Source organism: Nannocystis exedens (assembly GCF_002343915.1).
GTDB lineage: Bacteria > Myxococcota_A > Polyangia > Nannocystales > Nannocystaceae > Nannocystis > Nannocystis exedens.
In genome coordinates this window covers 288,358-749,730 of sequence record NZ_NETK01000002.1, presented here as the reverse complement: position 1 = coordinate 749,730, position 461,373 = coordinate 288,358, and the positions used below count along the sequence as shown (strand labels likewise).

The 461,373-nt window shown below is 72.3% G+C and carries 347 protein-coding genes, 7 tRNA genes, 1 other RNA gene and 3 pseudogenes (2 of these 358 cut by a window edge); 145 read left to right on the top strand and 213 right to left on the bottom strand.

Annotation, left to right across the window (positions count from 1 at the left end; translation table 11 throughout):
• The 3 genes from NAEX_RS46880 to era form a co-directional block, all read right to left on the bottom strand.
• On the bottom strand, positions 1–1,421 hold the 5' portion of the coding sequence (locus tag NAEX_RS46880; protein ID WP_096334430.1) for a vWA domain-containing protein. The gene continues 238 nt to the left of window position 1, outside the view; the window shows 1,421 of its 1,659 coding nt (coding positions 1–1,421); its start codon is at positions 1,419–1,421; the stop codon falls past the left edge of the window.
• Positions 1,422–1,618: 197 nt separating this feature from the next.
• A complete protein-coding gene (der, locus tag NAEX_RS46875; RefSeq protein ID WP_096334429.1) occupies positions 1,619–3,091 on the bottom strand; it encodes a ribosome biogenesis GTPase Der in 1,473 nt (490 codons plus the stop codon).
• A complete protein-coding gene (era, locus tag NAEX_RS46870; RefSeq protein ID WP_170136627.1) occupies positions 3,088–4,029 on the bottom strand; it encodes a GTPase Era in 942 nt (313 codons plus the stop codon). The genes der and era overlap by 4 nt, the downstream gene beginning before the upstream one ends.
• A gap of 214 nt (positions 4,030–4,243) precedes the next feature.
• Here era and NAEX_RS51870 point away from each other — a divergent pair, with 214 nt between their 5' ends.
• Both NAEX_RS51870 and NAEX_RS46865 read left to right on the top strand, forming a co-directional pair.
• Positions 4,244–4,591, top strand: coding sequence for a PilZ domain-containing protein (locus NAEX_RS51870; RefSeq protein WP_170136626.1), 348 nt, complete (start codon positions 4,244–4,246; stop codon positions 4,589–4,591).
• 60 nt (positions 4,592–4,651) lie between these two features.
• The gene (locus tag NAEX_RS46865; protein WP_096334427.1) at positions 4,652–6,556 is read left to right on the top strand and encodes a hypothetical protein; all 1,905 of its coding nucleotides are present in this window, start codon (positions 4,652–4,654) and stop codon (positions 6,554–6,556) included.
• A gap of 112 nt (positions 6,557–6,668) precedes the next feature.
• On the opposite strand, the gene NAEX_RS46860 is transcribed toward NAEX_RS46865, so the two are convergent.
• From NAEX_RS46860 to NAEX_RS46845, 4 genes are all read right to left on the bottom strand, one after another.
• Positions 6,669–7,526, bottom strand: a complete 858-nt coding sequence (locus NAEX_RS46860) for a PAS domain-containing protein (protein ID WP_170136625.1) — start codon at positions 7,524–7,526, stop codon at positions 6,669–6,671.
• Between the two features lie 97 nt (positions 7,527–7,623).
• Entirely contained in the window at positions 7,624–11,061 is a 3,438-nt protein-coding gene (locus tag NAEX_RS46855) for an efflux RND transporter permease subunit (RefSeq protein ID WP_170136624.1), read from the bottom strand.
• Between the two features lie 76 nt (positions 11,062–11,137).
• Positions 11,138–14,320 carry an efflux RND transporter permease subunit gene (locus tag NAEX_RS46850; protein ID WP_143140145.1) on the bottom strand — a complete coding sequence of 1,061 codons (3,183 nt, stop codon included), beginning with the start codon at positions 14,318–14,320 and terminating at the stop codon, positions 11,138–11,140.
• A gap of 23 nt (positions 14,321–14,343) precedes the next feature.
• A complete protein-coding gene (locus NAEX_RS46845; protein ID WP_096334423.1) occupies positions 14,344–15,675 on the bottom strand; it encodes an efflux RND transporter periplasmic adaptor subunit in 1,332 nt (443 codons plus the stop codon).
• 271 nt (positions 15,676–15,946) lie between these two features.
• Between NAEX_RS46845 and NAEX_RS46840 the strand changes: the two genes are divergently transcribed.
• Positions 15,947–16,525, top strand: coding sequence for a TM7S3/TM198-like domain-containing protein (locus tag NAEX_RS46840; protein ID WP_096334422.1), 579 nt, complete (start codon positions 15,947–15,949; stop codon positions 16,523–16,525).
• Between the two features lie 75 nt (positions 16,526–16,600).
• A complete protein-coding gene (locus NAEX_RS46835) occupies positions 16,601–16,999 on the top strand; it encodes a glycine cleavage system protein H (RefSeq protein ID WP_096334421.1) in 399 nt (132 codons plus the stop codon).
• Between the two features lie 64 nt (positions 17,000–17,063).
• Here NAEX_RS46835 and NAEX_RS46830 read toward each other — a convergent pair whose 3' ends face one another.
• Positions 17,064–18,623, bottom strand: a complete 1,560-nt coding sequence (locus tag NAEX_RS46830) for a right-handed parallel beta-helix repeat-containing protein (RefSeq protein WP_096334420.1) — start codon at positions 18,621–18,623, stop codon at positions 17,064–17,066.
• Between the two features lie 856 nt (positions 18,624–19,479).
• Between NAEX_RS46830 and NAEX_RS46825 the strand changes: the two genes are divergently transcribed.
• Positions 19,480–20,466 (top strand): DUF2157 domain-containing protein, encoded by a 987-nt coding sequence (locus NAEX_RS46825; RefSeq protein WP_170136623.1) that lies wholly within the window; start codon positions 19,480–19,482, stop codon positions 20,464–20,466.
• The gene (locus NAEX_RS46820) at positions 20,463–22,088 is read left to right on the top strand and encodes a GDYXXLXY domain-containing protein (RefSeq protein WP_143140146.1); all 1,626 of its coding nucleotides are present in this window, start codon (positions 20,463–20,465) and stop codon (positions 22,086–22,088) included. Before NAEX_RS46825 ends, NAEX_RS46820 begins: the two co-directional genes overlap by 4 nt.
• A 363-nt stretch (positions 22,089–22,451) precedes the next feature.
• Here the strand turns inward: NAEX_RS46820 and NAEX_RS46815 are convergent, their stop codons facing one another.
• From NAEX_RS46815 to NAEX_RS46780, 8 genes are all read right to left on the bottom strand, one after another.
• Positions 22,452–23,024, bottom strand: coding sequence for a YqgE/AlgH family protein (locus NAEX_RS46815; RefSeq protein WP_170136622.1), 573 nt, complete (start codon positions 23,022–23,024; stop codon positions 22,452–22,454).
• A gap of 111 nt (positions 23,025–23,135) precedes the next feature.
• Positions 23,136–23,220: transfer RNA gene (locus NAEX_RS46810), tRNA-Leu, on the bottom strand.
• A 360-nt stretch (positions 23,221–23,580) separates the two neighbouring features.
• Positions 23,581–24,372 carry a DUF4097 family beta strand repeat-containing protein gene (locus NAEX_RS46805; protein ID WP_096334416.1) on the bottom strand — a complete coding sequence of 264 codons (792 nt, stop codon included), beginning with the start codon at positions 24,370–24,372 and terminating at the stop codon, positions 23,581–23,583.
• Positions 24,373–24,431: 59 nt separating this feature from the next.
• A complete protein-coding gene (locus NAEX_RS46800; RefSeq protein ID WP_143140147.1) occupies positions 24,432–25,829 on the bottom strand; it encodes a hypothetical protein in 1,398 nt (465 codons plus the stop codon).
• A gap of 445 nt (positions 25,830–26,274) precedes the next feature.
• Positions 26,275–27,171: an isoaspartyl peptidase/L-asparaginase gene (locus NAEX_RS46795; RefSeq protein WP_096334414.1), complete on the bottom strand. Its 897-nt coding sequence runs from the start codon at positions 27,169–27,171 to the stop codon at positions 26,275–26,277.
• A 121-nt stretch (positions 27,172–27,292) separates the two neighbouring features.
• On the bottom strand, positions 27,293–28,642 hold the full coding sequence (gene ybeY / locus NAEX_RS46790; protein WP_100792689.1) for an rRNA maturation RNase YbeY: 1,350 nt from the start codon (positions 28,640–28,642) through the stop codon (positions 27,293–27,295).
• A gap of 86 nt (positions 28,643–28,728) precedes the next feature.
• Positions 28,729–30,609, bottom strand: coding sequence for an HD family phosphohydrolase (locus NAEX_RS46785; RefSeq protein ID WP_096334412.1), 1,881 nt, complete (start codon positions 30,607–30,609; stop codon positions 28,729–28,731).
• 68 nt (positions 30,610–30,677) lie between these two features.
• Complete coding sequence (locus NAEX_RS46780) at positions 30,678–31,940, bottom strand: adenylate/guanylate cyclase domain-containing protein (RefSeq protein WP_245914030.1); 1,263 nt, start codon at positions 31,938–31,940, stop codon at positions 30,678–30,680.
• A 76-nt stretch (positions 31,941–32,016) separates the two neighbouring features.
• Here NAEX_RS46780 and NAEX_RS46775 point away from each other — a divergent pair, with 76 nt between their 5' ends.
• On the top strand, positions 32,017–33,246 hold the full coding sequence (locus NAEX_RS46775) for a KamA family radical SAM protein (protein ID WP_245914029.1): 1,230 nt from the start codon (positions 32,017–32,019) through the stop codon (positions 33,244–33,246).
• 16 nt (positions 33,247–33,262) lie between these two features.
• On the opposite strand, the gene NAEX_RS46770 is transcribed toward NAEX_RS46775, so the two are convergent.
• From NAEX_RS46770 to NAEX_RS46750, 5 genes are all read right to left on the bottom strand, one after another.
• Positions 33,263–33,868: a hypothetical protein gene (locus NAEX_RS46770; RefSeq protein WP_096334410.1), complete on the bottom strand. Its 606-nt coding sequence runs from the start codon at positions 33,866–33,868 to the stop codon at positions 33,263–33,265.
• Positions 33,865–34,167 (bottom strand): hypothetical protein, encoded by a 303-nt coding sequence (locus NAEX_RS46765; RefSeq protein ID WP_096334409.1) that lies wholly within the window; start codon positions 34,165–34,167, stop codon positions 33,865–33,867. The genes NAEX_RS46770 and NAEX_RS46765 overlap by 4 nt, the downstream gene beginning before the upstream one ends.
• A gap of 119 nt (positions 34,168–34,286) precedes the next feature.
• Positions 34,287–36,026, bottom strand: coding sequence for a TldD/PmbA family protein (locus tag NAEX_RS46760; protein ID WP_170136621.1), 1,740 nt, complete (start codon positions 36,024–36,026; stop codon positions 34,287–34,289).
• A 212-nt stretch (positions 36,027–36,238) separates the two neighbouring features.
• Complete coding sequence (locus NAEX_RS46755) at positions 36,239–37,567, bottom strand: SGNH/GDSL hydrolase family protein (protein ID WP_096334407.1); 1,329 nt, start codon at positions 37,565–37,567, stop codon at positions 36,239–36,241.
• A 167-nt stretch (positions 37,568–37,734) separates the two neighbouring features.
• On the bottom strand, positions 37,735–39,321 hold the full coding sequence (locus tag NAEX_RS46750; RefSeq protein ID WP_245914028.1) for a PhoH family protein: 1,587 nt from the start codon (positions 39,319–39,321) through the stop codon (positions 37,735–37,737).
• Between the two features lie 42 nt (positions 39,322–39,363).
• Here NAEX_RS46750 and mazG point away from each other — a divergent pair, with 42 nt between their 5' ends.
• The 4 genes from mazG (at position 39,364) to NAEX_RS46730 (ending at position 46,978) form a co-directional block, all read left to right on the top strand.
• Positions 39,364–40,287 (top strand): nucleoside triphosphate pyrophosphohydrolase, encoded by a 924-nt coding sequence (mazG, locus tag NAEX_RS46745; protein ID WP_245914027.1) that lies wholly within the window; start codon positions 39,364–39,366, stop codon positions 40,285–40,287.
• Positions 40,288–41,298: 1,011 nt separating this feature from the next.
• Positions 41,299–41,901: a hypothetical protein gene (locus NAEX_RS46740; protein WP_143140148.1), complete on the top strand. Its 603-nt coding sequence runs from the start codon at positions 41,299–41,301 to the stop codon at positions 41,899–41,901.
• Positions 41,902–43,560: 1,659 nt separating this feature from the next.
• Positions 43,561–45,483, top strand: coding sequence for a hypothetical protein (locus NAEX_RS46735; RefSeq protein WP_096334405.1), 1,923 nt, complete (start codon positions 43,561–43,563; stop codon positions 45,481–45,483).
• Positions 45,484–45,592: 109 nt separating this feature from the next.
• The gene (locus tag NAEX_RS46730; RefSeq protein WP_096334404.1) at positions 45,593–46,978 is read left to right on the top strand and encodes an adenylate/guanylate cyclase domain-containing protein; all 1,386 of its coding nucleotides are present in this window, start codon (positions 45,593–45,595) and stop codon (positions 46,976–46,978) included.
• 79 nt (positions 46,979–47,057) lie between these two features.
• On the opposite strand, the gene gltX is transcribed toward NAEX_RS46730, so the two are convergent.
• Positions 47,058–48,548, bottom strand: coding sequence for a glutamate--tRNA ligase (gltX, locus tag NAEX_RS46725; protein WP_096334403.1), 1,491 nt, complete (start codon positions 48,546–48,548; stop codon positions 47,058–47,060).
• 56 nt (positions 48,549–48,604) lie between these two features.
• Between gltX and NAEX_RS46720 the strand changes: the two genes are divergently transcribed.
• The 3 genes from NAEX_RS46720 (at position 48,605) to NAEX_RS46710 (ending at position 52,500) form a co-directional block, all read left to right on the top strand.
• Entirely contained in the window at positions 48,605–49,438 is an 834-nt protein-coding gene (locus NAEX_RS46720) for a methyl-accepting chemotaxis protein (protein ID WP_096334402.1), read from the top strand.
• A 235-nt stretch (positions 49,439–49,673) separates the two neighbouring features.
• A complete protein-coding gene (locus NAEX_RS52635; protein WP_177325851.1) occupies positions 49,674–51,023 on the top strand; it encodes a hypothetical protein in 1,350 nt (449 codons plus the stop codon).
• A gap of 721 nt (positions 51,024–51,744) precedes the next feature.
• On the top strand, positions 51,745–52,500 hold the full coding sequence (locus NAEX_RS46710; RefSeq protein WP_096334401.1) for a CPBP family intramembrane glutamic endopeptidase: 756 nt from the start codon (positions 51,745–51,747) through the stop codon (positions 52,498–52,500).
• Between the two features lie 9 nt (positions 52,501–52,509).
• Here the strand turns inward: NAEX_RS46710 and NAEX_RS46705 are convergent, their stop codons facing one another.
• The 7 genes from NAEX_RS46705 to NAEX_RS46675 form a co-directional block, all read right to left on the bottom strand.
• Positions 52,510–54,237 carry a serine/threonine protein kinase gene (locus NAEX_RS46705; protein ID WP_096334400.1) on the bottom strand — a complete coding sequence of 576 codons (1,728 nt, stop codon included), beginning with the start codon at positions 54,235–54,237 and terminating at the stop codon, positions 52,510–52,512.
• Between the two features lie 50 nt (positions 54,238–54,287).
• The gene (locus NAEX_RS46700) at positions 54,288–56,114 is read right to left on the bottom strand and encodes an ABC transporter substrate-binding protein (protein WP_096334399.1); all 1,827 of its coding nucleotides are present in this window, start codon (positions 56,112–56,114) and stop codon (positions 54,288–54,290) included.
• 38 nt (positions 56,115–56,152) lie between these two features.
• Positions 56,153–56,890, bottom strand: a complete 738-nt coding sequence (locus NAEX_RS52630) for a tetratricopeptide repeat protein (RefSeq protein ID WP_096334398.1) — start codon at positions 56,888–56,890, stop codon at positions 56,153–56,155.
• A gap of 113 nt (positions 56,891–57,003) precedes the next feature.
• Entirely contained in the window at positions 57,004–58,785 is a 1,782-nt protein-coding gene (locus NAEX_RS46690) for a serine/threonine-protein kinase (protein WP_096334397.1), read from the bottom strand.
• Between the two features lie 170 nt (positions 58,786–58,955).
• Entirely contained in the window at positions 58,956–60,107 is a 1,152-nt protein-coding gene (locus NAEX_RS46685) for a hypothetical protein (protein ID WP_096334396.1), read from the bottom strand.
• Positions 60,108–60,188: 81 nt separating this feature from the next.
• Positions 60,189–61,487 carry a choice-of-anchor L domain-containing protein gene (locus tag NAEX_RS51865; protein WP_096334395.1) on the bottom strand — a complete coding sequence of 433 codons (1,299 nt, stop codon included), beginning with the start codon at positions 61,485–61,487 and terminating at the stop codon, positions 60,189–60,191.
• 166 nt (positions 61,488–61,653) lie between these two features.
• Positions 61,654–63,075, bottom strand: coding sequence for a choice-of-anchor L domain-containing protein (locus NAEX_RS46675; protein WP_096334394.1), 1,422 nt, complete (start codon positions 63,073–63,075; stop codon positions 61,654–61,656).
• Between the two features lie 349 nt (positions 63,076–63,424).
• On the opposite strand from NAEX_RS46675, the gene NAEX_RS51860 reads away from it, so the two are divergent.
• Positions 63,425–63,583, top strand: a complete 159-nt coding sequence (locus NAEX_RS51860; RefSeq protein ID WP_170136620.1) for a hypothetical protein — start codon at positions 63,425–63,427, stop codon at positions 63,581–63,583.
• A gap of 50 nt (positions 63,584–63,633) precedes the next feature.
• Here the strand turns inward: NAEX_RS51860 and NAEX_RS46670 are convergent, their stop codons facing one another.
• Positions 63,634–64,008, bottom strand: coding sequence for a hypothetical protein (locus NAEX_RS46670; RefSeq protein ID WP_096334393.1), 375 nt, complete (start codon positions 64,006–64,008; stop codon positions 63,634–63,636).
• 263 nt (positions 64,009–64,271) lie between these two features.
• On the opposite strand from NAEX_RS46670, the gene NAEX_RS51855 reads away from it, so the two are divergent.
• The 4 genes from NAEX_RS51855 to NAEX_RS46650 all read left to right on the top strand — a co-directional run bounded on the left by NAEX_RS51855 (position 64,272) and on the right by NAEX_RS46650 (position 67,668).
• Complete coding sequence (locus tag NAEX_RS51855) at positions 64,272–64,808, top strand: hypothetical protein (RefSeq protein ID WP_096334392.1); 537 nt, start codon at positions 64,272–64,274, stop codon at positions 64,806–64,808.
• Entirely contained in the window at positions 64,805–65,653 is an 849-nt protein-coding gene (locus NAEX_RS51850; RefSeq protein ID WP_096334391.1) for an HTTM domain-containing protein, read from the top strand. Before NAEX_RS51855 ends, NAEX_RS51850 begins: the two co-directional genes overlap by 4 nt.
• A 64-nt stretch (positions 65,654–65,717) precedes the next feature.
• A complete protein-coding gene (locus NAEX_RS46655) occupies positions 65,718–67,403 on the top strand; it encodes a hypothetical protein (protein ID WP_143140150.1) in 1,686 nt (561 codons plus the stop codon).
• Positions 67,404–67,449: 46 nt separating this feature from the next.
• On the top strand, positions 67,450–67,668 hold the full coding sequence (locus NAEX_RS46650) for a hypothetical protein (protein ID WP_096334389.1): 219 nt from the start codon (positions 67,450–67,452) through the stop codon (positions 67,666–67,668).
• A gap of 9 nt (positions 67,669–67,677) precedes the next feature.
• On the opposite strand, the gene NAEX_RS46645 is transcribed toward NAEX_RS46650, so the two are convergent.
• A complete protein-coding gene (locus tag NAEX_RS46645; RefSeq protein ID WP_096334388.1) occupies positions 67,678–69,009 on the bottom strand; it encodes an AgmX/PglI C-terminal domain-containing protein in 1,332 nt (443 codons plus the stop codon).
• A 50-nt stretch (positions 69,010–69,059) separates the two neighbouring features.
• Positions 69,060–69,959, bottom strand: coding sequence for a hypothetical protein (locus NAEX_RS46640; protein WP_096334387.1), 900 nt, complete (start codon positions 69,957–69,959; stop codon positions 69,060–69,062).
• Positions 69,960–70,070: 111 nt separating this feature from the next.
• Here NAEX_RS46640 and NAEX_RS46635 point away from each other — a divergent pair, with 111 nt between their 5' ends.
• Positions 70,071–72,515, top strand: a complete 2,445-nt coding sequence (locus NAEX_RS46635; RefSeq protein ID WP_143140151.1) for a VIT domain-containing protein — start codon at positions 70,071–70,073, stop codon at positions 72,513–72,515.
• A gap of 16 nt (positions 72,516–72,531) precedes the next feature.
• Positions 72,532–73,641 carry a succinylglutamate desuccinylase/aspartoacylase family protein gene (locus tag NAEX_RS46630; protein WP_096334385.1) on the top strand — a complete coding sequence of 370 codons (1,110 nt, stop codon included), beginning with the start codon at positions 72,532–72,534 and terminating at the stop codon, positions 73,639–73,641.
• Positions 73,642–73,714: 73 nt separating this feature from the next.
• Here the strand turns inward: NAEX_RS46630 and NAEX_RS46625 are convergent, their stop codons facing one another.
• The 5 genes from NAEX_RS46625 to NAEX_RS46605 all read right to left on the bottom strand — a co-directional run bounded on the left by NAEX_RS46625 (position 73,715) and on the right by NAEX_RS46605 (position 80,983).
• On the bottom strand, positions 73,715–75,862 hold the full coding sequence (locus tag NAEX_RS46625; protein ID WP_096334384.1) for an APC family permease: 2,148 nt from the start codon (positions 75,860–75,862) through the stop codon (positions 73,715–73,717).
• A 189-nt stretch (positions 75,863–76,051) separates the two neighbouring features.
• Positions 76,052–77,401, bottom strand: a complete 1,350-nt coding sequence (locus NAEX_RS46620) for a DUF4340 domain-containing protein (protein ID WP_096334383.1) — start codon at positions 77,399–77,401, stop codon at positions 76,052–76,054.
• Complete coding sequence (locus NAEX_RS46615; RefSeq protein WP_096334382.1) at positions 77,398–79,353, bottom strand: Gldg family protein; 1,956 nt, start codon at positions 79,351–79,353, stop codon at positions 77,398–77,400. The genes NAEX_RS46620 and NAEX_RS46615 overlap by 4 nt, the downstream gene beginning before the upstream one ends.
• Complete coding sequence (locus tag NAEX_RS46610; RefSeq protein ID WP_096334381.1) at positions 79,353–80,219, bottom strand: ABC transporter permease; 867 nt, start codon at positions 80,217–80,219, stop codon at positions 79,353–79,355. Before NAEX_RS46610 ends, NAEX_RS46615 begins: the two co-directional genes overlap by 1 nt.
• Before the next feature lie 2 nt (positions 80,220–80,221).
• Positions 80,222–80,983, bottom strand: a complete 762-nt coding sequence (locus NAEX_RS46605; protein ID WP_096334380.1) for an ABC transporter ATP-binding protein — start codon at positions 80,981–80,983, stop codon at positions 80,222–80,224.
• A 560-nt stretch (positions 80,984–81,543) separates the two neighbouring features.
• On the opposite strand from NAEX_RS46605, the gene NAEX_RS51845 reads away from it, so the two are divergent.
• Positions 81,544–82,440, top strand: coding sequence for an LIC_10091 family protein (locus NAEX_RS51845; RefSeq protein ID WP_170136549.1), 897 nt, complete (start codon positions 81,544–81,546; stop codon positions 82,438–82,440).
• A gap of 258 nt (positions 82,441–82,698) precedes the next feature.
• Positions 82,699–84,000 (top strand): Glu/Leu/Phe/Val dehydrogenase dimerization domain-containing protein, encoded by a 1,302-nt coding sequence (locus NAEX_RS54210; protein ID WP_096334379.1) that lies wholly within the window; start codon positions 82,699–82,701, stop codon positions 83,998–84,000.
• Between the two features lie 120 nt (positions 84,001–84,120).
• On the opposite strand, the gene NAEX_RS46590 is transcribed toward NAEX_RS54210, so the two are convergent.
• Entirely contained in the window at positions 84,121–84,609 is a 489-nt protein-coding gene (locus NAEX_RS46590; protein ID WP_096334378.1) for an HXXEE domain-containing protein, read from the bottom strand.
• A gap of 221 nt (positions 84,610–84,830) precedes the next feature.
• The gene (locus NAEX_RS46585; protein WP_096334377.1) at positions 84,831–85,829 is read right to left on the bottom strand and encodes an AraC family transcriptional regulator; all 999 of its coding nucleotides are present in this window, start codon (positions 85,827–85,829) and stop codon (positions 84,831–84,833) included.
• 402 nt (positions 85,830–86,231) lie between these two features.
• Between NAEX_RS46585 and NAEX_RS46580 the strand changes: the two genes are divergently transcribed.
• The 3 genes from NAEX_RS46580 to NAEX_RS46570 all read left to right on the top strand — a co-directional run bounded on the left by NAEX_RS46580 (position 86,232) and on the right by NAEX_RS46570 (position 89,291).
• Positions 86,232–88,346: a M13 family metallopeptidase gene (locus NAEX_RS46580; protein ID WP_096334376.1), complete on the top strand. Its 2,115-nt coding sequence runs from the start codon at positions 86,232–86,234 to the stop codon at positions 88,344–88,346.
• A 229-nt stretch (positions 88,347–88,575) separates the two neighbouring features.
• Positions 88,576–88,956 carry a DNA glycosylase AlkZ-like family protein gene (locus tag NAEX_RS46575; RefSeq protein WP_096334375.1) on the top strand — a complete coding sequence of 127 codons (381 nt, stop codon included), beginning with the start codon at positions 88,576–88,578 and terminating at the stop codon, positions 88,954–88,956.
• Positions 88,956–89,291 (top strand): hypothetical protein, encoded by a 336-nt coding sequence (locus tag NAEX_RS46570; protein ID WP_096334374.1) that lies wholly within the window; start codon positions 88,956–88,958, stop codon positions 89,289–89,291. Before NAEX_RS46575 ends, NAEX_RS46570 begins: the two co-directional genes overlap by 1 nt.
• Before the next feature lie 39 nt (positions 89,292–89,330).
• On the opposite strand, the gene NAEX_RS53600 is transcribed toward NAEX_RS46570, so the two are convergent.
• The gene (locus tag NAEX_RS53600; RefSeq protein WP_177325853.1) at positions 89,331–89,786 is read right to left on the bottom strand and encodes a QcrA and Rieske domain-containing protein; all 456 of its coding nucleotides are present in this window, start codon (positions 89,784–89,786) and stop codon (positions 89,331–89,333) included.
• Positions 89,787–90,201: 415 nt separating this feature from the next.
• Here NAEX_RS53600 and NAEX_RS46560 point away from each other — a divergent pair, with 415 nt between their 5' ends.
• Entirely contained in the window at positions 90,202–90,558 is a 357-nt protein-coding gene (locus tag NAEX_RS46560) for a hypothetical protein (protein WP_096334372.1), read from the top strand.
• A gap of 297 nt (positions 90,559–90,855) precedes the next feature.
• Positions 90,856–91,839: a M28 family peptidase gene (locus NAEX_RS46555; protein ID WP_170136619.1), complete on the top strand. Its 984-nt coding sequence runs from the start codon at positions 90,856–90,858 to the stop codon at positions 91,837–91,839.
• Between the two features lie 80 nt (positions 91,840–91,919).
• Here NAEX_RS46555 and NAEX_RS46550 read toward each other — a convergent pair whose 3' ends face one another.
• The 6 genes from NAEX_RS46550 to NAEX_RS49280 all read right to left on the bottom strand — a co-directional run bounded on the left by NAEX_RS46550 (position 91,920) and on the right by NAEX_RS49280 (position 96,555).
• On the bottom strand, positions 91,920–92,921 hold the full coding sequence (locus tag NAEX_RS46550; protein WP_096334370.1) for a hypothetical protein: 1,002 nt from the start codon (positions 92,919–92,921) through the stop codon (positions 91,920–91,922).
• Positions 92,922–93,097: 176 nt separating this feature from the next.
• Positions 93,098–93,170 (bottom strand) — tRNA-Lys (locus tag NAEX_RS46545).
• Positions 93,171–93,214: 44 nt separating this feature from the next.
• Positions 93,215–93,287 (bottom strand) — tRNA-Glu (locus NAEX_RS46540).
• A 100-nt stretch (positions 93,288–93,387) separates the two neighbouring features.
• Positions 93,388–94,188, bottom strand: a complete 801-nt coding sequence (locus NAEX_RS46535) for a hypothetical protein (protein ID WP_100792695.1) — start codon at positions 94,186–94,188, stop codon at positions 93,388–93,390.
• A 644-nt stretch (positions 94,189–94,832) separates the two neighbouring features.
• A complete protein-coding gene (locus tag NAEX_RS46530; protein ID WP_143140154.1) occupies positions 94,833–95,591 on the bottom strand; it encodes a hypothetical protein in 759 nt (252 codons plus the stop codon).
• A 322-nt stretch (positions 95,592–95,913) separates the two neighbouring features.
• Positions 95,914–96,555: a TrmH family RNA methyltransferase gene (locus NAEX_RS49280; protein WP_100792696.1), complete on the bottom strand. Its 642-nt coding sequence runs from the start codon at positions 96,553–96,555 to the stop codon at positions 95,914–95,916.
• Between the two features lie 51 nt (positions 96,556–96,606).
• Between NAEX_RS49280 and NAEX_RS49275 the strand changes: the two genes are divergently transcribed.
• The 5 genes from NAEX_RS49275 (at position 96,607) to NAEX_RS46505 (ending at position 102,872) form a co-directional block, all read left to right on the top strand.
• The gene (locus NAEX_RS49275) at positions 96,607–96,978 is read left to right on the top strand and encodes a hypothetical protein (protein WP_100792697.1); all 372 of its coding nucleotides are present in this window, start codon (positions 96,607–96,609) and stop codon (positions 96,976–96,978) included.
• Positions 96,979–97,035: 57 nt separating this feature from the next.
• Positions 97,036–99,171, top strand: coding sequence for an NAD(P)-binding protein (locus NAEX_RS46520; RefSeq protein ID WP_096334366.1), 2,136 nt, complete (start codon positions 97,036–97,038; stop codon positions 99,169–99,171).
• Between the two features lie 320 nt (positions 99,172–99,491).
• Positions 99,492–100,169, top strand: a complete 678-nt coding sequence (locus NAEX_RS46515) for a hypothetical protein (protein WP_143140155.1) — start codon at positions 99,492–99,494, stop codon at positions 100,167–100,169.
• A gap of 93 nt (positions 100,170–100,262) precedes the next feature.
• Positions 100,263–101,669 carry a pyridoxal-phosphate dependent enzyme gene (locus NAEX_RS46510; protein WP_177325854.1) on the top strand — a complete coding sequence of 469 codons (1,407 nt, stop codon included), beginning with the start codon at positions 100,263–100,265 and terminating at the stop codon, positions 101,667–101,669.
• Positions 101,670–101,687: 18 nt separating this feature from the next.
• On the top strand, positions 101,688–102,872 hold the full coding sequence (locus tag NAEX_RS46505; protein WP_096334364.1) for a cystathionine gamma-synthase: 1,185 nt from the start codon (positions 101,688–101,690) through the stop codon (positions 102,870–102,872).
• A gap of 151 nt (positions 102,873–103,023) precedes the next feature.
• Here NAEX_RS46505 and NAEX_RS46500 read toward each other — a convergent pair whose 3' ends face one another.
• The 3 genes from NAEX_RS46500 to NAEX_RS46490 form a co-directional block, all read right to left on the bottom strand.
• Positions 103,024–103,536 (bottom strand): DUF2505 domain-containing protein, encoded by a 513-nt coding sequence (locus tag NAEX_RS46500; protein WP_170136618.1) that lies wholly within the window; start codon positions 103,534–103,536, stop codon positions 103,024–103,026.
• Positions 103,537–104,038: 502 nt separating this feature from the next.
• Positions 104,039–104,458, bottom strand: a complete 420-nt coding sequence (locus NAEX_RS46495; protein ID WP_096334362.1) for an AgmX/PglI C-terminal domain-containing protein — start codon at positions 104,456–104,458, stop codon at positions 104,039–104,041.
• Between the two features lie 37 nt (positions 104,459–104,495).
• Positions 104,496–105,197 (bottom strand): OmpA family protein, encoded by a 702-nt coding sequence (locus NAEX_RS46490; protein ID WP_170136617.1) that lies wholly within the window; start codon positions 105,195–105,197, stop codon positions 104,496–104,498.
• Between the two features lie 338 nt (positions 105,198–105,535).
• Here NAEX_RS46490 and NAEX_RS46485 point away from each other — a divergent pair, with 338 nt between their 5' ends.
• Positions 105,536–106,342, top strand: a complete 807-nt coding sequence (locus NAEX_RS46485) for a hypothetical protein (RefSeq protein ID WP_096334360.1) — start codon at positions 105,536–105,538, stop codon at positions 106,340–106,342.
• Between the two features lie 43 nt (positions 106,343–106,385).
• On the opposite strand, the gene NAEX_RS46480 is transcribed toward NAEX_RS46485, so the two are convergent.
• From NAEX_RS46480 to NAEX_RS46440, 9 genes are all read right to left on the bottom strand, one after another.
• Complete coding sequence (locus NAEX_RS46480; protein ID WP_096334359.1) at positions 106,386–106,991, bottom strand: hypothetical protein; 606 nt, start codon at positions 106,989–106,991, stop codon at positions 106,386–106,388.
• A 7-nt stretch (positions 106,992–106,998) separates the two neighbouring features.
• Positions 106,999–107,553 carry an NINE protein gene (locus tag NAEX_RS52625; protein WP_096334358.1) on the bottom strand — a complete coding sequence of 185 codons (555 nt, stop codon included), beginning with the start codon at positions 107,551–107,553 and terminating at the stop codon, positions 106,999–107,001.
• Entirely contained in the window at positions 107,550–108,176 is a 627-nt protein-coding gene (locus tag NAEX_RS46470; protein ID WP_096334357.1) for a hypothetical protein, read from the bottom strand. The genes NAEX_RS52625 and NAEX_RS46470 overlap by 4 nt, the downstream gene beginning before the upstream one ends.
• 24 nt (positions 108,177–108,200) lie before the next feature.
• Positions 108,201–110,624, bottom strand: a complete 2,424-nt coding sequence (locus NAEX_RS46465) for a penicillin-binding protein 1A (protein WP_096334356.1) — start codon at positions 110,622–110,624, stop codon at positions 108,201–108,203.
• Positions 110,625–110,862: 238 nt separating this feature from the next.
• Positions 110,863–112,305, bottom strand: coding sequence for a hypothetical protein (locus tag NAEX_RS46460; RefSeq protein WP_143140156.1), 1,443 nt, complete (start codon positions 112,303–112,305; stop codon positions 110,863–110,865).
• A 35-nt stretch (positions 112,306–112,340) separates the two neighbouring features.
• Positions 112,341–114,737 (bottom strand): biosynthetic peptidoglycan transglycosylase, encoded by a 2,397-nt coding sequence (locus tag NAEX_RS46455; RefSeq protein ID WP_096334354.1) that lies wholly within the window; start codon positions 114,735–114,737, stop codon positions 112,341–112,343.
• Positions 114,738–114,875: 138 nt separating this feature from the next.
• Positions 114,876–115,385: a hypothetical protein gene (locus tag NAEX_RS46450; protein WP_143140157.1), complete on the bottom strand. Its 510-nt coding sequence runs from the start codon at positions 115,383–115,385 to the stop codon at positions 114,876–114,878.
• Positions 115,382–116,026, bottom strand: a complete 645-nt coding sequence (locus NAEX_RS46445; RefSeq protein ID WP_096334352.1) for an anti-sigma factor family protein — start codon at positions 116,024–116,026, stop codon at positions 115,382–115,384. The genes NAEX_RS46450 and NAEX_RS46445 overlap by 4 nt, the downstream gene beginning before the upstream one ends.
• The gene (locus tag NAEX_RS46440) at positions 116,023–116,688 is read right to left on the bottom strand and encodes an RNA polymerase sigma factor (RefSeq protein WP_170136616.1); all 666 of its coding nucleotides are present in this window, start codon (positions 116,686–116,688) and stop codon (positions 116,023–116,025) included. Before NAEX_RS46440 ends, NAEX_RS46445 begins: the two co-directional genes overlap by 4 nt.
• Before the next feature lie 149 nt (positions 116,689–116,837).
• Between NAEX_RS46440 and NAEX_RS46430 the strand changes: the two genes are divergently transcribed.
• Positions 116,838–119,903, top strand: coding sequence for a DUF4175 family protein (locus NAEX_RS46430; protein WP_143140158.1), 3,066 nt, complete (start codon positions 116,838–116,840; stop codon positions 119,901–119,903).
• Positions 119,900–121,195 (top strand): annotated as a pseudogene (locus tag NAEX_RS54860) (peptidase MA family metallohydrolase); the annotation flags it as partial. The gene NAEX_RS46430 and the pseudogene NAEX_RS54860, both read left to right, overlap by 4 nt.
• Positions 121,196–121,988: 793 nt before the next feature.
• Here the strand turns inward: NAEX_RS54860 and NAEX_RS46425 are convergent.
• Complete coding sequence (locus tag NAEX_RS46425; RefSeq protein WP_096334478.1) at positions 121,989–123,359, bottom strand: aldehyde dehydrogenase family protein; 1,371 nt, start codon at positions 123,357–123,359, stop codon at positions 121,989–121,991.
• Positions 123,360–123,404: 45 nt separating this feature from the next.
• On the opposite strand from NAEX_RS46425, the gene cls reads away from it, so the two are divergent.
• Complete coding sequence (cls, locus tag NAEX_RS46420; protein ID WP_170136615.1) at positions 123,405–124,874, top strand: cardiolipin synthase; 1,470 nt, start codon at positions 123,405–123,407, stop codon at positions 124,872–124,874.
• 118 nt (positions 124,875–124,992) lie between these two features.
• Here cls and NAEX_RS46415 read toward each other — a convergent pair whose 3' ends face one another.
• Together NAEX_RS46415 and NAEX_RS46410 are read right to left on the bottom strand one after the other, a co-directional pair.
• Positions 124,993–125,595 (bottom strand): hypothetical protein, encoded by a 603-nt coding sequence (locus tag NAEX_RS46415; RefSeq protein ID WP_096334348.1) that lies wholly within the window; start codon positions 125,593–125,595, stop codon positions 124,993–124,995.
• Between the two features lie 43 nt (positions 125,596–125,638).
• Positions 125,639–129,577, bottom strand: coding sequence for an adenylate/guanylate cyclase domain-containing protein (locus tag NAEX_RS46410; RefSeq protein WP_170136614.1), 3,939 nt, complete (start codon positions 129,575–129,577; stop codon positions 125,639–125,641).
• A 188-nt stretch (positions 129,578–129,765) separates the two neighbouring features.
• Here NAEX_RS46410 and NAEX_RS46405 point away from each other — a divergent pair, with 188 nt between their 5' ends.
• Positions 129,766–130,827, top strand: coding sequence for a hypothetical protein (locus NAEX_RS46405; protein ID WP_096334346.1), 1,062 nt, complete (start codon positions 129,766–129,768; stop codon positions 130,825–130,827).
• 101 nt (positions 130,828–130,928) lie between these two features.
• Here the strand turns inward: NAEX_RS46405 and NAEX_RS46400 are convergent, their stop codons facing one another.
• The 8 genes from NAEX_RS46400 to NAEX_RS46365 form a co-directional block, all read right to left on the bottom strand.
• Entirely contained in the window at positions 130,929–131,393 is a 465-nt protein-coding gene (locus NAEX_RS46400) for a hypothetical protein (RefSeq protein ID WP_096334345.1), read from the bottom strand.
• A 19-nt stretch (positions 131,394–131,412) separates the two neighbouring features.
• Positions 131,413–132,300 carry a hypothetical protein gene (locus NAEX_RS46395; protein WP_211302635.1) on the bottom strand — a complete coding sequence of 296 codons (888 nt, stop codon included), beginning with the start codon at positions 132,298–132,300 and terminating at the stop codon, positions 131,413–131,415.
• 62 nt (positions 132,301–132,362) lie between these two features.
• Positions 132,363–134,066, bottom strand: coding sequence for a single-stranded-DNA-specific exonuclease RecJ (recJ, locus tag NAEX_RS46390; protein WP_170136613.1), 1,704 nt, complete (start codon positions 134,064–134,066; stop codon positions 132,363–132,365).
• 105 nt (positions 134,067–134,171) lie between these two features.
• Positions 134,172–135,575: a protein translocase subunit SecF gene (gene secF, locus NAEX_RS46385; protein WP_096334342.1), complete on the bottom strand. Its 1,404-nt coding sequence runs from the start codon at positions 135,573–135,575 to the stop codon at positions 134,172–134,174.
• Positions 135,576–135,586: 11 nt separating this feature from the next.
• Positions 135,587–137,728 carry a protein translocase subunit SecD gene (gene secD, locus NAEX_RS46380; protein WP_096334341.1) on the bottom strand — a complete coding sequence of 714 codons (2,142 nt, stop codon included), beginning with the start codon at positions 137,726–137,728 and terminating at the stop codon, positions 135,587–135,589.
• A 30-nt stretch (positions 137,729–137,758) separates the two neighbouring features.
• On the bottom strand, positions 137,759–138,127 hold the full coding sequence (gene yajC, locus NAEX_RS46375; RefSeq protein WP_143140159.1) for a preprotein translocase subunit YajC: 369 nt from the start codon (positions 138,125–138,127) through the stop codon (positions 137,759–137,761).
• A gap of 99 nt (positions 138,128–138,226) precedes the next feature.
• Positions 138,227–139,486, bottom strand: coding sequence for a tRNA guanosine(34) transglycosylase Tgt (gene tgt, locus NAEX_RS46370; RefSeq protein WP_096334339.1), 1,260 nt, complete (start codon positions 139,484–139,486; stop codon positions 138,227–138,229).
• Between the two features lie 50 nt (positions 139,487–139,536).
• Positions 139,537–140,466, bottom strand: a complete 930-nt coding sequence (locus tag NAEX_RS46365; RefSeq protein WP_096334338.1) for a C-type lectin domain-containing protein — start codon at positions 140,464–140,466, stop codon at positions 139,537–139,539.
• Positions 140,467–140,531: 65 nt separating this feature from the next.
• Here NAEX_RS46365 and NAEX_RS46360 point away from each other — a divergent pair, with 65 nt between their 5' ends.
• Positions 140,532–141,533, top strand: a complete 1,002-nt coding sequence (locus tag NAEX_RS46360) for an NAD-dependent epimerase/dehydratase family protein (protein ID WP_096334337.1) — start codon at positions 140,532–140,534, stop codon at positions 141,531–141,533.
• Positions 141,534–141,609: 76 nt separating this feature from the next.
• On the opposite strand, the gene glgP is transcribed toward NAEX_RS46360, so the two are convergent.
• Both glgP and NAEX_RS46350 read right to left on the bottom strand, forming a co-directional pair.
• The gene (glgP, locus tag NAEX_RS46355) at positions 141,610–143,289 is read right to left on the bottom strand and encodes an alpha-glucan family phosphorylase (RefSeq protein ID WP_096334336.1); all 1,680 of its coding nucleotides are present in this window, start codon (positions 143,287–143,289) and stop codon (positions 141,610–141,612) included.
• Positions 143,290–143,323: 34 nt separating this feature from the next.
• Positions 143,324–145,942 carry a glycoside hydrolase family 15 protein gene (locus NAEX_RS46350; RefSeq protein ID WP_096334335.1) on the bottom strand — a complete coding sequence of 873 codons (2,619 nt, stop codon included), beginning with the start codon at positions 145,940–145,942 and terminating at the stop codon, positions 143,324–143,326.
• Here NAEX_RS46350 and NAEX_RS46345 point away from each other — a divergent pair.
• Positions 145,941–148,397, top strand: coding sequence for an alpha-amylase family glycosyl hydrolase (locus NAEX_RS46345; RefSeq protein WP_245914026.1), 2,457 nt, complete (start codon positions 145,941–145,943; stop codon positions 148,395–148,397). The genes NAEX_RS46350 and NAEX_RS46345 overlap by 2 nt on opposite strands.
• A 231-nt stretch (positions 148,398–148,628) precedes the next feature.
• Here NAEX_RS46345 and NAEX_RS46340 read toward each other — a convergent pair whose 3' ends face one another.
• Both NAEX_RS46340 and NAEX_RS46335 read right to left on the bottom strand, forming a co-directional pair.
• On the bottom strand, positions 148,629–149,795 hold the full coding sequence (locus NAEX_RS46340; protein WP_096334334.1) for a hypothetical protein: 1,167 nt from the start codon (positions 149,793–149,795) through the stop codon (positions 148,629–148,631).
• A 13-nt stretch (positions 149,796–149,808) separates the two neighbouring features.
• Positions 149,809–151,113, bottom strand: coding sequence for a hypothetical protein (locus NAEX_RS46335; RefSeq protein WP_143825776.1), 1,305 nt, complete (start codon positions 151,111–151,113; stop codon positions 149,809–149,811).
• 22 nt (positions 151,114–151,135) lie between these two features.
• Between NAEX_RS46335 and NAEX_RS46330 the strand changes: the two genes are divergently transcribed.
• The 7 genes from NAEX_RS46330 (at position 151,136) to NAEX_RS49270 (ending at position 161,708) form a co-directional block, all read left to right on the top strand.
• Positions 151,136–152,224: a hypothetical protein gene (locus tag NAEX_RS46330; RefSeq protein WP_096334332.1), complete on the top strand. Its 1,089-nt coding sequence runs from the start codon at positions 151,136–151,138 to the stop codon at positions 152,222–152,224.
• 5 nt (positions 152,225–152,229) lie between these two features.
• A complete protein-coding gene (locus NAEX_RS46325; protein ID WP_143140160.1) occupies positions 152,230–152,976 on the top strand; it encodes a hypothetical protein in 747 nt (248 codons plus the stop codon).
• Between the two features lie 190 nt (positions 152,977–153,166).
• Positions 153,167–153,544: a hypothetical protein gene (locus NAEX_RS46320; RefSeq protein ID WP_096334330.1), complete on the top strand. Its 378-nt coding sequence runs from the start codon at positions 153,167–153,169 to the stop codon at positions 153,542–153,544.
• A 24-nt stretch (positions 153,545–153,568) separates the two neighbouring features.
• Positions 153,569–154,153 (top strand): hypothetical protein, encoded by a 585-nt coding sequence (locus tag NAEX_RS46315; RefSeq protein WP_096334329.1) that lies wholly within the window; start codon positions 153,569–153,571, stop codon positions 154,151–154,153.
• A 115-nt stretch (positions 154,154–154,268) separates the two neighbouring features.
• A complete protein-coding gene (locus tag NAEX_RS46310) occupies positions 154,269–158,159 on the top strand; it encodes a hypothetical protein (protein WP_096334328.1) in 3,891 nt (1,296 codons plus the stop codon).
• 481 nt (positions 158,160–158,640) lie between these two features.
• Positions 158,641–160,353, top strand: coding sequence for a lipoxygenase family protein (locus NAEX_RS46305; protein WP_096334327.1), 1,713 nt, complete (start codon positions 158,641–158,643; stop codon positions 160,351–160,353).
• Positions 160,354–160,364: 11 nt separating this feature from the next.
• On the top strand, positions 160,365–161,708 hold the full coding sequence (locus NAEX_RS49270) for a D-arabinono-1,4-lactone oxidase (RefSeq protein WP_170136612.1): 1,344 nt from the start codon (positions 160,365–160,367) through the stop codon (positions 161,706–161,708).
• Between the two features lie 139 nt (positions 161,709–161,847).
• On the opposite strand, the gene NAEX_RS46290 is transcribed toward NAEX_RS49270, so the two are convergent.
• Complete coding sequence (locus NAEX_RS46290) at positions 161,848–162,498, bottom strand: HAD family hydrolase (protein ID WP_096334325.1); 651 nt, start codon at positions 162,496–162,498, stop codon at positions 161,848–161,850.
• Positions 162,495–162,902, bottom strand: a complete 408-nt coding sequence (locus tag NAEX_RS46285) for an AraC family ligand binding domain-containing protein (protein ID WP_170136611.1) — start codon at positions 162,900–162,902, stop codon at positions 162,495–162,497. The genes NAEX_RS46290 and NAEX_RS46285 overlap by 4 nt, the downstream gene beginning before the upstream one ends.
• Before the next feature lie 91 nt (positions 162,903–162,993).
• On the opposite strand from NAEX_RS46285, the pseudogene NAEX_RS54855 reads away from it, so the two are divergent.
• Positions 162,994–163,614, top strand: a pseudogene (locus tag NAEX_RS54855) (protein kinase domain-containing protein); the annotation flags it as partial.
• Positions 163,615–163,789: 175 nt separating this feature from the next.
• Here the strand turns inward: NAEX_RS54855 and NAEX_RS53590 are convergent.
• Positions 163,790–164,671 carry a hypothetical protein gene (locus NAEX_RS53590; RefSeq protein ID WP_245914025.1) on the bottom strand — a complete coding sequence of 294 codons (882 nt, stop codon included), beginning with the start codon at positions 164,669–164,671 and terminating at the stop codon, positions 163,790–163,792.
• Positions 164,672–165,275: 604 nt separating this feature from the next.
• Here NAEX_RS53590 and NAEX_RS46275 point away from each other — a divergent pair.
• The 10 genes from NAEX_RS46275 (at position 165,276) to NAEX_RS46230 (ending at position 177,216) form a co-directional block, all read left to right on the top strand.
• Entirely contained in the window at positions 165,276–165,833 is a 558-nt protein-coding gene (locus tag NAEX_RS46275; protein WP_096334323.1) for a hypothetical protein, read from the top strand.
• A gap of 332 nt (positions 165,834–166,165) precedes the next feature.
• Positions 166,166–167,230, top strand: coding sequence for a type 2 isopentenyl-diphosphate Delta-isomerase (gene fni / locus NAEX_RS46270; RefSeq protein WP_245914024.1), 1,065 nt, complete (start codon positions 166,166–166,168; stop codon positions 167,228–167,230).
• The gene (mvk, locus tag NAEX_RS46265) at positions 167,227–168,159 is read left to right on the top strand and encodes a mevalonate kinase (RefSeq protein WP_096334321.1); all 933 of its coding nucleotides are present in this window, start codon (positions 167,227–167,229) and stop codon (positions 168,157–168,159) included. Before fni ends, mvk begins: the two co-directional genes overlap by 4 nt.
• Entirely contained in the window at positions 168,156–169,151 is a 996-nt protein-coding gene (mvaD, locus tag NAEX_RS46260; RefSeq protein ID WP_096334320.1) for a diphosphomevalonate decarboxylase, read from the top strand. Before mvk ends, mvaD begins: the two co-directional genes overlap by 4 nt.
• Entirely contained in the window at positions 169,148–171,403 is a 2,256-nt protein-coding gene (locus NAEX_RS54200; protein WP_096334319.1) for a hydroxymethylglutaryl-CoA reductase, degradative, read from the top strand. The genes mvaD and NAEX_RS54200 overlap by 4 nt, the downstream gene beginning before the upstream one ends.
• 126 nt (positions 171,404–171,529) lie before the next feature.
• The gene (gene hpnC / locus NAEX_RS46250; protein WP_096334318.1) at positions 171,530–172,504 is read left to right on the top strand and encodes a squalene synthase HpnC; all 975 of its coding nucleotides are present in this window, start codon (positions 171,530–171,532) and stop codon (positions 172,502–172,504) included.
• A gap of 20 nt (positions 172,505–172,524) precedes the next feature.
• Positions 172,525–173,430 carry a squalene/phytoene synthase family protein gene (locus NAEX_RS46245; protein ID WP_170136610.1) on the top strand — a complete coding sequence of 302 codons (906 nt, stop codon included), beginning with the start codon at positions 172,525–172,527 and terminating at the stop codon, positions 173,428–173,430.
• A 75-nt stretch (positions 173,431–173,505) separates the two neighbouring features.
• Positions 173,506–174,858: a hydroxysqualene dehydroxylase HpnE gene (gene hpnE / locus NAEX_RS46240; protein WP_096334316.1), complete on the top strand. Its 1,353-nt coding sequence runs from the start codon at positions 173,506–173,508 to the stop codon at positions 174,856–174,858.
• A 315-nt stretch (positions 174,859–175,173) separates the two neighbouring features.
• Positions 175,174–176,436, top strand: coding sequence for a type III PLP-dependent enzyme domain-containing protein (locus tag NAEX_RS46235; protein ID WP_245914023.1), 1,263 nt, complete (start codon positions 175,174–175,176; stop codon positions 176,434–176,436).
• A gap of 408 nt (positions 176,437–176,844) precedes the next feature.
• Positions 176,845–177,216, top strand: coding sequence for a hypothetical protein (locus tag NAEX_RS46230; RefSeq protein WP_096334315.1), 372 nt, complete (start codon positions 176,845–176,847; stop codon positions 177,214–177,216).
• A gap of 404 nt (positions 177,217–177,620) precedes the next feature.
• On the opposite strand, the gene NAEX_RS46220 is transcribed toward NAEX_RS46230, so the two are convergent.
• From NAEX_RS46220 to cobA, 3 genes are all read right to left on the bottom strand, one after another.
• A complete protein-coding gene (locus NAEX_RS46220) occupies positions 177,621–178,184 on the bottom strand; it encodes a ferritin-like domain-containing protein (RefSeq protein ID WP_096334313.1) in 564 nt (187 codons plus the stop codon).
• 644 nt (positions 178,185–178,828) lie between these two features.
• Positions 178,829–180,079: a cytochrome P450 gene (locus NAEX_RS46215; protein ID WP_096334312.1), complete on the bottom strand. Its 1,251-nt coding sequence runs from the start codon at positions 180,077–180,079 to the stop codon at positions 178,829–178,831.
• A gap of 104 nt (positions 180,080–180,183) precedes the next feature.
• Entirely contained in the window at positions 180,184–181,743 is a 1,560-nt protein-coding gene (gene cobA / locus NAEX_RS46210) for a uroporphyrinogen-III C-methyltransferase (protein WP_143140162.1), read from the bottom strand.
• Positions 181,744–182,084: 341 nt separating this feature from the next.
• Here cobA and mnmG point away from each other — a divergent pair, with 341 nt between their 5' ends.
• The 6 genes from mnmG (at position 182,085) to NAEX_RS46180 (ending at position 190,644) form a co-directional block, all read left to right on the top strand.
• Complete coding sequence (mnmG, locus tag NAEX_RS46205) at positions 182,085–183,842, top strand: tRNA uridine-5-carboxymethylaminomethyl(34) synthesis enzyme MnmG (RefSeq protein ID WP_096334474.1); 1,758 nt, start codon at positions 182,085–182,087, stop codon at positions 183,840–183,842.
• A 491-nt stretch (positions 183,843–184,333) separates the two neighbouring features.
• Positions 184,334–185,008 (top strand): hypothetical protein, encoded by a 675-nt coding sequence (locus tag NAEX_RS49265; protein ID WP_143140163.1) that lies wholly within the window; start codon positions 184,334–184,336, stop codon positions 185,006–185,008.
• A gap of 800 nt (positions 185,009–185,808) precedes the next feature.
• Entirely contained in the window at positions 185,809–188,889 is a 3,081-nt protein-coding gene (locus NAEX_RS46195) for a PD40 domain-containing protein (protein WP_096334310.1), read from the top strand.
• A gap of 240 nt (positions 188,890–189,129) precedes the next feature.
• Positions 189,130–189,252, top strand: a complete 123-nt coding sequence (locus tag NAEX_RS54195; RefSeq protein WP_256253988.1) for a hypothetical protein — start codon at positions 189,130–189,132, stop codon at positions 189,250–189,252.
• A gap of 655 nt (positions 189,253–189,907) precedes the next feature.
• Positions 189,908–190,336, top strand: coding sequence for a hypothetical protein (locus NAEX_RS46185; RefSeq protein WP_096334308.1), 429 nt, complete (start codon positions 189,908–189,910; stop codon positions 190,334–190,336).
• A 235-nt stretch (positions 190,337–190,571) separates the two neighbouring features.
• Positions 190,572–190,644 (top strand) — tRNA-Thr (locus tag NAEX_RS46180).
• Positions 190,645–190,774: 130 nt separating this feature from the next.
• Here the strand turns inward: NAEX_RS46180 and NAEX_RS52620 are convergent.
• Complete coding sequence (locus NAEX_RS52620) at positions 190,775–191,215, bottom strand: Kazal-type serine protease inhibitor family protein (protein ID WP_177325855.1); 441 nt, start codon at positions 191,213–191,215, stop codon at positions 190,775–190,777.
• Between the two features lie 133 nt (positions 191,216–191,348).
• Between NAEX_RS52620 and NAEX_RS46170 the strand changes: the two genes are divergently transcribed.
• Positions 191,349–191,807 (top strand): hypothetical protein, encoded by a 459-nt coding sequence (locus NAEX_RS46170; RefSeq protein ID WP_096334306.1) that lies wholly within the window; start codon positions 191,349–191,351, stop codon positions 191,805–191,807.
• On the opposite strand, the gene NAEX_RS46165 is transcribed toward NAEX_RS46170, so the two are convergent.
• The 3 genes from NAEX_RS46165 to NAEX_RS49255 are packed head-to-tail and all read right to left on the bottom strand — an operon-like array spanning position 191,804 to position 194,641.
• On the bottom strand, positions 191,804–192,421 hold the full coding sequence (locus NAEX_RS46165; protein ID WP_170136609.1) for an SCE4755 family polysaccharide monooxygenase-like protein: 618 nt from the start codon (positions 192,419–192,421) through the stop codon (positions 191,804–191,806). The genes NAEX_RS46170 and NAEX_RS46165 overlap by 4 nt on opposite strands.
• On the bottom strand, positions 192,414–193,274 hold the full coding sequence (locus tag NAEX_RS46160) for an SCE4755 family polysaccharide monooxygenase-like protein (protein WP_170136608.1): 861 nt from the start codon (positions 193,272–193,274) through the stop codon (positions 192,414–192,416). Before NAEX_RS46160 ends, NAEX_RS46165 begins: the two co-directional genes overlap by 8 nt.
• A gap of 53 nt (positions 193,275–193,327) precedes the next feature.
• Complete coding sequence (locus NAEX_RS49255; RefSeq protein ID WP_143140164.1) at positions 193,328–194,641, bottom strand: HEAT repeat domain-containing protein; 1,314 nt, start codon at positions 194,639–194,641, stop codon at positions 193,328–193,330.
• A gap of 402 nt (positions 194,642–195,043) precedes the next feature.
• On the opposite strand from NAEX_RS49255, the gene NAEX_RS49250 reads away from it, so the two are divergent.
• Positions 195,044–196,618, top strand: coding sequence for a VanW family protein (locus NAEX_RS49250; RefSeq protein ID WP_143140165.1), 1,575 nt, complete (start codon positions 195,044–195,046; stop codon positions 196,616–196,618).
• Between the two features lie 351 nt (positions 196,619–196,969).
• On the opposite strand, the gene NAEX_RS46150 is transcribed toward NAEX_RS49250, so the two are convergent.
• Positions 196,970–199,108 carry an FG-GAP repeat domain-containing protein gene (locus NAEX_RS46150; protein ID WP_143140166.1) on the bottom strand — a complete coding sequence of 713 codons (2,139 nt, stop codon included), beginning with the start codon at positions 199,106–199,108 and terminating at the stop codon, positions 196,970–196,972.
• Between the two features lie 620 nt (positions 199,109–199,728).
• Between NAEX_RS46150 and NAEX_RS46140 the strand changes: the two genes are divergently transcribed.
• The gene (locus NAEX_RS46140; RefSeq protein ID WP_096334300.1) at positions 199,729–200,544 is read left to right on the top strand and encodes an SPOR domain-containing protein; all 816 of its coding nucleotides are present in this window, start codon (positions 199,729–199,731) and stop codon (positions 200,542–200,544) included.
• 487 nt (positions 200,545–201,031) lie between these two features.
• On the opposite strand, the gene NAEX_RS51825 is transcribed toward NAEX_RS46140, so the two are convergent.
• From NAEX_RS51825 to NAEX_RS46105, 8 genes are all read right to left on the bottom strand, one after another.
• Complete coding sequence (locus tag NAEX_RS51825; RefSeq protein ID WP_143140167.1) at positions 201,032–202,864, bottom strand: hypothetical protein; 1,833 nt, start codon at positions 202,862–202,864, stop codon at positions 201,032–201,034.
• Positions 202,865–202,868: 4 nt separating this feature from the next.
• On the bottom strand, positions 202,869–204,272 hold the full coding sequence (locus NAEX_RS46130) for a glycosyltransferase family 2 protein (RefSeq protein ID WP_170136607.1): 1,404 nt from the start codon (positions 204,270–204,272) through the stop codon (positions 202,869–202,871).
• 310 nt (positions 204,273–204,582) lie between these two features.
• A complete protein-coding gene (locus NAEX_RS51820; protein ID WP_170136606.1) occupies positions 204,583–204,720 on the bottom strand; it encodes a hypothetical protein in 138 nt (45 codons plus the stop codon).
• Positions 204,721–205,179: 459 nt separating this feature from the next.
• Entirely contained in the window at positions 205,180–206,421 is a 1,242-nt protein-coding gene (mqnE, locus tag NAEX_RS46125; protein ID WP_096334297.1) for an aminofutalosine synthase MqnE, read from the bottom strand.
• Positions 206,418–206,807, bottom strand: coding sequence for a hypothetical protein (locus NAEX_RS46120; RefSeq protein ID WP_096334296.1), 390 nt, complete (start codon positions 206,805–206,807; stop codon positions 206,418–206,420). The genes mqnE and NAEX_RS46120 overlap by 4 nt, the downstream gene beginning before the upstream one ends.
• A gap of 609 nt (positions 206,808–207,416) precedes the next feature.
• Positions 207,417–208,247: a UbiX family flavin prenyltransferase gene (locus NAEX_RS46115; RefSeq protein WP_096334295.1), complete on the bottom strand. Its 831-nt coding sequence runs from the start codon at positions 208,245–208,247 to the stop codon at positions 207,417–207,419.
• A 127-nt stretch (positions 208,248–208,374) separates the two neighbouring features.
• Positions 208,375–209,142 (bottom strand): ubiquinone/menaquinone biosynthesis methyltransferase, encoded by a 768-nt coding sequence (locus NAEX_RS46110; RefSeq protein ID WP_096334294.1) that lies wholly within the window; start codon positions 209,140–209,142, stop codon positions 208,375–208,377.
• A gap of 118 nt (positions 209,143–209,260) precedes the next feature.
• A complete protein-coding gene (locus tag NAEX_RS46105) occupies positions 209,261–210,280 on the bottom strand; it encodes a polyprenyl synthetase family protein (RefSeq protein WP_096334293.1) in 1,020 nt (339 codons plus the stop codon).
• Between the two features lie 495 nt (positions 210,281–210,775).
• Here NAEX_RS46105 and NAEX_RS46100 point away from each other — a divergent pair, with 495 nt between their 5' ends.
• Entirely contained in the window at positions 210,776–212,296 is a 1,521-nt protein-coding gene (locus NAEX_RS46100; protein ID WP_096334292.1) for a S1C family serine protease, read from the top strand.
• A gap of 191 nt (positions 212,297–212,487) precedes the next feature.
• Here NAEX_RS46100 and NAEX_RS46095 read toward each other — a convergent pair whose 3' ends face one another.
• The gene (locus tag NAEX_RS46095) at positions 212,488–214,233 is read right to left on the bottom strand and encodes a DUF6178 family protein (protein WP_096334291.1); all 1,746 of its coding nucleotides are present in this window, start codon (positions 214,231–214,233) and stop codon (positions 212,488–212,490) included.
• A 29-nt stretch (positions 214,234–214,262) separates the two neighbouring features.
• On the opposite strand from NAEX_RS46095, the gene tilS reads away from it, so the two are divergent.
• Both tilS and ftsH read left to right on the top strand, forming a co-directional pair.
• Positions 214,263–215,291 (top strand): tRNA lysidine(34) synthetase TilS, encoded by a 1,029-nt coding sequence (gene tilS, locus NAEX_RS46090; RefSeq protein ID WP_170136604.1) that lies wholly within the window; start codon positions 214,263–214,265, stop codon positions 215,289–215,291.
• Positions 215,292–215,421: 130 nt separating this feature from the next.
• Entirely contained in the window at positions 215,422–217,341 is a 1,920-nt protein-coding gene (gene ftsH / locus NAEX_RS46085; protein WP_096334289.1) for an ATP-dependent zinc metalloprotease FtsH, read from the top strand.
• Between the two features lie 101 nt (positions 217,342–217,442).
• Here ftsH and NAEX_RS46080 read toward each other — a convergent pair whose 3' ends face one another.
• The 4 genes from NAEX_RS46080 to NAEX_RS46065 form a co-directional block, all read right to left on the bottom strand.
• Positions 217,443–217,862 (bottom strand): hypothetical protein, encoded by a 420-nt coding sequence (locus NAEX_RS46080; protein WP_096334288.1) that lies wholly within the window; start codon positions 217,860–217,862, stop codon positions 217,443–217,445.
• Positions 217,863–218,129: 267 nt separating this feature from the next.
• Entirely contained in the window at positions 218,130–219,809 is a 1,680-nt protein-coding gene (locus NAEX_RS46075; RefSeq protein ID WP_096334287.1) for a cytochrome c3 family protein, read from the bottom strand.
• 547 nt (positions 219,810–220,356) lie between these two features.
• Positions 220,357–221,589 (bottom strand): FHA domain-containing serine/threonine-protein kinase, encoded by a 1,233-nt coding sequence (locus NAEX_RS46070; protein WP_096334286.1) that lies wholly within the window; start codon positions 221,587–221,589, stop codon positions 220,357–220,359.
• 79 nt (positions 221,590–221,668) lie between these two features.
• Positions 221,669–223,360 carry a tetratricopeptide repeat protein gene (locus NAEX_RS46065; protein WP_096334285.1) on the bottom strand — a complete coding sequence of 564 codons (1,692 nt, stop codon included), beginning with the start codon at positions 223,358–223,360 and terminating at the stop codon, positions 221,669–221,671.
• A gap of 162 nt (positions 223,361–223,522) precedes the next feature.
• On the opposite strand from NAEX_RS46065, the gene NAEX_RS46060 reads away from it, so the two are divergent.
• A complete protein-coding gene (locus NAEX_RS46060; RefSeq protein ID WP_096334284.1) occupies positions 223,523–224,503 on the top strand; it encodes a beta-ketoacyl-ACP synthase III in 981 nt (326 codons plus the stop codon).
• A gap of 732 nt (positions 224,504–225,235) precedes the next feature.
• Here NAEX_RS46060 and NAEX_RS46055 read toward each other — a convergent pair.
• The 22 genes and pseudogenes from NAEX_RS46055 to cmk all read right to left on the bottom strand — a co-directional run bounded on the left by NAEX_RS46055 (position 225,236) and on the right by cmk (position 250,030).
• The gene (locus NAEX_RS46055; RefSeq protein WP_096334283.1) at positions 225,236–225,604 is read right to left on the bottom strand and encodes a type B 50S ribosomal protein L31; all 369 of its coding nucleotides are present in this window, start codon (positions 225,602–225,604) and stop codon (positions 225,236–225,238) included.
• Between the two features lie 25 nt (positions 225,605–225,629).
• Positions 225,630–225,935: a 30S ribosomal protein S14 gene (gene rpsN / locus NAEX_RS46050; protein ID WP_096334282.1), complete on the bottom strand. Its 306-nt coding sequence runs from the start codon at positions 225,933–225,935 to the stop codon at positions 225,630–225,632.
• 65 nt (positions 225,936–226,000) lie between these two features.
• On the bottom strand, positions 226,001–226,942 hold the full coding sequence (locus NAEX_RS49245; protein WP_245914022.1) for a pseudouridine synthase: 942 nt from the start codon (positions 226,940–226,942) through the stop codon (positions 226,001–226,003).
• 1,011 nt (positions 226,943–227,953) lie between these two features.
• Entirely contained in the window at positions 227,954–230,455 is a 2,502-nt protein-coding gene (scpB, locus tag NAEX_RS46040) for an SMC-Scp complex subunit ScpB (RefSeq protein ID WP_096334280.1), read from the bottom strand.
• A gap of 25 nt (positions 230,456–230,480) precedes the next feature.
• Positions 230,481–234,074, bottom strand: a complete 3,594-nt coding sequence (locus NAEX_RS46035) for a segregation/condensation protein A (protein ID WP_143140168.1) — start codon at positions 234,072–234,074, stop codon at positions 230,481–230,483.
• Between the two features lie 29 nt (positions 234,075–234,103).
• A complete protein-coding gene (locus tag NAEX_RS46030) occupies positions 234,104–234,838 on the bottom strand; it encodes a site-2 protease family protein (protein WP_143140169.1) in 735 nt (244 codons plus the stop codon).
• 451 nt (positions 234,839–235,289) lie between these two features.
• Positions 235,290–236,288: a site-specific tyrosine recombinase XerD gene (gene xerD / locus NAEX_RS46025; RefSeq protein WP_245914021.1), complete on the bottom strand. Its 999-nt coding sequence runs from the start codon at positions 236,286–236,288 to the stop codon at positions 235,290–235,292.
• The gene (locus tag NAEX_RS46020) at positions 236,285–236,686 is read right to left on the bottom strand and encodes a response regulator (RefSeq protein WP_096334277.1); all 402 of its coding nucleotides are present in this window, start codon (positions 236,684–236,686) and stop codon (positions 236,285–236,287) included. The genes xerD and NAEX_RS46020 overlap by 4 nt, the downstream gene beginning before the upstream one ends.
• Complete coding sequence (locus NAEX_RS46015; protein ID WP_096334276.1) at positions 236,683–237,513, bottom strand: GAF domain-containing protein; 831 nt, start codon at positions 237,511–237,513, stop codon at positions 236,683–236,685. Before NAEX_RS46015 ends, NAEX_RS46020 begins: the two co-directional genes overlap by 4 nt.
• Before the next feature lie 132 nt (positions 237,514–237,645).
• Positions 237,646–238,767: a chemotaxis-specific protein-glutamate methyltransferase CheB gene (gene cheB, locus NAEX_RS46010; RefSeq protein ID WP_096334275.1), complete on the bottom strand. Its 1,122-nt coding sequence runs from the start codon at positions 238,765–238,767 to the stop codon at positions 237,646–237,648.
• A 10-nt stretch (positions 238,768–238,777) separates the two neighbouring features.
• The gene (locus tag NAEX_RS54275) at positions 238,778–239,260 is read right to left on the bottom strand and encodes a CheR family methyltransferase (RefSeq protein ID WP_177325857.1); all 483 of its coding nucleotides are present in this window, start codon (positions 239,258–239,260) and stop codon (positions 238,778–238,780) included.
• Positions 239,188–239,532: pseudogene (locus tag NAEX_RS54270) on the bottom strand (CheR family methyltransferase); the annotation flags it as partial. The gene NAEX_RS54275 and the pseudogene NAEX_RS54270, both read right to left, overlap by 73 nt.
• A gap of 101 nt (positions 239,533–239,633) precedes the next feature.
• The gene (locus NAEX_RS46000; protein ID WP_096334273.1) at positions 239,634–241,670 is read right to left on the bottom strand and encodes a HEAT repeat domain-containing protein; all 2,037 of its coding nucleotides are present in this window, start codon (positions 241,668–241,670) and stop codon (positions 239,634–239,636) included.
• Positions 241,667–242,389 (bottom strand): response regulator transcription factor, encoded by a 723-nt coding sequence (locus NAEX_RS45995; protein ID WP_096334272.1) that lies wholly within the window; start codon positions 242,387–242,389, stop codon positions 241,667–241,669. Before NAEX_RS45995 ends, NAEX_RS46000 begins: the two co-directional genes overlap by 4 nt.
• A 6-nt stretch (positions 242,390–242,395) precedes the next feature.
• Positions 242,396–243,013, bottom strand: a complete 618-nt coding sequence (locus NAEX_RS45990; protein ID WP_096334271.1) for a chemotaxis protein CheW — start codon at positions 243,011–243,013, stop codon at positions 242,396–242,398.
• Positions 243,010–243,576: a chemotaxis protein CheW gene (locus NAEX_RS45985; protein ID WP_096334270.1), complete on the bottom strand. Its 567-nt coding sequence runs from the start codon at positions 243,574–243,576 to the stop codon at positions 243,010–243,012. The genes NAEX_RS45990 and NAEX_RS45985 overlap by 4 nt, the downstream gene beginning before the upstream one ends.
• Positions 243,566–245,761, bottom strand: a complete 2,196-nt coding sequence (locus NAEX_RS45980) for a chemotaxis protein CheA (protein WP_096334269.1) — start codon at positions 245,759–245,761, stop codon at positions 243,566–243,568. Before NAEX_RS45980 ends, NAEX_RS45985 begins: the two co-directional genes overlap by 11 nt.
• Entirely contained in the window at positions 245,758–246,135 is a 378-nt protein-coding gene (locus NAEX_RS45975) for a response regulator (RefSeq protein ID WP_096334268.1), read from the bottom strand. The genes NAEX_RS45980 and NAEX_RS45975 overlap by 4 nt, the downstream gene beginning before the upstream one ends.
• A 145-nt stretch (positions 246,136–246,280) precedes the next feature.
• Positions 246,281–246,772: a transcription antitermination protein NusB gene (locus tag NAEX_RS45970; RefSeq protein WP_096334267.1), complete on the bottom strand. Its 492-nt coding sequence runs from the start codon at positions 246,770–246,772 to the stop codon at positions 246,281–246,283.
• Positions 246,765–247,292, bottom strand: coding sequence for a 6,7-dimethyl-8-ribityllumazine synthase (gene ribH / locus NAEX_RS45965; protein WP_096334266.1), 528 nt, complete (start codon positions 247,290–247,292; stop codon positions 246,765–246,767). Before ribH ends, NAEX_RS45970 begins: the two co-directional genes overlap by 8 nt.
• A 199-nt stretch (positions 247,293–247,491) precedes the next feature.
• On the bottom strand, positions 247,492–249,204 hold the full coding sequence (locus NAEX_RS45960) for a 30S ribosomal protein S1 (RefSeq protein ID WP_096334265.1): 1,713 nt from the start codon (positions 249,202–249,204) through the stop codon (positions 247,492–247,494).
• 115 nt (positions 249,205–249,319) lie between these two features.
• On the bottom strand, positions 249,320–250,030 hold the full coding sequence (gene cmk / locus NAEX_RS45955; RefSeq protein ID WP_096334264.1) for a (d)CMP kinase: 711 nt from the start codon (positions 250,028–250,030) through the stop codon (positions 249,320–249,322).
• Between the two features lie 110 nt (positions 250,031–250,140).
• Here cmk and NAEX_RS45950 point away from each other — a divergent pair, with 110 nt between their 5' ends.
• Both NAEX_RS45950 and NAEX_RS45945 read left to right on the top strand, forming a co-directional pair.
• Positions 250,141–250,365, top strand: coding sequence for a DUF4266 domain-containing protein (locus tag NAEX_RS45950; protein ID WP_096334263.1), 225 nt, complete (start codon positions 250,141–250,143; stop codon positions 250,363–250,365).
• Positions 250,350–251,498, top strand: coding sequence for a DUF3570 domain-containing protein (locus tag NAEX_RS45945; RefSeq protein WP_096334262.1), 1,149 nt, complete (start codon positions 250,350–250,352; stop codon positions 251,496–251,498). Before NAEX_RS45950 ends, NAEX_RS45945 begins: the two co-directional genes overlap by 16 nt.
• A gap of 76 nt (positions 251,499–251,574) precedes the next feature.
• Here the strand turns inward: NAEX_RS45945 and NAEX_RS45940 are convergent, their stop codons facing one another.
• Positions 251,575–252,240 (bottom strand): peroxiredoxin, encoded by a 666-nt coding sequence (locus NAEX_RS45940; RefSeq protein WP_096334261.1) that lies wholly within the window; start codon positions 252,238–252,240, stop codon positions 251,575–251,577.
• Between the two features lie 386 nt (positions 252,241–252,626).
• Between NAEX_RS45940 and NAEX_RS54190 the strand changes: the two genes are divergently transcribed.
• Positions 252,627–253,118: a hypothetical protein gene (locus NAEX_RS54190; RefSeq protein WP_096334260.1), complete on the top strand. Its 492-nt coding sequence runs from the start codon at positions 252,627–252,629 to the stop codon at positions 253,116–253,118.
• A gap of 77 nt (positions 253,119–253,195) precedes the next feature.
• Here NAEX_RS54190 and NAEX_RS45930 read toward each other — a convergent pair whose 3' ends face one another.
• Positions 253,196–254,107: a cation diffusion facilitator family transporter gene (locus NAEX_RS45930; protein ID WP_096334259.1), complete on the bottom strand. Its 912-nt coding sequence runs from the start codon at positions 254,105–254,107 to the stop codon at positions 253,196–253,198.
• Between the two features lie 187 nt (positions 254,108–254,294).
• Between NAEX_RS45930 and NAEX_RS45925 the strand changes: the two genes are divergently transcribed.
• The 3 genes from NAEX_RS45925 (at position 254,295) to NAEX_RS45915 (ending at position 260,241) form a co-directional block, all read left to right on the top strand.
• Entirely contained in the window at positions 254,295–255,047 is a 753-nt protein-coding gene (locus tag NAEX_RS45925; RefSeq protein ID WP_096334258.1) for a recombinase A, read from the top strand.
• A 233-nt stretch (positions 255,048–255,280) separates the two neighbouring features.
• The gene (locus NAEX_RS45920; protein ID WP_096334257.1) at positions 255,281–256,972 is read left to right on the top strand and encodes a Y-family DNA polymerase; all 1,692 of its coding nucleotides are present in this window, start codon (positions 255,281–255,283) and stop codon (positions 256,970–256,972) included.
• An 11-nt stretch (positions 256,973–256,983) separates the two neighbouring features.
• On the top strand, positions 256,984–260,241 hold the full coding sequence (locus tag NAEX_RS45915; protein WP_096334256.1) for an error-prone DNA polymerase: 3,258 nt from the start codon (positions 256,984–256,986) through the stop codon (positions 260,239–260,241).
• Between the two features lie 214 nt (positions 260,242–260,455).
• On the opposite strand, the gene NAEX_RS45910 is transcribed toward NAEX_RS45915, so the two are convergent.
• The 3 genes from NAEX_RS45910 to NAEX_RS45900 form a co-directional block, all read right to left on the bottom strand.
• Positions 260,456–260,842: a hypothetical protein gene (locus NAEX_RS45910; RefSeq protein ID WP_100792711.1), complete on the bottom strand. Its 387-nt coding sequence runs from the start codon at positions 260,840–260,842 to the stop codon at positions 260,456–260,458.
• 15 nt (positions 260,843–260,857) lie between these two features.
• Complete coding sequence (locus NAEX_RS45905) at positions 260,858–261,577, bottom strand: OmpA family protein (RefSeq protein WP_096334254.1); 720 nt, start codon at positions 261,575–261,577, stop codon at positions 260,858–260,860.
• Positions 261,578–261,806: 229 nt separating this feature from the next.
• The gene (locus NAEX_RS45900; RefSeq protein ID WP_143140170.1) at positions 261,807–262,730 is read right to left on the bottom strand and encodes a hypothetical protein; all 924 of its coding nucleotides are present in this window, start codon (positions 262,728–262,730) and stop codon (positions 261,807–261,809) included.
• Positions 262,731–262,896: 166 nt separating this feature from the next.
• Here NAEX_RS45900 and hxsA4 point away from each other — a divergent pair, with 166 nt between their 5' ends.
• Genes hxsA4 through NAEX_RS45885 form a run of 3 tightly spaced genes read left to right on the top strand, consistent with a single transcriptional unit; the run spans position 262,897 to position 265,079 of the window.
• Positions 262,897–263,160, top strand: coding sequence for a His-Xaa-Ser repeat protein HxsA4 (gene hxsA4, locus NAEX_RS52615; RefSeq protein ID WP_100792712.1), 264 nt, complete (start codon positions 262,897–262,899; stop codon positions 263,158–263,160).
• A complete protein-coding gene (gene hxsC4 / locus NAEX_RS45890; RefSeq protein WP_096334251.1) occupies positions 263,129–264,181 on the top strand; it encodes a radical SAM protein HxsC4 in 1,053 nt (350 codons plus the stop codon). The genes hxsA4 and hxsC4 overlap by 32 nt, the downstream gene beginning before the upstream one ends.
• A 16-nt stretch (positions 264,182–264,197) precedes the next feature.
• Positions 264,198–265,079, top strand: coding sequence for a hypothetical protein (locus tag NAEX_RS45885; protein WP_096334250.1), 882 nt, complete (start codon positions 264,198–264,200; stop codon positions 265,077–265,079).
• Positions 265,080–265,193: 114 nt separating this feature from the next.
• On the opposite strand, the gene NAEX_RS45880 is transcribed toward NAEX_RS45885, so the two are convergent.
• Positions 265,194–266,060 carry a penicillin-binding transpeptidase domain-containing protein gene (locus NAEX_RS45880; protein ID WP_170136599.1) on the bottom strand — a complete coding sequence of 289 codons (867 nt, stop codon included), beginning with the start codon at positions 266,058–266,060 and terminating at the stop codon, positions 265,194–265,196.
• Positions 266,061–266,294: 234 nt separating this feature from the next.
• On the opposite strand from NAEX_RS45880, the gene NAEX_RS45875 reads away from it, so the two are divergent.
• The gene (locus tag NAEX_RS45875) at positions 266,295–266,585 is read left to right on the top strand and encodes a polyhydroxyalkanoic acid system family protein (protein ID WP_096334248.1); all 291 of its coding nucleotides are present in this window, start codon (positions 266,295–266,297) and stop codon (positions 266,583–266,585) included.
• Between the two features lie 129 nt (positions 266,586–266,714).
• Here NAEX_RS45875 and thrC read toward each other — a convergent pair whose 3' ends face one another.
• From thrC to NAEX_RS45860, 3 genes are all read right to left on the bottom strand, one after another.
• A complete protein-coding gene (gene thrC, locus NAEX_RS45870; RefSeq protein WP_245914020.1) occupies positions 266,715–268,073 on the bottom strand; it encodes a threonine synthase in 1,359 nt (452 codons plus the stop codon).
• A 652-nt stretch (positions 268,074–268,725) separates the two neighbouring features.
• A complete protein-coding gene (locus NAEX_RS45865) occupies positions 268,726–269,049 on the bottom strand; it encodes a YbjQ family protein (RefSeq protein WP_096334472.1) in 324 nt (107 codons plus the stop codon).
• A gap of 56 nt (positions 269,050–269,105) precedes the next feature.
• Positions 269,106–269,501, bottom strand: a complete 396-nt coding sequence (locus tag NAEX_RS45860) for a hypothetical protein (RefSeq protein ID WP_096334246.1) — start codon at positions 269,499–269,501, stop codon at positions 269,106–269,108.
• A 114-nt stretch (positions 269,502–269,615) separates the two neighbouring features.
• On the opposite strand from NAEX_RS45860, the gene NAEX_RS49240 reads away from it, so the two are divergent.
• The 3 genes from NAEX_RS49240 to dbpB all read left to right on the top strand — a co-directional run bounded on the left by NAEX_RS49240 (position 269,616) and on the right by dbpB (position 273,164).
• Positions 269,616–270,635 carry a hypothetical protein gene (locus NAEX_RS49240; protein WP_143140171.1) on the top strand — a complete coding sequence of 340 codons (1,020 nt, stop codon included), beginning with the start codon at positions 269,616–269,618 and terminating at the stop codon, positions 270,633–270,635.
• Positions 270,632–271,942, top strand: coding sequence for a tRNA-guanine transglycosylase DpdA (gene dpdA / locus NAEX_RS45850; RefSeq protein WP_211302633.1), 1,311 nt, complete (start codon positions 270,632–270,634; stop codon positions 271,940–271,942). Before NAEX_RS49240 ends, dpdA begins: the two co-directional genes overlap by 4 nt.
• Positions 271,943–272,039: 97 nt before the next feature.
• Entirely contained in the window at positions 272,040–273,164 is a 1,125-nt protein-coding gene (gene dbpB / locus NAEX_RS45845) for a DGQHR domain-containing protein DpdB (RefSeq protein ID WP_096334244.1), read from the top strand.
• A gap of 8 nt (positions 273,165–273,172) precedes the next feature.
• Here dbpB and NAEX_RS54850 read toward each other — a convergent pair whose 3' ends face one another.
• Entirely contained in the window at positions 273,173–273,574 is a 402-nt protein-coding gene (locus NAEX_RS54850; RefSeq protein ID WP_420814190.1) for an HNH endonuclease, read from the bottom strand.
• A gap of 33 nt (positions 273,575–273,607) precedes the next feature.
• Between NAEX_RS54850 and NAEX_RS53570 the strand changes: the two genes are divergently transcribed.
• On the top strand, positions 273,608–273,931 hold the full coding sequence (locus tag NAEX_RS53570) for a hypothetical protein (protein ID WP_245914018.1): 324 nt from the start codon (positions 273,608–273,610) through the stop codon (positions 273,929–273,931).
• A 141-nt stretch (positions 273,932–274,072) separates the two neighbouring features.
• Here the strand turns inward: NAEX_RS53570 and NAEX_RS49230 are convergent, their stop codons facing one another.
• The 5 genes from NAEX_RS49230 to NAEX_RS45825 all read right to left on the bottom strand — a co-directional run bounded on the left by NAEX_RS49230 (position 274,073) and on the right by NAEX_RS45825 (position 279,154).
• The gene (locus tag NAEX_RS49230) at positions 274,073–275,614 is read right to left on the bottom strand and encodes a ParB N-terminal domain-containing protein (protein WP_143825774.1); all 1,542 of its coding nucleotides are present in this window, start codon (positions 275,612–275,614) and stop codon (positions 274,073–274,075) included.
• A 29-nt stretch (positions 275,615–275,643) separates the two neighbouring features.
• Positions 275,644–277,065, bottom strand: coding sequence for a GTPase HflX (gene hflX / locus NAEX_RS45840; RefSeq protein ID WP_096334471.1), 1,422 nt, complete (start codon positions 277,063–277,065; stop codon positions 275,644–275,646).
• Positions 277,066–277,130: 65 nt separating this feature from the next.
• The gene (locus NAEX_RS45835; protein ID WP_096334243.1) at positions 277,131–277,391 is read right to left on the bottom strand and encodes a hypothetical protein; all 261 of its coding nucleotides are present in this window, start codon (positions 277,389–277,391) and stop codon (positions 277,131–277,133) included.
• A 145-nt stretch (positions 277,392–277,536) separates the two neighbouring features.
• The gene (locus tag NAEX_RS45830; protein WP_143140173.1) at positions 277,537–278,538 is read right to left on the bottom strand and encodes a penicillin-insensitive murein endopeptidase; all 1,002 of its coding nucleotides are present in this window, start codon (positions 278,536–278,538) and stop codon (positions 277,537–277,539) included.
• A 139-nt stretch (positions 278,539–278,677) separates the two neighbouring features.
• Positions 278,678–279,154 carry a YbhB/YbcL family Raf kinase inhibitor-like protein gene (locus NAEX_RS45825; RefSeq protein ID WP_096334470.1) on the bottom strand — a complete coding sequence of 159 codons (477 nt, stop codon included), beginning with the start codon at positions 279,152–279,154 and terminating at the stop codon, positions 278,678–278,680.
• A gap of 245 nt (positions 279,155–279,399) precedes the next feature.
• Between NAEX_RS45825 and NAEX_RS49225 the strand changes: the two genes are divergently transcribed.
• Complete coding sequence (locus NAEX_RS49225) at positions 279,400–281,415, top strand: hypothetical protein (protein WP_143140174.1); 2,016 nt, start codon at positions 279,400–279,402, stop codon at positions 281,413–281,415.
• Between the two features lie 21 nt (positions 281,416–281,436).
• On the opposite strand, the gene NAEX_RS45815 is transcribed toward NAEX_RS49225, so the two are convergent.
• Entirely contained in the window at positions 281,437–282,669 is a 1,233-nt protein-coding gene (locus tag NAEX_RS45815; RefSeq protein WP_100792715.1) for a hypothetical protein, read from the bottom strand.
• 151 nt (positions 282,670–282,820) lie between these two features.
• Positions 282,821–288,751, bottom strand: coding sequence for a tetratricopeptide repeat protein (locus NAEX_RS45810; protein WP_143140175.1), 5,931 nt, complete (start codon positions 288,749–288,751; stop codon positions 282,821–282,823).
• Positions 288,752–289,257: 506 nt separating this feature from the next.
• Here NAEX_RS45810 and NAEX_RS45805 point away from each other — a divergent pair.
• From NAEX_RS45805 to NAEX_RS45770, 8 genes are all read left to right on the top strand, one after another.
• Positions 289,258–291,135 (top strand): serine/threonine-protein kinase, encoded by a 1,878-nt coding sequence (locus NAEX_RS45805; protein ID WP_096334239.1) that lies wholly within the window; start codon positions 289,258–289,260, stop codon positions 291,133–291,135.
• Between the two features lie 125 nt (positions 291,136–291,260).
• A complete protein-coding gene (locus NAEX_RS45800; RefSeq protein WP_096334238.1) occupies positions 291,261–291,617 on the top strand; it encodes a hypothetical protein in 357 nt (118 codons plus the stop codon).
• Positions 291,618–291,876: 259 nt separating this feature from the next.
• On the top strand, positions 291,877–292,599 hold the full coding sequence (locus NAEX_RS45795; RefSeq protein WP_143140176.1) for a histidine phosphatase family protein: 723 nt from the start codon (positions 291,877–291,879) through the stop codon (positions 292,597–292,599).
• A 53-nt stretch (positions 292,600–292,652) separates the two neighbouring features.
• The gene (locus NAEX_RS45790) at positions 292,653–293,858 is read left to right on the top strand and encodes an acyl-CoA dehydrogenase family protein (RefSeq protein WP_096334236.1); all 1,206 of its coding nucleotides are present in this window, start codon (positions 292,653–292,655) and stop codon (positions 293,856–293,858) included.
• Between the two features lie 346 nt (positions 293,859–294,204).
• A complete protein-coding gene (locus NAEX_RS45785) occupies positions 294,205–295,272 on the top strand; it encodes a phosphotransferase family protein (RefSeq protein WP_096334235.1) in 1,068 nt (355 codons plus the stop codon).
• A 31-nt stretch (positions 295,273–295,303) separates the two neighbouring features.
• Complete coding sequence (locus NAEX_RS51810) at positions 295,304–295,972, top strand: hypothetical protein (protein ID WP_170136598.1); 669 nt, start codon at positions 295,304–295,306, stop codon at positions 295,970–295,972.
• A 68-nt stretch (positions 295,973–296,040) separates the two neighbouring features.
• Positions 296,041–296,223: non-coding RNA, 6S RNA (ssrS, locus tag NAEX_RS45775), on the top strand.
• A gap of 179 nt (positions 296,224–296,402) precedes the next feature.
• Positions 296,403–296,921, top strand: coding sequence for a peptidylprolyl isomerase (locus tag NAEX_RS45770; protein ID WP_096334233.1), 519 nt, complete (start codon positions 296,403–296,405; stop codon positions 296,919–296,921).
• A 323-nt stretch (positions 296,922–297,244) separates the two neighbouring features.
• Here NAEX_RS45770 and NAEX_RS45765 read toward each other — a convergent pair whose 3' ends face one another.
• The gene (locus tag NAEX_RS45765) at positions 297,245–298,054 is read right to left on the bottom strand and encodes a lysophospholipid acyltransferase family protein (RefSeq protein WP_245914017.1); all 810 of its coding nucleotides are present in this window, start codon (positions 298,052–298,054) and stop codon (positions 297,245–297,247) included.
• 31 nt (positions 298,055–298,085) lie between these two features.
• A complete protein-coding gene (locus NAEX_RS51805; protein WP_170136597.1) occupies positions 298,086–298,580 on the bottom strand; it encodes a TlpA family protein disulfide reductase in 495 nt (164 codons plus the stop codon).
• A 94-nt stretch (positions 298,581–298,674) separates the two neighbouring features.
• Between NAEX_RS51805 and NAEX_RS45755 the strand changes: the two genes are divergently transcribed.
• Positions 298,675–299,433: a lysophospholipid acyltransferase family protein gene (locus NAEX_RS45755; protein WP_170136596.1), complete on the top strand. Its 759-nt coding sequence runs from the start codon at positions 298,675–298,677 to the stop codon at positions 299,431–299,433.
• A 172-nt stretch (positions 299,434–299,605) separates the two neighbouring features.
• Here NAEX_RS45755 and NAEX_RS49215 read toward each other — a convergent pair whose 3' ends face one another.
• Positions 299,606–300,931: an aminopeptidase P N-terminal domain-containing protein gene (locus NAEX_RS49215; RefSeq protein ID WP_170136595.1), complete on the bottom strand. Its 1,326-nt coding sequence runs from the start codon at positions 300,929–300,931 to the stop codon at positions 299,606–299,608.
• 221 nt (positions 300,932–301,152) lie between these two features.
• On the opposite strand from NAEX_RS49215, the gene NAEX_RS45740 reads away from it, so the two are divergent.
• Complete coding sequence (locus NAEX_RS45740) at positions 301,153–305,868, top strand: NAD-glutamate dehydrogenase domain-containing protein (protein WP_170136594.1); 4,716 nt, start codon at positions 301,153–301,155, stop codon at positions 305,866–305,868.
• Between the two features lie 406 nt (positions 305,869–306,274).
• Positions 306,275–307,258 (top strand): ribulose phosphate epimerase, encoded by a 984-nt coding sequence (locus tag NAEX_RS45735; RefSeq protein ID WP_096334229.1) that lies wholly within the window; start codon positions 306,275–306,277, stop codon positions 307,256–307,258.
• A gap of 251 nt (positions 307,259–307,509) precedes the next feature.
• Here NAEX_RS45735 and NAEX_RS45730 read toward each other — a convergent pair whose 3' ends face one another.
• From NAEX_RS45730 to NAEX_RS45710, 5 genes are all read right to left on the bottom strand, one after another.
• Entirely contained in the window at positions 307,510–308,604 is a 1,095-nt protein-coding gene (locus tag NAEX_RS45730; protein WP_096334228.1) for a tetratricopeptide repeat protein, read from the bottom strand.
• 81 nt (positions 308,605–308,685) lie between these two features.
• Positions 308,686–311,295, bottom strand: a complete 2,610-nt coding sequence (locus NAEX_RS45725; RefSeq protein ID WP_096334227.1) for a penicillin acylase family protein — start codon at positions 311,293–311,295, stop codon at positions 308,686–308,688.
• A 130-nt stretch (positions 311,296–311,425) separates the two neighbouring features.
• Positions 311,426–313,180 carry a thiamine pyrophosphate-binding protein gene (locus NAEX_RS45720; protein WP_096334226.1) on the bottom strand — a complete coding sequence of 585 codons (1,755 nt, stop codon included), beginning with the start codon at positions 313,178–313,180 and terminating at the stop codon, positions 311,426–311,428.
• A gap of 49 nt (positions 313,181–313,229) precedes the next feature.
• Positions 313,230–313,631, bottom strand: coding sequence for a PaaI family thioesterase (locus NAEX_RS45715; RefSeq protein ID WP_096334225.1), 402 nt, complete (start codon positions 313,629–313,631; stop codon positions 313,230–313,232).
• Positions 313,632–313,653: 22 nt separating this feature from the next.
• Complete coding sequence (locus tag NAEX_RS45710) at positions 313,654–314,493, bottom strand: vWA domain-containing protein (RefSeq protein ID WP_096334224.1); 840 nt, start codon at positions 314,491–314,493, stop codon at positions 313,654–313,656.
• Positions 314,494–314,582: 89 nt separating this feature from the next.
• Between NAEX_RS45710 and NAEX_RS45705 the strand changes: the two genes are divergently transcribed.
• Complete coding sequence (locus tag NAEX_RS45705; protein WP_096334223.1) at positions 314,583–315,443, top strand: fasciclin domain-containing protein; 861 nt, start codon at positions 314,583–314,585, stop codon at positions 315,441–315,443.
• A 127-nt stretch (positions 315,444–315,570) separates the two neighbouring features.
• Here NAEX_RS45705 and NAEX_RS45700 read toward each other — a convergent pair whose 3' ends face one another.
• Positions 315,571–316,995: an OmpP1/FadL family transporter gene (locus NAEX_RS45700; RefSeq protein ID WP_096334222.1), complete on the bottom strand. Its 1,425-nt coding sequence runs from the start codon at positions 316,993–316,995 to the stop codon at positions 315,571–315,573.
• Complete coding sequence (locus NAEX_RS45695; RefSeq protein WP_096334221.1) at positions 316,979–317,557, bottom strand: hypothetical protein; 579 nt, start codon at positions 317,555–317,557, stop codon at positions 316,979–316,981. Before NAEX_RS45695 ends, NAEX_RS45700 begins: the two co-directional genes overlap by 17 nt.
• 195 nt (positions 317,558–317,752) lie before the next feature.
• Between NAEX_RS45695 and NAEX_RS45690 the strand changes: the two genes are divergently transcribed.
• The 3 genes from NAEX_RS45690 to NAEX_RS45680 all read left to right on the top strand — a co-directional run bounded on the left by NAEX_RS45690 (position 317,753) and on the right by NAEX_RS45680 (position 321,070).
• Positions 317,753–318,415: a response regulator transcription factor gene (locus NAEX_RS45690; protein ID WP_096334220.1), complete on the top strand. Its 663-nt coding sequence runs from the start codon at positions 317,753–317,755 to the stop codon at positions 318,413–318,415.
• On the top strand, positions 318,412–319,818 hold the full coding sequence (locus NAEX_RS45685; RefSeq protein ID WP_096334219.1) for a HAMP domain-containing sensor histidine kinase: 1,407 nt from the start codon (positions 318,412–318,414) through the stop codon (positions 319,816–319,818). Before NAEX_RS45690 ends, NAEX_RS45685 begins: the two co-directional genes overlap by 4 nt.
• 139 nt (positions 319,819–319,957) lie before the next feature.
• Entirely contained in the window at positions 319,958–321,070 is a 1,113-nt protein-coding gene (locus tag NAEX_RS45680) for a hypothetical protein (RefSeq protein WP_096334218.1), read from the top strand.
• A gap of 204 nt (positions 321,071–321,274) precedes the next feature.
• Here NAEX_RS45680 and NAEX_RS45675 read toward each other — a convergent pair.
• Positions 321,275–321,354: transfer RNA gene (locus tag NAEX_RS45675), tRNA-Leu, on the bottom strand.
• 234 nt (positions 321,355–321,588) lie between these two features.
• Here NAEX_RS45675 and uvrA point away from each other — a divergent pair.
• Positions 321,589–324,438, top strand: coding sequence for an excinuclease ABC subunit UvrA (gene uvrA, locus NAEX_RS45670; protein ID WP_096334467.1), 2,850 nt, complete (start codon positions 321,589–321,591; stop codon positions 324,436–324,438).
• A 161-nt stretch (positions 324,439–324,599) separates the two neighbouring features.
• Here the strand turns inward: uvrA and NAEX_RS45665 are convergent, their stop codons facing one another.
• The 4 genes from NAEX_RS45665 to NAEX_RS45650 all read right to left on the bottom strand — a co-directional run bounded on the left by NAEX_RS45665 (position 324,600) and on the right by NAEX_RS45650 (position 328,141).
• Positions 324,600–325,529, bottom strand: coding sequence for a radical SAM protein (locus NAEX_RS45665; protein ID WP_096334217.1), 930 nt, complete (start codon positions 325,527–325,529; stop codon positions 324,600–324,602).
• A 2-nt stretch (positions 325,530–325,531) separates the two neighbouring features.
• The gene (locus NAEX_RS45660) at positions 325,532–326,722 is read right to left on the bottom strand and encodes an aKG-HExxH-type peptide beta-hydroxylase (protein ID WP_096334216.1); all 1,191 of its coding nucleotides are present in this window, start codon (positions 326,720–326,722) and stop codon (positions 325,532–325,534) included.
• Positions 326,683–327,558, bottom strand: a complete 876-nt coding sequence (locus tag NAEX_RS45655; protein WP_143140177.1) for a hypothetical protein — start codon at positions 327,556–327,558, stop codon at positions 326,683–326,685. The genes NAEX_RS45660 and NAEX_RS45655 overlap by 40 nt, the downstream gene beginning before the upstream one ends.
• 97 nt (positions 327,559–327,655) lie before the next feature.
• Positions 327,656–328,141 carry a hypothetical protein gene (locus tag NAEX_RS45650; protein ID WP_096334214.1) on the bottom strand — a complete coding sequence of 162 codons (486 nt, stop codon included), beginning with the start codon at positions 328,139–328,141 and terminating at the stop codon, positions 327,656–327,658.
• A 244-nt stretch (positions 328,142–328,385) separates the two neighbouring features.
• Between NAEX_RS45650 and NAEX_RS45645 the strand changes: the two genes are divergently transcribed.
• From NAEX_RS45645 to NAEX_RS45630, 4 genes are all read left to right on the top strand, one after another.
• Positions 328,386–330,257 carry a radical SAM protein gene (locus tag NAEX_RS45645; RefSeq protein ID WP_170136593.1) on the top strand — a complete coding sequence of 624 codons (1,872 nt, stop codon included), beginning with the start codon at positions 328,386–328,388 and terminating at the stop codon, positions 330,255–330,257.
• A 72-nt stretch (positions 330,258–330,329) separates the two neighbouring features.
• Positions 330,330–330,956 (top strand): glutathione S-transferase family protein, encoded by a 627-nt coding sequence (locus NAEX_RS45640; protein ID WP_096334212.1) that lies wholly within the window; start codon positions 330,330–330,332, stop codon positions 330,954–330,956.
• Between the two features lie 74 nt (positions 330,957–331,030).
• Positions 331,031–331,909 (top strand): multinuclear nonheme iron-dependent oxidase, encoded by an 879-nt coding sequence (locus tag NAEX_RS45635; RefSeq protein ID WP_096334211.1) that lies wholly within the window; start codon positions 331,031–331,033, stop codon positions 331,907–331,909.
• Entirely contained in the window at positions 331,906–332,670 is a 765-nt protein-coding gene (locus NAEX_RS45630; RefSeq protein ID WP_143140178.1) for a hypothetical protein, read from the top strand. Before NAEX_RS45635 ends, NAEX_RS45630 begins: the two co-directional genes overlap by 4 nt.
• A gap of 137 nt (positions 332,671–332,807) precedes the next feature.
• Here the strand turns inward: NAEX_RS45630 and NAEX_RS45625 are convergent, their stop codons facing one another.
• Genes NAEX_RS45625 through NAEX_RS45605 form a run of 5 tightly spaced genes read right to left on the bottom strand, consistent with a single transcriptional unit; the run spans position 332,808 to position 339,267 of the window.
• Positions 332,808–334,019: an SPFH domain-containing protein gene (locus NAEX_RS45625; protein WP_170136592.1), complete on the bottom strand. Its 1,212-nt coding sequence runs from the start codon at positions 334,017–334,019 to the stop codon at positions 332,808–332,810.
• The gene (locus tag NAEX_RS45620; protein ID WP_170136591.1) at positions 334,016–335,158 is read right to left on the bottom strand and encodes an SPFH domain-containing protein; all 1,143 of its coding nucleotides are present in this window, start codon (positions 335,156–335,158) and stop codon (positions 334,016–334,018) included. Before NAEX_RS45620 ends, NAEX_RS45625 begins: the two co-directional genes overlap by 4 nt.
• Before the next feature lie 43 nt (positions 335,159–335,201).
• A complete protein-coding gene (locus NAEX_RS45615; protein ID WP_096334207.1) occupies positions 335,202–336,482 on the bottom strand; it encodes an MCP four helix bundle domain-containing protein in 1,281 nt (426 codons plus the stop codon).
• A 17-nt stretch (positions 336,483–336,499) separates the two neighbouring features.
• Positions 336,500–337,156, bottom strand: a complete 657-nt coding sequence (locus NAEX_RS45610; RefSeq protein ID WP_096334206.1) for a potassium channel family protein — start codon at positions 337,154–337,156, stop codon at positions 336,500–336,502.
• Positions 337,157–337,197: 41 nt separating this feature from the next.
• Entirely contained in the window at positions 337,198–339,267 is a 2,070-nt protein-coding gene (locus NAEX_RS45605) for a TrkH family potassium uptake protein (RefSeq protein WP_211302632.1), read from the bottom strand.
• Positions 339,268–339,371: 104 nt separating this feature from the next.
• Between NAEX_RS45605 and NAEX_RS45600 the strand changes: the two genes are divergently transcribed.
• The 3 genes from NAEX_RS45600 to NAEX_RS45590 all read left to right on the top strand — a co-directional run bounded on the left by NAEX_RS45600 (position 339,372) and on the right by NAEX_RS45590 (position 342,617).
• The gene (locus NAEX_RS45600) at positions 339,372–340,382 is read left to right on the top strand and encodes a metallophosphoesterase (protein ID WP_245914016.1); all 1,011 of its coding nucleotides are present in this window, start codon (positions 339,372–339,374) and stop codon (positions 340,380–340,382) included.
• A gap of 432 nt (positions 340,383–340,814) precedes the next feature.
• A complete protein-coding gene (locus tag NAEX_RS45595; protein ID WP_096334204.1) occupies positions 340,815–341,375 on the top strand; it encodes an N-acetylmuramoyl-L-alanine amidase in 561 nt (186 codons plus the stop codon).
• A gap of 285 nt (positions 341,376–341,660) precedes the next feature.
• Positions 341,661–342,617, top strand: a complete 957-nt coding sequence (locus NAEX_RS45590; protein ID WP_143140179.1) for a hypothetical protein — start codon at positions 341,661–341,663, stop codon at positions 342,615–342,617.
• Positions 342,618–342,670: 53 nt separating this feature from the next.
• Here the strand turns inward: NAEX_RS45590 and NAEX_RS45585 are convergent.
• The 13 genes from NAEX_RS45585 to lon all read right to left on the bottom strand — a co-directional run bounded on the left by NAEX_RS45585 (position 342,671) and on the right by lon (position 361,790).
• Positions 342,671–342,742: transfer RNA gene (locus NAEX_RS45585), tRNA-Cys, on the bottom strand.
• Between the two features lie 157 nt (positions 342,743–342,899).
• The gene (locus tag NAEX_RS45580; RefSeq protein ID WP_096334202.1) at positions 342,900–343,697 is read right to left on the bottom strand and encodes a coiled-coil domain-containing protein; all 798 of its coding nucleotides are present in this window, start codon (positions 343,695–343,697) and stop codon (positions 342,900–342,902) included.
• Between the two features lie 328 nt (positions 343,698–344,025).
• Positions 344,026–345,714 carry a GYF domain-containing protein gene (locus NAEX_RS51800; RefSeq protein WP_170136589.1) on the bottom strand — a complete coding sequence of 563 codons (1,689 nt, stop codon included), beginning with the start codon at positions 345,712–345,714 and terminating at the stop codon, positions 344,026–344,028.
• 409 nt (positions 345,715–346,123) lie between these two features.
• On the bottom strand, positions 346,124–347,407 hold the full coding sequence (locus NAEX_RS45570) for an adenylosuccinate synthase (protein WP_096334201.1): 1,284 nt from the start codon (positions 347,405–347,407) through the stop codon (positions 346,124–346,126).
• Entirely contained in the window at positions 347,404–348,654 is a 1,251-nt protein-coding gene (locus NAEX_RS45565; protein WP_170136588.1) for an ATP phosphoribosyltransferase regulatory subunit, read from the bottom strand. Before NAEX_RS45565 ends, NAEX_RS45570 begins: the two co-directional genes overlap by 4 nt.
• Complete coding sequence (locus tag NAEX_RS45560; RefSeq protein WP_096334199.1) at positions 348,651–349,946, bottom strand: DUF1015 domain-containing protein; 1,296 nt, start codon at positions 349,944–349,946, stop codon at positions 348,651–348,653. Before NAEX_RS45560 ends, NAEX_RS45565 begins: the two co-directional genes overlap by 4 nt.
• A 76-nt stretch (positions 349,947–350,022) precedes the next feature.
• Complete coding sequence (purD, locus tag NAEX_RS45555; protein WP_096334198.1) at positions 350,023–351,294, bottom strand: phosphoribosylamine--glycine ligase; 1,272 nt, start codon at positions 351,292–351,294, stop codon at positions 350,023–350,025.
• Positions 351,295–351,349: 55 nt separating this feature from the next.
• Positions 351,350–352,957, bottom strand: a complete 1,608-nt coding sequence (purH, locus tag NAEX_RS45550) for a bifunctional phosphoribosylaminoimidazolecarboxamide formyltransferase/IMP cyclohydrolase (RefSeq protein ID WP_096334197.1) — start codon at positions 352,955–352,957, stop codon at positions 351,350–351,352.
• A gap of 36 nt (positions 352,958–352,993) precedes the next feature.
• Positions 352,994–353,560, bottom strand: a complete 567-nt coding sequence (locus tag NAEX_RS45545; RefSeq protein WP_245914014.1) for a sigma factor-like helix-turn-helix DNA-binding protein — start codon at positions 353,558–353,560, stop codon at positions 352,994–352,996.
• A 104-nt stretch (positions 353,561–353,664) separates the two neighbouring features.
• Positions 353,665–354,210: a MerR family transcriptional regulator gene (locus NAEX_RS45540; protein ID WP_096334196.1), complete on the bottom strand. Its 546-nt coding sequence runs from the start codon at positions 354,208–354,210 to the stop codon at positions 353,665–353,667.
• Between the two features lie 1,769 nt (positions 354,211–355,979).
• Positions 355,980–356,849: a penicillin-insensitive murein endopeptidase gene (locus tag NAEX_RS45535; protein ID WP_096334195.1), complete on the bottom strand. Its 870-nt coding sequence runs from the start codon at positions 356,847–356,849 to the stop codon at positions 355,980–355,982.
• A gap of 273 nt (positions 356,850–357,122) precedes the next feature.
• Positions 357,123–359,060 carry a molecular chaperone DnaK gene (dnaK, locus tag NAEX_RS45530; RefSeq protein ID WP_096334194.1) on the bottom strand — a complete coding sequence of 646 codons (1,938 nt, stop codon included), beginning with the start codon at positions 359,058–359,060 and terminating at the stop codon, positions 357,123–357,125.
• 279 nt (positions 359,061–359,339) lie between these two features.
• The gene (lon, locus tag NAEX_RS45525; RefSeq protein ID WP_096334193.1) at positions 359,340–361,790 is read right to left on the bottom strand and encodes an endopeptidase La; all 2,451 of its coding nucleotides are present in this window, start codon (positions 361,788–361,790) and stop codon (positions 359,340–359,342) included.
• Between the two features lie 198 nt (positions 361,791–361,988).
• On the opposite strand from lon, the gene NAEX_RS45520 reads away from it, so the two are divergent.
• Both NAEX_RS45520 and NAEX_RS45515 read left to right on the top strand, forming a co-directional pair.
• The gene (locus NAEX_RS45520) at positions 361,989–363,818 is read left to right on the top strand and encodes a sigma 54-interacting transcriptional regulator (RefSeq protein ID WP_096334192.1); all 1,830 of its coding nucleotides are present in this window, start codon (positions 361,989–361,991) and stop codon (positions 363,816–363,818) included.
• Positions 363,819–363,973: 155 nt separating this feature from the next.
• Entirely contained in the window at positions 363,974–365,338 is a 1,365-nt protein-coding gene (locus NAEX_RS45515) for a lamin tail domain-containing protein (protein WP_096334191.1), read from the top strand.
• Between the two features lie 128 nt (positions 365,339–365,466).
• Here the strand turns inward: NAEX_RS45515 and NAEX_RS51795 are convergent, their stop codons facing one another.
• Entirely contained in the window at positions 365,467–365,640 is a 174-nt protein-coding gene (locus tag NAEX_RS51795; protein WP_170136587.1) for a hypothetical protein, read from the bottom strand.
• Between the two features lie 113 nt (positions 365,641–365,753).
• On the opposite strand from NAEX_RS51795, the gene NAEX_RS45510 reads away from it, so the two are divergent.
• Positions 365,754–366,578, top strand: coding sequence for a ParA family protein (locus NAEX_RS45510; RefSeq protein WP_245914013.1), 825 nt, complete (start codon positions 365,754–365,756; stop codon positions 366,576–366,578).
• Positions 366,575–367,510: a ParB/RepB/Spo0J family partition protein gene (locus NAEX_RS45505; RefSeq protein ID WP_096334190.1), complete on the top strand. Its 936-nt coding sequence runs from the start codon at positions 366,575–366,577 to the stop codon at positions 367,508–367,510. Before NAEX_RS45510 ends, NAEX_RS45505 begins: the two co-directional genes overlap by 4 nt.
• A gap of 429 nt (positions 367,511–367,939) precedes the next feature.
• On the opposite strand, the gene folD is transcribed toward NAEX_RS45505, so the two are convergent.
• Positions 367,940–368,797 carry a bifunctional methylenetetrahydrofolate dehydrogenase/methenyltetrahydrofolate cyclohydrolase FolD gene (folD, locus tag NAEX_RS45500; RefSeq protein WP_096334189.1) on the bottom strand — a complete coding sequence of 286 codons (858 nt, stop codon included), beginning with the start codon at positions 368,795–368,797 and terminating at the stop codon, positions 367,940–367,942.
• Positions 368,794–369,144, bottom strand: a complete 351-nt coding sequence (locus NAEX_RS45495) for an FmdB family zinc ribbon protein (protein ID WP_245914012.1) — start codon at positions 369,142–369,144, stop codon at positions 368,794–368,796. Before NAEX_RS45495 ends, folD begins: the two co-directional genes overlap by 4 nt.
• A gap of 161 nt (positions 369,145–369,305) precedes the next feature.
• Here NAEX_RS45495 and NAEX_RS45490 point away from each other — a divergent pair, with 161 nt between their 5' ends.
• The 3 genes from NAEX_RS45490 to NAEX_RS45480 are packed head-to-tail and all read left to right on the top strand — an operon-like array spanning position 369,306 to position 375,037.
• Positions 369,306–372,848, top strand: coding sequence for a tetratricopeptide repeat protein (locus NAEX_RS45490; RefSeq protein ID WP_096334187.1), 3,543 nt, complete (start codon positions 369,306–369,308; stop codon positions 372,846–372,848).
• A gap of 35 nt (positions 372,849–372,883) precedes the next feature.
• A complete protein-coding gene (locus NAEX_RS45485) occupies positions 372,884–373,939 on the top strand; it encodes an FHA domain-containing protein (protein WP_096334186.1) in 1,056 nt (351 codons plus the stop codon).
• 51 nt (positions 373,940–373,990) lie between these two features.
• Positions 373,991–375,037 carry an FHA domain-containing protein gene (locus NAEX_RS45480; RefSeq protein WP_096334185.1) on the top strand — a complete coding sequence of 349 codons (1,047 nt, stop codon included), beginning with the start codon at positions 373,991–373,993 and terminating at the stop codon, positions 375,035–375,037.
• An 83-nt stretch (positions 375,038–375,120) separates the two neighbouring features.
• Here the strand turns inward: NAEX_RS45480 and NAEX_RS45475 are convergent, their stop codons facing one another.
• The 8 genes from NAEX_RS45475 to NAEX_RS45440 all read right to left on the bottom strand — a co-directional run bounded on the left by NAEX_RS45475 (position 375,121) and on the right by NAEX_RS45440 (position 385,687).
• Positions 375,121–375,507, bottom strand: a complete 387-nt coding sequence (locus NAEX_RS45475; RefSeq protein WP_096334184.1) for an IPT/TIG domain-containing protein — start codon at positions 375,505–375,507, stop codon at positions 375,121–375,123.
• A gap of 52 nt (positions 375,508–375,559) precedes the next feature.
• The gene (locus tag NAEX_RS45470) at positions 375,560–376,930 is read right to left on the bottom strand and encodes a sigma-70 family RNA polymerase sigma factor (protein ID WP_245914011.1); all 1,371 of its coding nucleotides are present in this window, start codon (positions 376,928–376,930) and stop codon (positions 375,560–375,562) included.
• A 530-nt stretch (positions 376,931–377,460) separates the two neighbouring features.
• Positions 377,461–379,167, bottom strand: coding sequence for a class I SAM-dependent methyltransferase (locus NAEX_RS45465; RefSeq protein WP_096334183.1), 1,707 nt, complete (start codon positions 379,165–379,167; stop codon positions 377,461–377,463).
• On the bottom strand, positions 379,164–380,045 hold the full coding sequence (asd, locus tag NAEX_RS45460) for an archaetidylserine decarboxylase (RefSeq protein WP_096334182.1): 882 nt from the start codon (positions 380,043–380,045) through the stop codon (positions 379,164–379,166). The genes NAEX_RS45465 and asd overlap by 4 nt, the downstream gene beginning before the upstream one ends.
• Before the next feature lie 759 nt (positions 380,046–380,804).
• On the bottom strand, positions 380,805–381,776 hold the full coding sequence (locus NAEX_RS45455) for a dihydroorotate dehydrogenase (RefSeq protein ID WP_096334181.1): 972 nt from the start codon (positions 381,774–381,776) through the stop codon (positions 380,805–380,807).
• Positions 381,773–382,579 (bottom strand): dihydroorotate dehydrogenase electron transfer subunit, encoded by an 807-nt coding sequence (locus NAEX_RS45450; protein ID WP_096334180.1) that lies wholly within the window; start codon positions 382,577–382,579, stop codon positions 381,773–381,775. The genes NAEX_RS45455 and NAEX_RS45450 overlap by 4 nt, the downstream gene beginning before the upstream one ends.
• 666 nt (positions 382,580–383,245) lie before the next feature.
• Positions 383,246–385,087: a molecular chaperone DnaK gene (gene dnaK / locus NAEX_RS45445; protein ID WP_096334179.1), complete on the bottom strand. Its 1,842-nt coding sequence runs from the start codon at positions 385,085–385,087 to the stop codon at positions 383,246–383,248.
• A gap of 72 nt (positions 385,088–385,159) precedes the next feature.
• On the bottom strand, positions 385,160–385,687 hold the full coding sequence (locus NAEX_RS45440; protein ID WP_096334178.1) for a J domain-containing protein: 528 nt from the start codon (positions 385,685–385,687) through the stop codon (positions 385,160–385,162).
• A gap of 189 nt (positions 385,688–385,876) precedes the next feature.
• Between NAEX_RS45440 and NAEX_RS45435 the strand changes: the two genes are divergently transcribed.
• Positions 385,877–386,989: a M23 family metallopeptidase gene (locus tag NAEX_RS45435; RefSeq protein ID WP_096334177.1), complete on the top strand. Its 1,113-nt coding sequence runs from the start codon at positions 385,877–385,879 to the stop codon at positions 386,987–386,989.
• A gap of 82 nt (positions 386,990–387,071) precedes the next feature.
• Here NAEX_RS45435 and NAEX_RS45430 read toward each other — a convergent pair whose 3' ends face one another.
• From NAEX_RS45430 to NAEX_RS45410, 5 genes are all read right to left on the bottom strand, one after another.
• The gene (locus tag NAEX_RS45430) at positions 387,072–388,064 is read right to left on the bottom strand and encodes a tyrosine recombinase XerC (protein WP_096334176.1); all 993 of its coding nucleotides are present in this window, start codon (positions 388,062–388,064) and stop codon (positions 387,072–387,074) included.
• Positions 388,065–388,122: 58 nt separating this feature from the next.
• Positions 388,123–389,799, bottom strand: a complete 1,677-nt coding sequence (locus NAEX_RS51790; RefSeq protein WP_170136586.1) for a leucine-rich repeat domain-containing protein — start codon at positions 389,797–389,799, stop codon at positions 388,123–388,125.
• A 148-nt stretch (positions 389,800–389,947) separates the two neighbouring features.
• Positions 389,948–390,931 (bottom strand): endonuclease/exonuclease/phosphatase family protein, encoded by a 984-nt coding sequence (locus NAEX_RS45420; RefSeq protein ID WP_096334175.1) that lies wholly within the window; start codon positions 390,929–390,931, stop codon positions 389,948–389,950.
• A gap of 75 nt (positions 390,932–391,006) precedes the next feature.
• Positions 391,007–393,760 (bottom strand): DNA mismatch repair protein MutS, encoded by a 2,754-nt coding sequence (gene mutS / locus NAEX_RS45415; RefSeq protein ID WP_096334174.1) that lies wholly within the window; start codon positions 393,758–393,760, stop codon positions 391,007–391,009.
• 167 nt (positions 393,761–393,927) lie between these two features.
• Entirely contained in the window at positions 393,928–395,247 is a 1,320-nt protein-coding gene (locus NAEX_RS45410; RefSeq protein ID WP_096334173.1) for a lysophospholipid acyltransferase family protein, read from the bottom strand.
• 50 nt (positions 395,248–395,297) lie between these two features.
• Between NAEX_RS45410 and NAEX_RS45405 the strand changes: the two genes are divergently transcribed.
• A complete protein-coding gene (locus NAEX_RS45405) occupies positions 395,298–396,572 on the top strand; it encodes an aminotransferase class V-fold PLP-dependent enzyme (RefSeq protein ID WP_096334172.1) in 1,275 nt (424 codons plus the stop codon).
• A gap of 33 nt (positions 396,573–396,605) precedes the next feature.
• Here NAEX_RS45405 and NAEX_RS45400 read toward each other — a convergent pair whose 3' ends face one another.
• Positions 396,606–397,466, bottom strand: coding sequence for a hypothetical protein (locus tag NAEX_RS45400; protein ID WP_096334171.1), 861 nt, complete (start codon positions 397,464–397,466; stop codon positions 396,606–396,608).
• A gap of 84 nt (positions 397,467–397,550) precedes the next feature.
• Positions 397,551–403,775, bottom strand: a complete 6,225-nt coding sequence (locus NAEX_RS45395; RefSeq protein ID WP_143140182.1) for an Ig-like domain-containing alpha-2-macroglobulin family protein — start codon at positions 403,773–403,775, stop codon at positions 397,551–397,553.
• Between the two features lie 264 nt (positions 403,776–404,039).
• Between NAEX_RS45395 and NAEX_RS45390 the strand changes: the two genes are divergently transcribed.
• Together NAEX_RS45390 and NAEX_RS45385 are read left to right on the top strand one after the other, a co-directional pair.
• Positions 404,040–404,810 (top strand): hypothetical protein, encoded by a 771-nt coding sequence (locus tag NAEX_RS45390; RefSeq protein WP_096334169.1) that lies wholly within the window; start codon positions 404,040–404,042, stop codon positions 404,808–404,810.
• 19 nt (positions 404,811–404,829) lie between these two features.
• A complete protein-coding gene (locus tag NAEX_RS45385; protein WP_096334168.1) occupies positions 404,830–405,924 on the top strand; it encodes a Ca2+-dependent phosphoinositide-specific phospholipase C in 1,095 nt (364 codons plus the stop codon).
• Positions 405,925–405,928: 4 nt separating this feature from the next.
• Here NAEX_RS45385 and NAEX_RS49210 read toward each other — a convergent pair whose 3' ends face one another.
• The 3 genes from NAEX_RS49210 to icmF all read right to left on the bottom strand — a co-directional run bounded on the left by NAEX_RS49210 (position 405,929) and on the right by icmF (position 410,956).
• Positions 405,929–406,849: a hypothetical protein gene (locus NAEX_RS49210; protein ID WP_100792724.1), complete on the bottom strand. Its 921-nt coding sequence runs from the start codon at positions 406,847–406,849 to the stop codon at positions 405,929–405,931.
• Positions 406,850–406,982: 133 nt separating this feature from the next.
• On the bottom strand, positions 406,983–407,537 hold the full coding sequence (locus NAEX_RS45375; protein WP_096334167.1) for a hypothetical protein: 555 nt from the start codon (positions 407,535–407,537) through the stop codon (positions 406,983–406,985).
• A 92-nt stretch (positions 407,538–407,629) separates the two neighbouring features.
• Complete coding sequence (gene icmF, locus NAEX_RS45370; RefSeq protein WP_096334166.1) at positions 407,630–410,956, bottom strand: fused isobutyryl-CoA mutase/GTPase IcmF; 3,327 nt, start codon at positions 410,954–410,956, stop codon at positions 407,630–407,632.
• 102 nt (positions 410,957–411,058) lie between these two features.
• On the opposite strand from icmF, the gene NAEX_RS45365 reads away from it, so the two are divergent.
• The 3 genes from NAEX_RS45365 to NAEX_RS45355 all read left to right on the top strand — a co-directional run bounded on the left by NAEX_RS45365 (position 411,059) and on the right by NAEX_RS45355 (position 415,011).
• The gene (locus NAEX_RS45365; RefSeq protein WP_096334165.1) at positions 411,059–412,057 is read left to right on the top strand and encodes a hypothetical protein; all 999 of its coding nucleotides are present in this window, start codon (positions 411,059–411,061) and stop codon (positions 412,055–412,057) included.
• 122 nt (positions 412,058–412,179) lie between these two features.
• Positions 412,180–413,646 (top strand): serine/threonine-protein kinase, encoded by a 1,467-nt coding sequence (locus tag NAEX_RS45360; RefSeq protein ID WP_096334164.1) that lies wholly within the window; start codon positions 412,180–412,182, stop codon positions 413,644–413,646.
• A 90-nt stretch (positions 413,647–413,736) separates the two neighbouring features.
• Entirely contained in the window at positions 413,737–415,011 is a 1,275-nt protein-coding gene (locus NAEX_RS45355) for a 30S ribosomal protein S1 (RefSeq protein ID WP_096334163.1), read from the top strand.
• Positions 415,012–416,043: 1,032 nt separating this feature from the next.
• On the opposite strand, the gene NAEX_RS52610 is transcribed toward NAEX_RS45355, so the two are convergent.
• Positions 416,044–416,847 carry a hypothetical protein gene (locus NAEX_RS52610; protein WP_096334162.1) on the bottom strand — a complete coding sequence of 268 codons (804 nt, stop codon included), beginning with the start codon at positions 416,845–416,847 and terminating at the stop codon, positions 416,044–416,046.
• Positions 416,848–418,823: 1,976 nt separating this feature from the next.
• Positions 418,824–420,017: an RNA polymerase sigma factor gene (locus NAEX_RS45345; RefSeq protein ID WP_096334161.1), complete on the bottom strand. Its 1,194-nt coding sequence runs from the start codon at positions 420,015–420,017 to the stop codon at positions 418,824–418,826.
• 50 nt (positions 420,018–420,067) lie between these two features.
• On the opposite strand from NAEX_RS45345, the gene NAEX_RS45340 reads away from it, so the two are divergent.
• Positions 420,068–421,213 carry a patatin-like phospholipase family protein gene (locus tag NAEX_RS45340; RefSeq protein WP_096334160.1) on the top strand — a complete coding sequence of 382 codons (1,146 nt, stop codon included), beginning with the start codon at positions 420,068–420,070 and terminating at the stop codon, positions 421,211–421,213.
• Between the two features lie 63 nt (positions 421,214–421,276).
• Here NAEX_RS45340 and NAEX_RS45335 read toward each other — a convergent pair whose 3' ends face one another.
• Complete coding sequence (locus tag NAEX_RS45335; RefSeq protein WP_143140183.1) at positions 421,277–421,978, bottom strand: hypothetical protein; 702 nt, start codon at positions 421,976–421,978, stop codon at positions 421,277–421,279.
• Positions 421,979–422,055: 77 nt separating this feature from the next.
• Between NAEX_RS45335 and NAEX_RS45330 the strand changes: the two genes are divergently transcribed.
• A complete protein-coding gene (locus NAEX_RS45330; RefSeq protein WP_143140184.1) occupies positions 422,056–422,778 on the top strand; it encodes a hypothetical protein in 723 nt (240 codons plus the stop codon).
• On the top strand, positions 422,775–423,080 hold the full coding sequence (locus NAEX_RS45325) for a ribosomal protein L7/L12 (protein ID WP_096334157.1): 306 nt from the start codon (positions 422,775–422,777) through the stop codon (positions 423,078–423,080). Before NAEX_RS45330 ends, NAEX_RS45325 begins: the two co-directional genes overlap by 4 nt.
• Before the next feature lie 813 nt (positions 423,081–423,893).
• On the opposite strand, the gene NAEX_RS45320 is transcribed toward NAEX_RS45325, so the two are convergent.
• Both NAEX_RS45320 and NAEX_RS45315 read right to left on the bottom strand, forming a co-directional pair.
• Positions 423,894–423,965: transfer RNA gene (locus NAEX_RS45320), tRNA-Val, on the bottom strand.
• Between the two features lie 137 nt (positions 423,966–424,102).
• Positions 424,103–424,504 carry a helix-turn-helix domain-containing protein gene (locus tag NAEX_RS45315; protein ID WP_170136585.1) on the bottom strand — a complete coding sequence of 134 codons (402 nt, stop codon included), beginning with the start codon at positions 424,502–424,504 and terminating at the stop codon, positions 424,103–424,105.
• Positions 424,505–425,009: 505 nt separating this feature from the next.
• Between NAEX_RS45315 and NAEX_RS45310 the strand changes: the two genes are divergently transcribed.
• Positions 425,010–426,035 (top strand): hypothetical protein, encoded by a 1,026-nt coding sequence (locus NAEX_RS45310; RefSeq protein WP_143140185.1) that lies wholly within the window; start codon positions 425,010–425,012, stop codon positions 426,033–426,035.
• Positions 426,036–426,364: 329 nt separating this feature from the next.
• On the opposite strand, the gene NAEX_RS45305 is transcribed toward NAEX_RS45310, so the two are convergent.
• The 4 genes from NAEX_RS45305 to NAEX_RS45290 form a co-directional block, all read right to left on the bottom strand.
• On the bottom strand, positions 426,365–427,030 hold the full coding sequence (locus tag NAEX_RS45305; RefSeq protein WP_096334154.1) for an esterase/lipase family protein: 666 nt from the start codon (positions 427,028–427,030) through the stop codon (positions 426,365–426,367).
• Positions 427,012–427,887: a prolipoprotein diacylglyceryl transferase gene (locus NAEX_RS45300; protein WP_096334153.1), complete on the bottom strand. Its 876-nt coding sequence runs from the start codon at positions 427,885–427,887 to the stop codon at positions 427,012–427,014. The genes NAEX_RS45305 and NAEX_RS45300 overlap by 19 nt, the downstream gene beginning before the upstream one ends.
• A gap of 9 nt (positions 427,888–427,896) precedes the next feature.
• Complete coding sequence (locus NAEX_RS45295; RefSeq protein ID WP_096334152.1) at positions 427,897–428,271, bottom strand: TraR/DksA family transcriptional regulator; 375 nt, start codon at positions 428,269–428,271, stop codon at positions 427,897–427,899.
• Positions 428,272–428,387: 116 nt separating this feature from the next.
• Positions 428,388–429,302 (bottom strand): TetR/AcrR family transcriptional regulator, encoded by a 915-nt coding sequence (locus tag NAEX_RS45290; RefSeq protein WP_096334151.1) that lies wholly within the window; start codon positions 429,300–429,302, stop codon positions 428,388–428,390.
• Between the two features lie 56 nt (positions 429,303–429,358).
• On the opposite strand from NAEX_RS45290, the gene NAEX_RS45285 reads away from it, so the two are divergent.
• Positions 429,359–429,568, top strand: a complete 210-nt coding sequence (locus tag NAEX_RS45285) for a TIGR04563 family protein (protein WP_096334150.1) — start codon at positions 429,359–429,361, stop codon at positions 429,566–429,568.
• Positions 429,543–430,490 carry an alpha/beta fold hydrolase gene (locus NAEX_RS45280; protein ID WP_170136584.1) on the top strand — a complete coding sequence of 316 codons (948 nt, stop codon included), beginning with the start codon at positions 429,543–429,545 and terminating at the stop codon, positions 430,488–430,490. The genes NAEX_RS45285 and NAEX_RS45280 overlap by 26 nt, the downstream gene beginning before the upstream one ends.
• 140 nt (positions 430,491–430,630) lie before the next feature.
• Here the strand turns inward: NAEX_RS45280 and NAEX_RS45275 are convergent, their stop codons facing one another.
• The 5 genes from NAEX_RS45275 to NAEX_RS51780 all read right to left on the bottom strand — a co-directional run bounded on the left by NAEX_RS45275 (position 430,631) and on the right by NAEX_RS51780 (position 435,062).
• Positions 430,631–431,983, bottom strand: a complete 1,353-nt coding sequence (locus NAEX_RS45275) for an MlaD family protein (protein WP_096334148.1) — start codon at positions 431,981–431,983, stop codon at positions 430,631–430,633.
• On the bottom strand, positions 431,983–432,741 hold the full coding sequence (locus NAEX_RS45270) for an ABC transporter ATP-binding protein (protein WP_096334147.1): 759 nt from the start codon (positions 432,739–432,741) through the stop codon (positions 431,983–431,985). The genes NAEX_RS45275 and NAEX_RS45270 overlap by 1 nt, the downstream gene beginning before the upstream one ends.
• A 6-nt stretch (positions 432,742–432,747) precedes the next feature.
• A complete protein-coding gene (locus tag NAEX_RS45265; protein WP_170136583.1) occupies positions 432,748–433,533 on the bottom strand; it encodes an MlaE family ABC transporter permease in 786 nt (261 codons plus the stop codon).
• Positions 433,530–434,075, bottom strand: coding sequence for a hypothetical protein (locus NAEX_RS51785; RefSeq protein WP_170136582.1), 546 nt, complete (start codon positions 434,073–434,075; stop codon positions 433,530–433,532). Before NAEX_RS51785 ends, NAEX_RS45265 begins: the two co-directional genes overlap by 4 nt.
• A 75-nt stretch (positions 434,076–434,150) precedes the next feature.
• Positions 434,151–435,062, bottom strand: a complete 912-nt coding sequence (locus NAEX_RS51780) for a ComEC/Rec2 family competence protein (protein WP_096334145.1) — start codon at positions 435,060–435,062, stop codon at positions 434,151–434,153.
• Positions 435,063–435,154: 92 nt separating this feature from the next.
• On the opposite strand from NAEX_RS51780, the gene NAEX_RS51775 reads away from it, so the two are divergent.
• The 8 genes from NAEX_RS51775 to dapF all read left to right on the top strand — a co-directional run bounded on the left by NAEX_RS51775 (position 435,155) and on the right by dapF (position 441,079).
• Positions 435,155–435,919 (top strand): hypothetical protein, encoded by a 765-nt coding sequence (locus NAEX_RS51775; protein ID WP_170136581.1) that lies wholly within the window; start codon positions 435,155–435,157, stop codon positions 435,917–435,919.
• A complete protein-coding gene (locus NAEX_RS51770) occupies positions 435,916–436,503 on the top strand; it encodes a hypothetical protein (RefSeq protein WP_170136580.1) in 588 nt (195 codons plus the stop codon). The genes NAEX_RS51775 and NAEX_RS51770 overlap by 4 nt, the downstream gene beginning before the upstream one ends.
• 14 nt (positions 436,504–436,517) lie before the next feature.
• A complete protein-coding gene (locus tag NAEX_RS51765; protein ID WP_170136579.1) occupies positions 436,518–436,880 on the top strand; it encodes a PilZ domain-containing protein in 363 nt (120 codons plus the stop codon).
• 247 nt (positions 436,881–437,127) lie between these two features.
• Positions 437,128–437,346: a hypothetical protein gene (locus tag NAEX_RS52605; RefSeq protein ID WP_143140187.1), complete on the top strand. Its 219-nt coding sequence runs from the start codon at positions 437,128–437,130 to the stop codon at positions 437,344–437,346.
• Between the two features lie 120 nt (positions 437,347–437,466).
• The gene (locus NAEX_RS45250) at positions 437,467–438,699 is read left to right on the top strand and encodes a phosphoglycerate kinase (protein ID WP_096334144.1); all 1,233 of its coding nucleotides are present in this window, start codon (positions 437,467–437,469) and stop codon (positions 438,697–438,699) included.
• Positions 438,671–439,486 carry a triose-phosphate isomerase gene (gene tpiA, locus NAEX_RS45245; protein ID WP_096334143.1) on the top strand — a complete coding sequence of 272 codons (816 nt, stop codon included), beginning with the start codon at positions 438,671–438,673 and terminating at the stop codon, positions 439,484–439,486. Before NAEX_RS45250 ends, tpiA begins: the two co-directional genes overlap by 29 nt.
• Positions 439,487–439,498: 12 nt before the next feature.
• Positions 439,499–440,233, top strand: coding sequence for a preprotein translocase subunit SecG (gene secG / locus NAEX_RS53565; RefSeq protein ID WP_143140188.1), 735 nt, complete (start codon positions 439,499–439,501; stop codon positions 440,231–440,233).
• Positions 440,234–440,236: 3 nt separating this feature from the next.
• Positions 440,237–441,079 (top strand): diaminopimelate epimerase, encoded by an 843-nt coding sequence (gene dapF / locus NAEX_RS45235; protein WP_096334142.1) that lies wholly within the window; start codon positions 440,237–440,239, stop codon positions 441,077–441,079.
• Positions 441,080–441,088: 9 nt separating this feature from the next.
• On the opposite strand, the gene NAEX_RS45230 is transcribed toward dapF, so the two are convergent.
• From NAEX_RS45230 to guaB, 4 genes are all read right to left on the bottom strand, one after another.
• Positions 441,089–442,690: a hypothetical protein gene (locus NAEX_RS45230; protein WP_096334141.1), complete on the bottom strand. Its 1,602-nt coding sequence runs from the start codon at positions 442,688–442,690 to the stop codon at positions 441,089–441,091.
• Positions 442,691–442,984: 294 nt separating this feature from the next.
• Entirely contained in the window at positions 442,985–444,019 is a 1,035-nt protein-coding gene (gene ruvB, locus NAEX_RS45225) for a Holliday junction branch migration DNA helicase RuvB (protein ID WP_096334140.1), read from the bottom strand.
• 144 nt (positions 444,020–444,163) lie between these two features.
• A complete protein-coding gene (gene guaA / locus NAEX_RS45220; RefSeq protein ID WP_096334139.1) occupies positions 444,164–445,708 on the bottom strand; it encodes a glutamine-hydrolyzing GMP synthase in 1,545 nt (514 codons plus the stop codon).
• An 8-nt stretch (positions 445,709–445,716) separates the two neighbouring features.
• Positions 445,717–447,183: an IMP dehydrogenase gene (guaB, locus tag NAEX_RS45215; RefSeq protein WP_096334138.1), complete on the bottom strand. Its 1,467-nt coding sequence runs from the start codon at positions 447,181–447,183 to the stop codon at positions 445,717–445,719.
• A gap of 297 nt (positions 447,184–447,480) precedes the next feature.
• Here guaB and NAEX_RS45210 point away from each other — a divergent pair, with 297 nt between their 5' ends.
• Together NAEX_RS45210 and NAEX_RS45205 are read left to right on the top strand one after the other, a co-directional pair.
• Complete coding sequence (locus tag NAEX_RS45210) at positions 447,481–447,684, top strand: hypothetical protein (protein WP_096334137.1); 204 nt, start codon at positions 447,481–447,483, stop codon at positions 447,682–447,684.
• Positions 447,681–448,520: a hypothetical protein gene (locus NAEX_RS45205; RefSeq protein ID WP_096334136.1), complete on the top strand. Its 840-nt coding sequence runs from the start codon at positions 447,681–447,683 to the stop codon at positions 448,518–448,520. Before NAEX_RS45210 ends, NAEX_RS45205 begins: the two co-directional genes overlap by 4 nt.
• 129 nt (positions 448,521–448,649) lie before the next feature.
• Here the strand turns inward: NAEX_RS45205 and NAEX_RS45200 are convergent, their stop codons facing one another.
• Complete coding sequence (locus tag NAEX_RS45200; protein ID WP_096334135.1) at positions 448,650–450,845, bottom strand: S9 family peptidase; 2,196 nt, start codon at positions 450,843–450,845, stop codon at positions 448,650–448,652.
• A gap of 248 nt (positions 450,846–451,093) precedes the next feature.
• Positions 451,094–451,534, bottom strand: a complete 441-nt coding sequence (locus NAEX_RS45195) for a J domain-containing protein (RefSeq protein WP_096334134.1) — start codon at positions 451,532–451,534, stop codon at positions 451,094–451,096.
• A 91-nt stretch (positions 451,535–451,625) separates the two neighbouring features.
• Here NAEX_RS45195 and NAEX_RS51760 point away from each other — a divergent pair, with 91 nt between their 5' ends.
• From NAEX_RS51760 to NAEX_RS51750, 3 genes are read left to right on the top strand one after another with little or no spacing between them, the layout of a single operon-like run.
• A complete protein-coding gene (locus NAEX_RS51760; protein WP_170136578.1) occupies positions 451,626–451,826 on the top strand; it encodes a hypothetical protein in 201 nt (66 codons plus the stop codon).
• A gap of 5 nt (positions 451,827–451,831) precedes the next feature.
• Positions 451,832–452,161 (top strand): YkgJ family cysteine cluster protein, encoded by a 330-nt coding sequence (locus tag NAEX_RS51755; protein WP_170136577.1) that lies wholly within the window; start codon positions 451,832–451,834, stop codon positions 452,159–452,161.
• A gap of 33 nt (positions 452,162–452,194) precedes the next feature.
• On the top strand, positions 452,195–452,845 hold the full coding sequence (locus tag NAEX_RS51750; protein WP_096334133.1) for a hypothetical protein: 651 nt from the start codon (positions 452,195–452,197) through the stop codon (positions 452,843–452,845).
• Between the two features lie 262 nt (positions 452,846–453,107).
• On the opposite strand, the gene NAEX_RS45180 is transcribed toward NAEX_RS51750, so the two are convergent.
• Complete coding sequence (locus tag NAEX_RS45180) at positions 453,108–454,970, bottom strand: protein kinase domain-containing protein (RefSeq protein ID WP_143825773.1); 1,863 nt, start codon at positions 454,968–454,970, stop codon at positions 453,108–453,110.
• Positions 454,971–455,230: 260 nt separating this feature from the next.
• Between NAEX_RS45180 and NAEX_RS45175 the strand changes: the two genes are divergently transcribed.
• The gene (locus NAEX_RS45175) at positions 455,231–456,349 is read left to right on the top strand and encodes a DUF4215 domain-containing protein (protein WP_245914009.1); all 1,119 of its coding nucleotides are present in this window, start codon (positions 455,231–455,233) and stop codon (positions 456,347–456,349) included.
• A 434-nt stretch (positions 456,350–456,783) separates the two neighbouring features.
• Here NAEX_RS45175 and NAEX_RS45170 read toward each other — a convergent pair whose 3' ends face one another.
• Both NAEX_RS45170 and NAEX_RS45165 read right to left on the bottom strand, forming a co-directional pair.
• Positions 456,784–457,458, bottom strand: coding sequence for a hypothetical protein (locus NAEX_RS45170; protein WP_143140189.1), 675 nt, complete (start codon positions 457,456–457,458; stop codon positions 456,784–456,786).
• The gene (locus tag NAEX_RS45165; RefSeq protein WP_096334130.1) at positions 457,442–459,340 is read right to left on the bottom strand and encodes a serine/threonine-protein kinase; all 1,899 of its coding nucleotides are present in this window, start codon (positions 459,338–459,340) and stop codon (positions 457,442–457,444) included. Before NAEX_RS45165 ends, NAEX_RS45170 begins: the two co-directional genes overlap by 17 nt.
• 47 nt (positions 459,341–459,387) lie before the next feature.
• On the opposite strand from NAEX_RS45165, the gene NAEX_RS45160 reads away from it, so the two are divergent.
• Both NAEX_RS45160 and NAEX_RS45155 read left to right on the top strand, forming a co-directional pair.
• The gene (locus NAEX_RS45160) at positions 459,388–460,149 is read left to right on the top strand and encodes a hypothetical protein (RefSeq protein ID WP_096334129.1); all 762 of its coding nucleotides are present in this window, start codon (positions 459,388–459,390) and stop codon (positions 460,147–460,149) included.
• 56 nt (positions 460,150–460,205) lie between these two features.
• Positions 460,206–461,373 carry the 5' portion of a YhjD/YihY/BrkB family envelope integrity protein gene (locus NAEX_RS45155; RefSeq protein WP_096334128.1) on the top strand. Its footprint extends 182 nt past the window's final position, so only the first 1,168 of its 1,350 coding nucleotides appear in the window; the start codon lies at positions 460,206–460,208; its stop codon lies beyond the right edge, outside the window.

The window sequence follows — 461,373 nt, the reverse complement described above, 5'->3', positions numbered from 1 at the left end:
CACGGGACGATCTCCTTGCGGGTCATGGCGGCGGTGTTGTCCTCGAAGATCTGGCAGTTCGGCTGCAGGATCGAATCCGACGGATCGATGTCCTTGACGCACTTGGTCATGCACGCCGGCTTGATCTGGTCGCGGATCTTGTTGGCGATCGCCTGGAGGGCGCCCGAGTAGTCGTCCTGGCAGATCGAGAACAGGTTGCGGTCGCCGCCGACCTGGAACGCCTCGGCGAACTCGCGCTCGCGCACCGGCGGCACGGCCGTCTGCGGGGGGTCGCCCGGCAGGGTGCAGCCCTTGCCGATGCCGAACAGGTCGTTCTCAACCGGATCGGCCTCCTCCTCGTAGATGATGTCGGCGTCCATCGTCTCGTAGCCCGGGGGCACGCCGGCGATGAGCGCGACCAGGACCTCCTGGTTGAGGTCGTAGGTCTTCTTCTGATCCTCGAGGTTCTGCACGAAGTTGATGTACTTCGACAGCGGCTGCAGCACGGCCTGGTCGTCGGGCACGTCGACGTTGCCGTCGATGTCGTAGTTGGCCGAACGGCAGCTGTCGTACTGCGGGCCCGCGCCCTCGCACTTCACGCCGGCGTTGAAGCACACGGCGCTGGTGGCGTTCGGATCGTCCGGGTTCTCCCAGAAGACCTTGTTGTCCTTGAAGATCTCGTCGAACTGGGGGACGTACGAGCAGTCGAGCTCGTCCGTGATGAACACGATCGAGAGGATCGCGGTGTCGCGGATGAAGCCGTAGTTGGTCGCCGAGGTCTCCTGACCGGCCAGCGCCAGCGCCTTGTACATCGACTCGAGGTGCTGCTCGAAGCCGCAGCCCGACACGCCCTGCGGGCCGAAGCACTGGAAGGCCTGGACCGTGCTGACGCCCTCGGGGAGGTTCGTGACGCCCTCGATGCGCTCGATCCAGTTGCGCGGCGCCTTCTCGCCGTTCGAGTACGCCGTCTCGGTCGGCGTGATCGGCAGGTCGTCGTCGGTGAGGCTGCAGACGTCCGTGCAGGCCGCGCTGGAGTCTTCCATGTTGAAGGTGAAGTCGCCGAGCGCCACGCGGTCGACACAGCTCGAGAGCACCAGCTTGCCGCCCTCGGGCTTGGTCTGGGCCGCCGGACAGCGCGGGTTGCCGCTGTCGGTGGTCGTGATGCCGATGCGGTAGTTCGCGTTCACGTCCTCCGCCTCGAGCACGTTGATGAACGAGGCGAAGTTCTTGGCGAGCAGCGCCTGCTCGTCGGCCATCGACCCGGAGTTGTCGATGACGAAGAGGATGTCGACGTCCTTGTTGATCGCGATGGCGACGTTCTCTTGCGCCTCGGAGCTCTTGTCGTAGAGCACCTTCTTGATCGGGTGCTCGAGGCAGGCGGTGAGCGCCAGGGCAGCGCCGGCGGTGAGCGAGAGACGACTCAGGGAAGTAACGCGCGACATGAGGGTTCTCCAGGAGGCCGGAGGCGGTGGACGGTGTGCCCTACCATCGCAAAGGTGGCCCCGGCTTGTAAAGTCCGCGAACACTCCAGGTGACCGGGGCGCGAGGAGCCTCCCCGCGCGCGAGCGCCCGGCGCTCCCTCACATCGGCTCCGGCCGTCTCCCATTTGAGACGGCGAGCTCGAAGCGCCAGTCGTGACTCACTCGGCGGTCTTGTTCGCGCCCCGGCCCCGCTCGCTGTTGGTGCGTCCGCGGGCGCGAACCACGAGCCGCACCGGGATGCCCCGCAGGTTCCAGCGGGTCCGGAAGCGACGCAGCAGGTAGCGCTCGTAGGAGGCCGGGAGGCAGCGCCCGTGGTTGGCCGAAATGACGATGAGCGGGGGATCGCTCTCGGCCTGGGTGGCGAACAGCAGTTTTACCGGTTTTGGCCCGAACATCGGCGGCGAATGCTCGGCGACGGCCGCAGCCAGCTCGGCGTTGAGATCCGCCGTCGGGATGTGCTTGCCGAGCGCGCGCGCGGTGTGCAGGCACGCCTCCATCAGCTCGCCGAGGCCGCGCGCGTGCCCCTGCCCGGCGTCGCGGCCGGCGCCGGTGATCGAGGTCTTGACGATGTAGGGCCGCTCGAGGAACTGCAGCTCCTCCTCGGCCTGGACCTGCACCGCGTGCGCGGCCTTCTTGTCGCGCGCGACGAGATCCCACTTGTTGAGGCAGACGACCACGCCCTTGCCGCGCTCGTGGGCCATGCGGGCCAGGCGCTGATCCTGGTCGGTGACGCCGATGCTGGCGTCGATGATCAGCGCGACCACCTGGGTCCGCTCCATCGTCCGGATCGCCTTGATCGCGGCCAGCTTCTCCATGGCCCGCTCGATCTGCTTGCGCCGCCGCAGCCCCGCGGTGTCGATGAGGACGATCGGCTGCTTGTTGAACTCGAACGGCAGGTCGATCGGGTCGCGGGTGGTGCCGGCCTCGGCGTTGACGATCACCCGCGGCTCGCGGAGCAGCGCGTTGATCAGGCTCGACTTGCCGGCGTTCGGGCGGCCCATGAAGGCCACGCGCGTGCCGACCAGCGCGCTGGCGATCGTGCCCTCCGGGGCCGGCTGCTGGACCCGCGCGAGCACGGCGTCGTGCAGCTCGGCGGCGTTGCGGCCGTGCGCGGCCGACACGGCGAGGATCGGGAACCCCAGCTCGTGCGCGGCCTGGGCCGCGATCTCGCGCTCGGGGTTGTCGCACTTGTTGACGACGACCAGCACCGGCCGGCCCGAGCGGCGCAAAATGTCGGCGATCTCGCGGTCGTCGGCGACGATGCCGTCGAAGGCGTCGACGACGAACAGGATCAGGTCGCTCTCCTCGATCGCGATCTCGGCCTGGACGCGGATCTGGCTGCCGAGCGACTCGTCGTCGAAGTCGAGGCCGCCGGTGTCGACGATGATGTAGCTCTTGCCGTCGTGGTTGACGACGCCGTACAGGCGGTCGCGCGTGACGCCCGGGCGATCCTCGACGATCGCCTTGCGCGCGCCCACCAGGCGGTTGAAGAGCGTCGACTTGCCGACGTTCGGCCGGCCGACGATCGCGACCACGCTGGTGCGACGACCCGCGTCGGCGCTCGGCGCCGGCTCGTCGCCGGTGAATTCTTCTCCTGGCCCTTCGACCAGCTCGTCGTCGTGCTCGCTCATGACAGGCCTCCCACGGGCGCGTGCAGGCCGAGGCGCTCCATCAGCGCCGGGTCGCGGGTCCAGTTCGGGGTCACCTTGACCTCGAGGTAGAGTTCACATGGCCTTCCGGTCAGCTCGGCGATCGCCCGCCGGGCCGACATCGAGATGGCCTTGATCGTCTCCGCGCCGCGGCCGATCACCATCGGCTTCTGGCTCTCGCGCTCGACGTGGACGCTGGCGTGGACGATGTCCCGCGGCGGCTTGCGCTGCTCCTTGAACGACTCGACCGTCACCGCGCAGCAGTACGGCAGCTCGTCGCGCAGGTGCTCGAACAGGGCCGCGCGCACGCGCTCGCCGGCGTGCCAGCGGACCGCGCGGTCGCTCAACTGATCCTCGGGGAACAGCGGCGCGGCGACCGGCAGGGCGGCGACGACGTGCTCGCGCAGCGCCTCGAGGCCCGCGCCGGTGGTGGCGCTGATCGGGATGAGCGCGGTGAACGGGTGCAGCGCCGACCACTTGCGGAGGATCGGCAGGAGCAGCGCCTTGTCCGCGATGCGGTCGCACTTGGTCAGCACCAGGGCGATCGGACGCCCGGCGGCGGCGATCGAGGTGAGCGCGGCGGTGGCGGCCGGACCGGGCTCCCACGCCTCGGCCGCGGCGATGTCGGCCAGCAGCGGCGCCTCGGCGAGCATGAGCACCAGGTCGACCGACTGCGCCCCGCGCAGCGCCTCGTCGACCATGAACTTGTTGAGCGCCGACTTGGCGCGGTGGATGCCGGGCGTGTCGACCAGCACGGCCTGGAAGCCGGACCCCGACCACACGCCGAGCAGGCGCTCGCGGGTCGTCTGCGGGAACCGGGTGGCGACGGCGAGGTCGCTGCCGACGAGCGCGTTGAGGAGCGTCGACTTGCCGACGTTGGGCCGCCCGCACAGCGCGACGGTACCTGCCCGAAAGGACATCTCGTCAGCGGACTCTGGCGTGCTTTCGCTTTCCATGGCCAAAAGTCCGGGCTTTATGGGGGATGGCGGGGGCCGACGCAAGCGCGCGGCGCGGCCGGCGGACAGACCTCGCGCACGCGCGCAGAAAACACACTGTCGCACCGTAGTTATCAGCGCACCCTGGCACACATGTAGGATATTTGTGTTCATGCTCCGACCCGGCGATCCTCCGACCATGCGTGTCGCCCAGGAACGCCGTGGCTCGTCGCGGATCGACAAGGTCTTCCCCGTGCTGGTCTTCTCGGAGGAGGTCGGGGAGCAGTGGTGCGTCGCCCGCAACATCTCCGAGACCGGCATGTTCATCGAGATGCCCGAGCCGCTGCCGCTGCGGACCAAGGTGATCATCCGCTTCCAGATGCCGGGCGACGAGGCGGCGATCTGCGCGATCGCGCGCATCCAGAACCACTACTACCTCCAGTACGCCGGCAGCGACGGCCTGCGCGCCCTGACCGGCGCCGGGCTGCGCTTCCTCCGCTTCGTCCCCGAGATCGGCGCGCCTGTCCCCGAGGACCGGCTGCACTGAGCCGTGGGCAGGCAGCGTGACAAATTTGGGGATCTCCCCTGCCCTTGGTACCCAGCCCGTATGCCACGGCGCGCCCTGCTCCTTTCGACCCTGGTCGCCGCCTGCGCCGGTGAGCCGCAGGTCGAGGTCCTGACCCGCTCGTCGGCCGACACGCTGCAGGCCCAGGCCTGGGCCGACCGCTTCGAGCTGTGGTTCGCCCAGGCCGCGGCCCTCGCCGACGGCGAGCTCGACGCCGCGGTCGCGGAGCTGCCCCTCGACGAGCCCGAGCTCGCCCGCGCGCCGAAGCGCAAGCCGAAGGCGGGGCCGCCGCGCGAGCCCGAAGGGGCAGGTCCCGAAGAACAGGAACTCTCCGACAGGGTCGATGCGCCAGGTATCGAGGGCCAGCCGGTCGCGCCGCCGACCACCGCCGACGAGCTCGCGCGGGTGATCGCGGCGCTGCGCGACGGGCCGCACCGCGACCTCGGGCCGCTGGCGCGCGCGCTGGCGGCCGCGCCCCCGTCGCTGTGGCCGGAGCTGCGGGCCCAGCTGCTGGCGCCGCGGACCGCCCGCAAGGCCGACTACAAGGCGATGCTGTCGGTGATCGGCGGCGACGTGCCGAACCGCTACGGGCACTTCGAGCTGGCGTGGAAGAAGGCCCACGGCCACCACGGGGTCAAGCTGTCGGAGGACTGGTTCACCGACCTGCTGGCCCTGCCGTCGCGCCAGGTGTCGAAGGTGCTGCGGCCGATCTACCGCGACTGCGTGATCCAGGCGGCCCTGCTGCGCGCGGCGGCGACGATCGGCGCCGAGCCGGCGCACACCGACGACGTCGTCGAGGCGCTGCTGGCGGCCGCGTACCTGCACGAGAGCACGTTCCGCGACGAGGTCGGACGGGCGATCCGCCGCCTCGGCGACCCGGCCCTGCCCGGCCTGCTGCGGCGATCGATCCGCCCGCCCCTGCCCGCCGACGAGGGCGAGGCGCAGGTGGTCAAGGACTCGGTCGCCTACCGCACCGCGGAGTACGCCGGCTACCAGATCGATCGCATGGACCGGGCCCACCCGCGCAAAGCGCTGCAGGCGGTCAGCGACGATCCGGCGCGGCTCGCCGAGCTGATCGCGGCGTACGGGGTGGTCCGTCCCGGCGACGCGGCCGGGCCGCTGCTCGACTTCGTCGACGCCGCGATCCCGCCGGTCCGCGAGGCCGCGCGCGAGGCGTTCCTCGCCTACGTGACCGGGCCGGCGCCGCGGGCCGAACGCAAGCTGCTGCGCTTCGTCGGCGGCGGCACCGGCGAGTCGGCGGCCCAGCTGACCTACCGCGATCTGGCCCGGATCGCGATCATGAGCCGGATCGCGTCCCATCACCCCGACCTCGCCGAACCCGACTGCCGCTCGGCGCCGAAGGACAGCGTGATCGCCGAGGCGTGCGAGGGCCAGCCGGAGCGGCTGGCGCGGGCCTACTTCCAGCGCCTCGACGACGGCCGCCGCCAGCGCGAGCGGGCCGAGATCGCGGCGGCGCTGCGCGAGCCCGATCGCGCGGCCGCGATCGCGATCCTCGACCGCCTGCTGGCCGACGACCCCGGGCTCAGCGCCCGCGCGGAGCTGGTGCCGACCTACGAGCAGGCCGCCGCCGAGGCCGCCGCCGCCGGCGATCTGGCGCTCGGGGCCCGCCTGTGGCGCAAGAGCGCGGCGCTGCTCGAGGACGTCGAGCCCGGCCGCGCCGACGCGCTGCGGGTGCGCGCCCTCCTGGCCGAGGCCGACCTCGCGGGCACCGAGGAGGGCCGGCGCATGCTGCTGGCCACCGCCGCCGAGCTGGCGCCCGAAGACCCCGAGCTGCAGGCGCGGCTGACGGCGAGCGTGGAGCGGCCGGAGACGGCGGCGACGGAGATCCGCACGCGCCTGGCCTACGGGACAGGTCTGGCCGTCGGCGGGCTGTCGCTGCTGCTCGGCCTCGGCGGGCTGTTCAACCGCTCGCGCGCGCGCGCCTGAAGCCGGCGCTTGGGCGCCTGCCACCGGGGACATGCCCTTGAGGACATGCGCTTGGGCGCGTGCTTTCAGGGACATGCCCTGAGGAGCATGCCCTCGAGGACATGCGGCACCCTCACCCGCGCGCCGGGCCGCGGCCGAGCACGCCGGCGACGGCCTCGCGCATGGTGGCGAAGATCTCGACGCCCCGCCAGTCGGCGTCGAGGCCGACCATCGCCTGGGCGACCTCGGGGCGGATGCCCGTGACGAGCACGCGGGTGCCGAGCAGACGGGCGGCGCGGACCGACTGCAGCAGGCCGGCGGCGACCTGGGCGTCGATCGAGCGCACGCCGGTGACGTCGAGGATGGCCGCGCGCGCGCGGTGCTCGGCCACGCCGTCGAGCAGCGCCTGCATGATCGCCCGCCCGCGCTCGCGGTCGATGGTGCCGATCAGCGGCAGCGCGATCACGTTGTCGGCGATCGGGACGATCGGGGTCGACAGCTCGTCGAGCACCGAGCGCTGGACCGCGATGATCTGCTGCTGGAGGGCGTTGCGCTCCTCCTCGGCCCGGCGCCGCTCGCTGATGTCGGTGGCGATCCCGCCGAGGCCGTAGAGCCGGCCGCGCGCGTCGTAGATCGGGAACTTGACCGAGAGGTAGACGTGCACGCCGTCGGGTTGCGGGATGAGCTCCTCGACCTCCTGCGGCGCGCCGCTCTCGCACACGGCGAGGTCGTTGCGGCGGTTCTGCTCGCCGGCCTCGGGGCCGAAGATGTCGTGGTCGGTCTTGCCGAGCAGGCCACCGGGCTCCGCGCCGGCCAGACGCTCGTAGGTCCGGTTGCACACCCGGAGCCGCCCCTCGGTGTCCTTCACGAAGATCACCGCGGGGCAGTGCCTTATGACGGCCGTGAGCAGCTCGTTGCGCTCGCGCAGCGCGGCGTTCTCGGCGAGGAGCGTGGCCAGATCCTGCGAGGAGTCGGGGCTGGAGGCGGACATGGGCCTCACCCAATATCCCTGCATGAGCTCCCTGGCGGGTGGTCTTTCTGCGCGCCGACGGACGTTGGCGCACACGTGGGGCCAGGCTCGAGTTCGCTCATCGCGCGACGCGCCGCCACACCGATCGGCCCGCGCGGGCCAGGTCGTCGATCAAACTGTAGGTCGCTGGCAGGAAGACCAGCGTCATCACCGTACTCGACGCCAGTCCGCCTACGAGGATCAGCGCGATGGCGTGATAGTAGACGCCTGCGAGCGTGGGGTGGTGGATCAGCATCGGCACCAGACCGAGCACCGTCGTCCCCGCGGTCATCAAAATGGGGCGCAGGCGATCGGCTCCGGCCGCCGCGAGCGCGGCGTCGCGGGTCATGCCGGCGGCGCGCAGCTGGATGGCGCGGTCGATCAGCATGATGCCGTTGTTCACGGCGATGCCGATGAGGATAAAGAGGCCGATCATCGCCGTCGTGTCGACGGTGGTGCCGGTCCACCACATGAGCCACGGCGCGCCGACGCAGCCGAGCAGGCAGGTGGCGAGGATCGCGAACGGCTGCAGGAAGCTCTCGAACAGCGAGGCCATCACCGCGTAGACCAGCAGCAGGCACAGGCCGAGGTCGATGAGCACCTCGATGTTGGACCGCTGCGCGCGACCCCAGCGCGACCACTCGCCGCTGCTGTAGCCGGCCGGGAACACGAAGCTCTCCATCGCCTTCTTGACCAGCTCGCGGTTCTTCTCCGGCTCGGGGGTGAAGAAGCGGGCCTTGACCTTGACCTGGGTCTCGCGGTCGAGACGCTGGATGAAGAACGGGCTGCGCGTGGGCTCGAGCGCCGCGATGCCACCGACCGTGACCTCGCCGCCGTCGGCCAACGGGATCGGCAGGTCGCGCAGCTCCTCGAGCGTCGGCCCGTCCCCTGCCCCGCCGGCGCGGTTGCCGGCCGACAGGCGCAGCTCGATCTGGCCCTCGGGGCTGCGCACCTGGCCGAGCGGCGTGCCCTGGAACGCGGTCTGGATCAGGCGCGCGACGTCGTCGGCGCGCAGGCCGTAGCGCCGCAGCAGGGCGCCGTCGAGCTTGACGTGGAGCTCGCGCGAGCCCTCGTCGTAGGGGCCGATCACGGTGTCGACGCCGCCCGACTCGGGGTTGTCGGCGCTGCCGCGCGGCAGGGTCGCGCGCAGGTGGGCGGCTGCCTTTTCGGCCAGGTCCATGAGGACACCCATGTCCTCGCCCTTGATCGCCAGCTCGACCTCGTGGCGGTCGGGGTTGCCGCGCATCTGCCCGCGGTTGTTCTCGCCGACCAGGTAGCGCACGCCGGGCTGCTCGGGCAGCGCCTGCTTGACGGTCTTGGTGAACGCCTCGGCGTCGGCCTCGGAGGCGGCGCGGGCGATCGGGTGGACGTCGCAGCGGCCCCAGAAGTCGGAGTAGGCGCACGAGACGTGGGTGACCGCGAGCGCGTCCTTCTTGGCCAGGATCGCCTCCTCGACCACGCGCACCCGCTCGCCGATCTCCTTGTAGCCCGGGCTGCCGACGAACTGCATGCTGACCTCGACCCAGTCGGGCTTCGGGTCGATGTCGGACAGGTTGTAGGTCAGCCGCTGCGACGGGATCACGGCGCTCGCGGCGAGGCCCAAACCGAGCACCAGCGCGGTGCGGCGGAACCGCAGCGTCAGCGCGATCAGGCGCCCGTAGCCGGCGATCAGCGGGCCGAGGAGGCGGCCGCTCCGACCTGTCCCTTCGGCCACCCCGCCGCGCTTGAGCACCGCCGGCATGACCAGCGGCACCAGCGTCTGGCTGACGAACAGGCTGCACAGCAGCACGGTGGCGAAGGTGAGGCCGAGCGGGGCCAGCAGCGCGCTCATCGGGTTGGCCGGGTCGCCGAACACCAGCGGCAGGAACACGATCACGCTCGACACGGTCGACGCCACCGTCGCCAGGCCGACCTCGCGCCCGCCGGCCCGCACCGCCGCGCGCGCCGGCAGCCCGCGCTGGGCCTGCAGCTCGATCGCCTCGGTGATGACGACCGCGTTGTCGACCAGCATGCCGACGCCGAGCACGAGGCCGAGCAGGACGATGCAATTGAGCTCCTCGCCGCGGATCAGCAGCACCCCGCAGGTGGCGAGGATCGTCAGCGGGATGCACAGCGCCGCCACCAGGGTGACGCCCCAGCGGCGCAGGAACAGCCACAGCATGGCCACGCCGAGCAAGCCGCCGTAGATGCCGGTGTCGCGCAGGTCGGCCAGGGTCTTGAGGATGATCTTGCCCTGGTCGTGGTAGACGACCGCCGAGATCCCGCCGAGCCGCGGGCTGGCCTGCAGCTCCTCGACGACCCCGTTGACGGCGCGGGCGACGTCGACCGGGCTCGCCCCGGCGTCGGCGTAGACCGAGAGGTCGACGCCGAGGCGGCCGTCGAGGCTGCGGAAGTTGCGGTTCTCTCGCGGGTGGACCTCGACCCGCGCGACCTCGCCGACCCGCGCCGGTACGGTCGTGCTCGTCTGCCCGACCGCCGACGCGGTGGCCGGGGCGACGCCGGCGCCGACCGGCGTGCTGGTGTAGACGCCCGGGCCGACGCTGGCGGTGTTGCTGCGCGCGCCGATGCCCTGCGGGCCCTGGGCCGCCAGCGGCGCGGTGGCCGAGACCGCCGGCGCGGTGGTGGCGGATGTCCCGGAGGACATGCTCGAAGAGGCAGCCGTGCTCGCGGTCGAAGCAGCCGCGGTCGAGCTCGTGCGCGGCGCGGTCGTGGCCGCGCTCGCGGCACCCGGCGCGCCGCGGCTGCGGGCCACCGGCAGGGCCGCGAACGCCTGCGGGTCGGCGTCGACCGGCGGGGCGCGCACGCCGGGCTGGGTCGCGTCCTCGCGCAGGACGCCGAGGCTGCGCCCCTGCCGGGCCTCGCGCACGGCGGTGCTGACGGCCTGGGCCGACACGCCGGCGCGGCGCAGGGCCTCGAGGTCGAGGGCGACCTCGAGCTCGCGCGGCTCGACGCCCTCGAGCTCGACGCGCGACACGCCGGGGATCCGCTCGATCGGCCGCACCACGTGGCGCTCGATCAGGTCGTAGGAGCGCGTCAGGTCGCTGTCGCTGGCGAGGCGCAGCTTGACCACCGCGTCGTCGGAGCGGCCCCACGAATCGAGGGTGACCCGCGTGATCGCGTCCGGCAGGGTCCCGCGGATCCGGTCGAAGCGCTCGCGGATCTCGGCCTTGCGGGCGGCGATGTCGGTGCCGGCGACGAACTCGAGGTTGACGCGCACGCCCCAGCCGCCGCTGCCGACCTGGATCCGCTGCAGCCCGCGCAGGCCGGCCATCGCCTCCTCGACCGGGCGGATGATCTCGCGCTCGACCAGCTCGGGGCTGGTGCGCTGGAGGTTGATGCGCAGCGACACGCGGGCGGTGCCGCCGGCCGGCAGGAAGGCCAGCGGCAGGCGGGCGGTGGCGATCGCGCCGAGGACCAGGATCGCCAGCAGCAGCATCCCGATCATCACCGGGCGGTCGAGCGCCAGGTCGCTGAGGCTGGCGCGGCCGGCGATCTGCGGGCCTGCCTTCGCGGACATGTCCCCTGTACCAGGGCCGATTGGACCTGCGCTCGCGGACATGTCCTCGGTGCCAGGCTGCCGGTCCGCGCCCACGTCAGTCCTCCCCCGCCATGTCGGCCCAGGCGTCCTGGCGCTTGCCCGGCAGCAGGCTGTACAGGCACGGGATCACGACCAGGGTCAGCAGGGTCGCCGCGGTCAGGCCGCCGATGACGGTGACCGCGAGCGGCTGGCGCAGCGCCGCGCCGTCGCCGACGCCGGCCGCCATCGGCAACAGGCCGAGCACGGTCGTCGCCGTGGTCATGACGATCGGCCGCAGCCGCAGTCGGCCGGCCTCGAGCAGCGCCGGGCCGACCTCCATGCCCTGGCCGCGGCGGTAGTTGACGGTGTTGACCAGGACGATCGCGTTGTTCACGACGATGCCGCCGAGGATGATCGCCCCCATCCCGACCATCGCCGAGATCGGGGTGCCGGTCAGCACGCAGGCCCACGCGACCCCGACCACGGCGAGCGGGACGGTGCCCATGATCAGCAGCGGGTGGTGCAGGCTCTCGAAGCTCGAGGCCATCACCACATAGATGAGGAATACGGCGATAAGTGCCGCAAACATCATGCTTTTCATCGACCCGCCCAGCGACTCGGCCTGGCCGCCGAGCTCGGCCTGGACGCGGCCGTCGCCGGGGTCGTGCTCGGCGAGGACGTCCTCGACGCGGGCGGCCACGGTGGCGAGGTCCTCGCCGGTGAGGCGGGCGCGGATCCGCAGGCCCCGGCGCCCGTCGAGGTGGCGGATCTCGGCAGGGCCTGTCCCTTCGACCAGGTCGGCGACGGCGGCCACGGTGACCGGGACGTCGCCGATCACGGCCACGGCGATCTTGCCGACGTCGGCCGCGCGGGTGCGGTCGACCTGCGGCAGCTGGACGCGGACGTCGAGCTGGCGGTCGGCCGCGTGCATCTTGGTCGCGATCTCGCCCTGGACCGCGCGCTGCACGGCGAGCGCCGCCGCGTCGACGCCGAGGCCGAGGCGGCTGAGGCGCTCGCGGTCGAAGTCGACGCGGACCTCGGGGCGGCCGGCGAGGTCGTCGGGGGCGACGTCGGCGAGGCCCGGGATCGCGCGCAGCTCGGGCAGCAGCGCGACCGCGTGGGCGATCGCGCGCTCGGGCTCCTCGCTGAAGATCCGGACCTCGATCGGGGCATCGAACGAGAACAGCGCCGGGCGGCCGAGCCGCAGCGTGGCCTCGGGGTCGGCCGCGGCGCCGGCCATGGCCAGCATCAGCGCCTCCTCGAGCGCGGCCTCCTCCGGCGCCGGCAGGCCCGGGTGCAGGCGGACGTTGACCTGGGCCAGGTGGGTGCCGGCGACGGTGCCGGTGGCGCTGTCGCCGGCGGTCATGCTGCCGACGCGGGCGAACACCTGGGCGACCGCCTCGTCGTGCTCGACCGCGGCGGCGACCCGGCGGGCGACGTCGGCCGTGCGCTCCAGCGAGCTGCCCTGCGGCAGCGAGATCTGGACGAAGAACTCGCCCTGCTGGATCTCCGGCAGCAGCGTGCGGCCGAGGCCCTGCAGCTGCTGGAACGCCAGCACGCACAGCGCCACCGCCAGCGCCACGACCGTGAAGCGCCAGCGCAGCGCGGCCTTGAGCGCCAGCGGGTAGGCGCGCTCGAGCGCGGCGTAGGCGGCGGTCAGCGGCGCCGTGAGGACCCGGAGGACATGTCCGATCGCCCATGTCGCAAGGCGCAGGCCGCGGAACACCAGCGCGAACGGGGCCAGCAGCCAGGCCAGCAGCGAGCGCGGCGCCGGCTCGTCGGCGTCGTCCCCTGCCCCGCCGCCGCCCAGGCTCTGCAGCACCGGCACCAGGGTCAGGCTGACGAACATCGACGAGACGATGCTGAGCGACACCGTGTACGCCAGGTCGCGGATCAGGCGGCCGGCGACGCCCTCGACGAAGGCCATCGGCAGGAACACCGCCACCGTCGTCAGCGTCGACGCGATCACCGAGGCCGCGACCTCGGTGGCGCCGCGGACCGCGGTGGTCGCCGCGGCGCCGCGCCGGTCGCGCTCGCGCACGCGGGCGATCGACTCGAGCACGACGATGCTGTTGTCGACCAGCATGCCGACGCCGAGCGCCAGGCCGCCGAGGCTCATCAGGTTGAGGCTGACGCCGAGCAGCTGCAGCGGCACGAAGGTGACGAGCAGCGAGATCGGGATGGCGGCGGCGATGACCAGGGTGGCCCGCAGGTCGCGCAGGAAGAACAGCAGGACCAGCACCGCCAGGGCGCCGCCGAGCAGGGTGTTGCTCTGGACCTCGGCGATCGCCGACTCGATGAAGGCGGCCTGGTCGCTGAGCACGAGCACGCTCTGACCCGTCCCGAGGTGCAGGTCGGGCAGCGCCGTCTGGACCGCCCGCGACACCGCCACCGTGTTGGCGTCGCCCTCGCGGTAGACCGCCAGCTCGACCGCCTCGCGCCCTGCCACCAGCGCCAGCTCCTCGCGCTCGACCGGCACGCGGGCGACGTCGGCGACGTCGCGCAGGCGCAGCTCGGCGCCGTCGCGGCTGCGGACCACGACCTCCTCGAGCTCGGCCGGGGCGCGGGCCTCGTGGACGGTGCGCAGCAGGTAGCGGCTCTTCTGCTCGGTCAGGGCGCCGCCGGGGCGGTTGACGTTGTCGCGGCGGATCGCCTGCGCGACCTCGTCGGCGGTCACGCGCAGGGCCGCGAGCCGCTGCGGATCCATCTCGACGCGGATCTCCTCCTTGTCGCCGCCGTGGATCTGCACCGCCGCGACGCCGGGGATCTTCTCGAGCGCGCGCTTGACCCGGCGGTCGGCCAGCTCCCACAGCTCGGCCGGGCGCATGTTGTCCTTCGAGACCAGCGCCAGGCGCAGGATCGGCTCCTGCGCCGGGTCGTAGCGCAGCACCACCGGCCGCTGCACCCCGGTCGGCAGGACCACGCGGTCGAGCTTCTCGCGCACGTCGTCGAGCCCGCGGTCCATGTCGGTGCCCCAGCCGAAGTCGAGCACGACCTCGCTGATGCCCTCGCGCGAGACCGACTCGACCTGCACCACCCCGGGCACCGCGCTGACCAGCTCCTCGACCGGCCGCGTCAGCAGCTCCTCGACCTCCTGCGGGGCCGCGTCCGGCATCTCGGTGCGGACGGTGACGCTCGGGTAGCTGAGGTCCGGCAGCAGCGCCAGCGGCAGCCGCGTCAGCGCCACCAGGCCGAACACGACCAGCGCGACCAGCACCATCGTGGTCGTGACCGGCCGCCCGACCGCGCCGGCGACCATGCCGCGCGGCCGCGCCTCGCCCGTCACCGGCCCCCTGGCGCCGCTGCGGCCGCCTGCCCCTTCGGACCTGTCTGTTGCGCCCTGGCCTCCGGGACCTGACCTTTCGAACCTGCTGCTTCGGACCTGGCTTCCGGGACCTGGCCCTTGGGACCTGCTCCCGCGGACACGTCGGGCGAACCCGCGCCGGCGCCGGCCTGGGCCGCATCGCCGGCTTGCGCCGCGGCCGGCTGGCTCGCCGCGCCCTCGGCTCCGGCCTGCGCCCCCTGGCCCCCGGCCTTGCCCTTGCCCTTGCCCTCGCCCTCGGCGACCGCGCGCACCGGCATGCCCTCGGCGATGCCGGTGCCGGCGTCCATGACGATCTGCGCGCCCTCGGCCACGCCGCCGAGGATCTCCGCCCGCTCCTCGCCGACCAGCCCGAGCTCGACCGGGCGCCGGCGGGCCCGCCCGTCCTCGACCACGTACACGTGCGGCTTGCCCTCGACCTCGACGATCGCGCGGCGCGGCACGCTCGGGGCCGACTCGCGCACGGCCACCCGCAGGGTCGCGCGCGCGAACGCCCCGGGCACGGCGCCGGCGGGGAAGTTGCGGGCGCGGACGACGAACTTCACGGTGCCGGTCAGCGGGTCGACGACCGGCGCGCGGCGCTCGACCCGGGCCTCGAAGGTGCTGCCGTCCTGCAGCTCGACGACGGCCGGCGCCCCGGCCTGGACGGTGCTCGCCTCGCGCTCGGGCACGTGCAGCTCGAGGTCGAGGGCGCTGAGGTCGGCGATCGTGAACAGCGACTTGGAGGTGGTGGCGAGGTTGCCGACGTCGATGTGGCGGCGGGTGATGGTGCCGGCGAACGGGGCCGATACGGTCGTCTGCGAGGCCTGGTGGCGCGACACCTGGGCGCTGGCCAGCGCCGACTCGGCGGCGTAGCGCTGCTTGTCGAGCTCCTCGCGCGACAACAGGCCGCTCAGCTGCTCGAGCCGCTGCAGTTCCTTGGCCGCGTTCTGGGCGCTGAGCCGGTCGCGCGCGGCCTGGAGTTGATAGGCGCGGCCGTCGAGGCGGGCCAGCAGCTGGCCCTCGGCGACGCTGTCGCCCTCCTCGGCCCGGAGCTCGAGCACCACGCCGGGCTGCAGCGCGACCAGATCGGCGGCTCGCAACGCCCGCAGGGTGCCGGCGCCGCGGTAGTGGCGCTCGATCGTCGCCGGCGTCAGCGTGGTCACGGCCACCGCGAGCGCCTCGGCCTCGCCGCCGCGCCGACCCTTGCCGCCGCCGGGGCCGCCCGGGCCCCCGGGACCGCCGGCCCCCGCCTCGCCGCCGCAGGCGAGCGGGCTCGTGGCCAGGAGTGCGATCAGGAGGACGGAGCGCATGGCGCTTTCGTCCCAGCCATACCACGTCCGCGCGCGACGAGGGTAAACCCCTCATGTGTCCGTCCTCGCAGCGAACGGTGAAACATCCTGACCGGTGCCCGTGCGAGCCCGGCGTGGCGGTCGTCGGGGGGACGACCGGATCGCGACGGACCGTGGCGTCCACGCGGATGGGCTCGCCGACCTCCGGGAGGACCGCAGGCGAAGATCGTGCGACCCCGCCGCGGCCGGCCGTTATTTTGCCCTGTGCGGCCGCGGTCGCTAGGGTCCGCGCGTGCCGCTCGGTCTGCCCCCCGTCGTCGCGCTCCTCGTGGGGCTCGTGCACTGCATCGCCGGTTACAAGTTGTTCCCGCTGGTGCTCGGCATCTACGGCCTGGTGTTCGGCGTCGGCGCCGGAGCCGCGATGGCCGAGATCTGGTTTCCGGGACAGGTCCTCACGGCCAGCCTGATGCAGGTCGGCGCCGGCCTGCTCGGCCTGGGGGCGGTGCTGGCCTACTTCCGGATCGGCGTGTTCGTGATCGGCGCGGTCGCGGCGTTGCTGCTGACCTGGGCCGTCGCGCCGGTGGTCGGCGGGGTCTCGTGGCAGGTCCAGCTGCTCCTGGCGTGCGTGGCCGGCAGCGCCAGCGTGGTCGTGTCGCGGGTGGTCCTGATCGTCGCCACCGCGATCACCGGCGCGGCCCTGGTGGTGCGCAGCGCCGAGGTGATGGCCGAGAGCCCCGTCCGCTGGCTGACCGACCTCACCGCGCTGCCCTGGACGGGGGCCCTGCCCGACGCGGTCCCCGAGGTCGTCGCGTGGGCCGCGCTGGCCCTGCTCGGGATCGCCGTGCAGCTCGCCACGACCGCGCGTCACTGACCGCTCCAGGCGGGGTTCGTCCGGCCGCCGCCGGCCGTTGCTGGCGCAAGCGTCGCGTGGGATAACGCGGTCCCGATGCCCCCCGTCCACGCTCGTCGCTACGCGCGCAACCACGTCTGGGCCGAACTCGACGGCGACAGCGTGCTCGTCGGGATCAGCGCTCGCGCGCTCGACCAGCTCGGCGAGATCACCGACTTCGTCCTCCGCGTCCAGCCCGGCGACGAGCTCGCGCTCGGCCAGTGCTTCGCGGTGCTCGAGAGCGCCAAGGCGGAGATCGAGCTGTTCACGCCGCTGTCCGGCGCGGTGGTCCGCGTCCACGAGGGCCTCGACCTCGCGCCCTCGACCATCAACGACGATTGCTACGGCGAGGGCTGGATGATCGCCGTGCGTCCGCCCGACCTCAGCGAGTTCACCACCCTGCTCGACGCCGAGGCCTACAGCGAGCTGCTGAAGACCGCGGCGTCGTGCGTGTGACCGGTCCGGAGGGGCAGGTCGCTCGACCTGGCCTTCGGGGCAGGTCGATGCCGGCGCCCGGGCGTCACGGGACCAGCTCGTAGGCGCCGCGGCTCGGCGGGTCCTTCCAGCAGCGGTAGTCGCGGTCGGCCGCGACTTCGGGCAGCGGCGTGCCCGAGCCCACCGCGGGGCTGGCGGGGGTGAGGCGGAAGTCGGCGGCGAGATCGACGAGCAGCGGGTCCTCGCCGGCGATCGCCCCGGTCTCGACGACCGGCAGGTCGCCGGCGGGGCTCGACTGGTCGGGCGCGTCGGCGGCGTACCAGAGGTTGGTCGTGAAGGTGAACGTCTCCGGGGCCGTATTGCCGCCGATGTTGACGTAGGTCGAGATCGCCGCGCGGTCGAACACCACCAGGTTGTTGATGAACCGCCCGTTGCTCGCCGGCGCGAACGTGAACTGCGGGTCGGACACCGTCTCTTGCAGGATCCGCAGCAGCCACTGCTGCGGGCGGATGATCGTGTTGTTGGCCGCCAGGCAGTCGACGCAGCCGACGAACGCCAGCGGCGTCTCCCCGCCCTCGATCACGTTCGAGACCACGCGGATGTTGCGCGCCTCGGCGTTGTCGCCGTTCATCGTCAGCGGCGGGCGGAAGAACTCGAAGCCGGTCGACCCGCCCATGTTCACGGCCCGCTGCCCGCAGTCGATCATGGTGTTGCCGCGGATCTCGATGTCCTCGCTGCCGCCCTTGGCCTGGATCGCGTTGCCGCCGTTTTCGCCGAAGAAGTTGGCGACGATGAGCCCGCGGTGGCAGCCGACGTGATCGACGGCGCTGCCGCCGTCGCTGCAGCGCTCGAACTGACTGTCGAGGATCCAGAAGTCGTTGATCCCCGAGAGCTTGAGGCAGTCCTGGTTGCCGCCCTCGCCGATGTCGTGGATGTGGAGGCGCTCGAACGCGACGAAGCGAGTCGCCTCCGGATCGTCGACGGCGCCGCCGTCGTCGACGTTGATGCCGTTGGCGGTCGCGCCCGTGATCTCGAGGTCATGGATGACCAGGTGGCGGACGCGGGACAGGTGCAGGGCCTCGCCGCCGCCCGCGATGGTCGCGGGCGAGCCGAACTCGCCGCCGAGCCAGATCGGGGCGTCGGCGGTGCCCGCGAGGTCGCTGAGGAAGATGTCGGGGCCGAAGGTCTCGCCGAGCAGACGGATGCCGGTGCCGGGGGTCGCCTTCGCCGCCGCCGCCTCGACGGTCTGGCACGGGGTGGCACGGGCGCCGCAGTCGGGCCCGTCGGCGCCGCTCGCCGCCACGTAGATCAGCGTGGTCGGCTCCTTGGACGTGGCGAAGTGGCTCGGATCGCCGCAGGCCGGCATGGGATCCGGACCGGTGTCGGGCGCGTCGGTGGTCACGGCGTCGGTCGTGACGGGGTCGGTGCTCGTCGCCGTCGTGGTGGTCGAGGTGGTCGAGGTCGTCGTCGTCGTCGGGGCCTCGGTCGGATCGGCGGCGGTCGAGGTCGTGCCGTCGCTCGCGGTCGCGGTGGTCGTGCCGGCCGTGCTCGTCGTGGTGTCGGTGTCGAGGGTGTCGCCCTGCTCGCCGCCGCAGCCGGCGAGCGCCAGCGCGGTCAGCAAGGTCGCCGTCTTCGCAGATCGCATGTGGACACGATACCCGAGCCCGCCGGCCGAGACATGCGTGGCGACGCGCCGCCCTGCGCTCGCCCGCGTGGGCGCCAGACCACCATCGTCGCGGGCGGAGCACCGCGGCCGGGGTCTCGGGCGGCGGTGACCTGACCGTGGAGACCTGCGGCGGCGCGGGGTCGCGCGTCGGCGCCCGCCGTGCGGACGCAGCCCCGCGCCCGCGGCTGCGCGCTGCCGGCCGGCAGTGGCCTGTCCCTTGCGACATATCGCCGGCCGCGGGTGGTGGCCCGCGCACGCCGCTTCGCGGGCGTGGCCGGTCTCTTGCGACGCGTCGCCAGCCGGGCGCAGCGGCGGGGGCTGGGTCACCCCGCCGCTGGTTGAGAGGCCTGTCCCTTGGGACACGTCGCCGGCCGCGGGGGTTCGGGCCCCCCACTCCGCTGCGCGCCTCAGGTCGAGAATGACATGCCCCTCGGGACACGTCGCCAGCGCGGTGGTCCGCACCCCTGCGCACTCCCCTGCGCCGCTGGTCGGGAATGACATGTCTCTTGCGACATGTCGCTGTGATGACCCTCGCCCGGGGCACAGGCCCGCGCGCCGCCGCGCTGCGCCCGGCACGAGCGGTCTCTGCCTGCGAACCCGGCGGCGCGTTCGGTGCCGCGACGACCGACCCAACCCGCCGCGCTCGCCGAAAGGATGTCTCTTGCGCCAGGTCATGGCGACGAGCGCTCGCGCGACTCCACAGCCGCCGACTTATTCCCCGCTCTCGCGGCCGATCGCGGTCCTGTGTGACGACGTCGTCGGCCGTGCCCGCCGGCCCACGATCCCACCGCGGCGGCCGTCGCGGCCCCCGGATCGGCGTGCTAGTGTCGCCAGCGTGTCCGACCCGCTCGCCGGCCCGCCGATCGCCGTCCGCCTGCATGCGCTCGCGTCGGCCGGCGTGCTCGACCCCGCGGCCTTCGAGCGCGCGCGCGAGCTCGTCGGCGGCACGCCCACGGTCGACGCCTGGTACCGCTTCGCGCGCTTCCACCTGATCATCCTCGGCACCGTGCTCGCGGTCGCCGGGGCGATCTTCTTCGTCGCCGCCAACTGGGACGTGTTCACCCCGCACGCCAGGATCGGCCTGGCCGCCGCAGCGATGGCCGCCGCCACCCTCGCGGGCGGCTGGATCGGCCTCGACAAGCTCAGCGGGCGCGCCGCGGGGCTGGCCGGGGGGCTGCTGTTCGGGCCGCTCCTGGCCCTGGTCGGCCAGGTCTACCAGACCGGCGCCGACGCGTTCGAGCTGTTCCTCGCCTGGGCAGTGGTGCTGGCCGGCTACGCGCTGGCGACCCGGTTCGTCGGCGCGTGGATCACGGCGCTGTTGCTGGCGGTGATCACGATCTACCTGTGGATCGGTCAGGCCCTCGGCAGCCACCCGTTCGACACACCAGGTCTTTGGGGCAGCCTGGCCGGCGCCGCCGCCCTGTCCGCGCTGGCACTGCACCGCCGCGTGCATCGCGGCCCGAGCGACGCGATCGGCCTGGTCGCGCTGACGCTCGGCTGGTGCATCACCTTCGCCCACGGGGCCGTGGCGATCTCGATCGATGGCTGGCCTTTCGGACAGGTCATCGCCCTGCTGCTGGCGCTGGCGCTGCCGGCGGTGCTGCTGCAGCTTGGGCGTCGGCTCGACGACTTCGGCCTCGAGCGGCTCGCGGTGGCCCACCTGTTCGGCCTGCTCACGGTCGCCGAGGGCAAGCTGGTGTTCGACGTGCTCGACGCCGAGATCGGCGGGCTGCTGATCATGGGCCTGCTCCTCAGCGTGCAGGGTTACGTCGGCGGCGAGTGGTTCCGGGCCCGCCGGCCGCGCGAGGAGGACGTGTCGTGAGCACCCGAAGGTTGCTCGAGCAGCTCGCCCGCGAGGGCCTGGTCGACCGCGACGCGCTCGACGAGGCCACCCCGCTCGGCCAGCGGACCCGCGACGCGCTCGCCGGGCTCACCGGCGAGGGCCTGCGGCTGCAGCAGGCCGGCGCCTCGGTGTCGGTGTGGCTCGGGGCGCTGCTGCTGGCGATCTTCCTCGTGCAGATGGAGATCACGGCGGTCGTGCCGGTCGGGCTCGCGTTCGGCGCGGCGGGCCTCGGCCTGGCGGCCGTGCTCGCGCGCGGCCCGGCCACCCTGCTCGAGCTGCAGCTGCGCTGGATCGCCACCATCGGCGGGCAGGTCCTGATCCTCGCCAGCCTCGGCGAGGTCATCGGCGACGACGAGAGCCTGTGCGTGGCGGCGCTCGTCGTCCAGGCGATCACGGTGTGGCTGGTCCGCGACCTCGCCATCGGCGTGGTCTCGGTCCTGGTCGGGGCCGGGGCGCTGCTGGTGCTGGCGGCCGAGCTGCACGTCGGCCCGTTCGGACATGGTCTTTTAGCCCTGTTCCTCGGGACATGTATTTGCGGCTTGTGGGTGCTGCAGGCGCCGCTGGCGGCCCGGCTCGGCCGGCTGTGGCAGCCGCTGGCCTACGCGCTGCCGCTGGCCGTGTGGGCGCCGATCACGATCGGGGCCGGCAGCCGCCGGGAGGGCGGCGACCCGGGCGGGCTGCCGATGTTCCTCGGGACCTGGGCGGCCGACGCCGTGCTGCTGTCGGCCGGCTGGGCGGCGCTGTCGACCTGGCTGATCGTACAGGCGGGGCGCGAGCGGCCGGAGCTGCGCGGCGGGGCCCAGCGAGCGGCCTACGCCGGGATCGGGCTGACCGCCCTGCTCGGGCTCGACACCCCGGGTCTCAGCGCCGGGCTGACGCTGCTGATCCTCGGCCAGCTGCGCGCCAGCCTGAACCTGCGCCTGCTCGGCCTGACCGCCGTCGGCAGCTTCCTGTTCTTCTGGTACTACGAGCACGGCTCGACGCTGCTCAGCAAGTCGATCGTGGCGGTCAGCCACGGCGCGCTGTTCCTGCTGCTGGCCGGGCTGCTGCGCCGCAAAGCCGCTCGCCCGCGCAAGGCCCAGGCGCGCCCGCTGGCGGCGCGGATCGCCGACCTGCGCTGGCTGTCGCTGGCGCTCGCGCTGGGCCTGGCGATCCCCGGCTACGTCGTGGTCCAGAAGGAGCGAGTGCTGTCGTCCGGCGAGACGGTGCTGCTGCGGCTCGCGCCGGTCGACCCGCGCTCGCTGATGCAGGGCGACTACATGGAGCTGCGCTACGCGTTGGTGTCCGAGCTGCCCGACGTCGAGCGCTTGGCCCCGCGCGGGGCGCTGATCGTCACCCGCGACGTCGACGACGTGGCCCGGTTCGTCCGCGTCGACGACGGCCGCCCGCTCGCGCCCGGCGAGCTGCGCCTGCGCTATGCCAAGCGCGGCCGCGAGGTGAGCCTCGGCGCCGAGACGTTCCTGTTCCCCGAGGGCGAGGGCCGCACGCTCGAGGCGGCCCGGTACGGCGAGCTCGCCGTCGCCGAGGCCGGCGACAGCGTGCTCATCGGCCTGCGCGACGAGGCCCGCCGCCCGCTCGGCACCCGCCTGCACGACCGCTGAGCAGCGGGGCGGTCCCACCGGCTCTGCGCGTCAGCCTGGCGCCCCGCCTCCTTGCTCGCTCGCGGATGCGCTCGCCCGACTCGAGGCCTTCCTGACCGCTCTGCGTGCGCCGGACTCGATCGTGCGCGGCGTGGCGGGGCGCTCGCCGACCTCGACGAACAGCCTGGGCTCGCTCCCTCGTGGGCGGCCGGCCGGGCGTCCGACGTGAAGGACATGTTCGAACGAGCATGTCCGAAGCAACATGACCTCGACGACATGCGTGTTTCGACATGCCCTCTACTTGAGAAGAGCCGCGGCCCCCGCGGCTCGAGACGTCCTCGCGCAGCGAGCGCTGCCACACAGCACCCCGGGCGGGGCACGCCCTCACGCCTGCGGCGCGCGGCCCGAGCCGACGCTCGCGCCGATCAGCCGCGCCGGGTCGATGCCGACGGTCGCCAGCGCGTCGTGCCACATCATCTCGGGCGCGGTGTGGAACAGCCACGGCACCGGGACCCCGGGGGCGTCGCTGGCGGGCTCGCGCAGGGGCACCGCCAGCCAGCTGCCCTGGGCCATCTCCGACTCGAGCTGGCCCGGACCCCAGCCGGCGTAGCCGAGGAACACCAGGTAGTTGCGGCCGGCCCCGCCGAAGCGGTTGTCGCTGACGCGGCGCACGCCCTCGAGCGAGGCGGTGAGGAACGCTCCGGGCGCGACGTCCTCGGCGAGCGGGTCCCACTGCGACTGGTCGTGGAGGAGGAACGCGCGCACCGGCTCGACCGGCCCGCCGAGGCGCAACCCCTGATCGGCGGGCCCCTCCCAGCGCAGGGTCACCGCGTCGGCGAACTCGGCGATCGTGGTGGGCAGGCGGTGGTTGATGACCAGCCCGAACGCGCCGCGCTCCGAGTGATCGATGATGAGGACCACCGAGCGCACGAAGTTGGGATCGACGAGCTGCGGCACCGCGCACAGCAAATGGCGCGAGAGACCGGCAACCCCAGCGGGAGACCGTTCAGCCGGCGATCGCACGACGTCGATGGGCACGGGATCGTTTTGGCACGAAGCCCGCGAGAGTGCCAGAGGTCGGACTCGAACCGACACGAGGGGCTACCTCAACGGATTTTGAGTCCGCCGCGTCTACCGATTTCGCCACTCTGGCGCGAGGAGCGGCGAAGCGTTTAGCACGGGCGCCGGCCTGCTCGCAAGCCTGCGGCGCACCCGGCCCGGAGACGGATCACCCTGCGCCGCCGTCGCCCCCCGCCCGCGGCCGTCCGTGCGGGTCCCGGGACCGCCGGCACGTCTGTACGCTCGTCACGCGCCGCGGAGCCGCTCGCAGCGAGGCGACCTGCGGCGGCCCCCGCTCCCCTCAGCGGGCTCGACCCGGGAGCCCGGCGCTTCGACGTCGACTCCGGAGCAGCGCGTCCCGACCGCGGGACCGAGAGATCATCGCCGAAGTCGCAGCGCTCGTCGGGCCGCGCCGCCGTTCGCGCGGCGCTCCGCGGTGACGCTCCGCAGCGCCTCACGGCATCTCGGGCTCGCCGAGGCGGACCTCGACCTGGCCCGGGCCGGCGTCGATCCAGATCTTCACGTGCCCGCCGCCGACCGCGCGGCGGAACGAGCCGCTGGTGATCGTCGACACCGTGCCGGTCTGGACGCGGATCTGGTCGCCCTTGAGGTCGAGGTCGAGGTCGGCGTCGGAGCGCAGCCACACCCGCACGTCGCCGCCGGCGCGGACCACCACGTCGTTGCCGCCCGCGCCCGCCTGCCACACCTCGACGGTGCCGTGGCGGGTGCGCAGGTCCATGTTGCCGGCCGACTCGACGCGCACGCGACCGTCGCCGGTGCGCACCGCGACCCCGCCGTCGCCGCCGTCGATGTCGACGTCGCCGATGTCGACGTCGACGCCGATGTTGCCGGCGACGCCGACGACGTCGACGTCGCCGAGCCCGGTCTGCAGCTCGAGGTCGAGCGTGGGCGGCAGCCGGATCTCCTCGACCTCGAGGTCGACCTGGTCGTCGACCGCCAGCGGCACCACCGCGCCCAGGCGGGCGAACCCGCCGGTCACGTCGAAGACGAGCCGCGGCGTGCGCGCGTTGGCCTTGGCCACCTTCTCGCTGCCGCCGGCCGCCCGCCACGCGCCGCGCAGCTCGAGGCCGGCGGCCATCGGGTCGCCGACCACCGTCAGCGGCGTGTCCGGCAGGGCGACCCGCACCGCCTGGACCTCGGTGAGCGGCCAGGTCGCCTCGACCTCGGCCTCGCTGCGGTAGCCGAACACGCAGCCGACCAGGCCGGCCGCGAGCGCGAGCGACATGGCCGTTCGAACATGTTTCCAAGGCCACTGTCCCGGGCGCCAGGTCTGAAAGGCCAGCATCAGAAGTACACCCCCAGGCCGGTGCCGAGCTCGAGCGTGACCGCGTGCTTGGGGATCGCCCCGTCACCGCGGTAGTAGCGGGCGGCGCCGAGCGGGGCGCTGACGCGCGGGACGATGTCGATCGACCAGCGGTCGAGGATGAACAGCCGCAGGTCGAGCTGCCCGTACGGGATGGCGGCGACGACCGCGGTGCGCGGCGGCTCCTCGCCCTCGGGCACGGCCGGCGGCGCCCCGCTGGCGAACGCGCCCTGGACGATCGCGCCGGCGGCCAGCGACAGCCACACGCGCCCGCGCTCGAGCACGCGGTACTGCAGCCGCGGCCCGCCCTGCAGCGCCGCGCGGCCCGGGCCGAACTTGAGGCCGAGGTCGGTCAGGCCGACGCTGAAGCGCGGGGCGACCTGGCCGAGCACGCCGACGTTCCAGTCGGCGTAGAGTTGGGCCGCCGGATCGCCGGCGCGCATGCCGACGGTCGCCATGCGTCGCAGCTCGAGCGACAGCTTGTGGCGGGTGTGCGGCTTCGGCGTGCGCTTGCCGATCGCGCCGGCGTAGGCGTCCATCACCTGCGCCATGTAGAGGAGGTGCAGGCCGCCGGTCAAAAGCCCGAGGCCGGCCGCGCCGACGACGTCGGCGGCGAAGGTGCGGCCGTGGGCGCCCGGGGTGGCCGCGTCGGACGGGTCGCGGGTGAGCGCGAGCCCGAGCGCACCTGCCCCGAGAGACATGGCCCCGAGCAGGAAGCCGGCTCCGCGCGCGTACTCGCGGTTGACCATCTGGCCGAGGCCGGGCACCAGCGCCGACAGGATCGGCGCGACCGGGCGGCGCCAGTTGCCGTCCCGCGCGGCCGCGGTCCGACCGATCCGCACCACCGGCCCCGGCGACGGCCCCTCGTCGCGCACCACTGCCAGCCCCGCCGGCCCGACCTGCACGTGCGTGCGCTCGAGCACCGGCACCACCAGGCCGTGCGGCGCGCCCGGGCTGCGGACCACGTACTCGCCCGGCGCCCCGCGCAGCAGGATCGTCTGGCCCGGGCCGACGGCGTACGACCCGAGCAGCTTGCCACGCGGCGACGTCACGATCACCTGCCCGCCCTGCCCCGCGCCCGACAGCTCGAGCGTGGCCTCGCCCGGCTCGGGCGGCGGCGCCACCACCGGCGCCGGCCCGCTCGGGCCCATCGGCTCGAGCCTGGGCGCGGGCGCCTCGCTCGCCGGTGCGGCGGGGCTGTCCGTTCGGACCTGCTCCAGGGCACCTGTCCCCGGCGACATGTCCGCGGGAACCTGTCCCTTCGCACCCTCGGAGAGCGGCGCCGGCTGCCCCGGCAGCGGCCCCCACGGGACCCCGGGCGCGCTCGGACCGGCGGCCGGCGGCGCGGCCAGAGCGACGATCAGCGCGCAGCGGAGCACTCGCCGGTTATAGGCGCGCCCCTGCCCCGGCGTCCAGTGCCCAGATCGGCGCCCGCCGGCTGCAGCCCGCGGCTCCGCGGCGACCCGCCGGCGCCGGTCCATGAATCCGGCCGGGACGCCGACCTGCGCAGCGGCCGACCGCCGGCCCGCGCCGACGCCCGACGATCCCTCGGCTCGGGCGAACCGCGCTCGGCCGCACGCTCGGCCGGTCGCCGAAGCCGGACGGGCGGGCCGACGATTGCGAGCTCGCGCGGGCGCACTCGACGAGCGCGGCGAGGGTCGACAGCCGTGACGGGCGCGTCGCTCCGTGGGTTCGGATGGACGACCCGACGCTGACGGGCGCGTCGCCCCGCGGCTCGGACCGACAGACCGGCGGTGGGTGGCGACTGGCGCGTCGGCCCGCGGCTCGGGCCCGACCGCAGTGACGGGCGCGTCGTCCCGCGGCTCAGACCGACAGGCCGGCCGTGGCGGGCGCGTCGCCTCGCGCGAGCGCCCAGCTCATGTGATCGCTGGCGTGGACGATCGCGGCGGTGCCGTCGGGTCGGAGCAGGATCAGGCCGACCGCGGCTCCGTCCCAACGCGACGACACCTCGCGCACGAGGCCCGCGGCCAGCGGCGTCACCGCGTCGGCCGCAACCCCGTGGACCCGCTGCAGCGCCGCATAGGCGAGCACGTGGGTCAAGATCGCCTCGCCCAGCCCGGTCGTCGCGCAGGCGCCGAGCTCCGGGTGGGCGTAGAGGCCCGAGCCGACCATCGGCGTGTCGCCGACGCGACCGGGCAACTTGTAGAGCACGCCGCCGGTCGAGCCGGCCGCGCTCAGCTCGCCGCGCGCGTCGAGGGCCACGGCGCCGACCGTGTCGGCGCGGTTGTCGAGCCGCCGGCCGGCGCGCACCGCCGCGAAGTGGGCCTCGGCCTTGGCGGTCCACACCTCCTCGCGGCCGAAGTGGCCGACCCCGCGCTCGCGGGCGAAGCGGGCCGCGTTGTCGCCCACCAGCAGGCAGTGGCGGGTCTCGTTCATCACCAGCGCCGCCAGCAGGATGGTGTCGCGGACCTCGCGGACCCCGGCGACCGCGCCCGACCGCAGGTCGCGCGAGCGCATGATCGCCGCGTCGGCCTCGAACACCCCGTCGGCGTTCATGCACGCGCCGCGGCCGGCGTTGAAGCCCGGGTCGTCCTCGAGCACCCGCACGGCCGCGATCACGGCCGCCTCGGCGCTGCCGCCCGCCAGCAGCACGGCCTGGCCGGCCGCCGCGGCCGCGCGCGTGCCGGTCACCGCCGACCCACGCAGGTCCTCCGCCACCGTGCCCGCCCCGCCGTGAACCACGATCACCGGTGTCGTCACCGCGTCCTCCTCCCGCGCCGCTCCCGGCGCGCGTCGATGCCGTGGGGCCGCGGCACGGGCCGTCGTCTCCCGCGCCGCTCCCGGCGCACATCGACGCCGCGGGGCCGCGGCACGTTCGGCGTCACCGCGTCCTCCTCACGCGCCGCTCCCGGCGCGCGTCGATGCCGTAGGGCCGCGGCACGTCCGGCGTGTCGGCCGCCTGCAGCGCGCGCCGCTCGGCCCGGTGCATCGCCCGCGCCTCGCCGCGCCGCCCATGGTCGTGGCCCAGCAGGTGGCACAGGCCGTGGACCGCGAGCACGGTCGCCTCGTCGAGCGCGGCCGCGGCCTCGGCAGAATTTTCGACCATGTCTGGAAGGACAGGCTCTTTCGGACCGGTCTCGATGACCAGGCCCCAGAGGACCTGTCGCTTGACACCTGTCCGTTCGGTCACCCCGGAGATCCCGAGCCGGGCCCGCGCCTGGCGCCGGACCGCGTCGACGCTGATCACGACGTCGCCGGCCGCCGTCCCCTCGCCCTCGCCCGGCCCGAGCGGCCCGGCCGGGAACGACAGCACGTCGGTCGGCCCGACCTTGCCCATGTGCTCGGCGTTGAGCCGGGCGATCGCGGGGTCGTCGACCAGGTGGCAGGTCACCGCCGCGCCGGACCCGATCCCGAGCCGCCGCGCGGCGCGAGCGACCCGCCGCGCCAGCGCCTGCACGAACCACCGCGGGACCTTGCGCCGCGGGGCGACGGTGAAGCCGATCCGGCCGCGACCTGGCGCGAAGGCCATGTCCTCGGCGTCCGGGAACGAGCCGGGCGGGAAGGCCCGATCGTCGTCGTCTGCGTCGTCGGCCGCGAGCGCGTCGCGCTCGTCGTCGTTCCCAGCGTCCGGGCCGGGCTCCTCGCCCGGGGCCTCGTCGTCGGCGGCGTCGCCCCCGGTCGCGTCGTCGGCGTCGGGCTCGACTCCGGCCTCGTCGGTCTCCTCGTCCGAGTCAGCGTCGTCGTCGGAGACGTCGTCCGAGTACGCGTCGTCGCCCTCGTCCGAGTCACCGTCATCGTCGGAGACATCGCTCGAAGACGCGTCCTGGTTCCCCTCGTCTCCGTCGTCGAAGATGTCGTCCGCGTCGTCGTCGTGGTCCGCGTCAGCGTCGTCGAGCAAGGAATCCCCCTCGTCGCCGTCGTCTCCTTCGTCCGCGTAGATGTCGTCGTCTCCGTCCTCGTCCGAGGCCTCGTCGCTCTCCGCGTACGAATCAGCGTCCTCGTCCGCCTCGTCCTCAGCGTCCTCGTCCGGGCCCTCGTCGCTCTCCGCGTACGGATCAGCGTCCTCGTCCGCCCCGTCCTCGGCGTCCGCGTACGGATCAGCGTCCTCGTCCGCCCCGTCCTCGGCGTCCTCGTCCGCGTGAGCGTCCTCGACCGCCTCGCCGTTCGCCTCGTCACCACGCTCGTCCGCGTCGGTCTCCGCGTCCGCGAGCGCGCCGCCTCGCGCGCCCACCTCGTCCTTTAAATCGCTGCCCGCGGACTCGACCCGCCCGCTCGCCCGCGCCGCACCGCCGCCCCCCGCCCTCGTCCGCCGCGCCATCACTTGCGACCTCCCGACAGGTCGAGGCGGTCGTAGACCCGCGCGCCGACGAACACCTCGAGCACGACCGGGTCGAGCTTGCCGGCGCAGGCTTCGGCGTGGAGGATGTCGAGCGCCATCTGCACGGGCACCGCTTTTTTGTACGGGCGGTCGGCGGCGGTCAAGGCGTCGAAGATGTCGGCCACCGTCATCATGCGGGCCTGGATCGGGATCGCCGCGGCCGCGGCGCCGCGGGGATAGCCGCTGCCGTCGAGGTATTCGTGGTGCATCCCGGCGATCTCGGGCACCCGCCTGAGCCGCTGGCCCCACGGGATCTGGCGCAGGAACTCGAACGTGTGGCGCACGTGGTTCTGCACCTCGGAGCGCTCGGAGTCGGTGAGGCTGCCGCGAGCGACCCGGAGCGCCGTCAAGTGGGCGTCGTCGAGGATCCGCAGCACCTTGTCCGGCGTGTGGCTGCGAGCCGCCGCGACCTCGTGGATCTCCGCCTCCACCGCCTCGGGCAGCAGCGCCGGCTCGTTGGCGCGGCGCACCACCTCGCGCCAGCGCTCGATCTGCAGCAGCTCCGCCGTGAACGCCCGCCGCGCCGCCTCGACGTCGATCGTCCCGTCGCGCACGGCGATCAGCTCGCGCTCGGCCAGGCGCAGGCGCGCCGCGGTGCGCAGGTGGTCGAGGCGCTCCTCGACCAGCGTCAGCTCCCAGTCGAACAGCTTCTTCGCCTTGACCAGCACGTGCTCGCGCACGCCGACCTTGCCGAAGTCGTGCAGCAGCCCCGCGACCTCGATCTCGCGCAGGTCGTCGGCCGAGAACTTCACCGCCGCCAGCGGCCCGTCCGAGCGGTCGACCGCCTTCGCCAGCGCCACCGTCAGGTCGGCCACCCGCTGGCTGTGGCCGCTCGTGGTCGGGTCGCGCTGCTCGATCGCCGTCACGCTCGCGCGCACGAAGCCCTCGAACAGCGCCTGCACCTCGGCGTAGAGGTTGGCGTTCTCGAGCGCGACCGCGCCCTGGGTCGCCAGCGCCAGGCAGACCCGCTCGTCGGCGGCCGAGAACGGCCGAGTGCGGCGGCCGAAGTCGGCCGGCCAGGCCAGCGGGTGGCGGCCGTCCTTGGCGTTGATCAGCTGGACCGCGCCGATCACCTGGCCCTCGGGCGCGCGCATCGGCACCGTCAGCAGCGAGCGCGTCTGGTAGCCGAAGCGCTCGTCGAACGAGCGGTCGTGGACGAACGTGCGGCCGAGCGCGGTGCGACCTGTCTCGGAGTACATGTCCTCGAGGTTGATGATCTGGCCGCTCAGCACGCAGGCGCCGACCACCGACGCGTCGGACACCGGCAGGGTGTGGTCGCGCAAATCGGCGGCGACCGAGTCGTTGTGGGCGACGCGGAAGCGCACCGTCGCCCCGTCGTCCTCGACCACGTAGATCGAGCCGGCGTCGGCGCCGGTGATGGCCCGCGCGTGGCGGACGATCAGCTCGAGGACGCGCCGGGGGTCGCGCTCGCGGTTGAGCGCCAGGCCGACCTCGACCAGCTGATCGGCGACGCGGCTCTGCAGGATGGCCTCGACCGCCAGCAGCGCCTCGTCGATGGCCCGCCGCAGCCGCCCCGTGGAGGTCGGCAGCGCCAGCGCGTGCGCCCGGTGGACCGGCATCCGCCCCAGCGCCGCCGCCAGCGAGCGTTCGGGGCCGACCACCAGCACGACGTCGAACTCCGGCGGCACGAACCCGAGCGCCTCGACGATCGCCAGTCGGGCCCGGCCGCGCCCGATCACCGCGGCGCGCAGCGTGCCACCGAGTTCGGTGACGTACTGCACCCGACCGAACGCCGGATCTCTGGCCAGCTGCCGGAGATAGGCGAGCACGTCGGGGTATCGCAGCAGCCCCTCGTCCATCCGGCTCAGCGTACACCGGCGCGGCGCAGCGCCATGCACACCTTCACGTGCCCCACCGACGTGAGGACTCAAGACCCCACGACTGCCGGCTTATTCGCCCGGCCCTGCAACCAGAACACCTGCAGCTCGCCCTTCCCCTTGACCGCGATGCTGCCCCGCGGAACGCACGTGAACTGGCCCTGGAGGGCCGTGGCGACCGCTTCGGACACCTGGATCTCGCCGACCTGGCCGAGCGATTCCATGCGGCTGGCGGTGTTCACGGTGTCGCCCCAGAGGTCGTAAATGAACTTGCGGCGGCCGATCACGCCCGCGACCGCCGGCCCGCAGTGGAGCCCGATCCGCAGCCCGAGCGCGAGCTCGCGCGCGGCCACGAAGCGCGCGAACTCGTCCCGCATCGCCAGCGCCATCTCGGCCATCGCCGCCGCGTGGTCGGCCCGCGGCGTCGGGATCCCCGCCACCACCATGTAGGCGTCGCCGATCGTCTTGATCTTCTCGAGCCCGCGCTCCTCGGCCAGCGCGTCGAAGCGGGAGAAGATGTCGTTGAGCAGCTCGACCACCACGTCCGGCGGGCGCTCGGCGGCGAAGCGCGTGAACTCGGCGATGTCGGCGAACAGCACCGTCGCCGCCTCGAAGCGCTCCGCGATCGGCTGCAGCTTCTGCTTGAGCTGCTCCGCCACCCGCTCGGGCAGGATGTTGTGCAGCAGCTCGTCGGCCCGCTCCTTCTCGCGCTCGAGCTGGGTCAGCAGCACCGCCGCCCGCTCCTGATTGCGCCGCGCCCGCGCCCGCGCCCGCTCGAGGCTGTCGACCGCCATGTAGAGGAACAGCGCCGACGCCAGCAGGTGGATCAGGTGGACGAAGAACGGCCGCACCAGCGTGTCCACCGACTGGCGCGGCGGCAGCACGCCGGCGCTCTCGGCCAGCACGAACACCAGCGCCACCGCCGCCGACAGCGCCAGGTACACCCACAGCGCCCGGGCGCGCAGCAGCAGCGCCGCCAGCATCAGGATCGTCAGGTACGCCGCGAGCGACGGGCTCTTGAGCCCGCCGTCGAACCACACCGCGATCGTCACGATGCTCCACAGCGTCGCCACCAGGCCGACGCTGACGGCGCGCACGTGGCCGCGCCGGACCACCACGCGCAGACCGAGGAACAGCGCGATGACCACCAGGTTGAAGCTCATCAGCGGGTCGATCGCCTGGCTCGCCGCCTGGAAGACGGTCGCCGCGCCGATCGCCACCGCGGTCGCGACGAAGATCCGGTCGAGCATCACGCCGATCCGGCGCTGCTCGTCGACCTCTCCGTCCCACACCGTCTGCTCGGCGACAGGCACGTCCGCGCCCAGGGTAGCGAAAGCTCGCCCCCCCGTGTTGACGCACCCGGACGCCGCGGCTAGCCTCCGCGCGATCGTGGCCGACCGGGACGACGACGCGGAGGCGCCGCAGCGCAGCGATGGTCGGCGCCCGGACGCCGGACGCGACGATCGGACCTCGCCCGCCGCTCGCTCGTCGGGGCCCGAACCCCGCGCGTCGAGTCACGCGCTCGCGACCTCGGCGGCGCCCGCGACGCGCAAGCGGCTGGAGCTGCGGCGGGCCGCCGACCTGGCCGACCTGCCGCTCGCCCCGGCCGACCGGGCCCGCGACGCCGAGGCGGCCGCTACCTTCCACGTCAAGGCGCCGCGGCGCTACCTCGAGCTCATCGACTGGGCCGACGATCGCGACCCGATCCGCCGCCAGGTCATCCCGAGCGCCGAGGAGCTGGTCCACGACCCGCGCGAGCGCGAGGACCCGATCGGCGACGCCGCCCACAGCCCGGTCGCGCGGCTGACCCACCGCTACCCCGACCGCGTCCTGCTCTACCCGACCTATCAGTGCGCCGTGTACTGCCGGCACTGCTTCCGCAAGGAGTCGCTGGCCGACGACGACGCGGCTGCCTACTCGATCGAGACCCTCGAGCCGGCCCTGGCCTACATCGCCGCGCACCCCGAGATCCGCGAGGTCATCCTCACCGGCGGCGACCCGCTGATCCTCGCCAACGAGCGCCTCGAGGAGCTCCGGCGGCGGATCGAGGCCATCGGCCACGTCCGCCTGCTGCGCCTGCACACCCGGATCCCGGTGGTCCTGCCCGAGCGCGTGGGCCCCGGCCTGGTGGCCGCGCTCAAGGGCCGCCTGATGGTCTGCGTGGTCACCCACTTCAACCACGCCCGCGAGATCACCGACGCCACCGTCGCCGCCGCCCGCACCCTGCGCGAGGCCGGCTTCATGCTGCTCAACCAGACCGTCCTGCTGAAGGGCGTCAACGACGACGCCGAGGCCCTGCGGACGCTGTTCCGCGAGCTGGTCTACGCGCTCGGGATCCGCCCCTACTACCTCCACCACTGCGACTCGACCCGCGGCCTGTCGCACTTCCGGACGACCATCGACCGCGGCCTCGAGCTGATGACCGCCCTCCGCGGCCACATCTCCGGCCTGTGCCTGCCCCACTACGTGCTCGACCTGCCCGGCGGCGACGGCAAGATCCCGCTCGGCCCGAGCTACGTGGCGGCGCGATCCGGCTTCGAGTGGAAGTTCAAGACTTACGACGCACGTGTGCGGGATTACTCGGAAATTGTCGCCGAGAATCCGCCACGCGTTGGCTGAGACCCCAGCTCCCGGCTCAGTGCGCGCCGCTGTCCCAGCGCCAGCCGGGGCGCACGAAGCCGAGCCAGCCGGCGTCGTGGACCTTCAGCCGGACGCGGGCCCGTGGGCGGCGCTCGGGATCCTCGGGCCAGTCCTCGTAGCCCTCGTCGAACTCGCGCTCGTCGACCGCGTGCGACGCGACCAGCGGCGCCACCGCGGTGGCGAACACCACCGGGTCGCCGGGGATGAACACGTAGGCCTGATTGGCGTAGCCGAGCAGCCCGCCGACCGGCTCGCCGCGGAACAGCAGCGGCTCGCCGGCCCGAATCGCCGCTTCCAGCGCCGCGTGCTCCTCGGCGGTGCAGGCGACCTGGCGGCCGAAGCTCAGCTCGCGCAGGTGCCGGCAGCGCGAGGCCCAGGCCGGGTCCTGCGCCAGCGCCTGCGCCTCCGCCCGCTCGAGCGAGCAACCGTCGACGAGGGCCGCGAACCCGCGATCGAGCAGCGACCACAGGTCGAGCAGGACCGCGACCGCGAAGCCGGCGGTGTCCGGCGGCGGCCCGGCGTCAGGATGCACCGTGGTGACGCGCAGGACGACCTCGCCGCCCGCCGCCGACTCGACCATCACGCTGTACAGCTCGCTCATGCCCCGCTCCGTTCGCGCCGCACCGCCCCGAGGTCCTCGAGCCAGGCGATCGCCGCAAAGTGCCCCACCGTCAGCCCGATGGTGGCCGCCAGCAGCCACCACGGCAGCGCCACGCGCAGCGCGTCCGCCCGCACGAACGCCACCGCGGTGACGATCGCCAGCAACAGGAAGTTGCCGAGGACGTGGCCGAGCACCGGATCGCCGCCGCTGTTCCGCCACCGCGCGCCCTCATAGGCGCTCCGGAGCGAGGTCCGGAGGTTCCAGAGGTAGAACAGCCCGGCGAACCCGAGGGGCCACATCCCTTCGAGGCTGGCAGAGGCGGCCGCCGCCGGCAACAGGCCGCGCCGGACGACCCCCGCCCGGACGGACCGGCCCGCGAGTCGGGCTCGAGCGAGATCCGGGCCGTGCCCGGGCCCCCTCAGTTGAGGGGCTTCTTCCGCTTGCCGCGCTCGCGCAGCCCGCCCTTGCGCCCGCGCGAGCCGTCGTCGGCGAACGGCGGCGGCAGCAGCGGGTCGTGGTAGCCGGTGGTGCTGCTCTGCTGCAGCTCGAGCTCCGACAGCAGGATCGGCGGCGCGATCCCGCTGACCGGGATCGAGCCGCTCTCGGCGTAGCAGTAGCCCTGGTCGGTCTCGCGGTCGCGGCCGAAGGCCGTGATCTTCTGCAGCGCGGCCAGCGGGGTGCCGATCAGCTCGACGTCGCGGATCCGGCGGACCTTGCCGGTCTGGGCGTCGACCAGATAGACCTCGGCGAGGCTGCCCTTGAAGGCCTGGAAGTCGTAGTCCGAGGTCGACGTCTCGCCGGCGAGGACGCGCTGGATGATGACCCCGTGGCGCCGCCCCTGGGCCCGCGCCAGCTCGATGAGGCGGGTCCGCAGCGCGTCCCACGACTCGCCCGAGCCCGGGGCCCCCTCGACGACGAAGGTGCCCATGCGCGCCATCGGCCGCTCGACCCCGTCGTGGCGGCCGTGGCCGTTCGAGTGGTCGCTGCCGGGGATCGGGCAGCGGCTCTGCAGGAAGCCCTTCAGCACCCCGTCGTCGACCAGCAGCGTGCGCCGGGCCGGCACGCCCTCGTCGTCGACGCGGTAGTGGCCCCACAGCGGCTCGCGGCCGCAGTGCGTCAGCGTCGGGTCGTCGAACACGTGGATCCCGCGGGGCAGGATCCGCTCGCCGCGCATGCGGGCGAACGTCTTGCTCTCGCCGCGGGCGATCAGCCGCTCGCCCTCGAGGCGGTGGCCGAGCGCCTCGTGAAACAGCGTGCTCGCGGCCTGGCCCGACAGCAGCGCCGGACCGATGAACGCCCCCGGGCTGTCGGCCGCCCGCAGCGCCGCCAGCTCCTCGAGCACGTCGGCCAGCAGGCGCTCGAGGTGCGCGCGTTCGGGCACCTCGTCGACCGCCCGCAGGTACAGCTGGCGCGAGCCCTCGACGTACACCCCGTCCTCGGTCAGCACCCAGCCCTCGATGCCGAGCTGGATGTACACGTCCTCGGTGATGACCGCCGTCCCCTCGCTGTTGACCAGCCAGCGGTGGACCCGCTCGGCCGACAGGCTGATGCTCGGGTCGTAGACCTCCGGGTGGTCGAGGAACCGCCGCGACAGCTCGACCAGCGTCTTCTCCCACTGGGCCCGCGGGAACGGGTCGTGGTGCAGCTCTTCCTTGTGGACGACCGGCCGCTCACGCGTAAAGGAGCTGATCTCGTCGCGCAGGTACTCGCTGACGGTCGCCTTGCGGTGCTCGTAGTAGTCCTCCAGGGCCTCGTCGAACTTGATCTGCGTCAGCTTCCACAGCCCGATCTGCAGCGCCTGGAGGTTGAGGTCGTCGGGCGCGTCGACCCAGTCGCTGCTCTCCCGGTCCTCCGAGCGGTCGCCGAGGCCGCCGTCGATGACGTTGTCGAACTTGTGGCTGCCGACCCGGACGTCGGCCCAGAGCTGGCCGACCGTCGACTCGCGCGAGCGCAGCAGCGCCCCGTGGGCCGCCCGCAGGCGCAGCGCGTGGACCCGGCGCAGCGAGTACTGCATGAAGTACGGCCGGGGCGAGCCGGGCACCACCAGCCCCCCCATCGACCGCTTGAGCTCCCGCTGCAGCACCTCGAGCACGGCCTCGGGGTCCGGTAGGGGTTGATTCGGGTTGTAGGGCGGCGAAAGACGCGATACGGCGGTCATTGGGGTGTCCGGGGGGCTTGGCCTTGCACGCATAGCCGTGCCCGGATCCCAAGGCAAGCAACCCCGCCTGGCCCCCCGCAAACCCTCCCGGCGGCCCGCGGCGACCGATGCGCGCCGGTACGCGTGACCGGACGCGTCCGGAGAGCCGGGCGCGAAAATGCGCAGCGGGCGGTTTCGCGCGTCGCCCGCCGCGCACGTTCGCGGCGAACGCGCTACTCGTCGATCACGGCCGTGAACAGATCGGCGATCACCGAGTGGCCTTGCGCGGTGGGGTGGATGCAGGTGAGGTCGAACCAGTTCTGCTGGTTCGGGCCGCGGTAGCACGGCGCGCTCGGGTCGCCGGCCTTGAAGCCGTGGCCGCAGAAGTTCTCGAGCATGAAGATCATGTCGGTGCCGGTCTCGACGGCCACGCTCATGAACTGCTCGTTGAAGCCGATCATCACGTCGATGAGCTCGGCCGGGTTCTCCCACGGCTTGTCGAACCCGCCGAGGCCCGCCGCCGGGCAGGCCATGAGGTCGGCGGTGCCGTCGGTGAACTCGTAGACGTTGGCGAACACCAGGAACACGCCGTTCGGGAACTTCTGGGGGTCGTCGACGAACCAGTGGGCGGTCTGGCGCAGCAGGTCGGCCGCCTCGGCGGCGTTGGCCTTGACCTCGTCGAGCGGGGTGCCGTTGGCCCCGTCCTTGGCGATCGCGGCGATGTCGTTGCCGCCCATGGTGGTGATGACGAGCGTCCGCTTGTCGAACATGTCGGGCGGGAAGCAGTCGTCGACCTGGTTGCCGGGCGGCAGGAAGTCGTCGGTGCGGGCGCCCCACTTCGAACACGACACGAAGTCGCCCGACTCCTTGACCAGCGCGACCCCGTCGATCGGGTTGGCCTGCTTCCACAGCGCGTTGGGCGGCGTCAGCCCGAAGCGGTCGACCAGCACGTCCGCCAGCTTGGAGCGGTAGTAGTCGTCGCCGAGCGCCGGCGGGGTGCCGACGGTGACCGAGTCGCCGAGGAACACCACCCGCTCGATGTCGGTGATGTCCTGGTGGTTGGTGCCCTTGCAGTGCGAGCCGATGACCGGATCGAACTGATCGTAATCGAGCTTGAGCGCCATGTCGGGGTTGGCGAAGCCCTCGAGCAGACAGTCGGTGTTGGACGGCTCCCCGGTGGTGCCGGTGGTCTCGTCGCCGGTGGTGTCCGAGGTCGTCGAGGTCGAGGTCGTCGAGGTGGTCGTGCCGTCGGTCACCGGGCTCGTGGTCTCGGTGGTGTCCGTGGTGCCGGTGGTGCTCGTGGTGCTGGTGGTCTCCTCGTCCCCGGTGGTCGGCCCGGTGGTCGGCCCGGTGGTCGCGCTGTCGCTGTCGCTGCCGCCCGTCTCGGTGACGGGGCCGTCGGTCGTCGTCGGCGGACCGCCGCTGCTGTCGGTCGAGTCGCTGCTCGCCTCGCTGCTGGTGTCCCCGCTGGTCGGCGCGGTCGCGCTGGCGTCTTCGGTCTCGCCGCACGCCGGCGAACCGATGGCGAGAAGAAGGGCGAGGAGGCCCGCAGGCCGCGGCAATGTGACAGCGAGACGACAGTCGTAGTTCACCACGTCACACTACTCGAACGGCCGCGAGCCGATCCACACAAAACCGCGACGCGGTCGTGACACCCTCCGGGGTCTGGAGCCCGAGGACACCTGTCACACCCCCCGCATGCACGAAGAGGAAGGGCCAGCGATGGCCCTCACGAAGCGGACGTCATGCGGACGCCGCAACGAGGCATGCCGCTTCGCTCACGAGGCCCGACGTCGGCTCGCGGCCGCCCCTCCCCGCGCCGAGGGAGGCGAGCCGATTCCTGATTCGCACGGGGCTTCGCCAGGACTTCGGCGACCGGCATCGGCGAGGCCGCGGCGGCGCCGAGCATCCATCCCGCCCTGCACGCAGGCGTGCGACCGGGTCGTCCGCAGGTTCGACGCGCCGCGAGCGTTCGAAACTCGCTCGGAGGGAGCCGCTCCCCGCCGAGCTCGGGATCGCGGTCGTCGCTGCCGAGCTCCTCGTCACGCGCCGCGCCCGAACCCAGCGCCGCAAGCCCTCGGCCTCCGCAACCGTGGCGGATCGCTGCGCGGAGTGAATCGCCTCTCGTCCGAAGATGGTGTCGGGGACGCGGTCGTCGCTCCCGTCTTTCTCGCGAGCGCTGCTCGAACCGCCGGGTGGCGGCGCGAGCGGCATTCGCAGGCACGGCTGCCGCGCGCACCCGCGGCTCAGGAGCGGCCTTCGCCCGCGTCGTCGTCGGCGGGGGCCTCGGCGGCGTCGCGCGGGGCCTCGGCGTCGCGGGCCCTTCGGCCGGGCGCCCGGGCTTGCCGCTCGTGGCGCGGCGGCGCTGATCCTCGCGGTCGTAGGCGAGGATGATGCGCTGCACGAGCTGGTGGCGCATCACGTCGGTGTGCGTGAAGCTGCAGAACGCGATGCCCTCGACCCCGCGGAGCACCCGCAGCGCGTGACCGAGGCCGCTGCGCTTGCCGTACGGCAGGTCGTTCTGCGTCGGGTCGCCGGTGACGACCGCGCGCGTACCGGCGCCGATGCGCGTCAGGAACATCTTCATCTGCTCGGGCGTGGTGTTCTGCGCCTCGTCGAGGATCAGGAACGTCTCGCTGAGCGTCCGCCCGCGCATGTACGCCAGCGGCGCGATCTCGATGATGCCCTGCTCCATCATCCGCATCACCTTCTGCACGTCGAGCATGTCGTGCAGCGCGTCGTAGAGCGGGCGCATGTACGGGCTGACCTTCTCCTCCATCGTGCCCGGCAGGAAGCCGAGGCTCTCGCCGGCCTCGATCGCCGGGCGGGCGAGGATGATCCGGCGCACGCGCTTGTCGAGCAGCATGCGCACGCCCGTCGCCACCGCGAGGTAGGTCTTGCCGGTGCCGGCCGGGCCGACGCCGAAGGTCAGGTCGAAGCGGCGCAGGCAGTCGACGTAGTGCTTCTGCGCCAGGCTGCGCGGGGCGATCGGCCGCCCGCTGCCGCTGCGCGGGATGATCGTGTCGTCGAACAGCGAGCGCAGGTCGACGCGCGGCTCGTTGCGCATCACCTCGAGCGCACGCGGCAGATCACCCGGGTGGATCGGGGTGCCGGCGCGGGCCATCGCCACCATCTGGCGGAGCAGGCGCTCGACCAGCGCGGCCGCGCCGTCGTCGCCCTCGATCGTGACGTCGCCGCCGCGGACGTGGAGCGTCACCCCCGCCGCCCGCTGAAGTTCTTCCATCGCCTGCCCACCGACCGAGCCGAGGACGAGCTGGAGGGGGACTTGATCTTCGAAGCTGAGTCGGATCGTCACTGGGGGGTTCAGGCGTGGGCCGCCCGTGGTAATGGGCTGCCCGTGAAGCTACCACGCGACCCTTCGGAGGCAAAGCCGGACTCGCCGGCGGGCGCGGCCGAGCCCGCCGGGCCCGATCACCGCGCCCTCGGCCTGCGCGACGGCCTCGACGGCCTGCGCGACCTCATGGACCGCCTGCTCGCCGACCCGGGCGGCTGCCCGTGGGACCGGGCCCAGACCCTGGACACCCTGCGGCCCTACCTCATCGAGGAGGCCTACGAGGTCCTCGACGCGCTGGCCGACCCCCAGGCGCACCGCCGCGAGCTCGGCGATCTCCTGTTCCAGATCGTCTTCCAGTCGGCCCTGCGCGAGCGCGAGGGCGCGTTCGACCTCGACGACGTGGTGACCGCGATCCGCGACAAGATGATCCGCCGACACCCGCACGTGTTCGCGCCGGCCGCGGAGGACGCGCCACGCGACGCCGACGACGTCGCCCGCCAGTGGGCCCAGCTCAAGCGCGCCGAGAACATGTCCGAAGGGGCAGCTCGTGGCCCGGCTCGCCCGCTCGCCGGCGTGCCCCGCTCGCTGCCGGCGCTGCAGCGGGCGTGGCGGCTGCAAGACAAGGCCGCCGCCGTCGGCTTCGACTGGCCGACGATCCAGGGCCCGGTCGACAAGATCCGCGAGGAGTGGGAGGAGCTCGAGCGAGCGCGGGCCGAAGGCGACCCGAAAGCGATCGAGGAGGAGTTCGGCGACTTGCTGTTCGTGCTGGTGCGCTACGGCCAGAAGCTCGGCGTCGCCGCCGAGGACGCGCTGCGGGCCACCTGCGCCAAGTTCGAGGCCCGCTTCGCCTACGTGATGGAGCGCTGCCACGCCGCCGGCATCGAGCCCGAGGCCGCGGGGCTCGAACGACTCGACGGCTGGTGGAACGAGGCCAAGGCGCGGGCGCGCGCCGGCGGACCCGAGTCGGATGTCCCCAAGGACGGCTAGCATCGCAGGCCGCTCGAGCGACGCCGTGCTCGCCGCGAGCGGTCGCCATCGGCTGCCGGCGGCTGGTAGAACGAGGCCAGGTCGGGGGCGCGCGCCGGCGAGTTCGGATGTCCCAAAGGACAGCCAGATCCGCGAGCGATCGAGCCCCGTGGGCCGGCTCGCTCGCCGCGGTCACCCGTAGCTCCCGCCGGGCGACGGGTGGAAGGCGCGGCGCGGCCGATGCGAGCGGATGTCCCCAAGGACAGCCAGCTCCGGGCGCTCGAGCCCCGCGGACGCTCAGCCCCCCGCGCGCGATCGCCGGTCACTCCCGCCGGGCGAGCGGGAAGACGAGGCCGAGGCGCGGCACGGCCGATGCGAGCCGGATGTCCCCAAGGACAGCAAGCTCCGGGCGTTCGAGCCCCGCGGAGGCTCAACCCACCACGCGCGATCACCGGTCGCTCCCGCCGGGCGAGCGGGAAGACGAGGCCGAGGCACGGCACGGCCGATGCGAGCCGGATGTCCCCAAGGACAGCAAGCTCCGAGCGCTCGAGCCCGCGGACGCTCAGCCCACCGCGAGCGATCACCGGTCGCTCCCGCCATGCGACCGGGCAGACGAGGCCGAGGCGCGGCCGGGGGCCGATCCGAGTCGGATGTCCGAAAGGACAGCAAGCCTCCCGCCGCTCGGGGCCCGGCAGACCGCCCCGCTCGCCAGCGGTCACCGGTCGCTCCCACCGGGCGACCGGGAGACGAGGCCAAGGCGCGGCCGGGGCCGATCCGAGTCGGATGTCCGGAAGGACAGCGAGCCTCGCGAGCGCTCGGGGCCCGACAGACCGCCCGGCTCGCCGCCAGCGGTCGCCGCCGGCTGCCCCCGTGAGGCTGGTGGAACGAGCCCAGGCGCGGGCGCGCGCCGCGAAGCCGGCGGGCCGGATGTCCCGAAGGACAGCTGAGGGCGGGCGGCCGCGATCACAGCCGAGCCCGCCGCGCGCTCGCCAGCGCTGGCCCGCTTCCCGCCGTCCGCTATGCTGCCTGGTGATGGCTCCTCCCCAGATGAGCGCGTATCGCCGCTGCGAACCCGACGAAGAGTCGCTGGTTCCGGCCGCGCAGCGCCCGCTGGGGGAGGCCTGCGACGCCCTCCACCTCGCCCTGCTGACCCTGGAGAGTCAGGACGCCGAGGACAACCCGGAGCGCACCGCGGCCCAGGCCCGCAGCTTCCTCGCCGAGGCCGTCAACGCGCTCAACCGCGCCCGCGTGTTCGTGCCCGGCGTCTTCAGCCACACGCCCTCGGTCATCGCCGCCAGCGAAGCCGAGCCGGTGGTCGAGCTGGCCCGCCTGCATCAGATCGCCACCCGCCTGCTCTGGTACAACCACCGCTTGCTGCCCGCGCGCACCCAGTCGCCGCTGCAGCCCGAAGACGAGGCCCAGCTGGCGACGCTGGTCCGCGCCCTCGGCCGCACCGCCCGCGCCGCCCGGGCGCTGCGCCACGCCTGGATCGCCGCCGCCGCGCTCCTGGCCGTCTTGCTGCCGCTGGGGCCCTTCGCCGTCGGCCTCGGCCTCGCCAGCTGCCTCGCCCTCGTCTGGCTGCTGCAGGCCGTCTCGGCCCTCCGCGGCACCGCGGCCCTGCCCGAGCGCGTCTGAACCCCCGCGGCCTCGCGGCCCTGCCCGAGCGCGTCTGAACCCCCGCGGCCTCGCGGTGCCGGTCGCGCCCGTGCTTCACCCGATCGTCGTACGAGCGACGTGCGCGGCGCCCTGCCCGGCCCCGCATGCCTCCACCATCCGGCTGTGTAGGTGCAGGTCGCGCCTGGACCGAGAAGGCGAGCGGACGAAGCTGCTGCGCGGCGCAGCATCTCGCGGCCTGCTGAGATGGCGACGGCGGCCGTTGTAGGTGCCTGTCGTGCCCGGCTCCGCAGGTCGATCGAGCGACGAGCCCGCGCGGCACCTTTGCCCGCCGCTCGTGAAGACCCCGCAGCACCGGCCCGTGAGAGCCTCTCGCGCCCGCCATGGAGGATCGAGCGACCGCCGCGACCGCCATGCGATCGCCGTGTGCAGCGCCGATCGATGGCCGGTGCTCCAGCCGAGGTGCTGGCCCTTGGCCTGCAGCGGCTCGGCGCCCCGAGCCACCAGGTCGTCGCAAGTCGGAGTCGGACCCCCGCAATCCCTCGCCCACCCGAACCTGTCGCGCCGCCCGACAGCCGCGGCCACTGAGTTCGCGGCGCGAGCCTCCACGCCCGCAATCCGGCGCGCCGCCGACAGCGTCGTCGCAGGTCGGAGCCGGACCCGCAGCGCCCTCTGCCCGGCCAGCCCGTCGAACTCCCGGCACCGCCACGTCGCGGCAACCGCAGCGCTCATCCACGGGGCGAACCTCGAGGCGGCAGTCGAACGCGCCGTCCGGCCCCTGCAGATCTCGCTTGCCCCTCCCGATGCCCATGCTGCGCGTCCGCCGCGGCGTTTCGCGTCCCTCGCCGGACCGATCCCAAGCCTGTCTCAAAAGACAGCCTGCAGATCGATCGGCGAACCTCGCGGCCGCGGCGCACCTCGGACCTGCAGCGGACGTCTGCGCTGCCCTGTGTCCATGATTTCGCCGCCCGCGCCCGCAGCGGCGCTCCCTCGCCGGCGGCGAGATGATGTCCTCGGAGGCATGCCCTCGAGGCCATGTGACCTTGCCCGCGAGACTCCGATCGGCCCCCGCGCCGACACGCTCCCCGCTGGGCGACATGTCCATCAAGACATGTCCGCTGCCAGACCATGGCGGTCCTCTGCGCGCCGGCAGGAACCAACCCTCCTCTCAGGGCGCCGGCCTGGCGACGGCGACATGTCCTATCGGCCACGCCCCGCGACTCCGCTCGGCCTGCCCTGCTCTGCTGGCGCCGGGAGTCGACGGCGACCCGCCGAGAAGACCGCGCCGCGAGTGCGAAGCCCTCAAGCCCAGCGGCGAGGCGAACGAGTCGTGGCCGTGGCACGCGTTCGTCACGCGTGCGTCCCGTCGGAAGCCCTCGCCCTGCCTCGCTCCGACCCCCTCGGCCCGAAGAGCGGCGCGCGCATGTCGGCGCGGCGCGCACGGCCGATCTCTCGCCCCCCGCGCGCCACCTCACATGTCCCAGAGGACAGACCTGCGCGGAGCAGAAGCGCGCGGCTCGGGGCTCGCGGCGGTCCACCGAGCGCGACGCGTCGGCGGGCCGAGGGCCGGCCGGCGGGCACGGGTAGGCGCATATCGGCGTGGCGTCGACGTGCGCGTGACGCAGGGCAAGCGGGCCGACCTCCCGCGGCTGGCGGCCCAGGCAGTAGCGTCGGTCTCTGATGTCGACCCGGCCCGCTCCTGCCCTCGTCCTCGCCCTCCTCCTCGCCTGCGGCGACAGCACCTCCGCGACCACCGACGGCGGCAGCGCGACCGGCACCGGCAGCACGACGACCAGCACTTCCGGACATGTCCCGACGACCAGCGACTCCGCCGTGCCGACCAGCGGCGCCTCGGACTCGCTGAGCGCCACCGGTCCGACCACCGGCGACCCCACGACGACCCTCACCGGCGGCGAGACCACCACGACCACCACCAGCCCGGTCACCGCGACCGACGCGACCACCGACGCCACCGGTCCTGCCAGCGCCACCGAGACGGCCGGCGACGGCACCGCGACCTCGGACACGACGACCGCGACCGGCGACACCGGCGACACCAGCACGACCACCGGCATGGGCGGCTGCCGGGACGACACGGATTGCCCGGCCGAGGCGTCCGAGTGCCACGCGCCTGCCTGCCAGGCGGGCGTCTGCGACGAGGTCGCCCTGCTGCCCGGGGCTCCGTGCGCGACGGGCGTGTGCGACGGCGAGGGCACCTGCGTCGCGTGTCTCCTGCCCGACGACTGTCCCATGGGACAGCTCTGCGTCGCCCAGCAGTGCGTCCCGCCGACCTGCGACGACGGGGCCGAGAACGGCATGGAGACCGACGTCGACTGCGGCGGCCCCGCCTGCGCCCCGTGCAACCCGGGCGGCGCATGCGACGAAGACGGCGACTGTGCCAGCGGCGTCTGCACCGGCCAGGTCTGTCAGGCCGCCGCGTGCGACGACGGCGTCGAGAACGGCGGCGAGTCCGACGTCGACTGCGGCGGTGACTGCCCGCCGTGCGGGCCCGGTGACGGCTGCGACGACGACCTCGACTGCCAGAGCCAGGTCTGCACCCTCCAGGTCTGCCAGGCCCCGAGCTGCAGCGACGCCAAGCTCAACGGCCAGGAGACCGACGTCGACTGCGGCGGCCCGACCTGTCCCGAGTGCCAGGCCGGCGAGACCTGCGAGGTCGGCTCCGACTGCGACAGCGGCGTCTGCACCGGTCAGACCTGCCAGCCCCCGACGTGCAACGACGACCTCCACAACGGCGAGGAGACCGACGTCGACTGCGGCGGCCCGACCTGTCCCGAGTGCCAGACCGGCGAAGGCTGCCTGATCGACGCCGACTGCGCGACGAACGTCTGCGAGAACGGCGTGTGCGTCGACCCCCTCCCCGCCTGCGCCTCGGCCGCGCCCGATCCGGCGACCGGCCAGCGCTGCCCGCTGTTCATGCCCTGCGCCGCCAACAGCGAGTGCGGCGTGTTCCAGGGCTGCCAGCAGTGGTTCTGCAACCCGAGCAAGACCTGCGAGCTCAACGCGCTCAGCAACTGCGGCACCACCAAGGGCGGGGGCTGCAACGCCGGCGTCGTGTTCGTGCAGACCGACGACCCGCCGGTCGACAAGCGGTTCCTCCCGCCCGACGGCGTCGACTTCCGCGAGGTCGCGACCCTCGCCTTCACCGTCTACAACAACACCGCCAGCGCGCTGCGGCTCGACAAGGTGCCGCTGATGCTCGAGACCATGGGGGGCGGCAGCGCCTTCGACGTCTCGTCGGCCAAGATCTACCAGGACAGCGGCGGCGCCGAGTACAGCATCGGCGACCAGTACATCCACCTCACCGCGAGCCCGTTCTCGTTCCCGGCCAACGGCGTGCTCGGCCCGGCCGCCGGCAGCGCCTTCTCGCAGGTCAACGCCGGCCAGTCGAAGCGATTCATCATCACCCTCGCCTTCGCCAAGGAGAAGACCTTCATCGCCGGGCGGTCCTACCGGGTCAAGCTGGTGAACCCCTCCGGCGTCGTGTTCAAGGTCGGCTTCAACGGCCCCGACTACGCCGGCAGCAACTGCGGCGTCCCACCCGAGGGCTTCATCGGCGCCTGGGTTACCGCGCAGAACCCCTGACGCCCACACCCGGGCGGAAACACACATGTCCCCGAGGACATCTCGTCGCCGCGCCTCAGCAGCGGCCTGAGCCTCGCCAGCCCCGTCCCGGCGCGGTACTCTGGGTCGCGTGCCGGAGCGCGTCTACGACCCCGCGTTGACGAAGGCGCACCTCAGCAACCGCTTCGCGCTCACGCTGATCCATTACTTCTGCGAGCGCTTCGGCGTCGACGTCGCCGACCGGATCGTCGAGACCGCCGGCCTCAGCCTCGAGTACCTGCAGGACACCGAGCGGTGGAGCTCGGTCGAGTTCGACCGCCGCTTCTGCGACTCCGCGGCGCTGCACCTGTGCGGCCTCCAGACGTCGCCGGGCTACGACCACCCGCTGTGGCAGCACTGGCGCGACGCCTCCGCGTCGATGATGCAGCGCCAGGACATGGGCCCGATGTGGCTGCTCCTGTGGGCGCTGCAGGGCCCCGGCGAGTTCTTCGGCGACATCGAGCGCATGTACACCCGCGGCAACCGGATCACCCGCATGCAGCTCGTCGATCGCCGGCACGGCGCCGCCCGCGTGCGCGCGGTGATGGAACACGAGATCGCCGACCGCCCCGGCGCCTGCTGGAGCCGCCGCGGCTTCTTCGAGGCCATCCCGACGATCTGGAGCCTCCCGCCGGCGCGGGTCGAGCACCGCGAGTGCATCCACCTCGACCCGGCCGTGCGCCACTGCTGCTACGACATCTACTACGAAGAGCGGATCATCGACGACCCTGTCGCCGAGCTGCAGCGCCTGCGGTCCTACGTGCGCGCCACCCTGCCCGACCTGCTGCGCCGCCTCGACGCCTCCGCGCTCGAGCGCCGCGACGCCGAGCTGACCCAGCGCAAGCTCGCCCACTACTTGCCGGCCCACGTCATCGAGGCGATCCGGATCAACCCCGAGGAGGAGGTCCGGGTCGGCGGGCGCCTCACCGAGGGCGCGGTGCTGTTCGCCGACGTCAAGGACTTCACGCGCCGCTGCAGCGAGCTCGGGGCCGACGAGGTGGTCCGCCAGCTCAACCGCTACTTCGAGCACATGGACGCCGTGATCCTCGCCCACGGCGGCATCATCGACAAGCGGCTCGGCGACGGCATCATGGTCGTGTTCATCGACCCGCGCGGCCTGCGGCCGGTCGGCGAGCTCGCGGTCGCGGCCGTGCGCTGCGGCCTGGCGATGCTGGCCGAGCTCCCGGCCTGCAACGCCGCCATCGCCGAGGACGGCGGCCGCCCGCTCGAGCTGCGGATCGGCGTCGCCGCCGGCCCGCTGGTCCACGGCAACATGGGCTCGCCCGCCCGCCTCGAGCACACGGTCGTCGGCGCCACCGTCAACCTCGCCGCCCGCCTCGAGGCCGCCGCGACCCCGGGCCGCCTGCTGACCCAGCCGGCGTTCTTGCAGAACATGTCCCTGGGGTCATCCTGCAGCCACCGCGTGATCTACGCCAAGGGCTTCGGCGAGGTGCCGGCCGTCGAGCTGACGCCGTGACTGGGGCATGCCCCTTCGGGCATGCTCCTTCGTGCATGATCCCGCGGACATGTCCTTTCGGACATGTCCACCGGGCCACTCAGCTCGGCTGCGCGCGCAGCAGCGCGACGACGTCGCGGATCCGCAGGCGGCAGCGGTCCTTGCCGCACAGCGCCATCGTCTCGAACAGCGACGGCGAGGCGGTGCGGCCGGTGACCGCCACGCGCAGCAGCATGAACAGGTCCTTGTTCTTCCAGCCGTTGGCCTGGCAGAACCCGCGGGCGAACGCCTCGATGGCCGGGGCCGTGAACTCGCGGGCCGCTGGGTCGCGCTCGATGTCCTGGGCGAACGCCTCGAGCGTGGTCGCGACCTCGGCGGGCGTGCGGTCCTTGACCTTGAGCTTGTCGAGCACCGGCCCGTAGTCGAGGCTGCCGCCGAAGAAGAACGCCAGGTACGGGATGAAGTCGTCGAGCCGGTTGACCCGCTCCTGGGCCTGGGCGAGGAGCGGCACCATGCGCTCGCGCGACAGCTCGCGCGCGATCAGGCGGTCGTACAGCTTGTCCGGCGACATGCCGCGGATGTCGGCGCCGTTGAACGCCTCGAGCTTGGTCTGGTCGAACACCGGCCCGCCGGCGCTGACGCGCGACCACTCGAAGTGGGCGATCATCTCGCCGACGGTGAAGCGCTCGCGGTCGTCGCCCATGCTGTAGCCGAGGTTGGCCATGAAGTTCAGCAGGGTCTCGGGCAGGTAGCCGAGGTCGCGGTAGTGGAACACCGAGACCGGGTTCTTGCGCTTCGACAGCTTCGACTTGTCGGCGTTGCGCAACAGGCCGAGGTGGAAGAACTCGGGCGCCTCCCAGCCGAAGGCCTTGTAGAGCAGCACGTGCTTCGGCGTCGACGTGATCCACTCCTCGCCGCGGATCACGTGGGTGATGCCCATGTGATGGTCGTCGACCACGTTGGCGAGGTGATAGGTCGGGAAGCCGTCCGACTTGAACAGCACCTGGTCGTCGATCAGCCGGTTCTCGAACCGCAGCTCGCCGCGCAGGTGGTCGACGAACACGGTCTCGCCGTCGTCGGGCACGCGCAAGCGGATCACGTGCGCCTCGCCGGCCGCCATCCGCGCCGCCGCCTCCGCGGGCGAAAGCGAGCGACAGTGGCCGTCGTAGCCGAGCGTCGACTGCTTGGCCGCGATCTGGTCGCGGCGCAGCGCGTCGAGCCGCTCCTTGGTGCAGAAGCACGGGTACGCCTCGCCCTTCTCGACCAGCTTCTGAATCTCCTGGCGGTACAGCGGCAGGCGCTCCGACTGGCGGTACGGGCCGTGCGGGCCGCCGACGTCGGGGCCCTCGTCCCAATGGAGGCCGAGCCAGCGCAGCGCCTCGAAGATGGCGGCCTCGCTGCCGGCGGTGTAGCGCTCCTGATCGGTGTCCTCGATCCGGAGGATGAAAGTCCCGCCGTGCTTGCGGGCGAACACGTAGTTGAACAGGGCGATGTAGGCCGTGCCGACGTGCGGGTCGCCGGTCGGGCTCGGGGCGATCCGCACGCGCGGAGGCAGGCGCCCAGGCGGCCGCGCGCCGTCTTGTCCGGTCATGACGGGCTCCTACCACGGGGCCGCCGGGCCCAGTACACTGCGGGCACGTGAGCGAAATGACGACGGAGACCCAGATCTTCAACGCGGTGTGGTCGGTGATCCGGCGCCGCATCCTCGACCGGGGGGTCTCGGCCACCGAGCTGTGCGACAACGTGATTCGGCGGCTCGGTCGCCTCCACCGCGTCGAGGGCCGCCTGCGCGCGGGCGACACCGTCCTCGACCAGGACAACACGCTCCTGCCGCTGCTCGCCCGGGCGACGAGCCTCGGCATCACGCTCTACCACGGCAACCGCCGGATCGCCTCGACGTCGGCCCTCGGCGTCGGCAAACCCGGCGAAATCGGCGGCTACGCCGACGCCGAGTTGGTCGACGTGGTGCTGCGCAAGCGCGAGATCTTCAAGGGCTCGCTGAAGCGCAACGGCCTCGTCTACCTCGTCACCGCCCGCCCGCTCTACCCCACCACCTCGCCCGACGAGACGGCGCCGATCGGCATGATCGAGGCCTTCCAGTCGGAGCAGTCCTTCTACGAGTCGCTGGTCGCGGCGGCCCGGATCGGCGTCGAGCAGCGCACGGCGGCCCAGGAGGAGGCGGCCGACGGCATGGAGGGCGTGATCCATTTCCTCGACGACGTCGCCCGCCGCCTGCAGCTCCTGGCGCTCAACGGCAACATCATCGCCGCGCAGGCGGGCGAGTACGGCCGCGCGTTCCGCGTCGTCTGCCGCGAGCTCGGCACGCTCGCCGATCGGGCCAAGAGCACCGTCACCGACGTTCGCAAGCTGATGCAGACGATGGGCCTCGAGCCCGGCGAGGGCCACGGCGAAGAGTTCGGGCGAGCGCGGGGGAGCGGCGCTGCGGGCACCAGCGAGGGCGATCCGCCGCTTTCCGTGTGACCCGGACGACCTGTCCCATGGGCACGGGCCCAAGAGACTCCCGGTCCAAACCCGAAAATTCACGGCACTCGCGGCTCGTCCAGCGAATCTCCCGAGCGGGCGGCCTTGCGACCATCGCCCGTGCCGGGCCCGTTCGGGCGAGCCATCCCCGGCAAAATCCTCCAATTTGGGCTTGTACTTCCAAATCCGGGCATGCTACGTCACTGGCCCAGCGGCCCAGGTCCGGAGATAAGCCATGGACCAGATCTTCGAGAGCCATTTCGGTGGCAACCAGAGCTCGAACGGCGGCGAAACTGAGGCCTACTGCCCCAAGTGTCGCGCCGATACCACGCACGTCATCCTCGAGAGCTACGGCGACGAGATCCGCCGCGTTCAGTGCGGCGTCTGCGGTGATATTCACTCCTTCAAGCCTCCGCGGGGCCGGGACGACGAGAGCCCGGAGCCGCTGAGCGTGTCCCGGCGCAAGAGTATGAAGAAATTGTCCTGGCTCGACGGGGTCCACACGTACGACGTGAATAACGCCGTTCGCTACAGCCCCAAGGCGCTTCTCCAGCTCCACCAGATCGTCGTCCACCCCACGTTCGGCGTCGGCTACGTCAGCGAGCTGATGGGCGATAACAAGGCCGAGGTGATGTTCCGCAGCGATCTGACGCGGCTTCTGGTCCATGGCCGCGGCGAGTCCGCCGACGAGCGCCGGGGCGAGCGCGTCTCCGGCGAGGAAGTCCGCCAGTTGCTCGGCCTCGAGATGGGCCCCTCGCCCGAGGAGATCGCCGCCGAGCGCGAGCGCCGCCAGGCCGAAGAAGACGCCGAAAAGCGAGCCGCAGCCGAGCAACGCAAGGTCCTGGAGGCCCAGCGCCGCGAAGAAGAACGCCTCCGCCGCGAGTCCGAGCGCGACCGCAAGCGCAAGGAGAAGGAAGACGAGAAGCGCCGCAAGGAAGAGGAACGCGAGCGCGTGAAGCTCGAAAAGGAGCAGGCCCGCAACGCCGCCAAGCAGGCCAAGGAAGACGAGAAGCGCCGCAAGGAAGAGGAGCGCATCCGGGCCGCCGAGCAGAAGCGCCTCGACGCCGAGCAGAAGAAGCAGGAAGCCATCACGGCCAAGGAGACCGCCAAGCGCGAGGCCGAGGAGCGCAAGAAGGCCCAGGAGGCCGAGAAGGCCAAGAAACTCGCCGAGAAGGAGGCCGGCCGCAAGGCGAAGGAGGCCGAGAAGGCGAAGAAGGCCAAGGAGGCCGAAAAGGCCAAAGAGAAGGCCAAGAAGGCCAAGGAAGCCGAAAAGGCCAAGAAGGCCAAAGAGGCCGAAAAGGTCAAGAAGCAGAAGGCCGTACCCAAGAAGCCCGCTGCGAAGAAGCCGGCGGCGAAGAAGCCCCTCGCCAAGAAGCCGGCGGCGAAGAAGCCCCTGGCCAAGAAGCCCGCCGCCAAGAAGCCCCTCGTCAAGAAGGCTGCCACCAAGAAGCCCGCAGCGAAGAAGCCGGTGGCCAAGAAGCCCGCGGCGAAGAAGCCCGCCGCCAAGAAACCGGTGGCCAAGAAGCCCGCCGCCAAGAAGCCCGCGGCCAAGAAGCCCGTCAAAAAGCCCGGCAAGCGCAAGTAGCCGGGCTGCGATTTCCGAGCCCCGGTCCACCGCCGGGGCTCGATTCGTTGGTCGTCGAGCTCCAGGGCTCGATTCGTTGGTCGTCGAGCTCCAGGGCTCGATTGTCGGTCCCCGAGGTTCGTTTCCGGGCTCGAGCCCTGCCGCTGAAGCTGGGCCGCGCGGCCCTCGATTCGTCACAGCGTCGCGCGGCTCCGATTCGTCGCGGCGGCGAGCGTCCTCCGGACTCGTCGCGCGGGGCTCGATTCGTCGCTGCGCCCGATCCGTGCCCCAGCCTCGTCCGGGCTCGTCCCATGGGCTCGATTCGTCGGCCGATCCCTGCCCCGCCTCGTTCGCGTCGTGCGGGCTCGATTCGTCGCGGTCGATCCCCTTGCTGCGCCAGGCCCGACCGTGAGGCGGGGTCGATGGATGACTGCATCGATTTCCCCCGTTCGCAGGGCCCAAACCCAGGGGGCACGAATGCTCGATTCGTCACGGCGCAGGCAGTCGTGCCCGCTTGCATGCGCTGATTTCCGCGACCTGAACGGCAGCGGCGCGCCGGCTCGGCGCTCGATTTCGCTCGGCAGGCGTGGGATCGCGCCTCCGCCGCGAAAGCGCCCGCAGTCTCTGGCCGCCTCAGCGCCTCCCGGCGCGCCTGGCGGCGCCCTCCGGCCTCTCCCTCCGACGGGGTCGTTTTGGCCGATTGCTTGGCGGCTGACGCCGGCTCGCGCAGGCTTGGCGGCGCATGGCCCGTGCACAGCCGCCTCGGCCGCCGCCGCCTCGCGCGCGGAGCGCCTTCTGGGAGCATTTCTCGGCGCGGATCGATCCGTTCACCAGCGCGGTTTTGGTGTTCCCGCTGCTGCTCGTCTATCAGCTCGGGATCCTCGGCTCCGGCGGCCTCGGCCTCAACGGCGTCGACTTCGTCACCAAGTCGCTGATCGAGCTGTGCGCCCGCGATCTCGGCAATTACATGGCCGCGCTCGGGGCCGGCCTGCTCGGCTACGCCGCGATCCTCGTCATCTTGCGCAGCTACGGCCGCTTCAGCCCCCAGCGATTCGTGCCGATGCTGGTCGAGTCGGGCTTTTACGCCTCGACCATGGGCACGCTGATCCTGCTCGTGATCCACCGCTTCACCGAGCTCGTGCCCGGGCTGGCGGTCGCGGCTCGCACCAGCGTCGCCGACATCGCCGTCATCTCGGCCGGCGCGGGCCTGCACGAGGAGCTCATCTTCCGCGTCCTCGGCATGGGCGGCATCGGCTTCCTGCTGTCGGGCCTCACCGGCCGGCGGCGCGCGTGGCTCGGCGCGCTGGTGCTGTCGTCGCTGATCTTCAGCCTCGCGCACCACGTCGGCCCCGCCGGCGAGCCCTTCACCTACGCCGCCTTCGTCTACCGCACCCTCGCCGGCGTGTTCTTCGCCCTCGTCTACCAATTGCGCGGCTTCGCCGTCGCCGCCTGGACGCACGCGCTCTACGACGTCTACGTGCTCAGCCTGCACGGCTGACGCGCGCTGTCACTTCTTGCTGGTCGGCAGGAAGATCGAGTCCTCGTTCTTCTTGGCCGGCAGCTTGAACGCGTCGTCGCGCTTCGGCTCGCTCGCCTTGGTCACCGGCTTGCCGTCGCCCGACTTGGGACGCGGCCTGGCCTTCGCCCGCGGCTCCTCCGGCGCCTCTGCCTCGGTCGTCCTGGCGGCTGCGAGGACGCGGGCCAGGCCGGCGCGGGCCTCGGCGTTGCCGGCGTCGAGCGCCAGCACGTCGCGGTACGCCTTGTCGGCCGCGCCCTTGTCGCCGGCCTGCTCGAGCTGGCGCGCCACCTGGAGGCCGATGAGCACCGCGATCTTGCGCTCCTGCGCCGACGCCCGGCTCTCGCCGTTCGGCACCGCGTGGAGCTGATAGCGGACCGCCTCGAGCGCCTCGCGGGCCTTGCCGAAGTCGCCGTCGAGGATGAGCGCGTCGACCTGATCGAGGCGCGCCGCCACCCTCGCCGCGTCGGCGCCCTCCTCCTCGCTCGCGTTGGCGGCGCTCCCGCCCCCGCCGAACATCAACGCCGCCGCGACCACCGCCGCCAGCGCCCCGGCCCCCATCACGATCCACCGCGTCGAGCTCGTGCGCGGCTCGGTCGGCATCGCGGCGGTGATCGACGGGCCCTCGGCCTCGCCGTCGAGCTGGGCCAGGTCGGCCGCGCTGACGCTGCGGCTGACGACCGCCGACTGGCGCCGCTTGCGGGGCATCGGCTTCATCGACCCCGACGGCAGCTCGCGCCCGACCAGGCTGGTCGAGGGGGCCAGGTCGGGCACCATCGCCAGCGTCGACGCGGTCGCGCTCGGGTCGGCGCCCTCGGCCAGCGGCAGGCGGAACAGGTGCGACGGCACACAGGCGACCAGCGCCTCGGTCAGCGCGTTGGCGTCGAGCGGCCGCGCCTCCGGATCCTTGGCGATGCAGCGATCGATCAGCTGCGACAGCGCGGGCGGCACCTCGGTGCCCGGCGGCAGCTTGACCGCCAGCGGCGCCGGCTGCTCGTGGACCTGCTTGTAAAGCAGCGCCTGGTTGTTGTCGGCCACGAACGGCGGCGCGCCCGCCAGCATGCGATAGAACAGCAGCCCGCACGCGTACACGTCGACGCGCTCGTCGAGCGGCTCGCCGCGGACCTGCTCGGGGGCCATGTAGTTGGCCGTGCCGAGCACCTGCTCCGTGGTGATGTCGCGTTGCTCGCCCTCGACCAGCTTGGCCATGCCGAAGTCGAGCAGCTTGACGAAGTTGGCCCGCCCCTTGCGGGTGATGAGCATGATGTTGGCGGGCTTGATGTCGCGGTGCATCAGGCCGCGGCCGTGGGCGTAGCCGAGGGCCTTCAGGATCTGCGCCGCGATCGGCACGAACTCCGCCAGCGACAGGTAGCCCTTGCGGTTCAGGAAGGTCAGCAACGACTCGCCGTGCAGGTACTCCATGACGAGGTACGGCGCGCCGTTCTCGTGCCCGTGCCCCAGGACTTCGACGATGTTCGGATGCTGGATCGCGCTGAGGCGTTCGACCTCGCGATCGAAGCGGGCGCTCGCCTCGGACTCGCCGGTCAGATGTCCAGCGAGGAACTTGATCACGACCTCGCGTTGGTTCTCGCGGTCGTGGGCCAGATAGACCACGCCGACGCCGCCGCGAGCGATCAGGCGATCGATCTCATACTTGCCGCCGATCCGCGCGCCTGGGGCCGGATCGAGCGTCGTGCGCGAGCGAATAGGTTCGACCACGGAAGCCTCAGCTTCCGACTATACCCCGACATCGGGAGCGACGGTGCTCGCTACGGGAGATCCACCCACATGCCCTCGGTGCTCGGCGCCGGACCGAGCACGTACATGCGTTTGGGGTCCAGAACCCCTACGTCGGGCATGCCCATGTCCGCGTCGATCCCCCAACCGAGCAGGTTCACGCGCACTTCACCGGCCGTCAGGTCGAAGTCGAGCGCACCGCTGACGCCCTTGAGGTCGACGGTCCCGCCGGTGACGAGGATGTTGCGGGCCTTCTTGATGAAGGTCAGCGACAGGCCCATCACCTCGCCGAAGCTGACCGCGGTGCCTTCCTTGTCGACCAGCTTGGCGATCGCGGCGGCGACGTTCTTGCCGGTGATCGGCTCGCCCTCGGGCACGCCGGCCATCGCCAGCATCAGCACCATCGCCCCGTCGTAGCTGAGCGAGGCGGCCGTGATCGGGGCCTGGTCGTTGAAGCGGATCTTGTAGCGGATGTTGAAGTTGTTGAAGTTGGCCTCATCGAAGATGATCGGCGCCACGCCCTCGGTGATCTGCATGAGCACCGGCTTGAGCGTGTCCTTGGCCTTGGCGATGAGGTCGGGCAAGGCCGCCACCACGCCGTGCGAGACGACGAAGCGCGGCAGCGGCGGGTCGGGGTTCTCGGCCGACCACGCGTTCATGAAGCCGAGGATGATGTCGTTCGCCTCGGTCGTGCCGATGATGCCGATCGTGTCCGGGTGCTCGCCTGGGGCGCCCCAGGCGCTGGCGATCACGGTGCCGTACATCTGCAGCAGCTCGGCCTGGGACAGGCCGACCGGGTTCGGGTACTGGTGCGTCGTGATCTCGAGCCCCGGGTTGTCGCTCGACAGCCGGGCGAACGCGTCCATGTGGAGCGAGTTGCCGTAGGCGTCGTCCTTGTAGAGCAGCGCGACCTTCTGCGGCGCCGGCGTGAGCTGGGGGATCCGGTCGGCGAACGCGTTGGCCTGGTAGACGTCGCTCGGGATCGTGCGCCACACCAGGCCGTCGTCCTCGAGGTCGGTGATCTCCTTGGCCGAGGCCGTCGGCGAGATCAGCAGCGTCCCGCTGGTCTTGGCCTGCTCGGCCAGGTGCAGCACCAGCTCGCTGAAGATCGGCCCGACCACCACCGGCGCGCCGATCGTCTCGCTGAGGTGGGTGAGCGACGCCATCGCCTTGGCGGCCGAGCCCTCGTCGTCGCAGCCGATCCACGCGATCTTGACCCCGCCGGGCAGGTCGGCGTTGGCGTTGAAGTCCTCGACCGCGAGCTGGACCGCGTTCTGCAGCGGCAGCACCAGCGCGTCGAACGGCGGCGAGGTCGCCATGATCGAGCCGACGAACACGACCTTGTCGGCCGGCTCGTCGCTCGGCCAGTGGAACGTCTGGCACTCGGCCGTCAGCGCCGACACGCACACGCCGGCCTTGCCGCACACGTGGTCGTCGCCGAGGGCCGCGACGCACTCGCTGTGGGCCGTACACGCGACCTGCTCGCCGGTCGTCGTCGTCGTCTCGGTGTCGGGCCCGGTCGACGTGCTCGTCTCGGTCGTGCTCGTGGTCGTGCTCGTCACCGCGTCGGTCTCGGTGCCGAGCGTGGTGGTGTCCGGCGGCTCGGTGGTCGACGTGGTCGGCTGCGACGTGCTGGTCGGGCCGGTGCCCGGATCGCCGGTGGTGGTGGTGTCGTCGCTGCCCGGCACGCACTTGTTGCCCGGGCCGCACACGTAGCCGTTGCCGGCGCCGGCGCAGTCCGCGTCGACCTTGCAGTCGGCGAACTCGGTGATCGCCGTACATGCCCCCAAGGCCAGGCCGAACGCGAGCCCGGCGAGCCCCAGCGGCGACGTGCGAAGCGAAACAGGCGCGGTGAACACGGGCGACCTCCTGCGTAAGCGAAGCGAGAGCGGTTCGATCAAAAACGGGCGACAAGGCCGGTGCCGGTCGGCAGGACGCGGCGCTCGGCCACGGCCGAGGACTTGCCCTTGCTGACGCCGACGGCCACGAGGACGACGCCGGTGAGCGCGAGCACGGCGCCGCCGATGATGAGCACGTCGGTGGCGAGGGCCAGCCGCTCGCCGTCCCGCTTGAGGTCCTGACGCGCGGCGAAGTCGTGGGTGGCGTCGAGCTGGCTCTGCTTGGACAGCGCGAGGCCGCCGAGCACGCCGCCGACGAGGAGCGCCCCGCCGCCGACCCCGAGCAGGCCGGCGCCGGCGAGCTTCATCGTCCGCCACTTCGGATCGGGCGCGGCGGGCTTCACGGGCGCGGGCTCCGGCTTGGGCCCCTCGGCCACCGGCGCCGGCGCCGGCGCGGCCGGGGCCGGCTTCGCCTCCGCCGGATCGGTCTCCTGCAGGATGCCCTTCAGCACCCGCAGCCGCTGCAGCGCCAGGTCGCGCGCCTCGATCTCGACCCCCGGCTCCTTGACGAAGCGCTGGTAGTAGTCGACCGCGGCCCGGATGTCGCCCTTCTCCTCGTAGACGCGGCCGATGTTGAACAGGTAGTTCGGGACCTTGTCGATCGCGTACGCCTCCTCGAACAGGCGCACCGCCGCGTCGTAGTCCCGGGCCTTGAAGCGCTCGATCGCCTGCGCGCTCAGGTCGGCCGCCGTCGGCTGGGCCGCGGCCTGCTCGTTCGTACCTGTCGTCCAGGACATGGCCGCGAGGACCTGTCCCTGCGTTCCAGGGACGACCCCGGCGGCCAGCGACGCCGCCAGCGCCGCGGCGACCCCACGTTGCGCACCCCCACGGACCCGCGCGCGACCTCGCATCACTTGTTGCCTCCGACAGGTAGGAAGATACCGCCGTCGTCCTTCTTCGCGACCGGCAAGAACGGGTCCTTGGCCTGCTCCGGCGCGGGCTGTTTCGCCCCCGCGGGCTCGGGCGCGGACGCGGGCGCGGGCGTCGGCGCGGGGTCGGTGCGGCCGCTGCCCGCCTTGGTGGCGGCGGGCCGGGATTTGCCGCTCGCGGGCCTCGCCTGCCCGCTCGGCTCCGGCTCGGGCGCCGGCGCGGGCGGCTCGCTCGCCGCGGTGAGGCGGGCGATCGAGGCCTTCGCCTCGGCGTGGCCGGCCTCGATGGCGAGGATGTCGCGATAGGCGCTGAGGGCCGCCTGCACGTTGCCCTCCTTCTCGAGCCGCTGGGCGAGCCCGAGCGTGCTGGCGACGGCGATCCGGGTCAGGCTCGCCTGTGCGCGGCGCTTCAGCGCCGGGTACGGCTCGAGGTCGCGGGCCATGCCGTCGAGGTGGCGCCGGGCCTTGTCGAACTCGCCACCGAGGATCTCGCGCTCGACCTGATCGAGCTGGGCCGCCATGCGCTTCTCTTCGGTCACGCCGGTGCCGACCACCGGGGCCGGCGGGCCCCCGCCGCCCCACAGCGCCGCCGTGGCGACGCCGCCGAGCAGCACCGCCAGGACCGCACCGCCGACGAGGATCCAGCTGCGCGAGCCCTTGTCGGGCTCGGGCGCGACCATCGTGGTGGCGAAGCCGCCGCTCGCCTGCGACGGCGGGATCGTCGGCATCACCAGCGGCCGCGTGCGCCCGCTGCCGCGGGTCCGGTACGGCGCGGTGCGCAGCAGGTCGGAGGTCGGCGTGGCGACGATGCTGCCGGTCGAGTGCGACGTCGCGGCCACGCCCTCCGCCACCGGCAGGTGGAACATCGACGCCGGGCACGAATCGATCATCGCCTCGACCATCTCGTTGGCGTCGGCCGGGCGCTCGTCGACCTGCTTGGCGAGGCAGCGATGGACCATGGCGATGAGGTCCTCGGGCACGCCGTGGTTCGGCGGCAGGACGTCGCCGAGCGGCGGCGGGGCCTGGTGGACGTGCTTGTACAGGAGCGCCGCGTTGCCCTCGCCCTCGAACGGCAGGCGCCCCGACAGCATGAAGTAGAACAGGACCCCGAGCGCGTAGACGTCGACCCGCACGTCGAGCGTCTCGCCGCGGATCTGCTCGGGCGCGATGTAATTCGCGGTGCCGACGATCTGCTCGGCCGTCACCTCGCGCTCGCCCTCGACCAGCTTGGCCATGCCGAAGTCGAGGATCTTGACGTAGTTGGCGCGGCCCTTGCGGACCATCAACATGATGTTGCTCGGCTTGAGGTCGCGGTGCATCAGCCCGCGCGAGTGGGCGTAGCCGATGCCCTTCAGGATCTGGGCGGCGATCGGCACGAACTCCTCGACCGTCAGCCGACCCTTGCGCGCGAGGTAGTCGCTCAAGAGCTCGCCCGCGAGGTACTCCATCACCAGGTAGGCGACGCCGTTCTCGTGGCCGCAGTCGTGCAGCGCGACGATGTTGGCGTGCTGCAGCTCGCCGAGCCGCTGGCCCTCGCGCTCGAAGCGAGCGATCGCCTCGGCGTTGTCGATCCAGTTGGGCGCCAGCACCTTGACGACGACGTCCCGCTCGCCGCCCTCGAGCGAGACCTGCCGCGCCAGGTAGACGAGACCGATGCCGCCGCGCGCGAGCAATCGGGTGATGTGGTACTTGCCGGCGATGGTCGCCCCGATGAGAGGATCGACCGGTTCACGGGTGGCGCGAGGCTGTCGCCGGGTCGTCATAAAGCGCCTGTCACGAAGGGCTCGGCGCACGCGCGGCGCCGCAGCTATCGAGCCTCACTATATCCGCGCGGCCCCTCGCTGTCGCGTCACAGTTCCGATCGGGGGACGTCTCCAGATTCGCGCCGCGCGGGCCGCGCCGCATGACGCCTCGGCAAGGCCGGCCGGCCGAACTAATCACAACTGGCGCCATTGCTGAGACAGTCCTGGAAGTTGCAGCGACAGCGGACCTGACCGCCGCGCGGCAGGTCGGTGGTCCAGCCGTCCTTGAGACAGTCCTGAAAATTGCAACGCGTGGTCGCGGTCCCGAGGCCGGGGATGTCGGTGCTCCAGCCGTCCTTGGGGCAATTGTTGAAGCTGCAGCGGGTGCTGGCGCTCTGGCCGTCGGGCAGCTCGGTGCGCCAGCCGTCCTTGAAGCAGTCGCCGAAGCTGCAGGTCGTGCGGGCGCTCTTGCCACCCGGGAAGTCGGCGACCCAGCCCTCCTTGAGGCAATTGCCGAAGTTGCAGCGGACCCGCACGTCGCCGTCCGGCGTGCTCACGGTCCAGCCGTCCTTGGCACAATCGCCGAAGTTGCAGCGCCCGGCCGCGAACACCGAGGCCGCGACGTAGCTCTCGCCGCGCGCGGCCATGGCCGCCTCTTCCTTGGCCCGCGCGGCCTCCTCCTGCGCGCGCCGGGCCTCCTCCTCGCGCGCGCGCCTCAGCTCCGCCTCCTCGTGCTTGCGATGGGCGACCAGATCTTTCTGCACGCCGGGCCACTTCAGGCGGGCGGCGTCGCCGCCGGCGCGCTTGAGACAGTCGCCGGTGAAGCCGATCACCGCCTCGGCCGGGACCTTCGCCCGCAGCTTGGGGCACGCGGCCACGAACGCGGCGTCGGCCTCGGGCCCGCTCAGGGAGTCGAGCGCGCGCAGCAGCTCGAAGCTCGGGGCCTGCTGCATCGCCGCGTCGAGGTAGCCGGCCGCCTCGCGCGACAGCACGGCCATGTCGACCTTGCCGCTCGCGGCCGCCTGCGAGCCCTCGAGCGCGCGGACCTTGTCGGTGAACGCGATCGCGGCGGCCTGGCGGTCACCTGTCCCTGCGGACACCTCGCCGCGGGCGGCGTCGAGCTCGGCCAGCAGCGCCTGCTCGCGCCGCTCGGCCTCGGCCGCCGCCTCCTGCTGCCGCTGCACCTCGTGCTGCCGCTGAGCCCCGGCCGCCCGCTCGCGCGCCGCCGCCGGCTCCGGCGTCTCGGCCTGCGGCTGCGGCTTGGCGCCGAACAGCGCCCCCAGCTGGGCGCAGGCGACGAGGGTGGAGCAGGACAGGAGGAAGCCGACCGCGATGCGACGCATGCGGCCCGCACGGTACAGTCAGACCCGCAGGTCGTAAAGCGCCATTCGCGCGCGCGGGCGAGCCGGGCCGCGAACCGAGGGCTACTGCGGGGCGATGTCGCAGCCTTCGAGCTCGCTAAGCACGCAGCCCTCGCAGTCCCAGGCCCAGTTATCGAGGATCGCGGTGGTGTCGTAGAACGAGTCGCCCATGTCGAACACGGCGAAGGTCAGCGAGAAGGTCTCGCCCGGCTGCACGCTGCCGGTGGCCCGGTACCAGCCGGTCGCGCCGCCGTCGGCGATGTAGCCGGTCCCGGCCAGGTGCTCGTCCTGCCCGTCGCAGGCCGGGTCGAACGCGTCACACTCGCCGACGAAGTCGACCGGCCACAGCGCGGTCACGGTGAGCGGCCGCCCGTCGATGAACACGACGTTGCCGGTGAAGCTCTCGGAGGCCTGCCAGACGACGAAGATGTCGTTGTAGTCGGTGTCGACCCACTCCGGGAACTCGGCCGAGAAGAACGCGAAATCGAAGCGATAGCCGTTGGCGTCGGCGATCTGGCCGTTGGCGCTCGCCGGCGCGGTGAGCTCGAAGCCGAACCACATCTTGTCGTCGGCGTCGCCGCCGCCGCTCTGCCACTGGTCGAAGATCGTGTTCGAGCAGTCGTTCGTCCCGTCGCAATCGACGTGGCCCTGCGGCGCGGCGCTGCCCTTCGCCGGCTGCATCGGCGGCGGCATGGCGTCGCTGTCCCAGGGGTCGCCGAACCCGACGTCGTTGTAGACGTCGCCGTCGTCGACGATCACCGCGCCGTTCGGGTCGGGCGGCGGCAGCAGGCCCGAGCTGATCAGCAGCACCTTGTCGCCCTCGCGCGCGCCCCAGAACGGCGCGGCGGTGTCCGGATCGACGAAGCTGCCGTACGACCGCGCGACCTGCCAGGCCCGCTTGCCGAGCAGCTCCGGCGCGGCGTGCATCGCATAATTTGCCACCGGAACCGCGTTGCTGGCCGTCCACGCGCCGCCGAGCGCCGCGCAATCGAGCCCGATCGCGTGCAGCGGCTCGTCGGAGTCGGCGTCGCACGGCAAGTGGTTCTGCGCCAGCGGGCAATCGGTGTCATCGCCCTCGACCTCCCCGGTCGTCTCGCCGTCCGTGGTGGGGGCGACGGTCGCCTCGCCGCCGGTCACCGGCTGGGAGCCTTCCGTCTCGCCGCCCGAGCTCGACTGCGAGTCACCGCCGGTCGGACCGGGGACGTGGCCCGAATCACCCTGCGTGCCGGTCCACTCGGTGTCGGCGACGGTGTCGCCGGTCTCCGCGTCCCCGCCCGTCTCCACCTTGTCCCAGCCGTTGCACCCGGCCCCGAGCAGCGCCCACGCGCCGAGCCGTATCCATCGCCCGCCGAATCCAAGCATCGTCCGATCCTCTGTAAGTCAGGAGTAATGCGACCATCCGGTCCCACCATGTTTTTAGCACCGCGGCGCGAGGGCAAAAAGCGCGCGGCTCGCGACTGACCCCGGGACATGCCCGGGGCCAGCGCGTCGAGTCTCGAGTCGGGGCCGCGCGCGGCGGCCCGGCGGCTCACTGCGGCGCGATCCCGCAGTCGTCGACCTCGTTGGGCACGCAACCCTCGCAGTCCCACGACCAGTTGTCGAGGATCGCGGTGGTGTCGTAGGTCGAGTCACCCATGTCGAAGATCGCGAAGGTCAGCGAGAAGGTCTCGCCGGGCTTCACGCCGCCGGTCGCCTTGTACCAGCCGGTCGCGCCGCCGTCGGCGATGTAGCCGGTGCCCTGCAGGTGCTGATCGCCGCCCTGGCAGTTGGGGTCGAGGAACTCGCACTCGCCCTGGAAGTCGATCGGCCACAGCGCCGTGACCGTGAGCGGCTGCCCGTTGATGAACGTGACGTTGCCGGTGTAGTCCTCCGACGACTGCCAGACGACGAAGATGTCGTTGTAGTCGGTGTTGACCCACTCCGGGAACTCGGCCGAGAAGTAGGCGAAGTCGAAGGTGTAACCGTTGGCGTCGGCGATCTGGCCGTTGGCGATCGCCGGGGAGGTCACCTCGAAGCCGAACCACATCTTGTCCTCGGCGTCGCCGCCGCCGAGCGCCCACTGGGCGGCGATGGTGTTCGAACAATCGTTCGTGCCGTCGCAGTTGGTGAAGCCCATCGGGTCGGGGCTGCCGTTGACCGCGGTCATCGGCGGGGGCATCGTGTCGGTGTCCCACTGGCCGCCGATCGCGACGTCGTTGTACACGTCGCCGTCGGGGACGATCACCGCGCCCTGCGGGTTCGGCGGCGGCAGCAGGCCCGAGCTGATCAGCAGCACCTTGTCGCCCTCGCGCGAGCCCCAGAACGGCGCGTTGGTGTTGGGGTCGATGAAGGTGCCGTACGACTTGGCGACCTGCCACGACTGCTTGCCCAGCATCGGCGGCGCGGCCTGGAAGGTGGCGTTGGCCACGCTGACCGCGTTCTGATTGTTCGTCCACTGCCCGCCCAGCGAGGTACAGTTGAGGCCGATCGCGTGCAGCGCCTCGTTGGAGTCGGCGTCGCACGGCAGGTGCATCTGCGCCAGCGGACACTCCTCGTCGCTGGTGTCGTTGGTGTCGTTGGTGTCGTTGGTGGTGCTGGTGCCGGTATCGGTGGTGGTCGTCGTGGTGTCGACGCCCTCGGTGGTGGTCGAGGTGCCCTCGGTGGTCGTGCCGGGATCGGTCGACGTGCCCGGATCGGTCGTGCTGGTGTTGCCTTCGGTCGACGCGTCGGTGGTGGTGCCCGGCCCCGGCCCGGTGGTGGTCTCGCCCTCGGAGTCGGAGTTGGACCCGGCGGTCGTCGAGGTCGGCTGGTCGTTGGTTTCGCCGTCGGAATTCGAGCCCTGGCTGGTCGTCCCCGGCCCGCCGTCGGTGTCGGTCGCGGTCGAGCTCTGGCCGGCGGTAGCGGTGATGCCGCCATCCACGCTGTCACCGCACGCCGCGCCGAGCAGGGCCAGGACGCTCAGTCCCGTCACACGCCAATCACTGTTCATCGTCATCGTCGGATCCTTCGCGAGAGAAAAGTCGGGACCTTGTAGGTCGAGCTCGCTTCTATCAGAGACCCGCGCGCCACTGCTAGCGCGTTTCCACACGTGGCACGCGCCGCAAGATCGGTCGACGTCTGGACATGTGTCTCGGGCGAGATGTCCGAAAGGACATCTCGCCGTTCACCCGCGAATGGCGGTACGCCGGACCTCCCGCTCCAGGTGCGAGCCATGGAAGGCTCGCCCGTCGGCGTCCGTGAACTCCTCGCGCTCCACGTCGAACGATGTCGACCCACCTCGGATCGCGGTCGAACGCGACGACAGCCCGCTCTATAAATGGATGACTCCGGTTCAATACCACAGCCTCGGCGTCGATCGTCGCCGCGTCGGCGCGCGGCCCGGCCGCCACCAGCCTCAGGTGTTCGAGGCTGAAGTTCGACGGCAATCGTTCGTGTCGCTCCCGCAAGGTTCGAAGTTCGGCACGAATTGCCTCCAGTAGCCGCACTGTCGAGGGCGGCCGCCGCGAGCTCGGCGAAAGTGTCCGCGAGTTCAGGTTGGGCCCCGGGGGCTGCCGGCCGCGGCGGCTCGGCTCGCCGGGGCCGCCGCCTGGCGCAGGCGATCGCGCAGCGGCTCGAGCAGCGGCGGCAAGCGGGCGTCGTCGATCCGGCTCGAGATCCGCCGCACCGCCCGCGAGACGTGGAGCCGCAACACCGCGTCCGGATCTTCGTCGACCAGCTCGCGGCGGGCCACGCGGGGGAACGTGCGATCGGGGCGGAACCCCACCCGCCAGTGCTCGCCCGCGCAAGGCTGCAGCGCGAACACCGACACGAAGCCGACGCCGGAGCGGCCGATCTTCGTGCGGTCGTCGTCCTTCGTCGACGAGAACAGCCGCGTCAACTTCGTGTCGATGATCCGGCGGTCCATGGGGTCGCCAAGTCGTCGACGTCGATCACCAGCCGGCCGTCCTCGAGCCCGCAGCGGATGTCGATCTCGTTCGAATCGGCGTCGATCGCGTCCTGACCGGCTCGCGGAAGCACACCAGCGGATCGGCGAACGGATGTACCAGGCCGGCCCGCGCCTCGTCGCCTGCCTTCCCCGGCCACCATGCTGCGGCGATGTTGCCGCACGGGGCTCGACAAGGTGCGGACCGGCGTGGCAAGACGGGGCCTCTCCAGGCTCCGGCGCGCATGAACGCTCTTCGCCCCCGCCTCCGCGATCGGCTGTGTGTCGCCGCCTTCATCGTCCTGTGGATCGCGCCGACCGCCTATCACGGGCTGTGGCGGGCCCCGCTCCCGGGCGAGCCGGCGCTGCTGCACGACTGGCACGACGTCGCCTGTCTGTTCCCCACCCGGCCCAAGGTGTGGAACATCTACTTCGTCGAGGTCCAGCGGGCCGGGCGCCGCGAGTGGGAGCAGCTCGACGAGACCCTCGACTTCGGCATGGAGCCGTTCGGGCACCGCACCCGGCTGCACCGCTTCCTCGTCGCCTGGGGCGTGCAGCGCGACGCCGGGCGGCGCGAGGTCGCCGACTACCTCGTCGCCAGCGATCGCGGGCGGCACCCGGAGCTGCCGCCGATCGTCGCCCTGCGGTTCGTCTGGACCGGCTTCGTCCCCAGGCCCGACGACATGGCCCAGGGCGCCTGGCGGCGGCCGCCGCTCGCCCAGATCCCGCGGCACGAGCGGCGCGTCCTGTCCGTCCACGAGTACCCGGAGCGCGCGCCATGAACCTCCTCGCCCGCGCGCGCGCCGGCTGGGAGCGCTTCTGGTACGAGCCGGTCGACCCTGTCCGCCTCGACGCGTTCCGCCAGGCCTTCACCTACACCCTCGTCTTCTACACCTTCGCCTGGGCCATGCACGCCGGCGAGTGGCTCACCGCCGCCGGCTACCACCCCTCGCCCGCCGTCGACGCCTACTACGCCCCGCACGTCCCGCTGCTCACCCGCGCCGCGCTGTGGCCGTTCTTCGCCGTCTACTTCGGCGCCATGCTGGGCGTCATCTTCGGCTGGGCCCGGCGCGCCGCCGTCTGGGTCGTGCTCGCCGGCCTCCTCTACGTCTCGCTGGCCGACCCGATCAGCGCCTTCACGATCAACCGCCTCTACGTGTTCGGCTTCCTCGTCCTGGCCTTCGCGCCAGGTCCTTCGGGACAGGGCCCCGACGCCAGGATCCCCGCCTGGCCGATCCGCGTGCTGCAGCTCTCGCTGCTGATCCACTACGTCGCCTCCGGCCTGTGCAAGTCGCTGCGGGGCGACTGGTTGGCCTACGACGACGTGCTGTGGGTGCAGGTGCAGGGCGTCTACTGCACCGACGCGGCCGCGTGGCTGCTGCGCGTCCTCCCCGCCGGCGTGTGGACGCTCCTGCAGCACGCCGCCCTCGGCTTCGAGCTGTTCGCCCCGCTCGTGCTGGTCCCACGCCGCCTGCGACCGCTCGGGTTCCTGCTGGGCGTCGGCCTCCACGTTGTGGTCGCCGTCACCATGTACCAGCTCATCTACTTCAGCCTGCAGATGATCAGCCTCTACGTCGTGTTCGTCGACCCGACGCGGCTGCGTCGGTGGCTCGCGCGCCTGTCCTGAAGGACACCTCGCGGCCTCGCGCCTGGCACCGGCCTGCGACCGGTCAAATACTGCCATGTCGGCCATGACCGACGTCCCGACCGCCCGCGACCTCCACGCCCCCGCGGACATGGTGCGCTGGTACGCGCCGGTTCAGCTGCTCCGGACGGCCGCGCGCGTGGCTGTGTCGACCGTCCTCGGCGATCAGCTCGATCGCCGGATCTTGCGGCCCACGCCGGCGCACGAGCTCACCGACTTCTCGCACCGCGACCAGCTCGTGCTCGACTTCGTGTCCGATTCGGGCGACGGCTGGAACCCGACCTACGCGGTCGCCTACTGGGCCACCCGGCCGATCCTCCGCGTCCAGGGCCCGCACGGCCGCGCCTACGAGCTGCCGCGCGCCAGCGTCCTCGTGTTCGGCGGCGACCAAGTCTACCCGACCCCGAGCCGCGCCGCCTACGAGCAGCGGCTCGTGCTCCCCTACGAGTGCGCCTTCGAGCGCAGCCAGCCGCCGCACCCGGTGCTGTTCGCCGTGCCCGGCAACCACGACTGGTACGACAGCCTCGCCACCTTCACCAAGCTGTTCCTCGACAAGCAGTGGTTCTGCGGCTGGCAGATCCACCAGCGCGCCAGCTACTTCGCCGCCCGCCTGCCGCACGACTGGTGGCTCGTCGGCGTCGACGTCCAGCTCGGCTCCGACATCGACGCCCACCAGGTCGAATACTTCCGCGCCCTCGCCGAGCGCATGGGCCCGGGCGCCAAGATCATCCTCTGCACCGCCGAGCCGCACTGGGTCCGCGCCCACGAGCAGCGCGACCGCCGGGCCCGGGCCCGCCGCGTCCGCGACGGCAACCTCGCCTTCCTGGAGCGCCTGTTCGGCCAGCGGATCCGCGTGTTCCTGTCCGGCGACCTCCATCACTACCGCCGCCACGCCACCGCCGACGGCCGGGTCCAGAAGATCACCGCTGGAGGCGGCGGCGCCTTCCTTCACCCCACGCACGTCCTCCACGACGACCCGCTGACCGGCGGTTACGGCCTGCGCTGCGCCTTCCCCGACCCCGTCACCTCGCGCCGCCTCGCCTGGCACAACCTCGCCTTCCCGCTGCGCAACCCGACCTTCGGCGCCGTCACCGGCCTCCTCTACCTCCTGATCGGCTGGAACATGCGCGCCGCGCTCGGCGGCCCGCCGGCGGTCGAATTCGTGCCTGCCCTTTCGGACATGTTGTGCGCCACCCTGCGCTCGCCGTGGGCCGCGCTGTGGCTGCTCGTCACCGCCGGCGCGCTGGTGTGGTTCGCCGACGCCCGCCGCCCGCACCTGCGCCTGCTCGCCGGGCTCAGCCATACCGCCGCCCACGCGCTCGCCGTCCTCGCCCTCGCCTGGCTCGGAGGACAGCTCGGCCGCGCCCTCGCCCTCGAGTGGAACAGCCCCGGCGAGCTCGGCCTCGGCCTCGGCCTCTTGCTCGGCCTCGGCTGGGTGGTCAGCGCCGCGATCTTCGGCGTCTACCTGCTCGTCGCCGTCAACCTGTTCCGCCGCCACGGCAACGAGGCCTTCTCGTCGCTGCGGATCCAGGACTTCAAGCACTTCCTCCGCCTGCACATCCGCCGCGACGGCGCCCTCGTCATCTATCCGATCGCCCTGCGGCGCGTGCCGCGGCGCTGGCGAACCATGATCGGCGCCGATCCGGGCGAGCCGAAGCTCGTCCCCGACGATCCGCACCCCGACACGCGCCCCGGCCTGATCGAGGCCCCCATCGTCCTCGGACCCGGTTGACGCCGCCGCGCGGCGGCTCGCATACTGCCGTCACCGAGGCCCATCCATGGAAGAGCTCATCCAGCAGATCGTGTCCAAGACCGGCATCTCCGAGGCCAACGCCCGCAGCGCGATCGAGACGGTCGCCAACTTCCTCAAGGCCAAGCTCCCCGGCCCGCTCGCCGGGCAGGTCGACGCGGCTCTCGGCTCGGCCGGCGGCGCGCTCGGCAACGTCGATCTCGGCAACATCGGCTCGAGCCTCGGCGGCCTGTTCGGCAAGAAGTGAGTCCGCGGCTCAGCCGACCGAGAACGGATAGCGCACCGCGACGTCGCCCGCCGCCGCCACGATCGTCGGGAACGTCCACGACTTCACCGTCGCGGTGATGCAGCGCTGCACCCCGGCGTGGTCGACCGTGCTGCTCTCGATCGACGCCGCGCGGACCTTGCCGCCGCTACCGATCGTGAACGCCACCTCGACCTTGCCGGTCGCCGGGCCGTCGCGGAAGCACTGGCGCACCTCCGGCGTGTGGCGGCGGATGACCCCGCGGATCAGATCCTGCCCCACCGCCGCCGTCCACTCCACGCGCTGACGCGGCGTCTCGCGCACCTCCGGCACCGCTGCCTTCGTGAACGCCGCCTCCTTGCGGCCGGTGCCCGGCAACCCGCGCTTGCGCTTGGCCGCCAGGCCCGCGAGCAGATCGCCGAGGTCGAGGTCGACCACCGCCTCGGCCACGCCCCCGCCGCCGCGGATCGTGTCGCCGAGCCCGAGCCCCGCGATCGCCCGCGGCACCGTCCGGGTCGCCGCCGCCCACGCCGAGTCGCTCGCGGGCGACGGCGCGTAGTGGCGGATCGACGCGTCGAGCGACGCCGTGTACTCCCGCAAGATCCGGTCGAACTCCGCCAGCCCGAGAAAACCTGCCTCTCGGGACCTGTCCTCGGGGTCCTGTCCTCTCGACCCTGTCACCGTCGGCGCGTCCGGCGTCGCGCGCGACGGCGACTCGACCGGCGTCGGCCGCGGCGCGCGAGCGATCGGCGCGCCCGGCCCCTCGCTCGCCCGCTCGGACGGCGCGCCCGGCTCGGACGGCTTCGGCGGCAACTCGGCCGTGTAGCGGATCAGCCGCTCCTGCAGCTCCGGATCGTCCCAGCGCGGCGGCTCCGCCGTCGGCCCGTAGATCCGGATCAGCAGCGCCAGCGTCAGGAACAGCGCCAGCGAGGCCGCCTGCGCCAGCCACAGCGGCCACTCGAACACCGGCCGCCACTTCACCGCCGGCTCGGGCGGCCCCGCCCGCAGCTCGAACGTCAGCGGCCCGACCTGAACGATCGCACATGTCCCGTTCGCCAGCTCGACGGTCTCGCCGGCGACCAGCGGTCGCGCCTCCGTCGCGCTCGCGCGCAGCTCGCCGGTCGCCGCCGCCGGCACGTGGAGCCGCGGCGAATCGCCGCCGAGCGCCACCAGCGTCCAGCAGCCCTCGGCGTCGGCGCCCGTCACCGCCACCGTCGTCTGCGCCCGCGGGCCCTCGCCGACGCGATACGCGCGGGCCCGACCATCCACCACTGTCACATCGACGATCGTCGCGCCCTGTCGGGCGACCACCTCGACCACCAGCGGACGGGCGCGTTCGGTCACGGGGGCTTGGACGTCGCCCCGCTCGCGAAGTTCCCGGTCGCTGGCGCGCCTCACGGCGGCACCAGCGCCACGCGCGAGGCTGTCGCGTTGAAGGCCAGCCAGACCCCCTCGATCGGCCCGTCCGGGCCGGCGAGTTCATCCACGCTGGGCAGCAGGTCGGGGTGGCTCTCGGCGCAGCCCTCGGGCCCCTGCACCATCGCCCACAGGTTGTAGGTCGCCCCCGACACCTCGATGTCGACGGTCTCGGCCGACGCGCGGGTGAGGAACCCGGACACCACCCCGTGCACGATCGCCTGCGGGTCCTCGGCGTCGTCGAAGTTGAACGTGACCTGCGTCTGCAACATGTTGAGCGGCGCATCCGCGGCGCCGAGCGGCAGCGCCAGCTCGACCGCGCTGGTGCGGAAGCACGTCGGCTCGGGCGCGTGGAGCGACGACACATTGTCGGCCGCGAACACGGCCGGATCGAGCGCCAGGCACGGCGCCTCGGTGACCACCTCGACCGGCAGCTGCAGGCTGACGCCCTCGGCCGGCACGCACGTCTGCTGCGCCAGGTCGCACGACTCCGTCTCGCCGAGCACCGCCGCCAGCGCCGCCGGATCGAAGTCCGCGAAGTGCAGCACCAGGTTCAGCTCCCCGTCGGCGATCTGCTGCGTCAGCCCGAACATGTTGACGAGCCCCGTCACGTCGAAGCAGATGTCGGAGAACAGGTGCGGATCGACCAGGCGCAGCGAGTCGATGCGGAAGGTCCGCGGCTCGGGTGACGCGCCGGTCGTCGACGTCGACGTCGTCGGCTCGTCCGTGGTGGTGCTCGTCGACGTCGTCGACGTCGTCGAGCAAGCCGCCTCCGTCGCGCAGCCGAGCTGCGGCGGCCTGTCGTGGAAGCAGCCAGCCATCACCAGCGCTGCGCCGAGCGCGAACGAGCCGTGAACGATCGGAGCGAGCCTCGTCACCGATCTTCAGTATACGCCGACCGCCGCGCGCGAGCCCGTCCTCACCGCAGCCGCGGAACTTTCGCGGCGAGGGCCTGTCTCCTGGCCCGCTGCTGTTCGTGGAGGTTCGTCGTGGTCCGTCCGCTCGCGCTCTCGTCCTTGTGGTCGCTGCTCGCTCTCGCCTGTACCCCCGTCGCCGACGGCGAAGAACCCGAGCTGGATGCCCCCGACGACGGCGCCGAGTCGACCGGCCCGGTGCTCCGAACCGGCCCCGAATCGTCCACCTGCAGCGGCCCGCGGCCCGCCGAGCTCGTCCCCGTCGATCCTGCGGCCGACCCCGTTCAGGCCCAGCTCAAGATCGCCGCCGGTGGCGATCGCTGGCTCGGCCTCCCGCTCCAGGCCATCCGTTACGACACCGTCGTCGTCGGCACGCTCGCCGAGACCACCGTCACCCAGACCTTCGTCAACCCGGGGAGCGAGCGCCTCGAGGCCATCTACAGCTTCCCGCTGCCCGACGACGCCGCCGTCGACGACTACTGGATCCGCGTCGGCCCGCGCTCGATCCGCGGCCTGCTCAAGCGCCGCGAGGACGCCCAGCGCAGCTACGACGAGGCCCGCCAGGCCGGTCGCACCGCCGCGCTCCTCACCCAGGAGCGGCCCAACATCTTCACCCAGGCCGTCACCAACATCGGCCCCGGCGAGACGATCGAGGTCGAGATCCACCTCGTGCAGCCGCTGCGTCAGCGGTCGGGCCGCTACTCGCTCGCGCTGCCCACCGTCGTCGGTCCGCGCTACGCCCCGCCGGGCGGCGTCGCCGACGCCGATCGGCTCACCCCGCCCGTGCTCGCCGCCGGCGTCGACTCCTGCGTCCCCGTCGAGATCGCCGTCGACATCGACACCACCCTGCCGGTCGCCGACGTCACCTCGAAGATGCACGCCGTCACCGTCACCCCGCAGGCGCAGGGCGTCGCCGTCGCGCTCGCGCGCGGGCCGGTGCGAGCCGACCGCGACTTCGAGCTGAGCTGGCGGCTCGCCGGCGCCCAGCCGCGCGCCGAGCTCATGGCCCAAAAGACAGGCGATGACGGCGGCTACTTCGCGCTCACGCTCCAGCCGCCGCAGGGCTTCGACGCCGGCCGCTCGCGCCCCCGCGAGCTCGTGTTCGTCGTCGACGTGTCCGGCTCGATGGCCGGCATCCCGCTCGACACCGCCAAGGCGGCGATCGAGCGCGCCCTCGCCGGCATGCGCAGCGACGACACCTTCAACCTCATCACCTTCTCCGGCAGCGCCCTGTCCTTCGAGCCAGCCAGCGTCGCCAACACCGCCGACAACCGCCAGCGCGCGCTCGACTTCCTGGCCCGGGCGCGCAACACCGGCGGCGGCACCGAGATGCTCACCGGCGTCGCCGCCGCGCTCGACGCCCCCAAGGATCCCGAGCGCCTGCGCATGGTCCTCTTCATGACCGACGGCTACATCGGCAACGAGGGCCGGATCTTCGACGCGCTCGCGGCCAAGCGGGGCGACGCCCGGGTGTTCGCGCTCGGCGTCGGCAGCAGCGTCAACCGTTTCCTGGTCGAGGGCCTGGGCCGCGTCGGTCGCGGCGCCGCCACCGTCGTCGGCCCCGGCGAGCAGCCGACCGCCGTCGTCGACGAGTTCTACGAGAGCATCGATCGACCTGTCCTCACGGACATCTCGATCGATTGGGGCGGCCTCGACGTCGAGGACATCGCCCCCGTCCGCCTGCCCGACCTGTTCGCCGGCCAGCCGCTCGTGCTCCACGGCCGCTACCGCGGCGCCCTCGCCGGCGAGGTCAAGGTCCGCGGCAGGCTCGGCGGCGCCGACGTCGAGCTCCCGGTCGAGCTCACCAGCGCCCGCGTCCGCGAGCACGACGGACTCGCCAGCATGTGGGCGCGCAAGCGGATCGACGACCTCAGCCACTACCCGTTCCACCCGCACCCCGGCGAGCTCACCGGGGAAGCCCGCGACGCCGTCGTCGAGCTCGCCCTGCGTCACCGGATCTTGACCGCCTACACCGCCTTCGTCGCCGTCGACGAGCGCCGGGAGAGGCAGCCTGACGGCAGCCTGCGGACCGTGCAGATCCCCGTCGAATCACCTTTCGGCGTCGACATGAACGGCGCCGGCGAGGGCAGCATCGGCCTCGGCTCCACCGGTCTCATCGGCAAGGGCGGCGGTGGCAGCGGCAGCGGCTACGGTCGCGGCGCCGGCGCGGGCTTCGGCGGGCGCGGCACGCGGGTGCCGACCGTGCGCCAGGCCAAGGCCGACGTCACCGGCTCGCTCGACCGCGAGCTGATCCGCCGGGTCGTCCGCGCCCACGTCGGAGAGGTGCGCGCCTGCTACGACCACGGCCTCAAGCGTGATCCCAACCTCCGCGGGCGCGTCACGCTCGACCTGCGCATCGAGACGAGCGGCGAAGTCACCAGCGCCGCTGTGGTGGAGGACACCCTCGCCGAGAAAGGCGTCGGAGCCTGCATCGCCGCCGCCGCGCGCCGCTGGCGGTTCCCCGGAGACGCGCCCGGCGTCGTCACTGTGCGCTACCCCTTCGTCCTCGAGCCCGGCTGAGGCACACTTAAGCGGCATGACGGCCTCTTTCGCGCTTGGCGACGTCGTCGCCGCACCTGGCGAGCTCGTCCACGGCTGGTTCGAGCTCGCCACCCTGCCGACCGGCCACCGCGAGCGCCTGCCGATCGTCCTCGTCCGCGGGCGCGAGCCCGGACCGACGGTGTGGATCACCGCCAACATCCACGGCGACGAGGTCACCGGTCTCTCCGTCGTCCACGGCCTGCTCGAGCACGGCCTCGCCGACCGGCTGCGCGGCACCCTCGTCGCCATCCCCAGCCTCAACCCGGCCGGCCTGCACGCCCGCCAGCGCGTCTCCTACCTCGATCGGCGCGACCCCAACCGCCTGTTCCCCGACTTCCCGCCCGAGCCTGGCCAGGGCAGCGATCACCCGGCCGTGCTCGAGGCCGGCTACGCGCGCCTGTTCGCCGAGATGCGGCGCGCCGACTTCCTCGTCGACCTCCACTGCTACGGCCTGCGGGCCTGCTGCTTCATCATCCGCGATCGCGTCCTCTATCGCCGGCCCGAGGACTTGCCGGCCGCGCGCGAGCTCGCCGATCGCCTCGACGCCCTGTGCGCCTGGACCGGTCTGCCGGTCGTCAACGAGATCCCGAGCGACCGCTACCTGCAGGCGCGGCTGCACCGGTCCGTCAGCGGCACCGCCCTGCTGCAGGCGCGGATCCCCGCGATCACCGTCGAGCTCGGCCTGACCGGCGCCGTCGACCCGGCCGCGCGCCAGGCCGGCATCACCGCCTGCCTCAACGTCCTGCGCGGCGCCGGCATGTTGCCCGGCGACATCGAGCCGGTGGTCGGCATCCCGATCCCGCGGGTCGAGTTTCCGGTCATGCGCGACCTCGTGCCGCGCGCGCGCGCCACCGGCATCGTCCACTACCACGTCGAGCCCGGCGACGTCGTCTGCGTCGGCGACCGCCTCGCCACCCTCAGCGACATCCACGGGCGCTCGCTGCCGGCCGGGGGCGACGTGCGGGCCGACGTCGACGGCTGGATCCTCGCCCTTCCGCACGGCGTCCTCTGCTACGAGGGCGAGGCCGTGGTCCACATGGCCGTCCCCGACACCGGCCCGCCGGTCGAGCTCGACCCGAACTACGACCCCTCGATCGCCCGCTGACCCGTCTGCCCGTGAGGGCATGTCCCTGTGGCCATGCCCGTCCGGACATGCGCGCTCGGACATGCCCCCAAGGTCAGTCGTCGAACAGCGGCACCGGCACCAGCGTCGTGTCCTTGAGGCGGGTCTGCAGCTCCTCGATGTCGGCCGGCTTCACCCCGTAGGTGCCGATCATGATCATGTGGCCCTTGAAGCTGTGGGCCTCGTGGAAGCGGACCAGCGCGTCGAACGCGGCGTGGAGCAGGCTCTTGTGCTGCGGCGTCTGCTTGTGCGGCACCAGGGCCAGGTAGAGGTCGAGGTCCTTGGGCGCGATCTCGGTCAGCTCGGTGAAGATCCGGACCGTCGTGCCCTCGATGCCCTCGGGGCGGATCGAGTCCTGCGTGATGCGGTAGACGAACTCGCTGCGGACGCCCTTCGTCATGTGGAACACGACGACCTGGCGGTACGGGATCCCGGTCGTGCGGCTCTGCTGGTGGGCCAGGTCGATCGCCTTCGACACCAGGCGGCCGACGCGGACCCCGCCGACGGCGACCACCACCGTGCGCTGCTGCGGGTCGATCACCGTCGACTCGACCGTCTCGAGCACGCGGCGGACGTAGCGGTAGCCGGCGCGGATCAGCGGCCGGTGGTTGTAGACCAGCACCACCGTGCCGACGAGGACCAGCACCACCCACACCAGCGTGCGCAGCTCCTCGAGGTGCGAGCTGCTGGCCGCCCACAGGCTGAGCAGCGCGTACGACAGCGCGGACACCCCGAGGAACGCCGCCACCGGCACCCGCGTGCCGAGCACCGAGATGTTCCACGGCGCGGTGTAGACCCGCCGCTCCTCGCCCTTGAACTTGCGCAGCAGGATGAACGCCGCCATCCCCGAGAACATCACCAGCCCGAACATCGCCTTGTGCCAGCGGTCGAGCGACAGCGGGTTCCAGTCGGACTGCGAGCCGAGCAGCACCGCCGCCGCCAGCAGCAGCCAGTGCAGCCGCGCCAGCGCGCCGCGCGCGTTCGGGGTGATGAGCGCGCGCGGCAGCAGGTTGTCGCGCGTCATCGCCAGCCACAGCCCGCGCGACCCGGCGAGCCCGGCGTTGACCGCCCCGATCAGCATCAGCGCCGCGCTCGCCACCAGCGCCGCCTGCCACGCCCCGCCGACGCCCGACACCCCCGTCAGCGTCGAGCCGACGTGGTAGCCGAGCGCGCCGACGAGGTCGCCGCTGCGCGACAGCAGCACCTCGGGCGGCAGCAGCAGGAACACCTGCAGCGCCAGCGAGCCGCCGACCACCAGCAGCGTCAGCAGCATCGCCCAGTAGATCTTCGGCACGTCGCGCTGCGGGTTCTCGAGCTCCTCCGGGATGTTCATCACCGTCTCGACCCCGGTCGCGCTGAGCACCCCGTTGCCGACGCCGGCCAGCAGGATCGGCGCCGAGAGCATCGCCAGCCCCGGGATGATGCCGATGTCGAACGTCGCGTCGAGCGGCACCGCCGGGGCCGCCCGGCCGTAGCCCGACCACACCGACGACCAGTCGACGCCTTGCAGCGCCAGGCACACGTAGCCGCCGACGATGGTCGCGCCGATGATGAGCAGGTTGACGAGGAAGATCGCCTTCGACACCCGCACGCTCGGCTTGAGCCCGAGGTTGTTGAGCCGCAAGAGCAGCCCGATCGGCGCGAAGGTGGCGACGATCGGGTCCGGCACCACCGCCGAGAACAGCAGCGCCACGAAGGCGATGAGGCCCTGGCGCAGCGCCACGTAGCGCCACTCTCGCGGGGTCACCCAGATCCCGAAGCCGATCGCCGGCAGGGCCGACAGGGCGACCACGCCGATCGTACCTGTCCCGAGGACCACCTGGCTGAGCGCCGTGATGTGGGCCCCGTAGGCCAGCAGGCACGCCAGCGTCGACACGGCGTAGGAGATCGAGATGATCACGCCGACGAACGCCGACACCGCCACCGCCAGCTTGCCGAGGTGGCCGAGCGCGTAGCGGGTCATCATGTACGTGCCGCCGTTCGACAGCGTCAGCAGCACCGCCTCGATGTACAGCGGCGCGAGCAGCAGCAGCAGCACGTACAGGCCGACCTGCACGACCGGCGTCGCGTAGCCGACCCCCGCCGCCAGCAGGAAGCCCGACACGAAGTAGGGCGTGCTCAGCGGCTGCGGCCCGACCAGATAAAAGCCCTCACGCCAGGACAGGCGTGGTCTGGAGGGCTCCTCGTCCGTTTCGCTCCCCATGCGGCGCCATGCGACTTATGCCCGCGCCGGCCGGCGATGACAACCGATCCAGGCCACGGGACCGGCGCCCGCCCGGCGCGGCGGGCGAAAATGCGCACAGCCCGGAGCGAGCGCCGCCGGGCTGTGCGAGGGCCGATAGCGGGGGTCCCGCCCGGCCGCGAACTCGAGTTCCGCCGACTCGCGGCGCGACTACTTCGCTTTCTCCGCTTTCGGCGCTTCGACCTTCGGCGCGGCCGGCTTCGGCTCCTTCTTCGCGGGGGCCGCCGGCGTCGCGCCGCTGCCCGCGGGCGCGTCCTTGAAGAACTCCGCCTTCGCCTTGCGGATCTGTTTGAAGCTCGCGTCGGAGATCACATAGAACCACTTGCTGAAGCGCGCCGACAGCTGCTTGGCCCGCTTGGCGCCCGGCGCGTCCTCTGGGTTGCCGCCGGCGGTCGCCTTGGTGTCGAGCGTCGGGTCGTAGAACACGTCGACGAACATGTAGCGGTTGGCGTCCTTCTTGGCCGCCGCCTCGTCCTCGGGCTTGGGCGCCGCCTCCCCGCCCTCCTGGCCGGCCGTGAGCGCGAGCCCCGAGTCGTAGGTGACCTCGCCGAAGTAGAGGTTGTAGACCACGCCGTCGTCGCAGATGGCCTTGACCTCGCCCTCGTTGCCGTAGAGGCGCGAGCCGTCGCGGGTGACGAAGAAGCCCTTCGACTGCAGCGCCTGCAGCGTCAGCATCTCCGGCCGCGGGCGCACGCCGACGATCTGCAGGCGGTCGAGCCCGCTGATCGCCTGCTTGACCTTGAACGGGTCGAGCTCCTTGCCCGCGATCGGCGTCGAGCCCTCGGCGAGCAGCCACGAGCCCTCCGGGTCGGCCGCGTCCTTCTTGACCAGGAACGGGTCGCTGCCGGTGACCTTGCCCTGGCTCTCGTCGACCTTGTACGTGTCGCTCATGAACGACACGACCTGGTCCTGCTCGAGCTGCAGCAGGTCCTTCTCGATCCAGTCGGTGAAGTTGGTCGAGATGTCGACCTCGATCTTCACCGCGTAGACGCGCTTCTGGTCGGGCAGGCGGACGTAGCGGTAGCCCTCCTTGTCCTCGACCTTCTTGCCGAGGATCACGTCGGCGAGCACCGTGCCGGACGCGTCCTTGATCGTGATCCGCTGCCCGCGCTCCTTCGCGTTGGGGTCGGTCGGGTCGTCGAGGCCGTAGCTCGACTGGTCCTCGGGGCGGTCGCCGCGGTAGATGTCCTTCTTCACGTCGATGAAGGACGCCGCGGCCTTGCCCATGCGCTCGGTGCCGTCGGCCGGGTAGTCGTTGTGGCTCGGGATGGTCCAGCGGCCGTCCTTGAGCTCGACCTTGAACGACGTGTTGCGGGCGGCCGTCTCGTCCCAGCCGATCACCTCGAGGCTCGCGGCCTGCGACGGGTCGGTGAAGTTCGGGAACAGCAGCTGGCCGGTGTCTTCGTAGGTGACCTGAGGGACAGGTCCAGGGCGCATCGCCACGGCGCCGCCGAGGCTGGCGAGCGCGACGACGACGGTCAGGATGGTCGTGCGGTTCATGCGGCACCTCGCTTCCGGGAGCTCGGGATCGACTCGGCCTCGCGGCCGCGCTTGCGCAGCCACACGCCGAAGCCCAGCACGATCGGCAGCAGCAGCGGCGTCGTGCTGGCCAGCAGGCGGACCTTCGCGCGCACCGACTCGACCGCCTTGTCGCGCTCGTTCTCGGTGGCCTTGAGCGCGCGCGCCTTGTCGCGCTCGATCGTCTCGCGCTTGGCCGCCAGGCGCCGGTTCTCGGCCTCCTCGCGGCTCTTCAGCAGGACGGCCTTGGTCGTCTCGTCGAGCGACGCGTCGTCCTGAATCTTCTTGACCGCGGCGTCGAGCGCCTCCTGGGCGGCCTTGAGCTCGGCCTCGGCCTTGGCGTTGGCGGCCTCGATCTCGGCGTTGCGCTTGTCGTCGGCCTCCTTCGTCAGCGCGTCCATCGTCGTCATGCGGCGGTACTGCGCCTTGCGCCCGCGCAGCTCGACCAGGCCGGCGTCGCCGGTCAGCGTGTCGATCGCGTTGAGCAGGAAGGTGACGTTGTCGAACCGCAGGTCGTCGATGCCGTCGCCGTCGAGGTCGCCGCCGCGCTCGTTGAGGACGAAGAACTGGTCGCCGAAGATGTCGAGGTCGGCGACCACGATCACGTTCTTGCCCTTGCTCGCGGCCTCGCCCGACGTCTCGCCGGCGGTGATGTGCGCGGCGATGACCTCGCTCGCGCCCGTCATCGTCCGCTGGCGCGGCAGGATCGGGCCCTGGAGCCCGAACAGCATGTGCCGCTCGGTCATCTCCTCGAACTTGTTGTAGCCGCCCCTGGTGCCGGTCTGAAGCAGCGGCACGAACTGCGACTCGAACCCGGCCGCCGGCTTGATCGAGCCGCCGAACAGGACCACGACCTCGTTGATGCCGGACACGACCGGATCCTGGCCGTTGAACGGCTTGGTGCCGTCGGGCCGCTCGGTCACGAACACCACCTGCGGCGGGCTGCCGGCGAAGCGCGGGTGCGGGTTGTCGGTGTCGAACACGATCTTGTCCGACTCCCAGTTGACGCCGATCTTCTGCAGGAACCCGAGGTAGTCGCCCTTCGGCTCGCCCTGCTCCTGCATGCCGAACATCATCCCCTGGTTCTGGCCCGGGGGCGGCAGCATCGGCTCGCTCGGCGACAGGCGCATGTCGAACAGCGGCATCGGGTCGACGGTCAGCAGCGCCGGGCGGCCCTCGTCGATGTACTTCTTGAGGTGCTCGAGCTGCGCCGTGGTCATGCTGCTCATCTGCGGCACCAGCAGCACGTCGACGTCCTTCGGGATCTCGGCGCCGGGGTTGAGGCTGCGGACCTCGTACTGCTTCTTGAGCTCGCCGATGACGCGCCAGGCCGGCTGCTGCTTGCGCGCCTGCAGGTCGAAGTTGCCCATGATGGTCGCGTCGGTGCGCAGCACCCCGACGACCTTCTTCTTCTCCTGCGTGACCGTGCGCAGCGCCCGGACCAGCTCGTACTCGGGCGACATGCCGCGGTCGATGAAGGGGATCGTCTGCTCGTGCGGCCCGCTGGTGACGGCCACGCCGAGGAACACCTGCATCTCCTGCACGCGGTCGCCGTCGCGGTTGGCGACCACCTGCGGGCGGATGCCGTACTTCTCCTCGGCCTCGACCGCCTCGTCGGAGAACGACGACGGCTCGACGATGCGCACCGTGAGGCCCTCCTTGCCGCGGGCCTCCATCTCGCGCAGCACCGACAGCAGGCGGGCGCGCACGGTCACGTAGTCGCGCGGCACCTCGCGCGACACGAACGCGTGGATCGCCACCGGCCGCTCGGGCGTGACGGCGTCGATGAGGTCGCGGGTGGCCGAGGTGACCTGGTTGAGCTTCTCGGCGGTGACGTCGGCGCGCACGTTGGCGCGCTGGGCCATGTAAGTCAGCGAGACCGCCGTGACGGCGATCGACGCGAAGCGGATGAAGCGATGGACGCGCGGGTGCATCACCAGTGCCTCCGGGACAGCAGAAGACCGCAGAGATAGAGCGCGACGGCGGTGCCGCCGGCGAAGAACACGACGTCGCCGAGGCGGATGACGCCCTCGCCGAAGCTGGCGAAGTGCGACGGCGCGTCGAAGGCGGCGAACAGGCCGGTGAAGCCGGGCACGACGTCGCCGAGCCACAGCACCACGCCGACGAACGCGCCGACCAGCGCCGCGTAGCCGGCGTGGATGCCGGAGCCGAACGCGACCAGCCAGCCGAGCGAAGCCAGCCCCGCGAGCAGCGCGACGCCGATGACGCCGCCGCCGATCGCGACCGACTGGGCCAGCGCGAACGCGGCGCAGCCGAGCACGCCGAGCACGAACGCGACCGTGACGTTGGTCGTCAGCAGCGAGCCGATCATGCCGACCGCCACGAACAGGGTGCCCATCAGCCAGTAGCCGAGGAACGTCGAGAACATCAGGCCGACGTCGGGCTCGCCGAGGTAGGCCAGCACCGCGACGTTGGCCAGGCTGAACGCCAGACCGATCGACAGCACGCCGACGGCGCCGAGGAACTTGCCGAGCACGACCTCGGTGTCGCGCACCGGCAGCGTCAGCAGCAGTTCGTCCGTGCCCGCGCGGCGCTCGTCGGCCCACAGCGTCATCGTGATCGCCGGCACGAACAGCATCAGGATCAGCGGCATCTGCCGGTTGAGCGTCGCCAGGTCCGCGAGGTTGCGGTCGAAGAACTCGCGCGGCCAGAACGCCGCCCCGGCGCACAGGGCGATGAACAGCGTGAGGAACACGTAACCGGTCGGGTTGCCGAGGAAGCTGCGCAGCTCCTTGCCGGCGATGCCGAAGATCACGTCCTTCGAAGACGTCGTCGCCATGACTACGCGGCCTCCTTGCGCCGCTTGTCCATCAGCGCGTAGAAGCGCTGCTCGACCGAGCTGCCGGCGCGCAGCTCGTCGAGCGTGCCGGAGAACACCAGCCGGCCCTCGCCGACGACGATGACCTCGCTGGCCACCGCCTCGACCTCCTGCAGGATGTGCGTCGACAGCAGGATCGTCTTGGTCCGCCCGAGCTCGCGGATGAGCTCGCGGACGTCGCGGATCTGCAGCGGATCGAGGCCGCTGGTCGGCTCGTCGAGGATCAGCACCTCGGGGTCGTGCAGCAGCGCCTGGGCCATGCCGACGCGCTGGCGGAAGCCCTTCGACAGCTTGCCGACCGGCTTGTCGAACACCTCGCCGATGGCACACTGGCGGGTCACGCGCTCGATCGCCGACTTGAGGCCGTTGCCGAGCCCGCGGACCTTGCCGACGAACTCGAGCGTCTCGCGCGGCGTCATGTCGGCGTAGAGCGGCCCGTTCTCGGGCAGGTAACCGAGGCGCTGGGCCATTTCGATGCGCTGGTCCGGGTGCGTCGGGTCGAAGCCGAGGACCCTGGCGCTGCCGGACGTCGGCGCGAGGTAGCCGGTCAAGATCTTCATCGTCGTCGACTTGCCGGCGCCGTTGGGGCCGAGGAACGCGGCGACGGTGCCCTTGCGCACCTCGAAGGTGACGCTGTGCAGGGCCGCGAAGTCGCCGTAGATCTTCGACAGGTTCTCGGCGCGGATGGTCACGCTGCGACTGGAATTCGATTCGTGCGTGGTCATGCGTGCTGCTCTCGCGGGGGCGGCCGCGCGCGGCCGCTCGGGTCGCACGCGACGGCCGGTCTGCAGAGGAGCGGGGCTCCGCGGTGCTCCGCGGTGGCTCCACGTGTGGATCCGGGACAATCCGCGGACCCGCGGCACGTGCGGCGGCGCGGGACCTACCCGCGCGACCGCATGTGTATTCCTTCCGACCCGAACTGACAAGCACCAATTTCCCAATCATGCCGGGCTTGTGGCATAGGCTCTCGCTGATGCCGGTCTCGCCGCGCCCCCGCAATTTGCCTCGCCTCCCCCGCGGATTTCAGCGCTGGTCGTCGCCCGTGTGCGCTCTCGGCCTCGCGCTCGCATTCGCGTGCGGCGGCCGCCCCCCGACCGAAGCTGCGCCGTCGGCCAGCGCTCATCAATCGCTGTCGGCGGGGACCAGCCCGGCACCGGAGCCGACGCCTGCCCCGCCTGCGCCCGCCCCTGCGCCGGCGCCCGCCGCCCCCGCGGCGGATCCCCCGCCCAGCTCCCCCGCCGGCGCCGGCGGCACCGCCCCGCTGACCGCCGAACAGCGGGCGACGATGTTGGCTGGCCCCGAGGACAGCCTCATCGAGACGCCGATCCACTACATGAAGAGCAACGAGGTCCGGCACGACGTGTTCTTCCCGTACGTCGCCGGCAAGGGCGGCGTGTACGTCGGCGTCGGCTCCGATCAGAACTACACGCTCGCGGCCGCGGCCGGCAGCGAGCTGATGTTCCTCCTCGACATCGATCGGAGCGTCGTCGACCTCCACCGCTGCTACGAGGCCCTGATCGAGGCCTCGCCCGATCCCAAGACCCTGTTCGATCGCTGGACCGCGGGCGCCGTCGACGAGAGCGTCAAGATCCTCGAGGCCGCCTACGCCGGCCTGCCCGAGGCCGATCGCAAGCGCATCGTCCGGCTCTACAAGGCGGCGCGAGAGACCGTCTACATCCACCTCGACCGCGTCTACCGGCGCCACCAGGGCGACCGGCCGACAACGTGGATGTCGAACCCCGAGATGTACCAGTACATCCGCGACATGTTCCTCGCCGATCGCGTGCGCATGATGGGCGGCGACCTCACCGGGCCCAACTCGCTGCAATCGGTCGGCGCCGCCGCCCGGGCGCTGAACCTGCCGGTGCGCGTCGTCTACTTCAGCAACGCCGAGGAGTACTTCGACTACAACAAGCAGTTCGTCGCCAACGTCGAGGCCCTCGTCGGCGACGAGGAGTCGCTGGTCCTGCGCACCATCTACAGCAAGAAGTGGGTCCACGCCGATCAACTGTGGGCCTACCAGGTCCAGCCGCTGTCCGACTATCGGACCCGCCTCGGCGATCGCAAGAACCGCTCGCGCAACCCCATGCTGCGCTACGCCGAGCTCGACGGCACCCTCAACAAGGACACCGGCGTCAAGGGCCTCAGCCTGATCAACCTCGCCCCGCGCGGCGCCGGCTGAGGGGGCGCGCAAACCCTCGCGCATCGCCCTCGCCGCGCCCGCTGTGGGCCCGTTCCCTGCAGCCTCGTCCTCGCCGTCGCGGCCCCGCGCGCACTGTCGCCGCGACGAACGCGATCGCCGAGGACGACCGAGCGCGGCATCCACCACGTCGCTGTGCCCGTCTTCACCTGACGCGTGCGCGCGCCCGGCGACGGTGCGAGCCCTCACGGCCCCGGCGTCCTCGCCGGCCTCGGGGCGGCGGCTAAAGTCGGCGCAGTCATGACGCGCCTCGTCGACCTCAGCCCAGAAGCATTCGCAGCGCACCTCACCTCGCTCGGCCGCCGCCGCGCCTACTTCGTCCACGACAACGGCGTCGTCCGCAGCTCGCACCCCGAGCTGGCGGAGATCGCGACTCACCTCCTCGGCGACACCCGCGACTATCACCGCCACGAAGGAGTCTTCCTCGAGGTCGGCGCGACCACGGGCGCGCTGTTCGGCGCCTTCGTCCACAACACCACGCGCGGCCAGGGTCAGGGCGGCCTGCGTTACTGGCCGTACGGCGACCTCGCCAGCTTCCTCAGCGACGGCCTGCGCCTGTCGCACGGCATGACCCGCAAGAGCGCCCTCGCCGGCCTGTGGTGGGGCGGCGGCAAGGGCCTCATCGCCCGCCACATCGACCATCCCTATCACGACGTCGGCTTCCGCGAGCGCCTCTACACCGAATACGCCGGCTTCGTCGCCAGCCTGCGCGGCTGCTACATCACCGCCGAGGACGCCGGCACCGGCCCCGCGGACATGGCCGTCGTCCATCGCGGCACCCGCTTCGTCACCTGCATCCCGCCGGCCCTCGGCGGCGCCGGCAACCCCTCGCCCGCGACCGCCAAGGGGGTCGTGTGCGCGATGGAGGGCGCCCTGGCGCACCTCGGCCTCGGCGCCCTCGCCGGCAAGAAGATCGTCATGCAGGGCACCGGCAACGTCGGCGCGGCGATGATCGGCGAGCTCGTGCAGCGCGGCGTCGGCTCGATCCTCGCCAGCGAGCTCTCGCCCGCGCGGCGCGAGCAGCTCGAGCGGGAGTTCGCCGGCGCCCCGCTCACCGTCGTCCCGGCCGAGCCGGGCGACAACCGGATCCTCGCCGAGCCGTGCGACATCCTCGCGCCCAACGCTCTCGGCGGCGTCCTCAACCCCGACACGATCCCCGGCATCCAGGCCCGCATCGTCTGCGGCGCCGCCAACAACCAGCTCCTCGACGACGTGCGCGACGGCGAGGCCCTGCGCGCGCGCGGCATCGTCTACGTGCCCGACTTCCTGTGCAACCGCATGGGCATCGTCTACTGCGCCAACGAGCAGTACGGCAAGGTCCCGCACGACGCCGCGATCGAGCGCCACTACGGCCGCGACTGGGACAACGCCGTCTTCGTCGTCACCCGCCGCGCGCTCGAGCTGGCCGAGCGCGAGAACATCACCTCCGCGGCCGCCGCCAACCGCCTCGCCGACGCCCTCGCCACCGAGCCGCACCCGATCTGGGGCCACCGCGCGCGGGCGATCATCGCCGGCCTCGTCGCCGACGGCTGGGCCGACTGAGCCTGTCCCTTCGGTCAGGCGAAAGACCTGTCTCTTTCGCCATGTCCTCCCGACCAGGCCTGAGCGCGCGGCGGCCTCGCGCCCGGGCCTGTCTCTTCGGCCAGGTGCCGGCCCGGGGCCTCACCGCTGCGCCGGTCCGGCCGCCAGCAGCGGCGACAGCTTCAGCAGCAGCACCGGCCACAGCTGCAGGACGCCGGCGATCAGCGCGGCCGCCGCGTAGGTCTGCCACGCGCGCACCCCGGCCCGCCACGCGTCGCGGAGGGTCAGCGCCGCGATCGGCAGGAAGAACACCATCGCGCTGATGCACCCGGGGTTGGGGCGCCCGCCGGTCAGCGACGGCAGCAGGTGGAACAGCAGCGCGTTGATCACCATCAACGCGGGGAACGCCAGGGCGCACGCCGGCATCCGCCAGCCGAGCGCCGCCGCCGTCACGCCGATGACGATCACCACCGCGTTGGTGACATAGAAGGTCGACCAGCCGGGGAACATCATCCCGACCGACTGCGCCCAGTCGAGCCAACCGAAGGCCAGCTCTTCCATGATGTGCAGGCCGTACACCGGCACGCAGAGCCAGAGCAGGCCCGAGAAACCGTCGCGTTCGCTCGTCATGCCGCCAACATGCCCGGCCGGCCGACGGCACGCCCGACCGGCGGCGCCAACCGTCGAACCGGACGCGCCAACTCGTGCCGCGACCGCAGCATTCGAGCAGCTCCCGCCGATCCCCCGCCCCGCTTCGTCGGTCCCCCGGGAGCCCGATATGCCCCTCCTTCCGCCCGGCGAACCTGTCGGCTCCGCGCGCAGGAACGGCCGGAGCGCCCCGGTCGCGGCCGCTAGCCGCGGTACTCCGACGGACTCGCGCCCGTCCAGCGGCGGAACGCCCGGCTGAACGCGCTCAGATCCGAGAACCCGAGCATGAACGCGATGTCGGTCACCGTCGCGTCGCGCCGCCCGAGCCGGGCCAGGGCCGTCTCGCGCCGGACCGCGTCGACCACCTCGCGGAAGCTCGTGCCCGCCTGTCGCAGCCGCCGCTGCATCGTCCGCTCCGACGTCCCCAGCGCCCGGGCCACCGACTCCGCCAGCGCCTCGCCCTCGCCCAGCAGCGCCTGCACCTGGCCTCGCAGCGCGGCGACGAACGCCGCCTCGCCCCCGCGGCCGCGCAGCTCGTGCTCGAGCTGGGGCAGCAGCGTGCCGGCCAGCCCCGCGTCGGCGCCCTGCATTGGCAGCTCGAGCACCGCGCGCGGGAACACCAGCGCGTCCTCCACGGCGCCGAACCGCAGCGGCGCCGCGAACGATCGCTCGAGCGGTCCCGCGTCACGCGGCGCCGGGTCGCGCAGCCGCACCTCCGTCAGCAGTTCGCGCCGGCCGGTCGCGCGGCGCAGCTTCGTCGTCCACACCGCCAACAAGAACTGCGCCAGGTGAGGCGAGCGCGGCAGCTCGCCGCGGAGCCGATGGCCGAGCGTCGCCCGCTCCCCGCGCAGCTCGAACCACGCGTCGTTGGCCTCGTGGTACAGCGCCTGATAGCGCAGGAACTGTCGCCCCATCGTCCCCACGTCCGCGCAGTGGGCCAGCGCGAGGTCGACGAGGTCGAACGGCGCCGCTCCGACCAGCTCCGCCGCGAACACGCCGAACGCCGGATCTCCGCTCGCCCTCGCCATCGCTTCCCACACCGCGAACGCCGTCGAGTGCGGCACCCGGGCCGTCGCGTCGCCGAAAGTCGTCCGCGAGATCCGGACGTCCTGCGCGAGCTCGGCGAGCGGCCGCCCCGTGCGTGCCGCGGCCGCGAGCAGCGGGACCCGCACCGACTGGATGCACACCCCCGGCTCGGCCATCCTCCCGAGGATATCGCAGGAGCTGCGCGCGTTCCTCCTCCACCACCCGTCGCAGGGGACCGCTCGCCGAGGACCTGGCGTCCGGAGCGGTCCTCACCGCCTCGCGTGACGTCATGCGCCGTGAGCCGGTCGCGCCCGCGCTGCCAGTTCGCGGCCGGCCCCCTCGCCCCCGGTAACCTGTCCCTTCCGCCAGGTGGCGCGCCGCGTCGGCCGACGCCCCGACCCGTCCCGTCGAACCTGTCCCTTCCGCCAGGCTCATCGCCGCCGCCGATCGCCCGGCCTCGAGCGCCGCGCCCGGGTGTCGCCAGCCCTCACCCGGGCCGCGGGCGTCCGCGCCGCGGTGAGTTGTCTAACTTCGTGAAACCCGCGGCGCGTCAGCGCGCTGTGGCATCGTCCCGCCCGATGTCACGCCTCTCGCTCTCGCCCTGCGTCCTGGCCCTGTTCGCCCTCGCCTGCGACCGTCCGGCGGCCACGGAGACCCCGGCGCCCAAGCCCGAGCCCGTCGCCGCGCCGGCGCCCTCGCCGGTGCAGCGGGCCAACCTCGTCGCGCGCGAGCCGATCGGCGCCGGCGTGCTCGCGGCGCTCGACACCAACGTCGACCCCTGCACCGACTTCTATCAGTACGCCTGCGGCGGCTGGCTGCGGAAGACCCCGCCCCCCGCCGACAAGCCCCGCTACGGCCGCGGCTTCGGCGAAGTCACCGACCGCAACAACCAGGTCCTGCGCGCGATCCTCGAGCGGTCCGCCGCCGGCAAGTCGAAGGACCCGGTCGAGAGCAAGCTCGGCGCCTTCTACGCCGCGTGCATGGACGAGCCCGCGATCGACAAGGCCGGCATCGCTCCGCTCAAGCCCCTGCTCGCGCGGGTGAAGGGCGTCAAGGACGCCAACACCATGATGACCGTCGTCGGCGGCCTCGACGCCGACCAGTTCGGCGGCCACGGCCCGCTGTTCGACCTGTTCGTCGAGCCCGATCCCAAGCGCCCCGACGTCTACGTCGTCTTCGTCGACCAGGGCGGCACCGGCCTGCCCGACCGCGACTTCTACCTCAAGACCGACGAGCGCACCAAGGCGCTGCTGGCCGCCTACCAGGCCCACGTCGCGCGCATGCTCGGCTTCCTCGGCGACGCCCCCGAGGTCGCGACCGACCTCGCCGCCAAGATCGTCGCCTTCGAGACCGCGCTGGCCGAGCTGCAGACCCCGCGCGATCAGATGCGCGACCCCGACAAGACTTACAACCTGCTCGGCGTCGAGGGCCTCGCCAAGCTCGACCCCGAGCTCAACTGGGCCGGCTTCTTCAAGGCGTTCGGCTACACCAAGCTCGGCGCCGACGTCAACGTCACCGTCCCGAGCTACTTCGAGAAGCTCGGCGGGCTGCTGCGCGGCACCGACCCGAACACCCTGCAGGCCTACCTGCGCTGGCACATCCTCCGCGCCAGCGCGCCCGCCCTGAGCAAGGACATCGTCGACGCCGACTTCCAGTTCACCGCGGCGCTGACCGGCGCCAAGGAGCTGTCGCCGCGGTGGGAGCGGTGCGTCGGCTGGGCCAACCTGGGCCTCGGCGAGCTCGTCGGGCAGGCCTTCGTCAAGGAGCGGTTCGCCGGCGCCAGCAAGGACATCGCCCTCGAGATGATCGCCGCCATCGAGGAGGCGTTCGCCGCCGGCCTGCCCGCGCTCGCGTGGATGGACGACGCCACGCGCCAGCGCGCGCTCGAGAAGGCCAAGGCGCTCCACAACAAGATCGGCTACCCCGACAAGTGGCGCGACTACGGCAAGCTCAAGCTGCAGCGCACCGGCCACGCCGCCAACGGCCAGGCGATCCGCAAGTTCCTGCTGCAGCGGGACTTCGACCGCGTCGGCAAGCCGGTCGACAAGGGCGAGTGGCACATGCCGCCGGCGCTGGTCAACGCCTACTACAACCCGAGCGCCAACGAGATGGTGTTCCCGGCCGGCATCCTCCAGCCGCCGTACTTCAGCGCCGACTTCCCGATGGCGATGAACTTCGGCGGCATCGGCATGGTCATGGGCCACGAGCTCAGCCACGGCTTCGACGACCAGGGCCGCAAGTTCGACAAGGACGGCGTCCTGCGCGAGTGGTGGGACCCGGGCGTCGCCGCCAAGTTCGAGACCCGCGCCAAGTGCATCGAGACCACCTACGGCGGCATCGAGGTGCTGCCCGCGGTCAAGCTCAACGGCAAGCTCACCCTCGGCGAGAACATCGCCGACTTCGGCGGGATCAAGGCCGCCTACGCCGGCTACAAGCTGCACGCCAGCAAGAAGCCCGAAGAGCCGCTGATCCAGGGCCTCACCTCCGAGCAGTTGTTCTTCATCGGCTTCGCCCAGGGCTGGTGCACCCACGAGACCCCCGAGAGCCAGCGCCTGCGCGCCACCATCGACCCGCACAGCCCCCCCAAGCAGCGCGTCAACGTCCCGCTGGCCCACTTCTCCGGCTTCTGGGAGGCCTTCCAGTGCCAGCCCGGCGCCGCCATGCGCGCCAAGGACGCCTGCGAGGTCTGGTGAGCCGCCCGCGGCGCTGCGAGCCCTCCGCGCAGCGCCGCCCCCGGTCGCCCCGTGCGACGGCGACGTCGAGCCGGCGCTCGAGGACATGTTCCTTCGCACAGGTCTCGAAGGACAGGGCTTGAAAGACCGCGCCGTCTCCGCGCTCTTCGACTGAAGTCGTCCGTCGCGCCGCCAGTCGAGCGACCCGTCTCGGTGTGCCGAGTGCCGGCGTGACGCGCGATCCACCCCCTTGCCGCTCGTGCTCGGCCGGCTGCAGACGGCCGGCCAGATCCGCCGCCAGCCCATGGGCGGCCGCCTCGATCAGCAGCGCTACGCCTACGTCCGCTCGACCGACTCGCCGCTGACCGGCTTCGCCCTCGCCGAGGACGAGGCGTACGTCGAGCTCGCGCGCCGGTTCTTCCGCTGGAGCGGCCCCGCCAGCCTCGCCCACTTCCAGGCTTTCTCGGGCCTCGGCGTCAAGGCCAGCAGGTCGGCCGTCGCCCCGCTGGCCCTGCGACCTGTCGCGGAGGACAGCCGCTGCTGGCCCTGCCCGAGCACCTCGACGCCCTGCGCGCCTTCGTCCCGCCCGAAACCCCCGTCTACCGCCTCGTCGCCAGCCTCGACGGTCTGATGTTGCTGCGGCGCCAGCTCGAACTCCTGCTCAAACCCGCCGACGTCCTGCGCGTCGAGACCATCGGCGGTCTGCAGGACCTGCCGAGCCACGCGATCGTCGGCCGCGGCCGGATCGTCGGCCTGCGGGAGTACGACCCCGAGCGCGAGGACATCGCCTGGACCAGCTTCGTCCGCCCCGACGCCGCCCTCCGCGCCGAGGTCGAGCGCACCGCGGCGAGGATCCGCGCACCTCGGCGACGCCCGCTCCTCGTCGGGGAGCGCCTCACGGCGGGCTCGCCCGCTCCGACCCTTCGCGCGTCGGCCCGCGGCGAGAGCGAGGAGCGCCCGCCGTGACCCCCGCCGGGCGCGACCGAGCACCTGACTTCCGCAGCCCTATGCCACGCGGAAGCGCAGCGTCGACCCGTCGGACGTCACCGCGAACCTCTCCAGCGGCGCCTTGGCCGGCCCCTTCAGCACCGCCCCCTGAGCGTCGAAGCGCGAGCCGTGGCACGGGCAGTCGAGGCTGCGCTCGGCCGCGTTCCAGCCGGGGGTGCAGCCCATGTGCGTGCATTTGAGCAGCAGCGCCTCGTAGCCTTCGCCGTCGCGGACCACCAGCACCGGCTTTTTGATCCCCGCCACCGCCAGCGTCATCACCCCGCCCGGCTGCGCCAGCTCGGGCGCGTCCGCGAGCGCGATCGCCACCTCGCCGCCTTCGGCCGGCACCTCGTGCGCGGGCGGCAGCTTGCCGACGCAGCCGACCACCACCAGGCTCACCACCCCCGCCCCCGCCCCAAGCAGCTCGCGCCGGGTGTACGCCGTCGAATTCGCCTTCGGTCGATCGTCTGCCATCATGGCCGAGACATACACCGCGCGCGCGGCGTCGGCCACTCGCTCGCAGGTCGCACGCCATCGACCTCGCCCTCGCTCGACCCCGCCGCCGTGAAGGCTGGAGCTCCTGCCCGCGCTCGCGGCAGCATGTCCCCATGCCCGCGAGCCCGCGCGCTCCGACGAGCCGCCCCGGTCGCGCGGATCCTGCTCCGCGCCGCCGACCTGCTCCACCGCGCCACCACGCGCGTGCAGCAGGCCGCCGCCGAGCTCGACGACATCCTCGCCGGCCAGCCGATCACCCTCGTGCCCGCGCTCGACCCGCGACGTCCTCGCCGCCGCGCTCGGCCGCCGCGATCAACGGCTGCGGATCTGGGCCGCGCAGCTCGCCCTCGACCCCGCGATCACGCCGCCTTCCGCGCTCCGGGAGCTCGCGCCGATGCTCGCCGCCGACCGCAACCCCGCCGTCCGCGTCGCCGGCGTCCGTGGCTTCGCCGCCCGCGGCGACCGCGAAGCCCTCGTCCGGGCCACCTTCGACCCGCACGGCCTGGTGCGCCATCACGCGCGGATCCTCCTCGCCGACACGTTCGGCGCGATCGACTACCGCGGCCGTGCCCTTGCGGCCCTCGCCGAAACAGGCGCCACCCGCCCCGCCCTGGTCGGCGCCCTCGCCACCCTGTCGGAGTTCGGCCGTCGCCCCGACCGCCCCGCCGTCGCCGCCCTGGTCGCCGACCCGCGCCCCTCGGTCGCCCGCGAGGCCCGACGCACGCTCAAGCTGCTCGAACGCCTGCCATGAACCCCGCGTGAAGCCGAGGGTCGTTCAGCGACAGGTTCATAAAGACATGTCCTGAAGAACATGCCTTTCAGGACATTACTCGATGGGCATGTCCCGAAGCGCATACATCCCGGCCCTGCCGACCGCTCCCGTCCGCGCTCGGTGCCGGCGAGCTCCTGCTCGGGGCGCGCGAGCTCGCGTCACGGCCTGGGTCATCGCGCGAGCTCGGGTCGTCGCTCCGCTCCCGCGCGCTCCGGCGCCGACGCCGGCGTTTCCCCCTTGCGCGCGCCCCGTCCGCAGGGCATGCCAGGGCTGCGCATGCACCTCCGCAGCCTCCTCGCGTTCGCCGGTCTCGTCCTGGCCTGCGGCCGACCGCCGGGGTTGCCGTCGTCGGGCCTCGCCGGCAGCGCCGACACCGGCGAGCGCTTCTCGGGCGCCGCCGCGCTCGCGCGGGTCGACCTCCTCCTCGACCGCTACCCGCGAGCGCTCGGCGACGCGCGGCGGGCCGGCGCGATCGAGGCGCTCGCGGTCGATCTACAGGCCGCCGGCGCCGCCGTGGTCGACCGCCTCGAGCACCGCGGCGCCGACCCGCTCACCGGCGTCGGCTTCGACATGACCACGCTCCTCGGCCACGTCCGCCCCGAGGCGCCGCGCCGGTTCATCCTCGCCACGCACTTCGACACCCGCCCGTGGGCCGAGTCCGACCCCGACCCTTCGCGCCGCGACCAGCCGATCATCGGCGCCAACGACGGCACCAGCGGCCTCGCCGTCGTGCTCGAGCTCGTGCCGCTGCTCGTCCGCCAGCTCCCGCCGGACATCGGCCTCACCGTCATCCTGTTCGACGGCGAGGAGCTCGGCCGCCCGGAGCTCGGCCCGTACCTCGCCGGCTCGCGCGCGCTCGCCACGGAGGTCCTCCAGGGCCGCTTCCCCCTGGTGGCCCGCGCCGAGTTCGGCGTCGTCCTCGACATGGTCGGGGACCGTGACCTGCGGATCCAGCCCGACCGCGCCAGCCTGGCCCAGCACCCGGCGCTGATCGAACGGATCTGGTCGATCGGACAGGCGCACGGCTTCACCGCCTTCGACCCCGCCCCGCTGGCCGTGCCGCTGCTCGACGATCACGTCCCGCTCGACGAGGCCGGCGTGCCCTCGATCCTGCTCATCGACTACGACTACCCCGCCTGGCACACCCACGCCGACACGCGCGACAAGCTCGACGCGCGCAGCCTCGGCGCCGTCGGCGAGACCCTCCGCCTCGCCTTCCTCGACCTCGCCGCCCGCCCGCTCCCCAGCCCTCGCAGCTGACGCAGCTCTCGTCACCCCAGCTCGAGCTCGCGCGACGCAACCCATCAGCTCGCGGCCGAGAGCGGGCCCGCGAGCCCGCTTCAGCGGCTCCCGCGGTTGACGCAGCTCGCGTGCGCGCCGGTGCAGTCGGCCGTGCAGAGCCCGAGGTTCTCGCCGCAGTCGAGCTTGCACGTCTCGCGGTCCGTCTCGATTTTCTGCTTGCTGCACCCGCGCTCGCACTGCGCCTGCACCTTCACGCACGCGCCCTCGCAGGTCGTCCGCGCCGCCTGACACGAGCCACCCGCGGCCGCCCCGGGCGTGCTGGTGGCCGGCGGCCGCGTCGGCGGCGTAGCGGTCGGCGTGGCCGTCACCGTCGCCGGGGCTGGCCGCGGCGCCGTCATCACCGTCGGCGCCGGCGCGGCCGTGATCCACCCCGTCGGCACCGCGTCGAGCGCCACGTCGACCACGCTCGCCGAGTTCTCGCAGGTCAGGCGGCAGGTCGCCAGGTCGGTCGCCTTCAACCTGACCGGTCCCTTACGACATGTCTCGAGGCACATGGCCAAAAAGCTAGACGGCCCGACTCCCAGGCTCGGCGGCGCCACCGAACCGGTCGCCACCGCGATGGGACCGCCCGTCGCGGCGCTCGCGGGTCCGTTCGTCGCGCCGCTCGCCGTCGCGCTCGCCCCGCTCGGCCGCCCCGTCCCTGCCGTCTCCTCCAGTTGGTCGCACTCGAGCTGGCAGGTCGCCCGGTCGTCGGTTGACAGCGTCCGATCGGCCGCGCACTCCGCCTTGCACGCCGCCCGGCCTGTCGACGTCGGCGTCGGCGGCGTCGGCGTCGGCCTCGGCGACGGCGTCGGCTTCGGCCCTGCCCCCGTCTTCGCCTTTCCCGCGATCTGCGAGCGGATCAGCTCCGGATCGGTCGCCGCGTCCTGCTCGCAGTCCAGGCGACAGGTCGCCCGGTTGGTGTCCGACAGCCGCGCGCGGTTGCACCGGTCCAGGCAGGCCGACAGCGCGTCGGCGGGAGCCGCCGCGGCCAGCGACGCCCCCACGCCCATGGCCACGGTGAAGCTGACGGCGAGAGTCGGGCCGCGTGCGATCCACATGGCGAAACCTCCTGAGGCGGGCTCAGCGCCACCATAACAGAAGATCTCGGAGCGGCCAGTTTCCGGGCCCTGCCGCCCCGCAGGCCGGCTTCCATGCGCGAGCGGCCGTCCGCTCCGAGGCGCCTCGCGGGGCCTCGGCCCGGAGGCCCTCCGGCCCGAGAGGGCCGTGAAGCGAATGAGCCCGGTCGGGATCGAACCGACGACCCACGGATTAAAAGTCCGTTGCTCTACCAACTGAGCTACGGGCCCTGAGCCCCTGAGGCGAGCTCAAGGGCCCAGCCGCGCGTGAGAGACGACCCTGACGGGATTCGAACCCGTGTTGGTGGCGTGAAAGGCCACTGTCCTAGGCCTCTGGACGACAGGGTCACGAGCGCCACGCGCGGCTGGGACCTGCGGCTTTTACTCGACTGTGATGCGGCCCGCAAGCGCCTCGGTTCGAGGACCGCGTGCGTTAGCCCCGCCGCCGTTATTTGGCCTTCACGTCCTTGGCGGGCTTGGCCGGCTTGGCGCCCGCCGGCTCGGCCGTGAGCCCGCCGCCCGCGCTCCCACCCGCGGGCGGCGCAGCGCTGACCTGCGCGTCGACCGGCGACGCGATCGATCGCGGCTTCACCAGCAGCGACTTGCCGCTCGCCACCAGCACCGGCTTCAGCGCGTCCCAGTGGGCCGGGTCGGTCTCGTACAGCGCGAAGTAGCCGTACTTGTCGTTCGCGTCGCGCAGCACGAACCACCCGCGCACCGCCGGCGCCCCGGTGGCCGCGTCGGCCGGCGCCGAGTAAGCGCCGGTGTACGTCTTTCCGCGGGTCCCCTCGTCCTCCCACGTCGCCGTGCCCTTGGCGATCCCGCGCAGCTCGAGCACCTGATCACGCACCGCCGTGACCGGCGCGTTCGGGTACTCGAAGAAGCCGACCGCCGCGTACGCCACCGGCTGCCCGCAGCTCGTCGCCTGGTCGGGCGCGACCGCCTGGGCGTAGAACGGGTTCTGCTCGGCCAGCTCGACCCCCTTCGGCATCCGCACCAGGATCCGCGTGCCGAACAGCGCCGTGGGGGTATCCGCGAGCGCCGGCTGACACGGCGGCGGACCGGCCGGCGCCGCCCCGCCCCCGCCGGCCTCCCCCCCGGCCTCGTCGACCCGCCGCGCCGGCTTGCCCTGAGGACCTGTCCCAGAGGACATGGCCCCCGAGCCAGTGCTGGCGCTGGCGCTCACGGCACAGCCGGCGAGCGGGGCCCACGCGAGCGCGAGAGCGAGAGACAGGGCGACGCGCGACATCGAGATCTCCTTGGCGTGACGGGCCCGGGGCCCGGCGTGGCGCGATCACACCGCGTGCCGCCGGCGAAGTCAATCCGCGGACGAACGCGACGACCTCGCCGAGAACCACGTCCGCGGAAAGCCGAGCTCGCCAGACCCGGCGATCCCGGCCCCTTCCTCTGCCCGCCTCCGCCGATCGCGTCGCCGAGATCGACGCTCGTCCTGCGCCCGCGGACCTCGCCTCATCCATCGCAACGCCGCGGTCGACCCTGCGCCCGCCGAACCTCGCCCCATCACGCGCAGGACCGAGATCGACGCCCGCCCTGCACCCGCGGAACCTCGCCCCATCACGCGCAGGACCGAGATCGACGCCCGCCCTGCGCCCGCCGAACCTCGCCCCATCACGCGCAAGATCGCGGTCACCGCCCGTCCGGCAGCGAGCTCGAGATGATCGACAGCGCGACCGGCAGCCGGCGCATCGACCACCTCGACCCGGGCCCGTACAGCCTGATCGCCGTCGCCGACACCGGCCCTGCGACAGCTCGCCGTCGTCCGCGCCGTCGCTCGTCCGAGGCCGCACGCGGACTCGCCCGCGCCCGCGAAAACACAAGCGGCCCCGCGCCGAAGCGCGGAGCCGCCGTGACGCGCCTTGCGACGCGATCAGCTCACTTGCCCTTCTTCTTGCCCGTCGGCGCGGGCGTCGGGGCCGGCGCAGGAGCGATGTTCGGCCCGATGCGGAGGCGGTTGCCCGACTCCTGGAAGGTCTTGGCCAGCGCGTTCCAGGCGTTCGGGTGCGTCTCGAGCGCGTACCAGAACGTGTAGCCGGCCTTCTCCTTGAGCACGAACCAGCCCTTGATCGGCGGGTTGCCCTTCGAGTCCTCGGGGATCGAGTACGAGCCGGAGTAGTCGCGGCCCTTCTCGGTCTCGTCGGACCAGGTCACCTCGCTCGGCGGCACGCCGCGCGCGGCCTGAATCGTCTCGTCGCGGATCTGCTTGACGTTCTTGCTCGCGTCGGTCTGGAAGTAGCCGAGCGCGCCGAAGCTGATCACGCCGTCGCACGTGGAGACGGTCTCCTTGGTGGCGATGCGGGCGAAGAACGGGTTCTCCTCGACCAGGTCCATGCCCTTCGGCAGGCGCAGGATGACGTTGTCGGCGAACACGGCCTTCGGCGTGTCGCCCACCTCGGCGTCGCACACCTTCTGCGACGGATCGGGCTCGCCGGCCGCGGCGCCCGCATCACCGCCGCCCGCCTCACCGCCGGACTCACCACCCGCTTCACCACCGCCGGACTCACCACCTCCGGCGGATGCACCGCCGGCGCCGGTCTCGCCCGGTGGAGTCGTGCCGTCGGGGGTCTTCTTGCCACAGCCAGCCACCGCCAGACCGAGCACCAGGACAGGAACAGCCAGAGTTCGAAGCAGCATCACGTTTCGGGTTCTCCTCTGAGAGGCCGGCACGGTAACACAACTCCAGCCCCGGCGCCTCGTCCGCGATATGTCACGCACGGGTCGCAACTTCGATGTGGCGGATCCGCACACGCAGCGAAAAGCCCGCCGGCCATGAAATTCCGCGTATCTGGCGGCACGGCCTTCCAGCCCACGTGCGCGGCGATCCAAGCGTATGGCCGATCGCACCTGTTCGATCGCACAGCCTGCGGCGGCAGCACCGCGTCGCGGCCACGCCGGTTCGCCGCACCGCTTGCGCGCGGCAGGTTGCGCTGGCGCACAGTCTAGCGCCGCGCGGGCATCAGTCGGACCCTGTCCCAAAGCGCAGGCTGTAGAGCGCCACGCCGAACGCCACGCTCACGTTGAGCGACCCCTTGATCCCGAGCATCGGCAGCGCCAGCACGCGCTCGCAGCGGGCAAGGATCCGCGGGTCGACGCCCGACACCTCGTGCCCGACCACCAGCACGATCGGCGAGCCGGCGCGCTCGCGCAGCGCCGAGAACCACGGCGTCGCCCGCGGTCCGCCCTCGAGCGCCCACAGGCGATAGCCGGCGTCGCACAGCCAGGCGGCCGCCGCCGCGCCGTCGCGGTGCAGCGTCCACGGCACCGTCTTCTCCGCGCCGAGGGCCGTCTTCGCCATCGCCGGGTGATCGGGCGTCGGCGTGAACCCGGCCAGGTGCATGTGCAGGACCCCGGCCCCGTCGGCGGTGCGGAACATCGAGCCGACGTTCTTCAGGCTGCGGACGTTGTCGAGCAGCGCGGCCACCTGCGGCCCGCTCGCCTGCGCCGGCGTGCGCGCCTCGTGGGTCTCGTAGGGTTCGGGGTCGACGGCCGTCGGTCCGCCGCAGTGCGGACACGACTCGCCGAGCGGGCTGCCCTCGGCCACCGGGAAGCGGAGGCGGCAGCTCGCGCGCTCGCATTGACGGGCGATGAAGCGGGTCACCGGGCGCGAGGGTAGCAGCGTCGGCCGGCGACCTGCTAAAGTGTCGTCAGCGTGGCCTACCGCGACGATCGTGAGGCGATGATCTTGCAGCTCGCCGCGCTCGAGCAGGAGAACGAGCGGCTGCGGCGCGAGCTCGCCGAGGCCGACGCGCGCGCCCGCGGGGTCGCCGACGACACCCGCGAGCGCCGCCGCTCCGGCGCGCACAAGACCTGCGTCATGTGCGGCGGCGTCACGCTGCTTCCGGTCGCCATCTTCGCCGGCCACGACACGCGCGCTCCGTTGCCGCTGCACATGAGCACCCTGCGGTTCACCTCGCCGAGCGGCGGCTTCACCCACTCCGCGCCGGTCCACTCGCTCGCCTGCTCCACCTGCGGCTTCATCCACAACTTCATCGACATGACCCATCGGACGGGGGGGGGCTGAACATCCGAGGAGGACCGGTCCGGGCGCAACCGAGCTACCATCGCCGACCTCTGCCACATGTCTGCCGGTCCTCCGACTCGACCCCGCAAGCTCGCCGTGTTCGGCGGCGGGCTCGGCTCGCTCAGCGCCGTGTTCGCGCTCACGGAGCTGCCCGGCTGGCGCGAGCGCTTCGACATCACCGTCTACCAGATCGGCTGGCGCCTCGGCGGCAAGGCCCGCAGCGGCCGCAACCTGCGCGCCCACGCCCGCAACGAGGCGCTCGGGCACCACGTCTGGTACGGCTGGTACGACAACGCCTTCGCGCTCGCGCGGCGCGTCTACGCCGAGACCCGGCGGGCCCCCGGCGCCCCGCTCGCCACCTTCAAGGAGGCCTTCAAGCCGTGCGACCATCTGCTCCTCGGGACAGGTGACCGAACGGACCGCACCCCGCCGTGGAAGATGAGCTTGCCGCGCGGCGACAGCCTGCCCGGCGACGGCGCCGCGCAGCCGAGCGTGTGGCACTTCGCCCAGACCTTGCTGCTCTGGGCGATCGATTGCATCCCGCGCCTGCACCCGCAGTACGCGACCTGGTCGGCGATCGTCCCGCGCTGGCCCGACGCCTCGCGCTCGTTGTGGCCGGCCCTGATGCGCCGCGCCGGGGGCCAGGGCGTGCGCGCCTACGACGGCTTCGATCCGCAGCGCCCCGATTACGACGATCTGCTCCGCCGCGCCGCCGCGGCCGTCCACGGCGAGGACGCCCCGAAGACCTCGCGACAGCGGCGCGCCTGGGCCCAGCCGCTCACCCACTGCGGCGAGCACAGCCTGCGCAGTCTCGTCGGCCTCGGCGCGCGCCAGACCCACCCGCAGTTCACCACCATGGTCGACCTCGCGCTCGCCACCGTGCGCGGGATCCTCCACGACGGCCTCGATCGCGCCGGCTTCTCCGCCATCGACGACCAGGACCTGCGCGCCTGGCTGCGCCGCCACGGCGCCTCCGAGGAGGCGCTCGCCAGCACCGTGCTGGTCGCCCTCTACGCCGACCACATGTCCTATGAGTCAGGCGACGCCGAGCGCCCCGCGGCGGCCGCCGGCGCGCTCTTGCGGGCCGCGCTGCGCCGCTACCTCGCCTTCTCCGGCGCCCTCTATTACATTCCCGCCGCCGGCCTCGGCGAGGTCCTGTTCGCCCCGCTCTACCGCCTCCTGCGCGACCGCGGCGTCCACTTCCGCTTCTTCCACAAGCTCAAGCACCTCTGCCCGGACCCGAAGCAGCCGGCCGTCTCGGCCGCCGTCGTCGGCCGCCAGATCGAGCTCGCCCCCGGCGTCGAGGAGTACGAGCCGCTGATCAAGGTCAAGGGCCTGCCGTGCTGGCCGAGCCGACCGCTCTACTCGCAGATCGTCCTCGGCGACGATCCCGTGATCCAGGCCATCGACTTCGAGGCCAACGAGTCGCCCGAGGTCGAGGAGGTCGTCCTGCGCGCCGGCGTCGACTTCGACGACATCATCCTCGGCATCCCGCCGCCCGCGCTCGCCGGGGCCGCGCGCGAGCTCGCCGCCCGCGACCCGCGCTGGGAGGCCCTGCTCGAGCACACCCACTCGATCGCCGCCATGGGCGCGCAGCTGTGGCTCTCGCCGACCTGGGCCCAGCTGCTCGGCGGCCCGGCGCAGGCCGGCGCCGGCGGGATCGTGCGCACCGAATTGCCGCGGTGGGTCAACCTCTCGACCGCCGCCGCCTACGAGGGTTGGCCGCGCGAACACTGGCCGGGCGCCATCGCCTCGCTCAGCGGTCCGCGCCCCGACCGGTCCGCCGACGGCAGCCGCGAGCCCGTGCGCGACATCGCCGAGACCTGGCTCAAGAGCCATCCGCGCGCCTTGTGGCCCGAGGCCTCGCTCGCCGGCGCCGACGAGTTCAACTGGGAGCTGCTGCTCGACCCGCAGGGCCGCGCCGCCGAGCACCGCCTGGCCGCCCAGCACTGCTGGGCCACCCAGAACGCCAGCGATCGCCAGATCGTCACCCTGCCCGGCGATCCGCGGCACCGCCTCGCCGCCGGCGACAGCGGCTTTCGCAACCTCTGGCTGGCCGGTGACTGGGTCGGGGGTGGCCTCGACCTCGCCTGCGCCGAGGGGGCCGTCATGGCCGGGCTCCAGGCCGCGCGCGCGGTGAGCGGCGACGCGATCGTGATTCACGGCGAGCGCGACTGCATCGACTCGGACTGATCCGCCGCGCGATCGGGGCGTGACGAGCGAGGCAGCGGGCCCCGGGCGCGGCAGCAGCGACCCGACGCGCGTGTCACGAGCGAGACTCGCTCGCCGAGCCCGACGTGTCGTCCGGGTCGGCGTTCGACCTCCGCGGCTCCAGGGTTCGCCGCGAGCACCCCGCATCGCCGGCCCGCCGCGAGTGGCCGCCAGCCCGGCGATCCGTCCGCGCGCGTGGCGGACCGCCCGTGCGCAGCGTCTTGCGCCTGGGCGGCGGCCGGCACGGACCGCGATCGGCCGGAGACTTTACACCTCGGCGCGCTCGGTTGATCCTGACGGCCGTGCGCTGTCTTTCCGTCCTGGTCGCGCTCGCGCTCGCGCTGCCGACCGCCGCGGCCGCCGCTCCCGCGCGCAGCATCGGCAACGAGGGTCTCACCGATCCGCGCCAGCGGCAGCTGCCTGCGCGGCATCGCCTGCGGATCGCCATCGTCGCCGACTGGGTGCGCGCCAGCCAGGCGTGCGACGACAGCCCCAAGCGGTGCCAGCGCTTCCACTTCGCGCCGCTGCTCCTCGACTTCGCCTATCAGCTGCAGTTCGCCAGGTATGGCATGTTCCGGCCGAGCATCGGCATCGGCTACAACGTCGGCAACTCGCGCAACGCGATGCCGGCGGTCCTGCAGCCGAGCCTGTTCGCCGGCTATCAGGGCAAGCTGTTCGGCGCCGCCGCCGGCTGGAGCTTCATCTTTCCGTTCCCGACCGTGGCCAACCAGGACGACGGTCACCAGGGACTGGCTCAGCCGGCGCTGTGGGGCAACCATGCGGTGCAGCTCGAGCTCTCGCTGACCAGCCGGCTCGACCGCGGCGCGCTCAACTTCGGCCTGCGCGTCGGCGGCATGAGGACGCACCTCATCCACCTCAACCTCGACCTCAAGCGCTGGTACCCGATCGTCACCTTCAGCCTCGGGTGGTATTTCGAGGTCGGCAAGCGGAGGAAAGAGCGCGCCGCCGCGTCACCGTGAGCAAGGCCACGCGCATCCTCGCGCCTGCGCTCGCCACCTGACGCAAACCCCCGTATCTTCGTCGCGCGCGCGCGACGACGCCGCGGAGGGTTCATGAGCAACAATTCGTCCCGGTCCGAGCGGGCGCTGATGAAGGGCGCCCGGGCCGACGTCACCGCCGCGATCGGCAACACCCCGATCGTCCGTCTCAACCACGTCACCGAGGGCCTCACGTCCGAGGTCTACGTCAAGCTCGAGATGTTGAACCCGGCAGGTTCGATGAAGGACCGCGTGGCGCTCAACATCATCCGCGACGCCGAGACCCGCGGCATGCTGCAGCCTGGCGGCACCATCGTCGAGGCCACCAGCGGCAACACCGGCGCCGGCCTGGCGATGGTCGCGGCCACGCGCGGCTACAAGTGCATCTTCGTCATGCCCGACAAGATGTCGCGCGAGAAGATCGACAACCTCAAGTCGTACGGCGCCAAGGTCGTGCTGTGCCCGACGGCGGTCGACCCCTCCGATCCGCGCAGCTACTACTCGGTCTCGCGGCGGATCGTCGAGGAGACCCCGGGCGCCTTCTACGCCAACCAGTACCACAACCCCGCCAACCCCGAGGCGCACTACCTCAGCACCGCGCCCGAGCTGTGGGAGCAGACCGGCGGCGAGTTCGACGTGTTCGTCTCGGGCATGGGCACCGGCGGCACCCTGTCGGGCTGCGGCCGCTACTTCAAGGAGAAGAACCCGGCGGTCAAGATCGTCGGCGTCGACCCGGTCGGCTCGCTCTACTACGAGTACGTCAAGACCGGCCGGCTCACCAAGCCCTTCAGCTACTACGTCGAGGGCATCGGCGAGGACTTCCTGCCGTCGACGATGAACCTCAACATCCTCGACGAGATCGTCCAGGTCGACGACAAGGAGTGCTTCATCATGACGCGCGAGCTCGTGCGTCGCGAGGGCATCTCGGTCGGCGGCTCGGGCGGCGCCGCGGTCCTGGGCGCGATCAAGTACGCGCGCACGCTCAAGCAGCCCAAGCGCCTCCTCGTCCTGCTGCCGGACAGCAGCACCAAGTACCTCAGCAAGATCTTCAACGACGACTGGATGCGCCAGAACGGCTTCCTCGACGAGGACGAGGCCAGCGGCTACGTCGCCCACATCCTCAAGCGCAAGCCCGGGCGGACGATCACCGCCACCCGCGACACCTCGGTGCGCGTGGCGATCCAGACGCTCAAGGAGAACAGCATCAGCCAGCTGCCGATCCTCGACGAGCACGGCCGCCACTGCGGCATCGTCAGCGAGATCGACCTGCTCAACTTCCTCGTCCGCAGCGAGGGCCGGCTCGACGAGCCGCTGGCCGACCTCGTCAACAGCGACTACGCCACCGTCACCCCGCACACCCGGATCCAGCTGCTGCGCAGCATCTTCAACGACGCCAAGGTCGTGCTGGTCACCGAGGGCGACCGCCTGCTCGGCCTCCTCACCAAGATCGACCTCATCGACTACCTCGCCTCGCAGCAGTAGCCCAAGGGAACCGTCCGCATGGCTGTCTACGACCCCGCCTCCGATCACGTACCCGCCGGCGCCCGCTTCGAGACCCTGGCCATCCACGGCGGCCAGCACCCCGAGCCCGTCACCGGCGCGGTGATGCCCCCGATCTTCCAGACCTCGACGTACGCCCAGCGCGGCCCCGGCGAGCACAGCGGCTTCGAGTACAGCCGCACCCACAACCCGACCCGCTACGCGCTCGAGCGAGCGATCGCCTCGCTCGAGGGCGGGCACTACGGCCTCGCCTTCGCGTCGGGCCTCGCGGCCACCAACACCGTCCTGCAGCTGCTCGACGCCGGCGATCACGTGGTCGCCGGCGACGACATGTACGGCGGCACCTTCCGTCTGTTCGACAAGGTGCTGCAGCGCCAGGGCCTGCGCTTCAGCTACGCCGACCCGACCGACCCAAACACCTTCGCCGCGGCGATCACCCCGCAGACGAAGCTGGCCTGGCTCGAGACGCCGACCAACCCGATGCTCAAGCTCGGCGACGTCGCCGCGATCGCGGCGATCTGCCGGGCCAAGGGCGTGCTGCTCGCGGTCGACAACACCTTCCTCTCCCCGGCCTTCCAGCGCCCGCTCGAGCTCGGCGCCGACATCGTCGTCCACAGCACCACCAAGTACATCGGCGGCCACTCCGACACGGTCGGCGGCGCCGTCGTCTGCCGCGACTCGGGCCTCTACGATCGCCTCGTCTTCCTGCAGAACGCCGTCGGCGCGGTCCCCAGCCCGCACGACTGCTTCCTCACCCTGCGCGGCCTCAAGACCCTCGCGCTGCGGATGGAGCGGCACGCCGCCAACGCCGCCGCCGTCGCGGCCCACCTCGAGCGCCACGCCAAGGTCGAGCGCGTGATCTACCCCGGCCTCGAGAGCCACCCGCAGCACGGCCTCGCGCGCCAGCAGATGCGCGGCTTCGGCGGCATGATCTCGATCTACCTCAAGGGCGACCTCGAGGCCGCGCGCCGCTTCCTCAAGACCGTGCGCGTGTTCACCCTCGCGGAGAGCCTCGGCGGCGTCGAGAGCCTGATCGAGCACCCCGCGATCATGACCCACGCGTCTGTCCCGAAGGACACCCGCGATCGCCTCGGCATCGCCGACGGCTTCATCCGGATCAGCGTCGGCATCGAGCACGTCGACGACCTGATCGCCGACCTCGACCACGCCCTCGCGGCCGTCTGACGGCGCCAGCGCCGACATCGGCCGGGGGGTCCTCGCGCAGGACGTCCTCGGCCGTCGCAAGTCTCGGGACCGCTGCGTCCGGACCGCCACGGCGTCGGCGCCCGCGCTCGCTCGCCCGCGGGCCGCCTCGCCCGCCCCGCAAGCCGTCGCCTCAGCTCGCCGGATGGGCCTTGAGCCAGTCCCGGGTGTACGCGAAGTTCTCGGCCATGCTCTTCTCGATCTCCCCGAGCAGGTACGCCTCGAGCTTGCCGCCGACCAGGGGGATCCGCGCGTCGCAGTGCCCCTTCCACACGCGGCGCAGCTGCCCGCTGGGCAAGATGTCCCAGGTGTACTCGCCGCCGTAGTCGACCAGGTTGCCGATCACCGGCACCTGGATCGTCACGCTGTAGCGGCGCAGCGCGGCGTTGAACTCGCCGATCTCGGTGACGGTCGACGTGCCCTGGAACAGCCGCTTGAGTGCCCCCGGCAGCTCGCGGTCGGCCGCCAATTGCAGCTTGCGCCGCACGATCAGGTTCGGGCCCTCGCCCTCGCGCTGCAGGTCGCGCCGCACCACCGTCAGCCGCATGCGCTCGTAGAGCCCGCGGGCGTAGTCCTCGTCGAAGAAGAAAACCTCCCACAGGCGCTCGGGAGAGGTGTCGAACACGTGCTCGATGGTGTGCCGCACGGCCGCGAGTGTAGGCCGCCGACGGCGCCGCCGACAACGGCGCGTCCGCGACCTGTGACGCGGACCCCGGACCGTGAGCGCCGAACGTCGCTGCGACACGAATCGGTCCCGGGACCCCGCCACGAGCCTCGGTCGAGCGGCTCCGTCGCATCTCGGCCGCCTGTCGTCAGGCCCTGATTCGCGCCCTGAAGCTGCCGGCCTCCTCCTCAATCAGCCCGCCCGGCCGTTGCAGGCGAGCGACACGCTGCCTGGGAGCCTCCGTGCGTACCCACCACCCCGTCCTGCCTCGCGCCCATGCAACGAATGTCCGCCGACGGGCGGACCCGGGAAGCGAGCGACCCGAGTGACAGCGAGCGTCCGCCGAGGAAGCTCGCGGCCACGAACGCAACGAGCGTCCGCCGACCGGGCAGACCGAAGGCCTGCGCGGCGGGGACGCTCCTGCGCATCGGATTGCCGGGCGGACCGCGGAGGTCGCGGCCGCCGCGGCGTTCGCCGTTCGGCCTCAGCCGGTCGGCGCCGCGGCCTCTTCCTCGGCCGGCTTGGGCTCGTTGGCGCGGAACTTCCAGCTGAAGGTCGCCTGGCCGTCGCGCTGGTCGACCGGGTCGAGGATCAGGCCGTCGATCGCGTCGACGATGCACTTGCTCAGCGACTCGGGCGCCTTGGTGCGCTCCTTGTCCGCGACCACGTTGATGATCTTGCCGGTCTTCTTCTCGACCGTGAAGTTGACCACGACCTCGCCGTCGAGCTTCGGGTCGGTGGTGAGGGCCACGTCGTAGCAGTCCTTGACGGCCTTGTTGCGCGTCTCGAGGAGGCTGCGGGTGTCGTTCTTGTACGTCTCGGCGTCGCGGGCGACGCAGCTGCACCCCGGCACGACCGCGGACGCAGCGACGAACAGAAGGCTCAACATCGTGCTCTTGCGCATCACGAACTCCTTATCTTCGCTTTTCTCGCGGTGTGACTCACTTGGCGGGCGGCGGCGGCGGCGGCGGCGGACCGCTGCCGTCGGCCTCGGTCTTGGTCTTCTCTTCGATGACCGTCTTCTCCCCCGACTCGGGGTCGATCGCCACGCGCTTGCGGGTCACGTCCTGCTCGACGATGTTGAACTCGACGCGGCGGTTGTTCTCCTTGCCCTCCTCCGTCGACTCGTCCGACAGCGGCTTGCTCTCGCCGAAGCCCTTGGCCGTGAACATCTCCTTCGGGAGCCCGCCCTTCTTGACGAGGTACTCCATCACGGCCTTGGCGCGCTTGTCGGACAGCTTGAGGTTGTACTTGTCGCTGCCCTCGCTCGAGGTGTGACCCTCGATCGCGATCTTCTTGATGTGGGGGTTCTCTTTGATGACCGAGATGATCTCGGCCATCAACCCGTCCGACTCGGGGCGGATGGTCGCCTTGTTGAAGTCGAACTCGATCTTCTCGTTGATCTTGATCCGGTTCTCTTCCACCACGACCCGCTTCGGCTTCTCCTGCACAACCTTCGGTTTGGGCGGCGGCGGCGGCGGATCGCCGACGACGGACAGGGCGGACGCGTCTTCGAAGATCGTCGGGCCACAGGCCGCGAGCGGAGCGGTCGCCGTGAGCGCGAACGAGGCGACGAGCGCGAACTTCAGGCCCGACGTGGCTGGGCGGAAGTTCCCGCGATGGGGGTTGCGAGCGAAAATCATGAGGGGTCTCCCGATCGATGGGTAGCGAAAAAACCGCCCGATCCGGGCTTTTAGGCCGTCCGGGCGTCTTCGCGGGGGCATTTTGAACACATGTCATCGCCGGTGCAACGAAATGACTCGCCCCGCTCCTGAGCCACGAGTAGCCTTGTCGTATGCTCGCGCTCCGGAGGCCCCCCTCGGCCGGCCTCGCCCTCCTCGTCGTCGCCCTCCCGGTCGCAGCCGGCGCTGCCCCAGCCGCAGTGCCGGTCCAGCGGCCCACGAACACGGTTTCGGGAACGACGGGGCCGGCCCCTGCCCCCGTGGAACCGGCCCCGGCAACCGCACCTCCGGCCGCAGGCGTGCCCGCTCCGCCGCCTGAGACCGGCGCGGACCCGCCCTCGCCCATCGCCGAGCCGTCCGCGGCCGATCCCGCCACGGCGCCGGTCGCGCAGCCGGCGGCACCGGCCGAACAAGGGGGGACGCAAACCCCGGGGCTCGCCGAGTCGCTGCTCGGCCCGTCGGTCAACCAGCACCCCGAGAAGCGGCCCGCGAAGCCGGTACCGACCGAGGCCGAGGCCGCCGCGGCCGAGGACGCGGCGATCGCCGCGGTGTACCGCGACCTGTTCCGACCCAAGCACAACCCCGGTCGGTTTCACATCCTGGCGCGCGCCCAGTACAGCATGGGCAGCAGCTTCGGCAACAGTAGCCTGTCCGGAAGGACAGGTGGCGCCCAGGTCGACATCGGCCAGAGCTTCAACTTCATCGGCTACGCGCTGACGCTGCGCGGCGAGGGCGGCACGATCGACTTCGGCGCCGACGGCCGCAGCCAGATGACCGCCCTCCTCGGCGGCGGTCCCACGCTGTCGCTGGGCCGGCTCGGCTTCTTGCAGCGCGGCTACCTCGACTTCCGCGTCGGCTACGACTTCTTCTTCGCGCCCACGCGCGAGCGCCTGCTCGAGGGCGGCGCCGCCCGCCTGCCGGCCATGATGCCGCACGGGCCGCGCGCGCAGCTCAACCTCGGCCTCCTGCTCAGCCCCGATCGCTCGCGCAAGCTGTTCCACGGGGTCGGCCTCGGCCTCGGCTATCAGGTCCTCGTCGGCTCGTTCCGCGGCGACCTCCCGCCGTCGCAGTTCCTGCAGTTCGCCCTCCACTACTCGGGCGGCTGAGATCGCCGGCAGCTCGCCCGGCGCGCCTCGTACGGGGCCCGGCTCAGCGATAGAGCCCGGCCCGCGTCGCCTGCGACAGCGCGCCCTCGAAGCGATCGAGGCCCGCGCGCACGTGCATCACCAGCCGCTCGATCCGCGCCGACTCCTTGCGGGCCTCCGCGCTGGTGCGACGGAACGCGTCGCGCTCCTCGAGCGCGCCGCGGACGGGCCCGACGGACAGCCCGAGCCGCGCCAGCGTCTCCCGGTCGGCCTCGGGCAGGTCGTCGACCATCCCCAGCCAGTCCCACACGCCGCGGCGGGCGTTGACCAGCGCAACGTCGACCTCCTCGAGGCGATCGAGGTCGGAGCCGTCGCCGACGTCGACGCGCGCCAGCCACGGGTTGCGATCGGCGGCCTGCCACGCGCGCACCGCCTGCAGCGGCTCCTCGAGGGCCGTGCGCAGCAGCCGGGTCTCGTCGAACAGGCGGGCCAGCGCGGGCGACAGGTGGGCGCTCGTCACCGCCGGCAGATCGGGCGCCTCGGCCAGCGCCCGCAGCTCGCGCTCGAGGTTGGCGCGCTGCCGCTGCGCCTCTCGCAACGAGCCGAGAGGGCGCCGCAGCGACACCCCGATCATCAGCACGAACACGCAGTAGATGAGGAAGACGAGCACGGACCCGTCACATGTGCTGCAGCACGCGGGCCTTCTGCTGCGCGAACTCCTCGTCGGTGAGCAGCCCGGCGATCCGCAGCTCGTTCAACTTCTCGATGCGGGCGATGACCTCGTCGACCGCCGCGGCGCTGCGGGCCGGCGACTCCTGTCCCGTGGGACCTGTCCCGGAGGTCACCTGGCCGGGCTGGGTCCCCGGCGGGTAGACGCCCGGGTACCCGTGCTGCGGGTACGGGTAGCCCGCCTGCGGGTAGCCGGGGTGCGGATAGCCGGGCGGGTACTGCGAATAGTTCGACGGGTAGTAGGCCGGCGCCGGCGGCAGCATGTTGACGACCACCGGCGCGCCGCTCAGCGCGTTGTTGCCGTTGTAGCGGCGGTTGAACTCGTCGCGGTCCATCAGCGCGAGGATGATGAACTCGAAGAACGCGATGATCGCCGGGATCAGCGTCCACGCGAACGCGAGGTAGACGATGCCCGCGCCGACTTGACCGAGGTAGAACTTGTGCGCTCCCCAGCCGCCGAACAGCGGGAAGGCCAGGATCGACGCGATGTTCTTGTCCTTCATCCTTGCCCCTTCACCTCGCCCACTTGAGCCTGCCGCTCCGCCAGCGTGGGAGATCCCAGCACGGCGTCAGGGTTGTCTGCCAAGGTGTACACCCACTCGCCGGTGTCGAGGCTGAGGTCCTCGACGACCTCGCCCTGCTCTTTCATGTGTACCAGCGTCGACACCAGCGCCACCTGAGTCCACTTGAGCTCACTCTTGATGCGCTCGAACGTGGTCGGGCCGGTGCCGCGCAGGATCGCCCGCACGCGCCGGCTGCGCTCGGCGAGCAGCGACGGATCGACGCGGGCCGGCAGCGCCGTCGGCCCCGCCGACCCCGCCGAACTCGTCCGTTTGGCGAACGCCAGCACGGCCAGCCCAGCCCCGGCCGAGAACAACAGGTTGGTCAGCACGAGGCCTATCACCGAGAACGGGAACAGGCCGAGAGTGATCGCGCCGAGAGCCATGCACGCCGCGCCGCTGCCGAGCAGTACGCTCCACGGCGTCGTCACGCTGGCCACGTCGCGCGTGGCCAGGGCGGTCGAGAGCGGCGCCGGCGCGGCCTGAGGGGCGACCCCTGCCCCCGGCTGGACGATCTGGACCCGGCCGTGCTCGACGACCAAGTCGACGACCTTCTGCGCGCTCATGCTTCGTACAGTAGCATCAAGACTTCAACCTGGGTCGTCGTGGACGCTCGGGAGCCCGTTCTTGGGCTCTTCGGGGCCGGGCGACTCGGCGCCGGGCGCGGCGTCGGCGTGCTCGTCGCCGTCCCCGTAGAGATCGAGGACGACGTCGCCGGTCGGCAGGGCCGCGGGCTCGGCGGTCTCGATCGGCTCGGTGCCGGCGATGAAGTACTCCTCGAGCACGTCCTCCGGCTTGGCGTCCGCGGGCGCCAGCAGGCCGGTGCGCCGGTCGATCGTGCGCACCTGCACCGACGCCGGCGGCACGAACGGCAGCGGCGGCTCGTCGGCCTCGGCGGCCTTCATCGCCGCGATCCAGATCGGCAGCGCCGCCTTGCCGCCGGTCTCGCCCTTGCCGATCTTCTTCGGCACGTCGAAGCCGACCCACGCGACCGCGACGTGGCGCGGGGTGTACCCCGCGTACCACGCGTCGCGGTGCTCGGCCGAGGTCCCCGTCTTGCCGGCCGAGGGTCGACCCAGCGCGCGCGCGGCCCTGGCGGTGCCCTCCTCGACCACGCTCGTCATCATCGAGGTGAGGATGAAGACGATGTCGTCGCGCAGCGTTTGCTGCGGCGCGCGCTCGGGCGTCCACGCCGGCTCGCCCGGGATTTCGATCTTGCGGATCACCGTCGGCTCGAGCTGCGACCCGCCGCGCGCGAGCGTGAGGTAGCCGGACAGCACGTCGAACGGGGTCAGCTCGCTGACGCCGAGCGCGAGCGCGAGGTTGCTCGCCAGCTCGCCGCGGATCCCCGCGGCCCGCGCGAAAGTGTGCGCGGCCTCGAAGCCGATCGCGTCGAGCAGCTTGATCGCGATCGTGTTCACCGAGTGCGTCAGCGCCACGCGCAAGCGGATGTCGCCGCGGTACTCGTCGGCCTCGAAGTTGGTCGGCCGCCACTTCTCGTAGATTTCGGGCGAGTCGTTGACGATCGTCGCCGCCGTGTACTTCTCGGTGGCCAGCGCCGCGCCGTAGACGAACGGCTTGAACGACGAGCCCGGCTGGCGCTTGGCCGCCGTCGCGCGGTTGAAGTCGCCGCGCTGGTAGTTCTCGCCGCCGACCATCGCCAGCACCTCGCCGGTGTCGACGGCCGCCACCAGCACGGCCGCCTGCGGCCCCGAGCCGATCTCGCCGTGCGCCGGCTGGTCGGCGGTGGGCAGCGACACGATGCGCACCATCGCCACCCCCGTGGGCGGAAACTGCTCGTCGATCGACAGCTTCGGATCGTCGTAGCGCGAGCCCTCGGGGACCCTCACCAGCACCCGGTTGTCGCCGACCAGCGCCACGAACGAGTCGGCCGGCGTGCTCGCCTCACGCGGCTGGATCAGCGCCGGCAGCACCGCGCCGACCTGCAGCGGGCCCTTGCCCTTCTCGAGCACCTTGGCCTGCTGCTTCTCCGGCGTCGGCTTGATCTTGTGGCCGTAGCCCTGGCGGCGATCGAGCGCGACGAGCCCCTCCATCAGGCCCTTGTGGGCCTCGGCCTGCAGCTTGAGGTCGACCGTGGTCGTCACCGTCGCGCCGAGGCGATCGAGCCGCTCCTGGCCGTACGTCGCGATCAGCTTCTCGCGGGCCGCGTCGACGAACTCCTGCGCGCCCGCGACCACCACCGCGTCCTGCGTCTGCGGGCTCAGCTCGAGCGGCCCCTGGATGAACTTGTCGGCCTCGATCGGCTGGATCCACCCGTGCCGCACCATCTGCTGCAGCACGTAGATCTGGCGCTCCTTCGAGCGCTGCGGATCCTTGAGCGGCGACGACTTGCCGGGCGCCTTCGGCAGCGAGGCCAGCAGCGCGGCCTGCCCGACGTTGATGTCGCGGACGCTCTTGCCGAAGTAGAAGCGGCTGGCCTCCTCGATGCCGTAGCGGCCGTGGCCGAAGTAAATCTCGTTGAGGTACAGCTCGAGGATCTCGCGCTTGCTGAGCGCGCGCTCGAGCCGGCGTGCCAGCAGGATCTCCTGGATCTTGCGCTCGAAGGTCCGCTCCGGCGACAGGAGGAAGTTCTTCACCACCTGCTGCGTGATCGTCGACGCGCCCTGGCGGATCTCGCCGGCCTCGATGTTGCTCAGCATGGCGCGGACCATGCCGACGTAGTCCATGCCCTCGTGGTTGTAGAAGTCGGCGTCCTCGGCGGCGAGGAAGGCGTTCTCGACGTGGGCCGGGATGTCCTCGTAGCCGACCAGCGTGCGCCGCTCGCTGAAGATCTCGCCGATCACCACGCCGTCGCGCGAGACGATCCGCGTGACCTGCGGCGGCCGGTAGTCGCGGATCGCGGCGACGTCGATGCCCTCGATGCCGCGCCCGTAGTACCAGAACACGCCGGCCACCGTACCTGCCCCGAGGACCATGCCGGTCCCGGCCAGGCCGAGGCACCACAGCCCGATCTTCCGCAGGCGCGAGCGACCTGTCCGCGGCGCGTCGTTCACGGCGTGAACCTCCCGTCGCCTTGTACTCCTGCGCTCTGCCGCCTGATTCCGGACATCGAACTCGGCATGGTTCCAAACACGACGCCCGCCGCCCTGTCAATGTCCCGGCGCGCTCGCGTCCGCAACGCCGGTCCGCGCCCGTCGGCGTCGGCTCCGCCAGCGCCCCGGCGCGCGCCGCCCGGGCCGGACGCAGGCGAGTACCTGTCTGTTGGGTCAGTAGCGAAGGAACATGTCATGATCACCAGCCGAACTTGCCCGCGACTCCGAGGAGCATAAGGCCGCCGCCGCCGACGAACCCGCCCGCGGGCTGACGCGCGGCCGCCGTCTCGCCGGGCGCGCGGCGGACCTGGTACTGGAACCCGGCCTGGGCGAACACGTCGAGCCAGCGCAGCACCGGGACGTTGAGGTCGAAGCGGGCCAGGCTGCCCGCGGGATCGATGATGTCGAACCCGAGCTTGCCGCGGTGCGCATGCAGCAGCGACAGCTGCACGACCTCGAGGTCGACGCCGAGCCGCGTCTCCCAGGTGTGCCCGAGCGGGCCCGGCCGGTAGCGGTAGCCGGTCTCGAAGAACGCGCCGTCGTCGTGGGCGAAGCGGATCGCGCCGTAACCGCCGACGCCGCTCAGGTCGTTCTGCAGGACGAAGCTGTACTTCGGCAGCGCGGTCGTAGCGAAGTCCGCCGGCAGGTCGCCGGGGTACGCGACGAACTGCGCCTGCATGCGCTGCATCGTGTAGAAGACGTCGAAGTACGTCGGGTCGTAGCCGCGGTCGCCCACCGTCAGCTCGGCGACCACCCCGAGGCGCGCGCGACGACGACGACCGAGGATGAACTCGGTGTCGAGGCCGAGGTGCATGCCCTTGCCGAGCCCGGGCATGAGGTTGAGGTCGAGGTACGGGGTGACGAGGAACCGCCAGCGATCGGTCCAGCGGTAGCTGAGGTCGAGGCCCATCGCCATCGCCCCGAGCGAGCCCGTGGTCTGCAGTCGGTTCTTGCTGTCGACCGTCAGCGCGTCGGGGCGACCGTCCCACGGCACCAGGGTGCGCGGCGCGTACGGATCGCCGAACACCGAGAACCCGAGCGCCGCGCCCGCCCAGTCGGCCGCGATCCGGGTGCCGAAGATCTGCTGGCCCGCGAGATCACCCGCCACGAACGCGATCTCGGCGCCCGCGGGGTGCTCGAGCAGGAGGCCCTCGATACGCGCGTCGAGATCGACGCCGCTGCGCCGGCGATCGAGGTCGAGGCTGTTGGCGTAGCCGCGGACCAGGCTGCCGTGCCCGACCTGGACCCGCTGGAGGTCGCCGACGCGCAGGTCGATCAGCACCCGACCCTCGCGCCCGAACACGTAGTCGCCGCTGTACTGCAGCCGCTGCAAGATCGCCAGGTAGTCGCCCGCCTCGTCCCACTCGGTGTTGCGGACCACCGGCCCCTGCTCGGGATCGCGATCGTACATGCGGATGTGGACCGGCGCGCCGAGCCGCAGCTGCACCGGCGCGATGTCGCGGAGGTCGAGGCCGAACGACGGCTCGGCGCTGAAGATCGGATCCTCGGCGACGAACCCGAAGCCGGCGCCGAAGCGGATGTCGCCGTGGACCTTGCGCACCTGGTACTCCGGCGGGCGCGGGCTGGCGTCGGCCTCGATCAGCACCTCCTGGGCCGAGGCACGAGCTGTCCACAAGGACATGCTCGCAAAGACAACAAAGCCGAGGGCGCGACGGCTCATGGCTGTCGTCTCGCCGGGCGCGCTTCGTCGCCCTCGTCCAGGCCGCCGATGACCTCGAGCGTGGCGTCCTCGAAGCCGGCCTTCGGCCCGCGCGGCTTCGGCTTGCCGCCGGTGGCGTCGGCCAGCGGCTCGGCGTCGATCGACAGATCGACGATGTCCTGGCCGTCGTCGAGCAGGCCGGTCAGCGAGCGCTGTTGGGCCGACGCGGCCAGGAGGCGCTCGACCTCCGCCAGGCACTCCCTCTTGCTCGTAAGGTCCGTCGCGTCGAACACGACCCCCTCGTCCTTCCACTGCTCGAACGTCTCCGGGTCGAGGCGCCCGCGGCTGTGCATGATCGCCAGCAGTCGCTTGAGCTTGGCCTGAAACGCCGGCGAAGGGGCGCCCTCGCAGTAGTGGACGTGGCGGCGCACCGGGCTCGGGAGCATCAGCGCCAGGTAGGCCGCCTCGGGCGGCGTGAGGTCGGCCGGCGCCTTGGCGAAGTAGTGCGAGGCCGCGCGCGTGATGCCGTAGATCCCGGGCCCGAACTCGATCACGTTGAGGTAGAGCTCCATGATCCGGTTCTTCGTCAGCGACTGCTCGACGTACCAGGTCAGGAACACCTCCTGCATCTTGCGTGAGAGCGTGCGCTCGTGGCTGAGCAGCACGTTCTTGACCATCTGCATGGTGATCGTCGACGCGCCGAGGCGGACCCTGCCCGCCTCGAGGTTGCTGCGCAGCGCGGCGCGGAACTGCGAGGTGATGAAGCCCTTGTGCTTCCAGAACCCGCCGTCTTCGGTCGTCATCACCGCCGCCAGCACGTAGGGCGAGATCTGATCGAGCGGCGTGTAGTCGGCCGAGCCCTCGCTGACGTCGACCGAGCGCTCGGTCCCGTCGCGCATGACCACGCGGTGCACGATCGGCCCGTTGAGCCGGGTCGCCGACACCAGCTGCGGCACCTTGACCGGCTTGCACGTCTCCGGCTTGAGCTTGGCCGTGAGCACCAGCGCGTCGAGGTCGCGGAAGTCGATGTCGGCGCTGATCTCGAACTCGAAGTCGCCCTTGAGCTCGAAGCCCTGGAGGCTCGGCACCAGCTCGGCCGGGATCGCGTTCAAGAACTCCTGGCAGCGGACCTTCGGCATCGTCAGGTCGGCCCGGTAGCGGCGCGCCGCCGGGTCGTCGGCGTGCACGAACTCGCCCGCCAGCGCCAGCTTCACCGGCCCGCGCTGCAGCGTCGCCTGCTCGATCTTCACCACCCGCTCGTGGGGGTCGACGTCGGCCGCCAGCGCGAGCGAGAACCCGAGGCCACGGACCGGCTGGCGCGCCAGCAGCGGGTGGTCGACGTTGAGGCCCGCGATCTGGAGGTCGCCGACGAGGTTGGCCTTGCCCCCGGCGAACGCGACCTTCAGATCGCCGCCGATCGTCGCCGACTCCGACTGGATCAAGGGGAGCCGCGCGAGCACGTCGGGGACGCGCCCGAGCTTGAACGCGTCCATGTTGAGGGTCACCGTGCCGTCGGACAGGTCGCGGGCCACGTCGCCGGTGAGCGCCCACAGCGGCGCCGACGCGTCGTGCTCCTCGTCGCCGGTGACCTCGTCGGAGAAGCCGCCGGCGAGGTCGAGCCGCACCCGGCTGGCCGAGGCGTCGGCGAGGGTCACGTCGCCGCGGATCTCGGCGACGGCGATCTGCGGGGTGACCGCCGTCGCAGCCCGATCGACCGCGATCGTCAGGGGAAACGCACTCTCTGTCCCTTGCGACAGGTCGACGTGGGTCGCCAGCGCAGCCGCTCGCAGCGCCCGCTCGCCGACCGAGGCCTCGACGTCCGCCAGCTTGAGCGCAACTGTCCGATCGGTCAGCTGCACCTCGGCCGCCGCCACGCCGCGCAGCGTCAGCGGGCGGCCGCCGAGATCGTCGCGCAGCTCGAGCTGCAGCCGCTCGAGGGTTGCCTTGGGCGGCACCAGCTTGACCCGGCCCTCGCCGCCGTCGCGGGGCGCCGACAGGCGCGCTCGCAGGTCCCGGGCGTAGTCGCGGAGCGTGGCGCCGTCGCCCGTGAGGCGACCGCCCACGGCCCGCACGCGCTCGACGACGACCTGCCCCGACCACAGGGAGTCGCCGTCGATCCCGACGTCGATGCGATCGACGACGAGCGACGCGTCCGGGCCGAACGACAGCTCGACGCCCTCGACCACGACGCTGTCGAAGTCGACCAGGTCGAGCCGCGAGATCGTGACGGGCACCCCGGCGATCTTCTGCAGGCGCTGCAGCGCATGGTCCTGCACCCAGCTGTCGCCCCACCGCGGGAACGTGGCGACGGCGACCGCGAGCCCGCCGAGGACCAGCGCGCCGAGCGAGCCGCCGATGAGCGCGACGCGGCGCCAGCGGGGCCTCGGGCTCTTCGTGGGCTCAGGGGGGGTCATGGCCGGACGCGCCGGGGCGGCGAAAAGGCGGCTCAGAGTACCGCCCGGCCGCCCTTCGAGCAAACGAGCAGACGCCGCGGAGCGCGGTGACGCCCCGGCACGGAGGCGGACTCGCGCGGTCACGCGGCGCCGGTCGCTTCAGCTCGGCTGCTTGCCACACTGGATGGCGAAGAAGATCTTGCCCTCGAGGTGGCGCACGCCGCCGACCAGGAGCAGGCCGTTGTCGTCGATCGCGTAGTCGGTGTCGACGAGCGGCGCGTCGCGGCCGGGAGCGAGCAGGTTGGCGTGCAGCTTGAGCTTGTTGTTGGCCTCGCCGAGCAGGCTGAGCTTGAGCTGGAAGCCGGACTTGAGCGCCGCGAGCCCGGGCTTGTCGACGCCGAGGCGCAGCGATTTGGTCTCGAGCAAGCGGAAGCCCTTGAACGCCGCGAACGAGTCGTCGTGCAGCTGCTCCTCGAGGAACTTCAGGTCCGCGGGGATGGTGCCGTCGCCGTCCTTCTGGGCCAGGAAGGCGGTGACCTTGCACGCGACGGTCTTGACCTCGGCGTGCGCCACGTCCGGCACGAGGTAGGCGCTCCCGACAACGCCGGGGAGCAGGACGGCAACGACGGACGTGGCCAACAGCCGCTTCGTGGTCGACTTGTACATCATAAGGAACGCTCACTGCTGCTAGGGTCGTCGTCGGAGATCCAGATCACCGTGGTCGTGTTGCGCTTGCCCTCGATCTCGCTGATGCGTCCCGACTTGACGCCCCAATCGATCCGTTGAATGTGCGCCGGCCCGCCGTTCGGCTCGGGCAACACGACGTCGCCCTCCTCGGCCGCCGGCTTCGAGCTGTCCGCGAGGACAGGTTGTTCGGGCGCCGGCTTCGCCGCGATCGTCGGCGTCGTGTCCGCCGGGCCCTCGACGGCGCCGCGCCCGCTCCAGAGCACTGCCACCAGGCCCGCCACCGCCGCCGCCGACGCCACTGGCACGAACACGGGGCGAAGCACCCCACGCAGCCGCGCCCACAGCGACGGCGCCGGCTCGGGCGCCTTCTGCAAACGGAGATCTCGGTCGAGGGTGCGCTCGATCTCGTCCCAGATCTGTTCGAACCGCGCCTCCGGCACCTTGGCCGCTTCGGCCTCGAAGCCGGCGACCACGGCGCTCTGGAGCGCCTTCAACCCGGCGAGGTAGGCGCTGGCCTCCGGGTTGGTCGTGAGCAGCCGCTCGACTTCGGCGCGCTCCGGCGCTGAAAGCTCGCCGTCGAGGAAGGCGTTGAGTTGCTGCGGGTCGAAGTGCGGCTCGGTCATGGCAGCATGGCTTGTGGTGCTGGGACGCGCTCAGCGTCGGAATCTTCATCGGCCCCGCCGGTCGGCCCGCTCGGTACGTAGCCCAGCCGCTCGGTGAGGAGGCGCTGCATGTTGCGCCGGGCGTGGAAGAGCCGGCTCATGATCGTGCCCTTCGAGCAGCCCATCGTGCGCGCCATCTCTTCGTACGACATGCCCTGGAGCTCGCGCATCACGATCACGGCGCGGTGCTTGTCACTGAGGTGCTGGAGCCCGTCCTGCACGGCCTCCAGGATCTCCCGCCGCTGCACCAGGCTGGCGGGGTCGCCGAGCGGCGACGGCGGCACATACGCCGTGTCACCGTCGTCGTCGTGGCGCAACCCGTCGTCGAACTCGAGATCCTTGTGGCGCCGGTTCTTGCGGATGTGGTCGATGCAGAGGTTGGTGACGATCCGGTACAGCCACGTGTAAAAGCTCGAGTTGCCCTCGAAATTGTGGAGGTACCGGTGGACCTTGATGAAGCTCTCCTGCACGACGTCGAGCGCGTCTTCGGGGTTGCGCAGGAACCCGTACGCGATCGAGTAGACCTTGCGCTGGTAGCGCTGCGTCAGGAGGCGGAAAGCTTGCCGGTCGCCCTGGCGACACGCTTCGACCAGGGCTTGGTCGTCGGCTTCTGGAGGAACCACGTGAGCGTCCTTCTACGAGCGCGCGGCCGCCCTATTCAGAGCGCGGCCAGCGCGCGGGGGAGTTGCCGGAGCGCCTGGCGGATCCGGACCGTGACGAAGTGGTTTAAGGGGGATATACCGAAGAGCGACCGACGCTCCCGCCGGGCCTCATGAACGTCCGTCCCCCGTCTCTGCTCGAGTTTTTGGCCGCCGTTCGCCGGGTCGTGCGTCGGCGGGAGCTCGCGGCGGCGGCGCTCCACTGCGCCGCCCTCCTTGTGGCCTTGGCCGTGGTCGCGGCCGGGCTCGCCGGCTGGACCTTGCGCGGCGATCTCGCGGCCGCCGGCTGGCTCGCTGGCGCCGTCGTCACGCTGCTGGCCCTGTTCGGACGCGCGTGGCGTCGGATCCTCGCACTGACTGGGACTCCCCATCGGACGGCGCTTACCATAGCCCAATTCCGCGGGGCGCTCACGCGCCGACCCCGCGAGGCGTCACCTTTTCTCCGCTCGGACGGCTCGCTGCGCCGCGAGATCCTCGGCGCCACCGAGCTTTTGCTCGCCGGGCCGGGCGGTCACCGCGGCTCGCAGGACCTCGCGGCCGCCTACGTGCGCCAGGTCGAGTGGTCGCTCACCGAAGCGCGGCCGGAGCTCGCCGCTCCGCCGGCCAACCTCCGCGTCCCGGCGCTCGCCACCGCGCTCCTCGCCCTGCTCGGGGCCGTGCTCGCCGGCTATCCCGAGTTCGCGCGCGGGCTCGAGCTGTCGCTCGCCGCCGAAGACGGCCGTCCGCCGGCCCCGCCCGAGCCGGTCTGGTCCGCGCTCAGCCTCACCCTGCGCTACCCCGAGTACAGCGGGCGAGTGCCGCGGCAGCTCATCAACCCCAGCGGCGCCGTACGGGCCCTCGCCGGCACCGAGACCGAGGTCGAGCTCGAGACGCGCAAGCCGGCCAGCGCCGTGCACGTGATCCTCAGCTACGACCAGGGTTCCCTGTCCGAGCCGCCGGCCCCCGAGCGCATCGACCTGTCCCAAGAGACAGACGGCAAGTGGCGCGGCCGCTTCGTCGTGCGCGGCGCCGGCAGCTGGCACGTCGTCGTCACTCCCGAGGGCGAGGACGTGCCCGCCCGCTCGGCCCCGGCGCCGCTCGAGATCGAGGCCGACGAGCCGCCGGAGATCGAGCTCCTGCCCCTGCCCCGCTCGCAGAGCGCCCCGAGCGAGCTCGACAGCATCGAGCTGCGCTTCAAGGCCCGCGACGACTTCGGCATCGCCAGCGCGGTGCTCGTGTTCGAGGGCGGCGACAAGCAGCCGGTGCGCCTCGACGCGGGCGCCCCGCCGCCGCGCGCCCGCACCTGGCAGCACCGCTACACCTGGGACCTGTCGTCGCTGCCGGTCGAGGATCGCGGGCGGCTCACCTACTGGATCGAGGTCCGCGACAACGACCCGGGGCTCGGCCTCGTCCCGCTGACGGACCCGCCCGGCAAGGTCGCGCGCTCGGCCAAGTTGACCCTGCAGATCCGCGACCAGGAGACCGAGCACGCCGAGAACCTGGCCGACCTCGCCGCGCTGCGCGACAGCGCCGTCGATCTGCTGGCGCGGCGCATGCTGACCGAAGAGCCAAATCTGTCCCGCGCCGACGACGGTCCCGCCGTCGAGGACGGCGACCCGCCGCGGCGGATCGCCGGCATGCGCGAGCTGCTCGCCGCCTCGGGCGGCCTGCTGTCCGCGATCAGCACCGCCATCGACGCGCTGTCGGTCGACACGCTGGCGCCGCCGCGCGACGTCGCGGTCCTCGTCGGCGTCCACAAGCGGCTGATGGAGCTGCACCGGCGCGAGTCGGCCGAGCACGAGGAGCTCCCGCCCGGCGCCGAGGACGAGCGCCCGGACGCGGCCGCGCGGACGCTGGGCAAGCTGCTGGCGACCAATCGGCTGCAGCTGACCCAGCTCGAGGACGAGGTCATCCGCCTCGACGATCTGGTCGACAACGAGCTGCTGGCGCAGATCGAGCAGCTCGTGGCCCGCCTGCAGACCTCGCAGCAGAAGCTCGTCGACCTGCTCGAGCGGCTCAAGGCCGGCGACGAGAGCGTGCGCGGCGAGGTCGATCAGCTGCAGCAGCGGATCCGCGAGGACCTGCGGCGGCTGTCGGAGGCGCGAGCCAAGCTCGACAAGGAGCTCGGCCAGGAATTCCTCAATACCGACGCCTTCGAGGCGATGGCCGAGCAGCTGCGCCAGCAGGACGTCGGCGAGCAGCTGCGCCAGGGCGACGTCGACGGCGCGCTCGATCGGGCCCGCGGCGTCCTCGACGAGCTGCGAAAGCTCCGCAGCGGCGTCCAGGATCGCATGGCCGCGGGGCCCGGCGCCGCGATGACGCCCGAGGAGCGGGCGCGCATGGAGCTCATGCGCGAGATCAGCCGGATCCAGGACGAGGAGACCGGCCTGCGCGGCGAGAGCCGGTCGCTCCACGAGCAGTGGCGCAAGCAGGCCGGAAGCCGCCCCCTCGACCAGGCGACCGCGCAGCAGGCCGCCAAGCAGGCCGCCGCGATGGGCAAGGCGCTCGACGCGATCAACGACGCTCGCCTCGGTCGTGACGCTCGCCGCGCGCTCGAGGACGCCCGCGAGCAGCTGCAGCGCGTCGCCGCCGAGGCGCAGGCCGGCGAGCCCAAGGCTCTCCCCGCCGCCGAGGCCGCGCGGGCCGCTGCGCAGGCGCTCGAACGGGCGGTCGCCGGCGCGGGCGAGGACTCGCAGGAGCGGCGCCAGCTCGGGCCGCTGCGCGAGCGAGGCGACGCGCTCCGCAAGCTGCTCGAGGCCCAGCTCCCGGCCCCGAGCGAGGGCCTGGACGAGGCCGCCCAGGCCCGCTTCGACGCCCTGGCGCAGAAGCAGCAGGGTCTGCGCGCCCGCGCCGAGCAGGTGCTGGACGGCCCCAACGCCCGCTACCTGCCCGACCCCGGCAAGCACGCGATGCGTGGCGCGATCTCCGAGATGGACTCGAGCAGCGGCGCGCTCGGCGAGCGGCGCGGGGGGCCGGCGGTCGAGCGCCAGAGCGGCGCGCTCGGCGGTCTGCAGCGCGCGCTCGACAGCCTGCGCGACAGCTCGTCCCCGCCGCAGACCGCGCCCGACCCCGACGAGGTCTCGACCGAGACCGAACGCGACCGCTCGCTCCGCGACGAGCTGATGGAGGCGATGAAGGAGCGCGCTCCGGAGGGCTTCCGCGGCTCGGTCGAGCGCTACTACGAGGAGCTCCTGCGATGACGTCCCGGCCCTCCCTGCGGCGCAGCGCCGCCCTCGCCCTGGCCCTCGTCGGCTGCGAGGCCGCCGGTCCAAAAGGACATGTCGATGCGGACATGCGCCTGGAGCCCGGTCCTCCGGGACACGCCCTTTCGGCCATGTCCGATGCAACAGGGCCTGCGAACCATATCCTTTCGGCCAGGTCCGAAGCGCCAGGTTTTTCGGGTCGCCCCGATCTATCCGTTCGGCCCGGTCCCGGGGACCCTGTCCTCCTGGCCAGGGCGCAAACGCCAGGCGGACCGCTCGCGGTCGCCGGGCCGGTGAGCGACGCCGAGGCCTGGTCGGAGCTCGCCGAGCGCTTCGACGGCTCGATCAACGCCTGGGACCTCGCCGACGCCGCCGACGCCGTCGCCGCCATGCCGGTCGGCTCGGCCCGCGACGTCAAGGCCGGCGTGCTGGCGTTCCACCGCGCGACCTACCCCGAGGCCGAGTCGCTGCTCGCCGGCGCGGTCGCCTCGGGGCAGCTGCCGCCGGCGGGGGCGCTGCGCGAGGAGGCCCAGCACTACCTCGACCTCGCGCGCGGGGCCCAGCGGGCGCTCGGAGCGGCCACGAAGCTCACCAGCCCCGACGGGCAGGTCGAGCTCGTGTTCGCCAACGCCAAGGACGAGCTCATCGCGCCCTACCTGTTCGCGGCGATGGCCGCGGCCCGCGAGGCGTTCGCCGCCGACCTCGGCATCGAGCCCGATCACCCGGTGCGCTTCGAGATCCTCGACGACGCCGTCAAGCTCGCGCTCGTCTCGCCGCTCACGCGCGAGAACGTGTACACGACCGGCACCGTCGGCATCACCAAGTACCGGCGGATCGTCATGGTCTCGCCGCGGGTGATGCTCTACGGCTACGGCTGGATCGACACCGCCGTCCACGAGTACGTCCACTACCTCGTCACGCTCAAGACCCGCAACCGCGCCCCGGTGTGGCTGCAGGAGGGCCTCGCCAAGCTGCTCGAGACGCGCTGGCGCAGCCCCGAGCCGCTGCCGCTCGAGCCGCCCGCGCGCAAGCTGCTGGCCAAGGCGCTCGCGGCCGACGACCTCGTCACGTTCGCCGAGATGTACCCGTCGCTGGCGATGCTGCCGTCGCAGGAGCGGGCCGCCCTCGCCTACGCCCAGGTCCAGACCATGCTCGGCGTGCTCCGCGAGGAGCGCGGCGGCGCCGGCATCGACGAGCTGCTGCGCCGCGTCGCCGCCGGCGAAGACGCCGAGGCCGCGCTGGCCAGCGCGTGGGGCGACAGCTTCGAGCGCTTCGACGCCCACTGGCGCGACGTGATGAAGAAGCGCACCGCGGGCAAGCCGGGCGGCGCGCTGCGCAAGCTGCAGTTCCTCGCGCCCGATCAGCAGGCCGCGGCCGAGGCGGGCGAAGATCTCTCGCTGCTCGGCGACGTGTTCTCGCACCTCGGCGGCGGCGCGGCGCGTCAACACGCGCGGCTCGGCGTGCTGCTCACGCTGCGCGGTCACCTCGGCGCCGCGGCCAGGCAATACGAGAAGGCGCGAGCCGCCGACCCGCGCGTGCGCGACGATCCGAAGCTCGCGCGGCGCCTCGGCGAGCTCTATCTCCAGCTCGGCAAGGCAGCGCGTGCCGTGCCGCTGCTGCGCCGCGCCGGCGAGGACGACCCGGAGCAGCCGAACCTCGCCGCCGCCGAGGGACGCGCGCTGCGACTCGTCGGCGACCTCGCGGGCGCCCGCCTCGCGCTCGCGCGAGCGGTGCGTGTGAACCCGTTCATCCCGGCGCTGCACTGCGACCTCGCGCAGGTGGCCCCGGCGCGACCGCGCTGCGACCGAGTCGTCCGGGGTCCGGCCGACCTCGTCGATCCACCCGCGCCGCTGCGCCGTAATTCACCGTTCGGGCGCTCGACAGCGGGGCCCGGCGGGCGACGGGTCGCGCCACCGCCGGCGCGCAGCGAACCCGCAGGCCGACCGCGACGACGTAGCCGCTGCGTGGCGATCGCTGTCACCCGCGAACGCCGGCGCGAGGAACCATGCACCGGCAACCTCGGGGTCCGCGCGATCGCTCGAGCGGCGCGGCGACCGCCTCGTGGCCGACCGCGCGGGTGCGTCACTCGGCGCGACGGGCTTGCGACTGCGGCTGCAGGAAGTGCCGCATGCCGGCGACGCTGCGCGTATAGCCGAGGCCCGACATCTTCCAGCCGACCCACGGCCCGCCGGCGGCGGTGGACAGGCCGCGGTTGACCCCGACCATGCCGGCCTCGATGCGATCGGCGACCGCGTCGAGCTCCGGCCCCGGGGGGCCCCACACGCTCGCGCCGAGCCCGTAGCGGGTGTCGTTGGCCAGCTGCACCGCCTCCTCGACGTCGCGCGCGACCTGGATCGCCACCACCGGTCCGAAGGTCTCGTCCTTCACGAGCGTCATCTCCGGCTTGAGGTCGGTGACGACGCTGGGCGTGAGGTAGAAGCCGGGGCCCTGGGCCTGGCCCTCGATCACGAAGGTCGCGCCGCGGCGGCGCGCGTCGGCCAATTGCTCGAGCACCAGGTCGCGCTGACGGGCGCTGGCCATCGGCCCGAACGCCGTCGACTCGTCGCGCGGATCGCCGGGCTTCACCGCGCGCACGAGGTCGGCCACGCGACGGGTGAACTCCGCGGCGACGTCGGCGTGGACGATGATGCGCTCGACGCTGACGCACACCTGCCCGGCGTTGCGCAGCGCCTCGTCGGCGGCGTAGCGGGCCGCGGCCTGCAGGTCGGCGCCGGGCAGCACGATCATCGGATCCTTGCCGCCGAGCTCGAGCACCAGCCGCTTCATCGTCGTCGCCGCCTCGCGCATGATCGCCTGGCCGGTGGCGATCGAGCCGGTGAACGCGATCATGTCGACGTCGCTGGCGACCAGCGCGGCCCCGACGCTCCCTGCCCCTTGGACCAGGCCGACCAGTCCTTCGGGCAATGTCTCGGCGTACAGGCGATGGAGCAGCGCCCCGGTGTGCGGCGTGTACTCCGACGGCTTGAACACCGCCGCGTTGCCGGTGAGCAGGGCCGACAGCAGCAGGTTACTGGGCGTCGCCACCGGGTAATTCCAGGGGGCGATCACTCCCACCACGCCGAGCGGACGCCAGCGCACGCGCACGCGGATCCCGTTCTCGACCCCGTCGTCGTCGGCGAGCGCCTGATCGGCGGCGCGGACGAACGATTCGACGCGAACGGCGACGCTGCGGGCCTCGGCCCGGGCCTCGCGGATCGGCTTGCCCATCTCGTCGCTGATCGAGCGCCCGAGCGCGTCGGCGTGGTCGCCGATCGCCTGCGCGAGCGCACGGATCTGGCGCGCGCGCGCGTCGGCGGCGGTGGCCGCCCAGGCGCGCTGGGCGGTACGGGCGCGAGCGACGGTTTCGCGGACGCCCTCGGGCGTGGTGCAGTCGACCGGCTCGAGCGGCTGGCCGGTGGCCGGATTGTGCGGGACGAGGCGCTCCGGGGACATCGACGTAACTATAGCTGCCGCTCGCCGCGCTACACTTGTCGCCCGTTGCCCGAAGTCTTCACCGAGCTCTGGTTCATCCAGCTCGTCACCGTCCTGTACGTGATCGGCATCACGGCCCTGGTGCTGCTGGAGCGCAGACGTCCGAGCGCCGCGCTCGCGTGGCTCCTCGCGCTGATCTTCCTGCCGCTGTTCGGGCTGTGCCTCTACTTCCTGCTGGGGCGCGCCGGCGTGCGGCGGCGCAGGCGGTTACGAGCGCGGCGCAGCGTCAACCCGACCGACGTCACGCGCGGGCTGTTGCCGCTCGAGACGCCGCTGGAGGAGCTCGATCAGCCGCTGCGCGGGCTCGTCGCGCTGGCGCTCAACAGTTCGGCCGCGCCGCTGCGGCGGGCCGACTCGGTCGACCTGCTGGCCGATCCGGCGCACGCGTTCGCCGCGATGGAGGCCGCGATCGCCGGCGCGAAGCAGCAGATCCACATCGCCATGTACATCTGGCGCGACGACGACACCGGGCGGCGCTGGATCGACCTGCTGTGCGAGCGCGCGCGCGCGGGCGTCGAGGTGCGGCTGCTCTACGACGAATTCGGCTGCCTCGGCACCCCGCGCGAGCTGTTCGAGCGGGTGGTCACGGCCGGCGGGCAGGTGCTCACGTTCGGCGCGGTGCGGCTGCGCTACCGCCCGCTCATGATCAACTTCCGCAACCACCGCAAGATCGTCATCGTCGACGGCGACCTCGGCTTCACCGGCGGCCTCAACGTCGGCGACGAGTACCTCGGGCGTGGGCTCGGGGCGCGGCCGTGGTCGGACCTCCAGGTGCGGATCACGGGCGACGCGGTGCTCGGCCTGCAGGCGATCTTCCTCGAGGACTGGCTGGCCGCGCACTCCGACGATCACGCCGAGGATCCGGCGTTCGCGCGGCAGCTCGCCGACCTGCTGGCGCGCCCGCCGAGGCACTCGTGCGGACCGATGCTGCAGATCGTCCCGAGCGGCCCCGACCTGCCGTTCATCGACGCGATCGCGGCCCAGTTCACCGCCGCGATCGCCTCGGCGCAGGAGCGCTGCTGGATCGCCACGCCCTACTTCGTGCCCGACGAGCCGCTGTCGCTCGCGCTCAAGACCGCGGCGCTGCGCGGCTGCGACCTGCGGCTGCTCGTGCCCCTGCCGCGCAACAACGACTCGACCCTCGTCAGCCTCGCCGGCGCCAGCTACTACGACGAGCTGCTGGCCGCCGGCTGCCGGATCTACGAGTACCTGCCCGGCATGCTGCACGCCAAGTACCTGCTGGTCGACGACCGTGTGGCCGCGATCGGCTCGGCCAACATGGACGTGCGCAGCTTCTACCTCAACTACGAGGTCACGGCGCTGTTCTACGACCGCCGGCTCACGCTCGACCTCGCCGGCGTGTTCACCAAGGAGCTGGCCCAGGCGCTCGAGGTGCGGCCCGAGACGCGCAAGCAGCTGACGCTGCCGCGGCGCCTCGGCGAGGGCTTCGCCCGCCTGCTCTCGCCGCTCCTGTGAGCCGCACGGCGCGGGCCCGACGGGGCCGTCCGCGCGGGCATGCTCGATCGGGCATGCTCCTTGGGGCATGCCCGATCGAGCATGTCCCTCAGAACAACCCCGGGCCGCCCTGCTCGCCTCAGCTCGGCGCCTCGACGCCGAGCTCGCGCATGTGCTTCTCGAGCTCGGCGCGCAGCTTCTCGGGCGTCATGCCGAGCTTCTCGGCCGCGCCGTCGAGCGAGTACGTGAACTTGCCGATCTTGACGCGCGCGCTCGGGCCCATCGTCACGCGGCCGTTCTTCAGCACCGGCGACGGGTCCTCGACGCCGATGTACACGTCGCGCTCGGTCAGCGACGGGAACGCCTGGCGGGCGCGCTCGAACAGGCCCTGCTGGTCGCCGCTCATCTTGTCCTTCGGCAGCTTGCGCAGGTCGGCGACCACGCCGGCCTCGAGCTGGCCGTCCTCGAAGGTCGCGCGCGAGGCCTTGATCACCTCCTTGACCTCGGGGGCCGAGCGCGCGGCCTTGCGGTGGAAGTTGCGCAGCTCCTTGCGCCCGGCGTGGCCCTCCGCCGGCTGCCACTGCAGCTTGCCGCCGGCGTCCTCGACGGCCGCGGGCGCGTCCTCCCGGGCCAGGTCGGTGTACCAGTCGGGCAGCGCCGTGACCTGCAGCCACAGATAGGTGACCACCCCGCCGGCGAGCAGCAGGAGGACCAGCAGGACGATCGCCAGCTTCTTCCACATGGCCCGGCAACCATAACAGAAGCCGTCGCGGCGGCCCCCGCCCTCAGCCGCCGGCCGCCGCCGCCGCCAGCGCCGCCAGCAGCATGTCGTCGACCTTGTCGACCAGGTCGTCGTGCAGCGTCTTCAGCCGGGCTCGCGCCGAGGGGTCGTCGGGGAACAGGCGCGCCATGCTGAGCCCGGCGCGCAGCTCGAGCGCGCGCGCCCCCTGCTCGCGGGCGAGCTCGAGGGCCTCGTGCAGCAGCAGCGCGGCCTCCTCGACCTCGCCCATCTCGTGCAGGATCTCGGCGCGCTGGCGCATCAGCTCCGCCTCCCACCAGCGGGCCCCGCTGAGCCGCGACGACTCCATCGCCTCGCCGATCACGCTGAGCCCCTCGTCGATGCGACCTGCCCTTATGCACAGGTCGGCAAAGACAGAGAACGTCCACGGCATGAACATGCCCATGCCGGCGGCCTGCAGCTCGATGAGCGCCTGACGCAGCAGGTCGAGGCCCTCGTCGTGCTGGCCGAGCTCGGCCATCGCCCAGGCGCGGATGGCGTCGGCGAAGCTGACCCACGCGCCGAGCGTGGCCTCGGCCTTGAGCTGGTAGACCTGGTCGGCGTGGGTGCGGGCGCCCTCGACGTCGCGGAGGATCTGGCGCAGGATCGACGCGACCACCAGCGCGAACGTGGTCGAGAAGCCGTGGCCGAGCTCGCGGGCCAGCGCGATCGACACGCGGCTGCGCTCGAGCGCCTCCGCCGTGCGTCCGAGCATCCACAGCGTCAGCGACAGGATCGCCAGGGCGGCGATCCGCGGGTCGTGGATGTAGAGGTGGCCGAGGTTGCGGTCGAAGTCGGGGGCGTAGAGGACGATCGAGCGCTCGAGGTGGGCGCGCGAGCGTTCGAAGTCCCCCTGGTGGAACAGCTGGGTGCCGAGCCCGCGGTGCGACACCAGCAGCGGCACGCGCTGGCGCCGGCGCTCGGCGAACATCAGCATCTGCTCGGCGAGCTCGCGGGCCACGTCGAGCTGGGCGCGCACGACGTAGTGCTGCCACAGGCCGAACAGCACCGGGAACAGGTGGCGCGTGTCGCCGACCTCGCGGCACAGCTCGCGGGCCCGCGCGAACGTCTGCTCGACCTCGTCGGAGCCGAAGCCGAGGGTCGCGACCTGGGCGTTGCCGAGGCCGATCTGCAGCCCGATCTCCTGCTCGACCCGCTCCGGGCTCTCGGGCAGGTGGCGCAGCAGCTCGATCGCGTGGCTGTAGTGCTGCACGGCCTCCTGCCCGGCGTCGTTGCGGATCGCCTGCTCGCCGGCGCGCTGCAGGTAGAGCACGGCGCGGCCGATCAGCTCCGGGCTCGGCCGCCCGCCGCCGGGCACCAGCGCCGACGAGGCGACCACGCGGTACCAGTGGTGGGCCAGCAGCGGGTAGTACAGCTCGAGCTTGCTGCCGTGCGCGCGCTCGAAGTGCTCGGCGACCGCCTGGTGCAGCTGCTGCCGCTGCGCGAACGGCAGCAGGTTGTAGGCGACCTCCTGCGTCAGCGCGTGCTTGAACAGGAACGTGCCCTCGGCGGCGTGCGGCTTGGGCACCAGCAGGCCGCGGCGCTCGAGCGCCTGCAGGTACTCGGGCAGCTGGGCCTTGTCGGCCTCGATCGGATAGATCGCCCGCAACAGGCTCAGCGAGAACACGCGCCCGAGCACCGCGCCGACCTTGAGCACCAGCTGGTGCTGCTGCTGCAGGCGATCGATGCGGCTCGTGATCACCGCCTCGAGGTTGTCGGGGAACTTCGCGGTGCGCAGGTCACCTGCCTCATGGGACAGCAGGCACTCGCCGTTCCAGATCGTGATGAAGCCGGCGTCGCGCAGCGCCGAGGCCAGCTCCTCGGAGAAGAACGGGTGGCCCTCGGCGCGCTCGTAGATGAAGCTGGCGACCTCGGGCGGCAGGCGCGACACGCCGAGGCGGCGGCACACCAGGTTCTCGGTCTCGACCAGCGACAGCGGCTGCAGCTGCAGGTGATAGGTGCCGTGGTCGGCGAGGATCTGGCGCAGCTCGGCCGCCGCGGTGTCGCTGTCGACCGGCCCGGTGACGATCACGCACAGGAGCGGCTGGACCTCCTCGCGCACGTCGGCGAGCAGCGCCCACGAGGCCGAGTCGAACCGCTGGGCGTCCTCCAGCAGCAGCACCGCCGGGTTGCCCTTGAGGTAGGCGAGCAGGATCTGGACCAGCAGGACGCGGGTCTGCTCGGCGCGCGCGCGGCCCTGCAGCGGCGCGGTGCGGTCGTTGTCGACGGCGTCGATCGGCAGCACCGCCCCGAGCAGCGGCGCCCGCGACACCGCCGCCGGCACCAGCCGCCGCAGCCCCGAGACCACCCGCTGCCACGGGTCGGAGCCCTGATCTGTCCCTTGGTTCAGGCCGAAGATGGTGGCGAAGATCGGCAGCCACGCGTGGTACGGGCCGGCCGCGTCGCTGATCTCGCGCGCGCCGAGCAGGCGCATCGCCCCGGCGGCCTCGGCCTGCTCGAGCAGGTCGTCGGCCAGGCGCGTCTTGCCGAGCCCGGCCTCGCCCTCGACCACGATCGTCGCGCTGCGGCCGCGCAGCACCTCGTGCAGGCCGTTGATCAGCACGCCGCGCTCGCGCATGCGCCCGACCAGCGCCGCCCTGGCGCCGCCCGCCACCGGCAGCGGGCCCGAGACGGCGCGCTCCTTCTGGCTGCGCCCCGGCAGCCGCGCGCTCGCCGGGGTGTAGATCGAGATGGTGCCTTCCTTGCCCTTGACCGAGATCGGCGGCAGGCCCTCGAACAGGAACTGCCCCCGGGTGGCGACGAAGGTGTAGTGGTCGCACAGCACGGCCTTGCCGTCGCCGGCCTGCATCAGCCGCGCGGCCAGGTTGACCACGTCGCCGAGGACCGTGTACTCGCAACGTTCGGCGCTGCCGACGGTGCCGCAGAACGCCCGCCCGGAGGCGATCCCGCAGGTGGCCCGCCAGCCGAGGCGCTTGTGGAGCTCGCGGACCTGCTGCGCGGCCTCGATCGCGCGCACCGGATCGTCCTCGTGGGCCAGCGGCGGCAGGCCGAACGCGACCAGCACCGTGGTCCCGTGATCGTCGACGCTGAGGTGGCCGATCGTGCCCTCCCACGACTCGACGATCTGCTGCACCGCGATCATGACCTCTTGCGCCTCCATCAGCGGCGTCTGGTGCTTGAGGTCGGGGAAGTTGATGAACAGGACGCTGAGCCGGCGCAGCTCGGCGAGGAAGCTGCTCTGGCCGGCCGACAGGCGGGCGATCACCGCCGGGGGCACGTAGCCTCGCAGCGCCGCCTCGGCCGCGTCGGGCAGCTGCGGGCGCACCAGCGGCGACGGCACCACCGGCTCGCGCAGCGCGACCACGCGGCCAAACCCGTGCTCGCCGCGGCTCTCGCCGTCGACGCGGCCGCCGAGCATGGTCCACACGCGCTTGTCGATCACCACCTCGCCGGGGCGCGCGAACGTCTGGGCCCGCCGCACCGCCTCGATCGCCGGCCCGACGAGCACGAGCTCCCAGCGGCCGCCGAGCCCGCCGACGTGGACCAGCGCGATCCGTCCGGCGGCCACGCCGATCCGCAGCGACAGCTCGATGCCGTCGTCGATCGGGCACGCGTGCAAAGCGGCCTGGATCGCCAGCCCGCACGCGACCGCGGCCTCGGCCGCGCGGGCCGACGAGCCCTCGGCGACCCACACCGCCGTGAGCGCGTCGCCGGCGAACTTGACGACGTCGCCGCCGTGCGCCGCGGTGATCTCGATCAGCCGGCCGAAGTACGTGTTGAGGCCCGCGGCCACCTTCTCGACGCCCGCGGGCCCTTGCTTGGCGAGCGCCTCGGTCAGGGCCGTGAAGCCGGAGACGTCGGCGCAGAGGACTGCGGCGGCTACGATCTCGGCTTGCGGTTGGTGCAGCGGACGCGGGTCGACCGAGAGCCGCCGCGTGACGATTGCCGGGATGTAGCTCGCCAGCGCTTTGAACAGCTCGGGCAAGGTCGGGCGGCATCGTACCAAAGCCGCTCGCCTCCGGCGCGTCGCAAGGCGATGTTTGCGTCTCCCGGATCGCGACCGCGAAACCGGCGCTCGGCGGCGACCGGCGGGACCCGCGGAATCGGCCCCACCCTCGAGCTCACATGCGCCAAAGTGCGAAGGCGGGCGAGTCCTTGTGTATTGTGGGGAGGATGCTCGGAGCGTCCAGGCCCACCCCGACCCTCGTCCGGCTCTCGCTCGTGCTCCTCGCCGCTGCGCACCTGGGCGCGTGCGCCGGCGGAGATCCTGGGGCCGGGTCGACGAACCCGTTCGACAGCCAGGGGAACGGCAGCAACAGCACGCCCGGGACCGAGACCGGGCAGCCGGCCAGCGAAACCGATCCCACCCCGACCGTCGGCGGCAGCATGTCCGACTCCGAGACGAGCGCGCCGACCGGCCCGGGGCCGACCTCCGACTCCGACCCGACCAGCGGCGATCCCACCGGCGACCCGACCGTCGGGACCACCACCCTTCCCGACCCGGACTGCGTCGACGACGACGGCGATCTCCACGGCGAGGGCTGCAGCGCCGGGCCCGACTGCGACGACGCCAGCTACAACTCGTGGCAGAGCTGCGGCACCTGCGTGGACGCCGACATGGACGGCTTCTGGGTCGGCTGCGACCAGTACGGCCCCGACGACCCCGGCCCCGACTGCGACGACGCCAACCCCGACGCCTCCGACGGCATGGACTGCGAGTGCGCGGTCACGCCCCCCGACAAGGCCTCGGACACCTGCGCCGAGGCGATGGCGGGCGCTCTCGGCGTGATCGCCGAAGGCGGCGTCGTCCCTCCGATCAAGGGCTCGATCACCGGGATCGACAACGGCCCCGGCAACGGCCAGGAGGACTGGTACTGGGTCGAATTCCCCGAGGCGATGGCGATGGGCAACCGGCCCAACGCCGGCAAGATCGCCGCCGTCTTCGCGGTCAACCCGGGCGACCCCGCCAACCCCGACTACCGCTTCGAGGTCTACACGGCCTGCAACAAGATGCCGTTCGAGGGCCTGAACCCGACCTACGGCCCCGGCACGCCGCCCGCCCGCGAGTGGGAGTTCTTCGACGCCCACACCCCGCCGAACCCGAACCCGAACCCGAACCCGAACTACCTCAACAACGTGCCGTGGCCGGCCAAGGTGTTCATCCGGGTGATCCGGGTCGCCAACGACCAGTCGTGCAGCGAGTACACGCTGCAGGTCTCGCGCCTGCCGACCTGAGCCGGCGAGCGCCCCTGTCCTCGAGGACCTGCCCGCTCGAACCTGCCCGCTCGACCCTGTCCTCTCCGACCTGCTCGCCGGGTCCTGTCCTTTCAGACAGCTCAGCGTGGCCGCGGCAACGCCCGGACCAGGCGGGCGTACAGGCGGGCCGCCCCCTGCCAGGCGATCGGGCACAGGTCGTAGGTCTGGCCGTTCTTGAGCGCGACGACGAAGGTGTCGCGCTCGCCCGGCGGGCGCGGCTCGACGTAGATCCGGGCGATCTCGCGGACCGGCAGGCGGACCCGGCGGCCGCGCTCGCGGACCGTCAGCGTGCGGCCGAACAGGTACGGCGCGCGCGGCAGGATCGTGCGGACCAGGTTGCCGATCCACTGGTTCAGCCACAGCAGCACGACGATCAGCGCGGCGCGGATGATCCAGCGCCGGCCGTCGACCGCCTCGACCCACGCGTCGGGCAAGCGCGCCAGCAGCACCGCGACCGTGGCCGACAGGAACACCAGGCCGACCAGGAAGTCGCTGAGCTTGCCGGTCCAGTCTTCGGGCCGGGCGGCGCGGAGGCGGATGAACACGCGGGACCCCGGGGACGCGCTACGAGGCCACGTCGAGCTTGTAGGACCCGCCGAGGACGTCGTTCTGGTCGATGACCACGAAGTAGACGCCGGGGTCGAAGTTCCACGTCAGCGAGAAGTTCGAGGTGCCCTGCTCCGCCATCGACGTGCAGGTCAGCTCGGTCGAGCCGCCGCAGCCGGTGCGGATGCTGAGCACCGGCGCGAACGAGGCGTCGGCGGTGACGGTGAAGGTGATCGCGCCGGGCGTGAACACGTTGAGCTGGAACATGTTCTCCGCGCCAGGTCCGCCGCAGCGGCCGTCGACCGAGCCGGCGCGGCCGCCGAGCTCGTTACTCCACGTGAAGAAGCCGCCCGGCTCCTGGTTGATCTGCGTCGAGTGGACCGGGCAGCCCTCGATCGGCGGCGCGGTGTACACGACCTGCATCGCGTAGTGGCCGTCGGTGCCCTCGGGCGAGTCGACGGTGACGAAGTACTCGTGGCCGGCCTCGGCGAAGAAGTGGCGGAACGGGACGTCGCCGTACGGCGCCGCGCACACGCGCGGGAGGTTGTTCTCGTCCATGTAGCAGCCGTCGCGCGTGACCCGGAGCGTCGGCGTGAACTCGGTGGTCGGCTGCATCAGCAGCAGGACGTCGGTGTCGGCCGCGGGGGCGATGAGGTACGTGTCCTCGGCGCCGCCGTCGTGGATGCCGTCGCCGCACCAGCCCTCGACGCGGCTCGGCCCCTGCAGTCGCCCGCGCACCTCGATGTTGGCGAGCGGCAGGACGATCGGGTTGTCGCAGCCACCTTCACGCGGATCGACCGGCGTCACGCCGGTGCCGCCGTCGGTGTCCTCGTCGGCCGGACCGCTGCGGGCTCCGCAGGCGAGGATCAGGCTGACCGCGAGAGCCGTCACGCCGGGGGCCGTCACGCGCCGGGACCGCAACCGAAACACCGTCATCCCATGAGTGTAGCGCCGAGGGGATCGGGGCGTCAAAACCCGCGCGCCGGCCACATCGACTCGACCATCAGCTGGAGCCGTACCCGGCCGCGAAAGCTGGAGCGCAGCGGCGCGAACAGGAAGGCCACGCGCTCGCCCGGCGCGAGGTTCGGGTGGGCGGCGGCCTGGCCGAAAGCGATGGCCTCGAAGCCGACCCGGCCCTGCCGCAGGGCCATGGACAGGTGCCGGCCCTTCAGCACCCGCACCCGCTCGATCACCGCGTCCTCGCACAAGAACCGCGGCGGCGCGAACCCGACCCCGTAGGGCGCGAGCTGCTCCAAATCGACCAGGAGCGGCTCGTCGATGGCCTCGAACGGCAGCACGCCGTCGTGCTCGACCGCCGGCTCGCCGAGCTGCCGCTCGCGGATCTGTTCGGCCACCGCGGCGTCGAAGGCCTCGACCAGCGCCGGGATCTGGGCCGGGTCGACGCTGACCCCCGCGGCCGCCCGGTGGCCGCCGTAGCGCCGCAGGTACGGGGCGCAAGCGCGCAGGGCCGCGTGCACGTCGACGTCGCCGGCGGTGCGCGCCGAACCGCGGGCCTCGTTGCGCGCCCGGTCGACGGCCAGCACCAGCGCCGGCCGCCGGTACTGCGCCACCACCCCGGCCGCGGCGATGCCGACGATGCCGTGCAGCCACGACTCGCCGGCGACCACGATCCCGCGCCGCTCGGGCGTGCGGGGATCGGCGGCCAGGATCGCCAGCGCCTCGCGGACGATCGCGTCCTGGTGCTCGCGGCGGTGGATGTTGAAGTGCTCGACCCGCTCGGCCATCGCCCGCGCCTCGGCCGAGCTGCGCGCGCGCAGCAGCAGCAGCGACGGCTCGGCCGGCCCGAGGCGCCCCGGCGCGTTGAGCCGCGGGCCGAGGCGGAAGCCGAGGTGGGTCTCGTCGATCGGGTCGTCCTCGCCGACGCCGGCCGACTCGAGCAGCGCCCGCAGCCCGGGCCGCCGCCGCGACGCCAGCACGCCGAGCCCGTGGCGGACGAGGATCCGGTTCTCGTCGACCAGCGGGACCATGTCGCAGATCGTGCCGAGCGCGACGAGGTCGAGCCACGCGCGCGGGTCGGGCAGCGCGCTCCCGGTCTTCTTGGCGATCGCGCTGCGCAGCGACGCGCACAGATAGAACGCCACCCCGGCGCTGCACAGGCCCTTGAACGGGAAGTCGCAGCCGGGCTGGTGCGGGTTCAGCAGCGCCCGCGCCGGCGGCATGCGCTCGGGCACCTGGTGGTGGTCGATCACCGCGGTCGGGACGCCCTGTCCTTCGAGCCAGGCGAGCGCCTCGTGATCGGACGTCCCGCAGTCGCCGGTCAGCACCACCTGGGCCCCGGCCTCGCGCAGCGCCCGGGCGTCGGCGAGCTGGAACCCGTAGCCGCCCTCGCGCGAGGCCGCGCGCGCGACCACGTCGATGCCGAGCGCCTCGAGGTAGGTGGTGAGGATCGCCGTCGTCGTCACGCCGTCGACGTCGTAGTCGCCGAACACCCCGATCCGCATGCGCCGCTGCTGCGCGGTCTGCAGCAGCTCGAGCGCCGGCTCGAACCCGGCCATGCCGGTCGGCGCCCGCAGGTCGGCCAGGCGCGGCCGCAGCAGCCGGGCCTGCGCCTCCGGGCCGGTGACGCCGCGCCGCAGCATCAGCGCGACCGCGTGCGGCCCGACCCCGAGCGCGCCGGCCCGGTCCCGGAGGTCACCTGCCTCGCAGGACATGCCCCGAAGGACAAGCGGGGGCGGGGCCGGCCGGGGCGCCTCGGACGGCGCCGGTCGGGGCTTCGTCAGCGCGAGCCGCGAGCTCATGCGGGCAGCTCGCGGAGCTCAGCTCTGCGGCCGCTGGCGGCGGCGGCGGCGGCTGGCCTTGGCCGGTTCGTCTCCGTCCTCCGCACCCACGCCTTGCCCCTTGTCTGCCTCGCCCTCGCCCTGCCCCGCGGCCTTGGCGGCCGCCTCGGCGCGCAGGTCCCCGACCGCGCGGCCGGTGGCCTCGTCGACCTCGGCGTTCTCGGCCGCCAGCACCGTGCCCGGGTCGACCGTCGCCGCCGCGGCCTCGGCCGTCAGCAGGTGGCCCTCGCCGCCGTAGAAGCGGCGGTTGACCCACAAGAAGATCGGGCAGGCGATGAACAGCGACGAGTACGTGCCGACGACGATGCCGATCATCAGCGCGAACGCGAAGTCCTTGATCGAGCCCTTGCCGAGCGCCCAGGTCGCCAGCACCACCAGCAGCGTCGTGCCCGAGGTGAGGATCGTGCGGCTCAGCGTCTCGTTGAGCGCGACGTCGGTGGTCTCCTCGATCGGCGTGTCGCGGCTCAGCGCCACGCGCTCGCGGATGCGGTCGAACACGACGATGGTGTCGTTGATCGAGTAGCCGACGATCGTCAGCAGCGCGGCGATGGTCTGGAGGTTGAACTCCTTCCACGTCAGCGCGAACGCCCCGACCGTGATGAACGCGTCGTGCGCGAGGGCGACGATGCCGCCCGGCGCGAAGCGCAGGTCGAAGCGCAGCATCACGTAGAGGAAGATGAAGCCGAGCGCGTACAGCAGCGACTTGACGCCGTCGGCCTTGAGCTGGCTGCCGACCTTGGCGCCGACGGTCTCGGACGAGACGATGCCGGTGACCGTGCCGGCGCCGAGCGCCTGGTTGAGCTCGTCCTGGATCTTGACGCCCATGCCGACCAGGCTGAGCTCGACCGGGAACTCGTCCTGCTTGCCGGTGCCTTTGTCGACCTTGCCCTCGCAGCCGGCCTTGCTCAGCAGCGCCTCGAGCTCGCTGTAGATCGGGGCCGACTCGAACACGAAGAACATCTTGCTCGCGCCCTCCTGGTACGACATCGGGCGCTTGAGCTTGGCCTTCGGGTAGGCGTTGACGGCCTCCTCGCAGCCCTTGGCGGTGGCCATGTCGATCGAGGCCACGTCCTTGACGTGGACGATGATCTGGTTGTCCGCGTCGGGCACGGTGACCGCGGAGGCGCCCTCGAAGCCGGCCGCGTCGAGGGCGTCGCGGACCTCCTGGATCGGGACCTCCCTGGCGAGCTGCAGGCGGGCCGAGGAGCCGCCGGCGAAGTCGATGCCGAAGTTGAGCGCCGACCCGCGCGAGCTGAAGTTGAAGGCCATCGTCGCGATGCTGACGACGATCAGCACGAACGACACCGCGATGAAATACTTCGCCGACCTGACGAAGGGGAACCGCGTGCCTGGCGGGATGATCTCGAAGAACTTCTGCGCCATGGTGGTGTGCCTCAGATGGACACGCGGTCGAAGCCGCGGCGGTTGGCCTGGAAGTCGAAGAAGAGGCGCGTGCAGAACACGGCGGTGAAGATCGAGGTGGCGATGCCGATCAGCAGCGTGATGGCGAAGCCGCGGATCGGGCCCGAGCCGTACTGCCACAGCACGACGCCGGCGATCGCCGTGGTCAGCTGCGAGTCGAGGATGGTGGTGAAGGCGCGGTCGTAGCCGGCCTCGATCGCGGCGCGGGCGGTGTAACCCTCGCGCACGAGCTCACGGATGCGCTCGTAGATGATGACGTTGGCGTCGACCGCCATGCCGAGCGTGAGGACGATGCCGGCGATGCCGGGCAGGGTCAGCGTCGCCTGGAAGAACGCCATCGCCGCCAGGATCAGCAGCACGTTCAGCACCAGCGCGAACACGGCGATGAGGCCCGACACCCGGTAGTAGATCGCCATGAAGGCGACGACGGCGCCGAGGCCGACGACGAACGCCCAGAAGCCGCTCTCGACCGCGTCCTTGCCGAGGTCGGCGCCGACGCGGATCTCGAACTCTTTGACCAGGCGGGCCGGGAGGCTGCCCGACTTCAGCACCTTGACCAGGTCGTTGGCGGTGTCGCGGACGCTCTGTCCGGGGGTCTCGCCGACGGTGATGCGGACGTTGCCGCCGGGGATCCGGTCGTTGAAGACCGGGTCCGACATGACCGCGTCGTCGAGCATGATCGCCATCCGGCGGCCGATGTTGTCGCCCGACATCTGCTCGAAGCGGTCGGCGCCGAGGCGGTCGAGCTTGAGGTCGACGCCCGGGAGGCCGGTCTGCGGGTCGGGGCTGACGTTGGCCGCCAGGATGCTCTCGCCGGTGACCTCCGCGCGCGACTTGACGATGTACGTGCGCCACACTCGCGTCGGCTCGCCGCGGATGACGACCGAGTCCGGCCCGTACGCGACCAGGTGCGAGGCCGGCAGGCGCCACTTGGCCGGCAGCTGGTTGAAGAAGTCCTCGAGCGTCTTGCGGTCCTTGGCGTAGAAGGCCCACACGTTCTCGACGTTGTGGCCCTTCGGGCTGCCGTAGTTGGCCAGCTTGTTGACGCTGATGCCCATGCCCGGGCGGACCTGGCCGCTCTCGAGCAGCGCCTGGAAGTAGTTGCTCTGGTTCGGGCCGAACGGCAGCTCGTCGTCGACCATGCGCATCTCGAGCACGGCCGCGCGCTCGACCACCTTGAGCAGGCGGCGGAAGTCGGACGAGCCCTCGAGGATGTTGTCGCGCGAGCGCTCGCTGAGCTTGACCTCGACGGTGTCGGGCGCGGCGGGCCGGCCCGGATCGTCGGGCAGGATCTCGAGCTCGACGCCGCTGCCGAGCCGGTCGTCGACGATCGTCTGCTCGATCATCTTGCCGGCGAACACCCGGCCGAGCAGGTCGCGCGCGACCTTGCCGGTCAACGTGATGCGGAAGGCGCCCGGATCCTCGTCGCTGTCGGCGAGGATGACCTGCTCGGCGCCGCCCTGCTGCAGCAGCGGCCGCAGGCGGTCCTCGGCGTCGCGGCGCGCGGCCTTGATCTCGGTGGTGGTATCCGACAGGCCCGGCAGCTCGATCACGATCTGGCGGTTCTTCGGGTAGATGTTCGGCTCGGCGATGCCCATCGCGTCGATGCGGCGGCGCACCGTCTCGAGCGCCTGCGCGACCGCGTGCGAGCGGTGCTCGCCGATCCGCGTGTCGGACATCTTGAGGTGGATGACGCCCGAGGCCTCGTCCTGGGTGTCGACGCGCTCCATGTCGGTCAGCGCGACGCCCATGACGTCGTCCTCGGCGGTGGCCACCTGCGCCGGGTCGGCGAACTTGATGTCGAGGCGGTCGATGCCCTGGCGCTCGATGTCGACGGTGACGCCCTTCTTCTCCTTGAAGCCGGCCTCGAGCTCGGCCGCGATCTGGTCGAGCTTGTTCTCGAGCGCCTCGTCGACGGCGACCGAGTACTCGAGGTGCAGGCCGCCCTGGAGGTCGAGGCCGAGCTTGAAGCGATTGTCGAAGGTGCTGGTGAGCCAGCCCGGCAGCTCCTTGTCGGTCCCGAGGATCTGGGCGATCGACGGCACCACCATCATGACCGCCGTGGAGATCATGAGGAGCAGCAGCAGGGCCTTGGTCTTGAGGAACTTACGCATCGGTCCGCCTTGCTTCCTGCCGAAAATTCCTCACTTGGGGGCCGCGGCGCCGGCCTCGGGCTTGCTCGCGGCCGCCTCGGGATCGAAGCGGTCGGCGATCTCGGCGCGCAGGACCTTGAGCTTGACCCGGTCCGCCACCTCGACCATCGCGATCGGCCCGTCGATGCTGCTGATCCGGCCGATGATGCCGCCGGTGAGCCGCACCGTGTCGCCCGCGGCCAGCTTGTCGAGCCTCGCCTTGCGCTCCTTCTCCTGCTTGCCCATCGGGCGGATCAAGATGAAGTAGATCGCCGCGAACATCAGGATCGGGACGATGAACCCGCTGAGCGGGTTGGCGGCGGCGGGGGCCTGGGCGAGGATGGTGGCGAGCATGGCGATGGTCCGGACGGGAGTATCCACGGGGGCGCCTGCGTTCTGACGCCGCCGCGGGCGGCCGACGCGTGCAAAAACGCAGGCCGGTCACCGGTCGCAGGGGGGTACCAAAGAACCCCGGGTCTGTCACGCCGGTTCCGGCGCCGCGACGGCGGCGGCAGCGGCCGCGTCGACGTCGCCCTCGGCCCCCGCGCCTTCGGCGTAAACCGTCGAAATGATGGACGAAAACTCGCCACGCAGGGCCTCGAAGCGGCCGGAGCGCAGGGCGCGCCGGAGGGCGCCGACCCATTGTTGATAAAAGTACAGGTTGTGGATCGTCGCCAGGCGGCCGTACAGCGGCTCGTTCTGCTCGTGGAGGTGGCGCAGATAGGCCCGGCTGTAGCGCGCGCAGCAGCGGCAGCGGCAGGCGGGGTCGATCGGGGCGTCGTCGTCGCGGAAGCGGGCCTGGCGGATGTTCAGCCGGCCCGAGAACGTGAACAGCTGGCCGTTGCGGGCGTGGCGGGTCGGCATGACGCAGTCGAACATGTCGATGCCGGAGCTGACCGCGGCCAGCAGATCGTGCGGGGTGCCGATGCCCATCACGTAGCGCGGGCGGTCCTGGGGCATCTCCGGGCCGATGGCGGCCATCGTGGCGTGCATCTCGGGGATCGGCTCGCCGACGCTGAGGCCGCCGAGCGCGAGGCCCTCGAACGGCAGGTCCGCCAGCGCCTTGAGGTGCTCGCGCCGCAGGGCCACGTTCGTGCCGCCCTGGACGATGCCGAAGCACAGCTGGCCCGGCTGCAGGATCTCCCCGCGGCGGCGCGCGGCCTCCTCGGCCCAGCGGGTGCTGCGGTCGACCGCCGCGCGGATCAGCGCGGGCTCCGCGTCGGCCGGCGGGCAGTGGTCGAGGATCATGCAGATGTCGGAGCCGAGCGCGGCCTGGGTGGCGAGCACGCTCTCGGGGGTCATGCGGTGGCGCGAGCCGTCGAAGTGGGTCTGATAGGAGACCCCGGCGTCGTCGATCTTCTGCAGGCCGCGCAGGCTGAACACCTGGAAGCCGCCGCTGTCGGTCAGGATCGGCCGGTCCCACGCCATCATGCGGTGGAGGCCGCCGAGCGCGGCGACGCGGGCGGCGCCGGGGCGGTGGCCGAGGTGGTACGAGTTGCCGAGGATGATCTGCGCCCCGACCTCGCGCAGGTCGTCGGCGTCGAGGCCCTTGACCGCGCCGTAGGTGCCGACCGGCATAAAGCACGGCGTGTCGATCGGGCCGTGCGCCGTCCACAGCCGCCCGGCCCGCGCCGGCGAGCCCGGCGCCTGCGCCAGCACCTCGAAGGTGCCCGGCGGGCGCGGCTGCAGGCCGGATGTCTCACAGGACAGGTCGAGGCGCGGGTCGGCCCGGGTCGTCATCGTCGGCAAGGAATGCCACACCGGGATCGCCGCCGCAACGGCCGCCGCCCTCACGGCGGGGGGGCCGCGCGGCAGGCGTAGCCGACGCCCGGGCTGAAGCAGGCGCGGTCGTTCCAGCCGCCGAGCATGTAGAACATCTGCCCGCAGTTCTCGCGCGGGCAGGCCTCGTCGAGCGCGTCGACCGGCTCGCACATCGGGTCGCAGCTCGCCGAGTCCGGCTGTCCCATCGACCAGGCGGAGTAGTCGACCGGGCTGCCGTCGCTCCACTCCCAGTGGGCCGGGTCGGCCTCGCAGCCGGTCCAGTGCGGGTCGGCGCGGCGCAGGCCGATCCAGAACGTGCCCATCGGATCGCCGCCCTCGTACAGCGCCTCGACCTGCTTGCGCGCCCACAGGTCGTCGGCCTCGCTGTGGATGCTGAGCAGGTCGACGGTCCAGCCGAGCGCGGTGCAGGCGGCCCGGGCGGCGACCCAATCGATCGCCTCGACCTTGCAGAACCAGTGCGGCGCCCCGTCGCGCTCGACCAGCGCGCAGCCGTGGCACGCGTCGTTGACCGGCGAGAACTCGTCGACGATCTCGTCGCAGTCGTCGTCCTCGCCGTCGCACACCTCGAGCGAGCCGGGGAAGCGCTCGGGGTCCGCGTCGTCGCAGTCGCCGCGCTCGGCCGCGGTCCCGGGCGGCTTGTCGCAGGCGATCTGGGCCGGCTCGACGCCCCACGCGTCGCCGTCCTGGTCGAGGTACCACTTGCCGGGCGGCGACGTCGTCGGGCAGCCCTTCGAGCTCTCGTCGGTGTCGTCGTGGACGTCGCCGGTGGCCGTCGAGGTGCTCGTGGTGGTGCCCTCGGTGGGGTCGTCGCCCTCGGTGCTCCCGCCCCCGCTGAGCGCCGGCGGGACGTCGACGAAGCAGCCGGCGGCCAGCGGCAGCGTCGGCGTGACGGCGAGGAGGAGCGTCCGCGTGACGCTGCCGTGGCGGGGGGACCACATGCCGCCCACCCTACCACGCCGCGCGGGGCTTCACGTCACGCGCCGATTGCGGTTTCATCGCCGGCATGTCCACAGCTCCCGTGCTCGTGACCGGCGCAGCCGGGTTTATCGGTCACCACGTCGTCCGCCTGCTGACCGAGCAGGGCCGCACCGTGCGAGCGGTGCTGCGCCCCGGCGAGGATCCGCGCAACCTCGCCGGCATCGACCCCGCCCGGCTCGAGCGCGTCGAGGGCGACGTCCTCGACGCGGCCCGCATGCGCGCGCTGGTCCGCGGCTGCGACGTCGTCTACCACCTCGCCGCCGTCTACCGCACCTGGGTACCTGACCCGAAGGTCATCTACGACGTCAACGTGACAGGCTCGGCCAACGTGCTCGCCGCCGCCGCCGAGGCCGGGGTGCGCAAGGTCGTGTACACCAGCTCGATCGCCGCCGTCGGCGTGCGCGAGGACGGCGTGCCGTCGGACGAGACCACCCCGTTCAACCTGTGGGCCGGCAGCTTCGACTACGTGCGCTCGAAGTACCTCGGGCAGCAGGTCGCGCTGGCGTTCGCGCCGCTGGTCGACGTCACGATCGTCGGCCCCGGCATGCCGCTCGGCCCCGGCGACGTCGGCCCCACGCCGACCGGCAAGACCCTCGTCGACGCGCTCAGCGGCCGGATCCGCGTGTGCTTCGCCGGCGGCCTCAACATCGTCGACGTCGAGGACGTCGCGCGCGGCCACCTGCTCGCCGAGGAGCGCGGCCGCCGCGGCGCGTGCTACCTGCTGACCGGCCACAACCTCACGATCGCCGACCTCATCGCCGAGATGCGGCGCGTGCTCGGCATGCGCCACGCGATGTTCGCCACCCCGGTGGCCGTGGCCCGGGCGGCCGGCTGGGCGCTCGAGCAGGTCGCCGACCGCGTCACCCGCAAGGAGCCGCTCATCACCGCCGGCTCGGTCGCCTACGCCAGCCAGGCGCTGCACTTCGACAACCGCAAGGCCCGCGAGGAGCTCGGCTTCACCGTCCGCCCGCTCGACGAGACCCTGCGCCGCGCCGCCGAGTGGTTCGCCGCCAACGGCTATCTCTGAGAGCTGTCTTCCAGGGCATGCTCGGGAGGACATGCCCTTCGCGGCATGTCCCATGGAGCATGTGCGGCCGGTCAGCCTACCAGCGCGGCGCGTAGGCCCGATCGAGGTACTCGCCGAGCATGCGGTGGGCGTTGAAGTAGCTGGCCGCGAGGGCGATGCTGGCCCGCATGCGCTCGGCCCAGCGCTCGGGCGCGCCGAGGTACAGCGGCAGGATCTCCTCGTCGAGCACGCGGTAGAGCTGGGCCGCGTCGGCGTCGTCGCTCGGGTGCCCCGGCGCCAGCACCCAGCCGGTCTGGCCCTCGATGTAGCCCTCGCACCACCAGCCGTCGCGCACGCTGAGGTTGGGCACGCCGTTGTGGGCGGCCTTCATGCCGCTGGTGCCCGAGGCCTCGAGCGGGGCCATCGGCGTGTTGAGCCACAGGTCGACGCCGGCGGTGATGAGCCCGCCGAGGCGCATGTCGTAGCCCGGCAGGAAGGCGATCCGCACCCACGGCAGGACGACCTCCTGCTGGCGGAACACGGCCTCGATCATCCGCTTGCCCTCGAGGTCGCGCGGGTGGGCCTTGCCGGCGAACACGATCTGCAGCGCGCCCCAGCGGCTGGCGACCTCGCGCAGGCGCCGGACGTCGCGCAGGATCAGCAGCATGCGCTTGTAGGCGGTGGCGCGGCGGGCGAAGCCGATCGTGAACCGCTCCTCGCCGAAGTTGTGGTCGCCGTGGCGGTTGATCTCGTCGACCAGGGCGCGCTTGGCCTCGCGGTGGGCGGCGACGATGGCGTCGGTCGGGATCTTCTGCGCCCCGCGCAGGGCGTGGGCGTGCCGCCGCCACTCGGGGATCCAGCGGTCGAACACGGCGCGCATGGCCGGGGCGGTCCAGGTGGCCGAGTGGACGCCGTTGGTGATCGCGTGGATGGTCCGCCCGGGGAACATGCCGGCCGAGACCTCGGCGTGGCGCTGCGACACGCCGTTGACGAAGCCGCTGAGCTCGATGCCCAGCGCGCTCATGTTGATCTCGGCGCTGTGCGGGGTCGGCAGCCTGGCGTACAGCTCGACCAGCTCGCGCCCGAGCACCGCCGTCGCCAGGGCCTTGGGGAAGCGGTCGTGCCCGGCCGGGATCGGCGTGTGCGTGGTGAACACGCAGCGCTCGCGCACCGCCGCGATCGCGCCCGCGAGGTCGTCTGGCCGTCGGGACAGCTCGAGCGCCAGCAGCTCGAGCGCCAGCAGCGACGAGTGGCCCTCGTTGAGGTGGTAGCGGGTCGGCGTCAGCTCGAGCGCGGCGAGCAGGCGCCGCCCGCCGAGCCCCAGCACCGCCTCCTGCTGCAGCCGGTAGCGCTCCTCGCCGCCGTACAGGTGATCGGTGATCCGCCGGTCCTCGTCTTCGTTGCCGTCGACGTCGGTGTCGAGCAGGTAGACCGGGACGCGCCCGCCGCCGGCGCCGTGGATCCACGTACGCCAGGCCCCGACCTTCACCTCCCGGCCCTCGATCGTCACCGCCACCTGCGCCGACACCCGCTCGAGGTGGTGCTCGGGGAGCCACTGGACGTCCCGCTCCTGCTGGTGCCCCTGCGCGTCGAGGACCTGGCGGAAGTAACCCTTGCGGTACAGCAAGGTCACCGCGACCATCGCCACGCCGGTGTCGGCCGCCGCCCGCAAGTGGTCGCCGGCGAGGACTCCGAGCCCGCCGGCGTAGGTCGGGAGCTCGCTCGACAGGGCGATCTCCATCGAGAGATAGGCGACGAGCAGCGGCGACGCGGTCATCCACGCCGATGGTGGGGCGCCGCGCGCCGGTGGGTCAAGCGCGCCGTCGCCGACGCCCTCGCGTCAGCGCGAGCAGCACGAGCGCCGCCGGCGCTCCAGGTCCGCCCGACGTGCATCCGCAGCCATCCTCGCTGGTCCCGCCGGTCAGGCCTGCAGTTGCAGTGATGCTGGCTGCGCTCGTCACGCCCGAGGTCGAGGTCGCGGCCTCGGTGGTCGTGCCCGTCGACGTCGCGCCGGTCGTCGGCACCGCCGTCGTCGTGTCGGGCTCGCCGGTGGTGGTCGTCTCGCCGGTGTCGGTGCCGGTGCCGGTCGGCTCCTCGTCCTCGACGAAGTACGCCCCGCAGGCCGGATCGGCGAACGCGCCCGCGCGGTGGGCCAGCGCCAGCGCGTAGGCGCCGGCGCCGAAGCCCAGCATCGGCGAGTTGAACTTGTACACGCCGGTCTGCTCGTCGAACGTCTCGGCGGTCATGTAGTAGTTCGTCGCCGCCTGCTCGCGCACCCACTCGACCAGCGCGTCGGCCCGCGCCGCCTCGCCCGCGGCGCGCAGCGCGACCGAGCCGCGCAGGTCGGTGATCACCCACTCCGCGCTGTCGTAGTCGCTGCCCCACGGCGTCGCGTCCTCCATCATCGCGTGGTCCCAGCGGTCGTCGTTGCGCGACCAGCCGGGCCCGGCGTCGACCCGCAGGTGGTCGTCGAGCGCGGCGAAGGTCGCCTGCGCGATCGGCCCCTGCGGGTCGAACAGGCCCATCGCGATCGCGTCCCACACCGCCGCGTCGAAGTAGCCCTCGCCGGTCGCCAGCTCGTCGACGCTGCCGGCCAGCGCCCCGTCGCCGTCGGTCGCGCGCGCGGCGATGGCGGCGCGGATCGACTCGCCTGTCTTTCGGTACATGTCCGCACGGGCAGCGTCACCGCGGCGCTCGGCGATGGCCGCCGCGTCGCACAGCCCGCGGGCCGCGGTGATGCTGGTGTACGTGAACCGGCGCTCGCGCCCGAGCCAGTGCGTCTCCCAGATCGACGAGTCGGCGCGGATCATCCCGGTCTCGGGGTCGATCAGCGCGACCAGCACGTCGGCGACCTCGGTCGCGATCTGCTCCCAGCGCGCGTCGGCCAGCGAGGTGTCGCCGGTCAGCACCTCGTAGGCCCGCAGCGCCCACAGGAACAGGCCGAAGCCGTCGAACTCGAGGTTCGGGCCGAACGCGTTGAAGTCGGTCTCCTCGATCCCGAAGCCGTGGTAGCGCACCAGGCTGATCTGATACGGCGGCATGTCGTACGCCTGCAGCTCCGACCACTGCTGGAACCGCCCGGCCTCGGCGTCGAGGTAGTAGGTCAGCGACGCCTTCGCGTGCGCCTGCATGCCGAGCGCCGCCATCGCCGCGGTCGCGTAGGCGCCGTCGCGGATCCACGCGTACGTCCACTCGCCCGGCGGCAAGCTCGCCAGCACCGCCCCGCGGCCGCGGTGCTTGATCCACGCCGGCAGCACGGCCGGGTCGTCGTCGAGGCCGGGGAAGCGGGTGCGCCGCTGCTCGCCGTCCTGGCTCAGCCACTCGCGGGCGAACGACCTGTCCTCGAGGACCTGTCCCATGTGCAACATCGCGACCGCCTGGCGCAGCATCGGCACCTCGCTCGCCGCCAGCCCGTCGGGCAGCTTCGACTGGTCCTGGTGGAGGTCGGCCCACACGCCCCGCTCGCGCGCCAGCAGCAGCTGCGGCCCGACGCCGTCGATCCACGCGTCGAGGGTCGTCTCGGCCTCGGCGCCCGCGAACGGGTCGCCGCGGTGGATCGCCGCGATCCCGACCCACGCCTCCGCGCCCGGCGCCAGATCGCCGACGCTCCACTGGAACGCGTGGGTCGCGTTGTCGACCGCGTTCGCCGGCGGGGCGTTGTCGGGCAGGTCCCCGAGGCCTTGATCCACCAGCGCGAACAGATCGACCTCGGGCCCGACCCCGCGGTGGACGATCGGCGCCAGCGCCTGCGTCACGATCGTCCCGGCGAACCCGCGCTCGCGGAAGCGGGCCTCGGCGCCGCCGACGAACTCGACCGTCTCGCCGTTGTTGCCGATGTCTTCGTGGACGTCCCACGGGCGCTTGGCGCGGCCGTAGCCGAGGTGGAAGTTGTGCAGCGAGAACGCCTGCACCCCCTGCAGCGCCTGCTGCCCGGTGTTCTTGAGGCGCAGCAGCAGGACCATCCCGGCCGCCTCGAGGCCCTGCGGCGCGAACGCGAAGGTCGTCGCCTCGAGCGCCCCGAGCGGCTGGACCATCGTGACGATGCCGGTGCCGACCGCCTCGCTGTCGCTCCACGCGTAGTAGCCGCTGGCGTCCGCGTCGACCGGCACCGACGGCAACCACAGCTGCTCGCCCTCGGCGCGTACCCCGAAGTACGCGTCGTACAACAGGTCGCGGGTGTGGATCGCCGCGAATTGCTCGCCGTCCCAGATGTCCTGGCCCTGCGCGTCGATCTGCGGCTCCTCGGCCGCGAACACGTGCTCCCTGAGCTCGGTCGCCTTGCCGGCCTTGAGGTCGACCAGCAGGGCGCCCCAGCCGTTGCTGCTGGGCAGCGCGAAGCGGGTCCGTTGCGGCTCGGCGGCGATCGCCGGCAGGGCGAACGAGATCGACGCCAGCGCGACCAGTAGGGCGACGGAGGAGGATCGGATCATGACCCGCCCAGCCTACCGCGCGGGCGCGGACGCTGTCTCGTCGCGCGGCGTGTTGCTATCGTCGGCCCGCATGGTGCGTCCGCCGATCCGCCTCGTCCCTGCCCTGCTGCTCCTCGGCGCCTGCTCGTCCGGCGCGCCCACGCCCGGCGAGACCGACGGCGCCACCACGGGAGGACTGACGAACAACCCGAGCAGTTTCCCGGGCACCGACGCAGCCTCGACCGCGCCGCCGGACCCGACCAGCGGCACCACCACCGGCACCACCGCGGAGCCGACCACCACCGACGACCCCACCGGCGGCGGCGTCGTCACCTGCCCGACCCGCTTCCGCTTCGATCCCCCGGCGGGCGGCGAGGGCCCGCGCGTGGCCGGCGAGTGGAACGGCTTCGACCTGGCCTCTGCGACATGGCTCGAAGGTCCTGACCCGGATGGCATGTATCAAGGGACAGTCGACCTCCCGCCCGGCCTGCACGGCTACAAGGTCGTCTACAGCCAGGGCGGCGCCGACCAGTGGGTCCTCGACCCCGGCCAGGGCCGGCGCAAGTACGTCGGCGGGACCGAGAATTCCGCGGTCCTCGTGCGGGACTGCCGCCTGCCCGGCGTCGAGGTCGCCGCCTCGCAGGCCACGCGCCCCGGCCCGGGCGCCGGCGCCTACAGCGCGACGCTGCGCTACATCGACGGCCTCGCCGGCGCGGGCCCCGCGACGGGCGAATTCACCGCGACCTTGCGCACCGGCAGCGACACGCGGCCACTGACGGGCGAGGAGCTCGTCGTCGATCCTGCCACCGGCGACGTCACGATCGCCCTCGCCGATCTCCCCGACGGCAAGCACCGCGTCACCGTCACCGTCGCGTCCGCCGACGGCCACACCAGCGAGCCGATCCTCCTTCCGTTCTGGATCGAGGCCGAGCCGTTCCGCTGGGACGACGCGCTCGTCTACATGGTCCTCACCGATCGCTTCCGCGACGGCGAGCCCGGCGACAGCCCCGGTCCGACGCCGATGGCCGATCCGCGCGGCGACTGGGACGGCGGCGATCTCGAGGGACTGCGGGCCGCGATCGCCAACGGCACCCTCGACCAGCTCGGCGTGCGCGCGATCTGGCTGACCCCGTTCCAGACCAACCCGCAGGACGCCTTCAAGGCGGCCGACGGCGTCCACTGGGTCACCGGCTACCACGGCTACTGGCCGATCCGTGCCCGCGAGGTCGACCCGCGGCTCGGCGGCGAAGCTGCCCTTTCGGCCATGATCGACGAGGCCCACCGCCACGGGATCCGCGTCCTCCAGGACTACGTCATCAACCACGTCCACGCCGAGCACGAGTACATGCAGGCCCACCCCGAGTGGTTCCGCACCGGCTGCGTGTGCGGCACCCCCGGCTGCGACTGGACCGAGAAGGCGCTCGAGTGCATGTTCGCCGACTACCTGCCGGACATCGACCACAGCGTCACCGAGGCCAACGCCCAGTTCGTGGCCGACGCCGCCTGGTGGCTCGACGAGTTCGATCTCGACGGCCTGCGCGTCGACGCCGTCAAGCACGTCGAGGAGGCCGCGACCCGCAACCTCGCCGCCGCCGTGCGCGAGGGCTTCGAGCGCGCCGGCACCAAGTACTTCCTCATGGGCGAGACGGCGATGGGCTGGAACGACTGCGCCGACCCGTGCAACGACGACAACTACGGCACCATCGCGCGCTACATCGGCCCGTTCGGGCTCGACGGCCAGTTCGACTTCGTGCTCTACCACGGCGTCAGCTACCGCACCTTCGCCTGGGGCGACAGCGGCATGCTGCACGCCGACTACTGGGTGCAGCACGGCCTCGGCAAGTGGCCCGCCGGCGCCGTGATGACGCCGTACATCGGCAGCCACGACACCCCGCGCTTCGTCAGCCACGCCGACTACCGCGGCCAGGACGGGCAGCACGACAAGGGCGTGCCGGGCAACCAGTGGGACAACACGGCCGTCGCGCCCGGCGACGCGGAGCCGTACCGCCGCGCGCGCCTGGCCCTGACCTGGCTGTTCGGGCTGCCCGGCGCCCCCCTCCTTTATTACGGCGACGAGTACGGCCAGTGGGGCGGCGCCGATCCGAACAACCGCCTGATGTGGCGGCCGGAGGACGAGCTGTCGGCCGACGAGCTGGCGACGCTCGCGCACACGCGCAAGCTCGGCACCGCCCGCCAGCAGCTCGCGCCGCTGCGCCGCGGCGCCTACGTCCCGCTGTACGCCGACGAGGACACGCTCGTGTTCGGCCGCAAGATCGCCGACGGCGACGCCGCGATCGTGGCGCTGACCCGCGCCGGCGCGCCGCAGATGGTCACCGTCGACGCCGGCCCCGCGCTCGGCTTCGCGGCCGCGACCGAGCTGACCGACGCGCTCGCCGGCGGCAAGGCGACCGTGACCGCGCTCGGCAAGCTGAGCTTCACGATCCCGGCGGGCGGGTCGCTGATCTTCGCGCCATGAACGAAGGAACATGCCCCTCGGGGCATGTTTTCCAGAGCATGTCGAAGCGAGCATGTCGCTCGAGGCACGCGCACGGCGCTCGCCCGGCCCGCCATGCTCGCACGGGGGCGGTCCGCCCGCGCAGGCGATCGCCGGCGCGCCCAGACCGTCGCCTTACCAGCCGCAGCTCCATCGCCTACCCCTTTCGCCATGCCCATGGGGACATGTCCGATCGGCCCCCACTCCTCGGCCTCACTTCCCGCAGCCCTCGCGCAGCGCCGCCTGCACCTTCGGCCACGGCCGGCGCTGCGCCTCCGCGCGGGCCTCGTCGGCGCGGCCGAGGGCGCACAGCGCCCGCACGCGGACCTCGGCGCGGTGCTCGACCAGCTGGCTGTTCGGGTAGTCGCGGGCGTGCTGGTCGGCGTAGGCCAGGGCCTGGCCGGGCGAGCCCTTCAGCGCCTTGCGGGCCGCGCCGAGCATCTCGAGCTCGACGATCACGTTGCCGGGGTCCTTCGCCGCCGCCTCCGCCTCGCGCTGGGCCTGCGCCGCCTTCTTCGCCTCGACGCCGGGGCCGCGCCCCCCCTTCTTGCGCACCACCACCTGGCGCGCGGGACCTGTGCTCTTCGCCATGTCCTTCGGTTCACCCAGGACCGGCGGCAGGATCGGCGGCGCCTCGATCGGCGGCGGCGGGGTCGGCACCGCCGCCTCGTGCAGCGGCGGCCGCTCGCTCGCCACCGCCGCGGGGTCGAGCGTCGGCTCGGGCACGGGCGCGCGCGGGCGCAGGGCCACCAGCACCGCCACCGCCAGGATCGCCACCGCGGCCGCGGCCGCCCGCGGGATCCCCGGCTCGCCTGGCTCTCCGGACATGCCCAGAAGTTCAGCCATCGCCTGGGCCCGCCAGCCCGGCGGCGCGCGGTCGACCACCACCGACTCGGCCAGCACCGACGCCGGGCCGCCGGCGGCCAGCACCGCCGGGTCGGCCGCGAACGCCCGCCGCAGCCCGACGATGAGCGCCTGGCCGGCCGCCGGCGGGGCCCCGATCGCCTGCGCCAGCTGGACCGCGTCGAAGCCGCCCAGCTCGGCCAGCGCGAACACGGCCCGCTCCTCGGCGGTGCGGCGGCCGAGGAACGCCAGCAGCGCCGCCTCGCCGCTGGCGCGCGGCCCCGGCGGCACCCCTGACGGTCGCGCCCGCGCCAGCGCGCGCATGAGCGCCGCCCAGCCGGCCGCGCTGTCCTCCGGGACAGCCGCGGCCACGGAGCGGAAGCACCACGTCACCGCCGCGTCACGCTCGTGATCGTCGATCCCGAGCCAGCGCGCCGCCGTGCGCAGCCGCTCCGCGTGGCGGTCGTGCAGCCGCCGCAGCGCGCCGGGCGAGCCCTGGGGGGCGCGACCTGCTTCCGGGCCCGAGTTCGGCGCCATCGTCGGCGCGATCCTACCCGACTGCTCGCAGCGCGGGGCGCTGGCTTGTGCGGCGAGGCCGTGCCACAGTGCTGGCCTCCCCGTGCCCGCTCGGCTTCGGTTCGTCCCGCTCTTTTTCGCCGCGGCCCTCGGCTGCGGGCTGCACCTCCACCGTCCGCGCGACGCCGCCACGGCCGAGGGGGCCGACAGCGAGCTCAAGGCCTCGCGCCTGGTCGACGGCTTCACCGAGGAGCTGGCGCAGTCGCAGGCGATGTTGACGGACGAGGTCGCCGCCGCCCAGGCCTGGGCCGAGGTCGGGCGCAACCGTGATCTCCTCGACATCCTCGGCGCCCGCGGCGAGGCCGACCCGGAGGTCCAGGTCCTCTTCTTCACGCGCTGCCGCGCGCGCTTCAAGGGTGACGGCTGGACCACCCTCTGCAGCAAGATCTCGACCCGCCTGCACGCCCTCGTCGGCCACGCCTTTCCGCTCGTCGACCCGCCCGCGCCGGTGACCGGCAGGACCAAGTCGCCGCCCGTCGCCGCCCCCGATCCGGCTGCCGACCTCCTGCGCGAGCTGCGGACGCTGCAGCGCCACTGGAAGGGCCCCGACAGCGGCGAGAGCCGGCTGGCCCGCGCCGTCAACGAGCATCAGATGGCCGCCCGGGCCCTCCACCTCGGCTCGGCCGACGCCGCCGGCCCCGGCTGCCCCGCCCTCCTGCGGCCCGGCAGCTCGCCTGTCCTGCAGGCCAGCGTCGACCGCCAGCGCCGGCTGTGCATGGACCGCCGCGACAACCTCGTGGCCCTGCGCGAGCGCGTGGTCTGCGACGGCCCGGCCTGCGGTCCCAGCGAGCTCGGGGCCACCCTCGATCAGCTCCTCGCCGTCCACGACGCGCTGCAGCAGCACCACGAGGAGCTGTCGCGCCGGCTGTTCGCCTATGAGGCCGCCAAGCAGCCCTGCTCGGAGCGCGAGCCGCCCGCGAAGGGCAAGCCCGAGCTCAACCCCCAGCCCCGGCCCTCGCAGCCGGCCCGAGCCGACCCCCCGCGAGCCCGCGCAGCCTTCCACGCCCTCGCTCTCGACCCCGCCCCCCGCGCAGCCGCGCTCCGGCTCGGTCGCCGCGCGCCCCGTCCCCGGCGCCATGTCCGGCCCCTCCGCGCCCGTCGCCGCGGACACGACCTCCGGCGCCGGCTTGCCTGTCCCCGGCGCCATGTCGCTGGGACCCGGTCCTTTCGCACCTGTCGCGACGGCCATGTCCTTCGGTGCCACGCGGCCTGTCCCCGGCGCCATGTCTCCAAAGACCGGCCCCATCGAACATGTCGGCACGAACACGTCCTCCAGCACAGGCTCCTCGAAACCTGTCCGCTTGGACCTGTCTTTTCAGCCAGCCCTCTTCCCCGGCGCCGGCCTGCTCGGCAAGCCCTGGCTCGCCTCCGCGGCGCCCGTCACCGCGACCCCCTCCACCCCGGCGGCCGGCACGCCGACCCCCTCGCCCGGCGCTGCACCCTCCACGACCGGCGGCACGGCCGCGCCCACGCCCGGCGGCGCCGCGACTCCCGCCCCCTCGACCTCGTTCACCCCGAACCCCGGCACCGCCACGCCGGCCCCGAGCGCCGGCGGCGTCGTCTTCACTCCCGGCAGCGGCGTCTGCGACGAGGCCGTCCTGCAGACGCGCTTCGCCGAGCTGGCCGAGGTCCCGATCCCCGCGATCCTCACCACCCACGACCTGCGGCCGCTGGCCGAGCTCGGGCGGTTCCATCAGCTCGCCGAGCAGCTCGCCGCCGTCGACGCCCTGATCGAGACGCGCCAGATCCGGGCCCGCCGCAAGGCGGCGGCCGACGCCGACCCTGCCGCCGCCGAGGCGCTGGCCGGGGCCCCGCGGTTCGCCCGGGTCGTCCACACCACCATCACCGGCATCGATCGCCTGCAGCAGACCGTCGACACCCTCGAGCTCGCCGTGCTCGCGCTGATCCGCGAGACCCTGCGGGTCGAGCACGACGCCCTGGCCGCCGCCATCGGCCACGGCGAGCGCCGGCTCCGCCTCGCGCGGGCCAAGCTGGCCGCCCAGCTCGAGGAGGCCGTCCTGCTCATGGAGGCCCAGGCCAGCCTCACCAAGCTCGAGCGCGCCGGCTGCCCCGCGCTCGCGCTCGTGACCGCCTACGAGGGCGGCAAGTGCCGCGACGAGCTCACCAAGTCGCTGATCGCCTTCGGCAACGCGTGGACGCTCGGCCGCGCCAACCAGAAGCGGGTCGACGCGCTCGACCTCGGCGTGCGCCACGACGCCAGCATCGTCCGCTCGCGCGCCGCCATGGCCCTGCGCCAGGTCTACCTCGCCGCCGGCGTCACCGAGCTGGTCAGGTTCACCAGGGGCGGCATGGCCCCCGAGGCCCTGGCCCAGCTCATCGTCTCCACCGTCGGCTTCGGCGTGCTCGCCGGGGCCGTCCTCGCCCCGTGACCGCCATGTCCCATCGCACATGGACCTTCGGACCTGTCCTTATCGCCCTGTCCTTCGCGCCAGGCTGTGCGCAGCGCGAGATGCGGGCCCAGGCCGCGGTGCTGGCCGAGGCCGGCGGCCGGCTCGAGCGCGAGACCGCCGAGTTCGCGGCCGCGCGCGCGGCGGTGGCCCAGCTGCGCCAGCGCAACCTGGTCGAGCGCCAGCAGCAGATCGCCGAGCAGGGCCAGTTCAACGCCCGCACCATCCACTTCTGGAAGGTCGCCAGCGATCCCGAGCGCACCAAGCAGCTCGCGCTCTACGACGCGCTGGTGGCCGCCACCACCGCCGCGGGCGCGGTGCAAGATCGCTCGGTCGAGTGGGAAGAGTCGGTGCTCGCGCGCACCCACGCCCTCACCATCGACCGCGCCGCGCTGCACCGCTTCGTCCAGCAGCTGCTCATCCTCGCCAGCCCGCCGCGCTTCCTCGACGGCGCGCGGTTTTACGTCGAGTACGGCGCGATCGTCGGCCAGCAGGTCGACGCCGGCCTCAAGGAAGTCCGCGCCACCGTCGGCGCCGCCACGGCCAGCGGCGGCAGCTCGGGCGGCGGAAGCAGCGGCGGCAGCGGGAACGGCGTCACGGGCCCCGGCACGATCGCGACCCCCGACGACGAGGAGCCCGAGCGACCCGACCCGCCGACGCGCGGCCCCGACGAGCGCCTCCCGCCCGACTCGCACCGCGACCCGACCAACCCCCCGAGTCCGACGCCGCCGTGACGTCGTCGCGCGCCTGTCGCGATCGCGCCGGATCGCCGGCCGGCTGGCGCCCTCGCGGCGAGTTGCGTAGTGTTTCCCGGTGGCGAACAAACGGCAGCGCAAGCGGCCCAGGCGACCGCCCCGGCCCGGCGGAGCCGCCGCCTCGCCGCCCGCGAAGCCTGTCTCCGGCCCTCCGCCCCCGAACCTCGGCATGAGCAACAAACACGAACTCCTCGAAGACCTGTCGCAGGCGCTCGCGCGGCTGACGGAGGCCAGCGAGCGCATGCGTCAGCGGCTCGACCAGGTCGACCCGTACGAGCAGCCCGCCCGCTGGAGCGCGATCAACGACCAGATCCGCAGCCTCGACGAGCGGATCAGCGTCCTCCGCGACGAGCACCAGAAGGTCGGCCTCGTCGTCGTCGAGCTCGTGCCGATCTCGCGCGGCGAGCTCGAGGACCTGCGCCGGGCGATCGCCGGCCTCTCGGGCATCGTCCGCGCCATGGGCACCTCCGCCGCCGTCGCCGAGGCCGCGGGCAAGCTCGCCGTGGTCGCCAGCGACCTGGTCAAAAAGTCCTTGCCCAAGGGCTAGGTCGCACGCGCGGGCCCGCCGTCGATGTCGTCCTCCTCGCCGCCTGCGCCGCTGGTCCCGCGCCGCGCGGGCGCGCTGGTCCGCGTGCCGGCGGTGCTCGAGTTCACCGTCACCGAGGGCCCGGCCGAGGTCGAGCAGCGCTTCCTCGCTTCGCCCGAGGTCGCGTTGTTGCAGGCGCACACCGGCCACGGCGAGGACCCCGGCTACGCGCTCGAGCGGACCCCGCGAGGCTTCAACCTCACCGCCGATCCGGGCGCCTGGCGGCCCGGCACGCGGGCGATCTGCGAGGTCGAGCTGACCCCCGAACCGGACGGCGCCCACGTGCTCGTCCGCTTCCGCCTGCACCCGCTCACGCGCACCGCGTTCGCGTACATCATCGCGCTCGGCCTGGCGATGGCGGGCTTTCAGCTGGCGATCGCCGGACCTGTCGTCGCCGCCACCTTGCTGGTCCCGTTCCTCATCGTCGTCGGCCTCCTCGCCGCCGATCGCAGCAGCCTGCGTCGCCAGCAGCGGGCGCTGCGGATGCTCGTCGAGGCGACGCTGACGCCGATCGCCGCCCCGCACGAACGGGCCCCTGCGGCCCCGTTCCGCCGCGGCACGGGCGATTGAGCGCGTACGCCGCGGAGCCGCGAAGACGTGCTCCGGCATTGCAGGTCGTCGGCCCCGTCGCGTCCACGGCCGCGTTCACCTGCCCAAGGCCCGCCAGATCCGATACACCCGAAGCATGGCAGGCACAGGCGATCAGGTCCCCGGCTATCGCCGACCGCACGAGGACACCCGTCCCGCCGCTGCGATTGACGGCCCGCGCGAGGCGCTCGGACGTCTCGAGCTCCCGGTCGTCGGTCCTCTCGACCTCGAGCTCGCGCTCGCGGCTCCGCTGCGGCTCGCGCTCGACGCCGAGGCGCTCGAGCTCGACCCCGGCAGCGCCTTGCTGGCGCGCCTGCCCGACCTCCCGCCCGTCGAGCTGCGGCGGACCCGCCTCGACCTGGTCCATGGGACAGTCACCGCCGACGCCGACGCGATCGGCCCGTTCCTGTTCACCGCCGCCGGCGTCGCGCTGCGGATCGCCCTCCGCCGCGGCTTCGGCTGGCACCCCGGCCGCAGCGTCCTCGAATTCCTGGCCCAGAACCTGCCCGCCGACCCGGAGAGCCGCGCCCGGCGCGTGTTTCACGGCCCGCTCGGCGCCAGCGCCTGGCTGCCGCCCGACGCCCGCCTGGTCGCCGAGCTGCGCGGCGACCGGGTGGAGGTCGTCCTGAGCCGCCCCGCCGTGCTGCGGGTGCTCGGCCTGGCCCTGCCGATCCTCGCCGTCCGCCTGCTGTTCGGCCCGGCCCGCCTCGAGATCGACCCCGGCCCGACCGGACCTGTCCGCCGGGCCATCCTGCGCCTGGCCGCCTGGGTCGCCTCTCGCTGGCTGGGCGCCCGCCTGCCCGCGGCCATGACCATCCCCGGCTACGACCTGTTCGCCGACGAGCAGCGGCGCGTCCGCCTCGCCGACCTCGTGCGCCGGCTCCGCGGCCAGAAGCGCCCGCGCCGGGCCCCCCGGCGGAGAAAGGCCGGTCCAGGGGGAGAGGTCCCCGCGGACATGTCCGTGGCGACAGGTCCTCTCGGCCATGCTCCTGCAGACATGCCCGATACGCCAGGTCCCCAGGTACCTGCCCCAGGGGACCTGTCCCGAGCCTCCGGCCTGCGCGCCCGCCTGGCCGACATCGTCCCGCGCGAGCTGCACGCCGGCCACCCGCCGCTCGGCGCCCGCGTGCTGGCCCGGATCTCGCTCGGCGCCCGCGGCGAGCTGGCGCTGATCGGCGACCGCGAGCTCCTCGTCACCCGTGCGGCCGGCGGGGCCCGCTTCGAGGCGCCCGGCGGCCTGTACGTCCACGCCGACGAGCTGCCGGAGCTCGCCGAGCTGCGGCTGGTCCGCGCCCTCCTGGTCGCCGCGCCCGCGGCCCCGCCCGGCGCCGAGCCGCGCGTCCGCCTCGAGCTCCAGACCGACCCGCCGCTCGGACCGCTGATGCGCGCGTTGATCCGCCGCGTCGTCGACGCCCGCGTGATCCCCCGCCTCTCGCCCGCGCTCCTGGCCCGCCTCGGCCTCGTCGGCGAGCGCGAGGCCGACGAGCTGCTGCTCCTCGACCAGCCGTTCGGCCCCCGCACCGGCGTGCGGCTGACCGCCGACGCCGACGCCGAGGTCCGCGTCCGCCACGGCGGCGACGCCCTGGTCGTCGAGGCGCCCGCCGGCCTGCGCCTGCGCTTCCAGGGCCTGCCGGTCCTGCCCGACGCCGACATCCACCGGCTCGAGTACCGCTGGCACGACGGCAGCGTCGTCGCCGAGGCCACCCCCGACCTCGGCGAGTTCGGCCACCTCGCCCTCGCCCAGTTGATCCGGGTCCGCGCCGCGCCTGTCCTTCCGGACATCCTCGGCGTGCGCCGCGACGGCGGCCCGACGATCGACCCCCTGCTCGAGCAGCAGCTCCCCGCCCTCGCCGCCAGCGTCCGCGTCCCGGTGGTCGGCCCGCTCGACGTCCGCTTCGACCCCGCCGACGTCCTCGCCGTCCGCCTCGCCCCCGGCGCGCTCGCCGTCACCAGCGCGCGCAAGCTCGCCCTCGTCGCCCCCGAGCTCGGCCTCGTCCTGCGCGTCGCCGCCGTCGACCACGACATCGCCGCCGTCGCCCTGCGCGCCGACAGCGACCCGCCGCTCGGCGACTACCTGTCGCGGCTCGCCGCCCGCTGCGTCGAGCAGTTCGGCCTCGCTCGCCTGCGCCCGCACCTCCCGCTGGCTCCGCAGCAGCCGCCCGAAGCGCCATGGCTCTTGGCGCATGTCCCTGCGGACACCTCGAAGCCCGTCCGCGTGCGCGCCGAGCTGCCCGCCGGCGCCGGCCTGCGGCTCGAGCGGCGCCCGGACGCGCTCGAGCTGCGCGCCGAGGCGCCGCTGCAGCTCGTCCCCGAGGGCACCGGCCTGCTCGCCGACGTCGCGCTCCTCGGCCTGCGCTGGCGCCCCGCCGTCGCCGCGCTCGAGCTGCTGAGCCAGCCGCCCGCGGGCCCGCTGTTCCACGAGGTCCTGCGCCGCGCCTTCGCCCGCTTCGCCCCCGAGAAGCTGCTCGCCGAGCTGCTGCGCCGCCTCGCCCTGCCGGCCGCCGCCCCGATCCCGCCGCCGCTGCCGGTCGCGCCGGGCGTCGTCGTGTGGGAGCAGACCTTCGGCGCGCTCGGGGCCGTGCGCGTCACCGCCGACCAGGCCCGCACCGTCGACCTCTCCCTGCGCCGCGGCGGCGCCCACATCGGCTTCGGCAAGGGCGCCACCGTGCGGGTCCTCGGCCTCGGCCTGCACGTCACCGTCCGCACCGTCGACCTCACCTTCCTGCCGTGGACGCTCGAGGTCGACGCCTCGCCGCCCGCCGGCGAGCTCGCGCAGCACCTGCTCAGCCACGCCATGCGGGCGCTGTTCGCCGAGTTCATGCGCCACTTCTGGCCCAGCGATCGCTCGCCGCGGGCCGGCCACGACACCCTCCTCGCCGTCGGCGCCGACAAGCCGTGGGGTCCGCTGAAGATCTGCGTCGCCAGGGGCGGCTCGATCGACCTCCACCTCGACAAGGAGGGCGTCTCGCTGCGCTCCGCCGCCGGCCTGTTCGTCACCGGCGAGGCGCTCGACTGGCTGCCCGACTTCTACCTCCACGACCTCAGCCTGCGGGCCCGCGACGCCGCCGTGAAGCTGTCGATCAGCGGGATCGCCGAGGAGCACTACCACGAGGCCGCGGCGGTCAGCCCCGTCACCGAGGCTGTCCTCTCGCACCTGTACAAGGTGCTCGCCGCGCCGAAGCTGCCCGCCGTGTGGGCCCAGCGGCTCGGCCTGCCGCGCCCGCCGCTGCCGCCGGCCCCGCCCGACGACCCGACCCTGATCGCCGTGTTCTCCGCCCGCCTGCCCGGCGACTACGGCGAGTTCGCGCTGCTGATGGACCCGGCCGACACCGTCACCCTGACCGCCAGCGAGATCGAGGTCGCCGTCGAGAGCGAGCGCGGCCTGACCGCGCGCATGCCCGGCCTGCGCCTGGCGATCCAGCTCCGCGGCGCCCGCTATCACCTGCAGTCGGGCGAGGTCCAGGTCGGCGGCCTCGGCCAGCTCGAGAACGCCCTGGTCGAGGCCCTCGTCCGCCGCCAGATCGGCGACCCCGCCGATCCCGGCGCCTCCGGCGTGCGCGGCGTCCTCGACCGCTTCCCCGTCGACGACCGCGGCCGCCTGATCCTGTTCCACCACTCCCTCGTCGACGTCCTGCTGCTCCCCGGCACCAGCGTGCGCCTGCGCCTCGACGACCGCGGCCTCAAGATCGGCGCCGACCCGGCGCTCGTCGTCGACGGCCCGGCCCGCCTCAACTTCCTCGTCTGCGGCCTGCGCTACAGCTTCGGCGACGCCCGCTTCAGCATCGACTTCGAGGGCGACACCGTCGTCGCCGACCTGTTCGAGAAGATCGTCGACGCCCGCGCCGAGAAGCGGCTCAACGACCGGCTGCTCCCGCTCCTGCCCGCCGCCATGCGCACCCCCGGCTACCGCCTGAGCACCGACCCCCAGGTCCGCGCCAACATCGCCGCCCTGCTCCGCTCGTTCACCCGCCGCAAGCGCACCTCCTGACGTGCCCCGAAAGACATGCGCGTGCGGACCTGTCGCAAGCGGCATGTCTCGGAGGACATGCGCGCAACAGCATGTCGCGAAGGACAAGCCCCAGCCTCCGCGCCCCCGCGGCCGCCCTGCCGTGGCGTCACCGCGAGCTGCCCCGGCGAGCCGCTGCCGTTATGGTCGCCGGCCGCGCAGTCACGCCGTGCGCCCTCGTTCGCGCGCCCTCGCCTCGCCGCGGAACGCTGTCACGCCGGCCGCCTCACCTGCCCCGAGAGACAGCCCCGCAGTGACCTGTCCTCGAGGTCATGGATGATTCCGCGCCCGCGCGCGTGACCTCGCCCGGGGGCGCCAGGACGCGCTTTGGACCCATGCAGTGTCTGCTGCCGCGACCCCGGTCCGCGGAGCGCGAGCCCGACGGCCGCGCGTCCGGATCGCCTGTCCTTACGAACAGGTGCCTTGCGCCCCCGCCTGGATCGGCGTGCTACGGTCGAGCTCGATGAAGCCCGACCCGTCGCCCTCGTTGCCGCAGCACGAGCCCGACCCGGCCGCGCGGCGTCGGGCGCTCCGCCTCGCGCGCGAGCGCTACACCTACGCGCGCAGCGAGGACAACCCGCTGGCGCCGATCGCCGTCGCCGGCGAGTTCCCGCTGAACGAGCTGTACGGCCCGCGCTGGGCCCTGCCGTACCTCCCGCACCTGCTGCGCGCCGTCGCCGACGCCCAGGCCAAGAAGCTGTGGTACCGCCTGCGCGGCGTCCTCGGCGGCATCGACAAGCTGGCCGGGTTTCGCGGCCTGTTCAGCGAGCGGCTCGGCCTGCGCTTCCCCGCGGCCGTCACCGAGCACCAGCGCGACGGCCTGTTCGCGCGCAACCGCATCGACGGCCCCAACCCGCTGCTGCTCGCCCGCGTGCGCGACCTCCCCGACCTGCGCGCGCGGCTGCCCGTGACCGACGATCAGCTCGCGCGCGTGCTCGGTCCCGGGGCCACGCTGGCGGGCGAGCACGCCGCCGGCAACCTGTTCGTCGCCGACTTCGAGCTGCTGGCCCGCAGCCTCGCGCCCAACGGCGCCGGCGGTCGCGACACCCGCTGGCGCGGCAAGTACCTCCCGGCCCCGATCGCGCTGTTTTGCCAGCGGCCCGGCCGCGATCCGCAGTGTGACCTCGTGCCGGTGGCGATCCGCGTCGACCAGCCCGGCGCCGCCGATCCCAACCCGGTCTACCTGCGCGACGGCAGCCCGCGCTGGGAGCTCGCCAAGACCTACGTCGAGATCGCCGAGTTCAACCTGCAGGCGCTGTCGAGCCACATCTACCGCCACCACTACGTCGCCGAGCCGTTCGCCGTCAGCTCGCGGCGCCAGCTCGCGCCCTCGCACCCGATCCACGTGCTGCTGCGGCCGCACACCCAGCACACCATGGCCGTCAACCGGGCCGCCTTCAACCTGCTCAAAAAGCCAGGCGGCCTGTTCGCCACCCTCTACGCCGGCGAGCTGTCCGAGACCCGCAACATCATGCGCCGCAGCTACGAGCGCTGGTCGGTGCGCGAGCAGGAGATCGAGGCCGACCTGGCCGCGCGCGGCGTCGGCGACGGCCCGCGCGAGTACCCGTGGCGCGACGACGCCCGCCTGTGGACCCCCGTCCTGCGCCGCTTCGTCGCCGACTACGTCGCCCTCTACTACCCGGCCGACGCGGCCGTGCGGGCCGACGCCGAGCTGCAGGCCTTCGTCGCCGAGCTGCAGGCCGACGACGGCGGGCGCCTGCGCGGCCTCTTGCCGGCCGGCGGCCTCGACGGCCGCGACGCCCTCGTCGACCTGCTCGCGCAGTTCTTGTTCATCGCCGGCCCCGGGCACGCCGCCGTCCACTTCCCGCAGACCGACCACTTCACCTACGTCCCCGCCTTCCCCGGCGCCGCCTATCGCCCCCCGCCGCGCGAGGGCGAGGTCGTCGACGCCGCCCGGATCGCCGACACCTTGCCCCCGCTCGACGTCGGCGCCGAGCAGTTCCAGAACAACCAGATCGCCTTCTACCGCTTCGATCGCTTCGGCGACTACCGCCACTACGAGCTCGGGCGCGTCGCCGCGGCCCGCTTGGTGGTCGCCCGGCTGCACGCCGACCTGGCGGCGATCGAGCGGGAGATCGAGCGTCGCAACCGCGCGCGGCCGCGGCCCTACCCGTACCTGCTGCCGCGGCTGGTCCCCAACAGCATCAACATCTGAGCGAGCCGACCGTGGAGCTGATCGCGAACTACAAGTGGCGCAACTGGAACGACAACCTCGCGTGCACCGCCGACCTCTACCGCCCCCGCGGCCTGCAAGAGCTGCGTGAGGCCGTGCGTCGGGCCGGGCGCAAGGGCCGGATCCGTCCGCTCGGCAATTCGTGCTCGTGGAGCCCGCTCGTGCCCACCTGCGGCAGCCTCATCGATCTCGGCCGGCTCCGCGGCATGCACGAGACCAGCTTCGACGGCGCCCCGGCGATCCGCGTCGAGGCCGGCGCGACCGTGCGCGACCTCGTCGACTTCACGCAGGCCCGCGGCCTCACCCTGATCTCGCCGACCATCTTTCAGGACATCTCGGTCGGCGGCGCGATCGCGGTGGCCGCCCACGGCACCGGCCTCCACACCTCGACCATGTCCGACGAGGTCGTCGCCCTCACCCTCGTCGACGCCCGCGGCGACGTCCACCACCTCAGCGCCGCCGACGGCTCGCTGTTCGACGCCGCCCGCTGCTCGCTCGGCGCCCTCGGGGTCGTCCACGACGTCACCATGCGCTGCTGGCCCGAGTTCCACCTCCACGTCGAGGACCGCATGATCGGCGTCGACGACGTCCTCGGCGGCCTGCCCGACCTGCTCGCCACCTACGAATTCGTCGAGCTCTACTGGTTCCCCTTCACCGACACCCTGTGGTGCAAGCTGATGCGCCGCACCGACGAGCCCGACGCCGGCGCGACCCTGGCCGACCGCCTCAAGTTCGCCTTCACCTACGCCTGCACCTTCGCCTCGTGCAACGGGGTCCTGCCGCTGCTCGGCCGCGTCGCCCCCGAGCTGACCCCGGCGTTCATGCAGCTCGCGCCGCGGCTGTCGATGACGCCCGGCAGCGCCGTCGCCCCGGCCTCGCGCGCCTTCCACTACCAGCGGGCCTACCCGCGCTGCTGGGACATGTCCTACGGCGTGCCGCTGGCCGACGCCGAGGAGGCCTGGCGGCGCACGATCGGCCTCATCGAGCACCTGGCCCGCGCCGCCAGCTTCCCCGTCAACATGGTCGTCCACGCCCGCTTCATCGGCCCGAGCGCGGCGCTGCTGGCCCCCGCGCACGGCCGGGCGATCTGCGACATCGAGGTCGTCACCACCCGCTCGGCGCGCGACGCCGAGCCGTTCTACGAGCAGTGGAGCGGCGAGATGCTGGCGATCCCCGGCGCCCGCCCGCACTGGGGCAAGTACCTCCTGCACCCCCGCGCCGTCCGCGAGCGCTACCCGATGATGGACGCCTTCCTCGCCCACCGCGCCGCCCTCGACCCCGACGGCGTCTTCTTGAACGATTGGCTCGAGGACGCCGTGTTCCAGCTCCGCCCTTGACCCTGGTCGAGGAGACATGATCGTACGGGCATGCCCTCAAGGGCATGCCCTTTGAAACATGCTCGATCGCGCATGCCCGACGAGACATGCCGGGCTCCGTCCGGCGAACGCCCGTCGCCATCTGTCCTTCCGGACAGGTTCACCCGACCAGCGAGCGCACCAGCCGCGGCAGCTCGAGCGGCGTCGCCGCGCGGTGGTCGGGCGTCTCGGCGCCCGGGTCGGCCGCGTAGCCCCACGCGCACCAGATCGTCGTCGCCCCGAACGCGCGCCCGCACTTCACGTCGGCGGCCGAGTCGCCGATCATCAGCGCCGTCCCGGTGCGGCCGACGCGGCGGCTCGCCTCGGCGAGGACCCGCGGGCTCGGCTTGCTCTCGGGCAGGGTGTCGCCGCCGATCACCGCCGAGAACAGGCGCCCGACCCCGAGCGCCGCGAGCAGCGCCGCGCTGAGCCGCTCCGGCTTGTTGGTCACGCAGGCCAGCGAGCCGAGCGCCGCCAGTTCGACCAGCGCGTCGCCCATGCCCGGGTACAGCCGGGTCGTGTCGGCGATGTGGGCCAGGTAGTCGGCCTCGTACGCGGCGCGGACGTCGTCCACCGCCCCGCCGGCGCCGACGTAGTCGGCGAAGCACTGGCGGTACAGGTGGTCCATCCCGGCGTTGACGTGCGGGCGCCAGGTCTCGCCTGGCTGTTCGGACAGGCCGAAGCCGGCCCGCACGCGCAGCACCGCCGCGACCATGTCGTCGCGGCTGTCCTCGAGCGTGCCGTCGAGGTCGAGCGCGATCAGGTGGCTCACGACTCGCTCCCCCGGGCCAGGTCCTCGACGCTGCCGCGGCCGTCGCCGTGCTCGGTCACGCGGCGCTCGCCGCTGCGCGAGCCCTTGTAGGCCGAGAACGTGCGCCCGTTGTGGCTGCGGACCTCGTGCTGCACCCCGGACGGGATGATCAGGATGTCGCCGGCCTCGAGCGTCACCGGCCCCTCGTCGAAGTGGAACGTCGTCACCCCGCTGACGGCCCCGCGGATCTCCTCCTCGTCGTGCGCGTGGCGGCTGCGGAAGAACCACGGCGGCACCGTCTGCAGGTCGTAGCTGCGGAAGCCGAACCGGGCCATCTCGGCCGCCACCGACTCGGCCGTCGGCTCGACGTTGTGCGGCCACTTGTAGACTGTCACGCCGTTGGGGAGCCTCTGCGTCGGTTGCATCGCGCCGATCCGTAGCGCGACTGGCCGGCCCGGCGCAACCGCGACGATTCGACCGGGCCCGGCCGCGCCGGCCGCGTCACGCCGCGGTGCCATGTCCCGAGAGACAGCTTCACCGCGCCCGGGCGGGGCCGGATGCCATCGTCCGCGCGGGCAGCACGGCCCGCCGGCCGGCTCGGCACCGACCCTGGCGGCCGAGACGGGCGCGTCGGCCGAGGTCCGGCGCTCGCTCGCCGGACGCCACCTGGCCGGCGACAGCACCGACCGCGCCCTGCTGCAGACCGACTCCGGGCCCCGGCCGGCCCCCGATCCCGACGCCCAGCCCGAGCGCCGCGGCCGCGACCTCGTCCTCGAGCGGATCGGCGCCGGCGGTATGGGCGTCGTCTACGCCGCCTTCGATCCCGAGCTCGAGCGCAAGGTGGCGATCGAGCTGATCCGCGGCCGACGAGGTCGCCGCGCCCGCCTGCGCGAGGCCCAGGCCAAGCTGTCGCACCCCGGCGTGGTCGCGGTCCACGGCGTCGGCGCGTACCAGAGCCAGCTCTTCGTCGCCATGGCGTTCGCGCGCGGCGTGACCCTGGGCGCGCCGATGCGCCACCGGCGACGCACCTGGCGCGAGATCCTCGCGGTGCTCCAGGCGGCCGGGCGCGGCCTCGCGGCGGCCCACGACGCCGGCCTCGTCCGCCGCGACTCCAAGCCCGACCACGTGCTCCTCGACGTCGACGGCCGGGTCCAGGTCACCGACTTCGGCCTCGCCCGCGCCGCCGGCACGCGCGAGCCGGAGCCCGCCGCGCCTTCGTACCATGTCGGTTCAAACATGTCGAAAAGGACATGCCGAACAGGACATGCCCGTGCGGGCATGTCCTGCTCACCGATTCGATCACGCCTCCGGCTCACACGCACGTCGCGCCGAACACCTGCCCGCCCTGGAGGTCGACCTCCGGATCCAGGCACTGCTCGCCCGGGCTGCAGTCGGCGTCGGTCAGGCACTCGCCGCACACGCCGAGCTGCAGCAGGCCCATGATGCTGGCCTCGCCGCAGCGCCCCGACGCGCACGCCGCGTCGCTGGAGCAGCCGCCGCCGTTGGGCACCGAGCCCGCCGCGACGCAGTCGAGCCGGCCGCTGAACTTGGCGAGGTCGTACTTCGGGGCGCACACCGGCGTCTGCCCGCCGCAGTCGGCGTTCGTCTCGCACTCGCCGCAGGTCTCCACGGTGATGATGCCCGGGACTTCGAGCACCGTCCCGCAGACGCCGTTGCTCGGGTCGGAGCAGACCGCGTCGGACTGGCAGCCGTCGCCGGGCCCGCCGTCGTTGCACTGCGAGCCGATGCCGGCGAACGGGTTGGCCACCGTGCAGCCGCCGCCGTCGCAGTCGGAATCGGCCACACACTCGCCGCAGAAGCCGCCGAGCGCCGGGACGACGAAGCACTTGCCCGACGCGCAGCCGCAGCCGCTCGCGTCGGTACAGCTCGCGTGGAGGGGCTGGTCCGGGACGTCGTTGCACGGGCCGACGTCGGTCGTCATCGGTCCGACCGACGGATCGACGGACGTGGCGCCGTCGGTCGTCGTCGTGCCCTCGCTCGTGGTCCCGGTCGGCTCGCCGGTCGTCCCGACCCCGCCGCCGCACGCCGGCTCCGCGGGGTACAGCGTGGCGAACGTCGCCAGCCCCGACGCGCAGGTGTCGACGCAGCCCTGCGCCACCTCGGGGGTGCTCTGCCAGCAGGTGCCGCCCGGGCCGAACGTCGCCTCGGCCTCGGGCAGGGCGTCGGGCGACACGGCCGCGACGCACGCCAGGTATTGCTCGCACGCCCCCTGGCTCTGGCCGCCCGTGTCGGTGCCGCTGCTCGTGGGCCCATCGGTCGGATCGCCGCTGGGATCGCCGCTCGGCCCCCGCTCGGCCCCCCGCTCGGACCGCCTGTCGGACCATTCGATGCCCCGGTGGCGGAGTCGAGCGGGTCCCGATCGGAGCCGCAGGCCGCGAGCCAGAGCGTGGAGAGAACGGAAAAAATCAGCACGTTACGAGCGACGACGACTACCATGCGCCACCTCTAGCAGGGCGGCAGGTCGAGGGCAAACGCGCGCCCCGGGTCGCGGGAAGAAGGCTCGCGGACTGGACCCTCGACGCACGCGGCCGCGAGCTCACCGCGAGGTCTCGCCGCCGCGGCGCCACCCTCCGCCCCGGTCGCCCCGTGCTCGCCGGTCGCCGGCGCAGCCGGCCACGACGCCGCGTGCCTCGGGGACGCGAAGCTGGCCGCCGCTGACCATCGCGCGCGCCGGAACGCTCGCGCGGCCTCGCGCCCGGGCGGGCCGGAACCGGCTCGCCGCCGCCGTCCGGAGCAGGATCCGTGACGCCGGCCCGCCCGCGAAGTATCACCCTCGCATGTCGTCCTGGGTCGCTCGCCTCGTCCCGTTCGCCGCGCTCGCCCTGTCCGCCTGTATCGGCGCCGAGCCTCCGCCCGCCGACGGCGTCTTCGTCGGCCGCGCCGGCGACATCTGGGTCGCCGTCGTCGCCGAGGACGATGTCGTCGCCGCCTACGCCTGCGACGGCACCGGCGACAAGGCCACGCTCGGCACCTGGTTCTACGGACAGCTCGACCGCGGCGTCGGCAGCGTCGCCGGAGCGGGCGACGCCCGGCTCGTGCTCGACCTCTCCGACGACGCTTTCGCCGGCGCGCTCGAGCTCGGCGGCGTCGAGCGTGACGTCACCGGCGAGCGGGTCGAAGGCGACGACCTCGGCCTGTTCTGGGGCGAGGCCGACGGCTGGGTCGGCGGCTGGATCTTCGCCGTCGACGGCGACCAGCGCGGCGCGGTCCTCGAGCGCGACACCGGCGACGTCTCCGCCTTGCTCTTGCCGACCGCCGGCGAGCAGACCCTCACCCTCGTCGACGGCACTCCGCTCCCCGTCACCCGCATGGCCGCGCCGCGCGACCTGCGATGACCTGCCCGAGAGGTCATGCGACGGGCGGCGAGCAGGCCATCTCCTCGCGCACCGTCCCGCACGGCCGCACCGCGCGGCCTGCAAGGGCCTGCCCGAAAGGTCATGCCCGATCCGACATGTTCCGCGAACGCAGTTCGAACGCCCGTGCGCGCGCGTGGGGACGGGCTGCGGGATCACCCGAAGCCGGGCCGCCCTGTGCTGCGGATCACGGGCCCGGGCGGCGCCGGCGCCCGTCCCGTGCGACATCCGGCCGCGCGAACGAGTTTCCGCACGGGCGGGCGCGCGGCGGAGCGGGCGGCCTCCTGGGGCTAGCAGCTACATTGCCGGGGCTCATGGCCGACCGCCTCGACATCTCGCAGCGCAAGAAGGACCACCTCGCCCTGTGCGCCGGCGACAACGTCGGTTTCCGCGACAAGACCAGCCTCCTGGAGCAGGTCGAGCTCGTCCACGACGCCCTGCCCGAGATGCACCTCGACGACGTCGATCCGAGCGTCGAGCTCCTGGGCAAGCGCCTGCGCGCGCCCGTCGTCATCGCGGCGATGACCGGCGGCACCGACGAGGCCGCGATCATCAACCAGGACCTCGCCCGGGCCGCCGACCAGCTCGGCCTCGGCTTCGGCCTCGGCAGCCAGCGGGCCATGTTCGTCCGGCCGCACACCGCCCACACCTTCCAGGTCCGCGAGCACGCCCCGAACGTCCTTTTGCTCGGCAACCTCGGCATCGTCCAGGCCCGCGCCATGAGCACCGCCGAGATCGCGACCCTGTGCCGCGACACCGGCGCCGACGCCCTCTGCATCCACCTCAACCCGGCCATGGAAATCGTCCAGCCGGGCGGCGATCGCGACTTCTCGCGCGGCCTCGACACCCTGCGCCGCCTGGTCGAGGAGCTGCACATCCCGATCGTCGTCAAGGAGACCGGCTGCGGCCTGTCGCGCGGCGTCGCCGAGCGGGTCCGCAGCGTCGGCGTCGAGCACCTCGACGTCAGCGGCTCGGGCGGCACCAGCTGGGTCGCCGTCGAGGCCCACCGCGCCGTCGACCCCGACGAGCGGGCCCTCGCCGACGAGCTGTGGGACTGGGGCATCCCCACCGCCGCCAGCGTCCTGCAGGTCCAGGGCCTCGGCTTCCGCGGCATCGTCGCCACCGGCGGCCTGCGCACCGGCAGCGACGTCGCCCGCGCCGTCGCCCTCGGCGCCACCGCCGGCGGCCTCGCGGCGCCGGTGCTCAAGGCCCACCGCGCCGGCGGTTACGACGGCGTGGTCGCCTTCCTCCGCCGCGTCGTCCTCACCGTCCGCAGCATCATGCTCCTCACCGGCTCGCGCACCGTCGCCGACCTGCAGCGCGCCCCGCGGGTGCTCGGCCCCACCCTCGCCCGCTGGGTCCCGGAGCCGCGGCGATGACGATCCCGCTGCACCCGCGCGCCGAGGCGCACGGCAAGGTCATCGTCCTCGGCGAGCACGCCGTCGTCTACGGCTACCCGGCCGTCGCCGCCGGCTTGCCGCAGGGCATCGTCCTCGAGGCCAGCCCGCGGCCCGACCCGCGCCTGCCGATCACCCTCACGATCCCCGCCTGGGACCTCGACCTCGAGCTGCACGCCGGCAGCGACCACCCGGTCGCCCGCGCCTGCCTCGAGGTCCTCGCCCACTGCGACGGCCCCGTCACCGGCTGGGCGCTCCACGGCGCCAGCGCCCTGCCCGCGCGCGCCGGCCTCGGCTCCTCGGCGGCGCTCACCGTCGCCCTCGCCCGCCTGGTCTTCGGGCCAGACGCGAGCATCGACGACGTCGTCGCCGCCTCGCTGGCCGGCGAGCGCGTGTTCCACGGCGAGCCCTCGGGCCTCGACAGCCGCGTCGCCGCCCAGGGCGGCGTCCTCCGCTACGTCCGCGGCGAGCCGCCGCGGTCGATCGTCCCCGGCGCCCCGCTGCCGCTGTGCATCATCCCGAGCGGCATCCCGCGCAGCACCGCCGATCAGGTCGCGCGCTGCCGCAGCCGCCTCGAGCACCTGCCGAGCGTCGTCCGCCCGGTCCTGATCGCCATCGGTCAGGCCGTCGAGTCGGGCATCCACGCGATCGAGCACGGCGACCTCGACACCCTCGGCGTCCTCTTCGACGTCGCCCACGGCCTGCTCGGCGCGCTCGACGTCTCCTCGCCCGCGCTCGACCGCATGGCCGCCGACGCGCGGGCCGCCGGCGCGCGCGGGGCCAAGCTCACCGGGGCCGGCTGCGGCGGCTGCCTGCTGGCCCTCGCCGGCGACGCCCCCGACGCCGCCGCTCGCCTCACCGCCGCCTTCCCCACCCTCCGTCCGCTGTTCGTCGAGGTCGCCGCGTCATGAAGAGCGCCCGCGCCGTCGCCCACACCAACATCGCCCTCGTCAAGTACTGGGGCAAGCGCGAGTCCTCGCCGGCCGATCTCAACCTGCCGGCCGTCGGCTCGCTGTCGCTGACCCTCGATCGCCTGCGCAGCGAGACCACCGTCGGTCCCGCCGACCAGGACTCCTTCCACCTGAACCAAGAGCCAGCCTCGGGCGAGGTCGCGGCCAAGGTCCTGCGCCACCTCGACCGCGTGTGGCAGGCCGCCGGCAATTCCGGCCCGCGCCCGGCCTGCGAGGTCCGCTCGCACAACTACCTGCCGACCGCCGCCGGCCTGGCCAGCTCGGCCTCGGGCTTCGCCGCGCTGACCCTCGCGGCCGCCGCGGCGTTCGACTACGACCCCGGCCGCGCCGCCCTCTCGGCCCTGGCGCGCCGCGGCTCCGGCTCGGCCGCGCGCTCGCTGTGGGGCGGCTTCGTCCGCCTCGACCGCGGCGTCCTGCCCGACGGCAGCGACTGCCGGGCCTACCCGCTGCAGCCGCAGTCGCACTGGGACGTCCGCCTGCTCATCGTCCACACCGAGCGCGGCCCGAAGGCGATCGGCTCGACCGCCGGCATGCAGCGCAGCCGCGACACCTCGCCCTACTACGGCCCGTGGGTCGACACCTCGGAGGCCGACCTCGCCGCCGCCGAGGCCGCGCTGGCGGCCCGCGACCTGGCTGTCCTCGGGGACATCCTCGAGCACTCCTGCTTCAAGATGCACGCCTGCATGATGGCCAGCCGCCCGCCGATCGTGTACTGGCGCGGCGCCACCCTCGACGCCATCCACGCCGTGTGGCGCCTGCGCGCCGAGGGCCTGCGCGGCTACGTCACCAGCGACGCCGGCCCGCACGTCAAGGTGCTGTGCGCCGAGGATCAGGCCGACGAGCTGGCCGTCCGCCTGCGCGCCGTCCCTGGCGTCCACGCCGTCGACGTCGTCGGCCCCGGCCCCGACCCCACCGTCGAGGTGACCGCGTGACCCGCCTGGCCGTCTCCGCCCCGGGCAAGGCGTTCTTGATCGGCGAGTACGCGGTGCTCGCCGGCGCCACCGCCCTCGTCACCGCCGTCGGCCGCCGGGCCGTCGCCGCCGACTGCGACGACCCCGATCGCCCGCCGGCCTCGCCGCTGACCGAGGCCGCCTACGCGCATGTCCGCCAGTTCCTGTCCGAAAGCACAGGAACCAAAGCACCTGGCCCATTGACCAGCGTCGACACCGGCTCGTTCGCCGCCGGCGCGCGCAAGCTCGGGCTCGGCAGCTCGGCCGCCGCCGTCGCCGCGGTGGTCGGCTTCCACCTCGCCGAGGCCGGCCACGACCCCGAGGACCCGGCCGTCCGCGCGATCGCCCTGCGCCTGGCCCAGGCCGCCCACGCCCAGGTCCAGGGCGGCGGCAGCGGGGCCGACGTCGCCTGCGCCGTGTTCGGCGGCACGATCGCCTTCGCCCGCGGCGAGGCCCCGGTCGCCGTCGCCCACCCGGCCTGGCTGCACGTCGGCTTCTTCGACGCCGGCGCCCCGGCCGACACCGCCTCCTTCGTGCAGCAGGTCCGCGTCGCCGGCGAGCGCGACCCGCAAGCCTACGCGGCAGCCACCGCCCAGCTCCGCCGCGCCGCCGAGCTGTTCCGCAGCGGCTACGAGAGCCCCGACCCCGACATCGGCCTCACCGCGATCCGCGACGCCGTCGCCCTCCACAACGACGGCCTGCGGGCGCTGCAGCGCATGAGCGACGCGCCGATCGTCACGCCGGCGATCGCCGCGATCGTCGACCAGGCCGCGCGCATGGGCCTCGCCGCCAAGCCGAGCGGCGCCGGCGGCGGCGACCTCGTGGTCGTGTTCGCCGCCCGCCAGGCCGACCTCGACCTGCTGGCGGAGCGGCTGCAGCGCGAGCACGGCCTGTGCGCGATCGGTCGCCTCCCGGTCGCCGCGCCCGGCCTGCGCCGCGACGAGCGGCCGCCGCTGTCGTCGCGCATGTCGGGCTTCTTCCGCCTCGGCGTCGACGGCCGCCGCGACGCCGTCGCCAGCGCGACCCGGATCCCGCGCGACCGCTTCGCCGCGCTCGACCCCGGCAGCCTCGATCTCGGCAGCGCCGACAACCTGATCGAGAACGTCATCGGCACGCTCGAGCTCCCGCTCGCCGTCGCCACCAACTTCCGCATCAACGGCCGCGACTTCCTGGTGCCGATGGCCGTCGAGGAGGCCTCGGTGGTCGCCGCCGCCTCCAACGCCGCCAAGATGATCCGCGCCGGCGGGGGCTTTTACGCCCGCAGCGACCCGCCGTGGATGATCGCCCAGGTCCAGCTCACCGCGCCGAAGGCCGGCGACGCCGCCGACCTCGCCGTCGCCGCCATCCACGCCGCGCGCGCCGACCTGCTCGCGCTGGCCGACTCGGCCCACCCGCGCCTCGTCGCCCGCGGCGGCGGCGCCCGCGACCTGCTGGTCCGCGTCCTCGCGCCCGACATGCTCGTCGTCGACGTCGTCGTCGACTGCCAGGACGCGATGGGCGCCAACCTCCTCAACACGATCGCCGAGGTCCTCGCGCCCCGCCTTTCGGACATGACCGGATGGACAGCCGGTCTGCGGATCCTCAGCAACCTCGCCGACCGCCGGCGGGCCCACGTCACCTGCCGCGTGCCCCCGGGCGCGCTGGCCGGGCGCGGCTTCTCCGGCGCCGCCGCGGCGGCCGGCATCGCCTCCGCCTCGCGCTTCGCCGAGCTCGACCCTTACCGCGCCGCCACCCACAACAAGGGTGTCATGAACGGCGTCGACGCGGTCGCGCTGGCCACCGGCCAGGACTGGCGCGCGATCGAGGCCGGCGCCCACGCGTACGCGGGTCTCACCGGCGCCTACCGTCCGCTCGCCACCTGGCGGGTCGACGCCGACGGCTGGCTGTGCGGCGCGATCAGCCTGCCTGCCGCTGTGGGCGTCGTCGGGGGCGCCACCAAGGTGCATCCCGCGGCCAGGCTCGCGCTCGAGATCCTCGGCGCGACCTCGGGCGCCGAGCTGGGGCAAGTCATGGCGGCCGTCGGACTCGCCAGCAATCTCGCGGCCTTGCGCGCGCTCGCCACCGAGGGCATCCAGCGCGGCCACATGTCGCTCCACGCCCGCTCGGTCGCCCTCGGGGCCGGGGCCCAGGGCGCGGAGGTCGACCTCCTCGTCCACCGGCTCGTGGAGTCGGCCGAGATCAAGCACGATCGCGCCGTCCTCCTGCTGCGCGAGCTCCGATCCGAAAGCCGTTAGACTGCCGCTCACCCCGAGAACTCCGCGACGGCCTCGCACCTCCACGCGACCTGCACCAGCACGATCGAACCGCCGACGCCGCGCACTACCACTTCGCCTCGCCTGTCACTCCTCGGAGAAACCGTCATGGTCAGCGCCACGGAACCCCGCCTCTTCTGCGTCCCTCCGCCTCCCGAAGGCGACCTCGAGGGGCAGCGCGTCAGCTCGCCCGACGGCGCCCCGCCCGGGCCGTGGACCCTCGAGACGGCCTACCGCTACTGCGAGCGCATGGCCACCACGCACTACGAGAACTTCCCGGTCGCCTCGCGCTTCCTGCCGGCGCACCTGCGGCCGAACATCATGGCGATCTACGCCTTCGCCCGCACCGCCGACGACTTCGCCGACGAGCCGCGGTTCGAGACCCGCCGCGTCGACGCCCTCGATCGCTGGGAGCAGCTGCTGGTCGCGGCCTACCACAAGGAGGTCCAGCACCCGGTGTTCCTCGCGCTGCGCGACACGGTGCGCCGGCACAACATCCCGATCGGCCCGTTCAAGGCGCTGCTGACCGCCTTCCGCATGGACCTCACGCAGAAGCGCTACGGCACGTTCGCCGAGCTGCGCCACTACTGCAAGCACTCGGCCCACCCGGTCGGCCAGCTCGTGCTCTACGTCCACGGCCACCACGAGCCCGAGCTGCACCGCTTCAGCGACGAGATCTGCGCCGCCCTGCAGATCGCCAACTTCCTGCAGGACCTCAGCGTCGACACCCCGCGCGGCCGCTGCTACCTGCCCGAGGAGGACCTCGTCCACTTCAGCGTCACCCGCGAGGACCTGCTCGCCGGCCGGCACACCCGCGCCTTCAAGGAGCTGATGGCGTTCTCGGTCTCGCGCTGCCGCAGCATGTTCCTCCGCGGCTACCCGCTGATCCGCCGGGTCGAGCCCGGCCTGTCGATGGAGCTCGAGGCGACCTGGCGCGGCGGCATGGCGATCCTCCAGCGCATCGAGGACCTCGACTACGAGGTGCTCGGCTTCCGCCCCACCCTCGAGAAGCAGGACATGCTCGGCATCGCCGCGCGCTCGATCTTCTCGTTCGGCCGCCGCTTCCTCCGCGGCGAGGTCTAGACCGCGCGATGGCCCGGCTCATGGAACTCGCGCGCACGATCCCCGGCGGCGCCGTCGCCCTGTGGCGGCGGCTGGTGCAGCGCTCCAACTCGAACTTCAAGTTCGCGTTCCTGTTCCTGGGCCCGGAGCAGCGGGAGGGCCTGCAGCAGGTCTACGAGTTCTGCCGCGTCGTCGACGACATCGTCGACGAGCGCGCGCCCGGGCCCGAGGGCGAGGAGGCGGCCCGCCGCGCGCTGGCCGGCTGGAGCGCCGAGGTCGCGCGGATCTACGGCGACGCCTACGTCGACGACGACCCGCCGCACACCGAGCTCGGGCGCCAGCTCGCCGAGAGCAACAAGCACTTCCACTACCCGCGCGAGGCCTTCGACGAGATCATCGCCGGCGTGGCCATGGACCTCGACCGCAGCACCTACGACGACATGGAGCAGCTGCGGCTGTACTGCTACCGCGTCGCCTCGTGCGTCGGCTTCCTGTGCGTGGCGATCTTCAAGGACCAGCGCGAGCCGGCCCGCCGCTACGCCGAGCACCTCGGGCTCGCGCTGCAGTACACCAACATCCTCCGCGACGTCGCCGAGGACGCCGCGCGCGGCCGGATCTACCTCCCGCTCGAGCTGCTGGCCCGCCACGGCCTCACGCCGGACGACATCTTCAACTACCGCTACGACGGCCGGTTCGTCGGCGCCGCCGCCGACTTCGCCGCCGCCGCCGAGCGCGAGTACCACGCCGCCTGGGCGCTGCTGCCGGAGATCCAGCAGCGCCGCCTCCTGCCGGCCGAGATCATGGGCCGCACCTACTACGAGATCTTGCAGGAGATCCGGGCCCGCAACTACAACGTGTTCACCCGCCGCGCCTCGCTGCGCCGCCGCGACAAGCTCCGCGTCGCCGCCCTCGCGCTGGCCCGCGCCGGCGCCAGCGTCCTGTCCTGAGCGTCCTGTCCTTGCGGCCATGTCCCTCTGGACCTGTCGCCTCGGCCCTGTCCTCTCGAGAATGTCTTTTTCGCCATGTCCGAAAGCACCCGCAGCGTCATCGTGATCGGCGGCGGCCTCGCCGGCCTGTCCGCCGCCGTGCGGCTGGCCGAGGCCGGCCGGGTCGTCACCCTGATCGAGGCCACCCGCGCCGGCGGCGGCCGGGCCCGCTCGTTCCACGACGCCACCCTCGACCGCGAGGTCGACAACGGCCAGCACCTGATGATGGGCTGCTACCGCGAGACGCTGGCGTTCTTGCGCACGATCGACAGCACCGACGGCGTCTACTTCCAGAAGAACCTCGAGGTGACGATGGTGAAGCCGGGCGGCAAGCGGCTGCACCTGCAGTGCCCGGCCTTGCCGGCGCCGCTGCACCTCGCGACCGGCCTTTTGGCCATGCGGGGCCTCGGCGTGCTCGACAAGGCCGCCGCCCTGCGCGCCGGCCTCATGCTGCGCGGCGAGGTCCAGCGGCCCGACGACAACGAGACCTGCGACAGCTGGCTGCGCCGCCTCGGCCAGACGCCGACCCTGCGCAACGCCTTCTGGGACCCGCTGATCTGGGGCACCCTCAACGACGACCCGCTCGTCTCGTCGGCGGCGATGTTCACCGCGGTGCTCGACCGTGCCTTCCTCACCAGCCGCGACGCCTCGCGCCTCGGCGTGCCCAAGGTCCCGCTGTCGCGCCTCTACGTCGAGCAGGCGCTGGCCTACCTGCGCGCCCGCGGCTGCGAGCTGCGCCTCGGCGAGTCGGTGCGCGCGCTCGAGGTCACGAACTCCCGCGTCACCGGCGTCACCCTCAAGTCGGGCGACACCCTCGCCGCCGACGTGGTCGTCTCGTCCGTCCCCCCGCAGGCCTTCCTGGACATGCTCCCGGGGACCTTGCCGAGCCACCCTGTCTATCAGGACATCGCCCGCCTGCGCCCGTCGCCGATCGTCAACCTGTGGTTCTCGGTCGACCGCGCCCCCTTCGACGATCCGTTCGTCGGCCTGGTCGCCGGCCCGCTGCACTGGATGTTCAACCGCTCGCAGATCGAGGGCGAGGTCGGCAGCGAGGTCATGATGAACTGCACGATCAGCGCGGCCCGGGCCTGCGTCGACGACCCGCCCGAGACCCTGCAGGCGCTGCTGCAGTCCGAGCTGCAGCGCTACTTCCCCGCGGCCGGCCCGCAGGGCCCGAAGATCAAGCGCTTCAAGGTCATCAAGGAGAAGCGCGCCACCATCTCCCACGCCGCCGGCACCTACCACTGCCGCCCCGAGGTCACCGGCCCCGTCCGCGGCCTCTACATGGCCGGCGACTGGGTCCGCACCGGCCTCCCCGCCACCATCGAGTCCGCCGTCCAGAGCGGCCACGACGCCGCCAAGGCGATCCTCACCAGCGAGCGCAACTGAGGCGACGCGGCGCGCCTCGCTTCACGCGACGCAGGCTTCAGCGGGCGTGCTGCGACCCCCCGCTCGACGCAACACGGGCGACCCGCCGCGCACCTACCCCACGACGGGGCCTTCAGCGCCGAGCGCTCGCGCGCGACCCGTGCGACCCGGCGCCGCTCGCTCCCCGCGACCCGGCCTTCCGCGCGTGAGCCCCGGCGCTCGCGCGCGACTCGTGCGACCCGGCGCCGCTCGCTCCCCGCGACCCGGCCCCTCGACGCGTAAGCCCCGGCGTCGCCGCTCTGGCGCCCGCGCGCGACTTGGGCGACCCTGCCCGCCGTGCCGCACGCCGTCGACGTCCGTCCTGCGCCCGAACAGCTCGTCGAGGCCTTCCGCCGCGTGCGGGCGGCCGGCCACGGCGACCAGCCGGCCGTCCTCGTCCACGACCTCGATCGCCTGCGCGCCAAGCTCGACGCCCTCGGGGCAGCCTTCGCCGCCCCGCGCGCCCTGCACACCGTGGCGATCAAGGCCAACCCCCTATTGAAGGTCCTGCGCGTCGCCGTGGCCGCGGGGGCCGGCCTCGAGGCCGCCTCGATCGAGGAGGTTCACCTGGCCCTTCGAGCAGGTTGCAGCCCCGACCGGATCGTCTTCGACTCGCCCGCCAAGACCGAGCCCGAGCTGGCCGAGGCGCTGCGCCTGGGCCTGCGGATCAACGCCGACAACCTCCCCGAGCTCGAGCGGATCGCCGCCCTCCACACGCCCGCCAGCGCCAGCCGGATCGGCCTGCGGATCAACCCCGAGCTCGCCGAGGCCGGCATTGCGCTCACCAGCGTCGGCCACCGCGGCAGCCGCTTCGGCGTCCCGCTGTCGCAGGAGGCCGAGATCCGCGACGCCTTCGCCCGCCACCGCTTCCTCACCGGCCTGCACGTCCACATCGGCTCGCAGGGCACCACGATCCCCGAGCTCGTCGACGGCGTCGCCCGCGTGTGGGAGCTGCGGCGCGAGCTGGTCGCGACCCGCCCTGTCCCGATCGACATGTTCGACCTCGGCGGCGGGCTGCCCGCGCAGTACCGCGACGACGCCCCGCGCCTCACCCCCGCCGCCTACGCCGCCGCCCTGCGCGCCGCCGTCCCCGACCTGTTTCACGGCGACGTCCTGCTCGTCACCGAGTTCGGCCGCTCGCTCCTCGCCGACTGCGGCTTTGTCGTCTCGCGCGTCGAGGTCGTCAAGCCCGGCCCCGTCGCCGTCCTGCACGTCGGCGCCGACCTGTTCGTGCGCCGCGTCTACCGCCCTCACGAGTGGCACCACGACTTCCTCGCCCTCGGCCGTGACGGCCGGCCGCTCGCCGGCGACCCCGTCGCCACCACGCTCGCCGGCCCGCTCTGCTTCGGCGGCGACGTGCTCGCCCGCGACCTCCCGCTCCCGCCGCTGTCCGTCGGCGATCACGTGCTGATCCGCGACACCGGCGCCTACACCGTGTCGATGTGGTCGCGCTACTGCAGCCGCGCGATCCCGCTGGCCCTCGGCCTCGACGGCGGCGACGTCACCGTGCTGCGCCCGCGCGACACGATCGCCGACGTCGTCGCCTTCTGGGGCGGCTGACGCTCCGGACATGCGCCACGCGCCATGTTCTCGCGGGCATGCCCCCTTCGACAGGTCCCCGAGCACCTCCAGCCGCTCGCCCGCGCGGACCCGCACCGCCGCATGACCGCGGCCGATCGGGTCCCGCACCCCTCACCGCCGCTCGATCGCAGGAGCGACGGCCGCCGACGCCGACGCGCCCGCCGAGGAGGCCGACCATCCGTTCGACATCCACCCCGAGGCACGCCCGCGCGAGAACACGCCGGATCCGCCCCGCAGGTGCGACCGCGCCGCCGGCCCGCCTACCAGCGCGCAGCGCACCCCAGCCACAGACCCCCCGCGGCGAGATTGACCCCCCGCTGCGCCCCTTCTTAAGATGAAACCCGCGAGTCGAGGCTGGGAGCGGCCGCCCTCGCGCGAGCCCGACCCATGCCCATCGCCTTCGAAGAGCTCCTGACGCCTCGAGGTCGCCCGTACGTGCGCGTGGCCGTCTCCGGAGAGTTCGGCCTCGCCGAGGCCAGGCAGTTCGTCGACAGCTTCGGCAAGGGCGGCCCCTACTACATGAAGCCCTCGATGTCCGTGGTCCTCCGCGGCACCGAGTACACCAGCGAGGCGCGCAAGCACTTGCAGAGCACGGGCGAGACGGCCCCGATGTGCACCGTCACCAGCAGCCCCCTCGTCCGCGCGGCCATCAACCTGATGCTGCGCCTCAGCGGGCGCACCGGCACCTTCCGCCTGTTCGGCAACGAGCCCGAGGCGCTCGCCTGGCTCGACGAACAGATCTCGCGCCCGCCGCCCTGACCCGGCGTCGCCCGGTCAGCGCTCGTGACCCTCGCCGCCCTCGCCTCGTGGCGCTCATGATCTCGCCGCGGCCGGTCGAACGCCGGACATGTCCCGGGGGACATCTCCGCCGTTCGCCTCTTCCGCTGGCATGCGCGCGTGCTTCATGCGCTCCGACTGCACTCGTCCGAGGCGTTCCAGCTCTGGGGGCAGGCGACGCCTGCCCGTCATCCGCCTCGTCGACGGCGCCGAGGAGTGCCTGCTGACGAGGATCAGCGCCGCGTTCGATCGCCGCCAGGGCGGCTGCCTGCGCGGCATCGTCGAGAGCGACGCCTGAGCACCCGGCCCTCGGCGCCGGCAGCCGGACCACCCGACGGATCCCAAAACATTCCGTTCGGGCACCGCCTCACCGACGCCCCGGGCGCCTAGTGATCGAGCATCGGCTTGCCTTCGTGCGCGACCAGCAGGTCGTGCATGTCGTTGGCGTGCTCCTCTTCCTGCGCGAGGATCTTCTCCAGAAGCATCCGCGTGGTCGGGTCGTGGTCGGCGAAGTAGCGGATCATCTCGCGATACGTCTCGATGGCGATTCGCTCGGCCACCAGGTCTTCCTTGATCATGTCGACCAGGTTCTTGCCCTCGACGTACTGCGACGCCGAGCGGCTCGAGAGGCCGTCGGGGTTGAAGTTGGGCTTACCGCCGAGCTGGTTGATCCGCTCGGCGATCCACAGCATGTGCGCCTCTTCTTCCTGCGCGTGCTCCTCGAACTCGGCCTTCACCGATTCACTGGCGATGCCGGTCGCCGTGACCGCGTGGAAGCGGTAGCGGAGGACGCACACGATCTCGGTCGCCAGCGCCTCGTTGAGCACGCGGATCGCCGTCTCGACGTCTGCGCCGTAGTTGGGCGTGAGCGCCCCTTGCTCGAGGTGCTCGCGCGCTCGCTTGCGGATGGTCGCGATGTCGGTGGAGAAACTGTTTTGCCCTGTCGTCATGGCTTCTCCATGGCACGAGCGCGGCGGCACGCACCTGCACGCCGGCGACGCTTCCCGCACCTCGCCGTAGAACCGGCCCAAACGGCCTTCTGCGGCCCATCGCCGGGCTCGCCGCGGTCTCGGCGCCAGCCTCTTCGAGCCGCGGCGGGGCGTTGGGCGCTAGGTGCGCCACCCATGCACGAGCCCGCTGGCTCGCATGACCTGGCCGAACGACCAGACCGCCGCGGCCGCGAACTCGAGTTCGCCGACCCGTCTTCGTCCTTCCGCAGCGGCTCGCCCGTGGGGGTCCCGACGGCGACGGCTCGCTTGCACCGATCGGGTCGTCGTCCGAACGCGCCCGACCTGTCCAAAAGAACAGCCTCATCGACCTCGCGGCCGCCGCTCCCGAGCGGTCGACGGCCCCGCGCTCGCCCGCGACGGCCACATGTCCCGAAGGACAGCCCTCGAAGCCGCGGCCGCGCCCCCTGCTCCTCGCCCGGGCGCTCGTCCCCGCGCCGCGCCGGCCCGGTCGTGTCCGCCGCCGGCCTCGACCTGCCGTCGCCCGAGGTCGCCCCCGACCCGCGCTCGCCCGCCGCCGTCACATGTCCCGAAGGACAGACCCTCGCAGGCGCGGCCGCGCCCGGCCGTCCCGTCCGGCGCCGGCCTCAGCCGCCCGCGCGCAGCGGCGCCAGTTCGACCGGGAACGCGATCGGTCGCCCGCCGTCGCGCCGCAGCGGCCCCGACAGGCGGAACTCGCGGCCGAGCAGCGCCTTGCAGCCCTCGCGGATCGCCGCGGTCGCCACCTGGCGGGCCAGGCACGCGTGCGGCCCCTCGCCGAACAGGAAGTCGGGGTGCTCCGGGCGATCGACGCGGAAGTGCTCCGGCTCGTCGACGCGCGCGGGGTCGAAGGCCGCGGCCGCGGTCGCCACCACCACCGTCGCGCCCGCGGGCACGACCACCTCGTCGGCTGTCCCTTGGGCCAGGTGATGGCTCTGCCCGCAGATCCGCGCCACCGTCAGGCGCGGCGGCGAGAACCGCAGCGCCTCGCGCAGCACCGCCCACAGCTTGTCGTCGTCGCCGCTCGCCGCCGCCGAGCGAGCCACCTGCAGCGCCCCGGGGCGGTCGATCAGCTCGCCGATCGCCAGCGCGATCGCGGCCGCGATCGGCTCCACGCCGGCCACCAGAAGACCCAGCAGCACCTCCCGCAGACGGCGCTCCTCGAGCCGCAGGTGGGCCACGTTCTGCAGCGCCACCAGCCGCCCCAGCACGTCGTCGCCGGCCATCCGGCCCGACGACCGCTGAGCCCTGCGCGACGCCACCATCGTGTCGGTGTAGCCGCCGAGCTCCGCCGCGGCTGCGCGCGCCTCCTCGTGGATCTCGCCGTCGCTCGTCGGATTGCGCTCGATGTCGCGGGCGATCGCCTCGACCCACCGCACCAGCGTCGTCTCCTCCGGACCGCTGACCCCGAGGTACTCGGCGGCCACGCGACCCGCCACCACGTGGGCCAGATCTCGCACCACGTCGAACCCGCCCTGACGGCAGCCGGCGGCGACCGCCGCCGTGGCCGCCGCGTGGCTGATCGCCGCCACCCGGTCCGCGTCGTCCCCGCGCACGCACAGCCGCACCAGCGCCGCCTCCACCGCGGCGCGCGGCCCCTCGCGCTCGTCGAGCGAGAACCCGCCGAACAGCGGCTGTCGCCTGGCCTCGAGGGCATGTCCCAAGAACACATCGCCGCGCGTCAGCACCTCGAGCGCCTCGGCCTGGCGCGTCACCACCACGACGCCCGGCGCCGCGAAGATCGGCCGCTCGCGCTGCAGCTCGGCGAACAGCTCGCGCGGGCGCTCCGCCAGCCACCGCAGCGTCAGGGCCGTGCGCGCCTCGGCCTCGCTCGCCGCGAACTCGCGGAGAAAGCTCATCGCCCGACGATACCGGTCCGCCCGGCAACGGACAAATGCCCGGCGACCCGTCCCGGGGCGCGAACGCCCCCGCGCACCCGCGATCGCCGTCCTGCCCGTCGGTCCTACCCGCGGCTCATCGCCTCGACCACCGCCGACAGCATCGCCTCGTCGGTCAGCCCGCCCGCGACCGCGTCGGGGCGCAGGTCCATCGACTCCAGCGCCCCCGCCGTCACCGGCCCGAGCGCGATCAGCCGCGCGCGGCGCAGGACCTCGCGGGTCAGCGCCTCGCCGTGGGCCTCCGTCAGCGTCTCCACGAAGTGACGCGCCGTCTTGCCGCTGGCGAAGCAGATCGCGTCGGTGCCCTCGCCGCCGTGTTCGGGCGGCAGCAGCGAGCGCGTCAGCAGACTCGGCACCTTCGGGCGGATCACGCGGTAGCCGATCACCAGCCGGTAGGTCCCGCCGGCCGCGCGCACCGCCTCCGCGATCAGGTCGCGGCCCTCGTCGGCGCGCACGTGCAGCCAGCGCCGGGCCAGCAGCCCGCGCGACGCCAGCGTCTCGACCAGCCCCTCCGAGCGGGCCGCCGACGGCACGATGTCGGGCCGGATCCCGCGCTCCCAGCACGCATTGGCCGTGCCGGTGCCGATCGCCGCCAGGCACTTGCCGTGCAGCGCCCGGACGTCGAGCTCGAGCCCCGCGAGCGCGTCGAACCACGCGCGCACCCCGTTCGGGCTCGACAGGATCACCCCGTCGACCTCGTCGAGGCTCTGGGCCGCCCCGCTCAGCGCCGACAGGTCCTCCGGCGGCGCGATGTCGAGGCACGGCACCGACACCGCGTCGGCGCCTTGACCGGCGAGCAGCTGCAGCAGCTCGCTGGCCTGATGGCGGGCCCGCGTCACCACCACGCGCTTGCCGAACAGCGGCCGGCGCTCGAACCACTGCGTCGTCCGCCGCAGGTCGACCACGCTGCCGACCACCATCACCGCCGGCGGGCGCAGGCCCTCGGCCTCGACGCGGTCGGCGATCTGGGCCAGCGGCGCGATCACGGTGCGCTGGATCCCGCGGGTGCCCCAGCGGATCACCGCCGACGGGGTCGCCGGGTCGCGCCCGGCCGCGATCAGCCGGTCCGCGTTCTGCCGGCAGTTGCGGACGCTCATCATCAGCACCAGCGTGCCTGTCCCTTTGGCCAGGAGCTCCCAGTCGACCGCCCGACCGCCCTTCTCGTACGCCTCGTAGCCCGACACCAGGCTGACGCAGGGCGCGTGATCGCGGTGCGTGACCGGGATGCCGGCCGCCTCGGGCGCGGCGATCGCCGCGCTCACCCCGGGCACGAACTCGAACGGGATCCCGCGGGCCGCCAGCACCTCGGCTTCTTCGGCGCCGCGGCCGAACACCATCGGGTCGCCGCCCTTGAGGCGGACCACGTACAGGCCGGCGGCCGCGCGCTCGACCATCAGGCGGTTGATCGCCTCCTGGTCCGGCACCGGCTCGCCGTGGGCTCCGGCGTGCGGGCTCTCCGTGCGCTGGAACAGGTGGACGTCCGCGCGGCAATGAGTGAAGAGCGCCGGGTTGACCAGGTAATCCGCGATCACCACGTCCGCGCGGGTCAGCCGCTCGCGACCGGCCAGGGTGAGGAGTTCGGGGTCCCAGGGACCGGCGCCGACGATCGAGACGAAGCCCGTCACGTCGGCAAAGATAGCCCACCTGCCGGCGAATGGCTCCACGGACGCGCACCAACGCGCGCCCCGCCCGCCGCGAACTGCCCGACCCGGCTCGCGGCGCACGAACGCGCCCCCCGCCGAATCGCCGATGCCCCATCGGCAGCCCAAACGACGGCTCGGCCGTCGTACAGCGATAATGAGCGCTCGAATCGCAGACCTGCTGACGACGAATCAGCTGCTCTGCCGACGGCGCGTCCCTTCCCCGGCCGCGGCCTCATACCACGACGCGCGAACACGCGCCAGCCGCCGTGCGCCCCCTTGCGCCCGCTTTGACCCTCGCCGCGGTCTGCTACCCTCGCGCCGCCGTGGAGCCCGTCGTCATCGTCGTCGGAGCCGGACACGCCGGGCTGGAGGCCGCCTTCGCTGCGGCGCGGGTCGGCGCGCGCGTCCTCGTCGTCACCGGCAGCCTCGCCACGATCGGCCAAACCCCGTGCAACCCCAGCATCGGCGGCGTCGCCAAGGGTCACCTGGTCAAGGAGATCGAGGCCATGGGCGGCTTCATGGGCCGGGCCGCCGACGCTTGCGCGATCCACGGGCGCGTCCTCAACCGCTCCAAGGGCCCGGCCGTGCGCAGCACCCGGGTCCAGGTCGACAAGGCCCGCTACGGCGAGTACGCCCGCACCGCCCTCCTCGGCGACCCGCGCGTGCGCGTCCTCGCGGGCCTCGTCGCCGCCGTCCACCTCGAAGGCGAGCGGGCCCGCGGCGTCGTCCTCGAAGACGGCACCCTCGTCTCCGGCGACGCCGTCGTCGTCACCACCGGCACCTTCCTCGGCGGCCTGCTGCACACCGGCGAGCGCACCACCCCGGGCGGCCGCGTCGGCGAGCCGCCCGCCCTGGCCCTGTCCGAGCACCTGCGCGCCCTCGGTTTTGCCCTGCGCCGGCTCAAGACCGGCACCCCTGCGCGGCTCGACGGCCGCACCATCGACTACGCGCGCACCGAGGAGCAGCCGAGCGAGGACCCGCTGCCGCGCTTCACCTTGCCCGACGACGGCCCCCCGCCGGTGCTCGCCCAGGTCCCGTGCTGGATCACCTGGACCACCGAGGCGACCCACGAGCTCGTGCGCGCCAACCTGCACCGCTCGGCCATGTACAGCGGCCAGGTCGTCGGCCGCGGCCCGCGCTACTGCCCCTCGCTCGAGGACAAGATCGTCCGCTTCGCCGCCCGCGACCGCCACCAGATCTTCCTCGAGCCCGAGGGTCTCGCCACCGACAGCGTCTATCCCGGCGGGATCTCGACCAGCCTGCCCGCCGACGTGCAGGAGGCCTTCATCCGCACGATCCCCGGCCTCGAGCGGGCCGTCATGCTGCGCCCCGGCTACGCCGTCGAGTACGACGCCGTCGACGCCCGCGACCTCGACCACACCCTGCGCGCGCGCGCCGTCCCCGGCCTGTGGTTCGCCGGCCAGATCAACGGCACCTCCGGCTACGAGGAGGCCGGCGCCCAGGGCCTCGTCGCCGGCGCCAACGCGGCTCTGGCCGCGCTCGGCCGCCCCCCGCTCGTCCTCGGCCGCGAGCACGCCTACACCGGCGTCATGATCGACGACCTCGTCACCCAGGGCTGCGACGAGCCGTACCGCATGTTCACCGCGCGCGCCGAGTACCGCCTGCTGCTGCGCGAGGACAACGCCGACGCCCGTCTTTCGGACATGTCCTTTGCAGCAGGTCTCATCGACCATGTCCGTTACGACAGGGCCCGCGCCCGCGTCGAGCGCGTCCGCGAGCTGCTCGCGCGCCCCGACCCCGACGCCCCCGCCTGGCTGACCGAGCGGGCCGAGGCGCAGCGCTGCTACGCCGGCTTCCTCGAGCGGCAGGAGAAGGAGATCCGGGTCATGCGCGGCGGCGCGGCCGACCTCCCGATCGACCCCGACACCGACTTCCGCCGCCTCCCCGGCCTCACCACCGAGGCCGCCGAGCGGCTCGCCCGCGTGCGCCCGACCAGCACCGGCCAGGCCGCGCGGATCCCCGGCATCACCCCCGCCGCCCTGATGTGCCTGTGGGCCCACGTCCGTGCCGCCCAGCGCCGCGCCGAAGCAGCCGCGAGCGCCGCCCCGCAGCCGCTCTGATCGCCGCCCCCGAAGCAGCCACGAGCGCACCCGCAATCACTCTGCTCGTGAACGCCGCCACGAGCGCCGCCCCGCATTCGCCCTGCTCGTGAACGCCGGCATCGACCGGCTCCCCTCGCGAGCTCCGACGCCGCGAGCCTGCGACCCTCACCCGCACCTCGCTACCCGCAGCACCTCGCCGCGCGTGCTCGGGCGCACGCTCGTGCCGCCTTCGGCCCACGATGCACAGTCATGATTCGCGTCACCACGCGCGCCTCCGCGGCCGACCCATGTCGTGACCGCCACACCGCACATTGACTCCGGCGCGAAAACGCGCCCATCGAATCCGCCTTCTTTGCCTCGATTCCCCCGCCCAGCCCTCCAGCGCGCCATTTCACGGAGGTTCGGCGTGCCGGTCACATCAATAGAAATTGATCATGCCGCGCGGAAATGTGGGCACATGCTGGGGACGGACAGCCACGATCCAGCGAGGCTCGATCATGCGACACATCGTGTATTTGCCCCTCGGTCTGGCGACGCTCCTGGCCTGCGTCGAGCCGGAGAAGCCGTCTGGGTTCGGCGTCGGCGTCACCGACACCGCCGGACCGCCGCCTGGCCTCACCACGGCCGCCCCTGCCGGCACCGAGGCCCCGCCGGTCGCGCCCACCGATTCGACCGGCACCGGCACCACCACCACCGGCTCCGAACCTGTCGACCCCACCACCGGCACCGGCACCACCTCGGGCGTCACCCCGCCCGACCTACCCCCCGCGGACGGCACCACCACGACCACCGGAGCGCCCGATCCGACCGGCGGCCTCACCACGACCACGGCTCCGCCCGCGCCGATCGGCGAGGGCCAGCTCTGCTTCGAGAACGACGACTGTCCCGACCAGGCCCCGTACTGCGCCGATCACGATCATCAGTGTCACGACGGCGACGAGGGCGACCCCTGCGACAACGACGGCGACTGCGCCGACTTCACCCCGAGCTGCGTCGCGGGTGTCTGTTACGACGGCAACGAGGGCGATCCCTGCAAGAACGACCACGACTGCGGCCCCACCTCGCCCGTGTGCGTCCTCGGTCAGTGCCGGGACGGCCAGGAGGGCGACCCCTGCGCCAGCCACAAGGACTGCGCGCCCTTCTTCGGCTGCTACGCCGGCGCCTGCACCGACGCCAGCCCGTGACCGCCGCAGCCCCACCGCTGCAGCCCCGCTGTCCCGCTCCGCACGACCTCCGCCGCCCCGCCGACGACCCTCCTCGCCCGCCCCGCCGACGACCGCCTCGCACGCCCCTCGCGCGCGAAGCACCACGCCGCGCCAATCACCGCTCACGACCCCCGTCGTGCCACGGACCAGCGCCGCCGCTGACCGCCCGAAGCATCACCCCGCGCAGATCGCCCGCTCGCGACCCCCCGTCCTGCGACAGGCCGCCGCTGACCGACCGTAGCACCACGCCACGCAAGCACCGCTCGCAACTGCGACCGACCGGCTCCGCCGCCCCGTAGATCGCCGCAGCCACGGGCCCGTCCCCCGGACACCTGAAGCACTCGTCGGCCCGCGTTCGATCCCGCGACGATCCACGTCTCGCCGTTCACGCTTCGCCAGGGCCGCTCCCCCTCGAGCCACCGACGCGACTCACTCCCTCCCGCCGATCGCCGGCATACCCGTCTGCGCGCCCGGGGCGCCGCCGATTGCCGGCAGCACCACGACCGCCCCCCCATGCGCGCCACCGACCTCGCGCCCCGACGATCGCGGCGGCTTCGCGTCCCGGCCGGCGGACCGTCCTGTTAGGCTTGGCGCCCGTGTCCGCGTCGCGCCCTGCCCGTGCTCCTCGCCGCTCGCGCGGGGTCCTGGCGCGGCGCGGGCGAGCCTCGCCGACCGCCGGCGGCGTCACGATCGCCGGTCCCCACGCGCCCCCGACCTCGCGCACCCGCGATCGCTCCGCGCCCGCGTCCGCCTCGCGCCCTGTCCGTGCACCTCGCCGCGTGCACGGCCTCCTCGCGCTGCTCGGGCTCGTGCTCGCCTGTCTCGTCGGGCGGCCCGCCCAGGCCGCCTCGCGCGACCCACGCTGGCGCACCCTCGAGACCGACCACTTTTACATCCACTACTACCAGGGCAACGAGTACGCCGCCGAGAAGGCCGCCATGGTGCTCGAGCGGGCGCACGAGCGGCTTGCGACCAGCCTCTCGCATTCGCCGTGGCTCAAGACTCACGTCGTCTACCAGGACCACACCGACGCCGCCAACGGCCTCGCCAACACCAGCCCGTACCCGCGGATCGTCGCCTACGTCACCGCCCCCGACTCGATGTCCGTGCTCGAGGGATACGACGACTGGATCGACATCCTCCTGACCCACGAATACACGCACATCGTCCATCTCGACACCACCCACGGCATCCCGCGGCTCATCAACGCCTTGCTCGGGTTCGGGCGCGCCGGCAAGGTCTGGCAGCCCAACGTCATCCAGCCGCGGTGGTACGTCGAGGGCCTCGCCAGCCACGAGGAGTCGCGCCTCACCAGCCAGGGTCGCGGGCGGCACACCCAGTGGGAGATGTACCTGCGGGCCCCGATCCTCGAGCACGGCTTCATCCCGATCGATCGCGTCTCCTCCGGCGCCAACATCTTCCCGCACGGCAGCAGCGTCTACCTCTACGGCCTCTACCTCCTGCGCTACATCAGCAACCGCTACGGCGAGGACAAGCTCGCCGAGCTCAACCACGTCTACGGCGGCCAGACCCTCCCGTTCGCCATCAACCGCGCCGTCGAGAAGGTCCTCGGCGTCAGCTGGGAGAAGCTGTGGGAGGAGTTCGAGCTCGACACCGTGCGGCGCTTCCAGGGCCAGGCGCGCGCGATCCGGGCGCGGGGGATCCGCGAGGGTCGCCGGATCACCTTCACCACCTCGGCCCAGGCCTCGGGCAACTTCGTGCGGCACCCGTTCTGGTCGCCCGACGATCAGCACATCTATTACTTCGAGGACGACGGCCACTCGAACCCCGGGATCCGGCGGATCCGCAGCACCGGCGGGGCGATCCGCGAGGGCGTCGGCATCGGCAAGCAGGGTCAGACCGTCGGCGTCGAGCGGATCGTCGAGCTGCAGGACGCCGGCTCCGCCTCCTTCGTCGGAGTCTCGGAGGACATGGTCTTCGAGGTCTGGGGCGTCCACGACCTGCGCTACTCCTGGACCGACCTGTGGCGCTGGCGGCCGCCGGCCCCGGGCGCGCGCGACGTGCGGCAGAACCCCGGCGACCTCGAGCAGCTCACCTTCGGCGCGCGCGCCCGGGACCCGCACGTCTCGCCCGACGGTCGCACCGTCGTCTTCTCGCGCAACGACTCGGCCCAGGCGCGCCTCGCCTTCCTCGACCTCGCGACCAAAGAAGTGACCGAGGTCGCCCCGCTCGAGCGGATCCAGGTCGTCACGGCGCCGAGGTGGTCGGCCGACGGCAAGAAGGTCGCCTACTCCGCCTTCCGCGAGGGCGGCATGCGCGACATCTACATCTACGACCGCGAGACGCAGACCACCTTGCGGGCCACCGCCGACCGCTTCCTCGACAGCGAGCCGAGCTGGACCCCCGACGGCAGGTACGTCCTCTTCAACAGCGACCGCGACGGCGTCTTCAACATCTACGCCTACGAGGTCGCCACCGCCCGCGTCCACCAGGTCACCAACGTCCTCGGCGGCGCCTTCGAGCCGGTCGTCAGCCACGACGGCAAGCGCCTCGTCTACGTCGGCTTCACCGCCCACGGATATGACCTTTGGGTCATGAAGCTCGACCCCGCCGAGTTCTTCGAGCCCTTGCCGGTGCAAGATCCGCTGCCCGCGATCGACGACCCGACCCCCGACGAGGTCGGCGATCGCGGCCGGCCCGTCAGCCTCAAGAGCCAGCGCTACAAGGCCTACCGCACCTTCTTCCCGCGCACGATCTTCCCCTCCGCGCTGGCCGCCGCCACCTCCGGCAGCTTCGGCACCGAGATCGGCGCCTCGATCGGCGTCAGCGACGTCCTGCAGTTCCACACCCTCTCGATCAACGGCGGCTACAACACCGCCTTCGGCGCCCCCAGCGGCTCGATCGTCTACGAGTACGCGCGCCTGTTGCCGACCTTCCGCGTGCTCGTCAGCCGCGACTACGCCCGCCGCGGCAGCTTCGAGCGCTACGAGTACGGCTACCCCGACGACCTCTTGCCCGGCGCCACCCCGCCGTCCTACCTGCAGCGCGGCTACGACGAGCGGATCACCACCGCGCGCGCCTCCGTCAGCGTGCCGGTGGTCCGCCACCCGGTCCACAACGCCTTCGCCAGCATCAGCTACGCGTACACCCACTACGCCAACGCCAGCAACGTCCCCGCCGTCGATCCCAACGCCCCCGCCTCCTCGCTGCCCGACCTCGGCGGCCTCGGCTCGGTCGGCTTCGCCCTCGACTACGACAGCCGCCGCAGCACCCGTTACGCCTACGGCAACGAGACCGGGCGCGCCGCCAGCATCAACGTCAACCTCATCGACCCGCACCTCGGCGGTCGTTACGCCGACGTCTGGGTCAGCGGTCGCTACGTCGAGATGCTGCGCATGCCGTGGCGCGGCCATCAGGTGCTCGGGATCTCGCTCGAGGGCGCCGCCTCGGCCGGCACGCTCGGGCGGCGCTCGCCGTTCTACCTCGGCGGCACCTCCCAGCAGAACGAGGTCCTGCGCAGCTTCCTCCTCCGCTCGGCCTACGGCGACTGGGGCAACCTGCGCGGCTATCGTCCGTTCGCGTTCCCCGGCCGCTACTACGGCGTGCTCAACGTCGAGTACCGGATCCCGCTGGCCGACGTCGAGCGCGGCCTCGGCACCCTGCCCGGCTTCCTGCGCCGCCTGACCCTCGCCCCGTTCATGGACCTCGGCGCCGCCTGGGGCGCCAACGGCGAGAAGTTCACGCGCCAGATGCTGAAGTGGGGCGTCGGCGCCAGCTTCATCGCCAGCTTCAAGCTCGGCTACGGCGACGCCATCGACCTCATGCTGCAGTACGCCCGCGGCTTCGACGACGAGTTCGGCCTCAACTACTTCCGCGCCGCCGTCGCCCGCAGCTTCTGAGTCGAACCACCGCAGGACATGACCTCGCGGACATGTCTCCAGCACGTCCGCGGCCGCGACGACGAGCACGGCCTCGACTACTTCCGCGCCGCCGTCGCCCGCAACTTTTGAGCCGGACCACCGAGAGACATGTCCTCGCGGACATGTTTCCAGCACGTCCGCGGCCGCGACGACGAGCACGGCCTCGACTACTTCCGCGCCGCCTTCGCCCGCCGCTTCTGAGCCGGACCACCGAGAGACATGTCCTCGCGGACATGTTTCCAGCACGTCCGCGGCCGCGACGACGAGCACGGCCTCGACTACTTCCGCGCCGCCGTCGCCCGCAGCCTAGGAGCCCAACCGCCGACGGGACATGTTTATTAGGACATGTCTTGTAAAGCATTACCTTTCGGACATGTAAGCGGAGGCGTTCACGTCCCCGTACGGGTCGAACCCTGACGGGCACGCGCCCGCTCCCGAAACGAAGTCAGCCCGCGCAGGGGCCGTCTGTCCGTCCAGGACGACACGACCTTGTCCTCTTGGACAGGCAAGCGTCATACCTCCTGCTCCGCAGGGCTCCTGTCCTCCGGGACATGCACGAGATCCTGCACCACGAGCTCGGGCCCGCGCGGCCGCTCCCGCCCACCTTCCCCGCGAGGTCCTGCGCCACGAAGTCGACCCGCGCGCACGCCCTTTCGGACATGCGCGCGAGCTCCTGCGCAACGAGCTCATGCCCGCGCTGCCGCGGATGGGTCCCGCCTCGACATGGACGCACACCGACCGCGCCGCGCCGCGTCCCGTGGCTTGCCTCTCCGCCCGCGCGCGGATCGGCGCCGCTCGCCCTCTCGCCAGCGCCGCCGCCTCGCCGCAGCTGCCCGCGAGTCGACGGTCGCCGCGGTGTGCCGAAGCCACCGACCCGGTCCATCTCGCGGCCGGCGAGGCGCCGCCGACCGCGGCTGACCCGCCGCGCCGCTCGTAGCCGGGCTCACTTGCCGGAGAAGCGGCCTTTTTCACCGTAGAGCCGCATAGGAGGTGAGCCGTGAATCAGAGTGACGCCAAGCGCATCGCCGCGGACGCCGGCGACTGTCCGACGCCACGACCCATCCCGTCGGCCTACGCCGTCAACGTGCAGGACGGCGAGCTCTACCGCGTGTACGACGGCACCCAGGTCGGCGACTGGTGGTGGGTCGTGCTCCCGTCCGACGTCCCGAGTCAGCGCCCGGTCGACGACGCGATGCTCGGCTTCACCTGCCGCATGGAGAAGCACGACGACCACCACTGGCGCGTGCAGGTCCAGGCCCACTTCCGCGACGGCGGCTCCCGCCCCGGCAGCGCCGTCGCCCTGCTCATTTACCGGGGCAGCGCCGAGGCGCGCGCCGCCACCGGTCCCCGAGGACATGTCGCTGCGGGCATGTCCATCCACACGACGCTCCACCCCGAGCGCAAGGCGGCGTCGTCGAGATACTGACAGCGAGAACGCGGCAGAAGACGTGCCGCCGCCGACTCCGTCCTCACACCCGTCCGGCAGGAGAGCGGAGCGCAAATTGCAACCGGGAAAGAGCGCGAGATCGGCGGCGACGCGGCGCTGTCGTCGCCGAGGCCCCCGGAAGGCGCGCCCAAGGTTGCGAAAGGGCTTGACGCGCGCCGGGGAGAAGTGTAAAAGCCCGACCCTCAGCGCGCGGAAAGCTCTTCCAACGAGGTGCGCCACTTTAGCTCAGTTGGTAGAGCAGCTGATTCGTAATCAGCAGGTCTCCGGTTCGAGTCCGGAAAGTGGCTTCGAAAAAATAGAGCTGAAGCGCGCCACGACGGCCCCGCCTCGCACCCGAGGTGGAGGCCGTTTGTGTTTAATCACGGTCTCGCCCTCGGCCAGACGCGACTCGGGTGGCCCCGCCGCCGCGCACGCGCATCAGGTCGGCGGCGGCTCGGGGCACGCGCCCGGCGAGTAGCCGACCACCGCATGGTCGCCGCACGCCACGCACTTGTTCGAGAACGACTTGCGCGAGCCGTCGGTCAGCTTGCCGCAGACCGGGTTGTACTCGCGCGTGCACATGCTCGAGCGGGTCGTGCACTCGACGAACACCGTCGTCGAGTCGTCCGGCCGGGGCGGAGTCGAGGGCGAGGCCGTCTCCCCGGCCGTCGCGGCCACGGGCGTGGTCTCCGGCGTGGTCTCCGGCTTGGCCTCGACCGGCGTCTGCGCGCCGCCGCCCCCCGCACCTGCGGTCCCTGCGGGGTCGGCGGTCCCGGGCACGCCGGAGCCGGCTCCCGAGGTGTCCTTGCAGCCCCCGGCGAACACAACTGTGGTGGCGAAGACGAGGGCGAGGGTGCGAAGTAGGGCCTGCTGGATCATGGGCGCTCTCCTGACGCCGCATCGGTAGCACGCCTCGGCAGGCCGCGCATCCGGCTACTGCCCGCTTGCAGATCTCGCGAGCATCGCGGACGCTGGTGCGGTCAAGACCGCTGTCCTCGACCGGGAGCCGCTCATGCGCCGCGCCTTGTGCCTGTGTTCGCTCGCTGCCCTGGTCGCGCTCGCACCGACGACCGCGACCGCGAAACTCCGCTCCTGTCGCCTGCCGGTGCGGGCGGCCGCGGCCGGCAAGCCGTGTCAGGATCCGGTCGCCGGCATCGACCTCCAGTATCCGCAGCCGCGCGGGCTCAAGTCGCTGATCGTCGGCGCCAGCCTGTTCGCCCTCGGGATCCCCACCACGATCGTCGGCGCCCTCCTCGTCATGAACCCGCAGCCGCCTCCCGAGGGCCCGGCCCCTGGTGGCCCCTACGCCGGCCTTCACTTCCTCATCCCCGGCGCCCTGATGATGCTCGTCGGCATGCCGCTCACCGCCGTGGGCGCGGTCCGCTACGAGCGCTTCACTCGCGACCGCGACGACTGGACCGCCCGCGTCCGCGTCAAGCCGGCCGCCGGCGGCCTCACGTTGCAGTTCTAGGCTCGCCGGCGCCGCCGGCCGAGCACCAGCACCAGCGCCAGCGGACCCGCCGAACCGGTGCGGCAGCCTCCGCTCGCGTCGTCGGCGGCAGGCGATTCGCTCGTCTCGGGCGCGTCGTCGCTGAGCACGAGGTCCGCGCATTGATAGTAGAGGTCGTTGCCGTCCCCGTACGGCGCCTTGTCCGTCATCACCTGCACGAGCTGCAGCGTGCAGCGGTCGCAGCGCACGTCCGGCAGCGTCACCGCCTGCTCGTACGTCTGCCGGCCGTCCTTGTCCGCTACCAGATCGACCAGCACGACCGCCGGATCGCCGCTCTGGCCGGCCTCGGGCGGATCGACGAACGCGTCCTGCCCCTCGTCGTCGAAGCTGATGCGGAAGTACCCGGGGTGCGGCACCGTCTCCTGCCAGCGCACCGTGATCGTCTGCCCCGGTCGGAACGTGCTCACCACCTCGCCGCGCGCGTCGTCGGTGCCGGCACCGCAGGGCCCGAGCTTCTGCTGATCATGGCGCGGCGCCGGCTCGAGCAGGGTGATGTGCGCCAGCGCCGTCGCGGGCAGGCCCGCCAGGCCCAGCGCCAGGCCGACCCGTCTCGCGCCCGTCCGTCCGCTAACCACGCCGCCTCCGGCGAGCCAACAGCAACAACAGCCCTGCCGCGCTCCCGCTGCCGCCTGCACCGCCGGAGCGGCACCCGCAGCCGCCCTCGCCCTCCGCCATGTTCTCGGTCGCGCTGCCTGTCCCCTCGCTGTCGTTGCCGCTCGCGGCCGTCGTGCCGTCGCCGGCCGTCGTCCCGTCGTCGGCCGTCGTCCCGTCGCCGCCGGTGGTCGGCTGCGAGTCCTCGCCGGTCGAGCTGCCGGGCTCCCCCGACGTCGTGGTCCCGACGCTGGCGCTGTCGCCGCTGCTCGCGTCGCCGGTCGTCTCCTCCCCCGTCGTCGTCTCCCCGGTGGTCGTCTCCTCCCCGGTCGTCTCCGCCGCGCCCATGAGCACGATGTCGGCGCACTGGTAATAGAGGTCGTTCGTCCCGACCTCGTACGGCGGCTTGTCGGTCATCACCTGCACGAGCTGCAGCGTGCAGTTGTCGCAGCTCATCAGCGGCAGCGTCACCGCCTGCTCGTACATCTGCTGCGACCCCTGCTTGTCGGCGATCTCGTCGACCAGCACCGCCGAGTTCGAATAGAAGTCGTCGTAGCCGGCCGGGTCGGCGAAGTCGTCGTGCCCGTCGTCGTCGAAGCTGATCCGGAAGTGCCCCGGGTGGTCGACCGTCTCGGTCCAGCGGACCATGATCGTCTCGCCCCCCTGGAAGGTCGCCACCTCCGCCCCGCGCATGTCGTTCGGCCCGACCCCGCACGGTCCGGACTTCTGCTCGACGTGCCGCGGCAACGGCGAGCTCAGGGCGATATGGGCCGACGCCGCCGTCGCGGTGACGGCGACCGAGGCGAACGCGAGGACAGGAAAAGCGAAGCGGTGCATGTCGATGTGCTCTTTCGCGCACATCGATTGTACCGGCTCCAGCGCCGCGGCGCCTACTCCGGCGCCGCCACCTTCGAGTCGTCGCGCGCGCTCCGGATCCCGTCCAGCAGCGACTGCGCGCGGTCGGCCTTGAGCGTCCCGTCCCCCTTGTGCTGGGCGACGAGGCGCTCCAGCCACGGCTCGACCTCGGCACGAATTTCTGGAGACGTGGCGCGGATTTGGCCCAAAACTTTGAAGATATGGTTTTCGTAGTTGTCGACCGGCAGCAGCAGCTCGAAGTGGTCCTGCTGGCCGTCGGGCCGGAGGTACACCACCTCCACCGGGCACGTCGTCGTCCGCTCCTCCGGCGTCGCCGTGTCGTACGCGTGCATCAGGGGCACGTTCGCGCGCTCGTTGCCGAGGATCCCGAGGCTGAACACGATCGCGCAGCGGACCGAAAACGCGGCCGACGGCAGGCGATCCGTCAGCATCGTGTCGAGGTCCTTGGCCTCCCGCTGGTCGCGGTGCTGCGCGATCGCCCACGCCGCCACGCGCTGGGCCTTCTCGTCGCCGCGCTGCAGGATCTGCTGCAGCACCGGCAGCACCTTCGGCACCTGGATGTACCCGGCCGCGACCAGCAGCCGCCGGTCGATCACGCCCGCCGCCAGGTCGCGCTCGAGCTCGCCAAACAATTGATCGGCGACGTCGCGGTCCTGGTAGCGGGCCAGCGAGATCAGCGCCTCACGCCGGAGGTTCGGATCCGGCGACCTCACCGCGGCCCGCAGGTCGGCGAGGATGGCCTTGCGCTCAGCGGTGACGTCGGTGAAGCGCCCGAGCGCCCAGGCCGCCCACGCCCCGACCTCACCTCCGCGCGCCAGCTGCTGCCGCAGCGTCGGCACGATCGTCGGGTGGCGGCGCACCGACAGTTCGGCGATCGCCTGCAGCCGGCGCGGCTGATTCTCGGGATCGTCTCCCCGGAGAGAACTGACGTGAATTCCAACTCTTCGGTAATAGGAGTTGAAGTCCTGGTTCACGAAATTGAAGAGCAAGTAGGTCAGCCCGCCGGACAGCAACAGGACGATCGGGAAGCTGACCGACGAGCGCTGCATCGTCGCCGCCACCATCGCCGCGTCGTCGCTCGCGCGCGCGAACTTCGGGTCCTTGCCCTGGAGGTGCGTCAGGCGGAACGCCCCGCCGAACATGAACTCGTCGATGAGCAGGGCGTCGGCGACCGCCACCACGCACAGCGCCGTGTAGTAGACGACCAGCAGCGCGGTCTCGGTCGACGCCTCGGCCGGCACGTCGCGGATGAGCCGGGCCACGTAGACCGCCGCGATCATGCCGGCCAGGTTGGCGATCACCGCCGCGACCAGCAGCTTGTTGCGCACGGGGATCCCGCGCGCACGCGGGCCATAACCAGGAGGGAGACCGGAGGGTTCGGCGGGCGCCACGGGGCTCGTCATACCGCGGATGGACGCCGCCCGGGGCGACCGGTTCCGGCAACCCCGCTCCTGCCGCTCCCGGCCGGCCGCCGGAACAACCGACCCCGGCCGGCGCGTCTCCCTGGCCACCCGCGGTCCCGGTGCCCATGCGCTCGCCGGCGACCATGCCCCAGTTCCCGTCGCGCTCGCTCGACCGGCCCCACCGCCGCGATCCGAGCCCCGTCCGCGCCGAGACGGGTGCAAACCGCGAGACCCGTCTCGTTCGCGACGCCGGGCCCGTCGCCGACCTCCCCCCCTGTTTCGCCGTTTTTTGGACTTCCTCGCCAGACGTGCCTAGCGTCGCCGTGTATGTCGCAGCCAGCCCCGCGCGCCGCAGCGGCCGCACGCACGCTGGCCCCTCGCCGGGCCCAGCCGCGCACGCTCGTGCCGACCGCCGCGCCCGCGCTCGAGCTCGCCGAGACGCCCGACGTCGCGCCCGAGACCGCCCCTGCCGCGCGCCGGCGTCGGCTCGGCGTCCTCCCGATCCTCGAGTCCGCTGCCATGGCGATCGGCCTCGCAGCCGTCGCGGCGGCCCTCTGGCAGGACCTCGCCGCCGTGGGCGACCAGGACCGCGTCGTCCCCGGCGTGCGCCTCGGCGGCCACGAGGTCGGCGGTCTGACCGCCAGCGAGCTCCCGGCGATCGCCGAAGCCGCCGTCCTCACCGCCCTCGACCGCAAGCTCGTGCTCGCCGCCCCCGGCGTCGAGGTCGAGACCACCGCGCGCGCGCTCGGGGCCGTCCCCGCGCCCGAGACCGCGATCGCGGCCGCCCTGCGCGTCGGCCACAGCGGCGACCTCCTCGCCGACCTGCGCGCCCGCGACCGGGCCCTGCGCGGCGAGGTCGACCTCGCCCCCGGCTTCCGCTTCAACGAGGACGTCGCGCTCGACCAGCTGCTCGCCCTCGCCCCCAAGGTCGAGCGGCCCAGCCTCGCCACCCGCTTCGACATGGACAACCGGCGCGTCCTCCCGGCCCAACGCGGCACCCGGCTGTCGGCCTTCGACTCGCTGTCCGCCGTCGCCGTCGGCCTCGCCTCCGGCGCCGACCGCATCGACCTGGTCACTCAGCCAGGTCCTGAAGTACCTGACCCTTGGGCCAGCATCGCCGACGGCCTCGACATCGGCGCCGTCCTCGCCTCCTTCGAGACCCCTTACTCGACCGAGGCCGCCTACGCCGACCGCGCCTACAACCTCAAGATCGGCGCCGCCCCGCTCGACGGCTACGTCCTCATGCCGGGCGCCACCATGTCCTTCAACCAGGTCGTCGGCGATCGCACCGGCGAGGCCGGCTACCGATTCGCCGCCGGCATCGCCGACGGCGAGCTGATCGACACCGTGGGCGGCGGGATCTGCCAGATCAGCTCCACCCTCTACGGCGCCGCCTTCTTCGCCGGCCTCGACCTCGTGCACAGCCGGCCGCACAGCCGGCCGAGCGCCTACGTCGACATGGGCCTCGACTCGACCGTCGTCTACGGCCACGTCGACATGAAGCTCAAGAACCCGTTCGACTTCCCGGTCGTGTTTCACACCCGGGTCGCCGCCGGCAAGGTGCGGGTCGAGGTGCTCGGCGCCCGCAAGGTGTTCGACGAAGTCGCCTTCGAGCGGCGCGTGCAGGAGGTCCTGCCGTTCAACACCATCGTTCGCAACGACTCCAGCCTGGCCACCGGCGCCGAGACCGTGTCGCAGCGGGGCATGCGAGGCTTCAAGGTCGTGCGCACGCGCAAGCTCTACAAGGACGGCCAGGTCGCCAAGACCGAGTCCTGGGACCTCTTCTACCCGCCCACCACCGAGATCCTCCGCCGCGGCACCAACCCCCGCGGCGAGCGGCCCGAGCCCAAGAAGCTGCCGCCCCTGCGCGACCCGGCCCGCGAGCTGCGGCTCGTCCAGTAGCCCCGCACGACCTGCTGACCTGCCTCTTCGGACAGAGCGAGCCCACCTCTCGTCCGCGACCTCGGCGCGCGACCTCGAGACCCCTCCCGCGACCCAGCCCGCAGCCGCTTACATCGCCGACACCGCGCTGCGCCAGGCGGTCCACCGGACCAGCAAGACGATCGTCCGCGCTGCGCGGGGCAAGACGAAGGCCGCGCCAACGCTGCCTCCCCGAGCGCGGCGCTCACCCACAACGTTGACAGCATGAACTCGACCGCGCGGGAGATCCGCGATGCTCGTCGCCTCGCTGCTCGACGAACAGGCCCGCGCCCTCGTCCTCGGCGCCTCCGTCGCCGAGCCGCTCGACCGCGGTCACCTGCTCACCGCCCTCGCCCAGGTCCGCGCGGCCTGAAGCCTCCGCGAGGAGCGGTCCGATGGGCGACCGTCAGCCCGCGTCGTCCGCTCCGCGTCACCGCCATGCGAGCGACCGGGCTGCAAGATCGCCAGATGCCCGGCCTCCCGCAGCACGATCTCCGGCTCGCCGTCGTCGTCCAGGTCGACCACGCTCACGCTGGTCGGCGGTGAAATCGACAGCTCGACGCGCATGAAGCGAAAGCCCGCCCCGACGGGCTGCGCGCCGACGTGCAACGTGCTCCCTCCGTCCGTCACCGCGCTCCGGGTCACCGCCAGGATCTCCGGCGATCCATCGCCGTCGAGATCGCCGTGCGTCGCCGCGACGACCTCCTCGAGCAGGCCGGGCCGCATGGCCGCGGCCGCCCCCGATGGGCCCTGCACCACCACGAGGCGTTTGGCCGCGACCCCGAGCAACTCGAGGTCGCCGTCACGATCGAAGTCGAGGAAGGAAGTCGATTGCAGCCCGCGTTGCGGCGACCACACGCGGCGCGGGAGGAACTGCCCGTCGCCCCGCCCCGGATGCACGACCACTCCCGAAAGGCTCGACGGCGCCACCAGATCGAGGACGCCTCTCCGGTCGAGATCCAGCAAGCGAAAGCTCCCGGCCGAGAGCAATCCTGCGCCGTCGAGCGGAGCCCACGCGGAGGCTTTCAGCGCACGCGACCGCAGCCCGGTCAAACGAATCGTCCGCAGCGCACCGACCCCCGACACTCCGAGCAAGTCCAGCTCGCTATCGCCGTCGAGATCGGCCGGCCAGACCGCGAGGTCGCCCGCCGCCACCGTTGCCAACCGTGAGGTCGCCAGCGCGCCACCGCCGTCCAGCGTGAGCTCGTGCAACTCGGTGCCCCATCGATCTCGCGGCCGCACCACCAACATCGCCTCGGCGGGGCCGTCGCCCTCGAAGTCCGCCCGGACCACCCCGCGCGCGCTCTCGGCGGTCGGGATCAACGCGGCGACATCCTGGTGTTGCAGCGCCCCGAACTGTCCTTCCCCGTCGCCGAAGGCCACGCCGATCGTCGCCCCCGTGGCGAGCAAGTCGGCGATGCCGTCGCGATCGACATCGATCAGCGAGAGCGAGCGGGGCGCCGAGTAGATCGGCGTGCCCGCGAGCGCCTCACCGATGGCCAGGTCCAGCACCTGCAGCGTCCCACCCTGGACGTTCAGCAGCTCCGGCTGCGGGTCCCCGTCGACCTCGACCACCCGCACCGACCCGGAGCGCTCCACGACCAGCCCTCGCGCCCCCAGCGCCGTGAAGTCGTCGCCGCTGCGGATCCACGGGGTCAGGACGGTTCGAAACACGTCATTCACCGCCGTCGTCCGCTGGACCAGCAGGTCGCGCCTCGCATCACCGTCCAGGTCGACCAGGGCCAGCGCGTCGCAGGCATCAAGGCTGACGCGCCGCGGAGCTACGGGCTCGGCCGCGAGGATGTCCGCCACACGGAGCACCCCCGACGGACCGCAGAGAAACACCTCCGAGCCCTCGCCGCGGATCATCGCGCTTGCTGGCTCGAACCCCGGCGTGTTCAGCCCGCGCGCCGACGCTTGTCCCTGCAGGCCGACGATCGCGGGTATTCCGGCCCTGAGCAGCAACAGGTCGAGCGCGCCGCCCGTCCCGTCCCATGGCACGAGCGACCGTACCCACCCGTCGAACGCGCGCTGAAACACCAGGTTCGGCTCCCCCGCGGCCGAGAAATCGACCCCCCAGACCATACTCGTCGCCACGACCCCTTGGCCGGCGCCGAGGCCGGCCAGCACGAGGTCGAGATCGCCGTCGCCGTCCACGTCGGTTCGGATCGCCTCAGTAATAGAGCCGCTCACCGACAGGCGCGAGCCCGTCTGGAACCCGCCCTCGCTCTCCCGCAGGAACGTGTGGAGCGTCGAACCTGACCATCCGACCATGTCCATTCGACCATCCGAGTTCACGTCGAGCGCATGGACCCCCTGCAAACCGGTCACTCCGTCGACGGACCCGGAGTCCACCAGTTGACCGTCGCCGCGGACGACTTGCAGCTGCGACTCACCTGTCGGGTCGGCCATCGCTTGCGCCGGCACGATCAGGACCTCCTCCTTCGAGCCCGGTGGGGCCCGGTTGCCCACGAGCGCGGCCTTCCAGCACGGCTTCGCGGGGCTGGTGATGCTGGCCGACTGGCTAGGAGACCTGCTCCGCGTCCGCCCGGTCGGTAGCCCACGCCGCCGCTCGCAGGACCCCGCGGACACCGGCTGCGCCGCGGTGAGCCGCAGGTCGCCGCCGCTGCCCGTGCCTGCGGCGCGCACCGACGGCTCGCCCCGCGGGACAGCGCGCGCGCGGCGGACGACGAGCCATGACCGCCCACGCCACCACCCTGACCAGGCGGACGCGGAGCCCCGCCGGCGCTCGCCAGGTCGAGCGTCAGCGACGCTGCCGCGGGACCTTCGGCTGCGCCGCCCCTGATCGCCCTGCGCCGCCCCTGATCGCCCCACGCCGCGGCGACCGCCTCTCGCCGCCGCTCGCTGCCGGCCCTGCGGCGTCGCGGACCATCGCCGTCGTCCGCCCGCGGCGACCGCCCCTCGCCGCCGCTCGCTGCCGGCCCTGCGGCGTCGCGGACCATCGCCGTCGTCCGCCCGCGGCGATCGCGGCGTCGTGGGCGGGCGGCGGTTCGCGGATCGTCGGCGCCGCCGAATTTTTTGTCCCACACCAGACCTGACCTACAAGGACAGGCACTCGCCGGAGCCGCACCATGCCAGAGCTGACCGCCTCGAAGGAAAAGGTCGATTTCTCGCTCGACAACCGCCAAGTCTTCTTTTTGTTCTTCGGCCTGTCGGTGGTCGGATGCTTCGTATTCGCGCTCGGCGTGATGGTCGGGCGGCGCAACGAGAACGGGCACGCCAGCGCCCAGCTCGTCGCGCAGAACGAGGCGCGGGCGGTGCTCGCCGACCCCGAGCCGCTGGTCGCCGACGCCGGCTACAGCTTCAAGGACGGCCTCCAGCACCCCGCCACCGAGGGCGTGCCGGAGACGCGGGACCCGGCGGTCCCGCCGCGCGACGAGGACGTCGTGCGCGCCGAGCGTGAGGCGGCCATGGGTGGCGTGCCCGGCAAGAACAAGAAGAGCAAGAAGCCGATCCCCGCGCCCGGCAAGGAGCCGGCCATGGCCTCGGCGCCCAAGGTCCTCCCGCCGCTCGCCAGCGTCGAGCCGCCGGCCGCCCCGGTGCCCGCCGCGATCGTCGAGAAGGAGCCCGCCAAGGAGCCGGCCAAGGACAGCATCGTCGCCGCCGTCAAGGGCGACGCCCCCGTCAAGGGCGACGCCCCGGCCCCCAAGGCCAAGAAGGGCTTCGCGCTGCAGATGAAGGCGTTCGCCAGCCAGGACGAGGCCGCCAAGCTGGCCGACAAGCTGCGCCGCAACGGCCACGACGTCCGCGTCGAGTCCGGCGAGACCGCCGGCCGTGTGTGGCACCGCGTCCGGATCGGCGAGTTCAACTCGTGGGACGCCGCCGTCGCCGCCAAGATGGCGTTCGAGAAGCAGGAGTCGGTGATCGCCTACGTCGTCTCCCTGTGAGCGACGCGCACCGCCGCCGAGAGGCCGCGATCCCCCGGGATCGCGGCCTTTCTCATGTGTTCAGAGGGGCATGTCCATCCGGTCATGCCCCTTCGCGCACGTTCTTTCCCATCAAATTTAGGCTCGCGTCGTGTCGGGTCGTCGAATCGGCGTGTCCAAACGGGCATGCCCCTTCGCGCATGTCTTGAAAGGCATGCTCTGCAGAACATGTCCCCCTGGGCTTGTCCGTTGACGACCCTCCTGCGCGCCACCGAGGTCGTCACGCAGGTCGGGTCCTGGCAGCGGAGGACACACCGACGCGGGGCGCCCGCGCTGCCGTCGTGGAGCCGCGGCAAGCACATCGGGCAGGTCGCACCACCCAGTCGGGCCCTCGATGCACGGCTCGCCGACCGGAGGAACGGCATGCACGTGTCGATCGACGGCTGGCAGAGCAGCCTGTCGGCACACGGCGGAACGATCTGCCGCACCGGGACGCCCGCTGCCGCGGTCACCGGCCCGACCGCGCGCGATCCTCTCGTCGCACCGCGAACACCTCGCACGCCGCGGTGCGGCACGCGAACAGCGGCGTGAATCGATCCGGCCGCTCGCGCAACCACGCCGCCCGCGGTCCACGGCGGTCGACCGCGATCGCGCGCACCTCCTCCGCCGCCAACCAGGCCGACAGCGCCGGCCCGTCGACCAGCTCCGGCGGCACGTAGGCCACGCGCCCGCGGCCGTCCGGCCGCCAGAGCAGCCCCGGGACCTCGACGCTCTCGTCGTACGCGAAGCACTCGCCCTCCCCGATCTGCGCCCGCGCGTCGAGCCACGCGCGCGCCTGGCCGACCGACGTCGCGGCCTCGGCCCGCTGCAGCGGCGTCGCTCGCCCGAGCGCCCAGATCGGCGGCCCGTCCGGCGTGAAGCCGGGCGCCGCGAGCCCCACCCCGACGAGCGCCAGCGCCCCGATCGACCCGTCGAGCAGCGCCCTCGCCCGCCGCGGCCAGCCCTCGCTGCCGGCCGCCAGCGCGACCAGCAGCGCCCCCGGCAGCGCCAGGGTGAAGCGCGGCCAGAACGCCGCCGGCGTCGCCAGGCTGACGACCGCGAGCAGCGCGACCGGCCCGCGCGCCCGGCGGGCTGTCCCGAAGGCCAGACTGACGATCGCCGGCGGCAGCAGCAGGTGAAGCGGCCCGTGCAGCCCGAGCCGCATGTCGTAGCCGTACGCGCCCGACCCCGGCAGCGCCGTCCACGACGCGGCCAGGCGCTGCCACCAGTCCAGCTCCGCGAAGCCCGGCGGGGTCAGGACCGCGAAGAACATCGTCGCCGTCACCGGCCCGGGCAGCGCGATCGGCCCCGCCTGCAGCGCCACCGGCCACACCGGGTTGCCGTGCTGCAGCCAGCCGCGCGCGTAGCTCTCGCCCCCGATCACCAGCCCCGCCGCGATGGCCGCCAGCGCCCCGGGCCACCGCAGGCCGCTGCGGATCCACAGCGTCGCCGCCAGCAGCGCGAACGGCAGCGGCGCGGACGGCTTGCTGCCGAGGAACAGCCCGAGAGCCAGCGCCGCGCCGACCAGCCGGCCGCGATCGACGGGCCCGGTCACGAACACCACGGCCAGGACCGCCAGCGCCGCGTGGGCCACGTCGACGTACGCGTGCGCGAGCTGCAGCATCAGCACCGGCGTGGCCCACCACGCCAGCGCCAGCCCGGCCGCGCGCCCCGGTCGCACCCCGGCGCGGCGCGCCAGCGTCGCCAGCCCGGCCGCGCCGGCCACCGCGAACGGCAGCTGCCCGAGGTCGACCAGCGTCTCGTCCGGCAGCAGCAGCCGCCACAGCGTCAGCACGCGCTCGACCGCCTGCGGGTACGCGCGGGCGTAGGTCACGTGGGTCGGCAGCTCGCGCACGCGGCCGGTCTGCAGCGCGTCATGCACCGGCGGCAGGTGGTACGCGAGCGCGTCCCAGCCCCACGACTCGAGCCACAGCGCCGCCAGCGACGCCAGCCCGACGGCGACGATCCCCGCCACCGCCGCGAGCGCCCAGGGCCCGCGCACCGCCGCGATCGCCACCTGCCCCAGCGCCGCCGCGTCGCGACCTGCCGCGGCCAGCCCGGCCCGCCGCGTCACCGCCCCCGCGAACCCCAGGCAGCCGACGAGCCCCGCGGGCGCGGTCAGCCACCCGAGCGCCCCGAGCAGCTCGACCAGCGCGAACGCGGCCGCCAGCGCGAGCGTCAGGCCGAGGCACAGCCGCTCGCGCAGCGGCTCCGGGCCCGGCAGCAACATGGTCGCAAGGACATGTCCTCCGAGCCACAAGGCTGCCGCCCCGAGCGGCAGCCAGCCGACCACCGGCGGCACGGGCTCACCGCGTCAGCCACCGGCCGTTGCGCACGGTGACCAGCGACCAGGGGTAGATCCACTGCAGGCACAGGAACGCGAAGAACGCGTAGCCCACCCCGTAGAGGAAGTCGGTGCTGCGCTCGGAGCGGAGCGCGTAGAGCGACTGCACCAGCGCGAACACGGCGATCGTCGCGACCAGGCGGAGGATGTCGAGCGGCGCCGCCAGCAAGTGGGTCACCGTCAGCGCGACCGCCAGGCAGGCCAGCGGGACCTGGCCGAGCTCGAGCAGGATGTCGATCGTCGGCCACCAGCGGTCCTCGCGGCGCCAGCGGGTCGCCAGCACCGGCAGCAGCGTCAGCCCCTCGCGCAGGTTGCCCCGCTCCCACCGCAGGTACATCCGCGCCAGCCCGGCGTAGTGCGTCGGCACCAGCGTGTGGACGATCGCCGTCGACTGGTACACCGCTCGGTGGCCGGTGCGCAGCAGCCAGGTCGTCAGCGCCCGATCCTCGCCGATCGTGCACGGCTCGCCGAGGAAGGTCTGGGTCGCCCAGCGGTCGAGCACCGCCAGCACCGCCGACCGGCGATACGCCGTGAGCGCCCCCGGGCAGCACAACACCGCGCCGAACCGCGACTGCGCGGCCCGCCCGAGGTCGAACGCGAGGAAGAACCGGATCGCCAGCAGGCGGGTGATGAGCCCGCTGTAGCGGTTGAGCACCAGCACCTTGCCGGCGACCGCGGCGACCCGCGGGTCGGCCATGATCGGCGCGACGATCTGGCGCAGCGCGTCGGGGTCGAGGCGCGAGTCGGAGTCGACGGTGACCACCACCTCGCCGGTGGCCGCCGCGAAGCCGGCGCGCAGCGCCTCGCGCTTGCCGCCGTTCTTCGGCATCCGGATCGCGCGCACCACGTCCGGGTGCTCGCGCGCGATCCGCTGGATGTGCGTCCACGTGTCGTCGGTCGAGCCGTCGTCGATGGCGAGGACTTCGAGCCGGTCGCGCGGGTAGTCGCCGACCAGGATCGACCCGAGCGCGACCCCCACCATCGGCCCCTCGTTGTACGCCGGCACGATCACCGTGCAGCGCGGCAGGTCCGCGTGCGGCGCCGGCGTCGGCCGGTACAGCAGCGAGAAGAACAGGGTCAGCGCCGCGTGCCCGAGCAGCAGCGCCCCGCTGGCGAGGAGCACCGTGCGCAGCCACGGCAGCGCCACAAGCTCGTCGAATTCGACGAGGAAGGGCGACAGCCCGTAGTGCAGCGGCACGGCGATGAGGCCCGCGAGGGCGCAGACGATGGCCAGCTTCAGCAGCGGATCGATCGGCCCCGGCCGCCCACGCCCGGCTTCGGGCACGGACCGGCCGAGCAGCGACTGCAGCCGCGCGGTCACCTGATTGCGGGCCGGATCCGGCCGTCTCGACGATTGGCGATGCATCAATGAATCTCCGTCCTGGAATGCGAGTGCGTGGAATGCTGAGGCCCGGCGGCGCGGCATCCGCCGCCTGTAGCGGGGCGCGCGCAGCGAACGAACCACGGCCGCTCGGCCGCGGAACGGCGTACCAGCGGGCCCAGCGAGCGATTCCTTCGGCGGAGAAAGAATTCACCGCGACGATATGCCGCGAACCCTGCCACGTATCATCGCAATCGCGACGGCGATTGCGTGGCCACCGGACTGATCCGGGTCCAACGCCCCAAGAGCCGCGGAATTCGCCCGCCCGGCGCGCTCGGCGACGCTACGATGAATGTCATGCCGCGCCCGGGGCAATCCCCATGAAGTCGATGTCGGCGAAATTTCTTCGATCGGCGAATCGCCCTTCGCCGCCGATCGTCGCCGATGGCGAATGCCCCGAAACGCCGCCCCGGCGCTCGCCCAGGCGCTGCACGGGGGCATTGACCCGGAATCCCAGCAATGCGAGGAGCGGCGAACTCCCCGCATTTTCCGGACCGGGCCCGGCGCCACGCCCGAATCGGCGCGGCGCGCGACGCTCCAATACAGCGACCCGAGCCATACTCGATCGCGAGCCGGCGCGACTCCTTCGGACCCGCGCGAGCCATTGCGACGCCGCACACCGCATCACCCGGGTCCTCCACGCGCCCGCGCGCCGCTCCATCCTTCCCTCCCAAGACGGTCCCGCGGTTCCGTTCGCCGACGAGTACCGTTCGTCGGTGGACGCAGCGCTCGCGGCCCTCCTCGACGACGTCGCCTCTGGGGTCCGCGACACCGCCGCCGCACTGCCGCCGATCGCCGCGCGACGGATCGCGGGCGCGCGGGCCGTGACCTCGCGCCGACGCACGACGTCGCCGCCTCGCTGCGCGACCACCCTCTCGCGCGGAAGCAGAGCTCAGCGCACCACGGGCAGCTGCACGCGATTCGTGTGGCCCGAGAACGGCACGCTCGCGTCCATGCGGATCTCCGGCAGCGCCGCGCCGTCGTCGACCCAGCGCACCCCGTACAGCGTGTCGCGCTCGACGGCCGTGCGACCGGCCTCGCGGATGAGCCGCACCAGCTCGGCGCGGGACAGCGCCATCGGCGTGTCGGCGCCGGCCATGTGATAAATTTTTTCCTCCTGCACCGTGCCGTCGAGGTCGTCGACCCCGAAGCTGAGCGCGATCTGGGCGGTCTTCACCCCGATCATCACCCAGTAGGCCTTGATGTGCGGGATGTTGTGCAGCATCAGGCGGCCGACCGCGTAGGTGCGCAGGTCGTCGACCCCGGTCGGCTCGGGCAGCTTGCGGAAGTCGTTGTGCTCGTTGTGAAAGGCCAGCGGGATGAAGGTCTGGAACCCGCCGGTCTCGGCCTGCAGCTCGCGCAGCGCCAGCATGTGCTCGATTCGCTCCTCGAGCGTCTCGACGGTGCCGTAGAGCATCGTGCAGTTGGTGCGCAGGCCGAGGCGGTGGGCCGTGCGATGGACCTCGAGCCACTGCTTCGCGTCGGCCTTGTCGCGGCAGATCTTGCGGCGCACGCGTTCGGCGAAGATCTCGGCCCCGCCGCCCGGCAGGCTGCCGAGGCCGGCCTCGATCAGCGCGCGCAGCACCTCCTCGTAGGTCATCCCGTACTTCTCGGCGAAGTAGTGGATCTCGACCGCCGTGTAGGCCTTCAGGTGGACGTCCGGGCGCAGCTCCTTCAGCCCGCGCAGGATGTCCGTGTAGTACGAGAACGGCACCCCCGGGTGCAGCCCGTTGACCAGGTGGACCTCGGTGATCGGCTGGTGGGCGCGCTCGATCACCTTCTGCCGCACCTGCTCGACCGTCATCGTGTACGCCTGCGGCATGTCCGGGGTCAGCCGGGCGAACGAGCAGAACTTGCAGTCCGCCTCGCACACGTTGGTCGGGTTGATGTGCAGGTTGACGTTGAAGTAGGTGCGGTCGCCGTGGAGCCGCTCGCGGACCTCGTTGGCCAGCGCCCCGAGGGCCAGGAGGTCGCGGTGGCGGTACAGCGCCACCCCGTCCTCGCGGTCGAGCGGCACCCCGGCGCGCACCTTGGCCGCGATCTCGATGAAGCTCCGGTCGCCGGTGTGGACCGCCGGCGCGGCGGCGTCGGAGGCGTGGTCGGCGGCGGACGGACGGGCGGCGGTTTCGCTCATGGCAATGTCTCCGAGGTCATGTCGTCAAGGACAGGTTCGAGCCCGGCCCGCTCGATCAGCGCGGCCAGGCCGGCGGGGGTCGCCTCGTCCGGGCGAGGCACGCCCGCCAGCGGCAGCTTGCGCGCCTGCGCCAGCGGGCCGGCCAGCGTGTCCGCGCCGAAGCCGAGCGCGACCTGGGCCAGGCGGATGCCCAAAAGGTCGTGCCGCGCCTCCACGCGGACCCGCCCCGGCAGGGCGACGCGCGCGGCCGCGATCAGGTGCAGGCGCATCAGCCCGCCCGGCAGCGCGCAGAACGGCGCGACCGACAGCCCCTCCGGCGCCGCGGCCGCCAGGCGCTCGAGGTACGCGAAGTAAGCCGCGAGCCGCGCCCGGTCGACCTGCAGCACCAGCCGGTCGCCTGCCCGCAGCGCGCCCGGCTCGGGCCACCCGGGGTCGCCGCTCGCGTCGCCGCCGGGCTCGCTCGCCCCCCGCTCGCGTCGCCGCCGGGCTCGCTCGCCCCCCGCTCGCGTCGCCGCCGACCGGGTGCTCGCTGTCCGCGCTCGCGCCCGCGTCGCTCCCGCGGGTCCCCTCGCGCGCCTCGGTCGGGCTCCTGCGCCCGAAATCGCGGCTCGCCGCGTCTCCGTCGGCCCGCGTCGCTGCGGCTCCCTCTGCACCTTCGGACCTGTGCGATGCGCCATGTCCCCCAGGACCTGCCGCATCGGACATGGCGCGGGCGCCCTGCCCATTCGTACCAGGCCCTTCGGACCTGCTCGTGCCGACCTGTCCCTCGGGCCCTGTCGCGACGGCCATAACCTGAGCGACATGCTCCTCGGACCAGCTCGGCAGATCGACCAGCGCCGGCCCGCCCCCGCGCAACAGCGCCGCGACGGCCGGCGTCGGGTGCGGCGTCACCCCGCGGACGGCGACCCTGCGGCCGAATTGAGCCGCGCGGGCGGCCTGGGCGCGGGCGCCGGCCTCGGCCGGGAGGTCGAACAGGCGCGCGAGTTCGGCGGGCGTCATGGGCTCTCCGGGGCGCCCCAGCGGCGGGTCAGCGCGACGCGGAGCCCGACGTGGTCGAGGGCGCGGGCGACCACGGTGTCGACGGCGTCCTCGAGCGTGCGGACGGCGCCGTAGAAGGAGGGGACGGCCGGCAGGATCACCGCGCCGGCCTCGGTCGCCGCCACCATGTTGCGCAGGTGGACGAGGCTCAGCGGCGTCTCGCGCACCACCAGGACCAGGCGCCGCCGCTCCTTGAGCGCGACCTCGCAGGCGCGAGCCGGCAGGTCGTCGCCGCCGCCGTGGGCCACCCGGCTGAGCGCGCTCATCGAGCACGGCATCACCAGCACCGCGTCCGGGGCGTTGCTGCCGGACGCGAACGGGGCCGAGAAGTCCTGCCGGTCCCAGCGGCGGATCTGGCTGACCACCCGCTCGGACTCCGGCCCGCGCCCGCGCAGCGTCGGCGTGCCGGACGGGCTCCCCGCCCGGCTCCCGCGCGCGAGCACGTTCGAGCCGAACACCTCGGTCGGCGGGCTGGCCCGCAACGGGCCCGACCCTCGCCGCGCCGCCGCCGCGCTCGGGACCGCCGGCGGGACCACGACCGGTCCCTCCTCGTCCGGCTCGTCCGCCGGGACCGGGACCGCCGGCGCCCCGATCTCCTGCGGCATCGGCTCGCCGAGCTCGGTCAGCCACACCTGCGGCGCGGTCGCCGACGCCACCCAGTCGACTTGCAGGTCCTTGTGCGCAGGTTCGTTCGGCCATGTCCCGGCGCACAGGTCCGCCAGGACATGCAGCAGCCGGCGGGCGTAGATCGCCCCGCTCGCGCCGGTCACGATCACGACGAGCTTCATGGAACACCTCGCTCGGGCGCCTGGACCGCCCCGCTCGACTGCTCACGCCGCGGATCGCCGGCCGCCCGGCACGACCGCTCGCTCCGCGGAGCCCCGGCCGCTCCGCCCCACCCCTGCCGCGCCGGCGTCACGCGTCACCTCGCGGCCGCTCGGCGCGGACGATCCCGGCCACCCCGCCGAACAGGCGCTCGCGGCCGATCACCCGCAGGCCGACCCGCTCGAGCAGGGCGGCGTAGTCCTCGATCGTCACGAACGCGCCGATGCTGCGCGGCAGGTAGAGGTACGCCCCGAGGTTGCCGGTCGCCGCCCAGCCGACCACCGGCAGCACCGTGCGGTTGTAGCAGGCGTGGAACGCCCGCGAGAACAGCCCGCGCGGGCGGAAGAACTCGAGCACCGTCAGCCGGCCGCCCGGCCGCAGCACCCGCAGCTGCTCGCGCGTGGCCGCCTCGAGGTCGCTGAGGTTGCGCGCCCCGAACGCGCAGAACACCGCGTCGAAGCTCGCGTCGGGCTCGGGCAGCGCGTGCGCGTCCATCTCTCGGGCGACGATCCGCGCCCGCGCCGGGCCCTGCAGCTTGGCCTCGCCGACGGCCAGCATCCCGGCCGAGAAGTCGCCCCCGACGATGTCCGCCTCCGGGTAGCGGCGGTGCAGCTCGAGCGTCGAGTCGAGCGTGCCGGCGCACAGGTCGAGGATCCGCGGCCGCGAGCCGGCCGCCCCTGCCCCCTCCGGCAGCACCTCGGCGACCGCGCGGCGGCGCCACAGCACGTCGATCCCCAGGCTCATCAGCCGGTTGGCGCGGTCGTAGCCGCGGGCGATGTCGGAGAACATGCCTTGCACGCGGGCCCCGTGGGCGTCGATCGCGGCGACGGTCTCGGCGAGCGGTGCGGGTTCGGTCATCGGGTCCTCCGGGCAGGTCGGTTGGGACAGGAGCTTGGGGGCAGGGCGAAGACGACAGGGTGGAGCGAACAGGTACTTTCCGACATGTTCCTTGCGACAGGCGCCCGCGCGGCCGCGCTCAGCTGACGCGGCGCGACACGCTGCGGGCCAGCTCGATCAGGGCGTCGCGGGCCGACGACGACGGCAGCTCGGCCAGCTGCGCGACCGCCGCCTCGGCGTGGGACTCGGCCGCGCGGGCGGCCAGCTCGACCCCGGGCGAGGCGGCGACGCGGGCCACGATCGCCTCGGCGGCCTCGGCGCCGACCGGCGGCCCGTGGGCGAGCAGCTGGTGGACCGCGCGCTGGAGCCCGGGGTCGCGCTCGCAGGCGAGGATCAGCGGCAGGGTCAGCTTGCCGTCGCGCAGGTCCTGGCCGCGGGTCTTGCCGGTGTCGTGAGGGTCGCCGGCGTAGTCGAGCACGTCGTCGGCGATCTGGAACGCGTAGCCGATCTCGAGCCCGTAGCGGTGCAGCGCGATCGCCCGCTCCGGCGCCGGCAGCCCGCCCACGCTGGCGCACCAGGCGATCAGCGCCGCCGTCTTGCGCTCGATGACGAGGTAGTAGCGGGCCTTGTCGGGCGCCGCGTCGCCGGCGATCTCGAGCTGCGCCACCTCGCCCTCGGCCATCCGCGTGACCGCGTCGGACAGCGTCTGCACCGCGTGCAGCCGGCCGGAGTAGGCGATCGCCTGCATCGCGCGCGCGAGGCAGAAGTCGCCGGTCAGCACCGCCATGCCGTTGCCGTACTGCAGGCGCGCGGTGGGCCGCCCCCGGCGGAATTCGCCGGCGTCGATGACGTCGTCGTGGAGCAGCGTCGCCGTGTGCAGCAGCTCGCCGACGGCCGCGATGGTGATCCGCACCGGGTCGATGAAGCCGGCCGCGCGCGCGGCCAGCAGCGTGACCAGCGGACGGAACCGCTTGCCGCCGGCGAACGCGAGCTTGCCGCCGAGCTCGGGGATGATCGCGATCGACGACTGCAGCAGCTGCTCGAGCCGCGCGTCCACCTCGGAGAGCTCGCCGGCGACGAGGCCGACGGCCTGCTCGAGCGCCGTTCCTGGGGTAGCGGGCGAGGACTGCAGGGCTGCGTGCGTGGCCGGAGGTGTCATTGGCAGGCGGCGCGGCGCGGCGCCGCAGGTGCGAGAGGATGCCAGAAACGCGCGGGCGGCTCACCTCGCCGCCACGCGCCCGGCGGCCATTTTCTCACGCGGGCGCCCGGAGCGGCCGCCAGGCCGAGCATGCCATCGCCGGGGGCGAAGATCCGCGCCTGCGACGCGGCGTCACGGACGCAGGTCGGCGATCGCGCTGCCGATCGCGACGCACGATCCTGATCGCCGGACGCCCCGGCGCGCCGCGATCGCTGCGGCGACAGTGGCCCGCGAGCCCGGCGAGCCGACCTCGCCCGCGCCGCGACGGGCGTCTACTCACCCGCAAACCCCCTGCTGCGGCCCTTGCCGTCCCACTCGCGAGCGAGCGCGAGGTCGAGACCGCCTTCGCTGGCGTCACCACCGCGACGAGCGCTTCCCTGCCCGTCTGCGGCCTCGCCGGCGCGCCTGCGGCGGCCGTTTGGGAATGCGGCGAGGACGCGCTAGGTTGTCCCGACGATGCCCACGACTGCCCCGGGACCCGAGCCGCGACCTGCCCGCGGCGAATCGCTGTGGATCGCCGCCGGAGCCGCCGTGCTCGGCGTGCTGCTCGGCGGGATCGCGGTGCTGGTCGGCATCCAGACCGCGCCGCCCGCCGCACCTGTCCCTGTCGACAGCCCCGCCGCCCCCGTCCCGGTCCCGGCGCTGCCGCCCGTCGCGCCGCCGGCCGTGTGCGACTGCCCCGAGGTCCGCGGCGGCGGCGGCCCCAGCCTCGTCGACGCCGTCGAGCGCACGCGCGACGCCGTCGTCACCCTCAGCGGCACCGACGCCCTCGGCGCCGGCGTCCTGGTCGATGAGACAGGTCTGGTCCTCACCAACTACCACGTGGTCGCCGGCCAGATCCGCGACCCGCGGCAGCGCGTGCTCGGCGGCGTGACCGACGCCTCCGCCGTGGCCCAGCCGATCCGCGCCCGCTTCGTCGACGGCCGCGAGCTGCCGGCCGAGCTGCTGGTCGCCGACCGCGACCGCGACATCGCCCTCTTGCGCCTGCGCCCGGCCGACAGCGCCGAGCGGTTCGCCTTCGCCACCCGCGGGCGCTCGCACGAGCTGCGCGTCGGCGAGACCGTGTTCGCCGTCGGCAACCCGCTCGGGCTCGAGCACAGCGTGGCCCAGGGCATCGTCGCCGCGATCGGCCGCACCGGCCTGCTGCGCAGCCGCCAGACCCCGCTCCTGCAGATCGACGCCGCCATCAACCTCGGCAACTCCGGCGGCCCGATCTTCAACCTCCGCGGCCAGCTCGTCGGCATCACCACCGCCACCCTCGAGCGCGCCCAGGGCATCGCCTTCGCCATCCCCATCGATCACATCGCCGCCCTGCTCGAGGCCCTGCGCGCCGGTCACGGCACGCGCTCGGGCCAGGTCGGCGCCGAGGTCGCCCCTTACGGCGAGCTCGACGACGACGCCCGCGCGCTCGGCTACCAGAACGGCCTCCGCGTCAGCCGCGTCCTGCCCGGCCGGCCCGCCGACGCCGCCGGCCTGCGCAAGGACGACCTGATCGTCGAGGCCCAGGGCCAGCGCTTCGACTCCTTCGGCACCGGCCCCGAGGCCCAGCTCCGCCTCGCCAACCACTTCGTCGCCACCGTGCGCGGCCTCCTCCCGGGCGAGGTCCTGAACCTCACCGTCGTCCGCGGCAAGGACCGCCTCTCGTTCAACATCCCGGTCGCCCCCGCCCCGCCCGATCAGCAGGTCCTCATCGACGCCGACGCCCTGCTCGGCCTCCGCCTCGACGAGTCGCGCCGCGAGCCGATCGTCAAGGAGCTGCGCCCCGACGCCCCGATCTCGCGCTCGCGCGGCCGCGAGCTGCTGCGTAACGCCCGGGTGTCCGAGATCGCCGGCATCAAGGTCGACAGCCGCGACGACCTCGGCCCGCTGCTCAGCGAGCTGCGCCAGATCGGCCGCTTCGCCGCCGTCCAGGTCGGCTTCGTCCTCTCCGACGGCCGCGCCCTCCGCGTGCGCGACTTCCCGGTCTCCCCGGATTGACGCCTGGCCGATCGGGCATGTCCAAAGCAGCATGTCATTGCAGACATGCCCGTCCGAGCATGCTCGAAGAGACACTCCGCGCCCAGCTCCGGCGCGGGCCGTCCCTCGGGACAGCGCTCGCAGCGCCCACGCCTCGTCGAGGCAGAGAGGATCGCGGGGCCGCCTCGCCGCCCCCCGAGGGGCGCTCGCCCTCAGGTCGCCGACAGCCCGGTCTTGAGCCACACGCCGATCCGCTGCGGCGTGATCACCCCGCCGGCGCGCCTCAGATCGACCTTGCCGTCCTCGTCGCGCTCGAGCGCCCCGAGCTCGATCTCGAGCCGCAGCAGCACCGCGGACACGAACGCCTCCGCGTGCTGCGGCGCGCCGATCGCCAGGCAGCGCTTGCGCAGGTCGGCGGCCAGGGCCGGCGCCAGGCGGCCGTTGACCAGCAGGTGATCGGCGGCCCAGGCCAGGTCGTCGGCGTCGACCGGGGCGAACGCCGCGGCTGTCTCTTCGGACATCCCCGGCAGCTGCCGGCGCAGCGCCGACGTGCGCACCAGGTCGCCGAGCGTCAGGCGGTCGGGCTCGTCGACGCGGCTCACCCACTGCGGGTCGACCGCGTAGCCGCGCGGGTCGAAGGTCAACGCCGCCAGCGCGCCGGCCTGGGCCAGCAGCTCGGTCGCCCGGGCCACGTCGCGCAGGCCCCCGATCGGCCGCCAGCCGCTGCCGGCCGACTCGATCGGCAGCTCGGGCAACCACCGCGACAGGCCCTCGAGCGCGGGGCCCCACGGGCGATCGAGCAGCGACCCGATCTTCGTCAGCGACACCCGGCCCTCGCGGTGCAGCGCCAGCGCCGTCTTGCGCAGCGTCGCCAGCGGCCCGTAGCCGACGCGGAACACCCCGCGCAGCCCGAGCGCCGCGATCCGTCCGGCCAGGAACGGGTCGACCTCGGCCGGCGGCAGGCCGAGCCCGACCAGCAGCACCTCGAGCCCGAGGCCGACCGTCGCCTCCGCCTGGTGGAACGCCCGCTCCTGCGCCTTCGGATCGCCCGGCTCGCTGCGCTGGGCCGACATCAGCTCGTTGACCAGCAGGGTGAACTCGCGCGCGCGCACGCCTTGCTCGCCGGCCGGCAACCCGCCGAGGACCCGCCGGAGCAGCCCCGCCGACGGCGACGGGAACGCCACGGGCAGCGCCTCGCCCTCGCGCGGGGCGATCGTGGCCGCCGGGGACGCCGCGACCTCGCGGGCCGACTTGGCGTCGAGCGGACGGAACAGCTTCATCGCCTCTTCCCACTCGACGAACCCGAGGTCGGCGAGGCGACCGCTGCGCCAGCGCAGCAGATCTTCCTCGAGCTGGGCCGGCAGGGCCCCGCGCAGCGACAGCGTCAGATCGCGGCCGAGCTGCAGGTCGTCGGCGTAGACCCGCTCGAGCACGTGGATCGCCATGTGTCCGAGCTCGTTGTCCGGCACCGCGACGATGAAGCCGCCGTCGGGGGTCTCGTAGGGGAACAGCGCGTCGACGGCCGCCAGCGCCTGCTCGCGCTGCTCGACGTCCTCCGGATCGAGCTCGTAGACCGCCGTGCCGGGCAACAGCGCCATCGTCCACATCTCCGGGTCCATGTCCTCGATCATGTTGCGCAGCTGCCCGCGCCGCTTGCTCGAGGACACGTACGCGTCGACGATCGCCACCAGCCACCCGCGCGCCTTCTCGACGGCCAGACGATCGCGCGACCAGCCGTCGAGGTCGAGCAGCGCCGTCAACTGTTCGGGCGACGCGTACGGCAGCACCAGGTCGAGGCGGTCCTCGTCGCGCAGCCCGCGGGCGATCTGCACGAACGCGGTCGGCGGCAGCCGCGGGACGAACTCGGGGAGGTCGTCGCGCTGCTCGAGCGCGAGCGGATCGCGCTGAACGCTGGCGATGTCCTGACCGGCGCGGGAGAGCTCTGCGGGCGATGTCATCCGCGGGAAGGTATCATCGCCGCACGCGAGTGCCACCCCGCCACCCGACCATCGCCAGCGCTCTCGGCCTGGTCCGCCGCAGCCTCCGCGACGCCGGCTCTCCGCGGCGGATCCTCGTCGCTTGCTCCGGCGGAGCCGACTCGACCGCGCTCGTCGGCCTGCTCCACCTCCTCGCCCGCGACGAGGCGCTCGCGCTGATCGTCGCCCACGTCGACCACGGCCTGCGCCGCGAGTCGGCCGACGAGGCCGCGGCGGTCGCGCGATCGGCGGCGCAGCGGGGGCTCCCGTCGGTCGCTACGCGCCTGTCCCTTTCGCCAGGTTCGGGCCTGCCCGCGCGCGCCCGCGAGGCCCGGCGGGCCGCCTTGTGTGCGTTCGCGTCGGCGCACGCGTGCGACGCGATCGCGCTGGGTCACACCGCCACCGACCAGGCCGAGACCTTGCTCATGCACGCCGCCCGCGGCTGCGGACTCGAGGGGCTCGCGGCCATGCGGCCGTGGGAAGCGCCGTGGCTGCGGCCGCTGCTGGAGCTGCCGCGGGCGGCCACGCGGGCGCTGTGCCAGCGCATGGCGCTGCCCTTCGTCGACGACCCGACCAACGCCGACGAGGAGCAGCCGCGCGTGCGGGTGCGCGAGCGCGTGCTGCCGGAGCTGCGGCGCAGCAACCCGCGCGTCGAGGCGGCGCTCGTGTGTCTCGCCACACAGGCCGGCGACGCGGAGGAGGCGCTGGCCGGCTGGGCCGCGCGCGAGGAGGCCGCGAGGCGGCGAGGCCCCGCCGCCTGCTGGTCGACCGACGACCTGCACATCTTGCCGCGGGCGGTGCGGACCCGGGTCCTGCGCCGGATCTGCGGCCTCGGGGGCGCCGACCTCGGGGCGCTGCGAGCGGCCGTGATCGAGGACATCGACCGCGCCGTGCTCGCGCGCGCCGCAGCGCTCGGGGGCACCGACGCGGTGCTCCGGCCCCATGTTTGGCACCTGCGTCCCGGCCTGCACGTGCGCCTGGACCGCCAAGGGCTCACGCTCGCGGGGGCCGCTCCCGGCGCGGAGATCCCGGGCCCGTAGCGCCGAGGCGCGGCCTTTGGTGGCGAGCAGAGCGGCCCGGGTGCGCGATCCGGACCCGCGCGGCTGGCCGGGCGATCCGTCTTCCGCTATGCTCGCAAAGCTCCAGGCAAGGCTCTGGAACCCTTTCACCGTGAAACAGCAGACGAAGACCCTCCTGGTGTGGCTCGGCCTGATCGTAGGCGTGCTCGCGCTGGCCAACATGTTCAACACCAGCCACGAGGTGGTCAACATCTCGTACGCCAAGTTCGTCGAGACGGTCGAGCGCGACTGGGGGTCGCTCAAGCACAGCTCGAACATGGTGATCGCGGTCCACCCGAGCTACGTCGACATCTCGTACGACCTCGACGGCAAGACCTACCAGGCCACCGGCCCCGTCGCGGAGAACCTGTACCAGAAGCTCAGCGAGAAGCAGATCGACTACCGCGTCGAGCCCGAGGAGGACAGCGCGCTCCTGCAGTTCGCGCTGATGTACCTGCCGCTGATCTTCATCGTCGTGCTGATGGTCGTGTTCATGCGCCAGATGCAGGCCGGCGGCGGGCGGGCGATGAACTTCGGCAAGAGCAAGGCGCGCCTGCTCAACGAGCACCAGAACAAGGTCACCTTCAAGGACGTCGCCGGCGTCGACGAGGCGCGCGAGGACGTCGAGGAGATCATCGACTTCCTCCGCGACACGCGGAAGTACCTGCGCGTCGGCGGCCGGATCCCCAAGGGCGTGCTCCTGATGGGCCCTCCGGGCACCGGCAAGACCCTGCTCGCCAAGGCGATCGCGGGCGAGGCCGGCGTCGCGTTCTTCAGCATCAGCGGCTCCGACTTCGTCGAGATGTTCGTCGGCGTCGGCGCCTCGCGCGTGCGCGACCTGTTCGAGCAGGGCAAGAAGAACGCCCCCTGCATCATCTTCATCGACGAGATCGACGCCGTCGGTCGTCACCGCGGCACCGGCCTCGGCGGCGGTCACGACGAGCGCGAGCAGACGCTCAACCAGCTGCTCGTCGAGATGGACGGCTTCGAGTCGAACGACGGCGTCATCCTCGTCGCCGCGACCAACCGGCCCGACGTCCTCGACCCCGCCCTGCTCCGCCCCGGCCGCTTCGACCGCCGGATCATCGTCGGTTTGCCCGACGTGCGCGGCCGCGAGGCGATCCTCAAGGTCCACACGCGCAAGGTCCCGGTCGACGACACCGTCGACGTCAGCCTGATCGCCCGCGGCACCCCCGGCTTCTCCGGCGCCGACCTCGAGAACCTCGTCAACGAGGCCGCGCTGATGGCCGCCCGCAACGGCCGCGACCGCGTCCACGAGGACGACTTCGACCGCGCCAAGGACAAGGTCCTGATGGGCTCCGAGCGCAAGAGCGCCATCATCTCCGAGAAGGAGCGCTGGACCACCGCGTGGCACGAGGCCGGCCACACCCTCGTGGCGATGAGCCTGCCCAAGGAGCACGTCGACCCGATCCACAAGGTCACGATCATCCCCCGCGGCCGCGCCCTCGGCGTCACCCAGCAGCTGCCCGAGGAGGACCGCTACAGCCTCGACCGCGAGCAGGCCCTGGCCCAGATCGCCATCCTCATGGCCGGCCGGATCGCCGAAGAGATCGCGTTCAACGGCCAGAAGACCACCGGCGCCAGCAACGACATCGAACGCGCCACCGCCCTCGCCCGCAAGATGGTGTGCGAGTGGGGCATGAGCGACGAGCTCGGCCCGGTCGCCTACACCAAGGCCGAGAGCCAGCCCTTCCTCGGCCGTGAGATCCAGCAGTCGCCGAATTACTCCGAGTCGACCGCGCAGGCGATCGACCGCACGATCCACGACATCGTCACCCGCCAGTACACGCTGGCCAAGGAGCTGCTGACCACCAAGGCCGACGCGCTCCAGCGCCTCGCCCGCGCCCTGTTCGAGCGCGAGGTGCTGTCCGCGGTCGAGGTGGCCACGGTCATCGAGGGCCGCCCGCTCCCGCCGATCCGCGCCCGCAACAGCGCCCCGGTCGCCGCCAGCGAGCCGAGCCGCAAGCCGGCCCCGGTCCCCCCGGGCGGCCTCGTCGCCGAGCCGTCCTGAGTCAGCGCCGCGCGCGAGACGGCCGGGCCCTTCGGTCCGGCCGTTTTCATTGGGTCGCTGGGACATGTCTCACCCGACATGTCCATTTCGACAGGATGCCGTCAGCTCCCCGGCGCGCGGTCGGTCGGCCGCACCATCGCCGTGGCGATCACCGCGGCCAGCGTCAGCAACGCCCCCGCCGGCACCACGAGGATCGGCGGGCCCGGGTCGGTCGGCCCGTGGGTGAGCCCGCCGGCCATGAAGCCCGCGCCGACCAGCAGCGCGCCGACCAGCCCCGCGACGCGGATCTTCGCGGCCCACACCTCGGGCGTGCCGAGCTGTCCGATCGACCAGGCGATCGCCAGGTTGACCAGCGCGAGGAGCCCGCCGTGCGCGTGGCCGAGGCGCAGGAACTCGCGGCGCAGCGGATCGTCGACCCAGCCGGCCGCGCGCAGCCCGATCATCGCCTCGAGCCACAGCCCCGAGGCGAGGAAGATCGCCAGCAATGCGAGCGAGAGCCGGTGGTGCCGTTCGGCGCGCACGGGGCGAATCTAGCCGCTGCACCGCTCGCCCGCCAAATCTTCCGTCGCGGGCCTCGAAAGCCCCTCCGGCCCCATGGGCCCGGCGCGCTCGTCGAACTCTCTTGCCGCGGCACGTCCTGCCCCGCCTCTCCAGCGGCGCCGCGTACCCCTCGCGCTGCGGCCGCGGCCGAGCGACTCACGCGGCGATGCTCGACCCCGGGAGCGACGCCTGACCCCGTGGACCCGCGTGCTGCGGCACAGCGCCCCGCGCGGCCCGGATCGAACGCCTCACTCGCCGATCCACAGCACCGTCCGCTCGCGCCGGGCCTCGAGCGCCTCGCGCTGCTCCGGCGTGAACGGCCCGCCGCCGAACACCGCGCGCAGGGCGTCGGCCGCAGGGACCCGCTGCTCCGCGTCGGCGTGCGGGTCGTAGGCGTCGACCCGCGCGATCTGGTCCGGCTCCGCGAGCTGCCGCAGCGCTCGCCAGGCGAACCACCGCACGGCCGGGTACTCGTCGTCGAGCGCGTCGGTGATCCACGCCCGCCGCTCTGCGGCCGCCACCGGCACCTCCGGGCGCGTCAGCGCGTGGATCGCCAGCACCCGCTGCAGCGGATCGCCGCCGACCAGGTCGAGCTGCACGCGCGAGCCCCACGCCTCGTCGGGCGCCGGCCGCGGCAGCGGACCCGCGTCCGGGAACCCGAGCCGCGGCAGCGCCTCCGCCGCCCAGGTCCGGCTGCGATCGACGTGGCACTGCGTGCAGGCGTCCGGCTGGTCGTGGCGGCCGATCCACGCCTGGGGCCGCGGCACCGCGATCCGGTGGCCGATCATCCCCTCGAGCAGGCCGTAGGTGATCCGCGGCGTGTGGCAGCCCTGGCACGTGACCGTTTCGCCATGTCCTCCGTGCCGTGTCCCCGAGGACAGGTCCTCTCGAGCATGGCATGAAGTACAGGCCATCGCGCCCCTGCGGTCGCGGCGGACCTGCATGTCGGGCTGGTCGCCGTGCATCGCGTGGCAGTCGTCGCAGCCGAGCCCGCCCTCGCGGCCGTCCTGGTGGCAGGGCGACAGCAGCAGCCCCTGGTACTCGTAGGCCGACAGGCGCGGCGTCCCGTCGGGCCAGAAGCGCTCGGCGAACAGCGCCTCGCCGCCGACGGTCGCGTCGCGGAAGATCGGGCGCGACACCGCGGCCAGATCGGTCCCGGGCAAGAACCCGTCGCCCTCGCGCAGCACCGCGGCGACGTCGGCGCTGATCCGGTTGCCGTGGCAGCGCCCGCACACCCCGCTCTCCTCGCGCGGCGCCAGCCGGCCCGGGTGCGCGATCGATCCGTCCCCCGCCCCGCCCGCCAGCAGCCGGCGGAACGGATCGGCGTGGCGCTGCAGGTGCGCCTCCGCCGGCCCGTGGCAGGCCTCGCAGGCGATCCCGAGCTCGCCGACCGTGGTCGCGAAGCGCGGCGACTCGCCTGTCCCTTGCGACATCCCCGGCCGCGGCTCGGTGTTGTGGCACAGCACGCAGTTGTCGTTCCAGCGGCTGAGGTGGCGCAGATAGGCGTCGGCGTCGCCGCGCGCGCCCTCCGGCTCGAGGAACGCCGCGTTCATGGGGATCCACCGCGCCGTGGCGATGTGCCAGGCGACCGGCAGCCGCCACACCTCGCCCGGCCCGCCGCCGCGGTCGAGCCGCGCCAGGTACTGCTGGTAGCGGTGGCTGCCCACGGTCATGACCACGTCGACGTCGAGCAGCGGCTCGCCCGTCTCGCGCCCCTCGTCGTCGAGCGGCGTCACCCGCACGTGCGGGCGGCCCTCGACGCTGCGGGTCATCGTCGCGCGGAAGCCGAGGTGATCGACGTGCTCGCCGGCGAACGGCGCCAGCACGGCCTCGCCCTCGGCGCGCTGCGTCATCGTCCGGTGGTAGGTCGCCGACCAACTGGCGTGCTGGGCCGGGTGGCAGGCGCGGCACGCCTCGGAGCCGACCACCGCGGCCTCGCGGCGCGGCGCGGGGCCCCAGGCGTCCGCCCGCGCGCCGGCCCACGCCAGCCCGGCCGCCGCCGCGACCGTCCACGCCAGCGCCGGGCCGAACAGCAGGGCCGCGGCCAGGCGCCGCGTCCCGCTCGACGCGGCCGGCGCGGCGTCGCGGCTGTCTGCGAGGACATGTCCCCCCGAACACCCATCCCCGGCGCCGCCGACGTCCGCTCCAGCCGGTTCACATCTGTCGATCGAGACAGGTCCCGAAGCACCTCCATCCGCGGCGCTGCGGTCGCCCGCTCCGATCGACCCATACCTGCTCTTCAGGACATGTCCCGAAGAACCCCCATCATCGGCGCTCCCGTCGCCCGCTCCAGTCGATTCTCCTCTGTCCGTCAGGACATGTCCCGAAGAACCCTCATCCTCGGCGCTCCGGTCGCCCGCGCCACGACTGTCCCTCCGGACAGGCCCCGAAGCACCGCCGTCTCGGCCACCGCCGCTGTCCTTCCGGACACGTCGCGCCGCGCCATCGTCCGCGTCGCTCGCCATGACCGCGCGCTCACGGCCCCGTGGTGGTGCACAGGCGGACGGCGATGTTGCGGTTGTAGAGCGTGAACACGGCGGTCTGGCCGCCCGGCGGGAACGGCATCGGCACGCCGGGCTGGAGCGCGCGGCCCTGGAACAGCGTGCCGTTCTGGCTGTGCAGGTCGGCGGCCCACACGCGCCCGCGGTGCAGGTACACGCACGCGTGCAGGCGGCTGAGCCGCGGCGAGCCGAGCACCACCTGGCACGACTCGTGGCGCCCGAGCACCAGCGGCCCGTGGCGCACGTCGAAGCGCTGGCGCGACTCGCCGTCGATGATGATCTCGGCCATCGGGTGGGTCAGCGCCGGGAACAGCGGCGTCATGTCCGAAGGGTCAGGGACCTCCCACAGCCCGTCGGCCTTGGCCGCGCGCTCGAACTCGGTCGCCATCTCGCGCCCGCTGCCGAACCGCAGCCGCGGCTCCTTGGCCATCGCCTTGCGCATGAACGCGTCGAGGTTGGGCGACGGATAGGTCGCCTTGGCCGCGGTGTCGCGGATCGCCCCGGAGCGCACGCGCTTGGGGATCTGCAGCTCCGGCACCGGCGACTCGAGGTGCTGCCGCAAGAGCTCCGGGATCGTCCGACCCTCGAACGGGCGCCGCCCGGCCAGCAGCTCGAAGATGATGACGGCGACGGCGTAACGGTCGGTCGCCGGCCCGACGTGCTTGGTGTCGCGGCACTGCTCCGGGCTCATGTAGTGCGGCGTGCCGAACACCGAGCCGCTCGCGGTCGCGGTCTCCTGCGCCAGCCACTTGGCGATCCCGAGGTCGATGATCACCGGCTCCCAGCCGTCGACCGAGCTCCGCAGCAGCACGTTCTCGGGCTTGAGGTCGCGGTGGACCACGCCGAGGCCGTGGAGGTCGTCGAGGCCCTGGCCCACCCCGGCCAGCAAGCGATGCACCGACCAACAATCACCGGGCCCGATCACCGCCGACGGCATGAGCCCGTCGACGAACTCCATCGCCATCCACGTGCGACCGAACTCGTCGAGGCCCCACTCCTCGACCTTGATGACGCCGGGGAAATTGGCCCCCGCCATCAGCTCGGCCTCGCGTCGGAACCGGACCGCCGCCTGGCTGCCCTCGTGCAGCTCAGCCCGCAGCCACTTGACAACGACCAGGCGGCGCTGCTGCACGTCGACGCACAGGTGCACGTCCCCCATCGACCCCTCGCCCAGCGGACGGATCTTGCGATAGGGACAGGACTGCATCGCCGGCGAGTCTATCAGGCCCCGCCCGCCGTGCAGCGCCGATCGGCGCCGGCAGTCGGCGGGCTCAGCGGCGCGAGCATCACAGGTCGATCGTCACCCGGGTGTAGGGCTCGGTCACGAAGCTGGAGACCTTGCCGTTGATTCGGAAGTAAGTCAGGCCCGGGTCGCGCACGGTGACCTCGGCGCCCTCGCTGCCCGCGGGAACGCGGATCGTCTGCTCTCCGCTGTCGGTCTTGACCCCGACCTCGCCGGCCGCGCCGCTCTTGAAGCGGATCTTCAGGATCGCCGTGCTGTCGGCGTTGAACTCGACCGGGAACGGGTAAAAGGCCCGCAGCTGACGGTCGAGGTTGGCCATGCGCGCGTCGATCCCGGGCCCGCGGAACAGGTAGCCCTCGCCGAGCCCGCGCGCTTGTTCGCGCGCCCACGCCAGCTCCGACAGGGCCTCGCCGTAGCGGTTGACCTCGTCGTTGGGGTACTTGACGATCCCGCTCTTCTTGAGCTGGCGGACGATGCCCTTGTTCACGCCCGCGGCCGGGGTGATGACGAGCATCTCGGCCATCGCCACGTGGACCTCGGGCGTCTCCGCGCTGGCCGCCTGCGCGCGCGCGAGCGCGGCCTTGGCCCCCTCGACGTCGCCCTCGGCCAGGCGATCGGCGACCTGCATGCTCTCGAGGATCGCCATCACCTCCGCGTGCCCCTTGGTCTCCTTGGGCAGCGCCTTCACCACCTGGATCGCCTTCTCGGTCTCGTGGTTGCCGCCGATCGCCAGCGCCCGCAACAGCTTGATCTTGTCGTCGGTCGGCGCGTACTCCATCGCCAGCCGGAAGTTGTCGTCGGCCTCGGCGAGCTTGCCCTCGCGCAGGTAGCCGACGCCCTGCAGGCGATAGATGTCGGCCAGGAAGCGCTGGAACTCGGTCTTGCGGTTGGCCGGCAGCGTGTCGGCGTGCGTCGAGCCGAGCATGTGCCGCGCGCGGGTGATGGCGACGTCGACCTTCTTCTGGCGGTACAGCTCCTGCGCGACGCGCAGCTGCAACACGTACCAGCCGTCGCCGCCTGCCCCGGGCGGGAAGTAGTTGAGCCAGCGATCGCAGGTGGCGACGTCGCCGCGGGCCGCCGCGGCCAGCACGGTTCGCTCGCGGAAGCCGAGGAATTCCGTCTGGGCGGCGGTGTCTTCGGGGCGGATCAGCGGCACCGCCTTCTCGATCGCGCGCGTCATGCCCTCGAGGTCGCCGAGCTGCTCGCTGGTGCGCGCGACGGCCAGCGCGGTCGCGGCGTCGGGGATCAGCTCGGTCGCCCGCGAGTAATCGGCGCGCGCCCCCTCGAAGTCCTTGGCGGCCTCGCGCTTGCCGGCCCGCTCGAGCAGCAGCACCGAGAGGTAGCGCTTGCACATGTCGCAGGCCTTGCCGTCGCCCTCGCCGAGCACCTGGATCGCCTCGTCGAGGCGGCCCTGCGCGTGAATGACGCGCCCGAGGAGATCGACGGCCTTCTCGTCATCGGGGGCCAGCGTCAGGCTCTCACGCACCAGCTTCTCGGCGGCCGCGGGATCTTGCTTGGCCTTGGCCTGCGCTTGGGCGAACTTGAGCGACGCCAATTCACGCTGGGCCGCGGCGCGGTCCTCGGGATCGCTCGCCATCGACTTGCGGAGGTACTGCTCGGCCCTGACGTCATCGTTCGCGTTGCGGGCGACACGGGCCTTGTCGAGCGACGAGGCGCACGCGACGAAGGTCGAGGCCGCCAGGAGAGTTGCGCAGACAGAGAGAGGAGAGCGCATACGGGCGAGGGGCAAAATGGCCCCGGTACTGTACCAGCCCGGGGCCATATCCCGGCAATTGCGTGCAAAAGGGCGTGTGTTGGCTCCATCGCGTCGCGGCCGGCGCTGCCGCACATCCTCCTCGATTGCCGCGCAGTCGCAGGGTGAGCTAGCAGGTGACGCATGCGTCGGTTCAAGATCCTCGCCACGGCGCGCGCCCTGCCGCCGCGGGTGCTGACGAACGCCGAGCTCGAGACGATGATCGACACCACGGATCAGTGGATCGTCGAGCGGACCGGAATTCGTGAGCGCCGGATCGCGGCACCCGAAGTTGCGACCTCCGACCTCGCCGCCGAGGCGCTGCTCTCGGCGTGCGGCGCGGCGGGCCTCGAGCCCGACGCGCTCGACGTCCTCATCGTCGCCACGTCCACCCCGGACACGCTGTTCCCGTCGACCGCGTGCTGGGTGCAGCACAAGCTCGGCCTGCGCGGGCCGGCGGCCTTCGACGTCAGCGCCGGCTGCTCCGGTTGGTTGTACGGCATGGAGCTCGCGGCCAGCCTGATCGCCGGCGGAGGCGCCCGCACCGCCGCGGTCGTCGGCGCCGAGGTGATGAGCAAGGTCGTGAACTGGGAGGACCGCAGCACCTGCGTGCTGTTCGGCGACGGCGCGGGTGCGGCGATCCTCACGGCCTGCGAAGAAGATCGCGGCCTGCTCGGCTCGGCCTGGGGCGCCGACGGAACGCTCGCCCGGGTGCTCTACCAACCCGCCGGCGGCACGCGTCAGCCGGCCAGCGCCGAGAGCGTCGCCGCCCGGGCGCACACCGTCCACATGGAAGGCAACACGGTGTTCAAGCACGCCGTGACCGCCATGAGCGAGGGCGCGATCGAGGCTTTGAAGCGCGCCGGCGTGACGCCCGAGGACGTCACGCTGCTCATCCCGCACCAGGCCAACACGCGCATCATGGAGGCGACGCGAGCCCGCACCGCGATCGCTCCGGCGAAGATGGTGTCGATCGTCGATCGCTACGGCAACATGTCGGCCGCGACGATCCCCGTCGCTCTCGACGAGGCCCGCGCCGCCGGACGACTGAAGGACGGCGACCTCGTGGCGATGACGGCCTTCGGCACCGGCTTCACCTGGGCCGCTCAGGTCCTGCGCGTGTGAGCGCGAGCCCGCGGCGGACGTGACCGCGCCGCAGCGGCGCCCAGTCGGTCCCCCGGCTCCCTCGAGCGTGAGCCTGCGGCCGATTCACCGTCCCGGTGCGCCTGGAGCCCGGGCCGCGGAGGCGCGGCTCCGGCACGAGAGCGCTGCATCGTCTCGCACCACCGCTCGCCCGCCCTGCGTGGGTCTGGTCTTCAGGACATGTGACGCTCGCTCGCCCGGCGGTCGGCCCATGCGAGCCGAGGTCATCGCCTCGAACCCTGCCGCTGTCGCCGGGCCGGGAACCGCGCCGATCCGGGAGTTGAAAGGCAGCAGCAGAGCTCGAGGCGCGAGCACGAGGCCCGAGGCGATGAGCACGCGCCACGTCTTCCTGCTGCGCCGCCGCCCTCCGGGGCCGCGGCCGCGGCCCCGGCCCTGCGCTCACGCCGGGCCGGGCGCGAGGCACGAAGGACATGTCCCGAAAACCATGTGCTGGCGTCGCCGACGGCGCTCGCGCATGACTTCAGCGTCGCCGACGGCGCTCGCGCACGACCTCAGCGTCGCCGACAGCGCTCGCGCATGACCTCAGCGTCGCCGACGTCGCTCGCGCACGCGCTCGATGTCCGCGGACGAGCGCGCGTGTGAGCCGCCAGCACGCGAGCGTGCGGCGCGATCGACCCAAAGCGAACGCGCATCACGACCGGAGGGTCGTGACGCGCGTGGAGCTCGTCACCGGACCGTGTGGGGTCCGACGGGTTACTTCTTCTTCGCCTTGCCGGCGGGCTTGGCGGGCGCAGCGGCCTCGGCCTTCGCGGGCGCCGGGGCGGCGGCGGCAGGGGCAGCGGCGGCCGGCTTGGCAGGGGCCGGAGCAGCCGAGGCCCCGCCCTTGACGCCGTAGCGGCGGCGGAAGCGGTCCATGCGGCCCTCGGTGTCGACCTCGCGCGATTGACCGGTCCAGAACGGATGGCTGAACGACGAGATGTCGACGCGGACGACCGGGAGTTCCTCGCCCTTGTGCGAGCGCGTGTCGCTGCCGGTCATCGTCGAGTAGGACACCCACTCGTCACCCGAGGCGGCGTCGACGAACAGGACCTTGCGGTAGCTGGGATGGATTCCGGACTTCATGACTCTCCTGCGGCGGGCGACGAATTCACCAGCTCGACTTGGTCACGCCCGGCAGTTCACCCTTGAGGGCGAGCTCGCGGAGCATGTTCCGGCTCAGGCCGAACTTGCGATAGACCGCCTTGGAGCGGCCCGTCAGCATGCAGCGCCGGGTCTTGCGGGTCGGGCACGAGTTGAGGGGCAGCTTGGTGAGCTGCGCCGAGATCGCGAGCTTGTCCTCGAGATCGATGTTCGGATCCTTGAGCTTGTCGCGCAGCTCGCCGCGGCGGGCAGCGTACTTGCTGATCAGCTTGTCGCGCTTCTGGTCGCGCAAAACTTGAGAGTTCTTGGCCATACGAAGTCCTGGCGGAAATTGTCTTCACGACCCTGCGGGTCCTGAACGACGAGCGGGCGCGGACACTACCCCGCCCGCTTCCGCGGCGCAAGCCGGGAACGCGCCCGCCCGCCCGCACCCGGGGCCGAATCTTCGCCTCCGGCGCGCGGCCGGGCCTGGGCGCCGGGATGCGCGGCCGGCGAAGCTGCCGCCATGAGGTCGTAGACCTCGGTCGGGGTCAGCGGACGAAACTCACCATCTGCCAGTCCGTCCGCGGTGACGTCGCCGATGGCGACGCGGATCAGCTTCAGCACGGGCTTGCCGATGGCCTCGCCCATGCGGCGAATTTGCCGGTTCAGGCCCTGCCGCAGGGTGATCTGCACCCAAGTGTTGGTCGCGGTCTCCTTGATGACGCTGACCTCGGCCGCCGGCCGGGTGACGGTCCCGTCCTCCAGCGTGACCCCGGTGGCCAGCGTCCCGAGCTCGGCCTCCGTGAGCTTGCCCTGGAATTTCACGTGGTAGGTCTTCGGGATCTCGTGCCGCGGGTGGGTCAGCGCCGCCGCGAGATCGCCGTCATTGGTCAGGATCAGCGCGCCGCGGGTGTGAAAGTCGAGGCGGCCGACCGGGTAGATCCGCTGCGGCAGCTCCGGGAACAGCGAAAGCACCGTCGGCCGGCCCTCGTTGTCCTTCGGGCCCTCGGCCGAGCAGACCACCCCGTCGGGCTTGTTGAGCAGGAAGTACACCTTCTTCTCCAGCTGCACGCGCGTGCCCCGGACCTCGATCGCGTCGCGGTCGGGATCGACCTTCGTGCCGAGCTCGGTGACCCGCTTGCCGTTGACCTTGATCGCGCCGGCCGCGATCAGCTCCTCGGCCTTGCGCCGCGAGGTCACGCCGGCGGCCGCCAGCGCCTTCTGCAGCCGCACCTTGGCCGGCCGCAGGATCTCCGGGGCGGCGGCGATCCCCTTCTTCGCCCGGGTCTTCGCCCCGGTGCGCGCCGCGGCCGCCCGCTCGGCCTGCCGCAGCGCCACCGCGTCGGTGAGCCCGCGCGGCGCCGTGCTGTCCTTCGCGCCAGCCGACCGGGCCTTGGCCCCGCGCGCCGCGCTGTCCGACCGGGCCTTGGCCCCGCGCGCCGCGCTGCCCTTCGCGCCAGCCGACCTGGCCTTCCCGCCGCGGCCCGCCGCGCCGGGTTGCGACCTGTCCCCGCGGACAGCTCCGCTCGCGCGCGGCTTCGACCTGTCCCCGCGGACAGCCCCGCCCTCGGCGGCGCCCCGCGGGGCCGCTGGCCGCGGCGCGGGCTCCGGCGTCCAGTCGTCGCCGGCCGCCCGACCCCGGCCGGGCGCCCCGCGCGCCGCCGTGTCCCGGTCTTCCCGCTCGGCAAAGGTCGATCTGTCCCCGCGGTCAGCCCGGCCCGCGGTCACCGACCTGTCCCGGCGGACAGAGCGATCCGCCCGCGGCGCCGCCTCCGACCTGTCCCTGCGGACAGCCCGATCCGCCCGCGGCGTCGTCTCCGACCGATCCCCGCGGGCAGCCCTGCCCGCGCGCGGCGTCGACTCCGACTCCGACCGATCCCCGCGAGCAGCCTTGCCGCCGCGCTCCGCCGCAGCGCGCGACCGCGACCCGTGGGGTGCCTGCTCTGCGTCACGGTCCGCGCCGGTAGCCCGGTCCCGTCCCCGACTGCCGCTCGCTCCGCGGGCCCTGTCTCCGCGGACATGCTCGGCACGCCCTGTCGCTTCGAACCTGCCCTTTCGACCAGTCGCCTCGCCCGCTCCCGCGGCGTCGGGGCCACGGCTCTCGAACCCGTCTTTCGGGCCCGAGCGCGCACCGCCGCCGGTTCGCCGCGAGCCCGCCGCGCCGGCCGGGCGAGCACGTCCCGGCCCGCCCTTGCTCGCGGGACGCTCGGTCCCGGCCGGATCCCGGCGCCCCGGCGCCTTGCCCTGGTGGCGGGCGCCCTGCGACCGCGTGGCCGCCTTCGGCCCGCCGCTCCTGCCCTGGTTGGTCGTTCGCTTCATGCTCGCTGCTCCTCTGCGCCGCCTCGCGGCTCAACTCTCGGGTTCCTCGTTCTCGTCCGCCGGCTCGCTCCGCGAGCGGTGAGGCGCGGTCGACCACTCGTCGCTCGCATGCGACTCCGCGTCGTCCCCCTCCGTGGCGGCCAAATCATCGCGCTCCGCGTCGTCCTCCGCCGGGTCCTCACGCTCGCTCACCTCGAGAGCGTGCGAGGCCTCGTCGTCCGCGTCCAGCACGTAGGTACGCTCGGTCTCGCCGCCCGCATCGCGGTCGTCCGGCGAGTCCTCGCGCTCGTCATCACCGTCGCGCGCTTCGGGCGAGTCCTCGCGCTCGTCGAGAGCCTCCGAGCTCTCGTCATCCCCGGCGCGCTCCTCCGGCGAGTCCTCGCCCTCGTCGAGAGCCTCCGAGCTCTCGTCGTCCCCGGCGCGCTCGTTCGCCGAGTCATCGATCGAGCTCTCGTCGTCTGCATCACCGGCGCTCTCGTCGCCCGAGTCCTCGTCGACGGCCGGGGAGCGCTCATCGTCGGCTTCGCGGGCGCGCTCGTCCCGCGAGTCCTCGCTCGCGTCGGCGCCTGGCGAGCCCTCGTCATCCGCGGCGCTCTCGCCCGACGAGTCATCGCGCACCGCCTCGTCGTCTCCGCCACCGGCCGGGTCCTCCCCCCCGGCTTCACCGACCTCGGCCTCGTCGTCCGCGCGCGACCTCTCGCCCGCGTCGGGGACGCCGTCACCGGTCTCGCCCGGGAAAGCGTCGCGCACCGCAGCCCCGTCCTCCGCGGAAGCGCGGTCGGCTCCCGGGGCTGCGGCGTCCTCTGCACCGGATTCGCCGTCTGCGGCTCCTGCGTCACCCGCGGCCCCGCCTTCGGGCTGCGGCGTCTCGGCGCTCGCCGGGACGTCCTCGCCCTGCCGAGCGCCGGCTTCGCTCGCACCACCCGCCGCCGCTCCAGCACCGGCGTCGCCCGCAGCGGCGGGCTGCGCCTCCGCGCCTGCTTCGGAGGCCATGTCCCCGGGGACCTGTGCCTCGGGACCGGTGAACCCGAGCACCTCTTGCCCGAGCGCCTCGGCGATCTGCAGGTCGCCGAGCCGCTCGCGCACGGTCGCCTTCGACTCCTCGGACAGGTCGCGGAAGTCTCGCAGCGTCGGCAGGTCGCGCAGCCCGCGGAGGTTGAAGAATTCCAAGAAGCGCACGGTCGTCCCGTACAGCAGGGGGCGGCCCGGCTCGTCCTTCTTGCCGACGATCTGGATCAGCTCGCGCTCGAGCAGCGACTTCAACACCGCCCCGCTGTCGACCCCGCGGATGTCGTCGATCTCCGGCCGCGTGACCGGCTGGCGGTAGGCGACGATGGCCAGCGTCTCGATCTGGGTGCGGCTCAGCTTCGCCGGCTTCGCCTGCAACATCTTCTGCACCCACACCGCGTTCTCCGGGTGCGTGCGGAACTGGAACCCGCCGGCGACCTGCGCGAGGACCACCCCGCGCGAGCTCGTCACCTCCATCAGGTGCCGCAGCGCCAGCTGGATCTGCCGCTGGCTGGTCTCCTGCAGCACCTTCCGCAGGTCCTTGACCGACAACGGTTTCGCCGCCGAAAATAGCAGGCTCTCGAGGATCGACACCAGCCGCGCCGAGGCCTCGCCCTCGATCCCGCGCAGGTCGTCGTCCGGATCGATCGGCAGCTCGTCGCTGAGCACGACGCCCGGCGTGGCCGCTCGCGGCGCCGAAGCTGCCGCCAGCGCGGCGGCGAGCGCATCGTCGGAACCCGCTCCCTCCGCCGGACTGCCCGCCTCGTCGTCCTCGGCCGAGGCGGCGCCCTCGTCGGCTGCCGAGTCGTCGCCGCCGGGCGCGGGCGACTCGAGTGGTTCAGCGGAGCCCTGTTCCGACTCCGCCCCGCCCGATGAACCTGTCCCATCGGACAGTCCAGATGCGTCCCCTGCCTCGACCTCCGCCCCGCCCTCGGCACCACGAGGACCTGACGCATCGGACAGCACCGATGCGTCACTCGCCGCCAACTCCTCGCCGCTCTCGGGGCTCCGCTCGGCGACCCCGTCTGGGCCCTCCGAGTCGGCGCCGACGCGCTCTCGGTCCACAAGATCGGCCTGCGGCTCCACGGCGCGCGCGTCCGCCTCGCCGGTCTCCTCGCGCTCGCTGCCCGCTCGCCCAGCACGGCCCCGACGTCCCCCTCGGGCGCGCGGCGCCTCGGCCACGGAGGTCCCTTCGCCCGCCGCAGTCTTGCTGCGCGCTGCGCCGCGGCCACGCCGGCCGGCACGCGGCCGCGACTCGCTCGCCTCTTCGGACCGGCTCGCGTCGCCGGACTCCGGGGCCTCCTCGCTCGTGGTGTCTGCCGCGCCGTCGGGCGCGCGCTCCTCGGTCGGCGCCTCGCTGAGCGCCTCCTCCGCGCCCGCATCTTCGGCCCGCGCGGCCTCGTCGTGCTCGGGCTCCGCCGCCGGCTCGGCCGACTCGGGCGCCTCGGTATCGACGGCCGGCACGCTCTCGCCCGCATGTACCCGCGGCGGGGCCTTCAGGCCCGTCTTGCGCGGCTTCACCATGTCCTACCCCCTGTCACGGCCGCCGTCACTGCGCGTCATCCTCATCGTCGTCGACGTCGCCGAGCTCGCGCGCACCCAGGCCCTCGCCCGTGTTGAGGAACAACCCGCCGGCCTCGTCGTCGTCACTGTCCAAACCGACAGGTTCGCGTTCATCCTCGGTGTCCCGGGCCGCCACGTCCGACCCTGCCGGATCGACGGCGCGCTCGCCAGTCGCCTGGCCGTGCTCGAGAGCGTCCTCCTCGGCGGCTGCCCCCGCGCCCTCCTCGGAGGCTGCGCGCGAGGCCGTCGACTCCGACGCTGCGGCCCGGCCTCGAAGCAAGCTGTCCCTGAGGGCATCTTCCGGGGTGTCCCCCACCACGACCGTCGACCCCGCCGCCTCGACCTCGCCGGCAGACACCCGTCCGAGGCCATCCCCCGCGACCTCGTCTCCGGCCGAAGACTCCGACGCCTCGAGCTCGCCGGCGAACACGCGTCCGGGGCCATCTTCCGCGACCTCGTCCCCGGCCGCGTCCGTCGACTCCGTCTCCAGCTCACCAGCCGGCAAGCTGTCCCCGAGGACATCTCCCTCGACCGCGCCCGTCGACTCCGTCTCCAGCTCACCGGCCGGCAAGCTGTCCCTGAGGACATCCCCCCTGTCTTCATCCCCGGCCGCGCCCGTCGACTCCGTCTCCAGCTCACCCGCCGGCAAGCTGTCCCCGAGGACATCCTTCCTGACCTCGTCCCCGGCCGCGTCCGTCGGTTCCGCCGCCGGGAGCTCGTCGACCACCAAGCTGTCCCCGAAGCCACTTCCCGCCTCATCCTCGCGCGCGCCCGGCGACTCTACCGTTTCGCTCGCGCCTGGAGGCACGCTGTCCCCGAAAACATCTCCCGCCGCTTCGTCGGCGGCTGCGGCCGCCGACTCCACTGCCCCGTTCGCGCCGGCAGGCACCCTGTCCCCAGCGACATCCTCAACCTCGTCCGCGGGCACCGCCGTCGACTCCGCGGCCTCGCTCCCGTCGACCAACAAGCTGTCCGCGAGGCCATCTTCGGCCTCGTCCCCGGCCGTCGGCGCCGCCGCCTCGACCTCGCTTCCGGGCTCGCTGTCCCGGGGGTCATCCTCGGCCTCGTCTCCGGAAATCGGCTCCGCCGCCTCGACCTCGCCCGCCGGCGCGCGTCCGAAAACATCTTTCGCGGCCTCGGCTCCGGTCGTCGACTCCTCCGCCGCCAGCTCCCCAGCGGGCAGGTTGTCTCCGAGAACATCTCCCGCGATTTCACCCCCGGCCGCGACCCTCGATACCGCGGTCCCCGTAACCGCCAGGCTGGCCAGAAGGACCTCCGCGGCCTCATCATCAGCGGCGGCGGCGGCCGTCGATTCCACCGCCTCGTCCACCGCCAAGCCGTCCCCGAGGACAGCTTCGGCCTCATCCCCGGCCGACGATTCTGCCGCCTCGGCTGCGCCGGAAAGAAATCTGTCCTCAAGGACATCTTCGGCCTCATCCGCGGCCGGCGATTCTCCCGCCTCGGCCCGGCCGGCGGGCAAGCTGTCCTCGAGGACATCTTCGGCCTCGTCCTCCGCCGTCGACTCTGACGCCTCGATCTCGTGGGCAGGCACGCGTCCGAGGCTGTCTCCCCCGACCTCGTCCCCAGCCGCGGCCATCGGCTCCGCCGCCTCGACCTCGCCGACGGGCAAGCGGCCCCCGCGGCCATCTTCGGCCTCGCCCCTGGCGTCGTCCGTCGACTCCGTCGCCCCGAGCCCGTCGGCAGGCGAGACGTCCACGAGTGCTTCCTCGGCCTCGTTCGTCGACTCCGGCGCCCCGCGCCCGAGCGAAGAGCTGTCCCCGAGGACATCTTCAGCGTCATCCGCCGCGTCCGTCGACTCCGCCGGACCAGCGTCAGCCATCTGACGGGCGAGGCCGCCCTGGACCGCACCCGCGACCGCGTCGAGCCCGGCACTGATGTCGACCGCGCGCGCCGAGTCGAGGCCCCGCGACGACTCGGGGGAACCGTCCTCCTCGTCGGCGGGCGAGGTGTCCTCGCGGGCATCGTCGGTCCGCGACCCTGCAGCCTCCGCAATTGCATCGAGCCCCTCGCCCGGCTCGACCGCTGCTCCCGCCGCCGCGACGTCCGGCGAGCCTCCCCCGCCGCCCTCGCGCGCAAGCGAGATGTCCTCGAGTACATCCTCGCTCCGCGACGGTGCGGCGGTCGCCGCCTCCCTCGCCTCGGCATCCTCCGTCGAGCGCTCGTCCTCGCGCGTCGAGCTGGACGAACGCTCCTCCGCCGCGTCCGCCTCGCCGCCCCTCGCCGGCATGTCCCCGAGGACATCCTCGCGCGGCTCCGCGTCCTCTGTCCGCAGGGCGGCGCTCGCCGCTTCGTCGTCGGCCAGGCCCGCCAGATCCCCGAGCCGCCTTCGCGGGCGCCCATCGCGCGTGACCTCGGCGCTGTCCCCTTGGACGATCACCAGGCGTCCGTCCGGGACGGCGTCGAGCGCCTCATCCCTGTCCTCGAGGACATCCGGACTCGATCGCGCGCCCCGGCGCTCGCTCCGGCTGCGCCGTTGCGGCGGGCGCGGCTCGTCGTCGTACTCGCTGGCGGGGTCGTTCGCCGCCACGTCCTCGCCCTCGTCGGCGTAGCCTTCGACCGGCTCCTCGGGCTCTTGCACCGACGCCAGCGCCTCGGCGAGCAGGGCCGCCTCCTCGACCGCGTCGAGTTCGGCCTCCGCTGCGCGCGGCGGCGCGCTCGGGCCCGGCGGCGGCGTGGCCTCGCCATCTTTCGGCTTCGGCGCGCCGAAGCTCGCGTCCTCGTCGTAGTCGGCCAGCGCCTGCTGCGTCTGCTCGGCCGAGGCGCGGCGGTAGATCCGGATCGTCGGGCTGTCGTGCGGCTGCTGCACGCCGGCGACCCCGAGCTTCACCATCTCGAGGATCGACATCAGCGTCACCACGAGCATCGCCCGCAGCTCGCGCTCGCTGTTCCAGGTGCGGTTCAGGAACAGCTCCTCGAACTCGAAGTGCGGCTTCTCGTCGAGGATCAGCGCCAGCTGCTTGATCCGCTGGGCCACCGTCACCGCCTCGATCTGCACCTCGTGCGTCGACTTCACCTTCGCGCGCGTGAGCACGCGGTAGTACGCCTCCGCGAGGTTGAACAGCGACACCGGCGCGAGGCCGGGGTCGACGGGCGGCATCACCAGCTCGGCGCCGCGGGCGAACACGTCCCGGCCCGACACCGGCAGCGAGTCGAGCTCGGCCGCGGCCTGCTTGAACCGCTCGTACTCGACGAGCCGGCGGATCAGCGCCTCGCGCGGGTCCTCGCCCTCCTCTTCCTCGCTCTGGCCCGCCTCGCCGGAGCGCGGCTCGGGCGGCAGCAGCTCGCGGCTCTTGAGGTACGCCAGCGTCGCCGCCATCACCAGGTAGTCGCCGGCGATCTCGAGGTCGAGCTGGCGCATCACCTCGAGGTACTCGAGGTACTTCTCGGCGACGAACGCGATCGGGATGTCGAGGATGTCGAGCTCGTGCTTGCGCACGAGGTGAAGCAGCAGGTCGAGCGGGCCCTCGAACACCTCGAGCTCGACCGAGTAGATCGGCGAGCCCTTGCGCTCGCGCGGACGGGGGCCTCCCTCGCCGAGGCCGGTGCTTCCCTGCTCCATCGCCCGCTCCCGCTCGCTCACGCCCCGCTTCAGCGCCCCAGCAGGCCGGCGTAGGCGGTGAGCCAGCGGACGTCGACGAGCGCCATGCTCTTGAACGCGAGCCGCATCACCGGTTCGAAGATGACCGACAGCGCGGGAGACAGCAGCAGCGCCAGCAAGATGGCCCAGCCCCACTTCGCCAGGAAATCGTCGACCGCCTGCGCGCGCGAGGGCAACAGCCACGCCAGCACCTTCCCGCCGTCGAGCGGGTGTACGGGCAGCAGGTTGAACACGGCCAGCGTGATGTTCATGATGAAGAACAGGCCGAGCACGCCGAACAGGCTCGCGTGCGCCTCGGGCGAGATGCCGCCCGCCACCAGCCCCCAGGCCAGCAGCGCCACCAGCAGCGCCTGCAGCACGTTCGACAGCGGGCCCGCGAACGCGACCAGCGCCATCCCGCCGCGCATGCTCACCTTGCGGTTGTAGTAGCGCGGCTGGGTGTTGACCGGGCGACCCCAGCCGAACAGCGGCGCCCGCGTCAGCCCCGCGAACAGCGGCAGCGCGATGGTCCCGATCGGGTCGGCGTGCGCCAGCGGGTTCAGGGTCAGGCGACCCTCGCGCCCGGGGGTCGGGTCGCCGAGGCGGTCCGCCGTGTACGCGTGGGCGAACTCGTGGACCGCGGTGGCCAGGACCAGGCAGACGACGAAGACGAGCATGCGCCGGACGTCGGCGGCCTGGACGCCGAGCAGGCCGAGCACGGCGAATTGTGAAAGAGCGCGATCCACGGCGAGACGCCCGCGCGAGCGGGACCGGGCAAAATTACCGCCCGCGCCCGCCCGAGTCAAACCTCGGGCCCCCGCGCTCGCAGACCCGGCCCCCGGGCGACGTGAGCCGGCGCAAATTCCCGCGCCGCCGGCCCCGTCCGCGCCCGCCGACGCGGATCACAGGTGACCGATGGGACATGCCCCCTCGGCCATGTCTTTCGCGCCATCCATGACCTCGCCCGGCGCGTCGACCGACCGCCGTCACCCCCGCGAGGGGTCCCGCTCGTGGCCCGCGCGCCGGGCGGGGCTCCCCGCTCCACCGCCCTCGTGGTCGATGCCGCCTCGACGAAGCTCCCCCTGTCGCGCCCCCGGCTGGTGCCGCTCGTGACCCGCGCCGAGCGGCGCTCTCCACTCCATCACACCCGTGGTCGGCGCCGCCTTGTCGCGCTCGCGCCGGACCAAGCTCCCCCGATCACGCCCGCGGGTGGTGCCGCTTGTGACGCTCGCGCAAGTGGTCGCGCGTCACGTGCGTGTAGATTTCCGTGGTGCCGATGTCGGCGTGGCCGAGCAGCGCCTGCACCGCGCGCAGGTCGGCGCCGCCCTCGAGCAAGTGGGTCGCGAAGCTGTGCCGCAGCTTGTGCGGCGAGATCGGGCGCGTGACCCCGATCGCCAGCGCGTACTCCCGCAGCTTGAGGAAGAAGCCCTGCCGCGACAGCCGCCCGCCGCGGTGGTTGACGAACACCCAGCGCACCGCGCCGCGCACGAGCTCCGGCCGCCCGCTCGTCAGCCACGCCTGCAGCGCGGCGATGGCCGGCGACCCGAGCGGCACCAGCCGCTGCTTGTCGCCCTTGCCGGTCAGCCGCACGATCGCCTGGTCGAGGTAGAGCCGGTCGAGGGTCAGGTCGAGGGCCTCGGAGATCCGGCAACCTGTCGCATAGAGCAGCTCGAGCAGGGCCGTGTCGCGCAGCGCCAGCGGGCTGTCCTGCCCCGGGGCCGCCAGCAGGGCCTCGACCTCGCCGCGGCTCAGCAGCTCCGGCAGCCGCTTGGGCAGCTTCGGCAGCCGCAGCGCCTGCGCCGGGTCGATGTCCAGCCGGCCCTCCTCGCGCAGGAACCGGAACAGCCCGCGCACGGCCGTCAGCCGCCGGGCCTGGCTGCGCGGCGACAGCCCCGCCCGCGACAGCCCGACGGCGAAGCGCAGCAGCAGCGCCGGCGTCACCCCGTCCAGCGCCTCGATGCCCGCCGCCTCCGCGTGCGCGACGAACACCTCGAGATCGCCGGTGTACGCGAGCAACGAGTTCGGCCGCAGACGCCGCTCGACCTTCAGGTGCTCGAGGTACTCCTCGATCGCCGGCGCGAGCGAGCGCGCCTTCGCCTGGCGCTTCGGACCTGTCCCTTCGGACCTGCTCGAAGGGCCAGCGCCAGCCGCCCCGCCGCGAGCCCGCCCGGGCCCGGCGCGGCGGCCTGGGGTCACCGCTCCTCCAGGCCGAGGATCTCGCGCACCAGCTTGATGACCGCGGGGGCCTGGATGGGCTTGGTGATGTACGCGTTGGCGCCCAGCGCCAGCGCGCGCTGCCGGTCCTCCGCGGCCCCCTCGGTCGTGATGATGATGATCGGCACGTCCTGGTAGGTCTCGTCGGCGCGCAGGCGCTTGACGAGCTTCAGCCCGTCGAGGATGGGCATGTTGATGTCGGTGATGATGATGTCGAACTTGGTGCCCGACAGGCGGCGGAGCGCGTCGACGCCGTCATCGGCCTCGACCACGCTGAGCTCCCGGATCCGCGACAACGCGAACACGATCATCTTACGCATCGGCGGGCTGTCTTCGACCACCAACGCGTTGAGCCGGCGAGTTTGGGTGTCCTGGGTCATGCTCCGAGGAGGTGTTCTACGGCCTGCCGCTGCAGCGCGACCGCCTTGGCGTGGGCCCGGATCCACGCCGACTCGATGGCGATGCCGGCGTGTTCGGAGATCATAGAAAGGAGGCTGTAGTCATTGTCCTCGAAACCGGGCTTTTGCGCCAGAAAGGCTTCGAGGCGCAGGACAGCGACGAGACGCCGCCCGCTGACCAGCGGAAGATACATGATCACGTCGTCCGAGGCGTATGCGGGATCTCCGCGGGACCAGGGCCGTCCGCGCTGGGCCATCTGCGCCGCGGGGCTCGCCTCGTCCATCTCGATCTCGACGAGCTCGTTCATCTCCCCGCCCTCGCGCGCGATCGGGAACAACACCCGCCGCTCCTCGTCGACGAGGTACAGGGTGAAAGCCCCGACGCCGATGAAGTTGAGCAGGATCTCGGTGGTCGTCTGCAGCACGTCGCCGATCGTCCGCGACGCGTGGAACTGCAGGCCCGCGACGTACATCGACGCGAGGTGGTAGTTCTCGTCCTCGAGCTGCACCACCCGCTCGCGCAGGCGGGCCAAATCGCCGCCTGCCGGCGCGGGGGCGCCCGAATCGGCCGCGGCGCCGCGCGCCTTTTCGAGCTCGACGATCCGGCCGAGCAGGCCCTCCACCACCGACGCCGGCGTCAGCTCGGGCCGCGCCGGCCGATCGGGTTGTGTCTCGTTGAGCTCACTGCGCAGGCGTTCGTTCTCGGCGATCAGCTGGCGGACGAAGGCCTCCCCGCGCCCGAAGAATTCGTGAAGAGCCGCGCGGGTCTTGTCGTGAAGGTCCCCCTGGCCGGCGTCCTGCGCACGCATCGGGGCGAAGATATCACGGCTCCGGCCCGGACGGGCGCCCGCCGGCGACAGGTCCTGGGGGGGATTTCGCATCACGAACTCGAGCGCCGCGATCGCCGGCGGCCTGCGCCCGGCCTCGGGCCAGCCCCGGCGCTAGGTGGCGGGCTCGGGCGCCCGGGGCCGGCAGGCGTCTGCAAATCGCTGGATCGCCACCGGCAGCTCCTCGAGCGACAGCACGGCGTCGACCACCCCGGCGTCGATCGCGGCGGCCGGCATGCCCGGCATCACCGCCGTGTTCGGATCCTCCGCCAGCACCGTCGCCCCCAGCCGCTTGGCCAGCTCGGCCCCCTCGCGCCCGTCGCTGCCCATGCCGGTCAGGATCAGCGCGCAGAAGCGCGGCCCGAACAGGTCGGACACCGTCTTGAACAGCAGGTCCCCCGACGGGACGATGGTCGCGCCGCTCCGCGGCGGCCGCACGCGCACCCGCGGACCGGTCGGACCGGCGTCGATCTCGAGGTTGGCCGCGCCCGGAGCGATGTACACGATGCCCGCCTGCAATTCTTGCTGATCGGTCGCCTCGCACACGTCGAACGAGCAGATCTTGTCGAGGCGCGCCGCGAACGCCCGGGTGAAGCGCGCCGGCATGTGCTGCGCCACGAGGATTGCGATCGGCAGCGTCACCGGCAGCGCGCACAGCAGCTGCTGCAGCGCGGGCGGACCGCCGGTCGACGCCGCGATCCCCAGCACCCCGAGCGGCGGCCCGCGGCGCTTCTGCGGCTCGTAGCGGCCGCTGTCGAACGCGGGCACCTCGAGCGTCGTCCGCTCGCCGCGCTGCTCGGCCAGGTGCTGCGCGCGCTGCAGCAGGCGGACCACGCTGAGCCGCCGGACCACGCGCAGCTTGGCCAGCAGGTCCTCCTGGATCGTGCGGAGGTCGGGGCCGATGTGACGCCCCGGCTTGGCGATGAAGTCGAGCGCGCCGAGCTCGAGGGCGCGGAACACATGGTCGCGTTCGGCGTGGCCGCTGACGACGATCACCGGCAGCGGCTTCTTGGCCATCAGCACCCGCAAGAACGCGAAGCCGTCCATCTCCGGCATCTCGAGGTCGAGGGTGATGACGTCGGGCTGGAGGTCGAACACCATGCGCAGCGCCTCCTTGCCGTTGGAGGCGCGGCCGATGACCTCGACGCCCGGATCGAGCTCGAGCATCGCGGCGATCGTCTGCCGGTTGTAGGCCGAGTCGTCGACTACCAGGGCGCGTAGCTTGTGACCGTCCATCGCAGTTCCTTTAACCCGGCTTGCGATACACGAGGTCGTTGCTGAGGTTCACGAGATCGAAGCGACCCGGCACGCTGATCAGGCTCTCCGAGTGTCCGAGCAACAGGTAGCCTCCCGGCACCAGCGCGTCGTAGAACCCTTCGACCACGCGCCGCCTCGCCTGACTCGATAAATACATCAGGACGTTGCGACAGAAAATCGTGTCGATGGCGCCGAGCTCGCCGTAACGGGCAGTATCGAGGAGGTTGAGGTGGACGAAGGTGCACATCCGCCGCAGAGGCTCGAGGGCCCGCCACTGCCCGCTCGGGAGCGGCTCGAACCAGCGCTCCCGCCGCTCCTCCGGGGTCGTGCGAAAACTGCTCGCCCGTAGATCCCGGCCTCCGCCGTCCGCACCCCGCGAAGGCTGATGTCGCTGCCGATCACCCGCGACCCCGGGCGAGCGTTCTCGGCCAGCAACGCGGCGATCGTGTATGCCTCTTCGCCCGTCGAGCACCCGGCGCTCCACACGACCGGCGCCCCCGCCCCTCGCCGCCCGAGCAGGACCGGGAGGATCTCGCGCTGGAACGCGTCGAGCTGGAACTGCTCGCGGAACAGGTAGGTCTCGTGGGTCGTGACCCGCTCGATGCACTCGAGCAGCTCGGCCGCCCCGCCGAGGTCGTAGCTCAGGTAGTGGTAGTACTCGAGATAGGACCCGAGAGACAGGTGATCGAGCCGCGAGGCCAGCCGTCGCTCGAGCAGGAACCCGGCGTCGCCGCCGAGCAGCACGCCGCAGTGGTCGAGGATCAGCTCCGTCAGCAGCCGCGACTCCTCCGGCGTGATGCGCACGCGCACCGGGGGCTCGATCCCGCCGGGGGAAGTCCGTCCGTTCACGCCGTCGGCGCTCCCTCGCCGTCGCTCGCCGCCAGCTCGGCCGCGCGCGCCTCGATCCGGGCCACCGCGCCGGCCAGCACCTTGCGCACCAGCGGATCGGGCTCGACCGCGTGGAGGCGCCGCAGCGGCGGCAACGCCGTGGCGTCGCCGCGCTCGCCGAGCGACTCCGCGGCCGCCCAGCGGACGTCCCAGCGCGGGTGCTCGAGCAACCCGAGCACCGCCGCCGTCGCCCGGTGGCCGCGGCAGCCCGCCAGCCCGCGCGCCGCCGCCTTCACGATCTCGTGGTCGGGCGCGCGGCACAGGCTCATCAGCATCACCAGATCCTGATCGGTGCCCGAGCGGCTCAGCCCCGCGATCGCCTGGATCACCACCGCCGGCGCGTTGTCGGCCAGCACCACCTCGCGCAGCCGCGCCAGCGCGATCGGGTTGTCGAGCCCCACCAGCGCCTGCACCGCGGCCGCGCGCACCGACGAGCTCGGGTCGCGCGACGCCGCCAGCAGCGCCGCCACCGACTCGGCCGCCCCGAGCTGCCCGAGGCTGCGGCAGGCCGCCGCGCGCACCCCCGCGTCCTCGTCCTGCAGCGCCAGCGCCAGCGCCGCCGCGCCCTCGTGCTCGCCTGCGATCTGCCCCAGCGCCCGCGCGGCCAGCAGGCGCACGCCGACGTCGCGATCGCCGAGCCGGGCGATCAGCGGCGCCACGAACCCGACGTCGCCGCCGCGACCGAGCAGGCCGAACGCGCGGCAGATGTTGCGTACCAGCGCCCCGCCGCTCGCGTCCGCCGGCAGGTGCGGGGCGACACGAGCGTAACGCGAGCCGAGCGCGCGCCCGGCCACCGCCGCGAACGCGACCGCTGCCGCCTCGCCCGCCGGCCCCTCGAGCGCGAGCGCGCCAGCCAGCGGCGCGATCACCTCGATCCCGCCGACCTTGCCGAGCGCCGTCGCGGCCATGCACGCCGCGTGGGCGTCGGGCCCCGCGAGCGCCGTCGTCAACGCCTCGACCAGCCGCGGGTGCGCCCCGGCCGGGCCGAGGCCGCTGACCAGCAGGAACAGATCGCCGAGCGTCTCCGGGGCTGCCTGTTCGACCATGTCCAGAAGGACAGGCACTGCCGCCTCGCCGAGGCCCGCCGCGAACTCGACCGCCCGCTCGCGCAGCTCCGGATCCGACATGGCCCGCAGGACATGCGGCAGGCTGCGCACGTCGCCGAGCGCCCCGGCCAGGGCCAGCGCCGCCAGCTTCACCTCGAGCTGGCGGTGCTCGACGAGCTCGCGGATCCGCTGGCGCAGCGGCTCGCCGTCGCCGGCGGCCAGCGCCGCCGCCACCGCGACCGGGTCGCCGCGCACCGACAGCGCCGCGTGCAGCCGCACCACCGCGACCGCCGCGGCCGCGCGCACGCCCGGCATCGCGTCACCGAGGTACCGCACGAGCTGGCCCGCCGCGGCCGGGTCGCCGCTGTGTCCGAGCACCGCCACCGCGGCTCGCCGCGTCACCGGATCCGCCAGCAGCGGAGCCAGGCGAGCCGGCGCCATCACCGCCCCGAGGCGGGCCAGCGCGTCGAGGGCGAACATCCGCAGCATCTCCGAGCTGTCCGAAAGGACATTCGCCAGCGCGCGCTCGGCTTCGGCCCCGCCGAGCACGCCGAGGGCCGTGGCCGCCGAGGCGCGCACGTTGTCGTCGCCCGGCGCGCCGAGGATCGCCGCCAGCAGCGGCACGTCGTCGGGCCCGCCGACGTCGCCGAGCAGATCGACGATCATCCGCGCCCCGGCCCCGCCGACGCGGAGCCGCCGGCGGATCGCGGGCACCACCGACGGACCGATGCCCGTCAGCACCTCGTGGCACACGGACCGCCGCGCCACCGAGTCCGGCGTCACCAGGCCGTCGAGCAATTGTTCGACGAGGATGGCGAGCTGGTCGGGCGCGGGTGGTTGCTCGCGGACCGCGGCCAGCAGGTCGCGGGCCGCGTCCTTGCGCTCGCGCCAGCGTTCGCTCCCGAAGAATTCGAGACACCGCGCGAGATCGGGGCGGAGCGCGTTCATCGGGGCTCCCCGGGGTCGAGGTTGAACATCCGCATCATGTCGTCGAAGGCGGCGCCGATCGGATCGACGCCCGGCGCCAGGGGGACCGGGTTGATCTGGCGGAACAGCTGGCGGGCCGACTCGAGATCGTTTGCCAGCAGCTCCCGGGCCTCGGCCTGGGTCGTGGCCGCGAGCACGCGGTCGCCGGCGTAGAGGATCAGGTCGGCGACGATCAGCTCGGACAGCCGCAGCGTGCGGCCGCGCTGCTCGAACAGCCGCTGATCGCCCTCGTCCTGGATCGTCGACAGCACGGCCTCGGCCTCGACCAGCCCCGGCATCGCCGCCGGATCGCCGCCGAGCAGGTGCCACAGCTTGCCGGGCAGCTGATCGCCGAGGCGATGGATCTCCACGTAGTCGTCGGCCCCGTAGAGCTGGGTCGGCCGGCGCTTGTAGCTGGTCTTGCGGAACACCGACGCCACCAGCACGACCGCGGGGATCGGCGCCGGCAGCTCGAACTTCGCCAGCTGGATCAGCTCGTGACACGCCTTCCCGCCCGGCAACGCGACGTCGAGCACCAGCGCCGCGAACATGTCGCCGCGCATCGCCTGCTCGGCCGCCGCGGTGTCGGTCACCGTCACCGCCGCGAACCCTTGCGCCGCCAGCACGCGGCCGATCGCCTGCCCGAGCGCGAGCCGCTCGTGCGCGACCAGGATCTTGAGCTTTGCCTGCCCCTCGCTCACCCCGCGTTACCTCCCCCCCGTGCGCAGCAGCGCATCGAGGTTGATCACGAACACCATGTCTTCACCCGCGTGGCGGTCCTCCGCCGGCGCCGGCTGCCCTGCGGCCGACGTCGGCGACTGCGCCCGACGATCCGGGCCGATGAGCGGCTGGCGGCGCCCTTCCGAGCGATCGCGGTGCCGATGGGCCCGCGACACACCGCTGAAGATGTTGCCGTCGGCGCTGCGGTCGAGCTCGGGCCGCAGCATCGACGGCGCCGGGCGCAGACCGCCCGCGGGCACCCGCAGCTCGCCGAGCACGCGGTCGACCTTGAGGCCGGCGATCCGGCCCGCCACGCTGACGATGATCAGCTTGTTGAGGTGGTCGATGGCCGGGTCGATCGGCACCTTGAAGCGGCGCCGCAGGTCGACCACCGGGATCACCACGCCGCGCAGCTGGATCACGCCCTCGACGATCTCCGGCGCGTACGGCACCGGACGGATCGGGTACGGGCGGGCCTGGATGACCTCCTTGATCCGCATGATCTCGATGCCGTAGAGGCCCGGGCCGACGTAGAAGCCGGCGACCTTCAGGTCCTCCTCGCCGGCGGCGGTACGGCCGTCGCGGCCGTCGCGGACGTCGGTCACGCGCGACCCTCCTCGTAGACCGTCGCCTTGACGAAGTCCTTGGCGTCGAGCAGCGCCGGCAGGTGGAGGATGATGACCAGATCCTTGCCGGTGCGGCCGAGCGCGCGGATGTACTCCGCGCGTGCGCCGGTGAGGCCGCCGGGCTTGTCCTCCATCGCCTCGGGCGGGATCCGGATCACGTCGATGACCTCGTCGACCACCAGCCCGTAGGGCTCGTCGTTGAAGTGGACGATCAGCACGCGAGCCGCCCGCCCGCGCTCGACCGGGCGCAGGCGCAGCCGGCGGGCCAGGTCGATCACCGGCATGATGCGGCCGCGGACGTTGCCGATCCCGAGCAGGAAGTCGGCCGTGCGCGGCACGTGGGTGGTCTGGAAGACCTTGCTGATCTCCTCGATCTCGTGGATCGGCAGCCCGTAGACCTCGCCGCTGACGCGGAACGTCACGTACTGCTGCAGGTCCTGCCGGACCTCGCGCTTGTAGCCGTGCTCGTAGTCCTCGTCGGTGACCACGGCCTCGCCGCTGCGGAGCAGCGCCTGCCACAGATCTTCGCGCTCACCGGACATGGGCGCCCCCCATCATGTACGCCGCGTCCGACTGGCGCACGCCCTCGTCGACGAGTCGGCCGACGTCGAGCAGCAGCACCGTGCGGTTGGCCCCGAGCTCGGTCGCGCCGGCGATGCCGGGCACGTTGCGGACCGCGCTGCCGAGCGGCTTGATCACGACGTCCTGCTGGCCGAGCAGCTCGTCGACCACCAGCCCGACGCGGTGCTGCGCCAGCCCGACGACCACCACGTACAGGCGGTTCGGGTCGCGGTAGTTCTTGTGCAGCGGCTTCAGCCCGAACAGGCGCGACAGCTGCAGCAGCGGCAGCGTGCGGCCGCCGAGGGTGATGACCTCGTGGCCCTCGACCGTCCCGATCTCGCGGGTCTCGACCATGATCGACTCGAGCACCGAGTTGAGCGGGATGCAGAACGTGTGGCCGGCCGACTGGATCACCAGCGCCTGGATGATCGCCAGCGTCACCGGCAGCGTGATCGAGAAGGTCGTCCCGCGGCCGAGGTCGGTGGTGACGTCGATCATGCCCGACAGGCGGGCGATGTTGGTCTTGACGATGTCCATGCCGACGCCGCGGCCCGACAGCTCGGTCGCCGCGTCGCGGGTGCTGAAGCCCGGCTGGAAGATCAGGTTGACCGCCTCGCCCGGGGTCAGCGACGCCGCCTCCTCCGCGTTGATGAGGCCGCGGCGGACCGCGACGTCGCGGATCCTGGTCCAGTCCATGCCGCGGCCGTCGTCCTCGACCTCGATGACCACGCGGTTGCCCTTCTGGAACGCGCGCAGCTCGATCTTCCCGCCCGGCAGCTTGCCGAGGGCCACGCGCTCGGCCGCCGGCTCGATCCCGTGGTCGATGCAGTTGCGGATCATGTGCATCAGCGGGTCGGAGAGCTCCTCGACGATCAGCTTGTCGAGCACCGTCTCGGCGCCCGAGATGACGAGGCGGATCTCCTTGTCGAGGTCGCGGCTCAGCTTGCGGACCACGCGGGCCAGCTTGTCGAACACCTGGCCGATCGGGACCATGCGGACGTCGAGGATGCCCTGCTGCAGCAGCGCCAGCTTGCGGTGCATGTCGCGGATCTGGACCCGCAGCTCGCGCGACACGTCGGCGCTGTGATCGATCTGGCGCAGCTCGTCGAGCACCCCGGTGAGGTTGGCCTGCACGAGGCCGAGCTCGCCGACCAGGTTCATCAGCACGTCGAGGCGGCGCAGGTCGACCCGCACCGTCTGGCTGAGGCTGCGCAGGCTCGCCTCGCTCGACGCCGCGCTGTTCGGGTCGGGCTCCTCCGTCGTCGTCACCACCGTGCGCGACTGCGTCGGCGCGCCCGCCCGCGGCGGCGGCTCGGCGCGCCGGGATGGCCCTTCGGACATGCTCGGAGGGGCAGGCTTCGGCGGCGCCGGCGGCGGGGCCGAGCGCCCGGGCGCCGGCGCGGGCGCGGCGGGGGCCTCGCCCGCGGGCGTGAGCCGGTGGACCGTGACGTCGGGGTTGGCCAGCGCCCCGTTGATCTCGCCGAGGCTGCCCTTCGAGCCGAGAAGGATGTCGAGCTCGATCGCGTCGTCGGACGAGCCGTCGGCGCTGGGGAGGTAGGTGATGACCTCCCCGTAGCCCTTCATCTTGTCCTTGAGCTGCTCGAGCCCGACATCGATCTGCATGATGTCGAACTTGGCGTGGACGCGGTACAGGTTGCGCCCGGCCTTGATGTTCTCGCGCAGCCGGTGCTCCTCGTACTCGGTGAGCACGCTGAGGATGTTCTCGCCGACCCACTCGAGGCTGTCCTGAGGGCCAGCCGACTCCGCCTCGCGCTCGCCGAGCTGGCGCAGCCGCTGCAGCACCGGCTCGATGTCGACCTCGCCGCCCCCGCCCTCCTCGCCCTGCGGCGCGAGCAGGCGGCCGAACATCTCGATCGCCTCGAACAGCACGTCGAGCACGGGGCGCGACAGGTCGAGCTTGCCGAGCCGCAGGCTGTCGAGCGTGTTCTCGAGGCTGTGGGCCAGCCCGCCGATCGCCGCCGCGCCGAACAGACCGGCGAGGCCCTTGAGGCTGTGGATCGCCCGGAACGCCGCGTTGATCAGGTCCGGCTCCGGGCCGGACCCGCGCGACTGCGCCTCGAGTTCGAGCAGCGTGCGCGAGAAGGTCTCGATGATCTCCTGCGCCTCGGCGATGAACTCGGCGGCGTTCTGGTCGATGCCCGTCAATCCCCGCCTCCGAGCGCCCGAGCGACCGCCGCGAGCAGGACCTCCGGCGTGAACGGCTTGGTCAGCACCACGTTCGCTCCGGCCTGCTTCGCGCGCTCGACGTCGCCGAGGCGGCCCTCGGTCGTCATCACCACCAGCGGCGTCCGCGAGTAGCGGGGCTGCTCGCGCACCGCCCGGATCAGCTCGAGCCCGTTGAAGTCGGGCATGTTCACGTCGAACACGAACAGCGCGTAGTCGCCTCGCGGCAACAGGCGTATGGCCTCGAACCCGTGCCCGACCTCGTCGACGTCGTACTCACCCGACGACTCCAGGACCGAGCTGACGAAGTTCCGCATCGCCGCGGAGTCATCGACGACCAGAGCGCGGATGGGCATCTCGGCCAGTATACGCCCGGACGCCCGTCCTCCCTTAACCTCGCGGACGGACAGAGATTGCGCAGACACCGCGCGGACAACTGTACGGCCGCCGAGCGCGCGCTCCCTCCTCACCCGTGCCCGGGCGTCCGCACCCGTGTCCGCGCTACGACTCCTCGCGAGCCTCGCCGCGCAGCTTGCCGGCCAGCGCCTGCGCGACCCCGTTGACGAACGGGGCGCTGCGCTCGCTGCCGTAGCGGGCCGCCAGTCGGACCGCCTCGGAGACGATCACCGCACGTGGCGTTTCGGACAGGCCGAGGCTCTCGGCGCCGACCAGGCGCAGCACGTTGCGGTCGACGCGATCCATCCGCGCCAGCCGCCACGAGCGCGACGTCGCCTCGATGGCCCCGTCGATCTCCGCCGCGCGCTCGCTGCTCACCGCCAGCAGCCGCCGGGCGAACTCGACGACCTTCGGATCGGCCAGCCAGCCGCGCAGCTCTTGCCCACCGTCGCCGGATTCGGCCGGCACGTGGGCCCAAAACAGCTCGAGCGCCCGCGCGCGCTCCTCGGGGCGATACGACTCGAGGTGACACAGCGCCAGCAACGCCACCTCTCGCCCGTGCGCCCGGTGCGGGTGCCGCGACTTCGTCTCAGCCACCGGAGGCCTCGGTCTGGGCGTCGGCCGCCCCGCGCGCCGCGATCTCGCGGTAGAGCCGGACCTGCTCGACCGCCGCCATCGCCGCCTCGGCGCCCTTGTTCCCGGCCTTGGCGCCCGCGCGGTGGATCGCCTGCTCGAGCGTGTCGGTCGTCAGCACGCCGTACGTCACCGGCACCTCGAACGCGAGCGCCATCTGCGACACGCCGCGCGTGCACTCGGCCGCGATCAGGTCGAAGTGGATCGTGTCGCCGCGGATCAGGCAGCCCAGCGTGATCACGGCGTCGTAGCTCTTGGCCGACAGCACCTGGCCGACGACCATCGGGATCTCGAACGCCCCCGGGCAACGCACCACCGTGATGTCCTCCGGGCGAGCGCCCGAGCGCACCAGCGCGTCGACGGCCCCCTCGAGCAAGCGGTCGGTGATGAAGTTGTTGAACCGGCTGACGACGATCGCCAGCCGCAGCCCCGAAGCGTCGAGCGTGCCCTCGATCGTCTGCACCTTCGCCAGAACCTCGGCCATGCCCGGCGGCTTACCCCGACTTTGGGGAGCGATCAAGCGCCGTCGCGCACGCGGCCGCGCGCCCCGGAACCAAGCAGCGAAGGCCCCGCCTGCCCGCGGAGACCGCGGATCGGGCAGAGCCTTCGATGTCCGGCTCCGCGGCGCCTCACCCTGGGGTGATCGGCGCCGGGAGCTCACGTCCCGCAGCGCGGGCCCGCGACTACGAGCGGTCGCGGAACTTGTTGGCGAACACGTCGCCGAGGGTCGCGCCGGCCTCGCTGGCGTTGGCGTAGCCCTGGGCGTCGGCGAGCTCGTCCTGGCGCTTGGCGCTCTTGATCGACAGGCCGATCTTGCGCTCGCCCGGATCCATCTGGATGAGCTCCGCGCGCACGCGCTGACCCGGCTCGAGCACCGAGCGGGGGTCGTCGATGCGCTCCTCGCTGATCTCCGAGATGTGGATCAGGCCCTCGATGCCGGGCTCGAGCTCGGCGAACGCGCCGAAGTCGGTCAGCTTGAGGATCTTGACCTCGATGATCTTGCCGATCGGGTAGTCGTACGGGATCCGGTCCCACGGATCCTGCGCGAGCTGCTTGAGGCCGAGGCTGATCTTCGGCTTCTCGCCCGAGTTGTCGATGTTCAGGACCATCGCGCGCACGCGGTCGCCCTTCTTGAACAGCTCGCTCGGGTGGCGGACCCGCTGCGTCCAGCTGAGGTCCGTGATGTGCACGAGGCCGTCGATGCCGGGCTCGAGCTCGACGAACACGCCGAAGTCGACGATGTTGCGGACCACGCCCTCGACGATGGTGCCCGGCGGGTAGGTCTCGAGCACCTTGTCGTACGGGTTCTCCTCGAGCTGCTTCATGCCGAGGGAGATGCGGTTCTGCGACACGTCGATGTCGAGGACCACCGCGCGGACCTGATCGCCGATCTTGAGGATCTGCTTCGGGTTCTTGATCTGGCGCGTCCACGACATCTCGGACACGTGGACCAGGCCCTCGATGCCCTCCTCGAGCTCGATGAAGGCGCCGTAGTCCTTGATGCTGACGACCTTGCCCTCGACCACGGTGCCGGGGATGTAACGCTGCTCGGCGTTGACCCACGGGTCCGCGGTGATCTGCTTGAGGCCGAGGCTGACGCGCTCCGAGTCCGAGTTGAACTTCAGGACCTTGACGCGGACCTTGTCGCCGACCTGGAACAGCTCGCTCGGGTGGTTGACGCGGCCCCACGACATGTCCGTGATGTGGAGCAGGCCGTCGATGCCGCCGAGGTCGATGAAGGCGCCGTAGTCGGTGAGGTTCTTGACCACACCCTCGACGATCTCGCCCTCTTGCAGCCGGTTGAGCGTGTCGCTCTTGAGGTTGGCGCGCTCCGCCTCGAGCAGCACCCGGCGCGACAGCACGATGTTGCCGCGCTTCTTGTTGAACTTGATGATCTTGAAGTCGAAGTCCTTGCCGATGAAGGTGTCGAGGTTGCGGACGGGCCGCAGATCGACCTGGCTCCCCGGCAAGAACGCCTTCACGCCGCCCTGCAGCAGCACCGCGAGGCCGCCCTTCACGCGGGCCTGGATGGTGCCGCGGACCAGACCCTCGGCCTCGCAGGCCGACTGGATCTCGTCCCACACCTTGCGCTTGCGCGCCTTGTCCTTCGACAGCACGACGAGGCCGTTGTTGTCCTCTTGCGCCTCGAGCAGGACCTCGATCTTGTCGCCGACGCGGACGTTGATCGTGCCGTCCTCCTCGGCGAACTCGCGCAGCGGGACCTGGCCCTCGGCCTTGCAACCGACGTCGACGACTGCGTACTCGCCGATCACATCGACGATGGTCCCCAGGACGATCGTGCCTTCACGAATCTCTGGATTTTCCTGGGTGTTCTTCTCGAAGAGCGCCGCGAAGTCGTCGTCTCCCTCGGCGCGCAGGTTGTGTTGCTCTTGCATGTTGGGGTGAAAGTTCCTTCCAACCCGCGCCGGCTCTTGAGTGGGAGGGCCTCGCGACGCGACCTGGCGGTCACGCACGACGCACGCCACCCTGGCCTACGCGAGCGGGGGGAAGCTAGGCGCTTTTCGGCGACCCGTCAACCGGCCCGCCGGCGGCCCCGCCGGGCCCTGGGAGCCTGGAAGTCACCGCGTCGACGATGGCGGCCACCACCGCGTCGGCGTCGAGGTCGCTGGAATCGACGAGAACGGCGTCCTCCGCCCGGGCCATCGGCGCCGTCGCCCGCGACCGGTCGCGTTCGTCCCGCCGGTTCAGGTCGCGCAGGACGTCCGCCAGCGCGGCGCCCTCGAGCTCGGCCTGGCGGCGAGCGGCGCGGACGGCGTCGCTGGCCGTGAGGAAGAACTTGTGCGGCGCATCGGGGAACACCACCGTCCCGAGGTCGCGACCTTCGGCGACGCAGCCGTCCCGCCCGAGCCGGCGCTGGATCTCCAGCAAGCTCGCGCGAACCGCCGGCAGCGCCGACACCTGCGACGACCCCTCGGAGATCTCCGGCGTCCGGATCGCCTGCGTGACGTCTCGCCCGTCGTACAGCACCCGCGGCCCGCCGGCTTCGGTCGCGGCCTCGAAGCGGATCGGCAGGCCCGCGGCCAGCGCCACCAGGCCGGCCTCGTCGCTCCAGGCGATCCCGCGCTCGCGGGCCGCCAGCGCCAGCGTGCGGTAGATGGCGCCGGTGTCCAGCACCGGCAGTCCGAAGTGCTGCGCCACGCGGCGCGCGACCGTGCTCTTTCCCGCGCCGGCAGGCCCGTCGATGACGATCAGGAGGCCCATTCGCACGGGGGGATAGACCAGGCGCGCCGCGCTGACAAGAGTCGTGCGCCCGACGAACCCGATCCGCGGGGCCTTGCTGCCGCGAGATTTCTGCGGCTAAGGTCGGGCCGATGTTCGCCGGACCCGCGCGCCTCGTCGCCCTCGTCCTCGCAGCAGTCGCCCTCCCGGCCGGCTGCGCCACCGTTCGTCCCTCCGAGCGCGAGGTCCTGAGCCGCCCCGAGATGAACCCTGCCGTCGAAGGCATGGAGGAGAAGTTCCAGTCGCACGTCGAATCGGCGCGCGAGGGCGGGTTCGGCGGCCACGGCGCCGCAGGTGGCGGATGCGGCTGCGGCTAGTCGTCCTCGCCTGCTTCGTCTCGCTCCTCGTCGCCCGCGACCTCGCGGCCGAGGATCGCGTCACCGTGCGCGGCAACTACTACCGCGAGACCTCGACCCGGGTGCTCGCGCCGGTCGTCTACGTCGAGAAGGACCTCCCCGACGAGCGCTTCACGATCGGCGCCGAGTACCTGCTCGACGCCGTCACCTCCGCCTCGATCGGCGCCGGCGCGGCGGCCGTCACCGGCGGCGACTTCCTCTTCACCGAGTTCCGCCACGAGGGCACCTTGCGGGCCGCCGCGCGACTCAAGGAGTGGTCGTTCGGCGGCTTCTTCCGCTACTCGACCGAGAGCGACTGGATCTCGCGCAGCTTCGGCCTCGGGGGCGCGCGCGACGTCTTCAACCGGGCCGGCACCGTCAGCCTGCAGTACATGGCCAACCTCGACTCCGTGCTGCAGCTCTACGGCGGTCGCGCGATCCCGTGGACGGGCGGCCGGATGAACCTCGAGGAGATGTCCCCGGAGACAGGTGCCCGGGCGTCCAACCTCTTGCAGGTCCACTACCTCGGCATCGGGTACACCCACGCCCTCACTCGCCGGCTGCTCGGCGGCGTGCTGGCGGAGGGCATCTACTCCAAGGGTCCGCAGGACAACCCGTACCGCAAGGTCCGCGACGGCCTCGACGAGTCGCACCCGCGCCAGCGCCGGCGCCTCGCCCTGAGCGGCTTCCTCCGCTACGCCGTGCCGAAGACGCCGCTCGTGCTCGAGGGCCGCTACCGCTTCTACGCCGACGACTGGGCCATCCTCGCCCACGCCCCCGAAGTCCGGGCCCACGTCCGCTTCTTGCGGCGCGTCATCCTGCGCCTGCGCTACCGCTTCTACACGCAGACCGGCGCCTACTTCTGGCGCGCCGACGGCAACTACGGCAGCGACTCCATCTATCGCACCGCCGACCCGAAGATGACCAAGTTCCACTCGCACACGCCCGGCATCGAGCTGACCGTCGAGCTCGACGGCCTGGCCAAGGTGCGCGGCCTCCACTGGCTCAAGGGCGCGTGGGTGCAGGCCACCTACAACCACGTCTTCTACTCGGAGGGCTACCGCTTCGGGCCGTACGCCCGCCTCGGCAGCCTCGCCTTCTCGGTCCCGTTCTGACCCGGGGCGCCTGCCCGCCCCTCCGCGGCTTCCTTCAAGGGGAGGCCGGAAGCCGACGAGCAGGCGGGGCCGGACGCTACGACGCCGGCTTCTCGAGCTGCTTGAACCCGAGATAGAAGTCGACGTGCTCCATGTCGGTGCGGGCCATCCGCTGCTGCAGGGCCTCGACGTTGCGCGGCGGCGGGATGATGACCTTGTCGCCGGGGCGCCAGTTCGCGGGCGTCGCCACCGAGTGCTTCGACGAGGTCTGCAGGCTGTCGAGCAGGCGGAGCACCTCGTCGATGTTGCGGCCGTTCGTCAGCGGGTAGTAGACGAGCGCCTGCACCTTGCGGTCGGGGTTGATGAAGAACACCGCGCGCACCGTGGCGGTGCTGCTGGCCTCGGGGTGCAGCATGCCGAACTTCTGCGCCACCTTCATGTCGATGTCGGCGATCAGCGGGTAGGGGATCTCGACCCCCAGCCGCTCCTTGATGTTCTGCAGCCACGCCATGTGACTGTGGATCGAGTCGATCGACAGACCGATGAGCTTGGTGTCGCGCTTGACGAACTCGTCGTTGCGCCGCGCGAACTCGGCGAGCTCGGTCGTGCAGACCGGCGTGAAGTCGGCCGGGTGCGAGAACAGCACCACCCACTTGCCGCCTTGCCACTCCGAGAACTTGATGACGCCCTGCGTCGTCTCGGCCACGAAATCGGGGGCCACTTCGCCGATGCGAGGGATCGCGCCAGAAACCGCTTCAGACATGAGACTCTCCTTGCGCCGCCCGCCACGGGCTGCCAGCGGCGCGCGAACTATAGCCGACGCCGCCGCGAGCGAAAACCGCACGCGCCGCCGCATCGGCGTCCGGGTGCCCCGCCCGTCCGCGACCGAACTCGTCCGCGACCGCCGCGGCGCGTCCGGCTCCGCCGCGAGCTCCCCCGCGCCCGCATGACCTGTCTCTTGAGACAGTCTGCGCGCGGTCGGGCCCGCGGCGCGCGTTCGCGACAGCGTCCGCGCGCGCCCGATCGAACGTTGACACCCGCAGCCCCGCCGGGGAACGCTGGTCCCCGCTGACACGCCGCCGCGCCGCGGGCGAGCGTCGCCGACAGCGACCCGTCCCGCTCGGCGCGACCTGCCCACGGAGGCCCGGGATGCACGACCACGAGCTGGAGACGATGGACCCCCTCACGACGCCCGCCGCCCCGCACCCGACCGCCGCGACCCGCCCGGCAGAGAGCGAGCAGCCGACCGAGGCCACCGCCCGCTCGGTCGTGTCCTCCAGAGCCCGGACCGCCGCCACGCTGGCCGACGCCGCCGAGCCTGCCCGTCCCGCCCCCGAGCCTTCCGCCCTCGCAGCACCTGTCCCTTCGGACACCCCCGTCCCACCTGCCTCTTCGGCCACCTCGCCCGCCGAAGCCCCTGCCCCTTCGGGCACCTCACCCGTCGTCCCGCCTGCCCCTTCGGACAGCCTGGCCGAGACGCGCGAGTCGCTGCTCGCCGCCTACCGGGCCCTGCTCGACCGGATCCGCGACCTCGCCCGGGGCGATCGCAGCGACCGCGTCGCCCAGCTGGCCGAGGCCGCGGCCGCGCTGGTCGAGGGGGAGTTCGCGCGGCGCCTCGTGTTCGAGACCGGCCGCGAGTGACGCGGCGTCACGCGGCGCCACCGGCGTTGCGGCCCGTCAGGGTCCGGACCGTGCGCCCTTTTCGGGTCGCGCCCGCCTCACGTGCGCGGGATGTCGGGCTCGACGAAGCACCACTTCACCTCGGGGCAGCGACCGCGCAGGCGCGTCTCGAACTCGTTGATCGTCCCCGCCACCTGCTCGACCGTCATCCCCGCGGCGAACCCGAGCTTGAGAGCGACCAGCACCTCCCCGGGGCCCTGCTGCACCGTGATGAGTCGCAGCACCCGCGTGATCTTCGGGTCCTCGACCGCCAGCGCCCCGGCGGCCGCGGTGATCTCGGGGTCGGCGGACTCGCCGACCAGCAGCGACTTCACCTCGATGGCGAGGAACACCGCCACGCCGATCAGCACCACGCCGATCGCCAGCGTCCCGATCGCGTCCCAGCGGGGGTCGCCGGTCACGCTCGCCAGCAGCAGGGCCAGCAGCGCGAAGATGAGGCCGAGGCAGGCCGCCGCGTTCTCGCCGAACACCACCACCAGGTCCGAGTCCTTGCTGTCGCGCAGGTACTGGAAGAACGGCTTGCCGCGGCGGCGCTTGTTCATCTCGACGATGTTCTTCAGCGTCGCCCAGCCCTCGATCGCCAGCGACAGCGCCAGCACCGCCAAGCCGACCTCCACGCTCTCCACCTCGCCCGCATGGCCGAGCTTGTGGATGCCCTCGTACAGCGAGAACACCCCGCCGCCGGAGAACAGCAGCAGCGCCACCATGAACGACCAGAAGTAGAGCGAGCGGCCGTGGCCGAGCGGGTGCTTCTCGCTCGGCGGCCGCCGGCTCATGCGCACGCCGAGCAGCAGCAGCAGCTGGTTGCCGCAGTCGGCCAGCGAGTGCAGCGTCTCGGCGAGCATCGCGCCCGAGCCCGTGATCACCGCCGCCACGCCCTTCGCCACCGAGATCAGCAAGTTGGCCACGAGCGACTGGATGATGTGCGCGGTCGAGTGGTCTCCTGCCATCGGCCGCAGGTTCTACCACGCGTCCGCGCGCGCTTTTCCACCTGTCTCTTCGACCAGATCGATGCGCGAGCACATCCGCGCTGCGCACCCTCGCGCAGGTGCGCCGATCCGCGCTGGTCGGTTCCGAGCGTAATGCAGCACACACAAATTTCTTTGATTCTGATTGGATGTTCAGTAACTTTGTCGCATGTCGGTCGTGGCGCTGCGGGGGGTTGAAGAGGAAGAGAGGACGGGTGACGAGCTGGCCGAAGGGACAGCTTCGGCGGCGACCGAGAGCGTCGCCTCGCCCGCCTCCTTCGTCTCCCTGGCCGCGCCCGGCAAGCTGATCGAGGTCTCGGGCGGGGCCGCGGCCGCGCGCCTCACCACCGCCGTCGCGCTGGTCCGACAGGCCCAGCTCGAGGGCGAGACCACCGTGTGGATCCAGCCGGCAGGCGGCCCGCTGTTCCCGCCCGATCTGGCCGACTCCGGCGTCGACCTCGACGCCCTGATCGTCATCCACATCCCCGAAGATCGCGGCCCTGCCGGCATCGCCCGCGCCGCCGAGCTGCTGCTGCGCTCGGGCGGCTACGGCCTGTGCGTCCTCGACCTCAGCGCCCCGCCGCCGCCTCGCGCGGACGCGAGCGACAAGATCCCGGCGGGAGATCGACATGTCCCCGAGGGCATGGCCGTTCGGACCTGTCCTCGCGGACTGCACGGCAGCGCCTGGCAAGCGCGCCTGGCCGGCCTCGCGCGCGCGCACGGCTGCCGCGTCGTCGTCCTGACCCGCCGCTCGGCCCAGCGCGACTCGCTGGGGCCGATGGTCGGCCTGCGCCTCCAGCCCCGTCGCGAGCGCCGCGGCGCCGGCCTGTTCGCCGTCCGCCCCGACGTCCTCAAGCACAAGGGCGCCGCCCCGCGCCTCGCCGCCAGCGAGCTCCGCCGCGGCCCCTGGGGTCTGGCCTGACGCGCCTCCGCATCGAACGGCTCGGCATCACCGCTCTCGCTTCGCCGCGTCGCCGCTCGCTCCCCTCCGCTCCACCCTCGCTTCGCGTCGCCAGCGGCGCCTCGCCTCGCCCTCGCTCCGCAAGCTCGCCGCGCTCCTTCGCTCCACGTTCGCCCTCGATCCGCACGGCGTCGCCTCGCTCCTTCGCTCTCATCCTCGCGCTCGCTCGCGCTCCGCCGGCTCGCGTCTCGCTCATGGCCCGTCCGTCCCAGCCCGCGCTCTTCCTCGACGCTCCGCCCGCGAGCGCCAGGCCCGCGCGCGGTTCGGCACCTGTCCCCGAGGCCAGCTCGTCCCCGTCCGCGGGCGCCGGGCTCATGCGCGCCCCGGCACCTGTCCCCGAGGCCAGCTCGTCCCCGCCCGCGCCCACGCGCCTCGCCTGCGCCCACCTGCCGGCCTTTCCGCTGCAGGTCCTGCTGCGGCGGCGGCCCGAGCTGCGCGGCGCCCCGGTCGCGGTGCTCCGCCGCGAGGGCCCGCAGGCCGAGGTCCTGTGGGCCAGCCAGGCCGCGCGGCGCCGCGGCGTCGCCCGCGGCATGCGCTGCGCCGCCGCCCGCGGCCTCGTGCCCGAGCTCCACGCCGAACCTGTCCCCGAGGACATCCTCGACGAGGCCGCCGACGAGCTGCTGCGGACCCTGCTGCGCCGCTCCCCGCGGGTCGAGCCGTGCCTCGATCCGCGCGGCGCCTTCTGGCTCGACCCGACCGGCCTCGAGCGGCTGCAGGGCGATCTCCCGACCTGGGCCGGCGGCCTGCGGCGCGACCTCGAGGCGCTCGGCTACGCCGCCGGCGTCGCCGTCGGCTTCACCCGCTTCCACACCCTCGCGCTGGCCCGCCACGGCTCGCTGACCGCCCCGCTCGTGCTCGCCAGCCCGGCCGAGGAGGCCGCCCGCGTCGGCGCGGTCCCGCTCGCCGCGCTCGACCTCTCGCCTGTCCTTCAGGACACCCTCGAGAAGCTCGGGATCACCACCCTCGGCGGCTTCCTCGCCCTGCCCGCGGCCGACGTGCGGACCCGCCTCGGCAGCGCCGCCGCCGCCCTCCACGCCCGCGCCTCCGGCCGCGAGCACGCCCCGCTGCGGCCCACGCAGCCCGAAGATCCGCCCGAGGTCGCGCTCGAGATCGACCCGCCCGACGACGATCGCGAGCGGCTGCTGTTCGCGCTCAAGGAGCCGATCGCCTGTCTCTTACGCCAGGTGTGCACCGGCGGCGACGCCCTCGTCGAGCTCCGCCTCACCCTCGAGCTCGACCACGAGGACCCGGTCGTCACCACCGTCGAGCCGGCCGCCCCGCTGCAGGCCGAGCCCGACGATCTGCTGCAGCTGCTCGACCTCCTGCGCCTGCGCCTCGACGGCCTCACCCTCGCCGCGCCGGTCCAGCGGGCCGTCCTCGTCGGCCTCGGCGCCCGCGCCCGCGCCGAGCAGCTGGCCCTCCTGCGCGGTCGCGGCCGCGATCTCGCCGCCGCCGCCCGCGCGCTCGCCCGCGTCCGCGCCGCCTTCGGCGAGCAGGCCGTCACCCGCGCCACCCTCCGCTCCGCCCACCTCCCCGAGGCCAGCTTCGCCTGGGAGCCCGTGTCCGAAGTGACATGTCCGATCGTCCATGACCTTCCGGCCAACCACCACGAGGCCCTGGCCGCCCCGCCGCTGTGCCGGCGCCTGCTCCCGCGCCCGGTGCCGCTGCCGCGGCGCGACGAGGCCGACGAGCACTGGCTCGCCGCCAGCGGCCTGGTCCGCGGCGCCGTGGTGCGCATGGCCGGGCCGTACCGGATCAGCGGCGGCTGGTGGGCCCGCGAGGTCGAGCGCGACTACTACTTCGCCGAGACCTCGCACGGCGACATCGCCTGGCTGTTCTACGACCGCCCGCGCGACCGCTGGTACATCCACGGGATCCTCGACTGAGAGCCGGGCCGATGACCGTCCGCGCCGCCGCTCTGTGGGTCAAGAGCAACTTCTCGTTCCTCGAGGGCGCCTCGCACCCCGACGAGCTGGTCGCCGCCGCCCACGCCCACGGCCTCCAGGCCCTCGCCCTGACCGACCGCGACGGCGTCTACGGCCTCGTGCGCGCCCACGTCGCCGCCCAGAAGCTCGGCTTCCCCGTGATCTGCGGCGCCCAGGTCACCATCGGCGACCCCGACGATCTGCTCGGCGTCGCCCCCGAGGTCCCGCCCGACGAGCCCGACGAACATGTCTCTCAGGACATGACCCATGAAGACTATCTGAAGAGACATGCCCATGCAAGCATGTCCAAATCGACAGGTTTAAAAGGTCAGCACACGCCCCCGCCCAAGCAGGACCGCCGCGGCCGCCCGGCCCAGCGGCCCCGCCCCGTCGCCCCGCCGCCCGGGCGCCCGCTGCTGCTGCTCGCGCCGACCCGGGCCGCCTACGCCGACCTGTGCCGCCTGCTGTCGCGCGGGCGCATGTCCTGTCCCAAGGGACACAGCCGGGTCCGGCTCGCCGACCTGCCCGAGCACGGCCGCGAGCTCATCGCCCTCGCGCTCGACCCCGACATGCTGCCGGCCCTGCGCGAGCCGTTCGCCGGCCGCCTCTACGCCCTCGTCGCCCGCCACCGCGAGGCCGCCGAGGCCCCGCTCGAGGCTCGCCTGCGCGCCGCCGCCGAGCTGCTCGATGTCCCGGTGGTCGCCGGCACCGAGGTGCTCTACCACGACGCCGCCCGCCGCCCCTTGCAGGACGTCCTGACCTGCATCCGCCGCAACGTCAGCATCGCCCAGGCCGGCGCGCAGCTGCGGGCCAACGCCGAGCACGACCTCAAGTCGCCGGCGCAGCTGGCCGCGCTGTTCCGCGACGACCCGGCCGCGCTCGCGCGCACGCTCGAGGTCGCCGAGCGCTGCACCTTCTCGCTCGCCGAGCTGCGCTACCGCTACCCCGGCGGCGAGCTGCCCGACGGCACCTCCGGCTCGGCGTGGCTGCGCGAGCTGACCTTCCGCGGCGCCCGCGAGCGCTACCGCGGCCAGGTGCCGCCGGCCGTGGCCGCCCAGCTCGACCGCGAGCTCGCCCTCATCGACGAGCTCGACTACGGCGGCTACTTCCTGACCATGTGGGAGCTGGTGCAGTTCTGCCGCTCGCAGCAGATTCTGTGCCAGGGCCGCGGCAGCGCCGCCAATTCGGCCGTCTGCTTCTGCCTCGGCATCACCGCGATCGACCCCGTGCGCATGGACCTGCTGTTCGAGCGCTTCATCAGCCGCGAGCGCGCCGAGCCGCCCGACATCGACCTCGACATCGAGCACGAGCGGCGCGAGGAGGTCATCCAGCACGTCTACCAGCGCTACGGCCGGCGCAACGCCGCCATGGTCGCGACCTTCATCCGCTACCGCCCGCGCTCGGCGATCCGCGACGTCGGCAAGGCCCTCGGCGCCGCGCCCGACCTGCTCGACCGCGCCGCCAAGCTGCAGAGCGCCTGGAGCTCCGAGTTCGACGCCGCCATGCTCAAGGCCGCCGGCATCGACCCCGACATCCCGCTGCACGGCCACCTGCTCCGCCTCTCGCGCGAGATCCTCGACTTCCCGCGCCACGCCGCCACCCACCCCGGCGGCTTCCTCTTGGGACATGACCCTGTGGACACGTTGTGCCCGATCGAGCCGGCGGCGATGGTCGGGCGCACGATCGTCCAGTGGGACAAGAACGACGTCGAGGACCTCGGCCTGTTCAAGGTCGACCTGCTCGGCCTCGGCGCGCTGGCGCAGGTCCGCCGCGCCCTCGAGCTCATCCGCGTCCACCACGGCCGCGAGCTGTCGATGGCCACCATCCCCGCCGAGGACCCCGAGACCTACGACATGCTGTGCGAGGCCGACACCGTCGGCGTGTTCCAGATCGAGAGCCGCGCGCAGATGGCGATGCTGCCGCGCCTGCGCCCCCGGACCTTCTACGACCTCGTCATCGAGGTCGCCATCGTCCGCCCAGGCCCGATCCAGGGCGACATGGTCCACCCCTACCTGCGCCGCCGCAACGGCGAGGAGCCGACCGTCTACCCGCACCCGAGCCTCGAGCGCGTGCTCGCCAAGACCCTCGGCGTGCCGCTGTTCCAGGAGCAGGTCATGCGCCTCGCCATGCTCGCCGCCGACTACACCCCCGGCGAGGCCGACCAGCTGCGCCGCGACATGGCCGCCTGGCGCAGCCCCGGACGCATCGAGCCGCACCACGACCGGATCGTCGAGCGCATGGCCAAAAAGGGCATCGATCGCGAGTTCGCCGAGCGGGTGTTCGCCCAGATCCGCGGCTTCGGCGAGTACGGCTTCCCCGAGAGCCACGCCGCCTCGTTCGCCCTGATCGCCTACGCCACCGCCTGGCTGCGCCGCCACTACCCCGCGGCCTTCACCTGCGCCCTGCTCAACGCCCAGCCGATGGGCTTCTACCACCCCTCGACCCTGGTCGCCGACGCCCAGCGCCACAACATCGAGGTCCGCCCGATCGACGTCCGCAAGAGCGCCTGGGACTGCACTTTGGAGCATGACCCGGAGGACAGCTCGAAGGTCGCGCTGCGCATGGGCCTGCGCTACGTCAAGGGCCTCGGCGTGCTCGACCGGGCCGCGCTCGAGGGCGCACCGGGCCCTTACGCCAGCCTCGACGAGTTCGCCCGCCGCACCCGCCTGTCGGCCGCCGCGCTGCACGCCCTGGCCGAGGCCGGCGCGCTGATCGGCTTCGGCCTCGACCGCCGGGCCGCGATCTGGCGCGTCCGCGGGCTCGCGGCCGCCCGCGGCGACGCCCTGCCGCTGCCCGAGGCGGCCCCGCCGCCGGCCCAGCAGACGCTGTTCACCCCGCTGACCGCCGGCGAGGCGATCCTCTGGGACTACCGTCGCACCCACCACAGCACCCGCGGCCACCCGCTGTCGGAGTGGCGCCCCGCCCTGCGCCGCATCGGCATCGAGGGCGCCGCCGCCGTCGCCCGCCTGCCGAACGGCAGCCTGGTCGACTACGTCGGCGCCGTCACCTGCCGCCAGCGCCCGCCCACCGCCGGCGGCGTCACGTTCTACACGCTGGAGGACGAGACCGGCATGCTCAGCATCATCGTCTGGGCCAGCGTCTGGGAGCGTTACGGCCTGATCGGCCGCACCGCCCAGATCCTCGGCGTCAGCGGCCGCCTGCAGCGCGAGCAGGGCGTGCTGCACCTGATCGCCGACACCCTGTGGGACCCCCGCAGCGCCCTCGGGTGACGTGCTCTTCCGGGCATGTCCCGAGGGACATTTCCCAGGGCACATGTCTGGTAAAACATGCCCTCCAGGACATCCGCGTCCGAGCCGGCCCGCGCGGCCGCCTCGCAGCTCCGCTCGTCGAGCCGTCCCGCTCGCGGACGCCCCGCCCGGGCGCGCTCGCGACGGCGGCCGCCAGGGCCCATCCTGACGGCCGCACATCGCCCGGCGAGCGCGCTCAGAGCTGCTTCGGCGGGTTGGCCTTGAACGTGTACTTGTACGAGGCGACGCCCTCGCGGCGGTCGACCGGGTCGAGCACCAGGCCGTCGATCGCGCGGACGATGCACTGCTGCAGCGCCTCGGGGGCCTGGGTGCCGGCGGGGTCGACGGCGACGTCGTACAGGCGGCCGGTCTTCTTCTCGACCTTGAAGCGGACCAGGACCTCGCCGCCGACGTTCTGGTCGTCGACGAGCTGCTGGTCGTAGCAGTCCTTCACCGCGCTGTTCTTGGTCTCGAGCAGCGTGCGGGTGTCGGCGCGGTAGGTCTCGGCGTCGCGCTTGACGCCGGAGCAGGCGGTCGCCATCGCGGCGGCGAACAGGGAGCAGAGGATCGTGGAAGTGCGCATGTTCGTGGCTCCCTTCTACTTGGCGGCCTTGGCCGGGTCGGCGGCGGGCGCGGGCGCGTCGGCCCCACCGGCGGCGGCCTCGCTCGGCGTCTCGGGCGACGGGTTGGCGACGGTCGACGTCGACTCCTCGACGACCTTCTTCTGGCCGGTCTTCGGGTCGATCTCGACCTTCTTCTTCGTCACGTCCTGCTCGACGATGTTGAACTCGACGCGGCGGTTCTTCTCCTTGCCCTCCTCCGTCGACTCGTCGGCGATGAGGCGCGTCTCGCCGTAGCCCTTGGCCGTGAACATCTCCTTGGGCAGCTCACCCTTCTTCACGAGGTAGTCCATCACCGCCTTGGCGCGCGCGTCCGACAGCTTGAGGTTGTGGCGGTCGGTGCCCTCGCTCGAGGTGTGGCCCTCGATCGCGATCTTCTTGATGTGCGGGTTCTCCTTGATGACCGAGATGATCTCGGCCATCAGCCCGTCCGACTCGGGGCGAATCGTCGCCTTGTCGAGGTCGAACTGGATCTTCTCGGTGATCGTGATCTTGTTGTCCTCGACCACCACGCGCTTCGGCGGCTCCGGCTCCGGCTCCGGCGGTGGTGGCGGCGGCGGCGGCGCCGGCAGCGGCGGCGGGTCCCCGACTACGGCCAGCGCCGTCGCGTCGTCGAACACGGTCGGCGCGCAGGCGGCGAGCTGCGTCGCGAACAGCGCGAGCAGCGTCGGCAGGGTGAGGATGGTTGTCCGAGACATTGGCATCTGAGTCTCCTCCGTGGGGGGCCGCAGTGGCCCCCGGCGGGCATTTTGATACACCGCCGGGACGGCCCGGGCGGTGAGTTTACGGCAGCTTTACCGACTCACGCCAATTCGCCAACGATCGCGCGAAAACCCTGAATTTCGCCGCGTTCCCGCCTTTCCCAGGCCCAAACGCTGATTTCTCAGCGTAAAATGCGCGGGCGCCGGCCGAATTCGACCGGATCCGCTACTCCGGGATCCCGCAGACCCCGACGTTCTCGAACCCCGGCGGAGCCTGACCCTGGCTGTACCAGGCGATGCACGACATCTTCTCGTCGAGGTCCTGACACGGGCCGTCGCCCTCGGAGAGGTCGCACCACGGCGTGCAGCAGTACGAGAACGTGCATTCCGGCACCAGCGAGTCGTAGACGCAGGCGAACCCCGGCGCGCACGACGACCAGCCGATGCACGTGTCCTGGAAGGTCGCCTCGGCCCCGCCCTGCACGACCGGCAGGCACACGAAGCCGGTGCCGCCGACCTTGATCGCGTCCATGTAGCAGCCCTCGCCCTCGGCGCAGTTCTGCAGCAGCGGGTCGCACTGCTTGAAGCAATTGCCGAAGTCGTAGCCGAAGAACAGCTTCACGCAGGTGGTGTCGTTGCCCTCGCACATCGGGTTCTGCGAGTCCCCGGTGCAGTACGGCAGGCAGAAGCCGCTGCCGTCGTAGTCGAGGTCGAGGCAGACCGTGCCGAGCGCACAGTTGTCGTCGCCGAGGCCCTCGGGGCCGACGCTGCACGGCTCATGCGCGGCCTTCGGGTTGTCCGGCACCGGCACGCACTTGATGCCCTCGGGGATGAACGTGTTGGGGCTCGCGTACGCCGTACACTTCTGCTCGCCGGGGCAGTCCTGGTCGTAGATGTTGCACATCCCGCCGCCGGACGGGTCGGTCGTCGAGCTCGTCGGCTCGACGGTGGGATCGACCGCGGTGGTCTCCGCGGCGGTCGTTCCCTGCGTGGACGTCGTCGGCGTCTCGCCCGTGGTCGTGGTCGAGGTGCTGCTGCCGTCCGGGGCCGTCGGCACGCCGGAGCTGTTGGGCAGCTGGAAGTCGTCACTGCAGCCGGACATCGAGCCCGCGGCGACCAACAGCGCGAGGGAGAGTACCCGAATCTGCATGAGAAGAGCCTTTCTGGGACGCTACGGGCGGGGCCCGGCGGTGTCAAGTTGTCGGCGACGCCGCATCTGGAGCCGCTCGCTTGGTGCTACCGCCGCTTCGCACCGGCCCCGCGCGAGCTCACTGGTTCGTGCTGCGGGCGCGCAGAGGTTCGGCTATGGTGCAGCCATGGCCGCCCCTGATCCTGACGAGCTCGTCTCCTTTCGCAAGAAGGCCAGCGCCGTGCTTGGGCCCGAACACCGTGAGATCTCGGACAAGGCGCTGGAGTACGCCGAGACGGGCGTGCCGAGCGGCGACCTCGTCGCCGCGGCAACCTTCGCGCCCGGCGATCCGGGCCACGCGTCGCACGGCTCGCACGGCTCGCACGGCTCGCACGGCTCGCACGGTTCGCACGGCTCGCATGGATCCCACGGCTCCCACGGCTCCTGGTGAACGCCCGCCCGCCAGCGGCGCGATCGAGGCGCGGATCGCCGGCAAGGCGCCGCGGGTGCATATCCTGACCGGCGCGGTGTGCAACAACAATTGCATCTTTTGCATGGAGGAGGACCGCGACGGCCGCTACGTCGTCAACTCCGCCACCACTGACGAGACGGTGCGCTGGATCCTCGGCCAGCACGACGCCTTCGAGGAGGTGTGCTTCACCTCGGGCGAGCCGACCACCAACCAGCGGCTGCCCGTCTGGGTGAAGATGGCCAAAGAGGCAGGTGCGCGCCAGATCAGCATGATGACGAACGGCCGCGCGCTCAGCTACGACCGCTACGCGCGCCTGCTCCTGTCCGCCGGGCTCAACAAGGTCTACGTCAGCATCCACGGCCACACCGCCAAGCTGCACGACGGCCTCACCCGCACCCCCGGCAGCTTCGAGCAGACGGTCGGCGGGATCGCCACCATCGCCCGCTACAAGCGCCTCGGCGTCGCGCTGCACACCAGCACGGTCGTCACCAAGCGCAACCTGCCGCACCTCCACGACATCTACGTGTTCTTGCGCGAGCGCGGCGTCGACCAGGTCGTGTTCAACGTCATGCAGGCGAACGGCCGGGCCAACACCTTCTTCGACCAGCTGTTCCCGACCTACACCGAGATCGCCGCGGCCGCCGAGGCCTTCCTCCACCAAGCGTCGGCGCGCGAGCGGCAGGTGCAGGCGTTCTTCGTCGACATCCCGCTCTGCGCCACCACCCGGCTGCCCGATCACAACCGCGGCTACGTCGAGGACTACGTCCACTTCGAGCCGCCGGTGGCCGTCCACACCGACCTCATCCCTGCGGAGCGCCTGGCCGAGCGGCGCTCCGGCCCTGACGGCGGCCTCGTCGCCGTGCGCCGCGCCGACCTCGACGACAGCGCCCGCCACAAGCGGCCCGAGTGCGCGAGCTGCCGCTACGATCGCGTGTGCGAGGGCGTGTGGGGCAACTACCTCCGCCGCTACGGCTGGGACGAGTTCGTCCCGGTGCGCTGACGCTCGCTCGCCGCGCATGCTCCTCGACGTCGCCACCGCGCCGCTGCCCGAGCCGGCGGGTCCCGACGCCGAGGCCGCCCTGCTGCGCCCGTTCCTCGCCGCCTACCGCCGTCGCTTCGGCGTCGCGCCCGCGCTCGTCCGCGACGACCACGGCCTCCTGCTCCGCTTCCCCGCCCACGACGCGCCCGCGCACGCCGCCGTGGTCGGCCGCGTCGACGTCCTCGGCGGCCACCCGGCCGTGCGCACCTACCTGCAGCGGCTCGGGTTCACCTGGGACGCGCGCGGCGTCATCGACGGCGCCCCTGCCCCGGCCAGCCTGGCCGCGCGTGCGCCCGCGCTCGGCCCGCGCCCGCGCTACTACCAAGCTGCCTCTTCGGCCATGAACAAACGGACATGGCTCGAAGGCAACCTCCGCGGCGAGCTCCCGCTCGCCCTCGGCGCCGGCGCCTACTACGCCGCGCTGGCCGCCGCCGCCCGCCTGCGCGTGCCCGAGCCGCGGCGCGTACGAGCCGGCCGCGACTACCACTTCTTCGGCGTGCAGCACGACCTGAGCAAGCACCTGCTGCTCACGCACCTGGTCCCGCGCCCGCTCCTGCTCGAGCTCGGCCGCGCCCTCGCCGGCGGCCTGCGCCGCTGGCACCGCGGCCCGCTCGTGTCGGCCCCGCTGGTCCGCTTCTACGAGAACGACCTGCTCGCCTACTGCCAGCAGATCTGGCGCGACCTCGCCGACCCGTCGCAGTTCGCCGCGACCTGCCTCCTGCGCCCGAACCTCGAGCAGCTATGGCGCGCCGTCGACGACCGCCTGCGCGAGTCCGCCGCCGGCCCGCAGCGGTGGCTGTGGAACGACGCCGACACCTGCCCGACGTTCGCCATCACCCGCCCCGCGCGCGCCTCGTGAGCCCGGCTCCGAGATACGGGCTGAGCCCCGGCCGCGCAACCTGTCTTCGAGCGCATCTCTCCTCGCCGCGACCTGTCCCCAAGCGCACGTCCGCCCGGGGACGGCCCGCGCCCCTCAGCGTCCCGCCTCGGCCGGCAGCGCTCCGTAGTGGATCAGCAGCGCCCGCGTCAGCTCGGCGCGCACGGGGACCAGGCGCTCTTCCTCGGCCTCCGGCGCGCGTAGCAGCAGCGCGTACGCCCAGGTCGTGCCGTCGCGCTCGGCCAGCCCGACCAGCCAGCCCACCGCGCGCCCCTCATGGGCGGTCAGCCCCGTCTTGCCGCGCCACGACCAGCCGGGAGCCTGCGCTCGCGTCAGCATGTGCTCGACCAGCGCCATGTGCTCACGCGCTACCGGCAGCTCGCGACGGTGCAGCCGACTGATGAACTCGACCTGCTCGCGCGGCGAGATCCGCAGCGCCCCCTGCAGCCAGAACCGGTCGATGCCGCCGCCGATGTCCGCGTTGCCGTAGGCGAACGCTCGCAACGACGCGTGCATCGCCGCCGGCCCGACCCGGCGCGCCACCTCCTGAAAGAACCACACCGTCGAGTCGCGCAGCGCCGACGCCAGGCTGTGATCGCGGTTCCACGCGGGCGGCCCCGCTCGCTCGACGCCGTCCCACTTCAGCGTCGCGTCGGCCCCCGCCAGCACCCCGCGCTCGAGCCCGATGAGCGCGTTGGGGATCTTGAACGTCGACGCCGGCAGCTCCCCGGTCCCCGCCAGCGCCGCGTCGGTCACGATCTGCTCGCCGGTCGTCAGCGAGCGCAGGACGAACACGCCCTCGACCTGGGCCGCCGCGAACAGCGGCTGCGCCGACCCGTCGACGCGCTCCACCACCTGCGGGGCCGGGCTGCTCGTCCCGGCCGCGATCGGCGGCGCGACCGCGGGCGTCGGCCTCGCGCAGGCGGAGAGCAGGAGCGAAACGATCAGGAGCCAGGCGCGCATGCCCCCCACCACGCGCGAACCCGGCGGGCGCATTCCCGAGCCCGCGCGGCGGAGCGGCCGACCGCTCCGCGTGCAACCGGCGACGCCCACGACCCCGTGCCGGCGCCCGCGACCACCCCCGTTCCTCGCGCCGCCTCCGTCACGGCCTGCCCCTTCGGACAGGCGCACCACAGGCGCCGCCTGGACAGGTCGCGGCCCCCCGTTCATCCTGCTCTGTGGTCCGGAGGTAGAGTCATGGCCCAGATCGACATCCGTCGCGCGAACCCGCTCGGCAAGGCCGCGGCGCGCGAGCGCACCGAGGCGCTCGCCAGGCGCCTCGAAGCCAAGTTCGACATCCGCTGGCAGTGGAGAGGCGACGACCTCGCCTTCAACGCGCCGCAGGGCCCCGCCAGGGGCACCACCGGCACGATCAGCGTCGACGACGCGCACGTCCGCGTGCAGGTCACCCTGCCGCTGCTGCTGCGCGCCTTCAGGGGCCGCGTCGAGGACCGCGTCAACGACGAGCTCAACAAGTTGCTCGCCTGAGCGAGCCGCCACATGGCTTGAAGGACAGGCCATGTTCGCCTGTCCTCAGAGACACACCGCGACCCGTGCCCGGGGCCGGGCACGCAGATCCGCGCCGGTCCCGGCATCCACCGATGAACGCTCGTGCGCCTACCCCGCCCGGGCGTCGAGCACGCGGTGCAGGGCCGCCACCACCTCGTCGGGCTCGCTGCCCATCGGCACCGGCTGGTTGGCGTGCGTGCTGGGGAACTCGAGCTTGCCCTCGTGGTAGCGGGCCTTGAACTCGGTGAACTTGAGCCCGTGCGCCGTCGAGATCACGATCACCCGCTCGCGCCGGCCGATTACCCCGCGCTTCGCCAGCTTCTGCAGGCAGGCCAGCGCCACGCCGGTGTGCGGGCAGTTGAACATGCCCGAGCGATCGGCGAGCGCCGCCGCGTCGGCCAGCTCGGCCTCGCTGGCCTCCTCGACCAGCCCGTTGCAGCGCTGCAGCGCGCGCACGGCCTTGGGCAGCGACACCGGCGCCCCGATCTGGATCGCGGACGCCAGCGTCGAGCGGGCCTGCTGCGGCGCGTAGTCCTCCTCGCGGAGCGGCCGGCCCTCCGCCTGCGCCCGCGCGAACGCCAGGTACAGCGGGTCGGCCTGCTGCGCCTGGCAGCACACGATCCGCGGCAGCCGGGCGATCACCCCGAGGTCGAGCATCATCTCGAACCCCTTGGCCAGCGCCGACACGTTGCCGAGGTTGCCGCCGGGGATCAGCACCCAGTCCGGCACCTCCCAGTCGAACTGCTGCACGATCTCGAGCGCCACCGTCTTCTGGCCCTCGACCCGCAGCGAGTTCATCGAGTTGGCGAGGTAGATGCTCGGGTCTTCGGTGAGCCGCTGGACCACGCGCATGCAGCCGTCGAAGTCGGTGTCGAGGCTGCACACGATCGCTCCGTTGGCGACCGGCTGGATCAGCTGGGCCGCGCTGATCTTGCCGGCCGGAAGCAGCACGACCACCGGGATCCCCGCCGCCGCCCCGTACGCCGCCAGCGCCGCCGACGTGTCGCCCGTCGACGCGCACGCGACCGCGCGGATCGGCCGGCCCTCGGCGATCGCCTGCTTCACCGCCGACACCAGCACCGTCATGCCGAGGTCCTTGAACGAGCCGGTGTGGCTGATCCCGCACTGCTTCACCCACAGATCGTCGAGCCCGATCGACTTGCCGTAGCGCTCCGCCCACAGCAGGTTCGAGTTGCCCTCGAACAGCGACACCACGTTGCTCGGCTCGATCTGCGGCAGCACCCACTCGAGCTTCGACCACACCCCGCTGCCGAACGGCCACTGCGTCCGCCCGTAGCGCTCGTCGAACAGCCGCATCCACGCCGCCGGGGAGCGCGAGCGCAGCGCCGCGTGATCGTGCTGCACCTCGAGCAGGCCGTGGCACTGCGGGCAGCGATAGATCACCTCGGTGAGCCCGAATCGGCCGGGACAACCGCGGAAGCACTGGAACCAGGCGGCGTAGGTCACGCGCGCAGGATGCCACAACTCCGCGAGCCGGGCCGCGCCCGGGTGGCGGCGCGCTCGGCTCCGGCCGCGGGACGCGGCTCGCGTATGGCGAACGGCCTGCTCGCCGGCCCCCCCCTCGAAATACACGTCGCCTGGGTCTCGGGCAGGGTCGTCCGTCGCCTCGTCATCCGGCCAGCGGAGGCCGCCGACGCGAGCGTCTCGATCCTTGCGAACACCGCCCGCGGAGGCGCCGCCCGCCATGCTCGCTGCGCTCGCGCCCCGCAGCGGACGCCATCTCCCTGCGACTGGCTGACCGATGCCGCGCGCATTCCGGACGAGACGGCTCGCCCCGCCCGCCCGAGCGCCCTTCCAGGCCCTCGAACGGCTCTTCTGCGCGAGCGTGCCGCCGCACGTGCTCCACCCCGCCGCTCCCGGCCCGAACGGACCGCTCACGCGCGGGAGGCCCCGCCACGCCGCTCTGTTTCGCCGCTCGCCGCGGTCGCTCGCTGCCTTTCGCACATGTCCCATCGAACATGTCCGATTCGACAAGTTCTTACGGCCATGCTCCTGTCACCATGCTTTCCGCGCCAGGTATGCATGGACATGCTCGATTCAACATGTCCTTTCCACCATGGTCACAAGCACATGCTTTGACGGGCAGCCGCGAATTTCGTCACTCCTCGGGCGCGAGGAGCACCGCCGTCCCGTAGGCCAGGATCTCGGCCGCCCCCGCCATCACCGTCGACGTCGTCAGGCGCATGGCGATGATCGCGTTGGCGCCGAGCGCCAGCGCCTCGGCGCGCATGCGGTCGAGCGCCTGTTCGCGGCTCTGCGACAGCATGGCGGTGTACTGCGTCACCTCGCCGCCGACGATGTTGCGCAGCCCGGCGAGGAAGTCCTGCCCGAGGTTGCGGGTGCGGACCGTGTTGCCGCGGACCAGGCCGAGCACGCGGACGACGCGGAACCCGACGACCGACTCGGTGGTGGTCACGAGCATCTCGCCGGCGCGGCGGTGCGCGAGGTCGGCGGCGTGGAGGACGGCGGGGGTGCTGGTCATCGCTGAATGTCCTTGTAAGGGTCCTGGCGGTGGTTGACGCGGATCCACGAGTACACGAGCAGCCCGAGGCCGGCCACGACCATCCCCGGGCCCAGCGCCGGCGCCGCGGCCCACGCCAGCCACCCGGCCACCACCAGCAGCCCGGCGAGCCCGCGCTCGAGCAGCACCCGCGGCGATCGCTCGGCGCGCGCGATCCGGTGGTCCGCCTCGACCCGCGCCAGCCAGCCGCCGCCGAGCGCCGCCTGGCGGGTCCGCGCCTCGATCGCCGCCCGCAGCTCCGGGTCGTTCTGCGCGTACAGCTCGAGCTCCTCGGCCTCGGCCTCGCCGAGCTCGCCGCGCGTGATCCGGTCGAGCAGCTCGGACACCCTTCGCGCCTCGGGATCGTCGGCCATCACGCGTGAGGATACCGCGGGCCATTTCTAGCGGCCTAGAGACATGTCCCTTGCGCCCTGTCTCTTCGGCCAGAAGAGCAACCTCGACTTTATGCTTGCGCTCACGGGACTTGCATGGCACTCGTCGACAGCTCTCCCACGCCGATGTCGCTCCCAGCGCCCCACCTCAACATCGTGGCCACTTGCACGGAACGGAAGCGCGGTGAGATCTCCAGCGACCTCCGCTTGAGAGAGATCCCTCCGAGTGATGCGAGCGCGCGCGCCGCAAAGTGGTGGGCTCGACTGGATGCGGCGATGCCGCTACTACGCGAGCCGGCTTCGCGCGTCTACGCAGGAGAGCACTGGAAACTTGTCCAGGACCTTTCGAAGCAGGTTCGTCAGGCAGGTTGGCGCGTAGACCTTTGGATCGCCTCGGCAGGCTACGGCCTTCTGTCTGAGCGAACACCCATCAACCCGTACTCATGCACCTTCTCCGAGGGCTCGCCCGACCAGGTCTCGTTGGGCCACAGGGAAGACCGGGTGGGCTACAACCAAGCATGGTGGTCTGCCTTGGGACGCCTGCGCCAGTCGAGCGAGGGACCGACGACCCTGCGGGGCCTGGCTGAGGAATCTCCACGGGCCAATTACCTGTTCTTGTGTTCTCCCGACTACGCGAAGGCGATGCGCGAAGACCTCGTCCAGGCACTCGGGTGCCTGCGACATCCTGAGCGATTGACCATCATCACAAGCGGAGCCGGCTGGGAGCACACCCCGTTGCGAGACAACGTGCTCGTCATCGATGCACGCACGCAGAGCGCCTGGGGAGGCACCATGCAAGGCTTACATGCGCGCACCGCGCTAAACCTTCTCAAGCAACCTGGGGCGCTACAGACGCACTTCTCGACAGCGGACCTACGCGCGCAGTATGAAACCCTCGTGGCGGACACCCCAAAACCCGAGAAACACGACCGTGCCCGCATGACCGACGAGGACGTGGTCTCCTTCATCCGAGGCGAGTTGGCGAAGGAGCCTAAGGCCGGCTGGACGGGCCTGCTGCGCACCTTGCGCGCCAGCGGCCGCGCTTGTGAACAGCGCCGGTTTCGCCGGCTGCACAGCGAAATCGCGGAAGAGATCCGTTCCGGAACCACTCAATGAAGTACTTCCTCCCCGACAGCCAGGACCTCGTCGACCCCAGTTTTGACTTCCAGCGGGAGACCCGCAACCCAGAACGGATCCGGCACCAGGACGACCATTACGCTCACGAGGTCTTCCGTGGGCAAGAGCGGGTATTCGATGGCCTGCTGGTCTCGAAGGCCATCGTCGAGGGCACCGGGGCCAACAGTCAGGCAAAGTACACGCAGAACCAGCAGCGGCGAATCCTGCGAGAGGGCGTCAAGGAGTTCTTCCGTCTCAAAGACCATCCGTGGGGCCCCATCGAGTGCATGGGTGATTGCGGAGCGTTCACTTACGTCAAGGAGGACGAGCCCCCGTTCTCTGTCGATGACGTCATCAACTTTTACGTCAAGTGCGGCTTTGACTACGGATTTGCCGTCGATCACGTGATTATTGATTACAAGCCGCAATGGGATGCTGATCTCTTCGGCTCTGCGGTCCCGCCCAATGTCCGCGCCCGCCAGGAACTCACCCTGAAGCTCGCTGCCGAGTTCCACTCGACGCACAAGAAGAACAAGCTTCCCTTCACGCCGATAGGTATTGCGCAGGGGTGGAGCCCGTCCTCGTACGCGCACGCCTTCGCCGCCCTGCAGAAGATGGGCTATCGGTACATCGCTCTGGGGGGCATGGTGCCGCTCAAAACCCCTGAAATCCTGAGTTGCCTCCGCGCAGTGGCCGAAATTCGCTTGCCTGCGACGAAAATCCATTTACTCGGGGTCACCCGCTTCGCTAGCCTGCCGACGTTCGAGAGTTTGGGCGTGGCGAGCATCGACAGCACTTCGCCGCTTCGCCAAGCGTTCATGGACGACAAAGACAATTACCACACGCTCGAGCGGACTTACACGGCGATACGGGTCCCCCAAGTCCAGGGTAATTTTCGCCTGGAAGCTCGCATTCGCTCGGGCGAACTGGACTACGACAAGACCCGCAAGGCTGAACAACTGTGTCTGCGTCGCCTCGAAGAGTACGACGCTGGGGGACGTTCGCTCGTCACGGTCCTGAAGGCCTTGCGAGCTTACGAAGAGATTCACGACCCGGAGCGCAACCGAACGGAGTCGGCCCGCCAGGTGCTCGAGGATAGCCCGTGGAAGAAATGCACCTGCGCTGTCTGTAGGCACCTCAAGCACCACGTCATCCTCTTCCGCGGTGCGGAACGCAATCGTCGTCGCGGCTTTCACAACGTGGCAATCTTCTATCAGCGTCTTCGAACGCTGACGGGGCAGGTCCCAGCGATCCCTGAGGCCCAAGAGCCTTTGCCGACCGAATCCGCGACTCGCCTCTCGGCTTGACTCCAGGAGCGCTTTCGCGCAGTATCGTTCTCGCTCATCGGAGTGAACGAAGGTCCATGCCGGTCTTCGCCCTCCGCTGCTCAAGGACGATACAGCCATGCCCAGCGCATACGAAACGCTCACTGTGCCCGCGATGGAGATCCGCCAGTCCAAGGGCCGGAAGCTCTATTCCTTCGCCGTCGACGGTAAGAAAATTCACTCCTTCGCCTGCATCTCCCGCCTTCGCCGCTCAAGCCTGGCAAAGCTGCAGGGATACCAGCGCCCGGAAGTGATCGCACACGTCGAGGAAATTCGCTGCTACCTCGAAAGCCCGTCACCAATGCTGCCCAACGGCATCATCGTGGCCTTCGACTCCCGCGTGAAGTTCAAACCTGCAGCTGGAGCTAGCTTCCAAACCCCGTACTCTCGGATGGGCATGCTCTCCATCCCTGTGCCGCGCTCAACCGAGGTCCCGAAGCCGGGTTGCATCGTCGACGGCCAGCAACGCGTCGCCGCCATTCGTGACGCCCAGATCAAGCGGTTCCCCGTGGTCGTGACGGCCTTCATCACGGACGACATCGAACATCAGACGGAACAGTTCATCCTCGTGAACTCGGCCAAACCCCTGGCGAAAGGCCTCATCTACGAGCTCATCCCGAACACCAAGTCCCGCCTCCCCACGCAGCTCCAGAAGCGCCGTCTCTCGGCTCGCCTCCTCGAGTACCTGAACCACCAAGAAGATTCCCCATTCCACCACAAGATCCAGACTCCGACGACCCCGCACGGCCCCATCAAAGACAACTCGGTACTCCGAATGCTTGACAACAGCCTCTCTGACGGCGTCCTTTACAAGCTCCGACGCGAGGACGCTCCCGATGGCGGGATCACTCTCATGAGCCGCGTCCTCTTCCCGTTCTGGCACGCCGTACGGGAAGTTTTCGCGCAAGCTTGGAACCTTCCCCCAAAGAAATCCCGCCTAACACACGGGATCGGGATACTAAGCCTCGGTAACATCATGGACCACGTTGGGCTCCCCAAGATCCCGGAGATCGACCTCCAAACCTTCTACTGTGCGCAACTACTCCCACTCCGCCCACATTGCGCCTGGACCGAAGGAAGCTGGAGAATCACCGAAAGTCATTCGGCCTCTTGGAACGATCTGCAAAACACCAAGCAGGACATCGCCGTCCTGACGGACCACCTGCAGCGTCTTTTTGAGAAGGTGCATTCAACCCAGACATAAATGGGCGACTAGCCTGATCCCCTCCTGAGCTCCCGCGCGGCCCACCGCGGGATCAAAAAATCGACATTCTTCGCCCTTCCACACGCAATGCATGCAGCCGCGCAATTCGCGGGTATTGCCAACCCTGTCCTTACTCTTCGAAAAACGTGCAACTCCACCTCACGAGTCCCGAGTGAACAGAAGGAGCAACGTCGAGAGCGAGCTAGAACAACCCAGCGCTGGTACGCTCCAATCTCCGCCTCACCAACGGGATCTCCCCGGTGAAAATAGTCATGGGCCCATTGAGTCGCCGCCCATGCGAATGAATCCGCCTTCCCCTCGTTGCAGGTCGAGCAAGTCAGCGCCCAGTTACTCCCGTCGGGAATATCATCGCCTAAGTGCTTCGGCGTAAGATGATCTAGGGTCTCCATCACTCCGTTAGCGATAAGCTCTACTCCGCACCAGTGGCAGCGCCCTTTCTGCCGCTTCAGAAGCATGTCGTACAGATGTCGCTCCACCCGCAATTCGCCGATCGACTTCGACTGTCGACGAGCCTGATCTTTACTCATTCCGCGCAACTTTCGAATGTTAATGCAAACATTCCGCAGAGTTTCGATTTGCGTGGGCTGCAGCGCAATCCCGATCTGCTCTGCGTGTTCCAGAATCGCGGCATCGAGGCTCCCCGTGTAGCCGGGATCCACGGCTTTTCTCGGCAGGAGGCTCATGAGGACGCTTTGCCGGACACAGGGCTCGATCACAGTTATGACCTCCGCCAGTTCTCGTCGTAAAGAATGGGACCAGGCAACAACAGCTTCTAGTAGATCACTGGGGCTTTTGGACGTTCGCTGAACACCTCCTAAAAAGTGCTCATCCCCCGACAGAATGTCTTCAATCAGAAGTGCGAGTTTGGGATGCATGCGCAATCCTGCCTATTTTTTCTTAACCTTGAACCACTCGTCACTCCTCCAGCGTTTCCACACTCCTCCGGCCTTTTTTCCCTCCGAAATGAAAAGATTGAAAAGATCAACCAACTCTTTTCGCCCAGCGTTTGTATCCATGCTCTCTCTCGCCCACTCCATTTTCCACATCTCAACCGGGAAGTACTGCACAAAATGAGCGACCACTTCCTGCAACTTCCCTGCCAACGCAGCGAAACGAATTTGCCGAGCCTCTTCTTCGTCAGTCCCAGGCTCCACACGGACATTCCATGTTGATGCAACCTGGGCGTCCGCTTGCAGGAGAATGACTTCCTGCAGCGCCCATAGATGGGCCCCGATAAACAAACGGCTCTTTCCTTTGGACCACAGCTCTGCTGGATAGCTATCCCGAATAGCTTTCCAGAACACGCAGAAGAACTGGAACCAAGGGGGGGCGTTGGAAGTATCACGCCACACCGCGCGCGCCACCCGCTCGCTCGTCGTATCCGCCAAACTCTTAGCGATCAACGTCATAGATTCTCGAGTTCCCCTCTGCCATTCGGATGCAATGCGTTTAAGAGCGCCGTAGCCCAATTTTTGTGATTTATTGCGGGGGTCCCCAACTGCCATGTCAATTAGATCCGCGAAGGGGCTTTCGGGGTCGTAGCCCACGAGGCTCATCATCGAGACTTCTCGCATCCGGACCCCCGCTTGAGTAAGTCGACCTTCGATCTCCTTCTGCTCCTGCTTCGTTAGACTTAGCGCGGCAATCGACGTGATGAGAGATGGTGGAATCGGCTTTGGCTTGAGATTGACCACTGTAAACTGGAAAACTTGTTCCTCCCAATCAGCGTCATATAGCCCACAAACAATGAATGGCAGACCTTTCATTCCAATCTTGGCCGCTGCAGAGACTCGGTGTTGGCCGTCAATCAGGAACGCGGGCTTAACGTAGTCCTCGATCGCCTTCCGAAACGCGCCATTCTCCCAATTCGAACGATCCTCCAACTTCTCCTTCATCTGGAGCAAAGTCGAAGAACCGAGGTGAATTTCCTCGGAGATACCATCTTCGTCTTCAGAGTCCTCGCCTTCGTCTTCTTCGTTTCCCTCGTTCTCGGAAGGCGTGTCCTCGACCTCAAGCAAGGCATTCCCGGAAGACACCTGCAGGCGCCTACGTACGAAGCTCAAGGCACTTTCAAAAATTTGGTTTGAGCTCAGGGCTTTGTCGTCGATCTCAATCGTTAAAGTCGCCTGAACCGGGCAACCTGCTTCAATCACGTTTTTATCCAAAAGACATTTGGCCAATCCTGTATCACGACGCAAGCCAACGATGACTGCGGTCGGACTGCAGTTTTTCGGATTTTGGAAGAAGGGAACTACTTCGCGATCAACACGTTCATCATTTCGGAAACGCTGGAATCCCGTCAGAAGCTCGTCCGACTTACGCGGGATACCCGCCCATGCCATGATTTCATTCGCGTGCGCAACGAAGGCGAGCTGGATCGGTGATTTTGCTTGCTGACGAAAGGCGAAGACAGGATACGTGAGCTTCACGGCAGGGCCTCGATACCCAGCCTGCCAGGTCACCTCTCTTCATGCAAGTTCTCCAGCGCCGCGCGCACGCGCTTCAGCGTGTCGGGCTCGATGCGCACGCGCAGGCGCGTGCCGGCCTCCTCGTGGGTCTCGGACAGCACCTGGGCCTCGCCGTGGAGCTGGGCGACCAGCGCGTGTTGCGGCCACGGGATCAGCAGCTCCGCCTCGACCAGCGCCTGGCCGAAGAACGCGACGATCGTCGCGCGCAGGCGGGCGACGTCGTCCTTGTCGAGGGCCGACATCTGGATCGCGTCGGGGAATTCGCGCCGGAGCTCGGCGCGCTGCTCCTCGTCGAGGCGGTCGACCTTGTTGAGGATCAGGCGCGACGGCGCCTGCGTCGCGCCGATCTCGCCGATGACCTCGCGGGTGACCGCGTACTGGTCGCGGAAGGTCGGGTCGGACGCGTCGACCAGGAACAGCAGCAGGCCGGCGTGGCGGGCCTCGTCGAGGGTCGAGCGGAACGAGGCGACGAGGTCGTGCGGCAGCTTCTTGATGAAGCCGACGGTGTCCGAGACCAGGATCCGCGGGTGCGTCTCGGGGTGGAGCGCGCGGATGGTGGTGTCGAGGGTGGCGAACAGCTGGTCGGCGACCAGCACCTCGCTGCCGGTGAGGGCGCGCATCAGCGAGCTCTTGCCGGCGTTGGTGTAGCCGACCAGGGCGACCGTCGGCTGGCCGGCGCGGTGCTCGCGGCGGTGGTCCTGCTCGCGGTGAACCGCCTCGAGCTCGCGCCGGATCTCGGCCATGCGGTCGCGGATCCGCCGGCGATCGAACTCGAGCTCCGTCTCACCCGCGCCGCGGCCGGCCTGGCGCTCGCCGCGGGAGCCGGTCTCGCGCAGCCGCGGCGCGACGTAGGCCAGGCGGGCCAGCTCGACCTGCAACTTGGCCTCGCGGCTGCGCGCGTGGCGGTGGAAGATCTCGACGATCACGCCGGTGCGGTCGAGCACCTGCACCCCCGTCGCTCGCTCGAGGTTGCGCGCTTGACTGGGGCCGAGCTCGTGATCGACGGCCACGAGCTTCGGCCGCTGCTTGCTGTCCTCGGGGACATCCTTGCCGACGATCGGCACCTGGCCGTCGTCGTCGTCGAAGTCGTCGAACTCGACCTCGTCGTCGCCCTCGCCGCTCTCCTCCTCGCGGCGCTGGCGGGCCTTGTCCTTGCGCGCCGGCGCGGCCGAGGGGACGTAGCCGCGGCCGCCGGTGAGCTCGGCGAGCTCCTTGAGCTTGCCCTCGCCGAGCACCACGGACTTGCTGAGCGCCTCGCGGCGCTGGGTCACCGTCGCGGTGACGTCGTAGCCGAGAGTGTCGACGAGGCGGGCGAGCTCGGCGAGGTCGGCGGCGTGCTCCGCGTCGCCGACGCCGGGCAGCTGAACGCCGACGAGGATCGCGGTGGGCCGGTGGGCGGGTCGTTCGGACATCGGGGGCGACAGACTGACGCCGCCGACCGCCGGCGGCAAGCCCGTCGCGACCCGAGGCGACCGCGTCAGCGCGGTGGGAGCGACCTCGGCGGCGGATCGGCGGTCTCGATCAGCACGGCCTGGACCATCAGCAGCGCGCCGACCGCCTGCTCGATGCCTCCGTAGGCGCCGAGCGCCTCGCCGAACGCGTGCAGGTCGTCCGTGGTCGCCAGCGCCAGCTTCTCCGCGCGCGCGAGGAAGGCCTGCAGCAGCGTCCGGGCCCGGTGGGGCCCCAAGATCCGCCCGACCTTCTCGAGGGCGAGGGTATGGACGTCGACGCTGGTCATCCTCTCCTCAAGATGGACGCTCTGGCGGGCTCGCGCGACCGGCGCGACGCAGGCCGCGTGCGCTCGGTCTCACGGCGCGAAGCGGTGCCCCGCGATCGAGTGTTGCGAGCATTGGCGCCGCGAGCAAGCCCCGTCGACCGGTCGCTCACTCGCGGAAGCGGACGTGGAAGTGGTTCCGGTGCCCACGCCAGTGACGGATGATGCCGAACGGCGCTCCCTCGCCGCGCGGGTACTGGAACACGTCGTTCAACCGGCGCGCGCTGACCCCCGCGGCGACTGCGTGCTCGTAGAAGAGCTTCTGCAGGCCGTAGTCCATGAAGACGTAGTGGACCTGATCGGTGGCCAGCATCGCCTCGATCAGCGCCCACGAGCGCGCGACGTCGAGGTTGTCCTTGGTCGCGGTGATGAACCGCGTCACGTCGGCGTCGGTGCCCTGCAGCACGTAGCCGACGTCGACGTCGCGCCCGTGGCGGTGCGACAGGTGGGGCGGAAACACGCCGCCGCCGTGCAGGCTGATGTCGCCGACGTGGACCTTCGGCCCGCCCCGTCCGCCGCGCGCGTAGGCGCGGATGGCCTCCTGCAGCAGCCGGACCGTCCGCGGGGTGCCCCACGCGTGGTCCTCGTTCTTGACCACGTAACCTGGCCCCGGGGGCAGCTTCACGCCCTGGGCCAGGACGCCGGCGAAGTCCTCGTCGGCGAACAGGTCGGGGTAATATACGTCGGTCGCCCGCAGCTCGACCGGACCTGTCCCCATTACCAGGCGCTCCTGCTGCCCGGCGCGCGCCAAAATCACCGCGCCGCGCTCGACCGCCGCGATCGTGGCGCCCTCCCACACCAGGTCGCCGACGCGGAACACCCGGATCACACCGCTCGGATCGTCTCGGATGGTCGCCTGGCTGGCGGCGGGATCGGCCGCCGTGGTGGTGGCCAGCAGCGTCAGCGGCAGCTCGGTCTCGGCGATGCTGTCCTCGGGGACCTGTCCGTTCGAACAGCCGTCGCAGGTCGCCGGCGTCGGGCTCGCCGCGAGCGCCGGCGCCACCTCAACCGCGGGCGCCGCCTCGGCCGCGACCTCGGGCTCCGCGGTCGCGTCGCCGCAGCCGAGCAGCAGGCCGAGACAGGCGGGCAGCAGCGCGAAACGTCGGGGCACGCCGGACACGAGGCAAGATCCGCACCAGCCGCGACGGCTGGATGTCCGCGTCTCCCCTCGCCTCCCGCGGCCGATCGGCGTGACAGTTTGTCGCGCGGCGACCGGCCGTTGCGACAGCCCGGCACGCGCGCGGGCCCGCTCACGGGGCCTTCTGCTTCTGGTACGTGCCCATCAGCGCCGCCTTCGCGAGCACGTGGCCGGCCATCGCCTGCTCGAGCTCCGCGCGCGTCGGGGCCTGCAGCGACGGCAGCGTGGTGTCGAGCGCGTAGAGCGTGTGGAAGTAGCGATGGCGACCGATCGGCGGGCACGGTCCGCCGTAGCCGACGCGCCCCCAGTCGTTGGTACCCTCGCGCGCGCCCGCGGGCAGGCGCTCGGGCGTCACGCCGGCGGGCAGCGAGCCGTCGGCCGGCGGCAGGTCGACGAGGATCCAGTGGGTGTAGATCGTCTTCGGCGCCGCCGGATCGGGCGCGTCGGGATCGGTCTCGACGAGCGCCAGGCTCCTGGCCGCCGCCGGCACCCCCGACCAGCGCAGCGGCGGCGAGACATCGCGGCCCTCGCAGGTGTACTCGCTCGGGATCTCCGCCCCCGCCGCGAACGCCTCGGACTCCAGGCTCATCCCGCCGGACGGCGGATCGCCGCCGCCGGGCTCGGGTTTGGGCTGGCAGGCCAGCAGGCCGCAGGAGACGACGCGCGCGAGACGGTGCATGGCCGCAAACGTAGCGGAGCGGCGCCCGTGCGCAAGCGCAGCGGTGACCTATCCCCGAGGACATGTCCGATGGGTCCGGTCGTTCGCCGGCGACCTCGCCTGTCCTCACGCCCGCGCGGCCCGGGCGCGGGCGGGCTCGGCTACGATGCGTCGTGATGATATCCCGCCCGCTTCTCCTCACCCTGGCCGTATTCCCGCTGGCCTGCGGCGACTCGACCGCCACCACCGACAGCGACACGTCCTCGAGTTCGTCGTCGTCCTCCTCGACCACGAGCGACGACCCGGTCACCACCGGTCCGACGTCGACCACGGTCGAGACCACCGACGGTCCGACGACCACGGTGGTGCCGACCACCACCGACGCGATCACGTCGTCGACGACCACCCCCGACACCACGACGACGACCGATCCCACGGCGACGACCACCTCGACCACGACCACCGACACGACGACGACCACCACCACCGGCACGACGACGACGACCACCACCGGGGACACCGACACCGACGGTCCGCCGCCGCCCGACGTCGTGCCGGAGCTCGTGTGTCCCGGCGATCTCGACGGCCACTGCGATCCGGTGCCGGACGCCGCGCTGCTGGCGGGCGCGTCGGTGCTGTCGATCGTCCCGAGCTGCTTCGAGGCGTGGACCGACCTCGACGCCGATGCGGAGTTCGAGCCGCCGGGCGAGGTGTTCCTCGACTGCGGCTGCGATCGCCTGTGCCCCGGCGACGCCGGCTACGTCGCCGCCGACACCGGCGAGGGCGACGGCGAGTTCCAGGCCAGCTGGCTGGCCGGCTTTCACAACGGGCGGCCCGCCACCGGCGTGCGCGGCGCGAACCTCGGCCTCGTCGGCGAGGGCGACGGCCTGTGGGCGCGCGCGCTGGTGCTCGAGCAGGGCAACACCAAGCTGGCGATCGTCACCCTCGACCTGGTCGGCTTCTTCAACAACGAGACGCTGGCGATCCGCGACAGCCTGGCGGAGATGGGGCTCGAGGTCGACTACGTCCTGCTGCACGCGCTGCACAACCACGAGGGCCCCGACAGCATGGGTCTGTGGGGCCCGGAGCAGCTCGTCAGCGGCTACGACCCGGCCTACCGGGCGCAGGTGCGGCAGGCGATCGTCGAGTCGATCGTCGCCGCCGACGCGGCCAAGGTCGCGGTCGCGCAGATGGTCGTCGGCGAGGTCGACACCTCGACATACCACGCCAACGGCGTCGGCAACGTCATCAACGACAGCCGCGACCCGTTCGTCGTCGACGAGATGATCGGCGCGGTCCAGCTGATCGACGCCGACAGCGACACGATCGCCAGCCTGGTCAGCTTCGGCAACCACCCCGAGGCGCTGTCCGACGAGAACACCCTCATCACCAGCGACTTCGCCCACGGCCTGCGGCGCACGCTCGAGCAGGGCAGCCAGTGGTTGCAGGCGCCCGGCAAGCCCGGCGTCGGCGGCCCGTGCCTGTTCCTCAACGCGGCCGTCGGCGGCCTGATGACGCCGCTCGGCATGGCCGTGAAGACGCCCGACGGCGAGACCTACCAGTCGGGCAGCTTCGAGAAGGCCGACGCGATCGGTCAGCTGCTCGGCGAGATGGCCCTCGACGCGCTCGCCAACGGCGACGCGATCGACGCGCCGAAGCTCGACCTGCAGGCGCAGAAGTTCAAGCTGCGGGTCGACAACCTCAACTTCCAGGCCATGTTCCAGCTCGGGATCTTCGACCGCGAGACGTTCATGGAGATGGACGGCATGTACATCGAGACCGAGGCCGCGCTGATCAACCTCGGGCCGGCGCAGTTCCTCACCGTGCCCGGCGAGCTGTTCCCCGAGCTGGCGATCGGCGGCTACGACGGCAGCCACATCAACGTGCCGACCAAGCCGCTCGTCGACCCGAACAACACCAACCCGCCGAACCTGCTCGCGGCGCCCGAGGCCCCGTACCTCAAGGACAAGATGCACGGGACCTACCGCTTCATCATCGGCATGGGCAACGACGAGCTCGGCTACATCGTGCCCGAGTACGACTGGGTGCTCGGCGACCCGCCGTGGATCACCGAGGCCGAGGGCGACCACTACGAGGAGACCAACTCGATCGGCGTCGAGACCTTCAGCAAGGTCGACGCCGCCGCCGACATCCTGATCGCGTGGTCGAAGTGGGTCCACGGCGCGCCGTGAACCCGCGCCGCGGCGGACGCCCTACTCCATGATGGGCGTCCGCTCGCACTCGAAGGTGACGTCGATCGTCGGCCCGTGGTCGATGACCTCGAAGTCGGTGGCCTTGAGGTCCGCGAGCGAGAACGAGTCGACGCCGACGTCGGCCCAGGTCGCGCACCCGTACACGTCGCTCTGCGCCGTCAGGGCGATGTTGCCGCCGTCCGACATGTACATGCCGTACTTCTGCAGCGCCTTGGCGATCACCTGCGCGCCGGGGCTGAGGTCCTCGATCGGGTAGTCGGCGCGCAGTCGCATGTGGCCGCCGTACGGGATCGACGTCGTCGGCCCCGTCGTGTTGGTGCCGTGGGTCGCGGGCGCGACGTACTTCTTGGCGCGGATCATCGAGTTGGGCAGGATGAACCGGATCGCGTGGTTGATCTCGCCGGCCGCGACCTCCTCGGCCGAGAACAGCAGCGGCGCGATCGGGAAGCCGGCCGCGTCGGCGCTGGTGCACTGCTGGCCGCGGCCGTCGAGGTCGTAGATCTTCGAGGTGTCCCACAGCGCGAGGCAGCCGGCGGAGAACTGTTCGGTCTGCGCGTCGACGGTCGCGTGGTAGATCTCGTAGAGCCGCTGCTCGCTGCGCGACACCACGATCATGTGACAGTCGGCGCCCTCCTGGTAACCGCTGCAGTCGTAGCCCTCGAAGCTGTCGGCCGGCGGGAGGTCCTGCGGGTAGTCCTCGACCACCCCACCGGGCGGCAGCGGGATCGGGGCGACGTCGCAGTCGGGCGTGTAGTAGTAGTCGTTGTCGATCTCGAACGGCCGCTTCTCGGTGCCGGCCGGGGCGTCGATCGCGGTGATGCTGAAGTCGATCCGCATCGTCCCGGTGCCCCACCCGTTCGGCGGCGCGTTCTGCACCATCCACTGCGTGATCGCGTCCGAGTCGGGCGCGACCGGGTCGTTCGACGCGTCGTGGTACCAGATCGCGTCGGCCGGGAAGTACGGGCCCTCGGCCTGAGAGGCGCACAGGGTGCTGTCGTCGCCTGCGCCGGTGGTGGTGTCGGGCCCGGTGGTGTCGGTGGTCGTGCCGGGGTCGGTGGTCGTGCCCGGATCGGTGGTCGGTCCGCTCGTGCCGGGCCCCGTCGTCGGGTCGCTCGTCGGACCCGCCGTCGTCGGGTCGCTCGTCGGACCCGCCGTCGTCGGGTCGGTGCTCGGCCCGACGGTCGTCGGTCCCGCGGTCGTCGGACCGTCCGTCGAGGCTGTCTCCGAGGACATGGTTGTCGGGCCAGCCCCGGTCCCGTCCGTCGTCGCGGCGGTCGCCGCGGTGTCCGTGCCGCCGCCGCCGCCGCCCCCGCACGCGACGGCCAGGATGGCCGCCGCAACCCACGTTCCGCGCATCGTCATGTCCAACCTCCGGACGGGGATGTTATCCCGTCAGGAGGCCGGTGCGACGGCGCAGGTCGATCGCGCCCTCGCTGCACCAGAAGCGCAGGAGGTCGGCGATGACCTCGGAGTTGAAGACCAGCTCCTCGCCCTCGAGATAGAGGAGCGCCTGGTCCTCCTGCCGCAGCAACGCCGCGCACGACGGCAGGTCCGCGGCGATGAGCGCCGCGGCGCGCAGCGACGTCGTCTTGAGGTCGGCGTACCACGCATGGAAGTCGACCGGCGCCGACTGGGCGTATTCGGCCGAGACATCCTGCAGCACCTGCCGCTCGCGCCGGCCGAGCACCTTGACGATGCGCCGCTGGAGGTCGTCGAGCGCGCTCGGATCGGCGAGGTTCGAGCCGTAGTTCGGCGCGGCGGTGCGAGCCGCGGCGGCGAGGATCAGCATCAGCTCCGAGGCCTTGAAGCGCGTGACGGCCTGCAGGCCGCGCTGCACGTAGGCCAGCGCCCGCGCGATGACGAACGCCTGCTGCGGCTCGGACAGCCGCAGCACCGTGGCCGGCACGAGCACCACCGGCAGCGCGCCGAACTCGAGGCTGACCGTGGTGCCGGCGCCGCGATAGACGTAGAGGTCGTAGTCGGGCAGGCCGAACAGCCCCGCGATCTTGTCGACGAAGCCGCGCAGCGGGTTGCCGGAGCGCGCCGTGATCTTCTCCTTGGCGTTGACGCTGAAGCGGTTGAGGTCGCCGAGGTACAGCTTGCTGAGGCTGAGGCTGATCGCGTTGATCAGCTTCTCGGCCACCGCGCCCTGCTGGCTGCGATCGAGCTGGCTCCGCAGGACCTCGGGCGCGAACGAGTTGGGGGCCGCCGAGGCCGGCTTGGGGGTCATGCGGGTCAGCGCCCGCATGTCCGACTCGCTCGCGGCTCCGAGCACGCACAGCGGCCCGAGCCCGAGCGCGGCCTCGGCCATCTTGCCGCGGTCGACGTAGCACTGCACGAGGCCGCGCCACGGATCGGGCGACGCGGGGTACAGCCCGGCCGCCTGGCGGAACACGGCGCCGGCCTGGTCGGCCAGCCCCTGGGCCCGCAGCCGCTCGCCGAGCGCGAGCCGCAGCGGCAGGTTCTGCTTCACCTCGGCGATGCCGAACTCGAGCGTGGCGATCGCCTTGTCGGACCGCTGCATCGCCTCGCCCTGCACGCGCGCCAGCTCGAGGTAGGCCCGCCCGAGCTTGGCGTCGTCGCCGGCGACCTGCTGCAGGTGCCGCATCAGCGCCTGCTCGTACAGCTCCCAGTCGTCGGCGGACTGCACCTGCTTGGCGTACTCGCCGGCCGCGACGCCGTCGGGGCCCTCGAGCGCGACGGCGCTGAGCAGCGCCTCGAGGCCCTGCGCGCGGCGGCCCTGGTGCAGCTCGATGTGCGCCAGGTGGACGATGGCGGCGACGCGGTCGTCGATCGTCGTCGAGGCCCGCAGCAGCCGGCGCGCCGTCTCGGCCGCCGCCGCGCCGTCGCCCATGCGGGCGTAGACGTCGGTGAGGGCCAGCAGCGCGCCGCGGTCGTCGGGCCGAGCCTGCAGCGCCGCCTCGAGGCACTGACGCGCGCGCGGCAGGTCGCCGATGTGATCGGCGAGCAGACTCGCGAGGTTGCGGTTGGCGGTGAACAGCGCGTCGGGCTGGCTGGCGACCTGCAGGATCTCGCCGTAGATCTCGGCCGCGTCGCCCCACTGCGCGTTGCGGTTGTAGAGGTCGGCCAGGAACAGCAGCATCGGCACGTGCCGCGGCCTGTCCCGAAGGACACGTCGCAGCACGCTGATGCCGCCGGCCAGGTTGCCGAGCTCGTCGGCGTACAGCTCGGCGATCCGCAGCCACAGCGCCGCCGAGCGCTCGGCCCCGCGGGCCGCCGCGGCCGCCTGCGACAGCTTCTCGAGCAGGCGGGTGCCCTGCTCGAGCATGAGCAGGATCTTGTAGAGCATGTCGGCCGCCTCGGCGTGGTCCGGGTAGCGCTCGAGCGCGAGCTCGAGGTCCCGCGTCGCCGCCTCCGGATCGTCGAGCCGCTGCAGCCGGATCTTGGCCGTCTCGACCAGCAGGTTGGCCGCCGTCTCGCCGCTGCGCTCGGCCGCGGCCAGGCGCGCCTTGGCGGCCGCCAGGGCCCGCGGGTCGTCGATCAGCGTCGACACGCGCACGAGCCCGAGGATCGCGCCGAGGCTCTCGGGGTCGCCGGTGAGCGCCATCTCGTAGCTCTTGGCCGCCGCCTGCAGCGAGCCGGCGCGCTCGAGCGTCTCGCCGAGGCGCGTGTAGTAGGCCCCGAGCAGCGTCGGGTCCTCGCCCTCGATGTTGACCACCTGGGCGTCGATGCGGGCCAGCGTCTGGTCGTCGCGCCCCGCGATCGCCAGCCGCTCGAGCCCCGACAGCGCGACCGGGTCGGTGGGCGACCGCTGCAGCACCGCCGCGTAGGTGTTGCGGATGGTGTCGATGTCGGCGCCGACCGGGCCCTCGTAGAGGCGGGCCAGCTCGCGCAGCGCCGCCACCTTGGCCCCGTCGTCGGCGACGTGCTTCGACAGCCGCACCTGCAGGTCGGCCAGCGACTTCCACATGCCCTGCTGGCGGTACAGCGCGTCGAGGGCCAGCATCGCGGCGAGGTTGCCCTGCTCGCGCTCGAGCACCCGCTCGTAGGCGGCGATGGCCCGCTCCGGCTGGCCGAGCTGCTCGGCGAACACCTCGCCGGCGCGCAGCAGCGCCGCGGTGGCCAGCGCGCCGTCCTTCGCCGTGGCTGCCTCTTGGGCCAGGTCCTCGACGATTCCGGGCCACGCCTCGAGCGCCGCGCGCACGCGGGCCAGGCCGTCGAGCGCGGGGCGGTAGTCGCCGAGGGCCTGCAGCGCCGCCTGGTAGGCGACCACCGCCCGCGGCGGATCGCCGAGGTGCTCCTCGTACACGCGGCCGATCCGGTACGCCACCTGGGCCCGCGCCCGCGGCTCCGACAGCCCGCGCAGCTCGGTCTCCAGCACGTCGACCAGCTCCTGCCAGCTCTTGCCGCGCTCGAGCAGGCGCTGCAGCGCGTGCAGCGACGGCCCGTGCTTGGAGTCGATCTCGATCGCGTTGCGGTAGCAGCCGATCGCGCGCCGCGTGTCGGCCAGCCGGCTCTCGCACAGCCCGCCCATCGTGTGCAGCAGCGCCACCGCGGCCTTGCCCGGCGGCGTGATCGCCAGCTCGCGCTCGTAGGTGTTGAGCAGCTCGTCCCAGCGACCTGTCCGATGGTACAGGCGGCCGATGCTCGCCAGCGCCGGCGCGTACTTCGGGTCGACCTCGAGCACGCGGCGCAGGCGGACCAGCGCGCCGTCGCGGTCGTCGAGCTTCTCGTCGAGCACCTCGCCGGCGCGGTGGAGCAGCTGGACGATGCGCGGCTTGTCGAGCGTCTTGCTCGCCTCGAGCTCGATCGCCTCGACCAGCTCCTTGTAGCGGCCCGCGACCTCGCAGGCGCGCTGCAGGGCGTGGATCGCCCCGATGTGGTCGGGGTCGATCTTGAGGATCCGGCGGTACGTGTGGGCGGCCTGGACCGGCTCGTTGAGGTAGTCGATGTAGAGGTCGGCGATCCGGGTGAGGTACGCGATCCGGCGGTCGTCCTCCTCGGCCGAGTCGATGCCGCGCTCGAGCAGCTCGATGAGCTCGTGGTGGCGACCCGCGGCGGCGAACAGCCGCAGCAGCGCCTTGAACGCGGTCGCCAGGCCCGGGTGCAGCGTCAGCGCGCGCGAGTGGTACTCCATCGCCCGCTCGGGATCCTCGAGCTGGATCTCGTGGATCTCCGCCATCTTGGTGTACGCCGCCGCCGCCCGCTGGGCGTCGTTGACCGCCTCGGCCTCGGCCTGCAGCATGCGCAGCAGCCGGTCCCACTGCTTCTTGCGCGTCAGCAGCTTCGACAGCGCGCGCAGGCTCGGGCGGTAGGCCGGCTCGATCTCCAGCGCCGCCTCGTACCACTGCATCGCCTCGTCCTCGTTGTGGAGGCGGTTCTCGACGATGTCGCCGATCTGGTAGAGGACGCTGATCTTCTCCGACGGCAGCTCGAGCAGCTCGACCAGCGTCTGCAGCGTGCGCGTCATCGCGTCATAGCGCTCCGCGGCCTCGTACAGGCGGATCAGCTCCTCGAGCACCAGGCGGTAGCGCGGGCTCTCGGCGACCGAGCGCTCGAGCGCGGCGATCGCCTTGTCGCGGCTGCCGAGCCGCTCCGAGTGCAGGCGGGCGATCCGGTAGTAGGACATCGCTCGCACGTCGGGGTCGGTCAGCTGGGCCGCCTCGCGCTCGAGCACGCTGATGAGCTCGCGCCAGCGGTGCTGCCCGTGGTGCAGGCGCTTGAGCGCCGCGAACGCGCCCGAGGCCGCCGGGTCGAGGTCGAGCGCCGTCTCGAGCAGCTCCACCGAGGTGCCGACGTTCTTGAGCCGCACCTCGGCCAGGTGCGCGCGGCGGGCCACCAGCGCCGAGCGCAGGCGCGGGTCCTTCTCGACCGCGCTGGCGAGCTGCGCCGTCGTGCGCTCGAGCTGGTCCCACGCGCCGGCCTTGGCGTCGAGCTGCTCGAGCGCGCGGAGGTAGGCGACGTTGCTCGGGTCGAGGTCGCGGGCCTGGGCGAACGTCGCCCGCGCCTCGCCCTCGTTGCCGAGCCCGTCGAGCAGCACCCCGGCCTTGGCCGCCAGCAGCGCCGCCTTGCGCTTCTGGTCCGAGGTCAGCCGGATCTCGGTGTCGAACAAGGGCAGCGCGCGCGACCAGTTCTTCTGCGCCAGCAGCGAGCGCCGCGCCCCGCGGACCACCGGCAGGAACTCCGGCGCCAGCCCGTGCGCGCGCAGGTAGTAGGTCGCGGCCTGGGCGACGTCGCCGAGCGGGTACTCGTAGAGCCGGCCGATCTCGTACGACAGCCGGGCCGCGCGGAACAGGTCGGGCTGGGTCGCCAGCTCGGCCTCCCACGCCTCGATCTGGGCCTGGGCCGCGCGCAAGAACGGGTTCTCGGCCGCCATCGCCGGGCTCGAGATGGTCCGCGTCACCGGCCCCGAGGGTCCGCGGGCGCCGGTCGCCGGCACCCCCGAGGGGCCCGACATCGGCGTCGTCCGCTGCCGTGGCGGCTCGCCGGGCGCGAGCGGGGCTGGCCCCGAGGACCTGTCCCCGAAGACCTGTCCCGGAGCACCTGGCAGCGGGGACCTGTCCGAAGGACCCTGTACTCGCGGACCGGTCGGCGGCGGCGCGCCGCGGGCCAGCAGGCGGGTGCGCAGCGCCTCGGGCATCGGCGCCGGCGCGCCGGGCCGCGGCGTGGTGTCGGGGTTCGTGGACAGCCGGGTCGCCGAGTCGGACGCGCGCGGGGCCTCGCCGGACGCCCGCGCCGCCTGGACCACGGACGGATCGATCTCGCCGTCGCGAGCCGTCACCGCGAGCACGTCGACCGGCGGCGGCGTGGCCGCCGAGGCCTCCGCGTCGACCTCCACTTCGAGATCGACCGGGATCGTCTTCGCCGCGCCCACCGGCACCTCGTCCGGCTTGCTCGGGCGAGCCGGTGGAGCGGCGGCACCGGCGACCGGTGGGACCACCGGCGGCGGCACGGGCGCCGGCGCGACCGGCTGCGGCTGCGACGGCGGCTTGGCGGCTCCGCTGCCGATCAGCGTCGTCGTGCCGACCGCCGGCGTGGGCCGGGAGACGCCCCGCATCGGCATGGCGCCGAGCCCCTTGCCGAGCCCGCCCAGCCCCAGGTTCGGCGGCGCCGGCTTGCCGGGCTCGGCCGCCGGCTTGGGCTCGCTGAGCTTGGCGAACGGCCGCGAGGGCTCCGGCTTGGCCGGGGCGGGCACCGGCGCGGACACCGGCTTCGGCGCCTCCGGCTTGTCGGCCTTCACTTCGGGCGCTCGCGGCGCCGGCGGCACCGGCCGCGCGGGTGGCCGCGCCGGTTCGTCCGTCTGCAGCTCGATGTCGTCGTCGATGTCGACCTCGATCGGCGGGATCGTGGGCATCGGCGGGATCGCCCCCGGCCGGGCAGCCACACCCAGGGCCGTCGCCCGCTCGTCGACGATGATCGCGTCGAACAGATCCGCGGGATCGCGGGGAATCTCGTCGTCCCGGAGCGGCCCGCCGGGAAGAGTGATCGGAGGCCGACCTGGAGAGCTCGCGGGCTTTCCACCCTTGTCGTCTTGCTGCGCCACGGTGCGGCGAGTATGCCCGATCCGCCGGCCGATGGACCTGCAGGCCGGGCGCTTGCGACCGGAATTCCGCCGTAGTTGCGCTGCTCCGACCATTTTTCGCGCGAACGCCGCGGGCAGCTCGCCCGGCCGGCCCACGGTGATCCCCGCGTCTTCGCGGTCGCCCGTCGCTAGCCGATGGCGCCGTCGCGACGGCGTTCGCTCGCGACCGAGGATCGATTGCGATCGCGAATCGTGATCGATCTGACCGATCGGTCAGCCTCGTCTTCGCAAATTCCTTGCGCTCGTCCGTCCGCTCGTCACTATGCTTCCGGCGGATCATGGCGAGCACCGACGACAGCTTGCGCGCCGACGGCCTGATGACCTCGGGGCCAGGTGTGATTCTCGGCGGTCGCTATCGCCTCGCCAGCCGGCTCGGCTGCGACGCGCTCGGCGAGCTCATGCGCGGCGAGGACCTCGAGCTCGGGCGACCGATCGCGGTGAGGTTCGTGCCCCCCGAGCTCAATTCGGGCGACGAGTTGGTGGCGCGGCTCGAGCTCCGCCGCAGCCGCAACCTCCGCCTGCCGCGCGGCGAGGTGCCGCTGCTGGCCGATCTCGTCGATCTCCTCGACCTCGGTCACGACGAGCGCGGCCGCCTCTACGTCGTCACCGACGTGTTCCCTGTGGCCAGCCTGGCCGACGAGCTGGCGCGCCAGGGTCCGCCGCCGTGGCAGCGGCTGCGCGCCCTGCTGGTGCGCGCCTGCCAGATCGTGCACCTGTCCCATGAGCACGGAATGATCCGCCAGGATCTTTCGACCAGCAGCCTGTACCCGGTGCGCGACAAGAACGACCCGGGCACGCTCAAGGTCGTCAGCCCCGGCCTGCTGGTCGCCAGCGGCGGCCGCGTGTGGTCGTGCGTCGAGCCGCGGGCCGCGCTGCGGCTGGCCCGCTACGCCGCCCCTGAGCAGATCAGCACCGGCGTCATCGATCGCCGCACCGACGTCTACGCCCTCGGCGTCATCCTCTACGAGTGCCTCACCGGGCGGGTCCCGTTCGTCGACCCGCGTCCGGCCCACGTCCTCGCGGCCCACCTCATCACCCCGCCGGCGCCGTTCCCCGCGGCCGTGCGGCGCCGGATCCCCGCCGAGCTCGAGGCCATCGTCCTGCGCGCGCTCGCCAAGTCGCCCGACGATCGCTGGCCGACCGTGATGGCGCTCGCCAACGCCATGGCCGCGATCGAGGTGGGTCGGCTGCAATTCAGCGGCACGCTCGACACCGGCGACGCCGACGACTTCACCGAGTACCTCGCGCCGCAGACTTCGGCGATCAGCATGCGCGTCGACCGGGCCCGGCTCTCGGGTCGCGCCGGCCTCGTGCCCGTGTCCGACGCCGCCGGCACCGGCGAGCACGCCCTGCGCGACATCCTCGACGCGTCCGACAGCAACGCCGCGCTGTCCGGCACGGCAGCCTCGATCCACGACAGCGCCCCCACCCTGCCCTACGGCCGCGCCAGCGAGTCCGGCGCGCGCTGGTCGGCCCCGCCGTCCGAGCCTCGCTCGCGCCGACTGTCGCCGCGTCGTCTCGTCCCGCTGCTGGTCGCCGCCGGCCTGTGCCTCGTCACCGCCGGGATCGTCAGCGGTACGCTGCGACCCGCGGCGGTGCGCCCCGCGAGCGGCGGCTCGCTCGACGGCGCCGTCGCCCTCGCGTCGCCGCGTCCGGCCGCCAAGTCCCCGCCCGGCTCCGCCGCGGGCCGCATGGGTCCTGTGATCCCCGCCTCGACCCTGAAGCCCCCACCGGACCCCGAGGGCCCCTGCATCGACCCGCACCACCTGGCCTGCGCCGGCACGGACGACCCCGCGGCCTCGCTCGGCGCCCCGGCAGATCCGCGCCGCCCCGCGACCTCACCAGCCACGGCTGCGGAGAGCGCGGCGGCCCTCCACGGCCCGGCCGCCGCGACGCCGCCCCTCCCGGGCCTCGCCTCACCCGCCGCGGACCCGCCGGGCTCCCGGCCGTCCCCGCCCGTCGCCGCGCCATCCCAAGCGTCCCCATCCGTCCCACCCGGGGACAGCCGCGGTCCAGCCGCCGGCAGACCGTCCGCAGCGCGGCCGAAGCCCGCTCCCATGCCTCGCAAGGCGGCTCCCGGCGCCAAGCCTTCCGGCAACGCCGGCGGCGAACTGCCGGACCCGGCCGCGCCTCCGCCGGCCGCTGCAGCGCCGTGACGCGCGTGTGACTTTACGGCGCGAGGGGTCCTCGGGACCGCGCGTCGGGCCGCGCCGGGCGACTTTGCGGCCGACCGCGCCGGAGGGTTTGCCACCGCCTCCGCCATCGCCTATCCATGATGTCCATGGGTTCATACGAACATGACGACGACGATCGCCCCGGCGTCGCCGCCCGCTTCGCCAAGGGTTCGCTGCTCGTGCTCGGCGGCCTGTTCGCTCTGATGATCGCCGCCAAGATGGTGTTCAGCCTGTTCTTCGCCGTCCTGGGCAACGTCCTGTTCGTCGGCGCCCTCGCCGGCGCCGGCTACATCGGCTACCGCCTGGTGGCGGGCAGCGGCGAGCGCAAGGCGGTCACCGGCGGCCGCAGCGCCCGCGCCCTCGGCCCCGGCCGCAAGCGCCGCGAGGGCGACGACTTCGAGCGCAAGATGCGGGAGCTCGAGGCGATCGAGCGCCAGCTCGACGCCGAGATCTCGAAGCGCTGAGTCGGCGCATGGCACGAGGGACAGGTCCGAAGGGGCCTGTCCTTTCGCGCATGTCCGATCTCGCATATCCGTTCGTACATGTCCCGAAGGACAGCCGCGATGCCTGCGGGGGCTGGCGGAGTGCCCGAGCCGGGGGCCCCTCGTCATCGAGTCGGCGTCGCCTCCGTCTCAGGGACGGCCCGGGGAACCCCGCGCGCCGATCGCACGGCCCGCGCCAGCGATCGTTGATCCTCCGGGCGAGCGCGGGCACGCTCGCCCGGTGAGCCGACTGTTGATGATCCGCCACGGCCAGGCTTCGCTCGGCGCCGCCGACTACGACGTCCTCTCGCCGCTCGGCGAGCAGCAGGCCGACGCGCTCGGCCGCTACCTCGCGCGCATGATCGATCCGCCGCAGGCGATCTACGCCGGCCCGCGCAAGCGTCAGCGCGACACCGCCGCGCTCCTGGTCGCCGGCGCGCGCCAGGCCGGCGCCGAGTTCCCGGCCCCGATCGAGCTGTTCGAATTCGACGAGTACCCCGCGATCGCGCTGATGAAGGACGCCATGCCGTCGCTGTGCGACCGCGACCCCGAGCTCGCCGCGCTGGCGACCACGTGGATGGCCGCCGAGCGCGGCACACCCGGGCACCAGCGGGCCTTCGAGCTGGTGTTCCAGGCGGCCATGCGGCGCTGGCACGCCGGCGAGGTCGAGCACCCGGCCGTCGAGCCGTTCCGCGAGTTCCAGGCCCGCGTCGCGCGCGGCCTGGAGCGCGTCATGCAGGAGCACCCGCGCCGGAGCACCGTCCTGGTCGTCAGCTCCGCCGGGCCCGTCGGCGTCGTCACGGCGCTGGCGCTCGGGCTCGACACCTGGGCTGGCCTCAAGACCAGCTTCATCGTCCACAACGCCTCGCTCACCGAGCTCGCCTACCGCCCCGGCGAGATGCAGCTGCGGGTCTTCAACGCCCTCCCGCACATCCACGAGCGCGCCCACGTCACCCTGCGCTGACGCTCGCGGCGCCGTGGCTCCGGACGCCGCTCCTGCGGTAGCCTGGGACCATCATGGACTTCGCGATCCCGCCCGCGACCGCAGCCCTGCTCGACCGAGCCCGCGCCTTCATGCGCACCCACGTCTTCCCGGTCGAGCCGACCGTGCTCGCGCGCGGCGTCGCCGCCAGCGACGACATCGTCGCCAGCCTGCGCGCCGCGGCCCGGGCCGAGGGCCTGTGGCTGCCGCAGATGGCCCGGGAAGAGGGCGGCCTCGGCCTCTCGCTCCTCGATCACGGCCTCTTGAGCGAGGTCCTCGGTCACAGCCCGCTCGGTCACCTCGCGTGCAACTGCCAGGCGCCCGACGCCGGCAACATGGAGATCCTCCACAAGTACGCCACCCCGGCCCAGCGCGAGCGTTGGCTCGAACCGCTGCTGCGCGGCGAGATCCGCAGCTGCTTCGCCATGACCGAGCCGGACACCGCCGGCTCCAACCCCACCCAGCTGCGCTGCGCCGCCCGCCTCGACGGCGACGACTACGTCCTCGACGGCCGCAAGTGGTTCACCACCGGCGCCGACGGGGCCGCCTTCGCCGTCGTCATGGCCGTCACCGATCCGGCCGCCGAGGCGCACAGGCGGGCCAGCATGCTGATCGTCCCGACCGACACCCCCGGCTTCCGGCGCGTCCGCAACGTCCCGATCTTCGGCCACGCCGGCGCCGGCTGGGACTCGCACGCCGAGCTCGAGTTCACCGCCTGTCGTGTCCCCAAGCACAGCTTGCTCGGACCGGTCCACGGCGGCTTCGTCATCGCCCAGGAGCGTCTCGGCCCCGGGCGGATCCACCACTGCATGCGCTGGCTCGGGATCTGCGAGCGCGCCCTCGGGATGATGGCCGCGCGGGCCGCCACCCGCGAGCTCGCCCCGGGCGAGCGCCTCGGCGACAAGCAGATCGTCCAGGCCTGGCTGGCCGAGTGCCGCGCCCGTATCGACGCCGCCCGGCTGCTGGTCCTGCGCACCGCCTGGCTGATCGACCAGCACGGCTTCGCCGCCGCCCGCGACGACATCTCCCTCATCAAGTTCCACGTCGCCGAGGTCCTGTCCGAGGTCCTCGACCGCGCGATCCAGGTCCACGGCGCGCTCGGCCTCACCGACGACACCGTGCTCGCCTTCTTCTACACCCGCGAGCGCGGCGCCCGGATCTACGACGGCCCCGACGAGGTCCACAAGGTCGCCGCCGCCCGCCGGATCCTCGCCCGCCATCGCCCCGGCCGCGAGGGCTGACCGTTCGCACCTGTTTCTTCATACCTGCACCTTCGCACCTGCCTCTTCGCACCTGCCCCTTCGCACCTGCCTCTTCGCGCCTGTCCCTTCGCGCCTGTCTCATCGCGCCTGTCCCTTCGCGCCTTCCTCTTCGCGCCTGCCTCTCCGCACCTACCTCTTCGCACCTGCCCCTTCGAGCCTGCCTCTTCGTACGTTCCAGCTCTGGCCTGCCCGACTCGACCTGTCCCATCCGACCCGTCTGCCCCGCGCGTCCTCGCGCCGCCTGGCGCCCTCTCGCACCGCCGCTGCCGAGCTCGGCCTCACCTGTCTCTTCAACCCTGCCCCTACGACCTGTCCCGGAGGACTCATGACTGCGATCGACACCCCGCGCCCTGTCCGCCCCGGCGAGGAGCTCGACCTCGAGCGGCTCGCGCCCTACCTGCGGGACGCCCTGGGTGCGCCCGGCGACGCCGCGGTCAGCGTCCAGCAGTTCCCGGGCGGGCACTCCAACCTCACCTACCTCGTCACCGTCGGCGGCGACGCCTACGTCCTGCGGCGGCCGCCGTTCGGCACCCAGGTCAAGTCGGCGCACGACATGGAGCGGGAGCACGCGCTCCTGTCCCGGCTCGCGCCGGTGTGCGAGCGAGCGCCGCGGCCCGTCCACCTCTGCCGCGACGAGACGATCCTCGGCGCCAAGTTCTATTTGATGGAGCGGCGGCAGGGCGTCGTCGTCCGCCGCGTCCCGCCGCGCGGCGTCGACTTCACCCCGGCGCTCGCCCGCGGCCTCGCCACCGCCGCCGCCGACGCGCTCGCGGACCTGCACGCCATCGACATCGAGGCCACCGGCCTCGTCGAGCTCGGCCACCCCGACGGCTACGTGCGGCGCCAGGTCGAGGGCTGGACGAAGCGCTACCTGGCGGCCAAGACCGACGACATCCCGGCCGTCGAGGCCGTCGCCGCCTGGCTCTCGGGACACATGCCGACCTCGGGCCCGCCCACGCTTTTGCACAACGACTTCAAGTACGACAACCTCGTGCTCGCCCCCGACGACCTCACGCGGATCACCGCGATCCTCGACTGGGAGATGGCCACCGTCGGCGACCCGCTCATGGACCTCGGCACCGCCCTCTGCTACTGGGTGCAGGCCGACGACCCGCCCGAGCTGCAGGCCTTCGCCTTCGGACCGACGCACGCGCCCGGCAGCTTCACCCGGGCCGAGTTCGCCGAGCACTACGCCCGTCGCACCGGCCGCAGCCTCGACGCGATCAACTTCTATTACGCGTTCGGCCTGTTCAAGACCGCCGTCGTGGCCCAGCAGATCTACCTCCGCTTCGCCCGCGGCCACACGCAGGATCCGCGGTTCGCCATCATGATCGAGGCCGTGCGCGTCCTCGCCTCGCAGGCCGAGCGCGCCAGCGCGTCGCGGCACCTGTAACAGCCGCCGCGGCGCCTCGTTGACGCCGCGCATGCCGATCCACAGCGCGCGCCTCGCCCTCCTTCTCGCCCTCTTCGCCCCCGCCTGCGGCGCCGACGGGGACCCCGGCGACAGCGACGGCAGCGCGACCACGGACGGCGCCACCGGCGGCGATACGACCTCGACCGCGGCGACCGCGGACGCGAACGGCGAAGCTGCCTCGACCGCAGACGAACCGACCACGTCGGTCGCGAGCACCACCAGCGACGGCGACGCGAGCACGACCTCGCCAGCGAGCACGACCGGAGACGTCGACCTCTTGCCGCCGACCGACTCCGCCGAGCAGCTCGAAGCCTGGCTGGCCGCGGGCGCCTACCTCACCTGGCCGGCCGAGTCGCAGATCCACGCGTCGGCGGGCCCGCACGGCGGCAACGTGCGGACCTTCGTCAACCCCGCGCTCGCAGAGTCGCTCGCGGCCGCGGACGCCATGCACCCCGAAGGCGCCGCGAGCGTGAAGGAGCTGTACGGCGACGGCACCGACGAGATCGTCGGTTACGCGGTCATGGTCAAGCTCGCCCCCGACAGCGGGGACGGCGACGGCTGGTACTGGTACGAGCGCCTCAACGCAACCGTGTACGCGGACGACATCGGCGTCAACCTGTGCACCGGCTGCCACGGCGGTGGGTCCGATTACGTCCTCACACCGTGGCCGCTGCAGTGAGGTGATCCGGACGACGTCGGGCGCCGCGCACGTCGCCACGTCGACGAAGTGGTGCTACAGTGACGGAGCGCGAGCGGGACGCTCGGCATGAGGCCCAAAGTTCTACCTACTCCGTTCAGCCAGGGGTCCGTCTCTGATCAGCTGGTGTGCAGGCTCGTCCGACGAGAAGCCCGACGCGGTTAACGCAGATCCCACCTACTAGTTGTAGGGGTTGAACTTCGGCCAAATCATGCCGGGCGACCCGCTCGCCTTTTCGGTTTTCACGCCCGACGCCGGCTGCGGCGACCCCGGACTGCCGCATCGCTGCGTGAGGCGACGTGACGCCGGAAAGCCGCCGTGGCGCTCGCGAAGCGCACGCAGTTCGTGTACGCGGTTCCCGGGGTCGCGGTCACCGGCGTCCGCGCCGGGTTGTGGTAGAGTCCGCGGCCTCATGGCAAACCCGCGCGTCTTTTTCGACATCTCCATCGGCGGCGCCCCCGCCGGCCGCATCGTGTTCGAGCTGTTCGCCGACGTCGTCCCGAAGACCGCGGAGAACTTCCGCGCGCTCGCCACCGGCGAGAAGGGCGTCGGCCGCTCCGGCAAGCCGCTGCACTTCAAGGGCTCGGGCTTCCACCGGATCATCCCCGGCTTCATGTGCCAGGGCGGCGACTTCACCCGCGGCAACGGCACCGGCGGCGAGTCGATCTACGGCGAGAAGTTCGCCGACGAGAACTTCAAGCTGAAGCACACCGGCAAGTACCTGCTGTCGATGGCCAACGCCGGCCCCGGCACCAACGGCTCGCAGTTCTTCATCACCACCGCCGAGACCCCCTGGCTCGACGGCAAGCACGTCGTGTTCGGCAAGGTCGTGTCCGGCACCGAGGTGGTCGACGCGATGGAGAAGGTCGGCTCCCGCAACGGCGCCACCAGCAAGACCGTCACCATCGAGGACTCCGGCCAGGAGTCCTGAGCCGGCGCGGCGCCCCGCCCGCCTGCCTTTCCAGACATGTCCCCGAGACCAGGCACGCCTGGTCCTCGGGGCATGTCTTTTCGTGCGCCCGCTCGCGCCGCCGGCCACGCGCCCGACCCGTCCCCACCGCGCCGCCGCAAGCCGCCTGTCCCTCGGGGCAGCCCCTCGCCTTTCCGTTGTGCGCAGCGCCCGCTCGCACCGCCCCGCGCATTCGCCTGCTCCTCAGGACAGACGCGTGCACCTTCATCGTGCGCCGCCGCCGCTCCTGTCCTCGCGCCCCGCCAAGTCCCCGCTCCGGCGGGGGCCCCCGAGTCGTCTGTCCCTCAGGCCAGGTCCTTGCGTTTTTTCGCCGCGCTCGCCGGCTCACCGTCGACCTCGGCGACCGTCACGCCGCGCATCGCCGCCAGCGCCGCCAGCATGCGCGCCCGCACCTCCGCGCGCAGCGTCGCGGCGTCGGCCCCCGGACCGAGGTCGGCCAGCGCGACCGGCGGCAGCACCCGCACCGTGATCGGCAGCCGCGCACGATCGAGGCCGATCTTCCACGACGACTTCGGCAGCGCCGCGCTCGTGCCGTCGAGCACGATCGGCACGACCGGCACGCCGGCGTCGGCCGCCAGCGAGAACGCGCCGTGCTTGAACCCGTGGAGCCGCCCGTCACGCGAGCGCGTGCCCTCCGGGAACATGAACACCGACGAGCCGGCGTCGAGGTTCTCGCGGCAGCGGCGGAGCATCGCCGCGATGCTGGCCGTGTCGCCGCGGCGCAGCGCCACGTAGCGGTTCAGCGTCATGTTCCAGCCGATGAACGGCACCCGGAACACGCTCGCCTTGGCGACCCACTTGAAGTGGCGGAACAGGGTGAACAGCACCAGCGTGTCGACGTGCGACTGGTGGTTCGAGCACAGCACGTACACCCCGCCCGGGGCGATGTGCTCGCGGCCGTGGACGCTGACGTCCCAGCCGGGCATCAGCAGCGCGTAGTGGCCGCCCCACACGCACGTGTAGCGGTGGAGCAGCGCCCGCTTGCGGTCGAACGGCGCGGTGACGGCGGTGATCAGCAGCGCGCCGGCGAACCACAGCGGCTGGCTGAGGAGGAAGTAGAGCCCGAACAGCAGGACCGCCGCGATCCGCAGCACCCCGCGAACATACGGGCTCGCCCGCCGACGCTCAAGGCTTGCCGGCCACCAGCGGGCCCAGCCGGGCCATGATGTGCTCGACCGCCCGCGGCCCCTTGATCCCGCCCTCGATCTGCTTGCCGCTGGCGCGCCCCTCCGCGTCGGGCAACGCGAACAGCGGGATGAAGCGCGACTTGTAGCCCGCCGCCTCCAGCCGCGCCCGGTCGCGATCGATGTCGAACTCGAGGAAGCGCACCCCCATGAGCCGCGCGTCGAGCTGCCCCGCCTTCACCGCGTCGTGGAAGGCCCGGCACGGCTCGCACCAGTCGGCGCCGACGGTGACGACCAGCGTTCCGCCTGCGCGCGCCGCCTCCTCACGCACCGCCGCCGCCACGTCACCGGCCTCGGGCGCGGCGATCAGGCGCGGCTTCGCCGGCTCGAGCTCGGCCGGCGGAGCGGGCGCGGGCGGGCTCGCCGGCTCCGCGCACGCGAACGTGCCGGCGAGCGCGAGCGAGAGCGGAGCGAGGCGACGACGACGAGGCGACACGGCCCCAGCATGCCAGACCGCGCCCGCCCCTGCACCTGCCCGGGCGCCCACGACTTGCCAGCGGCCGCCCCGCGCCGCTACAACGGCGAATGCCGTGCAGCGCCTCCGATCGGCCCTCTTCTGGTCCTATCTCGCGGTGAGCCTGGTCGTGTTCTGGATCGCCGTCGCGCCGATCTGGCTCGTCGTCGCGCCGTTCGACCCGCAGCGGCGGTTCTCGCACTGGTACGCGATCACTTGGGCCAACCACTGCATCCGCCTGTTCGGCGCCTCGCGGATCCACATCCACGGCCGCGAGCGGCTGCTCGGCGATCGCCCGTGCGTGCTGGTCGCCAACCACCAGTCGTTCGGCGACATCTTCGTCCTCTACGCCCTGCGCACCCCGTTCAAATGGGTCGCCAAGGAGTCGGTGTTCTGGGTGCCGTTCCTCGGCTGGATGATGGCGATGGCCGACTACGTGCCCGTCCGCCGCGGCGACGCCGGCAGCCGCGCCGCCGTGCTCGCGCGCTGCCGCGAGCACCTGCGCCGCGGCTCGCGGATCCTCATGTTCCCCGAGGGCACGCGCTCGCGCGACGGCCGGATCGGCGAGTTCCGCCGCGGCGCCTTCGCCCTCGCCGTCGAGGCCGGCGTGCCGATCGTCCCGATCGTCATCGACGGCACCGGCGCCGCCCTGCCCCGCGACGGCTGGGTGTTCGAGCGCCTCGACGAGCTGCACGTCGAGGTGCACGTGCTCGAGCCGGTCCTCCCCGACGCCACCGGCGGCGACGTCGAGCTGCTGCAGACCCGCGTCCGCGAGCTCATGGTCGCCGCCCTCCGCGACATCCGCGGCCCGCGAGCGGTGCGACCGCGCCCCTGAGCCGCTCGCCCGGGGGGCCTGCCGGCCGGCGGCCCGATCGCCCTGCGCGACATGTCCCTCTAGACATGCTCGGAAGGCCATGCTCGCTCGGACATTTTCTCCGGGACATGCCGCATCATGCATGTCCTTCGAGACAGACGCCTTCGCGCCCTCTCCCGCCCGGCCGATCGGGTCAACCCTGGCCGACCAGCGCCTCGAGCTCCGCGACCCGCTTGGGCGCGCCGGCGCTGAGCACCTCGGGCGCGCCGGCGGTGACGAGCACGTCGTCTTCGATGCGGATCCCGACCCCGCGCAGCTCGGCGGGCACCTCCTCGGTGACCGGGAAGTACAGGCCCGGCTCGACCGTCAGCACGAAGCCGGCGCGCAGCGGCTGGGCGCGGCCCTGGACGGTGTAGCGGCCGACGTCGTGGACGTCGGCGCCGAGCCAGTGGCTGGTCTTGTGCGGGTAGTACGGCTTGTACAGCTCCTCCTCGATCGCCTCGTCGACGCCCGCCTGGACGAGGCCGAGCGTCCGCAGCCCGTCGCACAGCACGCGCAGGCAGGCCTCGTGGATCGCGTCGAGGCTCGAGCCGACCACCGTCGCCGCGATCCCGGCCTCGTTGGCGGCCAGCGCGATCTCGTAGGCGTCGCGCTGCGCCGGCGTGAAGCGGCCGCCGATCGGGAACGTGCGCGTGATGTCGCCGGTGAACAGCTCCCACTCCGCGCCGGCGTCGACCAGCAGCAGGTCGCCGGCGGCGAGCGCCCCGCGGGCCGCCGTGTAGTGCAGCGTGTTGGCGTTGATGCCCGCGGCGACGATCGTCTCGTAGCCGGGCCCGCTCGCGCCGCGGCGGCGGAACTCGTGCTCGAGCAGCGCCTCGATCTCGAGCTCGAGCCGACCGGGCCGGGTCGCCCGCATCGCCGCCACGTGGCCGGCCGCGCTGATGTCGACCGCGCGGCGCAGCGCCGTCATCGCCGCCGCGTCCTTCACCAGCCGGTCCTCGGCCAGCAGCGCCCGGGCGTCGCGCAGGCAGGTCGGCGCGACCTCGCCCCGGCGGTCGCCGGCGCGCAGCCGCTCGATCGCGGCGAACGCCGCCCGCTCGATCACGGGACATGTCGAAAAGGGCAGGTACACCTCGTCGATGCCGTCGAGCAGGCGCGGCAGCTCGAGCTCGAGCTGCGCGATCGGGAACACCGCGTCGACGCCGAGCTGCTCGCGGGCCTCGTCCGCGCTCGGCCGCCGGCCGTGGTACAGCACGTCGCGCTCGTCCTGGACCGGCAAGAACAGCGCGCTCGCGGGCGCCCGTCCCGGCCGCAGCAGCAGCACCCCGCCGGGTTCGGCAGCGCCGGCCAGGTAGTAGAAGTTCGAGTCCGGCCGGAAGCGGTAGCGCGTGTCGCCGGAGCGGGTCGGCGGCTCGCCCGCGGACAGCAGCAGCGCCGCGTCGCCGAGGCGCGCGGAGAGGCGGGAGCGACGCGCGGCGCAGGCCGCCAGATCCGGTGCAGCGACGGAGGGCTCAGGCACGAGCCAAGAATAGGACCGCAAGCACTGCGACCCCTTCGGATCCCGCGTGCGGGATGTCATGCAGCCGCGGTGCGCAACGCCCTGCGCGAGCCCTTCCGGGGGTTTGCGCGAGTCGGCCGCGGGTCGGCTGCCGGTTGCGGCGATGTTCCGCGGCAACGGTCGCGTGCGCTCGGCTCCGGAGGGATTGCACCCAGCCGCCGGCCGGCGGAGAGTTGCCGCCGATGGCGACGCAAAAACTGAGCAACCAGCGGATCCACGAGGTACAGCAGGTCCTCGCCTCGTACGTCCCCAAGCTGCCCGGGACCGACGTCAACCTCCTGGCGGCCCTCTGCAAGGCGGTGTTGACCTCGGTCGACCTCCGAGACATCCGGCGGGTGCCGAGCGCCGAGCTCGTCGAGCAGCTCGAGCAAGTCCTGAGCACGATCAAGACCCGCGGCCGCGGCGAGATCAACACCGCCGTGCGCCGGCACGGCGACAGCGTCGTCCTCGAGAGCTGCCTCGAAGACCAGCCGTTCCTGGTGTCCTCGCTGCGCGCGCTGTTCGGCGCGGAGCGGCTCGAGATCGCCAGCCTGATGAACGCCGTGATCAAGGTCCGGCGCGACTCCGCCGGCAACATCACCAGCATCGGCATGGGCGCCCCGGAGTCGGTGATCCGCGTCGAGCTCGACCCCGGCCAACATGTCCCCGAGGACATCGAGGACCGCTTCCGCACCCGCCTGCGGATCGTGCAGGCGATGGTGCGCGACTTCCAGCCGATGAAGCGCCGGCTGCAGGACCTCGCCGACGACTACCTGCGGGCCGCCAACGCCGAGAGCAACGATCGCAGCCTGACCCTGCGCGAGACCGAGGGCATGGTCCGCTGGCTGTGCGAGGAGAACCTCGTGCTGCTCGGCGTCGAGGAGTACGACGAGCAGGGCCACCGGATCTCCACGCTCGGCACCGCCTCCGTCAACCTCAGCGAGCGCGACGCCGATCGCTTCGCCGCCTACGCCCGCGACCTCGGCCGCACCGTCCGCTACCACCGCAGCAACGAGGAGTCGCCGGTCCACCGCAGCGGCAAGCCGGGCCACTTCGTCGTCACCCGCGTGGGCCGCGACGGCCAGCCCGTCGGCACCTGCCTGATCAACGGCCTCTTCACCTACAAGGCGCTGCACACCCCGCCGGAGGAGATCCCGTTCCTGCGCGTCATGCTGCGCAAGCTGCTGACCGAGCGCAGCGTCTCGATCGACAGCCACCGCGGCAAGAGCCTGACGAACGCCTTCAACTCGCTGCCGCTCGAGTACCTGCTGACCCAGAGCGAGGACAGCATCTGGGAGCTGACCGACCGCGTGCTGCGGGCCGAGGTCGAGGGCGGCTCCGACGTGCACATCAACGTCGGCGAGGACGGCCGGTTCGTGTTCGCGTTCGTCAGCCTCCCGCGCGAGCAGTTCAACGACGAGCTGCGGCTGCAGGTGCAGGAGAAGCTGCAGCGCGAGTTCGGGGCCACCTACTCCGACTTCGGCGTCTACATGGATCGCTACGACAACGCGATCATCCACTACTACATGACCGGCCCGACCCCGTTCGCGGCGGTCGACACCGAGCGCGTGCGCTCCGAGGTGCTCGCGCTGGCCAAGGGCTGGAACGAGCGCCTGCGCGAGGCGCTGTCCGAGCTCGTCCCGCCGGACCAGGTCGACGAGCTGTTCGAGCTGTACCACGGCGCCTTCAGCGAGGAGCACAAGCGCCGCGCCGGCGACCAGCGGCTGCTCGGCGACCTGCGCTGCATCGAGAACATCCGCCGCGGCGCCGAGTTCGACTTCGACCTCTACGTCTCGGTCACCGGCGACCACCCGGGAAGCCTCAACCTGCGGGTGTTCAGCCGCAAGGCGATGAACCTCAGCGACGAGCTGCCGCTGATCGGCAGCTTCGGCTTCAAGGTCGTCGACGAGTACGCGCGCCCGGTCCACCTCGCGCACGCGACCCCGTTCGAGCTCGACAACTACCGCCTCGACGTCCGCCCCGAGCGGATCCCGGCGGTGATGAGCCGCGCCGACGAGATCCGGACCACGCTGCGTCAGGTCTACGCCGGCACGATGGGCCGCGACTCGCTCAACCAGCTGATCGTGTCGACGACGATGACGGCGCTCGAGGTCGAGATCCTGCGCGCCTACGTCGCCTACCTCCACCAGGTCCGCTGCCCGTTCACCTCGGCGCTGATCCGGCAGACGTTGATCGCCTACCCGACCGTCGCCTCGGCGCTGGTCTCGTGGCTCGACGCCCGCTACGACCCGACCAGCGCCAGCCCGCAGCTCGCCGAGGTCACCGACAAGACCCTCGAGGCCGAGCTGCGCGACGTCGCCGACTACACCGCCGACCGCGTGCTGCGGGCCGTCGCCGACGTCGTCCGCGCCACGCTGCGCACCAACGCCTTCGTCATCAACACCACGCCGGGCGTGCGCCGCGATCAGACCCCGGCGATGGCGTTCAAGTTCGACGGCCAGCGCGTCCCGTTCGGCCCCGATCCCAAGCCCCTGCGCGAGATCTTCGTCTACCACCCCGACTTCGAGGGCGTGCACCTCCGCGGCGGCCGCGTCGCCCGCGGCGGCATCCGCTTCTCGGACCGGCCGGACGACTTCCGTACCGAGATCCACGGGCTCATGGCCACGCAGATGGTCAAGAACGTGCTGATCGTCCCGGTCGGCGCCAAGGGCGGCTTCGTGCTGCGCCAGGCCCCGACCGACCGCAACGAGCTGCGCGCCGCCGGCGACCGCTACTACCAGCTCTTCGTCGAGGCGCTGCTGTCGGTCACCGACAACGTCGTCGACGGCGAGGTCGTCACCCCGCCCGGCATCCTCCACACCGAGGGCCCCGACCCGTACCTCGTCGTCGCCGCCGACAAGGGCACCGCGCACCTGTCGGACACCGCCAACAGCGTCAGCATGAGCCACAAGTTCTGGCTCGACGACGCGTTCGCCTCGGGCGGCTCGAACGGCTACGACCACAAGGCCACCGGCATCACCGCCCGCGGCGCGTGGGAGACCACCAAGCGCAACTTCCGCGAGATGGGCATCGACCCCGAGGCCGACGTGATCACGGCGATCGGCGTCGGCGACATGAGCGGCGACGTGTTCGGCAACGGCCTGTTGCGCAGCCGCACCGTCAAGCTGCTGGCGGCCTTCAACCACGCCCACGTCTTCATCGACCCGACGCCTGACCCCGAGGTCAGCTTCCTCGAGCGCGAGCGGCTGTTCAACCTGCCGCGCTCGCAGTGGTCCGACTACGACCCCGGCAAGCTCAGCCCCGGCGGCGCCGTGTTCCCGCGCAACGCCAAGTCGCTCGAACTCTCGCCCGAGGCGCGGCAGCTGCTCGGCTTCTCGCCGACGCAGGTCGTGTCGGGCGAGGACGCGATCCGGGCGATCCTGCTGCTCAAGGTCGACCTGTGCTGGATGGGCGGCATCGGCACCTACGTGAAGAGCAAGGAGGAGACCCACGCCGACGTCGGCGACAAGGCCAACGACGCCGTGCGGGTCAACGCCAACCAGCTGCGCTTCCGCGTCATGTCCGAGGGCGCCAACCTGGCGATCACCGACCGCGGTCGCCCCGCCTTCGCCCGGATCGGCGGCCAGAACTACACCTCGTTCCTCGACAACTCCGGCGGCGTCGACACCTCGGACCACGAGGTCAACATCAAGATCCTGTTCGCGCCGCTGCTGGCGAGCGGCAAGGTCACCCGCGAGCGCCGCAACGAGGTCCTCAAGGCCGCCACCACCGAGGTGTGCGACATGGTGCTGGCCAACAACCGCTCGCAGAGCCGCATGGTCAGCTACGACGTCCGCCGCTCGAAGGTCGACGTCTACCGCTACGCCCGCACGCTGTCGTACCTCGTGCAGCACGTGCCGTTCAACCCGGACACCTTCGCCCTGCCGACCGAGGACGAGCTGGCCAACCGCGCGCGCAAGGGCGTCGGCCTGTTCAAGTGCGACGCCTCGGCGCTGTGCGCCTACGCCAAGATGCTGGTGTACCGCGTGCTCCTCGACGGCGAGCCGCTGTCCGAGGGCCTCGTCGACCGCATGGTCCGCGAGTACTTCCCGGCCGCGATCGTCGAGGCCGCCGAGGGCGCGGTGAAGAGCCACCTGCTGCGCCGCGAGATCGCGACGACGATGGTCGTCAACCGCATCATCGACAACGCCGGCGCGACCTTCTTCCCCGAGCTGATGACCAGCACCGGCCGGCCCGCGCACGCGATCGCCGAGGCGTACATGACCGCGTCGGCGGCCGGCGACGTCGACGCGCTCCGCCGCGACCTCTACGCCAGCGAGGACAAGAACCGCCAGGAGGCCATCTACCGGGCCATGCACGTCGTCGAGGCCGCGCTCGAGGAGACCACCGTGGTCCTGCTCGAGGGCGACGCCTACACGACCCTCGACCAGCGCACGATCGACCGCGCCCGCGAGCTGCTCGACCACGTCGAGCACGCCCTGCCGGCCAGCCAGATCCCGCAGCTGCACGCCCGCGCGCACGAGTTCGAGTCGGCCGGCTTCGCGCCGGCGCTGGCCGGGCGGCTGGCGCGCATCGAGCACCTCACCGGGGCGCTGTCGTCGCTGCGGGTCGCCGCCGAGACCGGCCGTGATCCGCTCGACGTGCTGCGCCTCCGCCTGCAGGTGGCCGCCGACATGCACCTCCGCGCCCTTCAGGACGCGCTGTCGCGCATGGTCTACCAGTCGCCCTGGGACGGCCCGGCGGCCAAGGCGCTGTCGCGGCAGCTCCACGGCCACCTCGGGCGCCTCGTGCAGGCGGTCGACGGCGACGACGTGCCGGGCATGATCGGCCGCCTCGGCCTCGACGGCATCCGCCGCCAGGGCGCGGCCATGCTCGAGGGCGGCGTCACGATTCCGGGTATCGTCCTGTTCGACGACCACCTGCGGCGCCAGCTCCTGAGCGTGGACGTCCGCAAGTAACCCCGCCCATCCAGGAGAGCGATCTCCGGAAAATTCACCGGCCCGGCGGCATACCCGCCGGGCCGTTGTCGTGTCCGGCACCCGTCCGGCGCGCCGTTGCTCGCGCCGGATCGACGTTTGCGCCCCTCGTCGGGGCCGTCCCGGCGCCTGAAACAATCTGCGAGACCCGGCAATTGTTCGGCGGCAACGTGTGACGGAGTGAGCGACAGCCGCTCCTACGCGGGGCTGCGAAGCCAATTAGCCAGTTGCGCTTGTTCCGTAGGCTATGCCATGCTGGCCACCGAGGACATGAGGATCGGCGGGTAAGGGATCTTCCTAAAGCGCCCTCAACCGCCATACCCAACATGCGCGTCGTTCCCACTCTGTAGGCCGCGCGCCGACCGCTCAATCGACTCACGAGGGACCCATGAAGAAGTTCAGCTTGGTTTCTGGCCTGCTCTGTACCGCGCTGGTGTTCGGCTGCGGCGATGACGGCAAGGCGGGCGCTAGCGCCACCAACCCGACCACCAACAGCACCAACAACAACACTGGCGATGCGACCGAGGGCGACACCTCGACCGGCAACAACAGCGACACCGAGACGCCGGGGACCACGACCTCCGCCTCCGCCACCACGAGCCCGACCAGCGAGGGCCCGACCAGCGACACCACCGCGGGCCCGAGCACCGAGGGCACGACCGACAACACCTTCATCATGCCCCCCGACGGCGGCGGCGGCACGAAGGAGTGCGACCCGTGGGTTCAGGACTGCCCGGCCGGCCAGAAGTGCATGCCCTACTCGGGCGACGGCGACAACTCGTGGGAGTCGCTCAAGTGCACGCCGATCATGGAGAACCCGGGCCAGACCGGTGACCCGTGCACGGTCGAGGGCAGCGGCGTCAGCGGCATCGACAGCTGCGACCTCGCCCACATGTGCTGGAACACCGACCCGGACACCGGCGAGGGCACCTGCGTCAAGTTCTGCACCGGCTCGCCCGACGCCCCCTCGTGCGACGTGGCCGGCACCTCGTGCACGATCGTCAACGACGGCGTGCTCATCCTCTGCCTGCCGATGTGCGACCCGCTCCTGCAGGACTGCCAGGGCGGCGACCTGTGCATCCCGAACCCGATGAACCCGGACAGCTTCATCTGCGTGCTCGACGCCTCGGGTGAAGAGGGCCAGGAGTTCGACGTGTGCGAGTACGCCAACGCGTGCGACCCGGGCCTCTACTGCCTCGGGCCGGAGCTCGCCAGCGAGTGCGACCCGATGGCCGCCGGCTGCTGCCTCGCGTTCTGCGACATCAGCGCCCCCGAGTGCACCGGCGCCAACGCCGAGTGCCTCGCCTGGTACGAGGAGGGCATGGCTCCTCCCGGATTCGAGAACGTCGGCGTCTGCGGCCTCCCGCAGTGAGCCCCGCGGGCCCTGCCCGCTCCGTCACAGCCGCCTTCCCCTCGGGACGGCGGCTGTGCCGCTTTCTCCGCGATGCTTCAGGAACATGTCCGAAGAGACAGATACCTCTTCGGACACGTCGAGCCGAACCCGCCCCTCGCTCGCGGCGCGTAGCTCGAGGACGCCCGCCCGCGCGACACCGCGGCGCGACCCGTCGTCGAGCCGCCCCATCCTCCTGGCCCTTCGGGCATGCCCGAAAGGCCAGGCCCGACTCACCTGCCGCAGCCGGCCAGGGCGGCCTTGGCCTGCGCCAGCGCCTCGGGCTTGGGATTCTTGGCGGTGAACGCCTTGAGCGCGTCCTTGGCCAGCTTGCACTGCTTGGCCTGCGCCAGGGCGCCGACCTTGCGGATGTGCGCCGAGGCCAGGTCGGGCTTCAGCGTCAGCGCCTTGTCGAGCTTGGCGAGCGCGCCCTCGGGGCCGTCGAGGCGGCCGAGCTTGGCCAGGGCGGCGCCCCACTCGCTCCACACGACCGCCTGGTCGGGCAGGCGGGCCGCGAGGTCGGCGAGGTGGACGAGGGCCTCGTCGGCGCGCTCGAGCTTGACCAGGGCGCGGGCCAGGCCGAGCTTGGCGTCGTTGTCGTCGGTGCGCTTCTGCAGGGCGACGGAGAACTCGACCTGGGCCTCGCGGACCTTGTCGGCCTCCATCAGCAGGTGCCCCAGCGTGCGCCGCACCTCGGGGTCGTCGGGCGCGAGCGAGGCGGCCTTCGTCGCGGCGGCCAGGGCCTCGTCGCGCTTGCCGAGGTCGCGGTCGACCTGCGCGAGCAGGAACAGCACGTCGACGTCCTCGGGCGCGAGGCGGTTGGCCTCGACGAGCGCCGCGGCGGCGCGGTCGTTCTGCCCCCGGGCCCGCGCGGCCCGGCCGAGGTTGTAATGGGCGTCGGGGAAGTCGGGCTTGGCCGCGATCGCGGCCTCGAACGCGGCGACCGCCTCGTCGAGCCGACCGGCGTCGAGGGCGACCGCGCCGATGCCGTTGTGCGCCGGGTAGAACTTCGGATCGATCCGCACCGCCTCCTTCCACGCGGCCACCGCCTCGTCGCCGCGGCCGACCTGCTGCAGCGCGATGCCGCGGGCGTAGTGGAGCTCGGGGTCGGCTGGCTTTTTGGCCAGGGCCGCGTCGAGCACGGCGATCGCCTCGGCGTGGCGACCGGCGCTCATCAACTGCCCGCTGCGCTCGATCGGCGGCGCCTCGGGCACGCTCTCGTCGTCGCCGGCGGCGGCGCCCGGCGGCGTCGTCTCGCTCGGGCCCTTCGGGGTACACGCCAGCAGCGCGCCGGCAACGAGGATACGGAGTGGCCGGGGGAACGACACGGCGGGACTATACCCGCATTCGCCCGCGCCCGGACGACCGCGGCGCGCCCGCCGGCGCGCACGCAGGGGCGCCCGCGACCGTCACGGCTCGAGCGTGACCGTCTCCCGGGTGGCGGCCTCGACCTCGTGCCGGCGGTACGGATAGTGGTGGTAGCGATCCTCGATCCAGTCCTCGAGCGTGTCGGCGAAGTGCGGACTGGTCGGATCGGCGCTGTTGCCCGGCGGGAAGTTGACGACCGCCTGCGGCACCCCCTCGCCGTCGAAGCCGGTGATCACGCGGAAGACCGCGCCGTCGTTCGACTCGAACCGCGGCCGCACGTCGGTCGACTCCGGCTCGAAGAACGAGCTGCCCGAGACGTTGACGGTGTCCTCGCCGCCGTCGGTCGGGTGCCAGCCGCCGTCGAGCTCGCCGCCGTAGGCGTTGCGGAAGCCGGTGCCGTGACGGTCGCCCCAGCGGTAGCGGTGCGGCGACACCGACCCGAACTCGGCGGTCAACCACTCGGCCGTGTCGACCAGCGCCTCCATCACCAGCAGGTCGCGGCCCTCCTGCATCAACTCGTTGGCGTTGGGGTACATGCCCGTGGCCGCCAGCGCGGCGAACTTGAGCGCGTACACCGGCGACGCGTCCATGATCGCGCCGAACACCAGCGACAGGTCGTCCTCGAAGATCCGCTGGACCAGGAAGTGCGCGAACACGTGGAACGCCAGCGCGCCCGACTCCTGGCGGTCCATCCGCCGGTTCCACTGCTTCGTCAGCAGGTCGTGCAGCACCTCGAGGTCCTTGCGCCCGCGGAACGCCAGGAGCGTGTCGTCGGTCGCGACCTTGGCGTACACCTCGGCCAGCACCGGCAGCATCTTGTCGGCGACCAGGCTGTGCGTGTCGGACTGGACCGACTGCATGTCGGCGACCGTGACCTTGCCCGCCTGCGTCAGCTCCTGCAGCCGCTGCTCGACCCGACCCGCGCGGTAGCCCGGGTCGTAGAAGGCGCCGTAGTACCAGGGGTCGTTGCTGAGGTCGCCGTCGCCGGTGAAGCCCCACGGGTCGTTGTTGGCGGTGACGATGAAGCCGGTCTGCGGCGCGCGGCTGCGCGGCAGCTGGTTGCCCGGCAGGAACTTGCCGTTCCACACGTACGCCGGGTCGTCGCCGTCGACCACGCGGATCGGCATCGGCCGCCCCGCCGGCGCCCCGCGGTCGGGCACGTTGGTGTTGAGGTGATAGGTGATGCCCGTCGCGTCGGCGGCCATCCAGTTGAAGGTGCCGACCTCGATCATGTCGACCGCCTTCTCCCACTCGTCGATCGACTGCGCCTTACCCATCCGCAGGAACGCCCGCGCCTCGTTGGTCGCGCGGAAGCCGGTCCAGTTGATCAACAGCCGGCGCGCGGCGTCGACCACCAGCGCCGGGTCGAGCGGCAGGGCGTCGCCGACCAGCACCCCGTAGCCCTCGACGTCGCCGACGCGGAACGTGCGGTCGCCCATGCCCGCGACCTTGATGACCTCGTCGCGCCAGACCACCGGCGCCGTCTTGCCGCCGATGCTGATCGTCGCCTGGTCGGGCGCCAGCGTGACCGAGTAGAGGTCCATGCAGTCGGCGAAGCCGGTGGTCGCGGACCAGTGGATCTTGCGGTTGTGGCCGAGCTGCACCCCCGGCACCCCGGCGAAGCCGAAGCCCGCGACGTCGAAGTCGCCGCCGGCGTCGGCGCTGTTGAGGTGGACCGCGTACATCACCGACGGGCTCTGGAGCGGCTGGTGCGGGTCGTTGGCGATCAGCGGCTTGCCGCTGGCGGTGAACCGGCCGTCGACCGCCCAGTTGTTGCTGCCGACCACGCGGAAGCCCGACAGCGCGTCGTGCAGGCGGCGCAGCGAGGCCGCGGCGTCCGGCGGCAACGTGCGGGCTGGCTCTTGAGACCTGTTCTTTGCGACCTGTCCCGAAGTCCTGGTCGGCTCGGCCCCGCCCGGCGCCGGCGCGGTGGCGGCCGAGGGCCGGTCCTCCGGCGGCACGGTGTAGGCCTCCCAGCCCGGCCGCGGCAGCTGCACGACCTCGAGCACCTGCGGCACGAAGCGGGTGACGACGGTGGCGAGGAACTCGTACTCGAGCACGTTCGAGTTGCCGAAGCTGACCATCTTGCCGATCACCAGCGTGTCGACCGGGTCCCACGGCTCGGGCGAGTAGTCGAGCTCCGCCTTGCCGAACCCGTACGGCAGCGGCGCCGCGCCCGAGTTGATCTCCTCGATGCGGCGATTGACGCCGGCCGTCCAGGCGACGAACAGGTGGTACTCCTCGGGGCTCTCCTTCTTCAGGCGCTCGGCGTCGAGCTTGCCCCACCGCGCGAAGTTGAAGAGGCGCGAGATCCGGTCCTCGTCCACCTTGCCCTCGCCCAGCACCTCGGCCCCCCGCCCGTACGCCCGCCGCCGCATCAGGTCCATCTGGAACAGCCGGTCGACCGCCACCTGATAACCCGCGGCGAAGAACACGTCGGCGTCGGTCTCGCCGTAGATGTGCGGCACGCCGCGATCGTCGATGTGGATGTCGACCGGCGCGGACAGCTCCGAGAACACCTCCGGATCGCCCTCGAACCCGGTGTCGCCCGTGTCCTCGGTGTCGCCCGGAGCACCCGATTCCGCGGGGTTACAGGCGACGAGCAACGAGACGAGCAGCGCGCGAGTCACAGGGGCGAGGCGGACGAGCATGGCTCGGACTTTTGCGCAGGTCGGTGCGCGCAGCAAGCCCCGCTCGCAGGACGCGACAGGACAGAGTCACCGCGCCTGCGGGCGTCCGACGACGCGTGAAGCAGCCGTCATGCGCGAGCCCCGGCGGGCGTCACATCGACAGGGAGCCCTTGCGGAAGTCGGTGCCCGCGAGGTGGGCGTTGATCAGCACCGGCTTGCCGGCCTTGGCCGCCGCCTTGGCCTCGGCGATCACGGCGTCGACGGCGGCGGGCTCGCGGATCTCGAGCCCGACCGCCCCGAAGCCGGCCGCGGCGCGGTGATAGTCGGTGCGCGCCAGCTCGGTGCCGACGGCGTCGCCGAGGATCTCGACCTGCTCGCGGGCGATCTGGGCCCAGCAGGCGTCGTTGCCGACCACCGCGATGACCGGCACCTTGTGGCGGACGAAGGTGTCGAACTCGCTCAGGCTGTAGCCGACCGACCCGTCGCCGTAGAAGATCCACGTCTCGGCCTCGGGGCGCACGAGCCCCGCCCCGAGCGCGAAGCCGGCGCCGACGCCGAGCGTGCCGAACACCCCCGGATCGAGCCAGGACAGCGGCGCGCGCGGCCGGACGATGTACGAGGCCGTGGCCACGAAGTCGCCGCCGTCGGCGACGAGCTGGCTGCGGTCGTCGAGCGCCGCCTCGATCCGGCGGCACAGGTGCAGCGGGTTGACCAGCGCGTCCGGGCCGGTCGGTGCGGCGTCGGCCTGCGCGGCGATGTCCTTGTCGCGCGCGTCGTCGGCGGCGCGCAGCTTCGCCACCCAGGCCGAGCGGTCGCGGACCTGACCCCCGGCCGCCAGCCGGCCGGCGAGGCCCTGCAGGAACCGCCCGGCGTCGGCCAGCACCGGCACGTCGGGGCTGCGGTTCTTCTGCATCTCCTCTTCGCTGCGGTTGGCGGCGATCAGCACCGCCTTGCGACTGATGTTCTGGCCGTAGTCGAGGCGGAAATCGCACGGCACCCCGGCGAGGACCACCAGGTCGGCCTGCTTGAGCGCGGCCTTGCGGGCGTGTCGCATCTGCAGCGGGTGACCGGCGCCGAGCAGGCCGCGGGCCATGCCGGAGAGGTAGACCGGCGCGCCGATCGCCTCGAGCGCGGAGGCGATCCCGCGCGCCTCGCCCGGGATGCTCAGCGCCTGGCTGCCGACCACGATGACCGGCCGCTCGGCGCGCGAGAGCGCCTCGGCGGCGGCGCGCAGCTCGTCGCGGGCCAGCGCCGGCGGCGGCACCGGTCGCGGCGTCTGCGGCCGCGCGTCGTCGGCCCCGGCGAACATGCGCCAGGTGTGGAAGCCGAGGTACGTCGCCAGCGCGCGCTCGCCGAGGCTGGGCGTCTGGCCGGGCTTCGTCTTGGCCACGTACCAGCTCTTGACCACGTCCTCGCGGTACAGCAGGTCGACCGGACACTCGAGGAACACCGGCCCCGGCACCCCCTCCTGGGCCACGCGGAACGCCTCCTCGAGCATGGGCACCAGCTCGCGGACCCGCTTGGCCGCGTGGGCCCACTTCACGTGCGGCCGCATCAGCGCCATCTGGTCGATGTCCTGCAGCGCCCCGCGGCCCTTGAGCACCGTCGCCGCCGCCCCGCCGAGCACGATCACCGGCGACTGCGCCAGCTGGGCGTTCTTCACCGCCGTGATCGTGTTGGTGAGCCCCGGCCCGGCCGTGACCGCCGCCACGCCGGGCACGCCGGTGATGCGCGCGACCGCGTCGGCGGCGAACACCGCGTTGACCTCGTGGCGGGTGTCGACGACGCGGATCCCGCGGCGCTTGGCGCCGACCAGGATCGGCGAGATGTGTCCGCCGCACAGCGTGAACAGGAACTGCACCCCGTGTCGGCGCAGCACCTCGGCGATCCGGTCTCCTCCGTCCATCGTGGGCTCCTTCTGCAGTCGAATGTACGTCCGTCTCGTCACCAAAACTTCAGCCGGCCAGCACGTGCTTGTCGAGGACGAAGCACGCGAACTCGCCGGTGAACACGACCTCGCCGCCGGCCTCGCGCACGACCTCGACCGCGACCATGCGCTTTCGGCCATGCTCGATCGGGCATGTCGCACGGGCCAGCACCGCCTCGCCGACCCGCACCGGCCTCAGGAACTTGACCGTCGCCGCGCCGAGCACGACGTTGGGGTCGTTCACCGCCAGCATCGCCGCGTAGTCGGCGGCGCCGAACACGAAGCCGCCGTGGCACAGGCCGTGGTCGTCGGCGGCCATCACCGGCGTGGCGAGCAGCCGCACCTCCGCGCGCCCGGGCGCGACCGTGACCGGCGCGCCGCACAGGCTGGGATCGATCCGCGGGTGAGTGGCGATCGCGGCGTCCGTCATCGCCCGCGCTTATAGCACGGCCTCACATCGGGATGTACTGCATGCACAGGCTGTCCTCGACCGACTGGTTGATGGCGGCGGACAGGCTGAGCTGGCCCTCGTACACGTCGTTGATGTTGAACGCCCCGCCGTCGGTGGCCTGCGGGATCGGGGTCTTCCCTTGGTAGGGCGTGAAAAAGCCCATGCTCACGTCCTCGTTGTTGCCGGGCCCGCCGGTCATGTCGTTGTCGACGAAGCTGAACACGCGGATCTCGCGCTCCTGCAGGCCGAGCACCGTTTCGTCGTAGCTGTGCTGGACAATCTCGCCGCTCTGGTTGGCGCCCTTGTCTCCGAACGTGTCGTCGGTGGTGTGGATGATCATCCGCAGCGTCGACTCGGTCGGCCGCCACTGGAACCCGTAGGCCGCCAGGTACAGCCCGTCGAGCGTGTTCTCCGGCCAGTCGCCGTTCGACCCGTTGCCGTCGGTCTGCGAGTTGCTCTGCGTGAACGTGCTCCACTCGATGAAGTCGGCCTGCAGCGCGGCCGCGTCGGCGTACGGCATGCCGCCGTTGATGATCGTCGCGTCGTCGACGAACACCACCAGGCCGTAGCTCGGCTGCGTCTCGACGTCGAGCGCCGCGATCGCCTGGTCGACCACCAGGATCTCGTCGGCCAGCTTCTGCAAGATCGCCGACATCGACGTCGACACGTCCATCACGAACACGATGTCGATGTTGACCTTGCACGTGTCGCCCTCGGTGGTCGTCTCCCACCAGCCGGTGTCGGTGGACTCGCCGGTGGTGAACGGCGACGTCGTGGTCGTCGGCTCCGACGTCGTCGGCTCGGTCCCTGTGGTCGGATCGAGACCCGTCGAGGTGCTCACAGCCCCCGAGCTGCCCGTCTGTCCGTCGGTGCTGTCGCTCGCTCCGCTGCTCTCGGAGTCGCTGCCCGACGCGCTCGGGTCGACCGTCGATGCGCCGGTGGGCGACTCGGTCGTCGGCGCCGTGGCCGTCACTTGGCTCGTATCGCCGCCGGAGTCGCCGCAGGCCGCGAACGCGAGGCCGGCGAGGACACCGGAGAGCACGGAAGGGATACACCGAGGCGAACAAAACATCGTCAAGAGCACAGCCGATCGCTGCCGCGGCCGTCAAGCTCGCGGCAGCGATAAATGTTGCCGCCAGCGCGCTCGCGGTTTACCGTGAGGCCCAGGAGGCCCCCCATCATGAATCTGAGACTCATCGCACTGTCCCTGCTCGTCGCGAGCGCGAGCACGAACGTCGCCTGCAAGAAGGACTCGGCCTCCGAGGCGCCGGAGCCGGCCGCCGAGGCCGCGCCCCCGCCCGCGCCGGAGCCGGAGCCCGAGGCCGCCGCCACGCCCGAGCCGGAGGCCGCCCCGCCCCCGAGCCGGCCCCCGCCGCCAAGGACCTCGCCACCGTCGTCGCCGGCCTCGAGAAGGGCAAGACCTTCCAGGAGCTGCTGGTCGCCGCCGAGCTCGACAAGGACCTCACCAGCGGCGACGTCAGCCTCACCATCCTGGTCCCCACCGACGAGGCGTTCGCCAAGCTGCCCAAGGGCACCCTCGACAAGTGGAAGAAGAACAAGGAGCAGCTGCAGAAGGCGCTCAAGTACCACTTCATCCCGGGCCTCAACGACTCGGCCAAGCTCGGCAACTACCGCACCGCGCCGACCGCCGCCGGCCCCGAGCTGCCGATCAAGCAGAGCCAGGACTCCGAGATGACGATCGACGGCGCCAAGCTGCTCGAGATCAACATCCCCGCCAGCAACGGCCTCGTCCACGTCATCGACAAGGTGCTGCAGCCGCCGAAGAAGTGACCGCCCCGGGCGGTCCTTCGCGCCCGGTCTTTCGGGACATGTCCCGAGAGATTGGCCCGCCCCACTGCCCCCTCACGTCGCGCTCGCGCTCTGTCCCGAGGGACAGCCCGGGCTCCCCGGCGCACCGCTAGAAGTACGTGCCCATGCCGAGGTGGCCGGCGAACAGGTGGAACGCGACCCGGTCGACCGTGCCGATCTCGTAGCCGACGCGGCCGCTCGGCGCGTCGCGCAGGTCGAAGATGATCTGCGCCGCCGAGCCCCGGCCGTAGCTGTAGCGGACGGCGAGGCAGGTCGAGAACACGATGCTGCGGGCCCGCTCGCCCTTGCCGAGGCGGACCGGCGAGAAGAACTCGACCCCGGTGGTGACCCCGTAATAGTTGATGCGGAACTGCGGGAACGCCGAGGTGTGGACCTGGTCGTCGCGGTCGGAGAACACGCCGATGCCGAAGTACAGCCGCTCCGCGGTGCGCAGGCGGGCCCCGGCGCGGACGTTCCAGATCGGGCGGATGTTGATGTCGGTGCCCTTCGGCCGCAGCCCCGGGCTGAAGTCCATCTCGCCGCTGACCCACCCGCGCCGCTTCGGCAGGGCGTAGGCGATCCCCATGGTGAGCCGCATCGGCGCCACCCGCCCGCGCCGCGACGGCGACGGCGAGTCGTCGAACTCGAACTTGTACTCGTCGTCGCCGTTCGGCCGGTCGATGTTGGAGCTGCTCAGCAGGTAGCTGCGGTGGACCTCGAAGGCGACGAAGCGAGGTGTCCGAAAGGTCAGGCCGAGGTGGACGTTCTTGACGAACTCCCACTGCAGCCCGATCACCGCCTCGCCGCCGAAGATCGAGCGCTTGTTGTCGAAGTCGACCGTGCGGGTGGCGTCGGTGCGCGCGTCCGCGGTGCCCGACGCGGCGTCGATCCACATCCGCATCTCCTCGCGCTGCCAGCCGTAGGTGCCGAACAGCGTCGCGCCGATGCGGAAGCGCGGGTGCGGCTGCCAGCCGATCGCCGGCCCGGCGTGGTAGCGGTAGATCCACCCGTCGACCTGGATCCGCGCGTCGTACTCGGTGCCGCCGCCGGCCCCGCGCAGCGACGCCGAGTAGTCGTAGTAGTCGTAGTCGGGCGCGAAGTAGCCGACCCCGAGCGTGACCCCGCGGCCGACGTGGCGCGTCACCGCCAGCGACGACGGCATCACCAGCCCTTGCAGGCTGCTCAGCGTCGCCGCGTCGCGCGAGCCGTTCGGCAGGTCGGCCACCGCGGCGTACGGCACGATGCGGGCGCGGAACTGGGCCGCCTGGGTCGACAGGTTGAACTGCGTCCGCCGCACCGCCCCGAGCCCCGCCGGGTTGTAGTAGATGGCCCCGGTGTCGCGCCCGAGGGCCGTCACCGCCCCGCCGGCCAGCGCCGCCTCGTTGCTCAGCGGGTTGGTCTCGCGGTTGCCGGCCGCGGCCGGACGCGCGGCGAGCCCCGCCGCCAGCGCGCACGCGACGACCAGCCCCGAGAGACAGGCCGGACTCCGGCGGCGCTCGCGGCCGCTCGTCTGTGGCTCACGTCTGCGAGCCACGGGCGACGTAGAGATCGAAGGTGAGGTCGACGACCGGGCGGCTGTCGCGGTCGTGGAAGTGCCAGGTGAGGGTCGCTGCGTTGGCCCGATCGACCTTCTCGAAGTACACGTAGCCGCGCATCGACGTGCCGGGCACCAGCACGCCCCACGGCAGCGCCGACGAGGCGACGTCGCCGCCCACCCACTCGATGCGGCCGAAGTCGAGCTGACGCCCCGGGTGATAGCCGTTGTCGTTCTGCCCGGCCTGGACGAACGAGCCGCCGGCGTCGAGGAGATCGCGCCGGAACCCGCGCTCGTCGATCAAGTCGATGTCGCCGGGCGCGAGGCGGATCGACCGGTTGCCGAGGTTGGCGACCAGGACGTGGATCACCGTGACCTGCTCGTCGAGGTCGCTCGGGATCCCCTGCCAGGCCCCCGTCGTCAGCACCACGCTCAGCCCGGACTGCGGGTCACGGGCCACCATGCGGTGACTGCCGTCGATGGCGACGAGCTCGCCGGAAGGGAGGCAGGCGGCGCTCACGAGCAGCAGCGCGAGCGCGAGACGTCTGGAGGCGCGCGTCACGGGTGCAAGCATACTCGCTTTGACCGCCGCCGCGAGCCGGACGCGCCGCGCCGCGTCGCCTGGGCCCGCCGTCCGTCGCGCACTTTGCGCTGACCGCTTCCGGGGCCCGCCGATGCCCGCCCGCGCCCGCTCCGGTCGGCCTGCTGGAGGCCGCTGCCCCCGACGCGCGCGACGACCGGCGCTATCATCCGCGCGATGAAGATCCTCATCGTCGAGGACAACAAAAAGCTCGCCAGCTTTTTGCTGCGCGCCCTGGCCGAGGAGGGGTACGTCGTCGACCTCGTCGAGGACGGCGGCGTCGCCATCACCCAGAGCCGCAGCATCAGCTACGACCTCGTGATCCTCGACTGGATGCTGCCCACGGTCGACGGCCTCACCGTGTGCCGCACCCTGCGCTCGGCCGGCGCGACCATGCCGATCCTCATGTTGACCGCGCGCGCCGAGATCCAGGAGCGCGTCGCCGGCCTCGACGCCGGGGCCGACGACTTCCTGCCCAAGCCGTTCGACCTCGGCGAGCTGCTGGCCCGCGTGCGCGCGCTCGGCCGGCGCGGCCACGGCGATCGCTACCTCGAGGTCGGCCCCGTGCGCATCGACCGGCACGAGCGCACCGTCACCCTCTCGGGCCGGCGCCTCGACCTCACCCCGCGCGAGTTCCTGCTGCTCAGCTACCTCGTGCGCGAGGCCGGCCGCGTCGTCCCCCGCACCGAGCTGCTGCAGAAGGTCTGGGAGCTGTCGTTCGACCCCGGCTCCAACGTCGTCGAGGTCCACGTCAAGAACCTGCGCACCAAGCTGGGCGAGCACGCCGCCCGCATCGAGACCGTGCGCGGCGTCGGCTACCGCTGGCAGAACGAGGCATGAAGCTCCGCAACCGCCTGGTCGCCGCGGTCACAGGCGTCACCGTCGTCGCCCTCGCGCTGTCGTTCGTCCCGCTCTACCTGTTGATCCGCGCGCTCGAGATCTCCGACCTCGACAACGCCCTGTTCCGCCAGGCCACCGCGCTCGCCCAGCACCTGCCCGGCACCTACTACGCCGGGCACCCGCTCGACGAGGGCCACGCCGACGTGCCCGAGAGCATCGACCCGACCCCGCGCTACACCGCGATCTACGGCCCCGACACCCGGCTCGAGTCCGCCTCGGAGAGCTTCGCCGGCCAGGCCCCTGCGTCGCTGGCGGCGCTGGGCCTGCGGCGCGCCTTGCCGTGGGACGGCGTCGCCGTCGACCTCGAGCTCGGCGAGACCCGCCTGCGCGGCGTCGTCATGCCGACCGGCGATCAGGGCGAGGCCCTGCTCTACGCCGTCTCCAAGAGCACCGTCGAGGACGACACCGCCACCCTGTTCGAGCTCCTCCTCCTGATCTTCGTCTGTGCCGCCGGCGCCACCGCGCTGATCGCCCGCTGGCTCGGCGAGCGGCTGGCCCGCGACGTCCACTCGGTCGCGCACGTCGCCCGCCTGGTCGCCGAGGGCGACCTCGCCGCGCGCGTCGGCGATCCGCGGGCCATGGGCGCCGACGAGACCCGCTCGCTCGCCTCCGACCTCGACCACATGATCAGCCGCCTCGACGAGGTCGTGTCGTCGCAGCGCCGCTTCATCTCGCACGCCGCCCACGAGCTGCGCTCGCCGCTGGCCTCGCTGCGCGGCGAGCTGCAGCTCGCGCTGCGACGCGATCGCGACGTCGACGGGTACCGGGCCGCCCTGCGCGAGATGCTGTCCTCGGTCGACGCCCTGATCGCCCTCGCCGAGGACCTGCTGCGGCTCGCCCGCGCCCAGGGCGGCGCCCCGGCCACGCGCGCGCGGGCGAAGGTGGCCGACATCGTCCGCGAGGCCCTGCGGATGGCGCGGGGCCACGTCGACGATCGCGGCGTCACCATCACCGTCCCGCCCGCGATCGACGAGTTCCCGGTCGAGGTGCGCGGGGCCGCGGCCGACCTCGCCCGCGCCCTCCGCAACCTGATCGACAACGCCGTCGTCCACAGCCCGCCGGGCGGCGAGGTCCGCGTCGAGGTCGTCGTCGTCGAGGGCGGCGTCGAGCTCGCCGTCGTCGATCAGGGCCCCGGGATCCCGGTCGAGGATCAGCCGCACATCTTCACCCCGTTCTTCCGCGGCGCCGGCGGCGAGAGCCACGAGGGCGCCGGCCTCGGCCTCTCGATCGCCCGCGGCCTCACGGAGAATTCCGGCGGACGGCTCGCGCTCGACCCTCGCCACACCGGCGGCGCGCGCATGGTCCTCCACCTCGCCTTCGCCGAGAACGTCTCGCCCGCATGAGGCCGTAGCGACCTGGCTCTTCGGCCAGGTCGATTGCCTCCAGATCCGGCAAACGCCCTTGGGGCCGCGCGAGGAGCGAAATTGCGCCGCCTCGTCGACGCGCTTGCCCCCGCGCGCGAGCGCCGACTAGCCTCGCATCATGCGCCGCTCGATCTGCTCCCCCGCCCTCTGCACGGTCCTGCTCGCGGCGTGTACGGTCCCGAACCCGGCCTACCACGCGAGCCAGGGGCTCTTCGAGAGCGGTTCCAGCGACGCCCTGAGCTCGACCAGCGCCGGCGGAAGCGCCACCGTCGCTCCGACCAGCGGCGGCAGCGGCGCCCAGAGCACCGCCGACCCGACCGGCGCGACGGTCAGCGTCACCAGCGAGGGCGACAGCACCGCCGCGCCGATGACGAGCACCACCACGCCCGCGACCACCGACGCGGACAGCGGCACCACCGAGAGCGTCGACACCCTGGCGACGAGCACCACCGACGGCGACTCGACCGCGAGCACGACGACGAACGACACCGCGACGCCGAAGCTCGACCTCTCGCCCGGCGACGTGTGTCCGCAGGTCGCCGCCCCGAACCTCGAGATCACCGTCCAGCACACCCCCGCGCCGGGCACCTGCAACGCCGCGCTCGGCCCGGTCATCCAGGGCGTGCTCGAGGCCAAGCCCGACGCCAACACGTTCAAGTTCCGCGCCTGCAACCTCAGCCAGGACTGCATCCAGGGCAACACGCAGTGCCTCGCCAACCAGACCATCGCCGTCCACGTCGCGGGTCCGGACACGGCCGTCCCCGACATCCCGCTCGGCACCTGCGTCAGCGTCGCCTACGTCGGCACCGGCTTCTCCGACGCCAACACCTGCAACACGCGGATGGTCCGCCTCGCCAGGCCGGGCAACCTCAACAACCTCGCCTCGAGCATGTTCGTCGCCGGCATGGGCGTGCCTGGCACCGCCGAGCTGCCGGTGCCGTGGCCCGACGCGCTCGAGTTCACCGTCGCCGCGACCCAGGTGCAGGCGTGCCCCGGCAACAACGTGTGCGGCACCCCGCCGGGCAACTACGACCTCGTCGGCCAGTTCTCGGGCCAGGAGGTCGTCGCCGGCATGGGGGAGGCCAAGCTGGCCAAGATCCCCCTCTACGACCAGAACCACAACCCGGTCGGGTCGATCGTCGGCAGCTTCCACAACCTGCGCTCCTACTCGAGCCCGGCCGACCAGTGCGAGTTCCGCTGGCTGTGGCTGGCCGACGCCTACAAGCCTTGAGGACAGGTTTTTCCGGACATGCTCCTGCGGCCATGCCCGTACGCACATGCCCCGAAGACCAGCGAGGCGCCCTGCCCGACCCGCGAGCAGACATGCTCTCTCGGCCATGTCCGAGAGCACATGACTTGAGGACCAGGACGCCGACCCGCGCGGCGGACGGGCCGCCGCGCGGCCGCCGATCGTCGCGCCTGGCCGGCCTGGCGATGCCCGGGGCGGGACTCGAACCCGCACGCTTGCGCCGGGGATTTTAAGTCCCCTGTGTCTACCGATTCCACCACCCGGGCGTGGGGGGCCCTCTTAATAGGGGCAGCCGGCGCGGTTGAGAAGCTTGAGAAGCCGCGCGCCGCACCCGGGACCCGCGGCGGGCCGGCAGATCTGCGCGAGATCGACCCTGAACACCTGGACACGTGCGCAAACTTTCACCTGCTCAGGCGGGCGGCGGTGTCGGCCGGCGCGAAAACGCGTGCTAACACGGCGCGGTGGACACCCCGTCGGAACGGACCGCCCGCCTGAGCCCCGTGCGCGAGCCCGACTTCATCGAGGTCAAGGGCGCGCACGAACACAACCTGCAGATCGACGAGCTGCTCGTCCCGAAGCGCAAGCTCGTCGTCTTCACCGGCGTCAGCGGCTCGGGCAAGTCGAGCCTCGCGTTCGACACGCTCTACGCCGAGGGCCAGCGGCGCTACATCGAGAGCCTGTCGGCCTACGCGCGTCAGTTCCTGGGTCAGCTCGAGCGGCCGAAGATCGAGCACCTGCGCGGCCTGTCGCCGACGATCGCCATCGAGCAGAAGAGCGCCTCCAACAACCCGCGCTCGACCGTCGGCACGATCACCGAGATCTACGACTACCTGCGGGTCCTCTACGCCCGCGTCGGCACCCAGCACTGCACCGACTGCGGCAAGCCGGTGCGCAGCTCCTCGCCCGAGCAGATCGTCGACGCCCTCCTGGCCGAAGCGCCAGGTTGCAAGCTGACCCTGTTCGCGCCGCTCGTCACCCACCGCAAGGGCGAGTTCAAGGACCTGTTCGAGGAGCTGCGCGGCCGCGGCTTCCTCCGCGTCGAGGTCGACGGCGAGATCCACCGCCTCGACGACCCGCCCAAGCTCGACAAGAAGTTCAAGCACACCATCGCCCTGGTGGTCGACCGGATCACCGTCCGCCCGGAGGACCGGCGGCGGATCACCGAGAGCGTCGAGCTCGCGCTGCGCGAGGGCCACGGCGAGGTGCGGGCCGACGCCGAGGGCAAGGGCGCCGCCCCCGGGCTTCGGTTGCAGTTCTCCGAGTCGCGCAGCTGCTGCGGCAAGAGCTTCCCCGAGCTCAACCCGGCCAGCTTCTCGTTCAACAGCCCGCTCGGCATGTGCCCCGACTGCAACGGCCTCGGCACCCGCAACGAGGCCGCGCCCGACCTCGTCGTGCCCGACCCGAGCCTCAGCATCCGCGACGGCGCGATCGCCCCGTGGGCCTCGGCGATGGAGCGCGGCGAGGGCTGGACCTTCCGGATCGTCGAGGCGCTGGCCGACGCCTGCGCCGTCGACCTCGACAAGCCGTGGAAGGACCTGCCGAAGAAGAAGCGCGACACGGTGCTGTTCGGCGTCCAGGGCGAGCAGAAGATCGCCGTCAAGTGGGGCAGCGAGGGCAGCAGCTCGCAGGGCACCTGGGGCATGCGGTTCGAGGGCGTGATCCCCAACCTCATGCGCCGCTTCCGCGAGACCGACAGCGAGGCCGCCCGCGACTACTACCGCAAGTACTTCCGCGAGGCCCCGTGCGACGTGTGCAACGGCAAGCGCCTGCGCCCCGAGAGCCTGGCCGTGCGCGTGTCCGGGGCCAACATCGCCGAGGCCACCGCGCTGACCGTCCTCCAGGCCAGCAAGCACTTCGCCGCGCTCACCCTCACCGGCCAGCAGAAGACCATCGCCGAGGGCGCGCTGCGCGAGATCGCCGCCCGCCTCACCTTCCTCCTCAACGTCGGCCTCGACTACCTCACCCTCGATCGCTCGGGCCCGACCCTGTCCGGCGGCGAGGCCCAGCGGATCCGCCTCGCCAGCCAGCTCGGCTCCGAGCTCAGCGGCGTGATGTACGTGCTCGACGAGCCGAGCATCGGCCTCCACCAGCGCGACAACATGCGGCTCATCCGCACGCTGCAGCACCTGCGCGACCTCGGCAACACCGTCCTGGTGGTCGAGCACGACGAGGACACGATCCGCGCCGCCGACCACGTGGTCGACTTCGGCCCCGGCGCCGGTCACCTCGGCGGCAAGGTCGTGTTCAGCGGCACCGCCAAGGAGCTGGCTCGCTGCAAGGAGAGCCTCACCGGCGCCTACTTGTCCGGCCGCAAGGAGATCGCGGTCCCGGCGGCGCGGCGCCCCGCGAAGGGCAAGATCAAGGTCCTCGGGGCCGCCGAGCACAACCTCCGCGGCATCGACGTCACCATCCCGCTCGGCGGCCTGGTCGCGGTCACCGGGGTCAGCGGCGCCGGCAAGAGCTCGCTCGTCAACGGCATCCTCCTGCCCGCGCTGAGCAACAAGCTGCACGGCAGCCTCGAGCGGGTCGGCGCCCACAAGGGCCTCTCCGGCCTCGAGAAGCTCGACAAGGTCATCGCGATCGACCAGCGCCCGATCGGCCGCACCCCGCGCTCGAACCCCGGCACCTACACCAAGTCGTTCGACCTGATCCGCGAGCTGTTCGCCCAGCTGCCCGAGTCGCGCGCCCGCGGCTGGAAGGCCGGCCGCTTCAGCTTCAACGTCAAGGGCGGCCGCTGCGAGGCCTGCCAGGGCGACGGCGTGATCAAGGTCGAGATGCACTTCCTCAGCGACGTGTACGTCCCGTGCGAGGTGTGCGCCGGCAAGCGCTACAACGCCCAGACCCTCGGCGTCACCTACAAGGGCCGCACGATCGCCGAGATCCTCGACAGCAGCGTCGACGACTGCCTGCAGATCTTCGAGAACCACCCGCCGCTCAAGCGGATCCTCAACACCCTGGTCGACGTCGGCCTCGGCTACATGAAGATCGGCCAGACCGCGACGACGATGTCGGGCGGCGAGGCCCAGCGCGTCAAGCTCAGCCGCGAGCTCTGCAAGGTGCAGACCGGCAACACCCTCTACGTCCTCGACGAGCCGACCACCGGCCTCCACTTCGAGGACATCGCCCGCCTGCTCCACGTCCTCCAGCGGCTGGTCGACGCCGGCAACACGGTCCTCGTCATCGAGCACAACCTCGACGTCATCAAGTGCGCCGACTGGATCATCGACCTCGGCCCCGAGGGCGGCCAGGGCGGCGGCCTCGTCATCGCCGAGGGCACCCCGGAGGACGTCGCCAAGGTCGAGGCCTCGCACACCGGCCGCTTCCTCGCCCCGCTGCTGCGCCGCAAGTAGCCCCGGGGACATGTCTCTCGGGTCATGCTCGCGCAAGCATGTCCACCTGAACATGTCTTGACGAACATCTCTCGGGCCGGCCCGGCGGATCGCCCGGCGTCGGCCCGCATGCCACCGCAGGCGACCGCACGCTCGCCGTCGCCGACAGAGCTCGATCCGCCTCACCGCGCGAGCGGCAGCCGGGTCGGCCCGCGCGTCGCCGCTTGCCCGCGCGCCGCCGCGATCTCCCCGTCGCCGAACGTCGCCAGGTAGTCCGGCCGCACCCCCGGACAGACCTGCTCGAAAGGACAGCCCACGCACGCCGGCACCTTGACCCGCCCGGCGAGGCGGCTGTCCTTGAGCGCGAACGTCGACTCGGGCGTCACCACCACCACCCGCTCGGCCCCCGGGTCCCACGCGTGCGGGTGATCCTGCCCCAGGAGACAGCGCGGCACATGCAGCGACCGCAGCGTCATCGCCTGCCGGCGCCCGCGGGCCAGCGCCTCGGCCATGAACGGCATCGCCTCGGACATGCGCGGCAGCGACTCCGGGTGGGCCGCGTTCGCGTCGGTCAGCGACACGTACCAGAGATCGACCGCGCGCACCCCCTGGCCGGCGAGCCAGTCGATCGCCGCCGGCAGGTCGGCCATCGTGTCGCGCTTGACGATCAGGTCGACCACCAGCGCCGCGCCGCTGGCGACCGCGCGCTGCAGCCCGCCGACCATCGCCGCGTACGTACCTGTCCTTCGGACCAGCTGCTCGTAGCGGTCGCCCCGGTGGGTGTGCACCGAGACGTGGAGGCGCGTCGCTCCGGCCGCCAGCAGCCGCGCCAGGTTGTCGCCGTGCGCGTACATCAGCCCGTTCGACTGCACCTTGATGTCGGCGAACCCGAGCGCCCGCCCGGCGCGCACGATCGCCAGCAAGTCGGGGCGGATCGTCGGCTCGCCGCCCGTGATCGACAGCGCGTCGAGCCCCTGCGCCCGCCCCTGCCGCAGCGACGCCAGCGCGTGCGCCGTCGACAGCGCTCGCCCGCGCAGCGCCGGCCCGATCGTGCAGTAGTCGCACCACAGGTTGCAGTCGTAGCCGAGGATCATGTCGAGCAGCCCCGGCACCGTCAGTCCTCCCAGAAGCGGCGGAAGCGGGCGTCGAGCCGCACCAGCTCCGCCAGCAGCGGCGCGCCGAGGGCCGTCGGCCGCGCGTGCTGCCGCAGCGTCTCGACCGCCTCGTGGTTGCCGCGCGCGACCTGCCGCAGCCGGCCCTCGACCTCGCCTGTCCCCGAGGACAGCATCGACTCGAGCAGCGCCGCCACCGGCAGGAACGCGTGCGCCGCCAGCAGCACCCCGTGCAGCGGACGCGGATCGGGCCGCACCGGCGAGGCGTACAGCGGCGACCAGGCGTTCTCCAGGATCGGCCCCTGCTCGAGCAGCGCGTGCAGCTTGTTGTGCGAGAACTCGTGGATCAGCGCCTCCGCCAGCGTCAGCGCGCTCGGGTGCAAGCTCAGGTAGACCGTCCCGATCGCCTCCTGGTACGACGCCGACAGGTGCCGCTCGCGGTCGTGACCCACCGGCACCACCAGCAGCAGCCCGACGTCGAGCTCCGCGCGCAGCGTGGGCAGGTGCGCCTCCACGAGGCCCAGCCCCGCGCGCAGCCCCTCCAGCCAGGCCGAGGCCGGCTGCCCGCCGAGGTCGAGCCCGCTGCCCGACTTGTCCGGGTGCGCCTCCAGCTCCGCCAGCGGGTTGTTGTCGCGCCGCAGCGCCAGCGCGATCGACCCCGCGATCGGCTCGTACATGTGCTTCAGAACATGCTCCGGGGAGCATGTCCCGAAGTCCTCGCCGAGCGCCCCGCCGACTCCACCGGCCTGCCAGCTCGTCGGCCCGATCGTCAGCGGCCCCGCCGGCGGCCGCAGGGCGCAACGGGCCCCCAGGCACAGCACCTCGGGCGGCGGCAGCGGCACCTGTACCCTGTCCTCGAGGACACCCGCGACCGCCAGCTCGAGCGCCAGCGTCGCCAGCAGCTCGCCCTGCAGGGCAGGGTCCGGCCGCCCGCGCAGGCAGCGGATCAGCGTCCCGATCGTCGGCCGCCGCACCGCGCTCGCCAGGGCGCCCGGCGCTCGCGCGGCGATCCGTCGCAACTCCGGCGCGAACCGCCCCCACGCCGCGCCGTTCGGCCCCGGCCCCGCCGGCAGCCGCAGCAGCTCCGTCAGCGCCCGCCGCAGCGCCGCCGAGAACAGCCCGCGGGCCGTCTCCGAGCCGGGCCTCGGCAGCGTCAGATCGGCCAGCACGCCCCCTCCGACACTTCGAGCCATGGCCCCGAGAACATGTCCTGAAGTCTCTTCGCCCGCGGCCCGCCGGCCCCTGCGCGCGCGTCACCCGGCCTCGGCGGCACCAGCTCGCCCGGCCCGAAGCGGCGCAGGTAACCGCCGTCGACCCCGGGACAGCGCGTCCGCAGCCCGCAGTCGCCGCAGCCCTCGGCGAACGCCAGCGCCGGCGACGGCACCGCCCGATCGCGCAGCGGCCCGAGCAAGCACAGCGGCGCCCCGGCGATCGCCGCGCCCAGCCCCGCCCGCTCCGCCGCCACGATCGCCTGCAGCGCGTACGGCAGCGCCACCGCCAGCCGCGGCGCCACCGCCCCGAGGCCCGGCGCATGGACCTCGGCGACCACCGCGACCTGCCACCCGAGCGCGCCTGCATCCACGAGCAGCCCCGGCACCGCCGCCAGCACGCGCAGGTTCGACCGCGTCAGCGGCGTCGTCACCGTCACCGGCAAGCGCGCGGTCCTGGCCGCGCGCAGCGTCCCGCTCGTCGCGCGAAACGACCCCTCGCGGCCCGCGTGGTAGTCGTGCGCCGCCGCCTCGGCCGCGTACACCCGCACGCGCAGCCCGTCGATCCCCGCGGCCTGCAGCGCAGCCAGCTCCTCGGCCGTCAGCCCTCCGGGCCCGGGCGCCGCCAGCACCCGCGCAAACCCTGCCGCCCGCGCCGCCGCGGCCCAGGCCGCGATCGCCTCGCGGCCCGCGCCGGCCAGCGTCAGGGTCGCGCCTGTCCCCCGCAACATGTTCAAAAGGCCCTGTCCTTCCGGACCGGACGGCTCGACGCCCGGGGCCTTCACCGCGTCCTGCCGATCCCGCCAGGGCGGTTGCGACATGTCCCGGCGCTCCTGTCCCTTCGGGCAGGGTCCTTCGTTCTTGTTCTGCACGACATGTTCGCAGCGCCCTGTCCCATCGGGCAGGCTGCGGCCGGGCTCAGCTCCACGGCGTCAGCACGGCCTGGCGGTGCGACGCCAGGCGCTCGGACAGCGTCAGCAGCCCGGGGATCGCCGGCGCGCCGCGTTCGGCCGCGAGCTGCGTCAGGCGCTGGGCCAGGGCGCGCGCCCCCTGCTCCTCGACGGCGGCCGACGGCCGGTCACCGGCGCCGCCGTTGGCGAGGTACAGCGCCACTTCCCCGGCCTGTGCGACCGCGCGGGGACCGTCGACCTCGGCGCGCATCAGATCGACCTGGAACCTCTTGCCCTCCGGCGTGCGCATCAGCACCGGCACCGCGCCGCCCACCAGCGGCAGCACCTGCTCGACGCGCCACTCGCCGACCGGCCCGACCAGATCGGCCAGCGGGGCCGCGGCCGACGGCGCCGTCGTGCGCGGGCGGAGCGTGCACCCGGTCGAGACGCCGGCAGCGGCAGCTCCGAGGGCAGCGAGGACCTTGCGACGGGCGACACGCGGCGAGGGCTTCATGCAGTCTTTCCTAATTGGAGCCCAACGTACCCGCCCGCCGCAGCCCCCGTCAAGGCGAGGCCGGCGCCGACCCTCACGCGTATGCCGACGCCTCTTGCGTTTGTCGCAGGCACTTGCCGGGAGGCATCTCTGGAGCGCCCGACCCTACAGCGACGCCGGGCCCGCCATGGTGCGTGAGCCCTCGGCCCCGGCGAGCGCGGGACCCGGCGACCGCCGCGAGGACGCGCTAGCATCGGCGCCGCGCATGGACGACCGCACCCACCTCGGACGGCCCGGACGGCCCTCGCGGCCGCCGGCGCTCCGGCCCGGGGATTACAAGGCGCTGATCAAGGTCGGCTACGGCTGCAACGAGCACTGCACCTTTTGTCACACGCTCGACGTGCGACCGATCGACGGCGACGGCGAGGAGGTCGAGCGGAAGATCGTCCGCGCCGCCGAGCTGGGACACGCCATGGTCGTCCTGTCCGGCGGCGAGCCGACGATCCGCCCCGAGCTGCTGCGCTGGGCCGCGCGGATCGCCGGCCTCGGCCTCGACCTCGGCCTCGTCACCAACGGCCGCGCGCTCGCCTACCCCGAGCTCACCGACAAGCTCGTCGCCCACCGCCTGCGCTACGTCTACCTCTCGCTCCACGGCGGCAGCGCCCCCGTGCACAACCGCCTGGTCCGCAGCGACGCCTTCGACCAGGCCGTCGCCGCCCTGCGCAACCTCAGCGGCCGCGGCCTCGACCTCACCGTCAACTGCGTCGTCACCCGCCAGAACCTCGCCCACCTGCGCGGCCTCGTCGACCTCGTCGCCGCGTTCGCCGACGTCACCCTCAAGTTCTCGATGGTCGAGCCCAAGGGCGGCGCCGCGCGCAACTTCGAGCTCCTGGTCCCGCGCGTCGGCGCCGTCGCCGAGGCCGTGCTCGCCGCCGCCGCGCACGCCCGCGAGCGCGGGGTCCGGGTCCAGCACGGCGGCATCCCGCGCTGCCTCCTACCTGGCCTCGAGGACAGCTACAGCGACCTCCGCAGCCACCGCTACTGGACGATGGTCGAGATCGGCGAGCCCGACCTGTTCCCGGTCGACGACGACAACAAGCGCCACCCGCCGGCCTGCGCCAACTGCAGCCTGCGCGGCGGCTGCCCCGGGCTCTACCGCGGCTACCACGACGTCCACGGCGACGGCGAGCTGCGCCCGGTCACCGATCGCCCGCGCGCCAACTCGTTCAACTACACGCTCGAGGCGGTCCACGAGGCCCCCGAGGCCACCTGTCCCTTGCGCCAGGGTCCGCTCGGCGTCACCCCGTGGGAGCGCGGCCGCCACCTGTTCGTCCGCCGCGGCCCCGCGATCGCCCGCTACCGCGCCGACACGCGCGACTTCACCGACGAGGAGATCGCCGCGGTCAAGCACGACCTCGGCCAGGTCTACGTCGACGCCGCTCGCGGCCCGGCCCCGCAGGACTTCGCCCGCGAGCTGGTCCCGCTGGCCCGCAGCCCGCTGTGCGCCGGCTGCCCGCACCTGTCCTCATGTACAGGGATGTTCGAACCTGTCTTCGAGGACATTTTCACGCGCGACGACGCCGTCGTGCGCGCGCGCCTGGCCGGGCTCGTCGGCGACGTGCTCGACCTCGGCTGCGGCGACGCGCCCTACCTCGACGTCCTGGCCCCGCGGATCGCCGCCGGCGCGGTCCGCTACACCGGCGTCGACCCCGACGAGGCCGCGCTGGCCCGCCTGCGCGCTCGCCTACCCGCCGGCGCCGAGCTCCGTCGCGGCGAGGCCGAGGCGCTCGAGCTCGGCGAGCGCCGCTTCGACGCCGTCACCATCCTCCGCAGCTACAACCACCTGCGCGACCCCGATCGCGCGCTGACGGCGGCCCTCTCGCGCCTGCGCCCCGGCGGCGTCCTCGTCGTCTGCGACAACACCGCGTTCGGGCTGGCCCGCACTCCGGCGCAAACCAACCGCGGCGAGCGCTCGAGCGCCCGGCGCGAGCACTACCGCAACGACACCGCGGCCGAGGCCGCCTTGCGGATCGAGGCCGTCGCGGCCGAGCTCGGCGTGACCCTCGCGGCGCACGATCGTCGCGACATCGGCCCGGGCACCAGCAACCAGTGGCTGCTCGTCTACAGCGTCGCCTGAGCGCTCGCCGACCGCTGCGCTCGCCTACCGCTCCGCCGCCCGATCGCGTACATAAGCCGCGGAGACAGCCCGATGTCGATCACCTTCTACTACACCCCTCGTACGAGCGCGACGCGCGTGCACTGGGTCCTCGAGGAACTCGGTGTCCGCTACGAGAAGGTCAAGGTGGACCTCCGCGCCGGCGAGCAGCACAAGCCGGAATTCCTCGCCATCAACCCCAACGGCAAGGTGCCCGCCCTGGTGGTCGACGGCACGCCGATGTTCGAGTCGCTGGCGATCATCCTCTACCTGGGCGACCGCTTCGGCGTCGACAAGGGCCTGTGGCCGCGCGTCGGCACCGGCGAGCACGCCGAGGCGCTGACGTGGATCGTGTGGGGCTCGGTCACCCTCGGCGGCACCATCTTCCGCATCTTCTTCAACACCCACGAGTGGTTCCCGGCCGAGTCGCGCAACGCCGCCCAGGCCGAGGCCGCCCGCAAGGAGTTCGAGGCCGAGCTCAAGATCCTCGACCAGCGCCTGACCGGCCGCGACTACCTGGTCGGCCGGGACTTCACCCTCGTCGACGCCGCCAACTCCTCCGCGCTCGCCTGGGCGCTGACCTTCATCAAGCTCGACATCTCCGCCTACCCGGCCGTCGCCGCCTGGATCGACCGCTGCGTCAACCGCCCGGCCAACCGCGCCGTCTCGGCCGCCAGCTAGCCCTTCCGCCAGGTCCGAACGGGCAGGTCCCTCGCGACCTGCCCGTTCGGACATGTCCTCGAGACCTGTCCGTCATGCCCGACTTCCTCAGCCGCGTCCACGCCCTCCCCCGCCTCGGCCTCGGCGTCAGCACCGAATACGGCGCGCGGCGGCAGGACGGCGCGCTCGACCCGCTCGAGCTGCGGCGGCGCCGGCCCGACTGCGCCGGCTTCCTCGAGGTCGGCGTCGAGGTCGTCAAGGGCCTCGACGACGACGCCCGCGCCTGGGCCGCGGCCGGCCTGCCGACCACATACCACTTCCTCGACATCAACCTCGACGACCCCGACGACTTCGACCCGCCGTGGCTCGACGCGGTGCGCACGCTCGCCGCCGAGCTGCGCCCCGCGTGGCTGTGCGGCGACGCCGGGCTGTGGCACCTCGGTCGCCGCGATCGCGGGCACATGCTGCTGCTGCCGCCGATCCTCGTCGACGAGGCCGTCGCGCCGCTGGCCGACGGCCTGGTCGCGCTGCGCGAGGCGACCGGCCTCGAGGTGCTGCCCGAGAACCCGCCCGGCGCCGCGTTCGTCGGCGAGCTGCACCTGCTCGACTTCTTCGCCCGCGTGGCCGAGCGCGCCGACACCGGCCTGCTCCTCGACTGCGCCCACCTGGCCATGTTCCAGCGCGCCCGCGGCCACGCCCCGCGCACCGGCTTCGACGGCTTCCCGTGGGACCGCGTGGTCGAGCTGCACGTCGCCGGCGGGCGCGTCCACGACACGGCCGGGCTCGCGTGGGTCGAGGACGACCACGGCACGGATGTCCTTCCGGACACCTGGGAGATCGCCGCCGAGGCGGTCCGGCGCGCCGTCAACCTGCGGGCGATCGTCGTCGAGTGCGAGCGCAACCCGATCGACGCCGTCCTGCCGCTGTTCGACCGCGTCGCCGCGCTGTGGCCCGGGCGTCCGGAGGCCGCGTGAGCCGCCTCGACCCCCGGCGGGTGCAGGCCGCGCTGGTCTGCATGCACCTCGACCCGGCCTACGCCGCCGCCGTGCGCGGCCCTGGGCCGCTGCCCGAGCTGTCCGAGCGCGAGCGCGAGCTGCTGCGCGCCGTCGATCCGCGGGCCCTCGCCGTCGACCCGTACCGCCGCGCCCGGGCGGTCCACGCCCTGCTGGAGGAGTACCCGGCCACCGCCGCGCTGCTCGGCGTGCCCGCCGTCGACGCCTTCTTCTCGACCGCGGCGTTCCGCGCCTGCGCGTTCGAACATGGCTCGATGGCCCTGTCCTTCGGGACATGGCTCGGCAACCAGGCCGGCGGCCCCGGCCGGATCGAGGCGGCGATCGCCCGCGCCCGCCGCCCGCGCCCCGGCGCCGGCGAGGGCCTGGCCTGCAACCCGTGCGTCGCCCCGCTGCTGGTCCCGGCCGGCAGCCTGGCCTGCCTCGAGCGCGTCCGCGGCCGCCTCGGCCCCGACCCCGCCGCCGCGCTGGCGACCGCCCGCCCGGCGCGCGAGCGACCGCCCCGGGGGCCCGACCGCGAGCCGCTGCTGGTCGAGGCCGGCCCCGGCGGCGAGGTGTCCCTCGGGACAGCCAGCGAACCCCTGGTCCGCCTGCTGCTGTTCGCAGGCGACGGCCGACCGCGCGCCGAACTTGCCGCCGAGGCGGTCCGCCTGGGCGCCGAGCCGCACGGGGCCGACGAGCTGCTGGCCGGCCTCGTCGCCGACGGCCTGCTCGTCGCTCGCTGACCCCCTGGCGCGTCGGGTGGCCGCGTTCCTCGTCGCGCCGATCCGCGGCGCGACGGTTCACCTCCTCGCCCGCCGCGATCGCGACGAAGCGACGCGCGCCTCGCCGAGGTCGCGCGTCGCTCCCCGCGCTCACCCGCTCAACCGCCGCCCATGAAGCGCAGCGCGAAGTCTCGCAGGCGGAGCACCGCCGGGATCCCGTCCGTGCTCTGGAACGTCAGCGTCTCGGCGAAGCGCACGTTCTCCGCGCTCTTGTAGGCGACGTAGGCGCGACCGGACGGGCTGCCGAGCAGCGTGTTGATCTTGCTCTCGAACTCGCCCTGCACGGCCGCGACCTCGGCCGCGCCCTCGGCCGCCAGGCGCTGCGACACGCCGTCGGCCTCGGCGTTGACGCGCTGGCGGTACTCGAGCGTCTCCGCCTCGATGTTCTTGATCCCGAGCAGGTAGCCGTCGGCGATCGCCTCGGGCGCGTCGATGTCGAGCACCTTCCCGACCTCCTCGCGCAGCTTGGCCCGCTCCTCGTCGGACAACGCCTTGAGCGCGCGGCGGGCCGAGCCCGGCGTGCTGTCGCCCTTGGTGTCGACGAAGCCGACCTGGTACGCGCGCTCGAGGTCGGCCTGGCGCTTGATCCAGTCCTGCTGCCGCGCGTTGGCCAGCGCGTTGGTGCCGAGCTCGTAGTTGTCGAGCTCCTGCTGCTGCTTGGCGACCCTCTCGCGCGCCCCGTCGAGCAGCTTGTTCTGCTCGTTGAGCTGGATCTGCTGCAGCTGCTTCTCGTACTCCTCGCGGAACGTCACCGCGCGCACCAGCACCGCCTGCGCCTCGAGGTGCAGCGGCGCCAGCTCCTGGTTGAGCCGCGCCAGCGTCTCGCCCGCGACCTTGAGCCGGGTGTCGGCGTGGTAGAAGTCGGAGCTCGTCAGGTTGGCCAGGCCCTCGCGCAGCACGCTGACCGTGGTCTCCTGCGCCAGCCGCTGGAACCGGTACTGCCCGTTCGTGCTCTCGACGTGGTTGCCGGCCATCATGATCTGATGCGCCTCGCCGGGCTTGATGCGGTACGGCACGCTGACGTCGACGAACACGTTGTTGTTGTCGCGGGTGCGGATCTGCAGGCCCTGGCCGTCCTCGGAGCCGTAGTCGAGGAACAGGTAGTGGCTCGGCAGCAGCGTCAGCGTGTGGATCCCCGCCATGTTGAGCGTCCACCCCGGCTCGAGGTCGGCCGCGAGCACGCCCGACGCGTTGCTGCTGCGGACCCCGATCTTGCCGAGCGGCACCGTCGAGATGAAGCAGGTCGGCGCGATCCACAGGAACAGCAGCGTCAGCAGCGACAATTGACAGATCCGGACGAAGCCCTTCACTGCGCACCTCCGATCTTCTCGACCTCGACGCGCGACGGGTTGGCGTCGTTGGCCCACGGCTCGATCGCGATCGTCACCCCGCGCAGGCGCTCGCCGAGCCGCTCCATCACGCGCTCGACCGGCTGCGAGCGGAACGCGTCGATCTCGGCCTTGCGCGCGCGGTAGACCGCCTCGAGCTGGCCCCGGAGCTCGGCAGCCTGCTGCTTGGCGGCGCTGAGCGCGGCTTGCCCCTCCGCGACCTTCGAGATCTTGTAGGTGTCGGCCTCGCGGGTCGCATCGGCCTGGGCCGCGATCGCGGTCGCCAGCGCCGACTCGAGCTCGGTCCGCTTCTCCTGGATCTGGCGGTTCTGGTCGCGGTTGACCTCGGCCAGCCGGCGCTCGCGGCTGGTCTCCGCCGCCGCGAGGTTGGACTTGATCACCTCGAGCTGGTTGCCGAGCTTGTTGCGCTCCTCGATCAGCTTCTCGTACTCGTCGTTGAACTGCGGCCGCGGCGTCACGATCTGGGTCACGATCACCCCGTGGACGCCGAGCAGCTCGTTGAGCCGGCTCTTCGCGCGCTCGGTCGCCTCACCGAACTTGGTCGGGTTCGACACCGAGATCGTCGACTCGCGGCCGAACTCGTCGCGCAGGATCGCCCGCGCGTACGGCCGCATCCACTTGAGGTAGCCGCGCTCCTCGCCGCCGTCGCGGATGACCGTCTGGGCCTCGTCACCGGCGATCTGGAAGATGATCGTGGTGTCGGAGAAGTGGAAGTTCGAGCCGTCGCTGGCGCGCACCGTCAGCTCGCTGACCTCGAGGTCGTCGACGGTCTTCGACCCGTGCATCGAGAACGTCTGCGGGCTCGCGTCGAGCACGTAGACCGAGTGGATCCCGAACGGCAGCCGCGTGATCCAGCCCGGCTGCGTCACCGTCACCAGCCCGCCGGTGACGTTGTTGATCCGCACCGCCACCTGGCCGGGCTCGATCGCCGTGAACGAGGTCGTCATCAGGACGAGCCCGGCGATCAGCGCCCCGCCGATCCACACCCAGTCGAACCAGCTCGAGCCTCCGCCGCCGCCGGTCACCGATTTGAGCTTTCCCTGGAGGTCCCCCAGGATCTGGCCGCCGCTGGGCCGGCCTGATTTCCGCTGTTGCGCCATGCCCGCATCGTACACCAGGCCCCGCCAGGCCCCGGGGCGCGGCTCAGGTCGACCGCAACGTCGGATCGTCGGCGGCCGGCGCCGGCTCTGATCCGCCCGCGGCCTCGGCGGCGGCGGCATCCGCGAGCTCGTGCTCGCCGGCCTCGCTCGCGGGCGCCTCGCCGGTCTCGCCGTCCGCCTCGCTCGCGGCCGCCTCGTCGCTCGCCTCGCCGCGCGGAGCGGGATCGCCCGGGCCGGGCGGCGCCAGCACGCCGACCCGCGGATCGACGAAGGACGCGAGCCAGCCGGCGATCTGATTGTCGCCGGACGCCAGCGCGCGCATCTGCACCACGCGTACGCCGTCGCTCGCCTTGATGTCGGCCGACAGCTCCTCGGCGCGGACGAAGCGGCGCGTCATCAGCACCTTCGCCGCCATGCGCACGCGCGGCGTCAGGCGATCGAGCTCGGCCTCGTCGTCCTCGCTCAGCGTCGACGCCACCAGCTCGCCGTCGATGCCGATCAGGGCCGCGGGCATCGGCCACTGCTTCATCAGCCCGACCAGCACCCGGCGCTGCTCGAGCAGGCGCCCCTGCATCTGCGACTCGAGCTCCTGCTGGCGGTCGAGCGCCGCGTTGAGCTGGCGGGCGACCTGCCCGAGCTCGTCCTGATAGAAGTCGCGCACCCGGCGGCGGCGGTCGCCGCTGGCGATCGCCTCGGTCACGCTGCCGACCTCCGACAGGCGCCCGAGCACGTCGCGTTGCAGGCTGCGCGACAGCGGCCCGAGCGACAGCAGCGCCACCGTCACCAGCACGCCGAGCAGCACCGCCGCCTCGATCGCCGACTGCGACGCCTCGATGTTGGCGTCGCCGAGCGCCGTCTTCTTCGCCTCGAGGTACTGATTGACGTCGCGCTTCAGCTCCTCGAACACGCGGAACACCGACTCGTGGTAGGCCGCGTACGCGTCCTCCGGGATGCTGCGCAGCAGCTCGTCGCGGGCCTTGCGGTAGACCTCGTAGTTCTCCTGCAGGTTCTTCAGCATGGCGATGTCGTCGTCCGTCATCGCCGCGCTGCGGGCCTGGACCAGCGCCTTCTCGAAGTCCTCCTCGGCCGCCGTCATCTCGGTCGGCTCGCTGCGCTGCATCAGCCCGACCAGCGTCGCGCTGTCCTGGCGCTCGATCTGGTCGAGCATCGCCACCGCCGCGCTCAGGCTGACCAGGTTGTTCTGCACGACCACCTGGACGTTGCGGGCGACCCGCTGCGAGTTGAACGCGGCCGTGCCGACGCTGAGCAGCAGCAGCGCGATCAGGTAGCCGTAGCCGAGCAGGAGGCGGGTGCGGAGGGTCATGGCGGCGGCTCCAAGATCTACGCGAGGCTGGCCACGCGGCGGACCGACGCCGGTTGGCCGACGATGAGCAGGCGATCGCCGCGCGCGAGCCGCTCGTCGCCGGCGACTTGCGGAAGCACCTGCCCGCCGCGCCGGATGGCGATCACCGACACCCCGTAGCGGCGCTTCATGTCGATCTCGTTCATCGACTTGCCGATGAATTGCTCGGGCGTGGCGACCTCGACCAGGTTGGTGTTCTCGTCGAGCGCGATCTGCTCGAGGATCGTCGGGTGGGCCAGGTTACGGGCCAGACGCTGGCCCATCTGCAGCTCGGGGTTGATGACCTCGTGCGCGCCGACGGCCAGCAGCACGCGCGCGTGCAGCTCGTTGGCCGCGCGGCTGATGATGCGCGGGATCCCGCGCTGGCGCAGCAGCGACGTCGTGAGGATCGACGTCTCGCGGGCGCGCGCCCCCATCGCCACCACCACGCACGACATGCGCTCGAGCCCGAGCTCGTTGAGCGCGCGCTCGTCGGTCGCGTCGGCGCAGGCGACCGCGTCGACCTCCGACTCGACCAGCTGAGCCCGCTCCTCGAGCTGGTCGATCGCCAGCACCGCCGCGCCCTCGCGCACCAGGCTCAGCGCGACCGCCCGTCCGAACTGCCCGAGGCCGATGACTGCGAATTCTCCGCTCATGAGGACATGTCCTTGAGTTCAGGTTACGAGAGGCCCGGCGCTCAGCCGACCATGATCTTGGCCTCGGGGAACTGGACGTGCGCGCCGCGCGGCGTGCCGAGCGCGAGGGCGAGCGAGATCGGTCCGACGCGGCCGATGAACATCGTGACGATGATGAGCCACTTGCCGAGCGCGTTCAATTCGGCGGTGGCCCCGATCGACAGCCCGACGGTCGCCAGGGCGCTGACCGCCTCGAACAGGGCCCGCTCGAACGGCATGTCGTGGCTGGCGAGCAGCGCGAAGGTGACGACCATCGCCACCATCGTCGCCAGAGTCATGATGGTCCCGGCGCGGTAGACGATGTCGTGCGGGATCGTGCGCCGGAACAACTGGGCCCGCGCCTGGTTGCGGATCAGCGCCGGGATCGCCGCCAGCACCACCGCCAGGGTGGTCGTCTTGATCCCGCCGCCGGTGCTGCCCGGCGAGGCGCCGATGAACATCCACACGACCATCATCAGGATCGTCGAGCGCTCGAGCGCCGAGAAGTCGACGCTGTTGAACCCCGCCGTCCGCAGCGTCACGCTCTGGAACACCGAGTTGATGATCTTGTCGGCGAGCGACAGCCCGTGCAGCGACGCGTCCCACTCGGCGACCGCGAACAGGATCGCGCCGACGACCACCAGGCTCAGCGACATCCACAGCACCACCCGCGCCTGCAGCGGCAGCCGTCGCTCGGATCCGCGCGCCCTCATCCACAGCGCCAGCAGCACCGGAAAGCCGAGCCCGCCGAGCGTGATCAGCGAGCCGTGGACCGCCTGGATCGGGCCGTCGGACTGGAACTGGATCAGGTTGTCGCTCCACAGCGCGAAGCCGGCGTTGCAGAACGCCGACACCGCGTGGAACGTCCCGCGCCACATCGCCGACGCCAGGTCGAAGCCGTAGCCGTAGTGGAACAGCAGCGCCAGCGCGATCGCGCCGACGGCCTCGACGAACAGCGTCGACACGACGATGAAGCGCGTCAGCGTGTAGGCCGAGCCCGGGCTGGCCAGGTCGAGCACCTCCTCGAGCGCCTGCTCGCCGCGCAGCGCCAGGCGTCCGCCGAGCAGCACCGCCGCGAACGTCGACAGCACCATGATCCCGAGGCCGCCGAGCTGGATCAGCAGCAGGATCACCACCTGGCCGAAGTGGGAGAACGCGACCGGCGTGTCGAGCACGATCAGGCCCGTCACACAGGTCGCGCTCATCGCCGTGAACAACGCGTCGATGAACGCGATCGAGCGCTCGGTCGCCGAGGCCGCCGGGAAGGTCAGCACCAGCGCGCCCGAGAACGCGATCAGCCCGAACGTCGACAGGATGAGCAGCGCCGGCCGGGCGTAGAAGCTCTGCAGCAGGTCGGCGAACACCGGCCCGCGGGCGACGATCACCAGCAGCACCGCCGCCTGCAGCGCCCACAGCAGCCCGATCGCCGCGCCCGGGCTGGTGACGACCGCGGCGACGAAGACCAGCAGCAACCCCGCGAGCACGGCGATGTAGCGCCGCCGCTGCCGCAGCAGCTCGAGCACGTACGGCGAGACCAGCGCGAGGGTCGTGAGCCCGAACGCCAGGCCGATCAGATCGGGGATGAACTCGTGCTCGACCTCGAAGCCGAACAGCGCCAGCCCGGCCAGCAGCGACACCAGCAGCAGGTGCTGCGCCGCGGCCCCGTAGCGCTGCAGCCAGGCGAAGGAGGCCCCCCGATCGCCGACCCGCCGCGCCCGCGCCCCGGTGCTGGTGATCGAGAACAGGCTGTCGCCGATCAGCGCCAGGTTCCAGACGATGAGGAAGCCGCCGATCTGGACGTCCGACGCCAGCACCGGCACGAACATCCCGACGTTGACCGAGAGCAGCAGCGGCACGAGCACGAACGCCCAGCGGCGGCCGCCGAGCAGGCCCGCGATCACCACGATCGTGGTGATCCCGACGGCGATGGCGTACAGGTTGCCGACGCTGGGCAGCTGATCGACGGGCCCGAGGAAGCTGGCGGGGTGCAGGTCGGCCACGATCCGCACGCCCAGCACGCTGAGCAGACTCGCGCCTGCGACGCGGGCCGCCTGCAAGCGGCGAGACGGGCGGGGGACTGGAGCAGCGCTCATGGCGGCGGCCGACGAGGCTCGGCCTGCCTTTATCACCGACCTCCCCCGCGGTCCAGGCGCCCCCGGCTGGAATGTCGTCCCGCGATCTTTATACTCCTTTACACGTGCCCGCTTCGCCCAAGCCCGCCGGCGCCGGACTGGCCGCCGCCCTCGCGCGATCGCGGATGCTGAACCCGCTGGCATGGTTCGACACCAGCGCCCAGATCGAGGTGCGGAGGTTCGCCGGCCCGGCCTCGTTCGTGGCCCAGCTCGCCGCCCCGCTGCGCGTCGCCCATGTCACCGACATCCACGTCGGCCGGATCACGCCGATGAAGGTCCAGCGCGCCGCGGTCGACCTCGTCAACGCCGAGCGCCCCGACCTCGTGTGCATCACCGGCGACTTCGTGTGCCACAGCCAGGCCTTCCTCGATCAACTCGAGGAGCTCATCCGCCGCTACGAGGCCCCGGTGATGGCGGTGCTCGGCAACCACGATCACTGGTCCGGCGGTCCCGAGGTCCGCGCGACCCTGCGACGCGCCGGCGCCGAGGTCCTCGACAACGTCCACACCACCATCACCCTGCGCGGCCAGGCGCTCCAGGTCGTCGGCCTCGACGACGCCTACACCGGGCACGCCGACGTCGAGCGCGCGACGCGGGGCCTGCGCCACGACCTCCCGACCCTCGGCCTGTCGCACATCGCCGAGGAGGCCGATCACCTGTGGACCGCCGGCGTGCAGCTCGTGCTGTCCGGACACACGCACGCCGGGCAGGTCACCCTCGCGCGCCTCAACGAGCTCGCGCTCGGCCGCCTCATCGGCCACAAGTACGTCCACGGCCTGTACGGCTCGCGCGTCGATCTGCGCCCCCGCGGGGCCGTGTACGTCGGCGCGGGCATCGGCGCGGCCGTGATCCCGCTCCGCGTCGGCGAACGAGCCCGCCGCGAGGTCACGATCTTCGAGCTCGGCGCGGCACCCGGGAGCTTCGAAGAGCACCACGTCGACCAGCCCCCCCTGCCCGGCCGTCCCCTCACCGAGAAGCAGCGGAACAAGCGGATCCAGCAGGTCGAGGCCAAGCGCGAGCGACGCGAGCGAAAGGCCGCCCGCAGCCGCCCGCGGAGCGACGACGATGATCGTTGAGCGCGCGAGCGACAAACCGTCGACGTCCGCGAGCGAAGCGACGACGATCGCATCGCACGCGAGCGAGACGCCGCGCGCGCGCGAGGCAAGCACGACGATCATGTCGCGCGCGAGCGACAGGCGCACCGACCCCCGCGTTCACCCCCCACGCCGACGAGCATCCGCCTCGAGCGCCCTCCCGAGCCTCCGCTCGCTCGCCCTCGCTTTGTTCGCGGCCGCCTGTTCCGCGCCGGAGCCGGCGCCCGCTCCACCGCCGGCCAGCGCTTCGGGACATGCCCCTTCGACCATGCCCGATGAGCTCGGTCCGGACAAACATGTCCCGAAGGACAGTCCGCCGGCCGCGCCGCCCGCCCCACCCGACAAGTCGGCCCCCCGCCGGCCGAGCCGCCGCTGGCGATCGTCGACCGGCCGATCACCTACGACGAGGCGCGGATGGCCCGCACGATTGCCTACCGCCGCGCGCACCAGGATCCTGCCGCCAGCGGCGTCGAGATCGAGCCGCGCATGATCATCCTCCACCACACCGGCGGCGGCTCGGCCGACGCGACCTGGCGCTACTTCGACCGTCCCACCATCGAGAGCGCGCGCAAGACGATCGCCGACGCCGGCGACCTCAACGTCTCGTCGCAGTTCCTGGTCGACCGCGACGGCACGATCTTCCGCCTCATGCCGGAGACATCGATGGCCCGCCACTGCGTCGGCCTCAACCACGTCGCCATCGGCGTCGAGAACGTCGGCGACCTCGACCAGCACCCGCTCACCGACGCCCAGGTCGAGGCCGACGCGGCCCTGGTCCGCCACCTCAAGGCCCGATTCCCCGCGATCACCCACCTGATCGGCCACCACGAGTACCTGGCGATGGAGGGCCATCCCTACTTCCTCGAGCGCGATCCCAAGTACCGCACCCGCAAGGCCGACCCGGGCCCCGCCTTCATGACCAAGGTCCGCGCGCGCGTGGCCGACCTCGGGCTGGAGGGCCCACTTGTCCGTTGAGCCATGCGACCCGCGTGACGTCGCGGCCGGCAGCCGGCGCCCCCCCACGACGAGGGGCGGACGGCTGCCGATCGCACACGCCGTGCGGCGCGCCGACTGCGACACCGCGGGCGGCTCCGCGAGGTCGGGGACCTCGAAGGTCGCGGCGAAATCGAACGACCGTGCGACCTCCCGCGGTGCGCCCGCGTCCGCGACGGCTCGCCCCGGCGCGCTCTCCTCTGTCCCTCGAGACAGGCACATCACCACGCCCCCGCGCGTTCGCGTCCGAACCGACCGACCCGACCCATGATTATGCGCCTCGCCGTCCCGCTCGCCCTCGCTCTCGCATGCACCCCGACCTCGGGGCCGACGCGGCCCGCCCCGAGCGTCCCGGACGCGCGCGCCCTGCCGGCCGGGCTGTCGGGCGTGGTCGAGCCGTGGCACCCGTTCGACCCGCAACTCGCCGAGAGCGCGCCGGTGTGGCTCGTGACGCGCTACGAGCCGGGCACCTACCCGTGTCGATCCGGCCCGGACGGCTCGCTGGAGATGCTGATCCAGGACCGCTTCACCGCGCTGCAGGTCGTCCGCGGGGCCGTCCAGGCCCCCGGCGTCGACCTCAACCTGAACGCGCTGCGCGGGTCGGCCTACCCGCGCGGCTACGCCGAGGGGCGGCGGTATCTCCTGTTCCTTCGACCCGGTCCCAAAGGACAGGCGCTGCTCGCCGATCCCCACGCGCTCGGCGGCATGCACGATCGCTGGGGGCCCGACGAGGTGCTCGCGGTGATCGACCTCGATCAGTCCGACGCCGAGGCCGCGGCCGAGCAGGTCCAGGCGTCGCGCACCGGCGAGTTCGCCGGCGGGCGCTGGGATCCGGCCCACTGGGAGGCGCTGCGGGCGGCGGCGACGCCCGAGCCGGCGCGCCAGCGCGAACTGGCCGCGTTCCTGCAGACCACCATCGCCCGCCCTCGGGCCCCGCTGGCCGAGGTGCGCGCGTGGCTCGGCCCGCCCGACGCGCAGCACCTCGCCGCCGACGGCAGCCGCAGCGACGACTACTTCCTGGCCCGCCCGGCTTACGCGCAGCCGCTCCCGGACGGCCTCTACGGCCATCTGGAGCTGCACTACGACGCCAGCCTGCAGCTCCGCGCCGTCGAGCTCGGCTACCTGCGCTGGCGCGTCTCGCCGCGGCTGCAGTTGTCGACGATGCTGACCGCCGAGGAGCACGCGAAGCTCGGCCTGCCGCGGCTCGAGATCGAGTTCCGCTGACAGCGACCAAAGCGAAGAGCCCCTGCGGGGTCGCAGGGGCTCTTGTCCTCGGGAGGCCTGGGCCGGAATCGAACCGGCGAATAGAGCTTTTGCAGAGCTCTGCCTTACCACTTGGCTACCAGGCCGAAGGGGCGACTTCTTTATCACGGGAAAAAACGCCAAGCAAGCCCACCTCGGCGCAATTTTCCCGGCCCTCGCCCCGCGGGCGACGCGGCCGAATCGCCTCGGCCGCGGCGCCTTTGCCCTGCGGGGGCGAGGAGCTCGCCCGCCGCAGGGAGGCGATCACAGGCCGTCCAGGGGATCGTCGACGTTCTTGCTGACCGAGATCCCGCCCTTCGGCTTCTCGGACTTCGGCTCGCCGTCGCCGCTCGCCTTGCTGCCGCCGCCGGACTTGCCCTTGTTCTTCTTCTGCTTGTCCTCGTTGGCCGCCAGCTGGGCGTCGAGGGCGGCCTTTTCGGCCAGCAGCTTCTGCCGCTCCGTCTCGTCCTTGACGTTCTTGAGCTGGTTCTCGATGTCGTCCTTCTGCGCCTTGATCTTGTTCTGCTCCTCCTGAAGGCCCTTCAGCTCCTTCATGAGGGCCGCCATCTCGGCCGCGCGCTCGTCGTCTTTCTTCTTCTGCTCGATCTGCGCCAGCCGCTCGGCCTCGTCGCGCTTCTGGATGTAGTCGTAGATCATGTAGCCGCCGACGCCGACGCCGATCACCAGCACGGCGAGGATGCCGTACAGCCACATCGGGCGGGCCTTCTTCTCGGCCAGCTTGACCTGCGCATCGAGGCGCATCTGCTCTTCCTTGAGGCGGGCCTCCTGCTCGGCGCGGGCGCGCAGATCGGCCTCTTGCAGCCGCAGGCGCTCCTCTCGCTCCCGGGCCTCGCGTTCGGCCGTCTCCTTGGCGATCCGCTCGGCCTCCTCGCGGGCCTTGCGTTCGGCGAGCTCGCGGGCCTTGCGTTCGGCCTCTTCACGGGCGCGGCGCTCGGCCTCTTCACGGGCGCGCCGTTCGCTCTCGACCTCGGCCACGCGGGCGGCCTCGAGGTTCTTGAGCTCACTCAGGGCGATGAGGGCGGAGTTCTCGGTGTTCGACATGGCGAGCAGTGCTCCTGGAGATCGGGGCCCGAGGGAGGGCCGGGAAGTATGTTTCGGTCCAGCGTCGGCGGTCCAACGCGAACGACCGAGGTAAGGTCTCGGCCAGCGCCGCGGCGCAGAACTTCAGGGTGCCGCAAATCCACGGCGCTGCCTAGCCCCTCGTGCCTGAGCGCTCCCGGCGACGCTGTGCGGCCGGCCACGGGCCCGGGCTGCGGCCGGCCACGCGGCGTGGCGACGAACCCGCGCGCGGGCGACGACCGGCGAAAACGCGACGGGGCCGCCCCGAAGGACGACCCCGCCGGCCTGCGCATCGGCGTGCTCGCCGAGCTCAGAAGCTCACCGACACCTGCGTGCCGATCTGCTCCTTCTGGACCTTCTTGAAGGTCGCCTTCTTGAGCTCCGCGGCCACGCAGTTGGCGAGGCCGTCGTTGCCCGCGGCGTCGACCACCGTCGAGCTCAGCACCGTGCCCGACGGGCCGCTGATCGACAGCTTGATCGAGACCTTCTCACCGCCCTTGGCATTCTTGGCGCAGTTGGTCTTGGCGTTGGCCTTGACCGGGTTGACGCCGGCCTGGATGTCGGAGAGCTCGAGCTTCTCCGGCAGGCTGGAGTCGGCCGGCGGCTTGCTCGAGCCGCTGTCGCCGCCGCCGCCGCCCTTCTTGCCGCACTTGGACGGGTCGAGGATGCAGTCGACGCTGTAGTCGTCCTTCTTCTCTTCCTTCTTCTCTTCCTTCTTCGGCTCGACCTTGGGGTCGAGGGCGGTCGACTTGCTGTCGGTCTTCTCGCCCTTCTTGTCGGTCGTCTTCTTCGTCGTCGTCTTGGCGACCGTGCCCTTCTTGTCGTCGGTGCCCCCGGGCGGAGTTTCGGCGGCGCCGGTCTCGTCCGCTTCCTCCTCCTCCTCCTTCTTCTTCTTCTTGGGCTTGTCGCCGTCGTCCTCGTCTTCGGCCTTGTCCTTCACCTCAACCGGCTTGATGACTTCGACGATCTTGGTCTCGGGCGTCGGCGGTGGCCGGGTGAGGATGTACCAAGCCATGCCGCCCATGCCGAGCAGCAGGATGGCCATCAGCGCGTAGAGCGGCGCGTTCGACGAGCGCTGCGGCTCGGGAGCCGGCGCGTGCTCGACGACCGGCTGGGCCGGCGTCACGAGCAGCGGCGCGGCCGACAGGCCGCCGAAGCCGGTGCCGCCGAAGCTCGGCAGCATCGAGTCGTCACGACCCTCGTCGCCGCCGCCGCCGCCGCCGCCACCGCCGCCGCCGCCGCCCATCATCCCGCTCATGGCGCGGATGTCGATGAGGCCCGAACCTTCGCTGTTGCTGGTCGGCGAGGCGGCAGGAGCACCGCCGCCGCCGAGCGAGAACGACGGGCCGCTCGGCGCCGCCGCGCCGCCGCCCTGCTTGCTGCCCATCGCGATCGACGACAGGCTGTCGAGCGAGAACAGCACGGAGTTCTCGTTGCGCGCGCCGGTCAACGAGGACACGCGCGGGTTTTCACCGCCACCTGCCGGCGACGCCGAAGCTTTCGGGCCGCTGGCCGAAGCCGCGGGCGCGGCCGCGACGGGCTGGCGCGCGGGCTCGGGCTGCCGGTCGTAGCTCGAGCTGGGCGTCGCCGCGGGCGCGGGGGCGCTGTAGTCGTCGTCGCTGCCGCCCGCGAACGGATCGGGCGCCGCGGCCCGGCTCGGCGCTGCTGCGGCCAGGTCGGAGAACGCGCTCACGTCACCGAGCGGCAGCCAGTCCTCGAAGCCCTCCTGCCAGACCGAGGTGTCCTTGTCGATCTCTCCGGCGGCGAAGCGCTCGCGGACCTCGGCCTCGCTGATCGGCCCCACGGTCTCGCCACCGATCGCAAGGTGCCAGCCCGGCTCGTCGGCTGGCGCGTCACCACCGTCCTCTGCGCCGCCCGCCTTGTCGCGGACGATGATGACGTTGCTGCACTTCTTGCAGCGGATCTTGAAGGTCTTGCCGCGGACCTTGTCGTCCGCAATCGAGTATTTGGCTCCGCACTTATCGCATTCGATCTTCATGAGCGTGATTCCTGGGATTCGCTCGCCAGAGCGCGACGGCGTCCTGCAGAACTGACTACGTCCGCGGGGCCGCCAGTATAGGAAATGCGGCTGGTAGGTACAACCAGACGGAGAAAACAGCCGACGGCCGCAGCCTTCGTCGCCTGGCGCCGCCCTTCGCCGACCCCTGCCCCACGCGAGTTCGGGCTCACCCCACCGGACATCTGCCCAGCGGCCTGGGGAAGCCACGCAGCGCGGGTTTGACCTCGGAGCGCGAAAAATGCGCAGCGCCGCACCAGACGGCTCATGGAGCGAGTTCGGGGCTGCTGCGGTGCCGGCGCGACCATCGAGCCGTCACGAGGCGGTGCCTTCGGCCCGACGACGGGCCAGAGCGCTGCAGGGTCGTGACGGGGGCTCACGGGCGATCGGCTCAAAACGGGTCCCGCAGCAGGATGGTCTGCTCTCGATCGGGCCCGAGCGACACCAGAGTGATGGGGACGCCGACCTCGTCTGCGATCAGGTCGAGGTAGGCGCGCACGGCGGCGGGGAGATCTTCGAGGCGCCTGGCGGCGGAGATTCGTCCGCGCAGCGAGGGATCGCCCCAGCCCGCCACCGGGCTGAGCACGGGCACGACCTCGTCGAGCTCGACGTCGCCGGGCGAAGCTCCGTCGGCGTAGGCGCGGCAGACCTGGACCTCGGGCATCGCCGCCAGCACGTCGACCTTGGTGATACACAGGCCGGTGAGGCCGTTGAGGCGGGCCGCGTAGCGCAGCGCCGGCAGATCGAGCCAGCCGCAGTCGCGCGGGCGACCGGTGGTCGCGCCGAACTCGTCGCCGGCGCGGCGGAGCTCGTCGCCGAGCGGGCCCTCGAGCTTGGTCGGGAACGGGCCGGCGCCGACGCGCGTGGCGTAGGCCTTGCTGATGCCCCAGGCCCCGTCGATCGCGGTCGGGCCGACGCCGATGCCCGAGCACACGCCGCCGGCCAGCGTCGTCGACGACGTCACGAACGGGTACGTGCCGTGGTCGAGGTCGAGGAGGGCCCCCTGCGCGCCCTCGAAGAGCACGCGCTTGCCGGCGCGGATGGCCGCGTCGACCAGCTCGCCGGCGTCGCACACCTTGTCGCCGAGCCAAGCCGCCCACGCCTCCGCGCGGGCCAGCTCGGCCGCGACGTCGACCCGTTCGCTGGATCCGAGGCGCGCGATCTCGGCGTCGACGACCTCCTTCGCCAGCTCGAGGCGCGCCCGCAGTCGCTCGGGACGGAACAGGTCGCGCACGCGAACGCCGCGGCGACCGGCCTTGGCCTCGTAAGCCGGGCCGATCCCGCGGCGCGTGGTCCCGATCTTCGCCGCCTGGGCCCGGTCCTCGCGCAGGCCGTCGAGCAGCCGGTGATGCGGGAAGATCACGTGGGCGTCGCGCGAGACCCGGAGCTCGCCGCCTTGCAGCATGCCGGCCGATTGCAGCTCCTCGACCTCGGCGCGGAACACGTCGACGTCGATCACCATCCCCGCCCCGAGCACGCACGGCGTCCCCGGGTACGCGCAGCCCGACGGCACCAGGTGCGTCACGAGCTTGCGCCCGCCGATCACCAGCGTGTGCCCGGCATTGTTGCCTCCGGCGTAGCGCGCCACCAGTTGCGCCTGGCTGGCGAGGTAGTCCACCACCTTGCCCTTGCCCTCGTCGCCCCACTGTGCGCCGACCACGATCAGCGTCGTCATGCTCCGCTCTCCTCCGCCCGGCGCCACGCGCCCGGCTGTCCTTGCGACCAGATCTCGGCCCGCTCGTCGGCGCCGAAGTACACCAGCTCGTCGGCCTCGGCGGCCGCGGCCTGAGCTGCCTCGAGGGACAGCCCGGCCTGGACCCACGCGCGCCGACCGGCGGCCCGCTCGGCCTCGGCGCGCGCGGCCGCGACGGCGCGCGCCTGCGGCTCACGACTGTGGATCGCCACCATCACGCCGCCCGCCCGCGCCGCCGGGGCCGCCGCGTCGGCGTCGAGCGAGGCCTCGAGCGCGTCGAGCTCGACCGCGAAGCCGGCCCCGCCCGCGTAGCGCCCGCCGACCACCAGCGGCCTGGCCGAGCCCGGCGCCCACGCGCGCAGGCGCAGCCCGGTGTAGTAGTCGAACCCGCGCACCTCGCCGAGGTCGACGGCCAGGCGCGCGTGCAGCTCCGGGGCCCGCGCCTCGACCACCGCGAGCGCCGCCTCGAGGCGGCCGAGCCGCTCGGCCAGCCACGGCCAGCGCGCGCGGATGTCTGCCGGGACATGTTCCAAAATACCTGGCGTTCCGAACAGCTCGCACAGCAGCCCGAGCCAGCGCCGCGGCTCCTCGCCGAGCGCGAGGCCGGCGGCGAAGCGCGCCACCCCGCCGGCGTCCTTGCGGGCGAGCAGCCCGTGCAGCGCCTCGACGTCGCAGCTCGGCAGGCGCTCGAACAAACCGCGGGCGATGCCGACGTCGGCGACCTCGATCGTCGCGCCCCGCACCCCCGCGGCCCGCAGCGCCGCGGCGGCCAGCAGGATCAGCTCGGCGTCGGCCTCGGGCGCGTCGTCGCCGAGCAGCTCGACCCCGACCTGGTGGCGCTCGCTCTGCTCACGTGTCCCTTCGGACAGGCGCACGACGTCGGCCGCGTAGCACAGGCGCACCGCCTCCCCCGCCGCCAGCCGCTCGCGCAGCTGCTGCCCGGCGAGGCGGGCGATCTGCGGCGTGATGTCGGAGCGCAGCGTCACCAGCTCGCCCGAGCCCGCCTCGATGAAGCGGACGCAGCGCTGGCGCTCGCGCTCGGCCAGCCAGCGGCCGAACACCGCGAAGTACTCGATCGCCGGCGTCACCACCGGGTCGTAGCCCCAGCGGTCGAACACGGCCAGCAGCGCCTCGGTCACGGCGCGGCGGCGGCGCGCCGCGGCGGGCAGCAGATCACGGGCGCCGCGCGGGAGCACCGCGTCGACGCCCTCGGGGAAGCGCGCGCTCAAAGGCCTGCCTTGAGGTCGTGGAACACCAGGCCGGTCGGGATCTTCGGGTAGAAGAAGGTGCTCTTCTGCGGCATCACCTCGCCGCTGTCGCACACCGCCCGCACGTCGCTGACCGGCGTGGGGTTCATGAAGCATACCAGCTGCACGTCGCTACCGCCGGCGCGGGCCACGGCCAGCGCCTCGTCGGTCGACTTGTAGTAGCGGATGTTGGTGTTCAGCGCCTGCGCCTCGCGCGTCACGCCGAAGCCGCGGTCGAGGATGAGCTCGTGCAGCAGCGCGACGTCGAGGCGCTGCAGCGCCGGCGCCAGGTGCTGCAGCCCGGCGACCGCGGGGTCGAAGTCGGGCCGCAGCGCCAGCACGACCAGCTCGCCGCTGGCCGGCGCCGCCAGGCCGAACGCCGCGCCGCGGGCCCCCGCCTCGGCCAGCCGCGCGCGCACGGCGGCCCCGCTCGCGGGGAGCGGCTCGCGGGAGATGGTGAAGAACGGCTCGACCTGCGCCAGCGCGGCCGCGAGGTCGAGGCCGGGCACGCTGTGGATCAGGCGGTGCGTCGGCAGCACCACGAGGCCGGGGTCGTCGAGGTTCGACAGGAAGATGAGGCCCCAGCGCGCCACCTCGCCCTTGCCGGCGGCCGCGAGCTCGTCGCGGAACGTGCACATCGTCTCGTAACGGTGGTGGCCGTCGGCGATGTAGATCTTCTTGTCCTCGAGGACGGAGCTGAGCGCGGCGGTGGCCGCCGGATCGTCGACGCGGTAGAGCACGTGGTGCGTGCCGTCGAAGTCGCCCTCGAGCACCGGCGACCCGAGCGCCCTCGTGGTCGCCGCCTCCCACGCGCGGCCGGGGTCGGAGAACATGCCGAACACCAGCTCGAGGTGAGCCTCGCACGCGCGCATCAACTTGAGGCGGTCGGCCTTCGGGCCCGAGAGCGTGCGCTCGTGCGCGAGCACCGGACCGGCGCCGAAGCGGGTCAGCTCGATCAGGCCGATGAAGCCCTTGCGGGTGTACTGCTGGCCCTCGGAGGTGAACGTCTGGTGGTAGACGTAGAAGCTCGGGCTGGCGTCGCGCACCAGCGCCTCGCGCTCGAGCGCGGCGAAGCGCCGCGCGCCCTCCTCGTACTTCGCGTCACCTTCCCCTTCGGGCAGGATCACGTGGATGCAGTTGTGCGGGGAGCGAGCGCCGATGCGTTCGCGGCCGGCCCCGTCGACGACGTCGTACGGAGGCGCGAGCAGCAGACCGGCGTCGCCGAGGCGGGGGAGGTCGTAGCGGAAGCCGCGGAGCGGGCGGACGTGTGCCATCGCCCGCCGTATACCACGCTTCTCGCGCGCGGCGCGGGCGTCCCCTGCTCGCCGCGGCGGACCGCAGCAGGTTGCCTCATTCCGCTCGACGGGTGAGCGCTCGCACGCCGATGTCGCGACGGTACTGGCCGCCCTCGACCTCGATGCCGGCGAGCGCCGCGTAGGCGCGCTCGATGGCCGCCCGCAAGTCGACGCCGCGAGCGCAGACCCCGAGCACCCGGCCGCCGCGGGTCTCCCAGCCGTGCGCGCCGCGACGCGTGCCGGCGTGGAACACTTTGACGTCGGCGAGGCCACCGGCCGCCTCGAGCCCGCGGACCGCCGCGCCCGGCCGGGTCTCGCCGGGATAGCCGCCCGCGGCGACCACCACGCTGGCGGCCGGCGCGGCCGCGTACCTCCGCGGCGTCAGCTCGCCGCGAGCGGCCGCCAGGAGGTCGGCGACGATCGGCGTCTGCAGCCCGAACAGCACCGGCTGCGCCTCCGGGTCGCCGAAGCGGCAGTTGTACTCGATCACCTTCGGCGCGCCGTCCGGCGCGATCATCAGGCCGACGAACAGCACGCCGACGAACGGGCGCCCCTCGGCGCGCAGCCCGGCCAGCGTCGGTCCGACGATCTCCTGCTCGGCCCGCCGCAGCACCGCGGCGTCGCACACCGGCGCCGGGCAGTAAGCGCCCATCCCGCCGGTGTTCGGCCCCTGATCGCCGTCGCGCAGGCGCTTGTGGTCCTGCGCCGGCGGCAGGAGGCTCCAGCGCTCGCCGTCGGTCAGCACGAACAGCGACGCCTCCTCGCCGTGCAGCCGCTCCTCGAGCACCACCGTCGCGCCGGCGTCGCCGAAGACATGTCCTTCAAGACAGGACCGAACGGCCAGCTCCGCCTCGGCGAAGGTCTCGGGCACGACCACGCCCTTGCCGGCCGCCAGGCCGCTGGCCTTGATCACCGGCGGGCTGGCGAACGAGCGCACGGCCGCCAGCGCCTCGCCCAGCCCCGTGACGGTCACGTGCCCCGCCGTCGGGATCGCGTGGCGGGCCATGAACGCCTTCGCCACCGCCTTGCTGCCCTCGAGCTCCGCGGCCGCCGCCGACGGCCCGAACACCGCGTGACCGGCGGCGCGCAGGCGGTCGGCCAGCCCGTCGACCAGCGGCTGCTCGGGGCCGACGATCACCAGGTCCGGGCGCAGCGCGTCGGCCAGCGCGACCAGGCCGGCGAGGTCGCCGACGCCGACGGCGTGGCAGGTCGCGTCCTCGGCGATGCCGTCGCTGCCCGGCGCCGCGTGGACCTCGTGGCCCTCGACCCGGCAGCGCCACGCCAGCGCGTGCTCGCGGCCGCCGCCGCCGACGATCAGGACCTTCAAGCTGCTCTTCGGGACATGCACGATCGTACCTGGCCTTTCAGACCTGCGCAAAAGGTCAGTGGCGGAAGTGCCGCTGACCGGTGAACACCATCGCCAGGCCGTGCTCGTCGGCGGCGGTCACGACCTCCTCGTCGCGGACCGAGCCGCCGGGCTGGACGATCGCCGTGACCCCGGCCGCGGCCGCGGCGTCGACCCCGTCGCGGAACGGGAAGAACGCGTCGGAGGCGAGCACCGCCCCCTGCGCGCGCGCCCCCGCGCGGGCCGTCGCCTGGCGGGCCGCCTCGACGCGCGAGGTCTGGCCGCCGCCGATGCCGACGGTCGCGCCGTCCTTGCACAGCACGATCGCGTTCGAGCGCACCGCCTTGCCGACGATCTGCGCCAGCTCGAGGTCGCGCAGCTCCGAGGCCGTGGGCGCGCGGCGGGTCACCACCTTGCCCTGCGCGGCCGCGACCGTCACCGCGTCCTCGCGCTGGGCCAGCAGGCCGCCGGCGATCGAGCGCAGGCGCAGGGCCGGCTGGGCTTCGGGACCTGTCCCGACGAGCATGTCCTCGAGGCTGAGCAGGCGGAGGTTCTTCTTGCCGGCCAGCAGCGCGAGCGCCTCCGGGGTGAACGACGGGGCGATGACCACCTCGAGGAAGGTCTCGGCCAGCCGCTCGGCGACGGCGCGGTCGACCGGGCCGGACAGCGCCACGATCCCGCCGAACGCGCTCTCGGCGTCGGCCTCGCGGGCGCGCACGTACACGTCGGCGAGCGCCTCGTCGCCGCGGGCGATCGCCGCGCCGCACGGCGACACGTGCTTGATGACGGCGGCGGCCGGGCCCAGCCGGCTGAGGTCGCGGCACAGGCCGAGCGCGGCGTCGGCGTCGAGCAGGTTGTTGTACGACAGCGCCTTGCCCTGGTGCTGGACCGCGCGGTGCAGCCCCGCCGGCTCGCCGGCCGCCAGCTCCGTCGCGTAGAAGCGGGCCGGCTGGTGCGGGTTCTCGCCGTAGCGCAGCTCGCCCTGCGCCGCGCCGGCGACGAACAGCCGGTCGGGCAGCGCATCTGTCCCGACGGACAGGCCGACGTCGTCGAAGCGCGCCAGGTAGCCGGCGATCGCCGCGTCGTAGGCGGCCGTGTGCGCGTAGGCCTTGCGCATCAGCGACCGCCGCAGGCTCTCGGGCAGCGCGCCGCCGTGCTCGCGCAGCGCCTCGCCGAGCCGCGTGTAGTCGGCCGGGTCGACGACCACCGCCACGCGCTGCCAGTTCTTGGCCGCCGCGCGCACCATCGCCGGACCGCCGATGTCGATGTTCTCGACCGCGTCCTCGAAGCTGCTGCCGGGCTCGGCGACGACCTGGCGGAACGGATAGAGGTTGACGACCACGAGGTCGATCGGCGCGATGCCGTGGAGGCGCAGCTCGGCCTCGTGCGCCGGGGTCGGCAAGGCCAGGATCCCGCCGTGGATCTTCGGGTGCAGCGTCTTGACGCGCCCGCCGAGGATCTCGGGCGCGCCGGTGTACTCGCTCACCTTGACGACCGCGACGCCGAGCGCCTCGAGGGCCTGATAGGTCCCTCCGGTCGACAGCACCTCGACCTGGGAGTCGATGAGGATCTGCGCCAGGACCTCGAGGTGGGTCTTGTCGCTGACGCTGACGAGGGCGCGACGGATCGGCGTGGGCGCGGTCATATGCGCGCCCGCGGTACCACCCGCGCGGCGGCCGGGTCAACCCTCTTCGCGGGCCAGGTACGAGAGAAGATCCTCGCCGCCCGCTTCCTTGAGCTTGAGGAGGCCGCGGACCTCGACCTGGCGGATGCGCTCGCGCGTGAGGTTGAGGATCTCACCGACCTCTTCCAGCGTGATCCCGCCGCCTTGCGCGACGTCGAGGGCGCAGGAGTGCTGTAGCTCCCACACCTCGAGGTCGGGGAAGTTGATCTTGATACTGCCGGTCGCCGGGTTCACGTCGATGTAGAGGTGGTGCTTGCAGCTGACGTAGGGGCACGGGCGGGCGACGTTGGCACACTCGCCGCGCGTCTTGGGCCGCCAGTAGCTGCGCTCCGGGTAGAGCAGCGCGCCGATCCGCAGCTCCTCCTTGGTGAGCCGCTTCATCGCGATCGTCTTGGCGCGGGCGCGCCGGACGATCGGCCGCGGATCGTCGCCGGCGTCGTCGTCGCCGGCTTCTTCACCGGCGTCGCTCGCGATCTCGTGGTCGGTGTCGTGGTCGCGGCCCTCGTCGAGGTCGCTGTCGCGATCGAGGTCGCTGCCGGTGGCGAGAGAGTTGTGCTTGAGCATGATGATCCCCTGCGGCGCGCGCGGAGCGGCGCCGTTATCCCCAAAAAGCGCGGTGGTGAGCGGAACGAACGAGCAGGTCTAAAAGGACAGGTCTAAAAGGACAGCTACAGAAGTTCAGTCGGACTCGCGGCCCCACCGCCCCGCGGACGGACGGCGCCGCCGCCGGCGATGAGCAGCTTCTCGAGGCGATAGACGCCGGACAGCAGCGCGTCGGCGGCCGAGCGGAGCGATTGGAGCTCGCCGTACAGGCTGTCGCGCCGCGGCGACGGCTCCTCGGCCTCGATCTTCGCGGCGAAGGCGGACAGCAGCTCCTCGAGCGCCTCGTCGAGGGTCTCGATGCTGTCCTTGAAGGTCAGGAACTTCGCCTGGATCTCCTCGATCGTGTAGCGCTCCGCCATCAACTTCTTGATGGTGTTGATGCGCCGCACCGCCCGGATCGGGTACACGCCGTGCGAGCCGAGGTGCTTGCCCTTGTGGCCGACCCGCCGCGAGCGCGGCACCAGGCCGAGCTGCACGTAGCGGCGCAGGTTCGCCTCGCTGAACTTGACGTCGGCGTCCTCGAACACCGCGACGAGCTGCTGCGACGACAGCCCCTCGGGGCTGCTCGCTTCGATGTCGCGGATCTGGGCTTCGGTGAGCGCGGTCGGCATGGCGGGGTGCTGCGGAGGGAGTCGCGGCCGGGAGCGCGTGGACGGCGGTGCCCGGACGGAGAGGCTTCACAAGGTAGCGGAGGTGCGATCCAAGCCGTGTAGTTCCTTTGGCGCGATCAGGTTGGCTTGTGGGTCCGCAATATAATCTACTGAGTAGATCACTAGAAGCACTTTCACGCGAACTCGGCAAGTTTCGGTCGCCTCGCATTCTGCGAGAACGTTCAGTACCCCCCTGCCCAGGCATTCAGCTCGAGCGCCGCACGAGCAGCTGTCGCGCCCGCGAGTCCGTCGCGCGAGCATCAGCCTCATCCGCCGCAACGCCTTCCAAACGCGAGATCTCGCGGCCCCCGCCACACCGCCGATCGCCGGCTCGATCTACTCAAGCGATCGGAGTGTCGCGCTGCTTGCGGCTCGAGAAGCAGATCTCCATCGCCGAGATCTCGCGCTCGTCCCTCCTGACCTTCGAGCCAGGCGCAGCCGACGCGCGCAGGCGCGCAGCCGCCGACTCGCTTCACGCGATCTCGCCGTAAACCCCAGCAGACAGGCGATCAGCGGCAGTCTCCGCGATCGCAACGTGCGAGGCCGGCTCGCGCTGCGGGCCCCCGTCGCATGGTCGCAGCAAGTCGGCTCGGCGAGCCGACTTCCGAGATGCACACGCTCGCAAGTCGGCTCGCCGAGCCGACTTGCCGTCCTCCGCCCGGTCGGCCAGCCGCGCTCGCAGATCTCGCTCCGCGACGCGAGGCCCGAGCTACGGATCTCGCAATTTGCGAGTCCCCCTGCCCGCTCGACGCTCACCGACCGAGGCCTCGAACGCCGCGCACGCGAGACGCGAGGAGGCAGGAGCGGCTCGCAACTTGCGAGCTCGCCCTCGCCGCGTCCCACCCGTCGCCCGCCGAGGTCTCGAACGCCGCGCTGCCTGCCCGCCCGACCCTCGCCGACCGCGGCCTCGAGCGCCACGCTCGCAACTTGCGAGGAGGGATGCCGCGCTCGCAACTTGCGAGGAGGGATGCCGCGCTCGCAACTTGCGAGTCGTCGCCGCCCAGCTCGGCAGGTCGGCTCGCAACCTCCGAGCCCGGGCCGCTGCTCGCTCGCAAGTTGCGGTCCCCACCAGCGCTCCGCGCCGCTCGCCACATGCGAGCCCAGGAGCGCTCGACCGGTCCGGGCGACTCGGCCGCTCGCACCTTACGACCCCCCGCTCGACCGCTCGCAACTTGCGAGCCGGCATCGACCGCGCGCAGCTCGCAAGCCCAGTGCTCGCGGGCGCGCGCCGCTCGGATGGAGGGCCGCCGCCCTCTAACCTCTACGGTCACGGGCTCGCAAGTTGCGAGACGCCGCGCCACCTGCGACCGCTCGTGGGGCGCTCCGACACGAGCGTCGCTCGCTCGGCGCGACGGCACAAATCAAGCGCACCGGCCGCCTCGCCGACTCGCGCCGCGCTCCCTCCTGGGCGCGCGACCCGCGGGTGCACGAGCACATCGGGAGCCACGCGCGACGGCCCGCCGTGGGGATCGTGCTCGCAGCTGTCCTGAAGGACAGGCTCGTTCGACCTGTCGTTCGACGACTTGGCCTCGCTGCCGCGGGCCGTCGTCAACCGACGCGCTCGGCGGGTTCATCCTGGCGCGAAGGCGATGGCCGACAGCGACGCCAGCGAGCGCACGCGCACGGATCGTCGCTCGCGGCTGCCGTACCTTCTTCTCGTGCTGCGAGGTCACCCTCGGTCGATGCAGCCGTGGAACCGGTCGTTGCGCGGGCAGTAGGTCCGCACGCGTTCAGCCTGGCGCGAGGGCGATGGCCGACAGCGACGCCAGCGAGCGCCACGCGATCGGATCGTAGCGCTCGGGGCCGCCGTACTTGTACGCCTTCTTCTCGTGCTGCCAGACCACGCCCCGGTCGACGCAGCCGTGGAACCGGTCGTCGCGCGGGCAGTAGATCCGCACGTGGAAGTGGTCGCTGTGGGTCGGCGCGTCGGGCGGATCGTACATCACGGCGCGCGCGTACTCGATGAGCCAGCGCGGCTTTTTGTGGCGCGTCGCGTACTCGAGGAGCCGGTCCTCGAGCGGCTGCGACACGAAGATCCACTGCACGCGGATGGTCGCGTCGCTGAGCAGCGCCTCGACGAGGGCCCAGTTGCGGGCGGTGTCGAAGCGGCGCTGCTGCCAGATCGGGTCGTTGTAAGTGCCCTTGCCGCGGACGTACGGCTTGCCCTCGCCGTCGTAGCGGATCATGTCGTTCTCCGGGGGCGCCAGCGACTTGCCCTGCTCGTCGACGCTATAGAAGATCAGGTCGACGTCGCGGCCGCTCTGGTGGCTGCTGTGCCACTTCGACTTGCCGCCGCGCTGCGGGCTGAGGTCGGCGATGCCGAGCGTGGCCTTCTTGGACGCGCCGCGCACCGTCTTGGCCGCGCGGCCGAGCGCCGCGACCAGCTCCTCGGTGCCGTACTGGAACCCGCGCTTCGTCCAGCGCTCGGGCACCGTGAAGCCGCTGCCCGTCAGCTCTAGCTTCGCCGGACGACGCAGGCGGCCATGGCTCGACAGGCCGGTCGAGACGCTGGTACCGTCGGTCCAGAGGTTGGGACCGGCGCAGCTGGTGAGGACGAGCCCGAACGCGAGCGCAGCGACGGCCTTCGCGCGACGACGCATACCCTCATTCTTTTAGTCCGTCCGCGTCGCGCTGTCCAAAGACGGGCAAACTCGCGCTGGCGCGCGTGGAGCCGCCTCCGTGGTTGCAGACCGGCGACCGCCGCGAACTCCGGCGAGACCGAGCAGAGGTCCCCCGCTGTCTCTCGCGCCGCTCACCGTCGGCAGCGCGGCCGCAAGCGCCGGAGACCGACGCGAGACCGGGCCTGGGCGGGGCTAGAAAGCGAAAAGGGCCGAGCCCCGCGAGGGACTCGGCCCGATGCGCGCCGGAGCGCGTCAGTTCTTCTCTTCGAACTCGGCGTCGATCACGTCGCCTTCGGTCTTGGAGCCGGCGCCCGCTCCGCCCGCGGCGCCCGGGCCCGGGCCCGCACCCGGCCCGCCGGGGCCGCCGGGGCCCTGCTCGGCGCCGGGCTGGCCGTACGCCGCCTGCGCCAGCTTGTGCGAGGCCTGCATCAGCTTGTCCTTGGCGGCCGCGATCCGGTCGTCGTCCTTGGAGTCGAACGCCGCCTTCGCGTCGGTGATGGCCGACTCGACCTCCGCCTTCGGCCCGGCCGGGAACTTGTCGCCGTTCTCGGCCAGCAGCTTCTCGGTCTGGATGATCAGCGCCTCGAGGCTGTTGCGGTTCTCGATCGCCTGGCGGCGCTTCTTGTCCTCGGCCTCGAACTTCGAGGCCTCGTTGACCATCCGCTCGATCTCGTCCTGCTTGAGGCCGCTGCTCGCGGTGATCGTGATGTTGGCCTCCTTGCCGGTCGCCCGGTCCTTGGCCGACACCTTGACGATGCCGTTGGCGTCGATGTCGAACGTGACCTCGATCTGCGGCACGCCGCGCGGCGCGGCCGGGATGCCGCCGAGGCTGAAGCGGCCGAGCGTGCGGTTGTCGGACGCCATGCTGCGCTCGCCCTGGACCACGTGGACCTCGACCGACGGCTGGTTGTCGGCGGCCGTGGTGAACACCTCGGTCTTCTTGGTCGGGATCGTGGTGTTGCGCGGGATGAGCACGGTGGTCACGCCGCCGAGGGTCTCGATGCCGAGGCTGAGCGGGGTGACGTCGACGAGCACGATGTCGGTGACATCGCCGGCGAGCACGCCCGCCTGGACCGCCGCGCCGAGGCCGACGACCTCGTCGGGGTTGACGCTGCGGTTCGGATCCTTGCCGAAGAACTCCTTGACGTACTTCTGGACCATCGGCACGCGGGTCGAGCCGCCGACGAGCAGGATCTCGTCGATGTCGCCCGGCGACTTCTTGGCGTCGGCGAGCGCCTTCTTGACCGGCTCGATCGTCTTCTTGACGAGGTCCTCGATCATTGCCTCGAACTTGGCGCGCGACAGGCGGATCTGGAGGTGCTTCGGCCCGGTCGCGTCGGCGGTGAGGAACGGCAGGTTGATCTCGCTCTCGATCGCCTGCGACAGCTCGATCTTGGCCTTCTCGGCCGCGTCCTTGAGGCGCTGGAGGACGAGCTTGTCGTTGCCGACGTCGATGCCGGTCTCCTTCTTGAACTCGGCGATCAGCCACTTGATGATGCGATCGTCGAAGTCGTCGCCGCCGAGGTGGGTGTCGCCGTTGGTCGAGATGACCTCGACCACGCTCTCGGCGACCTCGAGGATCGAGATGTCGAACGTACCGCCGCCGAGGTCGTAGACCGCGATCGTCTGCTCCTTGGAGCTCTTGCCCTTGCCGAGGCCGTAGGCCAGCGCGGCCGCGGTCGGCTCGTTGACGATGCGCTTCACGTCGAGGCCGGCGATCTTGCCGGCGTCCTTGGTGGCCTGGCGCTGCGCGTCGTTGAAGTAGGCCGGGACGGTGATGACCGCCTCGCTGACCGACTCACCGAGGTAGTCCTCGGCGGCCTTCTTGAGCTTCATCAAGATGCGCGCGCTGATCTCGGGCGGTGAGTACGACTTGCCGCGGATCGAGATGTGCGCGTCGCCGTTCGGCGCCTTGACGACCTTGTAGGGCACGCGGCTGACCTCGTGCGAGGACGCATCCATGCTCATGCCCATGAAGCGCTTGACCGAGTACACGGTGTTCTCGGGGTTGGTGATCGCCTGGCGCCGCGCCTGCTGACCGACGAGGACGTTGCCGTTCGCCTCGAAGGCCACCACCGACGGGGTCGTGCGACCGCCCTCTTCGTTGGGGATGACTTTCGGCTCGCTGCCCTCCATCACGCAGACGACGGAGTTGGTCGTGCCGAGGTCGATACCGATGATCTTGCCCATTGTGGAACTCTGACCTTTCTCGGACTTGTGGCCCGTACGGGCCGGGGGGACTTCTGCTTCCCACTCGAGCCACAAGGCCGGGAAGCGTTACGGGCGCAGAGTAAGGCCCGGTTCTCGCATGTCAATCGGCCGCCGAGCGGCCCGAGCAGGCGGCAGGGCCCGAAAAATGCACCGTGCCGCAGCGCCTCAAGCGACCGAGCAAACTCGGCGGCGCGCGCACACAAAGGCCGCGGGCCTGGGATGCGACTCCCAGGGCCCCGCGGTCCGCAAAACCCGCGCTCAGGTCGCGGCCGTGGCGGGCGGCTCGCCGCGAGCGGCTTCGGTCGAGGCGACGTCGGGGGTCGCGTCGGCCGGGATGACCGGGCGCTCGAACACGTGCTCGGCCACGTCGTGCACGTTCTTCACGCAGAGGATGGTCATGTCCTGCCGGATCTCCTCCGGCACGTCGACCACGTCCTTCTGGTTGCGTTCGGGCAGGATCACGCGCTTGATGCCGGCGCGGTGGGCCGCGAGCATCTTCTCTTTGATGCCGCCGACCGGGAGCACGAGGCCGCGCAGGGTGATCTCGCCGGTCATCGCCACGTCCGGGCGGACGCAGGTGCCGGTGAGCAGCGAGGTGATGGCGGCGAACATCGCCACGCCCGCCGAGGGGCCGTCCTTCGGGATCCCGCCCGCGGGCACGTGGACGTGGATGTCGATGTTCTCGATGGCGGACTTCTCGATGCCGAGCGGGCCGAGGTGGCTCTTGACGTAGCTCATCGCCGCCTGGGCCGACTCCTTCATCACGTCGCCGAGCTGGCCGGTGAGCATGAGCCCGCCCTTGCCGGGCATCTGGGTCGCCTCGACGAACATGATCTCGCCGCCGACCGGGGTCCAGGCGAGGCCGGTGGCCACGCCGGGCTCTGCGGTGCGCTCGGCGACCTCGGGCAGGTACTTCTGCGGCCCGAGGTACTCGGGGATCACGTCCTTGGTGATGACGACCTCGTCCTTGACCTCGCCCTCGACCACCTTGACCGCGATCCCGCGGATGACGGAGCTGATCTCGCGCTCGAGGTTACGGACGCCGGCCTCGTGGGTGTAGCTGTCGATCATCTCGAGCAGCGCGTCGTCGGTGAAGGTGACCTTGAGGTCGGTCTTCTCGAGCCCGTGCTCGCTGATCTGCTTCGGCAGGAGGAAGCGCTTGGCGATCGCCAGCGACTCCTGGCGCGTGTAACCGGGGAGGCGCAGGATCTCGAGCCTGTCCTTCAGGGCAGGCGGGATCGGGTCGAGGTAGTTCGACGTGGCGATGAACATCACCCGCGACAGGTCGAACGGGACCTCGAGGTAGTGGTCGCTGAACGACCAGTTCTGCTCGGGGTCGAGGACCTCGAGCAGCGCCGAGCCCGGGTCGCCGCGGAAGTCGTGGCCGAGCTTGTCGATCTCGTCGAGCATCATCACCGGGTTGTTGGTGCCGGCGCGCTTGATACCCTGGATGATGCGGCCCGGCAGCGAGCCGACGTAGGTGCGGCGGTGGCCGCGGATCTCGGCCTCGTCGCGCACGCCGCCGAGGCTGATGCGCACGAACTTGCGGCCGATCGCGCGGGCGATGCTCTTGCCGAGCGAGGTCTTGCCGACGCCCGGAGGACCGAGCAGGCACAGGATCGGGCCCTTCTTGCTGGCGTTGAGCTTGAGCACCGCCATGTACTCGAGGATGCGCTTCTTGACCTTCTCGAGGTCGTAGTGGTCCTCGTTGAGCACGGTGCGGACGGTCGCGATGTCGAGCTGGTCCTCGCTGGAGATCGACCACGGCAGGTCGACGAGCCACTCGAGGTAGGTGCGGGTGACGGTGTACTCGGCGCTGCTCGGCTGCATCGCCTTGAGCCGGTCGAGCTGCTTGCGCGCGACCTTCTCCGCCTCCTCCGGCATCTTCGCCTCGGCGATCTTCTTCTGGAACTCCTCGATGTCGCCCGACTCGTCGTCGATCTCGCCGAGCTCGCCCTTGATCGCCTTGAGCTGCTGGCGCAGCACGTACTCGCGCTGCGAGTGGCCCATCTCCTCCTGGACCTGCGAGTTGATGCGCTCGCGGACCTTGAGGATCTCGAGCTGGCGCGTGAGCAGCATCAGCACCTTGCGCAGGCGCTCGCGCACGTTGTTGGCGGCCAGCACCTCCTGCTTCTCGCCCGCCTCGATGTCGAGGTTGCTGATCACGAGGTCGGCGACCTGGCTCGGGTCGCTGACGCTGTCGAGCAGCGCCGCCGCCTCGCGCGGCAGCTCGGGCACGAGGGCGATCAGCCGCTTGGCCGTCTCCTTGATGCTCTGGACCAGCGCGACGGCCTCGACGTCCTCGCCCTCGACGTCGGGCAGCTCGGTGACGCGGGCCTTGAGGAACGGCTCGCTGGCGACGACGCGCTCGATCGAGATCCGCATCACGCCCTGGAGGATGACGCTGTAGTTGTCCTTCGCGAGCTTGATGACCTTGAGGATCCGCGCCGCGCAGCCGACCGCGTGCAGGTCGGCCTCGGTCGGCTCCTCGACGCGGGCCTCGCGTTGCGTGACGATGCCGATGATCGGCCGTTCGTTCGCGATCGCCTCTTCGATCAGCTTGACGGACTTGGGCCGCCCGACGTCGATCGGGATGATCGAGCCGGGGAACAACACCGAGTTGCGCAGGGGCAGGAGCGAGATGACCTCGGGCAGCTCCGGGGGCTCTTCGCGGCGACCTGGGGGCGGAGTAAGGGTGTTTTCGGTCACAAGAGTGCCGGAAACGTAACACTCGGCCCTAGGCTGTCAACCACGCGAGTTCCACGCGCGCGGACGGCTGATTCGTGGCCCGGAGAACGGAATTTGCGGTCTCGGGCGGGGACGGACGTGTCGTCAATTTCGCCGACACTCCGCGAGAATCGGCGCGCGCCCCGGCCGGGCGCAGCGGCGATGTTATAGTCGCGGGAAGTGCCTCCTTTCCTGCTCATCGTCCAGGCCGGACCGGATCGCGGGCGACAGCTCGAGCTCGGCGACGGGCCGCTGACGATCGGCCGCGGCCAGGGCGAGGGCCTGCAACTCGGCGACGGGGCGGTCTCGCGCCATCACCTCACCATTCAGCTCGATCGCGCCGCCGGCCGCCTCCGCGTCGTCGAAGTCGCCGGCGTCAACCCCGTATGGAGCGTCGCCGAGGGCCAGCGCCTGGCGCTGAAAGCGGGTCAGGAGCTGGCACCGGGCGCGGCCTTCACCCTCGGCAACACCACCCTCGGCTTCGCCGCGCCCGAGCCCGCCGCGCCGGTCCGCGGCACGGTCGAGCTCGATGCGGCGCGGGCGATCTCCAGCCCCGAGGGCCGCAACCGCCTGGCGGCGCTGGCGGCCCTCGGCGACAAGCTGGCCCGCTGCGGCTCGTTGCCGGGGGTGTTCCGCGCCGCCACGGCGTGGGCCCTGGAGGCCCTGCCGGCGACGCGGGCGCTGCTCCTCAGCCCCGACGGCAGCGACATCCTCAGCAGCGCCAGCGCCGGCCCCGTCTGCGACCTGGCCCTCTCGCCCGCCCTGCTCGCCCGGGTGCTCCGCGAGCGCCGCGGCTTCCTGCTGCGCGACGTGCTCGCCGAGCCCGACCTCGCCGACCGCCGCAGCGTGCAGTTGCGCGGGATCGTCGGAGCCATGGCCGCCCCGGCGGAGGGGCTCATCTTCTACGCCGAGTGGGACGCGCCGCGCGCCGTGCGGGCCACCTACGACGAGCAAGCGCTGCTCCTGCTGGTCTGCGCCGCCCAGCTCGTCAGCGCCAGCGGCGAGAGCGCCGGCGAGCGGCAGCAGCTCACGGCCGCCGCGAAGCTGTCTCAGAAGTCAGGTTCTGCCCCGGGCCAGATCATCGGCAATTCGCCCGCGATCCAGCGCCTCCACGTGTTCCTCGAGCGCGTCGCGGCCACGCCGACCACGGTGCTGTTGTTCGGCGAGAGCGGCACCGGCAAGGAGCTCGCCGCCGGCATGGTCCACGCCCTGTCGCCGCGCGCGGCCAAGCCCTTCGTCGCCGTCAATTGTGCCGCGATCCCGGAGGGCTTGCTCGAGAGCGAGCTGTTCGGCCACGAGAAAGGGGCCTTCACCGGCGCGGTCAGCCAGCACGAAGGCGTGTTCGTGCGTGCCCACGGCGGCACGCTGTTCATGGACGAGATCGGCGAGCTCAGCCTGCCAGCGCAGGCGCGGATGCTCCGCGTGCTCGAGAACCGCACGCTCACCCGGGTCGGCGGCACCAAGGAGCTCTCGGTCGACGTGCGCCTGATCGCCGCCACCCACCGCAACCTGCCGCAGATGGTCGAATCCGGGCGATTCCGTGAAGATCTCCTGTACCGGCTCAGCGTCATCCAGACGACCATCCCGCCGCTGCGCGAGCGTCGTGACGACATCCCGCGGCTCGCCCTGCACTTCGCAAAACTGTTCGGCGAGAGCCTCGGCCGGCGGATCACCGACGTCTCGCCGGCCGCGCTCGAGGTACTGACGCGGTACCGCTGGCCCGGCAACGTCCGCGAGCTCCGCAACGTCATCGAGCGGGCCATGGTCCTCGGCGACGGCCCGATCCTCGACCTCGACGATCTCCCGCCCGAGCTGATGCGCGCCGCGCCGATCGCCCCGGCCGAGGCCCCTCCCGATGCACGGCTGGTGCGCCCGCTGGCGGAGCTCGAGCGCGAGGCGATCCTCGGCGCCCTCGCGGCCACCGACGGCAACAAGGCCCGCGCCGCCGCGCTCCTCGGCATCGATCGCACCACGCTCTACCGCAAGCTCAAGGACTACGCGCTCGGCTGAGCGCCCCGACGCGGGTTGGGCGGGGCCGGCCCACCGGGCACGCGACGAAGCGGCGGTCGGGGCCAACGCGGGTTGGCGCGCCGGCTCACGGGCCCGTGCCAGGGAAATTCGCGTTCGGGCTGCAAAGCGGACCCTGCGAACCACGACCTCGGGGTGTGCATCCACGACACCTCGTCTCTCCCCTCCTCGTCTTCGCCTTTGCGACCGCTTGCGGCGCCTGGAGTCCGCAGCCCGCCGGCGTCCCGACCGACACCTCGACCAGCTCGTCCGGCAGCAGCGGCGACGGGACCTCGACCACGGTCGAGGCCAGCACCTGGCCGAGCCTGACCGACTGGGGCGCCTCGCCGGTCGATCTCGGGCTCCCCGAGCCCACCTCGACCTTCGGGACAGGGTCCGGAGGACCTGTCCTCACGGACACGGGCGGCGAGCCGAGCATCGACCTGAGCGTGCTGCGGATCACGGAGGTGATGGCCGATCCCGACGGCAAGGACGGCGGCGTCACCAGCCCGGAGTTCGTCGAGATCGCCCACGTCGGCGACACCCCGCTGACCCTCGGCGGCCTGATCGTCGCGGCGCGCAGCTGGCCCGAGCTGTGGATGGGCGATCTCGGGATCGGCGGCGAAGTGCTACACCCCGGCGAACGCCTGCTGCTGCTGCGCTACGCCAGCCCGGCCGATCTACCTGTCCCTTCGGTCCTGCGCGAGGGCGAGGTCCTGCGCGCGGCGTTCGCCGACAGCGGCGGCCTGCGCAACGACGACGGCGCCGTCGGCCTGCGCGACCAGGACGGTAACCTCGGCGACGCCGTCCTTTACGGCGCCGCTCAGCCGGCGCCCTTCGACGATCCCGCGCTGTGGAGCGGCCCGCCCGCGGCGGTACCGGGCGCCGGCGAGTCGCTGTGCCGCGTCGACCCGGCCGTCGACAATCACGGCGCGGGCGACTGGATCGCCTGCGTGCCGAGTCCCGGCGACCTGCCCGATCCCGGCGACGACGACAGCACGGGCGACCCGCCGCTCCCGGCGACGCTGGCGATCGTCGAGGTGCTCAGCAATCCGCCCGGGCCGGCCAGCACGGAGAAGCACGCCGAGTTCGTCGAGGTCGTGAACCTCGGCCCCGGCGCCGTCGATCTCGCCGCGTTCACGCTCGCCGATGCGATCGATCCCGGGGCGCCCGGCGCCGATCCCCTGCTCTACGTCAGCGGCGACGGCGGCTGTGCGCCGAGCACCTGTCTCGCACCTGGCCGAAAGGCCCTGCTCGTCGGATCCCTGTACGAAGGACCTGTCGGCGACGCCCTGGTCCTGCGGACCGACGACAACGCGCTCGCCAACGCGGGGCTGGGCAACTTCGAGGCGGTCGCGCTGCGCGACGAGCTGGGCGAGCTGCGGAGCAGCTACCGCGCCTGGCCGGACCCGCTGGCGGCGCCCGACCCGGCGACCCAGGAGGCCGCGCTGGTCCGCGCTGCGCCGGAGGCACCGGATGCGCCGGAGAGCTGGGACTTCGCGGCGCCGAGCCCGGGGCTCTGAGTCACGGCGCAGCTCAGGATCGCGAACACGATCAACTTCGAGGCGCCGAGGACCAGGGTCGACAGATCGCCCCCCTGGGCGGCCGCGATGGGGTTCGCGGCGAAGGTTCCGGTGAGCGCGGCCATGGCTTACTCGCGGCTCCGTCGCCGACGGGCACGAGCGGCCGGCCGCACCAGGTTGTCGCTGTCCTCGAGGTCATAGATGAGCTCGAGCTCTTCCTTGCCGAGCTCGTCGCGGTCGCTGCGGAGCGCCTCGCGCTGGAACTCTTCGAAGCTGGTGAACGCGGTGCGGTAGTAGCTCATGCCCACCTTGTAGGTCTTATCCTACATGGTAGGCAAAAAAACGACCTCCAATCACATCCCCTCCCTCTTCGCAGGCGAGCGGCGCGGCTCCGGCCGTGGTAGGGAGTGGCCCCGTGCCGAAGGTCACCGCATCGAGGTCGCCCGCGCGGCGGCGACCGCGGATCGTCGCTGTCAGCAACCAAAAGGGCGGCGAGGGCAAGACGACCACCGCCGTCAACCTCGCCGCCAGCCTGGCCGCAGCCGAGCGCAGGGTCCTGCTCGTCGATCTCGACCCCCAGGGCAACGCCAGCTCGGCGGTCGGCTATCCCCGCGGCCAGGTCGACAAGGGCACCTACGAGCTGATGCTGGGCGCCGCCCCGCTCAAGGCCGTGGTCCACCCGACCGAGCTGCCGACGCTGCAGGTCGTGCCCGCCTCGGCCGACCTGACCGGCGCGGAGATCGAGCTGGTCGGCGTCCACGGTCGCGAGTCGGTCCTCCGGGCCGCGCTGGAGCGGGCCGAGGCGGAGCTCGACTGGGACTTCGTCATCCTCGACTGCCCGCCGTCGCTGGGCCTGCTCACCCTCAACGCGCTGGTCGCCACCGACACGGTGCTGATCCCGATGCAGGCCAAGTACTTCTCGCTCGAGGGTCTGGGCGCGCTGACCGGCACCATCGAACGCGTCCGCGCGGCGCTCAACCCCCGCCTGGCGATCGAGGGCATCGTCTTCTGCATGTTCGACCGCCGCACCAACCTGGCGCAGCAGGTCGTCGCCGAGGTCCGCCAGCACTTCGCCGACAAGGTGTTCGCCACCGCCATCCCGCCCAACGTCCGCCTGAGCGAGAGCCCGAGCCACGGCAAGCCGGTCCTCCTCTACGACATCGAGAGCAAGGGCGCCCGCGCCTACCTCGACCTCGCCCAGGAGCTGCTGTCCCGCATCGAAGCGAGGCCCGACGCGTGAACCTCCCCAAACGGCCCCCTGCCCTCGGCCGCGGCCTCGGCGCTCTGATCCCGCAGGCGCCGGCGCCGGCCGCCGCCGCTGACACACCCGTCGCCGCCACCACCGGCCCGACGCTGCGCACCTTGCCGATCGAACAGATCGCGGCCAACCCCGACCAGCCGCGCAAACAGTTCGAGCCGGTGCTGCTGCGCGAGCTGGCCGACAGCCTCAAGCGCCACGGGCTCTTGCAGCCGGTGGTCGTGACGCCCAACCCCGGCCTCCCCGGGCACTACATCCTCGTCGCCGGTGAACGCCGCTGGCGCGCCGCGCAGCTGGCCGGGCTGCAGGAGCTGCCGGCCGTCGTCCGCGACACGCCCGAGAGCGACCGCCTCGAGCTCGCGGTGCTCGAGAACCTCCAGCGCCTCGACCTCTCCCCGATCGAGGAGGCCCAGGCCTACCGCCAGCTCATCGACGTCCGCGGCTACACGCAGGACCAGCTGGCCGAGCGCCTGAGCAAGGACCGCAGCACCGTCGCCAACGCGCTGCGCCTGCTCCGCCTGCCCTCCAAGGTGCAAGACCTCGTGCAGGACGGCCGCCTCAGCATGGGTCACGCCCGCGCCCTGCTCGCGCTCGAGCACGCGGCCGACATGCTGTCCCTCGCCTACGAGGCGATCGAGAAGGGCCTCAGCGTCCGCGCGGTCGAGCGCGCGGTCCGGGAGCGCCTCCGGCCCGCCGAGCCCGAGGTCGAGCCCGACCCGGAGACGCACAAGCGGGCGGTGATCGTCCGCGACCTCGAGGAGCGCCTGCGCCGCAGCCTCGGCGTCAAGGTCGCCGTGCGCTCCGACGCGAAGAAGAAGGGCGCGGGCACCATCGAGGTCCCCTACGGCAGCCTCGACGAGCTCGACCGCCTGCTCGAGCACCTGCTCGGCGAGCGCCGCGACGACGAGACCTGAGACGGAGGACATGCTCCGGGGGGCATGTCTTTCCGACCATGTCCGGTGCCTCGCCGGCCGACCGGTCGACGGTGCGCCCGCGTTCGTCCCCACAGCTCGCACAACAGGCCTCGGCGCCGACGCTCCTGCCCCTGGCCGGCACGGCGCCGTCGAAGTGGCGGGATGTCGCCAGGCCCGGCCGGCAGCTTCTCCGGCCTTCGTCGCCGTTCGTCGGCGCGCTCATCAGCCAGCCGAACCCGACGCAGAGGAGGAGGACCGAGAGCACCGCGCAGATCCTTATCAGGCGCAGCCCGGGCGCGGGCCGAGCCGGCGAAAGCCCGCGTAGCGCCGACCAGCGGGCGTTTCGTGGATGGCCACTTCAGAACATTTCCGAACCGACATGCTCGAAGAGGCAAGTCCCATCGGACATGCCCTCAAGAACATGTCTTTTCAACTTAGGCCGGCCCGTCGCTCGGCCGCCAGCACGACGTTGTTGAGCAGGCACGCGATCGTCATCGGGCCGACGCCGCCGGGAACCGGCGTGATCGCCGAGGCGCGCGCCTCGGCGGCGGCGAACTCGACGTCGCCGACCAGGCGGCCATCGGCGAGGCGGTTCATGCCGACGTCGATCACCACCGCCCCCGGCTTGATCCACTCGCCGCGGACGAACTCGAGCCGGCCGATCGCCGCGACCACGACGTCGGCCTGCGCCACCTCGGCCGCGAGGTCACGCGTGCGCGAGTGCGCCACGGTGACCGTCGCGTCGGCGTGGACGAGCAGCTGCGCCATCGGCTTGCCGACGATCGTCGAGCGGCCGATCACCAGCGCGCGCGCCCCTGCCAGGGCGATCCCGGCGTCCGCCAGCAGCAGCATGCAGCCCTGCGGCGTGCAGGCGACGAAGCGAGGTTGCCCGAGCATGAGGCGCCCGAGGTTGTCGGGGTGGAAGCCGTCGACGTCCTTGGCCGGATCGACGGCCAGCAAGATCCGCTGCGCGTCGCACTGCGGCGGCAGCGGCATCTGGACGAGGATCCCGTCGACCGCGCGATCGGCGTTAAGCGCGGCGACCAGGGCGAGCAGCTCGTCCGTCGTGGTGGTCGCCGGCAGGCGATGGTCGCGGGCTTCGATCCCGATCTCGGCGGCCCGCTTCTCCTTGCTGCGGACGTAGACCTGCGACGCGGGATCGTCGCCGACCAGCACGACCGCCAGGCAAGGCCGGACGCCGCGCTCAATGCAGGCTCGGACCCGCTGTTCGACTTCCCCGAGCAGACGGGCCGCGCGGGCCTTGCCGTCGAGCCGGCGTGCGCTCATGACGTGGCCGCCTTCGCGCTCGTCGACTCGGCCGATTTGCTGGCCGTCGACTCGGACTTGCCGGCGGAGCTGTCGCTCGCGGGCGTCGAGCTCGACTCCCCGCCCTTGCTCTTGTCCCCGCCGTCACCGGGCTTGGTGCTGGCGTAACCATCCTTGTACCAGCCGCCGCCCTTGAGGTGGAACGACGCGGCCGTCACCTTGCGGACCAGCTGGCCGCCGCAGGCCTCGCACACGGTGATCGGGTCGTCGCTCATCTTCTGGATGAACTCGGGCTCGGCTTCACATTGCAGACAACGATAGGCGTAGATCGGCATGACCGTGGGTTCGGGCGGGAATGTAGGGTGCATGAATTTGTGGTCAAGACCCACCCCGCCGCGCGCCACTTTGCGCAGGACCGGGTCCGGTCGGCCCGCCACGCCGCGCCGCCGGGTGCGCTCGCGTCGCCGTGCGCGGTGGCGCGGGGGCGTTCGCCCGCGACGCCGCCGGTAAACCTGCTAGGCTCGCTGCGATGGTCCTCCGGCCCCGCCTCGCGCCGCGTTCGCGAACGGCTCGCCCGCGTGCTGGGGCTCACGCGCTGTGCGGATGGATCCCGCTCGCCCTCGCCCTCCTCGCCGGCCGGCCTGCTCACGCAGCTCCGGTAGAGGACGACTGGAGCGTCGAGCGCAGCGCCGCCGACCCCGCGCTGGTCCAGCAGCGCTTCGACAAGCTGCGCAAGCAGCCGTTCGATCAGGCCCAGTGGCGCGCGCTCGAAACGGTGCTCGGCAAGGCGGGCCTGGCCAAGCGGATCGAGGCCGGCCTGTCCCGAACGCCAGGTGACTTGCCCCTCGGGATCCTCGACGCGCGGGCCAAGCTCGGCCTCGGCGATCCGCGGGGAGCAGCCGCTCGCCTCGCCGAGCTCGAGCCGCGCGCCGGCGGTCTGCGCAGCCGTGTGTTCAAGCTGCGCGTCGAGGCGCTGCAGGCCGCCGGGGACGCTCGCGGAGCCGTCGCGGCGCTCGAGGCCGCGGCGCAGGCCGGCAACGACGACGCGCTGCGCCTGCAGGCGCTCGACATCGCCGATCGCCACCAGCTCGGCCCCGAAGCGCTGCGGCTCGCCCAGGCGCTGGCCCGCGATCCCGGCGACGGCGCGGCCCAGCTCCGCCTCGCCCGCGCGGCCGCCCGCGCCGGCCAACCTGCGCCTGCGGAGGCGGCCTACGCCAAGGCCGTGGCCGCCCTCCGGGGCCCGGATCAATTGAACGCGCGCGAGGAATGGACCCGGGCCCGCCTCGCGGCGGGCGACGCCGCCGGGGCCGGCGAACTGGCGTGGGCGCAGGTCGAGGCGACGCGCGCCGGCAGCCCCGAGCGCGCGTCCGCGTGGGACCTGGTCCTCGAGGCAGGTGCGCGGCAGGCCAGCGGCGACACGCCGGCGCGGATCGAGCGCTTCCTCGGTCGCCCGGATCAGGCCCGCGACGGCGCCGGCTGGCGCGCGCTGGCCCGGGCGCAGGCGGCGGGCGGCGCCGATCCGGTCGACGCCTGGCGGCGCGCGCTCGCGGCCGATCCCGACGATCCCGAGGCACGTGCTGCTTTGGTCATGTCCCTCGAGTCAGGCGGCGAGGCCGAGGCGGCGCTGGCCGAGTTCGCCAAGCTCGGGCCCAAGAGCCCCGAACGGCTGCAGCTCGGGCTCGAGCTGGCGGCGCGGCTCATCGGCACCGGCAAGCGCGAGCAAGGGCTCAAGGTCGCCGCCGAGCTCGAGGCCTCCGCCACCGCCCAGGGCGACTCGCTGCTGCGGTTGCTCGACTTCTACAACCTGCACGACGAGCCCGACCGCGCGCTCGCGGTGGCGCAGCGGTTGGTCCGCGCCCGCCCCCGCGACCCCGACGCGCGCGTGGCCCTCGGCGAGCAGCTGTTCCAGATGAACCGCGAGCCGGACGCGATGAAGGAGTGGGCGCTGCTGCCGGGCCTCGTCCGGCCCGCGCACGCCGGCTGGGCCCGGCACGCCGAGATCCTCGCCGAGCACCGGAGGCCCGAGGCCGTGCTGTCGCTGCAGAAGGCCCTGGCCGCCGCGCCGCGCGAGCCGAAGTACCTCCGGCTGCGCGCGATCCTCGAGACCGACGATCGCCTGCCCCACCAGGCGCTCGCCACCTGGCAGCAGGTGTTCGAGCTGACCCGTGCGCCCGAGCACCGGATCCTCCACGACGAGGCCCGCACGCGGATCGTCGACATCCTGGTCGGCGGCACGCTCTCGCAGTTCACCAGCCGGCGCCAGGCGATCGAGAAGCAGGCGCTGCTCGACCTCGACGGCAAGGACAACGACCTGGCCTTCGAGGCAGGTCTGCTCCTCGCCGAGATCTACACCCGCGAGGAGAAGTACGCCAAGGCGGTCGCGGTCCACGAGAAGCTGGTGCGCCTGCGGCCGCAGGATCCCGAGCGGCTGGCGGAGTTGGCCCTGGCCCTGCGCCGCGCGGGCCGCGGCGACGCGGCGATGGACGCGCTCGAGCGGATGATGACGCTCGACCCGAAGCGCAGCGCGGACGTCCTGGCCGAGCTCGCCGAGGTGGCCTTCGAGTCAGGTGACATCGAGCGCGTGCTGCTGGCGGCCGCACACACCGAGCTCGACAAGGCCGACGGCGCGCGGGTGCTGATCCGGATCGGCGAGCTCTACGAGCGCCGCGGCGAGCCCGAGCAGGCGTCGAAGCTGTACGAGGGGCTGCTGCAGCGCGATCCGACCCACGCGCCGGCGCGGCTGCGGCTGGCCGAGATCGAGCTCGCGCGCGGGCGACCCGAGCGCGCCGAGGCGATGCTGCGCGCGATCGTCGAGAAAGGCGGGGCGCCCGAGGTCGTCGAGCAGGCCGGCCGGCGCGCCCTCGACCTCGCGGAGACGCGCGGCGCGATCGCGCCGATCCTCGATCTCGCGCTCGCGCGGGCGCGCCGCGATCCGAGCGCCGACGAGGGCCGGGCCCTGCTCCTCGACGCCCTCGATCGCGCCAGCACCTCCGCGGTCAAGGCATGGCTGGCCAGCGGCGACGAGCCCGAGCGGACCGCGCGCACCGGCGCGCTGCGGCGTTCGCTGGTCGAGGCGCTCGCGCGCGGTCCGGTCACCGGTCGCCTCCGTGCGGCCGAGCACCTCGGCCGCCTCGCGCTGCCCCAAACGGCGTTGCCCCTGGCGCGCATGGGCGCGCAGCTGACCCCGCCGCGCGACGCGACCCGCACCGTCCGCACCGCGTTCGAGCAGGCCCGCGCCGCCGCCATCCAGGCCGCCGGCGCGCTCGACGAGCCCGAGGCCGTGCCGGTGTTCGCCGATCTGCTGCGCACCGGCGACGCCTCGCGCGAGAGCTGGTACGCGGCGGCGTGGGCGCTGGCCCGCAGCAGCGCCCCGGCGGCCGCCACCGAGCTGCGCCGGTTTGCCGCCCCCGAGCACGAGGGCCTGATGATCGCGCTCGCCTGCGCCTCGCTGGCGCGCGGGGGCGACCTCGCCGACCGCGAGCGCGTCGCTCGCCTCGCCGCCGCGGCCGGCAGCCAGCAGGCGCGACGGGTCTGCGCGTTCGCCCGCGCGGCGCTGACCGACGACGACCAACTCGCGCGCGTCGGCGCCGATCTGAACGCCAGCGATCCGGTGATCGCCGCGATCGCGGCCTGGCGCTTCGGACAGCTCCGTCGTGACGCCGGGCGCGAGGAGGCGGTGGCGACGCTGCTCGGGCGCTACGTCGGACCGCGCGGGCTGCCGCGGGACGCCGCCGGCGCCGCGCTCGGGCGCTTGCTGGCGCCGTCGCCTGCGCGCGTCGAGTTGCCCCCCCTGCCGCCATTACGCGCCGGGAGCTGGGAGATCGCCATCGATCGGTGGCTCGCCCAGGCGATCGCGCCGCCGATCGAGCCCCTGCCCGCCTCGGTCCTGAGGCCCCACGCCGCCGCGCTGCAGCAGGCCCTCGCGGCCGCGGCCGCGGGCACACGCGCCGAGGCGTGGTCCCAGGACCGCCTGCGCCGCCCGTGCGCCGCCAGCGGCGAGCGCGATTGCCTCGACCTGCGCCCCCTCATCCGCGAGCCGGTTCCGGCGCCTCGCGGGCCCGAGTCGCGTTGACAACGAGGCCGCGCGCGGATGAGGATCCCCGGGTCATGGAACTGGGCCTTGCCTGTTCGGTGTGTGGCCACCTCAACCAGCTGCGCGCCGTGAGCTGCGACCGGTGCGCGGCCGCCCTCGCGCCGCAACCGATCGCGCCCTCCGCGGTGCTGCCGAACGTCGGCGCCCACCCGTCCGCCGGCGCCGGCTCGCCGCCGCGTCCGGTCACGCAGGTCTCGACCGCGTCATCTCCCGCCACCGTCCCGCTGCCGTCGCTGCAGGGGCAGCCCTCGGCGCCGCAGAACGGCGCGGTCAAGCCGCCCTCGACCGTGATCTCGTCGGTGCAGCCGGCCACCGCCGTGCCCGCGGCCCAGCCCCGCTTCAACGCCGTGACCGGCGCCCCGCTCGAGGCGCTCCAGGGCAAGCCCGCCGCCAAGACCATGTTCTTCGGCGCGCTCCAGCAGCAGCACGTCGTGCCGCGGCTGGTGGTCATCAAGGGTGAAGGCGGCGACGGCGTCACCTACCACCTCAGCGCCACCAACCACATCGTCGGCCGCAGCACCGGCGAGATCCGCTTCAACGAAGACTTCTTTCTCAGCCCCGAGCACGCCCTCTTCAGCGTCCAGGGCAACCGCCTGTTCGCCAAGGATCTCGGCAGCGTCAACGGCGTGTTCGTGCGGATCAAGTCGCCCGTGCCGCTCGACCACGGCGACTGCTTCCTCGTCGGCGAGCAGCTGCTCCGCCTCGACAGCGCGCCCTTCAACGAGCCCGGCCCTGACGTCAACCACACCTACAGCTACACCAGCCCGCGGCCCGACGCGCGCTTCCGCGTGGTCCAGCTGCTGGCGGGCGGCGGCGAGGGTCGCATCGTCTCGGCCCAGGGCACCACGCTGACGCTCGGTCGCGAGGCCAACCACATGAACTTCCCGCAGGACCGCTTCATCTCGGGCCGCCACGCGCGCCTCGATTCGGCGTCCGACTCGCACCACATCATCTTGACCGACACCGGCTCGCGCAACGGCACCTTCGTGCGGATCAAGGGTGCCGTCGAGCTGTTCCACGGCGACTACATCTTCATCGGCCAGCAGCTGCTGCGCGTCGAGATCTCGTAAGCGACATTTCGCTTCACGGCCCGTCGCGGCCTGAAGAAGGGGCCTCTAGCTGTGATCATCTGTCCGAACTGCGGCAAGGAGAATCAGGACCACTACAAGTTCTGCCTCGGGTGTGGCGCGCGCCTGCCCGGAGGCGCTCCCGCGTCGGTGCCGCCGCGTGCAAGTCACACCCCCGCAGGCACGCAGATCACCCCGCCGGTCGCGCCGCAGACCTCGGGCGGCACGGTCATCGATCCGCCGAAGCCGCCGGCCGGCAAGGCGCCCGCGCCCGCGACCTCGGCACCGTCGTTCGCAGCTGCGACCCCGCCGGCCGAGGCGGCGCAGAACGGTTGCAATGCCTGCGGCATGGTCAATCCGCAGGGTTTTTTGTTCTGCGGTCGCTGCGGCAACCGCCTGAGCGCCGCGCCCGTCACGCCGCCTCCGGCCGCCGTCCCTCCGCCCATCACCGCTCGCCCCTCGGCGCGGCCCAAGCTGCGCGCGGCGCTCCACCTGCTGCGCGAGGACGGCAGCGACGGCGGCACGATCGATCTCGAGGACGGCCCGATCCCGTTCGGGCGGGACTCCGGTCCGCCCTTCGATCAGGACTTCTACCTCAACCCCAAGCACTGCGCCTTCACCGTCGAGGCCGAGGGCGTTCGCGTCGACGATCTCAGCCCCGTCAACGGCGTCTACCGCAAGATCGAGGGCCGCATCGAGCTGCAACACGGCGACACGTTCCGCGTCGGTCAAGAGCTCCTCTATTACGAGGACCTGCCCGAGGCGGAGGCGCTGGCCGACGGCACCGAGCGCATGGGCAGCCCGAATCCGGGCTACTGGGGCCGGATCAGCGTGATCGTCGACGGCGGCCGCGCGTGCGAGGCGGTGCCGATCGTCGGCAACGAGTTCATCGTCGGCCGCGAGCGCGGCGACCTCACCTTCCCCACCGACGGCTACGTCTCGAGCACGCACTGCCGGATCGGCGGCGACGACGAGGGCGTATTCCTCGAAGATCGCGGCTCGTCGAACGGCACCTACCTGCGCGTGCGCAGCGGCCAGTGCGTCCCGTTCGGCAGCTTGCTGCTGATCGGCCAGCAGCTGTTCCACGTGCGCCAGAGCTGAGGGACCGCGATCGTCATGGGCGCCGCGGTGCGCGGTTTGTCGCGCGGCCCCAGTAACCGCCCCGAGCGACCCGGGGTCGCTGCTTACTCCGCGGTCGGGACCGGCACTGCGCCCGGCTTGAAGTAGACCGGGCGCAGCGGCTTGCCCTCGACTTGCCGGTAGATGAACGCCTGCGGCAGCGTGCGGGAGGTGCCGTCGCCGAAGTCGACGCGCACGTCGACGGCGCCGAAGCTCTCGGCCTCGGGCGTCTTGAGCGAGATGTGGTGGTCGTCCTCGATGACCACCGCGCGGGCCGAACGCATGCCGAGGTAGACTACGGCCGGTCCGTGGCCGAGGAAGTCGGAGCCGATCAGACGGATCGTCTGGCCGCCGTCGCTCTCGCCCGCCGCCGGTTCGATGCGCAGCTCGGATGGGCGCCCGCACGCCAGGACGACGGACGCGAGGACGAGAAAGCGAGAACCGGCGCGCATGGCGGGAACATACCACCAGGCGCGCCGGCGCGAGCCGCGAGGGCTCTCGGGCTCACACGACTTCGCGGCGCTTGAGCTCGCGGCGGATCTTGCCGAGCGCCTGCTCCTGGAGCTGACGGATGCGCTCGCGCGACAGCGAGTACTGCTCGCCGATCTCCTTGAGCGTGAGCTCGTCGCCCGAGTCGTCGAGGCCGAAGCGCTTGCGCAGGATGTCGGCCTCGATCGGACGCAGCTGGGTGATGACCTCGCGGACCTGCTCGCTGAGCGCCTCGGCCTCGAGGTTCTCGCCCGGCGCGGCCGCCTCGTCGTCCTCGAGGAAGTCGACCACGCGGCGGCCGTCCTCGTCGGAGACCGGGCGATCGAGGCTGATCGCCTGGTCGAAGATCACGGTGCCCATGCGCTCAATCTTCTCCGACGCGAGGCCGGTGTGCTTGGCCAGCTCCTCGAGCTGCGGCTCGCGGCCGTGCAGGATCTCGAACTCACGGCGGGCGCGCGACAGCTTGTGATGCGCGTCGATCATATGCACCGGCAGCCGGACCTCGCGGCCCTTGTCGGCGATGGCGCGGCTGATCGCGTGGCGGATCCACCACGACCCGTAGGTCGAGAAGCGGAAGCCCTTGCGATGGTCGAACCGATCGACGGCCTTCATCAGGCCGATGTTGCCCTCCTGAATCAGGTCCTGCAGCGGCATGCGGCCGTGGTTGAAGCGGCGCGCGATGGACACCACCAGGCGCAGGTTGGCCTTGACGAACGCGTTCTTGGCCGCGCGTAGCGCCTCTCCGGCCTGCTTGACCCGTTGCACGTACAGCTCGAACGGTCGGCTGCCCTGCCGCGGCGGGTTGACCTGCATGTTGAGGCCCTCGCGGCGACCGGCCTCGAGCGCCTCGAGGTCGGCGTACACGAGATCCGAGACGACGCCGTCGAGGTCGACCTCGGAGGCGCGCTCGACGAGCGCCTGGCACGCCGCCTCGAAGGCGGTGCGCGTCGCCCGGGTTTCGCGGTCGCGGAGGTTGCGAGCGCTGGCCCGTAGCGGGTCGAGCTCGCTGCGCGGGAAGTCCTCGTCGGTGAAGCGGGACTCGATCAGCGCGACGATCGGCTCGACGAACGGCGGATAGGCGAGCATCGCGGCCCAGTAGGCGCGGCGGAGATCGGCGATCCGCGTGGCGATGGTCAGCTCTTCCTCGGGGCTCATGACGCCGAGGCCGGCCATCTCGCGGAAATACACGCCGAGGAAGTTCGGCGACTCGTCGTTCGCGGCGGCTTCGCTGCCGCCTTCACGGACGCGCTCGACGCGCTCGGTGCGCGGACGGGCCGAGGTCACGGCCGGGGTCACCGAGCGCGGATTGGCCGCGGCCAGCGAAGTGCGCGGGCGGGCGCGAGCGAGCTTGGGGGGGGCTCCACGGGTGACTTTGCGGCGTGCCATGATCGACCTCGTTCGGTTGGGGTGCTAGTTTCGGGCCAAGCTAAGGGGCGGAAGTTTCGCGTCGCGGGTTTCGCGGAATAGTCGTGTGCGGTGGGATAGGAACAGCTTCGCGTGCTTCGGGCCTGCGTTGGTAGTGTCGCCAGGCTCGACCAGGATCACTGGAGGACCCTTTGTTAGGCACCGTTTCGGCGCCCTCTGCTTCGAGGTCCTACGCAAGTCCGAGGTGGAAGTTTCATCACCCTCTGCGTCGGTAGAGCTCCGCAGGTGTAGGTGTACCCCGGCTGGTTTGTCTCACATGGAGCCGCGCACGAGAAGCTTGACGACGCGATACAGGCTCGTTCCGCGGACCTGACCCAAACTGGGTACGGACCGCGCCCCCGTCCAGGGCGTCGCGGTCGCGGCGCTCGTGATCTTCCTCCACAGGCGTGACGGGGTGTCACGGGGTTCGAAACCCGCGAGACACCGCTGTCATTCCCTCTGACATCGTTGTCGCGCAGGCTCGACGCCTCTGCGCGACGATCGGACGCAGGTCAGACGTCGTCGCGACGTTGCGCGAAGATCCAGATCTCGGGCGACGCGCCGCCATAGAAGCGACCGGGAGTGTCGCGGCTGCCGGACAGATCGATCACTCGCGCCCCCATCGTCGCCAGCATCTTCGCCAGGGTGTGTGCGGAGTAGGCGCGGATCGAGATGTGGTGCTCGAATTGCCGGCCGTCCTCGAACACCACGGTCCGGTGGATCCGGACGCGTCCGGTCGAAAAATGCATGTCCGCCACGTCGAGCACCAGGCAGCCTCGGCCCTGCCACCACGACCGACACGGCAAGACCCCCATGAGGTAATCGCGGTTGAACACCTGCAGGGCGAGCTTACCGCCGGGCTTGAGCAGCTCGACCATGTCCTGAAGGCACTGTCGATTCTGCTCGTCGCTCTCGAAGTAGCCGAAGGTGCTGCCCAGGCAGGTGACCGCGTCGTACGGCCGATCACGCGGCAGGCTCCGCATGTCGCCGTGGAGGATGTCGAAGTTGAACTTGCTGGCCTCGTTGCGCCGGGCCGCTCGCAGCAGCTGCGGCATCGAGTTGTCGAGGCCCGTGACGTCGAGCCCGAGAGCGGCGAAGGCGTGCGCGTGGCGGCCGTCGCCGCAGCCGACGTCGAGCAGCTTCTGGCCGCTCGTCAGGTCCAGCGACTTCTGCACGAAGGCGGCGTCGATCTCGGCGCTCGCGTCGGCATCGACTGGGAGGATCGCGGCGTAGTGGTCGCCGAACACCTCTTCGTGCCAGTTGCGGCGCTTGCGGCCGTCGCTGCGCGGGGCGGCCGGGGGCGTGGCCGGCGAGGGCTTCGGCGAGGGGGTCTTCTCCGGCGGCGGCCGGGGCGGAGCCGACGGTTTCTCGGCAGCAGCCGGCGGCGGACGCGGCGGCCCTGCCTTCTCCGGGGTCGGTGGCGGACGCGGCGGACTGGCCTTTTCCGGCGCCACCGGCGGTGCCGCGGGCGGGCGCGGCGGGCCAGGCTTCTCGGCGGCCGGCACCGGTCCGGTCGGTTGCCGCGGCGGCGGCACGCTGATCGGCTTCTCGACCACGGGCGCGGGGCGGGCCTCGACGACCTCTTCTTCCTCTTCTTCCTCGAGCGCCTCTTCCTCGAGCTCGTCGTCCTCGGCCTCGGCTTCGGCCGCCTCGTCCTGAATCTCTTCCTCGACCTCCGGCTCGGCCTCGGGCTCCGGCTCGCTGACCGGCAGCAGGGACGCCGACGCGGCCACCGCCGACATCACGTCTTCCACGTCGTCGTCGCGCGGGCTGGGCTCGACCCCGGCAGGCGCGAGGCGCTCGAGCGCGATCGCGTCGTCGTCGTCGTCGACGAGCGCCCCGCCCGGCCGCGTGAGCGACGGGATCACCATGCTCGCTCCGGCCTCGGGTGGCGGGGTCGGCGCCGGCGCCGGCGGGCCGATCGGCCGCAGCTCGATGCTGAGGCTGCTGCCGTTGGCCGGCTCAGAATGAGGCGCTGCGGCGAGTTTGGGACCGGTGGGCTGCTTCGCCGAGGGCGAGGCGGCCGGCCCCGTGGCGGGCTTCACCGAGCGCGTGGCGGTGATCGTCGGGATGATGATCCCGGCCGGCGGACTCGGAGGCGCGAGCATGCTGCGCAGGCGATCGTCGATCACGTCGAGCGAGTCGACGCCGCGCGCGAGGCCGCGCGGGATGATCGTGAAGTCGAGCAGCCACTCCTCGGGAGATACCTGCCAGGTCATGCGACGTCGCCTCGCTGCAAGAGGGGCTGGCCCATGCGCACGGCGGTGGGCTCGTCGGTCGGCGCGAGCGGACGGACGCCGGCCTGGGTCAACACCACGACGGTGCTGCCGAGGTGGAACACGCCGAGCTCGTCGCCCTTGCGGAGGCGCACCGGCGGGTCGCAGTCGACGCGCTGGATCTCCCGCGGATGCGGCTCGATGTGGCGATAGGCGCAGCTCATGTGGCCGACGCCGAAGGCCGCGATCATCACCACCGCGATCGCGCCGAACGGCGTGTCGAGGACGTGGATCAGGCGCTCGTTGAGGGCGAACAGGCGCGGCGCTCGCTCCAGCGCCGCGGCGGTGACCGGCAAGAGTCGCCCCGGCACGGCGACCACGCGCTGCGCCGTGCCATCGCACGGGGTGTGGACCCGGTGATAGTCGCGAGGGTGCAGATAGATGGTGGTGGCGAGACCGCCGAGGAACGACTCGGCGAGCGCCTCGTCGGCGAGCAGCTCCCCGAGCGTGTACTGGTGCCCCTTGGCGACCACCGCCGTGTCGCGCTCGACCGGCGCGATGCCGCGGAGGAGGCCGTCGCAGGGGGCGCTGAGCACGTCGCGGCGCGCATCGACCGGCCGCGCGCCCGGCCGCAGGCGACGCGTGAAGAAGGCGTTGAAGCTGTCGTAACCGTCCTCCATCGAGCGCGGGTCGACGTCTTCGAGGTCGACGCCGAAGAAGCGGACGTAGGCGGAGACGAAGGCGCGGCTCAGCGGCCGCGGCAGACGAGCGCGGGCGGCGGCGCCTAGAGCCTTGCTCGCAGCGCTCGCGCCCCAGTCGGGTGAAACGTCGAGGACTGCAGCCGCCAGGCGAGCCCGCCAGGGAATTTCACGATCCGACATCAGCGACCGGCAGCGTATCCGAGGCCGGGTTTTGGCCGCAAGCGGCGGCGAGGGCCCCGACCCCTCGCGCGTGGACGCGCGCACCCACGCGGGCCGCGCGTGAAGCACGAGGGAAGACACGTTCCCCACCGCACAATAGCCGAACACCTACATTCTCCCGACGACGCGCACCAACCGCGCGCCGGCGGCGCCGGATCTGCCTGGCTGAAAGACCAGGCTCGGAGGTTTCGCCGCGCGCAGCGCACGCCGGATGAGCCTGGCCGGAAGAGCAGGTCCGGCCCGTTGGGCGCCGCCAAAGGCCGGCTGCGCCTGACCCGAAGAACAGGTTCGGCCCGTCGATCCCGCCCCTTGGCAGCGAAAGGCCGGTTACGCCTGACCCAAAGACCAGGTTCGGCCAGGCGCGGCGCTCCTCGCGTAGAGCCGGGTGCGCCTGGCCCAAAGAGCAGGCTCGACCTGCCCCGCCTCCTGACCGCGAACGCGAGGCGCCGCCTGACCCAAAGAGCAGATTCGACTCGTGCCTGCGCCCGCTCCCGGTCAAAGGCCGCATTCGCCTGACTCAAAGAACAGGCTCGCTCGGTCCGTTTTTTGCGACCGGCCGCGTTCGCCTGACTCGAAGAACAGGCTCGAGCCGCCGTCCCCGGCGCCGTGCGTCGCCCGCCGCGTCCGGCAGGTACGCGCCGCCGCCCAGCCGCAGAAGCGGGTCGCGCGACGACCACGCTCCGAGGGATGCGCCGACGAGCGCGCCGGCCGCGACGCCGTCTAGCTCGACGACCAGGGAGACTCGGCGAGGTACTCCGGCTCGGCCGCGTGCGGCTGCAGGCTGCCGATCGCGGCGCGCGCCGAGGCGAAGCCCAGCGTGCGCAGCAGGGTCCGCAGCTCCTCGGTGATGCGCACGCCCGCGCCGGGCTCGGCGAAGTTGGCGGTGCCGACCTGCACGCAGTGGGCTCCGGCCATGAGGAACTCGAGGGCGTCCTCGCCGCTGAGGATCCCGCCCATGCCGCAGATCGGGAGCTCGGGCAGCGCGCGCGCGACTTGATGCACCATCCGCAGGGCGATCGGCTTGATCGCCGGGCCCGAGAGACCGCCGTAGGTCGTGGCGATCTTGGGGCGGCGCGTGCGTACGTCGATCGCCATGCCGGTGATCGTGTTGATCAGCGACACGCCGGCGGCGCCGGCCTTCTGCACCGCGTCGGCCATGGCGACGATGTCGCTGACGTTCGGGCTCAGCTTGACGATGATCGGGACGCGCGAGACCTCGACGCAGGCGCGCGTCAGCCGGTGCGCGACCTCGGGGACGGTGCCGAACTCGATGCCGCCCTTCTTGATGTTCGGGCACGAGATGTTCATCTCGAGCGCGTCGATGCCCTGCCCTTCGCTGAGCTGGCGGGCGCAGTCGACGTAGGTCTCGAAGTCGACGCCGAAGAAGTTGACCCACACCGACACGCCGAGGTCGCGCAAAAACGGCAGCTTGTCGCGGAGGAACGCCTCGACGCCGACGTTCTCGAGGCCGATCGAGTTGAGCATGCCGCCGGTGGTCTCGCAGATCCGCGGCAGGGGGTTGCCGAAGCGCGGCAGCGGCGAGATGCCCTTGGTCGAGATCCCGCCGAGCGCGCGCAGGTCGGTGAAGGCGGCGAACTGCTGGCCGTAGGCGAAGCAGCCCGAGGCCGCGAGGACCGGGGTGCGCAGCGCGATCGGGCCGCAGGAAGTGGTGAGGTCGATGCCTTCGGTCATGGCCAGCGCACCTCGCGGGCGTCGAACACCGGGCCGTCGGTGCAGCAGTAGCGGTAGGGTTTGGCGCCGTAGACCGGCACGGCGCAGCCGAGGCACACGCCGAAGCCGCACGCCATGTTCTCCTCGAGGCAGAGGAAGGCCTGCACGCCGCGCTCGAGCACGAGGCGGCGCACCGCGGCCAGCATCGGCGTCGGGCCGCAGGCGAGCACGCGCACCGCCTCGCCCGTGCGCGCGGCGGCGTCGAGACGCGGGGCCAGGGCGGCGGTCACGTAGCCGCGCACGCCGGCGCTGCCGTCCTCGGTGGCCAGGTTGGTGACGACGCCCCACGCGGCCAGGTCGTCGAGCAGCACCAGGTCGTCGCGGTCGCGGCCGCCGTAGTACATCTCGACCTGTCCCGAGAGACCTGCTCTATGGGCCATGCGCGCGAAAAAGTGGAGCGGCGGCAGACCGACGCCGCCGGCGACCAGCAGGTCGCGCACGCCGGCGCCCGGGCGCGGGAACGCGGCCCCGAGCGGGCCGGTGGTGACCAAGCGGTCGCCGGGCTCGACCCGCTTGAGCCGCCGCGTGCCCTCGCCGTAGGCCTTGGCGAGGATCGAGAAGTGCGTCGCGTCGGGCGCGTCGAGGATCGAGAAGGCCCGCGGGTTGAGCAGCTCCCTGCCCCACTCGCCGCGCAGCATCACGAACTGGCCCGGCACGGCGTCGGCGACCGGGGTCGGCGCGGCGGCGGCGAGCTCGAGCAAGAAGTAGCCGCCCGAGAGGCGACGGTTGGCCTCGACGCGCACCTCGAACTGTGCCGCGGTCATCGCGGGCGAAATAGGCCAGCCGCGCCCGCCAGACAAGCGCGCGGAGCGTGACCTTGCGCGCGGAGCCGCTCGCCCGAGAGCGCCGTTCGGGTGCGCGTGCAGGCTCGCCGGCGCGGGTTCGATCACGCGCGGCCCCGACGCGAGCGCGGACCCGCGATCGCTCCCCGCGCCGCCACGTCGCTCCGCGAGCGAGGTCCTGTCGGCGGCGTCCGCGATCGACACGACGAGCGGCCGAGGCCAGCGCGGGTCGCAAAAACTTCTCCTGGCGCTCACTTCGCTGCGCTCGGCTTCTGGCGACGAAGATCCGGCCTGACCTCAAGGACAGGTATCTCCCGCGCCCTGTCGGTCCTCGCTCGCGGCAAGACTTCGCATGTCCCGAAGGTCATCTCGCAGACCTGGAGTTGCTCGCGCACGCCCGCCGCCGGGCCCGCACATGTCCGGAGCAGCTCCGTCCGCGACTCCGGGTCCCGGCAGCAGGCCCGGCGGCGTATGTCCTGAAGGACATCTCGCTTCGCCGTCCGCGCCTGGCAAACACTTCGGCAGCGCATGTCCTGCCGGACATCTCCTCTTCGCCTTCGGTCGGCCGCTGCCGGGGCATGTCCTGCCCGGCCGGCGACGCGCCCACGTCGGCCCCGCCACACCCGCGAGGTCGATGCCGGCGCGACCTCAGCGCTGGGCCGCTTCGGAGCGCTTGTGGGCGACGTTGCGGAACATGCTGACGGTGCGGTCGAGGCTCTCGAGCGTGTCGCCGAGGACGCGCGCGTCGGCGCGGGCGAGCTCGCCCTCGGCGCGGCGGACGACGGCCTCGGCCTTGGCGATGGCGTCGCGGCCGAAGCGGGTGCCGGACATCGCCTCCTGCACCTGCGGCAGCAGCTCGCGGATGCTGTCGATCAGCTTCTCGCACTGCTGGCGCCGGCGCTCGAGCTCCTCCGAGGCGCGCAGCTCGATCATGTAGGCCTGCGACTGCTTGACCAGCTCCTTGAGCTCGTCCTCGGTCAGGCCGCTGGTGGCGGTGACGGTGATGCACTGCTCGCGGCCGGTCTCGAGGTCCTTGGCGGCGACGCTGACGATGCCGTCGACGGAGATCGAGAAGGTCACCTCGACCTCGACCTGGCCGCGCGGGGCCCGGCGCAGGCCGCTGAGGATGAACTCGCCGAGCAGCTCGTTCTCGGCGGCCTTCTCGCTCTCGCCCTGCAGCACCAGGATCTTCACCGAAGTCTGGTTGTCGCGCACGGTCGTGAAGACGTGGCCGGCGCGGGTCGGGATGGTGGTGTTCTGCTCGATGAGGCGGTGGAAGTAGCCGCCGACGATCATGATGCCGAGGCTGTGCGGGGTGACGTCGAGCAGCAGCAGATCGTGCTGCTCGTCGACCAGCGCGGCGGCCTGGATCGCGGCGCCGAGCGCGACCACCTCGTCGGGGTTGACGCCCTTGCACGGCTCGATGGCGAAGAACTCGGCGACGCGCCGCTGCACCAGCGGCATGCGGGTCATGCCGCCGACGAGCACGACGTCGTCGAGCTGCTTGCGATCGACGCCGGCGCTGGCGAGCGTGCGCTCGCAGATCTTGATCGTCTGCTCGACCAGGTCCTCGGTCAGACCCTCGAGCTGCTGCTGCGTCAGCGGCTCCTGCAGGTGGAACACCTTGCCGCTCGGGCTGGTGTGCAAAAACGGCAGGTCGACGATCACCTCGCGCGCGCTCGACAGGTCGCAGCGGGCCTTCTCGGCCGCGTCCTTGAGCCGCTGCATCGCCATCCGATCCTCGCGCAGGTTGACGCCGGTGTCCTCCTCGAAGGTCTCGATGAGGTACTGCATGACCCGGAGGTCGAAGTTCTCGCCGCCGAGGAAGGTGTCGCCGGCGGTCGAGATGACCTCGAAGACGCCGTGGCCGATGGCGAGGATCGAGACGTCGAAGGTGCCGCCGCCGAGATCGTAGACCGCGACCTTGCGCTCGAGGTTCTTGCCGAACCCGTAGGCCAGCGCCGCCGCGGTCGGCTCGTTGATGATGCGGATGACCTCGAGGCCGGCGATCCGCCCGGCGTCCTTGGTGGCCTGGCGCTGGTTGTCGTTGAAGTAGGCCGGGACGGTGATGACGGCCTTCTCGACCGGGACGCCGAGGTGCGCCTCGGCGATCATCTTCATCTCCTGCAGGATGAAGGCGCTGATCTCGGGGACGCTGTAGATCTGGTCGCGGATCTTGAGGCGGATGTCGCTGTGCGGGCCCTCGACGATGGTGTACGGGCAGGTCTGGGCGACGGTGCGGCCGGCGGTCGAGTTCCACTTGCGGCCGATCAGCCGCTTGGCCGCGTAGATGGTGTTCTGCGGGTTCGTCAGCACCTGTCGCTTGGCCAGGTGGCCGACGAGCCGCCGGCCGCTCTCCGACAGCGCGACCATCGACGGCGTGGTGCGGTAACCGCCCTTGTTGGGGATGACCTTCGGGACACCTTGCTCGACGATCGCGACGCAGGTGTTGGTGGTCCCCAGGTCGATCCCGACGACGTGCTCGGCCATGACGCGGTCGAAGGGGTACCACGCTCAGGGCGCGAACTGCCGCGCAAAAAGCCGTGTGTAGAGGCACATCGCTCAGCGCGCTCCGGCGTCGACCTCGTCGCGCCCGGCAGCCTCGAGCTCCGCCAGGTAGCGGGCCCGACGCCGCGGGTCGGCGAGGAATTCGGCGGAGGCTCGCGCGCGATCGAAGAGCTCGGCGAGGATCGCCGCGAACGCTCCGAGCCGTTTGCCGTAGTAACGGTCCGGGTGCAGGTGGCGACAGGTCTCGAGCCAGGCGCGACGGATCGCGGCGTCGTCGCCGGTCGGCGCGAGGCCGAGTCGCTCGAAGTGACCGATCTGATCGCGGCGCGCCCACAGCGTCAGCAAGCGGTCCTGCTCGTCGCGCCCGAGGTCGAGATCGTCGCTGATCCGCGGGCCGCCGCGCAGCTCGAGGCGCACGCTCCAGCGACCGGCGACGCAGCGACACGCGGCCAGCCAGCGCGCGACCGGATCGCCCGGCGCCCACGCCGGCGGCGAGGCGGCCCACGGACCGTGCAGCGCCGGGCTGGACGGGCCGAAACCGGAGGCGGCCCCTGGCAGGGCGACGGCGGTGGCGGGCTGCATGGCGAAAACGAGCGTACCCCCAGGAGGCTCGCGTTCGCGCGCCGACCGAGGTGAAAATCGTCACAAAATCGCGCACCCGGGCGGCGCTCGCTCCCGGCCTTGGCGGCGCCGCCAGGGGCCGCGGCGAGCCGGCGAACGAGCGCGGACGCCCGGTGAAGGCCGCGAGAGAACAGCTAGGATGACGCCGGCATGCACCCCCTGCGGGTCCTCGTCGTCGCGCTGTCGCTGGCCGCCGGGCTCGGCTGCAAGCCGAAGGACTTGCGCGCGCCCAACCAGGCGTCGCTGAAGCCGACGTCGGAGCTGATGCCGGAGGCCGATCGCCTGATCAACGGGCTGCTCCTGGGCCGCGTGTCGGAGCTGCACGCGTGGATGTCCCCCAGCCTCAAGTCGGTAGTCCGTCCGCCCGAGCTGGCGGCCACCGGCGAACGCCTGCGCACCCGCTACGGCCAGCCGATCGGGATCCTCGAAGAGAAGGTGCACAAGGAGGGCGACCTGACCTGGTACTCGGGGCTCGTGGTCTACGCGCGCGGCAAGGCCGGCGCGCCCGACCGCAAGGTCCGGCTGGTGCTGTTCCAGTTCGCCGTCACGCCGGACCGCGCGCTCGACCGCCTGCTGGTCCGCGAGCACCTGGCGTTCGAGCAGATCGCCGGCCCGGCCCGCCGCTACGCGACGGTGACGCGCCTGCACTTCGTGAGCACCGGCGAGTGGACGATCGTGCACGGCGGCCCGCGCCGGATGACGAACTACCACCACAACCACCGCGGCCAGCGCTTCGCCTACGACATGGTCGTGATGAAGGGCGGCCGCAGCAAGCCGGTCGGCGGCAGCGGCAACAAGGACTCGTACTGCTACGGCTACCCGGTGCTGGCGCCGGCCTCGGGGACGGTGATCCGCGCGGTCAACGACGTGCCCGAGAACCGCCCCGGCACCACCGGCGAGGGCGGCGGCAACGGCGTCGTCATCGACCACGGGTTCGGCGAGGCGTCGTCGCTGTGGCACATGATCCCGGGCACCGTGACCGTGAAGGTCGGTGACAAGGTCGAGCTCGGCCAGGAGCTCGGCAAGGTCGGCAACTCGGGCCACAGCAGCGGGCCCCACATCCACTTCCACGTGGCGACGAAGGCGAACTCGCCCCAGGGCGAGCTCGGCCTGCCCGCCCCGTTCGTCGACGTGTACATCGACGGCGCCTGGTACGAGCGCAAGATGCCGGTCCGCAGCGACCGCGTGCGCCGCACCGCCACCGACCGCCTCGAACGCAAGCAGCGCGGCTCGGCCGAGGTGCTGATCGACGCGGCGCTGTAGCGGCGCCCCGAGAGTTGTTCCCTCGGGCATGCCCTAACAAACATGTGCTTTCGAGCATGCCTGAAAGGACATGTCGTACCGCTCAGGCGCGGCGACGGGGGCGAGCCTCCGCGGGCGCGGGTGCGGTCGCCCTGGCCCGCGGGTGCGCCCGCTCGTAGACGTCGACGATCCGCCCGAGGTCGAGGTGGGTGTAGCGCTGCGTGGTGCTGAGGCTGGCGTGGCCGAGCATGGCCTGGATGCTGCGCAGGTCGCAGCCGCCTTCCAGCAGATGGGTGGCGAAGCTGTGGCGCAGGCCGTGCGGGCCGACGCGGGCGCGCGCGCCGGTGGCCTCGCAGCGGCGGTAGACCAGCGCGCGCACGCTGCGGTCGCCGATCCGCTGGCCGCGGCGGCCGAGGAACAGCGCCCGCTCGCCCTTCGCCGCGGCCCGCTTCGTACCTGTACTTTCGGACATGCGCTGGGCGGGCGGGAGCAGCTGCGCGCGGACGCCGAGCCAGGCCCGCACCGCGGCGGCGCCGGGCGCCCCCAGCGGGACCTCGCGGTCCTTGTTGCCCTTGCCGCCGACGACCCGCAGCGTCAGCGCGTCGCCGTCCCAGCGCAGGTGATCGAGATCGAGGGCGACGCACTCGCCGACGCGCAGACCGGCGCCGTAGAGGACCTCGAGGATCGCGCGGTCGCGCAAACCGAGCGCGCCGTCGGCGTGGCCGGGGCCGTCGATGATGTCGGTGAGGTCCTCGACCGGGAGCGCGACCGGCAGCCGCTGCGGCAGCTTGGGCCGGCGCACCAGCGCGGCCTCGTTGTCCGGCAGCTCGCCGCGCCGGCGCAGGAACTCGCCGAAGCTGCGCAGGGTCGACAGCTTGCGCGCGGAGGTGCTGGCCGCCTGTTCGCCGAAGCGCTCGGCGAGGTCGGCCCGGACCTCGCGCACCGCGAGATCGGCGAGCTCGGGCGACCGCCCGCGGCGAGCCTCGAAGCGGTCGATGAAGTCGAGCAGGTCGCCGCGGTAGGCGCGGAGCGTGTGCGGCGACAGCCGCCGCTCGTCCCGGAGGTGCTCGAGGAAGCGCTCGACCGCGTCGCGCATGCCGAAGGTGTAGCGCGAGGCCGCCGGGTCACGAAATTTGCGTCGCGGGGCCCTACCCTCACTCGCACGGCGGGTCGGCGAGGACGGTCGCGCCGCGCTCGCGGAGGGCGCGGATGTCGTCGCAGTCGCCGTCGTCGAGCCGGGAACCGCGGGCGTCGAGCCGGTCGTTCTTGCGGAACGCCTTGATCCCGAGCAGCGCGCCGATGTCGTCGACCTCGGTGTCGCTGATGTCGATCTGGTCGACGCCGAGCACCGTCTCGATGCCGGCGAGGCTCTGCAGCGGGGTGCGGGCGACGCGGAGGATGTCGAGCTCGAGCCAGTCGGTGACGGGGCCCAGGCCGGTGATCCGGGTGCCGCTGGCGGAGAAGTCGACCAGGGCGGTGAGCGGCGCGAGCGGGCCGAGGTCGGTCACCGGGGCGCCGGAGATGTCGAGGGTGGTGAGCGCGGTGGCGCCGGCGATCGCGGTGAGGTCGGCGACGTCGAGCGGTGCGTTGAGCAGGCGGAGGACCCGGAGCGCGGGCAAGCTGGTGACGACGGCGTAGTCGGTGGTGGCGCCATCGATGAGGTCGAGCTGGCGCAGCAGCGGGAGGCCGGTCAGCGGCGCGAGGTCCGGGGCGACGCCCTGCCCGCCGAGGCCGAGGTAGTCGAGGTACTGCAGGCCGGCCACCGGCCCGAGGTCGACGAGGCCGGGGTTGTCGCGCAGATCGAGGCGCCGCAGGTCGGCCAGGCCGGCGACGGCGCCGATGTCGGTGATGTCGTTGATCCGGGCGGTCAGCGTGCGCAGCTGGGTCAGCACCTCGAGGCCGTCGAGGCTGGTGAGCAGGTTCTCGTCGAGGTCGAGGGTGACGAGGCCGGTGAGGCCGGTGAGATCGGCGAGCGCGGCGATCCGGTTCTTCTCGAGCCCGAGTTCGACGAGGTCGGGCTTGCCGGCCAGGCCGCGGGTGTCACGGATGGCGTTGGCGTTGGCCTCGAGGCGGCGCAGGCGCGCGAGGCCGGCCAGCGGCGCGAGCGACGCGATCGCGTTCTCGTCGAGGTCGAGGTACTCGAGCCGCTCGAGGTCGGCGAGCGGGCCGATGTCGGCGACCGCGTTGCCGGGGAGCGACAGGGCGAACAGCTCGTGGAGGCCGGCGAGCGGGCCGAGGTCGGCGATCTTGTTGTCGGACAGGACGAGCGACTCGAGCGCGACGAGGCCGGCGAGCGGGCCGAGGTCGTCGATCTCGCCGCGGGCGACGTCGAGGTGGCGTAGCGCGGTCAGGCCGGCGACAAAGTCGATCGACTTCACGCCGGTGCCGCCGAGGACCAGCTTCTCGAGCTTGACGAGGCGGGCCAGCGAATCGTGGCGGACGATCGGGTTCTCCGACAGCTCGACCTCGCGCAGCTCGGTGAGCCAGGTCAGCGGGCGGATGTCGACGATGTCGTTGCGCGCGAGGCCGAGGGTGCGGAGGTTGACGGCGCACTCGAGGCCCTGCAGGTCGGCGATCCCGAGCTCCGCGGCTTGCAAGCCGGTGAGCGTGGCCATGGACTCGGCCGTGAGCACCGGCTCGCCGGTGGTGCTGTCGTCGTCGTGCGACTCGGGGTCGGCGAGGATGTCGAGCAGCAGCGCGCGCAGGGCCGGATCGGGGACGTCGACCGCGCCCTCGCACACCACGGCGCGCTGCGGCGCGAACTCCTCGCGCGCGCACGCGGCGGGCAGCGCGAGGGCGCACAGCAGCGGGAGGATCGGCCAGGAGCGCATGCCGGGAGCGGGCCTCACCGTATCACAGATGCGCACGCTCGCTGCCGGGCCTCGACGCGCCGCGAGTCCCTGCCCTGCGCCCGTCCCTCACCGGTCACCTGGCCCGCCGCGCTCGCGCTCTCGACGACGGGCGGCGAGCGCCTGCTCGTCAGCCGCCGACGCGGAAGGTGCCGCGCACGGCAGCGTGGTCCGAGCCGCCCCAGCCGTCGGTGCCGGCGTCGCGCAGGACGCGGGCGGTGCCCTGGACGAAGCTGCCGCCGCCGCTGCGGGTCGACAGGTAGAGGTGGTCGAGGGCGCGCGTCTCGCCGTCGAACACGTAGGTCCAGTCGTCGTCGCCGAGCTCCGCGGCGACGCGAGCCGCACCGCCGCCGGCCTCGATCGCCTGCAGGGGCTCCGACTCCGGCACGTCGTTGAGGTCGCCACCCATGAGCACGAGCGCGTCGGGGTAGTTGTCGACGGCCAGGTCGATCAGCTCGCGCGCCGCGGTCGCCTCGGCGAGGCGGCGCTCGGGGTCGTCGTCGTTCTTCGACTTGAAGTGGGCGACGAAGGCGATGAGCCGCCGACCGCCGGCGTCGAGGTGGGCCTCGAGGTAGTCGCGGGCGAAGTGGGTCGAGCCGCCGTCGGGCAGCGGGATCGGGAACTTGCCGTGGCTGCGGATCTCGATCAGCGGCAAGGTCGACAGGATCGCGGTGTCGATCGACGAGACGAAGCCGGTCTCGCCGAGGTAGGCGGTCTGGAACTGCGGCAGGCGCTCCTTCAGCGCGTCGAGGCACGTCTGGCTCTCGACCTCCTGCAGCAGCACGACGTCGGCCTGCAGCGCGTCGATCGCGTCGGCGATCTGGTCGGCGCGGTAGTCGAACTCGGCCTGCGAGTAGGCCTCCTCGAAGGCCCCGCCGCCGCACTGGCCGCTGTCGCACACCGTGTCGAAGAACAGGTGGACGTTGAAGGTGGCGACGACGATGTCCTCGGGGCCAGGTGGCGGGAGGTCCGGCGGCGCCGGCTCCGAGGTCGAGGTGTCGGCGCCGCCGGTGTCGCTGTCGCTGCTCGTGTCCTGGTCGGGGACCAGCGCGGGGCAAGCGAGCGAGGTGGCCGCGAGGGCGAGGACGCTCAGGCGGAGGCGCGCGCGAGGCATACGGGCGAGCTTGCCCCGGACGGGCGCGCGCGTTGAGTCCTCGAATGCGGATGATGCTGCGCGTTCAAACATGGCTCAAAGAACATGTTCCGCGTGGCCGCCCTCGACCGCGACCAGGCGCTCGTGGAGCCGGCGCAGGGCCTCGTGGGCGTGGCGCGGGCTGAGCTCGTCGGGGTGCAGGGCGCGCAGATCGGCCAGGATCGCGGCCAGCGGCGGCGGGACGCTGTCGACCGGCTGCGGGGCCGGTGCGGGCGGCGTGAACAGGTCGAGCTGCGGCATCGGCCGCGCCTCGCCCTGGGCCTGCTCCAGGCGCGTGAGCAGCTTCTGTGCCCGCCGGAGCACCGACGCCGGCAGGCCGGCGAGGCGGCCGACCTGGATGCCGTAGCTGCGCTCGGCCGGGCCGGGCTCGACGCGGTGGAGGAAGACGATGCTGCCGCGCTCCTCGTGGACGGTGACGTGGGCGTTGCGCAGGCCGACGAGGCGCGCCTGCAGCTGCGTGAGCTCGTGGTAGTGGGTGGCGAACAGGGCCCGACAGCCGATCTGGTCGTGGAGGAACTCGGTGATCGCCCACGCCAGCGCGAGGCCGTCGTAGGTGGCGGTGCCGCGGCCGATCTCGTCGAGCAAGACCAGGCTGCGCGGGGTCGCCTGGCTCAAAATTTGGGCGGCCTCGCGCATCTCGACCATGAAGGTCGACTCGCCGCGGCCGAGGTCGTCGGCGGCGCCGACGCGGGTGAACACGCGGTCGACCACGCCGACGCGGGCGCGCACCGCCGGCACGAAGGAGCCGGCGTGGGCCAGGATCGCCACCAGCGCCGCCATGCGCATCGCCGTGCTCTTGCCGCCCATGTTGGGGCCGGTCAGCAGCACGAGGCGCCCTGCCCCGCTCGTCGCGGTGGCCGAGGCGCGCAGCGCCAGGTTGTTGGGCACGAAGCGGCCGGCGTCGAGCATGCGCTCGACGACCGGGTGGCGGCCCTCCTCGATGTCGAGGACTGGCTCTTCGACCATGTCCGGACGGACATACGCGTGCGCCTCGGCGATCTCGGCCAGGCCGGCGAGCACGTCGAGCCGGGCCAGCGCCTCGGCGACGGCGAGCAGGCGGTCGCCGGCCGCCGAGACCTGCTCGCGCAGGGCGGTGAAGAGCTGCTGCTCGCGCTCGAGCGCGGCCGCGACGGCGCCGAGCACCGCGGTCTCGTGCTCGGCCAGCTCGGCGGTGACGTAGCGCTCCGCGTTGGCCGTGGTCTGCTTGCGCACGTACTCGGCCGGCACGCGCGACAGCTGGGTCTTGAGGACCTCGATGTAGTAGCCGAACACGCGGTTGTGCTGGACGCGGAGGTTGGCGATGCCGGTGCGCTCGCGCTCGCGGGCCTCGATCGCGGCCAGCGCCTCGCGGCCGCCGTCGCGCAGGCCGAGCTGGCGGTCGAGCTCGGGGTCGGCGCCGGCGCGGATCATGCCGCCGTCGCGCTGGTGCGCCGGCGGGTCGTCGACCAGCAGGCGGACCAGCGCGGCGTGGACGTCCTGCAGCAGGTCCTCGCCGAGGTCGAGCAGGACCGGCAGGCGCGCGGCGTCGGCCTGGCCCTTGAGACCTGCGCCATCGGACAGGTCCCCGGGGACCTGTCCTTCGGTCAGCAGCGGGGCGCGCCGGCGGGCCAGCTCGCCGAGCAGCTCGGCGACCGCGGGCAGCGCCGCCAGCGACTGACGCAGCGCCGCCAGCTCGCGCGGGCTGACGGTGCCGAGGCGGGCGCGCGCGGCCAGGCGGGCGATGTCGCGGACGTCCCGCAGGCGGTCCTGCAGGTCGCCGCGCACGCGCGGCTCGGCGAGCAGCGCCTCGACGGCGTCGTGGCGCTCGCGAATGGCCCCGAGCGCGCGCAGCGGGGCGCCGAGCCAGGCCCGCAGCAGGCGCGCGCCCATGGCGGTGCGGGTGGCGTCGACGGCCCACAGGAGGCTGCCCTTGCGCTGGCCGTCGCGGATCGTGCGGAACACCTCGAGGTTGCGCAGCGAGGCGTCGTCGAGCACGAGGTGGGCCTCGAAGGCCTGGCGCCGCAAGCGGTGCAGCAGCAAGGTCTGGCCGGGCTGGGTGTCCTCGGCGTAGGCCAGCGCGAGCGCGGCGGCCCGCTCCTCGACCGGCACGAGCGACTCGCCGCCGCTCTCCTCGCGCAGGCGCTTGACCCGGGCCAGCTGCGCGGCGCCGACGGCGGCCGGATCGCGGCCCTCGAGCCGCGGACACAGCGGGCCGAGCTCGAGCCCGAGCCACGGGTGCAGCCCCGGCTCGCACACGATCTCGCGCGGCGCCAGGCGCGACAGCGCGGCCCGCACCGCGCCGGCGCCCTCGCACGTCATGACGAAGAACTCGCCGCAGGAGATGTCGAGCACGCCGAGGCCGTAGGTGCCGGCGGCGTCGTGGACCAGCGCGACCAGGTAGTTGGGCTCCTCGCCGCGCAGGTGCTCCTCGTCGACCAGCACGCCCGGGGTGACGACGCGGACGACCTCCCTGCGGACGATCTTGTTGGGCCCCTTGCGCTGGCGGGCCTGCTCCGGGGTCTCCATCTGCTCGCAGATCGCGACCTTGAAGCCGCGCTCGACCAGGGTGCGCAGGTAGCCGCCGATCGCGTGGTACGGCACGCCCGCCATCGGCACCGGGTTCTCGACCTCGCCCTTGTCGCGGGTGGTGACGGCGATCTCGAGGACGGGCCCGACGGTGAGCGCGTCGTCGAAGAACATCTCGTAGAAGTCGCCCATCCGGAACATCACGATGGCGTCGGGGAACTGACGCTTGATGTCGAGGAACTGGCGCATGACCGGCGTGTCGGCCGAGTGGTGCGGAGCGTTCACAGCCGGGCCTTAATAGCTCAGCGCGGCATCGCGCGGCACAGCGGGCACGGCGCACTCCGGCGGCGCAGAGAGAATTCTTTCTGTAATTCCGCTGACAAATCCGGCAGGCATCGCTCCAGCTTCGCGCCCGGACCTGGGGCCGGTGGAGGGCGATGCGCCGCGGCGGCTCAGGCGACGATGTCGGCGAGCGCGAGGATCTCGGCGCGGATGGCCCGGCGTTCGCTGCTCAGGTGCGCGAGCAGGTTGCGGCGCACGAGGAACAGCCCGAGGCCGTGCGCGGCGGCCCGCACGGTGGCGAAGCGCTCCCAGAAGTAGAGCGCGGCCCAGCCGGCGGTCGGCGCGAACAACAGGCCAGCGACCAGCCCCGCCTCGAGGCCCCAGGCGTAGCCGGCGCCGAGGCCGACGAGCAGCCACGTGAGCGGGAAGAAGGTCATGGCGGCGAGCAGCTTGCCGGTGGCCAGCATGTCCTCGTACTGACCGGCGACGCGGGCGGCGACCATGCCGCTGGCCCGGTACGCGAGGTAGTGGATCGCGGTGCCGGCGAGCGCGAGCGGGAACACGATGCCGAGCGCGAACACGCTGCGCAGCGCGTAGCGCAGGCTGGCGGCGAAGGTGATGTTGTCGGGCGCGAGGTGGTCGGGGCCGAGGCCGAGCTCGGCGAGGTCGCGCTCGTAACGGAGCACGCGGGCGACCAGCGCGTCGAGGCGCGCGGGGTCGCGGGCGCGCAGGCGGGCGTGGCCGGAGAGCAGCTTCTGCCGCAGCTCGAACGCCTCGGCGACGCTCCACGCCTCCTCGCTGGCGGCGGCGAAGATGTCGGAGGTGCGCTCGACGAGCGAGAGGATCTCGTGGTCGTCGCCGTGCAAGGTGACGGCGCGCAGGGCCACGTCGATGTCGCGGGTCAGCGCCGCGACCGCGCCCGGCGGCGGCTCGCCGCGCGCGTCGAGCGGGGCGTACGGCACGCTCAGCGGGGCGCCGAAGTAGACCAGCGCGTCGCTGCGGAACCGGGCCTTGGCGGTGTAGAAGAGGCCGGCCGGGATGATCGTGAGGTCTTCGAGACCTGTCCCCAAGGCAATGCGCGCCGCGCCGGTCTTCATCGGCTTGAGGTCGGGGTCGGAGTGCGAGGTCCCCTCGGGGAAGATCGCGACGGCCTGGCCGCGCAGCAGCAGCTCGCGCGCGTGGCGGAAGGTGTCCTGGTTGTCGACGCGCGCGCCGCCCTCGTCCTGGCGGCGGTAGACGGGGATCGAGTCGAAGGCGCGGACGATGGCCCCGAGGACAGGTGTCTTGAACAGCGGCGCCTTGGCCAGGAACGACACCGGCCGCGGCGACAGGCACAGCAGGAAGGCCGGGTCGATCAGCGCGTTGGGGTGGTTGAGCACGAACATCACCGGGCCCTCGGCGGGCACGCGGGACAGCCCGTCGAGCTCGATCCGGCGGAAGAAGATCCGTAACGCGACCCCGAAGATCTGCTCGACGACGCGGCGCAGCACCCGGACAGTATAATGAGGAAGCGGCGCCCCGGGCGTGGTAAGGATCGCGGATGTCGCCGACCGCAGCCGAGCTCCGGAGCCGCTGGACCCTCGATCCCGAGGTCGTGTTCCTCAACCACGGCAGCTTTGGCGCCTGCCCCCGCGCGGTGCTCGCCGTCCAGGACGAGCTGCGGCGGCGCATGGAGCGGGAGCCCGTGCGCTTCTTTCTCCGCGATCTGCAGGCCCCGCTCGCGGCCGCGCGCGAGGCGGTGGCCGCGTTCGTCGGCGCCGACCCGCTCGACCTGGTGTTCGTGCGCAACGCGACCGAGGGGGTCAACGCGGTCCTGCGTTCGCTCGAGTTCGCCGCCGGCGACGAGCTGCTCATCACGTCGCACGGCTACAACGCCTGCAACAACGCCGCTCGCTACGTGGCTCTTCGGACAGGTGCGCGGGTCGTCACCGCCGCCCTGCCCTTCCCGATCTCCGGGCCCGACGAGGCGGTCGCCGCGATCCTCGCCGCGCTCACGCCGCGCACCCGCCTGGCCATCGTCGACCACATCACCAGCCCGACCGGCTTGCTGCTGCCGATCGCCCGCGTCGTCGCCGCCCTGCGCGAGCGCGGGGTCGACTGCCTGGTCGACGGGGCCCACGCGCCGGGGATGGTGCCGCTCGACCTCGACGCGATCGGCGCGGCCTACTACACCGGCAACCTGCACAAGTGGGTATGTGCGCCCAAGGGGGCGGCGATCCTGCACGTCCGCCGCGACCGCCAGGGCTCAATCCACCCGGCGGTGATCAGCCACGGCTTCAACCATCCCGACCCGCGCTCGCGGCTGCACGCCGAGTTCGACTGGACCGGCACCGCCGACCCGACGCCGTGGCTGTGCGTGCCGGCGGCCCTGCGCGAGCTCGGCGAGCTGCTGCCCGGCGGCTGGCCCGAGGTGCAGGCCCGCAACCACGCCCTGGTGTGCGCCGGGCGCAAGGTCGTCGCTGCGGCGATCGGCGCCGCGCTGCCTGCCCCCGAGGACATGCTCGGGAGCCTGGCCAGCCTGCCCCTTCCGCCCGGTCCCGAAGGCCAGGCGGTCTCGCCGCTCGGCACCGACTCGCTGCAGGACGCGCTGCTCTTCCGCCACGGCATCGAGGTGCCGGTGCCGCCGTGGCCGGCGCCGCCGCGGCGGCTGATCCGGATCTCCGCCCAGCTCTACAACGAGATCGCCCACTACGAGGCGCTCGCGCGCGCGCTGCGGGTCGAGCTCGAGGGGATGTTCGGACATGCCGTCATCGACATGTCCGAAAAGACACTCGACTGGGTGCCCGACCCGGCGACCTCGCGCGCGAAGCGATGAGCCCGCCCTCCACGCGGTCGTCGCGCCCGACGATCACTCGCCGCCGGCGGCCTCGAAGGCGCGCATGAACGTGTCGGCGTCGACGGCACAGGCGCGCAGCAGCTGCGGCAGCAGGGCGTTGAGGCGGTCGCCGCCCTCCCTGGCCGGGACCTTGTCCGCGGCCCACATGCGGGCGATCGCGTCGACGATGCCGATCAGGACCTCGACGCGCACGCCGCTGCGCGCGGACACCGGCGGGTACGACTGGCAGGTCTGCCGGGCGGCCGCGACCGCCTGATCGGACAGGCCGGCGCGCACGAGCAGCGCGGGGGTGAAGATCCCGCAGTGATAGATGCTGAGCGAGGAGGCCTCGTCGCTGTTGCCGCGCTTCTCGGCGGCGTCGGCGAGGGCGATGCAGCGGGTGCGGACCTCGTCGTAGCGGCCGGCGGCGAAGTGGACGTCGAGCTCGAGCGGATCGGCGAGGTTGCGATCGCGCAGCAGCTGGGCCTCCATCTCGGGGCAGCCGTACATGTCGACGAAGACCTCGACCTTGCCCGTGGGACATGGCACTTCGTACACATCGACCATGTGCCCGCGGGCGTCGGGGCCGAGGCTGCCGGAGCGCGCGCCCGCGGCGGCCTGGGCGTCGCCCTCGAACGGGTTGCCACCGCCGGGGCAGCGGAACTCGCCGGCGACGTACTGATAGGAGTCGCGCGGGCCGCAGCGCGGGATCGGGGCCTCGGCGCTGCCGCTGCCGCCGCCGGTGCGGCTCTCGACGCTGGCGTCGTCGAACAGCTTGCCGCCCGGGGCCCCGGCGCGCGCGTGCGGCGGCTCGGCGTCGCGCTTGCCGCCACGGCCGGGCCCGCCGCAAGCGACGAGCGCGAGGAGGAGGACGAGCGAGCGCGGCGCCATCATCGTCCCCGGAATGGTTACACGAGGTGCGCGCCGCGACCAGCCCCGCCGGCGGACGAGCCGCCGACGGGGCCGCGGGGCGTCCGCTCACTCGACCACGCGCACCTTGGTCGACGCGCCGTGGCCGAACAGCTCCGGCATGTACATCGCCTCGGCGCGCACGGGCGGCAGGCTGAACTCGCCGATCGTGGTCGCGCGGGCGGTGTAGCTGTACGTGTAGACGCCCGCCGGCAGGTGGTTCGAGAACAGCAGCATGCGATCGTCGCGCATCTCGGTGTGGTCGAAGCGCCACCACGGACGCCACCACCACCAACCGCCGAGCTCGCCGAAGAACGGCAGGCTGCCGTCGACCGACTGGCTCTCGACCCCGCCCTGCACGTCGCGCAGGGTGGTCGCGAACTTGGCGTTCTGGCCCTCGAAGCCGGCCGGCAGCGGGTCGTCGACGACGACGAAGTTGGCGCGGTCCTTGGCGACGAGCGTGAGGTTGACGCGCACGAGCGCGCCGGCCTTGATCTGCCAGGTGCCGTCCTCGAGCTTCTTGACCGACTCGGGATCGGGCTTGTCCCCGCCCTGCGCGAGCGGCTCGTAGCTGCGATGCACGGTGAAGCCCTGCGACTCGGCCTTCATGGTCAGGTCGGCGGGCGCGTAGCGCAGCCCGAGCCGGTAGTAGAGGAGGCCCGGGCCGTCCTTGCTCAGCAGCAGCTCGCGCGGCTTCTGCTCGATCAGCTTCTTCATCGGGATCTGCTGCTCGACCACCGCCATGCTGCGGCCCTTGAAGGCGCGCTCGCCGGCGAACGCGCTGTCGAGCCAGACGCGCGCGACGTAGTCGGGCACGTCCTTCTCGATCGTGGTGAAGTAGCGGCTGGCCGCGAGCAGCGCCCAGGCGTTGGCGTGGGTGGTGCCCCACTGCCCGCCCTTCTGCGGATCGCGGTCGTCGAGGATCCCCGCCATCACCTTCGGCAGCAGCGGATCGCCCTCGGCGACCTCGAGCAGGGCCATCAGCGCGATCGCGTCGGTCTGCACGTCGGAGTGCATGAGCACCTGCAGGCCGTAGCCGTCGTCGCCCTCGCGCGCGGTCTCGGCGAAGTGCGCCGTCTTGGCGTTCTCGACCACCTTGGCCCTGAACTCCTTCAGCAGCGCGTCGCGCTGGCCGGTCATACCGTAGCGGTGCGCGGCCGACAGCAGCAGCGCGTGGGCGTAGAGCGGCATCTCCTTGCGCCTGGCGTAGACGCGCTCGAACAGGTCGCTGCCGCGGCCGTCGCGGCTCATCAGCCACAGCGCGAAGGCCCGGCTGGTGTGATCGTAGTAGCGACCCCACGGCGTCGCCTCGCCGTTGCGGACGAAGTTGTCGAGGTAGGCCATCGCCCGGTCGATCGCGGCGTCGTCGACCTTGAAGCCGGCGGCCTTGCCCTCGAGCCAGGCGAAGGTCACCCACGCGGTCAGGTACGGCGAGCTGCGGGCCGGCTCGTCCCAGTAGCGGAAGCCGCCGTCCCAGTTCTGCCGCGACTGGATCCGCGCGACCCCCTCGGCGCCGAGCGCCTGCCGCTTGGCCAGGTCGCTGACGCTGGCGATCGGGAACTGCTCGAGCACCGGGCCGAGCACGAAGATCGGCAAGAGGCGGCTCGCCAGCTGCTCGGTGCACTCGTACCGGTAGCCGACGAGGAAGTCGACGGCGTCCTCGAGGCCGGTCAGCGCGGTCGAGCTCATGCTCAGCTCGAGCCCGCCGAACGCCGGCAGCGCGTCCTCGGGGACCTTGAGCGCGCGCGCGATGCTGCCGTCGGTCACGCCGTAGTCGGCGAACGCCTGCCGCGTCGCCGGGTAATGCACCGGCAGCGCCAGCTCGGTCGCGTCGCGGCCGCCGTTCGCCAGCGCGGCGAACTGCACGCGCATGGTGCCGACGCGGTCGACGGCCATCGGGAACCGGACCTCGCGCGACTCGCCGGCCGGGATCTCGACGCCCACGGTCGGCTCGCCGGAGATGACGACGTTGCTGCCGCGCGTGCCGACGAGGATCGCCTGCGGCTCGCTCGTCTGGTTGTCGACCATCACCGAAGCCTCGAACTTGTCGCCGAAGTTGGCGAACCGCGGCAGGCTCGGCCGCAGCATGATCGGCTTGCGCACCTTGACGTTGGCCTCGCCCGAGCCGAAGCGGTCGGCCTGATCGGGATCGACGGCGACAGCCATGACGCGGAAGCTGGTCAGGTTCTCCGGCATCGGGATCTCGACCGTCGCCTCGCCGCTGGCGTCGATCGCGACCTCGGCGTTGAAGTACGCGGTGGTCGCGAACAGCGAGCGCAGCGAGATCGGCTGGCTCATCGCCTGCTGGACGTCGAGCGCCGCCGTGACCGTGGATTGCCGCTTGGCCTTCTTCATCGGCCCGCGGCTCGCCTCGGCTTCCGTGCGCTTCTCGGCGGCCTCCTCCATCGGCGCGGCCGGTTCCGGCAGCGCCACGGCCTTATCGGCCGTCGCCCCGAAGCCTGCCTCGTAACCACCGCCCCCGGCGCCGGTGCCGGCCCTGCCGAGCCCGCCGTCGAAGTCACCGGCGGAGGGAGCCATCGGCACCGCGTCGGGCGGCGGCGCCGGCGGGGGCGGCGGCTCGACGTCCTTCTTCGCCACCAGGAACTGGCGCATGTCGTAGAGGCTGACGCCCGGATCGCGATCGTGGTGGAAGAACGCCAGCGGGTCGGGGGTCTGAAAGCCCATCAGGCTCAGCACGCCCTCGTCGACCACCATGACCGCGACGGCGGCCTTCTGCGGCGCGCCGGTCGCGTCCTTGGCCTTGATCTTGAGCTTGAGCGTGTCCTTCGGCGCGACCTCGGTCTTCTCGGGCAGGACCTCGAGCGCGATCTTCTTGCGCGTGGCCTCGATCTTGAGGTCGACCTGGCCGACGGCGAAGGCGGGTCGGCCGAGGTCCTGTCCGGGCGGCGCGCCGGGCACGTCGACGCGCCCGCGCACCAGCAGCACCGAGGCGCGCACGTTGGGGATCTGCGCCTCGTCGATCGGCACCTCGATCGTCGCCGCCCCGCCCTTCACCTCGATCGGGTAGTGCGAGACGATGCCCTCGCGGGCGATCACCACCAGGCCGCGCGCCTTGTCGAACGGCGAGCGCACCAGCACCGTGGCCTTGTCGCCGGGCTCGTAGGTGCGCTTGTCGGGCACCATGTCGACGCGGTGCTGGTCCTGCTGCCACACCACCGCGTCCTCGCCGTAGACGTAGAACGGGTGCTTCGACAGCGACTTGTGGCCCTTCGGGTCGGTGATCAGCGCGCGGATGTCGTAGCTGCCGGCCTTGTCGACCACCAGCTCGCAGTGGACCGGCGCGTCGGCCGAGACCAGCGCGCAGCTGCCGACCTCGACGTCGACGGTGTCGTACTTGTACTGCCACGAGCCGTTCTCTTGCACCGCGGCGCGCGACGTCTCCTTGCGCACCAGCTTGACCTGCACGTCGCGGCCGGTGACGCGCTTGCCGTCGACGTCGACGACCACCGCCTCGAGCCGCGCGCGCTCGCCCGCGCGGTAGACCGAGCGATCGGCGCGCACGCCCGCGTACTCGCTCGCGGGATGCACCACGTAGGTCGCGCGGCCGGCGATCGACTGCCGGTTCTCGTCGGTGACGTTGGCCTCGAGCGTGTAGGTCGACGCGCCCGGCGGATCCTCCGACTTCGGCCCCGCCGGCGGCACCGGCGTCTTCTCGCCCCACGGCGTCTCGACCGCGGCGAGCAGGTGGCTCACCGCCAACAGGCCGCGCGCGTCGGTCTGACCGCTGCCCTGGCGGACGAGCATGCCGCTGCCGTACGGCCGCGGGAAGCCGATGCCCTTGCCGCGGTAGATGCCGCCGCCGAAGTCGAGCTCGCCGCCCCACATCCACCACTCGTTGCCGCCCTGGCCGAACGTGAACGCCTCGTTCTCGCTGCCCGGCGGGCGGTACGGCGAGTCCTGGCGCCGCAGCGTGTAGGTGGCCTCGGCCCCGACCATCGGCGCGCCGTGGAAGTAGGTCGCCTTGATGTCCGCCTGCAGGGTGTCGCCGTAGAGCAGCGGCGCCTCGGCCGGCCGCTCGACCTTGACCTCGAACTCGGGCGCGCGGAACTGCTGGACCTCGAACGAGTGGTAGAACGAGTGCTCGCGCGAAAACAGGCCCGCCGGCGAGCTGACGATCAGCTGATAGCTGCCGGTGTCGCCGTCGGCCGGGATCGGGATGTCGACGCTGAAGGTGCCGAACTGGCCGACCTTGAGCTCGCCCTTGGCGATCTCGTGGCCGCGCGGACCGTGGACGGTGTAGTTGGCGGTCGTGCCGGCGCGCCACAGCTGGACCTTGCCCGCGGGCCCGCGCGTCTCCTCGCGGACGATGCCTTGCATGTGCACCGTCTCGCCCGGCTTGTAGGGCTGGCGATCGCTGTAGAAGAAGATCCGCGGCTCGTGCTCGCGGCCGCCGTTCATCCACACGCCCCACGAGTTGTCGGCCGTCTGCTGCAGCGGGATGTAGGCGGCCTCGCCCTGGTAGCGCGCGAGGATGTACGGCTGATCGTACATCGTGCCGTGCGTCAGCTCGGCGAGCCCGTCCGGCCCCGACTTGCCCGACCACACCGGGCCGTCGAGCGCCATGTTGTGGAGGCCGAGCTCGACCCCGGGCAGCGGCTCACCGGTCTCGATGTCGGTGACGAGGATGACGCCGCTGTCGCTGTCGAGCGCCGCGGTCACGCCGAGGCGGGTGATCTGCACCACCTGCGACAGCGACTGGCGGTAGCGCCAGCCGCCGTCGCCGAGCTCGTTCGAGCGCGCGCCCAGCAGCAGGAACTTGCCGGCGCCGGCGCCGAGCGACCTGGCGTCGAGCGACAGCGTCGCGGCCTCGACGCGCGAGTCCTTGACGTCGAACAGCTTGTCCCACGTCGGCGACTTGAGCGGCTCCGGCCACTCGCCGTCGTAGCGGACGTGGCGGTCGTTCAGGATCTTGCGCATCTCGCTCGGCTCGAACGACCGGGCGCGGAACTCCACCGAGGTCAGGCCGGTCGCCTTGGCGTCGAGCACGCCGGAGTGGCTCGGCTCGAGCACGGCGGGATCGACCGGGCGGTCGGCCCACTGCAGCGAGGCGTCGAGCGCCGGCAGCGTGACCGTCTTGCGGTACGGCGCCTTGAGCTCCTGGCCGTGGATGTCCTTCAGGCCAGGTTCGACCTCGATCGTGTAGGTGCCGAGGCCGCGGAACTTGCCCGTGAGGGTAATGTCGCCGGACACCGTGACCTTGAGGTCGGGGACCTCGGGCGTGACGCGCACCTTCTTCTCCGCGTCCGGCGTCGGCAGCAGCGAGTTGGAGGCGCTGACGTGGAGCCCCGCCTGCGGGTTGCAATCCCAGTAGGACTGCGACGCGCACTGCGGCCCGGTCAGGGTCAGCGGCGGATAGGTGCGGAACTTGAGCTTGATCGCCTTGCTCGGGTTCGGGCCCTCGCCGTACACGCCGGCCGGGATCTCGACCGTGTAGGCGGTGTTGGCCGTCAACGCGGCCGCCGGGCGGAGCACGATCACGCGCTCCGCCGGCCCCTGCTGCGCGTACGAGCGGAACGGCTCGGGCAGCCCCGCCCACTGCTCCGGCGGCACCGCCGTGACGCTGACCTGCCCTGCCCCGCCCTTCACGCGCAGGGCGGCGAGCAGCTTGTCGCGGTCGACGGCCTGGTTGAAGCGCAGCACCACCACGGTGTCGAGCGTGGCCGACTCGTACTCGCCGGGGGTGAACGACTCGACCTCGAGCGACGGCGTGGTGAACTGCCACTTCACCTCCTTCGCCAGCTTGGTGCCCATCGTCGACGTCTCGCCGGCCACGACCTTGGCCGTGTACGTGGTCGAGTACGGCATGCGGCCCTCGGGCTCGAACGCGATCATCTGCGTGCCGAGCCAGCGGAACTTGCCCTTGGGCAGCGGCTCGATGGTCAGCGGCGAGCGCTCGAGCTTGAGGTCGTCGATCGAGGCCAGCGGCACCATCGGCTGGTTGAACACTGCGCTGACCGAGCCGACCAGCCCGGGCGCCTTCTCGGTCGGGCTGGTGCGGAGGACCTTCAGCGGGCCCTCCTCGGCCAGGTCTTGCGTCTGCTTGGTCGGCGGCGCGGGCGGCGGGAACGGCAGCTCGACCTTTTCGCTCACGCTCGGGGGCGGCTTCGGCCCGGGAATCGGCGTCAACTCGCCGGCGACGTCGCTCGCCTCGGGTTCGATCGCCGGCACGCCCGCCCACAGGTCGAGTTTGGGCGGTTGCGCGGTCTCCTTGGCCGTGTCGGTCTCGGTCGCCGGAGGCGGCGTCTTGGGGGTGCAGGCCGGGAGGAAGAACATCGCGGCGAAGAGGCCCGCTGGGGCCGTGCGCCGAATCTGTCGCTTGTTGGCGTGGTCACGCATGGAGCGCTCGATTCACATTCGGGTGAAAGGGGGGAGCGGAAACGCTATGCAAACGCGGAGGCGGGGCCCATGCTTACACACGCGGAGACGCCGATCGAGTGCGTCGACGCGCGAACGAGGACCCGGGGCGATCTCCCGCGGAACATCGTCCTCGGGGCGCGCGCTTGCCGGGGCCGGTGCGGGCTGCCACCCTCCGCCCCCATGAAACTCCGCGCGAGCCTTGGCCTATTCGCCTCGATCCTCATTGCCGCGTGCGGTGACAGCGGCGGCGCCTCGACCGGCACCGGGGCGACCACCGACACCACCACGGGCGGCACCACCGACCCCGGGCCGACCACGGACCCGACCACCGGCACCACCACCTCGACCGACTCCACCGGCGAGAGCATGGGCGAGACCACCGGCGTCGACACCACCACCTCGACGTCGACGACGACCACGAGCACGACCACGGCCGACACCACCGATACGGGCGTGGCGACCGACACCGACGCGACCGCGACCACGACGAGCCCCGACAGCACGACCACCGCGGACGAAACCACCGCGTCTGGCTCTTCGGACAGCTCGACGGGCGACCCGGTCGGCGAGGCGCTGGCCGTCACGCTCCAGGACGTCGTCCTCTACGCCAATTGCCAGCCGATCGTCGATCCCGACAGCATCCTCGGCTGGTGGACCGTCGTCTACGACAATTCGCAGGGCGCGGCGACGAGCTCGGCCGAGCTGACGAAGGCGACGCTCACCCTGTCGCCGAACAACCTGCCGAGCGTCCACGAAATCACCGTGTCGCCGACCCAGAGCGGCCCGGTCGGGCCCGGCGAGACGCTCCCTCAGGAGCAGATGAAACAGAAGGGTGCCCCCACCCCCGGCTGCGGCTTCTGCAATCAGCCCTACCGGCTCGACCTCACCTTCGCCAGCGGCGGCCTCGACGTCCCCGTGGTCCACGAGGCCACGCTCGACTGCGTGTACTGACGTCGGTACGCTCGGCGGCATGACGCGCCTCGTGCCGCCGTGCTGTTTCGCGTGGACGCTCGCCGCTTGCAGTGCGCCCGCCGCCACCACCGACGACGCGCCCACCACCGTCGAGACCACCGGCACCACCGGTATCTCCGGCAGCACCACCGGCGACGCCGCCACGAGCGCCTCCGACGGCGTGCCGACCACCAGCGGCGCGCCCGACGGTCGCCTGCGGCTCCACCAGCTGCAGGCGCTCGGGACCCACAACAGCTATCACCTGTCGCCCGGCACGCTCGTCAAGGAGTGGGACTACACCCACCTGCCGCTCGACCAGCAGCTCGAGGAGCAGGGCGTCCGCAAGTTCGAGCTCGACCTGTGGTTCGGCGGCGCCGGCGAGCCCATCGCCGTCCATCACATCGATCTGCTCGACACCTCCTCGACCTGCGCCACCCTGGTCGACTGCTTGATGGTCTTGAAGACATGGTCGGACGGACATCTCATGCATCACCCGCTGTACGTCATGCTCGAGATCAAGAGCGCGTTCGATCCGCCCGGCGCGCAGGAGCTGCTGGCGACCCTCGAATCCCAGGTCCTGTCGGTGTGGCCCGCGGACCGGCTGGTCTTGCCCGACGACGTCCAGGGCAGCGCCGCCAACCTGCGCGACGGCGTGGCTGCGGGCGGTTGGCCGGCGATCGACGACGCGCGCGGCAAGCTGCTGCTGGTGCTGCACGACGGCGGCAAGTGGCGCGAGGCCTACACCGACGGCGGCACCTCGACGGCCGGGCGCTTGCTCTTCCCCGACGCATTCGGCGACCTGACGCTGCCGTTCGCGGCCGTCCACTCGCTCAACGACCCGGTCGGCGACGCGGCGCGGATCGAGGCCGCGGTGGCGGCCGGCCACCTCGTCCGCACGCGCGCCGACGCCGACAACGTCGAACCCAGCGCCGGCGACACGTCGCGCGGCGAGGCGGCCCTGGCCAGCGGGGCGCACTTCATCAGCACCGATTATCCGCCGCCGAAGGGCGACAAGTACGACTACGTGTTCGCCATCCCGGGCGGCACGCCGTCGCGCTGCAACCCGGTGACGGCGCCGCCGGACTGCACGCCGGCGGCGATCGAGGCGCTGTGACGCGCTACTGCATGATGCCGCAGATGCCGACGGTCTCGTAGCCGGGCGTCGCCGAGCCCTCCTCGAACCACGGCACGCAGCTCAGCGTCTCGTCGTACTCGAGGCAGCTGTCCGGAGATTCGAGGTCGCACCACACCGAGCAGCAGTACGGGGTTTTGCAGCTCGGCAGGTTCTCGCCGAAGATGCACAGGTTGCCCGGATCGCAGCCCGAGAGCGCGTAGCACGAATCGCCGTACTTCCCGAGGTCGGGGAACACGCGCGGCATGCAGACGAAGTGCGGCGCGCCGAGGGCCGCCTCGTTGGGCACGCACGTCTCGCCGGGGCTGCAGTCTTGCAGGAGCGGGTCGCACTTGCTGAAGCAGACCGGCACCGTCGGCTCGAACAGGAACGCGCAGCGGTCCTCCGGCTTGGGGCACTGCGGCGCGTCCATGCTGCCGGTGCAGTAGGCGACGCAGGTCGCCTTGCCGGTGTTCTCGAGGTCGAGGCAAAGCGAGCCCTTGGCGCAGTTGTCGATGCCGTCGCCGAACTTGCCGGGCACCACGCAGTCCTCGCCCGGCAGCGCGGGGTTGAGGTCGACCGGGACGCAGCGGGTGCCGTTGGGGAACGGACCGCCGTCCTCGTTCCACGCCGTGCACTTCTGGTCGGCCGGGCAGTCTTGCAAGAACAGGTTGCACTGCCCGCCCACACTGCCCATATCGGCGATCGCCATCGTCGTGGTCGGCGGGGGCTCGGAGGTCGACGTCGTCGTGCCGGTCGGGGTCGTGCCCGCCGACGTGTCGGTCTCGCCGGTGCTCCCCGGCGACGTCGTCGTGGTCGTGTCGACGCCCGCGGTGGTGCCCTTGGGGTCACGCGAACAGCCGGCCGCCAGGGCGACGATTCCAGCGAGGGTGGACAGTTGGACCGAGGTACGGATCAGGCGTCCCACAACGGCAGCGTAGCGCAACCGCGGGCCGGAGGGCGTGTGCAACTGTCTGCGCAACGCCGGTCGCGACGAAGCCGATCGCGCGCCGCCACGAGGCGACAGTGCGACCGGCTCCAGCGGCGAAGGTCCGTTGTGCTCAGGCCACGCGGTAACGGGTGCCGCGAGCCTTGCCCGTCCAGGTGACCTGGCCGGCCTCGATCAGGCGGTTGACCGCCGAACGGACCTGCATGTTGGTGCCACCGACGCGACGCTGGATCTCCCCGGCACCGGCGGGACCGCCGATCGCCTTGAGCGCCTCGAACACGCTCTTGTCGAACGCCTCGCGGCCCGCCGGGGTGCGGGTGTTCACCTCGGCAGCGGGCTCAGCCTTGGCGCCCTTGCCGGCCTTGGCGGGCGCCGCGGCGGACTCCTTGGCGGGGCGGGTCTCGGCGGGCGCTTTCGCCACCGGCTTGCGGCCGGGCCGCCCCGGGCGACCGGCACGCGGTGCCACGATCGCGGGCTCGCGGGCGGCGCCCTCGGGGTTCAAGAGATCCTGGACGGTGATCGAGCTGAGGAGCTTGCCCAGCTCACCCTTCGACAATTGATGCAGTTCGCCGAGCGTCAGCTCGGCGTTCTGGCGCAGCAGATCCACGAGGATCTGACGCTTACGGCCTTCGACCGCGGACACCAGGGACACGTCGTACTTGGACATGGCCTCTAGGCTAGCACAAGACTTTGGACACGATGGAATCTATTTGCACACTCACAGGCAATTTCATCCCACCTGACCTGCATCCTCAGTCCTCACATCGAGCGACGATACTCGCCGCCGACCTCGAACAACGCCCTGGAGATCTGTCCCAAACTGCAGACTCGTGCCGTCTCCATAAGCGCAGCGAAAGTGTTGCCACCCGACAACGCGACTTGCCGCAGCCGCTCGAGCGCCGCGGGTGCCGCCTCCGCGTGACGGGCCTGAAACGCCCGCAAACGGTCGATCTGCGCCGTCTTCTCGGCGTGGCTCGCGCGGGTCAGGTTGAGGCCGGCAGCCTCCTCGTCACCGGTCCGGTTGGGGTTGATGAAGGTGTTCACTCCGATGATCGGGAGATCGCCCGAATGTTTGCGCTGTTCATAGAGCAGGCTCTCGTCCTGGATCTTCCCTCGCTGGTATTGCCGCTCCATCGCCCCGAGCACTCCGCCGCGCTCGTCGAGTCGGAGGAATTCGGCGAGCACCGCCTCCTCCACCAGTTCGGTCAGCTCTTCGACGATATAGCTGCCCTGCAGCACGTTCTCGGTCTTCGCCAGGCCCTGCTCGCGGGTGATGATGAGCTGGATGGCCATCGCCCGCCGCACGCTCGCCTCGGTCGGCGTCGTGATCGCCTCGTCGTACGCGTTGGTGTGCAGGCTATTGCAGTGATCGTAGTAGGCGAACAGCGCTTGCAGCGTGGTGCGGATGTCGTTGAAGTCGATCTCCATCGCGTGCAGCGAACGGCCGGACGTCTGGATGTGATATTTCAGCTTCTGGCTGCGCGCGTCGGCGCCGTACAGATCGCGCATGGCGATGGCCCAGATCCGGCGCGCGACCCGGCCGATCACCGTGTACTCGCTGTCGAGGCCGTTCGAGAAGAAGAAGCTCAGGTTCGGCGCGAAGTCGTCGACGGCGAGGCCGCGGGCCCGGTAGTACTCGACGAACGTGAACCCGTTGGCCAGCGTGAACGCGAGCTGGGTGATCGGGTTCGCCCCCGCCTCGGCGATGTGATAGCCGCTGATCGACACCGAGTAGTAGTTCCGCACCTTCTTCTGAATGAAGTACTGCTGGATGTCTCCCATCATCCGCAGCGCGAACTCGATCGAGAAGATGCAGGTGTTCTGAGCCTGGTCCTCCTTGAGGATGTCGGCCTGCACCGTGCCGCGCACGACCTGCAGCGTGCGATCGGCGATCGCCGCCCGCTCCTCCTCGGTGACCGCGCGCCCGAGCTTCGCCTCCTCGCGCTCGACCTGCTGATCGATCGCGGTGTTCATGTAGAACGCGAGCAGGATCGGCGCCGGCCCGTTGATCGTCATGCTGACCGAGGTCGCCGGATCGCACAGGTCGAAGCCGCGATACAGCAGCTTGGCGTCGTCGAGCGTGCAGATGCTGACACCGCTCTCGCCGATCTTGCCGAACACGTCCGGCCGCTCGTCGGGGTCCCAGCCGTACAGCGTCACCGAGTCGAACGCGGTCGACAGCCGCTTGGCCGGCTCGCCCGCCGACAGGTAATGGAAGCGCTCGTTGGTGCGGGCCGGCCCGCCCTCGCCGGCGAACATCCGCTTCGGATCCTCGCCCTCGCGCTTGAACGGGAACACGCCGCCGGTGAACGGGAAGTAGCCCGGCAGGTTCTCGAGCAACGCGAACCGCACCAGCGCCCCCGGCTCGTCGTCGCGGGGCACCGCCACGCGCGGCTGCACCGTGCCCGACAGCGTCTGCACCTGGGTCGGATAGCGGACGGTCGACTGCCGGATCTTCACCACGAACTCCGGCTCGCGATAGGCCGCGAACAGCTTGGGCAGCTCGTCGAGCGCCCGCCGCGTGTCGGAGTCGAGCTGCCCGCGCAGCTCCTCGATCTTGCGCGCGAACGTCGACGCGTCGGCCTCGTCGGCGAGCAGCCGCTGCGCCGTCGCCAGCGCCCCGATCTCGCGCGCGAGCTGGACCTGCCGCTTGACCCGCGCCTTGTATCCGCGGACCTGCCGCACGATCTCCGCCAGGTAATGTTGGCGCTCCGACGGGATCAAATCACTGATGTCGGACACGACCGCGCGCTGCTCCGCCGGGATCGAGCACACCCACGGCGCGTCCGGCCGCCGCTCGCTGAGCGCCGCGCACAGCGCCGCGTACAGCCCGTTGACGCCGCGATCGAAGAATCGACTGGCGACGGTGCCGAACACCGGCAGCTTGTCGTCGGGCACCGAATACGGGATCTCGCGGTTGCGCCGGACCTGCTTGCGGACGTCGCGGAGCGCGTCCTTGCTGCCCTTGTGCTCGAACTTGTTGACCGCGATGAATTGCGCCGCGTCGAGCATCTCGATCTTCTCGAGCTGACTGGGCGCGCCGTACTCCGCGGTCATCACGTAAAGGCAGAGGTCGGCGATTCGCGTCACTTCGGCGTCGCCCTGGCCGATGCCCGACGTCTCGACGATCACCAGGTCGTAACCGACGCGCTGCAGCAGGCGGACGATGTCGTCGGTCGCGCGCGACAGCTCGACCCCGGCGGCGCGGGTCGCCAGGCTGCGCATCATCACTCGCGGGTCGCGCAGCGCGTTCATGCGGATGCGGTCGCCGAGCAGCGCGCCGCCGGTGCGCCGCCGCGTCGGATCGACCGAGACGACCGCGATCCGCCGATCGGCGTGGTCTCGCAGCAGGCGCGCCAGCAGCTCGTCGGTCAGCGACGACTTGCCGGCGCCGCCGGTGCCGGTGATGCCGAGCACCGGCGCCCGCTTCTCGCCCGCGTCGGCGCGCACCGCCGCCAGCAGCGGCTGCTCGCCGCCCGCCGCGACCGCGGCCTCGACCGCCGTCATCAGCCGCGCCAGCCGACTCTTGTGATCGGCCGCCGTCAGCGCCCCCGGCTCGCGCAGCGCCGCGAGCTCGGCCAGCGGGTCGGCCGGCGTGGTCGCGAAGTCGGCGCCCGCGAGGATCATGTCGATCATCCCCGTGAGCCCGTAGCGCCGCCCGTCTTCCGGGCTGAAGATGCGCCGCACCCCGTACGCGTGCAGCTCCTCGATCTCCCGCGGGACGATGACGCCGCCGCCGCCGCCCCACACGGTGATGTGCCCGGCCCCCTTTTCGCGCAGGAGGTCGACCATGTACTTGAAGTATTCGATGTGGCCGCCCTGATAGGAGCTGACCGCGATCGCCTGGGCGTCCTCCTGAATCGCCGCGTCGACGACCTCCTCGGCGCCGCGGTTGTGCCCGAGATGGATCACCTCCGCGCCGCCCGCCTGCAGCACTCGCCGCATCACCCCGATCGCGGCGTCGTGGCCGTCGAACAGGGCGGCGGCCGTCACCACGCGGATCTTGTGGCGCGCGACGTAGCGCCCATTTTCTCCATTTGCAACCGGGTTTACAGGGGTCTCTTGCTTTGGATCGACGCTGGCCATGGCTTCCGGGCGACCTCGGCGGTCAGCTTAGGCCCGACCTCGTAGCCCCGGGCCGGGTTTTTTTTGCTTGAGGTCGCGGCTTGCCTCACAATCGCGCCAGGTATGACATCGGCACACAGAAGCGCCTTCACGACCACCCTGCGGGTCGCGCTGCTCGTCGCCCTGCTGGTGCCCACGAACGCCGACGCCGCCGGCAGCGGGCGGCTCGGCTGGTCGAACGCCCCGCGCTGGCGCCTGCCGGCGGTCCGCCCGCCCGACTGCCCGAGCGGCTACGCCGGCAACCGCGCTCTGGTACAGGTCGCAAGCGCCAGGTGCAAGGAGACAGGTCCTCAGGGACAGACGCAACCGCGGCCGACGGCCGCGCGTCCGAGTGCGCGGCCGGCTACGCAGGCGCGCCCCGAGCCGGCGCGCGCGCCGACGCCCGTGTGGACGCCCGCGGCGAGCCCCGCCGGCCCTGACGCGACCGCGCTGATGGCGATGAACGCCGCGCGCTGCCACGACTACCTGCGCGAGCGCGAGGTCGAGTTCGTCGTCCTCGACCGCGACGAGGCGCCCGAGGTCGCGATCCCCGTGCGCCTGCGCGGCCCGATCGCGGGGGTCGCCTTCACGATCCCGTGGACGACGGATCTCGAGCGCGACGCCCACGCAATTTGGGACTGTCGCCTCGTCGCCGCCGTGGTGCCGCTGGCCGAGTGGCTGCACGACCGGGGCATCACCGAGGTGCAGTACTTTTCCGCCCTGCGCCGGGGCAAGATCGTGCAGCAGAAGCCGAAGAGTCAGCACAACCTCGGCCTCGCGCTCGATCTTTACGCCCTGCGACGTGGCAGTGACGCGGCCGCCACCGTCGAGGACCACTATCCGCGGCGGACGCTGCGGCGCTGCCCGGGGCCGCGAGAGAGCGGACCCGGAGCCTCGCCGCCGCGCGGGGCCCCGGCCTCGGAGCTCCTCCTCGGCCTGGTCTGCGTCGCCACCGAGGGCGGGCTCGTACACACCCTGCTTACACCGGATCACGACCGGGCACACGCCAATCACCTGCACCTCGACCTCAAGGCCGGCCAGAGCAGCCCGGCCGACCCGTTCGTCAGCTTCCACGGCCTCTGAGTGGCGGCGCAGCCGCTCGCCCCCACCGGCGGAGATTCGGCCGGATACGCGAAATTGAACCTCGGCTCCGCGCCGATGGTGGCGTGGCCGCCAAGACGATACACTCCCGAGCCAGTCGACGAATGCCCCCGCTTCCGAAGAGCCGCCCCGCGAACGCCTCGCTGAGCAAGAGCGAGATGGCCAACAGCGCCGCGTCTTCGTCGACGCTCGAGGTCTCTTTCAACGAAGACGTCGGCCGCGTCATCAACGGCCGCTACGAGCTGCTCGGCGTCATCGGCGAGGGCGGCATGGGCGTCGTGTTCGAGGCCCACGACCGCCGCGTCGATCGCCGGGTCGCGATCAAGCTGGTCCGCCGCGAGTGCCTCACCGACAGCAAGTTCATCATTCGCTTCCGCCGCGAGCTCGAGGTCACCGCCCAGCTGCGCCACCCCTCCACCATCCGCGTGTTCGAGCACGGCGAGTGTGAGGACGGCCGGCCGTACATGGTGATGGAGCTGCTCACCGGCACCAGCCTGTGCGAGCGGCTCGAGCAGGGCAGGATCCCCGAGCTGCAGGCGCTGCAGTTCGCCAAGCAGATCGCCGAGAGCCTCAGCGAGGCCCACGAGAACGGCATCTTCCACCGCGACCTCAAGCCCGACAACATCTTCATCGAGACCGTCGGCGTCAGCACCGTCGTCAAGGTCCTCGACTTCGGCATCGCCGGCGGCGTCGACGCCATGCGCCTCACTCGCGCCGGCGAGGTGTTCGGCACGCCGCAGTACATGTCCCCCGAGCAATGCAACGGGACGGACCTCGACCACCGCACCGACATCTATTCGCTCGGCTGCATCCTCTACGAGATGATCGAGGGCAAGCCGCCGTTCTCGGCCGAGAGCCCGATGGCGACGATGCTCAAGCACGTGCGCGCCAAGGTCCCGACCCCGCGCAACGGCTCGCAGTTCACCGCCAAGCTGCTCCAGCTCGCGCTCCGCAAGGACCGCACCAAGCGGATCCAGAGCGCGGGTCGCTTCGCCGAACTCATCGGTCAAGCGATCGGGGCCGTGCGCGCCGCCGAGGAGGGCCGGGTCGTCCACATCCCCGAGCTCAGCAACCAGCACACCGGGCCGTTCGCGGCCGTCGGCACGCCGCAGCGGGTCACGATGAATGGCGCCCTGCCGCCGCAGGAGTCGAACCGCAACCTGTTTATCGCCATCGGCGCCGGCGTCGCCGTGCTGCTGGTGGGGATCGCGCTGATCTTCGGCCGCGGCGACGAGCGCGCCGAGGGCGACGCGCGGGCGCCGGCCGAGGCCAAGGCGGCGCCGGTCGGCTCCGAGGGCCTGCCGAAGAACCGCGCCACCATCAAGGCCAACGTCGAGGGCGCGAGCGTCCACGTCGACGGCGAGTTCCAGTGCAAGTCGCCGTGTGAGATCACCGTCCCCGTCGGCGACAACCGCTCGCACGAGATCCGGCTGACCAAGGACGGCTACATCGACGTGGTCCAGAATTGGCGCCCCCTCACCGTCACCGACAGCTTGCCGCCGTTCCCCGACCTCAAGCCCATCTCGCCCGTGCTCGAGGTCAAGTCGCCCGGCAAGAAGCGCCCGGGCTAGGTGCGTGGCTCACCGCGCGCCCCGAAGCCGCCGTCTTGTGAGGCCCGGGCCCTTGTCCCGCGGGGTCGGCTTTGCCAAGCTTGGCCCCCCATGGCCCAGCAGCAAGATGAAGACTTCGCCGCGATGTTTGAAGCCCAGGGTGCGCAGACGCGCGCCAGGCTGAGCAAGCGCGTGCGCCCCGGACAGCTCGTCGAGGGTCCGGTGGTCGAGATCGGCGCCGACAGCGTGTTCCTCGACATCGGCGCCAAGAGCGAGGGGCGGATCGACCGCGCCCAGCTCCTCGACAAGGACGGCAACCTCAAGGTCAAGGTCGGCGACAAGCTGCGGGCCACCGTCTCCTCCGTGTCGGGCGACGGCATCCAGCTCGTGGTCGCCATCGGCAAGGGCGGCATCGACACGCAGGCGCTGGAGCTCGCGCTCGAGAGCGGCGTGCCCGTCGAGGCGACCGTCACCAAGGCGGTCAAGGCCGGCCTCGAGGTCGAGCTCGGCAGCGTGCGCGCCTTCTGCCCCGCCTCGCAGGTCGACCTCGGCTTCGCCCAGGACCTCGAGCGCTTCGTCGGCACCAAGCAGTTCTTCAAGGTCATCGAGATCCGCGACGGCGGCCGCTCGGTCATCGTCTCGCGCAAGGCCGTCCTCAAGGACGAGCGCGAGAACCAGGCCAAGGCGGTGCGCGAGCGCCTGGTCGTCGGCGCCGAGCTCGAGGGCATCGTCCAGACCATCCAGCCCTACGGCGCCTTCGTCGACCTCGGCGGCATCGAGGGCATGATCCACATCTCCGAGCTCGGCCACGGCCGCGTCGACCAGATCGCCGACGTGATCAAGATCGGCGAGACCGTGAAGGTCCGCGTCCTGGCGGTCGAGCCGCGCGGCACCAGCCCCACCGACCTCAAGATCAGCCTGTCGATGAAGTCGGCCGATCAGTCGACCGAGCCCTCCGCCAGCGCCGCCGCCGAGCAGGTGCTGCAGGGCAAGGTCGGCCAGGTCACCAACTTCGGCGTGTTCGTCGACACCGAGATCGGTCGCGGCCTCGTCCCGACCAGCGAGCTCGGCCTCCCGCCCAACGCCGACCCCAAGCGCGCCTTCCCGGTCGGCAAGGACGTCGAGGTGGTCGTCCTCGGCCGCGGCGGCGGCGAGGGCAAGCTCCGCTTCAGCATCCAGGGCGTCGCCGCCGCCGAGGAGCGCTCCGCCTTCAAGACCTTCGCCAAGGAGGCGAAGAAGGGCGCCGGCGGCGGCAAGGGCCTCGGCAGCCTGGGTGACCTCATGAAGGACCTCCAGGCCAAGCTCCCCGACGCCAAGCCCGCGCCCGCGCAGGCGCGCGAGAGCGCCGGCGACGCCAAGCCGGCCGCCACCCGCCGCCGCGCCTGAAGCCCCCGCCCCTGCGGTCGAAATCGGAGCAGCGTCGGCGCTGCTCCGATTTCGTTTGGTCGCGCGCGCACACGGCGTCGGCGCCTCCTATCGTCACAGTTCGCGCCGGCGCGCATGGGCCGATCGGCGAGGAAGACACCAGCCGCGGCGCGCTCGCCGATAGTCGGTATGTGTCCGTCCGGACATGCGGTCCCGCGGACGGTCGCAGGGGCTGCCGGGCGCCGCACCCATGAACCCGGGCACCCTCGCTCGACACGGTCGACCCCGAGCGGCCGGGGAGGCCACCGACGGCGAGATTGGACGGTCACAGCCGCTTCCGGGCGGCTCTCGTGGGACCGGTCCCGCGCGAATTGCGTGGGCATCAAGCAGCGAGTTTGCCGAGCCGTCGATGTCCCAGGCCCGTTGGCGCGGCGGCCGATCACATAAGACCGAGAGGACATGTCCGAACAGACACGTCCTCTCGGCTCGTCCTGGCGACCGCCGCCCACGAATGAAAAGAAATGTTCGGCCCTTCGGACCACCCGGCAGGCGCCATCCAGATTGGAATGGGCAGCTCCGGCCGGCCGACCGCCCCGATCAAAAACCCTGGTCCCCAGCACAGGTCGACCGCCGCCCCCTCTCAAAAACCCTGGCTTGCCAGCGCAGGTCGACCGCCACCCCCTTTAAAAAACCCCAGACAATCGAGCCGCCCGGGCTGACCACCGCCCCTATTTCCACCCTACCCCTCGGGCCCCCAGGCTGACCGCCGCTCCCTATCAAGACCCCAGACAATCGAGCCGCCCGGGGCTGACCACCGCCCTATTCAACCCCTTCGGGCCCCCAGATCGACCGCCGCCCCCGTTGAATTCCCGGCTCCTCGGATCGCCCGGGCGACCCCCGTCCCTCCATTGGATTCCTCGCCCCTTGCGGCCGCCCGGGCGACCGCCCCGCTCCCATGCACCGGCGGTCTCTCGACCGACCCTCGTCCCGCCGCTCACATAGGATCGAACGGACATGTCCGCCCGGACATGCCCGCCTCGCCCCCAGGTGCTGTCATTTGCAGGACTCGGCCAGCGCCGTCTTCACCTTCGAGCTCGGGCGCTTGGCGAGGATCTGCGCCGCCTTGGCCTGCGCCTCGCTCGCCCGCCCCATCCCGCACAGGGCGCGGATCCGCCGCTCGTCGAACTTGTCGACCAGCTGTCCGCCCGGCAGCTCCTTGTCGTGCTGCTCGACGTAGGCCAGCGCCTGGGCCCAGTTGCCGGCCTTGAGCGCCTTGTCGATCGCGCTGAGGTACTCGAGCTCGACCAGCACGCGACCCGGGTCGGCCGCGTCCGCCTGCTCCTTGCGCTTGGCCAGCGGGTCCTCGACCGGCTCTACTTTTTTTACGCCGCCCGAGCCCGACTTCGAGCCCGAATCCGCCTTCTCCGCCGGCGGCTTCTTCGGCGTCGACGGGGTCTGGGACTTGCCCGCCTTGCCCGACTTGGGCGTCGGCGTCGGCTTCGGCGTCCCTGGTGCAGGGGTGGTCGGGGTGGTCGGGGTGGTCGAGGTCGTCGGGGTGGCCGGCGTCGTGGCAGGCGTCCCAGGCGTCGGCGTCGTCGCAGGCGGCTCGGGCACGACCGGCGGCGCGACGGTCTCGGGCCCGTCGGCCGGTGGCGGCGCGACAGGCTCGGTCGGAGCCTCCGGCTCGATCGTCGGCTCGATGTTCGCCGGGGCCTGCGACCGCTGCCAGGCCAGATAGCCGCCTCCTCCCGCGATCCCGAGGACCAGCAAGCTGACCACCACGAGCGCCATCGACCCGGGCACCAGCCGCCGCGGACGCTCAAGCAGGTCGCGCTCGGGCACGTCGAGGTCGGCCACGATCGAGCGCGAGCGCTGCGGCGCGGATGCCGGCCGCCCTTGCCCCGCCACGGCCGGCTGCGGCCCCGGCGGGGGTCCCCAGTGCTGCCCTGGTGGCTGTCCGGCGACCGGGGGCGCGAATGGTTGGGGCCCCGGCGGGATCTGTCCCCAAGGACCTGTCCCGGGTGCCATCCCCGCGCCTTGCAGCCCGGGCGGCGGCCCTACAGGAGAGGGCGCGAATTGCGACCCCGGCGATGGCTGTCCCCAAGGACCTGTCCCCGGAGCGATCCCCGCCCCGGGCGGCGGCGGCGCCCCCTGCTGCCCGGGAAGCGGTTGTCCCCAGGGACCTGTCCCCGGAGCCATCACTCCTCCCTGCGGCGGCGCCGCGCCCTCCGGAGGCGGTTGTCCCCAAGGACCTGTCCCCGGAGCCATCACTCCTCCCTGCGGCGGCGCCTGCGGTCCCGGCGGAGACTGTCCCCAAGGACCTGTCCCCGGAGCCATCACCCCCCCCTGCGACCCCGGCGGCGGCGGCGCCTGCGGCCCCGGAGGCGGCTGTCCCCAAGGACCTGTCCCCGGAGCCATCCCCCCCCCCTGCGACCCCGGCGGCGGCGCCTGCGGCCCCGGAGGCGGCTGTCCCCAAGGACCTGTCCCCGGAGCCATCACCCCACCCTGCGGCCCCGGCGGCGGCGAAGCCTGCGGCCCCGGAGGCGGCTGTCCCCAAGGACCTGTCCCTGGAGCCATCACCCCACCGGGAGGATGACCCGAGGGACCTGTCTCCACAGGCATTGGCGGCACCGCCTGTCCGGCGAGTACGCCGCCGACGGCGAGCGGCGCTCCGCTCCCCGCCACCGGGCTCCCCAGTCCGCCACCTGGCGGCGTCGCCGCGCTCGGGGGCGCCCCCGGGCTCGCGGCCGGCAGAACCGCGCCCACCGGCGAAGCCGAGGACGGCGGTCCACCCGCGGGCGATCCCCACGGCCCCGCCACGGGCGACCCCTGCGCGACACCTGGCCCGCCTGCAAACTGCAGCCCCGGCGCGGCACCTGGCCCGCCTGCAAACTGCAGCCCCGGCGCGGCACCTGGCCCTCCTGCCATCTGCCCACCCGGCGCGGCACCTGGCCCTCCGGCCATCTGCGGACCTGATCCCGGCGCGGCCCCTGGCCCTCCGGCCCTCTGCTGCCCCGGCTCCGCACCTGGCCCTCCGGCCATCTGCAGACCGGGCGCCACACCCGGCCCTCCGGCCATCTGCTGCCCCGGCTCCGCACCTGGCCCTCCGGCCATCTGCAGACCGGGCGCCGCACCCGGCCCTCCGGCCATCTGCTGCCTCGGCTCCGCACCTGGCGCTCCGGCCAGAGGTGCACTCGCCCCCGATACAGCCCCGCCCTGCGACCCCGCACCGATGCCGGGCGGAGCTGGCCAGCTCCCCGGCGCGCTCGCGCCGATCCCGGGCGGTGGCCCCCACGCCGGGGCACCACCTGCACCTGCCAGCGGCGCACTCACCCCCGGCGCAGCCCCGCTCGGTGCTCCCGCGCCCATCGCAGGCGGAGCAGGCCAGCTACTCGGTACGCTGCTCGCGCCGGGCCCAGGCGGCGGTCCCCACGCCGGGGCATTGCCTACCCCTCCGGCTGGCCCACTCGCCGCCGGCCCAGCCCCGCCGACACCGCCTTGCGTCCCCGCGCCGATACCGGGCGGAGCAAACCATCCGCCCGGAGCGGCGCCTGTTCCTCCGGCCACTTGCGCACTCGCGCCGAGCCGGGGCGGCGGTCCCCACGCGGGTCCCCCACCTGTCCCTCCGGCCATCTGTGCATTCGCCCCCGGCGCTGCCGCGCCCTGCGGCCCCGCGCCGACCCCGGGCGGAGCAGGCCAGCTGCCGGGCACCGCTCCTGGGCTCCCGCTGCTCGGAGCAGAACCTGTCCCTCCGGCCATCTGCACGCTCGCACCGGACCCGGGCGGCGGTCCCCACGCGGGCGCACCACCTGTCCCTCCGGCCATCTGCGCATTCACCCCGGGCCCTGCGCTGCTGGCAGCGCCCGGCGTCCCGGCGCCGATCCCCGGCGGAGCAGGCCAGCGACCCGGCGTTGCCCCTGGAGCCCCACCGGGCGCAGCAGAGCCTGTCCCTCCGGCCATCTGCGCATTTGTACCGACCCCGGGCGGCGGCCCCCACGCGGGCGCACCACCTGTCCCTCCGGCCATCTGCGCACCCGCGCCGACCCCGGGCGGTCCTCCCGCAGGCGCACCACCTGTCCCTCCGGCCATCTGCGCACTCGCAGCGCCCCCGGGCGGCGGCCCCCCACCGGTGCGCCACCTGTCCCTTCGGCCGCTTGCGCACGCGTCCGCTGGGCTTCGCCGGGCGCTGCGGCAGGAGCATCTCCCGCCCCGCCGGCCAACAGCGCACCCGGGCTCAGCCCCGCGACGCCGAGCGGCGACCCGCCCGCTCCCGCAGCGCCCGCCCCCGGCGCTCCATCTGCACCCGCAGCAGCGGCCCCCGCCTGTCCCGCCGGACCTGTCCCCCTCGCCATCTCCGATGCGGCCGCCGGCAGCGGCCCGCTCGACGCTCGCCGCAAGTCGATCGGGATCACCCACTGCGAATGCGCCGGCTCGGCCCCCTCCGGCGTCGACGAGCGCGGCGCCAGCCGGGCTCCGAGGGCCGCCAGCTGCAGGTCGCGCTGCACCGGCGGGGGATCGAGCGCCCGCACCAGATCGTGGAGCACCTCCTCCGCGCCGGCTGCCGCCGTGGCCGCGGCGAAGTCCCGCACCAGCTCGACCACCTGCGCCCGCGCCGTCTCGAACCCGACGCCGAGCTCGGCCGAGATCTCGGGCACTCGCAGGCCGCCGACCTCGGACAGCACGAACACCTCGCGCGCCTGCGGCGAGAGCCCGGCGACGAATTTCGTCAGCACCTCGACGCCGGGGAACTCGATCGGCACGTCCACGGTCGCGGCGGGCAGCTCCTCGCGGTACCACTCGGCCACTCGTCGAGCCAGCGTGACCAGCCGCGAGCGCGCGATCGCCGGCTCGCGCAGGTCCTCCCCCCGGGCGTGGGCCATCACGAACGTCTGCAGGGCCACGTCGTCGAGCACGGACGACGGGATCCCGAACAGCCGCGCGGCGGCTCGCACCGTGCCGAAGTGCTGGTGAAACGCATCGCGCAGCCCGTGCGCATCGGATTCGGCGGCCTTCGTGGGATCGGTCAACGCGTCCGCGAGTATGCCCGCACGGCACGCCCCGGTGCTAGCCTGCCGACGTGGCCACCTACGGGCTCGTCCTCACCGGCGGCGGAGCGCGAGCCGCATATCAGGCGGGCGCCCTACACGCCCTCGCCGAGCTCGCCGGCGTCCGCGAGCTGCCCTTCCGCGTGCTCGCGGGCGTCTCCGCCGGGGCGATCAACGCCGCCTTCCTGGCCGCGCACGCCGACGACTTCCCCCGCGCCGCGCGGATGCTGCGCGACTTCTGGCACCGGCTCACGCCCGACCACGTGTATCGCACCGACATGCCCCGGGTGGCCGCGATCGGCTCCAGCTGGCTGCGCGACCTCAGCCTCGGCGGCCTGCTCGGCGCGAGCCCGACCAACTATCTCCTCGACACCGCGCCGCTGCGCGGCCTTTTGGCCGACCGTCTGCCGCTGACGCGGATCGGCGAGCACCTGAGCTCCGGCCGCCTGCGCGGACTCGCGGTCACCGCCACCAACTACCTCACCGGCACCGCCGTCACCTTCTTCGAGGCCGACGCCGACGCGCGCCCATGGGTGCGGAGCACCCGGCTCGGGCGACGGACGAAGTTGCGCCTGGAGCACGTGCTCGCCAGCGCCGCGATCCCGCTGTTCTTCCCCCCGGTCGCCATCGACGGCGCCTTCCACGGCGACGGCTGCGTCCGCATGCACGCGCCCACGAGCCCCGCGATCCACCTCGGCGCCGACCGCTTGCTGGCGATCGGCATCCGCTACGCCCGCACCGGCGATCAGACGCTACGGCTCAACGACGAGGCCCGCAGCGACCGCCTGGCCGTCGCCGACATCGTCGGCGTCCTGCTCAACGCCGTCTTCCTCGACTCGCTCGAGGCCGACCTCGAGCTGCTCGAGCGCATCAATCAAACCATCGCCCACGTCCCGCGCGAGCGCCACCCCGACATCCCCGGCCGCCTGCGCCCGATCCCGGTGCTGGCCCTCCAGCCGTCGCAGGACCTCGGGCGCATGGCCGTCGATCGGTACGACGAGTTCCCGCGGGTGGTCCGCTACCTCCTGCGGGGCATGGGCGCCACCGGCGAGCGCGGCTGGGACCTGCTCTCGTACCTGGCCTTCGAGCCAGGTTACACCCGCCGCCTGCTCGATCTCGGCTACAGCGACGTCATGGCCCGCCGCGACGAGCTCGCCGCCTTCCTCGCCGACCTCTGACCGCTCGCGCATGTCCCTCCAGACATGCCCGTGAGGACCTGTCCCTTCTGACCTGTCCTTGCGTCACAGCGCGCGCTGGCCGGCCTCGACCAGCGCCCGCAGCCCGAACACCATCGCCGCGAGGATGCCGGCCTGAGCGGCGAGCACCAGCACTGCGTTGCCCCGGGTCACCCCGGCCACCCCGGCCGCCATCATCAGCCCGCCGCCGATCAGCGCCGCGTAGACCGCGGAGCCGAAGAACGGGCGCGCCTCCGGGGCGCCGAGCAGCGGGACCAGGGCCAGCGTCAGGAACAGGAGCCCGAAGCTGAACCGCGCGACCAGGCCGAAGAAGCCGGCGTACCCGCGGAAGCGGGTCAGCAGCGGGAGCACGGCCTGGAACGCGCCGACCAGCGGCACCAGCCACAACGCCAGCCGCGTGGCGCCGAGCGCCGTCGATGCCATCGTCACCTCGGCCGGGGCCATGCCGGTGGCGGCCACGGTGTCGAGGATCTCCTTCGTCGAACCGACCAGGCGCGAGAGGTTGCGCAGGCTGGGCCCCGCCGCGAACATGTCGAGCTGCTGCAGCGCCGGAGCGATCAGCGGCTTCACGCTGTCGAGCTCGCGCGAGCCCTCGATGTGGCGCCGCATCGACTCGACCCCGAACGCGTCGGCCGTCGCCGGGCCGCCGGCGTGCAGGTCCACGAGCGGGAGGAAGAACGACGCGGCGAGCACTGCCCCGCCGATCGACGCGATCACTTTGGTCAGGCTCAGGGGCCCATCGGTCACCCGCACAGGCTAGCGGGGCGCGCGCGAGCCCGAAAGTCCCGCTTGCACGGGCGCGCCCGCTCGCGTCCCATGACCGCGTGCACCCCCGCCCTGGCCGTCCCCACCTCCGCGTCCGCGCCGCCCTCGCCGTGGTCGCCGGCCTCGGCGTCCCTGCCCTCGCGGACGCGCACGAGCGCGGCCTGTCGCGGGCCGAGCTCCGGATCGCCGGCGCGCGGCTCACCGCCGAGCTGGTGTTCGCCCGGCCCGAGATCGTCGAGCTCGTGCCCGGCGCCGACGCCGACCGCAGCGGTCAGCTCGACGAGTTTGAGCTCCTGTCCGTCGAGACATTGCTCAGCGAACAGGTCCTCGCCGGCATCCAGATCTTCCGCGGCGCGGCCGCCTGTCCCGGCGCGGTCGAGAAGATCGCCTTCGTCGAGGAGGACGGCCTCGCGGTCTCGGTCGGCTTCACCTGCCCCGGCCCGATCGACGCCTTCACCGTCCGCTTGCCGCTGCTCGCCCGCCTGGCCGGCGGCCACCGGCTGCTCGGCCATGTTGTCTTTCAGGACATGTCCTCGCGGCCAGATATCCCGCCGCTCGACTTCGTCGCGCACCGGCGCAGATCCGCGCTGACGATCCGCCGGCCCGGACCCGCGCCCGCCGCTGCCCCGCCGCTGCCGGCTCCGCCCCCCGTCGCCGCGCCGGAGCCCGCTCCCGCTCCCGCGCGGCCACGCTGGCCGTGGCTGGTCCTCGCGGCCGCGCCCGCGGGCCTCGCGGCGGTTTTCCTGCTCCGGCGCCGCGCTCCGCGTAGGATCGCCGGGTGACCGACGCCGACATCCGCGAGCTCGTCCGCCACGGCGCGACCATCGAGGCCATTCGCCGGCACCGCGCCCGCCACGGCGGCACCTTGATCGCCGCCCGCGCGGCGATCGAGGCGCTCCGCTGGGAGTTCACGCAGTCGTCCGGGCCCGCGCTCTCGGCCTTCGAGGCCGAGCTCGATCGACTGCTGCGCAGCAATCAGAAGATCCAGGCGATCAAGCGCTTCCGCGAGGTCCACGGCGTCGGCCTCAAGGAGGCGAAGGACGCCGTCGACGCGCGCGCCGAGGCGCTGGCGCGACGCCGCTGAGCTCGCGCGGAGATCGTCGCGCAGTGCGCCCGGCCGCAGGACGACAGCGTCGACCGGGGCGTCCCGATCGACCCGCAACGCACATGACCTTTCGGACGGACCGTCGCGTCGAAATTCTGGAGCGACGCCTCGATCAGCCATGACATGGCCTTTCAAACAGGTGGCAACGTCGAGACCCCTGGGAGTCGCGACCGACCAGCGCCACATGGCCTTCGGGCGGACCGTCGTGTCGAGACTGTTGAGTGACACGACGACCAGCACCGCAATGGCTGTTCCGGCATGACGCCACGTCGAGACCCCTGGGAGTCACGACCAACCAGCTCCGGACATGGCCTTTCGGGGACGGACCCCCGCCTCGGGGAGTTTGAGCGACCGACCCGTCCCGCACATGGTCTCGGACAGGCCTCTGCATTCCCCGCTTCTCGGCGTCGCCCGACCGGCCTGGGCGACCTCGAGCAGACAGCCTCGACCCTCACGCCGCGTTCGCCGGCTGTCGTCCGCGAGAGCCGCATACCGGCCAGAGCAACATCCTCGACGCGCCTGCCGAAGCGCCACGGCGAGCGCCTGGCGGGCCCGCCTTCGCGGCTCCCCCGGAGCCCTGGCACGGGACGAGTCCCCGCGAGCATCCGCGACGCGCGCGCCACGCTCGACCCCGCGAGCTCCGTCGGCCGCAACCGGCGCCGCGCGCAGCGCAGCGCAGCGCAGCGCAGCGCAGCGCAGCGCAGCGCAGCGGGCGCAGCAGCTCGCAAGCGACCAAACGACGAGAGCCGCCTTGCGGCGGCTCTCGGGCCATGAACTGGGCTGATTGAGTTGTGGGCGCGATAGGGTTCGAACCTATGGCTTCCACCGTGTGAAGGTGGCACTCTACCGCTGAGTTACGCGCCCGCAGCGGGTGGAGGCGCCTTATAGCCAACCTCGCGCCCGACCGCAAGCCCCCACGTTGAGCCTTCGGAGTCCCGCCAGCCTGAACCGGGCTGGTGGGCCGGCGGCCGCGGGGCGAAACCGCGGCCTGCCGCCGGGTTTCAGCCCGGCTCCATCCCGCGAGCCTGCTTGATGAGCTCGCGGAGCTGCTTCGCCCCGAGCTGGGCCGCGGCGGCGGCCAGCTCGTTGAGCAGCTCGGACTTGCCGCTGTTGCGGTGCTTCGTCTTGGGCAGAAGCTCGCTCGCGTCACACCCGAAAGCCTGCGAGAGCAGCAGCAGCGACTCGATCCGCGGCGCCTTGTAGCCGAGCTCGAGCTTGTTGACGGTGGTGACCGTCAGGCCGGTGGCCTTGGCGAGCTCTTCGATCGTCATGTGCGGCCGCCAGCCCGTCTCGTTCTGCCGCTTGCGGCGCGTCTTCGGCGGCGGCGTATTCATTCGCCACTGGCGAATGCGCTTGCCGATCTCTTGTGCAACTTCGTTCTCGTTCATGGTCCCGTCGCTCATCTGTGGTGGATTGGGGAGAGTCAGACCATGACACATGATTCCTGGCGCTTAGAACAGTCACCCAATGGAGATAACTCATGGGGGAATCCGGCCCCAGCGACAGGATCTCAGGGACCTGTCCTTCGGGACCGCCTCCAAGGGCCAGATCGCGCACCAGAACCTTCAGGCATGCCCCAAGTGACAGAACGGGAAGGCCAGGTGCCATGGGTCACATGCGCCCGTCGTCCCGCGCCTGGCCCTTGGCACAGGCGGTGGCGGCGCTGCGATCGTCGACGGCGTTCGGTCCGAGTGGTGCTCGCGCTCGCGACTCGGGGTCGGTGACTCGAGCCGATCTCTGCCGACGGCAGAGAAGCGCGCGTCGGCGATCACGGCCCTGCGGCCGGCGGCCGTTCGCGCTCCGGAGAGGTCGGACTACGGTCGGACCTCCGCCGGCGAGAAGCGCCGCGGAACCGGTCCAGGCGGGCGAGTACGGGCCCGCGCGGCGTTCTTCGCTATCGTGGAGACCATGCGCAGCGTCCGCCTCCTCGGGCTTCTCGTCACGGTCTCGCTCCTCCCTGCCTGCCCCATCGGCGACCTGTTCGGCGACGGAGAAACCGACGGCGACGACGATGACGACGGCAACGACGTGAACGGCTTCGTCTCCGCGACCGACGGCGCCACCGCGGGCGGGCCCGGCGGTGACGGCGGATGGGAGAGCGGCGATCAGCCGACGACCACCGGCATCGAGATGACGGGCGCCGACAACGAGCCCGAGGCCGGCTGTCCGTGCGCCGAGGGGACCGAGCTCGTGTACGTCCTGTCCGACGTCGGCTCGCTGTGGAGCTTCGATCCGAAGTCGGGCTCGTTCGCCTTCATCGCCGACATCCACTGCGGCGGCATGGTCGACACCTATTCGATGGGCGTCAGCCGCAAGGGTCGCGCGTGGATTCAATACTGGGACGGCGATCTCTACACCGTCGACCTCAACGACGCCAGCGACCCGGTGGAGTGCAAGGATCCGGGGTTCGTCCCCGGCAACCCGATGTTCCCGCAGTTCGGCATGGCCTTCGTCGCCAACAGCTTGAACGACCCGTGCGACAAGCTCTACGCCCACTCCGGCATCTCGCCCGACCTGCAGGGCCCGGACGTCGGAGCCCTCGGCGTCATCGATCCGCAGACCCTCGAGCTGTCGACGATCGCCGGCATCGATTATGCCTGGGGCGAGCTGACCGGCACCGGCACCGGGCGGCTGTTCGCCTTCCAGGGCTCGGCGCCGGCGATCCTCACCGAGTACGACAAGAACACCGGCGACGTCATCGACGTGTTGCCCCTGCCCGGCCTGAAGAGCGACAACGCGTTCGCCTTCGCCTGGTGGGGCGGCGACTTCTACCTCTTCACCTCCACCGGCGACTTCGTCACCAACAGCGAGGTCTGGCACCTCGACTTCGACAACAGCGACGACAGCGATCAGGCGCTCACGCTGCTCACCCAGGCGCCGATCCGGATCGTCGGCGCCGGCGTCTCGACCTGCGCCCCGCCCCTGCCGATGTGAGGCGCCACGGAGCACGAAGTACATGCCCGAGAGGACATGTCCTCCTCGGCCTGTCCTGACCGACACGTGACTCGGCCCGCGCCATGGGCACATATCTGCAGCGACGCGGCGCCCCGGAACCTGCGCTCGCGGCGGGCTCGGCCGTCCTCGCCGGGACGGCGAGAGTCACCGGGGCCGCGTGAATTGAGCGGTCATTCCCGCGTGGTCGGCGGCGGCGACTCCGATGACCGACCGCCGGCGCTCGCCCCACTCGATCGCAACGCCGTCGTCCGGGCCTCGCCCTCACGCCTGAGAAGCGATCCGTCGACCGATCGACGCCAGCGCGCCGCTCACTCGCTCGCGGCCAGGAACGCCGCCGCGCGGGCCAGCACCGCCGGGCGCCACTGCAGCACGCTGTGGGCCCCGCCGACCAGCTCCGGATCGATCCCCGGCAAGGCGGTCTCGGCGACGCCGACCAGCCCGTCGTTGTTGCCGGTGATCCAGCGCGAGTAGCCGCGCTCGCCCTTGCGCTTGCCGCCGGCGAGGATCAGCACCTGCGCGCTCGCGGGCGGCGGCGGCAGCATGGCCGCGTGATCGGGTTGCAGCACCTCGGCCGCGGCGCCGTACAGCCAGCGGAACGGCTTGAACCCGCGGAAGCGGGCGGCCAGCGCCGCGCCCTGGTTCGGCGGCGCCAGCATGGCCACCCGCTGGCGGAGCGCCTGCTCGGCCGCGCCGGGGCGCGCGAGATAGGCCCGCGCGACCAGCCCGCCCATGCTGTGGGTCAAGATCCCGAGCATCGGCACCTTCTGGCCTTCGAGCCAGGTGGCGATGAACTGCTCGAGCCGCTCCGCGTGGCGCTCGAGGCTGTCGCTGCGGGTCGCGTAGCCGAAGGCCGCCGCCTGGAAGCCGCGGTTGCGCAGGTAGCGGACCACCGGCCACAGGCCCACGCGCGAGCGCAGGGCCCCGTGGATCACCACCACCGGGATCGCCGGGCGCGTCACGTTCGCGGCGTCCACGGGCCACCCTCCCACTGGCGCGCCACGTTCGGCTGCGCCGTCGCGCGGGCGGACAGCATCCACCACGCCACCGCGGCCGCGAGCAGCAGCCCGAGGCCCGACACCTGCTGCAGCCGCAGCGGCCCGAGCGTCAGCGGCGACGCGTCGAAGCGCAGCGGCTCGAACACCACCGCACGCCCGAGCAGGAACACCGCCGCGACCGCGAGGGCCGTCTGGCCCGAGAACCGCCGGAGCCGGCGCACCGCCAGGCCGACGATGACCGCCACCGCGCAGGTCGCCGCGAGATAGAGCTGGACCGGATGCACCGGCGCCGACGACGTCTCGCTCAAGCCGGGCAGCCCGGGGAACGCCGCGGTGTGGAGCAGGAACGCCGGCGAGCCGGCCGGATACGTGACCCCGAGGACATGTCCGAAGTCACCTGGCCCCACGTACATGCCGAAGTCGGCGCCGGCGAAGAACGCCCCGACGCGCTCGATCAACCCGCCGAGCGCGACCGCCGGGGCCCAGCAGTCGAGCCAGGCCAGCGTCGGCACGCGGAAGCGGCGGCACCCGATCGCCGCCACCGCCAGCGCCGCGAACAGCCCGCCGAACACCGCCAGGCCGCCGGCCGGCAGCGAGCGCAGGTGCGCCAGCTCGAGCGCCTGGCCCTGCTGCAGCAGGTAGCTGGCGCGGGCCGCCAGCAGCCCGGCGATCGCCGACAGCACAAACACCGTGCCGAGGACCTCGGTCGGCAGCTTGTCGCGGCGGGCCAGCAGCAGCGAGACGAGCCAGGCCGTCACCAGCGCGACGGCGACCGCGAGCCCGTACGGTGTGATGGCCCACCCGAGACCCGGGAGGGTGAACAGCTCGGGCGCCATCGTCGCGGATCACTCTTCGGCGTAGACCGCCTCTTCCTTCTCCTGCGCCTCTTTACACTGAATGCACAGCGGCGTCTCCGGCCGTGCTTGCAGGCGCTTGAGCGAGATCGGCTCCTCGCACTCCTCGCAGGTGCCGTAGGTGTTCTGGTCGATCTTGCGGAGCGCGAGGTCGATCTTCTCCATCAAGAACTTCTCGCGGCCGCGCAGGCGGAAGCTGAACGCCTGCATGTACTCGCTGGACGCCTGGTCGACCTCGTCGAAGCGATCGTCGGGCGACAGCACCATGTCGCTCTCGAGCGTACGCTGTGCCTGACTGATGAGGGCGTTCCTCCGCTCGATGAGCATCGCGCGGAACTTCTCGTTCTGGGCTTTCGTCAAGGCCATCGTGACGACTCCGTCCTCTCGGGGGTGCGCACCTTGGAGATCCCCGGTGAGCCAGTGTGGCGCCCGGGCTCGCGGGTTGTCCAGGGCGGACCTCGAGAATGGGGCGGCAGGGTAGCTTAGCGAGTGTCCTGGGTAAACACCCCGCGGACAAAGAAGCGAAGGAGTTCGTCAGCGAGCCGATCCGGATCGGCGAAGGGCGTGGGCGGCGCCGCAGAAGCGACACCGAGTTCGCCTGGCTCGCTCGCTTCGGTCGAGGTCGGGGGCTCGCTCGCTTCGCTCGCCAGCGCAGGCAGCGCGGTCGAGGTCGCGCGCCGACCCGCGAGCATGCGCGTGAGGATCTCTTTCAGCGCACCGAGAGCGCTGACGGCGATGATCGTCTCGTCGCACTCGCGTGCGATTCCGAGGCGATGACCGACGCGGACCGCCTGTCCGATCAGACCAATCACCTGCTCGTAGAAGAGGTCGAGCTGCGCCCGCGCCTCGGCATCGAGCGCGTCGTCGCGGAGCACGATCGTCGCGAGATCTTCGTGCTGCAGCACGGTGTGGATCACACGGCGAAAGTTGGCCCGCATCTGGGCCAGCGGTTCACCCTCCGCCGGGTCGAGCGAGATCTTGCGGACGCTGCCGCGAATGACCGCCAAAAACCCCGCCGAGAGAGCGGCGAAGATCTCACGCTTGCTGGTGAAGTAGAGATAGAAGGTGCCGCGCGCGATCCGGGCGGCGTCGATGATGTCGCCGACCGACGTCGCGTGGTAGCCCTTCTCTTTGAACACCTGGGTAGCGGCCGCCAGGATGAGCCCGCGACGCTGCTCCCGCCGCGCCTGCGCACGCGCAGAACGGCCGTCCGTACCGGCTTCGGCCTCGCTTGTGGCCGCTTCGTCCCCGGCTGAGTCCGGTCGCCCGGAGACCGGCCGCAGGCGGCCGAAATCGCGCGGATCACCGGCGGCGAGAGCGCCCTGTCCGCCTGTTCCTGTCCCCTCTTCCAGCCCCGGCGCGCCGTGGTCGGCGTCATGCTCGCGGTTGACAGCCAAACGCCGCGAAGCCTACCCTAAATTCCGCGATTTTCACCAGCGGAGACCACATCGGCATGGCTAGCTCGGACAAGCGCAAGCAGTCGCTCTATTTCCCCGAACAGATGCTAAAGGAGATCCAGGAGGAGGCTAACCGCCAGGACCGCTCGCTTTCGTGGATCGTCCAGAAGGCCTGGAAGATCGCGCGCAAGGACATCATGAAGTACCCCAGCGTCAACGAGCTCGCGGATGACGCCCCGGATGACGAGCGCGGGCGGAACGAGTAATCGCTCTCCCGACCCCCTGGCGGCCGGGCCGCTCGCGCTTCGCCTCCGGCGCGACGACGGTGCCTCGATCCGCCTGTTCGTCAGCGGCCCCAAGGACGCCCCCCCACCCGCGATCCTGATCCTCGACGGCCTCGGCTGCGCAGGATGGGCCTTCGAACGCATCGTGCCGCTGCTCAGCGAGCAGCGGCGCGTTGTGCTCATGCACTATCGCGGACACGGACAGTCCCCCGACCCGCCGCGGCCGTGGCGGCTCAGCATTCCGACGCTGGCCGACGACGCCGCGGCGGCGTGCGAGCACCTCGGCATCGGCCCGGTGGTCGCGGTCGGCTTTTCCATGGGCTTCCCCGTCGCGCTGGAGCTGTACCGCCGGCACCGCGAACGCGTGGCCGGCTTGCTCTCGCTGGCCGGGCCCAGCGGCCGCGTGCTCGACAGCTTCCAGGGCACGCAGAACTTCCGCCGCCTGCTGCCGCTCGCCCTCGCGGCCACCAAGATCGCCCGCGACGTCACCACCCGTACGTGGCGCAAGTGGCTGCCCTCCCCGCTCTCGCGCGAGCTCAGCCTGCGCAGCGGGCAGGTGAACGCCGAGCGCATCGAGGTCGCCGATCTCGAGCTGTACATGCGCGGCATCGCGGCGATGAACCCCGAGCTGTTCCTCGCGGTCGTCGACGAGGCCCAACGCCACAGCGCCGCCGACGTCCTGCCGACCATCACCGTGCCCACGCTGGTCGTCGCCGGGGCGCGCGACAACTTCGTGCCGCTGGCGACGATGCGGGCCCTGGTGGCCCAGATCCCCCGCGCGCAGTGGAAGGTCTACCCCGCCGCCACGCACGCGCTGCCGGCCGAATTTCCGCTCGAGATCGCCGACGAGATCGCCGGCTTCATCGACCACACCGTCGCGCCCTCGATGTCCTCACGGACATGACCGCGACATGGCCTGAAGGCCACCCCCACGCGAGCGCACCGGAGGAGCCCGCGGGAGCGAGCCCTCACCTGGGCTTGCCGCGACATGGCCTGGAGGCGTCCCGCACGCGGACGCGCCGCGGAGGCCCCGGCCTGCGGCCTTCACTTGGGCTTGGCGGTGGGCGCCGCGGAGCTGGCGGCCTCGTCCTTCTCGACGACGAAGCGGACCAGCTTCTTGATGGTGTTGTTGCGCTCGATGTTGCCGAGGATCTTGACCAGGTCGTCGTACGCCTTGGGGTCCTTGAGCAGCTTGCCGAGCGTGCCGTCGCCCTTCTCGATGGTGGAGACGACCTTGCTGACGTTGTCGAGCGTCTCCTCGAGGTCCTTCACCATCTCGCCCTTCGGGTCGTAGACGACCTTGGCGAGCAGGCTGCGGTTGTTCGGGTCCTTGAGGTCCTTGATGACCGTCGAGACGTCGGACATCACCTTGCGGCCGTCGTCGACCAGCGGCTGCAGGTTGTCGTCGATCTTCGTCATGCTGCTCTTGGCCTTGGCGACGAAGCCGTTGAGGTTCTGCGCGGTGTCGCGGACGCTGCGGAGCGTCGCCCCGAAGTCACGCACGTACTGGTCGTCGTTGAGCAGCGCGCCGACCAGGCCCTTGCCCTCGGCGATCTGGCGCGACACCTCGTTGACGTTGGCGAGCAGGCCCTGGACGTTGCGAATCGTCTTCTCGTCGCCCATCGCCGAGGCCAGCTCGGCGATGCCGCCGATCGTCTCTTCGACCTTGCCGAACACGCCGTCGACGCGCTCCTTGACGTTGTCGAGCTCCTCGATGAGCGACGGGGTGGTCTGGATCCGGCCGCCCGAGGGGATCGGCGCGCCGCGGCCGACCGAGATCTGGACCAGCTGGTCGCCGAGCAGGCCGTTCTGCGACACCGTGGCGCGGCTATCCTCGCGGATGTGCTGCAGGCTGTCGGCGAACACGCTGAGGGTCACGCGGATGCGCTTGTGGTCGGTCGTGAAGCCGTCGCACACGCCCGTGTTGCCGGTCCACGAGACGCGGCGGTAGCGGCGGCGGAACTCCTGCGTGACGCACACCTCGTCCTCGCGGCACTGCGAGTCCTCCTCGCACGGCGGGTGGAGGTCCTTGTTGAAGGAGTACGCCTCGAGCTCGGCGCACTTGCCCTCGGGCGCGCAGAACATGGTGCGGTCGCAGTCGTCGGTGCGCTCCTGGCCGAACCGGCCGCGGTCCTCGGTCAGCGGGTTGCACGGGTACTCGAGCTCGACGAACTCGCGGTCCTGCACGACCCCGATCTCGATGCCCTCGAGCTGGACCGGACTGCCCTTCTTGAGGCCCGAGACCTGGCGGAAGTCGGCGTAGATGAGGCCCTTCTCCTTCCAGGTGCCCTTGCCCTGACCGATGATGAAGATCGACAGCACACCGACGGCGCCGAGGCCGATCACGAACAGGCCGACGATCAAGTTGAGGCGGGCTTCGTCCTTGCGGTTGGCCATCAGTCCTGGTCCTCGTGATAGATGCCGTTGATGAACTCGTGGACCTCGGGCGCCGGGTTCGCCTGCATCTCCTCCGGCGTGCCGATGTGGGGGAACTTCCGCTGCCACAGCATCGCCACCCGGTTCGAGCACTTCCACGCGATCGGCATGTCGTGGGTCACGACGATGCTGGTCACGCCGAGCTCTTTCTGCAGCTTCCGGATCATGTGGCCGATGCGCTCGATGTTGGCCGGGTCGAGGCCGGTCGTCGGCTCATCGTACAGGATCACCTCGGGCTTGATGGCGATCGACCGCGCGAGCGCGGCGCGCTTGCGCATGCCGCCGCTGAGGCTGGCGGGCATCCGGTAGAGGATGTCCTTGTCGTACCCGAGCCCCACCATGTCGAGGCACTCCCTCGCTCGCTCGAGCATGTCCTGGTCCGACATCTTGGTGTGCTCGCGCAGCGCGTAGGTGACGTTGTCGAGCACGCTCATGGAGTCAAAGAGCGCGCCGCCCTGGAACACCATCGCCACGTTGCGCCGCAGCTCGCGGAGCTCCTCGGCGTTCATGTCGCCGACCTCCTTGCCGCGGTAGAGCACGTGGCCGGCGTCGTACGGGAGCAGCCCGATCATCAGCTTGAGGCACACGCTCTTGCCCATGCCGCTGCCGCCGATGATCGTAAACGTCTCGCCCGCCTCGACCCCGAAGCTCATGTCTTCGTAGATGATGTTGTCGCCGAAGCGCTTGTAGACGTTGCGGAGCTCGATGATCGGCGCCATGGCGAACTATCCGACCGGCAGGAAGATCGTCGTCAGCACGAAGTCGAACACGATGATCGCCACGCTGGTCGCGACCACGGTGTTGGTGGTGGAGATACCGACGGCCTCGGTGCCGAACTTGGTCTGGAAGCCCTGATAGCAGCCGATGAGGCCGACCAGCAGGCCGAACGTGAACGACTTCACGAGGCCCGAGATGTAGTCCATCGGGTACAGCTCGTCGATGTACGTCTCGTAGAAGTACTCGGCCGGGACGTCGAACACGAAGTCGGCGATGAAGGCGCCGCCGATCAACGCCAGCACGTTGCCGTAGACGTTGAGCAGCGGCAGCGTGACCGTCGACGCCATGAGGCGCGGCCACACCAGCTTCTTGATCGGGTCGGCGCCGAGCGAGGCGATGGCGTCGATCTGCTCCGACACCTTCATCGACCCGAGCTCGGCGGTGATGCCCGTCGCGATCTTGGCGCCGATCGTCAGCGCCATCAGCGTCGGCACCAGCTCGCGGACGAGCGCGAGCGCGGCCGCCGAGCCGACCGCGTTCTTGGCGCCGAAGCCCATCAGCGCCTCGCCGAACTGCCACGTCAGCGCCATGCCGACGAACACGCCCATCAGCGTCGACAGCGGGAGGCTGCGGATCCCGAGCGCGACGATCTGGCGGAAGACGTCGTAGATGCCCCACGGCCGCTGGACGCCGCGGACCAGCGCCCGCCCGAGCAGGAGCGAGATGCCGCCCGCCCAGTCGAAGCCGGCGCGGACCTCTTTGCCGATGTATTCGAACGGACCGCGCACGCTCACCCGCCCCGGATCGGGAAGGTAAAACCGTTGACGACCTTGGCGAAGTCGCCCCGCCCGCTCTCGAAGCTGCGCGGCGGCGCGATGTACTCGAGGTCGAACAGGCAGCCGTCTTTCTTCACCACGTAGATCTCCATCTGGGTCTTGACGACCCCGTCGATGGAGGCGAGCACGACGGTGCGCACCGCGTCGCGCTGGACCAGCGTGACGCGCTCCTGCGACAGCACCTCCCACTCACGAAAATCGATGCGCAGGTGGTCGGTGAACTGCTCGAGCGAGCTGTCGCCGTGCATCTCGCACTGGCTGTCGAGGACGATGACGGCGTCGAGCCCTTCACTGTACCACGCGACCTGGGTGCCCTTTTGCGAGAGCGGACGCCAGGCCGAGCCGGGGCTTCCGAAGCTGTAGGTCGCTTCATGCGAGACCGACGTCTCACGGCGCTTGTAATAGGTGTTACCGTAGCCGACCCAGCCGCTGCACCCCGTAGCCACAACGGAGACGAGGGCGACGCCGAGAAGGACCTGGGGGGAGCTGGAGGGCCGCACGGGCGGCGCCAGTGTAACAGCGTATGCGGAGCCAGCACCACGGCGCGCCTGAGCAGCCCAGACATCCACTCGAGGTCAATCGGCCCCGCCCGCTGACAGCCACAGATCGGCCAGCGCGAGGTGATGCTCGGCTCCCCAGGCGGCCCCGAGGCCAGGACAGGGACCGTGGGGCGAGGCGCCGGCGAGGTCTGTCGACCACACACGGTAAGACTGGAGCAAGGACAGCGTCTCGGGGTGCGGGTGGCAGTAGGAATTGTCGCCGCCCGCGGAGATGACGACCAGCGCGGGCGCTGCAGCGGCGAGAACGGCCTGGGAGATCCCGGTGCGGCTGCCGTGGTGGCTGGTCCACAACACGTCGACGGCGCCGCATGCCCGCGCAGCGGCCTCGACCTGGACGAACGGGAGATCGCCTGGAGCGAGGAGCGTGGTGCCTTCCACCTCGATGCACAGGGCCAGACCGCGCTCGTTTTCGGCCGCACGCTCCGGCGGCGAACCCGCCGCGACGACGCGGACGACCATGCCCGGCGCGTCCCAGCGATCGCCGGGACGCGCGGTGGTCCGCGGGCCGGCAGTTGCCGCATAGGCGACCGCGGCCGGCGTCTCGGGCAGGTCGTCGAGGCCGCGATCCCAGCGCTCGCGCAGCTCGAGGTCGTCGTCGGTGCCGGCGAGGTTGTCGGGCCCGGCGAGCACGCGGACGAAGCCGCCGATGTGGTCGTTGTCGAAGTGGGAGAAGATCCAGAGGTCGACCGCGGCGAGGCCGTGCGCGGCCAGGGCGGCCAGGATCGGCTCGCTCGCGGCCGGCGGACCGGCGTCGACGAGCACGGCGTGGCCCTCGCGGCCGACGAGCAGGAGCGACGCGCCCTGGCCGACGTCGATGAAGTGGAAGCCGGGGCCGGGGGGCGGCGGCGCGAGCCCGGGACCGATGTCGAGCGGCGCGAGCGGAGCCGCCGCGGCGAGCGAAAGCGAGAGGAAGAAGTTCGAATGCACACGGGGAGGTCGTCGCGACCCGGCCCGATTTTGCAGCGCAACTTTTTTTCGCGGCGATGCAAGAGCGAGCCCGGTTCGAACGACCTCACCGTGTGCATCCTGTCCTCGCTCTCTTCTTGTTGTTCTCGCCGCCGGCCGCCCACGAGCCGCCGGCGCTGCTGCTGCACGGCGGAAGCGCCGCGCCGCGAGCCTGGCTCGGAGCGGTGCGCTCGGCCTTGTGGGTCTGCTGGGACGACGGCAGCCGTCGCGGTGCTCCCGACCCGGCCTGCTGGCAGCGCGTCGATCTTCCGCCCGGCGCGCCCGATCCTCGCGAGGCGCGTGCGGCCTTCCTCGACGCCGCCACCGCGGTGGTGCGCGGGGCGGACGACGCGACGTTCGTGCTGACGCGCGGCGATCCGTCGCTGCAGCCCGCCGACTCGGCGATCGATCCGCGCGAGCGCCTGACGGCGATCGCTTGCAGTCCCAGCGGACATGTCCCGATCTACAGCCGCGGGCGCTGGGCCTGGGCGCCCTCCCCTTGCCCGTTGCCGGCAGGTCAGTGCGTCCGCGGCCCGGCGCTCGGCCGGCTGCGCCGTCCGGGCGGGCTCGACTTCTTCGTCAGCCTCGAGCTGCGGGCCCAGGCGCGCCAAGGCGTCGGAGCGGTCCACGAGGCGACCACGAGCGCGTCCGTGGTCGCCAGCCTCGGCGTCGCGTTCGACCCGCTGCGCTGGCTCGGTCGCCAGCTCGCCTGGCAGGAGCTGCATGCCGCCCGTCATCCGCAGCTGCGCGAGCTGCCGCCGACGCGCAGCCGCGGACCGCTGGCGATCGCGGAGCGCGAGGCCCTGGCGGCGATCGTGTGCGGAGGAGAGGTCCGATGATCGCGCTCCGCTCGCTCCTTCTATGGTCCCTGTCGCTCGCGCCGGCGCCTCCGCCCACGCCGGTGCCCGAGCCGGCCGCGCTCGAGCGTGCGCTGGCGGCCCTGCCGGCGCGGCCGACGATCGCCGAGGTCCAGCAAGCGGTGGTCCAGCGGCTGGCGCTCGGGCCCAGGAGCGCGCGTCGGCTGCTCGCGCGGGCGAGGGCCGCGGCCGCGCTGCCGAGCGTGCAAGGCGAGTACGATCAGACGATCGACCGCGACTACCAGCTCGACCAGGCCGCGGGCACGGCCGACGCGCTGACGCAGGACCTGGGCGCCGGGCGAGGCGCGAGGGTCCGGGCGACCTGGGAGCTCGGCCGCCTCGTCTTCAACCCCGACGAGCTGCGAGCGGCCCGGGCGATCCTCGACGCGGCCGCCGAGCGCGAGCGGGTGCTGGTGGCGGTCACCCAGCTCTACTTCGAGCGGCAGCAGCTCTTGCTCGAGATCGCCCTGCTCCCGGCCCGCGACGGCCAGGAGGCGATCGGTCGGCGAGTGCGGGTCGCCGAGCTCGAGGCCGTGCTGACCGGCCTCACCGGCCTCCGCTTCTGATAAGCTCCGCGCTCGTGAGCGTTTCGCGGCCCGCCAACGATCGCTTCGTCTGTGACCTCGCCGTCGAGCTCGACACCGGGCGCGCGCGGATCTCGGGGCGGATCCGGGACATCACCGAGGCGGGCCTGTGTTGCGTCGTGGGCGATCCGGTCGGCGCCGGCATCAACGTCACCGCGCATCTGCGGCTCGTCTTCGAGTGGGGCATGAGCGAGCCGCTGTCGCTGCTCGGGCAGGTGCTGTGGTTGACCCCGACCGAGGGGCAATATCAGGTCGGGGTCGCGTTCTCGCAGCCGACCCCCGACGTGTGGCAGCGGTTCGATGTGCTGCTCAAGATCCTGTTCGGCCAGATCAACCTGCCGACGCCGGCCGCGAACTGATCGCCCGGCGCGCGCGCGCGCGGGGGTGCAGATCGTGACGCGCTGTGCATCTGGGTGCACGCGCGGGGAAGGACGATGTTGCGGTCGGCGTGCATCCAGATGCGCACGGGCTGCGAGTCCGCGCCTCGGCCCGCCGGTCGTGACTGCGCTAACCGTGCGCCAATATTGACTCTTCTGCCGAGCTGACGGCATATCGTCCGAACCCTGCCCGAGGCTTGCAGGGCGGCCTGGCCGAGAAGGACGCCGCATGATCCCAGTCGCTCAAGCACCGTCGCCCGAGGGGGCATCCCGCGCCGAGAACCGTCGCGCCCTCAGCATCCTGGCCCGTTCCCTGTTCCGTCAGATGCGGGAGCAAGGCTACACGCCGGAGCAGATCGTCGCGCTGTCGTCGGAGCTGCTCGAGCTGGTGAGCCACGATCTTCGCCAGGTCCGCGAGGCGACGGATGCCCGCTGGGCCGCCGAGTAGCGGGCCCGACGCATTTCTGTTCGGCTGTCGGGGCCGTCGTCCGCCTGGCCCCTGACTGCGCCCTGAGAACTCACGCCTGTCGGCGTGGACTTGCCCGCGGAGGGTCGGTATGGGTCCGCCATGGCGACTACCGCAGACGCTCCGCGGGCGATAAGCACGCTTGACCGGCTCGACGTCGGCAATCGTCGAGTGTTCGTTCGGGTCGACTTCAACGTCCCTTTGAAGGACGGCCAGGTCCGCGACGACACCCGCATTTCAGCCACCCTGCCCACCCTCCGCAAGCTGCAGGAGCGCGGCGCCCGGCTGATCCTCGGCTCGCACCTCGGCCGGCCGGACGGCGCACCTGACCCGAAGTACTCGATGGAGCCGGTCGGCGCCCGCCTCGCCGAGCTGCTCGGCTGCGAGGTCCGGCTGCCCGACGAGGTCGTCGGCGACGGCGTCACCAAGCTGGTGCACGACACCCGCGCCGGACAGATCGTGCTGCTCGAGAACCTGCGCTGGCACCCCGGCGAGACCCGCAACGATCCGGCCTTCGCGCAGGCGCTGGCCTCGCTGTGCGACGCCTACGTCAACGACGCCTTCGGCGCCTCGCACCGCGCGCACGCGTCGATCGTCGGCGTGCCGGAGCTCGTCGCCGACAAGGCCGCCGGGCTCCTGCTGCAGGCCGAGGTCGAGGCGCTCGGCCGCGTGATCCACCACCCCGACCACCCGTTCGTGACCGTCGTCGGCGGCGCCAAGGTCAGCGACAAGCTGCCGGTGCTGCTGGCGATCCTCGAGCGCCTGCGGCCGGGCGACAGCATCCTGATCGGCGGCGCGATGGCCAACACCTTCCTCGCCGCGGCCGGCGTGGCCGTCGGCGCCTCGCTGCACGAGCCCGACCGGTTCGCCGACTGCAAGAACCTGCTGACCCGCGCCGGCGCCCGCGACGTGCGCGTGCTGCTCCCGACCGACCTGCGCGTCGGCGCCGGCACCAAGGCGACCTCGGCCCGGGTGATCCAGGTCGAGAGCGGCGCTCTCGGCGACGACGAGATGGCCCTCGACATCGGCCCGGCCAGCGCTGCGCGGTTCCGCGCGGCCATCCTCGGCGCCAAGCTGGTGTTCTGGAACGGGCCGATGGGGCTGTTCGAGAACTCGGTGTTCGCCGAGGGGACGCTCGCGGTGGCGCGGGCGGTTGCCGATTGCGGCGGCTTTACCGTGGTCGGCGGCGGCGACAGCGTCGCGGCCCTGCAGGACAGCGGCGTGGCCGACAAGATCGATCACGTCTCCACCGGCGGCGGCGCCTCGCTGGAGATGATCGAGTCCGGCGGCAGTTTGCCGGGCATCGATGTCCTGCTCACGAACCGGAGCGCGTGACGTGGCACGAGTTCGCTGGACGATCGGCAACTGGAAGCAGAACCTGTTCCGCGGCACGGCGGAGCTGCTGGCGACGGAGATCGTCGACGGCCTCCCACCCGAGCTGCTCGAGGGCCCGGTGCGCACCAAGATCGGCGTCGCGCCGACGATGGTCGCGCTCGACGCCCTCGCCCCGTGGAGCCGCCCGGCCGGGCCGCTGTACCTGTTCGGCCAGAACTGCGCGGCCCAGGAAGAAGGCGCCTTCACCGGCGAGGTCGGCCCGGGCCAGCTCGCCGATGTCGGCGTCCACGGCGCGATCATCGGCCACTCCGAGCGCCGGACGCATTTCCACGAGGACGACGCGCTCATCGCTCGCAAGGTCCTGTGCGCCCTCCAGGGCGGGTTGCGGGTCGTGCTGTGCGTCGGCGAGGGGCTCGAAATCCGCGAGAGTGGCAATCACGAAAACTTCGTGATTTCGCAGCTTTCCGCCTCACTTGCTGGAGTCGATCCTGAACTCTTCCAGGACCGCCTCGTCATCGCCTACGAGCCCGTCTGGGCGATCGGCACCGGCAAGACGGCCAGCGCCCGCGATGCCGGGGCCATGCACCGGAGGATCCGGACCTGGCTCACCGAGCAGTATGGCGCGACCGGCGCCGACAGATCGATCCTGTACGGTGGTAGTGTGAAGCCCGGAAACGCGGCCGGGCTCATGGCCGCGGGTGACGTCGACGGCTTCCTCGTCGGCGGGGCCTCGCTCGAGGCCGAAGCCTTCCTGCAGATCGTCCGGCTCGTCGCCGAGGCCAGCTAAGCCGAGCTCTCCATGTTCGACATCATCGTCACCATCGTCTCGGTCCTCTACATCCTGGTGTGCCTGTTCATGGTGCTGGTCATCCTGCTGCAGGCAGGGCGCGGCGGCATGGGCACGGCGCTCGGTGGCGGGGCCAGTCAGAGCGTCTTCGGCGGGGGCGGCAGCTCCGACGTTTTGGCAAAGGTTACGCAGATCTGCGCGATGAGCTTCATGGTCTTCGCGATGTTCCTGGCGTACGCCGGCAGCCACTCCGGGTCGGAGCGCCTGCAGGAGCGCAGCGAGGAGACGGCCCCTGCAGAGGAAGACGCCTCCGGCGAGATCAACTGGGAGGCGATCGGGCCCAACCCGGTCAACCTCGCAGCGTACACGCCGTCGGCCGGCGAGTCGGAGCCCGCCGAGGCCACGACCCCGCCGCCGGCCGAGGAGCCCGCTGCGCCGCCCGTGGACGCTCCGGCGGCCGATGCCGAGGCTCCGGCCGAGCCGACTCCGGCGGCCGACTCCGGCGCGGCTGCCGCGGCCGACTCCGCGGCGCCGGCTGGGGCCGACTCCGGCACCCCGGCCGCCGCAGCACCGGCGGATGCCGCCCCCGCCGAGGCCCCCGCGGGTGCCACCGCTCCGGCCGACGCAGGCGCTCCGGCTGCTCCCGCCAAGGCTCCGAGCAAGGCCCCCCGCAAGGCCAGCAAGCCTGTCCCCGCACCCGCCCCGGCAGCCGAGGCCCCGACGCCCGAGGCGGCCGAGGCGCCCTGAGCGATGCTGGAGCGCTTCGCCAAGGTCGAGGGCCTCGGCAACGATTTCCTGCTGCTCGACCGTCGTGACGCCTCACCGGCGGTTTTGGACGCGCTGGTGGCCCGCCTCCGCGCCGCGGCCCCTGCCCTCTGCGACCGGCGCCTCGGCGTCGGCGGCGACGGGATCCTCGTGGTCGGGCCGCCGCGCACCGCCGAGGCCGCGGCGACCATGATCGTCGTCAACCACGACGGCTCGCGCCCGGAGATGTGCGGCAACGGCCTCCGCTGCGTCGCCCTGGCGGTCGCCGGCGCGGTCCGCCGGCTCGTCATCGACACCGACGCCGGCCCCAAGCCGTGCGCGGTGCGGGAATTTTACCCCGGGACATGTCCTTCCGGGCAGGTGGCGATCGACATGGGCCCGCCCGACCTGCTCGGCCCGCGGCGCGTCGGCGACCGCTCGTTCGCGGCGGTGTCGATGGGCAACCCGCATGCGATCGCGTTCGTCACCTCCGAGGATCCGGAGGCGCTGGCGCGCGGCGACGGTCCTTCGATCGAGCGCGACCCGCAGTTCCCCGGTCGCACCAACGTCGAGTTCGCCCGCGTCGAGGCCGACGGCAGCATCACGCTGTGGGTATGGGAACGCGGCTGCGGGATCACCTCGGCCTGCGGGACCGGCGCGTGCGCCACCCTGGCCGCCGCGATCGCCGAGGGCCTCGCGCCCCACGCTCGCGACGTGGTGGTGCGGCTGCCGGGTGGTCCGCTGGTGCTGCGACAGGACCGCGCCGGCGGCTCGATCCTCATGACCGGGCCGGCGCGGGTCGCCTTCGTCGGCGAGGTCGAGGTCCCCGCGGCGTCGCCCGCCGCGTGAACCTCGGCGTCACAGCGGCATCAGCGGGTCGCAGGTGAACTCGACCTTGAGGGTCGCGTCCTTGTCGTCCTGCGCCAGGTCGCAGGCGTCGGGGCAGAGGATGACCTTGCCGTTCTCGACGTAGAACGACATCGAGTCGCACTGGTCGATGCCCGGGACCTTGCCGAGCAGCAGCGGGTTCATCTGACCGGAGGGCGTGAACTCGACGACGATCGAGTCCTCGTCGAGCGTCTTGCCCTCGGGCGGCGGCGGGATCTCGAAGTCGCAGGCGATCTTGGCGTCGGCGACCACGCCGTTGGCGATCGCCTGGAACACGACGTCGTACTTGCTCGTGTCGCACAGCGGGAAGCGCAGCGCGTCGGTCATGTTGCTCAGCGTCTGGTAGCCGGTCCCGTTGTCGGCGGCGGTGGGGCACTCGCCGGTGACGATCGGGTCCATCGGCGTGTAGGGCTCGTCCGGCGGGTTGTTGTAGGCCATGCCGACGATGCTGTACCACTTGTAGTTGCGGTTCTCCTTCGAGTCGCCGAAGTGCTGCGGCGCGACGGCGATCAGCCGCTCGTCGAACTTGGTGGCCGCGGTCAGGCCGCTGTTGACGTTGTTGTTGTCGTCGTAGGAGATGTTGTTGTACGAGCACTCGACGCCGTCGTCGGTGAGCTCGAGGAAGACCTTGAACGCGTCGGGGCGCAGCCACTTCTGCCAGCCCTCGGGCGCGAAGCCGTACTCGTCGTCGGTGTTGCCGTTCAGCGTCTGCAGCAGCCGGCACCACGAGTTGTGGCTGCCGATCTCGATGCTGTAGTGGAAGAACCGGTCGCCGTTGACGGGCGCGTTCGGCGGGTTGTTGCAGCCGCCCTGCGGGATCCCGCCGAGCGGCGCCTCGATGCACACGCTCTCGGCGGTGTCGTTGCCGAACCGGGACACCATGATCACGCGGTAGTCGAGGCCGCTGGCCTCGATGATCTGGGCGAAGTTGACGTTGATGTTGTCCTGGACGCCGACGATCTCGTTGCCCATGCTGCCCGAGTTGTCGATCGTGATGATGATGTCGACCGGCTTCGGGATCAGCTCCGCCTCGGCCTCCTGAGTGCCGCACGAGGTCGGCAGGATGTCGCAGGTGACCGAGCAGCCGTTGTCGGGCCCGTTGTCCGGCCCGAGGTCGCAGGTCTCGCCCGGATCGACCTTGCCGTCGCCGCACTTGTCGAGCAGGCACTCCTCGCTGCACGCGGCGTCGGGGCCGTTGTCCGGGCCGTTGTCGCACTCCTCGCCGACGTTGAGCTGACCGTCACCGCACACGCCCGGCACGAGGCCGGTCGTGGTCGAGGTGGTCCCGTCGGTGAGGCCGTCGGTGGTCGTGCCCTCGCTCGTGCCCTCGGATGTCCCTTCGGACAGGCCGTTGGTGGTGCTCGCGGTGCCGGTCATCGGCTCGGCGGTGGTCGAGCTCGTCGGCCCCGCCGTGGTCGACGTCGGTTCGCCGGTGGTCGGCGCCGTCGTCCCGCTAGCGGTCGCCGAGCCCGAGCCCTCCGAGCCGCCGGTGTCGGGCTCGTCGGTGGTGCCGGCCGTGCCGGCCGTCCCCTCGCTCGTGACGCCCGTGACCCCGGTGCCCGAATTTCCCATCGTGTTCGAAGCCGACGACCCCCCCGCGCCGTCGTCGGCGCACGCCCAGAGAAGCAGCGACGCACAGCCACTCGCCAACCAATGCTCGACTCTCATGTTCTACGAACCCCCTCGCCCAACTCGTCCGCCAGGATAGCACGGGCGACGACGCCTGGGGGCGATCGCACCCACCACGCGCAATTCGTCAGGAAGAGGCCCTACATCTCGGTTTTCGCGTGTTCGCCGGCGCGCCTGGCGGTGTCACTTGCGACGCGAACGATGGTTCGTGCCACCGCGAGCCGATGAACGGCGCTCCTACAGATCGAGCGCGCCCTGCCAGCCGGGCGGGAGCTCGAGGCCGAGGTGACGCGCGGCCTTCATGGTGGCGACGCGCCCGCGTGACGTGCGGAGCAGGAAGCCACGCTGCAGCAGGAACGGCTCGACCACGCTCTCGAGCGTGTCCCGCGGCTCGCCGAGGCTGGCCCCGAGGGCTTCGACGCCGACCGGGCCGCCGCGAAAGTTCTCGACGATCATCGTCAGCAGCCGGCGATCGAGCATGTCGAGGCCCTCGCTGTCGATCCCGAGCTCGAGCAGCGCCGCGGTCGCGTCGGCGAGCTCGATCGAGCGCGCGCCGCGGACCTGGGCGAAGTCGCGGACGCGGCGGATCAGGCGGTTGGCGATCCGCGGGGTGCCGCGCGAGCGCCGGCCGATCTCGAGCGCCGCGGCGCCGCTGACCGGGACGCCGAGGATCGAGGCGGTGCGGCAGACGATCGCCGCCAGCTCATCGTCGCCGTAGAACTCGATGGCCTCGATGATCTGGAAGCGGTCGCGCAGCGGCCCGCTGAGCAGGGCGGTGCGCGTGGTGGCGCCGATGAGGGTAAACGGCGCCAGCTCGAAGCCGATCGTGCGCGCGCGCGTGCCCTCGCCGACCGGCAGATCGATGCGCCCGTCCTCCATCGCCGAGTAGAGGCTCTCCTCGACCGTCGGCGCGAGCCGGTGGATCTCGTCGATGAAGAGGACGTCGCGCGGACCCAGAGCGGTGAGGTGGCCGGCGAGCACGCCCTTGTGCTCGATGGCTGGCCCCGAGGTCAGGTGCAGGCGCACCCCGAGCTCGTGGGCGAGGATGTGGGCCATCGTCGTCTTGCCGAGGCCGGGCGGGCCGTGGAGCAGCGTGTGGTCGAGCGGCTCGTCGCGGCCGCGGGCGGCGCGGACGAACACCTCGAGCTTGCGCTTGAGCGCGGCCTGGCCGACGTATTCGGCCAGGCTCTGCGGGCGCAGCGAGAGGCTCTCGCCCGCCTCGCCGCCCGCGACCGTCGGCGAGAGGGCGGCACGGCCTGGCTCTTGCGACATGTCCGATGCGCCAGCCTCGGCCGCCCGCTCGCCGGGCCGCTTGCGGCCCTTGGGCGGACGCGGGGGCGGCGGCGGGCCGTCATCGTGAGGGACGCGCATGGTGGGACCACGATAGCCGAGCGGCCGGCCCGCGGCCACCGGGGGTCACTCCCACTCGATGGTGGCGGGCGGCTTGCTGCTGATGTCGTAGCAGACGCGGTTGATGCCGCGGACCTCGTTGATGATGCGGCTGCTCATGGTCGCCAGCAGCTCGTAGGGCAGCCGGGCCCAGTCGGCGGTCATCGCGTCGGTGCTGCTGACGGCGCGGATCGCCAGCGCGCTCTCGTAGGTGCGGCCGTCGCCCATCACGCCGACGCTCTGGACCGGCAGCAGGACGCCGAACACCTGCCAGAGCTGACGGTAGAGCCCGGCCTTGCGGATCTCCTCGATGATGATCGCGTCGGCCTCGCGCAGCAGGTCGCAGCGCGCCGGGGTGACCTCGCCGAGGACCCGCACCGCCAGGCCGGGGCCGGGGAACGGGTGGCGCCAGACCATGTCGTCGGGCAGCCCGAGCAGGAGGCCGAGGCGGCGGACCTCGTCCTTGAACAGCTCGCGCAGCGGCTCGACCACGCCCATGCGCATGCGCTCGGGCAGGCCGCCGACGTTGTGGTGGGTCTTGATGGTGACCGAGGCGCCGCGCAGGTTCACGCTCTCGATCACGTCGGGGTAGAGCGTGCCCTGGACCAGGAAGTCGGCGCCGCCGAGCTTCTTGGCCTCCTCCTCGAACACGTCGATGAAGGTGGCGCCGATCCGCTTGCGCTTGACCTCGGGGTCGGTGACGCCCTGCAAGGCCGAGAAGAAGCGCTCGCGCGCGTCGGCGACGATCAGCTTGTTGTGCAGGCGGCCGGCGAACATCCGCTCGACGTCTTCGCGCTCGTCCTTCCGCAGCACGCCGTTGTCGACGAAGATGCAGTGGAGGCGCTCGCCGATGGCGCGCTCGACGAGCAGCGCGGCGACCGAGGAGTCGACGCCGCCGGACAGGCCGCAGATCACGGTGCCCGAGGTGCCGACGCGGGCCTGCACCGCGGCGACGGCCTCGTCGACGAAGCGCGCGGCGCTCCAGTCGCGGGCGAAGCCGGCGGCGTCGAGGAAGGTGGCGATGATTTCGTCGCCCCGCTCGGTGTGGGTGACCTCGGGGTGAAACTGCACGCCCCACAGCTTGCGCTCGGGGTCGAGGACGACGGCGTGCTCGCAGTTGTCGGACGAGGCGAGGTTGTGAAAACCAGGCGGCAGCGAGACGACGCGGTCGCCGTGGCTCATCCACACGCCGAGGCGATCGCCGGCGCGCAGGCGCTTCAGCGGGCCCTCGGGGCGGGTGACGGTCAGCGTGGCCGGGCCGTACTCGCGTCGCGTCGCGCGGTCGACCTGTCCTCCGAAGCCGGCGACCATCAGGTAGAGGCCGTAGCAGATGCCGAGCACCGGCACGCCGAGCTTGAGGACGTCGGGGTCGAGCCGCGGCGCGCCCTCGTCGTACAGCGACGACGGACCGCCGCTGAGGATGATGGCCTTGGGCGCGCGCGCGGCCAGCTTCTCGGCGGAGGTGTGGTACGGCAGGATCTCCGCGTAGACCCCGAGCTCACGCACGCGCCGGGCGATCAGCTGGGTGACCTGCGAGCCGAAGTCGAGGACGACGAGGGTCTGATGGGCCATTTTGCCGTTTATCCGTCCACCCGGTAGTTCGGGGCTTCCTTGGTGATGATGACGTCGTGCACGTGGCTCTCGCGGAGGCCCTGCGCGGTGATCTTGCGGAACACCGAGCCCTCGCGCAGCGCCTTGAGATCGGCGGCTCCGCAGTAGCCCATGCCGGAGCGGATGCCGCCGACGATCTGGTAGAGGCTCTCGGCCAGCGGCCCGCGGTGCGGCACGCGGCCCTCGATGCCCTCGGGCACCAGCTTGCGCTCGTCGGACACGCCGCCCTGGAAGTAGCGGTCCTTGCTGCCGGCCTTCATCGCCCCGAGCGAGCCCATGCCGCGGTAGACCTTGTAGCTGCGGCCCTGGTAGAGCACGAGCTCGCCGGGCGCCTCGTCGGTGCCGGCGAACAGCGAGCCGATCATCACCGTCTCGGCGCCGGCGGCCAGCGCCTTGACGACGTCGCCGGAGTACTTGATGCCGCCGTCGGCGATGATCGGCGCGCCGAGCTTCTTGGCCTCCTCGGCGGCCTCGAGGATCGCGGAGATCTGCGGGACGCCGACGCCCGCGATCACGCGCGTGGTGCAGATCGAACCCGGGCCGATCCCGATCTTCACGGCGTCGGCGCCGGCCTCGACCAGAGCGCGGTAGCCCTGGGGGGTGGCGACGTTGCCGGCGATGATCTGCAGGCCCGGGAAGCTGCGACGGATCCCGCGCAGGGTGTCGAGCACGCCCTTCGAGTGGCCGTGCGCGGTGTCGACGACGAGCACGTCGACGCCGGCGTGGACGAGCGCCTGCGCGCGCGCCTCGGTGTCGGCGCCGACGCCCACGGCCGCGCCGACGCGCAGGCGCCCGCTCGAGTCCTTGATCGCGTGCGGGTGGGTCTGGGCGTTGCGGATGTCCTTGACGGTGATGAGCCCGAGGAGCTCGGTGCCGGCGGCGTCGACCACCAGCAGCTTTTCGATGCGGTGCTTGTGCAGCAGCGCCAGCGCGTCCTCGAGGGCGATGCCCTGGGGCACGCAGATCGGCTCGCGCGTCATCACGCGCCCGACCGGCTGATCGAGGTTGGTCTCGAAGCGGACGTCGCGGCTGGTGAGGATCCCGACCGGGCGCTTGCCCTCGACCACGGGCAGGCCCGAGAAGCCGTGCGCGTGCATGAGCGCGAGCGCCTCGCGCAGGGTGTGCTCGGCGGTGACCGTGATCGGGTCGACCACCATGCCGCTCTCGCTGCGCTTGACCCTGCGCACCTCCTGAGCCTGCTGCTCGGGGGTGAGGTTCTTGTGGATCACGCCGAGGCCGCCGTGACGCGCCATGCAGATCGCGGTCGCGGCCTCGGTGACGGTGTCCATCGCCGCCGAGACCAGCGGGATGTTGACCGTGATGTCGCGCGTCAGCCGGCTGTGCACCTCGACCTGCGCCGGCAGCACCTCGCTGTAGCCGGGCACGAGCAGCACGTCGTCGAACGTCAGCGCCTCGCGGATCTCGATCGCAGCCATACCTGCTCCCTCGAAAGGTGGCGGGAGACTACTAAACGCGACCCTGCGCGCGCATGCGCGAAGGCGTGCGTTACCTGACGACTTCGCGCGCCGCTCCTGCGCACGCACGATCACGAATCAATCTCACGGCGGCACGGCGCACGAGTCGTGATCCGTTGGCGACCTCGGCGATCGCGCGACGACAAGGTGCGATAAGCTCCATCGACCCTGGGCGCCGTGGTCGGCGCCGTCCCCAGAGCGTCGGTTGTGCCGCCTGTACAGCCCATCGATGGCCCTTTCGCCGAGCGCGTCGTCAGCGTGCTGACCCCGCTGCTCGGCCCGCACACGGCGAAGCGCGCGCTGGCCATGATCTGCAAGCGGGCCGGCAAGGACGCCGCCGAGCTCGGGCTCGACGACCTCGAGGTGACCCAGACCACGCTGCGGCCGATGCTGCGGACGCTGATCGGCAACGAGGTCACGGTCCGCGTGCTCGCCGACCTCGGCGCGGAGGAGGCCTCGTGAACACGCCGCGGGGACTGGGGCTGCTGTTCTGCCTGCTCGCCGTCGGCGGGCGCTACGCCGCCGAGGTGTCGTACGGCGCCGGCGCCGGCGACGCCTGGCAGCGCGGCATCGAGGTCCTCGTGGTCGCGCTGTGCGCCTTCGTGGTGTACCGCTTCAGCGCGGGCGACCCGCCGCGGCGGCCGTGGACGGTCCTGCTGCTGGCGATGGCCGTGGTCCCGCTGATCCGGATCGCCACCTGGCAGAGCTGGTCGATCGCCGGCGTCCAGCTGCAGAACATCCTCCTGATCTTCGGCAACATCTTCTTCGCCGGCTCGATCATCGGCTTCGGGCGCGTGCTCGGCGGCTCCGAGCTGCTGTCCGAACGGACAGGTGGTGCCCGCGCCCGGGCCCTCCTCGTCGTCGGCTCGCTCGCCCTCGCCGGGCTGGCGTTCATCGCCTACAACGTGTTCGAGCTGGCCAGCCGCGGCATGCCCTCGACCAGCGACGCCTGGGCCGGGGCGATCACCAGCGGGATCAGCACGCTGTCCGACGCGTTCGTGTTCGCCGGCGGCCTCTACCTCGTGTGGCTGCTGCGCCCGATCGTCGGCGGCAGCATCGCCCTGCCCTACCTGCTGATGGCGTTCGGCGGCGCCGCCTTCCTCGTCGTCGATGTCTGGCTGGTCGCCACCGGCAAGACCGCGCAGACCGACCTCACCGACACCACCGCCAAGCTGATCGGCGCCCTCGCGTTCAGCTGCTTCGCCGCGGCGGCGCTGATCCAGGCGACCCTGCTGGCCCCGAAGCCGCCGCGCGTGTCCGGCCCGGCCGCGGCCGCCCGCGCGGCCCGCCGCGCCTGAGCGGGCCGTCGGCTCGACCGTCTGAACGCGCAGGCCAGGCGTCTGTCCTTTCGGACACAATGACATGTCCGAACGCGCAGGCTGAGCGACCTGCGCGTTCGGACACGTCGACCTGTCCGATGAGACAGCCTACTTCGCGGCCGCCGGGGCGCGCAGCCAGGTGTCGAGCCAGGCCAGCACGTTGTCGTGCCACACCTTGCTGTTGGCCGGCTTCAGCACCCAGTGGTTCTCGTCGGGGAAGTAGAGGAAGCGGCTCGGGACGCCGCGCCGCTGCAGCGCGGTGAAGGTGGCGATGCCCTGGGTCTCGGGGATCCGGTAGTCCTTGCCGCCGTGGATGACGAGCATCGGCAGGCGCCAGCGGTCGACGTAGTTGGCCGGGTTGTGGGCCTCGTGCTGCTTGGTGAACTGCCAGTACGGGCCGCGGTGCTCCCACTCGGGGAACCACAGCTCCTCGGTGGCGTAGTACATCATGCGGTTGTCGAACACGCCGTCGTGGTTGACGAGGCAGCGGAACGGCGCCTGCCACTGGCCGGCGATCCAGTTGACCATGAAGCCGCCGTACGAGGCCCCGAGCGCGCACACGCGGTCGCCGTCGAGCCACGGGTAGCGGGCCAGCGCGGCGGCCAGGCCCTTCTGCAGGTCGACGAGCGGCGCGCCGCCCCAGTCGTCCTGGATCGCGTCGGTGAAGGCCTGGCCGTAGCCGGTCGAGCCGTGGAAGTCGATCATCACCACCGCATAGCCGGCGCCGGCGTAGGTCTGCGGGTTCCAGCGGTAGCTCCAGCGATCGCTGAACGAGCCCTGCGGGCCGCCGTGGATCAGGAACGCGACCGGGGCCTTGGCGCCCTCGGCCAGCCCCGGCGGGCGCACGACCCAGCCGTACACCGTCTCGTTCTTGTGGCCGGGGAAGCTGAACTGCTCGGCCACGCCGACGTCGGCCGCGGCGACCTTGGCGTCGTTGACGTGCGACAGCGGCTCGGCCTTGCCGTCGAGGCCCGCGGTGTAGATCTCGTCGGGGTGCGCGAGGTCGTTGCGGAGGAACAGCAGGCGGTCGCCGACGCGCTGGACGTCGTGGATCGCCCCGCCGCGGATCAGCTCGCGCGCGGCCCCCGTGGCGACGTCGACCGCGAACAGCGACAGCCGGCCGATGTCGTCGGCGGCCGCGTAGATCGTCTTGCCGTCGCCGCTCCACGTGAACTCCTCGACCGAGCGGTCCCAGCCGCCGGTGAGAATTTTCGGCTGTCCTTCCGGCCATGGCCGAAGGACCAGGCTGAAACGGTCGGCCTCGTAGCCCGGGCGGGCCATCGCCGTGTAGGCCAGGGTCTTGCCGTCGGGCGAGAAGGCCGGGCGGGTGTCCCACGCGAGGTTGCCCTGGGTGAGGTTCTTCGGCGCGGCCGAGCCGTCGAGCGGGGCGTAGAAGAGGTCGAAGTTGGTCGACCACGGCTCGGTCTGGCCGGCGACGCGGGCGGCGAACACCACGCCCTTGCCGTCGGGCGTGATGGTCAGCTCCTCGGCCCCGCCGAACGGCTTGGACGGGACGTCGCCGTCGATGCCGCGCGAGAGGTGGACCGGCTGGCCGCCGCCGCCGCTGATCGTCCAGGCGAACAGCTGCGCGCGGCGACCGTCCTCCCACTCGTCCCAGTGGCGCACGAACAGGCGGTGATAGACCATGCCGGTGCCGTGGTCCTTGCGCGCCCGCTCGCGCGTCAGCGCGGCCGTACACGCCAGCGAGCCCTCCGGCGCCGCGTCGCACTCGGGGAACACCTCGGCCGAGAACAGCAGGTGGCCGGCGTCGTCGAGCACGATGCTGCTCACGTCGACGGGGAAGTCGGTGACCCGCGTCGGCGTCTCGCCGACGGCGGCGCGGAACACCTGCTGCGTCCCCTCGTGCTTGCCGAGGAAGTACAGCGTCTCGCTGTCGCCGGCCCAGCGCGGGCTCGACTCGTTGTCGGGGTCGGAGGTGACGCGGATCGGCCCCGAGCCGTCGAGGCCCATCACGTAGATGTCGCTGCGCCCGCGGTTGTTCTCGAGGTCGGTCTTGCGCAGCACGAACGCGACCTTCTTGCCGTTGGGCGCGACCTGCGGGTCGCTGATCCGATCGAACGCGAGCAGGTCGAGCACCGAGAACGGGTGCTGCCCCGGCGGGGCGATCACCTGGTCGACGAACGGCTCGGGCGCGGCGGGGCGTACTTCGGCGGCCGGGGTCTCGGGCGCCGGCGCAGCCGCGGGCGGACAGTCGCGGATGACCCGCTCGCGCGTGCCTCCGCAGGCGACGGCGAGGGTGGAAAAACCGAGGATGGTTCGAAATCGGGGGCGAACGCGCACCATTGCCCCAGACTATACGGGCGCCGGCGCGCGCCGGGAAATTATGCAGCGAACGCCGCTCTCCGGCGCTCCCGGGCGGGCGAGGCGACGCGTCGGGCGACGCGGCGAGCCGCGGCGGCGGGCGGTCCGCCTGGCCTGGTCGTTTGCACAGGTCCCTGAGAACATGCCCTTCAGAACACGTCGGGCTCGCGCGCCGCGCCCTCGTCGCTGCTGCCTGTCCGCGAGAGCATGCCCGCGAGGACACCCACCGCTCACCGCTGCCTGCGGGTCTTGACCGACTGCGCCACGCCGGCAGCCGCGAGCAGCGACAGCCCGAGGGCGGCGGCGAGGCCGGCGGCGCCGGCGACGACCGCCGCGCCCCAGCCGTACGTCGGCGCGGGAGGCGGGACCGGCGGGCTCGGCGGCGGCGCCTGCCCCCACGCGCGGGCAGCGGCCTGGAACAGCGGATCGACGGGCACCTCCGGGGCGGGCTGACCGGCCCGCGAGAGGTCGAAGCGGGCCCGCTGCTGCGGATCGCAGAGCACGTCGCGGGCCGTCACGATCGACCGCATGCGCTCGCTGGCAGTTGCGTCGTGCGGGTGGCGATCGGCGTGGTGATGGTGCATCGCGCGGCGGAAGGCTCGACGGATCTCCGCCTCCGACGCGGACGGCGCGACCCCCAGGACCCGGTAGTGATCGACGAACGCGGGCATGCGCGGCGATCTTGCCACACGCCGCGGCGCGCGGCGCGGGTTCGGCCGCCGACGGGTCGACAAGCCCGCGCGACGACGCTACCGTCCGCGCGTGCAACCGGTGTGCGACAGGCGCTGCCCCTGGTGCGGTCAACCACTCGCGCTGGTGTGGGTCCACGGCCACGGCCAGTGCCTCCGCTGCGGCACCAACCTCGAGGAGTGCTGCCGCGGCGAGACGGCCGAGGTCGCGCCGGCGAGCGCGGCCGCACCCGCGCGCCTGCTGTCCCCTGCGCGCCTGCCGGAGCGAGGCTGACGACCGTGGCCCGCTACGACTGCCTGAGCTGCGGCGCCTGCTGTCAGAACACCCCGGAGAACCAGTCCGAGGGCTTCTCGCAGTACATCGAGGTCGACCCCGGCGCGCCGCTGTGGCGCCGCCCCGACCTGGTGCGCAAGCTCGTGGTCCGCGACGAGGACGGCGCGGCGCACCTGCGGCTCCACCCCGACGGCCGTTGCGTCGCGCTGCGCGGGCGGATCGGCGCGCGCGTGCGCTGTGAGATCTATCGCGAGCGGCCGACGCCGTGTCGCAGCGTCGAGGCCGGCGGCGACCTGTGCCAGCGCTACCGCCGGAGCCGCGGACTCCGGGTGTGAAATTCGCGGCGGTGCGACACGATCGGGCGGTGCATGGTCGCGTGGACATGTTCGACCGGACAGATCAAGTGGCGGGCCGAGTGGCGGGGCCAGACGGAGCGGTTCAGCAGCGCCGCCCGCCTGGTCGCGCCCGGCCTGCTGCTGGTCCGCCGCCGCTCCGAGCGCGAGCTGCGGGTCGAGCTGCGCGACGTGGTCACCGGCAAGCCGCGCTGGCGTCGCGAGCTGCCACCCGATCGCGTGGCCATCACCCCCGGCGAGGCAATCGACGACCTCCTGGCGTACGTCCACACGCCGACCTACGCCTGGCTCGACCTGCGCAAGGGCGCCACGTTGCACGAGCACGCCCTGGCGCAGGACCAGGCGCTGATCCGCGACCCGGCCGGCGACGGCTACGTGCGGCTCGGCGGGCCCGAGGTGGCCTTGCTGGGGCGCGACGGCCGGGTGCTGCAAACTGTCCCGAAGGACACCCGCGGGATCCAGCGGCTCGGCGCCCGCTTCGCCGCCGGCGGCGACCAGCAGCGCCTCACCGTGCTCCGCCGGCCCGACTTCGCCGTCGCGCTGGAGGTGGCGGGCGCGTGGGCGGTGAAGGACTCGACCGAGGCGCTCGGGCCGGCGGGCGTGCTGATTTTCGAGCACCGCGGGGAGCGCGAGCCGCTGCGGATCGTCGTCCTGCGCGCCGACTGAGCCGCAGGCGGCGGCGACGGACCTGTCCCTTTCGCCAGCTCACTGGCGACCCCGGACACCGGCCTCGCGGCACGTCGCTCGCCGAGCGGCACGAATGCGGTCGATCGCTGGACGACGAGCGCGACGAGGCCTGGCCTGTCCTGGCCGGTCTTCTGCGGATCGCGCACAAAAATGCGGACCTGTCTCTTTCGCCAGGTCCGTCTTCACCGGTCGCAGCGCGCCGCGACCTGTCGCGCTGCCGCGCCGGGGCGGCGCGCGAGCCTCAGCCGCCCTTCTTGGGCCGCGTGATCTCGATGTTGGTACCGACGCCCTCCTCGGGGTCGAGCTGCTCCGAGGCCGCGTTCTCCTCGTCGCGGAAGCTCTTGCGGTCGGTCCGCTTGAGCTTGGCCTTGAGCTCCTTCTGCCCGTCGGCCGCGACCTCGAGCGTCTCGAGGTGGTTCTCGAAGCCCTTGGCCTTGAACTCGAACTGGTGCGGCCCGGGCGGCAGCTCGAGCGTCAGCGGGGTCTTGCCCTTCGACACGCCGTCGACCAGCACCTCGGCCTTGGGCGTGGCGTCGACCTTGATCGCCACCGGGCCGGCAGGCTGCGGCGGCGTCTCGATTATGGTGTCGGGCGGCGTCTCGACCTTCGTGTCCGGCGGCGTCTCGGGCGGCGTCTCCACCTTCGTGTCCGGCGGCGCCTCGACCTTCGTGTCGGGCGGCGTGTCCGTCTTCGTGTCCGGCGGCGGCAGCTGGCCCTTCGCCTCTGCCTCTTGGATCATGGCCTTCAGGGCAGCTTGCCGCTCCTTGGCCTGGGCGTTGGTCGGGTCGGTGACCAGCACGACCTCGTAGGCCGCGAGCGCCTCCTGCAGCTTGCCGGCGGCCTCGAATTCCTGCGCCTTGGCCAGCCCGGCGGCGCTCTGCGGCGGCGGGACGTCTTGCGGAGGGGCCGCGATCGGCGGCGGCAGCGGCGGTTGCTTCTGGCTCTCGAGGTAGAAGTACACGCCCACGCCCACGCCGACGATCGCCAGCAGCGCGAAGATCCAGCCCGAGCTGCCGCCGGAGCTCGGCGCCTCGGCGGTTACGACGGCCGGCGGGGGCTCGATGACGGGGATCGGGTGGGTGCCGCTGGCCTCGACGGCGGCGGCCAGGGTCGCCGAGCGGGCGCGGTCCTGGGCCGCCTCGGCGTCGCTGGGACCTGTCCCGCGGGACAGGTTGTCCTTGCCGCGGCTGCGCGGGGCCGCGACCGGCAGGCGGAACATCGCCGCCGGCACACAGTCGATCATCCGCTCGACGATCTCGTTGGCGTCCGCCGGCCGGTTGTCGGGGTTCTTGGCCAGGCAGTCGTGGATCAGGTGGATCAGCTCGTCGGGCACGCCGTGGCCGGGCGGCAGCACCGTCTCGAGCGGCGTCGGCTTGGCGTTGACGTGCTTGTGCAGCACGTCGCGCGGGCTGTCGCCCTCGAACGGCAGCCGGCCGGTGAGCATGTGATAGAACAGCACGCCGACGGCGTACACGTCGGAGCGCGCGTCGGCCGGCTTGTTCATGATGACTTCGGGCGCGAGGTAGGCCGGCTCGCCGACCATTGGCGCCTCCTCGTCGCTGCCCTCGGGCCACTCGAACAGCGCCGCGATCCCGAGGTCGAGCAGCTTGACGTAGTTGGCGCGGCCCTGCTCCTCGACCAGCATCACCTGGTCGGCGTTGAGATCGCCGTGGACGATCCGGCGCACGTGCGCGCCGCCGAGCCCCTTGAGCACCTGCGCGGCGATCGGCACGAACGCCTCGAGCTGCAGCCGGCCCATGCGCCGCACGTAGTCGGCCAGCGTCTCGCCCTCGACGTACTCGACCGCGACCCACACCCGCCCCGACTCGCGCCCGTGGTCGTGGACGGCGGCGATGTTCGGGTGCTCCAGCGTGGCCAGCGCCTTGGCTTGCTCGTCGAAGCGCACCGCCGCGGGCGACCCGTCGATCCACCCCGCCGCGAGCAGCTGGACGACGACGGTGCGGTGCATGGTGCGGTGGGTGGCGAGGAACGCCTGAACCCGCGGCCCACGCTCCAGGACGCGCTGCAGGGTGTAGTGGCTGCCGATCGTCTGGCCGATCAGGGCGTCTGTCCCGGATGCGGGGATGGATCTCTTAACCGGCATCGTGCCCTCGGTGCAGTAGGCGAATTCAGGCCCGTGAAGCGTGGAGGCCTCGCGGGCCGTGGCGCAGGTCGGGCCCGGAGGCCCGTAAAGCAATTCCCGTGCGCGAGATCGGACCCGCGCCCGCGTGTCGTCGTGCGACCCAACGTAGCATGGACCCGCTGCGCGCGACCAAAGTGCTGCGCCGGGCGGGGACCCGTCTGGTGCAAACCCCGCACTCGACCCCTCGCCTGCCCCGGAGCCACCCACTATCCTCCGCCGCCATGCGCCCGCGTCGCCTCGGACCGCTCCTGCTCCTCGCCGCCTGCGGCGATCCCTCGGACACCCCGACGACCGCCTCCGCGGGCATCACCTCGGTCACGGCCCCGAGTTCGACCGGCGCGGCGACGTCCGACTCCGCCACATCCGAGCCGACACCGACCACATCCGCCGGGTCCGCGACTGCGGCGACCGACGCGACGACCGACGCGCCGTCCGGTGACAGCAGCGAGGGCGACGCCAGCGGCACCTCGACCACGGGCACCAGCGAGCCCGCGAGCGGCACCTCGGCGACCGACACGAGCGGCGACACGGCCGCCAGCGACGCGACGACCACGACCACCGGCGAGGGCATGAGCACCACGACCGCCGGCGACGGCACGACCGCCGAGCCCTGTCCGATCGGACAGGACGGCTGTCCCTGCGGCCAGTCCGACATCTGCGACCCCGGCCTCGAGTGCCAGGCCGGCCTGTGCGGACCGCCCGCGCCGCCGGTCTGCGGCGACGGCGACGTCGAGGGCGGCGAGCAGTGCGACGACGGCAACAAGACCCCGGGCGACGGCTGCGAGAACGACTGCACACCCACGCCCGCGCCCGCGACCGACCCGTGCGGCTTCCCGTCCGACGGCGTCTGGCTCGAAATCGACTACAGCAGCGCGTTCACCTCGACCAACCCCGACTGGACCTACTCGCCCACCCCCGGCTGGGGCGAGGCCGACTGGGCGCCGCAGGGCGAGTCGTGGCCCGAGGTGTGGGACATCTATCAGAACGTCGAGGTCGAGGACGACCAGATCGGCCGGGTCGCGATCGTCGACGGCAACGGCGCCCTGCAGATCATGTTCGGGATCGGCGGCCTCACCTACGACTACGCGACGGTGTGCGTCCAGGGCCGCAGCTACTCGGTCGGCTCGTCGGTGACGTTCACCGTGCAGAATCAGCTCAACAAGTGCGGCGCCACCGGCACGATGGCCAACGACTGGTCGATCCACAGCACCGGCGTCGACCTCGAGACCTGCATCGTCGACAACAACGAGTTCCAGGGCCTGCGCATCTTCGCCTCCGGCGGCAGCGGCGCTCTCTCGCTCATGCGCCTGCGCTTCACCCTCCACGGCGCCGTCTACTAGCCGCCCGAAACCGCGCGTCGTCGGATCGGTCACACCCGGCGCCGAAGATCGCCTCGCCCCGGGAGAGATGTCCCTCGAGACACCCGCGGCCAGCGGGCCCAGCCGTGGCGGCGCCCCCGCAGTCGGCTGGCCCCCGCGTCCGAGCGGGCGCGGGCCCGCCAACATCAACCTGTCCTTGAAGACATGCGGATCGCGGACCCCCGAATTCGCTGTCGCTACGCCCGTTCGCGCTCATCCTGTCCTTCGGGACATCTCCGGCCGACCACGCCGCTCGCGTAACCTGTCTCTCAGGACATATCACGCCTCGCGCAATTCCTGTCCCTCCGGACAGCCCACCCCGGAGGCCTCCGCCCGCTCGGCGCGGAGCTCCGACCCGCCGCGGGCCGACCGAGCGCGCTGCCGGCCCCCCCTGCGGAACCAAGGCTCCCGGTGCCTCAGAACCGCAGCCCGAGGCCCTCGGGCTGGACGCGCAGGCGAGCGCCCTCGTCGAGGTCGTCGGCGCGCTCGTCGCGGGCGGCCTGGATGGCGATGCCGGTGATCGCCCCGGCCGCCGCCGCGATGGCGATCGTCGTCACCCAGAAGTACCACTTCTTCACGATCCGCTCGCGCTTCACCGGCGCCGGCTTCGGCCCCTCGGCGACGGCCGGCTTGGGGCGCAGACCGGCCTCCTTGTCGGCGCGGGCCTTGTCGAGCGCCGCGCGGTGGGTCGACGGCGCCTCGTCGGCGACTGTCCCCCGGGACATGTCCTCGAGCGCAGCGAGCTGGGCCTCGGCCGCCTCGCGGTCGGCCCCTTTCGGCAGGGCGGCCAGGTGCCCCTTCCAGGCCGCGCGGGCGCACGCGTAGTCGGCCAGGCGCTGGCACACCTCGGCCTCACGGCGCCAGTTGTCGGCGCTCGGATCGGCCTCGCGGGCCTTCTCGGCCAGCGCGCGGGCCGTCCCGAGGTCCCCCGCCGCGAGCGCCGCGTCGACGGTCGCCGGCGCCTCGGAGGGGGCACCCGGAGCCGCCGCGGCCGGGCGCGCCAGCGCGAACACGAGGGCGCCGACCAGCGCGCGTCGCCAGCCCGCCGCTCGCGGACGCTGGCACCCCGGGGTCTCACTCGTCGTAGACATCGGTCTTGATCTTCGGCCCTGGCTCGCGCGGACCCGGCTCGGTTGTACCAGCTTTGCGCGGCGGTTTCTTGCCCCGCTTCTTCGACGGCGAGGCCGCCGGGGCCGCCTTCGCCTCGGGCTCGGCCGCAGGGGCCGTGGTCGCCGCGTCCGGCGTCTCGGGCCCTCCTCCGGTCGCCGGGGACCCGCTCACGGCCGTCGCCGACGGATCGGCCGGCCTCGCCTCGGCCGCCTCCCCCGTCGACCCGACCGGATCGGCCGCGGGAGCGACCGGGAGCGGCGCGCCCGGCCCCGGGCTCGCGGCTGCGGCCTCGACCGCCGCCGGCCCGGCCTCCCCGACCTCGTCGCGCGGCATCAGCACCCAGGCCACCAGCCCCCCCGCCGCACACGCCAGCACCAGCGCCGCCGCGCGCAGGCTGCTCGCCGCTCGATCTGCCCCCGGGGACATGTCCGAACGCGCCGCCGGCGTCGCGTTCGTCGGCGCCAGCGGCTCCCCGCCTGTCTCCGAGGACAGCTCGCCCGCGCCGTCCGCGGTCGACGCCTCGCCTGTCCCCGAGGACAGCGAGGGCCGACCCGCCCGCGCCCCCGCGCCCGTCCCCGCCGACCTCTCCGCCGAGCGCGGCCCCGGCGCGTCCGCGGCCGGCTCCGGCCCCGGCGCCAGCGTCACGGCCGTCGCGCTGGCCCGCGCCTCGCCGCCCGCGAACGACCCCGAGCGCGCCGTCCCCTGCCCTGCCCCCGAGGACATGTCCCCCGGGCCGCCCTCGAACGCGGCTGTCTCTCCGGACATGTCCGCCACGACCTGTCCTTCGAGCCGCTGCGTCGACCCCTCCTCGATCGCCTGCGTCGCCGCCTCTACCGACACCGGCGCCTCCGCCCCGAGCCGCAGCGCCGCCACGGTCGCCGGCTCGCGCTCCAGCACCGCCAGCAGCGCGGCGGCCACCGCGTCGCCGTCGCGCGGGCGCGCCTGCGGCTCCTTGCGCAGCAGGGCCAGCGCGAGCTCGGCGAGGGCGTCGGGGATCCGCCGCTGGGGGGCCGCCTGTCGCGGGTCGAGCGGCGGCTCGCGCAGGTGGCGGCCGACGATCTCCATGAAGCCCTCGCCGAGGAACGGCACCTGCCCGGTCAGCGCCTCGTAGAGGATCACGCCGAACCCGTAGAGGTCCGCGCTGCCGTCGCCGGTCTCGCCGCGGATCCGCTCGGGGGCCATGTAGAACGGCGTCCCGAGCAGCGCGCCGGCCTGCGTCTGGACCACGGCGCCGGCCTCGCCGGCGAGCCCGGGCAGCAGCTTGGCGATGCCGAAGTCGAGGATCCGCGGCTGCACCGATCCGTCGTTCGTGCGGGCCAAGAACAGGTTGGCCGGCTTCACGTCGCGGTGGACGATCCCGGCGCGGTGGGCCGCCGCCAGCCCGCGAGCCACCTCGGCCAGCCAGCGCAGCACGTCCTCGGCCCGCTGCGGCCGCAGCAGCGCCTCCTCGAGGCTCTCGCCGCGCAGCAGCTCCATCGCCACGTAGACCTGGCCGTCGGGCAAGGCGGCGCAGTCGAACACCGGCACCACCGTCGCGTGCGGCACCTTGCCGGCCAGCACCGCCTCTTGCAGCAGCCGCTTCGCCGCCTCGCCGGTGCCCGCGTCGCGGCGGACCAGCTTGAGCGCCAGGCGGCGGCGGAGGAACAGGTGCTCCGTCTCGTAGACGCGGCCCATCCCGCCCTCGCCGATGACCGTCACCACCCGGTAGCGGCCGTCGATCACCGCCCCGGCCTGGAGCGGGGGATCGGCCTCGGCCGGCTGCCAGTCCGCCCGCGCCGTCCGCGTCAGGCGCACGGCCGCGGATTGCGGCTCCGGCGGCGTCTGCTGGACCAGCGTCGCCAGCGCCTGTGCGTCCGGGGCCACCCGGCCACGGTACCAAAGGGCGCGGCCCGGGTGATATAGGAGCCCCGGTGTCCAAGGGAACCAAGAAGATCGACGACCTCGCCGAGCTGCTCGAGCGGACCGGCGGGGACGCGCAGCGGCTCGAGGTCGTGCGGCGGACCCAGCGCTTCAAGCGCTCGTGGATCGAGCTCGCGGAGGCGCTCATCAAGGTGCGCGCCGGTCGGGCCTACGAGCGCTGGGGTTACGACGACTTCCACGCCTACTGCGCGCAGGAGCTGACCCTCAAGAAGGCCACGGTCGACAAGCTGACCGTCAGCTACTCGACCGTGCAGCGGCACGCCCCCGAGGTGCTCGAGTGGGACGGCGTCGCGCGCACGATCCCGACCGTCGAGGCGATCGACTACTTCTCGCGCGCGATCGGCGACGGTCCGGCCAACGATCCCAGCGGCGACGAGGAGCCCGCGCCCTCGCGCCGCGCGCCTGCGCGCCCGCACGCCCCCGAGGTGCTCACCGAGCTCAAGTCGGCCGTGTTCGACGAGGGGCAGCCGGTCGCCGAGCTGCGCAAGCGCTTCGACCCCGTGCTGCACCCGCGGCCCAAGGGCGCCGACAAGCTCGACCTGCTCAACAAGGCCTCGGCCGCGGCGCGCAAGCTCGCCGAGCTGCTGCCCGACCTCGACGGCCTCCCGGAGAAGCGCGTGCGTCGGCTCGAGGAGGAGCTCGGCGCCCTGCGCGACGACATCGAGGCGCTCGCCGAGCCGCTGCGCGAGAAAGTCGCCCGGGCCGCCAAGCGGGCCGCCCCGCCGCGCCTGCCGGCCGCCCAGGGCGGATGAGCCGCGGGAACCGCTAGCGGGTCCGCACGGACCTCGGACACACTGAGCGAGGAGCCATGGTGGACGAGCCGCAGCCCGACCCCGACGTCCACGCGCCTGCGCCCGTCTCGCGGCGCGCCCGGGTGGCCTGGCTGCGCGAGTACCTGTTCCCGAGGACAGTCACCTTCGACCCCAGCCCCGGGCGGCAGGTCTGGCTCGCCGCCGTCTACGCGGTGCGGCGGTGGCTCTTCGTCGATCGCAGCACCACCCTCGCCTCGAGCCTCGCGCTGCAGACCCTGCTCTCGCTGGTGCCGTTCGCGGGCCTCGTCCTCACCCTGCTCGGCCTGCTCGGCGAGGACAGCGGGCGCAGCTTCATCAACCGCGTCGCCCGGGCGCTGATCCCCGACCCCGGGCGCTCCGAGATCATCAGCGCCCAGATCTACGACCTCGCCTCGCGGGTCACCGTCGAGAACCTCGGCGTCGTCGGCTTCCTCGGCTCGATCGGCGGCGCCATGCTGCTGTTCATCACCCTCGAGGACGCGATGAACCAGATCTGGCGGGCCAAGCTGCGCCGCTCGATCGTCGCCAAGTTCGCGATGTTCTACACGCTCACCACGCTCGCGCCGCTGGTGATCTTCTTCAGCATCACCCAGTCGATCGTCGCCCGCTTCACCGACCAGAACTTCTCCGTCATCCCCTACCTCAGCACCGACATCGCCTTCGTCGTCCTGCTGCGGTTCCTCCCGGCCACCGCCGTCACCTGGAAGGCCGCCGTCGTCGGCGGGGTCGTCGGCGCCACCCTGTTCGAGTTCGGCAAGCGGGGCTTCGCCCTCTACCTCGGCACCTTCCGCACCTACGAGGGCACCTACGGCGCGCTCGCGCTGATCCCCGTGTTCTGCGTGTGGGCCTACCTCTCGTGGCTGATCGTCCTGCTCGCCGCCGAGATCGCCTACGTCGTCCAGCACATCGCGGTGGTCCGCCGCGACGGCTTCGTCAACCCCAGCCTGCGGCGCGACCCCGAGGGGGGCGTCAGCGCGGCGCGCCTGGCCGCGCGGATCGTCCTGGCCATCTGCGACCACTACGACCGCCGCGGCGCCCCGCTCGTGCTGCAGGCCCTGGCCTCGCGGTTCCGCGTCGAGGCCACCCGCCTGTCCGACGTCCTCACCCGCCTCGAGGCCGCCGGCGTGGTCCTGCGGCTCGTCGGCGACGACAACGGCTACGTCCCCGCGCGCCCGCTCGACCAGC

Excerpts from the sequence above, each read along its gene's own strand:
- der (WP_096334429.1), bottom strand. The coding sequence starts at position 3,091 with ATGAGCGAGCACGACGACGAGCTGGTCGAAGGGCCAGGAGAAGAATTC.
- era (WP_170136627.1), bottom strand. The coding sequence starts at position 4,029 with ATGTCCTTTCGGGCAGGTACCGTCGCGCTGTGCGGGCGGCCCAACGTC.
- NAEX_RS51870 (WP_170136626.1), top strand. The coding sequence starts at position 4,244 with ATGCGTGTCGCCCAGGAACGCCGTGGCTCGTCGCGGATCGACAAGGTC.
- NAEX_RS46865 (WP_096334427.1), top strand. The coding sequence starts at position 4,652 with ATGCCACGGCGCGCCCTGCTCCTTTCGACCCTGGTCGCCGCCTGCGCC.
- NAEX_RS46860 (WP_170136625.1), bottom strand. The coding sequence starts at position 7,526 with ATGTCCGCCTCCAGCCCCGACTCCTCGCAGGATCTGGCCACGCTCCTC.
- NAEX_RS46855 (WP_170136624.1), bottom strand. The coding sequence starts at position 11,061 with ATGTCCGCGAAGGCAGGCCCGCAGATCGCCGGCCGCGCCAGCCTCAGC.
- NAEX_RS46850 (WP_143140145.1), bottom strand. The coding sequence starts at position 14,320 with ATGGTCGCCGGCGCGGTCGGGCGGCCGGTCACGACCACGATGGTGCTG.
- NAEX_RS46845 (WP_096334423.1), bottom strand. The coding sequence starts at position 15,675 with ATGCGCTCCGTCCTCCTGATCGCACTCCTGGCCACGAGCCCGCTCGCC.
- NAEX_RS46835 (WP_096334421.1), top strand. The coding sequence starts at position 16,601 with ATGCCCCCCGTCCACGCTCGTCGCTACGCGCGCAACCACGTCTGGGCC.
- NAEX_RS46830 (WP_096334420.1), bottom strand. The coding sequence starts at position 18,623 with ATGCGATCTGCGAAGACGGCGACCTTGCTGACCGCGCTGGCGCTCGCC.
- NAEX_RS46805 (WP_096334416.1), bottom strand. The coding sequence starts at position 24,372 with ATGTCGCTCGCGCTCGCGGCCGGCCTGGTCGGCTGCGTGTTCGGCTAC.
- NAEX_RS46785 (WP_096334412.1), bottom strand. The coding sequence starts at position 30,609 with ATGGACGAGGGGCTGCTGCGATACCCCGACGTGCTCGCCTATCTCCGG.
- NAEX_RS46770 (WP_096334410.1), bottom strand. The coding sequence starts at position 33,868 with ATGAGCGAGCTGTACAGCGTGATGGTCGAGTCGGCGGCGGGCGGCGAG.
- NAEX_RS46765 (WP_096334409.1), bottom strand. The coding sequence starts at position 34,167 with ATGTGGCCCCTCGGGTTCGCCGGGCTGTTCTACCTCTGGAACCTCCGG.
- NAEX_RS46760 (WP_170136621.1), bottom strand. The coding sequence starts at position 36,026 with ATGACCGCCGTATCGCGTCTTTCGCCGCCCTACAACCCGAATCAACCC.
- NAEX_RS46740 (WP_143140148.1), top strand. The coding sequence starts at position 41,299 with ATGGCTCCTCCCCAGATGAGCGCGTATCGCCGCTGCGAACCCGACGAA.
- NAEX_RS46735 (WP_096334405.1), top strand. The coding sequence starts at position 43,561 with ATGTCGACCCGGCCCGCTCCTGCCCTCGTCCTCGCCCTCCTCCTCGCC.
- gltX (WP_096334403.1), bottom strand. The coding sequence starts at position 48,548 with ATGACCGGACAAGACGGCGCGCGGCCGCCTGGGCGCCTGCCTCCGCGC.
- NAEX_RS46720 (WP_096334402.1), top strand. The coding sequence starts at position 48,605 with ATGACGACGGAGACCCAGATCTTCAACGCGGTGTGGTCGGTGATCCGG.
- NAEX_RS52635 (WP_177325851.1), top strand. The coding sequence starts at position 49,674 with ATGGACCAGATCTTCGAGAGCCATTTCGGTGGCAACCAGAGCTCGAAC.
- NAEX_RS46710 (WP_096334401.1), top strand. The coding sequence starts at position 51,745 with ATGGCCCGTGCACAGCCGCCTCGGCCGCCGCCGCCTCGCGCGCGGAGC.
- NAEX_RS52630 (WP_096334398.1), bottom strand. The coding sequence starts at position 56,890 with ATGTCCTGGACGACAGGTACGAACGAGCAGGCCGCGGCCCAGCCGACG.
- NAEX_RS46690 (WP_096334397.1), bottom strand. The coding sequence starts at position 58,785 with ATGACGACCCGGCGACAGCCTCGCGCCACCCGTGAACCGGTCGATCCT.
- NAEX_RS46685 (WP_096334396.1), bottom strand. The coding sequence starts at position 60,107 with ATGCGTCGCATCGCGGTCGGCTTCCTCCTGTCCTGCTCCACCCTCGTC.
- NAEX_RS51865 (WP_096334395.1), bottom strand. The coding sequence starts at position 61,487 with ATGCTTGGATTCGGCGGGCGATGGATACGGCTCGGCGCGTGGGCGCTG.
- NAEX_RS51860 (WP_170136620.1), top strand. The coding sequence starts at position 63,425 with ATGACTCCGGTTCAATACCACAGCCTCGGCGTCGATCGTCGCCGCGTC.
- NAEX_RS46670 (WP_096334393.1), bottom strand. The coding sequence starts at position 64,008 with ATGGACCGCCGGATCATCGACACGAAGTTGACGCGGCTGTTCTCGTCG.
- NAEX_RS51855 (WP_096334392.1), top strand. The coding sequence starts at position 64,272 with ATGAACGCTCTTCGCCCCCGCCTCCGCGATCGGCTGTGTGTCGCCGCC.
- NAEX_RS51850 (WP_096334391.1), top strand. The coding sequence starts at position 64,805 with ATGAACCTCCTCGCCCGCGCGCGCGCCGGCTGGGAGCGCTTCTGGTAC.
- NAEX_RS46655 (WP_143140150.1), top strand. The coding sequence starts at position 65,718 with ATGACCGACGTCCCGACCGCCCGCGACCTCCACGCCCCCGCGGACATG.
- NAEX_RS46650 (WP_096334389.1), top strand. The coding sequence starts at position 67,450 with ATGGAAGAGCTCATCCAGCAGATCGTGTCCAAGACCGGCATCTCCGAG.
- NAEX_RS46630 (WP_096334385.1), top strand. The coding sequence starts at position 72,532 with ATGACGGCCTCTTTCGCGCTTGGCGACGTCGTCGCCGCACCTGGCGAG.
- NAEX_RS46625 (WP_096334384.1), bottom strand. The coding sequence starts at position 75,862 with ATGGGGAGCGAAACGGACGAGGAGCCCTCCAGACCACGCCTGTCCTGG.
- NAEX_RS46620 (WP_096334383.1), bottom strand. The coding sequence starts at position 77,401 with ATGAACCGCACGACCATCCTGACCGTCGTCGTCGCGCTCGCCAGCCTC.
- NAEX_RS46615 (WP_096334382.1), bottom strand. The coding sequence starts at position 79,353 with ATGCACCCGCGCGTCCATCGCTTCATCCGCTTCGCGTCGATCGCCGTC.
- NAEX_RS46610 (WP_096334381.1), bottom strand. The coding sequence starts at position 80,219 with ATGGCGACGACGTCTTCGAAGGACGTGATCTTCGGCATCGCCGGCAAG.
- NAEX_RS46605 (WP_096334380.1), bottom strand. The coding sequence starts at position 80,983 with ATGACCACGCACGAATCGAATTCCAGTCGCAGCGTGACCATCCGCGCC.
- NAEX_RS51845 (WP_170136549.1), top strand. The coding sequence starts at position 81,544 with ATGTTGGCTGGCCCCGAGGACAGCCTCATCGAGACGCCGATCCACTAC.
- NAEX_RS54210 (WP_096334379.1), top strand. The coding sequence starts at position 82,699 with ATGACGCGCCTCGTCGACCTCAGCCCAGAAGCATTCGCAGCGCACCTC.
- NAEX_RS46590 (WP_096334378.1), bottom strand. The coding sequence starts at position 84,609 with ATGACGAGCGAACGCGACGGTTTCTCGGGCCTGCTCTGGCTCTGCGTG.
- NAEX_RS46585 (WP_096334377.1), bottom strand. The coding sequence starts at position 85,829 with ATGGCCGAGCCGGGGGTGTGCATCCAGTCGGTGCGGGTCCCGCTGCTC.
- NAEX_RS46580 (WP_096334376.1), top strand. The coding sequence starts at position 86,232 with ATGTCACGCCTCTCGCTCTCGCCCTGCGTCCTGGCCCTGTTCGCCCTC.
- NAEX_RS46570 (WP_096334374.1), top strand. The coding sequence starts at position 88,956 with ATGTTGCTGCGGCGCCAGCTCGAACTCCTGCTCAAACCCGCCGACGTC.
- NAEX_RS53600 (WP_177325853.1), bottom strand. The coding sequence starts at position 89,786 with ATGGCAGACGATCGACCGAAGGCGAATTCGACGGCGTACACCCGGCGC.
- NAEX_RS46560 (WP_096334372.1), top strand. The coding sequence starts at position 90,202 with ATGCTCGCCGCCGACCGCAACCCCGCCGTCCGCGTCGCCGGCGTCCGT.
- NAEX_RS46555 (WP_170136619.1), top strand. The coding sequence starts at position 90,856 with ATGCACCTCCGCAGCCTCCTCGCGTTCGCCGGTCTCGTCCTGGCCTGC.
- NAEX_RS46550 (WP_096334370.1), bottom strand. The coding sequence starts at position 92,921 with ATGTGGATCGCACGCGGCCCGACTCTCGCCGTCAGCTTCACCGTGGCC.
- NAEX_RS46535 (WP_100792695.1), bottom strand. The coding sequence starts at position 94,188 with ATGTCGCGCGTCGCCCTGTCTCTCGCTCTCGCGCTCGCGTGGGCCCCG.
- NAEX_RS46530 (WP_143140154.1), bottom strand. The coding sequence starts at position 95,591 with ATGCTGCTTCGAACTCTGGCTGTTCCTGTCCTGGTGCTCGGTCTGGCG.
- NAEX_RS46520 (WP_096334366.1), top strand. The coding sequence starts at position 97,036 with ATGTCTGCCGGTCCTCCGACTCGACCCCGCAAGCTCGCCGTGTTCGGC.
- NAEX_RS46510 (WP_177325854.1), top strand. The coding sequence starts at position 100,263 with ATGAGCAACAATTCGTCCCGGTCCGAGCGGGCGCTGATGAAGGGCGCC.
- NAEX_RS46505 (WP_096334364.1), top strand. The coding sequence starts at position 101,688 with ATGGCTGTCTACGACCCCGCCTCCGATCACGTACCCGCCGGCGCCCGC.
- NAEX_RS46495 (WP_096334362.1), bottom strand. The coding sequence starts at position 104,458 with ATGCGCAAGAGCACGATGTTGAGCCTTCTGTTCGTCGCTGCGTCCGCG.
- NAEX_RS46490 (WP_170136617.1), bottom strand. The coding sequence starts at position 105,197 with ATGATTTTCGCTCGCAACCCCCATCGCGGGAACTTCCGCCCAGCCACG.
- NAEX_RS52625 (WP_096334358.1), bottom strand. The coding sequence starts at position 107,553 with ATGAAGGACAAGAACATCGCGTCGATCCTGGCCTTCCCGCTGTTCGGC.
- NAEX_RS46470 (WP_096334357.1), bottom strand. The coding sequence starts at position 108,176 with ATGAGCGCGCAGAAGGTCGTCGACTTGGTCGTCGAGCACGGCCGGGTC.
- NAEX_RS46460 (WP_143140156.1), bottom strand. The coding sequence starts at position 112,305 with ATGTCCTTGTGGACAGCTCGTGCCTCGGCCCAGGAGGTGCTGATCGAG.
- NAEX_RS46455 (WP_096334354.1), bottom strand. The coding sequence starts at position 114,737 with ATGACCCCCCCTGAGCCCACGAAGAGCCCGAGGCCCCGCTGGCGCCGC.
- NAEX_RS46450 (WP_143140157.1), bottom strand. The coding sequence starts at position 115,385 with ATGATGTACAAGTCGACCACGAAGCGGCTGTTGGCCACGTCCGTCGTT.
- NAEX_RS46445 (WP_096334352.1), bottom strand. The coding sequence starts at position 116,026 with ATGACCGAGCCGCACTTCGACCCGCAGCAACTCAACGCCTTCCTCGAC.
- NAEX_RS46430 (WP_143140158.1), top strand. The coding sequence starts at position 116,838 with ATGAACGTCCGTCCCCCGTCTCTGCTCGAGTTTTTGGCCGCCGTTCGC.
- NAEX_RS46425 (WP_096334478.1), bottom strand. The coding sequence starts at position 123,359 with ATGTCCCCGGAGCGCCTCGTCCCGCACAATCCGGCCACCGGCCAGCCG.
- NAEX_RS46415 (WP_096334348.1), bottom strand. The coding sequence starts at position 125,595 with ATGTGGAAGAAGCTGGCGATCGTCCTGCTGGTCCTCCTGCTGCTCGCC.
- NAEX_RS46405 (WP_096334346.1), top strand. The coding sequence starts at position 129,766 with ATGCTCGGAGCGTCCAGGCCCACCCCGACCCTCGTCCGGCTCTCGCTC.
- recJ (WP_170136613.1), bottom strand. The coding sequence starts at position 134,066 with ATGTCCTGCGAGGCAGGTGACCTCCGGGACCGGGCCGGCGCGCTCGGG.
- secF (WP_096334342.1), bottom strand. The coding sequence starts at position 135,575 with ATGGCGCAGAAGTTCTTCGAGATCATCCCGCCAGGCACGCGGTTCCCC.
- secD (WP_096334341.1), bottom strand. The coding sequence starts at position 137,728 with ATGCGTAAGTTCCTCAAGACCAAGGCCCTGCTGCTGCTCCTCATGATC.
- tgt (WP_096334339.1), bottom strand. The coding sequence starts at position 139,486 with ATGACGACCCGGGCCGACCCGCGCCTCGACCTGTCCTGTGAGACATCC.
- NAEX_RS46365 (WP_096334338.1), bottom strand. The coding sequence starts at position 140,466 with ATGTGGTCCCCCCGCCACGGCAGCGTCACGCGGACGCTCCTCCTCGCC.
- NAEX_RS46360 (WP_096334337.1), top strand. The coding sequence starts at position 140,532 with ATGTCCACAGCTCCCGTGCTCGTGACCGGCGCAGCCGGGTTTATCGGT.
- glgP (WP_096334336.1), bottom strand. The coding sequence starts at position 143,289 with ATGACCGCGTCGCCGCTGCTCGTCGCCTATCTCTCGATGGAGATCGCC.
- NAEX_RS46345 (WP_245914026.1), top strand. The coding sequence starts at position 145,941 with ATGACCCGCCCAGCCTACCGCGCGGGCGCGGACGCTGTCTCGTCGCGC.
- NAEX_RS46350 (WP_096334335.1), bottom strand. The coding sequence starts at position 145,942 with ATGATCCGATCCTCCTCCGTCGCCCTACTGGTCGCGCTGGCGTCGATC.
- NAEX_RS46340 (WP_096334334.1), bottom strand. The coding sequence starts at position 149,795 with ATGGCGCCGAACTCGGGCCCGGAAGCAGGTCGCGCCCCCCAGGGCTCG.
- NAEX_RS46325 (WP_143140160.1), top strand. The coding sequence starts at position 152,230 with ATGTCCCATCGCACATGGACCTTCGGACCTGTCCTTATCGCCCTGTCC.
- NAEX_RS46320 (WP_096334330.1), top strand. The coding sequence starts at position 153,167 with ATGAGCAACAAACACGAACTCCTCGAAGACCTGTCGCAGGCGCTCGCG.
- NAEX_RS46315 (WP_096334329.1), top strand. The coding sequence starts at position 153,569 with ATGTCGTCCTCCTCGCCGCCTGCGCCGCTGGTCCCGCGCCGCGCGGGC.
- NAEX_RS46310 (WP_096334328.1), top strand. The coding sequence starts at position 154,269 with ATGGCAGGCACAGGCGATCAGGTCCCCGGCTATCGCCGACCGCACGAG.
- NAEX_RS46305 (WP_096334327.1), top strand. The coding sequence starts at position 158,641 with ATGAAGCCCGACCCGTCGCCCTCGTTGCCGCAGCACGAGCCCGACCCG.
- NAEX_RS46285 (WP_170136611.1), bottom strand. The coding sequence starts at position 162,902 with ATGCAACCGACGCAGAGGCTCCCCAACGGCGTGACAGTCTACAAGTGG.
- NAEX_RS46275 (WP_096334323.1), top strand. The coding sequence starts at position 165,276 with ATGTCGTCCTGGGTCGCTCGCCTCGTCCCGTTCGCCGCGCTCGCCCTG.
- fni (WP_245914024.1), top strand. The coding sequence starts at position 166,166 with ATGGCCGACCGCCTCGACATCTCGCAGCGCAAGAAGGACCACCTCGCC.
- mvk (WP_096334321.1), top strand. The coding sequence starts at position 167,227 with ATGACGATCCCGCTGCACCCGCGCGCCGAGGCGCACGGCAAGGTCATC.
- mvaD (WP_096334320.1), top strand. The coding sequence starts at position 168,156 with ATGAAGAGCGCCCGCGCCGTCGCCCACACCAACATCGCCCTCGTCAAG.
- hpnC (WP_096334318.1), top strand. The coding sequence starts at position 171,530 with ATGGTCAGCGCCACGGAACCCCGCCTCTTCTGCGTCCCTCCGCCTCCC.
- NAEX_RS46245 (WP_170136610.1), top strand. The coding sequence starts at position 172,525 with ATGGAACTCGCGCGCACGATCCCCGGCGGCGCCGTCGCCCTGTGGCGG.
- hpnE (WP_096334316.1), top strand. The coding sequence starts at position 173,506 with ATGTCCGAAAGCACCCGCAGCGTCATCGTGATCGGCGGCGGCCTCGCC.
- NAEX_RS46230 (WP_096334315.1), top strand. The coding sequence starts at position 176,845 with ATGCCCATCGCCTTCGAAGAGCTCCTGACGCCTCGAGGTCGCCCGTAC.
- NAEX_RS46220 (WP_096334313.1), bottom strand. The coding sequence starts at position 178,184 with ATGACGACAGGGCAAAACAGTTTCTCCACCGACATCGCGACCATCCGC.
- NAEX_RS46215 (WP_096334312.1), bottom strand. The coding sequence starts at position 180,079 with ATGAGCTTTCTCCGCGAGTTCGCGGCGAGCGAGGCCGAGGCGCGCACG.
- NAEX_RS54195 (WP_256253988.1), top strand. The coding sequence starts at position 189,130 with ATGTCCTCGCGGACATGTTTCCAGCACGTCCGCGGCCGCGACGACGAG.
- NAEX_RS52620 (WP_177325855.1), bottom strand. The coding sequence starts at position 191,215 with ATGATCCAGCAGGCCCTACTTCGCACCCTCGCCCTCGTCTTCGCCACC.
- NAEX_RS46170 (WP_096334306.1), top strand. The coding sequence starts at position 191,349 with ATGCGCCGCGCCTTGTGCCTGTGTTCGCTCGCTGCCCTGGTCGCGCTC.
- NAEX_RS46160 (WP_170136608.1), bottom strand. The coding sequence starts at position 193,274 with ATGCACCGCTTCGCTTTTCCTGTCCTCGCGTTCGCCTCGGTCGCCGTC.
- NAEX_RS49250 (WP_143140165.1), top strand. The coding sequence starts at position 195,044 with ATGTCGCAGCCAGCCCCGCGCGCCGCAGCGGCCGCACGCACGCTGGCC.
- NAEX_RS46140 (WP_096334300.1), top strand. The coding sequence starts at position 199,729 with ATGCCAGAGCTGACCGCCTCGAAGGAAAAGGTCGATTTCTCGCTCGAC.
- NAEX_RS46130 (WP_170136607.1), bottom strand. The coding sequence starts at position 204,272 with ATGCATCGCCAATCGTCGAGACGGCCGGATCCGGCCCGCAATCAGGTG.
- mqnE (WP_096334297.1), bottom strand. The coding sequence starts at position 206,421 with ATGAGCGAAACCGCCGCCCGTCCGTCCGCCGCCGACCACGCCTCCGAC.
- NAEX_RS46115 (WP_096334295.1), bottom strand. The coding sequence starts at position 208,247 with ATGAAGCTCGTCGTGATCGTGACCGGCGCGAGCGGGGCGATCTACGCC.
- NAEX_RS46110 (WP_096334294.1), bottom strand. The coding sequence starts at position 209,142 with ATGACCGAACCCGCACCGCTCGCCGAGACCGTCGCCGCGATCGACGCC.
- NAEX_RS46105 (WP_096334293.1), bottom strand. The coding sequence starts at position 210,280 with ATGACACCTCCGGCCACGCACGCAGCCCTGCAGTCCTCGCCCGCTACC.
- NAEX_RS46100 (WP_096334292.1), top strand. The coding sequence starts at position 210,776 with ATGCCCACGACTGCCCCGGGACCCGAGCCGCGACCTGCCCGCGGCGAA.
- NAEX_RS46095 (WP_096334291.1), bottom strand. The coding sequence starts at position 214,233 with ATGACATCGCCCGCAGAGCTCTCCCGCGCCGGTCAGGACATCGCCAGC.
- NAEX_RS46070 (WP_096334286.1), bottom strand. The coding sequence starts at position 221,589 with ATGCAGTCCTGTCCCTATCGCAAGATCCGTCCGCTGGGCGAGGGGTCG.
- NAEX_RS46065 (WP_096334285.1), bottom strand. The coding sequence starts at position 223,360 with ATGCGCTCTCCTCTCTCTGTCTGCGCAACTCTCCTGGCGGCCTCGACC.
- NAEX_RS46060 (WP_096334284.1), top strand. The coding sequence starts at position 223,523 with ATGCGTCGGTTCAAGATCCTCGCCACGGCGCGCGCCCTGCCGCCGCGG.
- NAEX_RS46055 (WP_096334283.1), bottom strand. The coding sequence starts at position 225,604 with ATGAAGTCCGGAATCCATCCCAGCTACCGCAAGGTCCTGTTCGTCGAC.
- rpsN (WP_096334282.1), bottom strand. The coding sequence starts at position 225,935 with ATGGCCAAGAACTCTCAAGTTTTGCGCGACCAGAAGCGCGACAAGCTG.
- scpB (WP_096334280.1), bottom strand. The coding sequence starts at position 230,455 with ATGGTGAAGCCGCGCAAGACGGGCCTGAAGGCCCCGCCGCGGGTACAT.
- NAEX_RS46035 (WP_143140168.1), bottom strand. The coding sequence starts at position 234,074 with ATGGAGCAGGGAAGCACCGGCCTCGGCGAGGGAGGCCCCCGTCCGCGC.
- NAEX_RS46020 (WP_096334277.1), bottom strand. The coding sequence starts at position 236,686 with ATGACCCAGGACACCCAAACTCGCCGGCTCAACGCGTTGGTGGTCGAA.
- NAEX_RS46015 (WP_096334276.1), bottom strand. The coding sequence starts at position 237,513 with ATGCGTGCGCAGGACGCCGGCCAGGGGGACCTTCACGACAAGACCCGC.
- cheB (WP_096334275.1), bottom strand. The coding sequence starts at position 238,767 with ATGGACGGTCACAAGCTACGCGCCCTGGTAGTCGACGACTCGGCCTAC.
- NAEX_RS46000 (WP_096334273.1), bottom strand. The coding sequence starts at position 241,670 with ATGAACGCGCTCCGCCCCGATCTCGCGCGGTGTCTCGAATTCTTCGGG.
- NAEX_RS45985 (WP_096334270.1), bottom strand. The coding sequence starts at position 243,576 with ATGTCCGGTGAGCGCGAAGATCTGTGGCAGGCGCTGCTCCGCAGCGGC.
- NAEX_RS45975 (WP_096334268.1), bottom strand. The coding sequence starts at position 246,135 with ATGCCCATCCGCGCTCTGGTCGTCGATGACTCCGCGGCGATGCGGAAC.
- ribH (WP_096334266.1), bottom strand. The coding sequence starts at position 247,292 with ATGGCCGAGGTTCTGGCGAAGGTGCAGACGATCGAGGGCACGCTCGAC.
- NAEX_RS45960 (WP_096334265.1), bottom strand. The coding sequence starts at position 249,204 with ATGCAAGAGCAACACAACCTGCGCGCCGAGGGAGACGACGACTTCGCG.
- cmk (WP_096334264.1), bottom strand. The coding sequence starts at position 250,030 with ATGGGCCTCCTGATCGTCATCGACGGGCCTGCCGGCGCGGGAAAGAGC.
- NAEX_RS45950 (WP_096334263.1), top strand. The coding sequence starts at position 250,141 with ATGTTCGCCGGACCCGCGCGCCTCGTCGCCCTCGTCCTCGCAGCAGTC.
- NAEX_RS45945 (WP_096334262.1), top strand. The coding sequence starts at position 250,350 with ATGCGGCTGCGGCTAGTCGTCCTCGCCTGCTTCGTCTCGCTCCTCGTC.
- NAEX_RS45940 (WP_096334261.1), bottom strand. The coding sequence starts at position 252,240 with ATGTCTGAAGCGGTTTCTGGCGCGATCCCTCGCATCGGCGAAGTGGCC.
- NAEX_RS54190 (WP_096334260.1), top strand. The coding sequence starts at position 252,627 with ATGCACGACCACGAGCTGGAGACGATGGACCCCCTCACGACGCCCGCC.
- NAEX_RS45930 (WP_096334259.1), bottom strand. The coding sequence starts at position 254,107 with ATGGCAGGAGACCACTCGACCGCGCACATCATCCAGTCGCTCGTGGCC.
- NAEX_RS45925 (WP_096334258.1), top strand. The coding sequence starts at position 254,295 with ATGTCGGTCGTGGCGCTGCGGGGGGTTGAAGAGGAAGAGAGGACGGGT.
- NAEX_RS45920 (WP_096334257.1), top strand. The coding sequence starts at position 255,281 with ATGGCCCGTCCGTCCCAGCCCGCGCTCTTCCTCGACGCTCCGCCCGCG.
- NAEX_RS45915 (WP_096334256.1), top strand. The coding sequence starts at position 256,984 with ATGACCGTCCGCGCCGCCGCTCTGTGGGTCAAGAGCAACTTCTCGTTC.
- NAEX_RS45910 (WP_100792711.1), bottom strand. The coding sequence starts at position 260,842 with ATGCGCACTTCCACGATCCTCTGCTCCCTGTTCGCCGCCGCGATGGCG.
- NAEX_RS45905 (WP_096334254.1), bottom strand. The coding sequence starts at position 261,577 with ATGTCTCGGACAACCATCCTCACCCTGCCGACGCTGCTCGCGCTGTTC.
- NAEX_RS45900 (WP_143140170.1), bottom strand. The coding sequence starts at position 262,730 with ATGCAGATTCGGGTACTCTCCCTCGCGCTGTTGGTCGCCGCGGGCTCG.
- hxsA4 (WP_100792712.1), top strand. The coding sequence starts at position 262,897 with ATGGCCGCCCCTGATCCTGACGAGCTCGTCTCCTTTCGCAAGAAGGCC.
- hxsC4 (WP_096334251.1), top strand. The coding sequence starts at position 263,129 with ATGGATCCCACGGCTCCCACGGCTCCTGGTGAACGCCCGCCCGCCAGC.
- NAEX_RS45885 (WP_096334250.1), top strand. The coding sequence starts at position 264,198 with ATGCTCCTCGACGTCGCCACCGCGCCGCTGCCCGAGCCGGCGGGTCCC.
- NAEX_RS45880 (WP_170136599.1), bottom strand. The coding sequence starts at position 266,060 with ATGCGCGCCTGGCTCCTGATCGTTTCGCTCCTGCTCTCCGCCTGCGCG.
- NAEX_RS45875 (WP_096334248.1), top strand. The coding sequence starts at position 266,295 with ATGGCCCAGATCGACATCCGTCGCGCGAACCCGCTCGGCAAGGCCGCG.
- NAEX_RS45865 (WP_096334472.1), bottom strand. The coding sequence starts at position 269,049 with ATGCTCGTGACCACCACCGAGTCGGTCGTCGGGTTCCGCGTCGTCCGC.
- NAEX_RS45860 (WP_096334246.1), bottom strand. The coding sequence starts at position 269,501 with ATGGCCGACGATCCCGAGGCGCGAAGGGTGTCCGAGCTGCTCGACCGG.
- NAEX_RS49240 (WP_143140171.1), top strand. The coding sequence starts at position 269,616 with ATGGCACTCGTCGACAGCTCTCCCACGCCGATGTCGCTCCCAGCGCCC.
- dpdA (WP_211302633.1), top strand. The coding sequence starts at position 270,632 with ATGAAGTACTTCCTCCCCGACAGCCAGGACCTCGTCGACCCCAGTTTT.
- dbpB (WP_096334244.1), top strand. The coding sequence starts at position 272,040 with ATGCCCAGCGCATACGAAACGCTCACTGTGCCCGCGATGGAGATCCGC.
- NAEX_RS54850 (WP_420814190.1), bottom strand. The coding sequence starts at position 273,574 with ATGGAGACCCTAGATCATCTTACGCCGAAGCACTTAGGCGATGATATT.
- hflX (WP_096334471.1), bottom strand. The coding sequence starts at position 277,065 with ATGTCCGAACGACCCGCCCACCGGCCCACCGCGATCCTCGTCGGCGTT.
- NAEX_RS45835 (WP_096334243.1), bottom strand. The coding sequence starts at position 277,391 with ATGACCAGCGTCGACGTCCATACCCTCGCCCTCGAGAAGGTCGGGCGG.
- NAEX_RS45825 (WP_096334470.1), bottom strand. The coding sequence starts at position 279,154 with ATGAGCCTGGAGTCCGAGGCGTTCGCGGCGGGGGCGGAGATCCCGAGC.
- NAEX_RS49225 (WP_143140174.1), top strand. The coding sequence starts at position 279,400 with ATGATATCCCGCCCGCTTCTCCTCACCCTGGCCGTATTCCCGCTGGCC.
- NAEX_RS45815 (WP_100792715.1), bottom strand. The coding sequence starts at position 282,669 with ATGTCCTCGGAGACAGCCTCGACGGACGGTCCGACGACCGCGGGACCG.
- NAEX_RS45810 (WP_143140175.1), bottom strand. The coding sequence starts at position 288,751 with ATGCCCACGATCCCGCCGATCGAGGTCGACATCGACGACGACATCGAG.
- NAEX_RS45805 (WP_096334239.1), top strand. The coding sequence starts at position 289,258 with ATGGCGAGCACCGACGACAGCTTGCGCGCCGACGGCCTGATGACCTCG.
- NAEX_RS45800 (WP_096334238.1), top strand. The coding sequence starts at position 291,261 with ATGGGTTCATACGAACATGACGACGACGATCGCCCCGGCGTCGCCGCC.
- NAEX_RS45790 (WP_096334236.1), top strand. The coding sequence starts at position 292,653 with ATGGACTTCGCGATCCCGCCCGCGACCGCAGCCCTGCTCGACCGAGCC.
- NAEX_RS45785 (WP_096334235.1), top strand. The coding sequence starts at position 294,205 with ATGACTGCGATCGACACCCCGCGCCCTGTCCGCCCCGGCGAGGAGCTC.
- NAEX_RS51810 (WP_170136598.1), top strand. The coding sequence starts at position 295,304 with ATGCCGATCCACAGCGCGCGCCTCGCCCTCCTTCTCGCCCTCTTCGCC.
- NAEX_RS45770 (WP_096334233.1), top strand. The coding sequence starts at position 296,403 with ATGGCAAACCCGCGCGTCTTTTTCGACATCTCCATCGGCGGCGCCCCC.
- NAEX_RS45740 (WP_170136594.1), top strand. The coding sequence starts at position 301,153 with ATGGCGACGCAAAAACTGAGCAACCAGCGGATCCACGAGGTACAGCAG.
- NAEX_RS45735 (WP_096334229.1), top strand. The coding sequence starts at position 306,275 with ATGAAGAAGTTCAGCTTGGTTTCTGGCCTGCTCTGTACCGCGCTGGTG.
- NAEX_RS45725 (WP_096334227.1), bottom strand. The coding sequence starts at position 311,295 with ATGCTCGTCCGCCTCGCCCCTGTGACTCGCGCGCTGCTCGTCTCGTTG.
- NAEX_RS45720 (WP_096334226.1), bottom strand. The coding sequence starts at position 313,180 with ATGGACGGAGGAGACCGGATCGCCGAGGTGCTGCGCCGACACGGGGTG.
- NAEX_RS45715 (WP_096334225.1), bottom strand. The coding sequence starts at position 313,631 with ATGACGGACGCCGCGATCGCCACTCACCCGCGGATCGATCCCAGCCTG.
- NAEX_RS45705 (WP_096334223.1), top strand. The coding sequence starts at position 314,583 with ATGCGCCGGTGGGCGACTCGGTCGTCGGCGCCGTGGCCGTCACTTGGC.
- NAEX_RS45690 (WP_096334220.1), top strand. The coding sequence starts at position 317,753 with ATGAAGATCCTCATCGTCGAGGACAACAAAAAGCTCGCCAGCTTTTTG.
- NAEX_RS45685 (WP_096334219.1), top strand. The coding sequence starts at position 318,412 with ATGAAGCTCCGCAACCGCCTGGTCGCCGCGGTCACAGGCGTCACCGTC.
- NAEX_RS45680 (WP_096334218.1), top strand. The coding sequence starts at position 319,958 with ATGCGCCGCTCGATCTGCTCCCCCGCCCTCTGCACGGTCCTGCTCGCG.
- NAEX_RS45660 (WP_096334216.1), bottom strand. The coding sequence starts at position 326,722 with ATGGCTCGAAGTGTCGGAGGGGGCGTGCTGGCCGATCTGACGCTGCCG.
- NAEX_RS45655 (WP_143140177.1), bottom strand. The coding sequence starts at position 327,558 with ATGTCGCAACCGCCCTGGCGGGATCGGCAGGACGCGGTGAAGGCCCCG.
- NAEX_RS45650 (WP_096334214.1), bottom strand. The coding sequence starts at position 328,141 with ATGAAGCCCTCGCCGCGTGTCGCCCGTCGCAAGGTCCTCGCTGCCCTC.
- NAEX_RS45645 (WP_170136593.1), top strand. The coding sequence starts at position 328,386 with ATGGACGACCGCACCCACCTCGGACGGCCCGGACGGCCCTCGCGGCCG.
- NAEX_RS45640 (WP_096334212.1), top strand. The coding sequence starts at position 330,330 with ATGTCGATCACCTTCTACTACACCCCTCGTACGAGCGCGACGCGCGTG.
- NAEX_RS45635 (WP_096334211.1), top strand. The coding sequence starts at position 331,031 with ATGCCCGACTTCCTCAGCCGCGTCCACGCCCTCCCCCGCCTCGGCCTC.
- NAEX_RS45620 (WP_170136591.1), bottom strand. The coding sequence starts at position 335,158 with ATGGCGCAACAGCGGAAATCAGGCCGGCCCAGCGGCGGCCAGATCCTG.
- NAEX_RS45615 (WP_096334207.1), bottom strand. The coding sequence starts at position 336,482 with ATGACCCTCCGCACCCGCCTCCTGCTCGGCTACGGCTACCTGATCGCG.
- NAEX_RS45610 (WP_096334206.1), bottom strand. The coding sequence starts at position 337,156 with ATGAGCGGAGAATTCGCAGTCATCGGCCTCGGGCAGTTCGGACGGGCG.
- NAEX_RS45605 (WP_211302632.1), bottom strand. The coding sequence starts at position 339,267 with ATGAGCGCTGCTCCAGTCCCCCGCCCGTCTCGCCGCTTGCAGGCGGCC.
- NAEX_RS45595 (WP_096334204.1), top strand. The coding sequence starts at position 340,815 with ATGGCCCGCACGATTGCCTACCGCCGCGCGCACCAGGATCCTGCCGCC.
- NAEX_RS45590 (WP_143140179.1), top strand. The coding sequence starts at position 341,661 with ATGATTATGCGCCTCGCCGTCCCGCTCGCCCTCGCTCTCGCATGCACC.
- NAEX_RS45580 (WP_096334202.1), bottom strand. The coding sequence starts at position 343,697 with ATGTCGAACACCGAGAACTCCGCCCTCATCGCCCTGAGTGAGCTCAAG.
- NAEX_RS51800 (WP_170136589.1), bottom strand. The coding sequence starts at position 345,714 with ATGAAGATCGAATGCGATAAGTGCGGAGCCAAATACTCGATTGCGGAC.
- NAEX_RS45570 (WP_096334201.1), bottom strand. The coding sequence starts at position 347,407 with ATGACGACGCTGATCGTGGTCGGCGCACAGTGGGGCGACGAGGGCAAG.
- NAEX_RS45560 (WP_096334199.1), bottom strand. The coding sequence starts at position 349,946 with ATGGCACACGTCCGCCCGCTCCGCGGCTTCCGCTACGACCTCCCCCGC.
- purH (WP_096334197.1), bottom strand. The coding sequence starts at position 352,957 with ATGACCGCGCCCACGCCGATCCGTCGCGCCCTCGTCAGCGTCAGCGAC.
- NAEX_RS45545 (WP_245914014.1), bottom strand. The coding sequence starts at position 353,560 with ATGCTCAAGCACAACTCTCTCGCCACCGGCAGCGACCTCGATCGCGAC.
- NAEX_RS45540 (WP_096334196.1), bottom strand. The coding sequence starts at position 354,210 with ATGCCGACCGCGCTCACCGAAGCCCAGATCCGCGACATCGAAGCGAGC.
- NAEX_RS45535 (WP_096334195.1), bottom strand. The coding sequence starts at position 356,849 with ATGCGTCGTCGCGCGAAGGCCGTCGCTGCGCTCGCGTTCGGGCTCGTC.
- dnaK (WP_096334194.1), bottom strand. The coding sequence starts at position 359,060 with ATGGGCAAGATCATCGGTATCGACCTCGGCACGACCAACTCCGTCGTC.
- NAEX_RS51795 (WP_170136587.1), bottom strand. The coding sequence starts at position 365,640 with ATGAGCTACTACCGCACCGCGTTCACCAGCTTCGAAGAGTTCCAGCGC.
- folD (WP_096334189.1), bottom strand. The coding sequence starts at position 368,797 with ATGAGCGCACGCCGGCTCGACGGCAAGGCCCGCGCGGCCCGTCTGCTC.
- NAEX_RS45495 (WP_245914012.1), bottom strand. The coding sequence starts at position 369,144 with ATGCACCCTACATTCCCGCCCGAACCCACGGTCATGCCGATCTACGCC.
- NAEX_RS45490 (WP_096334187.1), top strand. The coding sequence starts at position 369,306 with ATGGTCCTCCGGCCCCGCCTCGCGCCGCGTTCGCGAACGGCTCGCCCG.
- NAEX_RS45485 (WP_096334186.1), top strand. The coding sequence starts at position 372,884 with ATGGAACTGGGCCTTGCCTGTTCGGTGTGTGGCCACCTCAACCAGCTG.
- NAEX_RS45475 (WP_096334184.1), bottom strand. The coding sequence starts at position 375,507 with ATGCGCGCCGGTTCTCGCTTTCTCGTCCTCGCGTCCGTCGTCCTGGCG.
- NAEX_RS45470 (WP_245914011.1), bottom strand. The coding sequence starts at position 376,930 with ATGGCACGCCGCAAAGTCACCCGTGGAGCCCCCCCCAAGCTCGCTCGC.
- NAEX_RS45465 (WP_096334183.1), bottom strand. The coding sequence starts at position 379,167 with ATGACCTGGCAGGTATCTCCCGAGGAGTGGCTGCTCGACTTCACGATC.
- asd (WP_096334182.1), bottom strand. The coding sequence starts at position 380,045 with ATGTCGGATCGTGAAATTCCCTGGCGGGCTCGCCTGGCGGCTGCAGTC.
- NAEX_RS45455 (WP_096334181.1), bottom strand. The coding sequence starts at position 381,776 with ATGACCGAAGGCATCGACCTCACCACTTCCTGCGGCCCGATCGCGCTG.
- NAEX_RS45450 (WP_096334180.1), bottom strand. The coding sequence starts at position 382,579 with ATGACCGCGGCACAGTTCGAGGTGCGCGTCGAGGCCAACCGTCGCCTC.
- dnaK (WP_096334179.1), bottom strand. The coding sequence starts at position 385,087 with ATGGCCGAGCACGTCGTCGGGATCGACCTGGGGACCACCAACACCTGC.
- NAEX_RS45440 (WP_096334178.1), bottom strand. The coding sequence starts at position 385,687 with ATGCAGCCCGCCACCGCCGTCGCCCTGCCAGGGGCCGCCTCCGGTTTC.
- NAEX_RS45435 (WP_096334177.1), top strand. The coding sequence starts at position 385,877 with ATGCACCCCCTGCGGGTCCTCGTCGTCGCGCTGTCGCTGGCCGCCGGG.
- NAEX_RS45430 (WP_096334176.1), bottom strand. The coding sequence starts at position 388,064 with ATGCGCGACGCGGTCGAGCGCTTCCTCGAGCACCTCCGGGACGAGCGG.
- NAEX_RS51790 (WP_170136586.1), bottom strand. The coding sequence starts at position 389,799 with ATGCGCTCCTGGCCGATCCTCCCGCTGCTGTGCGCCCTCGCGCTGCCC.
- NAEX_RS45420 (WP_096334175.1), bottom strand. The coding sequence starts at position 390,931 with ATGCCTCGCGCGCGCCTCCGCCTGAGCGTCCTCGCCCTCGCGGCCACC.
- NAEX_RS45405 (WP_096334172.1), top strand. The coding sequence starts at position 395,298 with ATGTCGCCGACCGCAGCCGAGCTCCGGAGCCGCTGGACCCTCGATCCC.
- NAEX_RS45400 (WP_096334171.1), bottom strand. The coding sequence starts at position 397,466 with ATGATGGCGCCGCGCTCGCTCGTCCTCCTCCTCGCGCTCGTCGCTTGC.
- NAEX_RS45395 (WP_143140182.1), bottom strand. The coding sequence starts at position 403,775 with ATGTTCTTCCTCCCGGCCTGCACCCCCAAGACGCCGCCTCCGGCGACC.
- NAEX_RS45390 (WP_096334169.1), top strand. The coding sequence starts at position 404,040 with ATGAAACTCCGCGCGAGCCTTGGCCTATTCGCCTCGATCCTCATTGCC.
- NAEX_RS45385 (WP_096334168.1), top strand. The coding sequence starts at position 404,830 with ATGACGCGCCTCGTGCCGCCGTGCTGTTTCGCGTGGACGCTCGCCGCT.
- NAEX_RS45375 (WP_096334167.1), bottom strand. The coding sequence starts at position 407,537 with ATGTCCAAGTACGACGTGTCCCTGGTGTCCGCGGTCGAAGGCCGTAAG.
- icmF (WP_096334166.1), bottom strand. The coding sequence starts at position 410,956 with ATGGCCAGCGTCGATCCAAAGCAAGAGACCCCTGTAAACCCGGTTGCA.
- NAEX_RS45365 (WP_096334165.1), top strand. The coding sequence starts at position 411,059 with ATGACATCGGCACACAGAAGCGCCTTCACGACCACCCTGCGGGTCGCG.
- NAEX_RS45360 (WP_096334164.1), top strand. The coding sequence starts at position 412,180 with ATGCCCCCGCTTCCGAAGAGCCGCCCCGCGAACGCCTCGCTGAGCAAG.
- NAEX_RS45355 (WP_096334163.1), top strand. The coding sequence starts at position 413,737 with ATGGCCCAGCAGCAAGATGAAGACTTCGCCGCGATGTTTGAAGCCCAG.
- NAEX_RS45315 (WP_170136585.1), bottom strand. The coding sequence starts at position 424,504 with ATGAGCGACGGGACCATGAACGAGAACGAAGTTGCACAAGAGATCGGC.
- NAEX_RS45310 (WP_143140185.1), top strand. The coding sequence starts at position 425,010 with ATGCGCAGCGTCCGCCTCCTCGGGCTTCTCGTCACGGTCTCGCTCCTC.
- NAEX_RS45300 (WP_096334153.1), bottom strand. The coding sequence starts at position 427,887 with ATGGCGCCCGAGCTGTTCACCCTCCCGGGTCTCGGGTGGGCCATCACA.
- NAEX_RS45295 (WP_096334152.1), bottom strand. The coding sequence starts at position 428,271 with ATGGCCTTGACGAAAGCCCAGAACGAGAAGTTCCGCGCGATGCTCATC.
- NAEX_RS45285 (WP_096334150.1), top strand. The coding sequence starts at position 429,359 with ATGGCTAGCTCGGACAAGCGCAAGCAGTCGCTCTATTTCCCCGAACAG.
- NAEX_RS45280 (WP_170136584.1), top strand. The coding sequence starts at position 429,543 with ATGACGAGCGCGGGCGGAACGAGTAATCGCTCTCCCGACCCCCTGGCG.
- NAEX_RS45275 (WP_096334148.1), bottom strand. The coding sequence starts at position 431,983 with ATGGCCAACCGCAAGGACGAAGCCCGCCTCAACTTGATCGTCGGCCTG.
- NAEX_RS45270 (WP_096334147.1), bottom strand. The coding sequence starts at position 432,741 with ATGGCGCCGATCATCGAGCTCCGCAACGTCTACAAGCGCTTCGGCGAC.
- NAEX_RS51770 (WP_170136580.1), top strand. The coding sequence starts at position 435,916 with ATGATCGCGCTCCGCTCGCTCCTTCTATGGTCCCTGTCGCTCGCGCCG.
- NAEX_RS52605 (WP_143140187.1), top strand. The coding sequence starts at position 437,128 with ATGATCCCAGTCGCTCAAGCACCGTCGCCCGAGGGGGCATCCCGCGCC.
- NAEX_RS45250 (WP_096334144.1), top strand. The coding sequence starts at position 437,467 with ATGGCGACTACCGCAGACGCTCCGCGGGCGATAAGCACGCTTGACCGG.
- tpiA (WP_096334143.1), top strand. The coding sequence starts at position 438,671 with ATGTCCTGCTCACGAACCGGAGCGCGTGACGTGGCACGAGTTCGCTGG.
- secG (WP_143140188.1), top strand. The coding sequence starts at position 439,499 with ATGTTCGACATCATCGTCACCATCGTCTCGGTCCTCTACATCCTGGTG.
- dapF (WP_096334142.1), top strand. The coding sequence starts at position 440,237 with ATGCTGGAGCGCTTCGCCAAGGTCGAGGGCCTCGGCAACGATTTCCTG.
- NAEX_RS45230 (WP_096334141.1), bottom strand. The coding sequence starts at position 442,690 with ATGGGAAATTCGGGCACCGGGGTCACGGGCGTCACGAGCGAGGGGACG.
- ruvB (WP_096334140.1), bottom strand. The coding sequence starts at position 444,019 with ATGTCGCAAGAGCCAGGCCGTGCCGCCCTCTCGCCGACGGTCGCGGGC.
- guaA (WP_096334139.1), bottom strand. The coding sequence starts at position 445,708 with ATGGCCCATCAGACCCTCGTCGTCCTCGACTTCGGCTCGCAGGTCACC.
- guaB (WP_096334138.1), bottom strand. The coding sequence starts at position 447,183 with ATGGCTGCGATCGAGATCCGCGAGGCGCTGACGTTCGACGACGTGCTG.
- NAEX_RS45200 (WP_096334135.1), bottom strand. The coding sequence starts at position 450,845 with ATGGTGCGCGTTCGCCCCCGATTTCGAACCATCCTCGGTTTTTCCACC.
- NAEX_RS45195 (WP_096334134.1), bottom strand. The coding sequence starts at position 451,534 with ATGCCCGCGTTCGTCGATCACTACCGGGTCCTGGGGGTCGCGCCGTCC.
- NAEX_RS51750 (WP_096334133.1), top strand. The coding sequence starts at position 452,195 with ATGGTCGCGTGGACATGTTCGACCGGACAGATCAAGTGGCGGGCCGAG.
- NAEX_RS45180 (WP_143825773.1), bottom strand. The coding sequence starts at position 454,970 with ATGCCGGTTAAGAGATCCATCCCCGCATCCGGGACAGACGCCCTGATC.
- NAEX_RS45175 (WP_245914009.1), top strand. The coding sequence starts at position 455,231 with ATGCGCCCGCGTCGCCTCGGACCGCTCCTGCTCCTCGCCGCCTGCGGC.
- NAEX_RS45170 (WP_143140189.1), bottom strand. The coding sequence starts at position 457,458 with ATGTCTACGACGAGTGAGACCCCGGGGTGCCAGCGTCCGCGAGCGGCG.